The sequence below is a fragment of the Reticulibacter mediterranei genome, assembly GCF_016587455.1.
In genome coordinates, this window is the sequence record NZ_BNJK01000002.1 from 401,697 (window position 1) to 863,069 (window position 461,373).

General features: G+C 52.0%; 439 protein-coding genes and 1 riboswitch (2 of these 440 running past the window's edge). Of the genes, 204 read left to right on the plus strand and 235 right to left on the minus strand.

The features are described 5' to 3' along the window. Both K3T83_RS40015 and K3T83_RS40020 read left to right on the plus strand, forming a co-directional pair. Positions 1 to 24, plus strand: the final stretch of a protein-coding gene (locus K3T83_RS40015) for a tetratricopeptide repeat protein (protein WP_220208738.1). 2,637 nt of this gene lie to the left of the window's left edge; the window shows 24 of its 2,661 coding nt (coding positions 2,638–2,661); the start codon falls outside the window, past its left edge; its stop codon occupies positions 22 to 24. 208 nt (positions 25 to 232) lie between these two features. Next, positions 233 to 1,180 carry an alpha/beta hydrolase gene (locus K3T83_RS40020; RefSeq protein ID WP_220208739.1) on the plus strand — a complete coding sequence of 316 codons (948 nt, stop codon included), beginning with the start codon at positions 233 to 235 and terminating at the stop codon, positions 1,178 to 1,180. 150 nt (positions 1,181 to 1,330) lie between these two features. Here the strand turns inward: K3T83_RS40020 and K3T83_RS40025 are convergent, their stop codons facing one another. The 3 genes from K3T83_RS40025 to K3T83_RS40035 all read right to left on the minus strand — a co-directional run bounded on the left by K3T83_RS40025 (position 1,331) and on the right by K3T83_RS40035 (position 4,677). After that, the gene (locus K3T83_RS40025; protein ID WP_220208740.1) at positions 1,331 to 2,881 is read right to left on the minus strand and encodes a multicopper oxidase family protein; all 1,551 of its coding nucleotides are present in this window, start codon (positions 2,879 to 2,881) and stop codon (positions 1,331 to 1,333) included. A gap of 228 nt (positions 2,882 to 3,109) precedes the next feature. Further along, positions 3,110 to 3,706, minus strand: coding sequence for a PadR family transcriptional regulator (locus K3T83_RS40030; RefSeq protein WP_220208741.1), 597 nt, complete (start codon positions 3,704 to 3,706; stop codon positions 3,110 to 3,112). 167 nt (positions 3,707 to 3,873) lie between these two features. Beyond that, positions 3,874 to 4,677 carry a sulfotransferase family protein gene (locus K3T83_RS40035; protein WP_220208742.1) on the minus strand — a complete coding sequence of 268 codons (804 nt, stop codon included), beginning with the start codon at positions 4,675 to 4,677 and terminating at the stop codon, positions 3,874 to 3,876. A 146-nt stretch (positions 4,678 to 4,823) separates the two neighbouring features. Between K3T83_RS40035 and K3T83_RS40040 the strand changes: the two genes are divergently transcribed. The 4 genes from K3T83_RS40040 (at position 4,824) to K3T83_RS40055 (ending at position 8,514) form a co-directional block, all read left to right on the plus strand. Beyond that, positions 4,824 to 5,471 carry a TetR/AcrR family transcriptional regulator gene (locus tag K3T83_RS40040; RefSeq protein WP_220208743.1) on the plus strand — a complete coding sequence of 216 codons (648 nt, stop codon included), beginning with the start codon at positions 4,824 to 4,826 and terminating at the stop codon, positions 5,469 to 5,471. A gap of 199 nt (positions 5,472 to 5,670) precedes the next feature. Continuing rightward, complete coding sequence (locus K3T83_RS40045) at positions 5,671 to 7,104, plus strand: carotenoid oxygenase family protein (protein WP_220208744.1); 1,434 nt, start codon at positions 5,671 to 5,673, stop codon at positions 7,102 to 7,104. A 66-nt stretch (positions 7,105 to 7,170) separates the two neighbouring features. Continuing rightward, positions 7,171 to 7,635 carry a MerR family transcriptional regulator gene (locus K3T83_RS40050; RefSeq protein WP_220208745.1) on the plus strand — a complete coding sequence of 155 codons (465 nt, stop codon included), beginning with the start codon at positions 7,171 to 7,173 and terminating at the stop codon, positions 7,633 to 7,635. A 126-nt stretch (positions 7,636 to 7,761) separates the two neighbouring features. Further along, positions 7,762 to 8,514, plus strand: coding sequence for an SDR family NAD(P)-dependent oxidoreductase (locus tag K3T83_RS40055; protein WP_220208746.1), 753 nt, complete (start codon positions 7,762 to 7,764; stop codon positions 8,512 to 8,514). Between the two features lie 302 nt (positions 8,515 to 8,816). Here the strand turns inward: K3T83_RS40055 and K3T83_RS40060 are convergent, their stop codons facing one another. The 3 genes from K3T83_RS40060 to K3T83_RS40070 all read right to left on the minus strand — a co-directional run bounded on the left by K3T83_RS40060 (position 8,817) and on the right by K3T83_RS40070 (position 13,025). Further along, positions 8,817 to 10,220, minus strand: coding sequence for a M20 family metallopeptidase (locus K3T83_RS40060; RefSeq protein WP_220208747.1), 1,404 nt, complete (start codon positions 10,218 to 10,220; stop codon positions 8,817 to 8,819). Between the two features lie 17 nt (positions 10,221 to 10,237). Next, positions 10,238 to 11,041, minus strand: coding sequence for an alpha/beta fold hydrolase (locus tag K3T83_RS40065; RefSeq protein ID WP_220208748.1), 804 nt, complete (start codon positions 11,039 to 11,041; stop codon positions 10,238 to 10,240). A gap of 379 nt (positions 11,042 to 11,420) precedes the next feature. Then, a complete protein-coding gene (locus K3T83_RS40070) occupies positions 11,421 to 13,025 on the minus strand; it encodes an ABC transporter substrate-binding protein (protein ID WP_220208749.1) in 1,605 nt (534 codons plus the stop codon). Between the two features lie 369 nt (positions 13,026 to 13,394). Here K3T83_RS40070 and K3T83_RS40075 point away from each other — a divergent pair, with 369 nt between their 5' ends. The 3 genes from K3T83_RS40075 (at position 13,395) to K3T83_RS40085 (ending at position 15,198) form a co-directional block, all read left to right on the plus strand. Then, a complete protein-coding gene (locus K3T83_RS40075) occupies positions 13,395 to 13,991 on the plus strand; it encodes a TetR/AcrR family transcriptional regulator (protein WP_220208750.1) in 597 nt (198 codons plus the stop codon). 303 nt (positions 13,992 to 14,294) lie between these two features. Next, positions 14,295 to 14,738 carry a nitroreductase family deazaflavin-dependent oxidoreductase gene (locus K3T83_RS40080; protein ID WP_220208751.1) on the plus strand — a complete coding sequence of 148 codons (444 nt, stop codon included), beginning with the start codon at positions 14,295 to 14,297 and terminating at the stop codon, positions 14,736 to 14,738. A gap of 22 nt (positions 14,739 to 14,760) precedes the next feature. Continuing rightward, the gene (locus K3T83_RS40085) at positions 14,761 to 15,198 is read left to right on the plus strand and encodes a hypothetical protein (protein ID WP_220208752.1); all 438 of its coding nucleotides are present in this window, start codon (positions 14,761 to 14,763) and stop codon (positions 15,196 to 15,198) included. 151 nt (positions 15,199 to 15,349) lie between these two features. On the opposite strand, the gene K3T83_RS40090 is transcribed toward K3T83_RS40085, so the two are convergent. The 4 genes from K3T83_RS40090 to K3T83_RS40105 all read right to left on the minus strand — a co-directional run bounded on the left by K3T83_RS40090 (position 15,350) and on the right by K3T83_RS40105 (position 17,663). Beyond that, entirely contained in the window at positions 15,350 to 15,556 is a 207-nt protein-coding gene (locus tag K3T83_RS40090) for a hypothetical protein (protein ID WP_220208753.1), read from the minus strand. 54 nt (positions 15,557 to 15,610) lie between these two features. Then, positions 15,611 to 15,835 (minus strand): hypothetical protein, encoded by a 225-nt coding sequence (locus K3T83_RS40095; RefSeq protein WP_220208754.1) that lies wholly within the window; start codon positions 15,833 to 15,835, stop codon positions 15,611 to 15,613. Between the two features lie 455 nt (positions 15,836 to 16,290). Next, positions 16,291 to 16,908, minus strand: a complete 618-nt coding sequence (locus K3T83_RS40100; RefSeq protein WP_220208755.1) for a hypothetical protein — start codon at positions 16,906 to 16,908, stop codon at positions 16,291 to 16,293. A 155-nt stretch (positions 16,909 to 17,063) separates the two neighbouring features. Continuing rightward, a complete protein-coding gene (locus tag K3T83_RS40105; RefSeq protein WP_220208756.1) occupies positions 17,064 to 17,663 on the minus strand; it encodes a TetR/AcrR family transcriptional regulator in 600 nt (199 codons plus the stop codon). A gap of 178 nt (positions 17,664 to 17,841) precedes the next feature. Between K3T83_RS40105 and K3T83_RS40110 the strand changes: the two genes are divergently transcribed. From K3T83_RS40110 to K3T83_RS40120, 3 genes are all read left to right on the plus strand, one after another. Continuing rightward, positions 17,842 to 18,891, plus strand: a complete 1,050-nt coding sequence (locus tag K3T83_RS40110; RefSeq protein ID WP_220208757.1) for an aldo/keto reductase — start codon at positions 17,842 to 17,844, stop codon at positions 18,889 to 18,891. A gap of 297 nt (positions 18,892 to 19,188) precedes the next feature. Further along, the gene (locus K3T83_RS40115) at positions 19,189 to 20,031 is read left to right on the plus strand and encodes a helix-turn-helix domain-containing protein (RefSeq protein ID WP_220208758.1); all 843 of its coding nucleotides are present in this window, start codon (positions 19,189 to 19,191) and stop codon (positions 20,029 to 20,031) included. Between the two features lie 101 nt (positions 20,032 to 20,132). After that, positions 20,133 to 20,900, plus strand: a complete 768-nt coding sequence (locus K3T83_RS40120; protein ID WP_220208759.1) for an SDR family NAD(P)-dependent oxidoreductase — start codon at positions 20,133 to 20,135, stop codon at positions 20,898 to 20,900. 85 nt (positions 20,901 to 20,985) lie between these two features. On the opposite strand, the gene moaC is transcribed toward K3T83_RS40120, so the two are convergent. The 4 genes from moaC to K3T83_RS40140 form a co-directional block, all read right to left on the minus strand. Further along, on the minus strand, positions 20,986 to 21,495 hold the full coding sequence (moaC, locus tag K3T83_RS40125; protein WP_220208760.1) for a cyclic pyranopterin monophosphate synthase MoaC: 510 nt from the start codon (positions 21,493 to 21,495) through the stop codon (positions 20,986 to 20,988). Between the two features lie 515 nt (positions 21,496 to 22,010). Further along, a complete protein-coding gene (locus K3T83_RS40130; protein ID WP_220208761.1) occupies positions 22,011 to 23,426 on the minus strand; it encodes a carotenoid oxygenase family protein in 1,416 nt (471 codons plus the stop codon). Next, positions 23,416 to 24,018 carry a PadR family transcriptional regulator gene (locus K3T83_RS40135; protein WP_220208762.1) on the minus strand — a complete coding sequence of 201 codons (603 nt, stop codon included), beginning with the start codon at positions 24,016 to 24,018 and terminating at the stop codon, positions 23,416 to 23,418. Before K3T83_RS40135 ends, K3T83_RS40130 begins: the two co-directional genes overlap by 11 nt. An 83-nt stretch (positions 24,019 to 24,101) precedes the next feature. Beyond that, complete coding sequence (locus K3T83_RS40140; RefSeq protein WP_220208763.1) at positions 24,102 to 25,061, minus strand: phosphotransferase family protein; 960 nt, start codon at positions 25,059 to 25,061, stop codon at positions 24,102 to 24,104. A 224-nt stretch (positions 25,062 to 25,285) separates the two neighbouring features. On the opposite strand from K3T83_RS40140, the gene K3T83_RS40145 reads away from it, so the two are divergent. From K3T83_RS40145 to K3T83_RS40170, 7 genes are all read left to right on the plus strand, one after another. Then, positions 25,286 to 26,110 (plus strand): class I SAM-dependent methyltransferase, encoded by an 825-nt coding sequence (locus tag K3T83_RS40145; protein WP_220208764.1) that lies wholly within the window; start codon positions 25,286 to 25,288, stop codon positions 26,108 to 26,110. Positions 26,111 to 26,253: 143 nt separating this feature from the next. Beyond that, a complete protein-coding gene (locus tag K3T83_RS40150) occupies positions 26,254 to 26,766 on the plus strand; it encodes a hypothetical protein (protein WP_220208765.1) in 513 nt (170 codons plus the stop codon). Continuing rightward, a complete protein-coding gene (locus K3T83_RS57425; protein ID WP_268963547.1) occupies positions 26,744 to 26,872 on the plus strand; it encodes a hypothetical protein in 129 nt (42 codons plus the stop codon). Before K3T83_RS40150 ends, K3T83_RS57425 begins: the two co-directional genes overlap by 23 nt. A 155-nt stretch (positions 26,873 to 27,027) precedes the next feature. Beyond that, positions 27,028 to 27,933, plus strand: a complete 906-nt coding sequence (locus K3T83_RS40155) for an NAD(P)-dependent oxidoreductase (protein ID WP_220208766.1) — start codon at positions 27,028 to 27,030, stop codon at positions 27,931 to 27,933. A 115-nt stretch (positions 27,934 to 28,048) separates the two neighbouring features. Further along, positions 28,049 to 28,522: an NUDIX domain-containing protein gene (locus K3T83_RS40160; RefSeq protein WP_220208767.1), complete on the plus strand. Its 474-nt coding sequence runs from the start codon at positions 28,049 to 28,051 to the stop codon at positions 28,520 to 28,522. Positions 28,523 to 28,726: 204 nt separating this feature from the next. Continuing rightward, a complete protein-coding gene (locus K3T83_RS40165; protein WP_220208768.1) occupies positions 28,727 to 29,245 on the plus strand; it encodes a pyridoxamine 5'-phosphate oxidase family protein in 519 nt (172 codons plus the stop codon). A gap of 441 nt (positions 29,246 to 29,686) precedes the next feature. Continuing rightward, positions 29,687 to 30,028 (plus strand): hypothetical protein, encoded by a 342-nt coding sequence (locus K3T83_RS40170; protein ID WP_220208769.1) that lies wholly within the window; start codon positions 29,687 to 29,689, stop codon positions 30,026 to 30,028. 229 nt (positions 30,029 to 30,257) lie between these two features. Here K3T83_RS40170 and K3T83_RS40175 read toward each other — a convergent pair whose 3' ends face one another. Beyond that, positions 30,258 to 31,154: a DMT family transporter gene (locus K3T83_RS40175; protein ID WP_220208770.1), complete on the minus strand. Its 897-nt coding sequence runs from the start codon at positions 31,152 to 31,154 to the stop codon at positions 30,258 to 30,260. A 581-nt stretch (positions 31,155 to 31,735) separates the two neighbouring features. Continuing rightward, positions 31,736 to 32,362 carry a TetR/AcrR family transcriptional regulator gene (locus tag K3T83_RS40180; protein WP_220208771.1) on the minus strand — a complete coding sequence of 209 codons (627 nt, stop codon included), beginning with the start codon at positions 32,360 to 32,362 and terminating at the stop codon, positions 31,736 to 31,738. A gap of 156 nt (positions 32,363 to 32,518) precedes the next feature. Between K3T83_RS40180 and K3T83_RS40185 the strand changes: the two genes are divergently transcribed. Together K3T83_RS40185 and K3T83_RS40190 are read left to right on the plus strand one after the other, a co-directional pair. Next, a complete protein-coding gene (locus K3T83_RS40185) occupies positions 32,519 to 33,448 on the plus strand; it encodes a ketopantoate reductase family protein (RefSeq protein ID WP_220208772.1) in 930 nt (309 codons plus the stop codon). Positions 33,449 to 33,686: 238 nt separating this feature from the next. Then, positions 33,687 to 34,805: a hypothetical protein gene (locus K3T83_RS40190; protein ID WP_220208773.1), complete on the plus strand. Its 1,119-nt coding sequence runs from the start codon at positions 33,687 to 33,689 to the stop codon at positions 34,803 to 34,805. A gap of 5 nt (positions 34,806 to 34,810) precedes the next feature. Here the strand turns inward: K3T83_RS40190 and K3T83_RS40195 are convergent, their stop codons facing one another. Then, entirely contained in the window at positions 34,811 to 35,563 is a 753-nt protein-coding gene (locus K3T83_RS40195) for an SDR family NAD(P)-dependent oxidoreductase (protein ID WP_220208774.1), read from the minus strand. A 765-nt stretch (positions 35,564 to 36,328) separates the two neighbouring features. Here K3T83_RS40195 and K3T83_RS40200 point away from each other — a divergent pair. Next, positions 36,329 to 37,579: an acyltransferase gene (locus K3T83_RS40200; RefSeq protein ID WP_220208775.1), complete on the plus strand. Its 1,251-nt coding sequence runs from the start codon at positions 36,329 to 36,331 to the stop codon at positions 37,577 to 37,579. A gap of 331 nt (positions 37,580 to 37,910) precedes the next feature. On the opposite strand, the gene K3T83_RS40205 is transcribed toward K3T83_RS40200, so the two are convergent. Further along, entirely contained in the window at positions 37,911 to 40,136 is a 2,226-nt protein-coding gene (locus K3T83_RS40205; RefSeq protein WP_220208776.1) for an ATP-binding cassette domain-containing protein, read from the minus strand. 145 nt (positions 40,137 to 40,281) lie between these two features. Then, positions 40,282 to 40,749: a GNAT family N-acetyltransferase gene (locus tag K3T83_RS40210; protein WP_220208777.1), complete on the minus strand. Its 468-nt coding sequence runs from the start codon at positions 40,747 to 40,749 to the stop codon at positions 40,282 to 40,284. A 647-nt stretch (positions 40,750 to 41,396) separates the two neighbouring features. Here K3T83_RS40210 and K3T83_RS40215 point away from each other — a divergent pair. Both K3T83_RS40215 and K3T83_RS40220 read left to right on the plus strand, forming a co-directional pair. Beyond that, positions 41,397 to 42,113, plus strand: coding sequence for a helix-turn-helix domain-containing protein (locus tag K3T83_RS40215; RefSeq protein ID WP_220208778.1), 717 nt, complete (start codon positions 41,397 to 41,399; stop codon positions 42,111 to 42,113). Positions 42,114 to 42,160: 47 nt separating this feature from the next. Then, positions 42,161 to 42,715: a dihydrofolate reductase family protein gene (locus K3T83_RS40220; protein ID WP_220208779.1), complete on the plus strand. Its 555-nt coding sequence runs from the start codon at positions 42,161 to 42,163 to the stop codon at positions 42,713 to 42,715. A gap of 219 nt (positions 42,716 to 42,934) precedes the next feature. Here K3T83_RS40220 and K3T83_RS40225 read toward each other — a convergent pair whose 3' ends face one another. The 7 genes from K3T83_RS40225 to K3T83_RS40250 form a co-directional block, all read right to left on the minus strand. Next, positions 42,935 to 44,140, minus strand: coding sequence for a glycosyltransferase family 4 protein (locus K3T83_RS40225; protein WP_220208780.1), 1,206 nt, complete (start codon positions 44,138 to 44,140; stop codon positions 42,935 to 42,937). Between the two features lie 40 nt (positions 44,141 to 44,180). Then, positions 44,181 to 45,182, minus strand: coding sequence for a glycosyltransferase family protein (locus tag K3T83_RS40230; RefSeq protein WP_220208781.1), 1,002 nt, complete (start codon positions 45,180 to 45,182; stop codon positions 44,181 to 44,183). Between the two features lie 14 nt (positions 45,183 to 45,196). Then, positions 45,197 to 46,444 (minus strand): glycosyltransferase family 2 protein, encoded by a 1,248-nt coding sequence (locus tag K3T83_RS40235; RefSeq protein WP_220208782.1) that lies wholly within the window; start codon positions 46,442 to 46,444, stop codon positions 45,197 to 45,199. Positions 46,445 to 46,542: 98 nt separating this feature from the next. After that, on the minus strand, positions 46,543 to 48,054 hold the full coding sequence (locus K3T83_RS40240; RefSeq protein WP_220208783.1) for an O-antigen ligase family protein: 1,512 nt from the start codon (positions 48,052 to 48,054) through the stop codon (positions 46,543 to 46,545). A gap of 6 nt (positions 48,055 to 48,060) precedes the next feature. Then, positions 48,061 to 48,189 (minus strand): hypothetical protein, encoded by a 129-nt coding sequence (locus tag K3T83_RS57430; RefSeq protein WP_268963548.1) that lies wholly within the window; start codon positions 48,187 to 48,189, stop codon positions 48,061 to 48,063. An 81-nt stretch (positions 48,190 to 48,270) separates the two neighbouring features. Beyond that, complete coding sequence (locus tag K3T83_RS40245; protein WP_220208784.1) at positions 48,271 to 49,095, minus strand: CpsD/CapB family tyrosine-protein kinase; 825 nt, start codon at positions 49,093 to 49,095, stop codon at positions 48,271 to 48,273. A gap of 279 nt (positions 49,096 to 49,374) precedes the next feature. Next, the gene (locus K3T83_RS40250; RefSeq protein WP_220208785.1) at positions 49,375 to 50,412 is read right to left on the minus strand and encodes a GumC domain-containing protein; all 1,038 of its coding nucleotides are present in this window, start codon (positions 50,410 to 50,412) and stop codon (positions 49,375 to 49,377) included. Between the two features lie 702 nt (positions 50,413 to 51,114). Between K3T83_RS40250 and K3T83_RS40255 the strand changes: the two genes are divergently transcribed. Both K3T83_RS40255 and K3T83_RS40260 read left to right on the plus strand, forming a co-directional pair. Next, positions 51,115 to 52,611 (plus strand): flippase, encoded by a 1,497-nt coding sequence (locus tag K3T83_RS40255; protein WP_220208786.1) that lies wholly within the window; start codon positions 51,115 to 51,117, stop codon positions 52,609 to 52,611. Further along, positions 52,604 to 53,776: a glycosyltransferase family 4 protein gene (locus tag K3T83_RS40260; RefSeq protein ID WP_220208787.1), complete on the plus strand. Its 1,173-nt coding sequence runs from the start codon at positions 52,604 to 52,606 to the stop codon at positions 53,774 to 53,776. Before K3T83_RS40255 ends, K3T83_RS40260 begins: the two co-directional genes overlap by 8 nt. Positions 53,777 to 54,044: 268 nt before the next feature. Here K3T83_RS40260 and K3T83_RS40265 read toward each other — a convergent pair whose 3' ends face one another. Beyond that, positions 54,045 to 55,091, minus strand: a complete 1,047-nt coding sequence (locus K3T83_RS40265) for a GH39 family glycosyl hydrolase (RefSeq protein WP_220208788.1) — start codon at positions 55,089 to 55,091, stop codon at positions 54,045 to 54,047. A 33-nt stretch (positions 55,092 to 55,124) separates the two neighbouring features. Next, positions 55,125 to 55,253 carry a hypothetical protein gene (locus K3T83_RS57435; protein ID WP_268963549.1) on the minus strand — a complete coding sequence of 43 codons (129 nt, stop codon included), beginning with the start codon at positions 55,251 to 55,253 and terminating at the stop codon, positions 55,125 to 55,127. An 86-nt stretch (positions 55,254 to 55,339) separates the two neighbouring features. On the opposite strand from K3T83_RS57435, the gene K3T83_RS40270 reads away from it, so the two are divergent. Then, positions 55,340 to 56,542: a carboxylate--amine ligase gene (locus K3T83_RS40270; protein ID WP_220208789.1), complete on the plus strand. Its 1,203-nt coding sequence runs from the start codon at positions 55,340 to 55,342 to the stop codon at positions 56,540 to 56,542. Then, positions 56,535 to 57,572 (plus strand): lipid II:glycine glycyltransferase FemX, encoded by a 1,038-nt coding sequence (locus tag K3T83_RS40275; protein WP_220208790.1) that lies wholly within the window; start codon positions 56,535 to 56,537, stop codon positions 57,570 to 57,572. The genes K3T83_RS40270 and K3T83_RS40275 overlap by 8 nt, the downstream gene beginning before the upstream one ends. Before the next feature lie 120 nt (positions 57,573 to 57,692). Here the strand turns inward: K3T83_RS40275 and K3T83_RS40280 are convergent, their stop codons facing one another. Then, positions 57,693 to 60,308, minus strand: a complete 2,616-nt coding sequence (locus K3T83_RS40280; protein WP_220208791.1) for an NACHT domain-containing protein — start codon at positions 60,306 to 60,308, stop codon at positions 57,693 to 57,695. Then, the gene (locus K3T83_RS40285) at positions 60,301 to 60,744 is read right to left on the minus strand and encodes a Het-E N-terminal domain-containing protein (protein WP_220208792.1); all 444 of its coding nucleotides are present in this window, start codon (positions 60,742 to 60,744) and stop codon (positions 60,301 to 60,303) included. The genes K3T83_RS40280 and K3T83_RS40285 overlap by 8 nt, the downstream gene beginning before the upstream one ends. Before the next feature lie 310 nt (positions 60,745 to 61,054). Between K3T83_RS40285 and K3T83_RS40290 the strand changes: the two genes are divergently transcribed. The 3 genes from K3T83_RS40290 (at position 61,055) to K3T83_RS40300 (ending at position 66,904) form a co-directional block, all read left to right on the plus strand. Further along, complete coding sequence (locus K3T83_RS40290; RefSeq protein ID WP_220208793.1) at positions 61,055 to 61,987, plus strand: bacteriocin fulvocin C-related protein; 933 nt, start codon at positions 61,055 to 61,057, stop codon at positions 61,985 to 61,987. Between the two features lie 310 nt (positions 61,988 to 62,297). Next, on the plus strand, positions 62,298 to 64,550 hold the full coding sequence (locus tag K3T83_RS40295) for a WD40 repeat domain-containing serine/threonine protein kinase (protein WP_220208794.1): 2,253 nt from the start codon (positions 62,298 to 62,300) through the stop codon (positions 64,548 to 64,550). Continuing rightward, entirely contained in the window at positions 64,547 to 66,904 is a 2,358-nt protein-coding gene (locus tag K3T83_RS40300; RefSeq protein WP_220208795.1) for a serine/threonine-protein kinase, read from the plus strand. Before K3T83_RS40295 ends, K3T83_RS40300 begins: the two co-directional genes overlap by 4 nt. A 139-nt stretch (positions 66,905 to 67,043) precedes the next feature. Here the strand turns inward: K3T83_RS40300 and K3T83_RS40305 are convergent, their stop codons facing one another. Next, on the minus strand, positions 67,044 to 68,075 hold the full coding sequence (locus K3T83_RS40305) for an LLM class flavin-dependent oxidoreductase (RefSeq protein WP_220208796.1): 1,032 nt from the start codon (positions 68,073 to 68,075) through the stop codon (positions 67,044 to 67,046). Positions 68,076 to 68,090: 15 nt separating this feature from the next. Continuing rightward, the gene (locus K3T83_RS40310) at positions 68,091 to 68,993 is read right to left on the minus strand and encodes an SDR family oxidoreductase (protein WP_236065175.1); all 903 of its coding nucleotides are present in this window, start codon (positions 68,991 to 68,993) and stop codon (positions 68,091 to 68,093) included. A gap of 140 nt (positions 68,994 to 69,133) precedes the next feature. Between K3T83_RS40310 and K3T83_RS40315 the strand changes: the two genes are divergently transcribed. Beyond that, the gene (locus tag K3T83_RS40315; protein WP_220208797.1) at positions 69,134 to 69,553 is read left to right on the plus strand and encodes a MerR family transcriptional regulator; all 420 of its coding nucleotides are present in this window, start codon (positions 69,134 to 69,136) and stop codon (positions 69,551 to 69,553) included. A gap of 270 nt (positions 69,554 to 69,823) precedes the next feature. Here the strand turns inward: K3T83_RS40315 and K3T83_RS40320 are convergent, their stop codons facing one another. After that, the gene (locus K3T83_RS40320) at positions 69,824 to 70,681 is read right to left on the minus strand and encodes a class I SAM-dependent methyltransferase (RefSeq protein WP_220208798.1); all 858 of its coding nucleotides are present in this window, start codon (positions 70,679 to 70,681) and stop codon (positions 69,824 to 69,826) included. Positions 70,682 to 71,066: 385 nt separating this feature from the next. Next, entirely contained in the window at positions 71,067 to 73,511 is a 2,445-nt protein-coding gene (locus tag K3T83_RS40325; protein ID WP_220208799.1) for a glycoside hydrolase family 48 protein, read from the minus strand. Between the two features lie 567 nt (positions 73,512 to 74,078). On the opposite strand from K3T83_RS40325, the gene K3T83_RS40330 reads away from it, so the two are divergent. Further along, the gene (locus tag K3T83_RS40330) at positions 74,079 to 74,999 is read left to right on the plus strand and encodes an NADP-dependent oxidoreductase (RefSeq protein WP_373324740.1); all 921 of its coding nucleotides are present in this window, start codon (positions 74,079 to 74,081) and stop codon (positions 74,997 to 74,999) included. A 40-nt stretch (positions 75,000 to 75,039) separates the two neighbouring features. Here the strand turns inward: K3T83_RS40330 and K3T83_RS40335 are convergent, their stop codons facing one another. After that, the gene (locus K3T83_RS40335; protein WP_220208801.1) at positions 75,040 to 76,467 is read right to left on the minus strand and encodes a helix-turn-helix domain-containing protein; all 1,428 of its coding nucleotides are present in this window, start codon (positions 76,465 to 76,467) and stop codon (positions 75,040 to 75,042) included. A 234-nt stretch (positions 76,468 to 76,701) separates the two neighbouring features. Between K3T83_RS40335 and K3T83_RS58175 the strand changes: the two genes are divergently transcribed. From K3T83_RS58175 to K3T83_RS40375, 8 genes are all read left to right on the plus strand, one after another. After that, positions 76,702 to 77,010 carry an FCD domain-containing protein gene (locus K3T83_RS58175; RefSeq protein WP_373324741.1) on the plus strand — a complete coding sequence of 103 codons (309 nt, stop codon included), beginning with the start codon at positions 76,702 to 76,704 and terminating at the stop codon, positions 77,008 to 77,010. A gap of 288 nt (positions 77,011 to 77,298) precedes the next feature. Beyond that, positions 77,299 to 77,790: a RidA family protein gene (locus tag K3T83_RS40345; RefSeq protein WP_373324742.1), complete on the plus strand. Its 492-nt coding sequence runs from the start codon at positions 77,299 to 77,301 to the stop codon at positions 77,788 to 77,790. Positions 77,791 to 77,889: 99 nt separating this feature from the next. After that, entirely contained in the window at positions 77,890 to 78,399 is a 510-nt protein-coding gene (locus K3T83_RS40350) for a GNAT family N-acetyltransferase (RefSeq protein ID WP_220208804.1), read from the plus strand. 231 nt (positions 78,400 to 78,630) lie between these two features. Then, a complete protein-coding gene (locus K3T83_RS40355; RefSeq protein WP_220208805.1) occupies positions 78,631 to 79,026 on the plus strand; it encodes a hypothetical protein in 396 nt (131 codons plus the stop codon). Positions 79,027 to 79,127: 101 nt separating this feature from the next. Further along, positions 79,128 to 79,970 carry an ADP-ribosylglycohydrolase family protein gene (locus K3T83_RS40360; RefSeq protein ID WP_220208806.1) on the plus strand — a complete coding sequence of 281 codons (843 nt, stop codon included), beginning with the start codon at positions 79,128 to 79,130 and terminating at the stop codon, positions 79,968 to 79,970. Positions 79,971 to 80,014: 44 nt separating this feature from the next. Then, the gene (locus K3T83_RS40365; RefSeq protein WP_220208807.1) at positions 80,015 to 80,872 is read left to right on the plus strand and encodes an AraC family transcriptional regulator; all 858 of its coding nucleotides are present in this window, start codon (positions 80,015 to 80,017) and stop codon (positions 80,870 to 80,872) included. A 306-nt stretch (positions 80,873 to 81,178) separates the two neighbouring features. Next, positions 81,179 to 81,625 carry an ester cyclase gene (locus K3T83_RS40370; RefSeq protein ID WP_220208808.1) on the plus strand — a complete coding sequence of 149 codons (447 nt, stop codon included), beginning with the start codon at positions 81,179 to 81,181 and terminating at the stop codon, positions 81,623 to 81,625. A gap of 12 nt (positions 81,626 to 81,637) precedes the next feature. Beyond that, positions 81,638 to 82,564, plus strand: a complete 927-nt coding sequence (locus K3T83_RS40375; protein WP_220208809.1) for an NADP-dependent oxidoreductase — start codon at positions 81,638 to 81,640, stop codon at positions 82,562 to 82,564. Positions 82,565 to 82,669: 105 nt separating this feature from the next. On the opposite strand, the gene K3T83_RS40380 is transcribed toward K3T83_RS40375, so the two are convergent. From K3T83_RS40380 to K3T83_RS40390, 3 genes are all read right to left on the minus strand, one after another. Next, the gene (locus K3T83_RS40380; RefSeq protein ID WP_220208810.1) at positions 82,670 to 83,593 is read right to left on the minus strand and encodes a phosphotransferase family protein; all 924 of its coding nucleotides are present in this window, start codon (positions 83,591 to 83,593) and stop codon (positions 82,670 to 82,672) included. A 238-nt stretch (positions 83,594 to 83,831) separates the two neighbouring features. Continuing rightward, positions 83,832 to 85,877 (minus strand): molybdopterin-containing oxidoreductase family protein, encoded by a 2,046-nt coding sequence (locus K3T83_RS40385; protein ID WP_220208811.1) that lies wholly within the window; start codon positions 85,875 to 85,877, stop codon positions 83,832 to 83,834. An 85-nt stretch (positions 85,878 to 85,962) separates the two neighbouring features. Further along, positions 85,963 to 86,358 (minus strand): winged helix-turn-helix transcriptional regulator, encoded by a 396-nt coding sequence (locus K3T83_RS40390; RefSeq protein ID WP_220208812.1) that lies wholly within the window; start codon positions 86,356 to 86,358, stop codon positions 85,963 to 85,965. A gap of 331 nt (positions 86,359 to 86,689) precedes the next feature. On the opposite strand from K3T83_RS40390, the gene K3T83_RS40395 reads away from it, so the two are divergent. Continuing rightward, positions 86,690 to 87,541: an NAD(P)H-binding protein gene (locus K3T83_RS40395; RefSeq protein WP_220208813.1), complete on the plus strand. Its 852-nt coding sequence runs from the start codon at positions 86,690 to 86,692 to the stop codon at positions 87,539 to 87,541. Positions 87,542 to 87,771: 230 nt separating this feature from the next. On the opposite strand, the gene K3T83_RS40400 is transcribed toward K3T83_RS40395, so the two are convergent. The 5 genes from K3T83_RS40400 to K3T83_RS40420 all read right to left on the minus strand — a co-directional run bounded on the left by K3T83_RS40400 (position 87,772) and on the right by K3T83_RS40420 (position 91,319). Further along, positions 87,772 to 88,392 carry a P-loop NTPase family protein gene (locus tag K3T83_RS40400; RefSeq protein WP_220208814.1) on the minus strand — a complete coding sequence of 207 codons (621 nt, stop codon included), beginning with the start codon at positions 88,390 to 88,392 and terminating at the stop codon, positions 87,772 to 87,774. A 677-nt stretch (positions 88,393 to 89,069) separates the two neighbouring features. Next, positions 89,070 to 89,528, minus strand: coding sequence for a DUF6790 family protein (locus K3T83_RS40405; protein ID WP_220208815.1), 459 nt, complete (start codon positions 89,526 to 89,528; stop codon positions 89,070 to 89,072). 171 nt (positions 89,529 to 89,699) lie between these two features. Further along, entirely contained in the window at positions 89,700 to 90,221 is a 522-nt protein-coding gene (def, locus tag K3T83_RS40410) for a peptide deformylase (protein WP_220208816.1), read from the minus strand. A gap of 48 nt (positions 90,222 to 90,269) precedes the next feature. Further along, entirely contained in the window at positions 90,270 to 90,548 is a 279-nt protein-coding gene (locus K3T83_RS40415) for a helix-turn-helix domain-containing protein (protein WP_220208817.1), read from the minus strand. A gap of 57 nt (positions 90,549 to 90,605) precedes the next feature. After that, positions 90,606 to 91,319 (minus strand): winged helix-turn-helix transcriptional regulator, encoded by a 714-nt coding sequence (locus K3T83_RS40420; RefSeq protein WP_220208818.1) that lies wholly within the window; start codon positions 91,317 to 91,319, stop codon positions 90,606 to 90,608. Between the two features lie 214 nt (positions 91,320 to 91,533). Between K3T83_RS40420 and K3T83_RS40425 the strand changes: the two genes are divergently transcribed. Together K3T83_RS40425 and K3T83_RS40430 are read left to right on the plus strand one after the other, a co-directional pair. Further along, positions 91,534 to 92,238 (plus strand): class I SAM-dependent methyltransferase, encoded by a 705-nt coding sequence (locus K3T83_RS40425; RefSeq protein WP_220208819.1) that lies wholly within the window; start codon positions 91,534 to 91,536, stop codon positions 92,236 to 92,238. Positions 92,239 to 92,343: 105 nt separating this feature from the next. After that, positions 92,344 to 93,024, plus strand: coding sequence for a peroxiredoxin-like family protein (locus K3T83_RS40430; protein WP_220208820.1), 681 nt, complete (start codon positions 92,344 to 92,346; stop codon positions 93,022 to 93,024). Positions 93,025 to 93,114: 90 nt separating this feature from the next. On the opposite strand, the gene K3T83_RS40435 is transcribed toward K3T83_RS40430, so the two are convergent. Both K3T83_RS40435 and K3T83_RS40440 read right to left on the minus strand, forming a co-directional pair. Next, positions 93,115 to 93,951, minus strand: a complete 837-nt coding sequence (locus K3T83_RS40435) for an N-acyl homoserine lactonase family protein (RefSeq protein WP_220208821.1) — start codon at positions 93,949 to 93,951, stop codon at positions 93,115 to 93,117. A gap of 57 nt (positions 93,952 to 94,008) precedes the next feature. Beyond that, a complete protein-coding gene (locus K3T83_RS40440; RefSeq protein ID WP_220208822.1) occupies positions 94,009 to 94,470 on the minus strand; it encodes a MarR family winged helix-turn-helix transcriptional regulator in 462 nt (153 codons plus the stop codon). Between the two features lie 331 nt (positions 94,471 to 94,801). On the opposite strand from K3T83_RS40440, the gene K3T83_RS40445 reads away from it, so the two are divergent. Next, complete coding sequence (locus K3T83_RS40445; protein ID WP_220208823.1) at positions 94,802 to 95,293, plus strand: DinB family protein; 492 nt, start codon at positions 94,802 to 94,804, stop codon at positions 95,291 to 95,293. Positions 95,294 to 95,313: 20 nt separating this feature from the next. On the opposite strand, the gene K3T83_RS40450 is transcribed toward K3T83_RS40445, so the two are convergent. Continuing rightward, positions 95,314 to 96,573: an MFS transporter gene (locus tag K3T83_RS40450; RefSeq protein ID WP_220208824.1), complete on the minus strand. Its 1,260-nt coding sequence runs from the start codon at positions 96,571 to 96,573 to the stop codon at positions 95,314 to 95,316. 182 nt (positions 96,574 to 96,755) lie between these two features. Here K3T83_RS40450 and K3T83_RS40455 point away from each other — a divergent pair, with 182 nt between their 5' ends. The 9 genes from K3T83_RS40455 (at position 96,756) to K3T83_RS40495 (ending at position 109,821) form a co-directional block, all read left to right on the plus strand. Beyond that, a complete protein-coding gene (locus K3T83_RS40455; RefSeq protein ID WP_220208825.1) occupies positions 96,756 to 97,355 on the plus strand; it encodes a PadR family transcriptional regulator in 600 nt (199 codons plus the stop codon). Positions 97,356 to 97,789: 434 nt separating this feature from the next. After that, on the plus strand, positions 97,790 to 99,544 hold the full coding sequence (locus tag K3T83_RS40460; RefSeq protein ID WP_220208826.1) for an ABC transporter ATP-binding protein: 1,755 nt from the start codon (positions 97,790 to 97,792) through the stop codon (positions 99,542 to 99,544). Then, positions 99,544 to 101,331: an ATP-binding cassette domain-containing protein gene (locus K3T83_RS40465; protein WP_220208827.1), complete on the plus strand. Its 1,788-nt coding sequence runs from the start codon at positions 99,544 to 99,546 to the stop codon at positions 101,329 to 101,331. Before K3T83_RS40460 ends, K3T83_RS40465 begins: the two co-directional genes overlap by 1 nt. 659 nt (positions 101,332 to 101,990) lie before the next feature. Then, positions 101,991 to 102,434, plus strand: coding sequence for a hypothetical protein (locus K3T83_RS40470; protein ID WP_220208828.1), 444 nt, complete (start codon positions 101,991 to 101,993; stop codon positions 102,432 to 102,434). Between the two features lie 136 nt (positions 102,435 to 102,570). After that, a complete protein-coding gene (locus tag K3T83_RS40475; protein WP_220208829.1) occupies positions 102,571 to 103,131 on the plus strand; it encodes a hypothetical protein in 561 nt (186 codons plus the stop codon). A gap of 434 nt (positions 103,132 to 103,565) precedes the next feature. Continuing rightward, a complete protein-coding gene (locus K3T83_RS40480; protein WP_220208830.1) occupies positions 103,566 to 105,293 on the plus strand; it encodes a hypothetical protein in 1,728 nt (575 codons plus the stop codon). A 401-nt stretch (positions 105,294 to 105,694) separates the two neighbouring features. Continuing rightward, positions 105,695 to 107,269: an ATP-binding protein gene (locus tag K3T83_RS40485; RefSeq protein WP_220208831.1), complete on the plus strand. Its 1,575-nt coding sequence runs from the start codon at positions 105,695 to 105,697 to the stop codon at positions 107,267 to 107,269. Continuing rightward, on the plus strand, positions 107,244 to 108,290 hold the full coding sequence (locus tag K3T83_RS40490) for a tetratricopeptide repeat protein (protein ID WP_220208832.1): 1,047 nt from the start codon (positions 107,244 to 107,246) through the stop codon (positions 108,288 to 108,290). The genes K3T83_RS40485 and K3T83_RS40490 overlap by 26 nt, the downstream gene beginning before the upstream one ends. Positions 108,291 to 108,858: 568 nt before the next feature. Further along, complete coding sequence (locus K3T83_RS40495) at positions 108,859 to 109,821, plus strand: sigma-70 family RNA polymerase sigma factor (protein WP_220208833.1); 963 nt, start codon at positions 108,859 to 108,861, stop codon at positions 109,819 to 109,821. 138 nt (positions 109,822 to 109,959) lie between these two features. Here K3T83_RS40495 and K3T83_RS40500 read toward each other — a convergent pair whose 3' ends face one another. The 3 genes from K3T83_RS40500 to K3T83_RS40510 all read right to left on the minus strand — a co-directional run bounded on the left by K3T83_RS40500 (position 109,960) and on the right by K3T83_RS40510 (position 112,101). After that, positions 109,960 to 110,247 (minus strand): hypothetical protein, encoded by a 288-nt coding sequence (locus K3T83_RS40500; RefSeq protein ID WP_220208834.1) that lies wholly within the window; start codon positions 110,245 to 110,247, stop codon positions 109,960 to 109,962. Between the two features lie 172 nt (positions 110,248 to 110,419). After that, positions 110,420 to 111,781: a PP2C family protein-serine/threonine phosphatase gene (locus tag K3T83_RS40505; protein ID WP_220208835.1), complete on the minus strand. Its 1,362-nt coding sequence runs from the start codon at positions 111,779 to 111,781 to the stop codon at positions 110,420 to 110,422. A gap of 74 nt (positions 111,782 to 111,855) precedes the next feature. Next, a complete protein-coding gene (locus tag K3T83_RS40510; RefSeq protein WP_220208836.1) occupies positions 111,856 to 112,101 on the minus strand; it encodes a hypothetical protein in 246 nt (81 codons plus the stop codon). Positions 112,102 to 112,680: 579 nt separating this feature from the next. Here K3T83_RS40510 and K3T83_RS40515 point away from each other — a divergent pair. Together K3T83_RS40515 and K3T83_RS40520 are read left to right on the plus strand one after the other, a co-directional pair. After that, positions 112,681 to 115,932, plus strand: coding sequence for a ricin-type beta-trefoil lectin domain protein (locus tag K3T83_RS40515; protein WP_220208837.1), 3,252 nt, complete (start codon positions 112,681 to 112,683; stop codon positions 115,930 to 115,932). A 341-nt stretch (positions 115,933 to 116,273) separates the two neighbouring features. Beyond that, the gene (locus K3T83_RS40520) at positions 116,274 to 116,768 is read left to right on the plus strand and encodes an NUDIX hydrolase (RefSeq protein ID WP_220208838.1); all 495 of its coding nucleotides are present in this window, start codon (positions 116,274 to 116,276) and stop codon (positions 116,766 to 116,768) included. 281 nt (positions 116,769 to 117,049) lie between these two features. Here the strand turns inward: K3T83_RS40520 and K3T83_RS40525 are convergent, their stop codons facing one another. From K3T83_RS40525 to K3T83_RS40560, 8 genes are all read right to left on the minus strand, one after another. Beyond that, entirely contained in the window at positions 117,050 to 117,646 is a 597-nt protein-coding gene (locus tag K3T83_RS40525; RefSeq protein WP_220208839.1) for a hypothetical protein, read from the minus strand. Between the two features lie 1,825 nt (positions 117,647 to 119,471). After that, positions 119,472 to 120,362 (minus strand): hypothetical protein, encoded by an 891-nt coding sequence (locus K3T83_RS40530; protein WP_220208840.1) that lies wholly within the window; start codon positions 120,360 to 120,362, stop codon positions 119,472 to 119,474. Further along, positions 120,346 to 121,110, minus strand: coding sequence for a ParA family protein (locus K3T83_RS40535; protein ID WP_220208841.1), 765 nt, complete (start codon positions 121,108 to 121,110; stop codon positions 120,346 to 120,348). The genes K3T83_RS40530 and K3T83_RS40535 overlap by 17 nt, the downstream gene beginning before the upstream one ends. A 171-nt stretch (positions 121,111 to 121,281) precedes the next feature. After that, entirely contained in the window at positions 121,282 to 122,124 is an 843-nt protein-coding gene (locus K3T83_RS40540; protein ID WP_220208842.1) for an LAGLIDADG family homing endonuclease, read from the minus strand. Positions 122,125 to 122,385: 261 nt separating this feature from the next. After that, positions 122,386 to 122,685 (minus strand): hypothetical protein, encoded by a 300-nt coding sequence (locus K3T83_RS40545; protein ID WP_220208843.1) that lies wholly within the window; start codon positions 122,683 to 122,685, stop codon positions 122,386 to 122,388. 59 nt (positions 122,686 to 122,744) lie between these two features. Beyond that, positions 122,745 to 124,574 (minus strand): replicative DNA helicase, encoded by a 1,830-nt coding sequence (dnaB, locus tag K3T83_RS40550; RefSeq protein ID WP_220208844.1) that lies wholly within the window; start codon positions 124,572 to 124,574, stop codon positions 122,745 to 122,747. 18 nt (positions 124,575 to 124,592) lie between these two features. Further along, positions 124,593 to 125,534 carry a P-loop NTPase family protein gene (locus K3T83_RS40555; protein WP_220208845.1) on the minus strand — a complete coding sequence of 314 codons (942 nt, stop codon included), beginning with the start codon at positions 125,532 to 125,534 and terminating at the stop codon, positions 124,593 to 124,595. Between the two features lie 143 nt (positions 125,535 to 125,677). Next, positions 125,678 to 128,023, minus strand: coding sequence for a hypothetical protein (locus tag K3T83_RS40560; protein ID WP_220208846.1), 2,346 nt, complete (start codon positions 128,021 to 128,023; stop codon positions 125,678 to 125,680). 571 nt (positions 128,024 to 128,594) lie between these two features. Between K3T83_RS40560 and K3T83_RS40565 the strand changes: the two genes are divergently transcribed. Next, complete coding sequence (locus K3T83_RS40565; protein ID WP_220208847.1) at positions 128,595 to 129,050, plus strand: hypothetical protein; 456 nt, start codon at positions 128,595 to 128,597, stop codon at positions 129,048 to 129,050. Between the two features lie 892 nt (positions 129,051 to 129,942). Here K3T83_RS40565 and K3T83_RS40570 read toward each other — a convergent pair. Both K3T83_RS40570 and K3T83_RS40575 read right to left on the minus strand, forming a co-directional pair. Continuing rightward, a complete protein-coding gene (locus tag K3T83_RS40570; protein WP_220208848.1) occupies positions 129,943 to 131,196 on the minus strand; it encodes a hypothetical protein in 1,254 nt (417 codons plus the stop codon). 745 nt (positions 131,197 to 131,941) lie between these two features. Beyond that, on the minus strand, positions 131,942 to 132,787 hold the full coding sequence (locus K3T83_RS40575; protein ID WP_220208849.1) for an MBL fold metallo-hydrolase: 846 nt from the start codon (positions 132,785 to 132,787) through the stop codon (positions 131,942 to 131,944). A 447-nt stretch (positions 132,788 to 133,234) separates the two neighbouring features. Here K3T83_RS40575 and K3T83_RS40580 point away from each other — a divergent pair, with 447 nt between their 5' ends. Further along, complete coding sequence (locus K3T83_RS40580) at positions 133,235 to 133,654, plus strand: ester cyclase (protein WP_220208850.1); 420 nt, start codon at positions 133,235 to 133,237, stop codon at positions 133,652 to 133,654. Between the two features lie 154 nt (positions 133,655 to 133,808). Here K3T83_RS40580 and K3T83_RS40585 read toward each other — a convergent pair whose 3' ends face one another. Continuing rightward, on the minus strand, positions 133,809 to 134,213 hold the full coding sequence (locus tag K3T83_RS40585; protein ID WP_220208851.1) for a hypothetical protein: 405 nt from the start codon (positions 134,211 to 134,213) through the stop codon (positions 133,809 to 133,811). A 588-nt stretch (positions 134,214 to 134,801) separates the two neighbouring features. On the opposite strand from K3T83_RS40585, the gene K3T83_RS40590 reads away from it, so the two are divergent. Continuing rightward, on the plus strand, positions 134,802 to 135,635 hold the full coding sequence (locus K3T83_RS40590; protein WP_220208852.1) for an aminoglycoside adenylyltransferase domain-containing protein: 834 nt from the start codon (positions 134,802 to 134,804) through the stop codon (positions 135,633 to 135,635). Positions 135,636 to 135,641: 6 nt separating this feature from the next. Here the strand turns inward: K3T83_RS40590 and K3T83_RS40595 are convergent, their stop codons facing one another. The 3 genes from K3T83_RS40595 to K3T83_RS40605 all read right to left on the minus strand — a co-directional run bounded on the left by K3T83_RS40595 (position 135,642) and on the right by K3T83_RS40605 (position 138,438). Continuing rightward, on the minus strand, positions 135,642 to 136,298 hold the full coding sequence (locus tag K3T83_RS40595; RefSeq protein ID WP_220208853.1) for a LysE family translocator: 657 nt from the start codon (positions 136,296 to 136,298) through the stop codon (positions 135,642 to 135,644). Positions 136,299 to 136,636: 338 nt separating this feature from the next. Next, a complete protein-coding gene (locus tag K3T83_RS40600; protein WP_220208854.1) occupies positions 136,637 to 137,614 on the minus strand; it encodes a zinc-binding alcohol dehydrogenase family protein in 978 nt (325 codons plus the stop codon). Positions 137,615 to 137,733: 119 nt separating this feature from the next. Beyond that, positions 137,734 to 138,438, minus strand: coding sequence for a VC0807 family protein (locus tag K3T83_RS40605; RefSeq protein WP_220208855.1), 705 nt, complete (start codon positions 138,436 to 138,438; stop codon positions 137,734 to 137,736). 161 nt (positions 138,439 to 138,599) lie between these two features. Here K3T83_RS40605 and K3T83_RS40610 point away from each other — a divergent pair, with 161 nt between their 5' ends. Continuing rightward, the gene (locus tag K3T83_RS40610) at positions 138,600 to 139,844 is read left to right on the plus strand and encodes a sensor histidine kinase (RefSeq protein ID WP_220208856.1); all 1,245 of its coding nucleotides are present in this window, start codon (positions 138,600 to 138,602) and stop codon (positions 139,842 to 139,844) included. Next, the gene (locus tag K3T83_RS40615) at positions 139,841 to 140,485 is read left to right on the plus strand and encodes a response regulator transcription factor (protein WP_236065176.1); all 645 of its coding nucleotides are present in this window, start codon (positions 139,841 to 139,843) and stop codon (positions 140,483 to 140,485) included. The genes K3T83_RS40610 and K3T83_RS40615 overlap by 4 nt, the downstream gene beginning before the upstream one ends. Positions 140,486 to 140,859: 374 nt before the next feature. Here K3T83_RS40615 and K3T83_RS40620 read toward each other — a convergent pair whose 3' ends face one another. The 4 genes from K3T83_RS40620 to K3T83_RS40635 form a co-directional block, all read right to left on the minus strand. Continuing rightward, positions 140,860 to 141,786, minus strand: a complete 927-nt coding sequence (locus K3T83_RS40620) for an ABC transporter permease (RefSeq protein WP_220208857.1) — start codon at positions 141,784 to 141,786, stop codon at positions 140,860 to 140,862. A gap of 128 nt (positions 141,787 to 141,914) precedes the next feature. Continuing rightward, entirely contained in the window at positions 141,915 to 142,865 is a 951-nt protein-coding gene (locus tag K3T83_RS40625) for an ABC transporter permease (protein ID WP_236065177.1), read from the minus strand. An 11-nt stretch (positions 142,866 to 142,876) separates the two neighbouring features. After that, the gene (locus K3T83_RS40630) at positions 142,877 to 144,508 is read right to left on the minus strand and encodes an ABC transporter substrate-binding protein (protein ID WP_236065178.1); all 1,632 of its coding nucleotides are present in this window, start codon (positions 144,506 to 144,508) and stop codon (positions 142,877 to 142,879) included. Between the two features lie 313 nt (positions 144,509 to 144,821). Further along, positions 144,822 to 145,193 carry a nuclear transport factor 2 family protein gene (locus tag K3T83_RS40635; protein ID WP_220208858.1) on the minus strand — a complete coding sequence of 124 codons (372 nt, stop codon included), beginning with the start codon at positions 145,191 to 145,193 and terminating at the stop codon, positions 144,822 to 144,824. 262 nt (positions 145,194 to 145,455) lie between these two features. Between K3T83_RS40635 and K3T83_RS40640 the strand changes: the two genes are divergently transcribed. From K3T83_RS40640 to K3T83_RS40650, 3 genes are read left to right on the plus strand one after another with little or no spacing between them, the layout of a single operon-like run. Beyond that, a complete protein-coding gene (locus K3T83_RS40640) occupies positions 145,456 to 146,151 on the plus strand; it encodes a TetR/AcrR family transcriptional regulator (RefSeq protein ID WP_236065179.1) in 696 nt (231 codons plus the stop codon). A 31-nt stretch (positions 146,152 to 146,182) separates the two neighbouring features. Next, on the plus strand, positions 146,183 to 148,825 hold the full coding sequence (ppsA, locus tag K3T83_RS40645) for a phosphoenolpyruvate synthase (RefSeq protein ID WP_220208859.1): 2,643 nt from the start codon (positions 146,183 to 146,185) through the stop codon (positions 148,823 to 148,825). A 55-nt stretch (positions 148,826 to 148,880) separates the two neighbouring features. Continuing rightward, the gene (locus tag K3T83_RS40650; RefSeq protein ID WP_220208860.1) at positions 148,881 to 149,342 is read left to right on the plus strand and encodes a hypothetical protein; all 462 of its coding nucleotides are present in this window, start codon (positions 148,881 to 148,883) and stop codon (positions 149,340 to 149,342) included. A gap of 248 nt (positions 149,343 to 149,590) precedes the next feature. On the opposite strand, the gene K3T83_RS40655 is transcribed toward K3T83_RS40650, so the two are convergent. Further along, positions 149,591 to 150,691 carry a peptidoglycan-binding protein gene (locus tag K3T83_RS40655; protein ID WP_220208861.1) on the minus strand — a complete coding sequence of 367 codons (1,101 nt, stop codon included), beginning with the start codon at positions 150,689 to 150,691 and terminating at the stop codon, positions 149,591 to 149,593. 568 nt (positions 150,692 to 151,259) lie between these two features. On the opposite strand from K3T83_RS40655, the gene K3T83_RS40660 reads away from it, so the two are divergent. Beyond that, on the plus strand, positions 151,260 to 153,665 hold the full coding sequence (locus tag K3T83_RS40660; protein ID WP_220208862.1) for a serine/threonine-protein kinase: 2,406 nt from the start codon (positions 151,260 to 151,262) through the stop codon (positions 153,663 to 153,665). On the opposite strand, the gene K3T83_RS40665 is transcribed toward K3T83_RS40660, so the two are convergent. Next, positions 153,658 to 153,945: a hypothetical protein gene (locus tag K3T83_RS40665; RefSeq protein WP_220208863.1), complete on the minus strand. Its 288-nt coding sequence runs from the start codon at positions 153,943 to 153,945 to the stop codon at positions 153,658 to 153,660. The two genes, K3T83_RS40660 and K3T83_RS40665, sit on opposite strands and share 8 nt — an antisense overlap. 500 nt (positions 153,946 to 154,445) lie before the next feature. On the opposite strand from K3T83_RS40665, the gene K3T83_RS40670 reads away from it, so the two are divergent. Further along, on the plus strand, positions 154,446 to 155,621 hold the full coding sequence (locus K3T83_RS40670) for a hypothetical protein (RefSeq protein ID WP_220208864.1): 1,176 nt from the start codon (positions 154,446 to 154,448) through the stop codon (positions 155,619 to 155,621). A 58-nt stretch (positions 155,622 to 155,679) separates the two neighbouring features. Here K3T83_RS40670 and K3T83_RS40675 read toward each other — a convergent pair whose 3' ends face one another. After that, complete coding sequence (locus K3T83_RS40675) at positions 155,680 to 156,297, minus strand: TetR/AcrR family transcriptional regulator (RefSeq protein ID WP_220208865.1); 618 nt, start codon at positions 156,295 to 156,297, stop codon at positions 155,680 to 155,682. Between the two features lie 148 nt (positions 156,298 to 156,445). Between K3T83_RS40675 and K3T83_RS40680 the strand changes: the two genes are divergently transcribed. Next, positions 156,446 to 157,390, plus strand: a complete 945-nt coding sequence (locus tag K3T83_RS40680) for an LLM class F420-dependent oxidoreductase (protein WP_220208866.1) — start codon at positions 156,446 to 156,448, stop codon at positions 157,388 to 157,390. 29 nt (positions 157,391 to 157,419) lie between these two features. Continuing rightward, positions 157,420 to 158,289, plus strand: a complete 870-nt coding sequence (locus K3T83_RS40685) for an SDR family oxidoreductase (protein WP_220208867.1) — start codon at positions 157,420 to 157,422, stop codon at positions 158,287 to 158,289. Positions 158,290 to 159,194: 905 nt separating this feature from the next. Here K3T83_RS40685 and K3T83_RS40690 read toward each other — a convergent pair. Next, a complete protein-coding gene (locus K3T83_RS40690) occupies positions 159,195 to 160,337 on the minus strand; it encodes a sigma-70 family RNA polymerase sigma factor (protein WP_220208868.1) in 1,143 nt (380 codons plus the stop codon). A 573-nt stretch (positions 160,338 to 160,910) separates the two neighbouring features. Between K3T83_RS40690 and K3T83_RS40695 the strand changes: the two genes are divergently transcribed. The 3 genes from K3T83_RS40695 (at position 160,911) to K3T83_RS40705 (ending at position 163,155) form a co-directional block, all read left to right on the plus strand. Then, positions 160,911 to 161,804, plus strand: coding sequence for an AraC family transcriptional regulator (locus tag K3T83_RS40695; RefSeq protein WP_220208869.1), 894 nt, complete (start codon positions 160,911 to 160,913; stop codon positions 161,802 to 161,804). A gap of 339 nt (positions 161,805 to 162,143) precedes the next feature. Beyond that, a complete protein-coding gene (locus K3T83_RS40700) occupies positions 162,144 to 162,860 on the plus strand; it encodes an AzlC family ABC transporter permease (protein WP_220208870.1) in 717 nt (238 codons plus the stop codon). Beyond that, a complete protein-coding gene (locus K3T83_RS40705) occupies positions 162,850 to 163,155 on the plus strand; it encodes an AzlD family protein (protein WP_220208871.1) in 306 nt (101 codons plus the stop codon). Before K3T83_RS40700 ends, K3T83_RS40705 begins: the two co-directional genes overlap by 11 nt. 42 nt (positions 163,156 to 163,197) lie before the next feature. Here K3T83_RS40705 and K3T83_RS40710 read toward each other — a convergent pair whose 3' ends face one another. Continuing rightward, positions 163,198 to 163,698 (minus strand): DoxX family protein, encoded by a 501-nt coding sequence (locus K3T83_RS40710; protein WP_220208872.1) that lies wholly within the window; start codon positions 163,696 to 163,698, stop codon positions 163,198 to 163,200. Between the two features lie 248 nt (positions 163,699 to 163,946). Between K3T83_RS40710 and K3T83_RS40715 the strand changes: the two genes are divergently transcribed. After that, positions 163,947 to 164,861 (plus strand): arginase family protein, encoded by a 915-nt coding sequence (locus K3T83_RS40715; RefSeq protein ID WP_220208873.1) that lies wholly within the window; start codon positions 163,947 to 163,949, stop codon positions 164,859 to 164,861. A 490-nt stretch (positions 164,862 to 165,351) separates the two neighbouring features. Next, positions 165,352 to 165,762, plus strand: a complete 411-nt coding sequence (locus K3T83_RS40720; RefSeq protein ID WP_220208874.1) for a hypothetical protein — start codon at positions 165,352 to 165,354, stop codon at positions 165,760 to 165,762. A 90-nt stretch (positions 165,763 to 165,852) separates the two neighbouring features. On the opposite strand, the gene K3T83_RS40725 is transcribed toward K3T83_RS40720, so the two are convergent. The 3 genes from K3T83_RS40725 to K3T83_RS40735 all read right to left on the minus strand — a co-directional run bounded on the left by K3T83_RS40725 (position 165,853) and on the right by K3T83_RS40735 (position 167,661). Further along, complete coding sequence (locus K3T83_RS40725) at positions 165,853 to 166,659, minus strand: alpha/beta fold hydrolase (RefSeq protein ID WP_220208875.1); 807 nt, start codon at positions 166,657 to 166,659, stop codon at positions 165,853 to 165,855. 23 nt (positions 166,660 to 166,682) lie between these two features. Beyond that, entirely contained in the window at positions 166,683 to 167,045 is a 363-nt protein-coding gene (locus K3T83_RS40730) for an ester cyclase (RefSeq protein ID WP_220208876.1), read from the minus strand. A gap of 178 nt (positions 167,046 to 167,223) precedes the next feature. Beyond that, on the minus strand, positions 167,224 to 167,661 hold the full coding sequence (locus K3T83_RS40735) for a MarR family winged helix-turn-helix transcriptional regulator (protein ID WP_220208877.1): 438 nt from the start codon (positions 167,659 to 167,661) through the stop codon (positions 167,224 to 167,226). A 145-nt stretch (positions 167,662 to 167,806) separates the two neighbouring features. Between K3T83_RS40735 and K3T83_RS40740 the strand changes: the two genes are divergently transcribed. Then, positions 167,807 to 168,427 (plus strand): LysE family translocator, encoded by a 621-nt coding sequence (locus K3T83_RS40740; protein WP_220208878.1) that lies wholly within the window; start codon positions 167,807 to 167,809, stop codon positions 168,425 to 168,427. A gap of 12 nt (positions 168,428 to 168,439) precedes the next feature. After that, positions 168,440 to 169,513 (plus strand): alpha/beta hydrolase family protein, encoded by a 1,074-nt coding sequence (locus K3T83_RS40745; protein WP_220208879.1) that lies wholly within the window; start codon positions 168,440 to 168,442, stop codon positions 169,511 to 169,513. Between the two features lie 200 nt (positions 169,514 to 169,713). Here the strand turns inward: K3T83_RS40745 and K3T83_RS40750 are convergent, their stop codons facing one another. Both K3T83_RS40750 and K3T83_RS40755 read right to left on the minus strand, forming a co-directional pair. After that, complete coding sequence (locus K3T83_RS40750) at positions 169,714 to 170,418, minus strand: hypothetical protein (RefSeq protein WP_220208880.1); 705 nt, start codon at positions 170,416 to 170,418, stop codon at positions 169,714 to 169,716. A 55-nt stretch (positions 170,419 to 170,473) separates the two neighbouring features. Then, entirely contained in the window at positions 170,474 to 170,659 is a 186-nt protein-coding gene (locus K3T83_RS40755) for a hypothetical protein (RefSeq protein WP_220208881.1), read from the minus strand. A gap of 51 nt (positions 170,660 to 170,710) precedes the next feature. Between K3T83_RS40755 and K3T83_RS40760 the strand changes: the two genes are divergently transcribed. From K3T83_RS40760 to K3T83_RS40775, 4 genes are all read left to right on the plus strand, one after another. After that, positions 170,711 to 171,097: a MerR family transcriptional regulator gene (locus K3T83_RS40760; protein WP_220208882.1), complete on the plus strand. Its 387-nt coding sequence runs from the start codon at positions 170,711 to 170,713 to the stop codon at positions 171,095 to 171,097. A 29-nt stretch (positions 171,098 to 171,126) separates the two neighbouring features. Next, positions 171,127 to 171,999: an NAD(P)-dependent oxidoreductase gene (locus K3T83_RS40765; RefSeq protein WP_220208883.1), complete on the plus strand. Its 873-nt coding sequence runs from the start codon at positions 171,127 to 171,129 to the stop codon at positions 171,997 to 171,999. A gap of 74 nt (positions 172,000 to 172,073) precedes the next feature. Beyond that, positions 172,074 to 172,841 carry an SDR family oxidoreductase gene (locus K3T83_RS40770; protein WP_220208884.1) on the plus strand — a complete coding sequence of 256 codons (768 nt, stop codon included), beginning with the start codon at positions 172,074 to 172,076 and terminating at the stop codon, positions 172,839 to 172,841. 271 nt (positions 172,842 to 173,112) lie between these two features. Then, positions 173,113 to 173,850 carry a DUF8737 domain-containing protein gene (locus tag K3T83_RS40775; RefSeq protein ID WP_220208885.1) on the plus strand — a complete coding sequence of 246 codons (738 nt, stop codon included), beginning with the start codon at positions 173,113 to 173,115 and terminating at the stop codon, positions 173,848 to 173,850. 45 nt (positions 173,851 to 173,895) lie between these two features. Here K3T83_RS40775 and K3T83_RS40780 read toward each other — a convergent pair whose 3' ends face one another. After that, complete coding sequence (locus tag K3T83_RS40780; protein ID WP_220208886.1) at positions 173,896 to 174,378, minus strand: aminoglycoside 6-adenylyltransferase; 483 nt, start codon at positions 174,376 to 174,378, stop codon at positions 173,896 to 173,898. 286 nt (positions 174,379 to 174,664) lie between these two features. Further along, the gene (locus tag K3T83_RS40785) at positions 174,665 to 175,111 is read right to left on the minus strand and encodes a hypothetical protein (protein WP_220208887.1); all 447 of its coding nucleotides are present in this window, start codon (positions 175,109 to 175,111) and stop codon (positions 174,665 to 174,667) included. A 187-nt stretch (positions 175,112 to 175,298) separates the two neighbouring features. Between K3T83_RS40785 and K3T83_RS40790 the strand changes: the two genes are divergently transcribed. Both K3T83_RS40790 and K3T83_RS40795 read left to right on the plus strand, forming a co-directional pair. Next, on the plus strand, positions 175,299 to 175,904 hold the full coding sequence (locus K3T83_RS40790; protein ID WP_220208888.1) for a hypothetical protein: 606 nt from the start codon (positions 175,299 to 175,301) through the stop codon (positions 175,902 to 175,904). A 395-nt stretch (positions 175,905 to 176,299) separates the two neighbouring features. Next, positions 176,300 to 179,074, plus strand: a complete 2,775-nt coding sequence (locus K3T83_RS40795; RefSeq protein WP_236065180.1) for a membrane dipeptidase — start codon at positions 176,300 to 176,302, stop codon at positions 179,072 to 179,074. 283 nt (positions 179,075 to 179,357) lie between these two features. Here K3T83_RS40795 and K3T83_RS40800 read toward each other — a convergent pair whose 3' ends face one another. The 4 genes from K3T83_RS40800 to K3T83_RS40815 all read right to left on the minus strand — a co-directional run bounded on the left by K3T83_RS40800 (position 179,358) and on the right by K3T83_RS40815 (position 182,503). After that, entirely contained in the window at positions 179,358 to 180,203 is an 846-nt protein-coding gene (locus K3T83_RS40800) for a helix-turn-helix domain-containing protein (RefSeq protein WP_220208889.1), read from the minus strand. Continuing rightward, the gene (locus tag K3T83_RS40805; RefSeq protein ID WP_220208890.1) at positions 180,200 to 180,499 is read right to left on the minus strand and encodes a hypothetical protein; all 300 of its coding nucleotides are present in this window, start codon (positions 180,497 to 180,499) and stop codon (positions 180,200 to 180,202) included. The genes K3T83_RS40800 and K3T83_RS40805 overlap by 4 nt, the downstream gene beginning before the upstream one ends. A gap of 484 nt (positions 180,500 to 180,983) precedes the next feature. After that, on the minus strand, positions 180,984 to 181,748 hold the full coding sequence (locus K3T83_RS40810; RefSeq protein ID WP_220208891.1) for an alpha/beta hydrolase: 765 nt from the start codon (positions 181,746 to 181,748) through the stop codon (positions 180,984 to 180,986). A 440-nt stretch (positions 181,749 to 182,188) separates the two neighbouring features. Continuing rightward, the gene (locus K3T83_RS40815) at positions 182,189 to 182,503 is read right to left on the minus strand and encodes a putative quinol monooxygenase (protein WP_220208892.1); all 315 of its coding nucleotides are present in this window, start codon (positions 182,501 to 182,503) and stop codon (positions 182,189 to 182,191) included. A 174-nt stretch (positions 182,504 to 182,677) separates the two neighbouring features. Here K3T83_RS40815 and add point away from each other — a divergent pair, with 174 nt between their 5' ends. Both add and K3T83_RS40825 read left to right on the plus strand, forming a co-directional pair. After that, positions 182,678 to 183,742, plus strand: a complete 1,065-nt coding sequence (gene add / locus K3T83_RS40820; RefSeq protein WP_220208893.1) for an adenosine deaminase — start codon at positions 182,678 to 182,680, stop codon at positions 183,740 to 183,742. Between the two features lie 448 nt (positions 183,743 to 184,190). Next, positions 184,191 to 185,459, plus strand: coding sequence for a hypothetical protein (locus tag K3T83_RS40825; protein WP_220208894.1), 1,269 nt, complete (start codon positions 184,191 to 184,193; stop codon positions 185,457 to 185,459). A gap of 11 nt (positions 185,460 to 185,470) precedes the next feature. Here the strand turns inward: K3T83_RS40825 and K3T83_RS40830 are convergent, their stop codons facing one another. Further along, positions 185,471 to 185,617 (minus strand): hypothetical protein, encoded by a 147-nt coding sequence (locus tag K3T83_RS40830; protein ID WP_220208895.1) that lies wholly within the window; start codon positions 185,615 to 185,617, stop codon positions 185,471 to 185,473. Positions 185,618 to 186,161: 544 nt separating this feature from the next. Here K3T83_RS40830 and K3T83_RS40835 point away from each other — a divergent pair. Continuing rightward, positions 186,162 to 188,549: an ABC transporter transmembrane domain-containing protein gene (locus tag K3T83_RS40835; RefSeq protein WP_220208896.1), complete on the plus strand. Its 2,388-nt coding sequence runs from the start codon at positions 186,162 to 186,164 to the stop codon at positions 188,547 to 188,549. 121 nt (positions 188,550 to 188,670) lie between these two features. Here K3T83_RS40835 and K3T83_RS40840 read toward each other — a convergent pair whose 3' ends face one another. Then, positions 188,671 to 189,057, minus strand: a complete 387-nt coding sequence (locus K3T83_RS40840) for a hypothetical protein (RefSeq protein ID WP_220208897.1) — start codon at positions 189,055 to 189,057, stop codon at positions 188,671 to 188,673. 21 nt (positions 189,058 to 189,078) lie between these two features. Beyond that, a complete protein-coding gene (locus K3T83_RS40845; RefSeq protein ID WP_220208898.1) occupies positions 189,079 to 189,408 on the minus strand; it encodes a hypothetical protein in 330 nt (109 codons plus the stop codon). Positions 189,409 to 189,444: 36 nt separating this feature from the next. Between K3T83_RS40845 and K3T83_RS40850 the strand changes: the two genes are divergently transcribed. Further along, positions 189,445 to 190,341 (plus strand): hypothetical protein, encoded by an 897-nt coding sequence (locus K3T83_RS40850; RefSeq protein WP_220208899.1) that lies wholly within the window; start codon positions 189,445 to 189,447, stop codon positions 190,339 to 190,341. Between the two features lie 419 nt (positions 190,342 to 190,760). On the opposite strand, the gene K3T83_RS40855 is transcribed toward K3T83_RS40850, so the two are convergent. Both K3T83_RS40855 and K3T83_RS40860 read right to left on the minus strand, forming a co-directional pair. Then, complete coding sequence (locus K3T83_RS40855) at positions 190,761 to 191,753, minus strand: hypothetical protein (protein WP_220208900.1); 993 nt, start codon at positions 191,751 to 191,753, stop codon at positions 190,761 to 190,763. A gap of 44 nt (positions 191,754 to 191,797) precedes the next feature. After that, positions 191,798 to 192,934, minus strand: coding sequence for a serine/threonine-protein kinase (locus tag K3T83_RS40860; RefSeq protein WP_220208901.1), 1,137 nt, complete (start codon positions 192,932 to 192,934; stop codon positions 191,798 to 191,800). 431 nt (positions 192,935 to 193,365) lie between these two features. Here K3T83_RS40860 and K3T83_RS40865 point away from each other — a divergent pair, with 431 nt between their 5' ends. Then, positions 193,366 to 193,896, plus strand: a complete 531-nt coding sequence (locus tag K3T83_RS40865) for a DUF1349 domain-containing protein (RefSeq protein WP_220208902.1) — start codon at positions 193,366 to 193,368, stop codon at positions 193,894 to 193,896. Positions 193,897 to 193,985: 89 nt separating this feature from the next. After that, on the plus strand, positions 193,986 to 194,444 hold the full coding sequence (locus tag K3T83_RS40870) for an SRPBCC family protein (RefSeq protein ID WP_220208903.1): 459 nt from the start codon (positions 193,986 to 193,988) through the stop codon (positions 194,442 to 194,444). A gap of 4 nt (positions 194,445 to 194,448) precedes the next feature. On the opposite strand, the gene K3T83_RS40875 is transcribed toward K3T83_RS40870, so the two are convergent. Further along, positions 194,449 to 195,675, minus strand: a complete 1,227-nt coding sequence (locus tag K3T83_RS40875; RefSeq protein ID WP_220208904.1) for a cytochrome P450 family protein — start codon at positions 195,673 to 195,675, stop codon at positions 194,449 to 194,451. A gap of 189 nt (positions 195,676 to 195,864) precedes the next feature. Further along, the gene (locus tag K3T83_RS40880; RefSeq protein WP_220208905.1) at positions 195,865 to 196,605 is read right to left on the minus strand and encodes an SDR family oxidoreductase; all 741 of its coding nucleotides are present in this window, start codon (positions 196,603 to 196,605) and stop codon (positions 195,865 to 195,867) included. Between the two features lie 188 nt (positions 196,606 to 196,793). Between K3T83_RS40880 and K3T83_RS40885 the strand changes: the two genes are divergently transcribed. Beyond that, complete coding sequence (locus K3T83_RS40885) at positions 196,794 to 197,420, plus strand: TetR/AcrR family transcriptional regulator (protein WP_220208906.1); 627 nt, start codon at positions 196,794 to 196,796, stop codon at positions 197,418 to 197,420. A 1-nt stretch (position 197,421) separates the two neighbouring features. On the opposite strand, the gene K3T83_RS40890 is transcribed toward K3T83_RS40885, so the two are convergent. Continuing rightward, entirely contained in the window at positions 197,422 to 198,816 is a 1,395-nt protein-coding gene (locus K3T83_RS40890; RefSeq protein ID WP_220208907.1) for a mercuric reductase, read from the minus strand. 60 nt (positions 198,817 to 198,876) lie between these two features. Next, the gene (locus K3T83_RS40895) at positions 198,877 to 199,245 is read right to left on the minus strand and encodes a YybH family protein (protein ID WP_220208908.1); all 369 of its coding nucleotides are present in this window, start codon (positions 199,243 to 199,245) and stop codon (positions 198,877 to 198,879) included. 475 nt (positions 199,246 to 199,720) lie between these two features. Here K3T83_RS40895 and K3T83_RS40900 point away from each other — a divergent pair, with 475 nt between their 5' ends. Together K3T83_RS40900 and K3T83_RS40905 are read left to right on the plus strand one after the other, a co-directional pair. Next, complete coding sequence (locus K3T83_RS40900; protein ID WP_220208909.1) at positions 199,721 to 200,743, plus strand: phosphotransferase family protein; 1,023 nt, start codon at positions 199,721 to 199,723, stop codon at positions 200,741 to 200,743. A 20-nt stretch (positions 200,744 to 200,763) separates the two neighbouring features. Beyond that, complete coding sequence (locus K3T83_RS40905; RefSeq protein WP_220208910.1) at positions 200,764 to 201,501, plus strand: alpha/beta fold hydrolase; 738 nt, start codon at positions 200,764 to 200,766, stop codon at positions 201,499 to 201,501. Between the two features lie 38 nt (positions 201,502 to 201,539). Here K3T83_RS40905 and K3T83_RS40910 read toward each other — a convergent pair whose 3' ends face one another. Both K3T83_RS40910 and gcvH read right to left on the minus strand, forming a co-directional pair. Beyond that, a complete protein-coding gene (locus tag K3T83_RS40910) occupies positions 201,540 to 202,403 on the minus strand; it encodes an amidohydrolase family protein (RefSeq protein ID WP_220208911.1) in 864 nt (287 codons plus the stop codon). 95 nt (positions 202,404 to 202,498) lie between these two features. Beyond that, positions 202,499 to 202,891, minus strand: coding sequence for a glycine cleavage system protein GcvH (gene gcvH / locus K3T83_RS40915; RefSeq protein WP_220208912.1), 393 nt, complete (start codon positions 202,889 to 202,891; stop codon positions 202,499 to 202,501). A gap of 352 nt (positions 202,892 to 203,243) precedes the next feature. On the opposite strand from gcvH, the gene K3T83_RS40920 reads away from it, so the two are divergent. Then, positions 203,244 to 203,879: a class I SAM-dependent methyltransferase gene (locus tag K3T83_RS40920; protein WP_220208913.1), complete on the plus strand. Its 636-nt coding sequence runs from the start codon at positions 203,244 to 203,246 to the stop codon at positions 203,877 to 203,879. Between the two features lie 198 nt (positions 203,880 to 204,077). Here the strand turns inward: K3T83_RS40920 and K3T83_RS40925 are convergent, their stop codons facing one another. Then, complete coding sequence (locus tag K3T83_RS40925) at positions 204,078 to 204,941, minus strand: class I SAM-dependent methyltransferase (RefSeq protein ID WP_220208914.1); 864 nt, start codon at positions 204,939 to 204,941, stop codon at positions 204,078 to 204,080. 35 nt (positions 204,942 to 204,976) lie between these two features. Continuing rightward, complete coding sequence (locus tag K3T83_RS40930) at positions 204,977 to 205,834, minus strand: class I SAM-dependent methyltransferase (RefSeq protein ID WP_220208915.1); 858 nt, start codon at positions 205,832 to 205,834, stop codon at positions 204,977 to 204,979. A 469-nt stretch (positions 205,835 to 206,303) separates the two neighbouring features. Between K3T83_RS40930 and K3T83_RS40935 the strand changes: the two genes are divergently transcribed. The 3 genes from K3T83_RS40935 to K3T83_RS40945 all read left to right on the plus strand — a co-directional run bounded on the left by K3T83_RS40935 (position 206,304) and on the right by K3T83_RS40945 (position 212,968). Beyond that, complete coding sequence (locus tag K3T83_RS40935; RefSeq protein ID WP_220208916.1) at positions 206,304 to 209,417, plus strand: winged helix-turn-helix domain-containing protein; 3,114 nt, start codon at positions 206,304 to 206,306, stop codon at positions 209,415 to 209,417. 127 nt (positions 209,418 to 209,544) lie between these two features. Then, on the plus strand, positions 209,545 to 211,197 hold the full coding sequence (locus K3T83_RS40940) for an FAD-dependent oxidoreductase (protein WP_220208917.1): 1,653 nt from the start codon (positions 209,545 to 209,547) through the stop codon (positions 211,195 to 211,197). Positions 211,198 to 211,222: 25 nt separating this feature from the next. After that, positions 211,223 to 212,968, plus strand: coding sequence for a CocE/NonD family hydrolase (locus K3T83_RS40945; protein ID WP_220208918.1), 1,746 nt, complete (start codon positions 211,223 to 211,225; stop codon positions 212,966 to 212,968). A 181-nt stretch (positions 212,969 to 213,149) separates the two neighbouring features. On the opposite strand, the gene K3T83_RS40950 is transcribed toward K3T83_RS40945, so the two are convergent. Together K3T83_RS40950 and K3T83_RS40955 are read right to left on the minus strand one after the other, a co-directional pair. Then, positions 213,150 to 213,698 (minus strand): NADPH-dependent FMN reductase, encoded by a 549-nt coding sequence (locus K3T83_RS40950; protein ID WP_220208919.1) that lies wholly within the window; start codon positions 213,696 to 213,698, stop codon positions 213,150 to 213,152. 18 nt (positions 213,699 to 213,716) lie between these two features. Beyond that, positions 213,717 to 214,034, minus strand: coding sequence for a winged helix-turn-helix transcriptional regulator (locus K3T83_RS40955; protein ID WP_220208920.1), 318 nt, complete (start codon positions 214,032 to 214,034; stop codon positions 213,717 to 213,719). A 400-nt stretch (positions 214,035 to 214,434) separates the two neighbouring features. On the opposite strand from K3T83_RS40955, the gene K3T83_RS40960 reads away from it, so the two are divergent. Continuing rightward, positions 214,435 to 214,872: a nitroreductase family deazaflavin-dependent oxidoreductase gene (locus tag K3T83_RS40960; protein WP_220208921.1), complete on the plus strand. Its 438-nt coding sequence runs from the start codon at positions 214,435 to 214,437 to the stop codon at positions 214,870 to 214,872. A gap of 103 nt (positions 214,873 to 214,975) precedes the next feature. Here the strand turns inward: K3T83_RS40960 and K3T83_RS40965 are convergent, their stop codons facing one another. The 8 genes from K3T83_RS40965 to K3T83_RS41000 all read right to left on the minus strand — a co-directional run bounded on the left by K3T83_RS40965 (position 214,976) and on the right by K3T83_RS41000 (position 223,140). Next, positions 214,976 to 215,485 carry a YbaK/EbsC family protein gene (locus K3T83_RS40965; protein WP_220208922.1) on the minus strand — a complete coding sequence of 170 codons (510 nt, stop codon included), beginning with the start codon at positions 215,483 to 215,485 and terminating at the stop codon, positions 214,976 to 214,978. Positions 215,486 to 215,870: 385 nt separating this feature from the next. Further along, complete coding sequence (locus K3T83_RS40970; protein ID WP_220208923.1) at positions 215,871 to 216,692, minus strand: MBL fold metallo-hydrolase; 822 nt, start codon at positions 216,690 to 216,692, stop codon at positions 215,871 to 215,873. 13 nt (positions 216,693 to 216,705) lie between these two features. After that, on the minus strand, positions 216,706 to 216,948 hold the full coding sequence (locus tag K3T83_RS40975) for a hypothetical protein (RefSeq protein ID WP_220211154.1): 243 nt from the start codon (positions 216,946 to 216,948) through the stop codon (positions 216,706 to 216,708). Further along, complete coding sequence (locus tag K3T83_RS40980; RefSeq protein ID WP_220208924.1) at positions 216,921 to 217,823, minus strand: LysR family transcriptional regulator; 903 nt, start codon at positions 217,821 to 217,823, stop codon at positions 216,921 to 216,923. Before K3T83_RS40980 ends, K3T83_RS40975 begins: the two co-directional genes overlap by 28 nt. A 237-nt stretch (positions 217,824 to 218,060) precedes the next feature. After that, positions 218,061 to 219,467 (minus strand): MFS transporter, encoded by a 1,407-nt coding sequence (locus K3T83_RS40985; RefSeq protein WP_220208925.1) that lies wholly within the window; start codon positions 219,465 to 219,467, stop codon positions 218,061 to 218,063. Between the two features lie 265 nt (positions 219,468 to 219,732). Beyond that, entirely contained in the window at positions 219,733 to 220,488 is a 756-nt protein-coding gene (locus tag K3T83_RS40990) for an SDR family oxidoreductase (RefSeq protein ID WP_220208926.1), read from the minus strand. 197 nt (positions 220,489 to 220,685) lie between these two features. Next, positions 220,686 to 221,582, minus strand: coding sequence for a phosphotransferase family protein (locus K3T83_RS40995; protein WP_220208927.1), 897 nt, complete (start codon positions 221,580 to 221,582; stop codon positions 220,686 to 220,688). A 22-nt stretch (positions 221,583 to 221,604) separates the two neighbouring features. Then, entirely contained in the window at positions 221,605 to 223,140 is a 1,536-nt protein-coding gene (locus K3T83_RS41000; RefSeq protein WP_220208928.1) for a DEAD/DEAH box helicase, read from the minus strand. A 422-nt stretch (positions 223,141 to 223,562) separates the two neighbouring features. Here K3T83_RS41000 and K3T83_RS41005 point away from each other — a divergent pair, with 422 nt between their 5' ends. Further along, positions 223,563 to 224,960, plus strand: coding sequence for an adenylosuccinate synthetase (locus tag K3T83_RS41005; RefSeq protein WP_220208929.1), 1,398 nt, complete (start codon positions 223,563 to 223,565; stop codon positions 224,958 to 224,960). Here the strand turns inward: K3T83_RS41005 and K3T83_RS41010 are convergent. Together K3T83_RS41010 and K3T83_RS41015 are read right to left on the minus strand one after the other, a co-directional pair. Continuing rightward, positions 224,957 to 225,829, minus strand: a complete 873-nt coding sequence (locus tag K3T83_RS41010) for an RNA polymerase sigma-70 factor (RefSeq protein ID WP_220208930.1) — start codon at positions 225,827 to 225,829, stop codon at positions 224,957 to 224,959. The two genes, K3T83_RS41005 and K3T83_RS41010, sit on opposite strands and share 4 nt — an antisense overlap. 14 nt (positions 225,830 to 225,843) lie before the next feature. Then, positions 225,844 to 227,169, minus strand: a complete 1,326-nt coding sequence (locus K3T83_RS41015) for a phytoene desaturase family protein (RefSeq protein ID WP_220208931.1) — start codon at positions 227,167 to 227,169, stop codon at positions 225,844 to 225,846. 298 nt (positions 227,170 to 227,467) lie between these two features. Between K3T83_RS41015 and K3T83_RS41020 the strand changes: the two genes are divergently transcribed. Together K3T83_RS41020 and K3T83_RS41025 are read left to right on the plus strand one after the other, a co-directional pair. Next, entirely contained in the window at positions 227,468 to 227,839 is a 372-nt protein-coding gene (locus K3T83_RS41020) for a hypothetical protein (protein WP_220208932.1), read from the plus strand. A gap of 268 nt (positions 227,840 to 228,107) precedes the next feature. After that, positions 228,108 to 228,554, plus strand: coding sequence for a hypothetical protein (locus K3T83_RS41025; RefSeq protein WP_220208933.1), 447 nt, complete (start codon positions 228,108 to 228,110; stop codon positions 228,552 to 228,554). 28 nt (positions 228,555 to 228,582) lie between these two features. Here K3T83_RS41025 and K3T83_RS41030 read toward each other — a convergent pair whose 3' ends face one another. Then, the gene (locus K3T83_RS41030; protein WP_220208934.1) at positions 228,583 to 229,608 is read right to left on the minus strand and encodes a CPBP family intramembrane glutamic endopeptidase; all 1,026 of its coding nucleotides are present in this window, start codon (positions 229,606 to 229,608) and stop codon (positions 228,583 to 228,585) included. 289 nt (positions 229,609 to 229,897) lie between these two features. Here K3T83_RS41030 and K3T83_RS41035 point away from each other — a divergent pair, with 289 nt between their 5' ends. After that, positions 229,898 to 230,260, plus strand: a complete 363-nt coding sequence (locus K3T83_RS41035) for a DoxX family protein (protein ID WP_220208935.1) — start codon at positions 229,898 to 229,900, stop codon at positions 230,258 to 230,260. Between the two features lie 135 nt (positions 230,261 to 230,395). Here K3T83_RS41035 and K3T83_RS41040 read toward each other — a convergent pair whose 3' ends face one another. The 6 genes from K3T83_RS41040 to thiC form a co-directional block, all read right to left on the minus strand. Next, entirely contained in the window at positions 230,396 to 231,313 is a 918-nt protein-coding gene (locus K3T83_RS41040; RefSeq protein ID WP_220208936.1) for an LLM class flavin-dependent oxidoreductase, read from the minus strand. An 89-nt stretch (positions 231,314 to 231,402) separates the two neighbouring features. After that, a complete protein-coding gene (locus K3T83_RS41045; RefSeq protein ID WP_220208937.1) occupies positions 231,403 to 232,314 on the minus strand; it encodes a Dyp-type peroxidase in 912 nt (303 codons plus the stop codon). A gap of 190 nt (positions 232,315 to 232,504) precedes the next feature. Further along, positions 232,505 to 232,738, minus strand: a complete 234-nt coding sequence (gene thiS / locus K3T83_RS41050; protein WP_220208938.1) for a sulfur carrier protein ThiS — start codon at positions 232,736 to 232,738, stop codon at positions 232,505 to 232,507. 4 nt (positions 232,739 to 232,742) lie between these two features. Beyond that, positions 232,743 to 233,372 carry a thiamine phosphate synthase gene (thiE, locus tag K3T83_RS41055; RefSeq protein ID WP_220208939.1) on the minus strand — a complete coding sequence of 210 codons (630 nt, stop codon included), beginning with the start codon at positions 233,370 to 233,372 and terminating at the stop codon, positions 232,743 to 232,745. Between the two features lie 4 nt (positions 233,373 to 233,376). Continuing rightward, positions 233,377 to 234,156: a thiazole synthase gene (locus K3T83_RS41060; protein ID WP_220208940.1), complete on the minus strand. Its 780-nt coding sequence runs from the start codon at positions 234,154 to 234,156 to the stop codon at positions 233,377 to 233,379. After that, on the minus strand, positions 234,149 to 235,909 hold the full coding sequence (thiC, locus tag K3T83_RS41065; protein ID WP_220211064.1) for a phosphomethylpyrimidine synthase ThiC: 1,761 nt from the start codon (positions 235,907 to 235,909) through the stop codon (positions 234,149 to 234,151). Before thiC ends, K3T83_RS41060 begins: the two co-directional genes overlap by 8 nt. 678 nt (positions 235,910 to 236,587) lie before the next feature. On the opposite strand from thiC, the gene K3T83_RS41070 reads away from it, so the two are divergent. Further along, positions 236,588 to 237,112, plus strand: a complete 525-nt coding sequence (locus K3T83_RS41070) for an RNA polymerase sigma factor (RefSeq protein WP_220208941.1) — start codon at positions 236,588 to 236,590, stop codon at positions 237,110 to 237,112. 14 nt (positions 237,113 to 237,126) lie between these two features. After that, positions 237,127 to 238,578: a DUF4179 domain-containing protein gene (locus tag K3T83_RS41075; protein WP_220208942.1), complete on the plus strand. Its 1,452-nt coding sequence runs from the start codon at positions 237,127 to 237,129 to the stop codon at positions 238,576 to 238,578. Between the two features lie 81 nt (positions 238,579 to 238,659). Here the strand turns inward: K3T83_RS41075 and K3T83_RS41080 are convergent, their stop codons facing one another. Both K3T83_RS41080 and K3T83_RS41085 read right to left on the minus strand, forming a co-directional pair. Next, positions 238,660 to 239,442, minus strand: coding sequence for a prohibitin family protein (locus K3T83_RS41080; protein WP_220208943.1), 783 nt, complete (start codon positions 239,440 to 239,442; stop codon positions 238,660 to 238,662). A 277-nt stretch (positions 239,443 to 239,719) separates the two neighbouring features. Beyond that, complete coding sequence (locus K3T83_RS41085; protein WP_220208944.1) at positions 239,720 to 240,190, minus strand: NADPH-dependent FMN reductase; 471 nt, start codon at positions 240,188 to 240,190, stop codon at positions 239,720 to 239,722. Between the two features lie 692 nt (positions 240,191 to 240,882). On the opposite strand from K3T83_RS41085, the gene K3T83_RS41090 reads away from it, so the two are divergent. Next, complete coding sequence (locus K3T83_RS41090) at positions 240,883 to 241,353, plus strand: GNAT family N-acetyltransferase (RefSeq protein WP_220208945.1); 471 nt, start codon at positions 240,883 to 240,885, stop codon at positions 241,351 to 241,353. Here the strand turns inward: K3T83_RS41090 and K3T83_RS41095 are convergent. Continuing rightward, positions 241,350 to 242,231: a helix-turn-helix domain-containing GNAT family N-acetyltransferase gene (locus K3T83_RS41095; RefSeq protein ID WP_220208946.1), complete on the minus strand. Its 882-nt coding sequence runs from the start codon at positions 242,229 to 242,231 to the stop codon at positions 241,350 to 241,352. The two genes, K3T83_RS41090 and K3T83_RS41095, sit on opposite strands and share 4 nt — an antisense overlap. A gap of 210 nt (positions 242,232 to 242,441) precedes the next feature. On the opposite strand from K3T83_RS41095, the gene K3T83_RS41100 reads away from it, so the two are divergent. Then, positions 242,442 to 242,864 carry an ester cyclase gene (locus K3T83_RS41100; RefSeq protein ID WP_220208947.1) on the plus strand — a complete coding sequence of 141 codons (423 nt, stop codon included), beginning with the start codon at positions 242,442 to 242,444 and terminating at the stop codon, positions 242,862 to 242,864. 24 nt (positions 242,865 to 242,888) lie between these two features. Here the strand turns inward: K3T83_RS41100 and K3T83_RS41105 are convergent, their stop codons facing one another. Beyond that, positions 242,889 to 243,392, minus strand: a complete 504-nt coding sequence (locus K3T83_RS41105; RefSeq protein WP_220208948.1) for a DinB family protein — start codon at positions 243,390 to 243,392, stop codon at positions 242,889 to 242,891. Between the two features lie 99 nt (positions 243,393 to 243,491). After that, positions 243,492 to 244,367 (minus strand): SDR family NAD(P)-dependent oxidoreductase, encoded by an 876-nt coding sequence (locus K3T83_RS41110; protein ID WP_220208949.1) that lies wholly within the window; start codon positions 244,365 to 244,367, stop codon positions 243,492 to 243,494. A gap of 564 nt (positions 244,368 to 244,931) precedes the next feature. Here K3T83_RS41110 and K3T83_RS41115 point away from each other — a divergent pair. Then, positions 244,932 to 245,513 (plus strand): TetR/AcrR family transcriptional regulator, encoded by a 582-nt coding sequence (locus K3T83_RS41115; RefSeq protein WP_220208950.1) that lies wholly within the window; start codon positions 244,932 to 244,934, stop codon positions 245,511 to 245,513. 139 nt (positions 245,514 to 245,652) lie between these two features. Here the strand turns inward: K3T83_RS41115 and K3T83_RS41120 are convergent, their stop codons facing one another. After that, on the minus strand, positions 245,653 to 248,517 hold the full coding sequence (locus K3T83_RS41120; protein WP_220208951.1) for a glycoside hydrolase family 78 protein: 2,865 nt from the start codon (positions 248,515 to 248,517) through the stop codon (positions 245,653 to 245,655). A gap of 319 nt (positions 248,518 to 248,836) precedes the next feature. Beyond that, positions 248,837 to 249,310, minus strand: a complete 474-nt coding sequence (locus tag K3T83_RS41125; RefSeq protein ID WP_220208952.1) for a cupin domain-containing protein — start codon at positions 249,308 to 249,310, stop codon at positions 248,837 to 248,839. A 160-nt stretch (positions 249,311 to 249,470) separates the two neighbouring features. Here K3T83_RS41125 and K3T83_RS41130 point away from each other — a divergent pair, with 160 nt between their 5' ends. The 6 genes from K3T83_RS41130 to K3T83_RS41155 all read left to right on the plus strand — a co-directional run bounded on the left by K3T83_RS41130 (position 249,471) and on the right by K3T83_RS41155 (position 254,381). Beyond that, positions 249,471 to 250,349 (plus strand): LysR family transcriptional regulator, encoded by an 879-nt coding sequence (locus K3T83_RS41130; RefSeq protein WP_220208953.1) that lies wholly within the window; start codon positions 249,471 to 249,473, stop codon positions 250,347 to 250,349. 141 nt (positions 250,350 to 250,490) lie between these two features. Further along, complete coding sequence (locus K3T83_RS41135) at positions 250,491 to 251,081, plus strand: Clp protease N-terminal domain-containing protein (protein ID WP_220208954.1); 591 nt, start codon at positions 250,491 to 250,493, stop codon at positions 251,079 to 251,081. A gap of 34 nt (positions 251,082 to 251,115) precedes the next feature. Next, complete coding sequence (locus K3T83_RS41140; protein ID WP_220208955.1) at positions 251,116 to 251,904, plus strand: class I SAM-dependent methyltransferase; 789 nt, start codon at positions 251,116 to 251,118, stop codon at positions 251,902 to 251,904. A gap of 231 nt (positions 251,905 to 252,135) precedes the next feature. Further along, positions 252,136 to 252,714: a TetR/AcrR family transcriptional regulator gene (locus K3T83_RS41145; protein ID WP_220208956.1), complete on the plus strand. Its 579-nt coding sequence runs from the start codon at positions 252,136 to 252,138 to the stop codon at positions 252,712 to 252,714. Between the two features lie 3 nt (positions 252,715 to 252,717). After that, entirely contained in the window at positions 252,718 to 254,139 is a 1,422-nt protein-coding gene (locus K3T83_RS41150; RefSeq protein ID WP_220208957.1) for an MFS transporter, read from the plus strand. Between the two features lie 56 nt (positions 254,140 to 254,195). Further along, the gene (locus K3T83_RS41155; protein WP_220208958.1) at positions 254,196 to 254,381 is read left to right on the plus strand and encodes a hypothetical protein; all 186 of its coding nucleotides are present in this window, start codon (positions 254,196 to 254,198) and stop codon (positions 254,379 to 254,381) included. A gap of 16 nt (positions 254,382 to 254,397) precedes the next feature. Here K3T83_RS41155 and K3T83_RS41160 read toward each other — a convergent pair whose 3' ends face one another. The 8 genes from K3T83_RS41160 to K3T83_RS41195 all read right to left on the minus strand — a co-directional run bounded on the left by K3T83_RS41160 (position 254,398) and on the right by K3T83_RS41195 (position 263,340). Then, positions 254,398 to 255,312, minus strand: a complete 915-nt coding sequence (locus K3T83_RS41160) for a PhzF family phenazine biosynthesis protein (RefSeq protein WP_220208959.1) — start codon at positions 255,310 to 255,312, stop codon at positions 254,398 to 254,400. A gap of 57 nt (positions 255,313 to 255,369) precedes the next feature. Further along, complete coding sequence (locus K3T83_RS41165; protein WP_220208960.1) at positions 255,370 to 256,209, minus strand: nucleotidyltransferase domain-containing protein; 840 nt, start codon at positions 256,207 to 256,209, stop codon at positions 255,370 to 255,372. 20 nt (positions 256,210 to 256,229) lie between these two features. After that, the gene (locus K3T83_RS41170) at positions 256,230 to 258,140 is read right to left on the minus strand and encodes a LuxR family transcriptional regulator (RefSeq protein ID WP_220208961.1); all 1,911 of its coding nucleotides are present in this window, start codon (positions 258,138 to 258,140) and stop codon (positions 256,230 to 256,232) included. 85 nt (positions 258,141 to 258,225) lie between these two features. Then, positions 258,226 to 258,888, minus strand: coding sequence for a nitroreductase family protein (locus K3T83_RS41175; RefSeq protein ID WP_220208962.1), 663 nt, complete (start codon positions 258,886 to 258,888; stop codon positions 258,226 to 258,228). Between the two features lie 18 nt (positions 258,889 to 258,906). Further along, entirely contained in the window at positions 258,907 to 259,314 is a 408-nt protein-coding gene (locus K3T83_RS41180) for a PPOX class F420-dependent oxidoreductase (protein ID WP_220208963.1), read from the minus strand. A 153-nt stretch (positions 259,315 to 259,467) separates the two neighbouring features. Beyond that, complete coding sequence (locus K3T83_RS56640; protein WP_236065181.1) at positions 259,468 to 261,183, minus strand: helix-turn-helix transcriptional regulator; 1,716 nt, start codon at positions 261,181 to 261,183, stop codon at positions 259,468 to 259,470. Positions 261,184 to 261,280: 97 nt separating this feature from the next. Then, positions 261,281 to 262,459 carry a cytochrome P450 gene (locus K3T83_RS41190; RefSeq protein WP_220208964.1) on the minus strand — a complete coding sequence of 393 codons (1,179 nt, stop codon included), beginning with the start codon at positions 262,457 to 262,459 and terminating at the stop codon, positions 261,281 to 261,283. A 143-nt stretch (positions 262,460 to 262,602) separates the two neighbouring features. Beyond that, the gene (locus K3T83_RS41195) at positions 262,603 to 263,340 is read right to left on the minus strand and encodes a TetR/AcrR family transcriptional regulator (RefSeq protein ID WP_220208965.1); all 738 of its coding nucleotides are present in this window, start codon (positions 263,338 to 263,340) and stop codon (positions 262,603 to 262,605) included. A 577-nt stretch (positions 263,341 to 263,917) separates the two neighbouring features. Here K3T83_RS41195 and K3T83_RS41200 point away from each other — a divergent pair. From K3T83_RS41200 to K3T83_RS41235, 8 genes are all read left to right on the plus strand, one after another. Continuing rightward, positions 263,918 to 264,346, plus strand: coding sequence for an Rrf2 family transcriptional regulator (locus K3T83_RS41200; RefSeq protein ID WP_220208966.1), 429 nt, complete (start codon positions 263,918 to 263,920; stop codon positions 264,344 to 264,346). Between the two features lie 24 nt (positions 264,347 to 264,370). Continuing rightward, a complete protein-coding gene (locus tag K3T83_RS41205) occupies positions 264,371 to 265,321 on the plus strand; it encodes a VOC family protein (protein ID WP_220208967.1) in 951 nt (316 codons plus the stop codon). Positions 265,322 to 265,451: 130 nt separating this feature from the next. Then, positions 265,452 to 266,072: a TetR/AcrR family transcriptional regulator gene (locus K3T83_RS41210; RefSeq protein WP_220208968.1), complete on the plus strand. Its 621-nt coding sequence runs from the start codon at positions 265,452 to 265,454 to the stop codon at positions 266,070 to 266,072. Between the two features lie 73 nt (positions 266,073 to 266,145). Further along, a complete protein-coding gene (locus K3T83_RS41215) occupies positions 266,146 to 267,870 on the plus strand; it encodes a CocE/NonD family hydrolase (protein WP_220208969.1) in 1,725 nt (574 codons plus the stop codon). A 220-nt stretch (positions 267,871 to 268,090) separates the two neighbouring features. Beyond that, a complete protein-coding gene (locus K3T83_RS41220) occupies positions 268,091 to 268,579 on the plus strand; it encodes a MarR family winged helix-turn-helix transcriptional regulator (protein WP_236065182.1) in 489 nt (162 codons plus the stop codon). Then, a complete protein-coding gene (locus K3T83_RS41225) occupies positions 268,576 to 269,478 on the plus strand; it encodes an alpha/beta fold hydrolase (RefSeq protein WP_220208970.1) in 903 nt (300 codons plus the stop codon). The genes K3T83_RS41220 and K3T83_RS41225 overlap by 4 nt, the downstream gene beginning before the upstream one ends. A 508-nt stretch (positions 269,479 to 269,986) precedes the next feature. Beyond that, the gene (gene abc-f / locus K3T83_RS41230) at positions 269,987 to 271,669 is read left to right on the plus strand and encodes a ribosomal protection-like ABC-F family protein (RefSeq protein ID WP_220208971.1); all 1,683 of its coding nucleotides are present in this window, start codon (positions 269,987 to 269,989) and stop codon (positions 271,667 to 271,669) included. A 228-nt stretch (positions 271,670 to 271,897) separates the two neighbouring features. After that, positions 271,898 to 272,374 carry a cupredoxin domain-containing protein gene (locus K3T83_RS41235; RefSeq protein ID WP_220208972.1) on the plus strand — a complete coding sequence of 159 codons (477 nt, stop codon included), beginning with the start codon at positions 271,898 to 271,900 and terminating at the stop codon, positions 272,372 to 272,374. Positions 272,375 to 272,497: 123 nt separating this feature from the next. Here the strand turns inward: K3T83_RS41235 and K3T83_RS41240 are convergent, their stop codons facing one another. Further along, positions 272,498 to 273,721, minus strand: a complete 1,224-nt coding sequence (locus tag K3T83_RS41240) for a helix-turn-helix transcriptional regulator (RefSeq protein ID WP_236065183.1) — start codon at positions 273,719 to 273,721, stop codon at positions 272,498 to 272,500. Between the two features lie 166 nt (positions 273,722 to 273,887). On the opposite strand from K3T83_RS41240, the gene K3T83_RS41245 reads away from it, so the two are divergent. Next, a complete protein-coding gene (locus K3T83_RS41245; protein ID WP_220208973.1) occupies positions 273,888 to 274,688 on the plus strand; it encodes an SDR family NAD(P)-dependent oxidoreductase in 801 nt (266 codons plus the stop codon). Between the two features lie 186 nt (positions 274,689 to 274,874). Here K3T83_RS41245 and K3T83_RS41250 read toward each other — a convergent pair whose 3' ends face one another. Then, positions 274,875 to 276,029, minus strand: coding sequence for a carboxylate-amine ligase (locus tag K3T83_RS41250; protein WP_220208974.1), 1,155 nt, complete (start codon positions 276,027 to 276,029; stop codon positions 274,875 to 274,877). A gap of 310 nt (positions 276,030 to 276,339) precedes the next feature. Between K3T83_RS41250 and K3T83_RS41255 the strand changes: the two genes are divergently transcribed. Then, on the plus strand, positions 276,340 to 277,344 hold the full coding sequence (locus K3T83_RS41255; RefSeq protein WP_220208975.1) for a potassium channel family protein: 1,005 nt from the start codon (positions 276,340 to 276,342) through the stop codon (positions 277,342 to 277,344). A 205-nt stretch (positions 277,345 to 277,549) separates the two neighbouring features. After that, complete coding sequence (locus K3T83_RS41260) at positions 277,550 to 278,683, plus strand: ArgE/DapE family deacylase (protein ID WP_220208976.1); 1,134 nt, start codon at positions 277,550 to 277,552, stop codon at positions 278,681 to 278,683. Between the two features lie 17 nt (positions 278,684 to 278,700). Here K3T83_RS41260 and K3T83_RS41265 read toward each other — a convergent pair whose 3' ends face one another. Beyond that, positions 278,701 to 279,123 carry a GNAT family N-acetyltransferase gene (locus K3T83_RS41265; RefSeq protein WP_220208977.1) on the minus strand — a complete coding sequence of 141 codons (423 nt, stop codon included), beginning with the start codon at positions 279,121 to 279,123 and terminating at the stop codon, positions 278,701 to 278,703. A 349-nt stretch (positions 279,124 to 279,472) separates the two neighbouring features. Between K3T83_RS41265 and K3T83_RS41270 the strand changes: the two genes are divergently transcribed. Continuing rightward, positions 279,473 to 279,826 carry a hypothetical protein gene (locus K3T83_RS41270; protein WP_220208978.1) on the plus strand — a complete coding sequence of 118 codons (354 nt, stop codon included), beginning with the start codon at positions 279,473 to 279,475 and terminating at the stop codon, positions 279,824 to 279,826. Between the two features lie 195 nt (positions 279,827 to 280,021). On the opposite strand, the gene K3T83_RS41275 is transcribed toward K3T83_RS41270, so the two are convergent. From K3T83_RS41275 to K3T83_RS41295, 5 genes are all read right to left on the minus strand, one after another. Beyond that, complete coding sequence (locus tag K3T83_RS41275) at positions 280,022 to 281,608, minus strand: extracellular solute-binding protein (protein ID WP_220208979.1); 1,587 nt, start codon at positions 281,606 to 281,608, stop codon at positions 280,022 to 280,024. 349 nt (positions 281,609 to 281,957) lie between these two features. After that, positions 281,958 to 282,860 carry a DUF6807 domain-containing protein gene (locus tag K3T83_RS41280; RefSeq protein ID WP_220208980.1) on the minus strand — a complete coding sequence of 301 codons (903 nt, stop codon included), beginning with the start codon at positions 282,858 to 282,860 and terminating at the stop codon, positions 281,958 to 281,960. After that, the gene (locus K3T83_RS41285; protein WP_220208981.1) at positions 282,857 to 284,005 is read right to left on the minus strand and encodes a mandelate racemase/muconate lactonizing enzyme family protein; all 1,149 of its coding nucleotides are present in this window, start codon (positions 284,003 to 284,005) and stop codon (positions 282,857 to 282,859) included. The genes K3T83_RS41280 and K3T83_RS41285 overlap by 4 nt, the downstream gene beginning before the upstream one ends. A 5-nt stretch (positions 284,006 to 284,010) precedes the next feature. Beyond that, positions 284,011 to 285,093 (minus strand): Gfo/Idh/MocA family protein, encoded by a 1,083-nt coding sequence (locus tag K3T83_RS41290; RefSeq protein WP_220208982.1) that lies wholly within the window; start codon positions 285,091 to 285,093, stop codon positions 284,011 to 284,013. A 123-nt stretch (positions 285,094 to 285,216) separates the two neighbouring features. Continuing rightward, positions 285,217 to 285,618, minus strand: coding sequence for a tautomerase family protein (locus K3T83_RS41295; RefSeq protein ID WP_220208983.1), 402 nt, complete (start codon positions 285,616 to 285,618; stop codon positions 285,217 to 285,219). 119 nt (positions 285,619 to 285,737) lie between these two features. On the opposite strand from K3T83_RS41295, the gene K3T83_RS41300 reads away from it, so the two are divergent. Next, positions 285,738 to 286,637 carry a LysR family transcriptional regulator gene (locus tag K3T83_RS41300; RefSeq protein ID WP_220208984.1) on the plus strand — a complete coding sequence of 300 codons (900 nt, stop codon included), beginning with the start codon at positions 285,738 to 285,740 and terminating at the stop codon, positions 286,635 to 286,637. Here the strand turns inward: K3T83_RS41300 and K3T83_RS41305 are convergent. From K3T83_RS41305 to K3T83_RS41330, 6 genes are all read right to left on the minus strand, one after another. Continuing rightward, positions 286,627 to 287,745, minus strand: a complete 1,119-nt coding sequence (locus K3T83_RS41305; RefSeq protein ID WP_220211068.1) for a pyridoxal phosphate-dependent decarboxylase family protein — start codon at positions 287,743 to 287,745, stop codon at positions 286,627 to 286,629. The two genes, K3T83_RS41300 and K3T83_RS41305, sit on opposite strands and share 11 nt — an antisense overlap. Positions 287,746 to 288,115: 370 nt before the next feature. After that, positions 288,116 to 288,583, minus strand: a complete 468-nt coding sequence (locus tag K3T83_RS41310) for a GNAT family N-acetyltransferase (protein ID WP_220208985.1) — start codon at positions 288,581 to 288,583, stop codon at positions 288,116 to 288,118. 295 nt (positions 288,584 to 288,878) lie between these two features. Continuing rightward, on the minus strand, positions 288,879 to 290,150 hold the full coding sequence (locus tag K3T83_RS41315; RefSeq protein WP_220208986.1) for a multidrug effflux MFS transporter: 1,272 nt from the start codon (positions 290,148 to 290,150) through the stop codon (positions 288,879 to 288,881). Positions 290,151 to 290,370: 220 nt separating this feature from the next. Next, complete coding sequence (locus tag K3T83_RS41320; protein WP_220208987.1) at positions 290,371 to 291,309, minus strand: GNAT family N-acetyltransferase; 939 nt, start codon at positions 291,307 to 291,309, stop codon at positions 290,371 to 290,373. A gap of 89 nt (positions 291,310 to 291,398) precedes the next feature. Next, entirely contained in the window at positions 291,399 to 292,610 is a 1,212-nt protein-coding gene (locus tag K3T83_RS41325; protein ID WP_220208988.1) for a GAF domain-containing sensor histidine kinase, read from the minus strand. Between the two features lie 118 nt (positions 292,611 to 292,728). Then, positions 292,729 to 293,169, minus strand: coding sequence for a hypothetical protein (locus K3T83_RS41330; protein WP_220208989.1), 441 nt, complete (start codon positions 293,167 to 293,169; stop codon positions 292,729 to 292,731). Positions 293,170 to 293,184: 15 nt separating this feature from the next. On the opposite strand from K3T83_RS41330, the gene K3T83_RS41335 reads away from it, so the two are divergent. From K3T83_RS41335 to K3T83_RS41350, 4 genes are all read left to right on the plus strand, one after another. Further along, positions 293,185 to 293,505, plus strand: a complete 321-nt coding sequence (locus K3T83_RS41335) for an NHL repeat-containing protein (RefSeq protein WP_220208990.1) — start codon at positions 293,185 to 293,187, stop codon at positions 293,503 to 293,505. 104 nt (positions 293,506 to 293,609) lie between these two features. Next, positions 293,610 to 294,143, plus strand: a complete 534-nt coding sequence (locus K3T83_RS41340) for a GNAT family N-acetyltransferase (protein ID WP_220208991.1) — start codon at positions 293,610 to 293,612, stop codon at positions 294,141 to 294,143. 291 nt (positions 294,144 to 294,434) lie between these two features. Next, entirely contained in the window at positions 294,435 to 294,650 is a 216-nt protein-coding gene (locus K3T83_RS41345; protein ID WP_220208992.1) for a hypothetical protein, read from the plus strand. 123 nt (positions 294,651 to 294,773) lie between these two features. Next, a complete protein-coding gene (locus K3T83_RS41350) occupies positions 294,774 to 295,640 on the plus strand; it encodes a PrsW family intramembrane metalloprotease (protein ID WP_220208993.1) in 867 nt (288 codons plus the stop codon). 87 nt (positions 295,641 to 295,727) lie between these two features. On the opposite strand, the gene K3T83_RS41355 is transcribed toward K3T83_RS41350, so the two are convergent. Continuing rightward, complete coding sequence (locus K3T83_RS41355) at positions 295,728 to 296,780, minus strand: NAD-dependent epimerase/dehydratase family protein (RefSeq protein ID WP_220208994.1); 1,053 nt, start codon at positions 296,778 to 296,780, stop codon at positions 295,728 to 295,730. A gap of 136 nt (positions 296,781 to 296,916) precedes the next feature. Further along, entirely contained in the window at positions 296,917 to 297,795 is an 879-nt protein-coding gene (locus K3T83_RS41360) for an SDR family oxidoreductase (RefSeq protein ID WP_220208995.1), read from the minus strand. Positions 297,796 to 297,940: 145 nt separating this feature from the next. On the opposite strand from K3T83_RS41360, the gene K3T83_RS41365 reads away from it, so the two are divergent. After that, the gene (locus tag K3T83_RS41365; protein ID WP_220208996.1) at positions 297,941 to 298,540 is read left to right on the plus strand and encodes a TetR/AcrR family transcriptional regulator; all 600 of its coding nucleotides are present in this window, start codon (positions 297,941 to 297,943) and stop codon (positions 298,538 to 298,540) included. Between the two features lie 12 nt (positions 298,541 to 298,552). Here K3T83_RS41365 and K3T83_RS41370 read toward each other — a convergent pair whose 3' ends face one another. Together K3T83_RS41370 and K3T83_RS41375 are read right to left on the minus strand one after the other, a co-directional pair. Next, complete coding sequence (locus tag K3T83_RS41370; RefSeq protein ID WP_220208997.1) at positions 298,553 to 299,440, minus strand: GNAT family N-acetyltransferase; 888 nt, start codon at positions 299,438 to 299,440, stop codon at positions 298,553 to 298,555. 285 nt (positions 299,441 to 299,725) lie between these two features. Continuing rightward, positions 299,726 to 300,196 (minus strand): carboxymuconolactone decarboxylase family protein, encoded by a 471-nt coding sequence (locus tag K3T83_RS41375; protein WP_220208998.1) that lies wholly within the window; start codon positions 300,194 to 300,196, stop codon positions 299,726 to 299,728. Between the two features lie 167 nt (positions 300,197 to 300,363). On the opposite strand from K3T83_RS41375, the gene K3T83_RS41380 reads away from it, so the two are divergent. Beyond that, positions 300,364 to 300,867 (plus strand): RrF2 family transcriptional regulator, encoded by a 504-nt coding sequence (locus K3T83_RS41380; protein WP_220208999.1) that lies wholly within the window; start codon positions 300,364 to 300,366, stop codon positions 300,865 to 300,867. A gap of 214 nt (positions 300,868 to 301,081) precedes the next feature. On the opposite strand, the gene K3T83_RS41385 is transcribed toward K3T83_RS41380, so the two are convergent. The 5 genes from K3T83_RS41385 to K3T83_RS41405 form a co-directional block, all read right to left on the minus strand. Then, complete coding sequence (locus K3T83_RS41385) at positions 301,082 to 301,954, minus strand: cytochrome P450 (RefSeq protein ID WP_220209000.1); 873 nt, start codon at positions 301,952 to 301,954, stop codon at positions 301,082 to 301,084. Continuing rightward, entirely contained in the window at positions 301,906 to 302,256 is a 351-nt protein-coding gene (locus K3T83_RS41390) for a hypothetical protein (protein WP_220209001.1), read from the minus strand. The genes K3T83_RS41385 and K3T83_RS41390 overlap by 49 nt, the downstream gene beginning before the upstream one ends. Positions 302,257 to 302,429: 173 nt before the next feature. Then, positions 302,430 to 302,759, minus strand: a complete 330-nt coding sequence (locus tag K3T83_RS41395; protein WP_220209002.1) for a PadR family transcriptional regulator — start codon at positions 302,757 to 302,759, stop codon at positions 302,430 to 302,432. A gap of 114 nt (positions 302,760 to 302,873) precedes the next feature. Then, the gene (locus tag K3T83_RS41400; RefSeq protein ID WP_308441718.1) at positions 302,874 to 303,122 is read right to left on the minus strand and encodes a DUF8691 family protein; all 249 of its coding nucleotides are present in this window, start codon (positions 303,120 to 303,122) and stop codon (positions 302,874 to 302,876) included. Between the two features lie 100 nt (positions 303,123 to 303,222). Beyond that, a complete protein-coding gene (locus K3T83_RS41405) occupies positions 303,223 to 306,393 on the minus strand; it encodes a winged helix-turn-helix domain-containing protein (protein WP_220209003.1) in 3,171 nt (1,056 codons plus the stop codon). A gap of 302 nt (positions 306,394 to 306,695) precedes the next feature. Between K3T83_RS41405 and K3T83_RS41410 the strand changes: the two genes are divergently transcribed. Continuing rightward, a complete protein-coding gene (locus K3T83_RS41410; RefSeq protein WP_220209004.1) occupies positions 306,696 to 307,460 on the plus strand; it encodes a metallophosphoesterase family protein in 765 nt (254 codons plus the stop codon). Here the strand turns inward: K3T83_RS41410 and K3T83_RS41415 are convergent. Next, positions 307,441 to 308,553 (minus strand): winged helix DNA-binding domain-containing protein, encoded by a 1,113-nt coding sequence (locus K3T83_RS41415; RefSeq protein WP_220209005.1) that lies wholly within the window; start codon positions 308,551 to 308,553, stop codon positions 307,441 to 307,443. The two genes, K3T83_RS41410 and K3T83_RS41415, sit on opposite strands and share 20 nt — an antisense overlap. A gap of 208 nt (positions 308,554 to 308,761) precedes the next feature. On the opposite strand from K3T83_RS41415, the gene K3T83_RS41420 reads away from it, so the two are divergent. Genes K3T83_RS41420 through K3T83_RS41430 form a run of 3 tightly spaced genes read left to right on the plus strand, consistent with a single transcriptional unit; the run spans position 308,762 to position 312,188 of the window. Further along, complete coding sequence (locus K3T83_RS41420; RefSeq protein ID WP_220209006.1) at positions 308,762 to 310,546, plus strand: sensor histidine kinase; 1,785 nt, start codon at positions 308,762 to 308,764, stop codon at positions 310,544 to 310,546. 6 nt (positions 310,547 to 310,552) lie between these two features. Beyond that, positions 310,553 to 311,047, plus strand: a complete 495-nt coding sequence (locus K3T83_RS41425; protein WP_220209007.1) for a response regulator — start codon at positions 310,553 to 310,555, stop codon at positions 311,045 to 311,047. Continuing rightward, entirely contained in the window at positions 311,013 to 312,188 is a 1,176-nt protein-coding gene (locus K3T83_RS41430; protein WP_220209008.1) for a sensor histidine kinase, read from the plus strand. The genes K3T83_RS41425 and K3T83_RS41430 overlap by 35 nt, the downstream gene beginning before the upstream one ends. A gap of 136 nt (positions 312,189 to 312,324) precedes the next feature. Here the strand turns inward: K3T83_RS41430 and K3T83_RS41435 are convergent, their stop codons facing one another. The 3 genes from K3T83_RS41435 to K3T83_RS41445 form a co-directional block, all read right to left on the minus strand. Further along, positions 312,325 to 313,281 (minus strand): aldo/keto reductase, encoded by a 957-nt coding sequence (locus tag K3T83_RS41435; RefSeq protein ID WP_220209009.1) that lies wholly within the window; start codon positions 313,279 to 313,281, stop codon positions 312,325 to 312,327. A 90-nt stretch (positions 313,282 to 313,371) separates the two neighbouring features. Further along, on the minus strand, positions 313,372 to 314,202 hold the full coding sequence (locus tag K3T83_RS41440; protein WP_220209010.1) for a methyltransferase domain-containing protein: 831 nt from the start codon (positions 314,200 to 314,202) through the stop codon (positions 313,372 to 313,374). A 10-nt stretch (positions 314,203 to 314,212) separates the two neighbouring features. Next, a complete protein-coding gene (locus tag K3T83_RS41445) occupies positions 314,213 to 314,854 on the minus strand; it encodes a TetR/AcrR family transcriptional regulator (protein ID WP_220209011.1) in 642 nt (213 codons plus the stop codon). Between the two features lie 144 nt (positions 314,855 to 314,998). Between K3T83_RS41445 and K3T83_RS41450 the strand changes: the two genes are divergently transcribed. Further along, the gene (locus K3T83_RS41450; RefSeq protein ID WP_220209012.1) at positions 314,999 to 315,337 is read left to right on the plus strand and encodes a hypothetical protein; all 339 of its coding nucleotides are present in this window, start codon (positions 314,999 to 315,001) and stop codon (positions 315,335 to 315,337) included. On the opposite strand, the gene K3T83_RS41455 is transcribed toward K3T83_RS41450, so the two are convergent. Next, the gene (locus K3T83_RS41455) at positions 315,334 to 315,801 is read right to left on the minus strand and encodes a DUF2000 domain-containing protein (protein ID WP_220209013.1); all 468 of its coding nucleotides are present in this window, start codon (positions 315,799 to 315,801) and stop codon (positions 315,334 to 315,336) included. The genes K3T83_RS41450 and K3T83_RS41455 overlap by 4 nt on opposite strands. 264 nt (positions 315,802 to 316,065) lie before the next feature. Further along, positions 316,066 to 316,521, minus strand: coding sequence for a MarR family winged helix-turn-helix transcriptional regulator (locus tag K3T83_RS41460; protein WP_236065184.1), 456 nt, complete (start codon positions 316,519 to 316,521; stop codon positions 316,066 to 316,068). A 232-nt stretch (positions 316,522 to 316,753) separates the two neighbouring features. Between K3T83_RS41460 and K3T83_RS41465 the strand changes: the two genes are divergently transcribed. After that, complete coding sequence (locus K3T83_RS41465) at positions 316,754 to 317,188, plus strand: beta/gamma crystallin domain-containing protein (protein ID WP_220209014.1); 435 nt, start codon at positions 316,754 to 316,756, stop codon at positions 317,186 to 317,188. Between the two features lie 291 nt (positions 317,189 to 317,479). On the opposite strand, the gene K3T83_RS41470 is transcribed toward K3T83_RS41465, so the two are convergent. Both K3T83_RS41470 and ilvD read right to left on the minus strand, forming a co-directional pair. Then, positions 317,480 to 319,201 (minus strand): L,D-transpeptidase, encoded by a 1,722-nt coding sequence (locus tag K3T83_RS41470; protein ID WP_220209015.1) that lies wholly within the window; start codon positions 319,199 to 319,201, stop codon positions 317,480 to 317,482. 277 nt (positions 319,202 to 319,478) lie between these two features. Next, entirely contained in the window at positions 319,479 to 321,161 is a 1,683-nt protein-coding gene (ilvD, locus tag K3T83_RS41475) for a dihydroxy-acid dehydratase (RefSeq protein WP_220209016.1), read from the minus strand. 325 nt (positions 321,162 to 321,486) lie between these two features. On the opposite strand from ilvD, the gene K3T83_RS41480 reads away from it, so the two are divergent. From K3T83_RS41480 to K3T83_RS41490, 3 genes are all read left to right on the plus strand, one after another. Beyond that, positions 321,487 to 322,071 (plus strand): PadR family transcriptional regulator, encoded by a 585-nt coding sequence (locus K3T83_RS41480; RefSeq protein WP_220209017.1) that lies wholly within the window; start codon positions 321,487 to 321,489, stop codon positions 322,069 to 322,071. Between the two features lie 12 nt (positions 322,072 to 322,083). Further along, positions 322,084 to 322,518: a DUF6640 family protein gene (locus K3T83_RS41485; RefSeq protein ID WP_220209018.1), complete on the plus strand. Its 435-nt coding sequence runs from the start codon at positions 322,084 to 322,086 to the stop codon at positions 322,516 to 322,518. Positions 322,519 to 322,997: 479 nt separating this feature from the next. After that, a complete protein-coding gene (locus K3T83_RS41490; RefSeq protein WP_220209019.1) occupies positions 322,998 to 323,954 on the plus strand; it encodes a TIGR03621 family F420-dependent LLM class oxidoreductase in 957 nt (318 codons plus the stop codon). A gap of 23 nt (positions 323,955 to 323,977) precedes the next feature. On the opposite strand, the gene K3T83_RS41495 is transcribed toward K3T83_RS41490, so the two are convergent. The 6 genes from K3T83_RS41495 to K3T83_RS41520 form a co-directional block, all read right to left on the minus strand. Further along, positions 323,978 to 325,111 carry a pyridoxal phosphate-dependent aminotransferase gene (locus K3T83_RS41495; protein ID WP_220209020.1) on the minus strand — a complete coding sequence of 378 codons (1,134 nt, stop codon included), beginning with the start codon at positions 325,109 to 325,111 and terminating at the stop codon, positions 323,978 to 323,980. 13 nt (positions 325,112 to 325,124) lie between these two features. Further along, positions 325,125 to 325,802 (minus strand): RNA polymerase sigma factor, encoded by a 678-nt coding sequence (locus K3T83_RS41500; protein WP_220209021.1) that lies wholly within the window; start codon positions 325,800 to 325,802, stop codon positions 325,125 to 325,127. 157 nt (positions 325,803 to 325,959) lie between these two features. Then, positions 325,960 to 326,829 (minus strand): TIGR03560 family F420-dependent LLM class oxidoreductase, encoded by an 870-nt coding sequence (locus K3T83_RS41505; RefSeq protein ID WP_220209022.1) that lies wholly within the window; start codon positions 326,827 to 326,829, stop codon positions 325,960 to 325,962. Positions 326,830 to 326,951: 122 nt separating this feature from the next. Then, entirely contained in the window at positions 326,952 to 327,371 is a 420-nt protein-coding gene (locus tag K3T83_RS41510) for a MarR family winged helix-turn-helix transcriptional regulator (RefSeq protein ID WP_220209023.1), read from the minus strand. A gap of 242 nt (positions 327,372 to 327,613) precedes the next feature. Continuing rightward, entirely contained in the window at positions 327,614 to 327,871 is a 258-nt protein-coding gene (locus K3T83_RS41515) for a CBU_0592 family membrane protein (protein ID WP_220209024.1), read from the minus strand. 41 nt (positions 327,872 to 327,912) lie between these two features. Next, positions 327,913 to 327,979: riboswitch (guanidine-III (ykkC-III) riboswitch) on the minus strand. Between the two features lie 33 nt (positions 327,980 to 328,012). Beyond that, positions 328,013 to 329,662 (minus strand): FAD-dependent monooxygenase, encoded by a 1,650-nt coding sequence (locus K3T83_RS41520; protein WP_220209025.1) that lies wholly within the window; start codon positions 329,660 to 329,662, stop codon positions 328,013 to 328,015. Between the two features lie 117 nt (positions 329,663 to 329,779). On the opposite strand from K3T83_RS41520, the gene K3T83_RS41525 reads away from it, so the two are divergent. Next, a complete protein-coding gene (locus K3T83_RS41525) occupies positions 329,780 to 330,400 on the plus strand; it encodes a TetR/AcrR family transcriptional regulator (protein WP_220209026.1) in 621 nt (206 codons plus the stop codon). 71 nt (positions 330,401 to 330,471) lie between these two features. Here K3T83_RS41525 and K3T83_RS41530 read toward each other — a convergent pair whose 3' ends face one another. The 5 genes from K3T83_RS41530 to K3T83_RS41550 all read right to left on the minus strand — a co-directional run bounded on the left by K3T83_RS41530 (position 330,472) and on the right by K3T83_RS41550 (position 338,591). After that, entirely contained in the window at positions 330,472 to 331,407 is a 936-nt protein-coding gene (locus K3T83_RS41530; protein WP_220209027.1) for a hypothetical protein, read from the minus strand. 271 nt (positions 331,408 to 331,678) lie between these two features. Next, positions 331,679 to 333,556 carry an ABC transporter permease gene (locus tag K3T83_RS41535; protein WP_220209028.1) on the minus strand — a complete coding sequence of 626 codons (1,878 nt, stop codon included), beginning with the start codon at positions 333,554 to 333,556 and terminating at the stop codon, positions 331,679 to 331,681. Further along, the gene (locus K3T83_RS41540) at positions 333,553 to 334,497 is read right to left on the minus strand and encodes an ABC transporter ATP-binding protein (RefSeq protein ID WP_220209029.1); all 945 of its coding nucleotides are present in this window, start codon (positions 334,495 to 334,497) and stop codon (positions 333,553 to 333,555) included. Before K3T83_RS41540 ends, K3T83_RS41535 begins: the two co-directional genes overlap by 4 nt. A gap of 76 nt (positions 334,498 to 334,573) precedes the next feature. Continuing rightward, positions 334,574 to 335,761 carry an MFS transporter gene (locus tag K3T83_RS41545; RefSeq protein ID WP_220209030.1) on the minus strand — a complete coding sequence of 396 codons (1,188 nt, stop codon included), beginning with the start codon at positions 335,759 to 335,761 and terminating at the stop codon, positions 334,574 to 334,576. Between the two features lie 259 nt (positions 335,762 to 336,020). Next, entirely contained in the window at positions 336,021 to 338,591 is a 2,571-nt protein-coding gene (locus K3T83_RS41550; protein ID WP_220209031.1) for a tetratricopeptide repeat protein, read from the minus strand. A 450-nt stretch (positions 338,592 to 339,041) separates the two neighbouring features. On the opposite strand from K3T83_RS41550, the gene K3T83_RS41555 reads away from it, so the two are divergent. Next, the gene (locus tag K3T83_RS41555; RefSeq protein WP_220209032.1) at positions 339,042 to 340,199 is read left to right on the plus strand and encodes an epoxide hydrolase family protein; all 1,158 of its coding nucleotides are present in this window, start codon (positions 339,042 to 339,044) and stop codon (positions 340,197 to 340,199) included. A gap of 72 nt (positions 340,200 to 340,271) precedes the next feature. Next, positions 340,272 to 341,252 (plus strand): amidohydrolase family protein, encoded by a 981-nt coding sequence (locus K3T83_RS41560; RefSeq protein WP_220209033.1) that lies wholly within the window; start codon positions 340,272 to 340,274, stop codon positions 341,250 to 341,252. 39 nt (positions 341,253 to 341,291) lie between these two features. On the opposite strand, the gene K3T83_RS41565 is transcribed toward K3T83_RS41560, so the two are convergent. Further along, entirely contained in the window at positions 341,292 to 342,248 is a 957-nt protein-coding gene (locus K3T83_RS41565; RefSeq protein ID WP_220209034.1) for a helix-turn-helix transcriptional regulator, read from the minus strand. Positions 342,249 to 342,805: 557 nt separating this feature from the next. Here K3T83_RS41565 and K3T83_RS41570 point away from each other — a divergent pair. From K3T83_RS41570 to K3T83_RS41600, 7 genes are all read left to right on the plus strand, one after another. Then, complete coding sequence (locus tag K3T83_RS41570) at positions 342,806 to 343,309, plus strand: Lrp/AsnC family transcriptional regulator (protein ID WP_220209035.1); 504 nt, start codon at positions 342,806 to 342,808, stop codon at positions 343,307 to 343,309. Next, the gene (locus tag K3T83_RS41575; protein ID WP_220209036.1) at positions 343,306 to 344,202 is read left to right on the plus strand and encodes a DMT family transporter; all 897 of its coding nucleotides are present in this window, start codon (positions 343,306 to 343,308) and stop codon (positions 344,200 to 344,202) included. Before K3T83_RS41570 ends, K3T83_RS41575 begins: the two co-directional genes overlap by 4 nt. A gap of 203 nt (positions 344,203 to 344,405) precedes the next feature. Continuing rightward, complete coding sequence (locus K3T83_RS41580) at positions 344,406 to 344,939, plus strand: RNA polymerase sigma factor (RefSeq protein WP_236065185.1); 534 nt, start codon at positions 344,406 to 344,408, stop codon at positions 344,937 to 344,939. A gap of 15 nt (positions 344,940 to 344,954) precedes the next feature. Continuing rightward, entirely contained in the window at positions 344,955 to 346,379 is a 1,425-nt protein-coding gene (locus K3T83_RS41585; protein WP_220209037.1) for a WD40 repeat domain-containing protein, read from the plus strand. A 433-nt stretch (positions 346,380 to 346,812) separates the two neighbouring features. Further along, positions 346,813 to 347,577 carry an RpnC/YadD family protein gene (locus K3T83_RS41590; RefSeq protein WP_220209038.1) on the plus strand — a complete coding sequence of 255 codons (765 nt, stop codon included), beginning with the start codon at positions 346,813 to 346,815 and terminating at the stop codon, positions 347,575 to 347,577. A 225-nt stretch (positions 347,578 to 347,802) separates the two neighbouring features. After that, entirely contained in the window at positions 347,803 to 348,645 is an 843-nt protein-coding gene (locus tag K3T83_RS41595) for a GNAT family N-acetyltransferase (RefSeq protein ID WP_220209039.1), read from the plus strand. A gap of 657 nt (positions 348,646 to 349,302) precedes the next feature. Continuing rightward, positions 349,303 to 349,935, plus strand: a complete 633-nt coding sequence (locus tag K3T83_RS41600; RefSeq protein WP_220209040.1) for a hypothetical protein — start codon at positions 349,303 to 349,305, stop codon at positions 349,933 to 349,935. A gap of 158 nt (positions 349,936 to 350,093) precedes the next feature. Here the strand turns inward: K3T83_RS41600 and K3T83_RS41605 are convergent, their stop codons facing one another. Further along, complete coding sequence (locus K3T83_RS41605; protein ID WP_220209041.1) at positions 350,094 to 351,347, minus strand: ABC transporter permease; 1,254 nt, start codon at positions 351,345 to 351,347, stop codon at positions 350,094 to 350,096. A 212-nt stretch (positions 351,348 to 351,559) separates the two neighbouring features. Here K3T83_RS41605 and K3T83_RS41610 point away from each other — a divergent pair, with 212 nt between their 5' ends. From K3T83_RS41610 to K3T83_RS41620, 3 genes are all read left to right on the plus strand, one after another. Then, positions 351,560 to 352,945 carry an FAD-binding oxidoreductase gene (locus K3T83_RS41610; protein WP_220209042.1) on the plus strand — a complete coding sequence of 462 codons (1,386 nt, stop codon included), beginning with the start codon at positions 351,560 to 351,562 and terminating at the stop codon, positions 352,943 to 352,945. A gap of 589 nt (positions 352,946 to 353,534) precedes the next feature. Further along, positions 353,535 to 354,893, plus strand: a complete 1,359-nt coding sequence (locus tag K3T83_RS41615; protein WP_220209043.1) for a hemolysin family protein — start codon at positions 353,535 to 353,537, stop codon at positions 354,891 to 354,893. 69 nt (positions 354,894 to 354,962) lie between these two features. After that, positions 354,963 to 355,637, plus strand: coding sequence for a haloacid dehalogenase type II (locus tag K3T83_RS41620; protein WP_220209044.1), 675 nt, complete (start codon positions 354,963 to 354,965; stop codon positions 355,635 to 355,637). 190 nt (positions 355,638 to 355,827) lie between these two features. Here K3T83_RS41620 and K3T83_RS41625 read toward each other — a convergent pair whose 3' ends face one another. Continuing rightward, entirely contained in the window at positions 355,828 to 356,430 is a 603-nt protein-coding gene (locus K3T83_RS41625) for a dihydrofolate reductase family protein (protein WP_220209045.1), read from the minus strand. Positions 356,431 to 356,672: 242 nt separating this feature from the next. Here K3T83_RS41625 and K3T83_RS41630 point away from each other — a divergent pair, with 242 nt between their 5' ends. Next, complete coding sequence (locus K3T83_RS41630; protein ID WP_220209046.1) at positions 356,673 to 357,176, plus strand: hypothetical protein; 504 nt, start codon at positions 356,673 to 356,675, stop codon at positions 357,174 to 357,176. A gap of 50 nt (positions 357,177 to 357,226) precedes the next feature. Here the strand turns inward: K3T83_RS41630 and K3T83_RS41635 are convergent, their stop codons facing one another. Further along, complete coding sequence (locus K3T83_RS41635) at positions 357,227 to 357,445, minus strand: hypothetical protein (protein WP_220209047.1); 219 nt, start codon at positions 357,443 to 357,445, stop codon at positions 357,227 to 357,229. A gap of 136 nt (positions 357,446 to 357,581) precedes the next feature. Continuing rightward, complete coding sequence (locus K3T83_RS41640) at positions 357,582 to 358,199, minus strand: TetR/AcrR family transcriptional regulator (RefSeq protein WP_220209048.1); 618 nt, start codon at positions 358,197 to 358,199, stop codon at positions 357,582 to 357,584. Positions 358,200 to 358,451: 252 nt separating this feature from the next. Between K3T83_RS41640 and K3T83_RS41645 the strand changes: the two genes are divergently transcribed. Further along, complete coding sequence (locus K3T83_RS41645) at positions 358,452 to 358,868, plus strand: pyridoxamine 5'-phosphate oxidase family protein (protein ID WP_220209049.1); 417 nt, start codon at positions 358,452 to 358,454, stop codon at positions 358,866 to 358,868. Between the two features lie 45 nt (positions 358,869 to 358,913). Beyond that, the gene (locus tag K3T83_RS41650; protein WP_220209050.1) at positions 358,914 to 359,849 is read left to right on the plus strand and encodes an NADP-dependent oxidoreductase; all 936 of its coding nucleotides are present in this window, start codon (positions 358,914 to 358,916) and stop codon (positions 359,847 to 359,849) included. Positions 359,850 to 359,969: 120 nt separating this feature from the next. Here the strand turns inward: K3T83_RS41650 and K3T83_RS41655 are convergent, their stop codons facing one another. After that, positions 359,970 to 360,590, minus strand: coding sequence for a dihydrofolate reductase family protein (locus K3T83_RS41655; RefSeq protein WP_220209051.1), 621 nt, complete (start codon positions 360,588 to 360,590; stop codon positions 359,970 to 359,972). A gap of 257 nt (positions 360,591 to 360,847) precedes the next feature. Here K3T83_RS41655 and K3T83_RS41660 point away from each other — a divergent pair, with 257 nt between their 5' ends. Further along, complete coding sequence (locus K3T83_RS41660) at positions 360,848 to 361,735, plus strand: TIGR03621 family F420-dependent LLM class oxidoreductase (RefSeq protein ID WP_220209052.1); 888 nt, start codon at positions 360,848 to 360,850, stop codon at positions 361,733 to 361,735. 151 nt (positions 361,736 to 361,886) lie between these two features. Here the strand turns inward: K3T83_RS41660 and K3T83_RS41665 are convergent, their stop codons facing one another. Both K3T83_RS41665 and K3T83_RS57440 read right to left on the minus strand, forming a co-directional pair. Beyond that, complete coding sequence (locus tag K3T83_RS41665) at positions 361,887 to 362,987, minus strand: lipid II:glycine glycyltransferase FemX (RefSeq protein ID WP_220209053.1); 1,101 nt, start codon at positions 362,985 to 362,987, stop codon at positions 361,887 to 361,889. 1 nt (position 362,988) lies between these two features. Beyond that, on the minus strand, positions 362,989 to 363,117 hold the full coding sequence (locus K3T83_RS57440; RefSeq protein WP_268963555.1) for a hypothetical protein: 129 nt from the start codon (positions 363,115 to 363,117) through the stop codon (positions 362,989 to 362,991). Between the two features lie 129 nt (positions 363,118 to 363,246). On the opposite strand from K3T83_RS57440, the gene K3T83_RS41670 reads away from it, so the two are divergent. Beyond that, on the plus strand, positions 363,247 to 364,473 hold the full coding sequence (locus tag K3T83_RS41670) for an NAD(P)-binding domain-containing protein (protein WP_220209054.1): 1,227 nt from the start codon (positions 363,247 to 363,249) through the stop codon (positions 364,471 to 364,473). Between the two features lie 145 nt (positions 364,474 to 364,618). On the opposite strand, the gene K3T83_RS41675 is transcribed toward K3T83_RS41670, so the two are convergent. Continuing rightward, a complete protein-coding gene (locus tag K3T83_RS41675) occupies positions 364,619 to 365,365 on the minus strand; it encodes a response regulator transcription factor (protein WP_220209055.1) in 747 nt (248 codons plus the stop codon). A 400-nt stretch (positions 365,366 to 365,765) separates the two neighbouring features. Beyond that, the gene (locus K3T83_RS57445) at positions 365,766 to 365,900 is read right to left on the minus strand and encodes a hypothetical protein (RefSeq protein ID WP_268963556.1); all 135 of its coding nucleotides are present in this window, start codon (positions 365,898 to 365,900) and stop codon (positions 365,766 to 365,768) included. A gap of 123 nt (positions 365,901 to 366,023) precedes the next feature. Between K3T83_RS57445 and K3T83_RS41680 the strand changes: the two genes are divergently transcribed. Together K3T83_RS41680 and K3T83_RS41685 are read left to right on the plus strand one after the other, a co-directional pair. After that, the gene (locus tag K3T83_RS41680) at positions 366,024 to 366,233 is read left to right on the plus strand and encodes a hypothetical protein (RefSeq protein WP_220209056.1); all 210 of its coding nucleotides are present in this window, start codon (positions 366,024 to 366,026) and stop codon (positions 366,231 to 366,233) included. A 128-nt stretch (positions 366,234 to 366,361) separates the two neighbouring features. Then, a complete protein-coding gene (locus K3T83_RS41685; protein WP_220209057.1) occupies positions 366,362 to 367,306 on the plus strand; it encodes a ferredoxin family protein in 945 nt (314 codons plus the stop codon). A 12-nt stretch (positions 367,307 to 367,318) separates the two neighbouring features. Here the strand turns inward: K3T83_RS41685 and K3T83_RS41690 are convergent, their stop codons facing one another. From K3T83_RS41690 to K3T83_RS41705, 4 genes are all read right to left on the minus strand, one after another. Then, positions 367,319 to 367,468, minus strand: coding sequence for a hypothetical protein (locus K3T83_RS41690; RefSeq protein WP_220209058.1), 150 nt, complete (start codon positions 367,466 to 367,468; stop codon positions 367,319 to 367,321). A 122-nt stretch (positions 367,469 to 367,590) separates the two neighbouring features. Beyond that, entirely contained in the window at positions 367,591 to 368,478 is an 888-nt protein-coding gene (locus K3T83_RS41695; protein ID WP_236065186.1) for an SDR family oxidoreductase, read from the minus strand. Next, positions 368,465 to 368,833, minus strand: coding sequence for a hypothetical protein (locus tag K3T83_RS41700; RefSeq protein ID WP_220209059.1), 369 nt, complete (start codon positions 368,831 to 368,833; stop codon positions 368,465 to 368,467). The genes K3T83_RS41695 and K3T83_RS41700 overlap by 14 nt, the downstream gene beginning before the upstream one ends. Before the next feature lie 59 nt (positions 368,834 to 368,892). Continuing rightward, positions 368,893 to 369,834: an LLM class F420-dependent oxidoreductase gene (locus tag K3T83_RS41705; RefSeq protein WP_220209060.1), complete on the minus strand. Its 942-nt coding sequence runs from the start codon at positions 369,832 to 369,834 to the stop codon at positions 368,893 to 368,895. A 131-nt stretch (positions 369,835 to 369,965) separates the two neighbouring features. Here K3T83_RS41705 and K3T83_RS41710 point away from each other — a divergent pair, with 131 nt between their 5' ends. Further along, positions 369,966 to 370,337 carry a MerR family transcriptional regulator gene (locus K3T83_RS41710; RefSeq protein ID WP_220209061.1) on the plus strand — a complete coding sequence of 124 codons (372 nt, stop codon included), beginning with the start codon at positions 369,966 to 369,968 and terminating at the stop codon, positions 370,335 to 370,337. 271 nt (positions 370,338 to 370,608) lie between these two features. Here K3T83_RS41710 and K3T83_RS41715 read toward each other — a convergent pair whose 3' ends face one another. Both K3T83_RS41715 and K3T83_RS41720 read right to left on the minus strand, forming a co-directional pair. After that, positions 370,609 to 371,421, minus strand: a complete 813-nt coding sequence (locus K3T83_RS41715; RefSeq protein WP_220209062.1) for a cyclase family protein — start codon at positions 371,419 to 371,421, stop codon at positions 370,609 to 370,611. Between the two features lie 72 nt (positions 371,422 to 371,493). Continuing rightward, positions 371,494 to 372,543 (minus strand): alkaline phosphatase family protein, encoded by a 1,050-nt coding sequence (locus K3T83_RS41720; protein WP_220209063.1) that lies wholly within the window; start codon positions 372,541 to 372,543, stop codon positions 371,494 to 371,496. A 257-nt stretch (positions 372,544 to 372,800) separates the two neighbouring features. On the opposite strand from K3T83_RS41720, the gene K3T83_RS41725 reads away from it, so the two are divergent. Beyond that, positions 372,801 to 374,108: an NF041680 family putative transposase gene (locus K3T83_RS41725; RefSeq protein WP_220201520.1), complete on the plus strand. Its 1,308-nt coding sequence runs from the start codon at positions 372,801 to 372,803 to the stop codon at positions 374,106 to 374,108. Positions 374,109 to 374,179: 71 nt separating this feature from the next. Here K3T83_RS41725 and K3T83_RS41730 read toward each other — a convergent pair whose 3' ends face one another. Further along, positions 374,180 to 374,542, minus strand: a complete 363-nt coding sequence (locus K3T83_RS41730) for a winged helix-turn-helix transcriptional regulator (RefSeq protein ID WP_220209064.1) — start codon at positions 374,540 to 374,542, stop codon at positions 374,180 to 374,182. A gap of 172 nt (positions 374,543 to 374,714) precedes the next feature. Here K3T83_RS41730 and K3T83_RS41735 point away from each other — a divergent pair, with 172 nt between their 5' ends. Beyond that, the gene (locus K3T83_RS41735; RefSeq protein WP_220209065.1) at positions 374,715 to 375,557 is read left to right on the plus strand and encodes an MBL fold metallo-hydrolase; all 843 of its coding nucleotides are present in this window, start codon (positions 374,715 to 374,717) and stop codon (positions 375,555 to 375,557) included. On the opposite strand, the gene K3T83_RS41740 is transcribed toward K3T83_RS41735, so the two are convergent. After that, positions 375,488 to 376,738 carry an MFS transporter gene (locus K3T83_RS41740; RefSeq protein WP_220209066.1) on the minus strand — a complete coding sequence of 417 codons (1,251 nt, stop codon included), beginning with the start codon at positions 376,736 to 376,738 and terminating at the stop codon, positions 375,488 to 375,490. The genes K3T83_RS41735 and K3T83_RS41740 overlap by 70 nt on opposite strands. 121 nt (positions 376,739 to 376,859) lie before the next feature. On the opposite strand from K3T83_RS41740, the gene K3T83_RS41745 reads away from it, so the two are divergent. The 3 genes from K3T83_RS41745 to K3T83_RS41755 all read left to right on the plus strand — a co-directional run bounded on the left by K3T83_RS41745 (position 376,860) and on the right by K3T83_RS41755 (position 378,402). Further along, positions 376,860 to 377,000 carry a hypothetical protein gene (locus K3T83_RS41745; RefSeq protein ID WP_220209067.1) on the plus strand — a complete coding sequence of 47 codons (141 nt, stop codon included), beginning with the start codon at positions 376,860 to 376,862 and terminating at the stop codon, positions 376,998 to 377,000. A 261-nt stretch (positions 377,001 to 377,261) separates the two neighbouring features. After that, entirely contained in the window at positions 377,262 to 377,711 is a 450-nt protein-coding gene (locus tag K3T83_RS41750) for a hypothetical protein (RefSeq protein WP_220209068.1), read from the plus strand. Positions 377,712 to 377,919: 208 nt separating this feature from the next. Beyond that, positions 377,920 to 378,402 carry a hypothetical protein gene (locus tag K3T83_RS41755; RefSeq protein ID WP_220209069.1) on the plus strand — a complete coding sequence of 161 codons (483 nt, stop codon included), beginning with the start codon at positions 377,920 to 377,922 and terminating at the stop codon, positions 378,400 to 378,402. 5 nt (positions 378,403 to 378,407) lie between these two features. On the opposite strand, the gene K3T83_RS41760 is transcribed toward K3T83_RS41755, so the two are convergent. The 6 genes from K3T83_RS41760 to K3T83_RS41785 all read right to left on the minus strand — a co-directional run bounded on the left by K3T83_RS41760 (position 378,408) and on the right by K3T83_RS41785 (position 384,379). Continuing rightward, on the minus strand, positions 378,408 to 379,643 hold the full coding sequence (locus K3T83_RS41760; RefSeq protein ID WP_220209070.1) for a serine hydrolase domain-containing protein: 1,236 nt from the start codon (positions 379,641 to 379,643) through the stop codon (positions 378,408 to 378,410). Between the two features lie 211 nt (positions 379,644 to 379,854). Beyond that, positions 379,855 to 381,243: a pentapeptide repeat-containing protein gene (locus K3T83_RS41765; protein WP_220209071.1), complete on the minus strand. Its 1,389-nt coding sequence runs from the start codon at positions 381,241 to 381,243 to the stop codon at positions 379,855 to 379,857. Between the two features lie 141 nt (positions 381,244 to 381,384). After that, positions 381,385 to 382,050, minus strand: a complete 666-nt coding sequence (locus K3T83_RS41770) for a TMEM175 family protein (RefSeq protein WP_220209072.1) — start codon at positions 382,048 to 382,050, stop codon at positions 381,385 to 381,387. A gap of 90 nt (positions 382,051 to 382,140) precedes the next feature. Next, complete coding sequence (locus K3T83_RS41775) at positions 382,141 to 383,181, minus strand: aldo/keto reductase (protein WP_220209073.1); 1,041 nt, start codon at positions 383,179 to 383,181, stop codon at positions 382,141 to 382,143. Between the two features lie 54 nt (positions 383,182 to 383,235). Continuing rightward, positions 383,236 to 383,982 carry an SDR family NAD(P)-dependent oxidoreductase gene (locus K3T83_RS41780; RefSeq protein WP_220209074.1) on the minus strand — a complete coding sequence of 249 codons (747 nt, stop codon included), beginning with the start codon at positions 383,980 to 383,982 and terminating at the stop codon, positions 383,236 to 383,238. Then, positions 383,969 to 384,379, minus strand: coding sequence for a MerR family transcriptional regulator (locus K3T83_RS41785; RefSeq protein ID WP_220209075.1), 411 nt, complete (start codon positions 384,377 to 384,379; stop codon positions 383,969 to 383,971). Before K3T83_RS41785 ends, K3T83_RS41780 begins: the two co-directional genes overlap by 14 nt. A gap of 172 nt (positions 384,380 to 384,551) precedes the next feature. Between K3T83_RS41785 and K3T83_RS41790 the strand changes: the two genes are divergently transcribed. The 3 genes from K3T83_RS41790 (at position 384,552) to K3T83_RS41800 (ending at position 387,020) form a co-directional block, all read left to right on the plus strand. Further along, on the plus strand, positions 384,552 to 385,400 hold the full coding sequence (locus K3T83_RS41790) for a nucleotidyltransferase domain-containing protein (RefSeq protein WP_220209076.1): 849 nt from the start codon (positions 384,552 to 384,554) through the stop codon (positions 385,398 to 385,400). Between the two features lie 144 nt (positions 385,401 to 385,544). Beyond that, positions 385,545 to 386,390 (plus strand): MerR family transcriptional regulator, encoded by an 846-nt coding sequence (locus K3T83_RS41795; RefSeq protein ID WP_220209077.1) that lies wholly within the window; start codon positions 385,545 to 385,547, stop codon positions 386,388 to 386,390. Positions 386,391 to 386,510: 120 nt separating this feature from the next. Next, positions 386,511 to 387,020 (plus strand): GyrI-like domain-containing protein, encoded by a 510-nt coding sequence (locus tag K3T83_RS41800; protein WP_220209078.1) that lies wholly within the window; start codon positions 386,511 to 386,513, stop codon positions 387,018 to 387,020. Between the two features lie 99 nt (positions 387,021 to 387,119). Here K3T83_RS41800 and K3T83_RS41805 read toward each other — a convergent pair whose 3' ends face one another. After that, on the minus strand, positions 387,120 to 387,452 hold the full coding sequence (locus K3T83_RS41805; RefSeq protein WP_220209079.1) for a YciI family protein: 333 nt from the start codon (positions 387,450 to 387,452) through the stop codon (positions 387,120 to 387,122). 437 nt (positions 387,453 to 387,889) lie between these two features. Here K3T83_RS41805 and K3T83_RS41810 point away from each other — a divergent pair, with 437 nt between their 5' ends. Beyond that, positions 387,890 to 388,501 (plus strand): TetR/AcrR family transcriptional regulator, encoded by a 612-nt coding sequence (locus K3T83_RS41810; RefSeq protein ID WP_220209080.1) that lies wholly within the window; start codon positions 387,890 to 387,892, stop codon positions 388,499 to 388,501. A gap of 12 nt (positions 388,502 to 388,513) precedes the next feature. Beyond that, a complete protein-coding gene (locus K3T83_RS41815) occupies positions 388,514 to 390,895 on the plus strand; it encodes a PEP/pyruvate-binding domain-containing protein (protein WP_220209081.1) in 2,382 nt (793 codons plus the stop codon). A gap of 104 nt (positions 390,896 to 390,999) precedes the next feature. On the opposite strand, the gene K3T83_RS41820 is transcribed toward K3T83_RS41815, so the two are convergent. Further along, complete coding sequence (locus K3T83_RS41820; protein WP_220209082.1) at positions 391,000 to 392,718, minus strand: peptide ABC transporter substrate-binding protein; 1,719 nt, start codon at positions 392,716 to 392,718, stop codon at positions 391,000 to 391,002. Positions 392,719 to 393,305: 587 nt separating this feature from the next. Here K3T83_RS41820 and K3T83_RS41825 point away from each other — a divergent pair. Next, entirely contained in the window at positions 393,306 to 393,911 is a 606-nt protein-coding gene (locus K3T83_RS41825; protein WP_220209083.1) for a dihydrofolate reductase family protein, read from the plus strand. Positions 393,912 to 393,953: 42 nt separating this feature from the next. Here K3T83_RS41825 and K3T83_RS41830 read toward each other — a convergent pair whose 3' ends face one another. Further along, positions 393,954 to 396,410 carry a serine/threonine-protein kinase gene (locus K3T83_RS41830; protein WP_220209084.1) on the minus strand — a complete coding sequence of 819 codons (2,457 nt, stop codon included), beginning with the start codon at positions 396,408 to 396,410 and terminating at the stop codon, positions 393,954 to 393,956. A 553-nt stretch (positions 396,411 to 396,963) separates the two neighbouring features. Between K3T83_RS41830 and K3T83_RS41835 the strand changes: the two genes are divergently transcribed. Then, positions 396,964 to 397,455 carry a DUF1664 domain-containing protein gene (locus K3T83_RS41835; protein ID WP_220209085.1) on the plus strand — a complete coding sequence of 164 codons (492 nt, stop codon included), beginning with the start codon at positions 396,964 to 396,966 and terminating at the stop codon, positions 397,453 to 397,455. Between the two features lie 576 nt (positions 397,456 to 398,031). After that, entirely contained in the window at positions 398,032 to 398,544 is a 513-nt protein-coding gene (locus K3T83_RS41840; RefSeq protein WP_220209086.1) for an NUDIX hydrolase, read from the plus strand. A 4-nt stretch (positions 398,545 to 398,548) separates the two neighbouring features. On the opposite strand, the gene K3T83_RS41845 is transcribed toward K3T83_RS41840, so the two are convergent. Next, positions 398,549 to 399,913, minus strand: a complete 1,365-nt coding sequence (locus K3T83_RS41845; RefSeq protein ID WP_220209087.1) for a C39 family peptidase — start codon at positions 399,911 to 399,913, stop codon at positions 398,549 to 398,551. A gap of 235 nt (positions 399,914 to 400,148) precedes the next feature. Between K3T83_RS41845 and K3T83_RS41850 the strand changes: the two genes are divergently transcribed. The 6 genes from K3T83_RS41850 to K3T83_RS41875 all read left to right on the plus strand — a co-directional run bounded on the left by K3T83_RS41850 (position 400,149) and on the right by K3T83_RS41875 (position 405,229). Further along, on the plus strand, positions 400,149 to 400,814 hold the full coding sequence (locus K3T83_RS41850) for a TetR/AcrR family transcriptional regulator (RefSeq protein ID WP_220209088.1): 666 nt from the start codon (positions 400,149 to 400,151) through the stop codon (positions 400,812 to 400,814). Between the two features lie 57 nt (positions 400,815 to 400,871). After that, complete coding sequence (locus tag K3T83_RS41855; RefSeq protein WP_220209089.1) at positions 400,872 to 401,735, plus strand: TIGR03621 family F420-dependent LLM class oxidoreductase; 864 nt, start codon at positions 400,872 to 400,874, stop codon at positions 401,733 to 401,735. Between the two features lie 305 nt (positions 401,736 to 402,040). Continuing rightward, entirely contained in the window at positions 402,041 to 402,301 is a 261-nt protein-coding gene (locus K3T83_RS41860) for a hypothetical protein (protein ID WP_220209090.1), read from the plus strand. 342 nt (positions 402,302 to 402,643) lie between these two features. Continuing rightward, complete coding sequence (locus K3T83_RS41865) at positions 402,644 to 403,102, plus strand: MerR family transcriptional regulator (protein ID WP_236065187.1); 459 nt, start codon at positions 402,644 to 402,646, stop codon at positions 403,100 to 403,102. Positions 403,103 to 403,123: 21 nt separating this feature from the next. Next, positions 403,124 to 404,206, plus strand: a complete 1,083-nt coding sequence (locus tag K3T83_RS41870; RefSeq protein ID WP_220209091.1) for an aldo/keto reductase — start codon at positions 403,124 to 403,126, stop codon at positions 404,204 to 404,206. A gap of 33 nt (positions 404,207 to 404,239) precedes the next feature. Beyond that, positions 404,240 to 405,229 carry an aldo/keto reductase gene (locus K3T83_RS41875; RefSeq protein ID WP_220209092.1) on the plus strand — a complete coding sequence of 330 codons (990 nt, stop codon included), beginning with the start codon at positions 404,240 to 404,242 and terminating at the stop codon, positions 405,227 to 405,229. A 340-nt stretch (positions 405,230 to 405,569) separates the two neighbouring features. Here K3T83_RS41875 and K3T83_RS41880 read toward each other — a convergent pair whose 3' ends face one another. Then, the gene (locus K3T83_RS41880; protein WP_220209093.1) at positions 405,570 to 406,019 is read right to left on the minus strand and encodes a transposase; all 450 of its coding nucleotides are present in this window, start codon (positions 406,017 to 406,019) and stop codon (positions 405,570 to 405,572) included. Between K3T83_RS41880 and K3T83_RS41885 the strand changes: the two genes are divergently transcribed. Both K3T83_RS41885 and K3T83_RS41890 read left to right on the plus strand, forming a co-directional pair. Next, a complete protein-coding gene (locus tag K3T83_RS41885; RefSeq protein WP_220209094.1) occupies positions 406,018 to 406,227 on the plus strand; it encodes a hypothetical protein in 210 nt (69 codons plus the stop codon). The genes K3T83_RS41880 and K3T83_RS41885 overlap by 2 nt on opposite strands. Before the next feature lie 169 nt (positions 406,228 to 406,396). After that, positions 406,397 to 407,068: a TetR/AcrR family transcriptional regulator C-terminal domain-containing protein gene (locus tag K3T83_RS41890; RefSeq protein WP_220209095.1), complete on the plus strand. Its 672-nt coding sequence runs from the start codon at positions 406,397 to 406,399 to the stop codon at positions 407,066 to 407,068. Between the two features lie 80 nt (positions 407,069 to 407,148). Here K3T83_RS41890 and K3T83_RS41895 read toward each other — a convergent pair whose 3' ends face one another. The 5 genes from K3T83_RS41895 to K3T83_RS41915 all read right to left on the minus strand — a co-directional run bounded on the left by K3T83_RS41895 (position 407,149) and on the right by K3T83_RS41915 (position 414,374). Further along, complete coding sequence (locus K3T83_RS41895) at positions 407,149 to 408,096, minus strand: LLM class F420-dependent oxidoreductase (RefSeq protein ID WP_220209096.1); 948 nt, start codon at positions 408,094 to 408,096, stop codon at positions 407,149 to 407,151. Positions 408,097 to 408,432: 336 nt separating this feature from the next. Next, a complete protein-coding gene (locus K3T83_RS41900) occupies positions 408,433 to 409,392 on the minus strand; it encodes a phage terminase large subunit family protein (protein WP_220209097.1) in 960 nt (319 codons plus the stop codon). Further along, positions 409,335 to 411,683, minus strand: a complete 2,349-nt coding sequence (locus tag K3T83_RS41905; RefSeq protein WP_220209098.1) for a recombinase family protein — start codon at positions 411,681 to 411,683, stop codon at positions 409,335 to 409,337. The genes K3T83_RS41900 and K3T83_RS41905 overlap by 58 nt, the downstream gene beginning before the upstream one ends. A 662-nt stretch (positions 411,684 to 412,345) precedes the next feature. Continuing rightward, the gene (locus K3T83_RS41910) at positions 412,346 to 413,623 is read right to left on the minus strand and encodes a baseplate J/gp47 family protein (RefSeq protein WP_220209099.1); all 1,278 of its coding nucleotides are present in this window, start codon (positions 413,621 to 413,623) and stop codon (positions 412,346 to 412,348) included. 52 nt (positions 413,624 to 413,675) lie between these two features. After that, positions 413,676 to 414,374: a hypothetical protein gene (locus tag K3T83_RS41915; protein WP_220209100.1), complete on the minus strand. Its 699-nt coding sequence runs from the start codon at positions 414,372 to 414,374 to the stop codon at positions 413,676 to 413,678. A 502-nt stretch (positions 414,375 to 414,876) separates the two neighbouring features. Here K3T83_RS41915 and K3T83_RS58180 point away from each other — a divergent pair. From K3T83_RS58180 to K3T83_RS41935, 4 genes are all read left to right on the plus strand, one after another. After that, positions 414,877 to 415,065 carry a helix-turn-helix domain-containing protein gene (locus tag K3T83_RS58180; protein ID WP_220209101.1) on the plus strand — a complete coding sequence of 63 codons (189 nt, stop codon included), beginning with the start codon at positions 414,877 to 414,879 and terminating at the stop codon, positions 415,063 to 415,065. Between the two features lie 171 nt (positions 415,066 to 415,236). Then, a complete protein-coding gene (locus tag K3T83_RS41925) occupies positions 415,237 to 415,680 on the plus strand; it encodes a hypothetical protein (protein ID WP_220209102.1) in 444 nt (147 codons plus the stop codon). A gap of 332 nt (positions 415,681 to 416,012) precedes the next feature. Beyond that, positions 416,013 to 416,978 (plus strand): hypothetical protein, encoded by a 966-nt coding sequence (locus K3T83_RS41930; RefSeq protein WP_220209103.1) that lies wholly within the window; start codon positions 416,013 to 416,015, stop codon positions 416,976 to 416,978. Between the two features lie 14 nt (positions 416,979 to 416,992). Beyond that, positions 416,993 to 417,313, plus strand: a complete 321-nt coding sequence (locus tag K3T83_RS41935) for a hypothetical protein (protein ID WP_220209104.1) — start codon at positions 416,993 to 416,995, stop codon at positions 417,311 to 417,313. Between the two features lie 30 nt (positions 417,314 to 417,343). On the opposite strand, the gene K3T83_RS41940 is transcribed toward K3T83_RS41935, so the two are convergent. The 5 genes from K3T83_RS41940 to K3T83_RS41960 all read right to left on the minus strand — a co-directional run bounded on the left by K3T83_RS41940 (position 417,344) and on the right by K3T83_RS41960 (position 423,702). Continuing rightward, positions 417,344 to 418,201, minus strand: coding sequence for a toll/interleukin-1 receptor domain-containing protein (locus tag K3T83_RS41940; RefSeq protein WP_220209105.1), 858 nt, complete (start codon positions 418,199 to 418,201; stop codon positions 417,344 to 417,346). Positions 418,202 to 418,605: 404 nt separating this feature from the next. Then, positions 418,606 to 419,778: an AlbA family DNA-binding domain-containing protein gene (locus tag K3T83_RS41945; protein WP_220209106.1), complete on the minus strand. Its 1,173-nt coding sequence runs from the start codon at positions 419,776 to 419,778 to the stop codon at positions 418,606 to 418,608. Between the two features lie 96 nt (positions 419,779 to 419,874). Further along, entirely contained in the window at positions 419,875 to 420,792 is a 918-nt protein-coding gene (locus K3T83_RS41950) for a hypothetical protein (protein ID WP_220209107.1), read from the minus strand. Positions 420,793 to 420,936: 144 nt separating this feature from the next. Next, positions 420,937 to 421,971, minus strand: a complete 1,035-nt coding sequence (locus K3T83_RS41955) for a toll/interleukin-1 receptor domain-containing protein (RefSeq protein WP_220209108.1) — start codon at positions 421,969 to 421,971, stop codon at positions 420,937 to 420,939. Positions 421,972 to 422,337: 366 nt separating this feature from the next. Further along, complete coding sequence (locus tag K3T83_RS41960) at positions 422,338 to 423,702, minus strand: DUF8453 domain-containing protein (RefSeq protein ID WP_220209109.1); 1,365 nt, start codon at positions 423,700 to 423,702, stop codon at positions 422,338 to 422,340. A gap of 222 nt (positions 423,703 to 423,924) precedes the next feature. Here K3T83_RS41960 and K3T83_RS41965 point away from each other — a divergent pair, with 222 nt between their 5' ends. Together K3T83_RS41965 and K3T83_RS41970 are read left to right on the plus strand one after the other, a co-directional pair. Further along, positions 423,925 to 424,755: a replication-relaxation family protein gene (locus K3T83_RS41965; RefSeq protein ID WP_220209110.1), complete on the plus strand. Its 831-nt coding sequence runs from the start codon at positions 423,925 to 423,927 to the stop codon at positions 424,753 to 424,755. Then, complete coding sequence (locus K3T83_RS41970) at positions 424,752 to 426,155, plus strand: type IV secretory system conjugative DNA transfer family protein (RefSeq protein ID WP_220209111.1); 1,404 nt, start codon at positions 424,752 to 424,754, stop codon at positions 426,153 to 426,155. Before K3T83_RS41965 ends, K3T83_RS41970 begins: the two co-directional genes overlap by 4 nt. A 227-nt stretch (positions 426,156 to 426,382) precedes the next feature. Here K3T83_RS41970 and K3T83_RS41975 read toward each other — a convergent pair whose 3' ends face one another. Then, the gene (locus K3T83_RS41975; RefSeq protein WP_220209112.1) at positions 426,383 to 427,162 is read right to left on the minus strand and encodes a hypothetical protein; all 780 of its coding nucleotides are present in this window, start codon (positions 427,160 to 427,162) and stop codon (positions 426,383 to 426,385) included. A gap of 376 nt (positions 427,163 to 427,538) precedes the next feature. On the opposite strand from K3T83_RS41975, the gene K3T83_RS41980 reads away from it, so the two are divergent. After that, positions 427,539 to 427,844, plus strand: coding sequence for a hypothetical protein (locus tag K3T83_RS41980; RefSeq protein ID WP_220209113.1), 306 nt, complete (start codon positions 427,539 to 427,541; stop codon positions 427,842 to 427,844). Between the two features lie 324 nt (positions 427,845 to 428,168). Here the strand turns inward: K3T83_RS41980 and K3T83_RS41985 are convergent, their stop codons facing one another. The 4 genes from K3T83_RS41985 to K3T83_RS42000 form a co-directional block, all read right to left on the minus strand. Further along, positions 428,169 to 428,393, minus strand: a complete 225-nt coding sequence (locus K3T83_RS41985) for a hypothetical protein (RefSeq protein ID WP_220209114.1) — start codon at positions 428,391 to 428,393, stop codon at positions 428,169 to 428,171. Continuing rightward, positions 428,374 to 428,634, minus strand: coding sequence for a hypothetical protein (locus tag K3T83_RS41990; RefSeq protein WP_220209115.1), 261 nt, complete (start codon positions 428,632 to 428,634; stop codon positions 428,374 to 428,376). The genes K3T83_RS41985 and K3T83_RS41990 overlap by 20 nt, the downstream gene beginning before the upstream one ends. 337 nt (positions 428,635 to 428,971) lie before the next feature. After that, the gene (locus tag K3T83_RS41995; RefSeq protein WP_220209116.1) at positions 428,972 to 430,060 is read right to left on the minus strand and encodes a hypothetical protein; all 1,089 of its coding nucleotides are present in this window, start codon (positions 430,058 to 430,060) and stop codon (positions 428,972 to 428,974) included. A gap of 393 nt (positions 430,061 to 430,453) precedes the next feature. Then, positions 430,454 to 431,662 (minus strand): toll/interleukin-1 receptor domain-containing protein, encoded by a 1,209-nt coding sequence (locus K3T83_RS42000; protein WP_220209117.1) that lies wholly within the window; start codon positions 431,660 to 431,662, stop codon positions 430,454 to 430,456. Positions 431,663 to 432,209: 547 nt separating this feature from the next. Between K3T83_RS42000 and K3T83_RS42005 the strand changes: the two genes are divergently transcribed. After that, complete coding sequence (locus K3T83_RS42005) at positions 432,210 to 433,235, plus strand: tyrosine-type recombinase/integrase (protein ID WP_220209118.1); 1,026 nt, start codon at positions 432,210 to 432,212, stop codon at positions 433,233 to 433,235. Between the two features lie 19 nt (positions 433,236 to 433,254). On the opposite strand, the gene K3T83_RS42010 is transcribed toward K3T83_RS42005, so the two are convergent. Further along, entirely contained in the window at positions 433,255 to 433,500 is a 246-nt protein-coding gene (locus K3T83_RS42010) for a helix-turn-helix domain-containing protein (protein WP_220209119.1), read from the minus strand. 244 nt (positions 433,501 to 433,744) lie between these two features. Here K3T83_RS42010 and K3T83_RS42015 point away from each other — a divergent pair, with 244 nt between their 5' ends. From K3T83_RS42015 to K3T83_RS42035, 5 genes are all read left to right on the plus strand, one after another. Further along, positions 433,745 to 434,194: a helix-turn-helix domain-containing protein gene (locus K3T83_RS42015; RefSeq protein WP_220209120.1), complete on the plus strand. Its 450-nt coding sequence runs from the start codon at positions 433,745 to 433,747 to the stop codon at positions 434,192 to 434,194. A 161-nt stretch (positions 434,195 to 434,355) separates the two neighbouring features. Then, on the plus strand, positions 434,356 to 434,592 hold the full coding sequence (locus tag K3T83_RS58185; RefSeq protein ID WP_220209121.1) for a DUF5659 domain-containing protein: 237 nt from the start codon (positions 434,356 to 434,358) through the stop codon (positions 434,590 to 434,592). A gap of 35 nt (positions 434,593 to 434,627) precedes the next feature. Next, complete coding sequence (locus tag K3T83_RS42025; protein ID WP_220209122.1) at positions 434,628 to 434,864, plus strand: helix-turn-helix domain-containing protein; 237 nt, start codon at positions 434,628 to 434,630, stop codon at positions 434,862 to 434,864. A gap of 494 nt (positions 434,865 to 435,358) precedes the next feature. Continuing rightward, positions 435,359 to 435,631, plus strand: coding sequence for a hypothetical protein (locus K3T83_RS42030; protein ID WP_220209123.1), 273 nt, complete (start codon positions 435,359 to 435,361; stop codon positions 435,629 to 435,631). A 170-nt stretch (positions 435,632 to 435,801) separates the two neighbouring features. Next, the gene (locus K3T83_RS42035; RefSeq protein ID WP_220209124.1) at positions 435,802 to 436,092 is read left to right on the plus strand and encodes a hypothetical protein; all 291 of its coding nucleotides are present in this window, start codon (positions 435,802 to 435,804) and stop codon (positions 436,090 to 436,092) included. Between the two features lie 154 nt (positions 436,093 to 436,246). Here K3T83_RS42035 and K3T83_RS42040 read toward each other — a convergent pair whose 3' ends face one another. The 3 genes from K3T83_RS42040 to K3T83_RS42050 all read right to left on the minus strand — a co-directional run bounded on the left by K3T83_RS42040 (position 436,247) and on the right by K3T83_RS42050 (position 438,462). After that, a complete protein-coding gene (locus tag K3T83_RS42040) occupies positions 436,247 to 436,465 on the minus strand; it encodes a hypothetical protein (RefSeq protein ID WP_220209125.1) in 219 nt (72 codons plus the stop codon). A 146-nt stretch (positions 436,466 to 436,611) separates the two neighbouring features. Continuing rightward, a complete protein-coding gene (locus tag K3T83_RS42045; protein WP_220209126.1) occupies positions 436,612 to 437,280 on the minus strand; it encodes a hypothetical protein in 669 nt (222 codons plus the stop codon). A gap of 15 nt (positions 437,281 to 437,295) precedes the next feature. Beyond that, entirely contained in the window at positions 437,296 to 438,462 is a 1,167-nt protein-coding gene (locus K3T83_RS42050; RefSeq protein ID WP_220209127.1) for a hypothetical protein, read from the minus strand. 190 nt (positions 438,463 to 438,652) lie between these two features. Between K3T83_RS42050 and K3T83_RS42055 the strand changes: the two genes are divergently transcribed. Continuing rightward, complete coding sequence (locus tag K3T83_RS42055) at positions 438,653 to 439,732, plus strand: phosphodiester glycosidase family protein (RefSeq protein ID WP_220209128.1); 1,080 nt, start codon at positions 438,653 to 438,655, stop codon at positions 439,730 to 439,732. A gap of 208 nt (positions 439,733 to 439,940) precedes the next feature. On the opposite strand, the gene K3T83_RS42060 is transcribed toward K3T83_RS42055, so the two are convergent. Next, positions 439,941 to 440,987 carry a hypothetical protein gene (locus tag K3T83_RS42060; protein ID WP_220209129.1) on the minus strand — a complete coding sequence of 349 codons (1,047 nt, stop codon included), beginning with the start codon at positions 440,985 to 440,987 and terminating at the stop codon, positions 439,941 to 439,943. Positions 440,988 to 441,146: 159 nt separating this feature from the next. On the opposite strand from K3T83_RS42060, the gene K3T83_RS42065 reads away from it, so the two are divergent. Further along, a complete protein-coding gene (locus tag K3T83_RS42065) occupies positions 441,147 to 444,116 on the plus strand; it encodes a type IV secretory system conjugative DNA transfer family protein (protein WP_220209130.1) in 2,970 nt (989 codons plus the stop codon). Next, positions 444,091 to 445,029 (plus strand): hypothetical protein, encoded by a 939-nt coding sequence (locus tag K3T83_RS42070; RefSeq protein ID WP_220209131.1) that lies wholly within the window; start codon positions 444,091 to 444,093, stop codon positions 445,027 to 445,029. Before K3T83_RS42065 ends, K3T83_RS42070 begins: the two co-directional genes overlap by 26 nt. 525 nt (positions 445,030 to 445,554) lie before the next feature. On the opposite strand, the gene K3T83_RS42075 is transcribed toward K3T83_RS42070, so the two are convergent. The 4 genes from K3T83_RS42075 to K3T83_RS42090 form a co-directional block, all read right to left on the minus strand. Beyond that, entirely contained in the window at positions 445,555 to 445,833 is a 279-nt protein-coding gene (locus K3T83_RS42075; protein ID WP_220209132.1) for a hypothetical protein, read from the minus strand. 99 nt (positions 445,834 to 445,932) lie between these two features. Continuing rightward, positions 445,933 to 446,457 (minus strand): IS630 family transposase, encoded by a 525-nt coding sequence (locus tag K3T83_RS42080; protein ID WP_220209133.1) that lies wholly within the window; start codon positions 446,455 to 446,457, stop codon positions 445,933 to 445,935. Positions 446,458 to 446,468: 11 nt separating this feature from the next. Continuing rightward, the gene (locus tag K3T83_RS42085; RefSeq protein WP_220209134.1) at positions 446,469 to 446,993 is read right to left on the minus strand and encodes a helix-turn-helix domain-containing protein; all 525 of its coding nucleotides are present in this window, start codon (positions 446,991 to 446,993) and stop codon (positions 446,469 to 446,471) included. 94 nt (positions 446,994 to 447,087) lie between these two features. Further along, a complete protein-coding gene (locus K3T83_RS42090) occupies positions 447,088 to 447,333 on the minus strand; it encodes a hypothetical protein (RefSeq protein ID WP_220209135.1) in 246 nt (81 codons plus the stop codon). A 273-nt stretch (positions 447,334 to 447,606) separates the two neighbouring features. Between K3T83_RS42090 and K3T83_RS42095 the strand changes: the two genes are divergently transcribed. After that, complete coding sequence (locus K3T83_RS42095; protein WP_220209136.1) at positions 447,607 to 447,822, plus strand: helix-turn-helix domain-containing protein; 216 nt, start codon at positions 447,607 to 447,609, stop codon at positions 447,820 to 447,822. A gap of 96 nt (positions 447,823 to 447,918) precedes the next feature. Here the strand turns inward: K3T83_RS42095 and K3T83_RS42100 are convergent, their stop codons facing one another. Beyond that, on the minus strand, positions 447,919 to 448,749 hold the full coding sequence (locus tag K3T83_RS42100) for a GNAT family N-acetyltransferase (RefSeq protein WP_220209137.1): 831 nt from the start codon (positions 448,747 to 448,749) through the stop codon (positions 447,919 to 447,921). A gap of 56 nt (positions 448,750 to 448,805) precedes the next feature. Then, on the minus strand, positions 448,806 to 450,119 hold the full coding sequence (locus K3T83_RS42105) for a helix-turn-helix domain-containing protein (RefSeq protein ID WP_220209138.1): 1,314 nt from the start codon (positions 450,117 to 450,119) through the stop codon (positions 448,806 to 448,808). A 227-nt stretch (positions 450,120 to 450,346) separates the two neighbouring features. Here K3T83_RS42105 and K3T83_RS42110 point away from each other — a divergent pair, with 227 nt between their 5' ends. The 6 genes from K3T83_RS42110 (at position 450,347) to K3T83_RS42135 (ending at position 453,786) form a co-directional block, all read left to right on the plus strand. Continuing rightward, entirely contained in the window at positions 450,347 to 450,577 is a 231-nt protein-coding gene (locus K3T83_RS42110) for a hypothetical protein (RefSeq protein WP_220209139.1), read from the plus strand. 15 nt (positions 450,578 to 450,592) lie between these two features. Further along, positions 450,593 to 450,853, plus strand: a complete 261-nt coding sequence (locus K3T83_RS42115) for a hypothetical protein (RefSeq protein ID WP_220209140.1) — start codon at positions 450,593 to 450,595, stop codon at positions 450,851 to 450,853. A 56-nt stretch (positions 450,854 to 450,909) separates the two neighbouring features. After that, positions 450,910 to 451,263 (plus strand): hypothetical protein, encoded by a 354-nt coding sequence (locus tag K3T83_RS42120; RefSeq protein ID WP_220209141.1) that lies wholly within the window; start codon positions 450,910 to 450,912, stop codon positions 451,261 to 451,263. A 16-nt stretch (positions 451,264 to 451,279) separates the two neighbouring features. Further along, positions 451,280 to 452,140 carry a class I SAM-dependent methyltransferase gene (locus tag K3T83_RS42125; protein WP_220209142.1) on the plus strand — a complete coding sequence of 287 codons (861 nt, stop codon included), beginning with the start codon at positions 451,280 to 451,282 and terminating at the stop codon, positions 452,138 to 452,140. A 16-nt stretch (positions 452,141 to 452,156) separates the two neighbouring features. Then, a complete protein-coding gene (locus K3T83_RS42130; protein WP_220209143.1) occupies positions 452,157 to 452,468 on the plus strand; it encodes a hypothetical protein in 312 nt (103 codons plus the stop codon). A 499-nt stretch (positions 452,469 to 452,967) separates the two neighbouring features. After that, positions 452,968 to 453,786, plus strand: a complete 819-nt coding sequence (locus K3T83_RS42135; protein WP_220209144.1) for a Shedu anti-phage system protein SduA domain-containing protein — start codon at positions 452,968 to 452,970, stop codon at positions 453,784 to 453,786. A gap of 106 nt (positions 453,787 to 453,892) precedes the next feature. On the opposite strand, the gene K3T83_RS42140 is transcribed toward K3T83_RS42135, so the two are convergent. The 7 genes from K3T83_RS42140 to K3T83_RS42170 all read right to left on the minus strand — a co-directional run bounded on the left by K3T83_RS42140 (position 453,893) and on the right by K3T83_RS42170 (position 459,962). Then, on the minus strand, positions 453,893 to 454,465 hold the full coding sequence (locus K3T83_RS42140) for a DNA N-6-adenine-methyltransferase (protein WP_220209145.1): 573 nt from the start codon (positions 454,463 to 454,465) through the stop codon (positions 453,893 to 453,895). Then, a complete protein-coding gene (locus tag K3T83_RS42145) occupies positions 454,462 to 455,187 on the minus strand; it encodes a hypothetical protein (protein ID WP_220209146.1) in 726 nt (241 codons plus the stop codon). The genes K3T83_RS42140 and K3T83_RS42145 overlap by 4 nt, the downstream gene beginning before the upstream one ends. A gap of 75 nt (positions 455,188 to 455,262) precedes the next feature. Beyond that, positions 455,263 to 455,811: a hypothetical protein gene (locus K3T83_RS42150; protein WP_220209147.1), complete on the minus strand. Its 549-nt coding sequence runs from the start codon at positions 455,809 to 455,811 to the stop codon at positions 455,263 to 455,265. 7 nt (positions 455,812 to 455,818) lie between these two features. Then, positions 455,819 to 456,259, minus strand: coding sequence for a hypothetical protein (locus tag K3T83_RS42155; protein WP_220209148.1), 441 nt, complete (start codon positions 456,257 to 456,259; stop codon positions 455,819 to 455,821). Positions 456,260 to 456,351: 92 nt separating this feature from the next. Continuing rightward, positions 456,352 to 457,521 (minus strand): hypothetical protein, encoded by a 1,170-nt coding sequence (locus K3T83_RS42160; protein WP_220209149.1) that lies wholly within the window; start codon positions 457,519 to 457,521, stop codon positions 456,352 to 456,354. 15 nt (positions 457,522 to 457,536) lie between these two features. Continuing rightward, positions 457,537 to 459,576, minus strand: coding sequence for a hypothetical protein (locus tag K3T83_RS42165; protein ID WP_220209150.1), 2,040 nt, complete (start codon positions 459,574 to 459,576; stop codon positions 457,537 to 457,539). Further along, complete coding sequence (locus K3T83_RS42170; protein WP_220209151.1) at positions 459,540 to 459,962, minus strand: hypothetical protein; 423 nt, start codon at positions 459,960 to 459,962, stop codon at positions 459,540 to 459,542. Before K3T83_RS42170 ends, K3T83_RS42165 begins: the two co-directional genes overlap by 37 nt. A 186-nt stretch (positions 459,963 to 460,148) precedes the next feature. Between K3T83_RS42170 and K3T83_RS42175 the strand changes: the two genes are divergently transcribed. Then, positions 460,149 to 460,943: a hypothetical protein gene (locus tag K3T83_RS42175; RefSeq protein WP_220209152.1), complete on the plus strand. Its 795-nt coding sequence runs from the start codon at positions 460,149 to 460,151 to the stop codon at positions 460,941 to 460,943. Between the two features lie 94 nt (positions 460,944 to 461,037). Here the strand turns inward: K3T83_RS42175 and K3T83_RS42180 are convergent, their stop codons facing one another. Continuing rightward, on the minus strand, positions 461,038 to 461,373 hold the 3' portion of the coding sequence (locus K3T83_RS42180) for an alpha/beta fold hydrolase (protein ID WP_220209153.1). Its footprint extends 477 nt past the window's final position; the window shows 336 of its 813 coding nt (coding positions 478–813); its start codon lies off the right edge, out of view; it ends in the stop codon at positions 461,038 to 461,040.

The window sequence follows — 461,373 nt, forward strand, 5'->3', positions numbered from 1 at the left end:
GCACTTGATGCCCACCTGCTCTAATTTCCTCCATTGATCTCCAGTTTCAGCACCCTTCCCGCCGGCAACTACCCTCCATTACCTAGGCACTGCACTTTCGGCATCGCGGGTGAAAGATAGCCACGATTGCCGATGCTTCAAACTACCCTTTCCACATATACTCCAGGCAACAGAGTAAGTGTCCTCCAGTGGCGATGTCCTCTGGAAAACAAGAAGAAAAGAGAGTGAAAAGATGAGCATTTCAATAACCAGGAAGCCCATTCTGATCCGAGCAGGTCATAGTGACCTCTCGGGAGTCTACGCGAAACCTTCGAGCGCTCCTCGCGCTCTGATTGTGGCCTTGCATGGGGGCGGCAACTCAGCCGCTATCTTTGATAACACCATCCCTGGCGAAGCTGGCTTCCTTGATACGGCGGCCTCTCTTGGGTACGCGGTGCTGGCGCTGGATCGACCGGGCTATGGGACCAGCCAACAGATCGCCGAAGATTTGCGCACCTTTGACGGCCAGATCACCCTCCTGCGGCTCGCGCTGACCGTAGCTTGGGAGCAGTATGGAGCCGAATCAGCAGGAATCGTTCTGCTTGGTCAATCCTTCGGGGGACTCATCGTCCTTGGACTGGCAGCCAGCCATCCCGACGTGCCTTTACTTGGAGTGAGCACTCATGGAACGGGATTACAGTGGTTGCCAGGTGCCCTCCAACGCTTTCAAAGCAAGCTTTCCGATGCCCCATTCACCCAGCTTCCTTTCGATGAGAACTCCAAGTCCCTTGGGCCTGCCAACAGTTGGGTTCATGGTTCCATTGACCGCTTGAAGCAGAGTCGAACTCCTTTCCCGATGGCAGAGTTGCGTGAGGTGCTTCACTTTCCCGAGCATCTTCGCCGGATCAGTGCTGAGGTGCGCGTTCCCGTCCAGATGACCATTGGAGAGTATGACACCATCTGGGAATCCTCTGCATCCGCGCTGGACGAACTGAGCCAGCTCTTCCCACAAGCTCCATTTGTGGATGTGCGTCACCACCGCTTCCTTCCTCATCAACCCAGTGCCCACTTAGCGGCGCGTGCGTTCTACCTGCGTGAACTGGCTTTTGTCGAGGAGTGCCGGGTTCACAACAGCATGATTGCTCCCTCACACAAGCATAACCTTGCTTTCGCGCTCGATACCAAAGACGCGACTGTGTGAACACAGGTGAAAAGCCTGAGTATCCTTGAGAAGCCTGGGGAGGTATATCACCAGTTGTTTGTTGTGAGGCATCATGCTCAGAAATATCTCAGCATGGTGCCTCACAAACTATTATCCCCATCAGCCAGCATCTCAGGTGGCTTCTACCAACTAATCAGGGAAGTTGCCCGAGGCGTAACCGATGTTGTAGGGCGTGGAGATGTTGGGATAGGCAAGCATCATATCCATGCCGTGATTCGCATGATACAGGTTGTGGCAGTGAATCATCCACAGCCCCGGATTGTCGGCGTAAAAGGCCACGTCGTAGCTCTCGCCCGGACGCAGGCTGATCGTATCCAGGCGCACCGGACTCCCAGACAGCGCTCGCCCATTCTTCGTCACCACCGTAAACGTATGCCCGTGCAAATGCATCGGATGAATACCAGCGTTCCCCTCGTTGACGAAACGCAGCCGAACCAGCTGCCCCTCTTTCACCATCAACATTGGCGTGTTGGGGAACGATTGACCATCCAGCGTGAAGACCGGGCCGGGCCGACCATTGGAAAAGCCAAAGGTGTAGTTGAGCGTAATCGTATATGTCACATCAAAATGGCTCTTTGCCGTGATCGCGTCAGGCTTGGGCTGTCCGTACGTTGTGAAATCAAACTCCTTCGGTCCCACCGCTGGTACTGGCGCGACTGCCGCACCCTCCGACCCGATCACAACCGCTGGCGTCTTCTGATATGGCCCGTTCTCATCGCTCGCAATATACAGCGCCGCCGCTCCACTTTGTGGCACCTGGAAACGCAGATCGTAGCGCTGCCCACCATCGACCACGAGCGGCACCTTTGTTAAGGGCGTCGGCTCGTGCAGATCGTGCCCATCCAGGGCCGCCACCAGAAATGGTACACCCGCCAGCGTGACGAGGTGCGGCGTGTTATCGGTCTCTACCAGACGCAAACGTACCCATTGCCCCGGTTTCGCCTCTATACGCTGTCTACCCGTCGTCATGTTGACAGCAAGGGTTCCGTTCCAGGTATGCAGCGCCAGCGGCACATCAACGTCGTCGTGAACCGATGGTTTCGCGGGATCAACGATCAGAACACCGTACAGGCCGTGCCCCGTCTGCTCGAAGCTCTCTTGGTGCGAATGATACCAGTAGGTGCCCGCGTCCTTCGCCACAAAACGATACGTATAGGTCTCCCCAGGCTTCACCGCGTCCTGCGTCACTCCCGCCACACCATCGGCAACGTTAGGAACCGCCACACCATGCCAGTGGATCGTCACACCAGCCGAGAGGCGATTGCGCAAATGCACCACCACCAGATCACCCTGGCGCACACGCAACGTCGGACCTGGCGAGGTTCCATTAAACGTCCAGGCATCCCCCTGATCTTTCGCAAAAAAAGGCAGATGCGCATATTGAGCCGTTAGAGTAAACTCCGCGATATGCGCAGCCGTCTCGGGCGCATGCAAGCTGGCAATCGGAATAGCAACTCCCGATGCACCTTGACAATCAGTAGACATATTGCTCATTTGCGGCATAGTATCCATATGTTGCATCTCACCCATACATGCCGTTCCCATATTAATGACATCAGGATAACGTGAGGTCCACATCCCCAGTCCTACAACAACACCCATCGCTCCGAGAATGCAAAGGATCGTCAGCAGCACCCGCGAGGCAACTCTCCTTTTTCCTGACTTTTTTGACGCATTCATAAGCTATACCTTCTTTTCCCGATAATTCGTAATACTCTATCAAATCTCATTCGTTGATGCATCTAGAACATCCTCTGGGATGGGACAGTGTATGGCAGGGGCGATGGCTTGTCCTCGCCCTGGTCGCACACATGTATAATGGGTAATACGGGCGAGGACAAGCCATCGCCCCTGCCATACACGGGAACTCCCCACCATTCCATATGCCAAATGAAGCTTGATAGAGTATTACGAAAGGTGTGTGATCATATCGTCTAACCATGCTAATTCGGCATCAAACTTGCGAATATGATGATCGGCTATCTGGAGTATATAAGGCATCTCATCCTTGCCAATACCAGGATGCTTCGTGACCTGCTGGCTACCAGATGCGTAATGCTCCCGCAAGGTGGAAAGGTACGCACGATACTGCTGCAAGATGAGAAGCCGCTGCTCGACGGTAACGAGGGGAAATTTGGAGAGCTTCATCGTAAACAGATCAGGATAATCTGGCGTATATTCTCCCGGTTCAAGCATCAGCGCAAAGAAGCGGTCGCGACCAGCCGGTGTGGGAGAATAAACCTTGCGACCCTGCCCACGCTCGCCCGTATGCTCCCCTGCTTCCGTTTCAACTGTCGAGGTAATCAATCCCTGCTGCTCCAACCGTCGAATCAACGGATAGAGCGTTCCCCAGCTCAAGCGATGAAATGGCCCCAGAATACGCTGCATAATCATCTGCAACTTATAACCGTGTTGCGGCCCCCTCATCAGTTCACCCAGCACAAACAGCTCATATACAGGATTGGCGTTGCGCCCGCTGGCCCTCGGCTCCCGCGCATTACTCATATGACATAACCCCTCGTTTACTATCGATTCGATATAAGTATAACGAATCGATAGTAAAAAAGCAAGAGGGAACTTAGATCATTACGTATTCATAACGGTCGCCGCAACATCCCGTATATGGTAGGGGCGAGGCTGGCCTTCGCCCGTTTTATGATAATATACGCTTATTATCTTCTTTTTCTCCTCATTACGCCACGCAGCAACAAGAAGGCAACGATGGCTACAGCCGCCACCGACGCAGTTCTAACCATACGCGCTCGCGCCAGCCGCCTGATCTGATTGCCAGGAAAATTCTCGCGGTCGTTGAGATGTGGGAAAGGCACATCTGGCACCGGCACATCTAGAAATGAGCAGAGCGGCTCCCAGCCCTCCTTCACACTATAAACCAGCAGTTTTTCGGGCGGCACATAGTTCTTGACCTCCTCGTTATGCTGGTTAAACACAGAAATCGCATATTCTTTATCCTCAAAGCGCTGCTGAAAGGTGCCCTGCCAGATGAGGCGGTTCACCATCGAAACTATCTCGGTAACGCCCGGCCTTATCAGCCGCATCAGCAGCATGAAAAGCGGAGCAAAGGGCGAACTGCTGCGCCGGCTGACCTGATAAATGGTGCTGCTCACGCTCTCGTACCACTTCTCGGGATCGCGCACGCTCAACAACACTTTGGCGTCAGGGTACGTGTCCATCAATTGCTTGTAAAAGGTGCAGGCGGGCCAATCGACCGTCGCCTGATAATCGCGAAACAGTTTTGTCCAATCGACAGGCTCGCCTCGAGTGGCTGCGTTCCAGGTAGGCACATGTTCGGGATGCTCGAATGCCTCGACCATATGGTAACAGGGACCAAATCCAAGTATCTCCAGCGCCTCCTTGAGAGAGCGCGTCCCCGTACGCCCGAAGCCAGCGCCGATGATCTTCAATCCATCCACCTTACGGCCTGCTCCAGGCTGAGGAACCATCTTTTCCTGTGACATAAAACTTCTCCTTCTTCTATATCGTGGTAGTGAAATAGAATGGAATATATTCATATTGTCCCATTTCTCTTCGCTTTCTGCCACCCCCTTGACAATCTGCTAATCGTCTGTTATACAATTAACATCGTTAAGTTAAAGGAGAAAGCATGAGCAAAGCGACGGACACACGCAACGAACGCATACGCAAGGCCAGTCGGCATCGCCGCGACCAGGAGAAGGAAGAGCTGAGAAATATCATCCTCAAGGCCGCTGGCGAATTGTTTCTGGAACAGGGCTATGATCGCTTCTCGATGAGGCAGCTTGCCGAGCGCATCGGTTACTCCGTCGCGACCCCTTACCTCTACTTTCGCGATAAAGACGACCTGCTGTTTACCGTCGTCGATGAGGGCTTTGCGCGCTTCAAACAGCAACTTGCACAGGCTGCCGGTAGTAATGACGATCCCTGGGAACGACTGATGGAGCTGGGGCGAGCATACGTCAACTTCGGCCTGCGCAACCCGGTTTACTACCAACTCATGTTTATGTTGCGCACCGACTTTCTCACGCAAACATGCACCGATGAGGAGCAGCCACGCATCGCCGCGTTTCTCATCCTGCGCGACGCCATCCAGTATGCAATGGACGCAGGCGTTATGCAATCAGGCGACGTGGAGAGCTACAGCGATCTGTTCTGGGCCACCATGCATGGTGTCGTCGCGCTCTCGATCACCATTTCCGTTTTCGATGAGGAACGCGTACAAAATCTGACTAACCTGGCTCGCGCCATGATCTTTAAAGCTTTCTCGCACAGCTAGTAGCGACAATCCCTTGTGGTTGTCGCACTATCCCTTGTGGTTGTCGCACTATCCCTTGTGGTTGTCGCACTATCCCTTGTGGTTGTCGCAGCTTTTTACATAAAACTTAACGGTGTTTATTGAAATAAGGTTGTTTTATCGGCGTAACGACAATCCCTCGCGGTTGTCGCGGAACCTGTTTTTACAAGGAGGAGATACGATGCCTGAACAATTCGCACAAGGGTTTACGACGTTGAAGGAAGAAATCGCCTGTGATAGTTTGCCGGTGCAGGGAAGCATCCCAACATGGTTAGAGGGGAGCCTCTTTCGTACGGGTCCGGCGCAGTTCGAGGTGGGCCAACAGCGTTATCGCCACTGGTTCGACGGGCTGGCAATGCTGCATAGCTTCTCGTTCCAGGCAGGCGCGGTCTCGTACGCCAACAAGTTCTTGCAGAGTCCGGCATACAAGGCGGCGAAAGAAACCGGCAAGATCAGCTTTGGCGAGTTCGCGACCGATCCATGCCGCTCCATCTTTCAGCGCGTCGCCTCAGCATTTTCGAGCGAAAGTGGTGCCAACGCCAACGTCAACATCAGCAAGATGGGTGAAGCATTCGTGGCCCTCACCGAAATTCCCCTCCCGGTCGAATTCGACTCGCGCACTCTGGAAACTGTTGGGGTCATACATCATGACGACGGGGTAGCGGGGCAGCATAGCACAGCGCACCCGCATTATGATCCGATCCGTCGTGCCGGTATCAACTCAATTACGCAATTTGGCCCGAAAAGTCATTATAATATCCACACCATCGCCGATGGCACTACGCAGCGCACGCTTATAGGCTCGATCCCGGTTCGCGAGCCAGCGTATATCCACAGCTTCGGCATGACGGAGAACTATATCGTGCTGGTCGAGTTCCCGCTGGTCGTCAATCCGCTCAGCCTGCTTACTCACGGCAAACCGTTTATCGAGAATTTCCAATGGAAGCCGGAGCTGGGCACACACTTCCACGTCATGCGTGCTGTAGATGGGCGGGTCGTCAAGAGCTATCCCGGCCCAACATTTTTCGCCTTCCACCACATCAATGCATTTGAGCGAGGAAACGATGTTGTGGTCGATATCGTGACCTATCCCAACGCCTCGATCATCGATAATCTCTACCTCGATAAAGTCACGACTAACCATGAAACCGCGCTCTGGGGAGCCTTTACCCGCTACATTTTGCCGCTTGATGGCGATGCGCTGATCGAGGAGGCCATCACGGAGGAAGGCATCGAGCTGCCACGCATCAACTACGAGCGCAACAACGGGCGCGAGTATCAATTCGTCTATAGCTGTGGCGGCGACTGGGCGAATCCGAACGATTTTCTCAACAGGCTGGTCAAGATCGATGTGCAGGCAAAAACGGCGCAGACCTGGCAAGAGGACGGCTGCTATCCGGGCGAACCGATCTTCGTTGCCGCCCCACAAGCGCATGCCGAAGACGAGGGCGTGCTGCTGTCGGTCGTGCTCAATAGCGCAAAGGGCAATTCCTTCCTGCTCGTGCTGGATGCGACCACATTTCGCGAACTGGCCCGCGCCGAGGTGCCGCACCACATCCCCTTCAGCTTTCACGGCATGTATAGCTCTCTTCGGGAATTTGAAGGGAAATTTTGAAATTGGTCAAAAATTGCTATGCCAGGATCTTGACCTAGAGTACTCTAGGTATTGCATAATTCCTGTATGGTAAATGATACAGAAACAAAAACGCCTGCCCACTTCACGCTTCAGGAAGTGGTCGAGAGAAGCGGCCTGAGCGAACATACGCTCCGCTATTATGAACGCATCGGCCTGCTTGAGCCGGTGAAGCGCGAGAACAGCAGCAATCATCGCAGATATACCGAAGAGGATCTGTGGAAAATTGAGGCGCTGGCCTGCTTACGCACAACCGGGATGTCGATTGAGGAGATGCGAACGTATTTTGCGCTCCTGAAAGACGGAAAGGCAGCAGCCGATCAACAACTCGCCCTGTTCGAGGCACGGCGAGCAGTTCTGGAGCGAGAACTGGCCCAGAAACGCGAGCATTTGCGCTATCTGGAGCATAAGGTGGCGTATTGGAAAGCTGTACAGAGCGGTGACGATGCAAAGGTCAAAGAGATCAGCGAAATCACCGCTGGCCTATCGAAACAGATCATACAGGAAAAATAAGCTTTCCTGCTGATAAATTTTAACAAATATTCTCGTCGTAGTCGCGCGATTTATCGCGCTTGTACGAAAATGCGCGATAAATCGCGCGACTACGACGAGAGTTAAAGCTTATGAAGGGAAAAACTCATGAAAATTGCAATTATCACTGGTGGCAGTCGTGGACTTGGCAAAGCAATGGCGATCAGCGTTGCCGCTCACGGGCAGGACGTAATCCTGACCTATCAACATAACAAACAAGACGCAGAGGCAGTTGTCGCACAGATAGAGCAGAGTGGTCGCAAGGCCGTAGCGCTACAGCTCGACGTGTCGGATAGCACATCGTTCCCGGCCTTTAGAGATGCGGTCAAGCAAGCGCTCAAGCAGACGTGGAATCGCGACACCTTCAACTTCCTCGTCAACAATGCTGGCATTGGCATTTACGCACCGCTGGCGGAGGCAACTGAACAACAGTTTGACCAGTTAGTGAATATCAATCTCAAAGGGCCGCTCTTTCTGACGCAGATCTTATTGCCATTGATAGAGGATGGTGGACGCATCATCAACATCTCATCGGGATTGGCGCGCTTCTCTGGTCCGGGTTATGGCATCTATGGAGCGCTCAAGGGTTCGATAGAGGTGTTGACGCGCTACATGGCGACGGAGTTTGGTTCGCGCCACATCACTGCAAATGTGGTTGCCCCTGGCCCCATTGCCACCGATTTTGGAGGCGGCGCTGTGCGCGATAATGCAGCATACAACCAGGCGCTAGCCTCACGAACCGCGCTTGGTCGAGTTGGAGAGGCGGAAGACATTGGCGGCGTCGTTGCGTCTCTGCTCAGCGACGAGATGCACTGGATTAATGGGCAAAGAATCGAGGCGTCGGGCGGTATTAACCTTTAATCGTAGCGACAAGGAGGGTCTTGGCGGGGTCTTGCGCTTGTCGCTGGTGGGTCACGCTGCAACCAGGGCCGGGAAACATATAAACGGCATGTCTGTTGGGTCTCCCGTAGCGACAAGGGGTGGTGTGGAGGTCTTGGTGGGGGCCTTGCGCTTGTCGCTGGTGGGTCACGCTGCAACCAGGGCCGGGAAACATATAAACGGCATGGCGAGAGCGACAAGCGCAAGGCCCCCACCAAGACCTCCACACCACCCCTTGTCGCTACGAGTGGGAGGAACCTCTATTCGTTAAAAATGGCTTTTTCTTATTTGAGTGCCGATGGTTTGACGCCTGCCGGGATTGGGCAGACATAGCCACCGCTCAGGCGCTCCCACAGTTCTGCTTGTGCCTGCGCGATAATTTCGGGATGTTCTACCGCTTCTACTGCCGTTGCTGCCATCACTTTCCCGGCATGCAGCATTCCCTTATGACCGATAGAGGTAGCGCCAACCGTCACAACCTGCCATGTGTGCGCGGGCGTGCCAACCACCCAACACGCGGTCGTACATTGGATCGTCGGCGTAATCCAGCTCACATCGCCCACGTCGGTTGAGCCGCCCATCGATTCCCGCACGTATTCCGATTGCAATGGACGCACCCGCTCCGCCAGCGCTTGCTCCCTGATCTCCCCATCCTCCACATTGTTCCGCTCGGCATCCGACAGACTCGCCCTGATTCTGGTTGCCATAGCCCTCTCCGCGTCGTCATACGTGGGGACGCCGAGCGCGGTGAAGTTCCTGTACATCACGTCTTCCAGCACGTGATTTGGCACAAGGTTTGAACAGGCTTTGTCAAACACAATCTCAACCTGCGTGTCCGTCATCAGGGCCGCACCTCTGGCAATATTGCAAACCCGCTGATAGATCTCCTCAACCTGAGCAATTTTCGGCGCGCGAATGAGATACAGCACGCTTGCATCGGCCTGAACTACGTTGGGCGAGATGCCGCCATTGTCCGTGATAGCGTAATGCACCCGCGCCTCCGGGATAATATGCTCCCTGAGATAATTAACCCCGATATTCATGAGTTCGACCGCGTCGAGCGCGCTTCGGCCCAGGTGTGGCGAGGCGGAGGCATGCGAACTCACGCCCTTGAATTTATAGTAAACCTGATAGTTCGCCAGGCTCGTTTCCGTTGTGACAGTGTTGTCGATGCCCGGATGCCAGGTCAGGCAACAATCGATATCGTTAAACAGCCCTTCACGCGCCATAAATGTTTTGCCCGAACCACCTTCTTCACCTGGACAACCATAATACCGCACGGTTCCCGCAATGTTATGGCGCTTCATGTAATCGCGTAGTGCCACCGCAGCCGCCAGCGCCCCGGTCCCCAGCAGGTTATGCCCGCAGCCATGCCCGTTGCCACCTCGTACGACTGGTTGCCTCTCGGCCAATCCCGCCTGCTGGCTCAATCCACTGAGCGCATCGAACTCGCCCAGAAACGCGATGACAGGCTTTCCACTGCCATAGCTCCCGACAAAGGCCGTCTCGATGCCACCGATGCTACGCTCAACTGTAAATCCCTCGCGTTCCAGCGCCTCACAGAGCAATGTGGCAGAGCGAAACTCTTCAAATCGGGTCTCCGCATACTCCCAGATTGTATCGCTCAACGCAATAAACTGATCTCGCTTCTCCTCAATGATCTGCTCTATTTCAGCTAAATACTGCACATGACTCTCCTTCCAGCTTATGCAAGCGGGTGACGTGCCAGGAAATCGCTGACAACGCGGCTGGCCTCCTCGCGAAATTCAATAAAATAGCCGTGCCGTCCGCCCTTGACCAGATAGAGTTCGGCATGAGGGATGCGTTCGGCGAGCAGAGGAGCGTTGGCGGTCGGATTCAACTCGTCCTCGCTGCCGTGAATAACGAGCGTTGGTGCCTGGATGGCTGGCAACAGATCCCAGGAGTCGTGCCCCTCGCTTGCTCGATAGTGTAGTTGTCGCACATATTCGGGCAATTGTGGCGTCTGAAGCAGATATGCCTCGATCTCAGGATGAGCGGCAATCCAGGCGGGCGAATAGAGCATGGAGAGCGAAAAGCGCACGCCTTCGACCGGATCAGTGGATGGCTGGGCCATATGCGCGTTGATCTCAGGCGAACGGGCAACGCCATGCACATTTCCGGGCGTCGTGCAGCCTAGCACCAGCGAACCGATCCGCTCCGCATGGTCGATCCCCAACCACTGACAGATGCGTCCGCCCATCGAGATACCGTACGCGTGCGCTCGCGGGATGTTGAGGTGATCGAGAATGGAGATGGCGTCCTGAGCAAAGCCGCGCGTGCTATAGGGTGGTGCCGTTGGCTTGTCGCTGCGACCCGTTCCGCGATGGTCATAGACAATGACGTGATACTTCTTCGCAAAATCGTTGCGCAGCGCATACCAGCCCGTGTGGTCGCTGCCCTGTCCGCTGATAAGCAATAAAGGATCGCCGGTCGTGCTCCACTCTTCAAAATAGAGGCGCGTCCCATCCGATGCAGTTGCATAAGGCATAGCGTTTTCTTCTCCAAGCAAATTAATACCATAAACGTCATAGTTACACTATGATTGTGCATATGCAGAAATGCGCTGGGGGAGAGAAAAGGTTCCTCCCACCCGTAGCGACAAGGGGACGTGTGGAGGGTCTTGGTGGAGGCCTTGCGCTTGTCGCCCTCGCCACACCGTTTGTCTGTTTCCCGGTCCCGGTTGCCGCGTGACCCCAACAGCGACAAGCGCAAGGCCCCACCAAGACCCTCAAACACCCCTTGTCGCTACGGGTGTCCCAACATCCTCTGGACCCTCACCATTCCCCCTTCATTTCCCGGCTGCACCAATTATCGCGCGACCACGACGACGGCGTGTGCTTGAAAGCAGTATATCACAGGGCGCTGGCTCAGGAGGCCAGATAGACATTGCTGAAATCGATACTGCCTCCAGGACTCAGGAAATAGTTCTTGACGTTCTTACTGCTCACCTGAGGAACGACCGGGTGCGTGAGGAAGATACGCGAGGCATCCTCGACAATGAGCCGTTGCGCTTGTTGATAAGCAGCAATACGTTGCGCCTGATCCAGTGTTGTGCGACCTTTATTCAAAAACGTGTCTAACTGGGGATTCTTGTAGTTTGTGTAGTTGAATCCTCCCTTCGAGGAAAACATCGCGTAGAGCGTCCCATCGGGATCAATCGAGCCGGTCCAACCAATAAATACGGCCTGGTAGTGATACGTCTGGAAATCAGTCACGACGGTCGTAAAAGTTTCTTGCTTGAGATTCATCGTGATACCGATAGCCTGGAGCTGGGATTGAAGGAACTGCACCTCTTGCGTCGTCGTCGGGTTGCCACTGGTGAACAGCAGCGTAAAAGAGACGTTGTGCAGGCCAGATTGAGCTAACTCGGCTTTCGCTTTAGCTGGATCGTAGTTCAGACCGGTGTACTGCCTGTCATAGGCCCAGCTTGCAGGCGAGAGAGGCCCGTGCGCAACAAACCCAACGCCTTTGAGTACATGATCGAGGATTTCCTGGCGATTCACGCCCAACGCAATAGCCCGGCGCACATGTACATTGTTTAATGGAGGCTGCGAGATGTTCAGTTGGACGCTCTGGAAACCTGGACTGGGAATCTGCCGATAGGTCAGATTGTCATTGGTCTTGATCTGCTCAACGTTGTTCGGATCGAGGTTGGATGCAACCTGAATCTGATCGGTCTCCAGATTGCTGTACATGACCGTCGCATCTGTAATGGTGCGATAACGGATCGATTGCAAATACGGTAACTGGTTCCCATTGGCGTCTTTCTTCCAATAGCTGGGATTGGCCTTGAGCAACAGATGATCGCCTTTGATCCACTCGCCAAAGACAAACGGTCCACTCCCCGCGTCAACTGGCGTATTACCTAGCTTCGTGCCAAGCTTGCGCACAGCGGTCGGCGATAACATCATGCCAACATTGCCGGACAAAGTGTTGAGCAAAGGCGCATATGGCTGCTTGAGCTTAATCTGAACCTGCGAATCGTTGACCTTGATGACCGCAGCAATATCCTCAACATCAACATAGCGCGGCGAGGCTTTATCCGAGATGAAGCGGTTGAGATTGAAGAGGACGGCATCGGCATTAAAGGGAGTCCCATCATGGAATTTGACGCCGGTACGCAAATTGAGAGTTAAGGAGGTTGGCGAATCATACTTATACGAAGAGACGAGTTGAGGTTGTATGACGTTCTTCTCGTCATACTTCACGAGCGTATCGTACATATTTACCATGATATCGGTATCGTAGAGCGATGCCGATGTCAGCGGGTCCATTGTGGTTGGCTCAGCAATTAGACCGACGCTGAGGGTGCCTCCCTTTTTTGGGCCAGTATCACCTGTGGTGGAAGAGGGTGCATTTCCACCACAGGCGCTCAAGAGAAAAATACAGCAAACGGCAATAGAGACAAATATGGTACTGATACTACGACGGTACAAAAATGACGGTAATCTATCACTGAATGTTTGCTTCATGATTGAACGCCTCCATAAGTGATACACAGTCAATAACACGTTCATAGTTCGCTTCACCAGGATCTGACCATATCAAGTACTACGTCTATATCGCTATTTTCATCACACTTTAAGCTATGAAAAGGGGGCAAGAGGCAATCCAAATGATCGTTGATCTTCCAGCTCTGCTTGATAAATGATGCTGATTAGATTTACGAAGATGATAAAATTGACCCGGATTGCAGAGATTTTGTTCGCGCATAGGACAACCTGTCCATCCGTACAGATTATGCGCGCAAACGCCTGCATTGTCTTGACAGAGCGATCTTGCTCATGCTATGCTCTCAATGTGAGTAACCACTCACTCGCATGGAGATGGAAAGGAACGTTATGGCCGGGAGAACACGAGACCTGATTATCGAAACAACCGAGCGGCTTATCAAATTGAAGGGGTTATCACGAGTGACGACGAAGGAGATAGCGCGAGCCACCAACCTCTCTGAAGGGGCACTCTATCGGCATTTTGAGCACAAGGAGGACATCTTTTTTGCCCTGCTCAGCACACACCTGCCAACCTTCCTCGAAACCTTTAACACGCATCTTGCAGGCGAGGGAACGGTAAGCGAGAATCTCTTCGTAATTGCTCGTGCTGCTATCACCTTTTATGAGCCGATGGTGTCGCTAGGGGCCGCATTTTTCGCCGATACGAGCTTGCTTATGCAGTTGCGCGAGATGGTTATCCCCCTGGGTGGGGGGCCGCTTCAGGTGCATCGATTGGTAGCAACCTATCTCGAAGAGGAGCAGAGTCTTGGCCGCATCAGCGCTCACGTGGTTCCGCTCAACATCGCTATTCAGTTGCTCGGTCCCATTTTTCAGTATGTGTTCTTCCGGCAGATGCTCGGCACCGATCCCTGGAATCAAACGCCTGAGCAGTTCGCAGATACTCTGATACAGACTGTCTTGCCGCTGCTACAGCCATCTCAATAGGCGAAGCCACGTTTCCAACATAAAGGCCGCTTCTTGCATATATAGAAGCATGACAAAATGACGTACAGACATGAACTATTCCTTGACGGCATCTTCTCTTTCGTAGTGGAGCGATTTATCGCGTTGGTGAAGCCGCCTGTAATGCTGCCTCAACGCGATAATGAAATGTTCCTTTCAAAAGCGGCAAGGTAATTCGTAGTTTCCCGATAAATCGGGAAACTACGAAACGGGGGGAGTTCCCGTATTACCTGATTAGTTCATATTATATCGCAGGCAAAATATGCAGATAAGAAGGGAAAAACAATGGCGAATAAGTTTCGTGCATCATTCACGACGCGAGCGTTTAATACAATAGTCACATCCTTATTGCGCGCTGGTATAAAAATAGGTAATATGACACTATTGACGGTTCGCGGTCGCAAGACCGGACAACCGCGCACAACCCCGGTGTATATAGTTGAGCAAGAAGGTCAGCGCTGGGTGTCATCCCCTTATGGAGAGGTTGATTGGGTGCGCAACCTGCGAGCAGCGCGTGAAGCCACACTGACGCGGGGAAGCAAGATCGAACAGATCGTCGTGACCGAACTGGGCACAAAGGAGGCTGCCGTTATCCTCAAGCAAATTCTTGGTAGCGCTCCATCCTTTCTGCTCAAATATTACGATGTCACTCCGACCGCTCCCCTTGAGGAGTTCGAGCGCGAGGCCGTGCGGCATCCCACCTTCAGCATCCAGGGTGCCGCTCACTAAAACAACAAACGAGGAGGAGTTCTTGATACAAGCAATACGCGGCCTCCAATGGCTTTCACGCCTGGTTGGAGCATGTGAGCTAACGTTGGGACTGGTTATCTGGTTCGTAGGCGTCAGTTCCGTCTCCCTGCATATCCTGCTCGGTAGCGTCATGGCCCTGATCCTGCTGATTGTCGGTGCCATCGCGCTGCCAGTTAAAGAGACCAGATCACTCGGAGCGATTGGCATCCTGTATGCCTTCATCTTGACTGGCTTCGGCATGGTGCAAATGGGTCTCCTGATCGGTCCGCTCCACTGGCTCGTTCAGGTGCTCCACCTGCTCATCGGTGTTGGCTCGATCGCGGTCGTCCATCTCATTGGTGCGCGCTATCTGAAGCTCAAAAAAGTGAGCCGGCCAGCGCCTCTGGAGTCGGCAGACATCCCTCAATCCACACCAGTAGCCGCCTCGGACGAAGCATAGAACGATGCAAAGGGTGCGCGAGCCTCTTTTTGAGCTGCCTGCGCACCTTCCACAATCGGGGCATCCTTCGCGATCGGATTATTGTGCGTTTCGTCCTTAATGCAAAATGAACTGACGCGGCGGTCGCCCGGTTACAATGATCATCATCAGCTCAGGCATCATAGGGATAGTCTGTTCGTCCAAAAACAGGCCACCAGCATGCCTGCGGCTCGCCATTTACCGTATGCACGATAAAACCGTTCTGCGGATTACGGGCCGCCTCAAGAAAGACCGTGACCCAATCGGGGCCGCAATAGATCACCTCCCCATCAACCATAACTTGATGCACGGGTGGCTCTTGATCCTGCTCATCTTCCATCTACATCTACCTCTTTGATTTTCGATTATTTTTCTATTTCTATGTACAAATTCTCTATTTGCCAGATTCACCTTCTTCTGGAAGCGGACGCTTCGTCTGCTGTAAGAGTCGCTGCTGAAATTGATGTAATAAGAGCATCTGTTCTTGATGCTGGTTGGATGGCATGTGACGCAGATAGCAGAGATGAGCGAAGATGGCATCGCTAATAGCTGTAACTTCGTCAGCGGTAATAGAGAGTATCTGAAGTGGTTCCGGTATGGATGATTGTTGTTTCAACATATCCTCCCTTTCTATCTTCTTCCTGCTACTATATACGACGATTCAGGCCAATTGGATGTATCCAAAATACTGTTTTTCAGCCGCGAGAACAATTTTGGCATACATCAAACATGTTTCCTGCAATCTCACCCGGCATCGTCTTTTCTGATTATTCATCAGAATTATCAAATGTTATACTACAATTATACCAGCAAATGGCGTTTCCTATACAAACGATATATGACTATTGTTTTCGCGCAAGCGTACAGGGTAGGATAAACGGTGGGAGCTGTTATTCATGAGTGGGATGAACGTATTAGCGCGTGAAGACGCAGAGGGGGTATGGTTATCACATCTTAAACGCTGTAGAACACCAGACAGAAACAATTAAACCGAGAAGATTATCGAGGGCCAGCACCTCTTCTTCTCCAGTTATGTCGAACCTACTGGCAATCGCAATAAGCAGGCGGTTTGCGCTAGCTTATCAGAATAGGAAGCCGCATGGAAGGTGCAACGCCTCGCAGACGATGCCATCGGCGAAGCTGTTGTTGGTCCACGAGCAAGCGCATGGGTGTAATGCTCGCGGGACAAGAAGCGATGATGAGAGGCTTGAATCCCAGTTTAGTCCCGGCTCGTTTGCCCTCCTCACTTACCGCAATACTATAGATTTCCTCAACAACATAGCCCTGCTCGCGTAAGGTGAGCAGGACCGATGTGAATCCCGCTATCAAGCGACCGGCATAATAGAGGCGTAAGTTGGCAGGCAGCAGATCATCCACTGCTCCAGCGGCAAGGTAGAGCTTCAAGGGCGTTCCCTGTTCCAGTGGCAAGAGATCAGCGGTCGTAATATCTTGCTCTTGCCTGTGGCAGGCCATCACATCTTGAAGCAGAGTGTCACACATACGAAAGATCGAAAAGCTTCCGATGATCCTCTCTTCTTGCTTGAGGCTCCAACAGCTGTAGGGGCGCTGGATAAAACTCAGAAAGGCTTCATACGTCTCCATCCCGAGACACTCCTCTCCAAAATACCGTTGAGACAACCGTTTGAGCGTCTCATACTCATCAGGAGCAGTCGGAGCTAAGATAAGGGTCATTTGTCCTTCTCTTCCTTTTTTCACGTTATTTTCAATGCAAACCTGGGGCGAGAAAAGGTCGCAGTGGCCGGGCAATCCTGGCACGATTGACCACCTGCCCGCTGTACAGGGCTGCATCTCTCTCTTTAGTATAAAGAGAAGGCAAAACAGAGGGTTTACTCCCACTTCGTATCGGGTGCCAGACGCGCAACACCCTCCACGATAATCAGCAAGATATCATCAGCCACCTGTTCCGCCGAAAGCTTGATCCCCTCCTGATACCAGTGAACCGCCGCGCCCAGGATAGACCAGCTGACAACGCGCGCAATTGTCTCGATTGGCACGCGAAAGTGCGCCCCGGCCCGCTGCTCCTGCCTGAGCCACGTTAACAGAAGGTTTGCCAGCGCATCTTTCGTGGCACGCTCGATCAATGGATCAACCACCTCCGATGGCTCACACTGGCGATACTCGTCCTCAAAATGCTCTAGCACAACCTTGACGAGCAAACGCAACGTCTGCCTGTTCCAGCACGGTTCCGGCGGCAAATTCTTCTTCAGCAGCGCTTGAAACTGGTCGCAAATCAGTTCATCCAACAACGCGTATTTGTCGGGATAATGGGCGTAAAATGTGCCGCGATTGACGTTGGCCCGGTCGGTGATATCCTGAATCGTCATCGCCGTGAAGCCCTTCTCGTTCATGGTATCGATGGCCGCCTGCCGTAACAACTGATGAGTCCGCTGGACGCGCCGGTCCTTGCTCTTTGGTGGAGTCGCCATAGCCCCTTCTCCTTTCGTCTCTCACCCAACAAATTTCACTTTTTGTTCCCTATCCAACAAAAGCACAAACTTGCCGATTGCCTCTCCGGTTCTATGCATCTAGTATTATAGATGACCATTGTTCGATACACAACAGATAGTCGATATCCAACATCTGTAGGAAAAGGAGCAGCAGAACATGCAATATACGACGCTGGGCAAGACGGGTCTGGTGATATCCAGGCTCACGCTCGGAACAATGACCTTTGGCGAGGGTGTCTCTCACGGCTTTGAGCATCCCGTGAACCAGGAGCGCGCAAACAGGATGGTTGCTCAAGCTATCGAAGCTGGGATCAACTGTTTCGATACGGCAAACAATTATGGCGAGGGGCGTGCTGAAGAGTTTCTCGGTCGCGCACTCGGCGGGCGACGCGGAGACGTTATCATTGCAACCAAGTTGGGTGCTCGCACCGGTTCCGCGCTTACTGATGCTGGTTTGTCTTATCGTCATGTCGTCGCATCAGCAGAAGCAAGTCTCAAACGCCTGGGAACCGATTACATCGATCTTTTGCAGTTGCACGTGCCCGATCCCCTGACACCTTTTGAGGAGACGGCCCGCGCGCTCGATCATCTGGTCCAGCGCGGACTCGTGCGCTATGTGGGCTATTCCAACCTCGCCGCGTGGCAAGCCGCCTCATTCCTGGCAACGCAGCACCAGTATGGGTACGCGCCCCTGATTTCCGCACAGATGTACTATTCGTTGCTGGGTCGCGACATCGAATATGGAACCACGCCGTTTTTGCGCCATGAGGGATTGGGATTGCTTGTCTGGAGTCCGCTGGCGGGTGGTTTTCTGAGTGGCAAATACACAAATAATCAGGACACGAGAGAGCAGCCCACAGATGGGCGGCTAGCCTCATTCGACTATCTCTCGCTCCTCTCCATTGATCATGAAAAGGGGGATCGTGTTGTCGCCACATTGCGCGAGATCGCGGCGGCTCATGACGATGCAACCCCGGCTCAGGTTGCTCTGGCGTGGCTGCTGGCAAAGCCCGTTGTCTCCTCGGTGATTATTGGTGCCAACAAGCCCGAACAATTCGCCGACAACCTTGCAGCCGTCAACCTCACCCTGACGTCACAGGAGCTAGAAGCACTCGACACGCTCACCGAACCGCAACCGCTCTATCCCTACAAATGGCGAGCAAGCGGCGGCGATTCAGTGGTACGTCGGGCTATCCAGAACGCGTAATAGTTAATTATGAGTTCTTCCAGCTAAAGATGTAACTCGTAGTGGAGCGATGTATCGCGTTGTAGCAAATATACCGCACGCAAACCCAACGTGATACATCGCTCCACTACGAATTTATATTATATAGTAGGAGAAATGAACTACACAGAGTGTATTAATGAGGACCAGATCCCAAAAACACGCAAGATTTTCCAAGACAATCTCCCTTGAACTAGCTATTCTTGACGGTAAATGGCTGTACATTCCGATGATTGTGCGGGCTTGTCAAAGTCTTAACATACAAGGAGGAAAGCATTCATGGGATCTGTCGAGGCTCTCGAAAGGTTTGAAGCGGGAGAAGGACGTGCTAGAGCGTGGCGACCGTGGCAGCTCAAGCAGTTTGAATTCATCCAGGCAACCGCAATCTCCACGCCCCCTCGTCGGCATTTTTCCAGGGGGTATTTTTTGATTACCTCCATACAGTCTGGTAGAGCAGACAACCAATATCGAAATACCTGTACAAGCGACCGGGGAGGGATGGGGAAGTTTCGTGTCTTCGAGCCTGAAGAAGCCTGGATCTGCCAACCCCAAAACACCACCTTTCTGGGTATCACCATTGATCCCACCTGGCTACAAGAGTTTGCCACAGAGATGCTTCAAAGAGAGCAACGCTTGCCCCATTTTCCCAGTCATTGCCTCTTTGATCCGGCTTTGAACAAAGCTTTGTATGATCTCGCTAACTGTTCCTTGACCCCGGTTTCTCGTCTGCAACAGGAAGAGATGCTATTACACCTGTTTGCTCCATTGTTGCTTCTTCATGCCGAAGACGCTGGAGAACTTCCTCGGTTAGGGCGAGAGCACCCGGCTGTCAAGCGCGCGAAGGAGTATCTGCAAGAGCACTACGCTGAAGAGGTACACCTGCAAGAGCTGGCTGCTGTGGCTCACCTGAGTCCGTTTCACTTCGCTCGTGTCTTTCGTCAGACCGTTGGCATACCTCCTCATGCCTACCAGATCCAGGTGCGGCTGACTCATGCCAGGGCGTTATTGGCTCAGGGGTTCGAGGTAAGCTACGTGGCCCATGAAACCGGCTTTTTTGATCAATCGCACTTTGCACATCAGTTTCAGCGATACTTCTTCGTACCGCCGGGCAACTATTGCTAAACAGCAAGATTTTCCTCGCAGTTCTGCCTGTTGTCAGCTATTCTAAACGCGCAACAGAACGTTGCAGCAACAACAAGAACATCCACAATGGAGGAAAACAGATGCAAAAGCTTAAAGGAAAAGTCGCTGTTATTACTGGTGGTGGGACGGGGCTGGGTCTTGCGACCGCAGCCTTGTTTGTTCAGGAAGGGGCCTATGTTTATATTATGGGCCGCCGTCAAAGCGAACTGGATCATGCGGTTCAGGCCATTGGCCGGAACATCACTGCTGTCCAGGGCGATATTTCTCGCCTGGCAGATATTCAGCGAATGTATAAGACCATCCAGCAGCACCATAAGCAGATCCATGTTGTTTTTGCCAATGCTGGCGTGACTGCGTTCTCACCCTTAACAGAGGTCACGGAAGAACAGCTTGATCGACTGTTGAATATTAATGTGAAAGGAACCTTCTTCACGGTCCAGCAAGCGCTTCCTCTCTTAGCAGATGGAAGTTCGATTCTCTTGACTTCATCGCAATCGACCAGCCTGGCCTTTCCTGGACTCAGTATCTATAACGCCACAAAGGCAGCGATACGCTCCGTTGCTCGTACCTGGAGTGGTGAATTATTGGATCGAAACATTCGTGTCAATGTCATTAGTCCTGGAGTGATCGATACCCCGATCCTCGATGAATTCGGGACGACAGAGGAAGAAGTGGCACAGATCAAACATCTGCTCGCATCAAGAATACCAATGAAGCGGATCGGCACGCCCAATGAGATTGCCAGAGCAGCCCTGTTCCTGGCTTCTGATGACAGTAGTTTTACCACCGGTCAGGAGTTGTTTGTGGATGGAGGCGCGATAGAACTCGGTTCCACACAACTCAGATAGAGAGATGGCCCGGAAGGAAGGAACAAGTACAGCCCGTTCTGCCACCTCATTCCCTCCTTCCAGGTGTTCGCATTCTGAAGAAGCATTACTGCTCAGGCTCAAATTCAATCAAACCACTCTTACCACCGCTTTTGCGTGCGACGTAAGCCTGTTCCAGCGTGATCGTGCGATCAACGCCCTTGCACATGTCAAAGATGGTGAGCGCGGCAACGGTGGCGGCTGTCAGCGCTTCAACCTCCACGCCCGTTTTGTAGGTTGTGCGCGTGCGAGTCTCGATCTGGATCACGCCCTGTTCCTCGTCGAGCGCGAAATGAACGTCAATATGCGTCATCGGCAGAGGATGACACAGCGGGATCAATTGCGGCGTCTGCTTGGCGGCCATGATCGCAGCAATTTTAGCAACCTCCAGTACGCTGCCTTTGGCGATTTCGTTGGATTTGATAAGCTGGATGGTGCGCGGCGACATGCGTACACGCGCTCTCGCAACGGCCTCCCGCGCCGTCTCAGCCTTGCCGGTCACATCAACCATGCGGATATTGCCGCTCTCGTCTAAATGCGTCAAATGCTCAGGTGATGGCTGCGTCTGGTCCGCCATACCATGTCCCTCCTCAATCTTGCTTCTATAATAAGGGTTAACCAAATAATCCATCCCCTTTCGTAGTGGAGCGATTTATCGCGTTGGTGGCCTGTGGAGCGGGTCCACCAACGCGATAAATCGCTCCACTACGAAACATGTGGGAAGGGTGTTGGCTTCATTTGCTCATCTTCATCATCGCAGGTTGGTTGCCTGCTAAAAATGTTCGTTACCAAAAATCTTGACGCTCATAGTGTATCATAGAACCACGCCCGACCCCAGAGCCAGGGGGTCGGGCGCAGGGCTTTCCAGTTCTCCGCTCAAAGGGGTGCAGGGTCTCCCTGCCGGGGTCTGGGGTGTCCCCAGTTTCCTTCCCTCCTTCGCGCGCCGCCGCAGGCGGCGCGCAAAAGAGAAGAAAAAAGGTTTTTTGCGGGGACACCCCGCACCCCGGCAAAGGGCTGCCGCCCTCTGCACTCCCGCTAGATGGGAGAATTGGAAAGCCCTGGGGTCGGGCGCACTGTGAAGGGATCGTGACGCTAGACGTTGCGGAAGAACTGGCCGTGAAAGCCAAAGGGGATGTGATGCGGCACCTCGGCACGACCAATCTCGGCGAAAGTGTGGGCGTCGAGGATCAGCAGGAATGCATTCTCCTTTTGCGCATTCAGCACGACAGAGAGAATTACCCCATCGTCTTCAGCGCTGGCGTCGGGCGCTTCCACGAACACCGGCTCCCCCGGATAACAGTTCTCCTCCGACCAGAGCGTTGTCCGAGCCTCGCGCACATCGACGCGCACTAGCAGGCCAGCAAACGCTTCGGACTGCTGCTTGCTGGCCCCTATGCCATATGCCACGCCGTAATCGTGCGTGTTGCAGCGCTTATAGTTGATCGTGGGCAGTTCAATGCCATACCCCGCAAGCACCTCGTATGTAACCGGAGCGGCCCCATCGAGCGGGATGTGATAGCGGCGCAACTCGCTCTCAATTGCGGAATCTGCGCGCTCACCCTGGCTCTGAAGCTGGTCCAGGTAGGCATCGTGAATGATCGTGGGCGCGGGAAAGGCCGAAAGGTCAACGATCAGCTCACCATCGCGCTCAAAAGCGTTAATGTGGTGGAAGGTGAAAAAGGCGTCGGTTTTGTAGCGGCCCACAATGCAACCATCCTGCTTATCCATCACCACAAAGTACGCGCCCTCCTGCGGCCTCCACTCATAATTCTCGATAAATGGTCGATTGCGTGCCAGCAGATTACGCGGATTCACCTTATACGGATATTCGGCAATGATGATGTAGTGTTCTGTCAGACCGAAGCTATGAATATAGGCTGGTTCCGGGACCGGATAGGAACCGATCAGCCTGCGCTCATATTCGCCATCTTTGATGCCAAAGACCTTGAACTGGCTCTCGCGGCCAAATTCAGTGATATAGCTGATGCTCGTATGAGAGGTAAAGTCGTAGTGCGGATGTGCTGATCCATGATGACCGGCTAGCTGGTCCTGATACTGCGAAACACCCAGCGTTGCTAGTGTGTGTGGATCAAATTTGACGGGCAAAGGTGCCTCGGTCATTGCCACAAACTCGCCTGCCACCTTGTTGATGCTGACGTTGGCGTTGGGGATCATCTCGGTCATCGAGCCTTTGAAGACCGCTTTACAGGGATCGGTGGCGAAGCTTCCAAAGGCGATGTAGCCCTCCTGTAGCGAGACTTTGTAGGTCGTGGATTGCAGAAGCTTGTTGGCATAGGAGACGCGCCCATCACGGAACGAGAAGCGATGGAGCATTGCAAAGCCGTCGAACCAGTGACGAAACTTGCTCTCCCCGACCTCAAATTTGCCGGGGCCGTTGCGCAACAATGTCCCCTCAAGCCAGGTGGGAACACTGCCGACGATGGGCAGATCATCAAGCTCGATCTCTTCGTCGAGCGAGGTATAGCCGAGTCGATTGTCAATTGCCATATGCAGTTTTCTCCTTATTTGGGGTGGTTGTTTCGGGTTGTTCGGACAGCTTCTCCAGTGCTGCCAGCGTCTCATCGCACCATGCAATAGAGGCCTGAGCGTTATGTCTGCCATAGCTCATGGTAATCAGCCAGTAGGGTGCATTGGGATTCTCATTCCAACGTTCCGGGAAATCTGCCTCCATCCCTTCAATTGCATGCAAGAGATGCACCTGTCTCTCGCGATACTGCCGAATATGCTCCGCGCTCACGGGCAGCGAGGTCTGTTTGCCAAAGAAGAGCTTGAGGAGCAGCTCGCTGCGATAGACCTGATAGTCAGCGGGTTCGGAGAGCCAGCGCTGCAACTCCTCGCGCCCCTTATCAGTCAATGTGTAAACATGTCGATCTGGTTTCCCCTCCTGCTCTTCAACATGCGAGGTCGTCAGCCCCTCTTTCGTCAATTGTTTGAGCATGGGATAGATCTGCGCATAGTTCTCCTGCCAGAAATAGCCGATGCTCTCATCGGTTGCCTTCTTGAGATCATAGCCCGACATGGGAGCCAGGCTGAGCATCCCCAGCAGGGCGTAGCGACTTTTGTTCTCTTTGCTCATCATACACCTCCATATATCTGTCATCTATATATATGAAATGTATACCATACAGAGGAAAGCGGTGTCAAGGGGGAAGCGAGCGAGCGCTAGAGTCGGGCGAGGTTTGTGCGTAGCATTTGTAACAGGTGGTGGGTGTAATCATTGGGTGGGCGCTTTTGCAGACTGCGGGCCAGCGCTCGTACGCTTGTAAGCAAGGAGGTAAAATGGATGTGTGCTTCGTAGTTTGCGGGCAGCGGCGCGATCTCCTCGTAGCCACGCAGCAAAGCGGGTTCGAGCGGCCAGGGCAGCAACTCCCATTTGTACATAGAAAATTGCGCCAGGTCATACCAGCGATCCGCGCCCCGAATCTCGCCAAAATCAATAATACCGCTATAGTGCCCCTGATCCTGATAAATATGTGTTATATCAAAATCCCCATGCACCAGACAGCTCTGCTCAAGGTTCAGCCAGCGATCATACGCAGTATACACGCGCTCAAGCTGTGCTATTTCGGACATGACGAGGACATGATTGGCAAGATAACCCAGGTCGGCATTCCAATATTCATCGATAAAGGCGCGATACGTCGGCCATTCCGCTTGCAGCATCCCGGCAGAGGTTGTTAGATCGCGTTTCACCCAACCGAAACCATCGACAGGCAAGCTATTGATGCGCGCCAGATCGCGCCCCGCATCTCTAACAATCTCAGCCAGCACTTTTTCTCCAAGATGCTGAGATAACGCGAGGGACTGGCCGGGAATCTCTGTTGTGAGCATGATCGAGCGTTGCAACAGTTCGTTATATGGCTCAACAAAAATAACCTCTGGCACCCTGACCTGCATCTGCCGCAATTGCGTATGAACCTCAGCTTCAGGAACAAAGCTGGCCCCTTCCTCTGGCAGGACGCGCAAATACCATGTAGTATTCCGGGCAAGGATGCGATAAACATAGGTGGAGACACCCACTGCGACGCGTTCGATCTGAGGTGATGATGAAGAAAAAAGTTGCTCTACTACCGTTCGCACGTGTTGCATATCGGTGGCGGCATGATTGGGATATTGACTCACGAAGCGAACATCCCTGTTGTAAGATTGCTTATTGGAGGTAAGGATTTATAAATAATCGAATGCCATTTCTGTCCATACATAACAAACCCTGAATTTACCGTTTTAATTATAGCATATTTGTCAATAGCCTGACATCGTTCTCGTGGACAGTGTTTTTTGCCCCATTTCCCGGTATACTTTGTGTTGAAACGCATGTCGATAGTATAGAAAGGACAAGAGTGAGTATGACCAGCGAAAACACAACACAACCTGATTTGAATGAGGAAACACGTAATATCTGGGACCAGAACGCGGCATTCTGGGACGAGCGCATGGGCGATGGCAACGATTTTCAGCGCTTGCTTGTTGGCCCGGCCAGCGAACGCCTGCTCAATTTGCAACCGGGCGAGCAGGTGTTAGAGATTTCGTGTGGCAATGGTGTCTTTGCGCGCCACATAGCCCGGATCGGCGTACAGGTCGTAGCGACCGATTTCAGTACACAAATGCTTGAACGGGCCAGCGCTCGCAATACGGAATATAGCGACCGGATTACCTATCAACTGCTCGACGCCACGCACGAGGACGAGATTGTTGCTCTGGGTCGCGAGCGCTTTGATGCCGCCGTCTGCAATATGGCGATCATGGATATGGCCGAGATCGATCCGTTGATGCGCGGAATTCGCCAGGTCGTCAAGCCTGGGGGCCGCTTCGTCTTCTCGCTGTGCCATCCCTGCTTCAACAATACCGGCTCGGTCCATTGCGTCGAGGAGACGACTGTTGATGGCAATATTGTAGCAACCTATGCCATGAAAACCACCACCTACCTGCATACCGGGCCACAAAAGGGTGTTGCGATGATCGGTCAGCCGGCCTCTCAATACTACTTTGACCGGCCCCTGCACGTCCTTTTCAACGCCTGTTTCAAAGCAGGTATGGTACTGGATGGATTGGAGGAACCAGCCTTCAACTATCCCTACGACGGCTCAAAGGTTGGCAGCATGGTAATCAGTTGGACCTACTATAAAGAGATCCCGCCAGTGCTGGTGGCTCGCCTGCGCATCCCTGGATAGTGATCTTTTTGTTGAAAGATGAGTCATCTGACCCATGACGACGCGAGTGAATTACATCTATACTTTCATTAACAAGCTTCTTGAAATAACTTCCATATAGAACTTATTGATAGCTTGTAGTTATGAGAAAGCAGGCTGATACGATGTCTTATTCACTACGCACACGCTATTCCCCTGACGTACTGCTCGGTATGTCAGGGGCCATTCTCACAATTCCGGGCTTTTTCCTTCCCATATTGTTTTCGCAGATGACAGGCCCAACAGGCTTCTCGTACTCGCAATGGGATATGATCATAAGTTGGTGGGAATCCTGTCGGTATGCGATCTCCACTCACGACGCCTGGCTGGTTGCTATTGGCCTGTTCTTCCTGGTGGCCTCCGCCCTTCCCCTTCTAGCCGCTCTGGTTGGCCTGGTGGCATTCTGTCTGACCATAATTCGCAAACGATCAGTTCGTTGGATGCTGTACATTACGGGTGCAGGAGCAGCTCTAGAATCGCTCGTGGTCTTAGCGATGTTCCTTTACATTAGTGCGTTCCCATCTACTCAGATTGCTTCGGGGTTCATATTGCTTGCCGTCGGTTCGCTGTTTCTCCTGTTTGGCGTACTGGTGGGTGAGATAACGAGAAAGAGAAATGCAGTTCTACCTGAACGTTAATTGGAAACATGCACGCGGTATCATTGGTGGCAAGCAGGCTAACGCGACCATCACCTTCCACACCGATACGGGCAGAATCGAGCTTCTCAAGCCAGGCGAAGAGTAGCAACAACGGCGGTTTGTCAATGCGTCCTCTTGAGGATATACTACCTATTGTAGATTAGAGGCACAAAGCGATAATAAATTACGGAGGGAACGTTCCCCTGCCGTAGTCGAGCGATTGATCGCTCGACTACAACATCTCCAACGTTAAAGGAGCAAATGATGAGCAGCCGACCCACGATTGGTATTCTCAGTCCAGGCGATATGGGGCATGCGATTGGAGCCAGATTACAGAAACATGGCCTGCGCGTTCTTACGAATCTCACAGGTCGCAGTTCACGAAGCGTCGCGCTGGCAGCTAAAGCCGGAATCATCGATGTGGCCGATGATCGAACGCTGGTGCAGGAAGCTGATATAGTGCTCTCAATTCTGGTGCCAGCCGAGGCGACGGCCTGTGCCGAACGGATCGCAACCGCTCTACAAGCCGCACCGACGCGCCTGCTTTTTGCCGATTGCAACGCCATTGCGCCGCACACCGTCCAATCCATGCAGAGCATCATCACGACAGCCGGGGCTGACTTCGTCGATGTGGGCATCATTGGCGGTCCTCCACGCGCCGACAATGCGGGGCCGCGCCTGTACGTGTCGGGACCGCAGGCGGAACAGTTCGCGATTCTGAAAGAGTACGGATTAGATATCCGTGTGCTTGGTCCCGCTATCGGGCAGTCATCGGGCCTCAAGATGTGCTATGCCTCTCTGACAAAGGGGCTGACCGCTCTTGCGACCGAGGCGCTGACAGCTAGCAAGGCGCTGGGCCTGAGCGATGCCCTCACCACCGAACTCCAGAGCAGCCAGCCGATCCTGTATCGTATGTTCCAGGGCGGCGTGCCAGCGATGCCACCAAAGGCGTATCGTTGGGTTGGCGAGATGGAGGAGATCGCGCACACCTTCGCCGATCTTGGCTTACCACCGCAAATGCTGGAAGGTGCCGCCGCCATCTATCGCTTTGTGGAGCAGACAGAGTTGGGACGCGAGATCCCCGAGGCCCGACAGCGCGGTCAAAACCTCGAAGAGGTTACAGACATTCTCTCTGCCGCCCTGGATGCAAAACCAACCGAAGAGTAATTCTATCTATGCAAGACATCGATAACTGTTCTTTGTCCGGGTATTTTTATGCCTGAATATATTGACTATTGCTTCAGCCACATGACGCTATCTCTTCAGGAGTATGAAGGAACATATGACACATTCCAATTTTTATCGAACATTACCGAGGAAACGTATGGCCGCCAGCGCGATCTTTCGCAATGAAAAAGGCAATCTCTTGCTCGTCAAACCTACTTATAGAACATACTGGCTCTTCCCAGGGGGCAGCGTCGAAGACAATGAGTCACCCCGAACAACATGTATCCGTGAGGTAAAAGAAGAGTTGGGGATAGATATTCCTTCTCCCAGATCACTCGGCATGGATTACCTCTCTGAAGAGAACGAAGAAACCGAATGTCTCCAATTCGCTTTCTACTGCGGGACATTGAGTGCTGCACAAATAGCCGCTATCAAGCTTCCTGCAAGAGAACTGAGCGAATTTCGCTTTCTCCCTTTAGACGAAGTTCTTCCGATTCTCAGTCCAAAGCTCACAAGAGGTCTCCCTCATTATTTAGCTGCGCTCGATAATGATACGCTTGTATATATGGAAGACGGGGAAATCATGTAATATGGGGAAATGACAAAATGTGGGTTTGATTCTCAGAGCATGTTTTGTCATGTGCTGCGGTGGCCCGATGTGACAAAAAGGGCAAGATCGGAGAAGTTTTTTTTCGGGTTCGCATTCTATACTTCTCAAGGGGCGCTGCTCGACTTCTCACAGAGCAGATGACACAGAGCTGCGTCACTGAACGATTGAAAGGAGTTGCTTTTGATGAGCGAACCCATCACAAACCTCAACACCCAAAACGGCGTACCACGCGGAGGGGTCACGTCATGGGAGGAGACGCGTCGGGTGCTGGAAACTGCCGAGCTGTTCTGGATCTCAACAGTGCGGGCCGACGGTCGTCCTCACGTCACGCCGCTCGTAGCCGTGTGGCACGACGAGGCCATCCATTTTACCGCTACCGAAACCGCACAAAAGACTGTCAACCTGCGTGGAAACCCGCACGTCATTCTGACGACCGGCTGCAACCAGACAGAAGGACTCACTGTAGTGCTTGAGGGCGACGCCGTACAGATCACCGATCTGGCCGCGCTCGAACGCTTAGCTTCGGTGTGGGCGACCAAGTGGAATGGAAGCTGGCCTTACCAGGTACGCAACGGGTATTTTTACCTCTACGATGAAGACGAACAAAAAGTTCTCACCGATTCGAACCTCGTGTTCTCCGTCAAACCCACCAAAGTCTTCACATACGACATAGGTCGCAGCCAAACCCGCCACCAGTTCTAACTTCCAACCTGGGGAAGCGGTGTTTTACAAGAAGGAGAACCCGCAAGCGTCATGAACCGAACATGACCAGACTCAGCTAGTAGAAAACTAGCTCCGTTACGAGAGAAATAGGTACGGCAGAATGCGAGGCCAGTTCTGCCCTCTATGGTTACAGGTTAAACAGAGGGAGATGGGTGAACGAGGCCCATGCCCTCAAGTGTTAGTGGATACGTGGTATGGATTTTTGGGGGGACAATCCACTGCTGTAAGATGTCGGATCAGGTATCAAATCGCTCTCGAAACGACCATAGACTCTGATCAGGACTGGCACCCCTTTATCAATATCCAGGTAGTTTTTATACCCGAATATGTTGACTCCTGGTTCTTCTGGAGAATGCATGGCATGATGTGGTTACAACGCTGACAACTTCGTATTGAAACACGATCAGGAGAAGAAAACATATGTTGCTAACAATTATATTGAGTTTTTTAGCCGGGCTTTGGGGCGCAAATGGCATTCCCCATTACATTACAGGCGTAACAGGGATAGCACATCCCTCGCCGTTTGGCAGCTCGCCCGTGGTCAATGTCCTTGAGGGTTGGGTGGCGTTTATTCTTGGCGGCGTCCTCTGGCACTTCGCCGCACTACAAAACTATCCTGTGATCGCATACCCTTGCGCCGCGCTAGGCGTGCTTGTTATCGCCCTCGTTCATACGCAGGTGTGGGTAAAAAATCCTGAGTTCTACAAGCCGAAATCCAGGCGCACCTGGCCCGTTCAGAACCAGATAAAAGAGGCAGAATAAGTTACGCAGACATGATTTGTCACGTTCCATTTATCCCGATTTATCCAAAAAGTGTTATATTAACGTATTATTGCCATTCACAAGCATTATATTCTATAATGCCTTATTTATACGATATTTTTCAGGTTTTGGATGAATCAATGTATAAATCGGGAAGTGACAAATCATGTCCGTACGAGCTGGGAGTTCTCCTCTCCTTGTGAGATGTCGAGCCTACAAAAATCTTCCTCTATTTCTGCGGTGTCAACAGCACGATTAGCAGCGCGACCAGCAGGAGAGCAGCTCCAAGCAGGCCCGGCGTGTTGAGTTGCTCGTGGAAGAAGATCCAGGCAAGCACGGCAGCAGTGAAAGGTTCAAACAGCGTTACGATGCTCACTAGCGTTGCCGATAGCGACTTCATCCCCACTTGAAAAAGGCCATACGCCAGCGCGGTTGGCACGCAGCCCAGATAGAGCAGCAGCATCCAGCCCCAGAACGGATAGCTCACAACCAGTTGCGTTGGCACAGCGCAACACAACAACAGCAGCGCTCCTGTCCCAAAAGCAACAGCGTTGACATGCAGAGGATGATAGGTGCTGGTCAACTGACGACCGCAGAGAATAAACCCGGCATACCCGGCTGCTGAGAGCAGTGCAAAGCAAACACCAAGCAGCGAGACATTCCCCACATCCGGGCGCGTCCGAGCAGCAACCAGCAGAATAGTCCCGCCAAGCGCGCCAATCATGGCAAGCAGCGTACGTATGCTCAGGCGTTCGCGCATCAACATGGTGGAGACGAGTGCGACAATCGGTGGGGCCGCACACAGCGCGATGAGCGTAGAAACGGTGACGCCAGCATAAGGGATGGCGGCGCTGTAACTGGCCTGATAGAGCGCTTGCAATACACCCATCAACAACATAACGATCAGATCGCGCGGCCTGACCTGGAAACGCAGGCGACCAGTCAGCAACCAGCTTGCCAGCACAAAAAGTGGGGCCGCAATCGCCAGTCGCCAAAATGCTAGCGAGAACGCATTGGCCGCGCTATGAGCGTAGATGGCTTGATTGGCAATCCCAACCGTCCCCCAGAAAACCGATGCAATGGTAATCAGCAAAAAGCCTCGTACAGATGACTTCTGCAAAAACATAGATGATCCCTTCCTCATGAATAATGCTATTAGGAAAAAAGACACATGAGGGCAGGATGGAAGCGGCCTGAGAACACGTACGTCATGAGGTTTTGCTCAGCACCGGATAAACGCGAGGCGACGACCTCACACGGCTGATTCACAAGATGAAGCTATGTTCCTCCCTGCCCGATTATGCGGCAACAGGAGGTGGGGGGAGAATAGAATAGGTGCAATAGACGCGATCAACCACAGTTGCAGTATCCTTCACAAAATATAGAAATCTCTCTTTCCAGTATAACAGAGAACAACATCCAAAAGCAAGCACCACGGGCGACCGCACAGGGCTTTTCAGTTCTCCGCTCAAAGGGGGGCAGGGGTCTCCCTGCCGGGGTCTGGGGTGTCCCCAGTTTCCTTCCCTCCTTCGCGCGCCGCCTGCGGCGGCGCGCAAAAGAGAAGAAAAAAGGTTTTTGCGGGGACACCCCGCACCCTGGCAAAGGGCTGCCGCCCTCTGCACTCCTGCTAGATGGGAGAATTGGAAAGCCCTGGGCGACCGCAAGAGTCGCACCCTCCCATACGCGAACGGAGACCACACGACCCGTCTATGGGAGGGTGCGACTCTTGCGGTCGCCCGCTGGCCCCTGCTTGAACGCAGAGACCGAGATGTCGTAGATCAACTGGTGCAGCCAGGAAGCGAATTGCTCAGGCGTAGAGGGCCGCTCCTGCCCCAGCCACCAGATGAGGGCACCGCAACCCGCCGAGGCGACGGTATTGAACTTTAAATCGAGAGGCGGCACATCGGGACGGGATGCAGCTTCGGGAAAGGCATGCTGGAAGCAGGTGAGAAAGCGCTGCTCGGTCTGCTGGCGAAAGTGCCGACTCAAAAGTGCGTCCGCCTGCGGCCCAAACACGGCACGGTAGAAGTCGGGAAACCGCTGAACCTGCCTGAGTAGCTCAACAAGACCTTCATGATGTCCTGGCTCTATTAAACCTCTGCCATGCTCTTCCAACAACATATACATCTCGTTCATATGTTGTTCGAGCAAATCATATTTATCGAGATAATGGCGGTAAAACGTTGAGCGGTTCACCATCGCTCGTTCGGTGATATCGCGCACCGTGAGGGCTGCAAATCCCTTCTCCACAACGCCCTCAATCATGGCCTGTTGGAGCAGTTTGCGCGTGCGACGTACCCGCAGATCTTCGACACCATCGAGCTTTTGCATCATTTTCTCTTCCTATGTTGCATAGGCAACACGCTTCGTTCCTTTGCTGATTGACGCCCATTGTACCATCTGTTACGCTTTTTTTGCAACGGCGCGTTGACTATGCACCACTTTTCGGAAACATTTTAATGATAAAAATAGAAGGGACTAGCAACAAAGATGAACATTCTGGTCTATGGAGCGGGGGTAATTGGCAGCGTCTATGCCGCACGGCTTCAGGAAGCCGGGCATAACGTCTCTCTGCTGGCAAGAGGGCAACGAGCGGTATCGTTGCGCGAGCACGGGATTCAACTTGAAGATGGATTGAGCGGGCGACGGTCAGTAACCCGAGTTGCCATCGTCGAACAGCTAGCTCCAGAGGATAGCTATGATGTCGTTATCATAACCGTACGACTCGACCACCTTGACTCCATCCTACCCATTCTTGCTGCCAATCACCAGATACCTACGCTGCTGTTTCTGCTCAACAATCCAGGTGGCATGAAACAATTTGAGCAGCTTGATCCGCAGCGTGTGCTTCCTGGCTTCCCATGCGCGGGTGGGTCGCGCGAGGGAGATGTTGTTCGCTATATCGTCTCGCGCCAGATCCCGATGGTGCTGGGAGAGGCTGATGGACGCGTGACGCCGCGTGCTCGCCAGATGGCAGCCATCCTCAAGCAAGCAGGTTTCCCCGTCTCGATAAGTCCCGACATCCAAACCTGGCTCAAAACGCACGCCATTATGGTTGGTAGCATAATCTCAACCGTCGCCATGACAGGTGGCAAGAGCGCGCAGCTTAGTCGATCACGCCGCAATCTCATGATGATGGTTCAGGCCATTCGTGAGGGATTCCTGGCTCTGCAAGCGCAAGGCACGCCCCTGACGCCTTTCAGCATGACCTTGCTCTTCCTCTGGCTCCCACGCTGGCTCATCGTCTCCCTCCTGCAAGCGATGCTACGAACACCTGTTTCAAAACTCGGGATTGACGATCATCTGGATGATGATATCAAAGAGGTCCAACAGATGGCACAAGAACTTATGGCACAACTACGCACCTCGCCCCGTGCTACACCGACACTCAACCACCTGTTTGAGCATTTAAACGGGTAACCTCTGTCGTAGTGGAGCGATTTATCGCGTCTAGCCCACATGAGAGGGGCTACCTCACGCGATAAATCGCTCCACTACGACAGAGGTTATCTATTTGAATATTCTTATTAGAGATGGTAACATGACATATTGTAACCCTTGCTCAAAAAGAGACCTGACCGATAACATGTGTAAATCAGGTAAATATCGTCCATGCCATGAAAAGAGATAGACGTGGCTCTATATGAGAGGATTTATTATGGAAAGAAGACCATCCCCAGAAAGATTACATCAATCTCAGGGTGATAACTCTCAAGAAAGAGAGGGCGCTTCAGATCAAAAAGGAAAATCCATATCAAATATACTCAAATTAACAAAAGATGCAACAGTCGGAACAACACTCGAAACTGTTGCTGGTATGGTAGGAAGTGCCGGAGGGGCTGAAAGAACAGCGAATACATTGCGAGAACTGATGGCAAAGAGACGTGGTGCTGTTCCAGAATCTGGCAAAACGTCTGCTGCTCCAGAAGCTCGTATCGCAGGGCCATCGGATCAAGGTTCGGAAGCACGTGATATAGCCGGTGAGGGTTGGGATAATAATTTAGATAAGAAATTTAAAAACGCTACAGCTTTATACACGCATACTCGTATAATAATGCAGGAGAATCTAGAACGAAGATTATTAGAAAATCCTAATCCAACAAATGCAGAATGGGATAGGGGAATATTCAATGAAGAGTTGTATCCACAGTTTATAGACGCAATTCCAGTTATGTGGAGCAAAGGATATGAAACATGGTCATCAGAGTCGAGAAGATTAACAGATAGCTTCAAATCACCATTAGCTGATGACGCTGAAACCCACAGGCTAGAGAGCTTTGCTGCTGGAGAACCACAGGCAGTTCCAGAGGGAATGCTAATAGAAGTTCTGAAGGATTTCCCGAACATTACTCTGGAAGGAGAAGGTAAAGATGATTTTCGGACGCATCAGATAGATGGAAGTTTTGTTCTAGATCAAACGACAATAGAAGGGTTAGAGTTGATAGGAGTGAAGGTGGAAATAATGGGTGTGGGGGATAAGGGGTACTCTCGTATCTTCTTTGAGGCCGATGAAGAAACTACCCTGAGAGCAGTTAAAGAGACTTGTGATCAAATTGCGGCTATCCTGCCTGACAGGGGCCAACCAGCACCACCGAGAATGACGGAGGGGGCAATAGCATTTCGTGCCAAGTATAGTCGGGATACTCCTGTAGCTTCGCTGACAGCGCCAGGTGCAGTAAATATTCCTGGGCGGTCTGCTCGGGAGACCGCTACCAGGGAAACTTCTTCGCCAGAGTCTTCGTCATCATCGTCTTCAAGCCTTGATATGGAGATGTAAGAGCCTCACAGCGTTACGCCGGCATCAACGGTGATGATCTCGCCCGTCATGCTCTCATTGCGCGCCAGCATTACATACACGGCGGCGGCATCCTCCAGACCCACCACTTTTTGCAGCGGGGTCTGCTGTGTGATCTGTTGGAGCCGCTCAGCCGTAAAATTGCTGTTCCAGCGTGTCGTGAGGACACCCGGAGCCACAGCATTTACACGAATAGTCGGGGCGAGAGCGACGGCCAGGCAGCGTGTGAGATGGATCATACCAGCTTTGGAGACGGCATAGGCAATGCTGCTCGCGGTCGTGCCAAGTCCGGCGATGGAGGCGGTATTAATGATCTGGCCGCCCCCATTGCGCTGCATAATCGGTGCCGCCGCCTGTGCAGTGAAAAATGGTGCCTTCGTATTGACGTTCAGCACGTCGTCCCAATCAACCTCGGTGAGCGCGTCGAGATCGGAGAACGGCACGCCCCTGGTGGTCCCAGCGTTGTTGATAAGGAGGTCGAGTCGTCCAAAATGGTCGGCAACCTCCTCAACCATACGCTTGCAGTTAGCAACGAGCGCAGGCGCATTGAGATCAGCCTGCACCGCCATCGCCCGCACTCCCAACTCCTGTATCTCTTTGACGGTATCGCGTGCCTCCTGTTCGGATCGTGAATAATGAGCCGCAATCTGCATACCTTCGCGGGCCAACTGTTGCGCAATAACTCGACCAAGTCCGGTGCCACCACCGGTTATCAGCGCGACTTTTCCTTGAATATCCACTCTCTTCTCCTTCTGACTATACATGTGTGTTGTAGTCGAGCGATAATTGGAGCATCCGGCAAATGTTCCAGGGAGAGAGGTTCTCCCCATCCGTAGCGACAAGGGGTGCTGGGGGGTCTTGGCGGGGGCCTTGCGCTTGTCGCCCTCGCCACATCGTTTCTCTGTTTCCCGGTTCCGCGTGATCCCAACAGCGACAAGCGCAAGGCCCCCACAGCCCCACCACGCCGCCCCTTGTCGCTACGGGTGAACCCAACATCCTCTGTTGTCCAGAGCCATTCCCTCCCTTCAATTGCCAGTAGCGACAAGGGGTGCTGGGGGGTCTTGGCGGGGGCCTTGCGCTTGTCGCCCTCGCCACATCGTTTCTCTGTTTCCCGGTTCCGCGTGATCCCAACAGCGACAAGCGCAAGGCCCCCACAGCCCCACCACACCGCCCCTTGTCGCTACGGGTGAACCCAATATCCTCTGTTGTCCAGAGCCATTCCCTCCCTTCAATTGCCAGATACACCAATTATCGCGCGACTACAACATAACTGCTCTTTTGATCCCCAGCATAACAAAGCACGAACTATTTAGCAAGACAAAGTATTTGAAGAGATCGTTCATTTCCGCTGATATGTCATCTATACAGTCCCCTTCGACATATTTTCGCCACATTTTCCAGCACGTTTCGTGATATTTCCTCTACAATTCGTCGCTATCCTTCTTACTAAGCAATTAATGAATACAAAAAAACAATATATAAGCAGCAGAGAAAGCAATACAGTTATGAATACATCAGGTAAAATATCACAACGATCCGAACGAATCTATTGCTTTGACTGGTTACGTATTCTGGCATTTATACTTGTTGTACTGATTCATTGCGTTCAGATGTTCGCCGAACTCTATCAGCCAATTGAAAATATTGGCGTGAAATCTATGAATGATGGGGCAGCATATAGTCTCTCGTTTGTGACACAGTGGGCGATGGCACTGTTCTTTCTCCTGGCTGGTGCCAGCACATGGCAGGCGCTCCGTCGCAGAACAGCCGGTCAGTTTCTCCGCGAGCGCAGTTGGCGATTGCTGGTTCCGCTGGCAATAGGATGTGTATTGCTAATGCCGCTTCAGGCTTACTTTGAGATGGGTAGCAATCAACACTACAGCGGTTCTTTGATCGCCTTCTACCCGTTCTTCCTGGGCCAGATCTTGCTCAATGGCAGGCTGGACTGGATCATCCTTTCTATCCATCACCTCTGGTTTCTCGCGTACCTGTTCGGCTTCTCGCTGATCGCCCTCCCGCTCTGCCTTCTCCTGCGCCGCGAGGCCGGGCAAGCCTGGATAGAGCGATTGGCTCGAATCTGTGAGCAACCGGGCGGGCTGTTGCTGCTGACATTGCCCCTCATCGCGGTCCAGGTGGCACTACGTGCGGTCTTTCCGGTCTACTGTAGTCTGACTGATGCGATCAACTGGTTGCTCTACTATCTGTATGGCTATGTCCTCTTTGCCAACCCAGGCCTCAGATCGGCACTGCGACGACATGGCCGTATCGCGCTGGGTACAGGTTGCGCTGGCCTCCTGACAATACTACTGCACTGGCACACGGGCGAGCTTCACGCCTGGCTATACACGCCCGACTATTCGCCCGCCTGTCTGTTCTTTCAAGCACTTAACAGCCTTACGCTCTGGTCATGGCTTGTTGCGGCTCTGGCAATTGGCGATACATATATGAATAAAGCATGTAAATTTCTACAATATAGCAACAAAGCTTCATTCCACTGGTATATTGTGCATTTTCCGGTCGTTCTCATCATCGCCTGCTATCTCTTGCCGCTCCGTCTCGATCCACTGGCGACCTTCTTCCTCATGGCTAGCTGCTCGTTTGCCATCACATTGCTTTTGAGCGATCTCCTATTGCTAAAAGCACACGGCACACGAACACTGCTCCGAACGATGTTGGCAGCAACCTTCATTCGGCACGGTTACGATGCAGAGCAAATCAATACAGGACGCTTAAATAGTCGGGCGCTGATCAGTTAGCGCAAACACATAGGACAGGCGTGTCGTAGTCGAGCGATAATTGGTGCATTCGGCAATTGAAGGAGAATGGTGAGGGACAAAGAATGTTGAGGTTTCCGTAGCGACAAGGGGTGGTTGGGGGTGGTTGGTGGGGGCCTTGCGCTTGTCGCCCTCTCTCCCAGAAGGTTCCTCCCCCTCGTGTGGCGTGCCAGGGGCGATGAAGCGGCCTGTGGAGGGCGACAAGCGCAAGGCCCCCGCAACCCCTCCACACCACCCCTTGTCGCTACGGTGGGAGGGAACGCTTTTCCCCTGACAGATGAAGCATCTACGCTCATCTCCCTCTTTCTCACATCTATCCTAAATACTGGCTCGTCAGCGAATGCTTTGCGCCAAGCAGCTCTCGCGGCGTCCCCTCGAAGATGACCAATCCACCTTTATTGCCGCCCTCCGGACCCATATCAATGATCCAATCTGCATTACGAATCACATCGAGATGATGCTCAATCACAATCACTGTGTTCCCACCATCTACCAACCGGTTCATAATGGTAAGCAAGCGACCAATATCCGATAGATGCAAACCAGTCGTCGGCTCATCCATGATATAGACGCTGCCATGTTTGTGCAGTTCGCTAGCAAGTTTAAGCCGCTGGCATTCGCCGCCAGAAAGCGTGCTCAAGGGCTGGCCCAACGTCAGATAGTCCAGACCCACATCGCTCATCGCCTGGAGCTTTGGCAGCACCTCCTTAATGGTAAAAAACTCCAATGCTTGATGAATAGTCATACCCAGGACATCAGCGATCGATTTGCCGTTCAACGTATAGGTCAGAACCTCATCCTTAAAGCGTTTCCCGCCACACACTTCGCAGGGCAGCTTGACGCCCTCAAGGAATCCCAGATCAGCATAGGTAACACCAAGTCCCTGACAATTGGGGCAGGCACCTTTTGAATTAAAACTAAACAGACCAGCATCGACGCGATTCACCGCCGCAAAGACCTTGCGTACGTCATCCATGATACCGGTATAAGTAGCAGGATTGGAGCGGCTGGATACGCCCACAGGCGACTGGTCGATCACCACCGCTTGCTGATGCTGGCTGAGAAAGGCTTCATTGATTAACGAGCTTTTGCCTGAGCCAGCTACACCAGTGATGACCGTCAGCACGCCAGCAGGAATATCCACACTGACATCCTTCAGGTTATTGACGGTGGCATGGACAATCGGCAAGACGCCAGTAGCCTGCCGGAATTCATCCTTGAGCGGCCTCTTATGCAGCAAATGGTTGCCGGTCAGCGTATCGGCTTTGAGCAGACCAGCAAAGCTGCCCTCGTACACGACCTGACCGCCCCCACTCCCGGCATACGGCCCCATATCCACAATGTAGTCTGCTACTTTGATGACATCTGGATCATGCTCCACCACAATCACCGTATTGCCTTTATCGCGTAATTTCTCCAGAAGTTCGTTCAAACGATGGACATCGCGTGGGTGCAATCCAACACTCGGTTCGTCGAAGATATACATTACATCCACAAGGCTGCCGTTGAGGTGCTTGACGATCTTTACACGCTGCGACTCACCACCGGACAGCGTATCTGTTATACGATCCAGGCTCAGGTACTCTAGCCCGATATCCACCAGATGTTGTAGCCGTGCGGTCAGAGTTTGAATTACAGGTGCAACTGCGGGGTCTTTGATCTCCTTGATGACCTCGATCAACTCATCAACTTCCATCGTCGCAAACTGGGCAATATTGTAGCCATTGATCTTGCAACTCAGCGCCGCTTGATTGAGCCGCGCACCCTTGCAGAGTGGGCAGGGGCCAAGCTTCAGAAAAGGCTCGACCTTTTGTCGTATGCGAGGCGAGAGCGTCTGGATGTCCCGCGTAACAAACTTGCGGTTGAACTTGTACACCAGACCTTCATAGGTGTTGTACGCCAGCCCATTATGTTTGCGCGGTTCGCTGTAGAGAAGCAGGTCCAGTTCCTCGGTTGTATAATCGGCGACCTTCTTGTCGTTGTCGAAGAAGCCAGAACTCGCATAAAGATCGCTTTCCCAGTTGGCCAGTCCCGGAGCGATGACAGCTCCCTCGTTCAACGATTTTGTTTTGTCAATCAGCGCCTCCAGGGTAATCCCTACCTTGCGGCCAAGCCCATTACACTCCAGACACATACCTTGAGGATCATTAAAGGAAAACGCATTTGCATAGCCAACGTAGGGTGTACCGATCCGCGAAAAGAGCAGACGCAGCACAGGCGCAATATCTGTTACCGTACCCACCGTCGATTGCGATCCCCCACCCAGGCGCTTCTGATCCACAAGCACCGCCATGCTCAGGTTCTCAATCACATCAGCGTCCGGCTGGGGATAGCGTGGCAGCAAGTTGCGAATGAACATGCTAAAATTCTCAAAGAGCAGGCGTTGCGCTTCGTTGGCAATGGTGTCAAACACCACTGAGGACTTCCCTGAACCAGATACACCAGTAAAAATAATAATCTTGCGCTTGGGCAACCTCAATGAAACATCCTTGAGGTTGTTCTCGCGGGCACTACGAATCTCGATATATTCTTGAACCATTCTGGTATTTGTTTCCTCCGACTATTTCAGGACTGAACCGCCAGCCACTGATTGCCACTACTCATCTGTTCTCTCGCTGACTTGAAAAGGCGGAAATGCTTCGTGGCTAAAACCGGGGAGAAATGGGGACATTGCGTAATGCTCTTCAATCTAACGTCTTCGCCATATGAACATTCGTGATCTCAAATCCTAGCTTCTTGTAGAGCGCCTGGGCCGCGTGGTTATGTCCAAAGACGTGCAGGCCAATCTTTGTCAAACCCAGCTCCTTCACCTTTTCCTCCAGGCGCAAAAATGCCTGTTCTGCATAGCCACGTCGTCTAAATGCTTCATAAATTTCAACATCATAGACGAAGGCCATCTGCTTTGCGCGTTGAGCGGCGACCCACAGAATGCCAACTTTCTGGGCTGCTTCATCTTCCACGATACTATACAAATACTGATCGTTGCTCGCCAATCCATCGGGCAACTGTTCCTCAATTTCTTTTCTTGACCGTTGCAACGCATCTTCCGGTTGATAATTGCCCGCCTTCAATTTATCTGCGGCATACTCTCGAATCAAGTTTTCATAGAAATCTTGAAAATCCTGCTCCGTCATAGGAACTAATTGTATCATAGCAACTACTTTCCTTTTTATCGATGATTATACCATTTTTCATGAATTTGCATCCCAGACCGGGGCTTCTCCATTTCATAGTGGAACGATTACGCACATGAACAAATGAATCCGAGAAGACACGGCGGGCGCAATGATTGGTGCATCTGGCAAATGCGCCGGGGAGAGAAGCTGCTCCCACCCGTAGCGACAATGGGAGGTGTGGAGGGGCTGTGGGGGCCTTGCGCTTGTCGCCCTCGCCACCGCATGGTCTCTCCCCCTCTCGCACGTGCCAGGGGCGGTGAAGCAGCCTGGGGAGGGCGAGGATAAGCCATCGCCCCTACCATACACGGCTGCCTTTCCAATGTGTTGATTGAAGTTTGACAGAGTAGTAGTTGAAGAAGATAGCAGTGAAGCAGTATAAACCCGGAGTACCAATAGTGAACGAGCTTCCCACCTGTAAAGGAGACATTCTCTGCTTGCGGACACTATGGGCAGCCCTTGTAGAAAAAAAGAAGAGCAAAAGGTGGCTCTTTGATGATGTCTCTCCTTGTGGTATCCTTCTGTGGGAGAGAAGAGAACCTGGTTGCAGCAGAACAGATGGAAGGTCTTGTTCCATCCCACTCTATTGCGAGAGTATTTTAGTCCAGTAGAGCGGAGGTAAAAGTATGTATATCATTGATGATGAACGGCTCTCGGACTCGCCTTTTGTCGAACGGGTCTGGCGCGCTCATAGTGAGGGAACCGACCCTTTGCTCTCTATTGCCCAGAGCCGTTGGCAGATCGTCGTAACCACATACGATGGCAAGATGAGTCTGACAGTGCGGGGTCCAGAGACCAAAGCCACGCCGCTCGGTGATTGTCCTACCGACAGAGAGTGGTTCGGCATCCTGTTTAAACTGGGCACGTTTCTGCCCCATCTGCCTGCCAGAAACCTTGTGAATGGAGATCTGACCCTGCCACAGGCCACAAGGAAAACAGTCTGGCTGTCTGGCTCGACCTTCCAGTTTCCCACCTATGAGAATGCGGACACCTTTGTCGACTGGCTGGTGCGTGAGGGTCTCCTGGTGCGTGAGCCCGTCGTAGGTGCTGCGTTACAAGGGCAACTCAAAGATCTCTCTCTGCGCTCCGTTCAGCGTCGTTTCGTGCAATCAACCGGAGTCACCCAGGGCACGATTCGCCAAATTGAACGTGCTCGCTACGCAACACTTCTCTTACAGCAAGGTATCTCAGTTAGCACTACCATTCTCGAAGCGGGTTATTTTGATCAGGCGCATCTGATCCGATCGCTGAAGACCTTCATAGGCCAAACCCCTGCTCAAATCCTTCGGCAAAGCAGACCTGAGCAACTGTCGTTTCTGTACAATACAAGGCCCTTCCGTTGATTCATACTATTCATATCTAATGAACAACGAAAGGAGAAACAACGAACATGAGACAAATCATTGTAGAAGTTGAAGTGTCTGTCGATGGAGCTATGGGTGGGGAGAATATGGAGTTTTGGAAGCAGAATTACCCATTGCACAGCGCAGATGTTCAGGAATACCTCAATGACCTCTTGTTCATGCCAGACGCGCTTTTGATGGGTCGGAAGACCTACGAGGGCTTCGCCCAGGTTTGGCCGACCAGGAAAGGAAAAGAGGCAGACAGGATCAACAGCATGCCCAAGTATGTCACATCCCGAACCCTACAGGAGCCACTTCAATGGAATGCCAGCCTCATTCAGGGGGACGTGGCTTCGGAGATCAGGAAGCTCAAGCAAGAGCCGGGCAAGAGTTTGTTGCAGTATGGTGTGGGAGAACTGACGCAGACGATGCTTCAAGCTGGCCTGATTGATGAGTTCCGCCTGCTCGTGTTTCCGTTTACCTTCGGAGAAGGGCCGCGCATCTTTGAACAGATGGACGTCACTACGCTGAAGCTCTTGAATACCAGGACATTCAGTTCAGGGGTCGTTGCGCTCCATTATCAGCCTCAAAAGCCTGCGTGAGAGGAAGAAGTTTCCCGAAGTATTCATGAAGGCTCTACGTACAAATGTGCGGGAGAACTCAAAACGAGATCAGTTGCCGCATCGTTCACGATGAGAGCCTCGAATGCCTCGCTCTCTCCAACGCGGCTCGCGCATCTCTCGTGTTAGAGAATTTCTGCGTGCCTCATCGTTGGTTTCTTGATTAGTGTCGCAAGAAACCAACGATGAGGCACGCAGCATCTATCGCTTGCTCAATGCTGCCAATAATTGCTCGTAGCGTTTCGCCATCAGTTCCCAGCGATACGGTTCGTAATCTTCGCTGGCACGCACAACCATGCTGGCTCGCTTCTCCGGGTGTCGATAAAGATCAATAATGGCATCTGCAAAGCTCTCAGGCCGCGTGGGATCGCAGAAGGCCACCGATTCCGGGCGAAACATCGAACGCATGGCGCTGGTTCCCGAAGCAATGATGGGACGATGCAACCAGGCAAGCTCATAGGCCTTCGTTGGCAAGAGCAAATCAGCAAATGGATCATTCCTATAAGGCACAATGCCCACATCGCCATGCACAATGAAGTCCGTCAGTTCCTCAAGCGGGATCGGCTCATGAAATACCACATGCTCACCAATCCCTAACTCTTCCGTCAATTCCCGTAAAAAATCTATATATGCTGGTGCGCTCGCGCCAGTGATATCTAAACGTAGATGAGGTATATGCGGAACAGCAAGGGCAACGGCCCTGATCGCAATATCCAGACCATAGCGCTCGACAATCGTTCCGTGATACATCAAGATAAACGGTCGCCCTTCTCTATGCACGTCCTCAGTGGGCAAGGGTGGTCTGCGCTCAATCGGGAACAGGGGCGGATAGGCGCTATTGAGAATGATCGTCATTTTGTCACAAGGCACGCCACGTTGCAAAAGCAACCGTTCAAACGGCCAGCCAACCGTCACAATATGATCGACAAAGCCAGTGGAGAGGCGCTCCTGCCAGGTCGCCAGTTGCTTCAACAGCGCACGCTTCCTCGCCCCTTTGACTTTGATGGAGAGCAGTTCGGGGGTCACATCCTGCACATCAAGAATGATTTTGGCACCGGTAATTCGTGGAAAGAGTGCGGAAAAGACCAGAAAATCAGGAATATTATGGACATGTACGATATTGTAGCGACGTTTGATATGTAATTGCGTCACTTTCCAGGCAGCAAGCAACAGGAAACATAACCAGCATCGCAATAAATCGGGAAACGAGCCAGCGTAATGTCTACTAACGGGGAGCCGATAGACATGCACATTATTGCAAACCTCATAGCGCGCCTCGCCAGGCCGCAGCAGACAAATAACATCGACATCGCAGCCCAGCGCCGCCGCTGTATCCGAGAGGCGATGCACACGCGGCTCACATGGATACCAATCAAACGTGATCACGCAAAGCCGACATGACAACATGATAGCATTCCCCCTTTTGCTGACTCATAGCGCTAGATCCTCAGAGCGTCTTCTGTTCGATGAGTTCGATAAATTCGTTGAAATTACCTTGCCTCTTCGTCACCAGCTCCGTCCTCATCGTCATAATTTCCTGCGCCAATACTTCCCGCTCGTCAAGCATCTTTTTCACCCCCGAGGCAATCGCCCTGGCTGTGTTGCTCACATAGACAAAGCCGCGTGTGAAGCAGCCGCGCATCTCAGGCCAATCCGAAACAACAACTGGCTTCGTCATCGCCAGCGCTTCATAGGCTCCGCAATTGAGGACGTGCGGCTCCGTCGTCAGCACGATTAGACCATGTACGTTGCTGAGCAGCCCACTATAATAGTTTTCCGGCAGGAAACCGGTAAGTACGGCATTCGTGGGCTTCTGTTTGAGCATCTCAGGGGGCATGCGCTGTACATCACCGCTGAGATAAAATGTCACATCTGGCAGCATTCGGGCCGCCGCAAAGATCTCGCTCAGCGGTTCGTCATAGTCAAAGCTGCTGATAACGGCCACGCGCGCCTCGCCCTCCGAGCCGACACTGCCACGCGCGGGACTGAGGGACGGCAGCCCATCGACCAGAAAAATGCTTCTGGCATGCCAGCGCTTGCGCACAATCTCCAACGCATCCTCGCTCGCTACCAGCGTCACCAATGCCCGGCGCGAGAGCCAGCGCTGCAACGGCTGAAACCAGCGCCAGCGACGACTGTAGAAGCTGCCGCTATGACAATCAATCACATATGCGGCCCGGCACCCATACAACCTGCTCAATCCACACCAGAGGGCGACCACTAGCGCCGCGAACACGGGTGGAGATTGCACCACCACCAGCGCTGGCCGCTCCTGATTCAGAAACAGCCAGGTTCGCCATCCCTGCACAAGATAGCGTAGCCCCGTGAGCCAGAACCCCTTCAACGGCTGCTCATAAAAGTTCCGTACACTCCCTCCAAGCTCGGCGGCCAGCGTCTCCGCTCGTCGCGAATGCCTCGCCCACACAACAACCGCGGCTTTCCTCGCCATAACGCACCTCCCTTTCAGCGTGTAGAAGCAATTTTCTTCCAGGTTGGATTCTCTGGATCGCGCCAGAAATCTCGTCTTCCGCGCCTGATGGCATACTCCCATACCAGAAACGTCACCAGATAGCGCGGAAAGCTCAGGATATCCTGTCTGGAGCGCCGGAACAGATGCCGCAGCCTCTCGCGCCAGTTGCGCATATAAAACGAATCACGCTGCACGATCTTGACCGCCCCGGCTGTGTATTGCAGAGAATATAAAACTTGCAACATGCCGCGAACATAGCGTGTCCTGGTCTCAAGCAGATCAGTAAAGGCGTTCGCGTCATAACTCCAGATCCTCGCCTCCTCAACCACGCCAATGCGATAGCCGTAGATGCGCGCCAGCACCCCCAGCGCATAATCTTCCAGAGCGATTCCCAGCGGACCACCAATGCTATCAAGCCATTCAGTATTCCAGGCCATCAGGCAACCGAGAATGTAGCCGCTCCTATCTTCGATCAAGTGTCGTTTCCGAACCTCCACCGAATCCATGATCTTTTTCATGCTTGATGCTCGCCTCTCACCACACCCTGTGCCACTGAAGATCACCACATCACTATGCTCAGGCCGACGACGAAACGTTCGGTGAGCGGAATGAAACAGGAGACGCACGGCATCTGGCTCTATATAATCGTTTGCATCGATACACATCGCTATCGTGTGGCCGCAAGAACGCGCAATGCAATTGCCAGTCCGTAGCGCATGCCCCTTCCCTGGCGTGCTGGTATCGACATGCATAAACGTGAGATTCCCCAGCTTCACAGTTTTCACATATGGATTTATGTGTGAATCTAGAAAATCGCCTCGCAACATCTCCTCTTTCACATCTCCCTGACGCGCCAGAAACGCATCGATCAGGCTATTGCTGGAGTCGTGACAGGCGTTAGTGATAAAAATAATAGTCGCATGCACAGAAGATGGTATATCCGCAAGCATCAACGTACTAAAAAATGAGGGGAGACTCTGCTCCTCATTATAGACAGGAATAACCAGCGTAAAGTACGAATCAGCCACATCTACTCCCGTCGTTTCCCGCCAGCGCCTCTCCTGGCAGGCCGTCACCGCCGCCTGCAAACGCTCGTCCCTTTGCTGCCATGCCAGCCCTTGCAACTGTTCGTCGGGCATCTGTTGTAAGGTCTCGTGAGCGGTCGCACAACATTTGGGCAAGCTCGCCCTGACCCAACTCCTGGGATTCGTATGCAGGAAATACGCCTTATGAACTGCCATCGTCTCCTCCCGAATCAGCATAATTGGAGCATCCAGGGTGAGGACAAGCCATCGCCCCTGCCATATTCGATCTCACGGCGGAGAATTTTCTGGATACATCAATTATGCCCTGATACTTCTTTTTGTTTATCGAGCATGGGCAATCGCAACAAAATTCCCATCAACATACCAAAATAGATCACGGTACGAAAGGTGAAAAGCTGATAATCGCTATAAGCCACGAAAACCTCGATAAAGGTGATAGCCACAATATAGATCGCCACCAGTTGCAGATAGGGATCACGCAGTTTGCGAGCAATCAGGCTGCCACGAATAACGACCACACCAAATAGATACCAGAGCGCAAAGAAGCCAGGATAGCCCAGCCGCATCCAGATCCAATAGATCGTATTATGAGGAACATAGCGAAAAGGATTGCCACCGAACGACGGATCGCCGACCGTCAGATCGGGCAGCAATTGTGGTTGAAAGAACGGTTTGCCAAAACCAAAACCCAGCAACGGATCTTGATTCACCGTGAACTTGAGATCATAATTCTCCCTCACACGATAGTCGTTGGAGGCTGCGTCCTGCGGGTCAGGCTGGAAGATCGAGACCACCGCACGCGCCGGTTCCGCAAAACCTCCACTCCCATTGGCAAAGAGCAGCACATAGCCCGTCATGATCACCAGAAAGACGATGATACCGATTCCCAGCACCTTGCGAGCGTGAGCTTTAATGAAGAAAATCAGCAGCCAGGAAATCACCATCCCAGCCAACAGCGCCAGATAATCGGTGCGGCGCTGATTGGCGTAGAGCGCGACGAACACGCATGGCAGCGTCAGGAGGGCCACATAGAATTGTGGTCGATAACAATAATGCACTATAAACAGAAAAACAAGCAGCAGCAGCGATACAAAGAAGAACGACTCTTCATGAGCCATAATATCGCGTACCCCGGTCAGGCTCCCATGCAAGACCACAGCGTAGATGTACACTCCCTGCAACGACTTCACGCCAGCCGCCAGGATGACCAGCCAGAAGAACAGACGTAGAGAGCCGTAGCGCTTCATCAGGTTATATGCCAGGAGATAGGACAGGAACAGATACCAGAGCGGCCTGATCTCCAGCGTGATAATCTTAAAGATCCCTCCGGTCGCCAGGCCATGCACCACGCCTAGAACCACACAGCCCAGGAAACAGAGCAGCGGCAACAGGAATTGACCGCCCTGTAGCACCTTGCGGCGCTTGAGCAGGTTATGCACAAGCAACGTCAGGAAAATGAACAGGATGAGATAGCCAAAGGGACGCTCGACCTGTCCCGCAAGGTTGGGAGGCCAGTAAAAGACATTCAACTCATCGGTAATGATCGGAATTCTGAGAGGTGACTCCTCAACAAAAAGTGCAGATGCCGCCGCCACAAACAGTCCAACCACCGGCCACCTGATGATAACCAGCACCAGCACCAGCACGACCAGCCCACCCAGCGCCAGATTCGGCCCGATGCTCGTTCCCGCCAGCACCAGTAGCACTGTCACCGCCAGAGCCACGCCAGCCACACCCACAAACGTCCACACATCTCTTTTTCTCTGCTCCGTCAACAGATCGCTTACAATAACTGACCTCTCCATGAGCCCTCAAGTCAGATAGAGATAGAGCAACGCACTCACAATAAACATGCACAGAAGCACGCGTACCTTCAGGGTAAACGCTTTGGCAAATAGTCCAATCAGCAGGAAGAGCGCCATGAGTAGGAAAAGAATCATATCTTTCTCCTATAGAATCCGTTCCAGGAGGCGGCGGGCGCACGATCTCGCTTCTCATGCTCACCTCCATCAGACACGCTCTTACAAAATCCGTTCCAGCCAGCGCGGTATCTTGCTCTGCATTTGATTCAAAATGACCCCCTCAACCTGCAATCCTTGCAAACGATTGCTCGCCTCCCTGACCAGCGGCACAGGCGTACTACCAGCTCGCACAACCAGAGCCAGCGCCTCCACCATACCAGATGCCAGCACCCCATACGGCGTTGTAATCACAGGTGGAAGATCAACAATCACAAAATGATGGGTATGTATAAGTCGATCCAGCATTTTTGGCATTGCCTGCAACACCTTTATTGCATCGTTTCGACTATTTCCAGCAGGAATCACCGTCAGATTCTCAGCAACCAGATAGCTCATCTCACCCTCTTTACACTCTCCAAGCAACCACTCGGCCAGTCCTGGCTGTGATGGAATACCAAAGTATGTAGGGATCGTCAGAGAGGCTGGCGAGCTTTTCGGCTCCCAACCACACTCTATCAGCACCACAGGAGCCGCGCTATCGGCAGCAAGCACCTGCGCCATGATAACCGACAATAGAGAGCGCCCCTCACCTGCAATCGCGCTGGTGATGCCCAAACAGCGTACAGGATCTTGCTGGCGTAGAAACGTGTTGAGACAGAAGCGCCGACACTGCTCCTGAAGGTCATGCATGGCGATCCGTTCACGTTGAGAAAACGCGTGAGCGGGAAGAGATGCAGACCGCTGCTGTACTTTCTTCGCCACAGGTAGCGCAACTTCTGGTAACGGGCGCGTCGAGGCCGCTTTCCCATTCAATAATTCTTTTGGTTTCAATCGTATATCCATCAACTTTTGCGTCACTGCCAGATCCTCAGCATTTTCTTTCATGCTGCCCCTCTCACCTCATAGAGTGATTATTTACAACATTCATGTCGTATTCGCGCGATTATTGGAGCCTCCGGTAAATGTGCCCGGGAGAGACGGTCCCTCCCCCACCCGTAGCGACAAGGGGTGGTACGGGGCGGGTACGGGGGCCTTGCGCTTGTCGCTCTCGCCACACCGTTTGGTTGTTTCCTGATCCCAGCGACCCAATGGCGACAAGCGCAAGGCCCCCGCCAAGACCCTCAACCACCTCTTGTCGCTACGGGTGCTCCAATTATCGCTACACTACGACTGTTTATCTTGCATCGACCATAGCATCAGCTCCGACATATTCCGCGATGATATCTGTGGGAGTTGCAAAACAACTGAATAGGGAATCAGAGCATCTAGATCAAGCTTCGTCTGCACCGATTGGTCGCCGCGCACCAGCATAATAACGTACAGGACACAGGCCAGAAGCGCGATTCCCAGAGCCGCGCCGCCATAGGTGAGAAACAACTTCATACGTCCCTCTGCCTGACGCGCCACAACCGGGGCATCGACCACCTTAAAGAGCGTATCAGCATTGCCAGCCTGTTCCGCAACCTGCAATTGCACGGTTGCCATCTGATTCTGAATCGCTTGCAAGCGGGACAACGCCTGTAACGATTGAGCGTGCAACATGCCGTATTGCGGATCGAAAAGCTGAGCGTAATCGGGACCGGCATACAGAATATTTCTGGCAACCTGGGGATGGTGCGCAAGATAGTTTGTTTCATTTGCTGCCGCCGTATTCGCACTTTGCGCCGCATCCGCCAGTTGTTTCTGATAATTCTCCAGCAGATGTTGTCCTTGCAAACGAGAGAAGCCAGCACTCTGCAAAGCAAAGTTTTGAACAACAGCCGTAACAACTTTCTGTGCAACCTGCGCATCACGATTGGCATAGCTTATCGTGAGCAGGTTATTCCCCTGAGAGACCACCTGCACATGTTTCGCGATATCATCGAACAGCGCCTTATCGCGCAACTCTGGCACCTGAACAACGCTTGCATCCAGCGTCAGAGCCACATTCGCCTGATTTGCCACCGCCAGATCAAAGTCGCGTGTCTGAAGTAACGTGGAGAGTGCCGCGACCTGCGTTTCGGCTGGCGTAGGTGGAGGATTGGGCTGCACAGTGGCATCGCCAATAATCTCATAGCGGCGCAGCGCCCACAACGACGCACTCGACAGATAGGAACGAGGCACCACGAAATAGGTTATTGCCACACTTACAACTGGCAACACCACGATAATAAGCAGCAACAGGGGTAATCGCCGAAAAACGACCTCAAGAACGCGCCTCAAAAGCACCTGCCTCCTTTCAACAAGTAAACCCACAACTAAACATACCTGCTGACCTGCACAAATGGGTTTTCCTCGCAGTCGAGATAGTATCAAGACCAGCAACCTCTGGTCTACATAGCTTCACCCTCGCATGCTTGTACAAACATAATTATTGGTACATCCACCAATGGAAGGGGAAACGGCTGTCGGCGCGAAGGATGTTGGGGCACCCGTAGCGACAAGGGGTGGTGTGGGGTCTTGGCGGGGGCCTTGCGCTTGTCGCCGTTGGGGTCACGCGAGAACCGGGAAGCGAGAGCGACAAGCGCAAGGCCCCCGCAACCCATCCACCCCTCTCCTTGTCGCTACGGGTGGGGAGGAATCTTCTCTCTCCTCAGCATATATGCCAGATGCCTCAATAATTATATCCTTACAAATCGGTTTGCACACGTAAAAAAGGCGCATTCCTCAAACGAGAGCAAATAATTACTCACTCTTGACTGGCAGAACCACCTCTTCAATACCTGCTGATGCTATGCTCACAATACACTCTCATTCCGTAGTGGAGCGATTTATCGCGTGGGGGGCTACCTGAGAGGAGTTTGCCTCCACGCGATAAATCGCTCCACTACGAAATACTTTCTCGGTTTTGGTGGTGAAAAATCATTATCGCGGGGCGCTTGTTTTGTAATAGGAGGATTGTGGGTAATGAAGGTTTTGCGCAGAATGATTGGGAATTCTGTTATTTCAATGGTTGGTCAAATCATTACATGGGTATCGACGCTGACACTTATGATCTGCTACGGGCGTTTTTTGGGTGATGTCAAATTCGGCGAACTATATACCGCCCTGACGTTCGCGCTCCTGATTGGCTTCCCCATCGATGCAGGCTTTACGCAACAGGTGATTCGGGCGGTGGCGCAAGACCCGCTACAGGCGCGGCGCTATCTCTCCAACACTCTGCTCATCAAACTGCTGTGCTGGCCCATCGTCTACGCGCTCATCCTTCTGCTCTCCTGGCTGCTGGGCTATTCCGTCGAGGTGCGCATTCTGATGGCGATCTGTGGCCTGAGCCTGCTGAGCAGCGCTGTCGGCAACACGTTCTCCTCGCTCCACTACGCCTTTGAACGCACCATTTTTCCCGTCGTCGGCTCTATCCTGGAGAAAGGCATCTCGGCTGCGATTGGCTGGTATGTTCTCAAGCAAGGGGCCGGTGTGCAGGTGATGGCGCTGGTGCTGCTGGCTGGCTCATGCATCAACACACTCTGGCAGGGCATCAGCCTCTATCGACGCCTCGGCTTCACAATCGCTATTGATAAAGAGTTGATCCGTCACATTCTGCGAACCTGCGTGCCGTTCCTTATCTATGGAGTGCTGGGCATCATCTATTACCGCATTGATGCGATTATGCTCTCTCTCATGACGAGTGTGGCGGTGGTTGGCTGGTATGGTGCAGGCTATCGCCTCTTCGATACGCTCACCTTTCTTTCTGGTATTATCATGACCGTTACCTATCCCGTGCTTATCAAACTCGCGAGCGGCTCTGACGATGGCCTGAAGATCGGTATTGAAAAGACGATGAACACCATCCTCTTTTGCAGCCTGCCCATTGCCGCGTTCCTGTTCTTCGCCGCATCCTACATTGTCGGATATCTCTATCACAGCCGCGAATTTGTGCAAACTGTCCCCGCCTTGCAAGGGCTGGCTCCCGGACTGGTCTTTCTCTATGTCAACGCGCTGCTCTCCAACACCATCGCAACCCTGAAAAAAGAGAAGAAGATCCCCTTTATTGCACTGATCGCGCTGATCTTCAACTTCGGGCTGAACCTGCTCCTGATCCCGCTCTATCGACATGTGGGGGCTGCCATCCTGACCTCGCTTACCGAACTGCTGATCGTCTGCCTGCAACTTACATTTATCCCTCGCCATCTTCTGCCATTCCGCAGCCTGATTGTTGGCCTCAAGGCGCTTGTGGCCTGTGGCGCGATGGGGGGTGCCATCTGGCTGATCAATAAATCAAATGTGCTGCTCCAATTGCCCATCACTCCCTCTCTGAATGTCTTTGTCGTGCTGGCAGTTGCGATCAGCGTGTATCTGGCGACTGCGCTGCTGCTGCGTACCATCCCGCGCGACGATATTCTCGCTTTCTACAATGCCCTGCGCCGCAAAACAGGGAGCACCGTTGAGCAGCCAGCCATTAAGGACGAAAAAGTTTATGGATAAAGCAACCACGCGCTCTATCGCTTTCGTGACACAGTTTAACCCACAGGACATTCATACCTGGTCCTGGGCTGGCACGTTCTCCCATATGGCCCGAGCGCTAGAGAAATACAGCGGCGAAGTCTCCTGGATCAGCCCGGCTCCCTGCAAAGAACAGGTCATTGCGCGCTCCATCCATCGGAGCGCACGCCTCTTGCTGCACCGACGCTATGCCTATCATAACTGCCTGCTTGTTGCAAAGCGGCACGCTCATATGATAGCTGCACAGTTGGCCAAACGTCGTTTCGATCTGATCGTCGCGCCGGTAGCGGCAACTGAGATCGCTTTTCTTGAGACCAGAATACCGATCATCCTGGTTGAAGACGCCACCTATGGTCAGTTAATTAACTATAACGCGGAATATACTCATCTGTTAGAGTGCTCAAAACGCGAATTGCATATTATCGAACAACATGCGCTTCAGAAGGCCAGCGCCATCATCTCCTCTTCATCGTGGGCCGCGCAATCCGCCATTGATGACTATCAGGCTGATGCGCGCAAAGTTCATGTCGTGCCGTTCGGTGCCAACTTCGAGACGCCACCAGATGCGGAAATGATTCGGCAGAGACAACGCTCAGGGCGGTGCAGGCTCCTTTTCGTGGGCGCGAACTGGCAGCAGAAAGGCGGGGATATCGCCTTTGAAACGCTGCTCAGGCTCGAACAACTGGGCATCGAAGCTGAATTGATTATTTGTGGCTGCGTTCCTCCACCATCGTTCTCTCATTCACGTATGCGCATCATCCCTTTTCTCGACAAGCAGAAACCAGCGGAGCGCAAGGAATTGGAGCATCTCTATATGCAAGCCGATTTCGCGCTACTGCCAACGCGCAACGAGTGTTTCAGCATCGCTCTGTGCGAGGCCACTGCCTATGGCCTGCCAGTTATCACGACTCGCACCGGCGGTCTGAGCGAGCTGGTAACTGATGGCAAAAATGGTCTCCTGCTCCCCTACGATGCGCGAGGCGATGCCTACGCTGCGCAGATCGCTGAACTCTATCGGGATGAGCAACGCTACCACTCATTCGTCAGAGCAAGCCGGACCGCATTTGAAAAGCGGCTCAACTGGAATGCCTGGGGCTGCTCTGTCAAGAATATTATTGATATGAGTTTTAGACAAATGACTCAGTAAAAGATCAGATGCAGATCATTGCTCATTGGTGCATTCGGAAATTATAAGAGCACAAGAAATGTTGGGTCTCCCGTAGCGACAAGGGGTGGTTCGGGGTCTTGGTGGGGGCCTTGCGCTTATCGCTCTCGCCACATCGTTTGTCTGTTTCCCGATCCCAGCGACCCAACGGCGACAAGCGCAAGGCCCCCACAGCCCCTCCATACCGCCCCTTGTCGCTACGGGTGATGGGAGATTTTTCCACTCCCCTTCTTTTTCTTTATTTTGATTATCATAATCGATATTGTTGAATAAGCGATTTAAGCGCATAATATTGCGGTTTGGGCTGGCTTGTTCGGTAGTCGAACATATCGTGATAGACGGTGGCGCTGGCTGCATCGAACTGGCAGGCGAAGGTTGCCCCGCTCTGAATGAGAGCTAGCAGCGCCTCAACCGTAAATCTGGTCATAAACTCGGCATCATCGCCATAGGGCGCGGTCGGACTACCAGGATCGAAATTCCATTCCGTCACCCCGACCGGTAGCTCCTTCCCCAGCGTTGCCTTCACCCACGCCCGCACGGTCAGCACCTTTTCCGCCACCTCGTCAGCTTTGCTCAGACAGACATCCTCTGTGTCGTGCCAGCAAGGATACCAGTGAAAGCTCACCGCATCCGGTAGCACGTGTGATTGCTTCACCCCCACAAGAAAATCTTTCAGGTAGTTATCCACACCCACCACAGGCCCAATAAACCTCGCTTCGGGATTGATCTGGCGCAACAGGGGAATAACGCGGTTCCATTGCTTGAGATACTCCGCAATCCCAATGCCAGCCGCATCAGGCTCGTTGCCAAGCTCATACAACAGGCAGCGCTTCCCAGCATAACGCACAACGTGGCTGGCAAAATCGGTATTCAGCGGGTTCGCCAGCACGCCCAGGCAACTCATGCCGCTGTTCTCGATGGTTTTGAGCCGCTGCTCGATCTCCCCATCGGTGGTGGGATGATTATCGGCGAGACTTCTATCGAAGAAGAACGTGCGCATAAGCGAAAAATGCGCATCCTTCAACGCTTGCTGAATGCCTGGATTTGTCTGCACGTTATTGTGATACCACTCCTGCGTATCATTGGTGCCAAAAACAAACGATGAGACGCCTTGCTTCCAGATCTGTTGTCCAGGCAACAACTCGCCGGGCCGTGCGGCTGGTGGCTGCGCCCTGTTTATCGTGCTCGCGCTGGATGGTATTATGCTCGAAAGGCTGACAACGCTTATAACCAGCACAATAAACAGGATGCAGGCTCGTAGCATACGCTGATAAGCACCGGATGATGGTAGATGCAAAGCCATCTCCTTCCAACACTTCGCGCAGATTTTTCAATGATCCTCGCCATGCTTATTTATAGCATATTCCAGTCGGAAAACGGTAAAGAATGAGGTTGTGAACAGGTTAAGATAGTCGCGACTCCTGATGGTGATATCTTCACTGGCATCAATACGCCACATCGACCTCTCTCCCTTATCTTTATTATCTGGATGAAGATTTAGCTTCACTAGTGCTGGCAAAATAAGGTCGAGAGAGGCATACCGCTATGAACGCGAAGAAACAGGGCGCGTCGGGCGCAGTCATCATCGGGAGCGACTTCCGCGCGCTGGGGGTTGTCCGCAGCCTGGGACGACATGGGATACCATGTGTGATTGTTGATAATATCCATCGCGCCGCCTGGTTTTCGCGCTACGTCGTGCAGCGCTACAAATGGCACGGTGCAATGGATACGTCGCTTTTCTTGCGTTATCTCGTTACCATCGCCAAAGAGCAGCAATTAGAGCGATGGCTGCTTATTCCCACGACCGACGATGTTGTGGAGCTTGTCGCGCGCAACACGCAGCAACTCGCCCAGCTCTATCAGCTCGTTACGCCCGCCTGGGAGATCGTCTGCTGGGCCAACGATAAGCGCCTGACATATCAGATGGCGCAAGAACTGGGCGTGGCCTGCCCTGAGACGTGGTATCCCGCCAGCGAAGAGCAACTGCGCACCCTGCCGATTACCTTTCCTGCCATCATCAAATCGGCCATCTCCATCCACCTGCACCGTGCGCTGCAACTCAAAGCCCTGCCAGCCCACAATTACGAGGAGCTACTCTCACAGTATCGCATCGCCGCAAAGCTTATCAAAGCAGACGAGATTCTCGTGCAGGAGATGATTCCAGGCGACGGACGCACACAATATTCGGTAGGAGCGTTCTGCAAAGAGGGTCGCCTGCTGCTGGCGATGACGGCCCGGCGCACTCGCCAGTATCCCATCGACTACGGCCTGAACAGTTGCTTCGTCGAAGCGCTGGAGGTGCCGCAACTTTTCGAGCCAACCAGCAAGCTCTTACGCTATATGCGGCTCTCTGGTATGGTTGAGGTCGAATTTAAGTATGACCAGCGCGACGGACAATACAGGTTGCTTGATATCAACGCACGCCCCTGGGGCTGGCATTCGCTCTGCCGCAATTGTGGCCTGGACTTCCCCTATATTCAATACTGTGACGCTCAGGGCCAGCCGCCACGCCACGTTGTCCCGCGCTACGGACCACATTGGGTTCGGCTCCTCACCGACATTCCAGCCGGACTCCAGGAGGTGCGAGCAGGCATTACGACGCCCGGCGCGTATCTGCGCTCGCTGCTCGACTCTACTACGTTCTCGGTCTTCGATTGGCGTGATCCACTGCCCACGCTGGGCGATATTACAGCCATCGGCCTCTCTCGCTCGCTCAAAGCCTTGAAAGGAGGCCGCACCCATGCTTAAAGAGATGCTCCCACCCTCTCGCCTTCATCCCATTATAGAGCAGCAAGCACAGGAAGTCTTCTATTATAAACAGAGCTGGCTCGATCTTTTAACGAAACTCTATGGTTATCCGCTCGTGCCACTGACCACAACCAATGCGGCGGGACAGATTACTGGCATGCTCCCTCTGTATCACATCCAGAGTCCACTGACCGGGCGGCGCTACGTCTCTCTCCCCTTTTCCGACCATTGCCCGTTGCTGGCGGTCGATGCAACCGACGCGCATACCCTGCTCGATCAGGCGCTTGATCTTGCCCAAAAAGCGCGCTATCTTGAGCTACGCGGCGGCTGCAACAATCTGCTGGCCGGGCGCACGGATCTGGTCGAGAGCAACCTCTATGCGCGCTGGCTGCTGCCGCTGCATAGCGATGCCCACAACGTCTGGACGGGCCTGCACAAGCCTGTTCAGCGCCAGATCAAGAAGGCTCAAAAGCTGGGCGTGCAGGTGCGAATCGCGCAAGATCGTGCAGAAATGGAACACTATTATCGCCTGCATCTACTCACGCGCATGAAACATGGCATGCCTGCACAACCGCAACGCTTCTTTTTCGCCCTCTGGGATGCTTTCGCCGCCGATGAAACTATGCAACTATTGCTTGCTGAGTACGAAGGGACAATTATTGCTGGTATGATCCTGCTCACAACCGGTTCCACTGTTAAATATGCCTATGGTGCATCAAACGAGCAGTATTTGCATCTGGCTCCGAACAATTTGCTGCTCTGGACCGCCATCACTCAGAGTTGCGCACGTGGATATCACACACTCGATCTTGGGCGCACTGCCCGCGACAATCACGGCCTGATGGAGTTCAAACGGCGCTGGGGAGCGAGCGAAGAGCGGTTGCCATACTACTACTATCCCACCAACGACGGCTTGACGGCCACATCGGAGCAGAGCAGAAAATTTCGCTTGCTGACCACTACCTGGAAACAACTCCCTGCCTGGATTGCCGGACCGCTAGGAGGCGTGCTCTATAAACATCTCGGCTGAAAACCACTTATGATGGCCATCGCCCCTGCCATATCCGGTTGCTCCTCGTTTCCGATTTTGGTTATGAAAAATCATTATCGGGAAACGACGAAAGACATTACAGAGTTTGAAAGGAAATTTTCATTTATCGGGCAAATCGACGAAATAGTCGAGTAAGAGGCGATGAGGGAAGCTGTAGCCACCACCGACACGGCGCAGCAAAATACGAGCCGTGGCCTCCTCCAGAAACCGGGGAGCGTCCCAGGGGAACAGGTGGGAACGGGCGAGCAGCAGGCGAATGATATAGTGGCGCAAGGTCGCCAGGCCACCGCTTACAGCCCACACAAGCAGCCCACCACTCACGCCTAAAGGCCACACAGCACTCAATCCGTCGGTTAGCGCATACCCTAGCATCGAGCTAAGCGCCGTACTACCGGGATTATAGGTTTGCCAATAGATCAGCGCGACGTTCCATGCACTATTCAGCCCACCATACAATGCAGTGTCCAGTATGGTGCTCAGCGGCAACAATGCGACCAGTGTGGCAATGACTATGATCATAATGATCCCACAACTGATGAGTCCCATGATGAGGCTATTGCGCAACGAACGGTATATCCCTTGATTAGGAAGCTGGCGGGAGCGGTCCTCGATCCGTGAACGCTCGATCCCCTGAAACAGCCCCAGGAGTATCCAATAGATCAGTCCGGTGCTCAGTGCCGTAGGCAGTCCATTGGTCAATCCGAGACTCAGCCCGTTGCTCAGATCAAAGACCAGCTTGTTGTCAGGCCCAACGCCCAGGATCTCGCTTAGCCCGGTAGCCAGCCCGATGACGGTAATGATACAGGCAAGCAAGAGAGCCTGCATCCCATGTTTGAGGGAGAGCAGACTTCTCACCAGACTCTCCCCAGTCCATTGAAGATGTTCGGTCAGGCGAATCCCTGCGGTTTGCTCTTGCAGGGCCAGACTGAGGAGCAGTCCTATAAGCCCAAAGCTCCATCCAACGCTCAACCCATAGCCCAGCCCATAGCTCAGTCCGATACTCAGCCCATTGCCCAGTCCAGAACTCAACCCGGCATCCAGCCCATAGTCCAGTCCATAACTTAGCCCGAATCCTGCTCCTACAAGAGTTGCTATGAGCAAAACACGCCGCCCATGCACTGTTTGAAGGAGGTTGATAGGGCGTTTCCATGACCAGGCCGCTTCATGTAGAGGTGAGGCGTGCTTAAATGGGGACAATGGAAGCCAGACGCTCAGCAGGAAACCACTCAGTCCAAACGTCACTCCATAGCTACAACCATCACGTAGCCAATCACTGAGGGTGTATTGCGGACTCAGCCACGCTCCCCAACTGAGTCCAGACAGCAACCCTGTGATGATGCCGATTGCCAAACATCTACCAAAACGGCGTCTGCTGTTCTGACGAGGAGAGATTTGTGTCTGGGGGAGAGAAACACCTGTTTCCGTGTCAACTGTGCTCAACAGTCCTCCCAGAAGCCCTCCTATGATGGCATATTCTATGGCTTCTGGAACCGGCAATACTGTAGGTTTGGCTAAGAGGAAGACTGCCGCCCCTGCACAGATGCCTAGCAAGATGCCTGGGAGCCGGACAGCTAACCAGACATAGCGGCGATATTGCCTGAGAGGGAGCCAATCAGGTTGCAGGTGCTCCAGATAGAAGATCGTCTGGTCATGTTTATGCATCTGCCGAGCCAACCAGCGCAGCCAGCAGGCGAGATCAAGGGGAGAGGAATGCGCCAGCGTTCCCTTCCGCTGCACCATGCGCTGGACATAGGTGGCGAAGATTTGCCGCTGTTGCTCTGATAAGGAGTCCATGATTGGCAGGTCGTCCACGGTTTTCCCCTGGAAGGAGAGGATCAAGATCGAGAGCATCAGGGGTGTGGTAACAACTTCTTGCAGGACAGGATTCGCTCGGAGAGCTGTGCGCAATGTTGCCACCGATTCGCCACACTCTATGAGATAGGCATCGACCTGCTCTGTGGAGAGTGGTTGGACCACCACTGCGCTATGCAGGGCTAGTGGGGTATTGGCAACTGCCGCTTCGTATTCCGCTTTTCGGCTGGCAACGACCAGAGGATGTAGATGCTCATGATGATAGGCATTGATGGCAGCGATACAGGCCGTGCGGGACTCCTCCTCCATCTCATCGAGGCCATCGAGCAGTGGCAGCAGATGCTCTTGCTGCACCCAGTGTCTTGAGAGAGGCAGCGCAATATCATAGAGGAGGGCCACCTGTTCGCCGAGCCACTGTTGGAGGGGTTGGCGCTTCCTTGCCCAGGAGGAAAGGGGAATAATGACAGGCAACAACTGACTCTGGTCTTGCTCTGCTGTCCCAACGAGATCGAGAGCCAGTTCCAACAATAGGGTAGATTTGCCGGAGCCTGCCGCTCCGAGCAGCAAGAGTTCGTGCCCGGCATCGTCGTAGAGGTGCCTCAAAGGTGTATGAGGAGGCAAGAGATGCAAGGGCTGGCGATCAGTTTCGTAGAACAACTGGACTGGAGGGAGAACAGCATCGGGATCTCCCTCCAATTCCAGGGTCATGCGTACAGCTCCATGCAGCGATCCCGAGAGCAGGTCACGATAACGTGTGTGCAACCGCTCCAGGAACCGACGACGATTCTGGTCCTCTTTGGATGGCGGAGCGGCGTAGACATTAATTGTCGCCGTTGCCCCACCGGTTGCTTGAGCGATATAACTGCCGTGTGCCTCTTGAGAGACCCTCGGTTTCTCATTCATCGCGCATGCCGTTTTCTTTAGCTGTCGGTTTGGGAGGCGCTGATGGTGGTGGGGTTCCTATATGGACGGAGGCGCTGCTTCCCCGATCTGCCTGGGCGATGTAGTTGCCGGTTGCCGTCTGGTGGTGCCCTGTATGTTCCGGCAATGATTGGAGCACCTGTTGTATCGTCCGGGCTCCTGCCAGCAATTCGTTGTCCTGGTCGGCCTTCACCGCAGCCACCTCTTCGGCGAGCAGCGCCTTCCGGGCATCTGAGGCGGGTTTGGCCTCCACCTGTTCCACTGCTTGCACCACCTCGCTCTCTTTCCCAAACTTCTTGACAAGAAGGGCTTTGAGCTTCCCGTAGGCATCGGTGAGAGCGGTTTTGCTCAAGTCCGTCAGTCCCCCTATAGCTCCAGCAGAGACGGCAGCCACAATTGTCGCAGTAATCGGGTCCATCGTACTCTCCTCTCTTACAAATCATCTTAAAGAAGAAAATATGACTACAACGGTAAAGGCTGATTTTGTGTTTCTGAAGAGTGAACGGTCAATCAGGTTCTTTTTTGTGTGTCTCTCATCATTCTTAGAATCATGAGCAGAGCAGCATTATGTCCCATCAAACTTCCTGCTCTGCTCCACTTTTTAGTGAGCATGGCACACCAGAGATTCAATCGTTTTTCCTCATTCTTATAATAATAGAAAGCAATTCTTTGCTGTAAGATCTATTTTCAGAAGCTACTATGCATATATACATCATAAGGAGATATTGATGAAGCATTCAAATACGCGATGGATACTGGCCTTTAACGCATCATGTGGAACGTGTCGCACGATTTCTGAGCGAGTTGCGCAGGCATGCGACGGTAAGCTGGAAGTGCTGCCATTGACCAATGCACAGGTAGAGCGGTGGCGAGAACAGGCGCTGGGACCGCAAGCTCCCCAGATGCCCACGTTGCTCAGAATTGCAGACTACGATACCGATGTGCAGGCATGGACGGGGCCGGCAATGGGGCTGATGCTTGTGCGACGGCTCGGCCTGCAATCAACAACGCGGGTATTGGCGGCATTGGAGCGCTTGCGACGTGGCGAGGAAGAGCGCTCAACAACAGGAACCATCGGACGTGGACAGTTTCTCCGGCTCTGTGCTGGTGGCGCGGTGGCGGCAAGCATGATTTTGATCGGCAAGACGCCAGCCTTCGCAGCAGGAGAGAACCAGGCGTGGTCCGAGGCGCAGGCATGGGTTGCCGCCAACAGCGATCAGCTTCCCAAAACTTATGACGAATTGATCGCTCATCCGCTGGTCTATCGCAAGGCCATCTATAACGCCTCAACTCCCAGCGTACGCGGTCAGTTCTGGCAGGAGCAGTTGCAGCGCTATCGTGCCGCCCATCCGAACCTCTCGGCAAAGCAGGAAGCGGTTCTCAACCATTTTCTAGAGCTGGCGCGCACCAATTTTGCCACGTTGAGCAAAGCCGACGAACAGGCCGCGACAGACGCGTTTGGCAAGAGCGAGGCCCACGCCGTCTTTGCCACGCTTGGCCCGGAGTCAACCACATCATCGCTCAAGCCTGCCGATCAAGCCTGCAACTGCACAGTGGGCCACGACTGGTGCTCTGATTCCCATTGTCACCTGACCAACTGTGCGATTGTGAGTGGTTGCGGTGCTCTGTGGCAATATAATTGCAACGGGTTGTGCTGGTAGTACTCTGTCAAGCTTCATCCGCAAATGGAGCGGCAGCCGAAAATGGCAGGGGCGATGGCTGGTCCTCGCCCTGGGTGCCATCACGCCGCCTATGGAGCTGGGCGAGGACCAGCCATCGCCCCTGCCATTTTCGATCCAGGTTTTCCACATTTTTATGTATTTATGCAATAGGCGCAAGCCACACTCCTCCCAACCTTGCTTTCTGTGATATACCTCATAGCAACCATCAACCAGAGTGTTGTACAGTACACACAAAAAAGAAGGGATTTGTCATCAAGCCTCCAGCTTGGATGCAAAGAGGGGTTGTCGCATGGATCAGCAAGAACTACTCTCACAGATCACTCCCACCAACATGCTCGGTCGTTATCGCATTTTGCGGCGACTGGGTCGTGGCGGCATGGGCGAGGTCTGGCTCTGTGAGGATCAGCGCCTCGATCGCCAGGTAGCCGTCAAGACGCTCCCTGCCCAGAATCAGCAAGATCATACGTTCATCCAGCGCTTCGAGCGTGAGGCCAAAGCCGCCGCCGCTCTCAATCATCCTCATATCCTTCCTGTACACGACTACGGCAAGCAACCATTGGCAAACGAGAGGATTATTACCTATATCGTCATGCCCTATATTCAAGGTGGCTCTCTTTCCGAGCGTATCGCTTTTTATACACGTCAACGCCGCTTGATGCCATATCAGGAAGCGCTCAATTTTCTGTCTCAGGCCGCCAGCGCTATCGACTACGCGCACAAACAGCGTCTCATTCACCGTGATATCAAGCCCGATAACATGCTCTTACGCGACGAGAACTGGCTCCTGCTGGCCGACTTTGGCATCGCCCGCATGCTCACAGGCACAGAATCTCTGACTACTGCTGGTAATGGCATTGGCACTCCTGAATTTATGGCCCCTGAGCAGGCACGTGGACAGGCACATATCACCAGCGACAACTATAGTCTGGCTGTTGTCGCCTATCTGCTCTTCACAGGACGCTTACCGTTCCAGGGGGAATCGGCCATCGCCATCTCGATCCAGCACCTGATTGAGGAACCTCCACCTCCACGCCAGTTCAATCCCTCCCTTTCACCCGCCACCGAACAATTGCTTTTACAAAGCCTCGCAAAAGACCCGGCGGAGCGCCCAGCTCTCGCCAGCGATTTCGTCACACAGCTCGAACGCTCCCTTCACGATGCGGCCTACCAACCAACTGCTTTGCCAACCATCAGAGATCTGCCTGCTCTAGCCTTTCAGGAGAGCGTACCTCTGCTGCAACAGGAACAATCTGAGGATGAACAACATCCCCGCCATTTACGATTGTCGCGCCGTCAGTTGCTAGCTACCAGCGCTATAACAGCAACAGCGGTAGCTGGAGGAGCATTAGGGACATGGGGCATCATGCAGAGACCTTCCTCGCCTGCGCGCATACAATTGCCTGCACAGCCAAACAGCTCGGCACGGCCACGCTCCACCGGCAAAGATAAGCCCGTGTTGGTGCTGACAGGACACAGCAAGGCCGCTTATTCCCTGGTCTGGTCGCAAGATGCCAACTATCTCGTTTCGGCAGGCAGCGATAATCAGGTTTTGTTCTGGAATCTATCTCGCCTACGCCAGCAACCAGATAGACCCTCGCTGACTCCACTCTACGATCACCAGCTTCGTTGCAACCAACCATATAACGCAGCAACGCTCTTTATGGCCTCTTCACCGGATAGAACCAGACTGGCGATTGCCAATTTACAGATCACCGATACCGACACGCAGATTACGCTCTGCACACCCGACTTCAACAATATCACGCCGATTCCTTTACGTGTACGTGACACTGCGTCCGACTATGGCCCGGATATAGATGGAATGGCCTGGGTAGATGATCAACATCTGGTCTTTGCCCATATGAAATCCGCGCCGGATTCAAAGGGCTCCAGTTTCTATCAACTCTACCTCATAAATACGCAACAAACACTATACCAGTTGCTCGACACAACACAGCCCTACGATCCTGACGTGCAGACCTTTACTTCTGTTCTGTCCTCGTTTCGCACGGGGTCTCTGGCTGTCATTCATAAGCAGAGCATCGTTGTTGGGCAGATCAATACTTCCGGCCAACCAGCCTGGCACAAACACTCTACCATCGACCTTTCTCAATTCGCCCGAGACAAGGATCACAGCGCAATTAATATGGTGGATTGGAGTGCAGATGGTCGTTATCTCGTTGTCCTTGTTCCTTTCTCTTCTGCAACCAACACCCAACAGCTTCTCTACATCCCCTGGCAGGAAGTCAACCCGGTGCAGTATCAGCTCAAAGTTCCTGATTATGCCACAGATCGGGTGATTGCCATGTTTTCCCACATCGCCTGTAATCCTGCCGATCTTTCACCAGGAGTCGCGGCTGGTACTACTAACGGCGATATTTATCTGTGGGATTTTAGAGAACATTCATCTTTCGCAAGCAAGCTGGACAATGGAGGCATCACCGGAGCTGTTACCAGCCTGGCCTGGTCTCCTGACGGGCATTGGCTGGCGGCAGGTTTCGAGGATAGCAATACCAGTATTCTCGTATGGAAAATATCGTGAGGCAAAAAGTGATGTTAACTGCTCAAGGAGTCGATTGGCAAGGAAAAATGCTGGGGCGTTACCGCCTGAAACGCTTGCTGGGACGGGGCGGCATGGGAGAGGTCTGGCAGGCCGAGGATACGGAGCTTGATCGCCAGATCGCCATCAAGCTTCTGACGCCAGTACTGCGACATGAAAAAGAGTATCTAGACGCTTTCGCAGCAGAGGCACGCCTGGCCGCAGCCCTGGAACATCCACATATCTTGCCAGTTCATGATTTTGGAGAGTTCTCGTCCGGCGATGACGTGATTACCTACCTGATCTCGCCATTGGTCGATGGCGGCTCGTTACGCGATCATCTGAAGAAAAGGAAAGAAATACTTCCTGTCACAGTGGCCCTCAATTACTTGCGCCAGGCGGCTGAGGCCATTGACTACGCACATAGCAAGCATATCCTGCACCGCGATATCAAACCGGGCAATATGCTCTTACAGGAAAACTGGCTCTTTCTCTCCGACTTCGGCCTCGCCAAACTGCTTACAACTCATACCTATCGCAGTCGCACGCATGCCGGAGCAGGAACGCCGGGATATATAGCACCAGAGCAAATTCGCGGCAGAGCTGAGCCAGCCAGCGACCTCTACAGTCTGGCTGTGGTGGCTTACCAGTTGTTGACAGGCCATCTCCCTTTTCTTGATGATGACCCCTTTGGCGTCTTCCTCAAGCACCTGAATGAAACGCCACCCCCACCAAGACAGTACAATCCCTCGTTACCCGAAGCGATGGAACAAACCATCTTGCAAGGATTGGCAAAACTGCCTGCTGAACGCCATTCCTCCTGCCTTGCTTTTGTGAGTGAACTGGAGCACAACTGGCAGGCACATGGTCAGGCTTTGGACCCTGAAACAACCTTGATTGCTCCCTGGAACAAACGAGTACTCGCCAACCTGCCTACCCAACAGATGGATAACACCGCTTCCGAGCAGTCGAGCCAGACGATTACCCCTATTACGGTTTCCGATGAGGTCACATACATCCAGCATCCCTCCTCGACAACTCCAACAGGCATTGAAAATAAAAAGGAAGAACGCCAGGAAGCGACAACGCAAAAAATTGTCGGACGACGTGGCTTCCTGGCCGGCGGAGCGGCTGCCGCTCTCTTTCTAGCCGGAGGCGGCCTCGCGGCCTCCACACTGTATCAATTGGCACAGAAGCCTGGACCGAAAAAGATGAGTACTGGTGTGCCCGTGCTTAAACTCACAGGCCACACGGAAGAGGTGTATAATGTGCGCTGGAATCCACAGGGGCGCTATCTGGCCTCCTGTGGGGTTGATGCCAATGTATTGATCTGGGATATCGATAACCTCATCCCCTCTTCCACAAAGCAGATACGTACAGCCTCGCAACCGTCAACTCTGTGGAAACCGGATACAAAATATGAGAGCAGTTACCTGATAGACTGGTCTCCAGACGGCCATACGCTAGCAATGGTGAGTGATAAAGATACATGGGGTGGGACCAATACAGCAATAGAAACGGTAGATATTTTTGCGCCGCATCCCAGACCAGACTGGTATCTCGGCAACAAGATGCTCCCAATCACGATTAATACTATAATCCAATGCCTGGCATGGTCTCCCAAAGGGGATCTCATTGCCACCTCACACACTAACAGCAGTATTAATCCCAGTGAGGTCAAAGTCATTCTCTGGCATGCCCATCAGCCAACACAACAGGTCACGATTCTCAACGATGCAACAACACGTCCGCAAGATGCCTACTATCCTTATATGCGTTCCCTCTGCTGGTCTGCTGATGGTGCCTGGGTGATTGGAGTAGATACAGTATTCAAGGTCCATCTCTGGAACGTCGCCGTACCTACCCAGCCCCAGTCCTTTACGTTGCCGAATCGTTTAACAGCCTATCCACAGGCAAAGATCTTTCGTTTTTCTATCGCCGCTTCTCCAGCGAATTCTACTCGCATTGCAGTCAGCGATGGTGATGTCGCAGTCATCTATGATATTCAGCAGAAGAAAAATTTGCGTCTTCTAGGCAGCGATGATCCCGAAGCCCGTCAGGCACTTGCCGGGCCAGGCACATCTCAGTATTATTCCCAGGTAAACCCGCTTGTATGGTCGCCTGATGGACGCTATCTGGCGGGCAGCTATCTAAGCGCTAAAAAAATTTTCATCTGGGACCTGCAAAATTCTAACCCCAGGATGAAGGATGGGGTGCAGATGCCCGATTTTGTCTTCGGCCAAAAAAACGGCCACAGCGATCTCATCATGGATCTTTCCTGGTCTCCCGATGGTCGCTATCTGGCCTCATCCTCGTTCGACTCGACGGTGATTATCTGGCAGGTAGATGCTGCATAAAACGTCTCTGTCGTAGTGGAGCGATGCATCGCGTTGGTGGCAGTTTGTGATGTGCTCACAACGCGATACATCGCTCCACTATGACATTGCCGGATTTAAAAGTTAACGTGCATTATCGATCAACTACGACAGGAGATTCTCACGCCTTGAGAGAGCCAACCAGATGAAACAGCCGCTCTCGTTCGCTGGTCTCGGAAGTCACGGGAACGAGTTGCAACATCAGCTCATCAAGACCTTGCTCAACAAGCTCCTGGATGCGCTGGCGCACGGTACTTTCATCGCCACTGATGACCAGCGCTCGCGCCAATGCATCTAACGCTTTCTCATCGCCTTCCACTGCCTCAGCAAAACCAGCCCGGACAAATGCGCGCGCATATCCACTCACCCTGGCGTACACTTGCACTCTCTGACGCACCGCAGCCAGGACCGCAGCTTCATCTGTACTCATCGCTACCATTAGATGCGCAACCAGCGGAGGCACGGGGCGTGAACGGATCTCAGCTCCTACTTGTAGCGCTGGCCTGGCCTGGTTGAGCAGATAGGGAACCGGGCACATCCAGGAAAGCGCACCATCGGCGATCTCTCCGGCTTGCTGGAATGCCTTCGCGCCTAATGCTGCGACAAGCAGAGGGATCTGAACACTCTGTGAGGCGGTAATGACTGCGTCGAAATTGCCCATCCGAACGGCGCCCCTTGTCTGGAAAAACGTGCCGTGAAAGTCTGCGCTGCTTTCCCACAACGAGCCGCGTAAGATCTGCACGTATTCTTTTTGATATGACAGGGGCGCAGAAACTTCCAGACCATACCAACCCTCAAGGCTCTCACGGGCACCAGGCCCGATCCCCAACCGCAGGCGTCCTGGAGCTAGCGCATGGATCACGAGCGCCTGCTGCGCCATCAGCAGTGGGTGGCGCAGATAAGTCACAGTAATAGCCGTCCCGAGCCTGATATGCCTAGTCTGTGCAGCGGCAGTAGCAAAGAGCGTCAGTGTATCGGGAGAACCAGAACCTGCGCCTCCCGCCGTCATCCAGACCTGTTGGACGCCCGCCAGTTCCGCTGCACGGAACTGGCTAAGGCTGTCTACGGGGTCCGAGCCTTCGATACAGACTCCGACCCGATCACGCAAAGAGCGCTGTGTAAGAGCATTTGGGTGATCCTGTGGTGGCATCATCTGTTTTCTCCTTCCTTATCTTGTTGGGGCAACGTGCAAATGCTCGCTCTGAGCAATCAACGCTTCGGAAACTTCCCAGAGGCGGCGGCGAATAGCAACATCATAGGAGCGTTTGGAAGAGGGCGTCTCTTTGCCCTGTTTGCTCTGGGAGAAGTACTTCCCGCTCACTCCTATGAGGTCAGGAGCAGTTGCCACGTAGAGGGTAGTCTGCGTCCCTTTCTCGACATCGATACCACCAAAGAAGTAGCATATTTCCCCGATAAGATGCACAATACCTCTGGTGCCGCTGTTAAAGTTAGAAACCACCATACCGGGATGGAGTGCGTTGACTGTGACGCCTGTATCCTTGAGCTGGTCGGCCAGTTCGTAGGTAAAGTAGATCTGCGCCAGTTTGGATTGGCCATAAGCTTTCACGACGCTGTATCTTCTTGTCCCTTGCAAGTCAGCAAAATCGATCTTCCCCTGGGTATGAGCATAAGAGCTGACATTCACAATGCGTGCAGGCGCGCTGGCCTTGAGTACATCTATCAGCAATGTGGTGAGTAGGAATTGACCCAGGTAATTCGTCGCGAAATTGAACTCCAGTCCTTCCGAGGTAACTTTGTGCTCGCTATTCGCTCCCCCGACATTGTTGACCAGCACATGAAGCCGGGTATATTTCTGTTTGAACTCACTGGCTACGCGGCGTACCTGCGCAAGCTCTGAAAGGTCTGCGACGAGCATATCAACCTGATCGTTCGAGCTTTCCTTTTTGATCTTCTCCTGTGCTGCTTCTCCCTTTGTATAATCGCGGCAGATCATTACCACGATCGCGCCCATCCTGGCAAGTTCTCTGGCTGTAACGTAGCCAATCCCTGAACTGCTGCCCGTCACCAGGCAGACTTTTCCCTGCATGCTCTTATTATCTATTGCCATCATCCGTATCTCCTCGTCTCCAAATGTTTTGAAACTCCTCGCGCGGGCCGGTTTCCTCTTCAAAGGCTCTTGCCTCTTTTCATGTCCCGAGTGTAAACTATAGAGCCATGTCTATAGTCAAGGCATTTTTGGAGGAGTTTTATATGCTCATCAAAGAATTGGAAAAAAAGACAGGTTTGACGCGTCATACTATTCGTTTTTATGAGAAGCAGGGTTTCCTTGAGAGCAGCTCTTTCCGGCGCGAGGCAAATAATTATCGGAATTATTCTGAAGAGGCGGTTGTGTATCTCAAGATGCTCAAAGCAGGGCAAGCGGCAGGGTTTACGCTGACGGAGCTGAAAGAACTTATCAACGCAGACGAGGCAAATGAACTTCCTCTCCAAAAGAAGGTTGAGCTTATTCGCCAAAAGATAAAGGATATCGATAGAAAAAAAGCAGAATTAGATCAGATTCAGACCCATCTCACCCAGATGTTGGCACAGAAGTTGAAGTTGATCGAGGCTGAAGAAAACGGAACTCCTTATGCTGATACCTGCGCCCGCATCATTCCTGAACGTCGTTGACACAAAATAACCCGCCGCAAGCTACGCGGCGGTTCCCGATCATAGTTATGCAAATTCATTATTGCTCGACTACTACTCTGTCGAGCTTCATTCGTTGGTGCATCCAGAACATCCTCTGGGGTGGGACCGTATATGGTAGGGGCGATGGCTGGTCCTCGCCCGGCTTCACCACACCAAGGGGGAAACGGGCGAGGACCAGCCATCGCCCCTACCATATACGGGGAAACCACGCGATGAAAGTTGACAAAGTACTACAACAGAGGGGCAACTTCACGGTTTTCGGCACCATGCCCGCGCCATAATCATTGCAGCACAGAACGTCTCCTGATAAGTATTCTGCTGATACTGCTGGCAGAGATCTATCACCTCCTGACGGCTCGTGGCAACGCCCATCTTGACGAAGAAATCGGCCATAAAATGATAAGCAAGCAGTAAATTTTTCGTCCCGGCAACATAGAAATCTCTGCCATAGGTCGTATTCAAAATGTGCGCGCTCAATCCGATCTGCTCGCCTCCATTATCGCGCAAGAGCGGGTCAAGCTGATGAATGATGCCGAGGTTGCGCCCATCGACCGAAAAGCCCAGGCCAGCCCGATGAAACGAGCGCACCGCCATATCTGCCAAACGCTCTCCGGCAGCGCTATTGCTGGTTGACCATTCCGGCTCGGCAAGCACCAGATAGCCTCCAGGTTTCAACACACGCAACGCCTCCCGCACAATCTGCGGCCAGACCTCGCGGCGCAAAAAACCTGCCATAAAGCGGGCGTTGACCAGATCGAACGATGCGTCAGGGAAATTCCAGGGCAGCGTGGTAATATCAACCACCCGAAACTCTACGCGCTTCTCTAAATGCTGCACGCGAGCCTGTGCCTGCGCATAAGCAATCATTGTATTGCTGATATCCACCCCAATCGCTTTTATTTCTGGAAAAGCGTATAATACTTCCTGTACCCATCCTCCGGGACCGCAACCGAGATCGAGCAGCAGCCCATCTTGCTTAAACGAGGAGGCAACAGGTTCCGGGAGTAATCCACCCAGGGCGCGGGTCATAAGGGTATCTTGATCGAGCAGGCGAGCCATCTCAGCGGCGCTCTCCGTGTCGATAACATAGCTATTTTCCGAGTCCATCCCGATTCCTTCCAGCGTAAATAATATTCCTGGGAAACAAAGAGAGGAGAAGGTTCCCACCACACGTAGCGACAAGGGGCCGGGGGATGGGGACGCGGGGGCCTTGCGCTTGTCGCTCTCGCCTGTTTGTTTCCTGGTCTTCAATAACCCGACATGAGCGACAAGCGCAAGGCCCCCACCAAGACCCCCAACAACCCCTTGTCGCTACGTGTGACTCAACATCCTTTGCCACCCCACGCTTCTCCTCCAATTGCTGGACGCACTGATTATCCTCTAACCTCTAGAGTAGCATAGACACGGAAAAGAAACAAGAGAGCAGTAAAAAGGTCAGATGGGCTGCTCAAACGGCCCATCTGACCTTTAACAATTGAGGGTCTATTGAATATTAAGTGCTACAAGCCGAACCATTAAGGGTAAAGGAGGTTGGACTCGGGTTGCTGCCGGTCCATGAGCCATTGAAGCCGGGCGAGACCGTTCCTCCTGACGGGACAGAACCGTTATAACTGGCATTCTTGATCGTTACCGTGCTGCCCGATTGCGTGAAGACCCCATTCCAGCCCTGCGTCACGCTCTGGCCGCTAGCGGGGAAGGTAAAGACGAGACTCCAGTTACTCAGGGCAGCCGAGCCGGTGTTTGTAATGGTGATATTCGCCGAGAAGCCGCCGGGCCACTGGTTCGACACCACATAGCTCACCTTACAGGTCGCGGGCGTTGTCGTAGCTGTCGCGGTATTCGTAGCAGTTGCCGTTGCTGTTGGCGTCGTGGCCGTCGCTGTCGGTGTGGTGGCTGTTGCTGTTGGCGTCGTGGTGCTATTGAACAGCATATCGACATCAGCGTTAGCCATCGCGATATCGGCCTCTGCCCAGAAACGATGGTAGTTGAACGTCGGGGCCGCACCACCGTTCAGGTAGCTCTGCACCTTCGAGAAGGCCGAATCTTGTTGATATTTCGGTCGCTCGGTCAGGAAGGTTGTGGACGAGTTCAGCGTGGCTCCCTGCGCGTTCGTGCCGGTCCAGCCGGAGGGGATCGAGACCGAGTCGTTAAACTGGTTGTAGTCGCTACGGATCTCAGGGCTGGAGATGCCCAGGCTATCGGTATATTTATTTGCCATACGATCCAGCAATTCCTGGGCCAGCGTTCGCGACGCAGTATCGCCCGATTTCGCCGAATAGTAGAGCAGCGTTTTGGCAAGAGCTGCCGAGATACCGACATCGGTTGTGGTATCAACGACCGTCACGTGCAGATTGGTATTGTTCGCCGAGGTTGTGCTGGCGGTCCAGTTAACGGAAGGCTGCCCACTCCAATTGAGCGTGGAGGGGATGGCATAGGTGCCGTCTGAGTTCAATTTCGTGACGGACTTTGCCCAGGCGATCCACTTGTCGAGTAGCGCTTTGGCAGTGGTGTTGCCGGTCTCGTAGTAATATTCGGCGAAGCGCTCCATCGCCCACGCCTGGAAGCCGAACCAGTTGTTGCTGGGGGGATCATGATATTCTGGTTGCCAGTCGTAAGCCATGCCATAGAACGTCGGATCACCAGCCGGGACCGCTCCATAATGGCCGTCCCAACCATTGACCGCGCCACCTGCAATCGCGCCCTCTGAGGATTGGAGCCACTGGAAGAACTGCAACTGCCGCTGCAAGCTTGTTGCCCAGTCGGTCGCACCGGTCGCTGATTTCGGCTTGAGCGCGGATACATTGCTCAACGCCCAGGCTGCCAGCGGATTCTGATAGCCCTGATGAGCATAACTGGAACCAATGCGGAATCCCCAGGGCGAGGAAGTATCCGCAGAGCCGCCCCAGGCGTAGTACCAGTCAAGCAGGTAGGTTGAACTATTTTTGCCGGACCCCGCAGGGCAACTCGTGCTGGCACAACCAAGCTGTTTGAAGTATTTATCGTATTCTGAATAGCGCAGATAGTCGCCCATCTTGGCGGCGTTGGCAACTGTTGAAGAAACCGAACTGGCTTTACCCTGCGCATTTGCCCAGGTGTAGGCCCAGAAAGCTGCCTGTACCGCGCGTGCATCCGCATCGGGCGCGTCGGTATAGCGCCACTGTTTGGCGTAGCTCTCGCCGCTTGCGGGCTTGTTAAAGAGGCTCAAGAAGCCGTTGCCGTCGCTGCCGCCCCATTTGAAAGTCTCGCATTCGGGCTGCACAACCGTTTTCCAGACCGACTCGGAGGGGCCGCGCTGATACGAATTGATATACGATGGCTTCGTTGTACCGTCGCCACAATGTCCGTATCCATACCAGTTATCGGTATCGATCAACCAGTGCATCCCGTAAATATCAGGGGTGCCATAGGTCGATTGTAGCTCGCTTGCCAGCGGATCTTGCCCGGCAGTGACGCTCTTGTCAAGCTGCACGGGATAATCGCTGAGATTATCAGATTCGGGAGCGTACTCAGCTGGAGAACTGGGGTTATAGCCCGAATTTGTGGGCTGATCGGCATGCGATGGGATGATATACTTCTCCATCGTGGCCCAGGCGTCGTTAAAGGGCTGCCAGTTTCCCGTCACCTGCCCATAGGTAGCCTCCAACCAGAGCCAGTAGCTAAAAGCTTCAGAGGTCGTCTCGTGCCCATAATCAGGAGCCTCGACGATCAGCGTCTCAACCGAATGATACGGGATACCCTGTGGGCTGAAATAGCCATTCGCGGGATCTTTAATCTTGTTATAGAGATCGAGGAAGCGCTGCGTATACGTGCTGGTAGCGTTCGCGACATGAGGCTTCGTCGGGGCCGCCATTGCACGCTGGTTGCCCAGAAACGTAATAGTCACCAATATCGTGAGCGTGACTATAAGCAGTGTGGATCGTGCGATCCTTACGGTCATCCTTAACCTGCCTTTCAAACTCAATCAAAATGTGTTGAGGGATTTGTCTTACAATAGCTCTTCACCAGCAAGGACTACCTGTCGTGCGTATGTCCTGCTATTTACACTCCTTTCACTTCTGACTGGTAAAGAGATGTAGACCAGTTCCACCATACAGCAAGACAGGTTTCTCAGATAACAGCCCTGTCAACTCCCTCGCACTTTCAGGTTCCTTCCCGCATACGAGAAAGTTTAGACATCCCTGTCCCCCTCACGCCGCATCTGGTGGAACTGGTTCTAGTAGTGTATATACAATGAGGGAAGATCTAATGTCAACTGAAAATGTTTTCTGACTAAAAACTGGCGAAACGCTTTATAAGATATTTCAATGGATGTGTCACCATTTAATCTGATGGTGCGTGTCCTCTTGAAAAGAGCACAAGGTGAGAAGCAGGTTACGAGCAGCAGTTAGTCAGAAGCAGGCAAGGAGTTCTTTGCTGTTCTTGCGCCTCTTCTTGTGAGCATCAAGCAGTTGACGAGAAAGGAATATCATGAAAGTCATACATGCATGGCCGAAGGAGGTAGATGGTGCCTAAGGCGGTCAGGTTTGATCGATATGGTGGGATCGACGTTTTGCAGGTTGTGGAGGTAGAGCGGCCCACACCGGGTTCTGGGCAGGTGCTGGTTCAGGTCAAGGCAGCTGGCATCAATCCGGGGGAAGCGGCTATTCGCCAGGGGATCATGGCGCAGCGCTGGCCCGCGACGTTCCCTTCCGGGCAAGGCAGCGACCTTGCGGGCATTGTCGCCGAGATTGGCGAGGGAGTGGAAACCTTCACTGTTGGCGAGGAGGTTATCGGCTTTACGAACAACCGGGCTAGCCAGGCCGAGTTCGTCGTCGTAGATGCAACTCATCTCATCTATCGCCCTCCTGGCGTGTCCTGGGAAACTGCCGGAGCATTGTTTGTGGCCGGGACAACGGCGTATGCAGCGGTTCGCGCTGTCTCGCTCAGAGAAGGGGAGACCGTCGCTATCTCAGGGGCCGCCGGTGGGGTTGGTTCGATTGCCGTTCAGTTGGCACGCCACAGGGGGGCAAAGGTGATTGGCCTGGCGAGCGCAGACCATCACCAATGGCTCTCCGATCATGGCGTGATCCCGTTGGCCTATGGTGAGGGAGTGTCAGAGCGCATGCGGGATGTTGCTGGCGGGAGTCTTGATGCCTTCATCGACACGTTCGGGGCTGACTATGTTGACCGTGCGCTCGCGCTCGCCGTCAGGCCAGAACGCATCAATACCATCATCAACTTTGAGGCGATCGAGAAGTACGGCGTCAAGTCCGAAGGAAATGCCAACGGCGCGAGCGCTGCCGTGCTCGCCGAGCTTGCCAGGCTTATCGACAGGGGAGACCTCGAAATCCCAATTGCCCATGTCTATCCCCTGGCCTCGGTGCAGGCAGCCTATCGCGAGCTGGAACAGCGCCACGCTCTCGGCAAGATCGTGCTCGCGCCCTGAGTGCCGATAGGGAGGCAAGCGTATGCTGCCTCCCTGTTCGTTAATTCTTCTGAGCGATCTGATGAAGCGAGCCAGCAACAAAGCGGTGAACGATTTTGTCGCGTGGAAAGACTTCGACGAGCATATGGAGATATTCGATGAAGCGCTGGGTGAGCATCACCGAGCCGATGCTCTGGATGGCGCTGGCGGCCTGTTCAGCGGTCTCGATGCTCATATCGCGTTCCTGTTGATAGGCATATGCTCTCGCCAGTGGCAACAACGTTAATATGCGGCGAGAAACCCACTGCTGGGGAAGGCGCGCGAGAGAGCGTTCCAGGTGAGAGATCGCGGGCGTATATTGCCGATTGAGCAGCATGCAATCCCCCACCAGTTGATGCCAGCGTGCCAGATCAAACTCTTCGTTCGGCCCCAGATTATCGAGAAGGCGCACCGAGTCATCAAGCCTGGCACGAGCCACCGTTTGCTCTCCCAAAATCGAGGCGTTGTAGGCCCAATCCGCGCAGAGATGGGCGCGCAGACGTTGATAATCTTGCTCCTCCTGGCCCTCCAACAGGTGCAGAGCAGCTTCAATATACTGGACTGCTTCAGCTGGTCGATTGCTGGAATTCGCAGCGATGGCCTGCCAGTTTAAGCTTTGTGTCTCATTCCAGAGGTCTGCGCCCTCCTGTGCGGCCCGGAACGCTCTTTTATGCGTCTGCAACGCGACATCGTAGAAGCCCTGGAAAAACGATGCCGACCCGATCAGGTTGGTGATGGCGGCATAGAAGCTCTGGTAGTCAGCTGGATAAAGAAATACTCGCGTTTGTTCCAGAAGATGTAGCAGTCCCTGACCCACGAGAAATACTTGTGTCGGACTGGCCGTGTGGAAAAATTGCCAGCACTGCGCAATGCTTGCTCCCAGCGCCTCTTTTACCTGATGACGCTCCGTTGCCGAAATACGCCTGCCGTCGGGTAAAACCAGTGTGTCCATCCGCGAGAGCATCCCCAGCAACAACGTTTGCTGCAAGCGAACAGGTAGAGATTGTATACCCTGCAATGCGATTCGTAACGAGTCGAGGACGGCATCAAGCGTCCAATGTGCATCCAGCAATGCGTCAAGGCTGTTCGCTGCAAACTCCGACTCTGGTTGGTCCGGTTGGGTAGAAATTTGCCCGATATCTTCCAGGGGTTGCGTAACAGGCAGTTCTTCCCCATCATCTGAAGAGGAAGCACCGGTGAAAACGCATTCTGTCAGAGGGGGCTGTTCGACGGTGGCGTATGACCCTATATGCTGCAAAAGGCCCAACGCCTGGGGTGTCATGTTAAAATACGCACAGAGTCTTCGACGAGATTCAGCGTTAATTGGATAGTTATGCTCAGCACGCCACACCGTTGAGGCTCCAACCTTAGCCTTCTCCGCCAAGCCCTCTATCGTCAGGTTGTGCTGGCAACGAGCGGTGCGCAATGGATGCGCGTCTCCCCTTTTCATATGACATCCTGATGAATCACAGTATTCAAAAAAATTACACAAGACACAGGCAAGGCACCTTTGCAATCTGCCTGCTCTGCTAGTGTACAGGAAAAGGGCAATGAAACACAATGGCACTTAGTGAACATTTACTAAACACTTGGCGAACAGACAAGCACAAGCGCGCCTACCACGTTTTATAGTCCTCGGTCAAACCTCATTCGTTGAGGCATCCACAACATCCTGGAGAGTGGGATCGAATATGGCAGAGGCGATGCCGCTCGCTTTGTTGAGTTGAATCACCAATTCCACACACAATTGTATCGCCTGGCCAGGCGTCCACGGCTGCTAACGATGATTGAGGATTTACGCAATGCCTCCAGCGCTTACCTCCATCTCTCCGCAACAGCATCTCTTCCCAGAGATATCCAGAGTGCCGACAGAGAACATCGCGAGATTCTTGCAGCCTGTCAGACCAACTCTTCGACTCTCGCAGCCAGTACTATGCGTCATCATCTTCAACAGACCGTCAAACAAGTGATGAGTGTGCTTGAGAGCACATAAGCATGCCAGTTGCATGAAAGAATGAGCAAGAAAATACAAGACAAGCATAGAAAAACTCATTAGAATAGTTCATGTGTAGGGGGAGAACGTGTGTGTGTACCCCTAAAACCCCTGCTCCTACGAGACTTTGCGCACAGCAAGTGGTGGTTGAAATGCCGGTTTCTGCCCCCCATTGGCCTGAGCGCAAAGCATCTTCTCCATATCGCATATATAATAAAAGGAGATAATTGCTACATCGGCTGTTCGCTGGTGTATTTTATTATCTCATCAAATTATTTGGAGAAGAAGATCGTGCAGATTGAAGCAAAATTAGAAGAGCTTGGCTTGAAATTGCCTCGACCAATTCAAGCGCCAGAGGGAGTACGGCTGCCTTTTGCGTTCGTGCGCGTGCATGGCAATCGCGCCTACATCTCCGGCCATAGCCCATCAAACCCGGATGGCTCTGTTGCCGGACCGTTTGGCAAGGTTGGGGCTGAGGTTTCAGTTGAAGAGGGCTATCAGGCGGCGCAATCAGTGGGATTGGCGATTCTGGCAAGTTTGAAACAGGAATTGGGCGACCTGGACCGTGTGGTGGCCTGGCTACGCGTGTTTGGCATGGTCAACGCGACCCCGGACTTCACCAATCACCCCAGCGTTATCAACGGCTTTTCCGACCTGATCCTCAAGCTGTATGGCTCTGAGGCTGGTCAGCATGCGCGCTCGGCGGTCGGCATGGCCTCTTTGCCGTTTAATATCCCTGTTGAAATTGAGGCGGAAGTGGAGATACGTCCGGCTTCCTGAGCGGAACGACCTATCCCTAGCGGCAGGTGCATGCAAGATCGTGACATGTTATACTGGAAAAATTGAATTGCATGCCGCAACTAATGGGGTACACTTCCTATGTATATAGATCAAGATCTTGTCTTGCGTCCTTTACGCAAAAAAGAGATTGCCCTGCTGCCGCCCGGGGCCAGGCCCGGAGATCATCGCACTCGCTTCTATCTCCAGGAGGGAGGCATAGCCCTCTACCTGATCGCCTGGCTTGGCACTACTGCTGTCGGCCAACTGTTGCTCACCTGGGAGGGCGAAACACGCGAACCGATGGGATCACAGCTGGTGCGCTGTCCGCATCTTTCGGATTTCAATGTGCTGCCCGAGTATCGCTCTCAAGGCATCGGAACGCGTATGCTCGATCATATAGAGCAACTGGCGCAAGAGAAGGGCTATCAGCAGATAGGGCTGGGCGTTGGCCTGGACAATTCACGTGCCCGTGCGTTATACGAGCGTCGAGGCTATCGCGATTCAGGACTGGGCGAATATATGGATTCGTGGGCGTGGATCGATGAGCAGGGCCAGGAGTTCCTCGTCATAGATCGCTGCCTCTATCTCGTCAAACATCTTGCCGAGTGAAATCTCATCTGAAAAATTTATAAATATCTCACGTTTAATATGATGGGAGCCCTAGAATATCTAGTCGCTCAACATACAGGCAACGTGTGTTCTTTCACTCATTTATCCATTATAGATGAAGCTTTCCCTTCAAAATCGGAAACGTCTTTCGTAGTGGATTTGTTTTAAAAACCCATATATAATAAGAATACCGATAAAACGAGATAATGCTCTCAGAAAGTTAGAAAATATATGATGTATTATCGTGTGGCAGGGAAGATGGTGGAATCATCACCCTGGCGATGGAGATCAACGAAGCTCGAATCCCTGCATGCCGTTCTCGGTGTGCTGAACCTCTACAGAGCAACGCGTAAAGATGCTCTCCGCGTCTTCTATAGCTCAAATAGAGAAATGCTTGATACAATGCTGGAACGTGAGAACCAAGGACAAGCCTCAAACTCTATTGGCGCAAATGAGCTAGGACACAAAGAGATCAATTCCATCAATATGCGCCGTTTAGAGATGGAGGTAGGGACAGGTGGTGATCGTGATGTCCTGTATGTATTCGACCTGTCAATCTCGCTACGACAAAAACTGGCGTGGATGCAGCTAATGAACAGGGTGCGCGCTGGTGAACTTGTCTCGTAGCCTCTCGACAGGCCTGACCAAATAGGCTACAATGCGGGCATGCTCAACGGTTTAGCAGGCCTTTAAGACGTGTAATAGAGAGAGAAAGAGATTAACAGCGCGTGCTACTCGAACTTGCCATCGGCGATGCTTACGGGGCCGGCTTTGAATACGTGGATAGCGCCCTCATTCGCAAGCACAACGACCTCAGTCGCTACGTCAGACATCCCCGCCACAATATTCATCGCGGCGCATACACTGACGATACCCAGATGACCCTGGCAATCGCCGAAGCCATCGTTTCAGGTGAACCCTGGACTTCGGCGATGCTGGCACAGCGGTTTGTCGAGGCGTTTCAGCGCGACCCGCGCGAGGGCTATGCTGGCGGTTTTTATCGCTTCTTGCAACAGGTACGCGACGGCGAACAATTTCTGCAAGAGATCAGGCCGGACAGCGACAAGAGCGGTGCCGCCATGCGTGCCGCGCCGATTGGCATCTATCCCACGCCTCAACAGGTAATCGAGCGCTGCACCATCCAGGCGGCGCTAACCCACAATACACGCGATGGCATCGATGCCGCAATTGCCGCCGCGTTGATGACGCACTACTTCCTCTACCATCTTGGCCCCAAAAAAGCACTCGGCACCTTTCTAGAAGAGCAGGTTGGCGGGCACAACTGGTCTACCCCCTGGAGTGGCAAAGTTGGCTCCAAGGGCTGGATGAGCGTGCGAGCGGCGATCACAGCTCTTATCAACAGCGAGAGCATGAGCGAACTGCTCAAAGCGTGCATTGACTTCTCCGGCGATGTCGATACGGTCGCCACCATCGCGCTTGCCGCCGGTTCCTGTAGCTCCGAACTGGCTCAGGATCTCCCCACCCACCTCATCGAAAAGCTAGAAAACGGCTCCTACGGTCGAGATTATATTCGAGAGTTGGATGAGCGGTTGCTGGCTCTTCGCGTGTGATATAATAGATGAGGTGAAATCTCAGATAAGGTAGGCCAACATTCATGCAGATAGATAGCCAGCCACAACAAACAGAAATCCTTCATTCCAGTGAAACGCTTGGTTGGAGAGGAATAGTTGTCGAACAACACTATCTCCCAGCGGGAGAACACGCCTTCCCCCGTTCATCTTCTCACTTGATTTGTCTGCATCAGGGAGCATCTATCCTTGTCGAACATACTCACAACAAGCAGTCTTTTGCCGATATCATGGGTCACGGATACGTACAGATTGTCCCTGCTGGCACAGAAAGCACCTGGCGACATGACGAAGGCGTTCAGTTGCTCCATCTCTATCTGGCTCCAACATTGCTCCAGCAGGTAGCGGGAGATCACCATCAACAGCATGTCGAGCTTCTTACCCACTTTCAACCCCAGGATCGCCGGATTGAGCATATTAGTTCCGCTTTGCTGATGGAGGTTCTTGAGGGAGGAAGCACGGGTCGTCTCTACGTAGAGGGTCTGGTGACAGCCTTGGCGGCCCACCTGATCCATACCTACACAAATACTCCTCGTCCTCTTCCTCAGCAAAACAAGCAATTGCCTGCATTCCTCTTTCGGCGCATTACCTCTCTAATTGAAGAGCGCCTTGCCGAGAATATGAGCCTTATCGAACTGGCCTCTGAAGTGGGCATGAGTCCATCACACTTCGCAAGCCTGTTTCGCAAGACAACTGGTCTCTCTCCACACCACTATATTGTGCAACGTCGGCTAGAACGCGCCCGACATTTACTTACATCAACGAAACTCTCTATCGGTGAAATTGCCACAACGGTAGGGTTTTACGATCAAAGCCATCTGGTTCGCCAGATGCGGAGCGTTATGGGAGTCACCCCAACCTATATTCGAGAACATCTCTCTTGAGTTTGCACACGGCATCCGTACCTTGAGAAATCGTCTGCTTCCCCTACACGCGCGCGAGATAGAGTTTGTGTTGCAGCACCTCTTCGCTCAGGCTACCATCGTGCGCAACGCGTACGAGAAACATCGTTGAAATATCCAAAATTTCAGCCGAACATCCAAGACCAGCTCCTCCCTTTTCCAGTACACTCTTTATGAGCAATGAAGCCCATAATAGAAGTACTTACACTCCTTTCACGCTTGATGCGAAGAGCAAGACACTACAAAAATTACAAGTAAATATCTCTTCATTTGAAAAGGGAAATAAGCATGCAAAACCAACCTTACGTGTTTATTGATTCAATCACTGACATTGAAAGGAAAACGATAGAAATGTTCTATCGGGCTTTTAGCGATAAAAACCCTGATCTCCTGAATGATGCAGTGGCACCAGATTGGAAGGATATTCCTCTGGCCCCAGGCCAGGGTCCAGGCCCGGATGGGTTCAAACCGATGCTCAGAACTTTTATCGCGGCATTTCCAGACATCAAGATCACCATCAAAGAAATGATCGGCGCACCAGGACATGCGGGTGTCAGAGCCGAAATAACCGGCACGCATCAAGGAGAATGGTTTGGCATCGCACCGACCGGGAAGATGATTTCAGTGGCGATTCACGAATTACACCATCTGCAAGACGGGAAAATCACCCATACATGGCACCTCGAAGATTGGTTCGGAATGTTGAATCAGGTTGGCGCATGGCCCTCAAAATAAAGGAGAACTTACATGAAAGCTGCACGACTGCATACTTACAGTGATCTCAGCAATATTAAGATTGAAAGCGTTGTAAAGCCAGAACCGGGGCCGAACGAGGTACTCATTCGCGTCGTTTCCGCAAGCATCAATCCACTCGACATCAAACTGGTCACAGGGAGCTTACATGGCTTTTTCCCTTTATCCTTTCCCTACACACTGGGAACGGATTTGGCGGGGATTGTCGAACAATCTGGCCCTCTTGCAGCACGGTGGCGTCCCGGCGACAAGGTGATTGCCCGTGCCGACCCCCGACAAGGTGGCGCATTTGCTGAATATGTCGTAGTTCCGGCAACCCATATCACATCCGCACCGACCTGTCTGACGCTAGAGGAAGGTTCCGCTCTCCCCACCGTAGCTGGAGTTGCCTGGCAGGCTCTTTTTGACGTGGCAAATCTAAAGAGCGGACAAACTATCCTCATTCATGCAGGTGCCGGTGGCGTGGGGAGCCTTGCTATCCAACTGGCACGAATCGCTGACACACGCGTTATTGCCACAGCCTCATCATCCCACATCAATCTCGTCCGGCAACTAGGGGCCGATGATGTCATCGACTACAAGGTGGAAGATTTTTCAGACAGGCTTCGGGATGTCGATGTCGTTCTGGATACAGTTGGCGGAGACACTCAGCAAAAGTCCTTTACCGTGCTTCATTCTGGTGGCTTTCTCGCAAGCGTCATTTCGCCACCAGATGAAGCTCTCGCAAAAGCCCATAAGGTCACAGCCAGCTTCGTTTTCCACGAAACAGATAGCACGCGGCTGAATTTAATTGCGGGCTTGTGTGATGCAGGCTCGCTTCAGGCCGTCATAGACCGGAAGTTTCCTCTTGCAGAAACACGCGCGGCGATGTCCTACCTGATGGAAGGGCATGCGAGGGGAAAAGTGCTGCTCGTTCCCTAACTGGTGGAATCAAAGTCTCATAGATGGAGAGACGCGGCATAATTATAGATGCTCAATGGGAGATGGTTTTGCATCTCCCATTGAGCATCTATAATTATTTTCGCCTCAATTAACATTTGTTACCGCAAACGCTCGCTCAATAAACCAGCGATGCTCCTCGCGCCACCTCTTTTCAACAACAGCATCGCCGGCCCATTCAGCGAGGCGCAAGGCTGGCTTGAGCGCGGCGTAGAGATCCCAATAGGGGAGCAGCGTGATATCAATATCGTTTTTGGCGAGATAGCATTGGGTGAAGCGCTGCATGGCATCCCGACCAAAGGCCCAGAGGGTCTCTAGCCTGCTGTTGGCAAGATCGCCGAGCGGGTCGCCAAACCGTGAGTCCTCCCAATCGATGACGCCAGCAAGTCGCCCATCTCGCCATAGGATGTTGCCGGGCCAGAAATCTCCATGCAGCAGCACCGATTTATTGCGCTGTGGCAACGGACCAGCCGCCTCCAACACATCCCGAATACGTCCTTCGTCTAATGAGTCGTCGAGTCGGGCCGGGCTCGTCCCCAGCTTATCAGCGTATATCTTTTCCTGCTGTGGTAAGAAAGAAAAATTCTGCTGCGAACCGTCCAGTTCGTGAATCCGCGCTAGTTGTGCCGCCAGTTGAGGGATCAGGTCAGGCACGGCATCGAGCGCAAAGACAGAAGCCCCCTCGATATATTCGATGACGATATATGGAATGGGGAAGATCTCGCAGGATTGATCGAGATAGTAGGGAGCAGGCACCAGCAATCCAGCGGAGTGCAGCCGATCTAATAACTTAAACTCATCTGCCGCAATCTGCGGATTTTGCGTACGGTCTCCCTCACCATGCTGACGTACCAGCAGCTTTTTCGTCTGACCATCGGCCTGCTCAATTTCAAGTGCTGTCACCTGTGCCGAAACACCTCCCTCCAGCTTCCACGCACGAACCAACACACTTTGAGGATCAAACTTCTGCACGATTTGCACAAACTTTGTCGCATCTTTTGCTGGTATCATTTAATAATTCCCTTAAGTGATATTATTATATTTAATTGTAGGGGCATGATAATTGGTGCATCCACGAACTCCTCCAGGTGAGGCCGAATATGGTAGGGGCGATGGCTTGTCCTGCCCTGCGTGCCACCATCGCGCCTGGGGAGATGGGCGAGGACAAGCCATCGCCCCTACCATATTCGGATGGCGCTCACCTGCCGGATGCACTAACTATCATACCCAACAAGTTATATTCGAGCATTTATTGCATTTGTTGCACCTCAACCCAGGCATCGTAGGTTGCTTGCCCGCCGGGGATGCCCGGCACGATGTCGTTGGCGACAAGCGGGATGATCTGGCTACTGCTGGTGACGCGGTTGATGCCGGACCAGCCATCACGCATCCAGACAACGCCCTGGACAACATCATCGGTGACGTGCGCCTTCGCCTCAAATTGTCCGCGCTCGTTGGCGATCACAATCGCGGCACCGTTCGCGATGTTCCGCTTTTGCGCGTCTCGCGGATGTATCCATAATAGCGGCTCTGTGTTGGCTTTGGCAAGCGTTGGGAGCGCCTGTCCCTCATCGAAGAAGGAATGGAAGGCAGTGAGCGTGCGCCCCTGACAGAAGCGAAGAGGGTATGCCTCGCCCTGCGGTGCCGTGTAGGATGGTAGCGGCGATAAACCGGCCTGATGCGCGCGTTCGCTCCAAAACTCGATCTTGCGCGATGGCGTCTGGAAGTTTCCTTTACGATATGCGACATGCGCGAGGCCGTTTTTCTGCCAGTAGCCGCCACGCTTGCGCAGTTCTGCGACGGTCAGAGGCTCGCCGGTCTCGGTCTTCTGGGTCGCGAGCAGAGCGTTGATATACGCCTCGTCGTCCTGCCAGGGGAAGAAGTTGGCAAGATCGAGCCGCTCGGCCAGGTCACGCAGAATGGTGCTGAGGGTGCGACACTCGCCCTCTGGCGTCAGTGCGCGCTCCATCAGATAAATGTGCGTGCCGGTCTGCTTCAAACCAATATCTTCCAACCATGCGGTTGCGGGCAAAACCAGATCAGCACTGCGCCGCGCCGACTCGTTCATAAAGAGGTCGTACGCAACGATCAGCTTCATCTTCGCCAGTCCACGCTCGATCTCATTGGCATCAGAAAACGACGAGAGAATGTTGCTGCCAAGCAAGAATAATACATCAATGCGACCGGCGCTGAATGCCTCACTGATGGCCGTCATATGGCTGGGGATGGCCGCCCCGCGTGGCAACTGCTCTGTGATATCTGACAGCACATTGGCATATCCGCTACTCTCAGGCGAGGCACCGTGACGCTGCCCCAGACCTCCACCTGCGACACCATATTGCCCGATTAGTGCAGGTAAACAGGAGATGGCACGGGCAGGCTCCCATCCATGCTGATGCTTGAACATCGAACTGCCGCCCAGCACGATCATTGCCGGGGTCTGCGTGGCATAGCGCCGTGTCAGATCACGAATGCGCTCTGCGTCAATACCAGTGATCTCAGAGGCCCATTCCGGCGTGTATTGCTGCACATGGTCGGCGAACTGCTCAAAGCCGAGCGTTTGCTGTTCAATAAATGCCTGATCGTGCAGCCCCTCTTGTAAGATGACGTGAGCCATCGCCAGCGCGAGTGCGGCATCGCTGCCCGGTTGCAGCAACAACACCTCATCAGCATGGCGCGATGCCTCGCTGCGGCGCGTGTCGATATGCACGATATACGCCCCATGCTTGCGGGCCTCGATCAGATGGGGAGCGAGATCGGGTTGACTTGCCAGGGTCGCGCCCCACAGCAGGATTGTGCGCGAGTTGGCCGCCATATCGTATTTCGTGCTGGTCTTCAACGCGCCCGTCAAGCCCAGTCCATAGCCGCCCATCGCCCAGCAGACAATCGCGGAGATCCACTGTTGATAGCCGCCAGTTGAGCCAAAGCGACTGATGAGATTGCTTCCAACGCCCGTTGTGCTGCCACCATGTCCGCGCCACAAACCAACGCGCTCCGGTTGCGTCTGCTTAATTGCGTCAACGATCATTGTATACGCGTCGTCCCACGAACACGGCTCCCAGCGGTTCTCGCCCCGCTCTCCCACACGACGGAGCGGATGCAGGAGGCGCTTGGGATTGGCAAAAATCTCCTGCGATGCTCGCCCTCGAATGCAGAGAAAGCCCCGACTGTCCGGGTTGTTCTGATCGCCCTTGAGCGACACCAGCCTGTTATCCTCGACTTCAACAGTCATACCGCATTGCGTAGGCGTACAATTCATGGGACACATGGTTGTAATCTGGCGCTTCACGATCATAGTTCTCCTTCATGCATGTCTCTGATTTCGCTATGAGTAGAGCATACCAGATGGAACGCGTCATCTCCAACAGCCAATAGACAGGTTAGCTTTGTGAAATGGCCCGTTCTGGCACCGTGCGAGCATCGTAGCGCTGCTGTGCGGCGACGATGGCGTCGATATTGGCTTCCGACCAGTGACGCAGCGCGGCAAGCTGTTTGCAGAGCGTTTTGCCCAGCGGCGTTAGCTCGTACTCGACGCGTGGCGGCACCTCAGCATAGACGGTTCGCAACACCAGCCCATCGCGTTCCAGGTTGCGCAGATTTTGCGTCAACATTTTCTGCGAAATGCCCCCGATCTGCTTTTGCAGCGCCACAAACCGCTGCGGCCCCTTTTCAAGCAGCCCGATAATTAGCGCGGTCCACTTATCAGCAATAAGATCAAGCACCTGCCGCGTCGGACAATCAGGGTCATACACGTCGTAGACAAAGAAGGTCTCCATTAGAAACTATCTCACTTTCAGGAAAGTATCCCACTTTCAAGTGCCTTCTTGCAAAATGAAAGTTACCCCCTTATAGTAACTATTAGAGATTGTCCTGTCAATCTTCTGTCGCAATAGTGAGCGACACCCGGATATGGCAGGGGCGATGGCTTGTCCTCGCCCGAGCACGCGCCACATGGCCTGTGGAGCCGGGCGAGGACAAGCCATCGCCCCTGCCATATCCGAACGACACCCACAGGTTTGCATGAACGTGCCAATAATTGGTCAAACACGAACCAACGGAGTCACAGAAATAAACAACAGGTTTAAATAATCGAAAGGAACCATTTCTATGTATGCTCTAACCGGTGCGAACGGCAATCTTGGCCGTCTCGCACTTCAACATTTGCTCACGCTCGTTCCAGCCGAGCAGATCATCGCAACAACACGCAATCCACAGGCACTAGAAGATTTTGCGGCAAAAGGTGTCGTTGTGCGGCGCGCGGATTTCTCCGATCCAACGACGTTGCGAGCGGCCTTCGCTGGAGCCACTCGCCTGCTCATCATCAGCACTGACGCAGTGGGGCAGCGCGTCGAGCAGCATCGAGCGGCTGTACAGGCGGCGGTGCAAGCAGGAGTGCAACATATCACCTACACCTCGGCCCCCGATGCCTCCACAGATGCGCCACACCCTGTGCAACAGGAGCATGCGCATACCGAAATTGCGCTGGCGGCCTCCGGTCTGGCGTGGACGGCGCTGCGCAACAACTATTATACCGAATTGTTGCCCGGTATTTTGCAAACATTGCAGGTCGGCAACGAACTGCTCGTGCCAGAGGGCCATGTCAAACCGGCCTGGATCACACGCGACGACTGCGCCCGCTCAGCAGCCTTTGTGCTGGCAGGCAAGAGCGATCTCACCGGCCCGCAAGATCTCACCGGCCCGGAGGCGCTCGGCTTCGCGGACCTTGCCCGGCGCTGGTCCCAGCTCTCAGGGCACACAATCACGCCCATCACCGAGTCTGACCAGGAGCTAACGGCCCGCCTGATCGCCAAAGGGCTTCCAGAGCAGGCAGCTACGGGCACGATTGGCTTGATCGCCTGGTTCACGCGCAACGGAGAGACTCGTGTAACGAATGTTGTCGAGCAGATCACCGGCACCAGAGCGGTCCCGGTCGATGCGCAACTCCGCACGCTCGCCTGAGATGGTCCTATGTGTGGAATGGTGAAGGGAGAGGATGTTGGGTCCCCGTAGCGACAAGGGGTGGTGTGGTGGGTTTTGGCGGGGGCCTTGCGCTTGTCGCCCTCCCCTTTATTTGCAGGCACACCGTGAGCGAGAGCGACAAGCGCAAGGCCCCCGCAACCCCTCCACACCACCCCTTGTCGCTACGGGGACCCAACATCCTCTCTCCCTTTACCGTCCTGCGTAGGCACTCACAACGCCTTTTCTGTCAGCATTGCCAGCAAGCGATCACGATCAGCATTGTTTCTCACAACAATCACTTTCTCTTTATACTTCTCAAGATACTTGTGTACAAACTCCGCTGTTGGAGGGATATCAAGCTCATATTGTTCAAGGCGCATAAGTAAAAGATCGGCAACGGGTGGTTCAATAGTAGCACCATGTTCTGCAAGATATGCACGCATGACATCGGCTCTTTCAGCGGTACATCTATTAACAATGTAGTCGTACGTATTTTTTAAGAAGCCATAGAGCAAACGAGTGGGATATGGATTGATTCTACGTACGCTCTTGATGATATGGCGGCGAACGATCCTCCATGCCGTCACGGGCCACGCGACCTCAAGCAATACGATGTAATCTGCCTGATAGAGCAACGGGTCCACCCAGACAAGATAGATACCTTCTGCAACCCATCCAGGCTGCTCTGCAATAGAAAAGGTTTCATCTAAATATGCTGCCCAGCCTGTTGTTCCATATTTCCACCCCAACTTATCCAGATCGTGGTGTGGCACATGAAAGCGGGCGGCAATACACTCTGCCAGCGTCGTTTTGCCACTGCCCGGTCCCCCAAGAATATGTATTTTGACCATTCTACTCTCATCCTTTGCATGTTTCTAACAATCATAAAAATCATTGATATGCCAGCAATGCATGCAAAAGAAGCTGTTGCTGCAAACAAACTGAAAGGTGAAAGGAATGGAATGGGAGCGTATCGCGAGGGCTACCGACCTGGAGGAGAAGTTGCCAACGCTATGCCATACTGTCGTCCCAGACAAAGCAGAGCTATCCTTCTAATTGAAGAGGGATAGATACAAAGTTCAGCGACAATGTTGCTTTTGCAGCATTTGTTCTGGCATACGTTAGCGCTGGTCGGGCATATTCTCTCCTGATTGAAGATATGTTGTGGTTATAAGTATAACATGAAGCCGAACAGAAAGTATAGAGGGATTGACGAAATAACGTAGTAATGTTCGATATGTTATAGTCTCATGATAAAAGATACCTCTAACCATCAAAGAAGGCACAATGAGGACACAGAGGATGTTGGGTCACACGTAGCGACAAGGGGCGGCTGGGGGATCTTGGTGGGGGCCTTGCGCTTGTCGCGCTCCCCAGGCCGTTTCATCGCTCCTGTCCCCCAGCGACAAGCGCAAGGCTACCGCATCCGCGCCTCACCTCCCTTTGTCGCTACGTGGGTGACCTTCTCCTCTCCCCTTGATCTCTCGGAAACACCCATTATTTCCCAACAGAAAGGCTCCATTTTCCCTCATCCCCTTGCCAGATACGCTCCCAGCAGACCGAAAAGCAGTACAGACATGCCGATATCCATAAGCACGACAGTACCGATATTGTTGAAGCGAATAGCGCTATGTTTCCTCACCTCTTTCAGACGAACAATGGCCGCGCCGCACCAGAAGACGATAGCGCCAATACCCGTCGCCAGCCAGAAGCTCCCGTGCAGCCAGAAACAGAGGATGCCCAGCACGCCAAAGGCCAGAGGCGCAATCCCTGGCTCCCTGTGGAAAGTGCCGCCTGTGAACGAGCCGAGCGAGCCAGCCAGCCTCCCGGAGACGCAATAATGTCCGACAAAGGCATACAGACCGGCGAGACCGACCTGCACCACCAGCAACGACTCTATCAGTGCATCCAGCCAGGGAAGGTGCCAGAGCAGCATTTCCACAGCCATCCTTGCCAGGGCAATCAGCCAGAATACCAGCATCAACATATGTTTTATCCTTCGCGCAGAAATCTTCTTTTTATTGCGAATATTTACTAGTTCAACAGCAAATTTTTTTGTTCCTGACAAGTATAAACGAAATCGGTATAATTATCAATATCCGCATGGAGAAATACACCATAGTCGCTGCTGTATTCAATGCGAGGGATCAGATGGATGCTATCCGAGTGCGCCGAGTTCCTCGCCGACATCTTCGGGACGCACCTTGCGAAAGTCTTCCGGGCTATCGAGGCGGTCGATATAGAGAATGCCATCGAGATGATCGATCTCGTGCTGAAGTGCCCAGGCAAACAGCCCCTCGGCCTCGATCTTCATCGGTTTGCCACGCACATCCTGCCCCTTGACAACCACCCTGTTCGCCCGACGAACGTTGACGCCATAATACCCGGGAATGCTCAGGCAGCCATCGACGCCGATCTGTTCGCCCTCCATCTTCACAATCTCCGGGTTTGCCATCGCCACCTTATGATGTTTGCCGGTCTTCCTGTCGTCACATTCTATAACAAATAAACGTATCAGTTGCGCGATTTGTGGCGCGGCTAGCCCGATTCCTTCGGCATCATGCAGCGTTTCAAACATATCGTTGACCAGTTTCACCAACGATGGCTCGAAGCGGTGAATCTTTTTCGCTTTCTGCCGGAGGATCGGATCTCCGATCATGATGATTTCTCGTACGGTCATAGCTTTCACCCCTGATTTTCAATAATGATTGCTCGTTCCTGGCGACGGTCAGGCCATCGCTATCGGCGTCTCTTCTCCGGCTGTCGGCTCCCAGACAAGCAGATCGTTCATCGTGACCGGCAGGAAGCGGCTAAAGTAGGAAAGGAGCCGGTCGAGCGTGGAATAATCGACGCGCTGGTTGCGTCCGGTATGCAAAGCCACCAGAACGCTGAGCGAGACGCCGCTCTCTTCAGCCAGGGCGCGCAGGCTCACGGCAGGCTGACCCTGTTTGGCGCGTTCGACATTGAGCCGGGCAAGCAAGATGCGCAGATGACAGGAGACGGGCATGGTTGTTCCCTCCCAGAGAACCTCTTTTTGCCAGCATCGCTGATTGTGACGATGCTGCTACACACGAACACTCTCAATAACATTACCAGAAGTGTTGCGGCATGTCAATACGATGCGCTCCCTTTCTACCACATCGCTGACCGGCCATTCAAAATCGATGCCCGTCTGCTCGCACCACCAGCGACCCCACGCATACATCTGTCTCATCAGCGGCCCCACCTGTTGTCCCAATTCAGTGAGCGCATATTCGCCCTTTGGTGCGCTTTTGCTGGCAGCTACGCGCCGCAGCACGCCCATCTGCTCTAACGCTCGCAATTGAATCGAAAGCATCTGACGACTGGCCCGGGGCAGCAGTCGTTGCAGGTCGCAGAAGCGCTTGTTGCCGCTGAGCAGGAGATACCAGACCCAGAAGCGCCAACGACCTCCCATACTCAGCGACCAATCAAACTCCATCCCGGTCTCGGCTCGATACCACGCGCTCCACTCGTGCATTTGTCGCAATAACGGCTCTATAGTGCGTGCAGGCTCGGTGAGGACATACTCAACTTTTGGAGAGCGCTGCGCATACACCCGCCGATGCAGCACACCGCTCTGCTCTAGTTCGCGCAATTGGATGGTGAGCATCTGCCGACTGGTTTCGGGAAGCAGACGTTGCAGCTCGCCAAAGCGTTTACTGCCGCTGAGCAGGTTATACCAGATCCAGGACTTCCCTCTGCCGCTAACGCCCACCCCACCGAGCGGGCAGGCATCGTATTTCTTCACACGGGGCATACGATCTCCTCCATTCATAGAACCGCTGTTTTTGTCAAATAAAATTGCGTACTTGTATCTGCCCCATCTCTCGGGTACATTCATTGTAGCAACGAGAACAGACTGTTACATATACGTTTAACCCTCCCGGTGGGGTACGGTTTTGGACGACAATCTGAGAAAATCGTTCGCGTTCGATACGATCTACAACTACCATTCTGAAAGGAGTACAGGTATGCATTCATTCGCACATCATCACCACGAGTCGGGAGAACTGACGGCTGGGAAGACGCGTGGGCTAATTATGAACTGGGGCTGGCGCTACGATCTGATGGTCTGGTTTTCTGATGCTCTTTTGTTTCGAGGCAGATTGAAGCATCTCAGGGCAAAAACAATCGAGCTGGCCCAGCTTCACAGCGGGGATGCCGTGCTGGATGTTGGGTGCGGCACCGGCACGCTGGCGATCATGGCGAAAGAGCGCGTCGGGGCAACAGGTCGCGTGTGTGGCATCGATCCGGGACCGCAACAGATTGCTCGCGCACGCTCCAAAGTAACGGGACCGAACCGTGCCATCGATTTCCAGATCGGCGTCATTGAGCAACTCGCCTTCGCCGACGCGTCTTTCGATGCCGTGACAAGCACCATGATGATGCACCACCTGCCCGACGATCTGAAACGCCAGGGCCTCGCCGAAATCTTACGTGTGCTGAAACCAGGCGGTCGGCTGGTCATCGCTGATTTCAAGCGCCCGGAGCACGAAACAAGCCAATCTATCCAATCAAACCAATCTAAAAAATTTGGCGCGGGCGAAATGGGCTTGCAAGATCTCTCTGTCCTGGTGCAAGAGACAGGCTTCTCGCATATAGAAACCGGCGACATACCCCTTCCCCATCTTCCAGGTATCCCTGGAGCGGGCTTTGTCGAAGCACGCAAAAGCTGATGTAACGTCTCTTGTTTCGTCATTGCACCAATGATCGTGCAATGACGAAACAAGAGATGATATGATGATTATCACTACGGTTTATTACTAGAAAGAGCAACATGGATGACCTCAAATATCCCGACAAATACTCCACTCCAACGGCAACTCGATGAACTTGTGGCGCGTGCTGCGGATCGTATACCCGCAGAAATATTCCAGCAATTGACCAGCCCGATTCTGCAACTTGTGCAGGCTGGTGCCAGCGAGCAGGCGCTCAAAGAAGGAGAACAGGCTCCCGACTTTACACTACCAGGCTCGCTACCAGATACCGCAGGTAATGCGGTAAAGCTCTCAGAACTGCTCAAGCAAGGGCCAGTGATCGTCACCTTCTATCGGGGAGCATGGTGTCCCTATTGCAATCTGACATTGCGCGCCTACCAGCAAGCGTTGCCACAATTGCAGGCTTTGGGAGCCTCGCTGGTAGCAATCTCGCCACAGACGCCGGACAACAGCCTCACGATGCAGGAAAAGAACGAGCTAACGTTCGCAGTGCTGAGCGATGTCGGCAATCAGGTATCGCGCAAATTCGGCCTGGTCTTCAGTCTCGATGAAGCAGTGCGGGCAGTTCATCGGCAGATGGGCACAAACCTGCCCGCCTTCAACGGCGACGAGAGCTGGGAGCTACCAATGCCAGGAACATTTCTCATCGACCAATCAGGAACCGTACGCCTGGCCTTTGTCGATCCTAACTTCACACATCGTCTCGACCCCTCTCTGATTATTGCCCGGCTACAAGAGCTTTAACCAACAATCACAATAATTAGATCAAAACAAATTGTACGGGTATAATTTATCGCTCCCGCACAATTCGGATTTTCCGCACACGGTGGAGGATCACTCTCCCTGAGCAACTGTTTCTCGCTCGCTTAGCCGCCGCGCAGAGTCGGGATCATGCGAGGGAAGGTAGACCGTTGGTGTTTGCTGAACAAAGGTGTGGATAGCGCGCAAGGTCGCTCTGGCTGCCTGCTCATCGGCAGCAACTCCATCGAGTGCTTCGGCAAGCATCAAGCGCTGGTTATATGATGGATCACCCGCGAAAAAGATGCTCTGTTCTCCTTCCTGTAGAATAACTGACATGTGGCCGGGTGCATGTCCTGCCGTCGAGATGAGCGTTATATCGCCCGCTTTCGTTAATGTATGGCTGGCAGAGAAGGGGCCAAACGGAACAGGCTCGAATGTGAGCAGTGTTGGCCGAAACCACAAGGGCCAGTGTTGAGGGAGATAACCTCTCGCCTGCCCTTTTATCCCTTTTGCCGCCTCATACTCGCTCCGCGTCACCAGGATTTCAGATTTGGGAAAATGAGGCAGCCCGCCCGCATGATCGGTATGCATGTGCGTCAGAACGACCCACCGTACATCTTCAGGCCCGATCCCTAGCGCGCGCAGTTGCGGCCCGATCTCATCTTCAGGAGCGACCTGCACGCGCACGGCGAGATGATAATAGGGGTGCCACCAGGGGAAATAGCCCGGTTCAGCAGTTCGCGCCGTCTCACCAGTATCTACGACAAGCACGCCCTCTGGATGCTCGATTACCCAGGCATAGATCGGCAAAGGTTCCGACCACTCTTTGTCGAACATCGTGTTGAGCAGGCGTTGTGTGCCATGTCCCTTGCCCTGCATCTGGCGCTGTTTGACGATAACTGTACCGGTCTGTATTGCATGAATTTTCATTGGTCCTCTCTCCTTCGTTTTTATCGATGGTTCACGATAGTATTTCTATACACTATGTTACTCACGATCACGCTTTAAGCGACGGGCCAGCGCCTTACCAGCAGGTTTGTCGCCCACAAATTGCCAGAGCGCCTTCATCATTCCTTCAAGGTCGGCCTGCTCACCCCAGGCACCAATCAAGGCTCCAAATTGCTGCTCAACTGCTGCCACCTCCCGATAGAGAGCTGTTCCGCGCTCCGTGAGCGTCAGAGTCACCTTGCGCTGATCTGTCTGCGAAGGGATGCGTTCCACCAGCTCGGCTTTGACCAGCCCATCGACCAATCTGCTCGGACTACCAGTCTCACATACCATCCTTGCCCCCAGCTCGATCAATGACAATGGCTGCTCCTCATACAGCACTGCAAGCACTTCGGCCTGAGAGGGCGTCAACCCCAGGGGCCGCACCTGTTCCGCGAATAGCCGGCTCCCCTCGCGCTGGGCCGCCAGAATAAGATAACGAAGCTCATCATTACGATCCATTACAACAACGCTCTCTTCTCTATGATTGGTGACACAACATCAATGATATGTCATCGATGACGTGTCATTAATATACCCGAAAAATGGCGCTCTTGTCAAGGCTTTTTTGACGGCAAAGTTTGTAAAAATTTATCAATCGGAAAAAGAGAGAAAACAGAATAACCGGTTTTTCCCTCTCTATATCTTCTTCATAGAGAGCATGATTTTTTCTAGCGGCAAAGAGCGTGAGGTATGATATAGTGAAGACACGTTAATCATATCCTATACGCATTTCTCAGTGGGTAGTGGACACCTCGTTGTGTGATAAAAGAAGTAGGAAGGAGCACGTCACATGTCCAGTACATCACCCACGATTGAGCGGGCACTGACCCAGCTTGCAGAAACGCCAACGCGCATCGCTGTGCTTACTGCCGATCTCTCAGCAGAGGTATTGCAGATAAGACCTACCTCCGATGAGTGGTCCGCTAACGAGGTACTCGCCCATCTGCGTGCATGTGCCGATGTTTGGGGTAACTGTATCATGAGGATCATCAAAGAGGATCAACCAGCATGGCGGGCGATCAGTCCACGCACCTGGATCAAGCGAACAGATTATCCTGAACAGGAATTCCGCCCCTCGTTGCTCGCCTTTACGACGCAGCGTGCCGCACTCCTGGCTGTCCTCTCCCCGCTGCCGATTGATGCCTGGGAACGCTCGGCGCGAGTTTCGACGGTAGGAAAGGTTCTCGAACCGACCGTGCTATCCTATGTGGAGCGGCTGGTTGTTCATGAGCGGCCACATATCAAGCAAATCGAACAGATTGGGCAAACAATGCAGATGTGAGCCTGGGCGACGTACTTCCACTAGCGATCTGATGGCGAACTGCTCTCAAGCGATCTCAGGTGACGTATTTCAGGCCAGAGCAGACAAACAAGCAGCACCACAAGAATTGTGCCTATACCTCCGCTGACAACAGAAACTATAGGACCGAACAACTGCGCAATCACTCCCGACTCGAAGCCGCCTAGCTGACCAGAGGCGCTGATAAAGAGCGAATTGATCGCGGAGATACGCCCACGCATCCTCTCAGGCGTCCGGGTCAGCAACAGCGTGCTGCGAATCACTACGCTGACCGTATCGAAGCCTCCCAGCAGCAGGAGCGCCAACAAAGAAAGCCAGAGCGAGTGCGAGAGGCCAAAGACGATGGTTGCCAAACCAAAGCCCGCAACGGCTATCAACAACGTCGGACCCGCGCGCTTAAATGGAGGCCGATGAGCTAGGACCGCCGCAACGCTGATAGCGCCGAGAGAAGGTGCGACGCGCAACCAGCCCAGGCCAATCGGGCCGGTATGCAACACATCTTTCGCGAAAATTGGCAATAGTGTAATGGCCCCACCCAGCAACACGGCGAACAGGTCAAGCGTGATAGCCGCCAGCAATACCTGGGCCTGCCGCAGAAAAGCGACGCCCTCACCCAGAGCGCTCCACGTCTTTTGCTCTCGCACCTCGATTTCTTGCTGTTTGACTCGCAAAAATAGCAATAGCGACAGAAAAATAAGCGCACAGATGGCATTGAGTCCATAGATCAGCGCGGCACCGTGAAAGATGGCGATGAGAAAGCCAGCCAGCGCGGGACCGACAACTTCGGCCAGTTGCCACGAACTGCTACTCCAGGTGGCTGCATTCTCGAATATCTGCTCTGGCACCGTTTGCGCCATGAGAGCAGAACTGGCCGGGCTCACAAAAGCCATCGCACAACCCATGACGAAGAGACATACATAACTGAGCATAAACGAGCTATGTAAGGTGGATAGCACCATCAGACCAAGCGAGCAGATAGCCAGCATGAGTTGAGTAAAGAGGAGAATCCGTTTGCGATTAAAGCGGTCGGCAACATAGCCCGCCGGTAGCGTGAGGAGCATGACCGGGAATATCTGGGCCAGTCCAACGCCTCCCAGAGCCAGCGCCGAACCGGTGCGGTCATATAGCTCCCAGCCAATAGAGATGGCGAGCATCTGTTCGCCAAGCGTGGCAACAAATGTGCTGATAAAGAGCAGGCGAAAATCGCGAAAACGCAGGGCGCGATATGGATCATGAGCAATCGTAACATTAGCGGATTTCATAAGACAGTTCCATCCTTTAAACCTATCTTTTTGATGAAAGCAATCAGATTTATATATCGTTAAAGAATATATCTTAGCAGAATATAACCTGGCAAAATATAATTGTCAAGTACATTCGCGTGTGTTAGAATGAGAACGCGCCAGATCTGGCAAACATTGATGCTTGGAAAGGAGCCGCCTTTATGGAGGAGCGCTCTACCTACCCGATTACATACGCTGTCTTAGCCTTCCTTGAGAAATGGGGGCCGAGTTCTGGCTATGATCTCAAGCGTGGCTTCGATCACGCGCTGATCCCCTTCTTCGGTGCCGTCTATAGCCAGATTTATCACGAGCTGAACCGCTTGCATAAGCTGGGATGGGTCGAGATGGAGATGGAAGCCTCGTCGCCGCGCCCCGCCCGCAAACGCTACACCATCACTCAGGCCGGTCGAGAAGCACTGGCAACATGGCAAACGCAGCCACTAGAAAAACCACAGTTGCGCGACGAACTCTTTCTCAGAACGATGTTCGGCTACCTCGCTCCTCCCGGCGCGCTGACAACCAACTTCCGCAATGCAATTGCCGAGCATGAGCAGCGGCTTGCAGAAGTACAGGTGGAAGTGCGAACGCATGGCGATCCTCTCTCCGGACGTCCTGCCGAGGGCTACTTCTCCAAAGATAATAGCTATCTGGGGCTGGTAGTTCAGTTTGAACAACGATTCGAGGAGATGTATCTTGACTGGCTCCGTGAGGCGCTCACCTTTCTCGAAAAGCAAGAGAGCGAAGGTCGTTCCTCCGAATGATCTCGTCAAACAGGACTTGCATTTTGCTCACTTCCATGTTATGATGATTCTACAGTAACATTTTTGGAGGTTTGTTCACTATGTCAAGAAACACTGCAATGGTGTTGCATAACTAAGTGAGCCGCATCTTAACCCACGCTTATTAAAAGCATCGGTCGTCTCTCGGAATAGCTTCCCGCTATGCTTTTTTGTACGACCTTTTCTCAGCACACCATAGATTACTCTGTCTATGGCTGGTCTTTGTCTCCTCGGCCCACTTAGCCGCAAAGTGGCTCCTTTCGCCTGCCGTTCTTCACACGGCGCTTTGTCTCCCGCACCACCATTTCCCACACACAGGATCACAGGCTTTTCTGTGCATCTTTCGGCATACTCTGCCCATTTTCTCTCAAAAGCATCTCTAGTATGCTTATCCGCGAAAGGAAACATTGACATTTATGTCGGCTCAGTTTCGATCTCACCGTCGTTTACTGGTAACATACCTCAAACCACTATGGGGGCGTGTTATTCTGCTTGCAATCCTGCTCATCGTCAGCATCGGACTGCAACTGGTTAATCCACAGGTGATTCGTGCTTTTATTGATGCAACCCAGGCTGGTAGCCCGCTCTCAACGCTGCTGCTAGCTGCCGGGATCTTTCTTGCGCTGGCAGTCTCGCAACGCATTATCGCTTTTCTCTCGGTCTTTGTCGCGGAAAGCCTCGGCTGGCGCGCCACCAACGCTCTCCGCGAGGATCTCACGCTGCACTGTTTGCGACTGGATATGCCGTTCCACAAGACGCATACGCCCGGCGAGCTGATCGAGCGCATCGATGCTGATGTGACGGCCCTGGCGAATTTTTTCTCTCAATTTACGGTCAACGTGACTGGCAACAGCTTGCTGATCCTGGGCATCCTGGTGCTACTGGGGCGCGAGGATTGGCGCATTGGTGCTGGCTTCGCGCTCTATTGCATCGCGGCCTTCTTCCTGTTGCGTGCCATCCAGCAGGTTGCCGTGAAGCGCTGGGCTTCGCAGCGTACAGCGACGGCTGACTTTTACGGTTTCCTGGAGGAACACATCTCCGGTACAGAGGATATCCGTGCAGCCGGAGCCGAGCAGTATGTCATCAATCGCCTGTTTCTATTGATGCGTCGGCTGCTTGAAAGCACGCGCTTTGCCAAATTCGTGAGCAATTCCACGTCTTTTAGCATCAACTTCCTGTATGCAACCGCGTATTCTGCCGGACTGGGAGTGGGAGCCTACCTCTATAGCCTGCATCAGGTCAGCATTGGTACGGCCTATCTGTTGGTGTTTTATATCGGGATGCTTGCCAATCCACTTGAAACGATCAGAAAACAGATGCAGGATCTTCAGCAGGCCTCAGCCAGCATCGAACGTGTGGAGGTATTGCTGAGCCTGCAACCGCAAATTCGTGATGGCAACCGCGCCGTGCCAACCCGAGTAAGCGAGAGCGGTGTTACAATCACGTTTGACCGGGTCTCTTTCAGTTACGATCAGCAGGAGAATGTGCTGGAAGGCATCAACTTTCAATTGCAACCCGGCAAGGTGCTGGGTCTGCTGGGGCGCACGGGCAGCGGCAAAACAACGCTCGCCCGGCTCCTGTTCCGGCTTTATGATCCGGGCGCGGGATCTATCCGTCTGAACGATGTTGATATCCGCGAGATGGCGCTGAGCGATCTCCGCGAGCAGGTCGGCATGGTGACGCAAGATGTGCAGCTCTTTCAGGCTAGCGTGCGCGACAACCTGACCTTCTTCAAGCAACAGGTCAGCGATGCCCATATCGAACAGGTGTTGAAAGAACTGGATCTCTGGCAATGGGTCGAACAACTGCCAGAGGGACTCGATACACGTCTGGCGGCTGGTGGACAATCGCTTTCGGCAGGCGAGGCGCAATTGCTGGCCTTCGCGCGCGTCTTCCTGAAAAATCCGGGGCTGGTCGTGCTGGATGAAGCCTCGTCGCGCCTTGATCCTGCCACCGAACATCTCTTAGAGCAGGCCGTCGACCGTTTGCTCCAACAGCGCACAGGCATTGTCATTGCGCATCGCTTACAAACGGTGCAACGTGCTGATGAGATTATGATCCTGGAAGACGGACGCATTGTTGAGTATGGCGCACGAGTTGCGCTGGCGAGCGATCCCAATTCGCGTTTCTACCACCTGCTTCAGACCGGGCTAGAGGAGGTACTGGCTTAATGGCACAATCACCAGAGCGCACCATCAACGTTCTGCCCTTTAACATCAATCTGATCAAGTATCGCCCCTGGACGCTGGCGCTGTACTGCTCGCTACATGTCGCGTTTTGCATCCTTCAGGTCGTGCCGGGCCTGATCGAGAAAAGCATCTTCGATACGGTGACGGGCGCGGCACCGGCAAGCTTTGGCCTGTGGGGGCTGCTCGCGCTCTATATCTCGACCGAGCTGGTACGCTACGCCATCTCGTTCGGCGAGATCTGGAACTACTGGACCTTTCTCTACACCGCTGGCGGGCTGGTTCGTTTTAACCTGTTCGCCAGTATCCTGCGGCGGCCTGGTGCCAAACCGTTTCCCGTCCCGGTGGGCGACACGATCAATCGTTTCCAGGACGATGTTGATGAGACCAGCGATTTCCCAACCTGGCTCGGCGACCTGATCGGGCAAAGCCTGGCCGCGTTAATCGCAATTGTCATTATGGCACGCATCAACCTCACGATCACGCTGGTGATCTTCCTGCCAGTGGCGATTACAATGGCGGCGTCGCGCTTCGCCTGGGGGCGCATCCACCATTACTGGTACGCTGACCGGGATGCAACCGGCAACGTCAGCGGATTTCTGGGCGAGCTTTTCGCCTCAGTCCAGGCCGTCAAGATCGCCAACGCGGAGCATGAAGTTATTGGGCATCTGCATATACTCAACAATGTGCGGCGCAAGGCGGTGGTGCAGGCGAAGGTTTTTGGCGACCTGATCTCTTCCATCAGCGACTACGCCGTCACATTCGGTATCGGCGTAATTCTGCTGATGGCTGGTCAGGCAATGGCGAATAAAACATTTACTATAGGAGATTTCGCGCTCTTCATCTACTACCTCTGGTTCACGACCAGCATTCCCCAGGTGTGGGGATCGTTTATCGCCGACTACAAAAACCAGGAAGTCTCGATTGAACGCATGATCGAGCTTGTCCCGGACGAAGCGCCTGAGGTGTTGATGACGCATGCGCCAGTTTATGAGCGTGGGGAGCTGCCGAAACTGCCCTATAGTGAAAAGACGCCTGCCCATCGTCTGGAAGAGCTGCGGGTGCGTGGGCTGACCTATCGCCATCCAGGGACGGAGAACGGGATCAGCGATATCGATCTGCATATCAAGCGCGGCACCTTCACGGTCATCACGGGGCGCATCGGTTCGGGCAAGACGACGCTATTGCGTACATTGCTGGGCCTGTTGCAAAAAGATGCTGGCGAGATCTACTGGAACGAGCAGCAGGTCAGCGATCCGGCCAGCTTCTTCAAGCCACCTTACAGCGCATATACTGCTCAGATTCCGCGCCTGTTCAGTGATACGCTTACCAACAACGTCCTGCTGGGGCTCTCCGAACGGCGTGTCGATCTGCCCAGAGCGCTGCATGCGGCAGTCATGGAGGAGGATGTGCAGGCGATGCCAACCGGGATGGAGACGGTGATTGGTCCGAGAGGAATTCGCCTTTCGGGTGGACAGGTGCAGCGAACGGCGGCGGCGCGCATGTTTGTGCGTGATCCCGAACTGCTGGTCTTCGACGATCTATCAAGCGCGCTGGATGTCGAGACGGAGCTTGCCCTCTGGGAACGAGTTTTCGCACGCAAAGAGGCCACCTGCCTTGTCGTGACGCACCGCCGGGCCGCGCTCCAACGGGCCGACCATATCATCCTCCTCAAAGATGGCAAAATCGACGCCGAAGGGCCGCTGGATGAACTATTGGAGACGAGCGAAGAGATGCGGCGATTGTGGCGTGGCGATTACAACAACGGATAATTGGTGCATCCGGCAATTGAAGGGGAAATGGTGAGGGAACAGAGGATGTTGGGTTTCCCGTAGCGACAAGGAGAGGTTGGGGGTCTTGGCGGGGCCTTGCGCTTGTCGCCGTTGGCAACAAGCAAAGGGAGAGCGACAAGCGCAAGGCCCGCACACCACATCACGCCTCCCTTTGTCGCTACGGGAGGGGGAGAATTTTCTCTTCCCGGAGGATTTCATGAATATAGTAATCAATCGCTCGACTATAACAGGGGAGCTTCATGGCCTTGTTCTCCCTCTCTGCAATATGTTATGATGATTTTGTTAGAAATATTGTTGAAATGCTATCTTTCAGGAGAAACACGTCTGATGCTTGTGGTTAACCGGTAAGTCCTTCAGTGTAGAAGCTCGATGGAAGGCACTAAAGAAACAGGCTGTCACACGACAGTCCATTATTCATGCAGGCTGGCCGCTCAAAAAAGAAGGCCATACGGCAGAAAAGGCTTTTGTGCCCTTGACTCGCGCTCTCAGCTGATGGCACGGACAAACGCAAGGCGATAGAGGCGTGTGATCTTCGTCCATCTCTCCACCATTTCCAGATCAGCGCTCCCTCTTGCTCTCCTGCCTGGTTGAGTGCGCTCCCAGCGCCCACACGGGTAGCACGAAACGGAGCGAGAAACATGCGCCGAAGACTGAAACGGCGGAAACCCTATGCCGCTCGCAGCGGCCATCAAACAAGGTGGTTCTGGACCAGCCCGGACTTGCTGGTCCAACAATTGGGATGGTTGGGGATGCGAGAATATGATCGATATCAACCGGCCAGCCATTATAATCTGCATATTCAGCCCGCCTGTGGCGGCTCAGATTACCATAATTACCATATACGCTACATGGGAGTAAAAGAGGGTCAGCACGTCTGGTCTATGGTTGATGCTCCTTATGGCAAAGAGAAAAGTCATCGCATCTATGCCTTCTCAAAAGAGCGCTTCATTCAAGAGACGATTGACGCCGTTAACAGTCAGTTGGTTACTGATCTGACCAACGATATCGGCGATCCCTCGCTCTGGATGAAGCTTTCCGAGTCCCTGGAGCACGTTCTGCTCGATCTATATCGACACGGATAAGAACAGACGGTAAAGAGCAATGAAAGAGGTGGCTCTCTTTCCCGCGCCGTTTCATCCCTAAATTTCCATTGACAGATACATAAGTTTCCTGCTATGCTCCCAAACAAACACATCAGGTTTCGTACAGGAGTCAATTATGCATGAAGCTGTGGTCTCGCCGCTTCCCGCCTGGGCAAACTTTTACGTCATCGTCGGGGGGGCGGCTGCGGCGTTGACAGGATTGATGTTTGTGGTCATTACACTGATTGCGGGCGTGCGAGGGCGACAGACATCCGCGTCGGTTGCGGCATTTGGCACGCCAACCGTCGTGCATTTTTGTGCTGCACTGCTCATTGCCGCGATCCTCAGCGCACCCTGGCCCGCGCTCTGGCAGGCGGCGATTCTTCTGGGCATTATCGGTTTCAGCGGTACTATTTATGGCCTTGTTGTCTTCAGACGCGCGCGGATTCAAGATACATATGAACCGGTCCTCGAAGACTGGATGTGGCATGTCATCCTGCCGCTTGTCGCCTACACCGCTATCTTTATTTCAGCGATCGTCCTCTCAGCAAACCTGACACCAGCTCTCTTCGTCATTGGCGCGGCGACCGTGCTATTCCTGTTTATCGGCATCCACAACGCCTGGGACACCGTAACGTATGTCTCGATTGAGCGCGTGCGGAAGGACAAGGAAGAGCTAGAAGAGCATCATTCGTGAGCTGGCCTGGCCCCGCCGCACCCGTTCCAGCATGACCGCAAGGTCTTTTTTTGATGCCCATGCACTCTGAAGCAACAAAAAACCGCCTCCTCTCAGCAGAGAAAGCGGCTTTCTATCTCTTTCTCGGTTCAACGGATGAATAGAGCGGATGTAACACTGATAGCTTGCTGATTAAAGGAACTGTATCGCACTTTTCCCGCAACTGTATCGCACCTTTTCCGCAACAAAAGCCTTTGATATATCTTTGATGCCTGTTACACTTTCGTCAGATGAACTTGAAGCAGAGGAACCACTCCTATTATGAGTGTCTTCAGGGAAGGTCGCACGCACGGTTATGCGACCAGAGGAGCCGAAGATCATCAGGATATACTAACAGCATTGACAAGAGGAACCCTGTCAAATTGGAACGGGGCAAAGAATTGAGGAGGTAAAACATGTCTATTGCAATCAAGGACAAAATCGTTGGGAATGCAGCGACTGACCTGGACCAGGCAATCACCGGTATCCAGTGGGGTAAAGGATATGGTTTTGGGAAAGGGATCAACGCCGTGACCGGAGGCTTATCCGGTAATGCATTACAGCCATTTACCCCGAAGCCTCAGACCGTAAAATCATCTGAAGAGCACTATCGCTTCATCCAGAATGAAAGCGACCTGGACCGTGAAATTGAGGCTTCAGCTTCAGGCAAGTACAATATAGCAGGCGCTGAGGTAACCGCATCAACGGAATACCTGAGTACCATCAAATTCTCTGAACTCTCTGTTACATTGATTGCCAAATACAAGTCACAGTATGCTGGTTATGATGAAGGTGGGAACTACCAACTTACGGAGCAGGCAAAAAAGCTGATTGGCAATCCGCAGGAATTCCGACGGGTGTATGGTGATTACTTCATTGCTGGTGCCCAACGCGGTTCGCTCTTTATTGCTGTTTACGTCTGCCAGGCCACCAGTGTGGAAAGTATGGACAAGTTCAAGGCCGCATTCAAAGGAGAAGCCCCCGAAATCTTTAGTGCAGAGGGTAGCACGAGCTTCATGCAGGCAGCATCACAGAACAATATCAATCTGTCATTCGATCTCACAATGATTGGTTACAAAGGGACATCACCAATCGGCCCCTGGAATCCAGAAAAAATTAACGAGGCGCTTGATTGGTTCAAGCAGAACGAGAAAGGCACGTACCTCGAAGCATTATTACAGCATTACAGTACAATTGACACTTCCTATCCGCGCATAATCGATATTGCGCCTTCTGTCTTTATCGATCTTCATCTGCTCTACACCGACTATTGGGACATTATAGCCCTCTACGGATCTTGTCCGAAATATTATCAAAACCAGTATTCAAAAAACTACCAGGAGCTGATTTCCAGCGTGCAGGCCAATGAAAGTGCCCTGGCTACAGATGCCGATCTCCGTATCCAGTTGCAAGAGAAAGCAAACTACCTGCTTGCTCTCCTCGGTGCCGTGAATGCGCGGCAGGACTTCTACTTCAAAGTAAAAAACGCTATTGGCAATGAACCAAAGGAAGGTATTGGAACAGCAGAAACGGGAGGCGTCCACTCATGGCTCTATGGCTATAACACCTACCCCCTAAGCTCTGATGTGGTCATTTCCAGCAGCGACATGAAAGTTGCCAGGATCGGCACCGGCGCTGGTTATTGGGAGTACACATTTCAGTTTGGTCCAGATAATAAATACCTCGTCGTTGGTTGGGAAGTGATCGCATACTGGACTGATGGCACAGATGGAGAGTGGTGGAAGAGCGTCCCCCAGATCCTGCTTACGAGCCAGGCAGCGGTCCACGTGAAATCTCGGTGGGGTCGTGGTTTTGACTGGGGGCTTCGCGTATATTATGTGGACGCGAAGGATTATCAATTCGAACCGTCTTCCAACGAAGGCGATTCTCCAACCGAAGGAGATGTTCGCATTACAAGAATCACTGCCAGTGAGGGAATCAAAGGTCTTGACTATGCCACAGCAGCCGAGGGAGTGTATCGGCAAAACGCTGGCTTAGAACAGGTGTCGATGTCTAATCCTCACATCTTACGAACATTGACTGAGGGAAAGCGCTACGATATCATCGCTGACCAATTTAACAAGAGCAAAAGTCTCATCTACAACGGCGATATAGATGGAACACTCTGGTTTGTTTCTAAATAGAAGATGGGCCAACGTGTCCAATACCTGATTGATTATTATAAATTTCCTTTCAAAGCCGGTAAGGTCATTCGTAGTTTCCCGATATATCGGGAAACTACGAATGACCTTACCGGCTTTGAAAGGAAATTTATAATAATCAATTGAGATTGATTTCCCTTAACTCGTCCTCAAATATACACATCTCCTTAAAGTCGTTTGGGCCAGCACCAGCGGCAACCACCATTCCCCCTGACTCCACCACCATCCCAATCCACGTCTAGCAACACATGATGTAGAAATGTTACGGGAAAATTGCGATAAAATTGCGTTCATCTATACGCATGGATTATTATTTCCTGGGGATACACTCGACGAACAGTTCTGTGAAGAACTGTTGAATATATAGGAAAAGGTAACCTTCATTGAAAAGGAATTCCATAAACAACACCTCTCCAAAGCAGCGTTCCAATATCAAAGCAACGATTCAACTCGCCCGTTTCCGCGAACAGATTACCACTGCTCGTCGTCGGGCTGGTTATCTTCAGAAAGATCTGGCAGCAGCACTTGGGCTAGAATCTCATTCGCTCAGTCACAAGCTGCATGGAAGCGATGACGCTCTCCTTTCCCATAAAGAAGTGAAGCAAATCATCAAAACGCTCGCGGATTGGGGTGCCATAACCAACCATACTGAAGCGATTGAATTACTTGCACTCATGGGCTTGAAACCAGAGGCTTTTTCTACCAATGAATGGGATATGTCACCTCTTGATCGGCTAGAAAGAACACCGCCCATAGCCTTGCTCCTGGATGAGACATTTTCCCCCACTCCCTCTTCCTCGCGACGCTGTTTTCAGCTTCCGGCAGACCTTACATCATTGATTGGACGTGAGAGCTTACTGCAACAGATCTGTGAACAGCTTCAGCGAGCGGATGTTCGTTTATTGACGCTCACCGGAACAGGCGGTATTGGGAAAACACGCCTGGCTCTTGAAGTGGCGCGGCTGATAGAAAAACATTTCCCCGATGGCATCTGTTTTGTCTCACTGGCCGCCTTACGCGATCCCAGACTGGTCTCCTCTGCCATCACGCAGGCTCTCGGTTTGCTTGATTCTCCTGCTGATCATACACATGGCAATATAGACTACCAACTACAGAGTTTTCTTCGCGAAAAACAACTCTTACTGCTGTTGGACAACTTTGAGCACCTGCTTGGAGCAGTCTCGCTTATCATCACCCTGTTAGAACGAGCACCACAGATCAAAATACTGGTGACCAGTCGGGCAGTGTTGAGCCTATACGGTGAGCATCTCATGGAGGTGCCGCCCCTTGAGATTGCCATGCCCAAAAAGGGCGTTGGGCGGGATATGCTTGCCCAGATTCCGGCTATCCAACTCTTTGTTGAGCGCGCCCAGGCGGTGCAACGTGCCTTCGTCCTGACAACACATAATGTCTCCGCCGTCGCTGAAATATGTGTGCGTCTCGATGGCTTGCCCCTTGCTATAGAGCTTGCGGCAGCCCGTATCAGATTCTCATCACCATCCCAGTTGTTAAAGCAATTGAAAGAAGATAGGAATGACCTCTCAAAGAGAACAATCAAGCGCAAGCATCCTTCCTTGATCCAATGGCGTAATCTCCCCGAACGCCAGCAGACCCTTTCACAGACCATTGATTGGGGCTATCAACTCTTACAGCCCGAAGAACAACTCTTATTTACGCGCCTGGGTGTTTTTACTGATGGATTTACGGAAGAAGCCTTACAAGCTATTGTGACCTCCGCCGGGGAAACCGAACATGATTACCTCGTTTGCCTGGAAAGCCTGGTGAATCAGAGCTTTGTTGCCCGGCATTTTTTTTTCCGATCCCGAAAAAGAACCAGAAACACCTCGTTTTTTTCTCCTGGAAACGCTTCGCAATTATGCATTGGAGGAGTTACAGCAGAGTGGGGAATTGACGCATATTCAGTGGAAACATGTGGAATATCATTTACAACTGGTTGAAACTGCGGGAGCAGAATTGGCTCATGGGCCTCATATGCTTCAGGCCACACAGAGGTTGAAACAAGAATTGGAAAATATTCGTGTGGCTCTGGCCTTTGTCATCGGGCAACAGGCCGCAGAGGTGGCTTTTCGTTTTTGTTGTGCTCTTGCACCCTTCTGGGAAAGGCAGAGCTTCTTTGATGAAGGCCGTCGCTGGATTTCTGCGGCTCTCGGCCTCAAAGAAGCTCCTTCCCCCCGTCTGCGTGCCCAATTGGTGCTCATACAAGGTCAACTATATTGGTGGGAAGAGAACTATACACAGGCCAAACCGTTGTTTGAGGAGAGTAGAGCACTCTATCAAGCAGAGGGTGAAATGCACGGGTTGGCAAGAGCTACGTATATGTTGGCAGAAACATACTATTATCAGAAGCTATGGGCACAGGCCACTCACTACTTTGAAAACTGCTTGCAACTATATCAGGATTTAGGCGACCCTCTGGGAATGGGGAACGCGCTGGCAAAACTGGGAGGAGTAGCCCTTTTTCAAGATCACCACCTGGAGATAGCTGCACAAAGACTGCATAAAAGCCTCGCATTGTTACGTCCATGCCAGCGACCACTTGAATTATTTGCAGTACTGGGTCTACTTTTTGCTGTAGAATACTTTAGTGGCAATCTGCCTGCTGCCCTCACACATGTGCAAGAAATATTGATGTTATTCCAGACGGTCGGCCTGGAGGCATTTCCTGGGCATAACATTGCAACCATATTGTGTGCTTGCTGCGTTTGTCTGGGAGGCGTTGGCGCAGTAACGGTTGCTGCGCAGGTTGGAGGTGCGGCGGAAGCGATGTTTGAGCACTTAGGGTCTCGTCTGGCTTCAGTATATATGCCTCACTATGAAGATGCTCTCAAGCAAAATAGAGCACAGGTGGATGAAGCAATATGGATGCAACATTGGGCAATAGGGAAAACGCTTCCCCTGCAAAGCGTTATTTCTCTAGCCATTGAGGCGTGTCAGTCACAAGAGAAGAAGAACTTCTAAACCAAAGCTCAAGCCTTGCTGAAGGAATGCCTCTCTGAGCCTTTAAAGCAGAGTTTGCCAGGTTCTTTTGCACTGGTCAAAAAACTGATCCATATAGCGCCAGTGCAGTTGAAAGGTTCACCAGCGCAGTGGAATCTGGCACAGGCAGATCTGGTCACGTCCGAACAGTTGTAGAGCTGTGTGTTTTGGTACAAACAAACTACAATTATAAGATTTGGTACAAGACTCATTCTGATCTTTGCAGAAAGGGTCAGAAAAGAAAGACAACGACCAATCTCCCCAAATTGGAACCACTCAGTACCCATCATTTTCCCCATTATTTCTTCCCGATAGAAAGCATTTCATAACGGATAGCAACAAATAGACCGCTGACGGGCGGCTCTTTCCCAGGAAGGCACAATAAATACTTCAGCTTATTTCTGCTTCAAGAAAGATCAACACTTTTCATGAGCAGCAGAGAGAAAAGCGTGCATACACAGGTAGGGAAGGTGGCTGGGAGATAGCAGAAAGCCCCGCAACCTATACTCATACTCACAGAGACTAGTGAACACTATTGGGAGGAGTCCAGATGAACAATACGACCGTGATGGATACAAACGAAACGATGGCGCGCATACAGGCCGACCCCGAAACTTTGAGCCTGAACGATACGACCCGTTATTATCGCTATGAGATAGGACAGGTGGAACTGCTTTCGACTGAGGAAGTCTCGCAGTTGGCCGAGCGCATTGAACGTGGCAGAGTTGGAAAACGACAACGCGGTCTCCAACGCGCGGCCAGAGGAACGGAAGAGGCAGATGTGCGAGAGGCCAAGCGTCAACTCATCGAGGCTAATCTGCGGCTGGTGATGCATATAGCAAGGAAGTACAAAGGCTTTGGTGTGGATCTGATGGACCTCATCCAAGAAGGGAATCTGGGCCTGATGCATGCAGTTGAAAAATTCGATCATAAGAAAGGTTATAGATTCAGTACCTACGCCACCTGGTGGATTCGCCAGTATATTACCCGCGCCCTGGCAGAACAGGCACATATGATTCGTGTGCCGCTCTATAAGGTGGAAGAGATCAAACGACTGGGAAGAGTGAGGCGGCGGCTACAGCAACAAGGGGAAGTGGCAGAGCCTACCCTGGAAGAACTGGCGGGCCAGATGGAGATAAGCGTCCAACAGGTGATTACGCTCCTCTCGACGAACCAGGAAACGGTGAGCCTGGACATGCCACGGAAAGGAGGTGAAGACGAAATCGCCCTGAGTGAGCTGTTGGAGGATGATCCGGTCTATTCGCCAGAACGCGTCGTCCTCGCACAAACGCTGCAAGAACAAATGCAGGATTTACTCAACTGTTTGACGCCACGCGAAAAGAGAGTTTTGCAATTGCGGTTTGGATTAGACGGTAACGGAGAGCATAGTCTTACGGAAACAGGTAAAAAAATGGGGTTGAGCCACGAGGCTGTACGCCAGGTGGAATTTCGAGCGTTGAAAAAGCTGGATCTCCCCTGCCGTAGCAGGATGCTCCAGGAATTTTTGGGGTGAGAGGAAAACAACAACATTGAGTCATTACGACGATGGGGAACAGGGGAACTCATAGTTGAGCCTCCTGTATAAACAAACGGATGGGTGATCCCCCTGCCAGGATCACCCATCCGTATTTTTTCACTCCGTCACCTTGTCTTAACGATCCCTCATCAGTGCACTCTGTTCTTCCTTCAGGCTAATGCGATCACTCTGCGATGATTTCATGCTACCCCTGAGCCGTACAAGCAATGCGCCGATAATACCCAGAACTGCTATCCCTCCAAATACTGCAATATACTTATAATGAACCTTTGTTGGTTCGGCATAGGCAGGAACAGGTATATGATAGATGCCAGGTATGATATAGTAGACACAAAATAACAGAGCCACTACAGTAATCGCAACAGCCCCATAAAACAACGCAGATCCCTTTTCATTTTTCATAAACTCAGACTTCTTTCTTCCGCTTTATTATCTATTACCGATAATAACTGATACCGGTAATAAGAGGTAGTCTAGCAACATTTTGTCGCAGGCATATCATGAATATGTCGAAAAATTGTCTCAGTGAAGGAAAAACGAAGCCAGTAATCTCTCCGGTGTGTAAATTCACAACCTACATTACGCGAGCCACAACTGCGCTCACGTTATCGACGCCGCCACCACGTAATGCAGCTTCGATCAGGGCGGCGCTGGCATGCATGGGATCTTGATATTGCTGCAAAATACGCGCTATAGCGGGGTCGCGCACCATCTCCCAGAGGCCATCAGAGCAGAGCAGCAATATATCGCCGCGACAAAGATCGATTGCAAAATCATCTACGTCTACGTTTTCGTCACTGCCTACACAGCGGTAGATCTTGCCGCGTTCGGGATGTGTATAGACCTCATCGGGCGTGATTTCACCAAAGGCTACAAGCGTCGCCACCACAGAATGATCGTGTGAGATCTGGCGCAGTCCCACACCCTCGCGATAAAGATACGTTCTGCTATCGCCAACATTGATGACGTACGCCCTCATTCCAACCACGAGAGCAGCGGTCATCGTCGTCCCCATCGTACAATCCAGCTCGCGGCCCCGCTGGTAGATAGCGCGATTGGCCCAATCGACGCCGCCAACAAGCATATCGACCAGCAATTCGTCGCTCAACTCGTTGCTCAACAGAATATTCTGTAAAATTGTATGCATCATATTGAGAACCGCAAGCCGACTGGCCTCCTGACCGTGCTGATGCCCACCCATACCATCGGCAACAACCAGTAGAGAGAAGGGAATCAGTTCTCCCCGGTGAGAGCAGGTATTTTGCAGCACCATCACGCTATCTTCGTTGGGAGAGCGCTGACGCACGATACCAGGATTCCAGCCAACTCCGACCTTCAGGGGCAACGCCGAAACCGATCTCACTGGAGGCACAAACGGAGAATCGGCAACAAGCAGAGAGGAAGTTGCATGTTCGGGCGTCCTTATATGTGGAGGTGTGTTGTAATCGATCGTCGCCAGCGAAGAGAGCGTTACGGCCTGCAATTGTGGAAATCGCTGGGGCAGGCTCAGCTTTGGCAACGTGACTGGCGAACCGGGTTGTTGCGCTCGACTGATCATGAACTGCGTTGTCTGCACTCCTTCCCGGCGCATGGCCTGAGTGGAGAGCCAGCGCATCCCTTTGCGCCGCATGCTGTTCAATACCTGCTTGTGGTGATGACGAATCAGGGCGAAGCAGGCCCAAAAAAGTGCTCCCCAACAGGCAAGCCAGAGCAGCGAGAGCAGCAGCAGAACCAACAAAGGCAGTAGCACACTCGCCCCCTGCGCACCCCAGAGGCGAGGAAGCTGGAACAGGAATTGAAAAAAGAATAGCCAGGCCTGTGGCGGAAAACCACCCGAAACATAGAAAAGAAACACTGCCGCGATCAACAGTCCCGACCACGTTACGTAACGCAACCAATCATGGATATCGTAAATATCCTTGAACTCCTCCAGCATGCCATAATCCTCTCAAGCGTCAAAGTATAGGAAGGACAGAGGGTAGAGACACGGCATACAAGAACGATCTACGCTTACACGTCAAATTGAGACGACGCCTCTTCCATCGTCCGTACATAGAGCGAACAGACAAGTTGATTGGCGGCATCTTCGCCGATATGGTGAGCCAACGAATGCTGGCACGCGCCAATCCGTTCCATCTTTGTCTGAATAAAGGAATGGCGAGCTGTACCAAGCGCGAGGCCAGAAAGAGCGTAACGCATGGCATCCATTTCTAATTCGATCTGTTGACGAATCTGGGCAATTTCGCTCACACACATGATGACAGGTTCCTTCCCACTTCAGGGGCATATCATAAAAAACGATGCTACAATGCCATTTCTCCTCTTCATCATACAAAATGCCTCACCTCTCCCCACCCGTTGTTCTCATTATAGGCAAGGAAGCTTACGATTATCTCCCAGAACGCTTCCTCAACAGCCGCCAGCATTACACAAAGCAATGTGAAGAAGCGGGAAATAGTAGCCCTTTCTTAGTATAAGGGGCCAAAAAAGCTGGAGGGACTAACAAACATCTGCCCATTGGCACGATACCAGTTCATAGGACAATAGAATCTTCATAAAGTCTTATACGACTGTCTTCTGATAGCGCTTTATCGGACATGATATCTGACATCAGAGCAAGATTTTACAATCTTTCATATTCCACAACAGGCTATATTAATGGAGAAAGATAATATATAAATATATATTTATTTATATATATCGCTTTTCAATGACTTTGCTTATATTGCCAGCCTTTTTTTAGCTAAATAAACTAGATGCCAAACCCGGAGGCTGACATGCAACGTAAGCAAGGGGTCTATCTATCCCCAAATCCTAATTTAAATGAAATTTTGTATGAGGAAACAAGTGAAACCAGGCAAAAAGCTCGCCCTTGTCCGTCTTATCGGTATTCTCCTTCTCGGTGGCATCATCGCTCTGTTGGTCGGAACGACCATGAGCGCACATGCGTTTCAGGCAGCACAAGAGCAGACGGCTCCCATGACAGCTGCACATGGTGACAAACCGACTTACATTCCTGATAGTTATATCGTGATTCTCAAAACTGCGTCCACGCCAGAGGAGATCACCAGCGTGGCACACAGTCTAGCCAACCGCTATCATGGCAAGGCGAGCCAGATTTATACGGCGGCGCTCCACGGCTTTGCGATCAACCTACCGGAGTCTCAGGCACAGCAGCTTGCCAAAGATCCCCAGGTCGCCTCTGTTAGGCCAGATAGGGCCATTCCTCCACAAGTGCTCGATAGGCAGACAGATACTCCCCAGTCAAGCACATCAAGCACGCAAGCGAGTGCTCCCTGGGATCTTGATCGTATGGATCAGCCGAACTTGCCGCTGAGCGATACCTATACCAGTGATACTGATGGATCTCAGGTGTCGGTCTATATCCTCGACACAGGCATCCGCGCCACGCACACCGAGTTCGAAGGACGAGCATTCTCGGCACCCAACGGGGCTGATAACAGCGACTGTGAAGGACATGGCACTGATGTAGCCGGGGTTATTGGTGGGAAGACCTGGGGGGTAGCAAAGAAAGTCAAGCTCTATGGACTCAGAGTGCTCACGTGTAAGGATGTCTCTTCTTCCACGTCCAGTCTCGCTGCCATAGACTGGGTCACGGCCCATGCAACACGGCCTGCGGTCGTGAGTATGAGTTGGGGCGTGACGCCTCATGACGATACCCTGGATGCAGCAGTCGCCAATTCTATTCAATCAGGTGTGACCTACGTGATGAGTGCCGGCAATAAGAATGAGGATGCCTGTCTTTCATCTCCACACACTGTCTCCCAGGCCATTGTCGTCGGCGCTACCAGCCGGAATGATGCCCGCTCTTCCTTTTCTAATTATGGGAAGTGTGTGACCCTCTTCGCTCCTGGGCAGGATATTCCAACAGCGTCCTACACCAGTGACACAGACACAACGGTAGCAAGTGGTACCTCGTTATCCGCGCCACTGGTTGCTGGGGCGGCGGCCCTCTACCTCTCTGCTCATCCCTCGGCGACCCCTGATCAGGTAAAAGCCGCGCTGGTGGCGTGTGCCACGAGTGATGTCATCACCGATCCTGGCTCAGATTCGCCCAACAAGTTGCTCTATACACATTGTGACCACACTATCAACGTGACCAATCCTGGCAAGCTTGTGTCTACCCAGGGTGCAAAAATTCATCTCCCGCTCCAGGCGACAGACCCCAATGCAGGCAAGACAATGACCTATAGCGCAACGGGTCTGCCCACCGGGCTGTCGCTTGAGAGCACCACGGGGGTGATCTCTGGCACTATCACCACAGGAGGAAGCAGCACGGTTGTCATCACTGTGAAAGACGACACTGGAGCAACAGGCGTGTCCTCATTTAGCTGGGATGTCATCAAGGGGATTGGTCCCATTACCGACAGTCACGGAAACTGTGTCGATGATCAGGCTAGCAAGACCACTAATGGCAATCCTATTCAGGTCGTACCATGCAATCAGACGAAAGCTCAACAATGGACAGTGAGCGCTGACGGCACCTTGCAAGTTTTGGGCAAATGTATGACGACCGCAAGCAGTGATAAGACAAGTCCCACAGTCATCGCACTCTCTGATTGTAGTGCAGCCTCTTCACAGATCTGGCAACCGCAGGCCAACGGCACACTGCTCAACCCGGCCTCCAGTCTCTGCTTGAGTGAGCCTCCATCCGGCTCAGGGTCAGGTCAACTCGTCCTGGCGGACTGTGCTGCCTCTACCACTCAACACTGGAAGCTTCCCGATGTGAACACTCCGAATATCTTGGATGTGAGCGGTCCTGGCGATCAGGCAACGGCCAGGGGCAAAGCTGTCAGTTTGCAGGTCAAGATGCTTGACTCGGATGTAGGGCAGACAGTGAGGTATAGCGCGACAGGGCTACCTGCCGGAATATCCATCGACAGCGCAACTGGAATAATCTCTGGTACGCCAACGGAGACAGGGACCGCAACCGTGCAAGTAACCGCGAAAGACGATACCGGGGCTACCAGAACAATCTCGTTTCACTGGACCATTGCTGATGGGCAGATTGTCGGCATCAGTGGAAAGTGCGTAGATGATCGGCAAATCGAGACCACCAACGGCAATCCTATCCAGGTCGTGGGATGCAATCAGACAGCGGCTCAACAATGGACCCAGGGTCCAGGCAACACGCTGGAAGTCCTTGGCAAGTGCATGACGGCCTCAAATGGAGGGACAACAGATGGAACGGCGGTCGTGCTCTTTGACTGTAGTGCCTCCCCTTCACAGATCTGGCAACCGCAGGCGAACGGTACACTGCTCAACCCGGCCTCCGGTCTCTGCTTGAATGCTCCGGCGAATGACGCGGCATTAACCATCGCACAATGTACTGGGAATGCCAACCAGCAATGGAAGCTTCCCACCTCCAATAGTATCACCGTGACAGACCCGGGCAAGCAGCAGGCGATTGTGGGCAAAGCTGTCAAGCTGCAAATCAAAGCAGCGAGCTTTGATACGCAACAGAAACTGAGCTATAGTGCAACCGGGCTGCCCGCTGGACTTTCAATTGAGAGCGCAACGGGGGTGATCTCTGGCACACCAACCACCGGAGGAAGCAGCACCGTGGTCGTCACCGTGAAAGACAGTGCGGGAGCGACAAAAACAACCTCATTTCGCTGGGATGTCGTCAAGGGGGTTGGTCCCATCACCAATAGTCGCGGAGATTGTGTCGATGATAATTCTAGCCAGACCACCAATGGCAATCCTATTCAGGTGGTGAGATGCAATCAGACAGCAGCACAACAATGGACAGTGAGTGCTGATGGCACCTTACAGGTCTTGGGCAAATGTATGACGACCGCGAGCAGTGATAAGACAAAGCTCACCGTCATCATGCTCTCTGACTGTAGTGCAGCCTCTTCACAGATCTGGCAGCCACAGACTGACGGCACACTGCTCAACCCGGCCTCCAGTCTCTGCTTGAGTGAGCCTGCATCCGACTCAGGGATACATCAACTCGTCCTGGCGGACTGTGCCGCCTCTACCACTCAACACTGGAAACTTCCTATCGGCAGTTCCAGTGCTACCACGATGGTCCCTCAGACCCCTCGACGTTCTGAGGGATAACATTTCACACAGGGCAGTGAACGATGGAGCCGCCAAGTTCGCTCGGCGGTTGCTCCCCAAACGATCTTCTCTCGCCGGCATTTTTTGTGCTTCACTCGCAGAACAAGTGTCGGTGAGAGAACCCATATCCTCTCCCCTGCACATTTTTCAAACAAGCAATATGCGATAATGGGTTAATATGCATAATCACGCGACTACTGGTCTGTCAAGCTTCAATGAGTGGAGAACCAGCGCATCCCCTTGCATCGCACGTTGTTCAACACCTGAATATCTACAGGTACGTATACGTTTTCGTTTTCGTTTTCAGGTAATACACTATCTCATGTATACGGGAGAATAAAATGGAGCAAGGTACACAATATGTGGTGCACTGGTTGCATCGAGCCGCCGCTGTATTTCTCTATGAGAAGCATCTTCTATTGCAAGGAGAAGTTCAGGGAACATTCTGGACATTGCCGGGTGGTCGCATAAAGCCGCTCGAATCCTCGCACGAGGCGTTGTTACGAGAAATGCGAGAAGAGCTACACACAGATATTCAGATAGAGCGGCTGCTCTGGACCAGCGAAGAATTTTTCATAAACGAGGATACGGCACAGCATCAGTTCAGCTTTTATTATCTAGCTACCCTACCAGCACACTCTTCTCTCTATAAATTGGAACGAATCTTTACAGTTGTAGAAGATGATGGAACTCCTATCCTCTTTCGCTGGTTCCTGCTCGACCAACTGCACACCATCACCCTCTACCCAACGTTTTTAGCAACCAGCATACGCAACCTGCCCGATAACGCTCAACACATTATCGTGAAAGACAACCTGGGAGCCAACAAAGTATAGCGATAGGAAAACTCACAAATCAGATTGCGAACAACAATCGGTGATAATGACTATAAGATACATATTTCTTCTCTCACAAGAGACAAAGTACAAAATGGTGTAGATTTGTTACGTAGACGGATACGTAGAATACAACGTCCACATTTTCGTTTTTGAATACCCACATATCAATATTATATTGAACACACACGGCCCCCTTGAATTCCTTCAATCTGGGATGCCATGTGTGTTGGTTCGAGGCAGCGCTATTTGCGATGATCCTCTTCAGCTATTATTTCTGACTAACCAGTGCAACCACTGGAGAGATACACTGATGACAGTGTGTCATTGTCAACCGGGCCTGGGGTAAAGTTTCCATTATGATAGGCTGGCTCCGATACATGGTATCCAGTACGGTTGACATTTGTATAGAACTCAACTGGCGAGCAACCGGTGAAGTAGCTACTAGCCTCGTTGTCCCAGCTGACGCAACCTAATGCAGCACAGGCCGCAGCGCTGCACCCTAATTTATTACAGACCTGATAATCCTTCATGTTGGCGACGCCACTACCAATGAAGCAGATGTGATGCCCCTTCTGATTAGCATCCCAATACACATCTAATTCGGCGGGGATGGGACAATCAGATAACCTGGTAATATTGGGCGTAACACCACTTGTAGAGGGCGTGGCGGATGTGGTCTGTCCATCCAGGCATCGTGTAGTTGCCGGCTGGGTGCCATTCAAGTGAACTTCGAGCGTTTGGCAAGGTGCATTCGCAGTATCAGCCGCCTTTCTCAAGGGAGCCGACGTTGCTGCAAAAGCACTTGATGTTGCCAGGAGGAACAAACCCAAAAGAACCACCCCAGGTAGCATAGTGCGAAAGACTTTTGTAAACAAGACAGGATTTCCTTTCCATTGTCAGAGTATGCAGATATTCTTCTCGTGTGAGACGATGTCATGAAGGTCACAAGGAGTGTCACAAGGTGATCTTCACAAAGTAAGAGGGCCGAACCGTCTGATTTGGGACAGCTTTTCTGTCTGAGTTTGCCTCTGCCAGACACCCTCGGTCACTGTTTTCTCTGTGCTGAGCACAGTTTTATCACCTATTCCTCTCTGCGCGGCACTCGTGAAGTCAAATAATCTTCTCGACAGACAGACAATATTCTTGAATATTGAAACGATCTATGTTAGATTGTCTCAAATAGTTGTTCGATCGTCTTACAACCAGTTTGAGCATCACTTGTTCACCTTCTCTGAAAAACCTTCTGTAGTACGTAAACGTAGATGTAATCATCCACGCCAACGTTGATGGAAAACAAACGCTCGCAAGAATGACCCGGGAAGGCTGCAATCAGGCTTTCATTTTCTATAATTGCTGACGTAAACGTAGATGTAGAGGCAGATGTTTATGTAGCTATTGATGTAACCATGGACAAAAATATCTCTGTTGACAGCTACCAATGTACTATCTAACGTCGCGCATGCAGCCATTTAGATTTACGAATACGTGGACATGGATATTTACATAAGCTTCTATGTCTACGTATTCGGCTACAGATACCTATACGATAATATAGAGAACACAGCAATAAAAGCATTGCGCAATATATTTACGTAGACGTTTACATTGCATTGTTGGATTATGTTTATCGGGTGTACATCAGCGGCAACGTAGACGTAGATTTGTATTGCAATGATTTCAACATCTTCTCGCTCATATTTCCCCGAAGCAAAAATGAGATCGCTATTTGATATACACATTGCCGTTTACGTAGTCGCAAACGTTACCATCACCATCAACATCTTTTTTTGCTGTTTCTATCATGGATATCTTAATATTTACGTACAAGTAGCCAGATACGTTTACGTAATCATAAACGTATCTGGCTACTTGTACCGATCTCGTTATTTTTTATACATACATAGACGTTTACGTTTCCCGCCCTTTCAAAAACGTAGTCATAGATATGGATGTAGACGCGTATGTAAACGTAAACGAGGACGTAACCAGCATCATTTACGTTTACTCAATGCAAAAATTTGTGATATAGCTGCACACATAAACATAGATGCAGTCGAGTACGAATATGTTTACATCTACGTTTATGTGTGCAGCTATATCACCGTCTACATCATACTCTGCTAAAAGTTCGGTTTTTTATATACGTAAACGTAAGCGTAGACAAGTACGAAGACATATATTCATAGGAAACCTTTCTACATCCCAAATACAGGTACACATAAACGTAAATCTAGTTCGCATATTCGTAGATATCTTTGTATACGTATACGTTTGTGTGTACCTGTATTTCTCCGAAGAAATCCTCGCAGCATCAATATTTACGTCGCTGTTTATGTAGAGGATTACGCTTACGTCTACGTATGTGGCAACATTACTTTGAGAACTTTGTTATCAGAATTAGACAAGCATACACATTTACGTATACATAACGGCTACATCCACAATAATGGAAAATAAAGCGTGCGCTCCATCTCATTCTCTCATCTAAAATAAAATGCATATATACGTAACCGTTGACGAATACGTAGATGTAAAATTTATGAAAGCAGAGATGCAAGAGTTATAGACAAAGCTAGAGAGAAAAGTAAGCTGTTCAATAGATAGATAGATAGATGTATACGAAAGCGGAGACGGATACGTAGATGTGTACAAGGATCAGACTATCGATCTCGTATACATCTACGTAGTTGTTCTGATGAGTTAGCGAGAGGAATGCTTTCTAAGCAGATCTGCCAGGGCTTCATTCAGTAAAGCTGTTTTCGAGGTTTCCTCTGTATAGGCCAGTTCTTCAAATGCTTGCTTAAGACGTTTATCAACCCAAACCGTAATACGCTCGTGCGTCTTCTCAAACGATTGAGCACCACGTCTCCTACGGACTGGCGGTGGAGTATAATACTCTTGCTCCACAAGTTCATCATATCCTTGTTGGATAGATGACCTCTTTTGTTCGCCATAGGTATACGTAGACGTTTGTGGCAACGGTGACACAAACGTGGTTTCTTCAGATGCCTGTGAAGGTACTCGTTCATCGCTATATGACGCAGTGTGTAACGGCGAGATAGAGCTGACTGGAGATGGTACAACTGTAGCAGATGATGGGAAAGTGGGAGAATGTCCAGCACTAAATCCAGGTTCGGAGCCAGGCACAGTATTATTCGCATACTCAACAGAAGTGGGAGGAGAATACATCGTCGCATCCTCTCTCTCCCCTATATCAGAGATTTCCTGTATTTCTGCTGATGGCTCATTCACCTGAGATTTTCTCTGCCCTGCTTTCTCTGTCCGATACGTAGACGTTTCCGTAGATGGATATGCTGAATGTCTGCTGGTTTGAGGCTCAGGTTCTAGAACCTGAGCCTCAGGCAAGACCGGGGCAGCCTTTGGTGTAGTTGGAGGAAGCGGCACAGCTTCTCTTATTGGAGGCACAGATACTTCCGCAGACGTAGCCGTTGATGTGTCCGTCGTCGCTTTTGTTGAAGCAACCTGTGATTCAGACTGTTTTTGAACCGGCTCTGATTTCGTTTCTTCTACCTCAACATTTGAGCTAGGGCGTAGGAGAGGATTGATAAAGCGTTTAGTTTCCTTCGGCACGCTGTAGCACCTCCTTCACGAGTTTTGTATAAGCCTGAGCGCCAGTACTATTGGGAGCGTAGTCGTACAGGCAAGCGATTTGATTATGAGCTTCTTCTACCTTAATATTGCGAGGAATGACAGTATTGAAGACCAGATCGCCGAAATGTTCGCGTACGGCAGCGAGAACATCGGCACTCAAGCGTGTATGATCGTCCAGATTAGCCACAACGCCAAAGACTGGTAGCTCCACATCTAGATTTTCGCGTAGTTCCTGCATAGTACTTTCCAGAATGCTGATACCGATCAGAGCATAGGTTGTCAACGCGATAGGGATGATAACATCGGTACAGGCAATAAAAGCATTGACAGTCAACACGCCCAGATTAGGTGGAGTATCGATCAGGACATAATCGAACTCATCTTTCACAGGGGCGAGAGCGCGGGCCAGTTTGCGTTCGCGACCGGCAGCTGAGGCCATAAGTAAATCAGCGGCGCTCAGATTGATGGAGCCAGGGATAAGAAATAGATTTTCTTGGTTGGTAGGGATAATAGCATCAGCCATTTTTGTTCCACTAATTAAAACCTCAAACAGAGTGGGTTCTCGATCCAGATCACCGAGCAAGCTATAAGTACTATTGCTCTGTGCGTCAGTATCGATAACGAGGACGCGACGACCTTCACGTGCCAGGCCATAGGCCAAATTCACCGTTGTTGTCGTTTTTGTGACCCCACCTTTATTGTTTAGGAGGGAATACACTTTTACCATTTATACCTCTTTTTCTCTAATTCTTTTTATTTCGCCTTTTATATTATTTCGCACATTGTTATTTGATGAAATAACCAGGCGAAATAAAAAAAAGAAAACCAACAAGGTAACAAACTGCAATATGCAAAGGGATCTCAAAGAGCCAGGTCACTCCCCTTATTTAAGAGCGATCTACATTTCCCTGAGAGCGTCGAAAAGAGCCTTCTTGCGGGGAAGACTCACAGTAGAGCTTTGATAGATCAAATCGGCAAAAGCGAGCAAATTCTCCTTTCTACCGGACAATGGTAAGACATGAGCATTGGTATCCTGATTGCGATAGCGTTTGAGTAAGCGAATATTGCGTTTAGCAAGCTCTCGTTCCAGGCTATCGAGAAAAAGGACGCTGCCCGAAACGAAGCGACAGACAGTTTCCGTCCAGGAAGTGCGTTCGTTACGGCGATGGCGTTGATAGATAGTACCATTGCCATCGAAGTAGCCGCGAATAAAAGCTGGAACCAGAGCATCGGGAAGACGATCGGGCCAGCGAATGATCAGAGATTTATTAGGAACAACGCCCCATGTAGAGAGGGCATCGATCAGGAAACGATCATTGATAACGATCTTTGCGACATCACGTTGACCATTAAAACCGACGATAACAGGAGCGGAAGCCTGAAGGCCGCGCTGAAAATCGCGAAGATGATCGGCATCAGACATCTTCAGAACGATCTGCAATCTGTAATCATGTCGTTGCTCATCGATATAGACACAGCCATCAGCAGCAATAAAGCCGACCCAGTAGGCATGCCAATCAGATGAAAGATCGACGAACCCGGAACTATCGACAAGATTCGGCTTAGGTTCGGGTCTGATAGGAATAGCAAACTGTTTGAGAGAATTGCGAACAGTAAGGCTACTCACGCCAACATCAGCAGCGATAGAGAGAATAGTTAATTGTTCGACCACATATTTTTGACGAAGGAAAGGTTCAGTAAGCAAATCAGAATAGAGCCAATGAGATCCACGCCCAGCCATAGCGACCTCCTACATATATAAGGAATCACAAACGACCCACCCGGCCATCATAGAGGAATCCGCACCGACGTATACGTCAATGTAGCCGTCCACTAGTAGGAACGTGTACCCACTCACATTGTAACATACATTGATAGTATTCGATAAGACTTTAGAGGCGCATCGTTTATTTTTATAGATACTTCATCTACATAACCATCTTCGTAGACGCGTATTTATACGTCAACGTATACGTGTACCAGGTTAAAAGAAGAGAAAAAGTCAATACTCCTTGCGGCGTGGCCTCCCTTTTTGCCAGCCACGTTTTCTGCGACCTTTTGCTGACTCCACCGCATATTTAGGGATCAGGCGAATCCCGCTACCAGGCACGCCCTTGATGCGTCCGGTTGCCAGCAAAATACCAGTCTCCTCCAGAGTTGCGAAGCGTGACGGTAAGCTCCCTTCTTCGATCAGAGCGTGGACGCGGCCAGTCTTTACGCCCAGCAATGCAGCAGCCTCAACCACCACCCACATCTCGTCCAGCGAATCCAGCGCTGTCACTTCCTCAATTTTTCTCATCATACGTATCTCACCTACAAATAAAAACAACCTTGATCCTTTTTATGAAAAACTATAAGAAATCAGCCCATATAACGATCATCGTCATCATCGTCATCAAGGAAAGGATTGGGAACGTTCTGTTCCTGGATCATATCCTGGAAACGTGTCTGGCTGCGATTAAAATACAAACACACCTCGCCAGTGGGACCATTGCGATGCTTGGCAACGATAATATCGGCGAGACCTTTGCGTTCCGTTTCTGGATTGTACACTTCATCGCGGTAAATGAACATCACGATATCAGCATTTTGCTCAAGACTATTATGCACAACAATATTATTTGCAACAAAATTATGAAGCCCATCTACAGTAAAATCATAGACCTCTTCTTCCCCATCAGGTTCGATAGCAACGACCTCATCCCAATACACCTCACTCATTGCTACAGGTGTCTCAGGGCTGGGTAAAGCGCGCGGTAGGGCGAGATGCATCTCAGGTTGTAGCTCATCCAATCGTCTCCAACCATCAAAGGTCAAGAAGCGATGATTAGCGGTAGCTCGAATAGTACGCCCTGACCGCGTTTTCAGGCGAAACACCTGTTTACGTCCCGTAGAAAATGCATGTGTTACAGGGCGGGGTTCAAATTTCCAGGTCCCAGTATTGAGCGCCAGAACATGAAATCCTTGCTGACCAACCAGCGAGTCTATGCGACGGTAATAGCCTTCATCCGGCAGGTAAACCAACGTATCACCAGTTAAACAGCCACTTTCACGCAGATCGGACAACTGCGGAACCTTCGATTGACGAGTTTCAACGGCACGAGATAACTGTGCCAGAGCCAGGATCGGCACGTTCAGCTCACGTGCCAGCACCTTCAACTGACGACTAATCTCATCAATAACTTGCACACGATTATCAGATCGACCACCGCTGGCCTCCGACGCCATCAATTGCAGATAATCAACGATTATCAGATCCAGGCCATTAGCTTCCGCAATCCACTGACGAGCCTTACTGCGCAATTGAGAGGTCGTCAGAGAGGCCGTCTCATCAAGCAGAATAGTCACAGCCGAAAAAACATTGGCGGCTCTCACCACATGATCCCACTCGTCATCCTCCACACGACCCGAACGCAAGCGCTGTTGATCGACACCAGCCTCCATCGAAATCAAGCGCTGGACAAGTTGATCAATACTCATTTCAAGGCTAAAGATGCCGATCTTGCATTGGTAGCGAACAGCGGCATTATACGCGAGGCTTAGAGCGAAACTTGTTTTGCCAACAGCTGGACGAGCAGCCAGAATGATTAAATCCGAACGTTGCAAACCACCCAGCAGACGATCCAGATCAGAAAAGCCCGTAGGGGTGCCTATAAGTCCGCTACGACGCATATACAGAGAATCGAGCCTATCCATATAGCTTGTAATCGCATCGCGAATGTGGGCCGTCTGAGAGCGATTTTGGGTACGTTCCTGTCTGACCGAAAAAATCATTTGCTCAGATTGTTCTAGAACAGCCTCAGCATCATCTTCCGCATACGCCGCCGCTACAATTTGTCCCCCCACATGAATGAGACGCCGCAGCGTCGCCAGACGCTCAACGATACGTCCGTAATACTCGATATTGCCGCTTGTGGGAACAAGGCTTACCAGAGAGGCGATATAGCTCTCACCACCAACCTCATCCAGCTTACTCTGACGGGCCAGCTCGTGACAGAGAATCACGAAATCGGCAGGCTCATGCCGTTCATAGAGCTGGGTAATTACTTCGTAGAGAGTGCGGTGTCCATCACGATAGAAATCGTCGGCCCGCAAGAAATCGATCACCAGAGAGATTGCCTCTGGGTCGATCAGCAAGCTGCCGAGAACACTCGCCTCCGCCTCAATATTTTGCGGTAAGAACCGTTCCATAAGCGCTACAACTCCAGACTAACGTAGATCGATACCAGGCAAGATAAACATATGGCAAAGCGTTTGAATACGTGAAAGAATGTACGTACCGAACTGCTCCTCAAGCGTATCCTCATCAAGATTTGTTGTGATAAACGTAGGACGATTATGCTTGAGTCGGGCATCAAAGACGCAGACAAAAAGCGAATATACCTCGGGCGAGACCGGGTCAGCAAAGAGAGGATTACCCAGATCATCGAGAAACAACACTTCTGCCGTTCTCATCACCTTGAGCATATTTTCAGCCAGCTCCGGATTTTTAACCAGTCGAAGAAGTTCGGGCACATAAAGCGACAACATAAAACGCCCTTTTTGGGCAATCAGAGGCTCGATACAGCTTATCAATCCCGTTTTGCCAACACCTGGACCTCCAATCAAACAGAGACCATGCTGTGACCCTTTACTCCTGATGTGATGGAAGTTCAAGTTTTCTATATAGTCCTCAACGATCCCGGCAATATATATCCTTTCCCCTTCAGCCTCTAAATGGGCAAGCTCATCTACACCTTCTTGCCGCTCAAATTCCTGGGGCCAGGTCTCCAGATTTCTCTCATAAAGCGATGGATGAGTCATAAACGCTGGACCGAAAAGTCGTTGTGCATAGGTGCGACGCATCTGCATATCTTGCTGCACGAATTCTCTACGTTGCCGCTGAATCCGCTTTTGAAAGCTTACTCCGTCAGCACAATCGCAAAACTCTGCTGGTGCCGCAAAACCATTTGATTCAAGGGTGACGGGCAGCGCCCAGCCTTCAATTGACAGCGGCTCGCCTTGCTGATTACAACCAATACAATCACCTCGCTCACTTGCAGAAAGCATACGGGTCTGCAAAAACGTACGTCGTCCCTCTGGAATAGCCATAAGTTGCCGTGTCAATGCAGCGCTCCGTTTGCCTGGAAGACGTGGTGGCCTTGATGCCATAATTCTGCTTAAACGTGTTTTGAGTTCTTCGTTCATAAGCAACCCCCTGCGACGTGTTCATTAAACAATATATTATGCTATAAAGCAGGGTCATATTATATACTGATACACTGAGAATAGAAAACGAAATACCCAATAGTACCCTATTGATTTGTTTGCTCATCCCTTTGCGTCTCTATAATCTCATTTGTACGACGCCTTTTCCCGGTTACTATCCGACCGTAATTGTATCTCTTCACAACTACCTTATTCCCCTGTCTAACCATGATAGCATTGCTATCTTTTGGGGTCTCCATAGCAAATATTGAGCTACGATTTGTTGCCCCTGGCTGTTCTGGTGGGCGTTGATTTTGCTGTTGATATGTTTGTCTATTCTCAGCCTTAAACTTGTCCTGTTGGTCTAATTGTTTTTGCCGTTGTTGCTTGAAAAAAGTGATCAGTTGCTCGAAGGTCTTGTCCTGAAACGTTTTCACGAGCGAAATAACACCTGCATCCAACCCTTCAGCATGGTATTCACGACAGCGAGTCGTAAACAGCCCGGCTTTGTTGGTGATAGTGTGACCTCCCTGGTCGTACAACCTGGAAAACACATAGACAAGCGATCCGGTGACTGCCTCCGCGCTACAATCGTTTATCAGCTTCATGTGGATTTTCCATTTGCCGAGGTCTCCGTCAAACAATTCAGCTAAAAACATCGCGAGCTGCTTGCGTAACGTACGGTCGTTATTAACGTTATTATTATATAATATATTAATAAAATCTATAACGTTATACGTAACGTACGTTGTGAGAAACTGCTGAGAATAATGTTTGGGATCGATCATGGAAATCTCAGAAAAACCGTCCTCGGTTGACTGCCCGGTAGACTTTTCTGTCTCGGAAGCCTCCGCAACTGCTTGCTTGCTCTCCGCTGTATCATCCTGAACCGCTGTTTGTGGTGGGGGAGACTTTTTCTCGACAGGAGACTTTTCTATCGCTGGCGGCGCTGTTTTCACTTTCTTGCTTGCTGGCGGAACCGGAAGTTCCGCTTTTCTCGTACTGGAGGGCGACTTTTTACCTGCGGTAGACTTTTCTGTCGTTATTTTCGCATTTGCAGGCTGATCACTTGTTGATGATGTCTCTGGTTCAACTTTTTTCTTTGGCGGTTTTGGAATTTCGTTGCCAGACTCGTCAATATGGATGACTTCGTCATTGACGATCTTCAGGCCATGTCTTGCCGCAACTGCCGCTAATCTGGGATCTACCTCCGGTCTTTCTGGCTTCGATTTTTTTTCCTCCAGTTTTTTTACCTTCTCAAAGAAGTTCGGATCATACAGCTTATTCAGGTATTCCTGGAAAAATTGGTTTGTCTTTTGTTGTTGTTTCGTGAGATCGCTATCATCGTCCGTAGCCGATTTGTATATTTTATGTTTTGGTGCTTGTGAGGCATTGATAGCGGGCGAAGGGACGGAAGGCTCACCGCCTGTACCTTCCTGGATAGCAGGTTTGTTGCTCTCAGTTACCATCTGGGAAGCTTCTTGAGCTGGTTGAGCAAAAGGATCTTCAGCGAGCAAGCGGTTATTCTCTTCTATCAGCTTTTTTGCCTCTTGCACGATTCCCATTGTCGCAATTGATTTGATGGCAAAAGGATTTTTGCCAGAAGCAGGGGGTCGGTTTGATGTAACTACGTCAGGCTGAGCAGTGATAGGCTCATCTGTATGAGCCTTCTCCGGTAGAGCCAGTGATCGCGCAGGCTGAGGGAGCGCCTCTGGAACTACTTTCTTCTGTTCAATAGCGGGTATTGCCTCTATTGCAACAACCCCAGAGCTATTAGAGGGATCAAACAAGTCGCAAATGATTTCACTGCTGATCCGTTTGAACAGGCGTTGCCTCTTTGCTGGCTCGATCTTCTCGTCCTGTATGATATCGTACAGTTGTCGCAGCAGTTGTTGCTCACCAGTACTATACTCCTTGTGCTGTGAGCCATTCTCAGATATAATGCCGTACAGGATACAGCGTTGTTTTACGCGGGTTGCAAACTGCCGCACCTTTGGACGGCTGTACTTGATCAGCTTGTCTAGTGCTTGTGTTGTTGGTGGTGGGGCATAATGCTGGAGCGGAAAAAGCAGTTGTATCCGCCCTTCTTGCCGAACCTTCACCAACAAGTTAAGCGCACAGAAGACGATCACATATTTGTGCGTTGTATCATATCCATAGTGAATTTTCTTTGCCAATTCACGGAGATTTTGCAGGCTAACTACGGCGACATCCGTTTGACCTTCCATCCCAGGCAATGCCATCTGTTTCACTTCCGCAAAACGAAGCATCTGGAAAAGAATCTCCGGCCCATTGCCAGGAGAGCCAAAAATCTGCTGCACTATCTGAGTCCTGGATGGATCGGTTCGCCGCAAGATCTCTGGTGCTGATCCTGAGTATGATGGTATAATTCCGTTCTGCCGTCGCATAATTTCTTCTTCAAGTTCTGTGTTGCGCGAGATTAAGTCGTCCATATGGCCCCTCCCAACGTGTCTATATGTTGCGCGAGATGAAACACAGTCATAAAATAGATGGGTCAGTCCGCCCGATCCCATACCCTCCTCTATCACTCTGCCGGCTCTCGTTTATTGCGAAAATAAACGAGAGCATTTCTGGCTGTATGAGTTGTACACTACTCGGCATTTTCATGTCAAGTGTATATACCGGATGGCTAAGACCCAGAAACTTTTTACTGGTTGTAAAAGATATATTACACTGCCAGATCTCTAGATGCTAGTCGTAAAGTGGAGTGGTAATTACTTATTGGTGTCTGGCTTTTCCGCTCAGAAATGCGCCGAACCCCGGTGGGAATTGCACCCAACCCCGGTGGGGTTTTCACCCAACCCCGGTGGGGTTCTCCATGACTTTTGGTTAACCGCCTGTTTGCTGGATGGAAAACCGGGCAAATGAGACAAAATAGTCAAGCGAAAAGTGTAAAATTTATCACACCACTACACTGATATTCTATTTATAATCCATAGCCATAAATCATAGCCATTTTCTTATAAAGATTATATATATAAAATCCTCTGCCAAAAAATATTGATGCATATTGATTTAACTGAGAATTCGGCACCTTTGAGCAAGCAAAATGCTCCTAACTCCGGTGGGGTTCAACAGCTCATAAAATGCCATATCCCATTTATTTTTATCAATGCAGCGTGTGTTTGGAATGATCGAATTATTCCAATTTTTGATGAGTTTTTGCCCGCTAAGAACATAAGAAATGCACCCAGCTATGGTGGGGTTAGAAACAGAAAAATGGCGAAGAATGTACCGAACCCTGGTGGGGTTCAGAATTGTAAAAAGAGACAAAATGCTCCCAGCTATGGTGGGGTAGAGGAAACGAAAATGTACCGAACCCTGGTGGGGTTCAGGAACCCAAAAAGAGACAAAATGCTCCCAGCTATGGTGGGGTTCACGAGCTTTGGTTATGCTTACGCTTTTGTATCTTGTAGTAAAGATTTCTTGACCTGGGAAGAAAGAACTATACAATCCTGATAAGCACTCATCATCTGAAAGAAACACCTTGCTTCAGAACTTTGCCTGCTCTATTGATGTTGATCGCAGAAGGTTTTCGTTCCTTAATAATACATATCTATTGATGTGTATTGGCCTCTTCAGGAGATAGAAGGTAGTCAGCACCTCCTCCGTCTAGATAACGCATCGTTTCCTTTTTCAGAAAAATGTACCGCGCTCCGGTGGGGCAGAGGATAAATCTATCTACATCGATGCTGCCTATAGTCATTTACATGATGGCGGGAACGGAAAATATCGCCAGGTGAGATTTGGTGAAGAAATAGAAATTTGTGTTGAGGTTTGTTAAGAAATATCGTCACACAAGATTTTATATGCATCAGGTAATAGCAAGCGGCGACAATAGAAGTGTCACAAAGAATGTACCGAACCCTGGTGGGGTTCAGAATTGTAAAAAGAGACAAAATGCTCCCAGCTATGGTGGGGTAGAGAAAGCAAGAATGTACCGAACCCTGGTGGGGTTCAGAATTGTAAAAAGAGACAAAATGCTCCCAGCTATGGTGGGGTAGAGAAAGCAAGAATGTACCGAACCCTGGTGGGGTTCAGAATTGTAAAAAGAGACAAAATGCTCCCAGCTATGGTGGGGTAGAGAAAGCAAGAATGTACCGAACCCTGGTGGGGTTCAGACGCCCAGGCAGGCAGAAAGTCTTGTCAAACAATAGACATGTATCAATCAAGCTATGGTCAAACGTTCTAATTGTATGCCGATTTATCTATCAAGTATTGATGAAAGAAAGCCATACCCTGAGAAGGGTATGGCTTAGGAAAATGGAAGTGTTCGTGATGTTGCTTTTAGAAAAATATATGGTGATGCCGCGAAAAATGCACCGAACCCCGGTGGGGTTGTGCTCCTCAATCATTCTTTGGGACGTATCCGGCGCGCGCGTTTGCGATGCGGATTATTCATCGCCTGATACTCTTGAATGAGTTTGAGCGGTGGCAAGATCTCCCAGCGTGCCGCCAACCATTCTTTGCTCCAGCGTGTTTGCCCCTTATCGATCTCAGTAATGCAAACCTGTTTCCCAACAATCCCCATGTTCTCCAATTTTTGCAGCGAGGCCTCAATACGTGGCACAAAGCGCGTTGTCAGGTGGCGCTCGTCCACCTCAATCATACTGGCCGCCAGCAGTTCTAGCATAGTAATTGGCGAACTGAAATCTCCCTGCTTGGCCTGTTCGCGCCAGCGCTCTGTCAGGTACAGCGCAAGGCGCAGGGCGTAACGGTCGTTTTGCGGATTCAACTTGAAAATCTGGCTATCAACCTCCGCAAGATAGTAGTTCTGGTGCTGCTCATAGGTGCTGATCCAATCGCCGGGTGAGATCAGGAAGCCAATGATGATTTTTTCGTTGGTAATGGCCTTGCGACTCACCACCGAGTAGCGCATATATGGCCCATCAACCTGAATGGGAATTGCCTTGCCGCGCACGGTGATGGTGCAATTTCCGCGCACATTGCAGGAGGCGAGTAAGGCGAGATCCTGGAGGACGCGCTGTTTCTGTTCGGTGCGATACCCGTCCGTATAGCGCTTGACGGTTCCGGGATGGGCCACACGACTATGCTTTTGCAATCCCTGCCACTGCAAGATTTCTTCGAGCAGGATCGCCACGCTGCCGTTTTTGGCGACGCGGTCGTTGTGACGACGAATATTCCACAGGCCCAGGATGATGCGTGCCGTCAACACTGTACTTTCGCTCAGCTGGCGGATCTGCCGCAATGCCTGCGGGATTTCCAATGGCCGCTCTGGTGTTCCCAGATAGACCTCAAGCGTATTGGAGGCAAGGTAGGAGATCTCACCGTGCCCCGGACGCCACATGTGCTTCTGGGCCAGTGATGCCTCGCGTACCGCCTGGTCTGGACGATAATTGGTAACTTTAATGTTGTCGGTGACATAAGGTGTGATGTTCTCAAATAGCGCTGTTTGCTCGATTTCGCCTCCCTCTAAAATGCTGGCGATATACTCTGTTGCCTCTTCTTCCGTCATAAAGTCGGTCACGTCGGCCAGCGTGTAATCGAGCAGGGATGATAGCTCGCTGTCTTCCTCTTCTTCAACTTGCATTTCGAGCTGTTCGGCAGGCACGAGACTGAGTTTCTGTTGCTGATACTCTTCCATATTTTTCTACCAGGCTAATCCCCTCGCGAGAAAATAGCCCTTCTCTCCTTTTCTGAACCAGCAGTCTGTAGAACAACAGCGTTATAGCCCTATGTCTGGTTATGTTTATAAGGGCAGGGGTAGATATGCGTCGCTCCCTTGCATATCCTCTCTTTCCATTCTACTTAGTTATGCGTACATTGTCAAAAAAATAAAGCCTTCTCCAATATATATAGGAAGAGTTATACATGTATTATATAAGCTTGTGTAAAAGTCTCCTTTTCCTTCCCAAAAGATAGACTCAAGCGAGTTTTTCCTGGTCTCATGAGCTGCTATGGGCTATATATTCATCTTGCCTTGTGTAAAAGTCTCCTTTTTTTGATATTGGAGAAGACTTTTTGCGGATAGAGGCAACTTATGAATGATGAGAAAAGTTGCCTTCAACGATGGTGGCTGATACTGTTCATGGGTCTCCTTTATTGGAACCAGAAGGAGACTTTCTGAAAACCCCGTCTCTTCTGGCTATCTCTGATAAGTCTCCTTTGTGCTATCCAAAAGGAGACTTCATCGTTGCTGCCAGTTGGCAGCGCAAATGAGTCTACCCTAGACCACTCAAAAGAAGACTTTTGCAGAAAATGGTAATGCAGTACGAGTTGCCTTCTGGGTCGCATAAGGTAGACCCATTTCCAAATACCTGCAATCAGCCTTTCTCAAAAAGTCGCCTTTTGGGTAGTCTAGGGTAGACCTATTTGCGTTGCCAACTGTTTCACCTTTCTAAGAGCCGGAAGCCACTATGCGCAGCTTCCACCTTCATGAAGACGGAATCGGCAACATGGGTCGCAACCCCTGTTGTCGAGGGCTGCGCGAGTTCCTGAAGCATCTGCCTGCGGGTGACCTTCGCCTGTTCGGGATCGCCGCTATCCAGGGAACTGGTCCATTCGGGATGTTCGATCTGTATAGCACTCAGGAAGATATCGCCGAGAATGATGACCCGTTCCTCGTCCGTCGTTATCAGCAGCGATGAGTGGCCAGCTGTATGTCCTGGGGTAGCGAGAACCCTCACTCCAGGTACGATATCCTCTCCCTCCTCTGCAAACCCGATGTGATGCTCCAGCAGATTCAGCGTACCAGCCACGCTAGCTCTAGTCTCCGGCTGATTGTCGAAGCGATGCCACTCAGCGCCCCGTACCAGATAGCGTGCATTCGGAAAGGTCAGGGCCGGCTCGCCATTGACCTCGCGCACGACACCGTTGACATGATCTGCGTGCATGTGCGTGAAAAAGACAATATCGATGTCGGCAGGATCGAGTCCCGCACGCTCAAGGTTGAAGAGAAGTTGGCCTCCATAGCACTTGAAGCGGTTGCTTTCGTAGGTTCTGGGGCCGAGGCCGGTGTCAATCAATATTGTATGCTCAGGCGTCTGGAGCAGATAGGCACCCAGGCTTCCGACAAGTTGACCATTGTCATCGAGATAATTTTGATAGAACTGCCAGTCTGCTGTGGTGGTTGTTGAGAAAACGGCTGTTGGATTGAAGAGAATGTATCCATCGGGCAGATACGTTATGCGAACGCTGCCTGGTGTAATCGAGCCATAGGCTGCTGCTTTGACCATTAATAAGTAGCTTTCCTTTCAACAGAGAGTAACATCTCTTGCTATTATAGAATAAACCGCTGTCGATCCCAACTTTGAGCGCATGTCAGAAGAGCCTGGCCCGGCAAGAAGACGTATCAGCCAGGGTTGAATGCCAATATGTGTCGAGAAGATCTCGATCAAGAAAAATGTAAAAAGTCTTCTTTTGGGTTCAATCAATCAGACTCATTTGCCATTATCAGCGATCGGGCTTCTCGATGAGTCGCCTTTTGAGTAGTGCGAGGTAGACCCATTTGCCATTATCACAGACCTGCCGGCATAAAAAGTCTTCTTTTGAGTAGTAGAGGGTAGACTTATCCCCAATTATCACAGGTACAGCCGATATAAAAAGTCTCCTTCAAATGCTAAAATGCAGAAGGCAGAAGATTCCGGTATCTCATGCCTGGATTGAAAAAAGAGAGGGAAAGCATGGACCTCGAAGCAAATAAGGCACTCGTGAGACGCTATATAGAGATGTGGGAGACGGGAAATGTAGCTCTGGCTGATGAAATCCTTGCCGCAGAATACGTTGATCATACCCATCCTGATCGAACTTCTGGCCCAGAAAGTGTTAAAGAGGAAGTTCTTGCTTTTCGTGCTGGTTTCCCTGATGTACGCATTACCATTGAACAGATGATTAGCGAGGAGAATACCGTCGCTTTTCGCTTTGTGCTTCGGGGAACGCATCAAGGAACTTTTGCGGGTTTCGCCCCAACAGGAAGAGAAGCCATCCTGACCGGTGTGGACTTTATTCGTATCGCTGAGGGCATGATGGTCGAGCTTTGGGGCTGTCAGGAGACTCTCAGTTGGGTTCTCCAGCTCGGAGCCACAGTGTCGTTGCCTGAGTGATGCGAGTTACCTCAAGCTGTGGGACGACACCCAGACGAAAACGTTACGTTAACCTTCAAGCGTTGAAATATTTGATGACGTTAAGAGGGGCTCCAACTTTTTGCATGAGAGAGTCACCACGAGCTGGTGACTCCTCAATGGCTCAACCATTAGCTCAGTGGACTCGTGTGATCTCAATCCCCCTGTCCGAAGCCAGAATACGATAATGTTGGAAGGCGGGATATTTTGTTATCATCGCGCGAATGTGTACATCCAACGCCTTTTCAATATCCGTGTTGTCTGCACCTGGCAGACCGCCACATTTGTCTATATGGGCCTGCCAGCCGAAAATAGTAGCACCATGCTCGGCTGCATACTGGTCTGCATAGATGTTGTCCCCCGTCTTGGCATCGTTACCAACCAGAGAGGGGTCTCTGGCTGAACCACCAGCGTAGGCTTCATGCCAGTAAGCGGTGGGCAAGAGGCCAGTCGCCTCCTCGAATTTCCTGCGGCTGGCCTCGACAAAGCGTTTATCAATACAGGTTCGTAAAAAGCCAAACGTCTCGATGTTATGGCTCATATCGTCTCTCCTTTCTGGAACGCCTGCGCGGATGAGGTTTCTGCACGGTTTCTCTGCGTGCTCTCTTTGCACTAACAGAGAAGCGTTCTCAAAACCAGGCGTGCGCATCACTGCTCTCACACGCTCAAGCCTCTTGTCACTCTGCGAAGACGAAACCTCGCTTTTTTGCAAGACAAGAGAGGGCGTAGAAAGCAGTACAAAATAAAGTGCTTTAATCGATTTTCTAGAAGTAGAAAGTGCTATGAGAAGTGTACCAAAATTTGAGCAAAAAGTCCATGCTCTAGATGAATGATGACTACTTTGTCATCTTCTGATGAGGTAGTTTTTATGAGACGAAGGAGGATCGTTGCTTGGACAAGCGACACTACCGCTGCTGTCCAAGCAACGATCCTCCATTCCTTAGTGGGGCCTCAACGAGTCTTCTTCCTGGTAGTCTACAGTAGACTTTTGGGAAGCGTCTCCTTTCTAACTGCCGCTAGCTAGTCGCCTTCTGTCTCTAATAAAGTAGACTTTTCCTCTGGATAATTGCCTGTCAGGGGGATACAATGAGGGAAAACCAACGGATAAGCTGTTGTAGTAGGAGTTGGCATGGAGTACTACAATTGGACAAATTGCCCGAAAGTGATTAAGGCGGAAGTGAATACATTGCTTGCGGAGTTCTCGCATCTGCCTGATCTACACTTTTCCGGTATGTATCTACATGGTTCTCTCGCTCTGAGTGGTTTCCAGCCTGCTCGTAGCGATATTGATATCATCGTGACAACCAGCAAGCGTATCAGCGTGCAGGCCGAGAAAGCCGCCGTTGAGTTGCTCTTGCGCGTCTCGAAGTTTCCCGCACCCATCGATATCTGGTTTCTTGCTGAGAGCGACCTTGCTTCGTTCCAGCAACCTCTCCCTTTCACTCTCCACTATAACGAGCGGTTGCGCGAAAGCTTCCAGCAAGATCTTAGCAGCGACGCATGGCAGCATTGGAACGACCAGACACGTTCCGACCTGCACCTCGCCATTTACCTTACCGTCCTTCAGCGCAAGGGTATTTGTCTTGCTGGTAAAGCGATTGATGAGGAGTTTCCTCTCGTGCCGGAGCAGGTATTTCTTGATGCGCTGGTGGCGAGCTTTCAGGAGGCATGCAAGCACTATTTACAGGATCTTGTGGCTTTTGTGCTGAATAGCTGCCGAGTCTACGCCTACCTGCGCGATGGGCAATTGCTCTCCAAAAACCAGGGCGGCGCGTGGGGGCTTGCTCATTTGCCCGAACAGTATCATCCGCTCGTTCAACAATCGCTGGCACTCTATCGCAGTGAACGATTGGGACGCCCGATTGGTCGCGCTGTTTTGAACGAGTTTATGACATATATGGAACAAGCAATTCTTCGCCAGCGGACCGGCTCGGAGGAGATCAGCTGGCGAGATAATGGGTGAGTGTGGTTAGTGCGATGGCTTGAGCGAGGGCAAGAGTTGATGCTCCAGCCATCCCTGAAGCGTGGTCCAGAGCACGCGCACGCCAAAATAGCCGAGCGCGAGACCGCAGAGGGCGTTGATCCAGAGGAAGAGCGCTGGGCGAATCCAGCGGCGGCCCCAGCGAATTCCTATAGTAATACCAATGCTCCAAAGAACCGCGCCGACGAAAAAGCCCGCGAAGAAGAGCACAAACTGTAATCCCGTGCTGCCAGATGCCATAACGCTACTGCCCAGGCCCGACCAGAAGGCCAGCCCAACCGGATTGGCAAGGCCAAATACAACTCCAGTAGCGAAATCTCCACGTTTGCCCGCCGTTGCTTCGGGCTTGACATTGCGACGTGTGAAGGCCTCGTAAAGCGCGAGCCAGGCCATACGCAGCAGAAAACAGCCGCCAGCGATGCCCAGCACGATCTGGAACGTCATATATTGTGCCAGGGCCGCAACACCCGTCAGGGCGAGTATGGCCCACAACGAATCGCCAATCAAAGAGCCTGTCTCCACTAATAACGTCGAACGAGCACCGTGTGTGACACCGCGCCGAATCGCTTCGGTGTTGACTGCTCCCGGTGCGGCGGCATAGGCAATGCCAAGCCCGATAGCAGTCGCGAAAAATGCAACCTGCATACCTGTTTTTCTTCTCCTGATGATGAGTTAACAACCTCCATAGAGTGTACTCGATATTGATAGTTGCGTCCAGTGGAGGTAAGTATTAAGCCAGGGCTTTCCAATTCTCCCATCTAGCAGGAGTGCAGAGGGCGGCAGCCCTTTGCCGGGGTGCGGGGTGTCCCCGCAAAAACCTTTTTTCTTCTCTTTTGCGCGCCGCCGCAGGCGGCGCGCGAAGGGGGGAAGGAAACTGGGGACGCCCCAGGCCCCGGCAGGGAGACCCCTGCACCCCTTTGAGCGGAGAACTGGAAAGCCCTGAGTATTAAGCAAGCAGGAGAACATTGTGTCCTTTGGGGCGCTCAATCGACCAGAACCACCAGTTTACCCTTCGCTCGATTCTCTTCCATATAGTGATGCGCTTCAACGATCTCATCAAAGTGGAAAACGCGGTCGATGCTCACTTTATAACGACCAACTTCTACGCCTTCAACAATGTGCTGCAAAACATCTGTATCGTTTGCTGCGTTGACAGTGCCACTGCTATAATGCGTTAGTCTAACCGCCGAAGGGATAGCGACCATCGGATCAAATTCCTGTAAGACCCAGGCATTGCCCAGGATGCCAGTCATACAGACGATACCTTTTGGCGCGACGGCCTGAAGCGAATCTAGCAATGTGACCGTTCCAATCAGCTCCAGAACACCATTCACACCACCAGGAACGCGTTGCCTCACCTTGTCTGCAATCGTTCCGGTATCGATAATAACTTCCTCTGCTCCAATTATCAGTAATGCCGTTCTCTTCGCAACTTTTCTTGTAGTCGCAAGGACGGTTGCGCCGTGATGTTTTGCCAGCATGATCGCTGCCATGCCCACAGAAGAGGTGCCTCCACGTACCAGGAGAGTTTGCCCCGGTTGCAGGTCCATTGCCTCGAAAAGCGATCCCCAGGCTGTGAGGTACGTTTCTGGAATGGCGGCCAGTGTTTCCCAGGGGAGGCTTGTTTGCAGCGGCAGGACCTGACTGGCCGGTACTAGCGTGTATTCAGCATAGCCACCGTCATATGCGCGTCCCATCTCTCCCATCACAGCGGCGACGGTTTGCCCAACCTGCAAAGATGTGTCCGGTGCTGCCTCGACAATCCCTACACATTCGATGCCCAACACACGAGGAAATTTGACAGATGGCGAATGGCCTTGTCGCGTAAACATTTCTGAGCGGTTTAAACCAAAGGCTTTGACACGAATCAACACCTGACCGGGGCGCGGCTCCGGGCGTGGAATGTCGCGAATCTGCAATACTTCGGGCGGTCCCGCTTGCTCAACTACAATCGCTCGCATACTCATCTTCTCCTTAGAGGGTTAATGCTCTGTCCGGGTTTTATTATTACACGGCAGCGTACGCCCTGATGTGACGGTGAGTATTCCTGCTGCTAGCAATGAAACATCACAATTATTTGTTACATTTCCTGTCTCTGCTCGGCCTGCATACGTTGACGTAGCTCCTCGCCGCGTTTGCGTCCCTGGCGGCTATAGAGAAACATCCAGATCACCAGCGCGCCGATGATGCCGTACAGGACAAACGGCGAGATAATCAGGAATTGCTCGATGCTCAAAATTATCACCAGATAAGTACGTAGAGCTGCCTCAAAGAGAAAACCAATACCCCAGACAACTGTAACCACGCGCATGGTATGACGAAACTGCTGGTATTGCCAGAGTGAGTCGAACCAGCGGATATTCTCCGGGTTGTTGCCGGTCGCGAAGTGGCGCGCGAAGTAGAAGGCGAGCGGTCGTGGGAAGAACAACGAGACCAGATAGGCCAGCCCAAATACTGCCGTAAAGAACGATTCACGTATCAAATAGACTTTTGGACTGCCGCCCAACGCCATCGTCACCAGCGAGGTGATAATACCAAACAGCACGATGCCAGCCAGCAAATCGATGCGCTTGCGGCGTATCACACCAACGATGCTATCGATCAACGATGGGACGCCCGATGCCACAAGCGCAACAAAATCAGAACTGCCAGCATATGTTTTCAGCGCCCAATAAATCACGATGGGCAATGCGGCATTAATGACAATACTGCTGAGCAGGCTCAGGATTGTTGCCGCTTTACTGGCTTTTTGTTCGGTTACTGAACTTGCTGCTACGTTTTCCATGTACTTTTCCCTTTCTTTACTTGTGAGAGACACATCTATCAAAACATATATGAGGTGAGTTGTAATCAACCCATCGGTTGATTTTTGGAGGAACGAAGGGTCAGGCGCGGATAGATTGCATGGTATACTGGGGCAAATGCTTTGCAGGAGAGGATGAAGAGATGCACGATCATGCCTGGCTACGCTTTCTCCCACTCTGGTATGGGATATTCTATGTCATGCTCGCTTTTACAACTGCACTGGCTTTGCTGGATGCCTCTCCTCGTTCAGTGGCTGTATGTGCGGCCATCCTGGGACTCTCAGCGCTGCTCGCTAGCTGGTATGCGATCTGTATCGTGCCACGTTTTCAGCGTATACGTTACCGTCCACTGATCGCGCTGGTCTATCTGGTCGTTGGTTGGGGCCTCTGGTTCTGGCTCACCCTCTATCACCCGGTCTATCAGTTCTTGCTGTTTGGCCTGTATCCCCAGGTCTTCTTTTTCCGCCCTCTCCCCTGGAAGATCTTTGACGCTATTATCCTGACCATTTTCTCCCTCGCTTTGCAGGTGCTTTTATTGAATGGATTTGACGCGACCTTGCTCATTACGCTGGCGGCAACGATTTGTGGTATTCTCATGACGTTTTTTATTGAAGCTATTATCCGTCAGAGCCGGAATCGCCATCAGTTGTTGCAAGAGCTTGCGGCGACCCGTCACGAGCTGGCCCTTGCTGAGCGGCGAGCAGGAGTGATGGAAGAGCGTCAACGGCTCGCACGCGAAATCCACGATACGCTGGTGCAGGGCTTTACAAGCATTGTGATGCATCTCGAAGCAGCAGAAGAGGCACTTCCTTCAGAAAAGCAAACAGTGCAAAAGCATTTCGATCAGGCACGACGTACGGCCCGCGAGAACCTGCTGGAGGCACGCCGCCTGATGTGGGCGCTGCAACCTAAGGTCTTAGATCATGCCCAGTTGCCGGAGGTGCTGGCCCATCTCGCCGAACAATGGTCGCAAGAACATCATGTTGCAGCCTGTACTACCATTACTGGCACGTCCTTCCCTCTTCGTCCTGAAATCGAGGTGATCTTGCTCCGGGCCACTCAGGAGGCGTTGACTAACATTGGCAAGCACGCTCATGCCTGCGTGGTAACGGTAACGCTATCCTATATGGAGGATGAGATCGTGCTTGATGTGCAGGACGACGGTTGCGGCTTCGATCTGGAAGCATTACCAACCTCTCGCCCGGCCACGAGCGGCTTTGGTTTGCAGGCATTGCGCGAACGTGTGGAGCAGGCTGGCGGCATGCTCTCTGTAGAGAGTACTCCGGGTGAAGGCACTACAATAGCTGTAGCGCTGCCTGCCATGAACAATGAGCCGTTGTTTTGCCCCGAAACTTCTCCTGCAAGCATGAAGGGGATGGAGCAGTGAAACGCATCAGGCTTATCATCGCCGACGATCATCCCGTCGTTCGCGCAGGTTTACAGGGCATGCTTGCCAGCCAGCCCGATTTCGAGATTGTTGGAGAGGCGACTAATGGTGCGGAAGCGGTGGCACTGGTGGTCGCGCTCCAACCAGATCTGGTGCTGATGGATCTACGCATGGCAACGATGGATGGTGTGGCGGCAACTGCGCAGATTAGAAGGCAGCTGCCCACGCTCCCGGTTCTGGTGCTGACGACGTATGATAGCGATAGCGATATTCTTCGTGCCATTGAAGCCGGGGCCACTGGCTATCTGCTCAAAGATGCTCCACGCGATCAGCTTTTCTCGGCTATTCGCGATGTTGCACAGGGGAAATCTGCCCTGGCTCCAACCGTGATGACCCGGCTTCAGACGCGCTTGCACTCTTCAGGCGGGGATGGACTGAGCGTGCGCGAGCTTGAGGTGCTGACACATGTTGCGCGCGGTTCCAGCAATAAGCAGATCGCCCGCCATTTGCATATCAGCGAGGCCACCGTCAAATCTCACCTGATCCATATCTTTAGCAAGCTGGGTGTCACGGATCGTACCGCCGCTGTGATGGTTGCGCTGGAACGGGGTTTGCTCAGCATGGAAACTGATAGGGAATGATGATAATTGCGCCTACACAATGAAAAATTCTTTTCAAGAGCGGTAATCTCATTCGTACCGGCAATTGAAAGGGGAATAGCTCTGGGCAGAGAGGATGTCGGGTGTACCCGTAGCGACAAGGGGGGTTGAGAGTCCTGGTGGGGGCCTTGCGCTTGTCGCCCTCGCCACATCGTTTCCCTGTTTCCCGGTTCCAGCGTAGCCCCAACAGCGACAAGCGCAAGGCCCCCACCAGGACTCTCAACCCCTCTTGTCGCTACGGATGGGGAGAACCCCTCTCTCCCCGGAACATTTGCCGGATGCACCAATCATGTTATGTAGATGCAATTGGCATGGGAAAAGTGAAATCAGTGATGAGCAACTATACCTCACTTCCTCTACTGCTCAAGCGGCGCGATCACACGGGCCGCGTCGCGGGGATCGAGGCGGTCACGGACCGCATCACCTAAGAGGTTGAGGCTCAGCACAACAAGCACAATAGCCAGCGTGGGACCGAGCAGCATCCAGGGATCGCTGGTCAGATAGGTTTTGGCATCGTTAATCATTGCCCCCCATTCAGGCGTCGGCGGCTGCGCGCCCAGGCCAAGAAAGCTGAGCAACGACTCGTCCAGAATGGCGAACGACAGCGAGAGCGTCGCCTGCACCAGCAACGGACTCGTGATATTTGGCAAGATATGTCGGAGCAAAATCTTCCATGTTGGCGTACCACTCACGGTGGCGGCTGTAATGTAGTCCAGAGCTACCGTCTGAAGCGTCTGACCGCGTGCAATGCGGGCATAGATGGGAATGCGCACAACGGCCAGCGCGATCACCAGATTGAGCACGCTCGGTCCCAACGCCGCCGCAATAGCCAGAGCCAGGATCAGCGAGGGGAAAGAGAGCAGCGCATCGACGATCATTGTGATGAGTTGATCGACCCAGCCTTTAAAATATGCCGCCAGGATGCCCAGAAGTGTCCCACAGACGCCGCCCAGCAGAATTGTTGCCACGCCCACTAACAGCGAAATGCGCGTCCCATAGATGATGCGGCTTAACTGGTCACGTCCCAGCGCATCGGTCCCCAACGGATGCGCCGCGCTTGGCCCCTGCGCTGTGATTGCTGGATAATATTGGAGCGGTGGGTATGGGCTGAGCAAAGGGGCAAAAATAGCGGTCAGCACCAGCAGCAACAAAATAACGGCGAACCACCAGCGCGGGTCTTGCCGCAACGCTTGCATGATCCGCGCCAGCCACGACACACGCCCTTGCGCGGTCCGCATCTCTAGCGCTTGCGCTTCCTCGCTGACATTCTCCGGGATAGCCATAAACTCATCTTCTCGCTTTCCTTTATTTAGGAAGGTGATCCCACCCGTCGTAGTTTCCCGATTTATCGGGAGGGGTGCGCACCCCTCCCGATAAATCGGGAAACTACGACTTACCGCTTTCCATCTATCTACTGCTTCTCAAAACGGATACGTGGATCGAGGATGACATAGCCGACATCAACCAGCAGGTTCGTCGCCATATAGGACAGTGCCGCCAGCAAGACGATCCCTTGCACGACGGGGTAGTCTTTTGAGAAGATGCTCTGTACTGCCAGTTGTCCAATGCCCGGCCAGAGAAAGATCGTCTCAACCACCACAGCGCCTGCAATGATCGATCCGACCTGCAAGCCAACGATGGTCAGAACTGGCAGGATGGCATTGCGTAGGGCGTGAACATATGTGACCCTACCTTCGAGCAACCCCTTTGCCCTGGCCGTGCGCACGTAATCCTGGTGCAACACTTCAATCATGCTGGCGCGAATCTGGCGCATATTGACGGCCACCGCCCCCGTCCCCAGCGTAATCACCGGCAAGATCAAATCGCGCAGATTGGCCGCCGGATTTTCAGCAAATGGCACGTAGCCGCCGGGAGGAAAAAGGCGAACAGAGACGGCTAAGAAGAGGATCAGCAGCAGGCCCAGAATAAAGCCCGGAATGGCGGTAAAGAGCAGGCTCATCACGTTTACCAGCCAGTCAAGCCAGGTATTACGATGCGTGGCCGAATAGATGCCCAGCGGAATCGCCAGGGCCAGCGAGTAGAGCAGGGAGATGACGCCCAGTTCGGCTGTGACAGGCAACCGCTGCCAGATTGCCTGAAGCACTGGCTGCTGAAGCTGGATTGATTGCCCCAGGTTGCCATGCAGCAGTTGCCAGAACCAGAGCGCAAACTGCGTCGGTAGCGGCTGATCCAGCCCCAGTTGATGACGCAGGGCCGCAACCGCCGTGGGCGTGGCCTCCTCTCCCAACAGGACGCTCGCCGGATCACCGGGCACCAGATGGATAATCATAAATGTGATAAAGCAGACGAACAGCGCGACAGGTATGATGAAAAAGACGCGTTGCGCGATATAACGGGCCACGATGGTTCTCCTTATGAGCCAACATAGACGTTTGCGAATGTTAGGATGCCCGTTGGCAGCAGCGTAAAGTTTTTGATATTCGTGGTCGATGCCTGCACCACGACGGCATGATAGATGAACACATACGAAGCATCCTGCAAGATAAGCTGCGTTGCTTGCTGGTAATCTGCAATGCGCTTGTCCTGATCGTTAACAGTGCGCGCATCTTCGAGCAGCTTGTCCACCTGGGGATTGCTATATTGCATGTCGTTATTGCCGCCGCCAGTGTGGAACCACGAATAGAGATTGCCGTCAGGATCGGGTCGTCCGCTCCAACCAAGCAGCGCAGCCTGGAAATTATGTGCGGTGGTATCGCTGAGCAGGGTGGCAAACGTCTCTTGCTTGATATTGACCATAATTCCGACTGGTTGTAGCTCCGATTGGATAAACTGTGCTATCTGGGTATTGAGCGGGGAGCCGCTGGGGATCAGTAGCGTGAAGGAGACGTTGCCGGAGAGACCAGTCTGGGCAAGCTCTGCCTTTGCCTTATCGACGTTGTTGCTATATGGCGCGAAGTTCTTGTCGTAGGCCCAGCTGCTTGGCGAGATGGGGCTTTGCGACACGACACCGATATCTTTCAGGGCATTATGCACAATCTCTTCGCGATTCACTCCCCATTGGATGGCTCGGCGCACATGAACGTTGTTCAGGGGAGCAGTTTTGGTGTTGAGCATGACGCCAATGAAGCCCAGGCCCGGCGCTTGTTTGTAGATCAGGTTGGAGCTGGATTTCGCCGTTGCAACCTGATTGGGATCGACCGTATCGGCGACGTTGATCGTGCCTGTCTGAAGATTGGAGAACTCGACGGTGCCATCGGTGATGGGGCGATAGCGGATCGATTGCAAATAGGGTAAGGTATTGCCCTGATCGTCCTTGAGCCAGTAGTTGGGGTTGCGCTTGATCGTCAGATGGTCGTTTTTAACCCAGTCGCCAAACATAAAGGGGCCGCTGCCAACGTTGGTCGGTCCGTTGCTCAGTCCAGTTCCCAGCTTGGCGACTGCGGCTGGTGAGAGCATCATACCGGAGCGGTCGGTCAGCGTCGCTAACAGGGGTGTGAAGGCTCGCTTGAGCGTGAATTGCACGTGAGAGGCGTCCACTGCTTCGACCGATGCAATGCTCGATATCTCGCTATAGCGAGGCGAGGAAGGTGTTGAGAGGATGCGCTTGATATTGAAGACAACTGCATCGGCATTGAAGGGAGTGCCATCCTGAAACTTGACATCAGTACGTAGGGTGAAGAGCAACTGCGTCGGCGTCTTATATGTCCAAGAGGTTGCGAGATCGGGCAAAATAGTGTTTTGTGGGCTGATCTTCACCAGCGTATCGTACAGGTTCAACATCACCTGCCGATCCACCAGCGCCGTTGATTTGAGGGGATCGAGCGTTACCACATCCGCGTTCAGGCCAACGCTGATATCTCCACCAGCTTTCGCCTGCGTCGGAGCGCTGGGCTGGTTCGCCTCTCCTCCACAGGCTGCCAGCATGAGCATACAAATAAGTGCAAAGGTGAAAAGCAGCGTTGAGGAGCGAGGGATGTTGACGCGTGCAAGAGATCTTGAGAGAGAAATAGGGCTTGAAATAGCATAAGTCAGGGGGCCGTTCATAAGGTTGATCCTCCTTGCTTGCGGATCGGACACAGGTAAGCACATCAATAGCTGCCCAAAAATTGGATACCTGCTGGTTATCATAAAATGTAACGTTCTAGCGTATACTGGCACATACGGGATATGTTACACTTCGCCGCACAACCGCAGGTAATTAAGAGATAGAGCAACCACGCAATACTTGAACAAGAGCGCCCACAGCGGGTAAATGGATATGGAAATTGTTTACTACAACCATACAATGCACTATAGGCTTTGTCAAGCTAGCGGAATAATTGTGTACATTGTGTCTCTATAGAACGGCCTGGACCCTCTATGCAATGGGGCCGAATTGCCCTCCCACAATTTGCCAACGGTTCTGGTCGAACAGCCAGATGCGTGTATATCTGTATTCGCCGGAGACCGGAGTTCCCTGCACAATCACGGCCAGATGCTCTTTAACAACCGAAATAGCTATTTCTCCATAAAACCGCACAATCGTTTCAAGGATCTCATATTCGGTCATTCTGACTGCATCTGATGCATGCGAGTCCAGGTCATCCTGTTTGCTAAATACTGCTCCATTTTGATCGGTAAACACAAGGTCATCATGTAATAACTGTGTAAGCGCCTGCACATCGTTCTCTAAAAGTACCTGTCGCAATCGCTCTTCAGCTTGCAAAATCTCATCAGTAGTATGGCTCATAGATATCTTCCTTCCGAAATTTGCCGGATGCATCAATTATCGTTGGCATATCCACACTATAAGCGGCTGACAGCAAGATTTACAACCCATTTTCAATGCTCTTAGCATAGGTCTGGCTGGCGTGCTTAGTAAGAATGGCATCAGCCACATACGAAAAGACGTAGGGTTCTAAATGTTGGCGAATGTACCAATTGACAACGATTTATCTGTCAGCTATACTCTCATTATAAATAAACCGTTTGTCGGTTTAAGAAAGAGAAGTATGATGACCCGCAGTGTCAAAGCCCATGAATATGCCGAGAAGCGCAACGCCATTCTGGATGTAGCTCAGCGTTACATCACAACCAAAGGCTATGAGCAGATGACGACTCAGGACATCCTGGAGGCGCTCCAGATTTCCAGGGGCGCGTTCTATCACTACTTTGAGTCCAAACAAGCCTTGCTGATGGCGCTGGTGGAACGCGCAGGAGAGCAAGCCGAGCAACTTGTGCTTCCCATCGTCTCCGATCGCGAAATGTCCGCTCAGGACAAGTTGCGGCGTGTCTTTGCCGTGCTCAACCAGTACAAACAAGAAAACCTGGATCCGGTCTTCGCATTTATGCGCGTCTGGTACGCCGATGAGAACGCCCTCTTTCGCCAGAAACTCTACCAGGCCCGCGTCAAACGGCTCGCTCCCTGGCTCTCGCAGATTATTCGTGAAGGAGTCGCGGAAGGTGTGTTCACCACACCTTATCCTGATCAGGCAGCGAGAATGATCTTTTCTCTACTTGAAGACTTTGGTTATGTCGCCGTTGAACTGCTCTTAGCGGAGGATGGCGTGCATCCCGATACCGAGCGGCTGGTCCAGATGGGCGAAGCGACGGCTGATGCGCTGGAGCGGGTGCTGGGCATGAAGCCAGGGGGTTTGCGGCAGTCCTGGAGAGAAGATTTCTTGCGATGGCAAGACCTCCTCGCATGATGTGAGAGCGGGACGGAAAGGCAGAAAAGGTATGAAATCATATGTACTTGGCTTTCAGGAAATTGATACAACAAAGCTTGCGATGGTTGGGGGGAAAGGTGCCAACCTGGGGGAACTCTCCAGAATTGATGGGATAAGAGTGCCAGAGGGCTTCTGCGTCACGACCGAAGCGTATAAAAAAATCATTGGACAAATACCGGAGTTTCATGTACTGCTGGAACAACTCTCTCTTCTAAAAGTGGAGGATAGGGAAAGGATTCATGAAATCAGTGGAAAGATACGCGGCGTCATCGACGAGACAGCCATTGGAAAAGATATTGATGAGGTTGTTACCAGCCATCTGGCACAACTGGGAGAGAACCATGCCTATGCTGTGCGTTCCAGCGCTACAGCGGAGGATCTGCCAATGGCATCCTTTGCAGGTCAGCAGGATACGTATTTAAATATTCTCGGTAAGGAAGCCATCCTGAAACACATCAGCAAGTGCTGGGCGTCACTCTTTACGGAGCGGGCGGTGATGTACCGCATGCAGAATGGTTTCGACCACAACAAAGTCTATTTGTCTGCCGTCATCCAGAAAATGGTTTTCCCAGAGGCAGCAGGAATTCTGTTTACCGCTGATCCGATTACGTCAAACAGGAAAGTTGTCTCCATCGATGCCAGCTTCGGTCTTGGCGAGGCGCTGGTTTCAGGTCTGGTGGACGCCGATCTGTATAAAGTACAGGAGGGCAAGATCGTCAGTAAGAAGATATCGACGAAAAAGCTGGCAATCTATGCGTTAAAAGAGGGAGGCACGAAGGAACAGCAGATAGGGTCAGCGCAGCAGAATATGCAAACGCTCACGGATGAGCAGATTTTGCAGCTTGAGAAAACAGGCAGAAGGATTGAGGCGCATTTTGGCCGCCCCCAGGACATTGAATGGTGTCTTTCTGAGGGCCAATTGTACATCCTTCAGAGCCGTCCCATTACCACCTTGTATCCTGTGCCGAAAGTGAACGATGGAAAACTTCATATCTATATGTCGCTCGGCCATCAGCAGATGATGACAGATGCTATGAAGCCATTAGGTCTGTCTTTCTTCCCGATCTGGCTGAGCAAGCTTGGCGCGTCAACAGTCGAGGCTGGCGATAGGATGTATATGGACGTTTCCTACGACCTTGCTTCGCCAATGGCAAGAAAGATTTTTGTGAAAAGCGGCCTCGGCTCAGTAGACATGTTGATCCAGAATGCGCTCTCCAATGTCCTGAAAAGGAAAGATTACATCAAATCATTGCCTCACGGAAAGACAACATTGGGCTTGAACGGTGGCACAACCGGACAGATGGTTTCTGGGCTGCTTCAGGCGATGAAGATCTATCGGGAAAATGATGCTGATCTCATCCAAAGAATGATCGCGAAAAATGACGCACTGACGCAGGATGTGGCGCAGAGAATCAAGGGCAGATCAGGAGACGGCCTGTTCGATTTTATTTTGCAAGATATGGATGAGGCTTACAAGACGATTGTTTTAGACAACTATGGCGTGGGCATTGTTGGAGTCTATGCCCCAAGCAGACTAAGCAAAAAAATGAAGCAATGGCTGGATGAAGAGAATGTTACCAATGTCCTTTCTCAATCATTATCCAATAATGTCACTACGGAAATGGGGCTTGAGCTTTTAGATGTGGCTGACGTTGTCCGGCGCTATCCGGCGGTGCTTGCATATTTTCGACATGCCGACGATGCAACCTTTTTTGAGGCGTTGGAGAAGCTGGATGGTGGCAAGGCCGTTGGTGATGCCATCCAGAACTATCTCAGCAAGTACGGCGTGCGCTGTTCTGGCGAAATTGATATTACCAGGGCACGATGGGCCGAGAAGCCGACGTTACTGATTCCCATGATCCTCAATAATATCAAGAATTTCGAGCCTGGTTCCCACCAGATGATAGTTGAACAGAAACGGCTGGAAGTAGCACAGAAGATACAGGAACTGATCGGTAGGATAGAACGTCTGCCTGGCGGTAAACGAAAGGCGAAAAAGACAAAGAAGATGATCAGCGTGTTTCGCAATTTTGTCGGCTTCCGAGAATATCCGAAGTATGCCATGATGCAGCGTTTTTATGTGTATAAGCAGGCTTTAAAGAAAGAGGCGGCCTTACTGGTACAGAAAGGAGTGATTCAAGAGCCGGAGGATATCTATTATCTCACCTTTGAGGAACTGCGGAAGGTTGCCAGCACATACCAACTGGATTACAGCCTCATCACAAAGCGAAAAGCGGATTACGAGATCTTTGAGAAATTGACGCCTCCTCGTGTGATGACATCTGATGGTGAGATTATTACGGGTGAGTACGACACTGGCGAAATCCCCAGGGGTGCTTTGATGGGTGTTCCTGTTTCATCCGGGGTCATTGAAGGGCGGGCGCGGATCGTCCTCAAACTGGAAGAGGCCGTGATTTCGGAGGGCGATATACTGGTCACAGCCTTTACCGACCCTAGCTGGACATCACTGTTCGTATCGATTAAAGGTCTGGTGACGGAAGTAGGCGGGATGATGACTCATGGGGCCGTTGTCGCCAGGGAGTACGGCCTTCCCGCAGTCGTAAGTGTAGAAAATGCGACCAGGCTGATTCAAGATGGACAAAGGATTCGGGTAAATGGCACGAAAGGTTATGTGGAAATACTGGAAGAGTGAAGAGTGGTTTTCTTGCAAATGAAGAGATCGGTTTCTAAAAGAAAGGAGCATGTATATGACCAGAGCCTTTACTGAAATCCTGATCCTTGTTCTTAACATCGCCAGTGCCGATACATTGGCCTTCATTGCCGGGTCTCTCCAAAGAGTGATGAACACTATGGATGAAGCTGTATTCCAAAGCTTTGTCAAACAATTGCACACGTCTTTGCAGAGGTCGCCGTATCAACTTGTCACTTCAACGCTCCAAATAATCGCGTTGATTCCTTATTTCATCATCTTTGGCTTCTCCAATTGGTGGTTCACTGCGGGTGCTCTCGTCTCTGTTGCAGCCTCGATGTTTGTCAGCAAGCTCCTCATCTTACCGACGTACAAAAAGATATATAATGTTCTTGAAAGTAGCGATACGACCGGGTTGCGGAAGTGGCGTCGGAAACTGCAAACCAGGAACAGATTTCGCGCTGTGATTCAGTTTGTGTCAGTCGCACTTATGGTAATCGGGTTGTTCAGAACCTCATAAAACTTGACGCAGGCCGCATCTGGAATTGCTATCCACCTCTATAATTAGTATCTCTTTGTCAGATATCTCTTCATTTGAGCATAGATTTGTCTGGAAATCGACTCTCGTTTTTCCTCGCAAGCGCACAAGACGCCTATTCGCAGGTCATGGAGCATTTTCCCATTCAGTAAAACTGGTTGACATCTCACACATGGCAACACCAGGAGGAACAGGCCCTCCTGGTGTTGCCATGATGCCAGATAGCGCGATTAGCCGTTCAATGGTAGCGCAATCGTAAAGGATCTATCAGCTGCATACTCCGCCCAGAGTTGATCCACCGTCTTATGAGTCACAGACTTCAACGTTGACTCCGCAGTCGTCCCTCTCTGACAGCCGTGATTCACCTGATCGGGCAAAGAAGGAGAGTAGCGATGCTGCAACCAGACAAAGAAACGTGCGCCAATGCCATAGCCTTCTTTATAGCTATCGGTCGATTGCGGGGCTCTGGGGTCCGTAAAGGTCATGTAACTGGCTATCGGAGAATACGACCAGTCACCATAGGTAGCCAGCGATTCAGCTACCCAGTCAGTTCCCCCATTCCCACCAGAGCCACAGACAACCGAGTATTTCTGAACCGTATGGGTGAACTCGTGTGTGACCCAACCCATCCCGCTGGGGGATGCCATGACTTGAACAGGATTAGCCACCACCAGATTCTGGCTCCAGTAGGTCTCAGCAAAACTAACCGAAGAACCATTATAGGTTGTAGCAAACAGCAGAGTGACATGTTTAGAGGCAGTAGTAGGGCTAAGAGCGAAGCGCTGCACGATCTTGGGATAACTGTGTTGAAAGATAGACTCGATCTCAGCAACACGTGTTTGTAAGGAGGCGTCAGCATGCTCGATGGTCAAGGTATATCCCCCGGCGCTAAAGGTGATGGTGCTGCTGCGAGAAGGGGTGCTGACAGTACCAACTGCGGTGGTGCCGCTGCGAGAGGGGGTGCTGACAGTACCAACAGAGGTGCTGCCACATTCATTGAGAGATGCCCAGGTGAGCGGACCCACGATTCCGTCAACCTCTTTCACCTGGGAAAGATGACTGCTTTGCCAGGTTTCGACAGCACTCTGGGTGTTAGGCCCAAAAATGCCATCGGCAGTGAGGTTAGCATTTTCCTTCGTCTTAAGATCATTTTGCAACTTCGTCACCCAGGAGCCGGTGGACCCATAGCTAATCTGAGGAGGGCAGCTAGCGGAAGCCGCGCTGGCAGAGGGAGTCTCTACAAAGGTCACCGCCGTGCCCGCAGCCAGCAAAAGAGCGGCCAGAACCAGAAGGAACTTCTGGGAAAGGGTAGCTATAACTTTTTTGAGCATAAATATCTCCTTGAGATGGAAGAATCATGAAAGCTTTTCTGATGCAGAAGAAAAAGAAAAAATGCGATAGGGAAGATAGTTACTGGTTTTGCTCTCGTTCTCACTTTCTAGAAAGAAAGGATAATTCAATTATATTCTGTTGAGCTCGTATGCACCAGACATTTTATTCCCTCTCTGGCCCCAAATTTGGCCAGGAGACTTTTTTCCCTCATCTGCTGTCTCTTCTCCGAGCCAACGGCCACCCATTGCTACTTTGCGGCTGGTGACAGCAACCTTAACTCTACCTCTAGCTTAACTCTACCTCTAGTAAGAATGGCACATGCTCTTGCCTGTCCTTTGTCAACTGGACTATACTTTTGACATATATGCCAAAATTGCTATTTTTTTGTCTCCTGATTGGGTTGTGCGTCTTTCCACGCGCACAAGGGCATATCTTAATTTATCGGAACCTCTTTCGTAGTGGAGCGATGTATCGCGCGGGTGGAAGCGCCTGGGAGACAGCTCACCGCGATACATCGCTCCACTACGAAATGAAATGAGATGAGTTTCTGAAAAAAAGGGCATGCATGTGAAGAGTACGGATATAGATGATCGTACTGGTCAACAAATTGGTGATTATCGGCTCCTGCGCCAGTTGGGTGAGGGAAGCTCCACTGTCGTATATCTGGGAGAACATCTCCAACAGCACTCCCAGGTTGCGATAAAGATGTTACATACAAAGCTGGTGGCACGAGAGCGTGCTGCCTTTCTCGAAGAGATGAGTACAGTTGCAGAACTCGATCATCCCGGGATCGTGCGCGTGCTGGATTGGGGCAATGAGCAAGGGTATCCCTATGTGGTGATGAACTATGTGCCGGGCGGGACGTTGCGCCAGCGCTATCCAAAGGGGAGCCGCCTCCCGTTGGGACTGGTTGTTCGCTATATCAATCAACTTGCCGATGCTTTGCAGTATGCCCATGAGCGAAATTTCATTCACCGCAACATCAAGCCTGAGAATATGCTGTCTGGTGACGATGAGCAAGTGCTGCTCAGCGATTTTGGCCTCGCTTTGATCTCCTCCGCTTCCATCACGCAGGGATCGCAGTTGGGAGCTAGCACGCTTGCGTATATGGCTCCTGAGCATATTGTGGGCAAGTCGCAGCCAGCCAGCGATCAATATGCGCTCGCTGTAGTGGTTTATGAATGGCTCGCCGGGGAGCAGATGTTTCAGGGAACGCTTGCCGAGTTAAGCAATCAGCACCTCTATGCGCCACCACCTCCGTTGCAGGAAAAGAATCCCGCCGTCACCTCCGAGCTTGAGGACGTGTTAATCAAAGCGCTGGCGAAAGATCCCGCCCAACGCTATGCCTCAGTTCAGGACTTCGCCGCTGCCCTCACTCAATCTGTCCCGGCTGACGTACTGAATGCCCCCGTTGCTGAGGATGAGGGCGATATCACCGACAGAAAAGACGCACCCGGCGATTCCTCCGCTTTGCCCGAATTTTCAATCGAACAACTTGCATTTCCTGATGTTGGAGGTGTTGCACAGGATGATCCAGACAGAACGGACCCGTTTTTGCGCGTTCCAGCCACACCTGAAAAGAGCGGTCCGCTTGCTGATACCGATAAGAGCGCGAAGGTCGCTGCCTCAAATGACGAAGAGCTATCCACCCTTATAGATAATGAGGCGGATGCATGGCCTTTCGCGCCCGACGTTCGACCCATCGAGAGCAATAGGAAGCTGCAACCGCTTGCGCTCTGGCAGGATGCGACCGGGCCGATGAAGCGTAATATTGTGATTGCCACCGTGTTGCTTGTTCTCCTGCTTGTGAGTAGCCTGGCCTTTGCCTTTCCACTTGTGACTGGTAGAGGTCTCTTCGGGCCGCCGCCCACCCCGACGCCAACGCCGCTGCCTCTCACGGCGAACATTACCATCACGCCCCAACAAAAAGAATGGAACAAGACCTATAGCCTCTCCGCCGTTACAGGCACGCCGCACGCCACACAGCATCAGGTGCAGGCGCGCGTCCTCACGGTTACAACGCCAGCCCAGGCACAGACGGCCCAGGCGAGCGGCAAGCGCGTCATGCCGGGAACGGGCGTCGCGGCAACCGGCACCCTCACGTTTGATAATACCGCCCTCGTCCCGCTTGCCTTTCCCGCTGGTACGGTCCTGGCCAACACGCTGGGAACGGTTGGTGCTACTCAGGTGGTACTCAATGCCCCGCTGGTTGTGCCGGCAGCTTCAGCTGTACAATCACACGTACAGGCCAGCGTTGCCGTCCATGTCGTCAAAGTTGGCAAAGCTGGCAATATCGCCGCCGGACAGTTTGTGGTGCGTGGAACGGCTGGTGCGGCCACAGCACCCAATTGGAGCGCGACCAATCCCGCCGCGTTTGCCGGTGGCGTTGATGAGCGAACGTATATGTATGTGCAACAGAGCGATATCGACACCACCGCTGCTGCATTGATACAGGCGAATGCGCCAGCCCCGGCGCAGGTATTGAAGCCGAAGATTTCCGCAAACGAGCGGCTTGTGGGCGAGGGAGCTTGCACGCCCGGTCAGCAGGCCAATCATCAGGCCAACGAGCAAGCCGCTAACGTCACCGTGAGCGTCTGGTTTACCTGTAGCGGCAATCTCTACGACTATGACCGCGCCAGCATGTTGACGGCCAGCCTGCTCAGGGATGAGATGAAGACGGCGCACTATACCGCCATCAACACCGTCAAAACGACGCTCAAACAGCAGCGGGTTGCCGATGATCAGGGAACGATTGTGATACAGATACAGGCGCAGGCGCGCGGGAGCTACTATTTCGATGATGCCGCTATAAAGAATATCGCTAACCAGCTTGCCGGAAAGAGCATGAGCGCAGCCGAAACCTGGCTACACGGGCAGACCAGTATCAGCGTAGCGAAGATCAAGCTCTCTGGTGGCACCGGGAAACAGGTGCTCCCGGCTCGCGCCCAGGATATCACGATCTCTGTCAGTTAGCGCTTGAGAGCGTCGCGGGCCGTGGGAGGGATGCAGCGCGTCTGAGGAGATAGGGAACTATTCGTCGATGAATCACGCCAACTACGGTCCAAAGCGGGCGTGCCAGGGGCCGTATGTAGGGGACGTTTGTGTTCCAGACTGCCGGCGAGCTTGAAAGATGCAAGGTGAGTCGAGCCTTCATGAGTGCCGAGTGCTGTTCGAGACGGACCTCCTCGGATTGCCTTGAGGCGATCCGCCAGCCGAGAATGAGATCAGGTGACGGTCGTGGTCCGAGTCGCAAGCCCAATACTCCCCTCCACCCTGGCAGAAGGAACCAGCGCACCGGCATGGAGCATCCTCGAAGATGGCGCGCAACCACTGCTCGTGCTACATCCTCTCTCTCACTACGTAATATAACGTTAAGATCAACAGATGGCACTCAGTAATCACTCATTGCTTACTTCCCTAACACATTGGCCCAACATTGTTCTCCTCAAGCTTCATTGTTTTTTTCCATAAATATAGGCTATTAGCATTGACACCTTACGATCCCTGATGTAGGATATAAAATGGCAAAGTGTTAGTAGTATGATGTAGCGCAGTGTTTTAGTGCTTTTAAGATAGATGCTTTACATAAGAATATTACATTTATTACAAAGGAGAAACCCTCCGTTCGCTAGTTTACTGTGAAGCCAACGCACAAGCCAGTTTGTTCAAGCGAAATTGGAGCGTACTCAGCAATCACATTCAGCTTCGCAAGCGGATTTGACCAAAAAATGAGCAAACTGTGGGGAGAAACATATGCCATTGGACAACAAATTCCATCAAACACCCAAGCTGGAGAGAAATTTGCTAGATTGTCCTGGAGAGAGCGCGCAAAAAGGCTCTCAAAAGTCAACATTTGACTTCATCAGGTATTCAAAAAGCGAAGCGCAAGACGATAATTCTTTCCTTACCAGTCTGGAAAAAAAGCGATTAATGCAGTATCCGATTGAGATACGGAGTAAGGATGATAACCAGGCGCTTACCAGGCTCCAACAATTGCGCTTAGAACATATGGGATACCTCAAGGAGTCTCCCGATCACTCCGATAGCTTATCCCAAGCCGGTACTGAGGTCAGTAAAGAAGACGTATATACTCTTCACGCAGATAGCCTATCCCAAGCCGGTACTGAGATCGGAGATGAAGGTTCTAATATCCCTTCCTCGACAGGCAAAGCATTCTCAAAAGAGGATTTCATAAACGATTTCCTAAACCGTCTACAAAATCCCGAAAAGGATGTGGAAGGTGTTGTGCAAGAGCTAGCCGAAGGGCAGAGGAGGAATAATAGCCTGGAGGCAAATGCGCTTACAGATCTGGAAACAGAAATGGCCATATATTATTCTCGTGTGGATGGAGATGTGTATACATGGTATATTGAGTATAATCAACGTGACACAGATTGTAATGCGTATGCACAATTGCGCCGAGAGGCTCAGACTCTATATGACCAATGGTGGACGCATTATGAGGGACGAGGGTATACTGGTGCAGACCTTACTGAGAGGCTTGAGTATTATCAGGCAGGTATTGACCGAGCCGTAGCGCAGCTAGGTATTCATGAACAAGGGCGCGTAGCCGCTGAGGACGCTCTTCGTGCAGCTATTAATCGGAGAAGAGACATTGATGTAGATACGTATTCACGTTCAAGTGCAGATGTACGAAGAATTTTTCAAACGTACCATACTGCCGCTGAAGCAGTTGAGGCATCGCAAACAACATGGCTAAACGCTCGTAATCAAGCTGAACAAGCTAGAACTCTTTGGCGGGGACAGAGATATACTGAGCAACAAATTCACGCGGCTCTAGAAGGCAATGGCTATACTCGTGCGATTCGAACAGCTAACCACACGTTGGTCAGATGGACGCACCGACATATAGAACTTGAAGAGCCACTTTTTCGAGCTATTCAACGGGCAAGGCAAGCTGGACAGTGATCAGCATCAAGAAGGGGAGATAACTAACAAAGAGCGTTTCCTCGATTTCCCATCTGTTCTATCTATCAAGCAGCGGCTCAAGATAGCGGCGCACAACTGTTTTGAGTTCATTGACAAGCCGCTTCGTCTCTTCCTCGTTTGCCTGGAAGATCAGCAGGAGCGTGCCCTTGAAGATCTGCACGGTCATCAGGGCGCTCAATTTGCGCTGCGCCTCAGAAAGATCTGGTGCCTTCCTCTCAATGCCGAGGTCAAAGTTTTCCTGCATTTGCTGCGGCAGTGCCCGAACAAGGCTCGTCACACGCGAGGAGATGGGAGTGTTGAGGAGGATGTGGAATGCTGGATGAGAGAGGTGAAACGCGACCAGAGTATCAAAGATCTGATCCAGCCAGAGAGGGAGGGGAAGCGCCGCCGCCTCGACCGAAAAAATAATGGCGTGCGCCTCTTGCAGTTCCTCAGTGTAGCGAGTCGCCAGTGCTTGAGCAATCTCCTCTTTGTTGGAGAAAAATTGATAGAGCGAACCCGGTGAGATTCCGGCCTGTGCCGCTATGTGATTGGTGGTGGCCTCCTCATAGCCCATCCGGGCAAAAACTATCTCAGCCGCAGCAAGAATAGAGGCCATGCGTTGTAAACCTCGCGCCCGTCGCGGCACCGGACGTGCATCCTTCTTTTGCTCCATTGAATATTCCGTATATACCATCTTTTCTCTTGACAAAGCGAGTAATTGCTCGTATAATTGCCTTGTGAAAAGGTGAGTAAAAACTCGCTTATTTAGTAGTATAGCATGACACGATGGCCCTGTCCATAAAGGAAAGAGGTAGTGAGCTATGTCTCTCAAGTATGGCGTTATGCTTCCCCAGGGATTTGGGGGAGAACTGGCCCATTTTAAGAGTCCCGTAGAGGCGTACGAAGCATTGACTCGTCAGGCACAGGTAGCCGATGAATGCGGATATGATATCGTCTGGATGAGCGACCATTTTCAGACGGCTTTTCCGTCGCAAGCAATGGTCTTTGAATCCTGGACTACGGCGGCCGCGCTGGCGCGTGATACGAAGCGAATACGCATCGGGCATATGGTGACGGGGAATAGTTACCGCAACCCCGCTCTACAGGCGAAGATGGCATCGACTCTTGATGTTCTTTCGCATGGACGCTACACATTCGGTATCGGTGCGGGTTGGCACGAGCCTGAGTATCTGGCTTATGGCTACGAGCTTACTTCGGCTCCTGAGCGTCTTCGCCAGTTGCGAGAGGCGCTTCAAGTCATTCGGGCGATGTGGACCCAGGAAGAGGCCACGTTTGAAGGGCAATATTACCAGATTCGCGGCGCGATCAATCAGCCCAAAGGCGTGCAACCGCGCATTCCTCTGGTGATTGCCGGAGGGGGAGAGAAGGTCACGCTCAAGCTGGTAGCGCAATACGGCGATATCTGCAACGTGAACGGTGATCTTGCGACCGTTGAGAGAAAGTTTGCGGTCCTCAAACAGCATTGCGAGGCCGTTGGACGCGACTACAACAGCATTCGTCGAACCGCCCTGACGCTCTGTATTATCGCGGATACCGATGAACAGGCAAGGGCTATGGTTCCAGAAGGAAGCGAACTGGTTTTCCCTGGCGATATCCGGTCATATGGCCTCGTCGGGACCATCGACACGATTCGACAACGCCTCGCAGCCTATGAAGCCGCTGGTGCTCAGGAACTTGTGATCGGTTTTCTTGATGCACCCCAGGTGGATATGATGCAGCGTTTTGCTAAAGCGTTCGTCCTGTAGTCAGGACGACGGAAGGAAATGAGATAATTATGATACTCGTGACAGGGGCAACTGGTGTAAGTGGATCGATTGTGATTCGCGAATTTGCCCGTCAGCAAGTGCCAGTGCGTGCGCTGGTCAGGAATCGCGCAAAGGCACGTATATTCGACGCGCTGCCCTCTGTGGAAGTCGTAGAGGGCAATATGCTGCAACCGGAGACGCTGGGAGCTGCGCTGGATGGCGTCGAGCGCGCGCTTATGATCTCCTCGGCTGCTGAACGAATGGTGGAGACCCAGACTACCTTTATCGAGGCGAGCAAACAGGCTGGTGTTCGTCATATCGTGAAGCTTTCCGGGGCTGAAGCGAGCGTTGGCTTCAATTCGGCGAATTTCCGCACTGCGCTAGCGCATGAAAAAATTGAGCGCTATCTCGAAGCATCCGGGTTGGCCTGGACGCACTTGCGCCCCAGCCAGTTTATGCAATTCTACTTCCCTGGTGCGCCAGCAATGAATCTCACAGCGGACACGCTTTCTCTGCCAATGGCGAACGCGACGCTCGCGCCAGTTGATATTGAGGACATTGCGAAAATCGCCTTTCGCTTGCTCCATAATGGTGGGCATGAAAACAAAAGCTACGACATCACCGGCCCGGAAGCGCTGACCATGACGGAGGTTGCCGCGCACATCTCTCAGGCGACCGGCAGAACTGTTCGCTATGTCGATGTTACTCTGGAGGGGTATCAGCGAGCGATGCTGGCGACAGGTACTTCCCCGGAGCGCGTCGAGGCTTTTGCAGAGTTATGGGGCGAGCGCCGGGATCGTGGCGAATCGCGGGTCAATCTCAGCACTCACGAAATATTCGACGTTCGGCCTACCACCTTCGCTGAGTTCGCTTCTCGAAACGCTGCCAGGTTCTTTTGATACAGAATTGGAAATGCCCTAATTCGTGCCCCCTCCAAGGAGAGTATTAATCTAACCGGCAAAACAACTTGTAGAGGAACTCCATCATTCCTGGTGATGGAGTTCCTGGTTCAAAATGAAAATCGCACACGTTTCTGCGGGTCTTTCCGAGGAGGGTGATAATAGCCTGCGCCTGAGCCTGATGCTCGTTCCATCTGTACTTGATAGATCAGGTTCAGGGTCAACTCGTGTCGTTGATAGGGTTCTGTTCCTTTCAGATATGAATACCTGTTAAGCCAATCAACGGCTGTCGCTCTCTGTATCAGCAAACTCTCGTTAGTAACCTTCGTTAGCGACTCTATCGCCCCCTCTATCTGTTTTAGTGTCAGCTTCTCTGCATTTTTTGCTTCTCGTTCCGGGTCATAAGAAGAAGCATCAGATGCTCTATATGACTGTGAAGCTTCTTGATTTCTTGATAGGCGTAATCCTTCGCCGTGTCCTGTCATCTGATGTTGTCCTTTCAAACTATTGATCCACATACAGCGAGAATATCAAAGAAGAAGAACATTTCTCGTGAGGATCACCTTTGATAAGGAAGTGCTGCAACGTTCTCTACTCAATGATTATCGAGAAAAACGCGGAGAAACATTTTTCTTCTTAATATCACGAGTGTACCTGTTGTCTGTGCTCATTTTTGTCCTCATAGAGGGAATATTTTGCCAGGTTCCGTGGATCTCGTGTGATTCAGCCGCAATCGTGCGCCGAAGCGGAGACAAAGCAGAACGGGTCATCTCCCTGAATGGTACAAATGGCCTGCCTTCCCTGTTTTATAAATGAAACAAACAAAAAAGACCCCGGATCATCCGCGATCTGGGGTCTTTTGACTGTTCTTAATCATACGACAACCGCAAGGGATTGTCGTTACATTAATCCAAAAAGTCTTTCAGTTGGAAGCCGTTGCGCGACTGGCGGAGCTTCTGAAGCGCACGCGACTCGATCTGGCGAGCACGTTCGCGGGAGAGCCGTAGCTCCTGCCCAACTTCGGCCAGCGTGCGACTGCGGCCATCCAGCAGGCCGAAGCGCAACTGGATCAGGTAGCGCTCGCGATCATTGAGCGTTCTCAGCGCCTCGTCAATACGCTCTTTCAACTGGTGATGCGTCGTCACCTCGGTTGGCGAGGGCGCGATCTGGTCCTCCACGAAGTCGCCGAGCGCGTTGTCTCCATCCTCGCCAATCGGGGTCTCCAGGCTGATTGGTTGCTGGCTGGCCTTGAGAATGTGCTCGACATGATCCGCGTCGGTCCCCATCTGTTGCGCGATCTCCTCCACGCTTGGCTCACGCCCCAACTCCTGGAACAGGCGAGCACTCACACGCATCGTGCGATTGATCGTCTCTACTAAGTGTACGGGTAGGCGAATGGTGCGACCCTGGTTGGCGATGGCGCGGCTGATGGCCTGTCGAATCCACCACGTGGCATAGGTGCTGAACTTATATCCCTTGGTGTAATCGAATTTCTCAGTCGCTAACATCAGGCCGCTGTTGCCCTCTTGAATCAGGTCAAGCAGGGTCAGGCCACGACCACGATAGTTCTTGGCAATGCTTACAACCAGGCGCAGGTTTGCCTCGATGAGGCGACGCTGGGCGTCTTTCGCCTGCTCCATTACGATATAATCAGGTGTCTCGTTCTGCTGCTCTGCTCGCTCTCGCTCACATTTGCCACAGGCAATTTGCTGGGCCAGACGAATCTCTTCGTCCCCCTTCAATAGTGGGGTGCGGCCCATTTCTCGCAGATACACGCGGAGAGAATCTTCTACGTCCGCTGCTTCCTCGGAGAGGAGGCTATGCTCTGCCATCGTGCTCGCTTCTGCATCATTCAGCAGATCGGTCCCTTCTCCATTCTCCACCTCCTCCTCCAGGAACATGTCCTCGGCAGTCTCCATAGAAGCTACTGCATGCTCAAGGTCGTCAGTGGGATGAACGGAAGAAAGAGACTGCTGTATACTCGCCTGGCTCATTGTAAGAATGCTCTTCTCTTGCTCTTTTTGTGACTCAATAAACATAATAGCCATGTGTTCAGTCTCCTTATCGATCAACATCCGTCCTTTATTAAGATACATAGAAATAGTGAGGTAAAGTCACCATGCCAAATGGGTATACAGCACAACAGTTTCGTTGTCTGGTCTGCATACTGCTCCTGTTTTCAGGTCTCTTTTATTATCAAGGCGTCTTGATCTGACTTGGTTTACTTGGTTGATAGTACTTGACCGCAAGTGTTATGAGGGTGTCGGAAGGATAGATATGTTTGGCTCAATATTTTCTGGCACCAGGACGCGTGTCATTCCTCTTCCTGAGAATGTTTTTACGCTGTTTTCGTCTCGCTAATGATAACACTCTGGACACTCAGTCTATTCCCTCTCCTCCCTGATATATTTTAACGACCGAGTGCAAGGTTCTAGAACTCCTGGCTAGTAAATCTGGACTAATTTCCTGGTTTTTTGCTGCCTTTTTCACAATTTTAATGGATTTTTAATGCGGACATTGACGCAATCCCCCCAGGTATGCTATGCATAAAGAGAAAACGCATGGCAATGTGTAAATATTCCAGGCAGTAATATTTCTGATCAGGAAGAAGGTTTGCTCCGGTGAAAAAAGTACTGGCTGAGCGTGAAAAGGCCACCTTCTGGCGAACCAATGTTTCGGGCGGTCAGCAACTCAGCGATCAGCAGCAGCAAATCGCGCTTTTGCGTGCAACCTATGTCACTCATACGTTTGTGCCCCATATGCACGAGACGTTTGCTGTGGGCATGATAGAGCAGGGGACCGAGACCTTTCACTATCGTCGTGAGCAGCACGTTGCCCCCACCAGTTCAGTCGTTGCCGTCAATCCCGGCGAGGTCCACACCGGCAGCGCCTTTACTGAAGTTGGATGGAGCTATCGTATGTACTATCCTGATCCGGCGCTGTTTCAACGCATCGCCTCCGACCTGTCCGGGCGGACCCGCGATGTGCCATTTTTTCCACAGCCTGTAATACCTGATAAACAGATTGCTCAACGTTTGCACCTGCTCCACAGCGTGCTGGAGACCTCGAACTCCCTGCTCGAACGCGAGTCGTTGCTGTTGACCACGTTTGCCGATCTGATTGCTCGCCACGCTGAACAACCCGCGCTCTCCGCACGCGTCAGGGTCGATCATCGCGCCGTTCAGCAGGTACGCGACTATCTCCATGCTCATCTCTCCGACAATGTTTCACTGGAGCAGCTTGCTGGGCTGACTCAGATGAGCACTTACTATCTCCTGCGCCTCTTTCAACAGACAACCGGCCTTTCGCCACACGCCTATCTGATGCAGTTGCGTATCACCCGTGCCAAAGCGCTGCTACTAGCAGGGGTGCCGATTGCTCAGGTGGCCCTGGATATGGGCTTTGCCGATCAGAGCCATTTTACCCGCTACTTCAAACGCCTGCTTGGTGTCACGCCTGGACAGTACATGCCCCACCACAATATTATTCAAGACAACAGCCTCTATCTCTTCTAAACTATCAACATAGATCAATCATGAAAAAATGGCCCCCTTCGTAGTCGCTCATAATTGGAACATTCGGCAATGGAAAGGGAGATGGTGAGGGGCAGAATATGTTGGGTTCACCCGTAGCGACAAGGGGTGGTGGGGAGGGGCTGCGGGGGCCTTGCGCTTGCCGCCGTTGGGGTCTGGGAAACAAACAAACGATGTGGCGAGGGCGACAAGCACAAGGCCCCCACGTCCTCTCCCCACCACCCCTTGTCGCTACGGGTGGGGAGAATTCCTCGGCACATTTACCAGATGCTCCAATTATTGCTCGACTACGATATGTGAGAGAAGAGGAGCAATGTTTCTATGACGACATTACCTGCGGAAGAGCGGCATGGTCAAGCACGCTTTACGCTGGCTGGCGTTTTGTTAGGTGCGCGGCGTTGTTTGCCTGTTGCCGTCAGCGTGTTTGCATATGGACTCGTTTTTGGTGTGCTGGCGCGTCAATCTGGCCTCAGCCTGTGGGAAGTCTTGCTGATGAGCGCCTTTGTCTATTCGGGCACTGTGCAATTACTTGTGTTGAGCCTCTGGACGTACCCGCTGCCAGTCGGGGCTATTTTGCTCACCACGCTGATTGTGAGCCTGCGCAATCTCCTGATGGGAACGGCCTTGAGCCCCTGGTTCTCACAGATCCGGCGTTGGGAGGCGGCGGTGGCGCTCTTTTTCCTGGCCGATGAGAACTGGGCGCTGACAATGGACGAGTTCGCGCGTGGGGGGAACGATGCCGCTTTTCTACTGGGGAGTGGATTGGCGCTCTACGTGGCCTGGCTCAGTTCCACGCTGCTTGGGCGGCTCGCGAGCGGGATTGTGCCGGACCCGGCGCGCTTCGGACTGGATTTTGCGTTCACGGCAGTTTTTCTCGCTCTGCTCGTGGGATTATGGAAGGGTAAGTCAGACCTGTTACCCTGGATCGTTGCCGCTGCCGTCTCTCTCATCACCGCCCATTTGTTGCCCGATAAATGGTATATTCTCTGTGGCGCGCTCGCTGGTAGCCTGGCAGGAGTGATACGCGATGCTCGATAATATATTGCCCGTACTGACGATTCTAGGTATGGCGCTGGTCGTCTATGCAACGCGGGTGAGCGGTCCCTGGTTGTTGGGCCGCTGGCTCGATGCGCGCCCTGTCAGAACATGGCTGGGCTATCTGCCGGGAACGGTCCTGGTGGCGCTGGTGGCCCCGCTGGTCTTCGCAAGCGGCGTGGCTGAGGCGCTGGCATCCCTGGTAACGCTGCTGGTCGCCGTCCGCACACGCAATGTGCTGATCTCCATGCTGGTTGGCGTCGTGGTCGTCTGGGGGCTGCGCTTCTGGTTTGCATGATACAACGCCTGAACCAGCGTGGTTTTCATTTGCTATGGCAAGTCAAGCTTGATCCTCAGTTCTGATCTGGATGCGAGCTGTGGGCAAGATCGCCCATAGGATCATGCCAATATAAACAAGTTGCTCAGGAATGCGAAGCCAGAGAGGAGTTGCTGGCTCCCCAAGCAGTGGAATATTGTTGAGAGCAGCATAGATATTGGCGGGGAACATCCCGATCAACAGGAGGATCAAGCAGGTGCCAGCAGCACGTCTGGTCGTCGGGATGATCAGACCTACCGCGCCCAGGCATTCTAGAATGCCTGTAATAAAGACTATTTGTACTGGAAATGGGAAAAAATCTGGAACCATGTTGATCAAATCCTCCCTGACAGGAGAGAAAAAGTGGCTTCCAGCGGTAAAGACAAAGAGGCCTGCCATCGCATACGCCGCACAATTTTTCAAATCACCAAAAGCAGGGATGCCAAGCCCTCCAAGTCCAGCCATGATAAAAAATGCAACTGCCATGATAATAAGCGTCATGAGCATACTGATCAATGAAACCATAAGTTATATCTCTCTTTCCGTAAACAAGTAGTAATATCATTACTTAATAGCGTTAATTTAAGGGCAAAAAATTTTTCCCTCCGAATTGGTTTGCACATGTCACATTTCTTCATCGTTGACCTCTGCGTTTAACTTAACGCTGTTATTTTAACGCAGACAACGAAGCGTTGTCAAGATGATATACTGTATGTTCGATCTGAGAGAATATGCGTTGTTCAGCACATGTGAGATATACGGAGAAAATCAGGATGATGCATACAACAAACCCTTCGGATACCATCAATGAGAAGCCACCGACGTTGCGTCTCTGTTTCCCGCAATGGCAAGGTGCAGGTGTGGAATCCATCCGCTCTCTCTTCTCGGAGGTTCCCTTCGAGGAAGCTCGCAGAGGCTATGCAGTAGGAGCTGCCGTGCTGAATGCAGTGCTGCCAGAGCACAACGGTCCGACCGCCCTTGTTCCGGTCTCCTCTGGCACTTCTGGCCTGGGCAAGCAGGACGGGATCGAGGCAAAGGAGGCTGTAATTGCGCAATTGGCTGCGGCATTGGAGACGATAGGCCGCCATAGCCCTGGGCGAATTCTCACGCTAGGTGGAGAGTGCTCAGTGAGTGTGGCCCCGTTCTCCTGGCTGGCAGGACGCTATGGGAATGATCTGGCGGTCCTTTGGATCGATTCGCATCCCGACGTTGGCACTCCTGCCAGTCGCTATTCTGGATACCATGCGATGGCGGTTGCAGCTCTCACTGGTCATGGCGACCCGGATGTGCTTCGCCTTCTGCCTGCTACCATTGATCCAAATCGAGTGGCTCTTGTTGGTCTGCATTCCTGGACCGAAGACGATTTTCCTAACATCGACCGTTGGGAGATCAGATCGTTTCGCCCTGACGACCTTCACCGCTCCAGTCAACCTCTTCTCGATTGGCTCAAGGCGTCGGGATGTTCGCGGGTTGCCATCCATTTCGATGTTGATGTCGTGGATAGCAACGAGATCATCTTCGGTCTGGGTGCGGAGCCTGACGGCCTGATGAGCAACGAAGTGCAGCGACTCGTCGCAGATGTGAGTGCCGTTGCTGATGTGGTCGGATTGACTATTGCAGAGTTTATCCCACGTCAGGTCATCCGACTACAACAGGTGTTACGCAACTTCCCACTCATCAGTTCCTAATCATTATCGCTCCACTACGAACCACTTTACCGGTTTCGTTCGTGAAAATTCATAAATACCTGTTCTGCAAAGGTGCCAGCCGAATCATGCCCGTCGTATAGTCATACTAAAGAATCATGCAGAAAGGTGAGTAGCAACCGATTGAAGAAATCGGGATTATCCTGGTTGGCGTCGTGGTCGTCTGGGGGCTGCGCTTCTGGTTTGCATGATACAACTTTGGCGGAGATCCTCGATACCTCCACATAACAAGAAAAAGTACTATATTGCTCTCTTATGTAACATTTTCGTCACGGCCGCGATTTATCTGTGAGGATTGAATCTGGGAATTTTCGACAAATGATTTGAGCTGAGCTATGAGGGGTAAGGGCACATAGCAAGCTCAGAAGAGAAAGAGGTTGCAGCAAAGACGAAAGAAGAAATTGCACTACCTCACCTACCTGTCGAAAGCTCCCTCATCGAGCCTCGACACTTACATATCAAGGAGAAACTATTGAAACCTCTAATTTTTCGTGTTGTGGCGACATTTGTATGTTGCGCCGTTCTCGCGCTCTTTTTTGTCGCTGGTAGCCCAATCGCATCAGCTGCCACCCAACATGCGACTTCATCGACGCATGTTTCTTCTATAGAGAAAAGCCTGCGCTCAGGCATCAATCCGACTAACTGTACGGGAGATTCCTTTCAGATTCTTTCAAGTACCTCTGGCACCTGGTGCTATGCCGGGAATGGTGACACGCCCGTAACCATTCCAAGCGTTACAGAAGTATGCAGCGGCGGTTACTTCGGAACCATTGATTTCCTGGGTGGTAATCACTTCCAGTGGCACCCAGGTGAATGCGAGGGAGTAGACTCTCTTACGGCTGTAAAGGTTTCTCTTGGTCCACCCGATCATCCACCAGCTTAGGCTATTCTAGCAGAACTGTCATAAATAAGTGATTCTGGTAGCACTTCTGAAAATAGCATGTTCAGAAGTGCTACTTTATACGTCTTATAGTCATTCTACAAAATCATGCAGGAAGGCGAGCAGCTCGCGATTGAAGAATTCGGGGTTGTCCTGGTTGGCGTTGTGGCCTGCGTCGGGGATCACAATGTAGCGACAGTTTGGCTCACGTTGCGCCCAGAGTGGTGCTTGCTGGGCAACATCTGTCAGCGCGTCCTGATCTCCACGCGTCAGCAGGAAGGGTACAGAGATGCGATAGCTGGCCTCTTCATGAAAGAAGGTGGGGATCGACCTTCTCAGAGCAGACCACGTTTCCGGGGGCGCACAGGCTTCCAGCACGTAGGCTTTGACTTCTGGCCGTACCGCTACAGTATTGGCGAGAAACTGCTTCAAATTCTCCGCTGGCACATCGTTGAGACCGATTTGTGCTCGCCTCTGCTCCAATGCCGGAGGAGCCTTTGCCGTGATGCAGTAAGCGCCGATAATCACGAGGGCGCTGACACGTTCGGGATGCAGGAAAGCCAGTTCTTGCGTGATATTTGCCCCGAACGATTGACCAATAAAACAGGCCCGTTGATAGCCAAGTTGATCGACGATGGCGAGTAGATCATCGACGATGGTACGCAGCGACAGCACGCCATCGATGCCGAGCGGTTGTGATTGTCCATGACCGCGCACATCCCAGAGCAGCACACGGTACTCGCTGGCAACGGCGGCAAGCTGGGCATCAAACATATGGTGATCCATCATGCCGCCATGCGTAAAAACGAGCAGTGGACGCCCGACTGGTCCCGCCAGCCAGTAATGAATAGTGGTTGTATCACGCGCGATCTGTTGATGGGTCGTTACGATGTCATTCATAAAATCATCCTTTTCTTAACTATCTATTCAGTCGGGGGCATCCGCAGAGTGCCCGCGCCCCAGATCTCGGCAACGCGCCCGTTCTCGATACGGAATATCTCCATGATGAGCGGCAAGGGCTGGCCTGGAGGTGTTAGTCTGCCATGTACGGTCACGCGCAACGCCACTTTATCTCCCTCCGCAATCAGATCTTCAACAACAAAACGCGTCTCCGGGTAGGTCGCAAACGTGTTTTGGAGTGCCTGGCGAGCCTTTTCGCTGCCCACTTCTCCCATCGCATGCCTGACGATATCAGGCGCAAACAATTGCTCCAACGTTGCAATATCCTGCTGATTAATAGCCTCGTAAACACGATATCCTAACGCCCTGTTGTCCTCTACAGACATAATAAAATCTCCTTTTATGTGCATGAAATATGCGTTATGAATGTCTTGAATGAGAATAACCAATTGATCCGGCAACGCCTTCCGTCGTAGTCGCGCGATTTATCGCGGGGGAGCCGATCACAGGCCACACCCGCGATAAATCGCGCGACTACGACGGAAGGATCACCATCATAAATCATTATGCTTTTTCTTCTGCCTGGGCGTCACGCAGATTGGCACGCAGACGTTGTAACGTACGTAGCGTGGTTTCCAGTTCCTCGCGCGGGATGCCTTCAAGCAGACGGAGTTGAAAGGCGGCGTGCGTCTCTTTCAGCCCGGCAACGATCTGTTGACCCGAAGGGGTGAGCGTGACCAGCGTATAGCGATTGTCTTGCGGATCAAGGCGACGGCTCACTATCCCTTCAGCCTCAAACTGCTTGACCAGTCGGGTTACGGTGGCTCCATCGAGCGCTAAACGCTGCTGTAATGCTGCATGGCTGATCTCACTCTGCTGCGACAAACTCGTCAACAATTGCAGCCGCGCCTGGCTCATGCCGATGTACTGACCATACGCCTGTTTCGCCTCCGAACAAGCATAAGAGAGTTGTTCAAAAAAAGTATCCTCAAAGGTTGTCATAACGTTCATTCCTGCGCGTATAATTGAAAGCGTGCCGTTTATCGGTGCTTCTTGATATTGTTTATATCATCAATCATTGATGTTGTCAAGAGTTGTGATTGCAAATGATTGATTACCGCCTCGCGTTGAAATGAAAGGATTCGTGATGTCATATTTGCCGCAATTGCTTGCACTGGCGGGCGTCTGGGCGATAGTGGTCATCAGTCCCGGACCTGATTTTGTTGCTACCATTCACCATGCCGTCTCGCGATCTCGACGCGATGGGCTGCTGGTCGCGCTAGGCATAGCCACCAGCACCACTATCTGGGTTGTTGTCAGTCTGGTTGGGTTAGGCGTTCTCTTTGCGCGTGTGAGCTGGCTGGTGGAGGTGATTCGGATCATTGGCGCGCTCTATCTCACCTATCTGGGCTGTAAGATGCTCTGGCATGCCCATCGTCATAAGCAGACCGATGAGCCAAAAGATACTACTGTTCGCTCTCGTTCCGCATGGCGCGTGGGATTTCTCACCGATATCAGCAATCCAAAGGCAGCTGCTTTCTTCGGCAGCCTGTTTGCCGTATTTTTGCCCGCTCATGCCGCGCTGGAACTACAGATCGCCAGCATATTTGTTGTCGTGCTGATTACCCTCTGCTGGTATAGTGCGGTGGCCTGCTTCTTCTCGCTGGAACCGGTCGCTCGCGGATATCGCCGCATCAAGCGCTGGATTGATTATGTCACGGGTGGCATTCTGGTTGCATTGGGCGTGCGACTGGCCGTGTCAAAATGAGGGAGGAGATAAATGGTGCGAGACGCATTAGTGCAGAGCGCTATTGATCACTGGCGACCCAGGTTTCTTGCCAATGGCATCGACAGCAACGATTTTCAGCGCGTCACCAACAGTGTAGAGCGTTGGGACGATTGGTGCCGTGCGTGGTCCGAGTGCGGAGCTATGCACGAACAGATGGGAGTCCAGGCTGAGGCGGAGCGGTGGTACGAATCGGCCTCCTACCACTATTTACACGCTGCGATGGCCTATCACTTCGGGAAGTTCCTGTTTGTGAAAAAGCCACAGGAACTACTGGTTGCCCATCGGAAAGCGGTTGAGACATATAAAAAAGCCTTGCCGTATTGTGAGGTGCCGGGCGAGCATGTCGCCATTCCCTATGAGGAAGGTGCCACGCTCTACGGCATCCTACGCAAGCCCTGGCACACGCCGAAGCCGCCGGTAGTGATCCTCATTCCGGGGCTGGATTCGGTCAAGGAAGAGTTGCATACCTATGGCGATGACTTTCTCAGGCGCGGCATGGCGGTACTGGCTATCGACGGTCCGGGTCAGGGCGAAATGGAGTTCGAGCATCCCATTCGCCACGATTATGAGGCGCCCATTCGCTATGCCATCGATTATCTTGAGCAGCGCAACGATGTCGATGCCGGTCGCGTTGGCCTGATGGGAGTGAGCTTTGGCGGTTATTACGCGCCACGAGCCGCCGCCTACGAGCCACGCGTCAAAGCGGTTATCTCCAATTGTGGCCCATACCGATTCGTCAACACCTTTGAGCGCCTGCCACAATTAACGCGTGATGCCGCTATTGTTCGCAGCAAATCGCGAGACGAAGCGGAGGCGCGGGCAAAGCTGGCGGCGTTTGATCTGCAAGGTGTGATGTCTCGCATCACATGTCCCTTGCTGGTCATCATGGGACGGCTCGACAGGCTAATCCCTCCGCCAGACGCCGAACGGATGGTGCAGGAAGCCGCTGGGAAAGCCGAACTATGGATGTTTGAGGACGGCAACCACGTCTGCAACAATATTCCCTACAAACATCGACCCCAGCAAGCGGATTGGATGCAGCACAAATTGCTCTTTATGAATTAAGTGAATACCCAGTCGTAGTGGAGCGATGTATCGCGGGGGAGATCACACGACAAGCATTCCGCGATACATCGCTCCACTACGACTCTGTCAATCTTCATCGCCCCTGCCATATCCGGTCACCTCCCGGAGAATTTCATGGATGCCCCAACGATGAAGGTTGACAGAGTACTACGACTGGGTATCTCATGAATCTATTGGGCTCAGCCCTTTACAGGTGGCTTTGAGTCAGCGGTTTTCTCAGGATCATCAAATGAATTTTTTGCAGGCTTATCAGCATGTCCTACCGCGTCATCGTATGAGGGAGGTTTTAACTGATCAATCGCTTCCTGATGTTTTGCGGCGATGCCTTTCCACGCTTCCCCATGTTCAGACAGCATCGCCGTAAATTTCTGATCCAGAATCGTAAATGCTCTGTGAGGCTCCACGTCTGCCAGAGAATCCATTACATGTACCAGGCGACTTCTTTTTTCCTTTGCCAGGCTGCTTTCTGCCTCAGTGCCGCTATTAGCTATCGCTTCTTCAATCTCCTGGATCTGAGAGGTATGTAATTTAAGTAGTTCTTTCAACTGTGCATCTTCTAATTCTGTTATCTTTCCCTCAATTTCAGGAGGGAGCGCAGACCCTGAATCTTCCCTGAGCTTTTGATATTGATCTTTAAGATCTGTTACCGCCCTGGCATACGCATCTCCGCTTGCTTTAGTGATACCTGTTAATTGTGTATCAGCCTGCATTTCATCATCTAACCCTAATAATTTATCTAATTTTTTTATCGTACTATCTTTTAGATCACTCCAACGGGAAGTGTTGGCGTCGTGACCCTTTGGAGTCTCCTGAGCCTCTTGAGACCCTTGAGATTGCTCAGGTTTTTCCTTACCAGAAAGGTTTTCAAATCCTCTTTTGCCCACTGTGGCAAACTCCTTTCTCCTGGCCGATGATCCTCAATCTATTTCTCTCTACTCATTAGTCTACTGTTGTCAATGCCTGTTCTTGTACCCACGAAGGGACAATGCGGTCGATAATGAGGATCTCATCGCCACTCATTGGCAGGTCGCGGGAAGCCTCCTGAGAGAGTTTCACAATCCTTGTAAACATCGACTCCAGGATTGGAGGCAGCGAGAATTCTCTCTCATCGGGCTTGACTCTCACATGATGTCATCCTTTACAATGCTAGCAGTCAATATATATGGAGGAGAGAGAATGAACATCGGCGAACTTGCGCGTCGGACAGGTGTGAGCATTCGTTCACTGCGCTACTATGAGGAAAAACAACTACTTGCCCCGGAGCGTGGCGAGAACGGCTATCGCTCGTATGATGCATCTGCGATTGAGCGGGTGAGGGCGATTCAGTTTTACCTGGGCCTGGGGCTGAGTACCAACGAGATCCTTGACGTGGTGCTGTGCAGTGAACACGACTACGAGGCGGTCCCATGCGATGGAACGACGAATATGGTGATCTGCCCCGAAGAGATCGGGTTCTATCAGGACAAACTGGCGGAAATAGAGGCGCAAATCGCCTCGCTCGAAAAGGCCAGAAGCTACATCAAACAACGCCTGGATCAGACGCGCAAAGTCGCCTCCATGTAATGCTCTTTCCATAAAAGGAGCAAGTTGTTATGAGTGATGTGTCAATTATTGGATTGGGAGCAATGGGAACAGCCCTCGCTCATACCCTGTTAGCAAAAGGGCTGCGCGTCACTGTCTGGAATCGGACGAGCATAAAGGCCGGACTGCTGGTGCAAGAGGGCGCGATCCTGGCCTCCAGAGCGGTTGAGGCGATACGAGCCAGTGCCGTTGTGATCGTGTGCGTTCACGATTACAAGACAGCATACAGCATTTTAGAGACAGAAGAGGTACAGGCCGAACTTGCGGGCCGCGTCCTCGTCCAACTTGGCACGGGCAGTCCTCAACAGGCACGTGACCATGAGCAGTGGGCAAAGGAGCGAGGCGTTGACTATCTCGACGGTGCTATCGCCGCGACTCCCGTTCAGATCGGCAAGCCAGGCGCAACCATTTTCGTTTCAGGTGCCAGCTCTGCATTTCAGAAAAGCGAGTCGCTGCTCAAAATCCTGGCCGGAAATATCGTCTATCTTGGCGAGCAAGTCGCGGCTGCGTCGGCTCTGGATCTGGCGTTTCTCTCGTTTCTCTTTGGCTCGATGCTGGGCTTCTTCCATAGCGCACGCATTCTTGAAAGCGAAGGGCTGAGCGTGGCCTCCTTTGGCGCGATGATGACCGCGATTGCCCCGGCTGTCGGCGAGATGATGCGCCATAGTGCGGATGCCATTGCGACGGACGACTATGAGCAGCCAGAAAGCTCTCTCAAAATCTGTGCGGAGGCCGTCGAACTGCTTGCACAACAGGCTCACGAGGCGGGGATCAACGCCGAGTTCCCGCTGTTCGCCTCTGGACTCTTCGGGAGAGCGATAGCAGCTGGCTATGGCAACGAGAAAGCCGCCGCACTCATCAAGATCCTCCGGGTGGCCGCCTAGTGTTCTATAAAAGAGAGCAAGATCTTGTTTATTGCATCTGATAAACCAGAAATGTGAGAATAGAGGAGAATAGTATGGAAAATACGTATATTGGAAAGAAAGCGGTAGTGATTGGTGGCACAACAGGTATGGGGTTGGCTGTTGCCAATGCACTTCTAGCACGAGGAGCGGAGGTACTGTTGACCGGTAGAAATGAAAACAACCTGGCAGCAGTGAGCAAAGGATTGGGAGCACGAGCGCATGTGGTGCGTTCTGACATCGCGAACATGACCGAGATCGATGCGCTGGGTACGCAGGTTGAAGAGAAGTTGGGACGGGTCGATTTTGTCTTTATCAACGCTGGTGTTGGCATATTGGAGCCGTTCGGATCGGTCACTGAGGCTACATTCGACCAGACTTTCAATATCAATACAAAGGGAGCATTTTTCACAACTCAGCGCTTGCTGCCTCTTGTGCGCGATGGCGGTTCGTTTGTCTTCACCTCGTCCATAGCGGACGGCAGAGGAACACCGGGCATGAGCATCTATGCTGGATCAAAGGCGGCTCTCCGGGCATTTGCACAGGTGTTGGCGGCAGAACTGTTGCCCCGACGTATTCGCGTCAACGTGGTCAGCCCTGGCTTTATCAAAACCCCAACGATGGGGGCTGCGGGCCTGTCAGAAGTAGAGAGGGCGACCTTTGAGCAATTGGGGGACAGAATCACTCCCATGCAACGTCACGGCACCGTTGAAGAGGTTGCGCAGGCTGTCCTCTTCCTCGCCTTCGATGCGACCTTCACCACCGGAACCACGCTGTTCGTCGATGGTGGCCTCGCGCAAGGTCTCACGCCGCCGCGCCTGTAGCTTGCAATCAGTGTTGGTGATAGAGAACAGGTCTTCATCATAGCTTGCAAGAGGGTGGAGGTCTGTTCTCCTGGTGACAGAAAAATGTTATGGATTTCGTGAGGTCCTAGCCGACGACCAATGTATTGGAATGTGGGGCTTGACTTTGCCGTTACGTCAAACGATATGCTGTGCATGAAGCTCATACAATTCCTACAAACGTGCTGGCATATCGTTAGGTAATGTCTGGATAAGCACTATTCGTGAAATGTATTGGTAAAGGAAAAACACGATGGAAACGATCATACTTGGGACACAATTTTTCGCAAATCTCCTTTTGTGGATCGGTCTCTCTCTGGTAGCCGAGCGAGCACCCATTTCCGCCTTTCAAAAACGGTTTGTGCAAATGACGAGTGCAATACTCTTGATTGTCTGGTTTGCAGCTATCTATCTCCTCGCTGAGAACGGCTTTTTCCTCGCAACTGGAGCCATTCCTCTCGTGCTTATTATCCCATTCACTGTTGGGTTTTTCCTGTTTTTCTCACAAACATTTAGAAAGCTGCTGTCTGTAACGCCCATGCACTGGATTATTGGCTTTCAAGTGTTTCGGGTATTAGGGAGTCTGCTTCTCATCGGGTATGTTCAAGGCCTGCTGCCAGGTATTGCTGCTCTTCCTGGAGGAATTGGTGATGTCACCACGGGTCTCACCGCCCCACCGGTTGCCTATTGGTTCTACAAAAAAGGGAAAGGTGCACGACTCATCGCCTACATCTGGAATAGTTTTGGCGCACTTGAATTGATCAACGCGCTTACTATCGGGATTCTTGCTCAAACTCCTCTCATTAAGAGTGAGCCGAAAGCCGCACTACTTGGGATTTTGCCGTTTGTTTTGTTTCCTGCATTTACTCTCCCTCACTCCCTTTTACTACACGGATATACCTTCTGGCTGCTTGGGAAAAGAAGAACGGAAAAGGGCACGCCTCGTTCTCGCATGCCAATGTACAACATGTCGGTAGAAGGGGCCAAATAGGGAGGGGCAGGCCATTGATGGTGCTATGAAAAGCGTGATGAGCGATTAGAGCAACATCGCTATCACGGCTTCCGCCGAAGAGGGCAGCCGTTGCGATTGCCCGACAAGAGAGCTGGCAATCTCGCTGAGATGTGAGCCGGTCTTGTCGCACAGCACAAACGCATCAAGCGATGATGGACTCGTCGGCCACGAGCGCACGTTGTCGATGTCTGAGGCCGGGAGAAAGCGAAAATCCACGCGCAACGGAACGGGATCGGCCGCAAAGATGGTCCAGGCGATGGTGTTATCCTCGTCGGGATCATAAGCTAGAAGCAGTCGCCCAAATTGCTGTGTCCATTGTCGCCATTCTCGCCGAAACACATCAATATCTGTATCGCGAATAAAGAGAAAGACATCCAGGTCCGACCACTGATCGACGCGATCTTCGGCCCCTGAACCGCCCTCCACAAGACCAACGACGCGTTCGTCGCACCGGACCGCTGCTAAAAGAGCTTGCCGCAAGCTACTTCTTGCATCATACGAGGTCATATCTGAGCCTGCTTTCATTATTGGTGCATCGGGCAAATGGACCAGGGAGAGAGATGGTTCCCCTCCAACCGTAGCGACAAGGGGAAGGGCGGTTGGGGACGCGGGGGCCTTGCGCTTGTCGCTGGTGGGTCACGCGGGAATCGGGAAACCAACAAACGGTGTGGCGAGAGCGACAAGCGCAAGGCCCCCGCCAAGACCCCTAACACCCCTTGTCGCTACGGGTACACCCACCATCCTCTGTGCCCAGAACCATTCCCTCTTCACTTGTCGGATGCATCAATTATCTTTATTTGCTACCCCAAAGATGTTCGTCCGGTTCGTATGGTAGGGGGTATATATCCTTTATCGTGTATTTCTCAAGTTTGGGAAAGGTCCAGCCGTTTTTCTCCTGGATGTATTGCAGGAGCAGGACGGTGGTATCGGGCGAACCCTGCGACCAGATCAGGTGCCGACAGGTTCCGCATGGAGGGGTGCCATGCTTCTGTACCTCTGGCACCGGGTCGGCAACTATAATGCTCTTGATCTTCGCTGCGTACGACTCCTGAAGGATCATATTGGCAATCGCATGCCTTTCTCCACATACAGTAGCGTGGGCAATATTCGGTTCGTAGCTGGCTCCATCGTGGATGTGACCACTATCTGAGAGGGCAAATGCATATAGGGTATCGATGCCGCCGCGTGCATGCCGCATCATATTGTATTTGATGATCGCTTGCTTTGCATGTTCGATCAATCTTGTTTCCTCTGAGGTTAACACTGCATTCATAATAAGGCAATTTTAGCATATCGAGCAAAGGTGGCGGCTACAATAAGAACCTCTATTCTGTGAAATGAGGAAAAACTTTCCCTCAATCCCCCAAAATGGAGCCGCACGGCAGGCTATTGTAGAAGTGTATCCCAGAAAAACGGTAAGACATTACTTGAGTATTGTTGTTGTTGCAGAGAGGAGGGAGAATTTATCATTTTATAAACATCACGCATATTCTCCCTTCAGTTGTAACAAAAGAAAAAAGAAAGCAGGCGCAAAGCTCATGACAAACTCCAGGGAAGTCAGTCCATCCAGGCAAAAAGAGTTAAAAGAGATAGAGCGTGCTCATCAATCAGGGTCTTCAGGTGATTTTTTTCGTCCCGACCAAAGCGGCTCATCCGGGCAAAAAGGGTCAGAAGAAGCAGAGCGTGGTCGTCAACGAGAGCAGACGCGTAAGTTATCCATACGTGCTACAAGTCCAGTAGAAGGTACTGAAAAGCGTCTATTAGTAAGTCGAGACAACCAGCAAGAGTTAGTATATGGGGAAGAAGCAAGGTTTATGCTAACAGCAAACGAGAGAATTGGAGCAGGTCCAACGCGTCCAGAAGAGCAAAGGATGAATGAAGAGAAGTTTAAAAAGGTAAAGGAAGCCCTTCTGGTAAATGGCGAGAAATCTTACACAGATCAGGGAACCGGATGGAAATTCGACCTGGAAGAAGAAGCGGTTCAGGCGAAGCAGCCAGAAAATCGTGGATTTGACCCGATACGTAATTTATAATGCCATAAAATATACTAAGTGCGCAATATCATTATATTGTTTAATACAGAGTGTACGGGTGTAAAATCCAACAATAAATATAAGACCACATGGGGAGTTCTTCTTTCGCTCAGCCTGCCTCCCTGGTTTTTGGCGCAAGCGGAAAACAGGGGGAGGTAGGCTGTCCCAAAAGCTTTTCCTTGTTATATCCTTCAATGTGAAATATTGACATCTATCCTCTTCGCTGCTATCCTCGCTGAGAGCATGCCTTTTCAGTCATGTGTTGAACGTTCCGCCCACTCTATCATTGTGCTTCATTAATGGACGCAGGCGAGAGGTGCAAGGTGTATTTTTTCACGCGATTGCTGGCTGGTATACTGTACGTATATGCTTTTTTTTTGCGGATTGGGAGGAAGATGATGAGGCTGAACACTACTGACAAGCAAACGCTGCCTCCTCGTGAAGAGAGCAGCGAGCAATCCCCGCCACGAGTAGAGATCCCCGAAAATAGTTCATTGCGCTTACCGGGTATGGCAGGGGCGACGGCTGGTCCTCGCCCGCCTTGCTTTGATTTTGAATCGGGCAATTTGTCGGGCTGGACGGCTGAGGGAGAGGCGTTTCTGAAGCAGCCGGTGCGCGGCGATCGCTTCGTGACCAGCCAGGTCAGGCCAGGAATCATCCCGCTTGGCGGCGATTATTGGAACGGACGCTATCCAGTTGGACATCAGGGCGAGTACTGGATCAGCACCGAAGGTCATCTCACGGGTACACTGACCTCCGACGAGTTCGTGATCGAGGCACAATTTCCCTGGTTCAACTTTCTCATTGGCGGCCACGATGACGAGGATGCATGCTGCGTCTCACTGCTCATCAAAGCGACCGAGGCCAACCAGCAGCGCCTATCTGAAGCATATCCGCTGGTGCAGATCGAGGGCCGGGGCGCTTTCTATCAGGTCTTTGCCGCTGGTGTTCACAAAGATGAGCGGATGAGGCGCGAGTCGTTTCTGGCAGAACACTATGCTGGTGAGCATGCCTGCATTCGCGTGGTTGATAACGCAACCTCTGGCCATATCAACGTCGATGATTTCCGTTTCTCCACTGATGCGCCTGCAACGTTGCCGATTGAAGCTGGTGGTGGCGACCCCGCTGCGCCTGTATGGGGTTTTGCCGACCTGCACACGCACCCGATGGCACATCTGGCCTTTGGTGGCGTGGCCTTCTGGGGAGAATCCGATGGCTCCATCGAATCGGCCCTGCCCTGGTGTACACCTGCACATGGCATTGGCGGCCTCGGCATCGCTGGCAGGGAGGGTAACGTGCTGATGTCGTTCTTTGAGCAGGTCGGCTATGGCCTCGACGTGGGGCATCGTGTCGGCGGCTATCCACAATTCGACGGCTGGCCTCGCTTCACGACGATGGTTCACCAGCAGATGTATATCGATTGGATTCGCCGCGCCTATGATGGTGGGCTGCGCCTGATGGTCGCGCATGTGCTGAATAACGAAATGATGGCGAATCAGTACGACGGCCACGCCCCCTATGATGATAAAACAGCGGTGGAGATGCAGATAGCCGCGATGAAAGCTGTCGCAGCCCGCCACGCCGATTGGATGGAGATTGCTTATAGTCATGCTGACGCACGCCGCATCATTCACCTCAACAAGCTGGCGGTCGTGCTGGGTATTGAGGTCGATTCGCTGGGGAACTGGAAAGATCCTGATGCCGTGACCGAAGATGAGATGCGCTCCTATCTCCATCACCTCTATCATGATCTCGGCGTCCGTCATCTTTTCCCCGTTCACATGGTAAATAACGTCATTTCAGGAACTGCCATTTATCAGGATGTATTCAGCCTCGTGAACTATTTCCTGCATCATCAGTATTTTCAGGTAGAAGATGGCAGCGCGTATGCTATCCAGTTCCGTCTTGAAGAAGATCCGGGGCCAGCTATCGAGATTGGTCGTGTGACGCAGGGGTACAATCCGCCCTATCAGCAGGTGAGCGGAGGTCATATGAATAGCGCGGGCCTCACAAGCAAGGGGCGCTTTTTCCTGCAAGAGATGGCGCGGCTGGGCATGCTGATTGAGGTCGATCATATGTCTCACAAGGCCGTTGAGGAGGCGTTGACGCTGGTTGAGCAGTACGACTATCCCGTTGTGGCCGGGCATATCGGTTTTCGCGAACTGTCCTGGCAGCGGCACACGGAGACGGAGAGCATTCATAAGTGCGCCAGCGAGGGCTTGAAGACGGCTGAGCAGGTCGAGCGTATCCGTAAGCTGGGAGGGATCATTGCCCCGATTGCCTCTCAGAGCGACATTCGCGATGTGGGGGACGTGATTCCCTCACTCAAGGGGAAGGTGCGAGACGATTGCGCCGGTTCATCGAAGACGTGGGCGCAGGCGTATCTCTATGCCGTCGAGAAGATGGGCGGGCGCGGCGTCGCAATTGGCACCGATACTAACGGTTTCGCCAAATTCAATGGTCCGCGCTTTGGACTCAACGCCGGTTATTTCCTTGATTACAATGTTGCGGGCATGGGGATTGATCCCAAACGCCGGGCATTGCGGAAAGAGCAGGCCAGGGTGCAAGAGAACGGCGTGCGCTATGGTGAGCCGCTCATCGACCCGCGCCAGTATCGCTTTGAGGGCGTGTTGCAAGGCGATGTCTACGACGATATGGATCGCGATATCTGGCAGGCCATCGCGCTCTACAAGGCTGGTTACAATCCCTGGACCGAGCCGGTCGATCTGCTGGAACTCTTTGAGCGTGCCAAACACTTTGCGAAAGGCTTTTTCGCCACCAGCGACGATCAGTTAGAGCGTCCCGGCCTGTTGCCCGGCGACGAACCCTGGGAGCAACGGGCGGCATTTCTGGTGAAGACAGGTCAGCAGCCGGGCCATTCTGTGCGTGATCCCCAGCGTGTGCATGAGATCTATCCAAAGGTGCTGGCGATCTGGCAAAAGTGGCAGGCGATGGAGGGCGACAACCCGCCTCTGAAGCGTTCACGAGCCGGACAACGCGACTTTGACATCAATATTGATGGAGTGGCGCATTATGGGATGCTGCCCGATCTGGTGCAGGATTTGAAAAACGTCGGTTTGACGGATGACGATCTGTTGCCTTTCTTCCGCTCTGCCGAAGATTACATCCAGACCTGGGAGAAGTGCGAGCGCCAGAGCAAGCTGCTCTAGCGCTCGCTATTGAAGGAGAGGAGAAGTTCCCACTACACGTAGCGACAAAGGGGCGGTGAGGAGCGGACGTGGGGGCCTTGCGCTTGTCGCTCTTCACCATACCGTTTCATCCTCTCCTGCAACGCAGATATTTGTACCTCCACAGCGACAAGCGCAAGGCCCCCGCGTCCGCTTACCACCTCTCCTTGTCGCTACGCGTGACCCAACACCCTCAATGACCTCACGGTTTCCTTTCTAATTGATGGATGCTCCAATAACCACCAAATCCACTAGAGGGGTAATATTACTTACTCTGCTCTATAAATTCGGGTAAGCGTCGCTTAATCATGTCGGTCCAGTCTTGCGTGTAGGTTTCCTGAATGCCAGCGCGCAATTTGCCGGAGGCGCGATGGGTGAATTTGAGCAACGTTGCCTCGCCCAGAGGAACCAGTTCGTAGCGGACAAACCCCTGTACGGGTTGCTCCATTCCCATATGGCCGTCTATTTCGAGTAGCTTGTTCTGCTCGATCAGTGTGACGATGCCAAAGAGCGAACCTTCTCCATTGCCGCAATCTTCGTAGAAGCGCTTGCCAACTTCGGGTTCAAGGATCATTTTTCCTCGTTTGTAGGTGCAGGTTTCATCCCACCATGAGGCGATATCGTGGGTGATTGCCTGGAAAACGCGCTCTGGGCCAGCCTGGATTGTTACTTCCATCTCGATCTGCATGAAATCGAATCGGGGTTTGGCTGCGATTTGCTCAGTCATTATGTCCTTCCTTTCACCAGAAGTCTCGACAAAATGTTTCATCCGTAACATAGAAGCCGCCCATTGGGCCTCGTAGGGTTTTAACCAACGTTCGTAGATGGATTGGAGAGGGATGGCGTTGAGGTAGTTCCAGCGTTCGCGCCCTGCGCGCCTGACTACGATCAGGTCTGCTTGCTCTAATACCGTAAGATGCTTCATCACGGCGAAGCGCGAGACCTGGAACAAGGAGCTAATCTCGCTACTGATCTCGCCAGTGGTACGAGGTCGCTCCTTGAGCAGGTCCAGTATTGCACGGCGGCTAGGATCTGCCAGTGCCTTCCAGATCTGTGTAAATTCCTCACCCATATGTGAAGAAATGGTAACATATTTTAGAACATTTGTCAAGCATTTTTCTGGTGCAGGAGCACCTCGCCCATACCAACGATCTGCGCCGGTGCCTCAGCCAGTGGGAAGAGTTGTTCCCTGGCCCATTCAAGCGCGCGGCGATTTCCCTCCTCCGCCTGTTCTTTCGTTGCAAAAATGCTGATGCTCAACGCCGCCTGCTCTCCGACCTGCACGGAATAGAACTCGATAAATCCTGGCTCATTGCTAAGGAAGGGTAAGAAAAACTCTTCTGTTCTGCGAGCAGCTTCTTCCATCACATCTGGCTTGAACGTTATTTGTCGCATAATTGCATACATTATGTTGTATTCCTTTCTCCTGACCCCATATCAAAAGGGTATCAGTATTCCATGAAAAAGCGAAGAACGCAACAATGGTCTTGTCGCCAGCAGGGCTTTCCAATTCTCCCATCTAGCAGGAGTACAGAGGGCGGCAGCCCTTTGCCGGGGTGCGGGGTGTCCCCGCAAAAAACTTTTTCCTTCTCTTTTGCGCGCCGCCTGCGGCGCGCGAAGGAGGGAAGGAAACTGGGGACCCCCCAGACCCCGGCAGGGAGACCCCTGCACCCCTTTGAGCGGAGAACTGGAAAGCCCTGTTGTCGCCAGCGAGGGGCGCTCAACATATTGTTGATCTTTCTGCGAGTATAGCCGGATAAGCTGAAAGAATTGACCCTGATAAAAACGTGTTGCGTCGAGGAACGAGGAAATTGATCAGTTGGGCTTTTGTGGAGATATCTTTTATCGCGCATTTGTAGGTATATTCGCAAATGCGCGATAAATTGCGTCACTAGCTGGCTGGCGCGTATTGTTTAAGGAAGTGCAGGATACGTTGTGCGGGAGCATCGCCATTGTCGCCACCGAAAATCTCGGTTCCGTGAGCTGTACCCGGATAGAGGGCGATCTCCTTTGGTTGAGATGCTATATTATACATATGTTGGGCATCCGTGACGTACGGTTCATCATCCTCACTGGCGATAAAAAGCTTGGGAACCTGCATCGTTTTCAGGTCCGCATCAGTGACATTCACCCCGAGGGCTTGTGGGGCCGAGAGTGAAATCAAGGCAGAGGCTTCTCCCTTTACGGCGACGTTGAGGGAGGCCGTTCCCCCCATGCTCGCGCCCATCAGCACGTATTTTGTCGCGCCTTGCCGGTGCGCGAAGTTTACCGCAGCATTCAAATCAACGTCTAGTACTGTGGTATCCTCCTCTCCGTCTGAACCGCCATACCCGCGAAAATCGTAAAGCAACACCTGATAGCCCAGCGCTGCCAGACGTTGAGGGATGCCGCTATCTCGCCAGATTGCCAGGCTCGTTCCTCTCATATGCGAGCAGATCACCATTGTTTTGCCCTGTCCATAGAGTTCTCCGGCAAGCTTCACATGGTCCTCAGTAGTGAATGACACAGAACGAGCTGGTACATTAGGCGTTGTTGGAACCGGGATGATGGTTGGTGTGGGGGGAGCAACCTTCGTGCTTTGCGTCGTCACGTCCGAACCGCATGCTGCCAGTATGAGCAACGGAAATACCAGGAGTAAGAGGCGTGGGATTTTCATTATGCACCTTCCAATAGTGATACGCGTTGTGTCTGTAAAACAACATCATGTTTTGTTGTACTTACCTGTATCCGAGTTTCGTGTTCTCAATATATACTGAAATTATACCTGTCCAAGTATACACAAAGGCCGAGCCTTTGACAAGCATCTGGGGCGACCGCACAGGGCTTTCCAAATCTCCCATCTAGCAGGAGTGCAGAGGGCGGTAGCCCTTTGCCAGGGTGCGGGGTGTCCCCGCAAAAACCTTTTTTCTTCTCTTTTGCGCGCCGCCGCAGGCGGCGCGCGAAGGAGGGAAGGAAACTGGGGACACCCCAGACCCCGGCAGGGAGACCCCTGCCCCCCTTTGAGCGGAGAACTGAAAAGCCCTGGGCGACCGCACGACCCGTCTATGGTATAGTGCGACCCTTGCCGGTCGCCCGCTCACTCTCTCATGAACACGCTCAAACGTTGCCGACGGCTGCTCCCCGTGCGACATAGGCAATCTCGCCATCGTGCCATTCGGGATCATCGGTGAGCAGCGAACGTAGTTGTTTATAGCGTGCATCCTGTTCGGGACTTTTTGCGTTGGCCCAATAGGTCTCTTTGCTCGCAAAGACCACTGCGACATAGTAATCATGCGCGTCGGTGTCCATACGATAACAGTAAGTGGTAATGAAGCCCGGTACGTGCTGTGCCTCAAAAGACTTCATTGTTTGTATAACCTGTTCTTCCATACCAGGCTTCAACTTCATATGTGCAACCGTTCCATACATCATAACTGTCCTTTCCGCATAATATGTCTGTACCTGTGTTGCAAATGAGAGGAGCTTTCCGGGAAAATTACGATCTTGTCTACATCCTGGATCATAGCAAAAGGACTTGTCAGAGGGATTCCGCTTGAGTTATACTAATAACCTATCAAGTGGTTACTAATAGCAAAAGGAATATGTATGGAGAATATTCAGGCAATCGAACGATATTTGGAGGCCGTGCCGAAGGCCGAACTACATGTACATCTGGAGGGATCGATCCAACCCGCCACACTGTTAACGCTGGCTCGGCGCAATGGCGTGACGCTGCCTGCCTCGACGGTGGAGGAGATGCGTGAGTGGTTCCGTTTCCGCGATTTTCGGCATTTCATCGAGATTTACGCTGCCATTTTCGCTGGTTTGCGCACGGCTGAGGATTACGAACTGGTTGTCTACGAATTTGGCGCGGAGATGGCGCGCCAGAACGTACGTTACGCAGAAGTGACGTTTTCCGCCAGCACCCATCGCTACACGATGGGTATTCCACACGATGTCTATTTCAGCGGCTTGCAAAAGGGACGCGAACGTGCAAAACAGGACTTCGGCGTTGAAATACGCTGGGTGTTCGATATTGTACGCGATATCCCGGACGAAGCGGATCGGAGGAAGCGAGCGGAGTTTACAACGGCGGTGGCAATCGAATGCATGAACGAGGGCGTGATCTCGCTGGGTCTCGGTGGCTTTGAACAGGGATATCCGCCAGAGCAGTTCGCGCCCTGGTTTGAGAAGGCGCTCACGGCAGGATTGCATAGCGTTCCCCACGCCGGAGAGGGCGATGGACCGGCCAGCGTCTGGGGTGCTCTGCGCGCGCTGCATGCCGAACGCATCGGTCATGGTGTGCGTTCAATTGAAGATGCCGATCTGGTCTTGCATCTGGCCTCGCATCAGGTGCCATTAGAGACCTGTCCCCTCAGCAATACTTGCCTGGGCATCTATCCCAACCTGGCCGAGCACCCTTTCCTGCCCCTGTATCGAGCTGGCGTTCCTTTGACCGTCAATTCGGACGATCCCCCACTCTTTGACGCAACCCTCAATCAGAACGTCAATGCCCTCTACGAGCCGCTGCATCTCGATCTCAACGAAATTGATGAGATCCTGCTCAACGGTGTACGCCATAGCTTCCTGCCACCAGAGCAAAAAATAACTATGGAGACTTCTTTCCGCGTAGAGATGGCCCGATTGCGCACTGATTTGTTGCACTCATAACAGATATGTTATGCTAGCAAGCAGGGGGAGTTCATTGTGAATTGTAATAAGTGATCTCCCCATTTCGTAATAGCGCCCATAATTAGAGCATCCAGCAAGTGAAGGGGAGAACGACTGTGAGAGCAGAAGATGTTGGGTTACTCGTAGCGACAAGGGGTGGTTGAGGGTCTTGGTGGGGGCCTTGCGCTTGTCGCTCTCGCAACAACGTTTGTCTGTTTCCAGTTCCAGCGTGACCCAACGGCTCGTAGCGACAAGGGGTGGTTGAGGGTCTTGGTGGGGGCCTTGCGCTTGTCGTCGTTGGGTACGAGGGTGGGCGCAAAGGGAGAGCGACAAGCGCAAGGCCCCCGCCACCCCTCCACGCCACCCCTTGTCGCTACTACGAAATAGGGGTTATTTCATTTTATGTTAGCATGGTTGGTGGTCGTTGAACACAAAAAATTGTAGAGAGATGGCGCTCTGGTGGCCTTTCGCGCGCCTGGGCTGGTTGCTAGTAGCCTTATCGACATCGGGGCTTTATCTCGCGCTGATCCCATCCTATTTCGCCGCGTTGCATGAGGTGCAGCCTGCCAATCAGCACACGTTTACGGGCCGCTTGAGCGCCTGGGATATGCAGGTGTTGCGGGAATGGGGACTCTCGCTCGATACCTACGCCATCTGTATGGTCGCCGCCGATCTACTCTTTCACCTCAGCTATGCTCTGGTGGCCGTTTTGCTGTTCTGGCGCAAACCTCGCGATCGGATGGCGCTCCTGGCCTCGTTTGCGCTGATCCTGTTTCCTTTTGGCTATGCGCGAACGACATTGCAGGGTTTGCCGCCTGACTGGATGTGGATTCCGGTGGCGCTGGTGTTGCTGGGCAACGTGAGCATGATCGTGTGCGCCTACGTCTTCCCAGATGGTCGCTTGCTGGCACCCTGGATGCGCTGGTTGGTTGTGCTGCTCTTTGTCTTCTGGCTGGCGCAGACGTTTGTTCCGGCACCGTTCCTCTCTCCCAGCATTCCCGGCTTTATCCTCTTTCTCACGTTTATCGCCAGCGCCATGTGGATGCAGATCTACCGTTATATCTTTGCGGCCACGCCACACCAGCGGCAGCAGATGAAATGGGTCGTGTTCGGAACGGTGCTAGCGGTTATGGGCAATATTGGGGGTCGCGTGCTTTCGCAATTGATTCTGCTCCCGCTCTGGCCCAATTGCATGCTGATCGTGGCCGGTGAAGTGCTGATTGTGACCTGCTCCATGCTCATCATTCCGCCCGCAATCGGGATCGCCATCTTCTCCGCGCGGTTGTGGGATATCGACCTGATTATTCATCGCACGCTGATCTATAGCACACTGACGGCGGCGCTGGCAGTGGCCTATGTTGGAGTCGTTGTTGTGCTGCAAATCGCGCTGGGTCGCCTTATCGCCGGGAACGATCTGATCATTGTGGCCTCAACGCTCGTGATCCTGGCGCTGTTCCAGCCCTTGCGCCGCCGTATTCAAAAGGTCATCGATCACCGTTTTTATCGTCGCAAATATGATGCTGCCCGGACGCTAACCTCGTTCAGCGCGACACTGGGTAATGAGGTCAATCTGGAACAGTTGAGCGAACGGCTGGTAAGTGTGGTCGAGGAGACGATGCAGCCGGAACATGCCTCCCTCTGGCTACGCTATCCTGTGCAGAGAAAGAGGCGGCGCACCCTGCACCTCCCCGCCATTTCTTCGCAGGACAATAAATAATGCAAATAACACTAGAAGCCACGATTGAGCAGAGCAATCGCAAAGAGCAGCAGCATCGTCATTAAGAGAACAATCCAGAAATTGGCCGCTGGCTGTAGCGATGGCTTTTTATGCGCGATTTTGTCGAGCCTGTCAGGTCTATACAAATAATATCGCATCGATTCCTCGCCTTTCCTTCATGAGCTGTAACAATTTAACTGGTAACTCTCTCCTGTCGTAGTCGAGCGATTTATCGCGGGGAGCTTGCCACATGGCAAGCTCCCCGCGATAAATCGCTCGACTACGACAGGAGGAAGCGCCGGGTTAAATTTTCAGAGATGTTCAAATATTTTCCTGCTTATCAACTTATGGTAGCAGCGCTTGCTTCTTCAGGATATCGAGAATGTCAGGTACTTTTGGGGGATAGATCGAGTTTGCCCTGAGTGTGGTTTGCCTGTGTACGACCAGCTTGTGGTACCAGGAATTTCCGTGGACTAATAATTTTGCAGCTCATCGTTAGTATATTACTCCCGAATAAAAAGCGGATAATTACAAGCAATAAAATATAGTCAAGCATCTGGCAAATTTATGGCTTATCAATCTCATACGTTGTGTGCAAGAGATTGAACAATATGACATAATAACAGCGTAAATTTACTCACCTCAGTTGCCTGGTACAAGGGGATCGTCTGGCCCGAAGCCCCTATCCCGGTGGATTGGAAGGTGTTGTATGCACAAAGAGAACAGGTGATCGGAGCATGTCATCTGTCTGGCGAGAAAGAGGTGCAGAGAGAAATGGTTTTCCTTGCCCGTTTCCTGTATGGCAATCTCAAAGGCTATCGCCTCCTGGTGGTGGGCGCGTTTGCCGCAACCATTCTAGAGGTAATTGTGGCCGGGCAGGTTGCTTTTGTGACGAAGTTTATTATCGATAAAGCAACTCCCCCTCATACTGATCCAGGTGGGATCTACACTATTATCTTAAATTTGTTTAAGCCGGTTGCCGCCGGGCAATCGCACGCCATTTTTACGACAATTACATTTCTGCTGATAACTTTGGTGGTGCTGGGGCTGCTCGATTCAGTTTTTACCTATGCACAACAATTTCTGGCATCCTATATCGCTCAGCATTTGACGGCCCGCTTGCGTCAGAAGCTCTTCGACCACTTGCAGCGTCTCTCTCTGGACTGGCATGGCAAGCAGAAAAAGGGCGATCTGGTGCAGCGCGTTACCGGCGATATCGCCAGCGTCGAGAAGTTGATTACTGATGGTCTGGTCGATCTATTGGGCAGCGTCTTCACCGTTTTAAATGCGATTGTGCTGATGCTTGCCGCGCAGGTGCAGCTCACGGTCATCTCAATCGTAATGGTTCCCGCTCTCTTCTTCATTATCTTTACGTATACACGAGCGATCAAAGCAGCTGCGAAACGGGCGTCGAAATCGGTTGGACAGGTTGCCGACGTTGCTACGGAAGACGTGGGAGCGATCACCGTCCTCAAGGCTTTCTCGCTGGAAGACCGTGAGGCCTTGCGCTTTAACCGCTATGTGGGCAAGAGCCGTCAGGCCGGTCTGGAAGCTGGTGGATTGCAAGCGCAGTTTACTCCGGTGGTTAACCTGTTGATTACGATAGGAACGGCTGTCATTCTGGGCGAGGGCTGTTTCGCTCTAGCCACCGGAACGTTTCCCATCGTCAATATCCAGGCGAACCCTCCCGTCACAGCCGGGACGCTGGTGCTGTTCCTTTCGCTGTTGAAGCAGCTCTATCAGCCTATGAAGGATCTCTCCAAGCTGACGAACGTTGCCACCGCTGCCGCCGCTGGTGCCGAGCGTATGCAAGAAGTACTCGATCAAGCTCCCGAGGTGACAGAGAGCGTGGCCCCCTATCATGGCCCGCAGCGCTTCCAGGGCGACATTCGTTTTGAGCAAGTGATCTTTGGCTATACTGCCGAGCGCCCCGTCCTCAAAGGCATTGATTTGCATATTCCCGCTGGCAAAAAGGTTGCGCTGGTCGGCCTCTCCGGTGGCGGCAAGACGACGCTGGTGAAGCTGATCCCGCGCTTCTATGAGACGCAGCAAGGGGCTGTGAAGATAGATGGCATCGACAATCGCATTATCCCCCTCGATGTGCTGAGGCGTAATGTGACGCAGGTATTGCAGGAATCGGTGCTTTTCGAAGGTACGATCCTGGATAACATTAAGATCGGGCGACCAGATGCAACGATGGAACAGGTCTTTGAGGCGGCTCGTCAGGCGCAGATTCACGAGACGATCATGAGCCTGCCTGATGGTTACGATACAGCCGTGCGCGAACGTGGCAAGAACTTCTCCGGCGGTCAGCGTCAGCGCCTCGCCATTGCCCGCGCCATCCTGTGCGACTCGCCCATTCTTGTTCTCGACGAGCCGACCGCCGCGCTCGATGTGGAGGCCGAGGCGGAGGTGCTACGGGTCATCGATAAGCTGGTCGTTGGACGTACAGTATTGATGATCTCGCACCGCCTCAGCACGCTTGGCAAAGTCGATGAAATTATCGTGCTCAAAGATGGCGTTATTGCCGAGCAGGGCAATTATCAGGATTTGAAGGCGCGCAACGGCATCTTCGCTGGCCTGCTAAAAGAGCAAAATCGATATAATGTGGATTACTCTGGCGAATCGATGATTGTGCCAAAGGGCGAGCTTCAGCGCATGCTTGGTGTGCGCTCTCAAGGGTTGGGGATGCAGCCGCCTCCCGCTCCAATCTCGTCGCTTGCCGCACGACCGGAGGTTGCGGTCGCTGGCAATGGTCAGCGCGTAGCTGTTGCGAACGGTGGTGGTAGCCCATCTGGTCGCCTGTTGATCGAGGTGGATGGTAAGGTTGTGGGTCAGAAGCCGCTTGATAAGCCAGTGCTTACGATTGGGCGTCTCCCGGCCAACGATGTCCATGTTCCCTCGCAGCGCGTCTCTCGCCTGCATGCAAAGGTGCGCTGGGATGCGATGGAGCATGGTTGGCTGATCGAGGATGCCGAGAGCCTCAACGGACTGGTCTACCAGGGGCAACGCGTCGATCAGCACATCCTGCAACGCGGTGATCGCATCTACCTTGCACCTTCCGCCGTCCTGCAATTCGAGCCAGTTTAAGGCATTTCGTGGTGGAGCGATTTATCGGGAGGGGAGTCACTTTCCCCCTGGCTGGGTGCGCACCCTCCCGATAAATCGGGAAACTACGAAATACCTTACCGCTTTTGAAAGGAAATTTTCGTTATCGCGATAGGGCGGCTTTCGCTCCCTCTTGCGGCTGGTGAACGGTGGCAGCGAACAGGCGTTGATGGAGCCGTTCTACTACACACAACGCCAGTTTCTCCTCGTCGCCCGTATCGCTTCTGCGCAGCAGCGTCTCGTAGCAGGCCACCGCAGCTTTGAGGGCAAAGAACTCACGTAGCCCGAGATCGAGGCGCATGGTTGGCTCTTTGTCCTTGCCGGGCATATACTGTGCCAGAAGCAGCGAGATCACGGTCTCCGGCAACAGATATTCGCTGAGCATGTCCAGCGTTTGCCATGCCTCTTGCAGTTGGTCAAAGAGGAGGGCGGCATTTCCCTCCCCTTCCAATGTCTTTTGGAGCCATTTCACGGCTTCAAATCTTTCCATATTCACCCACCTCTCCATTATTCACTCTGACGTTTCGTTGTATGGAAGTACGGAAATATCGACATCTGTTAGCAGATAGCGTTGACCAGTGAGTACCCGGAGTCCGTAGAGGACTTGCATGGCGACCACTGGCTGCACAGGCTTGCCTTGCAGCGCCATCGCGCGCACCGTTACTATTGGGAGACGAGCAGAGCGGGCAAGGAAGATCGTGTTGATATGGTGTCGATTGAGGACATCGATGAGCCTGGGTTTGACGATGAGCGGTCGGGGAAAACGTGTTGGAAACGGCGCATTCTGTTCCGCTTCGATTTGTGCGAGAATGTGTACTCCCTCGCCTGGATTATCTGTCATACTTGATCCTCATCGTCTCGCTACCTGGAAGATATTTTGATCAAATGTGCAGCGGGTATTACCGCATGCGAGCAGCTAGGAAGAGGGTCGGCAGAAGATATTGCCATTGCCTTTTCGTCGCTTTCCGCTTATCTGCCAACGCTCATGGAGATTGTCAAAGAATCATCGGAGCATCGCAAAGAGGCGGCCAGGCAGGTTGCACAATGCCTCTTTCTCAAAGCGACCCTCTCTATGCACAAAGAAGGTCCAAAGCGCGCGGTGATCTATATGGAGCAGGCAGCAATGTATGGCAAAGAAAGCAGGAGTATCGCTTTGCAGTTGGGTATCCTTAAGCGATTGGCATGGATTTATGCCTGTGATAAGCAACGGCGTCCAGCGCTTGAGCGAGTGCTAGAAGGTCAAAGTATGCTCAAGAAAACAAAAGTGACAGTATCTCCTCTGGTACACTGTCGTCTTTATACAGGAGTGGCAGAGTATCAAGCGCTGAATGGTCATTATGACGATGCCTTAGTCGCACTCAGGGAGGCGCATAAAGCCTATGCTCAAGGCGGAAATGATGACAGTATAGACTTTAATTTTTCTGGTCTCATGCTGGAAACGGGGATGGCTCACTACCATGCAGGGAGGTACTCTGAGGCGTTCGCTGCGTATTCACAGATCATTGACCCCGAAACGCTTCTGCCTAAGACTGACCTTTCATCTGAAAGGATACGATGTGAAGTCATCAACTACGAAACGCTGGCATCTCTGAAACTCCCTAAGAAAGATATAGAGCGCTCTATCAAGCTCTGGACAACTGGCATGCAAAGCGCGATTGCATTACGAAGTGAGCAGCGCTTTAATGAGGCCATGACCGCCTATGATATCATGGAAGCACTCTGGCCTGGCGAGTCGCGCATTGTATCGTTGCATCAGTACGTCGAGCACTGGTAAGTAGCTCTGCCAGTATAATGCAGCCCTGGCTCCGCATCGAGACCAGGGCGTTGCTTTGCCCTCAATGTCTGCACAAATTATCACGAAACCCATGCAACATTATCGGGTTATTTCGTTAATTTTCATCATTGGTGCATCCGGCAAATGAAGGGGAAATGGCTCTGGGCGCAAAGGATGTCGGGATACCCGTAGCGACAATGGGGGTTGTGGGGTCTTGGTGGGGCCTTGCGCTTGTCGCTCTCGCAACAACGTTTGTCTGTTTCCCGATCCCAGCGACCCAACGGCGACAAGCGCAAGGCCCCCGCAGCCCCTCCACACCACCCCTTGTCGCTACGGGTGGGAGGAACCTTCTCTCTCCCCGGCGCATTTGCCGGATGCACCAATTATGCGCCCGCAGCCTCAGTTGTTGCAATCGCCTGTTACAACCGTTCGGTTCCCGATGGCCCATCAGTATCGAGATTGGGGAGCGCCTCACCTATCGTGGCAACGGCACTTTTGCTGCTGGCGTAGCCCCCAAGCGCTTTTGCAGCAGCTTTGATGGCACCGGCACTGGCCCCGGCGTCGCTCAGATCTTTCTCGCCCTCGGCCAGATTGATCGCATCTTCCGTTAGCCCGATAGTCAATGCGATGGTCTCGCTGACCGCGTTCTCGTCGTCGAGAAAGATGACGTTCTGACCAAGCAGATCGAGCCAGAAATTTTGAATCTCTTCGTCGCTGCCGTGACTGGCGTTACGCGGGAAGATGAAGAAGAAATGATAGCGGCGCTGTACCTCGGCGATGATTTGCCTCAATGCAATGTTTTCTCCCAACGGATCGCCAATCAGATTTTCGACCTGCTGCTTGTTGACGGCGGCATAGGCTTTTTCGTCGCCGATCAGGAATGCGTACCCCTTGCGGCCTCGCTTCTCCCAGCAGTCGATGGAGGTGTGGCGCGCCAGGAAGTAAAGGGCCAGCTCGTAGGATTCGTGGTTGGTGCCGCCGCCACCGCCCTCAAGGATGAAGTTGCGCAAATGCTCGTCCATCTCAACGCCACTCTCAAATTGCCCAACCTGGAGCGGAACACGATCACAGGTGGCATCGCCGAATGCTCCGAATAGGATTTGTGGGTCTTGAATATACCCCTTCACCAGCAAAATGTTCATCAACTCCGCCAGTTTGCGCTGGAAGACGCGAGGGATACCGCCCATCGAGCCGGTTTCGTCGAAGAAGACGGCTATGGCGTTGGAGTGTGGGTGCGCGTCGCTATCGCGGCTCTCGCGGAACTTCACGCCCTTTGGATTGAGCGTGGGATGAATCTCCCACTTTCTGCTCGATCGCACTGCCCTATCATAGGCAAAATCGCTTTTTCCTGCCTTTTTTCGTAAACGAGCTGCCTCTTCATATGCATCTGTTGACCAGCTTGAACCACCCATATGAAATTTCCTTTCTTTATGCTTAAAACTTTTTCACCGATGAATTAACGTTTGGGCATAGTGAATACATGGAATTTTTTTGGACCCCAGAGCCGTTCGATGAGCGTATCAAAATCTTGCAGTAAGGAATAGGCATCCTGTGGCCGTTGGCGAGGATTCGGCAATGTACATCCTTTAAAGTAGCTTTGCAATTGCCAGGGGAGAGCTGCTGACAACGTCCGTTTGTGTGGATCACCTCCTAACAGGTCGAGCATACATCTAGCCGCCATTGCAATATCCAGGCCCGGTGTCGGCTCCTCGTGGGCAAACACTTCCGCTGGATACCAGTCTCGATAGGCGCTGCTGATCGCGCTGATTCGCTCGCCCGTCTCCACAGGCCGCAGCACCGCATACGACCAGTCGATCAGAACGAGGCCGTGCTGCTCTGGATGGATCATGATGTGGATTGGCAGGACTGCACCATGAATGACATGATTGCTATGAGCGAAGTTGAGCGCAATCAACACGCGCCGCCAGATCCACGCCATATCTTTCGGATCGATCCCCTCTGGATAGGCTTCTCGCACCTCTTTGAGCGAATATAGCCCATCAATATGCTTGAAGACGTTGATGTTGCGAACCACGCCACTCTCTTGTTCGAGATACGAGAAGCTGTCAACAAGCTGCGGGACAAAATGGCGCAGCTTCTCGTAGCCCTCGCTTGCCCGCAAATGGTTGAGGATACGCGCTTCATTGGCCATCAGATCGTTATCGCCTGGCTTCATAGGAATCTTGAGCAACCCCCTGATTTGCCTGCCCGCCTGCGTGAAGCAGCCTGTATACAGCGTGCAGAGATCTCCATGCGTGAGCAGGTGCTCTATACTATAGTGACGAGTGCCGGTGCGTATCATAAAAGGGATGAAGGTCTCCTTTATTCCCGCCTTACCATAGATCCCCTGTTCGATTCTAAGCTGAGCCTGCTCCCAGAGCTTTGTCAGTTGCTTGAAGAGTATGCCTGCCCGCTCAAAATCTGCCGTTCCCTGATACACATCAGGGTGAGCTACCTTTGCCAACTGTCGAAACGTTTTGCGTGCCGCGTCAAGCATCTCCGCCCGCGTTCCCGTCAGGGAGCCGAAGATCTCTTCGGGGATGCGCGCCTTGCTGAGCAAAGTGCTCAAATGATCGAGTTCAGCGCTACTCATTCTCATCCTCTCAGATAGTGTATATTTGACACTATCTAAAGTCATTTATAACATACACCGGCGCGTATTGTCAAGGTTTTTCCTGTATCATTTTTTATTGCCTCGCTCTCGTGAAGCGCGCGTGCTAAAGCTGTTTGAAAATTTAAACCAGCGGCCTCCCCTCTTTCGTAGTCGAGCTTCATTCGTTGGGGCATCCAGAACATCCTCTGGGGTGGGATCGTATATGGTAGGGGCGATGGCTGGTCCTTGCCCGGCTTCACCACACTACGAAAGAGAGGAATTTCCGATTTTGGTTGTTAAAAATCATTATCGCGGGTGTTCCTCAAGATAGAGGGAAGCGGGCAGAGCGCGATCAATCGCGCAACTACGAATTGGTGGGGGATATAATAAAGATGCGAGATCACAACATATATTGTAGAGAGGAAACACACATGATGAACTGGTACAATCGGCCTCCACAATGGCAGGTTCAGGATGAGAGCCTGACGGTGCAGGTGGGAGCACAGACGGACTTCTGGCGGCTCACTCACTCGGGCGCGGTGAACGATAACGGGCATTTTTATTATCAATCGCGTGAGGGTGACTTTCTGGCGCAGGCCAGATTTAGCGGCCAGTATGCAACGCTGTATGATCAGGCTGGGCTGATGGTGCGTATCGATGAGAAGAACTGGCTTAAATGCGGCATCGAGTTGATTGATGGCGTTCAGCATGCCAGCGCTGTTGTGACGCGCGATTATTCGGATTGGTCTGTGGTGGCGCTCCTGGACAATCCGGCTGCGTTCTGGCTGCGTGTGAAGCGCGAAAATATCACGGTCGAGGTCTCCTATTCCCTCGATGGCGAGCGCTATCAATTGCTCAGACAGGCCTATTTCCCGCCTGTGCCCGCCGTGCAGGTCGGTTTGATGTGCGCGTCTCCTCTCGGTCCCGGCTTCTCCGTCACTTTTGCTGATTTCATCTTATAGTCATAGGGTGCGCAAGATTCGAGAAGTTTTCTCTCCATCAACCTGTTATGATGGTAAAACGGCTAAATATCTGATCGAAGGAGATATCTATGAGTAATGTAGAGGCTATTTGCCCTCCAGATCTTTCAGCGAATCAGTTTCGTTTTAGCGTTGAACATATGATGGATGCCGCTCCCGCCGTTCTCTATCGTTTATGGACGGAGCAGTTTGATCGCTGGTTTGCCACGCCTGGAACGCTGCTGATGAAACCAGAGATCAACGTGCCCTTCTTCTGGGAGGTTCAGCACGAGGGGAACCGTTACCCCCATTATGGGCGCTTTCTCAAGCTGCAACCCGACCGGCTCGTCGAAATGACATGGCTGACCGGGCCAACAGGTACGAAGGGGGCCGAAACGGTCGTGACTGTCGAGCTGGAGCCAGTGGGAACTGGAACGCGTTTGCGGCTCACTCATGCAGGCTTTATTGATCAGGAATCGCGGGATGGGCACGAGTTGGCGTGGCCTGCCATCCTCGCGCACCTGAACGAGCAACTGCAACCGCCGTTTTGATCCGCTAGAACGTCACGGGCAGCGCTTTGATGCCACGTAGCGTGAAATGGCGGTTCCAGACCAGTTGTTCGGGATCGCAGGCCAGTTGCAGACGTGGCATGCGTCGGAGCAGCGTGCTGAATGCGATCTGTCCCTCCATCCGGGCCAGTGGCGCGCCCAGGCAGGCATGCATACCTCTGCCAAAGGCAAGTTGTTTGTTGACCTGGCGCGTCAGGTCCAGCACCTCCGGGTCGGTGAATTGTTGTGGATCGGCGTTCGCTGCGATAAGCGAGATGAATATCATGTCACCTGTGGGTATTACCTCACCGTGCAGGGAAACATCTTCGCGCGCCCAGCGAGGCGAAGTAATGCTGACCGGCGAGGTATAGCGCAATAGTTCTTCGACCGCCGATGAGAGCAATTCGGGATGCTGTTGTAGCAGATGCATCTGATCGGGGTGTTGCAACAGTGCTAGCGTCCCATTGCCAATCAGATTCACGGTTGTTTCGTGTCCCGCATTGATGAGCAGCCAGATCGTTGAGAAGAGTTCGGCTTCGCTCAGTGCATCTTTGTCTTCCCTGGCCTGGACGAGGGCACTCGTGAGATCATCGCTCGGATGGCTCCGTTTCTTGGTCAGCAGCCCACGCACATAGCTGAGAAATGCCACCACCGCAGCATTTTTGGCCGCCTGCTGTTCTGAATTTTCGGGCGCGTTAAAGATCTTTTGCGTCCAGGTACGAAATTGCAGGCGATCCTGCAATGGAATGCCCAGGATATCTGAAATCACGTTGATGGGGAGCGGAAAGGCAAAATCGTTGATGAGATCCATCTCGCCCCGCTCTTGCACGGCATCCAGCAGTTCGTCTGTAAGCTGCTGGATGCGTGGCCGCCACTGTTCGAGGATGCGCGGCGTGAAGGCTTTGGAGACCAGCGAGCGCAGACGCGTATGGTCAGGTGGATCGACGCTGAGCAGGTCGCGTCTCCAGACGGTCATGTTCTCCCACGTCATCTCCTCGGGCGGTATTTCCTGCCTGGCTGTGCTTGAGAACACATTGCTTCTGTCCTTCACAAAGCGTGGATCTTTGAGAATAGCGACGGCATCTTCATAGCTCGTCACAAGCCAGGCGCGTCCCATGCCTCCAAAGTCATCAATAAAAGTGAGCGGTCCCTGTTCCCGCAACTTTGTGTAGAATGCATACGGGTGACTTTTGCTATTTTGTGATAACAAATCGTTAAATGATATTTGTTGCATATCTTATTGCACCTCTTCCTATTGATCGTTAATTCGTAATTGCGAGTTTTATCCGCTAGAGAAAAGTGTAGCTGTGCCGCTTATGAGGAACAAGGTGCAATCAACGAAATGTGTCTTACGTAAGACAAGGGGCGAAAAGTGTCTCAAAACTTGCAAGTTCTGAGACACTCAGGGATACGTTGGAGCAGATCACCAGGGAACAGTGTCGCCGCTGCCAAAGAAGCCGCCGCTTGGCCCGTCCGCAGGCAGCAGTGCAAATGGCAACACCGCTTTCGCCCCTTCTGCTGCCGTCATGAAACCTCGATGGCCGTTCAGATCTGTTGCGCAAAAGCCGGGGCTGACCGAGTTGATCTTGATTGCGGTAGTGTGTAGCTCGCTGGCAAAGGCAACCGTAAGAGCATTGAGAGCCGTTTTGGATGAGTTGTATGCTGGTACGGGCGGCGCTTTCGCTACGAACGAATCCGGGTCGCTCAGCATGCTTAATGAGCCAAGTTGAGTTGACATATTGACGATCCGCCCCGCTTCAGATCGCTTCAAGAGGGGAAGCATGGCCTTTGTAACTGCGAAGGGGCCAAAGACGTTGGTTTCGTAGGTGGCACGCAATACGTCGATATCCAGTTCTCCAGCTATGGCCCGGCCTGCTGGCAACGAAATAGCCGCATTGTTCACCAGAATATCCAGCCGTCCATATGTTGTGTCGATGAGCGCAGCCGCCGCATTGATGCTTGTCTGGCTGGTGACATCGAGCGCGACGCCGACCACCTCGCTGCCCTCTGTCTGCAATTGCTGAATAGCTGCCTCTCTGCGCCCCTGATCGCGCGCACCAAGCAGCACAATGATGCCCTGTTGCCCTAGCTGTCGCGCAATCTCGAAGCCAATCCCCTTATTTGCTCCCGTCACCAATGCAATCTTCTTTGTTTCTGTCATCATGAAATCCTTTCGTCGTGATGAACTGATGACTTTCTCGATATGAGAGAAAGACATGAACTCAGTTGTCGTTCCTCTGTGCCATTGCAACCCTCGGTGAGCTGCTGTATGATTACGATGTAAACATTATACAAAAGAATGTTTCTGTTGTCAACATTGTTTCTGTTGTCAACATCGAATTGGGAGGATGCATGAGGAATCGTGAGGAGCAGCAGCGTTCGTATCATCACGGCGATTTGCGCAACGCCTTGATTCGGGCGGGGCTGGAACTGCTTTCAGAGGGTGGAGCGGCAGCGCTTGAACTGCGGAAAGTCGCGCGTAAGGCGGGGGTGAGCCATGCCGCGCCTTATCGCCATTTTGCGGATAAACAGGCATTGATTGCCGCCATTAACGAGGAGGGCTATTATCGGCTGGCAGAGAGCATCAAGTCGGCCCGTGCCGAGGAACCGGACGACGATATTTTCGCCCAATTGCTGGCGATTGCGTTAGCCTATATCCATTTCGCGATCGATAATCCCTGGTTGATGCGCGAGATGTTCAGCGGCCTGACGGTTGAGCGCGAGGCCTATCCTGGTTTGTACGAAGCCTCAAAGCTAGTTTTCAGACAGTATGCCGAGGTAATTATGCGCGGTCAGCAGCAGGGGAATATTATTCAGGGAGAAGTTGGCGGGCTGGCCGGCGTTCTCTGGTCGCTGCTACATGGGGTAGCGATGTTGATTATCGAAAATCAGATGCATCCCTATGTCGATGAACCAGAGAAAATAGAGCAAATGGTGCTTATGAGCATCCAATCGCTCTATCGTGGTATCGGGCGGTGAGTTATGAGTCGAGCGTGCTGAAGAGGTTGTTCAGCGACTCGGCCAGCGTTGGATGAGCAAAGACGGCATCGCGCAGGGCCGTGTAAGGCAGTTTGCCCATCATCGCTACCTCAAGTATTGACATGATCTCGCCTCCTTCGATACCCAGGACGGCAGCGCCTAGAATCTGCCCATTCTCGGCATCAACCACCGCTTTCATGAAGCCGCGCGTCTCGTCGGTTTCCAGGGCACGGGCAACATATGACATGGGCATTTTCGCCACTTTGATGGCTCGTTTCTGTGCCCGCGCCTCCGTCTCGCTCAGGCCAACGCGCCCCAACTGCGGATCGATATAGGCCGTATATGGGACGATACGATCATGGATGCTGGTATTGCCGCCTTGCAACAGGTTGGTGCGTAGAATGCGAAAATCGTCATATGAGATATGCGTAAAGGCCGGACCGCCTTTGACATCACCCAGCACATAGATGCCGGGAACGCTGGTCTCAAGCTGATCGTTGCAGGGAATGTAGCCTCTTTGCGTGGTCTGGATTCCCGTTGCTTCCAGGCCCAGACCGTTTGTATTGGGCGTGCGTCCGGCTGCTGCCAGCAGATGCGAGCCGGTAATAGTGCGCTCCCCCTGTTTGGTCTCGACCGTCAACTGAATATGACCATCAGCTGTCTTCTCTACGCTCTTTGGATTGGTTTCCAGCAAGATTTCCACGCCATCTTGCTGCAGGATATTTGCCACCTCGTCGGCGACATCATCGTCTTCGCGTGCTAACAGATGTGCCCGGCGCTGAATGATCGTAACCTGGCTTCCGAAGCGGCGGAACATCTGCCCGAATTCCAGGCCAATATAGCCTCCGCCGATGACGATCAGGTGCTCGGGTACGCTATCCAACTCCATGATTGTGGTTGAGTTGAGGACGGGGATCGTGTCGCTACCCGGGATTGTCAATTGTGATGGGCGCTCGCCGACGTTGAGGAAGATTTTCTCGGCGGTCAACTGGCGAACGCTGCCATCGTTCATCTTCACTTCCAGCGTCTTCGTGTCCACAAAACGCGCATCGCCCATCAACAGATCCAGGTTTTTCGTCTCTTTCAAGCGTCGTTCGCTGCCGCCGCGAAAGCTCTCGACGATATCGCGCTTACGTTTGCGCACCACTGTCATATCGATAGAAATAGGGCCGATTTCGACGCCATAATCTGCCGCTCGTCGTGCGAGATAGGCCACGCGACCGCTTGCCACCATCGTTTTCGTTGGGGTACAGCCCTCATTTATGCATGTTCCCCCTACGTGTTCGCGCTCAATAATGGCCGTTTTCAAGCCGGACTGTGCCAGCGCGGACGAGAGTGGTCCACCACCTTGCCCGGAGCCGACGACGATTGCATCATAGGTTGTAACTTGTGACATATATGTTTCCTCCTGTATAGCCAGTACGTTCGCTCAACAGTATTTGTAACACCATAAAGATTACTCGGGAAATGAACTCAGATGCTCATGAATGACCTTCCACTGGCTATCGACCTTTTTTAAGACACTTGTTCCTCGCCCCATTCCCTGCATAAGTTGCCCCTCTACTTTTCCTTGCCAACGGAAAAGGTAAACGCAAACAGCGCTCTGCTGATCTTCCACGAGCCACTGTACATTCTCTATGGCATAGTGCTCATCCTGGATAAATGCCCATGTTTTCTCAAATGCTTGCTTGATCGCATCTTTTCCCTGAAAAGATCCATCATTGAACCAGTAGACCGCCTTGTCTGCAATCAGTGGGGCAGCATCCTCAAAGCGGTGGGTATTGGTTCGCTGTTCATACTTGTGCAGAAATGCTTCAGGTGTCATCTGTTTCCTCTTCAATAGGGTTTTTAGAAGTAATACCGAGAGAAGTATACGCTTCTTGCTTCTTTCTTACAAGTTTGTTTGCCCTCTCAGTCAGGGCTTTCCAGTTCTCCGCTCAAAGGGGTGCAGGGTCTCCCTGCCGGGGTCTGGGGTGTCCCCAGTTTCCTTCCCTCCTTCGCGCGCCGCCGCAGGCGGCGCGCAAAAGAGAAGAAAAAAGGTTTTTTGCGGGGACACCTTGCACCCCGGCAAAGGGCTGCCGCCCTCTGCACTCCCGCTAGATGGGAGAATTGGAAAGCCTTGCCCTCTCAGTGCTCGTCCGCCCAGGCGCTGGAAAGGATGCAATTGACAGAACAGGCTGGGGATGGTTCACTCAAGAAAAAAGATCTGCTCGATTTGTGCAAATAGTGATATCGGAATAAAGATAAATAGAAATGTGCTAAAATATGGTATATTAAATTAAAAAGGAGTAGAGCGCGTATTGAAGTATACAACGATTGAAAGAGATGCCAGTTCTCATCAGCAACCGATTGCTATTGAGCAGATTCGAGCCATGAGCGAGCGAGCCTTTGGAGTGGGGAAAGTGATTGAGGGAGTGCAGGAGCTTGATGGAGGAGAGTGCAATAATACCTATGTGATTACCTTTGTGGACACTCAGCGGGTCATTCTCCGCGTCTCGCCCGCCCCGGACAAACCTTGTCCGGGACGCGACCCAGGATTGATGCGCAACGAGCATTACTTTCAGCCTTTTCTTGCACCCATAGCCGCCCTTGTCCCAAAAACACTCTGCGCGGATTTTACCCACCAGATCATCAACCGGGATTATATGTTTCAGACCTTCATGGAAGGGACGCGCTGGTCTAATATCGCGGAGTCGCTCACGCCAGAAGAGAATGCAGCTTTGTGGATACAACTGGGTCAGGTTGCGAAGACGATTCACAGTGTTCAGGGAGAGATGTTCGGTTCGTCCGTTGGCACCCTTTCCACGCATTGGAGTACAAAGGTTATCAAAGGGCTAACTGATAGTATTCAGCAACTCGAAGCTGCACTGGTTGATGCAAGCGATGTAAAATTGGTACGAGAGATGGCGCAAACGCATAGCGCTCTGCTCGACGAAATCCGACAGCCGCGCTTGCTTCATGGCGATCTGTGGACCGTCAACGTCCTGGTGAAGCTGGATCAGGGCAATCCACACATTACCGCCGTTCTGGATGCGGATGGTGGCTCCTGGGGCGATCCGATGGCCGATTGGACAATGTTTCGTCTGCATATTATGGCAACAGAGGGCAAAACGCGCAATGAGATCGAGGGTGCTCAGTGCTTCTGGCAGGGCTATGGGCAGCCAGAGCGCAGCAACGGAGCGCTGTTCCGTGAGCAGATCTATCGCGCAAGCAACTTTGCCGGGGCACGTCTGGAACTTCATCTTCAGGGGCGTGACGAGATCGTATTACGTACTTATGAGAAGCTGCGAGAGATTATTGCTATATTGCGGGATATTATCTAGTATTTAGGGGGATAATTCTTATGCTGCAACTAACGCGGGAGCCTGTTGCGGGAAAAACAGTTCTATTATGCATTCCTGGCACCTACTGCTCTCCTGAAGTCTTCGATTATATCGATGAAAAGGCGTTCCCAGATCTACAGGTCGTGTCGGTTTCGTGGATGACCTCGCCCGGCCCCTGGGATATTCCGACGCTGGGGAGGCGCGTGGCGGCTCTGTTGCGCGAACGTCACCTCGGCCCCGCTTTGATCGCCGGTCACTCAACCGGCGGTCCTATCGCGCTGGCTGCGGCGCTCGCCGATCCTACGCTGGTTAGCGGCCTCTTGCTTGTCGATACAGGCGCGAACACGCAGGGGCACGGCGACATAGAGCGCTTCATTAAAATTATCGAGCAGGGGCCAGGATTGGCCTTTTTTCAGCAGTTGTTGCGCCGCAGCTTCCATCACCAGCCCGACGCCGCCTTGATCGAACGCATGATCGCCTACGCAACCAGCGTGCCACCCGAGGCCGCGCTGCAAGTCCTGACCAGCCAGGTAGCGCTGAATCTTGTCGATGTGCTGCCAACACTGACGATGCCAGCTATGGTTGTGCATGGGCGCTACGATCAGGCGCGACCGATTGCCCATGCCGAGTTACTGGCCGAACGTCTGCCACATGCCGAACTTCGCCTGCTGGATACCGGCCATACCCCTATGGTCGAAGCTCCAACCGCGTTTGCCCAGGCTTTGCATGACTTTTGCACAAGGGTTGGTAAAGCATAAACGTTGCCCCCATGAACTCTTCAGGTGGTTCGCTCGTTTTAATGCTGTTGCAGGCGGTAGAAGCGGCGTGCGTTCTCTGCCCAGAGCTTGTGTTTGGCCTCGTCCGAAAGGTGAGCGGTGAGGGTGTCGAGCGTCTGGACCCAGCGCAGATAACTTGAAGCGTTCAGGACGACGGGCCAATCTCCACCAAAGGCCACGCGATCTTCGCCAAAAACTGTCAGCACATGTTCTAAATATGGTGCAAGGTCGTTCATTGTCCAGTTATCGAGATCGGCCTCTGTGACCATGCCACTCACTTTGCACATGACGTTGGGGAATGCCGCCAGCGCCTGCATCTCCTCGCGCCAGGGATCAAGATTCTGTCCGACAATAACCGGCTTAGCAATATGGTCGAGCATAAAGTTGACGTTCGGGCATTGTTCCACCAGTTGAATAACGCCGGCGAGTTGATGTTGATAAATACAGATATCGAAGGAGAGGCCATATTCAGATAAAAGTTGAATCCCGCGCACAAAGCCAGGGCGCAGACAATAATTGGCGTCAGCCTCCGATTGCAGGATGCGACGCACGCCCTTGACGAGGGGACCGGTCGCGACAAGCGCATCGAGATAAGTGCGGAAACAATCGCCGTCCTCGACCGGCCCCCAGGCAACGATTCCCTGCACAAGTGGGTCTTTTTGTGCCAGGTTCGCCACCCATTGCGCTTCGAGCAACCCGTAGGCGGGTGCCATATCGACTTCGAGATAGACGATGCCTTCGATATCAACTCCCTGCGTATGCTGGCGATACTCTGCCAGTTCATACGGCTTATTCAAAAGCTTGTTGTCATCCAGCCAGGGCATCCGAAAACGAGTGGGGTTCCAGAGGTGAACGTGTGCATCAATAATGGGGAAATCTGGCATTGCTCTTGATCCTTTCTCTCCACGATGCAGCCAAATATGAATACTACAGCTTGCATCATTATAGAGAAAAGGGAGAGAGGCGTCAAACGATTCCCTTATCCTTGCTCTTCCCTGATAAACTCGTCGTACTTATCGGCGCTCATGAGATCTTTGAGCTGGGATGTATTGGCGATCTGGAACTTCAGCAGCCAACCTTCGCCATAGGGGTCAGTGTTAACCAGCTCAGGATCATCATTGGCCTCTGCGTTGATCTCAACGATCTTGCCTTTGAGCGGCATATATATCTCTGCGACCGCCTTCACCGATTCAATCGATCCTATTGCTTCGCCTATCTCAAAGCTATCGCCAACTTTCGGCAACTCGATAAACACTATGTCGCCTAGCTGCTTTTGGGCGTAGCTTGTTATACCAATTATCGCCTGCGTTCCATTGGCGCGCACCCACTCATGATCTTTGCTGTATTTTAAATCGCTCGGATTTGTACTCATTGTCCATCCTTTCAAGCACAACGGACTCTTTTATCATAGAGGATCAGACGAGAAACATATCACGTAGCGACAATCCCTTGCGGTTGTCGCGGGTGATGCCCCTCTATTTTTAGTATACTGAGAAGCAAATATGCCGGTGTTTTGCTATACTTACCGATGAGCGGTGTTTGCCTGCCAATGAAACCGAGAATGTAATTCGTAGTCTAGCGATTTATCGCGTTGGGGCTACTGGTGCAGGTCGAGCCAACGCGATAAATCGCTAGACTACGAATTACATGGTGCGCTGCTGGATTGATTCGTTAAATTTCATGAGTTGGCGTAAAAGCTGTTTTGAATAAAAAAGGAGCAAAATATGCACGATGATGAGGGCACTATCTCCTATCCACGTTTCGCTGCTTTTTATACCTGGATGACGGATCGGCCTCTGGTGCGGCGTGGGCAGGAGCAATTTCGACGGGAATGTGTGAGCCAGGCCGAGGGTGTGGTGCTGGAGGTCGGTGCTGGTGGAGGTCAGAACTTCTCTTTTTATGATGCACAGCGCGTTGAACGTGTGGAGGCCTGCGAACCAGATGAGGCAATGCTGAATGTTGCTCGTCGTCGTCTGGCAGATGCTCCGGTCCCGATTACGCTTACCCGCGCGGCTGTCGAATCGCTCCCGTTCCCGGATGCGTCCTTCGATTGTGTCGTGGCAACCCTTGTCTTCTGTTCTGTTCGCGATGTAGAGCGCGGTCTGGGCGAAGTTCGGCGCGTTCTCAAGCCAGGAGGCAAACTTCTATTACTCGAACATGTCCGGTCGCAGAACGGGACCACAGCGTGGATACAGGATAGCCTCGTCCCACTGACTACTCGTATTATGGGTAATTGCCACCCAAACCGCAATACCCAGCAGGCCGTTCTCGCCGCTGGTTTCTCGCTCGTGCAGGCCCGCAAGGTAATGGGAGGACTTCAGCCGGTCGTGCAGCTTTCAGTGATTCGTCCACTTGCTTGATGTTTATAGTAAATCCCTCATTTATGCATCCGGCAAATGAGATGGGAAGGGCTACCCGAAGATGGCAGGGGCGATGGCTGGTCCTCACCTGTCTGTGTGGGTGTCGCGCCGCCTGGGAAGCCGGGCGAGGACCAGCCATCGCCCCTGCCATCTTCGGCCTTACCGGGGAAAGTTCGGGGATACACCAATTTATCGCGATTATTTCGGTTTTGTCCCAAGAAATGTTACATAGTGCCACATGCCGCAAAAGTCATCGCTGTGCATATCAATCAACATTTGCTGATAAAACTTTTCAGCCTCTTCCTGTGTCGCAATACCTGCTTTGGCAAAGAATGCCTGGCTCAGCTTGTAGCCCATTTCGGCGTTGCGGTAGAAGTCCATCCACCCGTCTGTATGCATGGAGAATTCGAGCGTGTGAGCCAACCGGCGCGTGTTCTGGTAGCCAGCTTTGCGCAGAAAAGACGGCAGGATATGCGTAATGCCAAGCGTGCGTCCATCGGCAGAAAAGCCATAGCCAGCACGCTGAAACGATCGATAGAGGAAGCTCTGCAACTCCTCAAAGGCAGGGCTGCTGCTCACCCCTGCGTCGATCATCTCTGTGAGACGAATGGTGCCACCTGGACGCAGGACGCGCGTACATTCGGCTATGAAGCCTGGCCAGCGTGTAGCCGGTAGTACGCCCACCAGGAAGCGAGCGTTGACCAGATCGAACGAGGCATCGGGAAAGTCGAGCGGCTGAGTAATATCCATCACGCCAAATGAGGCGTTGAGCAGTTGCTGAGTATGGGCGCGGGAGTTGGCGTAATCCACCATGATACGGCTGATATCGACCCCCTCGACCTCAGCCGTGGGCTGTGCGAAGGCGACACTGAGTACCCAGCCGCCGGGACCGCAGCCCAGATCTAGCACATTACGCAATCTGGAGGGATTGTCCACTCCCACCAGCGGCCCACCCATTGCCTGTGTTGTAATGAGGTCCAGATTGATTAAACGGGCCATTTCTACTGGACTCTCTGCATCTAGAAAATAGGTACTTTTCCCTATTGCATCGTTCTCCGTCATAATTCTATCTTCTCCGCTTTTTTGTTGATTTGCTCTTATGGTCTGGTGCCAATAAACATCATGTAATGCCACATGCCAAAGAAGTCATCGCTATGCATCTCAATGAGCATTTGCTGGTATAACTGCTCAAACTCTTCTGAGGTAATAATTCCCGCATTGACATAGAACGCCTGTCCGAGCCTGTAGCCGATCTCAGCATTGCGGTAAAAGTCTATCCAGCCAGGAGTATTGACGGAGAATTCGAGGCCGAAACCCATGTGGCGGAGGTGCTGATAGCCGGAAGCGCGCAGCATGCGAGGGAGCGCATGCGTCATACCAAGCGTGCGGCCATCAATGGAAAAGCCGTAGCCGTTTTGCCAGAGGGCTTGATAGATCAAATGTTGCAAACGCTCAAAGGCCGGGCTGGTACTGACGCCCGAATCGATCAGCTCGGTCAGGCGTATGATGCCGCCAGGACGCAGGATGCGCGTACATTCGGCGATAAAGCCTGGCCAGCGATCTCGCAGCAAGACGCCCGTCAGAAAGCGAGCGTTAACCAGGTCGAACGAGGCGTCGGGAAAATCGAGCGGTTGGGCAATATTCATCTTGCCGAACGAGGCGTTGGGCAGGCTTTGCGTCAGTGCGCGGGCGTTGGCGTAATCCACCATGACCCGGCTGATATCGACGCCTTCCACCTCCGCGTCGGGCAGAGCGAAGGCGACATCCAGCACCCAGCCGCCGGGACCGCAGCCCAGGTCCAGGATGTTGTGCAGTTTGTTAGGGGAATCGATGCCCACCAGCGCCCCCCCCATCGTCTGTGTGATAATCCGATCCAGATTGATTAAGCGAGCCGTTTCTGCCGGACTCTCTGCGTCAACAATATAGGTGTTCTCTCCCGCTGTCTCATCTGCCATACTGTAGCGTCCTTACTGCGATAACAGGCGTTCTTTACCCAATATCTTGTCTAACACGTCAGCTTCCTCGCTGTTTTATTGTTAACATCTTGCATAGATGCGTTTCCTTGCTTTTCTGGCCCCAGTATACAAGAAGTCACCGGAGTTATACAAGCCATTTGTACTTGTGTATTCAGCAAATCTGAAACATTTCGGTTTTTGCTACTTAGATTCCCATAGGGCGACTTGCATTATGCCTACCTGAAGCATATAATCATCCCTGTAATTTGTTGGGGAGCATAATTGGTGCATCTGGCAATTGATGAGGGAATGGCTCTGGGCACAGAGGATGTTGGGTGTACCCGTAGCGACAAGGGGTGGTTAGGAGGGGTTGCGGGGGCCTTGCGCTTGTCGCTACGAGTGAGAGGAATCTTCTCTCCCCGGCGCATTTGCCGGATGCACCAATAATCCATATATTGAGAAAGGTGTTATGCCGAAAGCCGCGACTTACGTGCTGATCTGGCAGCAGGAACAGCATTGTTATGAACTATACGAGCAGGCGAACAGAGAGACTCCCCTGTTACAAGGCGAAGGGGATGCCTGGTTCGCATGGCTGGCCACACATACCAGATTTTCCTTTCAGGGGCAAGCTGGTCAATTAAATATGCTCAAGGAGGCGCGCCAGAGGGGAGGCGAGGGCTACTGGTACGCCTATCATCGTCAGGGCAAGAGCATGCATAAGAAATATGCGGGGCGCAGCAGCGAACTGATGATTACGCGCCTTGAAGCGCTTGCCCGAACGCTCTCCACGCCGCAAACAACGGTCCCTGATGTGCCACGCTCGCAAACTGAACAATTGCTCGAACCCAAGCTCCGTTTGCCACGCTTGCATGCCACGCTGGTTGAGCGTTCGCGCTTATTCGCCCTGCTCGATGCCGGATGGGGGCGCAGATTAACGCTGCTCTCGGCCCCGGCTGGCTTTGGCAAAACAACGCTAGCCCGTCAATGGGTGGCAAATCGGAGCGCTCGGGGGCAGTTCCCTCCCGTCGCCTGGGTCTCGCTGGATGCGGGCGATAACGATCCGAACCGCTTCTGGCGCTACGTCATCACCGCATGCCGCACATTCCTGGGCCATGCCGTCTGGCAAGCTCTCTCCATGCTGTTGAAGCCACCCCAGCCGCCGTTTAAGCCGCTCTCCCTTGAGGAGGTGCTGACAACATTTCTCAATAGCACCTCCCGCACATCACAAGAGGGCATCCTGGTGCTGGAGGATTACCACGTCATCTCGGAGCCGCTCATCCACGAAACGCTGGCCTTTCTGCTTGATCATCTGCCAGCTACGATCCATCTGGTTATTCTCTCACGCAACGATCCCGCTTTGCCACTGGCACGGTTGCGAGCGAGCGGCGATCTTTGCGAAGTGCATGCTGCTGATCTACGCTTTTCGATGCAGGAGACAGAGCTATTCCTTCAACACGTACTGTCAGGCAAAGATTTGCTGTCGAGCGAGGAGCTAGGCCAGCTCAGTACGCGTCTGGAAGGCTGGGCGGCTGGACTGCGACTCTTCACGCTGGCATTGCAAGGGCGCGTGAGTCGGCAGGAGGTTGCGCACACGCTGACAACCTTTGTCGGGAGCCATCGTACGCTTCAGGACTATTTCATTACGGAGGTTTTTGCTGCGCAGAAGGAGCCATTACAACATTTTCTGCTGAATACAAGCGTATTAAGCCGATTGAACGCATCTCTGTGCGATGCTGTGACGGGCAGCAACGATGGCGAACAGATGTTGGCGATGCTGGATCGGGCCGGACTGTTCCTGGACGCGCTTGATGAGGCGGGATTGTGGTATCGCTATCATGCGCTCTTTGCAGAAGCGATGCGGGCTGAGGCCCGTCGCCGCTTTGGTGAGGAGGGGTTGCGCCAACTGTCGGCAAAGGCGAGTGTGTGGTACGAAGCACACGACATGCTTGATGAGGCGATAGAGGCGGCGCTTCAGGCACAGGATATGTCGCGCACAGCTGTTCTGGTTCAACGCTTGCTTGAGATACAGTGGGATACCATGCGCATGTTTCCCGCCAACATTCCTTACGAGTTCCACACTGTTTATCGTTGGTTAGCTCAAATACCGGAATCACTGCTCAAGCTCTATCCAGCCCTTTGTTTCGCATATGGCTCTGCGATCCTATTTGTCTTTATTATGGATAAGCCCTCCGTTGCGCCGCAAATGTATGAACGATTTGAGTACAGTCTGTATCTGGCCGAAGAGGGCTGGCGGCGCGAGCAGAACTGGCAGAGAATTGCTATGGTTCTGGCATTTCGAGCCATAATTTTGCGTGAGCGAGGGGAGGTGACGCGAGCGGTAGCACTGGCGAGGCAGGCGCTTACCAGCTTATCGGAGAAGGATTACATGTGGAGGGCGCTCTGCCTGAGCGTTGTGGTCTCGGATGAACTGGTCAATGGCAAATTTTATCAGGCACGTAAGACGGCATTAGAATCATATGCCGCCAGTGAAGCGACAGCAACCAGACCGTTTATGAGGGCGAATCTGGTCATGTTAAGTGTGGTTTGTTTTGAGCAGGGAGAACTGCATCTGGCATCTGAATACTATCAGCGCATGCTCAGGGAGGCCAGGGAGGAGGAGGATCTGGATGATATAGGGCAGTCCTGTCTGGGGCTGTCACAACTTTCTTACGAATGGAACGACCTGGCAACCGCTGAGCAGCAAGCGCTGGAGGCGTTTGAAATAGGGAAGTTGATTGCAAACTACGATTATCAGGTGCAATCGACGCTCCTGCTGGCCCAGATTGAGCATATACGTGGACAAAAAACCGCCGCCCAACAGCGCTGTATCGTGCTGCTGGCTCGCCTCTCAACGCAAAAGACGCAGATGTTGTACTGGCTCTCGCGCATGGTGCAGGCGATGCAGGCCCGACTCGCGCTGTCTGTTGGGGATCACGCCGCTGTGCAGCACTGGATGAATAGCCGTGACCAGGATGAACGTGAACTGCCACTCCTCATGCGCGAACGGGAGGTGGTGGTCGAGATTCGCTGGTTGGTTGCGCAGGAAAAAGCGGTCGAGGCGCTCGCACTTCTCGAATGCATGCTCGACGATGCGCAACAAAATGGACGTGTGCGTGCTGCGCTTGAGATGCAGCTATTGATGATACAGGCTTATGTTGTGCGTAAACAAATGCACGAGGCGCGCACGCTGCTGCAAACAGTACTGGAACGGGCATCTGGTGAGGGCTTTCTGCGGCTCTTCCTGGATGAGGGGGCGACAATAGCTACGCTGCTTCGTTCTCTCCTGCCACAACAGCACGAACCGGCGCTACAGGCTTATCTTCAGCGCCTCCTGCAAGCATTTGCACAGGAGGGAGAGCAGCGGGACGCACCCGTTGCCCAACAGTTGATGGAGCCGCTGAGTCCCCAGGAGATGCGCGTCCTGCGCCTGCTAACGACCGGCCTTTCTAACCGCGAGATAGCTGATGAACTGGTTGTTTCTGTCAATACGGTGCGCACTCAGGTTCAGAGCATTTACCGCAAGCTTAACGTCAATAATCGCGTCGCAGCAGGCGAGACAGCCCGTCAGCTTCACTTGCTCTAACCCCCATCGATGCACTTCGCATAATCGTCCACATAATCGTCCCGGTGGATGATGCCCATTCATCCTCTTTGCGAGTAAGCTATTCCTATCAATCAAGACACAGCAATCCGCAAGGAGGAATCTATTCATGATACACGAAGAAGTACCTGTTTTGATCGTTGGTGGCGGCATCGTCGGGCTGTCGGCGTCGCTGTTTCTCTTACATCAGGATGTCCCGTCACTGTTGGTGGAGCGGCACAGTGGCACCTCTATACATCCGCGAGCGCGTGGCACCAATGGCCGCACGATGGAGATTTATCGCGAGGTGGGACTGGATGAGAAGATTCGGGTGACAGGCGAGGCGCTGGCCCCCGCGCTTGGCTGGTTGAAGGGTGAGACGCTGGTTGGAGCGGAAAACTGGACTGTTGAGCGCTGGCAACAGATGGCACAGCACAACTTCGCATTTGGTGGGAAAGATATGGGTCAGCTCAGCCCGGTCAGTGGCGCTCGTTGCACACAAGATCTGCTCGAACCGCTGCTGCTCGAAGCCGCTCGTGAGCGTGGCGGCGACCTGCGCTTCTATACCGAACTTGTCTCGTTTGAGCATGACGAGGCGGGCGTCACGGCGCTCATTCGTGATCGTGCCACCGGGGTCGAGCGAACAGTACGCGCGCAGTATATGATCGCCGCCGATGGAGCGCGTGCGCATATTCGCGAGCAACTCGACATTGCAACCAATGGGCAGGGATCGCAGGGACATTTGCTCAACATCCTTTTCCATGCCGACCTGGGCGATCTGGTGCGTGGTCGCGAGTTTAGTGCATGCATCATCGAGCTTCCAGAGCGGCGCGGGCTGGTCACTGCCATCAACAATACTGATCGCTGGGTTTTCCATCTGACCTACGATCCCACAAAAGGCGAGACGCCAGACGATTTCCCACCGGAGCGTTGCCTGGAGATCCTGCATACCGCGCTGGGCCTGCCAGATCTTGAGATTCAGATCTTGAGCATTCTCCCCTGGGAAGCGGCTGTGCGCGTGGCCGAGACCTTCCAGCAGGGCCGCATCTTTCTCGCTGGAGATGCCGCACACCAGATGCCGCCCTGGGGAGGCAAGGGAGCCAATTCGGGAATTGCCGATGTGCATAATCTGGCCTGGAAACTGGCGGCAGTCCTTAAAGGCCGCGCCGCGCCCGCCCTGTTGCAGACCTACGACGTTGAACGCCGCCCGGTGGGGTATGCATCAGCGGTGGAGTCTGGGAGTATGTCCGGGAAAGGCGGTCTGCCCAATGGAGACATGTTCATCTTCCAGGCTGCTAAGAAGGGTGTCACAGCCGATCTTGCCGGGATCTTTACCCGAGTCTTCGGCTTTGGCTATGAATATGCCTCTCAAGCCATCATTCCAGAGGAAGCAGCAGCGACGGTTGAGCCGGGCACGCTCGATGGGCATCCAGGCACGCGTACGCCGCATGTTTGGATCGAGCGTCAGGAGCAGCGCATCTCCACGCTGGATCTGTTCGGGTGCGACTTCGTGCTGTTGAGCGGATCAGAGGGTGCGGCATGGTGCGAGGCGGCTCGGGCTGTAGCGGCTCGCACCAGCCTCAATCTCGTTGCCTATCGCGTCGGACCCGTTGGCGATGTGCAGGACACCGAAAACGAATGGCAATCCAGAGCAGGCATTCAGGCTGATGGAGCGCTTCTGGTGCGACCTGATGGCTTTGTAGCCTGGCGCTCACAGATCGGCGTGTCACAGCCCGAACAGACGCTTGAAGCTGTATTGTCGAAAATGCTTTATAATAAGTGAAAATCGCAAGGAGAGCAAATACACTATGACTATCGAAATTGAGCAAAACATCATGGTTCCTATGCGCGATGGGGTCAGGCTGGCCACCGATGTCTATAAACCGGCGCGCGAAGGGCGCTGGCCCGTCCTTCTCACCCGCCTACCCTATAACAAAGACCTGCGCTTCCCCGTTCCGGGATTTGAGCAAAAGCGCGTGTTCCTGGAACTCGATATGGATGTCGAGCGCGTGGTGGAGGCGGGCTATGTGATCGTGGCCCAGGACACACGGGGGCGCTATGCCTCAGAGGGCGACTTCTCGGCGTTTCAGCATGAGGAGATGGACGGGGCCGACACCATCGCCTGGGCAGCCAATCAGCCCTGGTCTGACGGTAATGTTGGCATGTATGGCGTGTCCTATCAAGCGTTAACGCAGTGGCAGGCAGCGAGCGAGCAACCAGAGGCGTTGCGGGCCATCGCGCCTGCTCAGGCTCCGCGCGGCACCATGTATCCCTATCAGGGCGGCGCATTCCATCTGCACGTCGCGTTTGAGTGGACGGTGACGCAGGGAGTTACGGGTGACGTTGCCCGGCAGGTTCAGCTTGGGCAGGCACCTCAGGCCGATCTGGATGAGATTGTTCAGGCCGAACAGAAACTTGCGACATTGTATCAGCGGCTTCCGCTCACCAACCAGCCTTTGATTGAGGGACGCGCGCCGTACTATTTCGACTGGTTGGCCCATCCCACCTTCGATGCGTACTGGCAAGCGCTGATACCCGATCACTTCTACGAACGCATCACCGTTCCAGCTCTGATTGTTGCTGGATGGTACGACTTCTTTCAACGCGATGATCTGGCGCATTATCAAGGTGTGAAGCAGCAGGCAGGCAGTGATCTTGCCCGTCAGCACTCGCGGATCGTGATCGGTCCCTGGGGGCATGGAGGCTTCTTATGGGGGCTTCCAGAGCGACAGTATGAAGAGCAGGGCGCGGCCATCAAGATGCTCACGGATCTGCAATTGCGCTGGTTCGATCACTGGCTCAAGGGCATCGATAACGGTGTGGAGCGGGAGAAGCCGGTGAAGATCTTTGTGATGGGCATCAATCATTGGCGCGAAGAGGAAGAGTGGCCGCTGCCTGATACGCACTATCGCCCGTATTACCTGCATAGCGGTGGTCACGCCAACACGCTAAACGGCGATGGTCTGCTCTCGTTGGAGCAAGCCGGGGATGAGTCGGAGGATGTCTATCGCTACAATCCTCATCACCCGGTTCCGACGATGGGAGGTGCGCTGATGATGGAAGAAGTGGGGCCGCGCGATCAACGTCAGGTCGAGGAGCGCGAGGATGTTCTCTGTTATACGACGCCTCCCCTGGAACAGCCTGTAGAGGTGACTGGCCCTGTTGAGCTGGTGCTGTACGTCTCCTCGTCGGCGCTGGATACGGATTTCACTGGCAAACTGGTTGATGTGCATCCCGATGGCCGGGCTGAGAATCTGACCGATGGTATCCTCCGCGCTCGCTATCGTGAATCGCTCTCAGCGCCAGTGCTGATGGAGCCGGGGCGCATCTATGAACTGCATATCGAACTGGGTGCGACCTCCAACGTTTTTCTGACCGGACATCGCATCCGCCTGGAGGTCTCCAGCAGCAACTTCCCGCGCTTCGACCGCAACACCAATACCGGCGGGATCATCGCAAGCAAGGATGAGCAGGCTCTTGTTGAGGCAACCAACCACATCCACCACGACGCCGCTCACCCATCGCATCTGATCCTGCCCATCATTGAACGCTAAAACTCTCCCGGTCGTAGTGGAGCGATTTATCGCGTTGGGGCAGGTGCCTGTGCAACCCCAACGCGATAAATCGCTCCACTACGAATGAGATTCCCGCTTTTGAAAGGAAATTTTCATTATCGTGTTGGGATGGCCTGTGCTGCGGCCCCTACCAGATCTCGAGACGACGGGCCGCGTTGCATCATTTCTCGTTCTTCAGATCTTTCACGGCTTGTTCAAGCGCGGCGAGAACCGCGCTGAGTGCCTGCGCGGTTGTGGGATCTGATAACTCTCCATTGTCGTTCAACTTTTTGTTGATATGCGGGATGGAAAGTTTTGCTTGCCTGGGAACATTGGCTCCCAGCGCCGTCAGGGTCAGCAGCAGTGAGGCATGGGCCTTGTCGCCTCCTCCCCAGAGCGGGGAAGCACTGACAGCAGCTGTTGGCTTGCCTGAAAAATCGCCCGTTGAGACGGTCCAATCAAGTGCGTTCTTGAGCGAGCCGGGAACCCCAAAGGCATACTCAGGGGTGCAAATGAGAACGCCGTCTGCCTCCTGAAGTTGTGTACGCAGATTGTGTACTGAAGCAGGTGCGTTATTGCCGTCCAGATCGGGGCTGAAGTGCGGAAGGTCTCCCAGACCTTCATAAATAGTGATGTGCATATCAGCCGGTGCCAGCGCTACCATCGCACGCACGAGCCTTGTGTTGGTTGAACTGGCCCGTAGACTGCCAGAAATTGCCAGAATACGCATATATTTTTCTTCCTCAATCTATCCTTTCAAGCTTGCATCCTGTGAACGCGCCCATATCTTCATCGCCTCAAAAATAGGCTCAAGGCTGCGGCCACGCGCGGTTAGCTCATATTCAACATGAAGTGGCACTTCTGAATAAATGGTACGCATGATAATCCTCTGTTCCTCCAGCATACGCAGGCGGTCGGTGAGCGTTTTGGGGCTGATCGGATAGAGCGAGTGGCGCAGTTCGCCAAAGCGTTTCACTCCGCTGGCAAGGTCGCGCAAGATCAAAATCGTCCATTTCCCTTCCAGGATATCCAGTGTATATTCGAGCGCACATTTTTTGTTGAGCATTAGCGTTCCTTCGTAGTTCATTTTTTGAAACTACTGCACTTTTTTGAAACTACTTTACAAATGTATCACAGCCGATGTAATCTGGTCAACGAGCAAGTATGTAAGTTGTATTCAACTATTTGAAAGGAAACATATGCAAAAAATAACGTCAGGCGCGACCGAGATTCTGAGCTTCACCGATACCATCGGCGACTTCCCGCTCAAGGCTCTCTTTCCAGCTTGCCTCTAACCATATCGAAGGCTCCGGTATGGGCCGTATTCTTCGTGATGGTCGTGAGTATCGGTGGCAGGGTGTAATATCCGGCCCTTTTTCCTCTTGACTTCAAGCTAACTTGAACATATATACTCCTTCGCAACTGATAGAAACGCTGTTGGTCAATTGTTGAGAGGAGAAAATAATATGGCCGAGCCGAACTTTAACGATTGGAATCGACAAATCATCGAAGAATTTCGTACAAATGATGGTAAGGTCGGGGGAGCGTTTGAGGGCGTTCCCTTGCTTTTGCTGACTACAACAGGTGCGAAAAGTGGGCAACAGCGAATCAACCCGCTGACATACCTGCTAGATGACGGATGCTTATTTATCTTTGCCTCAAAAGGAGGTGCCCCGACAAACCCCGCCTGGTATTACAACTTGATTGCCCATCCACAGGTGATCGTCGAGATTGGCACGGAGCGATTCGCAGCTACGGCAAAGCCTGTGGAAGGTGAGAAGCGCGACCAGATCTATGCAAAAGAGGTACAACATCATCCAGGCGTTGCCGAATATGAGAAGAAGGCGTCCAGGAAGATCCCAGTCGTAGAACTTGTTCGCGCAATGGCTCATAATGAAGCATAACAATTTATGGTGGTAATACTTCTATAAGTTTCGTAGTACTCTGTCAAGCTTCATTCGTTGGTGCATCCATGAATGAAGCTTGACAGAGTACTACGAAGAGATGTTATGCGGTGGTATCGGCCAGCGTCGAGGAGATGTGAGCGAGGCGAGGGTGAGCGATGGCAACATAATCGCTTGTTTTCAATGCCAGCGAGCGATCCAGGCGAGCAGCATTGAAATAGATCTCGTCATGTTCAAGCAAGGACGGATCAACGATGAGTTCAAGGCCGGGATGGAAGGCGAAGGGCAGGATCGTGCCTGCAACGCTGCCCGCAAGCTGCTCGGCGATGCTGCCTGTGGCGAACGCGATATAGGTTCCCTGCAAGAGCGCCTTGACCGCCTGCAAATCGACCCTGGTATCGCCCGGCACAACAGCAAGAATGTATTTTGTGACCTTTTTCCCCTGCTTGACCATCAGGATAATGCACTTGGCCGCCTGTGCCAGCTCATTGCCTCGCATCGCGCTCACCAGATCCGTCTGCCCCTCGGGAGCATGATCGATCAAACGATACGAAGCCTGATGCTGATCGAGCAGGGCAATGAGTTGAGCATAAGTATCTTGTTGCGTTTCCATCTAAAATCCTTCTATTGCTGTCTCAACAATTTATTTCTGTCTATGATAACACAGGTTAAACGCTGAAAGGTGTATCTTGCGGCATATAAGCCGAGCAGGAAACCGAAATTGAATGGTGCCCGCTCCGGGCCTTCTTCTGCGTGTTAAAGAGGTGGCAGCGGAGAAAAAGCTGTCGATGAATAAGCTCTATCTGGCGATAAATCGCTTCTTTTCCCTGTTTCACACGAGAGTCAAGAAGAGGAGAGAGGTGCAATTTATTGCATGAAGGGTAGGGGCGGCAATTCTATTACGCCCGCCGTCACCCCACGCCTCCCGATTTCATGGGGATCAGACACACACTCTGTCCGCTAGCCACTGGATATGGCTGCCACATTATGCCTATGAATCAGGTCGTTGGCACGTGGTCGAGTGCCTGAATATAGCGCTCGGCGGAGCGTAAGACGGCCTGATGAGCATCATGTGCCACTACGCGCTCCCACCAGGCACCGTACAGCCGCTCAAATGCGTAAGGGCTGATAGCATCGCGTATCCTGCGTACCTCGGCGGCAGGCAACGGAATCAAATTTGGGTAGGAATACATAAAACTTACGTAGCGCCTGTCTGCGACTACTGTGATAATGTCACCGGACAACAACGCTCCCTTACCATCCACACCTTGAGGCCAGTGCAGGACAGTACCACCAGGGAAATGTCCACCCAGGCGAATGAGCTTGAGACCATCCCAGAGTTCGTGTGTCTCACCTGACCAGAATTGTATACGCTCGCCAGGCCGCATAACCCACTGCCGATCCGCCTCATGGAGATAAATGGGGGCATCAAATTGTTCTGACCATTCCACCATAGTTGTATAGTAATGAGGATGAGAGATGGCAATGGCCTTGATACCGCCCAGGCGTTTAATCTCCGTCACTGTCTCATCATCGATCAGGCTCATGCAGTCCCAAAGTACATTGCCTTGAGGATGTTGCAGCAACAGCGCCCGCTCGCCAATAGCGAATGAGGGCTTTGTCCCAACACCTATCAGTCCTGGCTCTTGCTCTCGAAACTCATTACGAAAGCCCTCCTGCTGCATCCGGGCCAGCGTCGTCCATTCCTGCCCATTGTAGCCGACATACTGGCGCAGATCGTCGCAGATTGGGCATGTCTGCGGGGGTTGCTCACTCGGTGCGAATTGTGTACCGCATGTCTTACAAATCCAATGTTCCATTAAACTATCTCCTTCATTTTTCTGCTGGCATTTGCTCAATCAGTGGCAGGCCAGAGGTAAGTGATAGGGAAGACGTATTGCTCTGTCGTACAACCCATTTTACGATGTAGTACCATCGTTCGCCCACCCCGTAAGCCGCCAGTTCAGATTGAACAGCAGTTATGAGTATCTGATACTCATAGCACTCGTCGAAAAATGATGAGGAACTGGCAGAGGAGGGTCCTGGCACTAGCTGGCTTCGGTCTCGCTCTGGCACCTCCTGAGGAAGGTCTGCATCAGAGGAGAACGATCCTCTTTTCGCCACAGAGCATGGAATTCCATCATATACTCGCAGTCCTGAAGTGGGCGATAGACGACGCCCTGATGAGGGAGATGCTGCTGTGTCCAGGTGGACAGGATGGCCAGGCCGAGTCCGGCTGCCACCTGACTCACCAGCGTATGGGCTTGAGGGGTCCAGTGAACCACCCTCTGCTTAAATCCCGCCTGCTGAAAGAGATGGGCAAGATCATCGTGCCAACGTGGATTGAGCGACCTTGATGGCTGTATCCATGCTTCCTGCGCAAGCGCTGCGAGAGGAATAGCTGGCTGATCGGCCAGAGGATGATTGGCTGGCAAGACCACGACCAGCGTGGTCATGGAGATCAACTCACACTCCAGCCCTGGTTCCTCAGAACCATGTGGCAGAAAAGCCACATCCAGGCGACCGTCGTGCAGCATATTCAAGACCATCTGCCGCGAAGCAGCAGAAATATCGCGGGGAAGTAATTCTACTTCGGGAAAGTGTTGATAGATCTGCATCAGGGCGGGAAGTACCCCATTGAACATCGCTACGGGGGTATAGCCGACGACCAGTTTTTCCCTTTCCCCCTGTGCCACCTGTTTGGCTGCCTGTACTGCTTTCTCATACTGCTTCAGCATAGGACTCATTTGCTTGAGAAAGGTTTCCCCAGCGGGCGTGAGCGCAAATCTGCGTTTATTGCTCCGCTCAAACAGCACAAAACCGAGCTCCTCCTCCAGTTTACGCATGATACGCGTGAGATTGGGCTGGGCCATCTGCAAGCGCTCTGCCGCCCGCGTGAGATGCTGCTCTTCCGCGATAACCAGAAAATAACGTAAGGCGTTGAGATCCATGCCGATTTTATATCACATTCGATATGAATGTGTCCAGAAATGATATTGGACGTGCGAGCGATCTTCGTAGTAAGCTCCGCAAAGAGCAATGAATGAAAGGAAAGACTTTATGAATCAGTCTTAGCCTGATTGTGTTGACGATCATTTATGCGACCTTCTCTTTTACCGATGTCAATCCAGTGAGTGCGCTGATCGTACTCTTCATTTGGGGTGCCCTGGATTTCAGGGCGCTAGAGATTATTTCTGAATACCGATAAAGGCAAGCATCATCCCAATAGCCGCGCACACCGCAACGACAATCAACCCCAGATGGAGGCCGTATAGCTGTTGGACTATTGCTGCACTCGGGACCGTTGATGCGCTTACCACCGCCGCCGTCATCGCAACGCCCAATCCTCCCCCACCCTGCGCCCACGTACCCTGTAAGCCAGCTGCAAGACCCTGCTCCGTCTGCTCGATCCCAATCACAGTAGCAACGCCCAGCGCGGGCACACACAGCGCCATTCCAAAGGAGAAAGCGAGCAGCGTTGGCAGAATAATGCCCAAATAGTTATTCGCAGCACCACCCATAAAGAAGAGCAGAGCACCACACAATAGGCAGAGCATGCCCAGGCTAATCGTAAGCCTGACGCCGAAGCGATTCATGAGCCGGGGTGAGACGAATTGCGATGTCACAATGCTCAAAATGCTTGTCGGCAACTGGGCAAGACTCGCCTGAATGGGGGAATAATGCAGAACGTTTTGCAGATAAAGTGTAAAGACGAACAGGAAGCTGAAAAACGAAGCCAGCAAGGTAAACGAGACCACACAGACCACGCTCAGGTTGCGCGATCGGAAGATGTGTAGTGGCATCAGAGGTGTTCGGGAACGCTGCTCAACGAGAACGAACAGGATCAGGAGGAAGATTGCCAGGATGAGCAGTGTTCCCGTCTTGAGAGGTGTAGCACCGCTCTCGCCCGCTTGCGTCAGGGCATACACCAGCAGCAGCAAACCTCCCGTCACCAGGATAGCCCCTGCAAGGTCATATGAGCGCTCTCGCTCTATAGGCGAACGATCTTGAGGCACGACATTGCGAGCCAGCAACAGGATCAACAGCACGAAAGGGACATTAACCAGAAAGACCCAGTGCCAGCCGATGAAACTGGTCAGCAAGCCGCCGATGACCAGGCCGCAGGTGAAACCTGCTCCACCGGTGGCGCTAAAGATGCCCAGCGCCTGATTGCGCTCCGGTCCTTCTGCAAACGTTGTGGTGATGATCGAGGTTGCCGCTGGCATGGTCAACGCAGCACCAACCCCTTGCACACCACGCGCCAGGATTAACAACCAGCCGCTATTGGCAAGACCCCCGGTGAAGGAGGCGAGGCCAAAGAGTGTGGCACCCAGCAAAAAAATACGGCGACGACCAAGCAGATCGGCTGCACGCCCCCCTAGCAGCAAGAAACCGGCATTGGTGAGGCCATAGATGCCCGGCACCCACTGCAAATCTGCTGTAGTGAGATGGAGGCCGCGCTGAAGATCGGGTAGCGCCACATTGACAATCGAGACGTCAACCGTATCAAGAAAGATTGCCATGCTGACAACGATGACCAGCATCCAGCGCCACCTCTCTGCGCGCTTCTCTCCCTGCTCCGTTCTCTCCGCCATGTTTACGGAACATTCTTTTTCCATCTTTGCTCTCTTACTCTTTTTTGCTTGCAGGCCGGATTCGCGTGAATCCGGCCTGCGAGATTTTACTCAATTGAAGAAACAGTGTAGCAAGGAAGAAAGAACAAAACTTCTTGAATCTTGCTGGATCTGGGTCGCTGGCGCTTTCCACCTTCGCTCAGGCCCAGGAGGTGGAGCCAGAGAAGCTCAATTTATGCTCTCTTTTCTCATGATCGTTGTTGTAAAAACGATCGAACTCTTCTCGTCAAGCACGATTCGTGCTTGACGAGAAGAGTTCTTTTTTCAAGATATCAGCGTAGACCTCCGCCGCTTGCGTTTCTACCGCCTCCAGAATATTTTCGGCGACAGATTCGGCACTCGCGACAGGTGGTGCCCCGCCCGGCGTCGCGGCAGGCGCGCGGCCTTGTGCGAGATTGTCGAAAAGGTTGGTCGCAGTCAATCCGGGGTAGACTACCCCGAGGGAAATGTTGTCGGTAGCAAGTTCCTGGCGACCTATAAGCGTAATGGCGTTGAGCGCGTACTTGGTGGAAGTGTAGGGACCGACGGGATTATTCGTCCCGTATCTCTCTGGAGGTCTCTTTGAAGTGCCGGAACTGATATTGATAATCACGCCCCCTCCCTGCGCCCGCATAATTGGAATGGCCGCTTGCATCGCTACAAGGACGCTGACAACATTTAGTTCAAAGACTGAACGATATGTATCTATGTCCACCTTTTCTATAGGTGCATACATTGCCTGCCCAGCATTATTGATCAACACGTCGATGCGCTTATAATGTTCCTGTGTCTGGGCCACCATACGTCGTACAGCCGCCTCGTCACGCATATCCGTCGGGACTGCAATGGCTTCCGGTAGTTCTCGCGCGAACTGTTCCAACTTTTCAACTGAGCGTGCGGCCAGGGCCAGCTTAGCACCCTTCTGAGCAAACAGGCGGGCCGAAGCCATCCCAATCCCGCTCGAAGCTCCAGTAATCAGGACTACTTTTCCTGCAACCTCCATACAATGAGTCTCCTTCTCGTAAATTGATGCTCCATGATCCGAGAAGAAGGCAACAAAAAAGCCAGACACGCATCTTCTACGGATCGATAGAGACCATCGTAGAGTTGTAAGATGCCGGGTCTGACGTTCGACACACGGCCAACCCCTCTAGCAGAACCAGAAGGCTGACATAGGTATCCTATTTGCGGCTCAGTATATCATGGCAGCTTATCTATTGTCAATGCGGAAAAACGCTCGCATCCAGTTCGTGCCTTCCATTTGTTGGTCCAGCGGCGTGCAGGAGCGAGTTCGTTCGGGATGTGTTTGTAGCGTGGTGCCAGATTGCGCTGGATGACGGTCCCCGCCCAGGCATAGAAGAGAGACATATCTTTGAGGTGCCCGCGCTCGTGTTGATAGCCGGCGCGCCAGGCTTGTTCAAAGATGCGCAAGCCAAGCCGCACCAGCAACGGTTTCCGCGCCAGGGGATCGAAACGCAGGATAGAGATCGTGCGCGCGGCATCAGCTCGTGGGTCACCTGCAAGCGCGTTTGTCCAATCCACAATCCCTGTGATGTGTTTGCCATCCGTCAGAACGTTGCGCAAATGATAGTCCAGATGCAACAATGCCATCTGGTCAGAATACAAGTGACGCAAACGATCTTGTAGGATCTGTTCACCTTCGCATTGCCAGGTGATCCACGCATCGGGCTGCTGACGGAGCAGAGCGGGGGCGGGTATCGCATGGATCCTGGCCTGCATGCGACCAAAGGTGACCCCTAGCGACCACAGCCGCCAGGGTCGCGCCCGCAACTCGTCTTCCAGGGGACGGCCGGCGAGCCAGGTGATAAGGAGCGCCGGGCGATCCTGCCAGACACCTGCTCTCTGGACCTCTGGCACAGGAAGACCCGCAGCCCGCGCTGCGTCCATCACTTCCCGTTCGTGTTCACAATCCTCGTGCGCCCCCGCTCGAAACACGCGCAGAGCAGAGGTCTTGCCCTCGTGCTCAACTTTCCACATCGCCATGTCAAATCCACCCAGCACTGGCGTGACAATGGGTGTCCCGTTGATCCCAAGCGTATGGAGAATATCCAGGGGCGCTAACTCAGATTGCGTCATGCGAGGCTCCTTACGCTACAGGTTAGCGTTTTTTGGTGGCACGCTTAGAGGTGGCGGAGCGACGGGCGCGAATGGAAGGCGGCACGCCAGCTTTTTTACGTGGCTGCTCTCCCTTTCTATTACCCGGCGATTTGCGTTTCTGGCGCGGCTGATCGAAGCCTGACTGCTGCTCTGGCACCTGCCTGTCATCTCGGGACTGCTCATACGATGACTCCTCCTCTTCAGAGAAGGCGAAGTCATCAGTGCGCCATGAGGAGCGTGCCGCCCGAACGCGCTCTTTTTTCGACGGACCTCTGGTATAGGAGAGGTCGCGGCCCGCGCGTGGGCGTCTGGGGCGTTCCTGGTCAGGCGAGAAACGTTTGCGGTCGCGTCCAGGCCACTGCTCTTCGCTCTGTTCCTGCAACGTTTCGGAGACAGTTAGTGTTACCGGCGCGATGGCAGTCTCGTCGATCGCGAGCTTCTGCAAGGTGACGGTCTGACCAAGATTGCGCGACATGCGCCGCCACTTGGGAACATCGGAGGGCACCAGCAGCGTAATTGCCTTGCCCTGGCGTCCCATGCGACCCGTGCGACCGATGCGATGCGTGAACAGCTCGCTTGATTCGGGCAGTTCGTAATTAATAACCTGGGAGATGCCCTGGATATCGAGTCCGCGTGCGGCTACATTGGTGGCGAGCAGCGTCTGAACATGGCCGTGACGGAAGGCGGTCAACACCTCTTCGCGGGCGCGCTGGCTCTTGTTGCCGTGCAGCGTTCCCACTGTGAAGCCAAGCTTGCTGAGTTGTTTGCCCAGGCGTTCGACCCCGAACTTCGTTTTGCCAAAGATCAGGCTGCTTGTCCCTTCGGTCGAATGCAGGAGGGTGCAGAGGGCCGCCATTTTCTGATCGTGCGGCACCTGATAGGCGATCTGTTCAATCGCGCTCTGCTCGTCAGTCGTCGGCGTAATTGTGACATTGACCGGATCTTTGAGAAACTTTCTCTGAATCTGTTCCACCCAATCGGGCATTGTTGCGGAGAAGAGGGCCATCTGGCGCGTGTCGGGCGTGGTTGCCAGGATCTCTTCGATGACTGGCGCGAAACCGCTATCGAGCATCTGATCAGCCTCGTCCAGCACGCAGATGCGCAACTGGTTGAGAACTAAGGTGCCGCGCTGGAGATGATCCTTGACGCGTCCAGGCGTGCCTACGACGATCTGTGAACCATAGCGCAACGCCGATGTTTGTGTACTATAAGCTCGTCCACCAACGAGCAGAGCCGTTGTCAGGCGTCGGCTGCTTGCCAGCTTGCTCAGGACCGCGTTGACCTGCATTGCGAGTTCGCGTGTGGGTACGAGGATCAGCGCTTGCACCGTCCGTGAGTTTTTTGTCAGCCTTTCTACCAGCGGAATCGCATAGGCAAGCGTCTTGCCGGAGCCGGTGGCGGATTGCCCGACGAGATCGTTACCAGCGAGCAGCGCCGGGATGGCCGCTGCCTGAATCGGGGTTGGCTCTATAATCTCCATTTTGGCCAGTACAGCCTGTGTGGTGGGTTGCAAAGGAAAATCTTGGAAAGAGGGCATGAAAAATCCTTTCTGCCAATACGTTGCTTGTGAGCGCAGAATAGCTCCCCAGAAGGCACAATGCTATCAGGGAGTACCAGGAGCAGGCCGTAAGGGGATACGGGAGCAATGCTGCTAGCTGATAAGATACGAACGTGTGTGCAGGAGAGATGAATCTATAGAGGATTGCTCAGCGCTCTTTAGCGTCTTTACCGGAGAACAGGACATACTAGAAACCCGCTCCATACCATGCAAACAGTCATAACTACTGGATTATAGCAGTTTGATGGTGCATCGTCAAGCCCTAAGCGAAAAATGGGTGTCTGTCATATTTTTGTACACCGGGCGACCGCAAGGGTCGCGGTCGCCCGGTATGCTTTCTTCTCATCAGTAACGTTCTATGTTATACTTTACCAATAGAAATAATGTGTAAGAGAGGAAATATGAGCAGAAAGGCTATTTTTATTGCGGATCTGGGATTTGGCGACGCGGGCAAGGGCACCATTACCGATTATCTCACCAGAGAATGCTCCGCCGATCTCGTCGTGCGCTACAATGGGGGACCGCAGGCGGCGCATAATGTCGTGACCGCCGATGGCAAACATCATACCTTTGCCCAGTTTGGCAGCGGAATGTTGCTCCCCTGGACCAGAACGCTGCTCACTCGCTTTATGCTCATCAATCCGCTCAACATGTTGAGAGAGGAGCGCCACCTCGCACAACTGGGCGTCCGCGATGCCCTGTCGCGCACCCTGGTTGATCGTCGCGCTCTGATCATTACGCCCTTTCAAAAGGCAGCCAATCGCTTGCGAGAACTGGCTCGTGCCGATCAACGACATGGCAGCTGCGGCGAGGGGATCGGCGAGTGCAGGGCCGATCAGCTTGCTTATGGCAACGATGTACTCTATGCTGGCGATTTGCTGGATCGCGCCACGATGCGCAAGAAGCTCCAGTTTCTGCTGGACACCAAGTATGCTGAGGTTGCAGTTCTGCGCGAACATCTGCCCGACAGCGAACAGGTGCGGCAAGAACTCGCAACCTTCACGCATCCAACCAGCATTGATGATTGTCTCGATGTCTACCTCTATTTCGCCAGGTGCGTGCAGTTGCTTGACGAAACCGCCATCAGTGCCCGGTTTGCGCAATCCGAAACAATGATCTTTGAGGGTGCGCAGGGTGTGCTGCTCGATGAGAACTATGCCTTTGCCCCTTACACGACTTGGAGCACGACCACATTTGCCAACGCCGATACGCTTTTGCAAGAACACAACTACACAGGTGAGATTATCAAGCTTGGTGTCCTGCGAGCCTATGCGACGCGGCACGGAGCCGGACCATTCCCCACTGAAGAGCCAGCGTTAACCGCTGCTCTCCCCGACTTACATAATAGCTGGAACGATTGGCAGCAGACGTTTCGCGTTGGACATTTTGATCTGGTCGCGACCCGCTACGCCAGGGACGTGATCGGCCATCTCGACGGTCTCGCCATCACGCATCTTGACCGCTGGGAAACGATGTCTGCGCACCAGCTATGCACCGCCTATCACTATCAGGGCGTGGAAGCGGATCTCTCGCCGTATTTCGTCTCACCACTCGGACAGGAGAGCAGGACGCTTACCGGCATTAAAGTGCAGCAGTCAGCCACGCTCACTCATCAGGAAGAACTCACCCGGCATCTCTGGCTGTGTCGCCCGCACTACCAGACCTTGCCCGAACGCTCAACTCAGGAAGAATATCTTGCTCTACTGGCAGAGCAACTGGCAGCTCCCATCGCCATCATCTCGTCTGGTCCAACGGAGGCAGACAAACGGAGCCTATCCGTTATGCAAAGCTGGCTTTAAAGATGGGGAAGCGAGCGCAGTTTGTCGGGATTGAGGATCGCGTAGATCGCGTGTATATGTTCATCGACGATATCGAGGACTATCACAGCATAGGGACGACCATCGATATAGCCAATAATGGCTGGTTGCCCGTTGACCATTTCGATGCGCGATACGATCGCAGGCAATAGAATACGCAGACCGCTCAATGTGCCACGAGCCACCTTTTCGCGTCCACGCACCGGCTTTAGCCCGGCCTTCGCCTTGCCGCCACCATCCGCAGTAAACACGATATCGTCGCTCAGCAATTGCAAAAAGCCATCGATATCGCCGCTGGTGCTGGCCTGCAAAAACTGAGCGGTAATGCGCTCCTGCTGCTCGTGCGATACGTCGTAGCGTCCGCGCCGCTGCCCCAGATGTTGCTGGGCGCGATGCAAGATCTGGCGGCAGTTGGCCTCGCTTTTGCCGGTCATCTCTGCGATTTCGGCATACTCGAATTCGAAGGCCTCGCGCAACAGGAACACCGCTCGCTCTAACGGTCCCAGGTTCTCCAGCATGACCAGGAAGGCAAATGAGAGCGACTCGGCAAGGGCTGCGGTCTCGGTCAATTCCGGTTGCTGCTCGGTCAGAAGCGGCTCCGGCAGCCATGTTCCGGTGTAGACCTCGCGCTGCGCCCTCGCCGAACGTTGTTGATCGATACACAGGCGAACAACGACCGTTGAGAGGTAGGCACGCGGGGACTGTACCGCTTCTTCATCGGCCTCAAGCCAGCGCAAGAAGGCCTCCTGCACAATATCCTCGGCCTCTGTCCGGCTGCCGAGCATCCGGTAGGCGATGGAGAAGAGCAGCCAGCGATATTGATTGAATATTTGCTCCGTGCGCTCCGCCATATCTTCTCTCGTTTCTACATACTTTTTTCCATTATAGCATCACCTTTCCTCGCTCGAAAGACCTCATCTTGCAGCAGCATTCGGGCCACCTGCCGCGCACTGCTCAGACTGGGATCGGCAAGGAACCCGGCACCGATCCAGTCACCAGCAAGGTAGAGATGAGTGATGCCAGGCACTATCGGCGTTGGACGACCAGCATAGCCACCCGCGCTGGTTGTGGGTAGCATCCCGATAGCCTCGATGCGTGGCAGATAGATGCGCTTGACCAGTTCATCGCGCCAGTCAGGTTGCACCGAGTCCAGCAGATTTTCCAGGTCGCGCTCGTCTTCGCGCGGATCGGTGGGATGTGCGAAATCAAGCAGCTTCAAGGCGTGGATCAACGCACCGCCCTCAGGAGCGACACGTGCGTAGAGCGATTGCGTCGAGAAGAAGCGTGGACGTTCCATATCCTGCACAACGGCATGGCTCGGATCAGGCAGGCGGCGCAACGCAACATCGAGGCAAGCTACCTGTGCAGGGATCAGTGCGTCAACAATGCTACGTAGCGGTTCGTAGCTGCCGCCATCCACCAGTTTCACCGCCTCTGTGGGCGTCGTTGCCAGAATGGCCGCTGAAGCCTGGACAACGCTGCCATTGCGCAGGCGCACACCTTGAACCTGACCATCCTGATACTCGACGGCCTCAACCCGTGTTCCACTGACAATCCGCGCGCCGGCCTGTTCTGCTTTTGCGCGCAACCCGTCCACCAGCGTTTGCCAGCCGCCATCGATATAGAGGACCGGATGCTTGAGACTCAGCTGTAATTTGTGAACCAGCACCTCGGCGCTGACCTGATCGAGCGCGGCACTGTAAACGTTGGTGCTGGCAAATGTGGTCATAAACTGGCGAGTGCGTGTGCGCTTGAGTGTGCGCTCTATCCACTCCTGAACGCTCATGCGCGCAAAGTCCTGCGCTTTGAGCCGGGGCAAGGTGGTAAACATGCGCATCAATTCCAGCTTATCGCCGATATCGAACAGGCGATTGTTCAGAAGCGAAGAGAAGCCAGTAGGAAACGGATACAGCTTGCCCTGATAGAAGATATGGATCGCTTTTGGACTATGGCCGTTATATGCGATTCCAAGCTCGCGCAGCACATCTTCCGCCGAGTCGCCAGTGTAGAGCGCATGAATGCCACGATTGAAGGCGTAGCCGTCGTGTAGCGAGGTGGCGGCGCGTCCCCCCAGCTTCGACGCCTTTTCAAACAGCGTGACAGCAACTCCGGCCTGAGCCAGATAACTTGCTGCGGTCAATCCAGCCATGCCGCCACCAACGATCACAACATCGGTTCGTAATGTATTCATGATAATTGTTCTCCTTCGATTAGGCTTTTCTTGTGATTGCTGGAAACCAGACGGAAGAGTGGCGAGATTTGTGACAAAAAGAACGAGTTTGGCGAAACATTATTTTTCTGCGCAAAAATCTGCAACCTTCAATGCGATATATCGTAAAGAAAGATGGAAGCGATATATCGCCAGGCTGAACAGTAGTGGGCGATATATCGTTGGAAGTCCCTAAAAAGTACTGTAATGCTTTTTAACATGGGTACAGATGGAACCGTTAAAGAGCAGTTTGTGCGTCCTTTAGGAAAGGAGAAACACAATGTTCGGAAGACGTTTTGCACGCAGATTTTTTGGCGGTCCTTATGGCCCCGGACCCTGGGGCGGCCCTGGTCCCTGGGGTGGTCCTGGTCCCTGGGGTGGTCCTGGTCCCTGGGGTGGTGGTCCGGGCCAACACGAGCATTGGCGCGGGCAGGGTTGGTTCTCACCTGAGCAGGCGGCGCTACGTAGCACTGCTGGTGAGGTTGCGCGCCTCTTTATGATTGCCGGTCGCAGCGCTGCCGGTAATCCCGAGCGCCAGGCCCAGTTACGCGACTTTCTTGAGCGCTCACGCAAGGAATTGACCGACATCATCTACAATTCCGGGGAAAGCGCCAGCCCGGGGGAACCCACCAGCGGCACCACGAAAGACTGATGGCCTTCAGACATACCAGCATCCTTCACTCACGAACCCGTTGCTTCACCGCTAGCAGCGGGTTCGTTTTTTGTCTCTGCTGTATTATTGGTGCATCCGGCACACGAAATCCTCCGAGAAACCCGTAATATGGTAGGGGCGAGGACAAGCCATCGCCCCTACCATATTACGGGTTTCTCGGAGGATTTCGTGGATACACCAATTATGATTGCCTGCTTTCCGCTTTTTGGGTTGTGAAGTGTATATATATGTAGAGAGGGGAGGGAAAATGAAAACCATCGATCAGCTACAAACAATGGCACAAACTTATCAGGAGATTTGCCAGGGGGAAAGGCCGTGGACGGCACTGGGTAATTTCATGAATGATTGGTTTGATTATACAAAAGATCAGCGATGGCAACTCGTTATTGATTCTTTGAAGTTGCCAGAGACGCTGACGCCCTCTCAACATCGTTGGGCCGCGTTTTGTGCTGCTGCTGTGGAATGGCTTTGCATGCGCTATGAAGTAGCCTGCCCATCCTGGGTATATGATCCTATCTATTGTTTACCCGAACCCTGGTTTGATGCCCCTCATCAGCAAAGGCCGCAGGTGCGCGAGTGGCTCATCATGCAAACGCCAGAGCCGTTTACTCGCCGCAACGTCTATTGCGGTAATCGGATGTTTGAAAACAAATACGAACTGACCGAGCGCTATCGTCGTCTGCGCTCGGCCTGATCGTGCTACATTCTTTATCCATAGCATCTTATGGGTTGACGGATATATCAGTGCGCTCTGAGGGAGTATCTTGGGAAGCGGTGTGTGGTTGGGAGCGTGGCAACATAAGGTGCTGGCGAGCGGCGCGGGAGCAGAGGAAAAAGCTGACGGAGCCGACGATGAGAATACACGCCAGGCCAGCCTCGGGACCAAAGCCGCTCCCACTCCAGGCGGCAGGTCCGGTGAGAACGGAAGAGAAGTAGCCGGGTAGAGTGTGTCCAGAGATCTGGGAACCGAAGACGGAGCCTTCAAAATAGTTCCAGCCAAGATGTATGCCTATGGTCCACCACAGGCTGCGCGTCAGGATGTAGACGATCGCTATGAGTACTCCAGCAGTGACTATAATTGCCAGGGCACCGACTAGACTCTTGGCCGGATTCAACAGGTGGATGAATCCAAAAAGGATGGCGCTGATTCCCAGAGCGATCCAGGAGCCGAAGGAAGCTTCCAGTTTGCGGAAGATTACGCCGCGAAAGATGAGTTCCTCTTGAATTGCACCACCTATCAGGATCAACAGCGAAACCGTCGTGGTCAGAAAGCCGAAGATCAGGCACGCGAACAGCGCATAGTGCCAAAAACCAATTTTTGCGTTACGCGCAAAAAGTAGAGCCAGCAAGCATAAGGAAATAAGTAAGAATACGAGCTCGACGATGGAAAAGGGTTGGATGCCGGTAATATGGTAGGAGCCGGTCAGAGCCAGCACAAGCGTGACCAGGCTCATTAAGACGCCGCCGCAGAAGAAGCCGAGCAGGATTTGACGCAGCCACTGCTGCCTTGCCAGACCCACTGCCGCGAGAGAAGTATGTTCTGCTCTACGCAGCGTCAGACGGAATACGGCGATGATAATGGCCGCCGCCGCGATATTGAGCAGCAGGTCGCCAGCGAGACTTTGCTGAAACGAGGCAGGCAAAAGGTTCAACAACGTCGTAAGTAGAAGCAGTGGAATGACAATGGCGACAAGTTCGATCACCAGTTGTCCGATATTGGAAGAACGTATATGCTTGAAGCGAGACATACAGATACCTTTCTCTTGTATTATCTTTATCGTGCATACATGCTGTCATATCAAATATGCATTCAGTTTGCCTTTCTATCTATAAAAGGGTCGCTTTTAGGGACAGAAAGCTTACATAAAAAGAGTACCTGGCCCGATCGGGTGGGTAGCGCTGTGTGATCCAGCTTTCCGTATATCATGGACAAATACTATCCTTGACAAAATATATCCACGATTTTATAATCTGATTATGCTTACCTGATTGTCAAAAATTCCGCTCACGGAAGTCCAAAACGTACGGAGAGAACTTATGAACATCGCTCTATGGATCATTGCTGGCCTGCTGGCCGCTGTCTTTCTTTTTGCGGGTGCCAACAAGCTGTTCATCCCCCGGGAGAAACTGGCTAAGGCTCCTGGTGGGGGATGGGTCTTAGATTTCAGCGCTGGTTTTGTCAAGGCCCTCGGAGCAGTCGAGATCCTGGGTGCAGTCGGCCTGATCTTGCCCGCCTTGTTCGGCATCGCACCGGTCCTGGTATCGCTGGCGGCCGTTGGCCTGGCGTTGATTATGGGTGGTGCGGCGGTCGTGATGTTCCGCCGTCAAGAGTTCAAGCATGCATTGTTGAACCTGGCTTATTTCGCCCTGGCTGCCTTCGTTGCGTGGGGCCGCTTCTGATGACAGTAGTTTTACTCCCGGCCAGGAGTTGTTTGTTGATGGCGGTGCGGTAGAACTTGGTTCCACGCAACTCAGATAGGGATGGTTCAGGTCGAGCGTTACCATGAGCAGCGCTCGGCCTGATGAGGCTACAGTTTAACGACCTGCGACCGCTATGTTGTTCACTGCCGGAATGAATTCGGTGGCGTAAATCTCGAATGCCTCAGCATCGGAAGGGGGACGAACCATGATTTCATCGACGCCGAGCTTCGCCAGGGCATCAATCGCATCGAGCGCTGCCGGGTCCAGGTGGCCGTCGCGCAGGACCGGGGGCGTGTAAAATGTGGTCTTCTCGATTGCTTCGTAGGGGCGATGCAGGATCTCGCACTGTTGGCGCAAAAACTCAAGTTTCTTTTGCATATCGTCGAGATCCTGACCAAAGCCAACACTCACTATGTCGGCATACCGAGCCATCAAGCGGAGCATCTTTTCGCCATGCCCGGCAATCAAGATAGGCGGGTGCGGTTGCTGCACAAAAAATGGGGCACCGAGAGAGCTGGTAAGCTGATAATATTTGCCTTCAAAAGGCTTGTCCTCGCCGGACCACATTTGCAGGGCCATCTGGAGCACCTCTTCTAAGCGGGCAATGCGCTCACCGGCTGGCGGAAATGGCAGACCCATGCGCTCGTGTTCATCACGGCCAAAATTGGGACTCGCGCCCACGCCCAGATAAGCTCGCCCGTTCGAGAGCGCATCGAGGGTGTCCACCGTTTTTATCAGGACCGCTGGATAGCGCATGGTAATTCCAGAAACCAGCGTACTGAGCTTGATACGGCTGGTGCGGGCCGCGAGAAAGGATAGCACGCTCCACGCCTCAAAGAAATCGATCACGGCTGGCGTAGAGCTATCGCCCATTCTGGCCCAGGGTGCACTCTCTGGCCGAAGCGTGAAATGATCTGGCATAACTAATGTGGAAAATCCTGCCTGATCTGCCTGTTCTGCTATATATGCAAGAGACTCACCTGTGGGCGTCTGTGGAATAGTTGCGGTGCTAATCTGTAATCCTACACGCATGCAAATTTCTCCTAAAGAACGACAGGAAGAACGACAGGTACATCGATATACCTGTCAAAACAAAACAATATTCGCATCTGTTAAAATCATCAAGCCTCTTCTGTGGCGAACTTTTGTAGCGCTTCGACGGATGGCACGAAATAATAGGAACCGCTGACGGGTGTTGTATATCTGGTCAGAGCATCGCGGACACCATCTTCTGCCCCGGCCATCCGATTGAGCATTCGGGCAAGGCGCTGCTGCTCGCAACTGAAGCCAATAAACATTGTACCATGTTCACTGGCTGTGCCGAACGGGGTGTTGCGGCGAAAAATATGCTGTTCCACTCCGTCGACTTCGATCACTGTACGCGAAACGTGCGATTGGGGGCCGCGTACCTCTTCGTCCAACTCGATACTTTTCTCTTTGGTTCGCCCGATGATTTTCTCTTGCGCCTCCACTGGTAGCGCATCGAAGGCGGCGATAGCATTGTGCAGCCATTTCTGGACAAGCACGATACTTCCACCAACTCCGGGACCATCAGGAACCAGCGCAACTTCTGGGGCTTCAGAAAGCGGTGGATTCTCGGTCCCATCGATGAAACCGGTGAGATCTCGGCTCTCTTTATATGTCCAGCCCACAACCTCTTCAGCAAGGCGTGCGACCCCGGCAAGCGCCTCTATCGCCTCACGTGACACATCGAAGACTGTCTGGTAGGCATGGCCTGCCACCCACAACCAGAGATCATGCTGAGTCGCTGGCATCGAGTAGCCGCTTACGCCCTGTAAGTCCTCATTGAAATCTGTCACTCCGACAGGCATCTCCCCTGGTGCCACCTGCGCCCAGAGCGATGGCCTGAAGCCAATCACCAGATTCACTCCCCCTGTCGTCATACGCGGCTCCTCCAGGTTCGTGATGATCTGAACCAGGGTGAGAGGGTCACGGCCTTTGTGTAGATCGAACTCTAGATAGGCGTGGGAGCCAGTTCCCAATGCAAAAATTCCGCTCTGCGCTACATGCATTATCTTTCTCCCGCAAAAAATGCTTTTGCTATCTTTTTGTGGGTGTTTGGTAAAAACACCCACCCGATATATAGTTCCGACGTCGTTGTATTATCTTTCGTTAAGAGTATACCTTCTGGTGTGTTCTCACAAGAGGTCATCACCTATCTTTTATCGGTCGTTTTGAGAGGGAGAAAAATGTTTATGCCGTCTAACCTCCACCAACCAGCGTGACGATCTCAAGCTGGCTTCCTTCCTGAAGGTCAGCTTGAGCAAAGGCCGTACGCGCGACAATCACGCCATCCAGTTGCACTACCACGCGTTCGGGAGTGATCGCAAGATTCCGCAAGAGATCTGCCACCGTGCTTCCAGCTTCGACCGTGCGCGGCTGACCATTGGTGATAATGTTGATGGATATCATCGCATCTTCCATCTCTTTTTTCATATATTCATCCTTTTTTCATAGCCATGCGTAAATCCTGTACAGCTTGCGTGATATTGGTTGCCGCGAAGATGGCGGAGATGACGGCGATCCCATCTGCCCCTGCCGCCACCACCTCCGCTGCATTGGCGCTGGTGATGCCGCCTATCGCCAGTAATGGGTAGGTGGGGAGCGCTTGCTTGATCGTGGAGAGAAGGTCTGTCCCGCTGCCTGCTGTGCCAGGATGCGACGACGAGGGGAAAACGGTCCCGGCGATCAGAAAATCTGCTCCGTTGGCGACCGCTGCCTGAGCCTCAACCAGCGTATGGACAGAGGCTCCAAGTAATGTATTCTCTCCGATCAGTGTTCTCGCTACCTGAAGCGGGAGACCATGCTGTCCAAGCTGAAAGCCATCGGCGCCACTGGCCAGCCCAACGTCCAGGCGATCATTGACGAGAAAAGCCGCGTTATGTTGCCGACACAATGGACCCAGCGTTCGAGCCAGCTTGTAGAGTCGCGCCGCTGTGAGGCGGTGACCCCGCAATTGCAGCATGCCCACACCTGCCGCCAGTGCCTGCTCAACCTCTGTATGAAGGTTGTGCCGCTCTGGATCGGTAATCAGGCAGAGCAGTGGGAATTTCAACGTCAATGTACCCATGTGTTTAGCCTCCGACGTTTGCCAGTCCTGTGGTCGGGCTGCTGGGGCTGGCCTGCGTTTTACGCGGAATGCGCCCGGCCTGGAAAGCGGCTCGCCCGGCATCAACACCCAGCTTGACCGCCTGTGCCATTAGCACCGGATCTTTGGCAAGAGCGACGGCCGTATTGACCAGGCAGGCCGATGCGCCCAGTTCCAGCGCCAGGGCAGCATCAGAGGGTGCGCCGATCCCGGCGTCCACCACAACTGGTACGCGCGCCTGCTCGATAATGATTTGAATCTGCGGCTGGTTGAGCAATCCCTGACCAGAGCCAATGGGAGAGCCAAGCGGCATCACCGTTGCGGCCCCGGCGTCCTGAAGCAGCCGCGCCAGCACGGGATCAGCGTTGATATAGGGCAGCACGACGAAATCTTCGGCAACGAGCGTCCTGGTTGCTTCCAGAGTTGCGACCGGATCGGGGAGCAGATAGGTGGGGTCAGGGATAACTTCCAGCTTCACCCAGCGTGGTAGTCCCATCGCAGCCGCGAGCCGGGCCGTCTGTATCGCCTCTTCAGCCGTTTTGCAGCCAGCGGTGTTTGGCAGGATCGTGTATTTTTTTGTATCGATATAATTAAGCAGGCCAGGTTGGTTGGGATTCGAGAGGTCCAGGCGGCGCAATGCAACCGTTACAATTTCGGTTCCGCTGGCTTCCAGAGCGGCGCGCATCTCCTCAAAATTGCGGTATTTCCCCGTTCCCAGCATGAGCCGCGAACGAAACTCCCAGGGGCCAACGTGCCAGTTATCCATGTTTTTCTCCCTTTTCTTGATAGAGCAAGTTACCTGCCTTACGAAACTCTCGCGCCTTCTCCTGCGTTCCGGCATTTAATGCCTCTTCAGCCCGCAATCCATTGCGTCGTGCATACTCACGGACATCCTGAGTTATGCGCATGCTACAGAAATGGGGACCGCACATTGAGCAAAAATGTGCGGTTTTGGCTGGAGCTGCTGGTAAGGTCTCGTCGTGGTAACTGCGGGCAGTGTCGGGATCAAGCGAGAGGTTAAATTGATCGTTCCAGCGAAACTCAAAACGGGCCTGCGAGAGGGCGTTGTCGCGGTCCTGCGCGCCGGGATGCCCCTTCGCCAGATCTGCGGCGTGGGCAGCGATTTTATAAGCGATGACGCCATCCTTCACATCCTGCTTGTTGGGTAAGCCCAGATGCTCCTTCGGTGTAACGTAACAGAGCATCGCCGTCCCATACCAGCCAATCATCGCCGCACCAATGGCCGAGGTAATATGATCGTAGCCCGGTGCGATATCAGTTGTCAGCGGTCCCAGCGTGTAGAACGGTGCTTCGTGGCAGACCTTCGCTTGTCGATCTACGTTTTCTTTAATCATATGCATGGGAATATGCCCCGGTCCCTCAATCATCACCTGCACATCATGCTTCCATGCAACCCGGGTCAATTCGCCCAGCGTCTCCAATTCGGCAAACTGGGCCGCGTCGTTCGCATCGGCCAGAGAACCAGGTCGCAGTCCGTCGCCGAGCGAGAAGGAGATATCGTAGGCAGCCATGATTTCGCAGATCTCTTCAAAGTGTGTGTAGAGGAAGTTTTCTTGATGATGGGCCAGACACCAGGCAGCCAGAATAGAACCGCCACGCGAAACAATACCTGTTACTCGTTGCGCGGTCAACGGGACATAGGCCAGACGAACTCCAGCGTGGATAGTGAAATAATCGACGCCCTGTTCTGCCTGCTCGATCAGTGTGTCGCGATAGACTTCCCAGGTCAGATCCTCAGCCTTGCCGCCGACTTTTTCGAGTGCCTGATAGATCGGCACGGTCCCGATAGGCACGGGTGAGTTGCGCATGATCCATTCGCGGGTGGCGTGAATGTGCTTGCCAGTTGAGAGATCCATCACGGTATCAGCTCCCCAGTGAATCGCCCAGGTCATCTTCTCAACCTCTTCTTGAATCGACGAGGTGACAGCCGAATTTCCAATGTTGGCGTTGATCTTGACCAGGAAGTTGCGCCCGATAATCATCGGTTCGCTTTCGGGATGGTTGATATTGGCGGGAATGATTGCTCGGCCTCGCGCCACCTCTGAGCGCACAAACTCCGGTTCGACCTGTTCGCGCAAGGCAACAAATTCCATCTCTGGTGTTACTACGTTATGTCGAGCGTAGTACATCTGGGTGACAGTATGACCGGAACGAGCGCGGAGAGGCTCCCTGGGAGTTGTTGGAAAGACGGGGAGGGGGGTCTCACCTGACTTGATGCCATTGTCCAGCGCTTGCAACTGGCGTCCCTCGTACTCCTCGACATCGCCGCGCTCACAAATCCAACTGCGCCGGATCGGAGCAAGTCCTCGCTGTAGATCGATGGTCTGTGCAGGATCGGTATAGGGGCCGCTGGTATCATAGACGTGAAATGATGGATTTGCGGCGGTATTCCCGGGTGTGAGGGCGATCTCGCGTGCGGGAACGTTGAGATCGGGGCGTGTGCCTTGAATATAGACCTTACGACTCTGTGGGAAGGGCTGATGCGATCCCTGTGTCATTGCTTCACCTCCATATTGGTGCCAATCAACGGACCGATACTGGGGGAGCAGGACAGGTGATCGAATAGACGTGAGCCAGAAGGGGAGCGCGTGGTCAGACATGAAAAAGACCATGCGCGAACCCGCAGCCGGACCCGTCATGGTCATCGCCTGTTGGTCGCATTTCCTACGCTCGTCATCCGCTTGTGCGCGGCTTACCGAGATCAGGTTCAAAGGGTTGTGAGGTCTTTGCCTCACATCTCAGCTTCTCGCTCCCCCAGCGTACCAAATGTAAAGAGATATGTACATATAGCTAATACTATAAATAGCATAGCACATGAGACAACTGAAATGCAAGGAAGATTCCAGGGAAACACAGGGCTTTCCAGTTCTCCGCTCAAAGGGGTGCAGGGGTCTCCCTGCCGGGGTCTGGGGTGTCCCCAGTTTCCTTCCCTCCTTCGCGCGCCGCCTGCGACGGCGCGCAAAAGAGAAGAAAAAAGGTTTTTGCGGGGACACCCCCCACCCCGGCAAAGGGCTGCCGCCCTCTGTACTCCTGCTAGATGGGAGAATTGGAAAGCCCTGCCAGGGGAAAACAAGGAAATGTGCGTGAGACGTTGCGACGTTTTTCATCTTCATACGAAGAAGTGTATGAAAGCAACTTCTAGAAGATATATTTAAAAATATGAGCAGAGGAAGAGCATGCCACAACTCGACGAAGGAGTAGCGCATAGAGGCATTGACATTACCCTTTATGACCGTTATGCGCCTCTCATCTTCACCTATCTCTATCGTAAGGTCTCCAGCCCACAGGATGCTGAAGATCTGCTCTTAGAGGTTTTTCTGGCGGCATATCAATATAAGCCATTACATGAATTTGATGATGAACGAAAAATTGCCTGGTTAAAGCGTGTAGCACGTAATAAAGTTATTGATAAATATCGTCATAATGCGCGCCTGACGATGTTACCATTGGAAGAGGCGGTAGAGATGCTGGATGAGGCTCTGACGCCTGAACAACATGTCTTGCGCCAGGAGTCCTATCAACAGCTCTATGTGGCGTTGAAACGGCTCTCAGCCACGCAACGGCAGATCATCCATTTGCGCTTTAGCTATCGCCTGCGTCTCAACGAAATTGCCGAGATGCTTGGCAAGCCAGAAAGTACTGTGCGCAATATACTCAGCCGTACATTGCGCTATTTACGTACAATCTACGAACAGCAATAGCAAGAGGAAGCATTATGCAACCATTCGACGATACAATACCCGAAGAGATGGATGCGAACAACACAGCCATGATCGCCTTTCTCAGCCACGTCTACGTTCGAGACGAGTCTGAAAGCGATACCGAAAGTAAGCTGGCGGATACCGAGCAGATACAGGCAGTGGTTCGCGTGCGTGAGCGTTTGCTTCAGCTTACACAAGAGCAGCAGTCGTCTATATCTGGAATGTATGGACCGACCGGCGGGGGAACTGGGAGCAGCTTTTCCCAGCCTCAGCAAGCGAAGAGTTGGCAGAAGCGCATAAAGGTGCTTGCATTGGTGGCTATGTTGGTTCTCCTCATTGCTAGCTCCTTCTTCATTACCGGCCTGGTGCAACAGCGTCAGCTAGCCCGAGGCAGCGATTTCCCGGTTACAATTGGTAGCTATATTGTGCCACCGAACAAGCATGGCAGCTTGATCGTGAACGAACTGGTACAGGCCGATCAGGTTTCAAGATTTTTGCAGCAAAAGCAGCAATTTACGCAAATCAATCAGAGTCAGATGGCAGACGGCTATCAGATCACGGTCGATAAGGCGTATATGGATGCCAACATCCTGCTGCTAGGCGTCTATGCCGTAATGCCCTATGGGAGATCTGCGAATAAAGACGGGCGGATGGATAGCTTCTTTCTTCTGGCTGACGGGGATCACACGCGCTTGACTGCGAATAGTGTCAAGTTGCCGCTCATAGGGGGGGCTGCTGGGACAGATACAAGCAATATACGACATGAGCAGCGAGGAATGCTGCTGGCATTTGATGCTGCGGGCATTCAAGGGAGTCCGTCACAGGTGGGGCTGAACTTGCAAATGGATATCCATTGTCAGGGCTGGCCCCCCAAGTACACCTGTCCACACACCCTGAGTTTCTCTCTTAAAGTGCCATTTCATGCAAACAAACAGGTAGCCACGCCGCAGCAGGCCGTTACTCAGAATGGGATGACCTTTACATTGGAACGCGTGGTCATCACTCAGGCTGAGGCGCGCTTCTATGTGGGTGGCTGGTCCGATGCAATGTTTCAGACCCCTCCCTGGAGTGAGCGCTCGAAGCTGGAGAGCTTTGATGATACATGGTATAACATCAAACTTGCGACCGCGAGCAAATCATATAGTCTCTGTACGCTGTTAACCCCTTATAACTGTCCGCAAGGTGCGCAGACTGGCCCGACGCTTCCTCGTCATAACGGAGTGCAGTTTGGTGGAGACGGAATTGGAGAAGGCAGCCCTGTGTATCTGAACAACGATCACACGAAGCCAGGCTTTTCGCTGCTGGAGCCATTCAACGCTCATGGGAAAATGAGCGTCACGATCACAAAATTGATTGAACATTTTGTCAAGGATAAAAAGAATAGCGATAGTTACATGGGAACTACCAACGGACCAGTTGTTGATAAAAAAGCCTCGCCCTGGGCCTTTGAATTTATCCTCCCCTGATGCCCGTTGTTCACAAAAACGCTGTATGCTTCCTGCCCTTGTAGAGGAAGCATACAGCGTTTCTCGATAGACGCGGGCATGTTATTTGTTGGTGGGAATCTGGATGAAGGGGTTGCCATTGGTCGAGAGCGGCAACTTGCCGTCCCACTTCTGGATCGCCAGGAATTGCAGGTACTCGGGGCTGAGGCTGCCCGAATCCTTCAGCTTCTTTTGTGCTTCTGCCTGACCCTGTGCCTGGATCAACGCGGTCTGTGCCTCCACTTCGGCCTTCTCTTTATTCTGTTCGGCTATGGTTTTCTGCTCGATAGCATCGTTGAATTCTTGTGAGAACGAGAAATTCACGATGTTGAAATCATCGACAATAATATTATACTTACCGAGTCGTTCCTTCAATTCGGCAAATGCAATCTGCTTGACCTCTTCGCGCTTGCCGATCAGATCGGATGCCGTAAATTTAGAGGTTGTCGATTTAAAAGCCTCCTGCACGGCTGGGGCGATAATGCGGTCGGTATACTCTTCGCCGATATTCTGATACACATCTACCGCCTTTTCACCTCGCAAGTGGAAGTTCAAGGCAATGGTTGATTTTACTTGCTGTAAATCTTTCGATGCGGCTAATGCATCGACTTGCTCTTTTTGCGTTCTCGTCTCCATCGAATAGACGCCTTCAACAAACGGCAATTTCAGCACAATACCAGGATTCACTACACGGTCAACCGCTCCAAATTTCGTCACGACACCCACATGTCCAGCATCAACAATTGTCCAGATCCCGATACCGGGGAGAAGCAAAATGAAGAGAATAATACCACCAATAAGAAATAGTACGGTTGATAATCTTCGTGGTCGTGAGAACCTGTTCATACGTTTGCATCCTTTCACATCTGTTCATCATGATGTTATTCATTTTTATAGCCCTATAGTATATATGTAGAATGAGTGGCATTGAAACGAGCAAGAGCGGCTATTTTCTCTACGATGGTTAGCACTGGCTATTCTACTTTCGCTCCAGTTTCTTTTAAAACGCCATCGCGGGCTTCTATTAGGAAGGACGTAAGGTCTCGGCAAAAATAAAAAATGCCCCTTCATATGTCGTAATCGCGCAACTACGACATATGGAGGGGTGATAAGATTGTTGATGCTAGTTTGCGGGCACCACGTCCTGCACGCTCCGGGTCAGGGTTTCCAGCAACACGCTGATCTGCTGACGTGTGGCATCGCTATGCAGTTGCTCAGCACTGACGTAGACGTGTTCGTCCAGCACCGCGGCATTCAACTCGCCCAGCAAGAGGCGCAACTGGGCATGCTCGTGGCCCCTGCCAACACCCATCAGGGCTGTTGGTTTCTCTGCCACACCCTCGGGCGCAATCTGCGTGAAAACATGCTTCAACGTCCGCGAAAGCAGTCCTTTATATTCTGGCGTGGCAATCAGGAGAGCATCGGCCTGCTGCAACCGCTCATTGATGGCCTCGATGCTCATATCCTCGATAGAGAGCAGATCAAGCTGAATCTGTTCTGGCAATAAACCCTGTACAAGCCGTAAAGCGGCCTTATTTGACGATTCCGTACGTGTGCTTCCAGTAAAACCGACGATAGTGATGATAGATGACATGAAAACTCCCGTTTTAATCTTCCTGTTTGGATCTGTTCTTTTGAAACTTGTTGATTAGCAATGAGCCGATGATACAAATTACACTTCAGACACAGTCCAACATCCTCCCGGGTCCGCTTCTTTGCAGGGGGTAGGTCTATGTTATGATGCTGAGTCGATCATCACCGTGCTGCCGTGATACATATTAGTACAACACGGTTATTTCAAACAGTGGCAAGAGCTGCTCAACAGGTGGGACTGATAATATTTTGTAGAAGGCAGGCTCTCATCGCCTACTCATGAATACCGCATAGATTATAGCACATGAGAGCGGAGATTACTGCACTGGCACAGATGAGTAGGATGAATTACCCGGTCATGCCTTTGAACGGTTATATAATTGGAGCATCCAGCAAGTGAAGGGGGAATGGCTCTGGGCACAGAGGATGGTGGGTCTACCCGTAGCGACAAGGGGAAGGGCGCTTGGGGACGCGGGGGCCTTGCGCTTGTCGCTGGTGGGTCGCGGCAACCGGGAAACCAACAAACGGTGTGGCGAGAGCGACAAGCGCAAGGCCCCCACTAAGACCCCCAACACCCCTTGTCGCTACGGATGGGGGAACCTTCTCTCTCCCCGGTCCATTTGCCGGATGCACCAATTATGAGCTTTTATGAACAAATTAAGGAATTAAAGGAACCAGGGAAACAATAACTACATGGACCAGACAATACATGTCCGCCCGGCCACAGCGGACGATTTGCCCTTTATCCGCTCTCTTGCAGAACGCTTTGCTCGCGTTGGCACACCGGCCTGGCGAGATGCACAGCAGATGTGGGAATTTCATCAACAGAGTGCCGAAGAGGTCGGCGACGCCATCGATACGCGCGACCTGGTACTCATCGCCGAAGACGTGCAGGGAAACCATCTCGGTTTCATCCATGTTACTCATGCCACCGATTTCTTCACGCAAGAGCCACAGGGCTACGTCGCGGATCTGGCTGTCAGCGCACAGGCGGAGGGCAAGGGCGTTGGGCGCGCGCTGATGGAGCAGGCCGAGGTGTGGGCGCGTACACAGGGCTATCGGCTGCTCGTTCTCGATGTCTTCGCCTTCAACATGCGCGCCCGTACTTTTTATACGCATCTTGGCTATGCCGAAGAAACCGTCAAGATGGTGAAGGAACTCTAGAGCCGTTTGGCGAACCAGTGATGGGCGTGGATCTCGTCGTTGAAGGCTTCTACCTCCTCATACCCGAATTGTCGATACAGCGAGATGGCTTCGGTCAGCGAACGATTCGTCTCCAGGCGTATAGTCTTCATCCCCGCTGCTCTTGCCGTCTCTTCCAACATAAGCAGCAAGCGCCGTCCCAGTCCAAGCCCCCGCGCTCGTGGCGCGACCCATATACGTTTGAGTTCACTGATCCCATTCTGGAGTAACTTGACTCCACCACAGCCAATCGGTTCCTCGCGTAGATAGGCGATAAACAACCGACCGTTCGGGGGCGTGAGTTCGTCGGGAGAGACCGCGAGAACCTGGTCGGGATCGAAGCCCATCTCAAAGCGCTGGCTCAGTTCGGTGAAATATTGCTCAATGCACCATCTGGCGTCCTGACTGCCTGCATCGGCCTCTGTGATCTGCACCATTGAAGCAATCAGCAGGCGCTCAACCTGTGCCATTGCGTCCACCAGCTTCACGCGCTGGCCCTCGCTGAGCGGCTCTAGCAGGGATTGGGCGAAATCATCGGACAGGCGTTCAAGTTCGGCTTGTTCTTGCTTTCCGGCTGCGGTAAGCTGCACCTGACGCACTCTACCGTCTCGCTCGTCCGCACTCACCACCACGAGACCTTGCTTCTCCAACGAACGCAACAGACGACTGACATAGGCAGAATCGAGGCCGAGCCGCCGCCTCAGTTCGCGCACACTCGCCCCCTCTTTTCTGATCTCCCACAGAAACCGCGCTTCACCAAGAGGATGCTCTCGACCCAGGAAATGATCGTTCAGAACACCGACGCGTTCCGTCATAGTTCGATTGAAGCTTCTCACCTGCTCAATCATTGATGTTTCCATGAAAAACTCCATCTTGCTGTCAACAACTGTTTATTCTCTGATTATAGTCAGAGATTTGCTTATTTGCAAGAGATTGCGGCATCAGGGCAGGAATCATATTGTCCTGCTGCATTTTTTGCGGATTGGCTCTTGTGGATAACTTCTCTTCCCCTCTATACTTTTGACAGGCTGTAGATGCCTGCTCTATTAAGAAATAGTGGAGGACAGATTATGTCATTGGCTGCAAACAAGCAATTGATTCAGCAGTATTACGGGGATATGTGGAACACCTGGGATTTTGCCGTAGCAGATGAGATTATTCACGAAACCATTGATTTTCGCGGCTCGATTGGCCTGACCGTCAAGGGGAGAGATGGTTTTAAGGGATATATGAGAACAATACAAACGGCCTTCCCCGACTTTCACAATACTATTGAGGAGATGATCGCGGAAGAGAAGAAGGTTGTGGCAGTGCTGACGTACAGCGGCACCCATCACGGCACCTTATTTGGCGTGCCTCCAACGGGAAAGCGCATTCAATATGCTGGCACCGCTGTTTTTCAGATTGAGGGAGATCAGGTCACGCGTGGCTGGGTGCTGGGCGATACGTTGGGGCTACTGCAACAGCTGGGAGCAATTGCCCCTTTGCCGTAAGCAGCGAGCCACAACGAAAGTGCGTCATGCCTGGCCGCGAACGCTTTCCAGCCAATGCTGAATGATCGCGCTATGTTCTGCATAATGTTCATAGGTATTGCCGACGATCAAAGGCCAGACCTGCCTGTCGCTGGTACTCCAGGGGAAGGTGCCGTTCAAGCTCTCCTCGCTCATCGATTGGATGGTTGCCAGTACCGATTGATACGAGGAGCGGAAATCAGCCAGTACATCAGCAAGGGGGCGATCTTTGTTTTGCTGATAGACCTGCTCGTTCTGCTCATCTTCAGTACCAGGCAACGACAGGAACTCTGGTTCCGACATGCTACCATCGATTACACCTCTGAGCCGGCTAAGCAGGTAGTTTTGCCAGACCGTGAGATGAGCGATATTGTCTTTGATAGACCACGTGCTGTTGACATTTGGTGTAGTCATCTGTTCCTTGCTCAAGGGAGCCAGCAGGTCTTCAAATTGTACATACCCTTGTTGCACTTTGTCTAGCAATTCCGCTTTGCTCGCTGTGATTGCCATGTTGCATCTCCTTCTCTCGTCTCTTCATTACTGTATCCACCAACATAGCGCCAGTGTATCATCCAAAGCGGTTAAAACGAGACCTGTTTTTGTGGATATTTAGTAGCTCAGGCTTTTCTGCTCCAGACCAACCAGATCGGCAGTAATTGACCAGAGTTGCTCGCCAATGGACTCATCATATGAGGTAGGCGATGAGCGTATCACTTTTTTGCGAAAATTGATGTACTTACCGTTGAGATTATCTACATCCGGTGAAGATGCCATATAGATCGAGCTGCGGGCCGCTCGCTCTATAGGCATCCATTTGAAGAAGGGCAGGATCAATCGTATTGCCAACGGTTGCGGTATAGATCGCGCCCCTTGATACGTTCCCAGTGGATCAACTGCATTGACCGTGACGCTGGTTCCTTGCAGGCGACGAGCCAGAGTATAGGTAAAGTGTAAATTCGCCAGCTTTGCCTGTCGATAAGCATATATCTGGTCGTAGCCTTTCTCTGCCTGCAAGTTCGCAAAATTGATATGCCCGGAGCGATGCATGATCGAATTGACGTTGAGTATTCGTGCTGGCGCGCTGCTCTTTAAGAGTGGCAGCAGCAGATGGGTGAGCAAGAAAATTGATGCATGATTTGTCGCAAAGGTTGCTTCCAACCCATCGGCAGTAATCTTATACTCTCTATTGGTGCCACCGGCATTATTGATAAGAACATGCAGTTGTGAGAAATGGTTGGTGATATAGTCTGCCAGGTGGCGCGCCCCGGCCAACGACGCAAGATCGGCCTGCACAAACGAAACCTTTGGATTGCCCGTCGCTTGCTTGATACTGGCAATGGCATTAGCGCCGCTCTCCTCATGGCGGCCAGTAATAATCACAGTGGCTCCGAGCGCGGCCAATGCTGTTGCCGTTGCGTGTCCGATTCCCCTGGTTCCTCCAGTCACTAGTACGGTCTTCTCCTGTATATTCCATCTCGAACTCATTTTTTTCTCCTTTAAAATGTCGTCTACACATCGGGTCGACATACCTTATGAGTTTTCACAAACGAACCTGATGATCACCCCTTTCGTAGTGGAGCGATTTATCACGCTGTGGCCCTTCCACGCAGGTAGGAAGCGGAACGAGCGCGATAATGATTTTTAACAACCGAGATCGGCAACGAGGGAGAATTCGTGTATGGTAGGGGCGATGGCTGGTCCTCGCCCGTGTTGCCCATCATACGCGTGTTGTGAAGCTGGGCGAGGACCAGCCATCGCCCCTACCATACACGGTGATTCCCGATTTTGGTTGTTAAAAATCATTATTACTTCCCTGAGTGGGTGTACAGGTGGTATACTAATCGACAGAGCAATCGATACTGAACTCTCTGTTCATTTTGCTCGTTGACTTGATAGTAACACAGATGAAAAAGTAAAAGCAAGTAAAAATAGTGATATACAAATTGTCGAACAGATTTCAAAAAATGTTCATTTTTGTAGAGATAAAGATAGAAAGTATACTTTTGAACAGATAGAGTAAGGTTGTTCATTTGTATAGAGAGGAGTAGCATGAACGTACAGCAAACGGTAGATCGACGGGTGCAGCGGACGCGCCGACTGCTTCATGAGGCGCTATTTCACCTGATTATCGTGGGTGACTACGAACATATTACCATTCAAGACATTACAGAACAGGCCAATCTCGGGCGAACTACTTTTTATTTACACTATAAAGATAAAGAGGAACTATTGCGAGAGAGCATCAGGGCGCTGCTGCATGATATGCAACTGGAAGTAGAGCCTGACGAGACGGAGCAATGTACCTTTCAGGTGTTGAGCAGCCGCATTTTTCAGCATGTCAAGCAGCGGCAACACCTATATAGAGCGATGTTGAAGGAGAGCGGGCCGACAAATAACCTGGGCGAGGTGATGAGAAACTATTTCATCGAACTATGCCAGCGCTTTTTACAGCAACAGCAAGGGCCGCTCAATTTAAGCTGTATTCCCGCGATAGAACATGAGATCTTCGTTGCCCACGCTGCGGGATCGTTGTTCGGCCTGATCTCCTGGTGGCTCAATCACGAGGTCTCGCCATCGTCCGAAGAAATGGGCACCATTTTTTTTCAGTTGATGACTGGAAAAGGTCGTTGAGGGAACAAAAGCAACACCAGGATGCGCGTCATGATTTTGCACCAGCGGGCGATCGCAAGGGTCGCGCCCAGCCATAGACGGGTCGTGCGGTCCACGTTCGCGTATGGTTGGGTGTGACCCTTGCGATCGCTGGTGTTGCTTATTCGACCGTAATTGTTTTTAACTCCTCATCTATTCGCGCCAGATCGATATGCCGTCCGGCCATGAAGGGCGAATTGACGATATCGCGCAGAGAGGAACTGCTCATCTGCTCCAGCATTGGCCCATCGATGCGCGAAAGTTCGGGGAAGACCTGGGAAAGCGCATCCACGACCTTGCTGTTCTTCAGCAGTTCGGCCAGCGGCGTGTTTGTCGTGTAGTGCAGGATGTAGTCGCGCGTGGGCGGGTAGTCGAAGCTCCACTGACCAGCTGCGATCTCGACCGTCACATGCCCGCCTTGCTGAGTCGCTTGCAAACCAGAGGCCGTTAGTGCCTGTCCGTTGACGTTGACTGAGGCGAGGTCTGCATCGGGCAAGGTCAATGTTGCGGTTGCGTTGAAGGGAATGCGGAACTGGAAGCTCAGCCGGCCATCATCCCCAATCGACCAGCTGCTTTCGTAGTGACCAGCCGCGCTATCGAAGTCGGCCTTTGCCCACTTGATCCTACCGTCCGGCTGCGGTGCCAGGCGTACATGGCGGAAGCCGGGCCGCTCCTCGACTGGATTGAGGCCGAGCATATCGCGGTACATCCATTCAACGATGGAACCGTAGGCATAGTGATTGAGCGAGTTCATACCTGTGTCGCTGATGCTACCGTCTGGTAAGATCGAATTCCAGCGCTCCCAGATCGTCGTTGCCCCCATCTTCACAGCGTAGAGCCAGCCCGGATAATCGTCGTTGAGCAACAGACGGTAAGCCAGATCGTTCGAGTCGTTGTTGGACAGCACGCGACACAGATAGGGGGTGCCAACGAAACCTGTTTTGAGATGGTTATTACTCGCGCGCAACCGCTCCCGCAATGCCTCGACCACGCGTTCGCGCTGTTGCTCCGGTGCCAGATCGAGGAACAACGTTAGTACCAGGGCCGTTTGTGTATTGATAGCAACCCGACCTCTGGGCGTGATAAACTCCTGCTGGATGGCCGTGCGCACTTCGCTGGCGAGTTGCTCATACTCGCGGGTCTCCTCTTCTTTGCCCAGCACGCGCGCCGCCTTAGCTACCAACGAAGCGGAATAATAATAATAAGCGGAGGCGATAAACTCGATGGCGGTGCCTCCAAAGCGGCTCAAGGGATTGTCGCCATCCAGCGCCAGCCAGTCGCCAAAGTGGAAACCGACTGTCCAGAGCCGTTGACCACCAGAGGAATCGTCGGCGGCTTTGATAAAGTTCACCCACGCCTTCATGCTCTCGAACTGCTGGGCTAAAATTGCTTTGTCGCCGTAGTGGAGGTAGACGTTCCAGGGAATGATCGCGGCTGCATCGCCCCAGGCTGCGGAACCGCCACCCCTCATGCCTACGCTCGGCACCACCATTGGCACCATTCCGTTGCGCGTTTGCTGCTCGCGATACATGTCGTAGAGGTATTTGCTAAAGAAGGCTGCTGCGTCCATATTGAAGCAAGCGGCCCCCGAAAAGACCTGTGCGTCTCCCGTCCAGCCCATGCGCTCGTCTCGCTGTGGACAATCTGTTGGCACATCGACGAAATTACCCTTTTGTCCCCAGAGTGCGTTGAGAATCAGGCGATTGACCAGGGGATGCGAGGTCTCGATCTGCCCGGTCTGCACCATATCAGAATAAATTACACAGCCTGTGAAGTCGTTTGTGTCGATTTCGCCAGGCCACCCGCTGATCTTGACATAGCGGAAGCCATAAAAAGTGAAATACGGCTGGACAAATGCTGACTCGCCGTTGGAGATATAGCGATACTCCTCTTTGGCCGAGCGCAGATTATCTCTGTAAAAATTCCCCTGCTGCAAGACCTCGCCGTATTGTAATAGAATCTCAGTGCCGCGCGGAGCATGGACCTTGAAGCTAAGCCAGCCAACCATATTCTGTCCCATGTCCAGCACCGTCTCGCCAGCTGGCGTGTGAATCAGTTCAACCGGTTTGAGTGTCTCCTTGATTACAACCGGCAGGCTGCGTCTGGCCTGCAACCGCTCGAAACCAATCTCTATAGGCTGCACAGCCATCCACTCGCTATCGTCGAAACCTACAGAGGACCAGCCAGCTTGCTCACAATTGGCATCGTACACTTCGCCATCATAAATACTGGACGAGAGGATCGGACCTGTAGCAGTTTTCCAGCTGGTATCGGAGCCAACGACGATACTCTGCCCATCAGCACACTCGATTACCAACTCACACAGCAGGGCAAATTGCTGGCCGTAGAGACCATGCTGCACGCCCTCGAAGCCGAAGCGCCCCTTGTACCAGCCGTTGCCCAGCATTGCGCCCAGCACGTTATTTCCCTGCTGCAATAGATCAGTCACATCAAAGGTCTGGTACTGAAGCCATTGATCATAGGCGTTGCAGTAGGGAGTTAAATATTCGTTTCCCACGCGGCGACCGTTGATTGCCAGTTCGTAGAGGCCGAGGCCAGAAATAGAGATCCGCGCCGAAACGACCGGGGCGGGCAGATTGAACGCCTTGCGCAAGAGAGGATGAATCTGCTGATCGATGGGGGTGATCCATTCTGCCTGCCAGGGCTGGTCGAGCTTTGCTGTCTCAAACCAGGCTGGCTCGCTGGTTGCGACCTCGCCATTGTCGGCCCAGACGGTCACGCGCCAGTAATAGCGAGTGCGTGGAGCCAGGGCAATGGGTAGTTCGTAGGCCAGGCTATCAATATCCTCTCGCTTACCACTGTCGAAAAGGATGCGTTCAAATCCCTCATCGGCGGCAACTTGCACCTGTGCAGCCGCCTGCGAACGAGCCTCGGTCCCCTCTGTCACCCATGAGGCGCGGGGAACATCGAGCTGAAAGCCCAACGGGTTGACGATACGATTGGTTTTCATGTGGATAATATGCATTGTCTCTCCTCTGAGATCTATCCAGTTTCCATCACACAGCATAGCAGCCCTTCCAGCCTCCTCCTTCTCTTGTATATTTTTTCCACTCTGATTGTCAAGAGGAGAAAACAGCAATATCCTCTATTTAAAGAGAAATAGAGAAAAACAGCATGCAGACAATGATCTGCCTATTCCAATCACTCATCTCTCTCGTCGTCCTTCCTTTTTAAACCGCTACTCATCACTGAGGTAAGCGATGACTTCCTCGACCATGATCGGAACCAGCCTGGAACCGACCTCGCTCTCCCAGATGATATATTGAAGGAATTCGTAGCTGTCTTCACATTGCCTCTGCTTCCAGAGGCGGTCCAACCTCTATGATCCCATAGCGCTCATTCACGCGCTGAAGCGCTGATTGATCGACAGGCTCAGTCCGGAAGAGTGCGCCAACTTCCTCAAAGTACTGACGCATCCCTCCTGCTGGTAACGCGAAGATAAGGAGTTGGCCATCTTGCGTGCCAATATTGCGGAAGCCGTGGGCGGTTCCACGAGGCACAAAGACCCACCCTCCCTCAGAGACTTTCGTGATGCGCTCGGCGACTCTGATCAGGAAGGTTCCTTTCACAATCCAGAAACACTCATCAAATCGAGCATGCATATGTTGTGGTGGTCCCATATCTGGTGGGACCACTTCAAACCAGGTCTCCACGACTCCGTTACTCGTTTCTCCTGTCGTCTTCCACTCCTGATACCACTGTGGCAAGAGGAATGTCTTCTCGCCCTGATCTATATCTTGAATGATTGGAACAGACATACTTTTTCTTCTCCTTTGCGAGATCGGTTTCATTCTTGCAACACACTTCTACGCGATCAGCACCACAGCTATTATAGCTTGACGTGGACGAGATATCCAAGACATAATGAGACATAGATTCATAGACACAAAGCTATCATTCCGCAACGAAAGATCCCAGATGGACCTGCTTCAATTACGCTATTTTCAAGTGGTGGCACGCCTTGAGCACATGACGAAGGCCGCCGAGGAACTGTTCATTGCACAGCCTTCCCTCTCCAAGACGATTCGTCGCCTGGAAAGAGAGATGGGCGTTCCCCTTTTTGAGCGACAAGGACGGGTGATTAGGCTCAATACGTTCGGCAAAACGTTCCTTGCACACGTTGAAACGATGTTTCGGGAATTGGAGGAAGGGCAGCGCAAAGTCCGAGATATGGCTGGACTGGAACATGGGGAGGTTTCTCTGAGCGCGACGACGGTGTTCTGGCTCCCAGACCTGTTACATCGTTTCCAGACGCGCTATCCTTCTGTGCGCTTTCACTTATCTCAATGCGAACTGGCCGAAATGGCGCATCGGCTTGAAACAGGAGTCTGTGATTTTTGCTTCGTGCCTGCTCCGCTGCCCTCGCGGGGCCTCCAATGGAAGCTGTTGCGAACCGAAGAAATTCTGCTAGTGGTTCCGCCAACACATCGGCTGGCTGGACAGGAAGGTGTCCCTCTGAGTGAAGTGGCTCGTGAAACCATCGTGATCGAAAGAGTCGGCACAGGCCTGCGCGACCAGATGGAGAGCTGTTGTCGGCAGGCAGGCTTCACTCTGCGTCCTTCCTATGAGATAGATGAACCGGCAGCGCTCTTTGCCTTCGTCCAGGCCCAGTTGGGAGTAGGGTTTACCACGGCCTTGATGAAGAAACGGGTTCACGAGTATGGCTTAACGACACTTCACCTCACTCCAGCATGTCAGCGGGCCTATGGTGCCGCCTGGCACCAGGAGCATTATCTCTCTCAGGCTGCACGCGCCTTTCACCACTTTCTCATGGAGGAGGAGGCCCAGAGAGAATAAATTGTAATAAATGAACCCGGTGATCTCGCTAGACTACGACGGATAGGATTGTCCCTTGACACGGTGGTATTTACCATGATATTATTCATAGTGAAAATACCACCGTAAATACCATCATGCCATAAAAAGGGGGACAGTTGTATGCCATCCAGTAAGGATCGTCAACGTATCGAAGTTCCAATCCATTTCTATGATCAACTGGCGCGGATCGCTGAAACGGAGGATCGCACCATCACTAGCGTCCTCAATCAACTGCTATTTCAGGCGTTACAGAGCTATCAGCCGACATGGATACCCGCTAAACACCTCAACCGCTTCAATGAGCATGCTCAACATGTCCTCTCCCTCGCCCGCGAAGAGGCACTGTCCTTCAATCACCAGTATATTGGGACCGAGCATCTGTTGTTAGGTTTGTTGCGCGAACAGGAAGGTCTTGCGGCTCTGGCTCTGGAAAAATTGGGTGTCGAACTTGACCCCGTTCGTGCTGCTGTTGAAAAGAAAATTGGGCATGGAGGTCAGTCTGTCCAGGAGGAAATAGACTACGTGCCCCGTGTGCGCAAGGTACTCTCACTGGCGCTGGACGAAGCGGAGCGGCGGGGAAGTGCCTATGTTCGCACTGAGCATATCCTGCTGGGCATTGTGCGTGATGGCGGAGGTGTCGCAGCAGATATTCTCGATACCTTTGGGGTTTTAGGGAAGGTTCGCGCCCAGATTTTAGAGCTTCTCGGTTAACCCTTCACCGGTTGGAATAATTAAGGAGGAACGCATGACAGAATCCAGTAATGTCTGGACAGGGAAAGCCAGCAGCTACGATCAGGTGCGTCCGACACCACCATCGGCTTTGCTTGATCTACTGACGCAGTTGATTCATACACCGCATCCAGCTCTGGTGGTGGATTTAGGGAGCGGGACCGGATTGTCAACCGCGATCTGGGGAGAGCGGGTCGAGCAGGTGATTGGGATCGAACCCAATGCAGACATGCGCAAAGAAGCGGTCCACAAACTTGAGGGTCATCCCTACGCGGCGCATATCGAGTATCGAGAGGGAGCTGCTCATCAGACGGGCCTATCTGATGGGTCCGCAGATATCGTCACCGCCGCTCAATCGTTCCACTGGATGGAACCGACCGCGACCCTGGCCGAGATTGCTCGAATTCTCCGGCCCGGAGGACTCTTTGCGGCTTATGATTATGATTGGCCCCCTGCAATCCATTGGGAGCTTGATCTGCTCGTTCAGGAGATGGGTAGACGCCTGGTGGAACTTGTCCGGGAGCGTGGGATGCCGCAGAACCTCAAGCTGTGGCCTAAAGACAAGCATCTCGACTATATGCGCGAGAGCGGTCATTTCCGCTTCACCAATGAGGTGTTTCTGCATCATATCGAGCAAGGAGACGCCGCACGTTTTTTTGAGATGGCGCGGAGCACTGCATTCAGTGGCCAGTTCACAGATCAGGAGCTTGGCCTTGATCGCCTCAATAGTGTTGTACTCCAATCGCTTGGATCTGAACCCGTTCCCTGGTATGTGAGTTACCGAGTTCGTATCGCCGTCAAATGATGCAGAGATGTAAAAGCCTGTCATACATATGAAGTATGACAGGCTTTTTGCTCTTAGTTTCTTAAATATGTCTTATTGCGCTATCTGCCGACGCTATGTTGACGACAAAGACACCGAAGCGAAATGAATTTGCCGCCATGTACCCTTGACAAGTATACCCGCTGATATGTATATTTATTTGTACATACCAGTAGGTACAATTTTTGAGGAGACAGAAAGGAGCTACACGAGATGGCAAATACACGAGAGCAGTTGGTGGCGGCAACCAAAGAGCTGTTGTGGGAGCGCGGCTATGAAGCGACCAGTCCGCGTGCAATTCTGGAAAAAAGCGGTGCGGGACAGGGCAGCTTTTATCATCATTTTAGCAGCAAAGCGGCGCTGGCGGCGGCGGCTCTGCAAGAGGCGGCTGATGATATGCGTTGCAACCTTGAGCCGATCCTGCATAGCAACGCACCTGCACTTCAGCGTATTCGCGATTATCTCACGATGCCACGCGAAGAGTTGCGTGGCTGTCGCATCGGTCGAATGACACATGAGCCGATTATCAGGCAAGATGAGACTCTACGCGACCCCATCGTGGCATATTTCAGCTATGCCGAACAGGAACTTGCAACTGTGCTTGCAGAGGCTCAGCGTGAGGGAGCGCTGAGCGAAAATATCAACGTTGACGACCTCGCTGCGACGCTGCTAGCAACCGTGCAGGGCGGCTATGTGCTTGCACGTGGCTTTCAAGATCCAGAGCGCATGCATCAGGCGATTCGTGGTGCTCTGACCTTGATTGACAGTATCGAACAGAAGAAAGAGGTATAAAGCGTGTTTTCTCCTTCCCTGCGCCTCTCTGAGGGGCGTATTCGCTCTATTGGCCTGATCGCTCTCAGTTGTGGTTTTTTCATGGTATTGTTAGACTCAACTGTTCTCAATGTTGCGCTCCCCTCCATCGAACATACTTTTGGTGGCTCGCTGGAGAGCCTGCAATGGACCGTCAACAGCTATACCCTGCTCTTTGCCAGCCTGCTCCTGACCGGGGGAGCGCTGGCAGACAGCTATGGATCGCGGCGCATCTTCTGTCTGGGCCTACTGATCTTCAGTGTCGCCTCTTTGTTATGTAGCTTTGCCACCAGCATTTCTCTGCTAATCGGCGCGCGCGTCCTCCAGGGCATCGGTGCGGCCATCCTGGTTCCAGCGTCGCTCTCATTGATTACGCATCTCTTTAGCGATGCAAAGGAACGAGCGAAAGCAGTCTCGATCTGGGCCGGGATTGCTTCTCTGGCCGTTGCAAGTGGCCCCTTGATCGGTGGCATCCTGGTTGATACGTTTGGTTGGCGCAGTGTTTTCCTTGTCAATGTCCCGTTCGGAGGTGCAGCCGTCCTGTTGACGTATCTTAGCATTCCCCCAACGCCCGTGCAAAAACGCGGCCTCGATCTGCCTGGACAGATTCTCGCCATTATAAGCTGCTGCGCCCTCACCTATGGCCTGATCGAATGGGGTCACGTCGCACCAGCGCTCATTGCAGCCTCGTTTGGCGTCGCTCTGATCGCCGGGGGCGCGTTTATCATGGTCGAGGCTAGGAGTTCGCAGCCCATGATGCCGCTGAGCCTGCTGCGCTCCTGGGACACCTCGGCAACGCTACTGATCGGGCTGCTCTATCAGTTCAGCTTTTACGGTCTGCTCTTCGTCTTTGCGCTCTTCTTTCAAAACACCTATCATTTCAATGCCATCACAACTGGGCTGGCCTTCCTGCCACAAACTGCGGTTGGCTCGTTCCTGCTGCTGTTCGTCACGGGGCGTCTCATGCGTCGGATGCGTTCATCGACCATGATCGTTTTGAGCATGATTCTCGCCTCTGCCGGTATGCTTGTCATCCTGCTAGGCGTCCATACAACATTTCCCGTCGTGATGAGTGGTGAAGCCCTGATCGGCGTGTGCGTTGGCTTTATTGTGTCGCCGATGACCGCTCTGGTGCTGGTTAACACGCCCAAAGAACAGTCGGGAATTGCTTCGGCACTGCTGAACGCCGCTCGCCAGATCGGTGGCGTTCTCGGCGTTGCCCTGCTTGGGGCCGCGCTTGGCAATAGCGCCACAGTCGCCGGAATGCAGTCTGCACTTCTCATTATGGGGGGGGCCTGCATGATCGGCCTGCTGTTGAGCATCAGTCTGGCGAGGCGAGAAAATGCCAGGGTCGCAACCGTCCCGGCGCGGATGGAGAGAGAATTGCAGCCGATCAATATAGATTGAACTCAACAAAAGTGGTCATCCTTCATCGTTGGTGCATCCAGAAAATCCTCTGAGGTGTGACCGAATATGGCAGGGGCGATGGCGAGGACAAGCCATCGCCCCTGCCATTTCGGCAGGGAAAAGCCATCAGCCTGGATCTGCCAACCTTTAATCAAGTGAATGCGCAGAGGTTGTATATGCTGACCGAAGCAATGGTCAGGGAACAGGGCGAGGATAGCCAGCTCTCGCCCCACCGTGTATAGTTTTGCGTATTGAGGATCAGGCGTTGTCAGGCAGTTCGATGGTTCCTTCGCCGATAAAGCAGCACTGCCCGCTGATATATACGCCATTGATGCGCCCGTCTTCCTGCTCGATTCTCACACGTACGATGCTTGGACGGCCCATCTCGAAGCCCTGCTCGCTGATAAACTCGACTCCTGGTTGGATGAGTTGCTGGCTCAGCAGATAGCTGCCCAGAGGACCGTGTGCCGCTCCGGTGGCCGGATCTTCCACAATGCCCATCGCCGGAGCGAACATCCGACAGTGAACCGTCGAATCTGCGTGTTCGGTCTCTTGAGTGAAGACAAAGACCTGGTTGGCCTCCATTGGCTGCAATGTCTGCTCCCACACATCCTGTCGCAAACGAGCCTTGCGGATGGCCTCCAGGCTGTTGACCGGCACAAACAGGAAGGGAACGCCGCACGAAACGGCCTGTATGGGCAATGTTGGATGCAGATCAGCCTCTTCTATTGAAAGTAGGCGAGCAATAGTCGCGCGGTCGGTGAAGTATGGGCCAAAAGTAGGTAATGGCTGCTGCATCTGGATAGAGTTTGCCGCTCCATCTTTTATCGAGAGGCGCATCGGGATTGGGCCGACTTTTTCCTCAAGTACAATGGCGGTCTCTGGCTCCGTCAGCTGGATCAGCCCTTTGCGTGCAAGGATATAGGCGGTTCCTATCGAGGGATGGCCTGCCATCGGCAATTCGCGACCCGGCGTGAAGATGCGCACGCGATAGGTATGCTCTGGCTGCTCCGGGGGCAGCACGAAGGTTGTTTCGGAGAGATTAAACTCGCGTGCCAATGCCTGCATCGTCTCCGTCGTCAATCCTTCAGCGTTCAGGCAGACCGCAAGCTGATTGCCACCAAAGGGGTGTTGCGTAAAGACATCTGTGAGGCAATACTGTATTGTTTTCATAAGCTCCTCCATAAGATATATATCCCCATTATACCCACTTTCGAGGATGTGATCTTTTTAAGAAGACGCCTCAATCAGTGCTGCAACCTCGCTATATAGCTCCTCAGTTCGCGCCAGGGATACCTGAAGTTGCTCGGAGGTGGTGCCGGTTGCTCCCAACAACTGATAAATGCGCTCAAGAAAATGCTCTGGCTGCACCGCAAAAGCGCTGAGATCAGTTGCCAGCCTTTTCTCGCTGAGATAATAGGTCTCGTTGAGGGCGTAGAGTACCTGGACGAGGGCGTGGATCGCTCGTGCCAGGCCGCCGGTGACAAGATAGACCTCTCCACGTGCTGCCGCTTTACTTGTATTATCGAGCGTGAACCGTGCGCTCCACAGAAAGCTCTTCGTGATTGCTTGCTTGAGACGAGGTGAATAGTGTGCCACTTTTGCTTTGAGCTGGTCGATGATGTGGTCTGGATCGTAGATAGGGCGGCAGATGGCGGTCTCAGTGCAATACATAAAGCTGTGAAAGCCGTAAGCGGGTTGTTGCCAGTAATCGGAGCGAATGTGGCCGTCGTTGGCCTCATCGAGCGTTGAGGAAACGAAATCGATGTTGCGGTAGAGAAAATCGACACGTTGCCCCTCTATCGTGAGCCATGCGCCACCGTTGACCCAGGTTCCCCAGCCACCCAGATCGGTCACAACGGGATCGGGCGCATCGTTCAGTGTGGAGGCGATCGCGCGAAGATGGGCGATGTCCAGCGGTTGGCTCACATAATAATAGAGGCCGATGTCGAGATCGGAATCGGGCCGCTGGGAGCCGCTGGCATACGATCCTCCCAGGACAATCGCTTTCAGACCCTGTACCGGTTCTAGTTGATGCATAATACGTTGCAGCAATAGCTCATGTTGCATATATTCTTTCTTCTCTCTCTTCATAGTAAATGGAGATTGCGGGCCACCTCGCAGGCGCGTTCATGGCTGGTCACATCAAGTTTGCGGTAGATGCACTTCTGATGATTTTTTACAGTATTCATAGAGACGGCCAGTTCATCCGCAATCTCCTGGCGAGTGTGTCCATCTACCAGCAGGCGCAATATGCGTAGCTCCTGCTGACTCAATGGGTCATCTAAAAGCGCTGGTTGCGGTGCGACATGTTCTTTCGCGAGGCTAGAGGAGCCTGCAACCCGTGCGGTCTCTCCTAGTGCGTCGGAACTGATGCTACGCCACTCATGATCTTCTTCTGACAAACTGGTCAGCGCCATGCTTGCAAAGGTTGCAGCCTCCGGCAATCGTTCCTGCCCAACCGCCAGCAGCGCCCGAAAAGCGGCCAATCTGCCCAACCAGGTGCTCGCATTTTCCTGTGTCCAGGTCTGTTCGGCACACTGCAAACGCTCCTCAATGAGAGGCGTGATGGCGGGGGGATAACGATCAACTGCGAAGGCGTGGACAATTGCAGAGATCAGGGCAAGCACCGGCTGCTCACGAAACACCTGTTCCGGCATCTGCTCCAACAAGTCGCGCATAGCGAATATTTCGTGCATGTCAGGCTGAAAAGGGGCACTCATCAGATTACCGATCAGGGAAGCTGCTCGTGTGTAATCGGCCCCGGCCAGCGCAGATTTTACTGCTTCTGTTAGCATATTGTGCTGCTCATACCATGTGCTGGCTAGTTGGAAACAGTCGTGCAGTGCCTCCTCTCCCAGCCGGTGACGAGCCTCGTGTTGCATGGCCTCTGCAAAGAGCGCGTGATAGCGATACCATCGCTCGGAGGAGTGATCGAGCGGCACCAGGAACAGCCCGGAGCGCTCCACCGTTTCGAGCCACTGCTCACTATCGGTGCGCCCGGTCACGGCATCGCAGAGGGAGCCAGTCAGGGAAGCAAGCAGGTTAGTTTGCAGGAGAAAGCGCTGCATCGGCTCTGGTTGAGCGTTCAACACTTTGCCAACGAAATATTCCAGCAGATGACGATGATCGCCTGAAAAACTCTTCAGTACAGGTTCGATCTCCTGTTCCGTCATATGCCCTTGTAGGGTCAGCGCAAGCAGCCTCAAGCCAACGCCCCAGCCTTCGATCCGCTCCAGCAGCCTTTCCATCTCCTCGCTAGAGAGTGTAAAGGGGATAAGTTGTTGCAGGAAGCTAACGATCTCATCTTCGGAGAAACGCAGATCGTTAGCTTGCACTTCGATGAGCTGTTCTTCCGCACGCCAGCGAGCAAGCGGCAACGGGGGGTCGCTGCGGGTCATCAACACTACGTGCAAAGAAGATGGTAATTGTTCAATAAACGAGGCCAGCGTTTCGTGAATGTGGGTCGTCGTGATGGTGTGGTAGTCTTCCAGCACCAGCACCTCCTGGCCTGGCAAGAGGCCCAGCTCGTTGAGCAGCATGGTCAGTGCGCCATCCAGTGAAGATTGCCGCAAAGAGGGACGCCACCAGTCTTGCGCCGTATGCAGGAGGGCCAGCGCGTCGGTTCCCAGATCGGCGCGAAAGACCTGACAGGCGGTGATGACAGAGCGCCAGAAGTGGATCGCATCATTATCGCTGCTATCCAGCGAGACCCATGCGACCGGGAAAGGAGGTAGAAGGGAACCGTCCGGGGAGATTTGATGGCGGGCGATCCACTGGCTGACCAGCGTTGTTTTGCCGAAGCCAGCCGGGACCGACAGCACGGTCAGCTTGCGCTCAAGCCCTTCATCCAGGCGAGCAAGCAGGCGTTGACGCATGATGAGTGATCCGGGCAGGCGTGGGGGACGCAGTTTGGGAGCAAGCAGAGAGACCTGCTGCTCCGTTGCTGCGGTGGGGGCAGGTTCTCCTTGCCAGATGCTCCGTAGACGCCCGGCAATCATTCTCCGACGCCGTGCTGTTTCTCGCGACCTCATGCGGTGAGTATAGTACGCAGAGGCTTATGTTGGCAAGTTTTCCTGCAAGCCCTCACCAGCGATTCCAATGCACGACGGTTTCCAACGGCTTGCGAGCGGCAGGCTTGAATTGCGTTCCACCTGTCGTATAGGCAACAGGAATCAGCCCGGCTTGAGTGATCCGCTCGTAAGGAATGCCCAGCACCTCGGCAGCTTCCCGCTCATAAGCGAGATGGATGGAGGTCAGGACCGTTCCCAGGCCACGAGATCGCGCCGCCAGCATAAAGCTCCATGCCGCCGGGAGAATGCCTCCCCAGAAGGCGGCCTCCTCTAGACCCGTCAGATCGGTGGTGCGGCCCTCGATACAGGGGATGACATGCACGGGCACCTCATGCAGATGCTCAGTCAGATAGCGTGCGGGAGCAAACGTGCGAACCAACTGTTCCGCTTCTCTCTCGTCGGCTGCGCTGGAGATCATCTGTTTCAGAATATCCTCCTGACCGCCAGGACCGTACGCCTTTTTGCGATAGAGAGCCGCCAGAGCTGCGCGCTGATCGGGATCGGTCACAACGAGAAAGTGCCAGCCTTGACTGGAACCCGGTGTGGGAGCCTGAAGCGCCAGTTCCAGGCACTCCCGCAGCACCTCCGGTTCCACTAGACGCGTAAGGTCTAGACGCTTGCGCACTGCACGTGTGGTGCTTAACAGTTCGTCAGTGGTAAGATTCAACGTGGGCATGTTCTTCTCCTTCAATGATTACTTGCTTGCTGGCGGTGGAAATGGGATAGCGCGTTCCGGTTCGATAAAGACGACAACCCGCTCTTCTCCTGGCAACAGATCAGCGGTGGCGTCGCGTCCGAAGTATTTTTGTGACAATAGATTGGTAAAACGATACTCAACATCTTCCTCGATGCGCGCCCGACCTCGGACCTCAAGTGAGCGGAATGAATTGGCAGGATCGGTGATCGAGATGGCAATGCGTGGTTCTCGCTCAAGATTGCGGCGCTTCTGGCGTATCCTGTTCATAGTGAAAAAGATGGAGGTGCCATCCCAGCCAAGCAGGGTCGCACTGACCTGCGGCTCCCCCTTTGGTCCGATGGTGGCAACATTCATTAACGCTTTCGATTGCAGAATATCAAGAAATTCTTCTGGAATAACCGGCATTGATTTCTACTCTTTCTCTCTATCCAGCCTCACGTTGTAGAGACCGAAGACCGAACGCATGTTCATTGCTGTTGACAACAGTGTACAGCGAGGCATGCAGTCTGTCATACCTCGAAAGAAGTATTGGTGAGGAGTAATTTGACCAATTTGAATTTAGAGCAGGAGCATCTGGAGTTCACGTGCGCGGGCAACGGCCTGTGTGCGGTTGGAGACGGCGAGCTTGGCAAGGATATGCTTGACGTGGAGCTTGACCGTATGCAGGCTGATAATCAGTTGATCCGCAATCTGCTGGTTGGAAAGACCTTCGGCCAGCATATGCAGCACCTCTTGTTCACGTACACTTAATGGGTCAAGTAATGATGTGTGTGATGTATTAGGAGCATTCCCAGCAACAATAGGAGCATCGATATTGTTAGCAAGAGCCGCATATCTGGCAGCATATGCACGGCCCTCCTCGCTCATGTCGTGTTGTTGATACCATGCGCTGGCCCGACGATATAGCTCCGGGAGCGTCTCTGGCTCTGCGGTGCGTAAATAGATCCGCATAACCTCAGCAAATAAAGGGTGATAGCGATACCATAGCCCGACATCATCGACCGCTTGTAGCAACAGATTCGAGCGCGATAGATCGGGCAACCGGGGGCTATCGGATCGTCCTGTAACAGCCTGACAGAGCGAGTCGGTCAGCCGCTCTAGAATGCTGGTGTGGACAAGAAAGCTGCGGATATGAGCGGGCTGCTGTGCCAGGATCTCTTCGGTCACATATTCGACAAAAAAACAATGGACGCCAGGGGTGGTCTGATGCAAGGTGGCCGATGCTTTATGGTTGTGCTGCCCCAGTGCCAGCAATTGCGCCCCGACGATCCAGCCCTGAGTTCGCTGCTCGATTGCCTGCTGTTCTTCACGAGAAAGATTGAGCGCAAGCTCGCGAAAGAACTCCTGTAATTCGCTTGAGGAGAAGCGCAACGCGTCGGTCTCAAGTTGCCTGAGCTGGCTATGGGAGCGCAAACGAGGTAACGATAACGGAGGATCACTGCGCGTTCCGATCATGAGATGCAGTTGTGAGGGCGCGTGATCGATGACAAACTGAAGCTCGGCGTGGATAGAGGCGTTGGTGATGCAATGATAATCATCGAGAATCAAGACAGCATCGCCTGTCAGCACGCGGGCAATATTGGCAAGCAGGCGCGTTAACACGTCTTCCCAGGAGGTGCCAGGCGCGACCGGTTCTGTGAGACGAGCATCCAGGCGCATGAGAGCGGTGACAAGATAACTCAGGAAGCGCGACGGGTCACTATCAGCGGCCTCTAACGAGAGCCAGGCAACCGGGAGCGTACACGCTCTTGCCCATGCCGCCAGTAGCGTTGTTTTGCCCGATCCCGCCGGAGCTGAGACCAGCGTGAGCCGCGTTTGTACATGGTGGTCGAGCGCCGTAAGCAGGCGGGTTCGTGCGACGTGGTGAGCAGGTAGAGATGGGATCTGAAACTTGGAAGGAAGCAACAGGCATCGTGGCTCCTCCGTTGATGGCTGCTCTATCTTTGCAGGTGATGATGGTTGTGCGCTCTGGCCCATGAGTTGCTGTGCCGCCTGCTGTAAACGTTCGAGCGTCAGGCTGGAAGAGGCTCCCAGGTAAGAGCGGTAGAGTTGTCCATGCCTCCGACGATAGGCATACCAGTACCAGCCGCCGCGCTGATTGGTGGGACGAGCCTTGTGTGCCGTAAACGTTCCCTCGTTACTTTTGAAAGAGAAGGAGTGCGCCCGCTCTAACCAGCCATACCAGGCCGGAGAGTTAACCGCGATCTCCTGCGCCTCCTCCTGAGAAATAAGCATCGTGCCTGAGACGATGGCTTTGGCAACTGCACGTTTCATAGCGCTTCCTTTTAACAGTTCTAGAACGGGAACAGGATATAATCCCATGCCAGTTCTAGAACACAGTATACCTCCGCGCTATGCAAAGCTCAAGTTACTACCACGTTACGGGCAGGCTGCGAACACCAGTCACAAAGCTGCTCTCGTGCGGCTCAAGCTCGATATTGGGGACGCGTTTGAGTGTGGGGAAGCGTTCCAGCAAGGCTTGCAGGACAATTTTCCCTTCCAATCGTGCCAGAGGTGCGCCGATACAGAAGTGAATGCCATGCCCGAAGGCTTGATGGCGGTTCGGTTCGCGCCGGATATCGAAGTGCTCCGGGTCGGGAAATTGCCGTTCGTCGTGATTGGCGGAAAGCAACCAGACGTTGACCAGTTGCCGCGCCGGGATAGTCACTCCATGCAGCGTTATATCGCTCGCCGTCACACGCGCCGTCAATGTGAAGGGCGAACGAAAGCGCAAAACCTCCTCGATTGCTGAGGGCAGCAGGGACATATCAGCCCGAAGGGTCGCTATCGCCTCTGGATGATCGGTCAGGCAGAGGAGCGCATTACCGATCAAAATGGTCGTGGTAATATTGCCAGCGAGCAGCAAGAGCGAGGCAAAGCCCACGATCTCATCGTCATCCAACATTTGTCCCTCGATTTGCGCTGTGGTGAGGCGGCTGATCAGATCTTCTCGGGGCTGCTGACGACGATCATGTACATAGTTTTGCAGGTATTCATGCATTTCACGCATGGTCGGTATCATGGATGCGATCATCTTTTCGTCGGTCGGGTCTATGCTGCTTGCAGAGGCGATCAGCGTATTGGACCAGCGCTTGAAGCGTTCGCGATCCTCGGACGGCACGCCGAGCAGCTCGGCAATAACGATGATCGGAAGGGGAGCAGCTATATCGCGAATGATATCCATCTCGCTTCTGACCGTAACAGCATCGAGTAACTGGTTGGTGAGAGCTGTGATGCGCGGGGCCATCTGCTCAACCACTCTGGGAGTGAACGCCTGGCTAATTAGACTGCGAAACTGGCGATGGCGCGGCGGGTCCATTTGCGTGATATCGCCCTTGCTCATAAAGTTGATCTCGGGCTGTTGTGGAACTATGCTATTTGTATCTGATGAGAAGATGGCCGGATGAGAGAGCGCGTAGACGACATCCTCATAACGATAGAGATTCCAGAGGTGCGTTTGCTCGTCATAGTGGACTGGCTCCGTCTCGCGTATCAAGCGGAGCTGGTCCAGCAGCGCATCCCAGCGCGCTTGTATCGATGCTTGTGACATATTCAATTCCTTTCCTATATAATGAGTTTTTACGAACCCAGTGTCATTCGTAGTTTCCCGATAAATCGGGAGGGTGCCACCAGCCTGGGAGGAAGTGGTGCCCCTCCCGATTTATCGGGAAACTACGAATGACATTTCCGAACTTAGATTTCGGTTTGTGCAAGCATTCTCAGCTCATGATGCTCACAGAGTTGTTCATACAATTGAATGACGGCCGGGGCAACCTGTTGCAGTAGTTCCGGCGAGGGATCAGCCTCCGGCTCGAAGGCCAGATGGACCATGTGGGCTAAGGCACTGGCTTTTGTCTGAAGCGGCAGTTGCTCTTCAGTGGGAAGAAACGAATCGATCAGGAAAAAGCCTATCGTCGCTGCACTGAACGCATAGAGTTGTTCTACCAGATTCTCTCCTGTGCGAATGAGCTTATGCTGGCGCAGCAAGGAAAAATATTCCTTCATCATTAGCGTCTCGCGAGCCTGGATGGGGCTGTTCGCATCACTTTGGGCCAGCTTGCCCAGTAATTCAATGTCGCGCGTGAGCAGCGCTTTTATCAGTGGATAGTCTTCTAAGATCAAAAGATAGGTACACATCAGGCGATGGAGCAAGATCTCAGCGGGATCGGCACGCATGCGCTTCAACACATCGCGCAAAATGCTCACGGTCTCGCGCAGCAGTAGCGTCTCGAAAAGCGCATCGCGCGTCTTCCAGTGCAGATACACAGTTCCCTTGCCAACACCCGCATGTTTTGCAATCTCATCAATGGTGACGCGCTTATAGCCCCAACGCAACAACAAATCAGCCGCAACATCCAGAATGCGCCGTGCGCGCTCACGCTGCTTCATTTGCTCTGTAAGCCCGCGTGTTTGCCCTATCTCTTCGTCCATTGCCTTCCTTTCTACTGACCAACTTTCTTTTGACCAGATTTGAAATCTGGTCAAAAAGTCTACAGTGGTAAGTATAGTCAGAGCAAAGGGAAAAGTCAAGGTTTTTCCCTACAAAAGAAATAGCCTATTGCGGTATAGTGGTCTAGATGTCTTGACTTCTACTCCATTTCAGTGTACTCTCATGAAAAGGGCATATTTTTAGGGATGAAGGACAAACTCTATTTTGTCGTAAAGCTGAAAGGAGATCAGCATGTCCTATTTTTCCTTTAAAGCATCGAAGATTGTTGTTATCCTCGTCACCCCCCGGCTTGCTTTCCCGTCGATACTGAGCCTTTTGTCACCATAAATATCTGTATGGCTCATATTCATTGACCTGAAGACGGCTCGTGTGAGCCATCCCCTCTCCTCGTTCGTTCTGTCGGGCTTCTTGTGGGGAAGAAGCCCGATGGGACGACTTTTCCACCAGTTCATCACCAACTTCATCTTTCCTTGCTTGACAATACGCTTGATTTGTAACTATAATAGTTACGTATTATTTGTAACTGATGTGGTTACAAATAGAAAGGACCAGGTGACAATGGCTCGCAATAGCCAGTTCGCGATTGCGCTACATATATTGACGCTGCTGGCCCAGGCAGACAGGGAGGCGCTGACTTCAGAATATATGGCTGGCAGCGTCAACACCAATCCCGTGTTTATTCGCCGGGTGCTTGGCAAGTTGGCGCGCGCGGGGTTGGCAACTTCACACTCCGGGGTAGGTGGCGGCTGGCAATTGTTGCGCTCACCCGATTGCATCACGCTGCTTGACGCCTATTGCGCGGTGGAGGATGATCGCTTGCTGTCGCTGCATCACAGCCTCCCCAATGCACAGTGCCCGGTTGGTCGCAATATTCAACGCTCTCTGCTCCAGTACTTCGACGAGGCGGAACTGGCTTTTGCGCGCACTCTGGCGCAACATACGGTGGCGCAACTGCTACAAGAGATCATTCAGGATACGTCGGCCTGAGCAGTTCTGAAAGAAGGCTTTTTTATGGATTCTCAAACACAAACCAACCAGCAAACGGCGCGCCTCCATTCTGGGACTTATATCGGGTCTGCCGCGCTGACGATTGCCGATTTACAGCGCTCCATTGAGTTTTATACCCGAGTTATTGGTTTTACCGTCCTCATGCAAACAGAACAAACGGCGGTTCTCGGCACGCTCGCTAATGGGGAGCAGAAGCCGCTCCTGACGCTGGTTCTGCAATCCACTGCCAAACCGCAACCTGCTCGTAGCACTGGTCTCTATCATATAGCTGTACTCCTGCCGAGTCGGGCTGATTTGAGTCTCTTTGTCCTGCGTCTGGCAACAAGTGGCTATCCACTCAGCGGGGTTGCCGATCATCTCGTCAGTGAGGCGCTGTACCTCTCCGACCCGGACGGCAACGGGCTGGAGGTCTATCGGGATCGTCCGCGCGAGACGTGGCAATGGCACAATGGTCTGGTTCAGATGGCGACTGATCCGCTGGATGTCGAGGCGCTATTGACTGAGGGGCAGGAGCTTGCGGCAGGCGAGAATTGGCATAAGGCACCCGCCGGAACCACCATCGGACATATGCACCTGCGCGTCGGCGATATCGAGCAGGCGCGCCACTTCTACGCTGATCTGCTGGGATTCGATGTGGTGCAACACCTCCCGGGCGCGCTTTTTGTCTCAGCTGGTGGTTATCATCATCACCTCGGCCTCAATATCTGGCAGAGCCGCAACGCCCCACGTCCCCCAGCCGATAGCGCCGGTCTGCGCCTCTTCACCATCGAGCTACCAGACGCCGAGGGACTGGCCCAACTACAACAGCGCTTGCGAACGGCACAATGGCCATTTGAGCATCACGAGGGTGAGATTGTGGTGCGTGATCCCTGGGAGAATCCCGTTCTTGTGACAACAAAAGCACTCACCACTGATGAGACTGTATCTCGCAACGAGAGCGTGCGCGCCTCCTGAATATGGACTGCAACGCGAAGGGGAACGCGGTATACTGCGTTCCCTTTCTTCACAATTTTGTCAGTGAAATGACTTGACGTTCCGAACGATGTACAGTATACTTTTCCCGTACACTGTTCGGGAAACGGAAATGATTCTGCTGATGGAGAAAAAGAGTACACGCGAGCGGCGACGTGCGCGCACTGCGCAGGCGTTGTTGGATGCGGCAATGGAGATTATCACCGAGCGCGGCGTCGGGGCGCTGTCTATGCGCGAGATTGCGCAGCGCATCGAATATAGCCCATCGGGACTCTATGAGTATTATGCAAGCAAAGAGGAGATTCTCGATGCACTCTGTGAGCAGGGCTTTGTGCAATTGACCTGGCAGATCGAGCACGCCGCTCAGGGCAATACCGCCGAGCAGCGCCTCTATGAACTGGCGCTCGCCTATCTGGATTTTGCCCATCAGCACTCCCAACTCTACCTGCTGATGTTCAACAGCGCTCCTCCTCAGATCTGGCAGGGGCGAGGATTGCAGCATCTCAGCACTAACCCGGCCTACAACAAACTGCTGGCGATTGTGCGCGCGGGAGTGGAGAGCGGCGAATTCAGTGCCGCTTCCGGTCTGGACATCAAGCAACTGGCCTATAGTATCTGGGCCTTGATGCATGGTCTGGCCGCTCTGCGCCTGACCCGCCTGAGCAATGCCAGCGAAGATATCGATGCAACCAATCGACAGGTGATGCAAGCCGCTATCGAGCGGTTACGTTAATTTTTTTTGCTATCTACCGTACGCCGTTCGGAAATTATATGCTGTTCAGAACACATCATAGAGGAGCAAACAGATGGAGATACGGATCGAGAAAAACGTTATGGTTCCTATGCGCGACGGAATCAAGCTGGCAACGGATGTCTATCGTCCAGCTGAAGAAGGCCGGGTGCCAGTTTTGCTGATGCGGCTTCCGTATAGCAAGGAATCGCAGATATGGTCGGGTTGGTTTGGAGACGTACAGCCGTATGTGCAGGCTGGATATGCAGTGGTGATTCAGGATGTGCGGGGCCGTTTTGCTTCTGAGGGAACGTTTGTGCCATATGAGCATGAGGCGGCTGATAGTGTCGATACCATCGCCTGGACCGCCGCGCAAAGCTGGTCTACCGGTCGCGTCGGTATGGTTGGCGGCTCTTATCTGGGAGCGATACAATGGCTGGCTGCTGCCGAGCAACCTCCGGCATTGCGGGCCATCGCCCCGGCCATCATCGGCGGCGACCCCTACGATCAGTTTTATCAGGGTGGAGCATTGCAGTTTGGCAAGGCGTTGAACTGGATATTGAGCGCGCTTACCTTCTCTGAACTGCCTGCGCGTATCCGACGTGGCGAGGCGACGATGCAGGATCTTGAGGCCGTTGTGCAGGCGATAACTGATATTGATGCGCTCTATCAACATCTGCCGCTGAATGATCTGCCGCTGCTGCAAAAGCTTGCCCCTTTTCATTTCAAAGATCTGGAACATCCTGATTACGACGAGTACTGGCAGCAAAAATTCTATAAAGATGCATATGAGCGTATTACGATACCAGCGCTGAACATCGGTGGGTGGTTCGACCTGTACTTGAATAAGACGATTGCCAACTATCAGCGCATGAAGCGGCGCGGTGGCAGCAGTAACGCTCGACAACAGCAGCTTATTATTGGCCCCTGGTCGCATATGAATACCAGCGGTAACTTCCCTGAGCGCGATTTTGGGCCGCTGGCGAGCGTGGCGGCGTCGGGTCTGACCCAGGCACAAATTCGCTGGTTCGATCGCTGGCTGAAAGAAAGCGATTCGTCGCAGGAGAAGCCAGTGAAGCTCTTCGTGATGGGTATCAATCAGTGGCGCGAAGAGGAGGATTGGCCGCTGCCAGACACGCAGTATCGCCCGTATTATCTGCATAGTGCGGGCCGCGCCAATACCGCGAATGGCAATGGAACGCTTTCATTGGAGCAGCCTGGAGAGGAGCCGGAGGATGTTTATCTGTATGATCCGCGCTATCCGGTCCCAACGGTTGGTGGAGCTACATTGATGCCTGGAGGTCAGGCCAACGTGGGGCCACGCGATCAGCGGAGTGTGGAGAGGCGCGATGATGTGCTGTGCTATACCACCGCGCCTCTAGAGCGCCTCGTCGAGGTGACAGGCCCGATTCAGTTGCATCTTTCTATCTCCTCTTCGGCGCGCGATACTGATTTCACAGCTAAATTGATTGATGTTTATCCTGACGGGCGCTCGGAACTGACCAGTGATGGCATCTTACGAGTGCGCTATCGCGAATCGCTCGCCCGTCCGGTGCTCATGCAGCCTGGCGAGGTGTATCAACTCTGTCTGGACCTTCAAGCGACCTCCAACGTGTTTCTCGTCGGGCATCGCATACGGTTAGAAATTTCGAGCAGCAACTTTCCGCGCTTCGACCGTAACACCAATACTGGCGGCACGATTGCGACGGAAGGCGAGCAGAATCTTGTCCAGGCCGTCAATCGCGTCTACCACGACAGCACACGCCCGTCGCATCTGTTGCTCCCCATTATCGAGCGCTAAGACCGCGATATGCTTGAACAAGGCAGGGTTGCCAGGAGCTATCCTGTGTTACGTCAGCAGGTACTCCATGCGCTGTAGTTCTGACATAGCAAAAACAGGGTTCTTCGGTGCAACTAGTTGAAAGCATACACATTGGCATAGTGAAGAAAAATACAGGAGTACCATATTGACAGCATACTGTCGCATTGACAGCATACTGTCAATATGGTATACTACTGCTATGGAGTCAACAGGAAAACCAAACGATCCTCTCGGCAGGTTCGCATTAAGCATTTTTTGGATCAATGGGTTGCTTCTGCGCAACGGCGATAGACTGACGCGATCCATCGGCCAGAGCAGCGCCAGGTGGCAAGTGCTTGGTCGAGTCGGCGATCGGCCGCAAACGGTGGCGCAGATCGCGCGGGACATGGGTCATGCTCGTCAGAGCGTGCAGCGTGTTGCAGACGTTTTGGCAAAAGAAGGTCTGGTTGTCTACCAGGATAACCCGGCAAACCGGCGTTCACCGTTGCTTGAGCTAACGCCGCACGGAGCAGACATTCTCAGGACAATCTATTCACTCAACGAAGAGTGGACGCGACACATTATGACCAAACTCAACCAGGAGCAATTAGACGCAGTAACTGGCGCACTGGAGGAGATTGCGCACATCCTGGAGGCTGATGAACAACACACCAGCCAACAAGAGACGAGAAAAGAGGAACGACTATGAACGACCCGTACTTTATTGGGCTAGATAGTAAGAATCCGGCGAACGTTGTACTCGGCGCGGCGTTTCAGTCCTACACTGTACAGTTATGTGATGTGTCAGTACATTATGTATCGGGTGGTAACGGTCCGGCGATTCTTTTTCTGCACGGATTTTCGGAAGACTGGTACGAGTTCAGCAAGGTGATGTGCTTGCTTGCTCACAGGTACACCGTTATTGCAGTTGACTTACGGGGTATCGGAAAGTCCAAAGCGACGCGAGCCGACTATGACGCAGAGACACAGGCTCATGATATTCACGAGCTGACCAGCCAGCTTGCTCTGAAAGATCCCTACATTGTTGGCCATGATATGGGTGCCATGATCGCGTATGCGTATGCTCGCCTTTACCCGTCCGAAACGCGAGGTGTCGCTCTCTTGGACGGCCCGCTCCCCGGTACAGCTAGCACCGACCTCCTGGTCAAGATGCCATTCCTCTGGCACTTCACCTTTCACCGTCTCCCCAAACTTCCCGAACGGCTTATTGGTGGTCGTGAGTACACCTATTTTAAAAGGGCATTCTTTCTTCGCTTCGCAAAGGACAAGCAGGCAATGACAGACGCCGACATGCGTCACTACGCGAGCGCCTATACACTTCCCGAACAGCTGCGAGCTGGACTTGGCTTGTATCGAACCTATCAAAAGAACCGGGTCTTCATGAGATCCCACTGCGACGAGCTGGATGTGCCTCTCTTCCTCATTGAGGGTGACTATGGCGCAGGTAAGCCGGGGCCAACGGCCAATGAGCTTACCAAAAAGTTTGGTTGTCGCAATGTGATCGCACAGGTAGCGTCAGGCTGTGGGCATTTTATGGCCACTGAACAGCCACAGGTTATTGCCGATCTCCTCCAAAACCACGCGTAGTCATTTTGCAAGGAGAAGCTTGTTGCGACCTTACGGTCAGGTTGTGGGCTCTCTGTCCTTCTAGTAGAGCTTAGTTAGTCTAAACAAGAAATTCGTAGTAGCGCAGTTTATCGTATAAGCCCGAAATGCGCGATAAATCGCTTCACTACGAACGGGGCGCTTGACAGGGTGGCGTTTAGCGTCTATACTCTAGCAAAGATACTATTGTTCTAGCCACACAGGAGAAGACCCTTGACCAGCACAACAAACAGGCAGTAACAGCATCATCATCTTTTCGCAAAAATATCCAGCAAAGACCATTGATGAGGCTCTGTTTCGTTATTGCTTGTATTGTTGTGTTTGTGAGTCAGTCGCACCGCGCACGATAACACGCTTGAGAACGCCTCTCAACGGTCCTTCACTCACCTCAACAGACAAGCCACCTCATCACCACATTCCAGCATTGATGCTATTGCCTCCCTCTCATTTCTGTTCACACTATTCATTCACATGTTGAGGTGGTTGTTTCATGCTTTTAACCGTAAGAAATATAGCAAAATCATATGGAGCAATTCGCGTACTGAGCGATATCTCATTTGTCATCAATGCTCATGATCGTATCGGCATCGTCGGACCTAATGGTGTGGGAAAATCGACGCTGCTTCGTCTGCTCACGGGACAGGAGGAGGCCGATGGCGGGAGCTTCGCGTATGCCCCTGCCGTCGCGTATGGCTATCTGCCCCAATCCACGCCGGAGTTTGCCGGGAGCAGCATTGATGATCTGATTCAGGAGGCGGTCGGCAATCTCCGCCAGCTGGAGGAGCGGATGCGCCAGCTTGAACACCTGATGAGTACCACTGCGGAAGAGGAGCTTGCCGGGCTGTTGGACGAGTACAGTAGCGTCTCCACGCAATTTCAGGAACGCGGTGGCTACGAAATCAACCATCAGATCGAGCGCGTTCTGGCTGGCCTGCATCTCGATTATCTGCCACGTACACGCAGCGTGCAGACCCTCTCAGGTGGCGAGAAAGCGCGCGTCGGGCTGGCCGCGCTGCTGCTGCGCTCTCCCGATGTGCTGCTTCTGGACGAGCCGACGAATCATCTGGATTTTGCCAGTATGGAGTGGCTGGAAAGCTATCTTGCCAGCTATCATGGCGCTGTTCTTGTAGTTTCACACGACCGCCAATTTCTCAATCGTGCCATCAATCAGATTTTCGAAATTGATGAACACAGGCACCAGCTCCGCAGCTACAGCGGTAACTACGATGCCTATGTGCAGGCTAAAGCAAACGAGCGGGCGAAATTGCAGGAAGAATACGAACAGCAGCAGGAAGAGATTCAAGAATTACGTAGACGTATACGAGAACTGCGCCAGCAGGCCAGCCGCACTCACTTCGGGCCGCCGCGCGATAACGACAAAACAGCTCGTTTTGGACACGAGCAGAAGGCGCAAAAATCTTCTTCCAGTAAGCTTAATGCCGTTGAGATGCGCCTGGAGCGGATAGAAGCCGATCCAATTCCCAGACCGCCCGAATTGTTGCAGGTCAACTCGCATTTCAACGTTGAGGGCATCGCATCTCAGGAGGTTATCCGGCTGGCGCACGTCAGCAAGGGCTTTGGCAACCGCACGCTCTTTCACGATGTCAACATGACGCTTGGTGCAAAGACGCGCCTGCTGCTCACCGGTCCTAACGGTGCTGGCAAGACGACGCTGTTCAAGCTGATGCAGAAGCTCGAAGCACCAGACGAGGGCGAGGTGCACGTGGTGCCAAGTGCGCGCGTTGGCTATCTGCCTCAGGAGCCGTCGCTCGACCCTACAAAAAACGTGATTGATACGTATCGCTACGATCAGATTGGCTTCGAAGGCGAGTTTATCGGGCGCTTGATTGGCTACGGGTTGTTTCGGCTGGAAGATATGCACAAGCGGGTTGGTCAACTCAGCCTCGGCCAGCAGCGCAAGTTGGAGATTGCCCGGTTAATGGCCTGGGGTCCGAATGTGTTGCTGCTGGACGAGCCAACGAACTATATCAGCCTGGATGTGTTGGAATCGTTCGAAGCCTCAATTCGCGCCTTTCCCGGTCCCGTCATCGCTATTTCGCATGATCGCTGGTTCATCCAGCATTTCGCCGGTGAGATCTGGGAACTGCGCGACGGCGTATTGACGCAGCACGAGCCAGAGAGCGCGGCGCTGCTCCACGCCTCCTGGGAATAGCCCCGCTGACAGCTATATGGAGGTTGGGGAAGAGCTTCAGCCTCCATACTGCCCTGTAACATCGCCTCGTATATTCTGATGAAGATCAATACACTACACTAAAAAGACCTGGCATTTTTATTATGTCGTCCCGAATAGATGTCCGCATTTTGTCCGCTCAACATATTCTAATGAATTGTAGAAAGTGGATGTACAGAAAACGTACTTAACGAGAAGGAAAGAACTTCGATGGGTAAAAAAATAGTATTCATTTTCATGTTATTCGCGCTGTTGTCCGTTCTGTTTGTCGCGTGTAGCGGCAGAGATGATACGAATAATAACGCAAATACTGGCAGCGCAAATACAAGTAGTTCAAGTGGGTATGACAGTTCAAACACATATGGCAACACGGGGAATGCAACGGCGGCAACGGCGGGAAGCAACGAGATCCATTTGACCGACACGAACTTTGCGCAACCCTCGATCACCATCGCAAAGGGCAGTAAATTGACTATGATTGATGATAGCAGCATTGTGCATGAGATCAAGAATGGCTCGTGGGCGAATGATCAGCCGAAGCCGCTCAAAGAGAGCAATGCTCCAACCGTCAATGTCTCATTTAAGGGCAACGATACACAAACTGTCGGACCATTTCCCGTTGCCGGCACCTATCATCTCTTCTGCACGATTCACGATAATATGAACTTAACAGTTATTGTAAAATAACGAGGGGACAGATGGGGCCAGAACAGTTGCAAAACAAAAAGAGAGAAAATCCCTCTCCGAAATATTCTGAAACGCAGTAGACTTGCTTGGGGGGGCGATTTACAGGTGGGGACAGATTGCCAGTTACGACAATCTGTCCCCACCTGTTTTTGATGCCTGAGAATAAGTTTGTATGCTGAGACCTCGAACTCCCCGAGTTTTTGTACGTACTCCTGGATTCGTATAGATCCATTGTCGAACGCCAACTTCCAGGCCATGTGCAGCTAGCGATTGAGACAAGCCTTTCGCCTTCTTCGGTTCGTATCCGTGCATCTCGCACCAGTTCGCATAGGAGGCCATGACATCACTGTTTGCTACCCATGCCCCCTCCACCCTTTTACAGCATGCTACTAGCCATAATCCAACCAAGTCTTGTCCTGCTCGTTGTGCATGTGGAAGACTGTGAACCCCTTTAGAAGTATGGGATGCAATATGAGGCTTTTGCCCTTTCTGCTGATACCATTGATCCAGCAGTTGCTCCAGTTTGCGAGGCGTGTCTGCTTCCTCCAATGGTGTATACACGGTGACTTTGAGATCTGGAGCGTCAAAGACCTGAAAGGTGAGACGTTCAAACATGAGATACCCCACCTGCGGATGGTTGAGCGTTTTGCGCCCCTCTTGTCCACTACGCACTTCATGGTCGGGCCACCAGGCGCGAAATTCAGGACTGGCGAGCATGAGATCATGGATCAACTCGGTAAATTGAGCATCTTCAGGATGACGACCGTAGCTGTTGCGGAACTGTGCTAAGAGCTGTCGCGCATCTTCTTCCCAATCGACGACGAATTGTCGGGCCAGAGGATTAGTGAAGATGCCCCAGATCGTATTGCGTTCGCGAGGGGTGGTCATCCGGCTATAATCGCTAAATATTGCACTTCCAGCATCGTTCCAGGCCAGAATATCCCATCGCCTTCCTGAGATAAAGGCTGGACGAGTGCCAAACTGGTCAAGGAAACGTTGTAACGCTGGACTCACGATCTCGGTTTCCTGCAAAAGCGCTGGAGGTGCCTGTTGCTGGGCCAGGAGGAAGAGATGGTTGCGCTCATTCGCATCCAGGCGCAACGCCTGCACCAGACGCTCTAAGACCTGCGTTGAAGGCGTAATAGCACGTCCCTGCTCTAACCAGGTATACCAATCCACACTGACACCCACCAGCTGTGCCACTTCCGCTCGTCTGAGTCCAGGAGTTTTGCGCCTGCTTCCTCGCGGCAGTCCCACCTCTTCAGGAGTCAGCCTTGCCCTGCGCGTACGCAGAAAATCTCCAAGCTCCTGTAAACGATAGTCTTGCTGCTGCCGCTGACTGACCATGTCAACCTCTTTCATCTCGGTATCTGATAAGAGCACACTCTTTGGAACAGAGAAGTGGAATTCCTATGATTATTGCTCATCTTGTCCCAGGATCTCCTTTAGTATACCATAGAGACGCGGGTAATGTACCTGCAACAAGTCAAATGAAAGGCTAAGGTATAACATAATGGATTTAAGACTGGCAGGAAAGAGGGCACTGGTAACGGGATCGAGTTCCGGGATAGGCGAGGCGATCGTCAAGCAGCTCGCTGCGGAGGGCGTTGCTGTCGTAGTGCATGGTCGCGAGGAAAGCCGAGCCAACGCTGTAGCCGAAGCGATCCGCGCCGGAGGGGGGAGCGCCGAGGTCGCTCTTGGCGATCTCACCACCGATGCCGGAGCTGACGCGGTTGCCGCCGCAGCGCTGGCTGGCGGGCCTATTGATATTCTGGTCAACAATGCCGGGTTTATCGGCTATCTTTCATGGACGGAGGCGACAGTCGCGGACTGGGCACAGATATACAATACGAACGTAATTTCTGGCGTGCGGATGATTCAACGTCTGGTCCCGCAGATGCGCGAGCGGCACTGGGGACGGGTGATTCAGATTGGCGGTGGCCTGTCCCAGCAACCGGGCGCAATTATGCCGCACTACAATGCAACGTTGGCGGCCCGCCATAATCTGGCGGTATCCCTCGCACGTGAACTGAAGGATACGGGCGTGACATCAAACGTCGTATCTCCCGGTGCGATCCTTACGGAGAAAGCTCAGGCACAGTTCACCCATATGAGCCAGGCTCATGGCTGGGGCGAGACGTTGGAGGAAATCGAACGCAACGCAACGCAGGCTCTGGCTCCAAACGACGTGGGCCGTCTCGGTCGGCCAGAAGAGATCGCCGCAGCAGTGGCCTATCTGGCGAGCCCGGTCGCTGGTTATGTGAGCGGCGCAACTCTCCGCGTCGATGGCGGCACGATTCGTTCGGCTTTTTAAGAGCGGCACGAGAAGCAAATCTTCTTAATAATGGGAAGTTCATGTGGTTTCCTCCTACAGAGCGAGTAAGCCATACGGACTTCCCAATAAAAGGACAGACCTCCAATAGTAATAGTGTACCCTTTCTCTCTAGCAATAACCTTCCAGGGATCATTGCTTGACACGTTCGGCGCTGGCATGGAATTTTTAATAGTGGGCCATTTCAGCCAGGCAATCAGGAGGCATCTGATGGACAGGAATATCGATCATTGCCTGCTGCATCAGAAATTGCAGCACAGCCTCTATGCTGCCTGTTTGTTGATAGATGGCAAGCTGTTGATCGGCCCCGGTCCCACGCGAACCGTCAAGCAATGAACGTAGATAATCGATCTCGGCGCGGCTCCCTAGATCGTCCAGCATATCATCGACAAAATCGAGCAGGCGACGAATAGAATCGCGCATGCTCAGCCGCAGGCCCAGCTCAAAATCGATGATCTGCGCATCCAGGCCGAACCGTAGGGCGCGCCACTTGTTCTCCTCGATAAAGTGAGACGGTAGCATGGGAAGCCACACACCTGCATTGTTGAGCAGCGCTACCTTTGCCACCAGCGCTTGACAGAGCGCGGCCAGGGCAATGGTATCATTGATGGTTGCGGGCATATCGCAGATGCGAAACTCGATTGTCGAGAAGAACGGGTGTGGACGGATATCCCACCAGATACGTTTCCCGTTATCAATACAACCTGTATTTATGAGTGTATGTACATAGGAATCGAAATCGTGCCATGTAGGGAAGACCTCTGGCACGCCACTACGCGGAAATGGTCGCCAGATGATCGAACGATACGACTTGAGGCCCGTTTGACGGCCCTTCCAGAGCGGAGAATTAGATGAGAGCGCGAGCAGGTGCGGAAGCCAGGTTCTAAGCTGATTCATCAACATCACCGCCTGTGCCTGGTTCTCAACGCCAATATGTATGTGTAGTCCAAAGATCAGCAGCGAGCGTGCCACATCCTGAAACTCTTCTTCCAGTTCGATATAGCGCAGATAGGGTGTTCGCGGCTCATCCTGCCACCATGCCGCTGGATGTGTGCCAGCACTGATCAACGCCAGTCCCTCCTCGTCCAACAGGTGTGCCAGTCGGGAGCGTAGTATGCTCATCTCGTGGCGTGCTGTGGAGATATCAGGGAGGATATCAGATATTAGTTCGACGGTCGGTTGCAGCATCTCGGCCTTGATCTGATCGCCGAAGAGCGCGTGCCCTTTTTCCAGAATGGTTTGAATATGTGGAACCAGTTGACCGGTATAGCGATCAACCATTTGAAATTCTTCTTCTATGCCAATCGTAAATCGTGCAGTCATGATTGTGCCCCTTTCAATAGGTGATCGCTTACGCAGTTCTCAACAAGCGATTCATATCGTATTGATAACACAGAATCATCACAACGACGATTTTTAGCCACACATCTTCCTCACAGCATCTCCTCTAAAAAGAAAACCTTTTCAATTATTATTCTTGTGTTTCACATATTCTCATAGAAGAATTAAATGACAGAAATAGTTTTCACGGAGAAAGTTTCCTTTATCATCATAGGTTGCTTGCTAATACAAGCCAGACATGTTATGCTTGTGCAAATTAACACATCTGGTTGAATAAAGGCGGACTCCACACATGAGCGGACTGACACCTGCCCGTCATCTCAAAATAGCACTGTTGCTGGTGCTGGGCGTCGTGTTGGCCGGCACGCTCGGCTACATGCATATCGAAAACCTCTCCTTTTCTGACGCGCTTTATACTGCAATAGGCATGATGTCAACGGTGGGCAATGTGGTGCGCCCACTTTCGGAGGCGGGTCGGACCTTCACTATATTTGTGATTATCACCGGCGTTGGATCATTGCTTTACACGTTTGGTGCAGGCATGGAATTTTTAATAGAGGGCCATTTTAGCCAGGCAATCAGGAGGCATCTGATGGATAGGAAAATCGCCACCCTGCGCAATCATTACATCATCTGTGGATTTGGACGTGTTGGCTCACAGATTGCCGAAGATTGTCGAGGAACGAAGAAAGCCTTCGTGGTCATCGACGAGCAGGAGCGCAACATCCAGTCCTGTATACAGCGCGGTTATCTGGCCCTGCAAGACGATGCCACGCAAGACGATGTGTTGCGTGAGGCTGGGATAGAACATGCTCAATGTATCTTGATCGCAACAGATGACGACGCCCATAACATTTCGATCACCCTCTCGGCGCGCCATCTCAACAACAGCCTCTTTATCGTGGCGCGTGCCAATCATGACGAAACCGAGGCCAAGCTCAAATTAGCGGGCGCGAATCGTGTCCTTTTCCCCTACGCGCTGGCCGGACACCGCATGGCAAATCTGGCCTTTCAGCCAACTGCGACCGAGGTTTTCGACTCTATTACCAGCGTCAAAAGTATGGAACTGGCGGTGAAAGAGGTCACGCTCTCCCGCACCTCGCTGCTCGTGGGCAGATCGATGGCTGTGGCGCAAACCATGATCTTCAAGCATGGCATTACTATGATCGCGCTCAAGAAGCGGGCCGGGTCGATTACCGGGCCACAACCGGACCAGATCATCGAGACTGGAGATACAGTAATAGTTGTGGGCATGGCGAACCCGCTTCAGGATTTCAAGCAAAAGAACAGCCAGTAGAGTATCCCTGGCATTCAGCAAGCAATATATCATATGCTACTCAGTGGTTCATCTGAGAGCAACCGGAATATGGCAGGGGCGATGGCTGGTCCTCGCTCGTGTGAGCATGACGCCGCGTGAGAAGCCGGGCGAGGACCAGCCATCGCCCCTGCCATATTCGAGCGAAAACCGTGCGTGCTATTTTCAGGAAAGAGAGAAGCTTTGTATGCAAGAAATCGCATCCCTGTTACAGCGGCTCGTTGCCATTGATTCTATCAATCCCGATCTGGTGCCAGGAGGAGCTGGCGAGCAGGCCATTGCACAATTTGTGGCAGGCTGGCTTGAGCGAGCGGGGTTGGAAGTGACGTTGCAGGAAGCTGCGCCGGGCCGTTCCAACGTGATTGGCATTGCGCGAGGCAGCGGCGGTGGACGCTCATTGTTGCTTAATGGGCACATGGATACGGTCGGCGTGGCTGGTATGGAGCGGCCTCATGAGCCAGTGATCGAGGGCAATCGTTTATATGGGCGAGGAGCCTATGATATGAAGGGTGGATTGGCCGCCATCATGGTTGCGGGCGCGCAGGCCAGAAAGCTGTCATTGCGTGGGGATGTGATCGTGACCGCCGTGATCGATGAGGAATACGCCAGCGTTGGCACACAGGCTATCGTGCAGCAGTGGCATGCTGATGCTGCAATTGTCACGGAGCCAACCGCGCTCAATCTCTGTGTGGCGCACAGGGGATTCGTCTGGCTGGAGATCACCGCGCAGGGCAAAGCGGCACATGGTTCTCGCCCTGATCTGGGCCTCGACGCAATTGTGAAAATGGGCCATATTCTGGTTGGTTTAGAGCAGCTTGACCGCTCGCTTCAGGCGGCTCCAACGCATCGCCTGCTCAAGAGCGGATCGCTGCACGCTTCGCTGATCGAGGGTGGACAGGAGCTTTCCAGTTATCCTGAACGCTGTATTCTGCAAATAGAGCGGCGCACGATCCCGGGTGAAACGCAGGAGACGGTCGAAGCAGAAATACGAGAAGTGCTGGCCCGGGTTCAATCTGCCGATCCCACTATTCACGCCACGTTTAAAACAACCTTCAAGCAGGCACCATTTGAGGTTGCCGCCGATGCTCCCATTGTGCAGACGATTGCACGCCAGGCCGGGTTGTTGCATACCACTACACCAGAGGTCGTTGGAGCTGCATGGTGGACGGATGCGGCGTTACTGGCCGAGGCAGGTATCCCAACGGTCCTCTTTGGCCCCGGCGGTGCAGGCGCGCATGCCGTCATCGAATGGGCCGATCTGGACCAGGTGCAGCAGTGCTGCGAGATTTTGATCGGCACCCTGCAAGAATTTTGCGCTTGACGATAAACAAAAAATTCTTACTGGGAACGATGATCATCGTTCCCTTTTTGATGCATAACTACCTGTGATGGGAAGGCACGAAAGCCCGACTGTCTATAGAATTCGCGCAGTTCAGGTTGGCAGAATAACGTAATCGTTTCGATATGTTGAAGTGCTGCAAGCAATTTGGTGAGCATTTGACGCCCGACACCTTGCCGCTGGTAATCGGGGTGCACCATCACGTCGTCAATGTAAGCATGCAAGCGGTGGTCAGAGATGACGCGGGCGAAACCAATTAGTCGTTCGCCATCCCAGGCTCCAATTGCCAGATCTCCGCTCAAAACTGCTGCGATTTCCTGTTCCTCGCGCTCCGGCCACCAGCCTACTGCATCATAGAGTTTGCGAACCATTTCTGGCTCTATTGGGCGTTCGTGATGGAATGTAAAGTCGAAAAGCGTCATATGTTCCCTGCTAAGAATATATTCGAGTTTTTCAGGTAATTCGTCACTAGTCTATCTAACCTCTCATTTTCACCTGTAGCGACAAGGGGAGGTGTGGAGTGGGTGTGGGGGCCTTGCGCTTGTCGCTCTCGCCATACTTATCTATTTTATAATCCAAATGATGAATGGGCCTCAGAAGAGCGACAAGCGCAAGGCCCCCGCCAGGATCCCCAACCACCCCTTGTCGCTACGGTGACCCAACACTCTTCATGTTCACATCCTTTTCCCCTCGCTTCAGGACACCATTGTACTGCTTGACCGCCTTCGATGCCGGTTTGCACTGCCGCTAACGACCAGGGAGGTTGAATAGATGGAACCATTCGACAGCCAGACGCCCATGTCGGATCAAGGGGCGCAGCTCGACGAAGAGGTGCGAACGCCGCTCACAGATACTATCCTTTGCCTCAAAGAGCAAGCATTGGAGAGCAATCTATTATGCATCATGGATGTTGAGGAGCTGATGAAGCTTGCCACGCTCAATCAGTTGCGACAGCGGGCCAACCGCCTTCCAGAGTATGATCCTGCTCAGAGAACGATTGGACAACGGTTTGGTCCTCTCTATATCTGGCTGCACGAGATTAACAATTGCCCCATCCATAAAGATGAAAAGACCGGTCTATGGCGATTGGGCGTCTATCTGTGGAGGAAAGGCCGTAAGCTATGACGGAATCTCATGCGTCGTAGTCCTCTGTCAAGCTTCATTGTGTACATGAAGCGATGTGTTCTCCCGGAGTATGGTAGGATGTTCTGGATGCCCCAACGATGAAGCTTGCCAGAGTCGTAGTCGAGCGATTGATCGCGGTGGAACATGCAACATGCGTGCTCCGCGATCAATCGCTCGACTACGACAATCGATTGTTTAGAGCCAGCCCCCATCTTTGAGGTTTTGATTCGCCTGTGCCTCCCAATCGGAGACGTTCAGGTTGTCCAGCCCTTTGATAAAGGCGTTCCAGGTGCCATCGTTGAGCGGCTTCTGGCCGGTGATAAACTGAACCAGCGCCTCGTCAACGTAGCGGTTGATGTCGCCCTGATTGGCGGCTGGCTGGATCACAAAGGCGCTCGTTTGATCCTGCCAGGGCATTGTGCCAATCGTCTGATAGATCTGGATTGGATCGATGGTGCGCCCATTTTTCGTCTTGAAGCTGTTGTAGCGTGCCTTGAGTTCCGCCTCGGAGTTGTTATAGACCAGGCTGCGAATCTGGTTGATCGGGGCTGCCTCGTGACCGTAGAAGGGAACTGGCACCCCCTCGCCCGTGACGTTGCCCTGCGCATCCAGCTTGTAATGCACGCCCTTCTGACCAAACGCCGCCAGATAATAGCCATCGCCGGAGTTAGTCCACTCTAAGAATTTGGCAATCGCCGGACCCTTGCCAGCATCCAACGCCTTTTGCGAGACGGCAATACGTGTGCCAACATTGCTATAACTGCCCAGGTAGACGGGAGTTCCTGGCGCACCCTGCGGCGGCGCAAGCGGTATCCAGACGCCGTTGGGATAGTTGACATCGAAGGGCTGATAGTTGCCCTGGCAGATCGTCGCGCAAAAATCGCCCGGCATGATGCCATATTTGCCCTGCTGCGACCAGCGCGCGCGGAAATCGGGGCCGCTGAGCGTCGTCCAGTCGGGGTCCATCAGGTGCGCATCGGACATCTTTTTGAGAAACTCAACCACTTTCAGGTAATTGGGGTCGCGCAACGTCAGGCTGACCTTGCCCGGCGTATTATAGTTCCAGACGCCTGGAAGACCGTATGCTCCAAAAATGCCCTGAAAGTTGGTACCTAAACCGGTGGCACCGCTGCCGGTCGTCGCCGTAAAGCCGTATGTATCGTTTTTGCCGTTGCCATCGGGATCATTAAACGTGAAAGCTTTCGCCACATTATAGAAATCGTCGAGCGTTTTTGGTGGTTGCAGGTGCAGCTTATCGAGCCAATCTTTACGGATAAAGAGACCCAGCCGCTTGTTCAGGCCAGCTTTCTCCTGAAGCACATACATCTTGCCGTTGATGGTCGCGACCTTGCGCATCTGAGGATCGCTGTAACGGTCCTTTGTGCGCTGTGGCATCATAGGCAACAGGCTATCCACTGGTGCAATCAAGCCTAGCTTCACCCATTGTAAGAAAATATTGTTGTTCTGGGGGATCTGGAAGAAGTCGGGCATGTCGTTGGCGGAGGCGGCGGCGTTGAACTTGGTATCGCCATCGTCGCCATACGGGACAAACGTGACCTTCAGATTAATGTTTAGCTTCTCCCGCACCTCTTTCGTGAAAAACCAGTCTGGTGGCGGATTGCCAACCTCCTGCGCTGAGGGATAAGTCCATAAGGTCAGGTCGACCGGTTTGTTGGATGAGGTTGGACTACTCCCGCCACAGGCTGCGAGAAATTGACTGATAATGAAGACAAGCAGAGAGGACCACAGGGCAAACTTCGTTGTCGATATGCGTATGTTCACGATCACACATCCTTCCCTGGTAGCAAAGCAATAAAAATAAAGAGCAATGGTGTTTGCAGTGATCTGATCGTTGATCCGCATCTCTCATTGCAAGCGCTTGCAAGCATATAGTTGATGTACCATATCGTATACGGATTGTCAAGCCTTATTAATGAAAAGATGGTCAAAGAGCAGATTTTGTAGTTGTAGGGTTTACATGCAATTAGAGGGCAGCACGAAACGCTTTTGTATGGATGTGGTTAGTTGAAATGCGTATGTATGCCACTCCATACAAAAGTGTTTCGTGTGTTACCGATTTTTTACGTTATATCCACTCAGTAAGCGCTTGCAAGTAGAAATAACATCCGGTTTATTGAACGCGTGCGGTGTAGTCCTCGATCTGTTCGCGCGTCCAGGCTCCGTTGGCGAGAACAACGCGATAGGTGAGGTTCAGCGCCTCGCCCGGCTGCAAGACATAGTATTCGTCGAACATAAAGGAGCAACTGACGCAGGCGTACGGATCGTTGCGCACGAACCATTTATTTGGATAACGCGGGTTCCCGGGCTGATCGAGAAACAGCAGCGTCGATTGCTCGTGGTTGCCGTCGTGCCAGCCGGTGAAGGCCAGCCAGGGCGATTGCTTACCCATAATCTCCTCGCCCTCCTGTCCATCGGTGGCGAGAATTTTACCGCGCAGGAACGAGCGCGGCCCCCGCCAGAACAGGCTGCCATATCCAGCCAACGGTCTGCCCTCCGTCGTCGGCGAGCCAAAATTGAGCGCTTGCTGCGAGACGTTGACCAGGCTGAACGCGAGATCCAGGCTCCAATATCCCGCGTCCGGCCTGACCTCGCTGACGGTGATATGGCGCTCCTCGTCAAGCCAGGTGGCACCGCTCTGCGTAATCCATTGCAATTGTTCGATGCAACGCACGCCCTCATCGTCGCATGCAATCTCTTGCCAGGAAACGTGCTGCATGCGCCCGTTGTTCGCCAGCTGAACATATCCGCCTGTCTCGCGTGTGTAGGTGCCGCCACCCCAGAAGTTCTCGCCGGACAACTGAGCGAAGGTCATCGCGAGGCCGGTGTGCCAGAGATGATCATATGGGCGAAACAGGCTCACCTCGTTGCCAGCCAGCGTCTTCAAGGGATGGAAATAGGGTTTGGGTGATTCGCGCTCTGGCACCTGCGACTCGTAGACATAGTTGAAGAGTGTTTGCTCTCCATAGCGCACTTCGATGGCGTCGTGAAGCTGATGCGTCAATTTAAATTTCATAGCGCTCCATCCTTTATAAGCAACTGTTCGACTAGCTGTTGATCTGGTTGCACTCCTATGCCGCTCTGTTCCCCCAACTGGACCGTGCCGTTCTGCTCATGCTGCGATTTGTTGGGATAAAGGCTCGATTCATCGATAAACTGGCTGCCATTGAGCGCGGCTGGACCTGTATGCCCAAAAGTAGCGGCAAGCTGACAGGCGGCGTGTTTGGTGAGCAAGCTATCGGTTAGCCCGCTGACGAGAAAGGGCAAGCCAGCAGCCTGCGCGGTCGCGATCTGTTGCAACGACGGCCAGAGACCGCCACTGCGCGTGACTTTGACAATGAGATAATCGACCAGCCCTTCAGCGGCGTAATGGAAGAAATCGGCGGGGCTGACACTGGCTTCATCAACGGCCAGCGGGATCGGGCACTGGTTGCGCAGGCGGCGCATAAGCTGCAATTGGTCGGCGGGAAACGGCTGTTCCAGCACGTTGACGCCCATATCAACAAAGCCACGCGCAACCCTGAGCGCCTCGTGTGGCTGAAAGCCCTGATTGGCATCGGCCCAGACAAAGGCATCCTGCCCGGCTGTCTGGCGAATCGCTTTTGCCAGCGCAAGATCAGTCTCAGGGGCCACCGCCGCCTTGAAGTTGAAGTGGCGAAACCCCTGCTCCAGCGCTCCTTCAACCTCCCTGTGGGCCGTCTCGACATCGTGCGCCGTGACGGTATAGCTGAGTGCGATGGCGCTGTTAGCGCTACTGCCGCCCAGATAACTGCGCAGCGGTAAGTTTGCGCTGCGTGCAGCTAGATCGTGCAGCGCCATATCAACGGCGGCCTTCGCAATGGGGAAGCCGGTGCTGGGACCGCGCCCGACGACGCTATGCATGCGCCTGTGCAGCCCTGCACGATCCGTGATCTCCTGACCGATGATGGCAGGAGCAAGGTAGCGGCGAGTAGTGGTTGTGATCGATTCGACGGTCTCGTACGACCACTGCGGCATGGGGCGTCCCTCTCCCCAACCGATCTCACCGGCACTATCCGTCAGCCGGACCAGCACAAAGGAGGCCGTCTCACCTGCTTTCCCGGCACTACCCGAAGAGAAGCGAAACGTCTGCGTGATCGGCAAACGAATAGGAAATACGTCGATGCTCTGAATCGTTCTCATCGCGCTCACGTCCTCGGTGCGAGTTGGCCTGAGACGTGGTTGTAGAAGGGATCACCGGCGACAATCGACCCCTGTTGTACAATCTGGCCGGTGGCGGCTGATTTGTAGATGCCAGTAATAAACTCGATGGTCGGGCGCACGGTAGCGGTGCTGGCAAGCGGCTCTGCGCCATGATCCAGGCTATCGAGCAACTGTGCAATTTGCGTGGCATGCGAGGCCGGTTGATCTTGCGTGAGCTGCCATAGTTGCTGTATTGCGGCGTCCTGGTCTGACCCGGGCTGCGAAAAGCGCCAGTGCTTGTTGGTATAGCCATAGAGCGTCGTCAGTTCGACCGAGGCGCGCTGAAAATCGAAGCGTAAATAGGTCTCTTCGCGCGGCGAGAGGACGCTGTTGACGATGCTGCCCAGGGTGCGATTCTTGAAACGGACCATCGCCAGCGACACATCTTCGACCTCGATGTTGCGATCAAGCGTGCTGGTCATAGAGCTGACCTCCTGCCAATCGCCGAGCAGCCACAGGAACAGGTCCATCGCGTGAATGCCGTGTCCCATTGTAGGACCGCCACCCTCAGTGGACCATTTGCCGCGCCAGGGAACCTCATAATAGGCATGATTACGGAACCATGTTGTCTGACAAATACCGACCAGAGGCCGCCCCAGTCCCTCCGTTTGAATAAGATGCTTGAGAAGCTGACCGCCCGTGCCGAAGCGCCACTGGAAGACGCTGCTACAATATTTGCCAGTTTGCTGCTCGACGGCCAGGATGTGGTCAAGTTCGGCAAGCGAGGTGCAGAGCGGCTTTTCGCACAACACCGATGCTCCGGCCTGAAGCGCCTGGATGATAAGGGGGTAATGCGTATCTGGTGGTGTGGCAATCTGGACGAGATCGGGCCGCTCTCTTTCCAACATTTCCGTTATATCTGTATAAAAGTGGGGAATAGCATGCTTTTTGCTAAATTCCTCTACTCTTTCACGAAGAACATCTACTGCCGCAACCACTTCAGCACGCTCTTTCAGCTCGTTGAGCGCCTGAAGATGATGGTTGGCAATAGAGCCGGTGCCAACGATGGCAACTCGGTATCGTGTCATAGCGACTTCTCCTTTTCCTTCAATGCACTACTGCAACAGACAACGTTTTCTACCTTATCATAGTATGCCAAAGGAAGAGGAGAAATCAAGGTATTTTTTATCCACTTTCAGGTCTGCGTAAATTTATTTCCACTGATCCATAGGAAGATCAAGCATCTGGGCCTGGCCGTTGCCAAAACTCCAGTTTTCAATGGTGTTCTCAACTAGCGTGATAAACACATCCTGAGGACGCGTACCAGCGTTATCCACGAGCAGTTCCGCGACACGGGCGTAGAAGGCGCGCTTCTGCTCGACTGTGCGACCGGCGCGCAGGAAGATCTGGATGAAGACGATAGCATTGGTGCGCTCGATATCGAGATAGTTCTCGTAGATCAACTGTTCCGCTTTATGCTCAGTGATAATCTGAAAACGATCGCGTAGGGGAACGTTGAAATGTTCGGTCAGCGCGCGATGCACTGAGTCGCTGATGGCACGAACGGTGGCAGCAGGCCGACCCTCTTGTAGATCGATGCGAATAAATGGCATGGTTGTGTACTCCTTCTTGCTGGTATTTTCACTATCTCCACAATAACAGGATGTGATATATTTAGCAAGACAAAGTATTTCAACAAACCGTTCAGAATTTCTGATAGGTGGAGGCAAGCATGGATTTACGCCATTTGCAGACATTCAAGGCCATTGCGGAAGAGGGCAGCTTTGTGCAGGCCGCTGATAGGCTCCAGTATGCCCAATCGACGATTACGCTGCAAATCCAGCAGCTTGAGGAAGAGTTGGGGGTGATGCTGTTTGATCGGCAGCGCAGGAAGATCCAGTTGACGCGCGCGGGTCACGCTCTGCTACAGCACGCCGTTCAGGTGTTGAATCAGATGGAGCAGATGCAGCAGGATTTGCAAGATCTGGCACAGGGTGAAAGCGGACATCTGCACGTAGGTCTGATTGAACCGATAGCAAGCAAGTATCTCGCGCAGGTCTTGCATGTTTTTTGCGAACGTTATCCGCGCATACGTCTCACTATTGAGGTGGTCAGCACTATTACGACCCATGAGAAAGTGGCGGCAGGCGAACTGGATCTGGGCATCTCCACGCCGCCGCCGAGCAACGCTGGCCTTTCGTTTGAGCCACTGGTCACAGAGCCGATGGTTCTGCTTATTCCACAGCAGCATCCATTAGAGCAACAAGAAAACATCTACTTGCGCGATTTACAACATCAGCGTATTCTTCTCACAAATCCTCCTTGCGCCTATCGCACTGCTATCGAGCAGGCGTTTATGGCGCAGGGGATCAGCGTTTCATCAAGCATCGAGATTGGCAGCCTTCCGGCCATCAAGCAGGCTGTTCAGGGAGGGCTGGGCATCGCGCTTTTGCCGTATATCTCGACGCGCCCAACACCTACGGGTACGGTTGTCAAGATCCTAGCAGATTGGAGCCTGCACCTGCCGATGGGACTGATTAAGAGGGCGGTTCCTCTTGCACAAGGTAAGGCTCTCGATGCATTGGGGACATGTTTTAAACAGGCTATCGCATCCGACTATGCTATAGCTTGATTTCTCGAACACAGCGCTCCAGAGCAGCAATAACTCTTTCTACGTCCTGTTCAGTCGTTGACCAGTTGACAAAGGCTGCTCGAATCGCCGGTTTGCCTGCAAACAACGTTGGCGTGAGTAAGACCTGCCCATCGCGTTGCAGCAATGCTAGAAAACGGTCGCGTTGAGCCGTATCCGCTTCCGCGAGTGTAAAACAGACAATATTGAGGTGGACGGGAGATAAGAGTTCAAAGCGTGCAGATTGTTCGATGTGTTGGCCGAGTTGTTGAGCGAGGCGGCAAGAGCGCGCGACCAGTTCTTGATAGCCAGCACGTCCATAGGCCATCAGCGTCATCCATGCGGGGAGGGCGCGAAAGCGACGCGAGTTCTCCGGCGTGCGATGCAACAGGTCCGGTCCGGCTCCGAGATAGGCGGCAGCGGCTTTAAAGACCTGTTCCTGCAACGTGATATGGCGAGTGAAGACGATCCCCGAATCGTAGGGAACGTTCAGCCATTTATGTCCATCGGTGGTGATCGAATCGGCGGCGTTAAGGCCACGCAGCAGGTGAGCGTGAGCGGGATCGCAGGCGGCGAAGAGGCCGAAGGCACCATCAACATGCAGCCATGCGCCATACGTTCGGCACAACTCGCCCAGCGCTTCCAGATCGTCAAAGTCGCCCGTGTTGACCTCTCCGGCGCTGGCAACCACAATGGCTGGTTTGCCGTCGTTGGCTACTAGCCGTTGCGCGAGTGCGGAGGGATCAACAGCCTGTCTGCCCGGCAAACTGGGGATATATTCAACGGACTGTCTGCCCATGCCTAGAATCGACAGGGATTTGAGAATGCTGGCATGTGGCGTTCCGGCCAGAACAGGGATGCGCGGCGCATTCCACAAACCCTCCTCCGAAACATCATGTCCAGATTGCTGTAAAGCCCATTGACGCGCCGTTGCCAGAGCCGCAAGATTGGCCTGAGTCGCGCCAGAGACAAAGGCACCCTCGAAGTCGTCGCTAAGGGCGAAGAGGGTGCGCAACAGGGCCAATGTCTGCCGCTCAACTGTGGTTGCAATAGAATCGCCGTCGCTGCTGATGTTCTGATCGTAGGAAGAGACGAGCCAGTCGCCCGCCAGGGCCGCTGGAGTGCTGCCCCGGTTACGAAGCCCAGATAGCGTGGGCCGGGCGACCCCGAAAGCAGCGGCTCATATTTGCTGCGAAAGGTGGCGAGTGCCTGCTCCGCGCCGATCCCTTGCTCCGGCAATGCGTCGGGTGCAAGCGTTGTGGGGAATTGTCCAGCTGGTCGCTCTGCAAGATGCTGGAGAAACTGAAGAGCGGCTGTCTGCGTTGTCGATAAAATACTCTCTAAGCGCTCGTGATCCTGTTGAAAATCCATTGACTCTATCCTTTTCATGTTCATAGTGAGAAGATCCCTTTAACTCTAACGAGGGCATTTCCTCACTTAGAAACTGTGCTACACACGGCTTCGTCTGAGTACCGCAAAGCTTATAACACTTTCCTCATTTCATACCAGAAGCCTACACCAGAGGGATGAGCCTTCTTTGCGACGATTTCGTACTGGAGTTTTTGATAAAAGGAGACGTTGCCGGGGAGGGATTGGCGCACGCCTAACCTGGCCTCGTTGAGTCCTTGTTGTCTAGCATACTCTTCAATATATTTCATCATCTGCCGCCCGATGCCTTGGCTGCGATGGGAGGGGAGCACAGAGATGCGCCCAACCCAGATATGATCTTCATGCAGGGTAAATTGCGCTGATCCTACAGCCACATTTTCAATCTCAGCCAGCATCGCCCTCCCGCCTGAAGAGGTTTTCTTAACAATGTCCTCAATGCTTTCTCGCAACGCACCAGATGGCGGGATTAACACATCCCGATATTCTTCAAAGGCTTTACGCATAACAGCATGTACAAGATACATTTCGTCTAAACTAGCGAGTTTCATCTCTACTTGCATGTGGATTTGCTCCCTATACGCATTATTGATTTTTATCTTAGCCCATCTCTATTTTTTGGTCAATGAGGAAGATATGCAGGCATTTCCTAAGACTTGACAAAGTAGGATAAGCTGACACGATCATCGTTGGTTTAGCTGGTCGTCCCGATCTCATCCACTCCCCCAAACGGGTCTTAGCTTATCTTTGGGAAGGATTATGAGTTAAGAAATGCCCTCTCTAACTATAGAGTGGAAAACACAAAAACAATAGAGCCAATGCACGATCATACGTAAGCCAATGGCGCAGTCCATAGATTTAGTGATTGTTCTGGATCGACTCAGTTTGTAGCGAAGCGGAATGAAAGAACAGGATATATGTAATCGGCGCGGCGAGTCCGAAAGCAGCGATGCTAGCAGCCATTGGGAGAGCGCTCGTTGTGCCTCCAAGACCGATCAATGGTGCAGCGATTGCGCCCATGCTGAGCTGTATCATTCCCAGGAGGGCCGAGGCGCTCCCAGCCGCGCGCTCGTTGGCGAGGGCCAGCGTGGTCGCGTTCGGCAGGATCAGGCCGAGGCTGGAGAGCAGCACGAAGAGGGATGGCAGCACTCCAATGAGGCCGATATTGCTGAGCGTAACGATCAGCAGAGAGAGGCCGGCCAGCGCGTTACCAGCCAACCCCCATATCAGGAGTCGTCGGGGCGAGAAGCGACTCACCAATCGACCATTGATTTGACCCGCAGTCACCATACCAAGCGCGTTGATGCTGAGCAGGAGGCCGAAGCTTTGAGGCGAAAGGCCATAGATGCTTTCGCTTTCTAAAATAAACGGAGAAACGGAAACATAGATGAGGCAGGCGACAACGGCAAAACCTGACGAAAACACATAGCCGACAAAGCCTCGATCAGTCATCAACATGCGGAAGTCATTGATACTGCCGACGATGCCAGCGCTCTGTCGTCGCGATAGCGGGAGCGTTTCGCTGAGTCCAAATATGGAGGCCAGCAGCAGCACCGCGCCTATAGTTGCAAGGGTAAGAAAGATGCCGTGCCAGGAGGCCCATCTGAGCAACTGGCTGCCGATAATCGGTGCGACGATAGGGGCCAGCCCGTTGACAAGCATCAAAATGGAGAGGAAACGGGCCATTGCGTTTCCAGCATAGAGATCGCGAACCATCGCCAGCGCAATCACCATACCTGTTGCGCCGGCGGTCCCCTGGAGCAATCGCAGAATCGTTAGCGTGGAAACGTCAGGCGCGACGGCACATAGCAGAGAGGCAATGATGAAAATCGCAATTCCAGCAAGCAGAGGGCGTTTGCGTCCCCACATGTCGCTGATCGGCCCTGCAAGGAGCTGACCCAGCGCCAGGCCGAGCATGCCTGCGCTCAAGGTTATCTGCACCTGTGATATGGTGGTGCCTAAATCATGGCTCAAGGTGGGGAGCGCTGGTACATACATATCGGTCGAGAGCGAGCCGAACGCCCCTAACCCTCCCAGGATGAGCACATGACGTATCGAGAGGACATGCATAGCCATCTTCTCATGGTTCGCCAAATCCGATGCTGGCAAGAGCTTCTTTGTCGTAGACATGGGAATCCCTTTCTTTGAAAAGTGAGAGCACAATATTGAGTGAACAAGTGATGGAAATGATGGAAAAGGCGTGATAGAGGTTATGTGCGGATTATCAAGAAGGAAAAGGAAACGAGTGAGTAATTGGTGAAGTGTTATGAGGTGCATAAATGGGGCGCACGTGGATCTCTCTTTAGAGTATACACGTGCAGAGGCAAAAAGTCAAAGGTGAGCGCGATATTTACAAAAAGTGGGAGAGCATATAGATGCCCGGCTCTATTCGATAGCCTAGCTTGCGATTAATGATGAGGATCGGGATATTGGTTGAATCGTTGTTGGTGTAGATATAGTCCACATCAGAGGCGCGAACGGCGCGCATGGTCAGCAATTTTAGTGCAAGGGCGATGTGGCGGCCACGATAGGCACGATGGACGCAGGTAAATGCGTTATGCATGCTGCGGGTGTGTGGGTAATACTCAAGAGCGGAGAGGCCCACCCACTTGTCGTCGTCCGCTGCGATCACATGCCCATCGGCGCGAAATTGTGGCGATTGAAAGACGCGCTGACAATAGCTTTCAAAAGAGGGTGCTCGCCAGTCAGCAGTTGCGGGATTATCGATGGCACAATCACAGTGCAGTTCGTAGTGTTTGCGTTGAATCTCGGGTGTCATGGCAATATCGGCCAGTGTAAAGAAACGGATGCCTGTCTGTGCAACGGCCTCCACTGTGCCATTGAAGCGCGACTCGTCAAAGGTCGCAACGTACAATCTGGAAACCTGCATATGGCTGGTAATCTGGAAGTTGCGGTGCTGCGCGAATTGCAGACCTTCAACACAATTTTCGCGTACTTCGCTGATAATCTGGGTCACTGCATGTGCCTGAGCGATCGTAAGAACGGAATTATAGAGGCGAGAACCGATGCCTTGATGACGTTTTGAGGGATCGACGATGATGCGTAACCAGAAGCAATTGGCAAAAGGGGCGTGAGAGATGGTGGCATAACCAGCAATCTGGCCGGTCAGATCGATAGCGACGATAGGGCTGAGACCCCCTGGAGGCGCTTTACAGTATCGCTCACGAAATGTCTCGATGCTTGCCGGTTCCGGGTCCACCGTATTCACAAGGTCCACGATTCTTGGTATATCGGCTTCCCCGCTAAGAGAACGGAGGAAAAAGGCCATCAGCATCTCCCTTCCAATACATCACAGGCAAACGACATTCCCTTCATCCTCTATATTATAATATGTTTCCGGCAAATTTTCGCGCCATATCAGATTGCAGGGGCGGCCCTGAGCGGCACACGGACAAAAACGATGGTTCCATGCTCCTCATTATGTTGGAGAGAGCGCACAGAGAGCGTTCCACCCAGCATCTCCGCTCGTTCGCGCATGCCGAGCAGACCAAAGCTTGTGTACTCTTCACCTGTTGGAAGTGGAAATCCCTTGCCGTCGTCCTGAATCTGCAAGATCAACTGATCATGTTCCTGTTCGAGCAACTGTATTCTGACGCAGTGAGCCTCGGCATGTTTACGTACGTTTGAGAGCGCTTCCTGTGCGATGCGGTACAACTCGGCCTCTACCTGTGAGGGGAGATTGTGACTATGCCCCCTGACCTCTAGATGGGTTTCGATGCCGGTGCGATGGGTAAATTGTGTGGTCAGATCGTGCAGCGCCTCACCGAGCGTGCGGCCTTCCAGCGTGGAGGCGCGCAGGTCTTGCACAGAATGCCTGGCCTCTCCCAGAGCCTCACGCGTCAAATCCAGCGCTTTGCGTACCTGCTCGCCAGCTTTCTGCGGATTGGTTGGAAGCAGGGCATCGACGGATTCCAGGTAGAGCGAGATGGCACCGAGTTCCTGGGCCAGCGTGTCGTGAATCTCTCTGGCAAGCCGATTGCGTTCCTGCAAGCGAACGATGCGGGCGCTCTCTTCAGCAAGGCGCGCACGCTCGACCGCGACCGCAACATGATTGCCAATTGTACTCAAGAGCATCAACTCCTCCGAGCTGAGCTTACACCATTCGGGTCCAGCGACGTTCATAACGCCGAGCTTTTTCTTGTCGAGATAGAGAGGGATGCTGGCGTGAAAGCGCAGACCTTCGGAGCCGGATCTTGCCTTTTTGAGCCGACTGCACTCCAATACGTTGAGGTTGGCCGCACCCGCCAGATCGCCCTCCACAAACGTTTGCAGACAGAGGCAGAGCCAGCCCTCCATCTGTGCGGGCCGCTGGAGAAAGGGTGGCAATTTCAATGAGGCTGCCAGATACGGCCTCTCTTCGGCATCCAGCAGCCAGACCCAGCCAGAATGTAGCCCAAGCCACTCCGCGACGAGGATCAAGGTCTGTTCGAGCGCGGTATGCACGTCCGTCGAGCGATTCAACGCTTCGGAGACCTGATAGAGAATGGTCAGTTCTCGATTCTGGCGCTCAAGCTGTTCGTTTGCTGCTGAACAATGTTCCGCCTGACACTTCATCTCATGTTGATTCATGACACACGCCTCCTGTTCGCTCTATTATCGCTACATTGATTGTATAACGAGCGACTTATTGGCGTACTGTCCATGAGAACGGCGCTCTCCCTGTCCATTCGGGCAAGCTATGTGGTTTTTATGCTCCTTTTGCCGTTAGCAAGTAAACAGCAGCAACTTCATCGGATGCTTGAATGAGATCGCGCATGAGCTTACATAATTGAGTAAGTTGCGTTATGGAAGCTACTTGTGTCTGTGCAAAGTTTGCCAGCGTTGGAAAGCGGACTTGCACGACCTCCACTACATCTTGACGTGCCTGTTCCATTTTGCCTTCGATATTGCCTTCAACATTGCCCTCCTCTTTCCCGCGTTTCTCAGCTTGCTGGACACGCTCGATGACCTGGGGAACGGTATCGATGAACCAGTCGAATTGCATTTTCATCTCCTCCTCGACGCGAAATCGATCCTCATCCGAAATGGTAACAGATTTTTGTAACATTTTCCAGAAGCGATCCAGATGATGGCGCATCTTCTGATTGGGATAGTGCTCCCGCAAATCGTACAAGGTCTGGATCAGCAAAGGAGCTGTCGCCCCTTGACAACACAACACTTGAAGGTAGCCGCGCCGTGTCGTCGTCCGCCTGACACTTGCACTCATATCTCCGGCATTGCGATTGATCCGCATGGCAACGTCTGGTTCACCGACTCGCTCAACGCCACTGTTGGCTATCTCACACCCTCGAAAGGCGTGGTCAAAATTCAACCATTGAACGATCCCAATGCGCATCCACATGACGGGTTAGTCGTGCAGAGCAATGGAACGGTCTGGTTTACGACTCAATATGGCTCGCAAATACCCAGCGATCCTGTTCTGGGGCCAGTGCTCGTCATGTGGCCGATCGGAACCTTGTCTTGATAGATGTCCTTCGACCATAGGTAGCGTGAGAAGGATAGCCTCAAGAGCGATGATAGGGTACAATAGGGGCTGTATAGCGAGGAATATAGAAGGAATGTGGAGCGATGACCTTTGTAATTCAGGATGCGATCCCGGACGACGACGAAGGGATACGCTATGTTCAGCACCAGACATGGCTTGCTACCTATCCGAATGAAGAACTGGGCATTACCAGAGAGGCAATCAACGCTCGCTTTGCCTATCCTGATGGGACGCTCATGAGACGCCATCCCACCAACAAACAGCAAATCAATACTGATCCAGGGCTACATGTCTGGGTGGCGAAAGAGGAACAGCGCGTGATCGGCTTTTGCATTGCGCTAAAAGAGGCACTGAATGGGCATGTCAGGGCTATTTATGTCCTTCCTGCTCATCAGGGAAGAGGTATTGGCAAACGGTTGCTGCAAGCGGCCCTGGACTGGCTGGGCGACCACAAGCCGGTGACGCTCTCTGTGGCGACATATAACGCGAAGGCCATAACGTTCTATCATAGCTTTGGCTTTGTGATGAATGAGCAAGCGCCAGGTGTGAGCGTTGCCCATCTTCCATCGGGGGTTGCAATTCCCCAACTGGAGATGGTTCGCCCGCGCCGCGTATGACAGTCCGTTCTCACCCGTCTTGAACGCCAATGTATACTCAAATATAGAAAGAAAATCACGCGCAAATAGCAGTGAGGTTGCGCGAGTGCTTCCTCGTCCGGCTTACCGAACAATTCGGGTTGTACTTGTAGCTGAAGTGGGTGCGTGCATCTACTTTTAATGGTTATGTCAGTAATGTAAATCTTGCAATGTAGCTTGTAATATATAAAGAACTGCCTTGTTCACTTTTTAAGTGTGGCAGGAAACGTATACAATGCATCACGGTGTTTGTAGAAGGGAAAGGTACAATATATGGATCAGGATAAACAGGCGGTAAAAGAAGAAGTAGTCGTCACGATTTCCGCACCGAAAGAGGAGTGGAAGGTTGTTGAGCGGCTCGTTACATCCTATCGCCAGCAGTGCAAGTCGATGCGCCATCACACCCCGATGCTCGCTCTCCTCAACCGTTTTCAGGAGCGACTGACGAAGCAAACTGGCTTTCCATGCCCGGATGATTATTTCATCTAGAGGGGCGCACCGGAAAAGATAATCATAACGACGCTTCACTTGTCACCCAGAGTGGCGCTGTAGAGTGTTATATACTAGATTATACTGTTTTGACTCTCTATGTGATAGAGAAGGAGCGTCGTTATGGCACAAAATAGTTGGTTTCCCCAGGAGCGTAAACGTGGGGCGCGAGGTTGGTTCCACGTTTTATGGGTTGGAATTGTCCTGTTTCTCGTCACGACCTTTGTGATGTTGTGGACAGGCAACCCGAATTTATATCCGACCGTGATTATGATTGGCAATTTTCTCATCCCGGTCGTTTTTGTGACATTCCTCTACGATCATCAGCATTTAAGCCGCCTCACGCCTGAGATCATTACGAAAAGCTTTATTCTTGGCGGCATCCTGGGTGTGCTGGGAGCGACGGTTCTAGAGTCAATCCTGTTGCCAGCTCCCTCGAATCCCGATCAAGGTCTCTCGCTGATGGGTGGATTCGCGGTCGGACTCATTGAGGAGGCTTCAAAGATCCTGGCAGTAATCTTTCTGGCGCGACGTATGGAACATAGGCAAGCCATCGATGGACTGCTGATTGGTGCGGCGGTTGGTATGGGATTCGCTGCTCTCGAAAGTACGGGCTATGCCTTTACTTCGTTCCTCCTCAATCAGGGCCATGTCGGGGCTTCGCTTTTCACGACGGTTCTGCGCGGCCTGTTTGCTCCCTTTGGGCATGGCACCTGGACGGCCATTCTCGCTGCTGTCCTGTTCCGCCAGAGCACCTCGAACAACCGCTTCCGCATCACTGGTCTGGTTTTCGTAACGTACCTCTTCGTTTCGATACTGCACGGCCTCTGGAATGGCCTGCCCAACACCATTTACCTCGTCATCCCGCCTGGCATCCCCATTCCGTTGATCTCACTGCTCATCGGCATCGTTGGTCTCGCCACGCTGAGTGTGATGTATGTCCGGGCGCGCAGGCGAAGGACGCTTCCTCCCACGGCAAATCCAATTTGATCCATTTCGTAGTGGAGCGATGTATCGCGTGAGGCCGTATCACAGGCGCATCCAGCAACGCGATACATCGCTCCACTACGAAATGGATCAAAGATTGTTTTCTGCAACAAACGCGTCTTCCGCGCTATAGTCGAATTCCTGGGGGTTGATCTTTGCTGGCGGGTTGGCACGCTCCCATGTGATCGTGCGCTGCATGGCCTCCTCTAACGGCAACGCTTCTTGATAGCCAAGCTCCTCACGTATCCGCGCGCTATCGACCACGATATCCTGTTCGGGATGGATATCCCACCTCAGCGGCTCTGGCAAGCGACCTCGTGGCGCAAGAATGATGCGTCCCTGCCAGCCTGCCAGTTGTGCAATCAGCCGTGCTCGCTCCTCTAATGAGAGCGTAGTTGCTTCTGCAACGTTGTAGATATGGCCGCTGGCTCGTTCGTTAGTGACGGCCAGGGCAATGGCTGAAGCTACATCATCGATGTAGCTGTACGTCCAGCGCCAGCGTGCCTCTGCCTCGTCGAGCAAAATAAATGGTCTCCGATCATCTATGCGCTTCAGAAAGGAGAAGTGGCGATGCTGGTAGTCGCCGGGACCATAGACGGCGGGCAGGCGTAAAGCCGTGCCGGGCAGTTCAGGCTCGCTCATGACGATACGCTCCACCAGGATTTTGTCGTACTGATCCATCCACTTATCGGGTGCGTCGTCGGCGCGTGGCGGATCGGCACGATAGGGGTAGAGCTGTTCGCGGAGGGCCGACTCCTCCGTGATTGGCAGCGGGTCGAGCGGTCCACTACCCAGCCCATTGACACGACCGAAGGCACGGTAGACATCCTGGCTGCTGATCGCAACCAGGCGACCAGCCATCCCTTTCAACGCCTCCATCGCCTCACGAGCATCTTCTTCAGTAAATAAGATCATATGCAGCACCACATCCGGGGCGAAGCTGCGAAATGCCGCAACCGATTCGGGAGAGAAATGCGCGGTGGTTTTTTGTGCGCTATCAGCATGGATGTGCTGAATTGAGGGCGGCAGGTCCGGCTCAGTTTTGCCGCGATGGTAGACCGCGATATCGTGTCCCTGCTCGCTCAAGCGGCGCACAGCAGCCAGGCCAATAAAGTGAGTACCGCCAATCACAAGAATACGCATCAATCTTTCCTTTCGCTTGTTGTTTTCTTTTGACGCTACTTTCACCTTACCTTGCTTACGGCGTGGCTAGCAATCCCTTTTCTATGCTTATAGCATAGGTTTCGCGCCAATATGCTATAAGCGTTGTGGTACAGCTTTATACTGTGGGTTGCGCCCTGGGAATGCCAATAGACCGCAACAGCAATGTGTCGCGCAGGCGGTCAGGCAGCACACGCAGGAAAACGAGTGCTCCGGCTATCTGCCCGACCGGATAACGTGTTTTGGGGCGACGCGATGTCAACGCATGCGTAATGGCAGCGACGGCAATACTGGGGTTATCGCGATGCTGGCTGGCTATGGTTTTGCTGAGCGCCGCCAATCCCGAGGCATAGAGTTGCTGCTGTTGCGCGGAAAACTGCTGTCTTGTCTGTTGCGCGCTGGCTCCTGATTTATCAAAAATCTCCGTTTGCAGCGCGCCTGGCTCTACAATTGAGATGGAGATGCCCCAGGGCAGCAGCTCACCCCGTAGCGCGTCGGTAAACGATTCCAGCGCGGTTTTCGCCGCCGAGATGATGCCGTAATAGGGCAGCGTCACCAGCCCGCTGAGCGCTCCGACGTTGACGATACGCCCTCGCGCCTTGCGCAACAACGGCAGAAACGCCTGCGTTACAGCGACGGGGCCGAGGACACAGACCTCAAACTCCTTGCGTATCTCTGCGATTGGGGTTAATTCAATCGGTCCTTCAACGATCAATCCCGCGTTGTTCACCAGTCCGGCGAGTCCCGCGCTGCCGAGGGCTTTCGTTACCATTTGTGCAGCCCGAGTTATTGAGTCAGAGTCGGTCACATCGAGCAAGACCGGGATGATGCGGCTGGAAATCTCGCGCTGAAGTCTCTCTCCATCGGCGGCCTTACGCACTCCAGCGAAGACTTGAAATCCCAATGCGTCGAGCTGTCGGACAGTCGCGACACCAAGACCACCGGCTGCACCCGTAATCAAAACGGCTCCTCGATTGCTCTGAGGCGCTGTTGCCATATCTTCATTTTCCTTTCAAGCAGAGCTTTGCACTGTCTGCGGCATCTGCTATAATAAACGATACGTATCGTGTCTTTATTTGACCTATCAGAAATATAAACGATACGTATCGTGTTGTCAAGGAAAAAATAAGGAGGAGACGAGATTGGTTGAGCGAGAGGGGTCAACGCCGGGTCGTCGTCGCAGCGATCAGGCGCATCAGGCAATTTTGCAAGCGACGAGGGAGGTGTTAGAGGAGGTGGGATATCGAGATATGACGATTGAGGCGATTGCGGCGAGGGCTGGAGTGGGCAAAAAGACCATTTACCGCTGGTGGCCCTCGAAAGCGGCGGTGGCCCTCGAAGCACTTATTACTTCTTCTGATGCCCACGCGTCATTTCCCGATACTGGCTCCCTGGAAGGGGATCTGCTCTCCTACTTTGAGCAGGCTTTTCTGGCCTTGCGGGGGAAATCGGGAACCGTTCTGAGCGGATTAGCAGCCGAGGCACAGCTTGATCCCGCCTTTGCTCATGAGTTTCAGCGAACGTTTATTGTGCCACGCAGGGCTGAGTTGATCGAGCGACTGCGGCGTGCTATGCAGCAAGGCGAGCTGGCTCCCGATACCAATCTCGATGTGCTGGCCGACTTGATTTATGGCGCGAAATGGTATCGTTTCCTCCTGTATCCTGCGCCGCTAGACGATACGTTCGCCAGAGAGATTATTGCATTCATCCTGCGTTTGAAACATGCACCTGCTGGCGAATAGGTGCATACATACTTAAAACAGATCTGATCCTGATGCGATATAACGGCGTGCATCAAAAAAGGGCGAGGCGGCCTGAGAGACAAAGGTTTCGACGTAGACGATGCGAAAGCCGCGCTCTAGCAGGGGAGCGAGACAGAGATGCGGTCCCGGCACATCGATGCGAATCACTTCGGCATGGTGCAGCGCCCAATCAACGGCGGCCAGCACGCAATCTGCGGCCAGCTCGGGCTTGTTGACGCCGAGAGGACCAATCGTGCAGGCATTGGGAAACCGCAGCGTTCCGGCCCCCAGCCGTACATAGCCATACCCGACAATCTCATCTCGATCATAAAACCAGAGCGGCACGGCTCGTTGCTGTTGACGCCAGAACGCATGCTCCTGTGGGCGGCTGCGTCCGCTGAGACGCGCATCCCATCGCTCAAACTCAACAAGATCAGTACCAGCCTCGCGAATCTTGATGGGAGATTGCCAGCGACCATCGCGCACAGGTTCCGTCAGGCGCAGATTGAAATGGGGCCATTGCGGTTGCATTCCGGCACGAATGTAGAGAGCGAGCGCTCGATGGTCGGTTGAGCTGAATGTGCAATGGATAAGAGGCGTATCAAGGGAGAATGTATGTTGAAGCAGTGCCATGCCTACATGCGACGATTGCATTGCTGGATGTACAAACAGATCGGTAAGAAAGGCGATGGAGCCGCGCGAAATGGCCGCTGCGTAACCAATTACTTTCCCATCCTGCTCAGCCACAGACGCCGTTCCGGTCTCTATAATATGCTTGAGTGCGGGTGGTGTGATAGCTGGAAGTGGGGGCGGGTCATCGTTCTCCTGTATTTCGTTAAGATAGTAGACATGATACATCTCCACCATATCATGCTCCATCGCGGGTCGAATGGTTATCATAAGTACTTCTCCTCATCTGGGCCTTGAATGTATGCTGCTGCAATTATACATTAGCCAATATGTCGTAGTGCTCTATTAAGCTTCATCATTGATGCATTCAGAACATCCTCTGGGGGGTGAACGGATATGGTAGGGGCGATGGCTTGTCCTCGCCCACCTCCCCTGAGGCACCAGGGCGAGGACAAGCCATCGCCCCTACCATATCCGGGGAGTGCTTACCACTTCAAATGAAGCGTATCGTGTATACAACGGCCTCAAGCGCTCAGAGAGAAGAAACTGCGGCCATTATGAGTGGGCGGCAGCTTGTTTTGGTTGATAGGTGCCGGGTTCGCTTCTGAAACTAATGGCAAAGCGGTTCCAGCCGTTGATGGCGACAACCGCAAGAGTCAGGTTGACCAGTTCCTCTTCGGTGAAGTGCGGTGCAACGCGTTCATATATTTCGTCGGGAACCTGGTTGTTGGCAATCAGCGTCAGCGACTCGGTCCATTCGAGAGCAGCACGCTCTCGCTCGCTGTAAAACGGCGCTTCCCTCCATGCCGAAAGCAGATAGAGGCGCTGTTCCGTCTCCCCTGCTGCACGAGCATCTTTAGTATGCATATCGATACAAAATGCACATTGATTAATTTGTGAGGCGCGTAATTTGACCAGTTCGAGCAATGATGGCTCTAAACCGGAGTTCTTAACTGTCTGTTCAAGCCGAAACATCGCACGATAAGCCTCAGTATTTAACGCGGAGGCGCTAAGACGTGTAGTCATAATGACTCTCTCCTTATGGACAGGGATAATTTCCTGCTCTTCTCACAATTGAATTTGTTCCAAGAAGAAGGTATACTATCCTGGACAACTTCTATCTAGATTATAGATTCGTGGACAAGATTTATCAAGGATAATTTTTATCCTGGAATAATGAGGAGGCAAGCGCGATGAAATTGAGTGAAGGGGTTGAATGGGGGCTACATTGTGTTCATATGCTGGCAGGGCTGCCCCAGGGAGCGACTTTACCAACCAGAGCACTCGCCGAATTTCACGGGCTGTCCGAAACCTATCTTTCCAAGCATCTTCAGGCGCTTACCAATGCGGGTATTATTGAGTCGTTGCCCGGTCCTAGGGGCGGCTATCGGCTGGCGCGCTCGCCTGAGAAGATTACGCTATTAGCGGTTGTGGAGGCGATAGATGGGCGCGAGCCGCTGTTTCGCTGCACCGAGATTCGCCAGCGTGGGCCTGTGGCGAGCGGGCCAGAAGCGTTTCGCATGCCCTGTGGGATTCATGTGGCGATGGCACGGGCAGAAAAAGCCTGGCGCGAGGCGCTGCGTGTACAGACCGTCGCCGATACCATTTCGCACTATCAACACGATGTTTCATCAGAAGCACGGGAACGAACTGCACAGTGGGTTGCTGGACGTATGCGACTTGCACCCGAAAAATAATATGCTTGCATAAATAATTTGTATTATAAGGAGCTCAGGCCGCCTCTCCAAGACTGGCATTGAAGCGCTAACCATCGAGCGCCACACATCATCGACAGAACACAACAACGGTCGTCAAACGCATTGGCTGAGATCTCTCCGATGACTGGGAGAAGCGTTTAGGAGGGTTCCTATCAGCCATCAGAGAGGGGCTGTTAGCCAGACTTCCGTTCAGTTACTTCTCCCAGGTCAAGGGCAACTGCTTCACCCCAAAGGAGGACATGCTCTTGATTGGGGACAGCGGCGCATCGGACACGTGCCAGGAGCCGGGGAGACGGTCGAGCATCGCGTTCAGCGCAATCTTCGCCTCCAAACGAGCCAGGGGAGCACCCAGACAGAAGTGGATGCCGCGCCCGAAGCCCAGGTGCCGATTGGGATCACGCTCGATCTTGAACTGATCGGCATTGGGGAACTGGGCCTCATCCCGATTGGCCGAGGCGACCCAGACCAGGAGTAACTGACCGGCTTCTATGCGCTGATCGCCTATCGTCGTTTCAGTCACGGCCCAGCGCGGCTGGAGTTTGACCGGCGAGTAGTAGCGCAGTGCCTCTTCAAGAGCATTGGGCACCAGTTCGCGATGGGCACGCAGGCGCTCCAGCGCTCCTGGCGTCTCATCCAGGCACAGGACGAGATTGCCAATCAGATTGGTTGTGGTCTCGTTGCCTGCGACCAGCAACAGCACACAGAACCCGATCAATTCCTCGTTGGAGAGCCGCTCCCCGTCCACTTCCGCCTGTAGCAGCGCACTCACCAGATCGTTGCGGGGCTGGGCGCGCCGCTCCTCAAAGATCTGGGTGAAGTAGTTGACCATGTCGCTTGCTGCCTGCATGCCCGCCTGCTGATCTTCTTCCGTGGCTTCCCCATCTCCCGAGACGAAGGCATCAGACCATCGCTTGAAATCCTCACGCCGCTCCGCGGGAACTCCCAACATCTCCGCAATGACCGTGACAGGCAGAGGATAGGCCAGATCTCTGATCACATCCATCTCCCCCTTAGTTACTACCTGGTCGAGCCAGGTGCTGGTGATCTCCTGGATGCGCGACTCCATGTGAGCCACCATGCGCGGGTGAAGGCTTGCGACACGAGAAAGCGCAACTTGTGATGGCGCGGAGGGTCCAGACGGACAATGCTCGAACTGATTGGGCTGACATCGCGGTACTCGGCTGGCACGAAGCGGTTCTGCTCGGACGAAAACGTCGCGTGATCAGAGAGCACGCGGGCCACATCGTCGTAGCGGAAGAGGTTCCACATGCCTGAAGTCGGGTCCTGGGAGACGGGCTGTGTCTCACGCATCTGACGATACCAGTCATACGAGGCGTTAAGCTGTTCTCTATTGTTTTTTTTCTGCATAATTCTTCTTCTTTCTCTTTGTATGATCGTCTACTTGATTGATAGAGAGCTATCTACGTTAGTGCTCAGAGAGCACTTTTTGCGTCATGATAGTACAGTTGCCTTTGAGATATCAGCTCCCAAGCCTTTGAGCGCGGCATATGTGAGCTTATCCATCATACCAACACCCTTCTTTACAAGAGGTTCTCCAGCACGCGCTTCGCGTACTCCCAATTGTCTTTGTTGCGATTGTAAGTTGCTTTCCCTTTTTCAGTAATCCTGAAGTATTTCCGCCTTCCGCCTTGCGATTCATCGCCCCAATACCATTCGATATCGCCGTCCACCTCAAGCCGCCGGACGCTGGAGTACATTGTGGCTTCCTTTAATTCATATTCCCCACCCGAGCGCTCAGCAATCAGTTTGACAATCTCGTAGCCGTAACGATCAGCTTCTGATAAGAGCCGTAAAATCATCGTATCGGTATGTCCGCGTAGCAGGTCGGAGGTCAGTTTGTTTTCACTCATAGCATCACCTCGTATTGGGATTACATGTCATAGTACTATGACTGTCAATGTACTATTTCAGCGGTGATACTTTATCTGAGAAATATGTTCCTTTCCCTTTTTTTATTATTCACCTCACAGAGGAGGTTTTTCTCCCTCGCTCTCTTGCGAAGAAATGGCATCACCAATCTCAAGCGAGAGCAAGGTCAAACCCAGGCTATTAATTTTGAGCAGAACCCGATAGAGTGCCGCTTGATTGGGCAACGATCCGCAGAGCAACGTTTTGCCAGAGGCTTGTGGAAGAATCTGAAGGTCTTCAAACCATTCTTGCCAGGATGGGTCCAAATGTCCTTTGATACCAATGCGACAATCGATATTCAGCACCTTCCTCCTTTCGTTGAACATACCTGGAGTATAAGGTGCCAGAGGGTGAGTTGCCTTCACCTGATCGGATGGTTGTAGGGGGTGAGGAAAACAGAATAGATTAGAGCAAAGACAAGCGTCGTGCCACCGAACTTGCCTCAACACGATTGTGGACGCCCAGCTTGCGATAGAGGTTTTGAACATGGGTTTTCACGGTATTGAGCGAGATCACCAGGGCATTGGCGATCTCTGGGTTGGAACGCCCGGCGACCAGCAGGCGGAGAACCCGCTGCTCCTGCTCGCTGAGAGGCTCCAGGAGCAATGTATCCTCCCTGAGAGGTGCAGCCTCTTCTGTGGGCTGAGTGCCTGATTCCTGAGCAAATGCGCGCAGAAGGGTTTGCGCGTGGGAGATCAAAGGTGCCTCGCGCAGTTCTGGTAACAGCGTTTTCAGCAAGCGCTCCATCGTTGGCCCTTCATCCAGAAAGAGGCGTTGGTAGCTCTCAGGTTGTGCCAGTCGCAATGCCTCAATGAGAGAAGATTTGGCCTGGTTGTATTCCTGGCAGGCAACATGGGCTAGCGCCTCCAGAATCTGAATTTCCAGAACACTGTGCTTGCGTCCCTGAGCCTGGGCCTTCTCTTTCCAGGAGACGAGCGCTTTCAACGCGGTTTCCCCTTTCTTTTGCGCAAGGTGTAACCGCGCGAGGAGCAGCACTTCTTCCTGCTGGAGCATGAGTGGAAGTTCTTCCTCCAGTTCGGATGCCTGGGGTTGGTCGGCCCGTTGCTTTTCCTGCACCCATCGTTCGACTGCTGACAGATCTCCATGTGCCAGTTGGAGTCGCGCCTGGCAGACGCGTATTACTCTCAAAGACCAGGAAAAATGAGTATGCATCTCCCATTTCGAAAGCACCTCCTGAGCCTTCTGTGTCTCCCCGCAAGTGTGTAGCAGGCGAGCTTGGACGAGAGCGCCCGATGCCAGAACGTGAATCCCTTCCTCCGGCTTTTCTCTCAGCGCCTGCGCCCTGGAGAGATAGCGCAGAGCGTCGGAGAGCTCATTGCGCTCATAAGAAAGTTGAGCAAGGCAATGATAGGCCCAGGAGATAAAGAAAGGTTCTCTGCTGCCTGTAGAGAGCAGCAATTGTTGCTGAAAGGTCTCCTGGTCTTCATCAATGTAGGCAAGGGCTTGATGGTAGTAGTGCTCTGCCCTGCGCAGTTCGCCTCGTTCCAGACAGACCATACCCAACCAGAGAGATGCAGCGAAGACAGCGGGATGATTGCCGAAGTTTTTTTCCCTCCTATACCCTTCGAGAAAGCGCTGCTCGGCCAGATGCACCTCACCCGCAAGTAAGGCTTCAAATCCCCTCAGCAGGAGGTGGTCAGGATACATAAAACTCCGCTCTGTCAACAGTGGTTGGACTTGGGGCCCCAATGCCAGCAGACGTTCTACATCGTCTTGAAAGAAGGCCAGGTCAGCATGCAGTTGCAATGCTTCCCCGAGTTGTTCCCACTGCTCGGTTGCCTCAAAGCCTCGTTCTGCCCACTCAATGAGCCGCTTAGAACGTGTCCAGGTGTCAACTGAACGCCGATCAGTCGTAAACGTCAAAGCGAGGACAGACAGGAAACAGAGTTCTGGTTGGGTTCGCACGATCTGCTCAGGTAGTTGTCTAAGCCAACGAGACAGTAGGTGATACGCATTGTGAAAGCTCTGCGGGATGACAAAACGCTCGATCAGCGATGCAGCGCGACCAAAATCTTCCCCAGCCAGCGCCGCCTCAATGGCTTCTGGGAGCATTCGCTGTTGCTCATACCACTGACTGGCTTTGCTCCTCAGGGAACGGAGCGTGGCTGTTCCCAGGCGAAGCTGTGCTTCATGCTGTACGGCCTGTGCCCATAGGGCATGATAGCGATACCACTGCCGACTCTCGGAGAGGGGTTGGAGAAACAAATTCGCTCGCTCTACCTGTTCGAACAGATGAGCACTATCCTCTCTGCCTCTGATGGCATCGCAGAGGGAGGCACTCAAAGGATTGAGCCAGCTAGTCTTCAGCAAGAAGTCTTGCAGGTCTTCTGGCAGATTGGTGAGGATTTCTTCACGCAGGTAATCGAGCACGAAGCGCTGGCTGCCACTGAGCATGTGCACCGAAGCCGAGGGGTCCGTCTGTTTCTGGAGGAAGAGGGCGGCCAGTTGGAGGCTGGCAATCCAGCCCTCGGTGCGCGCTTCCAACAGCGTGACGTCTGCCTCCGAGAGGGCAAGTCCCATACGCTGTATGAGAAAGCGCTGCGTTTCTTCCCGCGTAAAGCGCAGATCGGTATCGCGGATCTCGACCAGGTGCCCGCGCACTCGCAAGCGAGAGAGAGGCAGATCGGGGTCGACGCGACTGCCCATCACCAGGTGCACATGCGGGGGCACATGCTCCAGCCAGAAGGTCAGCGAGGCATGAATGCTCGGTTCGTCGATCACATGATAGTCATCCAGGATCAGCACCAGAGGGGAGTTCTCCGCGCGTTGACCTGCGAACTCATTGATCAGGGTGGTCAGGCTGCTCGCAAGCGGCGCAGCGGTGTGCAGCAGGGTAAGGGCATGCGTTCCCATTTCTGGCCGGCACGTTCGCAGAGCCGCGATCACCGAGATCCAGAAGCGCGTCGGGTCATTGTCCAGGGACTCCAGAGACAGCCAGGCAACGGCTCCCTGATGCTGCTGCGCCCACGCGGAGAGCAGGGTGGTTTTGCCCCAGCCAGCGGATGCAGAGAGCAAAGTCAGTCGGTGGGACAGCGCAGTATCCAGAGCCGAGAGCAGACGCTCCCGTCCCATGAGAGTGGCAGGAAGAGGGGGAGGAACCAGCCTGGTCAGCACCATCAGCATACCGGGATCATTGAATGGGGTATCAGGCTCGACGAGTTGGGAAGGGATCTCGTTGAAGGAAACGGGCCTTGCCTCCAGCACGCCCTCGGGGAACGATGGCAGCTTCTGCTGGCTCTCCTGGAGATCCTGTGCCATCTCCTCTAAACGAGCCAGAGTCACGGTCGCATCGGTTCCCAGATAGCGCTTCCTGGTCTGGCCGGAATGGGTGTGATAGGCATACCAGTAGCCATTCCCACGAGAACGAACCTCTTTGAGGACATTCAAGTGACCATGTTGGCCCTGAAAGGAAAAGGAGGAATGTGTCGTCAAACAGGCCTGCCACGCTCCTTTGTCTTCTGGAAACAGAGGCAATGGCGGCTGGTCGAGGGTATGCAGAAGATAACACTGGTTTTCGGGAGACCAGAGCAGAGCATGAGCCGCTGGTTTTGGCATGGCATCCTTTCTTCTCTACAACTCCACAATGAACGTCTTCCCCAACTCCCCAACAGGATGAGTATAACAAAGGGGAGGAAAGCTTACAAGCGTGCGTATCCGCTCCTGGGACTCATAGGCTAAAAGCGATCTGTCCGCTGTCATTACCTCACTGAATTTTTGTATTTATATTATGTCCGCCAATGCTGAGAGCATAGCCTTGTCTCCGCCTATGCTTTCAGCATGTGTTTTGCCTTGAATATAGGGTCAGGAACGGGTACGGTTCTCTTATAAACGAATGCTAGAGTGAAGGAGAGAACATTATGAGAGTTGCAGCGATCTATGATATTCATGGCAATGAACCTGCGTTGGAGGCCGCTTTAAGCGAGATTCAAAAAGAGCGGCCCGATCTGATTGTGGTTGGTGGAGATATCGTCTCCGGCCCTCTGCCGCGCGCCACGCTTGAGCGGCTATGGCAACTGGGAGATCGAATGCGCGCTCTTCGTGGCAACGCGGATCGCGAGGTCGTCGCCGCTTTCGATGGCGTGCCATTTGGCGAGCAACAGCCCCCGGAAGTGCGCGCGGCCACGCAATGGACTGCTCGACAGTTGGATAGCTCGCACCGCGATTTTTTGGCGAACCTGCCACCACAATTGACCATCCCGATTGATGGATTGGGCGAGGTACTCTTTTGTCATGCCACGCCGCGCAACGACGAGGAGCTATTTACGCACTCCTCGCCAGAAGAGCGTTTGCGCCTCTTTTTCGCCGGTGTGCAGCAGCAAATCGTCATCTGCGGCCACACCCATATACAGTTTGAGCGCTTTCTCGACGCATTGCGCATCGTCAATGCGGGCAGCGTTGGTATGCCTTACGCTGATCAACCGGGCGCGTACTGGTTGCTGCTGGGGCCTGATATCACCTTTAAGCACACCAGTTACGATCTCGCTGAGGCCGCAGCACGCATATCTGCCAGCGGTTATCCAGGCGTGCAGGAGTTTGTCGAGGAAAACGTGCTCAAGATACCAAGCGCCGCCGAAGCCACCGAATTTTTCGAGCAATTGGCAGCTAAGCAGGAGTTGAGATAATTTCATCAATAGAGAGAAACCGTGCCATATCATTGATCTCTGCTTCTAATCCTGGCAATATGGCTAGCGAGAGTGGCGGCTCAAACGGCTTTATTGCTATGTTCAGGCGCGATTTGCTTTGCTTTGTGTTGTGCCATGTTGCGATCACGCGGCCATCCAGCAGTATCGTAGGATGCACGATCCCGCCACCGGCATTGACGCGCCGGGCGTACTGAGGCGGGACGATCAGGTCGCGCTTGTGGTAGCCGAGCAGATAGGTGTCGTAGCGCGGCAAGAGATGTACTTCTGGATCTGGGAGCGCCGCCAGGTCCATGCGCTGAGTTTTGAGCTGCCAGACTGAACTCGCGTCAATCTGCATCTCTTGCAACTGGTTCGCGATTGCACTCCAGGCTGGTCGTATCCATTTGAGCGGTAATCCCGCCCATGCCGCCATATCCTCTGGCGTGGCGGGACCGTAAGCATTGAGGTAGCGGAGCGTCAGTTGCGCCATTGCTTCTGTGTGGGAGGGGATGCTGATTTGTGACCACTGATCTACCCAATCTTTAAGCAGGACGTAGGTTGGTTCCTTGCCGCGATCCGGCCCCAGACAAATCAAGCCTTCAAGGGCCGCGCGTTGTAGCAAGTGTGGCCTTGCCTGTCCTTCAATACGCAGGTTGTGTGTTTCCAGAGACTCCACAAGCTCTGCTCGCGTAAGCGGCCCCTTGCTTGCTAGCGCGTTGCAGATCAGGCGCATGCTGAACTGACAGGTATCCTCATCCAGGCCAAGCTCTGCCCGTCTTCGCTGATTGGCTGCTATAAAGACGGGACCAAAGAGCGACAACAGCCAGGGAAGATCTTCTGTTGCCAGGAGATGGAAGGTGCCGCGTGGTCCCCACGTGCGAATAATGGAGCGCTCCTGTACCCGTGCTTGCTCGACATCGGCTTGGGTCAATCCGCTGCTTCGCGCACGAAGTGAGAGTGCTGCCGCCTCCATCTCCTGCGCCTGGATGCCGCACGTAGTCCGCACAATCTGTGCGACGTTTGATTGCCGCATAATCAATTGTTGAGCCTGTAAACGCAACCTTAACAGATCGTCAACTGTGAGAGTAATCATGTTTTACCTTTTATTTTCTTTACTTTTTGTACTATATACGACGATGTAGGGAAATCTCATCATATTTGTGTCTGTCTGGACAAATTGCACAATTTTTGATATCCTTGGGGATGGATGAGTAGTATCTGAGTGCAAAGACCCGCCAGTTATGCTCCTCCTTCTTCACTACTGCCAGGAGAACTCAGAAGAAAGGATCTACAAGCAACCGTTGAGCGATCAACCCTCTTCCCGAGCCGAAACACAGCCTCAGCAAGGCGTGGATACCCCTCGTTTTAAGCTGGGGCCATTAGGAAATTTGAGCCTGGAGATCAGTATTATACAGAATAAAGAAGATACGCTCCAGGGCATGCTGACGGCCTGTACTGAGGCGATGGCGCGGCATCTGGACATCGCGCTTGCTCGCATCTGGCTTGTCAATGAAGCGGAAAATGTGTTGGAAGTTCAGGCCAGTTCGGGCATGTATACCCATCTGAACGGGCCACATGCACGAGTTCCCATTGGCACATGGCGACTTGGCCTCATTGCTGCCGAACGTGCTTCATATATGACGAACGACGTTGCGAGCGATCCAGATATCGCTGACCAGGAGTGGGCCAGGCAGGAGGAGATAGTTGGTTTCGCTGGCTACCCTTTGTCGGTGGGAAAACGGCTGATTGGTGTGCTGGCACTCTTCACCCGTTATAAGCTCGACAATGTAGCGCTTCAGACGATCGAAACGATTGCGAACGGCCTCGCGCTGGCTGTGGAACGTCTGAGCTTGTTAGAACGCGAGCGGGGCGCACGCGCCGAAGCCGAAATGTCACAGCAGCGCCTCTCTCTGGCACATCAAGCGGCGCATATCGGGACGTTTGAATGGGATATCCAGACCAACGAGATTGTCTGGACGCCTGAGCTTGAAGCCCTCTATGGCCTGCCGCCGGGAGGATTTGAGGGCAAATATGAGAACTGGGCACAGCGAGTGCATCCCGACGATTTGCAGCAGGCAGAGGCCAACCTGCAATCTGCTGCCTCTGGTGGCCCTCCTTACAACACTGAGTTCCGGGTTATCTGGCCCGATGGTGCACGGCGCTGGCTCTTAGCCAAAGGTCAGGTTACACATTATGACGATGCAGGCCATCCACGACGCATGATCGGCGTGAATATCGATATTACCGACCGTAAGCGGGCCGAGCAAGATCTCGCGCTGATGAATCTCCGCCTTCAGGATCTCAATGCTAACCTGGAAGCGATGGTGACAGCAAGAACAGAGTCGCTGCGCCAGACCAATATCGAACTGCAACGAAGCAATCAGGAGTTGCAGGATTTTGCCTATGTCGCTTCTCATGATTTGCAGGAGCCGTTGCGCAAGATCCAGGCGTTCGGCAATCTGCTGGAAGAAGAATATGGTGAGCAGCTGGGCGAGGGCAAGTCGTATCTGGACCGCATGCGCAATTCAGCCGGACGGATGCGCGTCCTGATCGAGGATTTACTGACCTTTTCGCGTGTCACGACAAAGGCTCAACCGTTTGCACCAGTCGATCTCAATGTCATCGTGCGTGATGTGATCGATGATCTCTCATCGCGCCTGCAAATGACACAGGGCGATATCGAGATCGTAGGCGATCTCCCCACCATCGAGGCTGATCCCCGCCAGATGTATCAAATGCTGCAAAACCTGTTGAACAACGCCCTCAAGTTTCATCAACCGGGCCAGCCGCCCCATGTCAGGATGCATACAGAGCTACAGGAGCCACCCGACACACCCAAACAGTATGTGCTGTTCATTGAAGATAATGGCATCGGCTTCGACGAGAAGTATCTGGACCGCATCTTTACCGTCTTTCAACGCCTGCATGGTCGAGGCTCCTATGAAGGGACCGGAATTGGTCTGGCCGTCGTGCGCAAAATTGTTGAGCGGCACGGCGGGACGATTACCGCCAGCAGCACGCCCGGCAAAGGCTCGACGTTTATTGTCACCTTACCAGCCTGTCAGGTTAGTCCAGAAAAGGGATAAAACTATATGTTGAGACCAGCACCAATTATAATTTTGATGGCAGATGATGATGAGGACGATATTCTGCTCACACAGAAGGCGCTTCAAAAAGGCAGGCTGCTGAATACGCTCTATAGTGTGCAGGATGGCGAGGAACTGCTCGATTACCTGCTGCGGCGCGGCAACTATAGCGATCCCGAAAAGGCACCACGTCCCGGCATCATCTTGCTCGATCTGAATATGCCCCGCAAAGATGGGCGGGAGGCGCTCAAGGAGATCAAGCGCCACGAGGATTTACGCGACATCCCCATCGTCGTTTTTACGACCTCCAAAGCGGAAGAGGATATCTATCGCACGTATGCTCTGGGGGTAAGTTCCTTTATCACGAAACCAGTGACGTTTGAGGCGCTGATCGAGGTGATGCAGACGCTCGAAAAATACTGGTTTGAGATCGTTACCTTACCACCCGATACGAAGAGAGAGACGTATGGATCGACATCTGACCAGAATCCTGCTCATTGAGGACGACGAGGAAGATTACATTCTTCTACAAAAGCTGCTGGCGAAGATTCCCGCTGCTCGTTACGATGTGCAGTGGGAGCGAACCTATGAAGATGGGCTGGCGCAAATGCTGGCGGGTGAGCATGATATCTGCATGCTTGATTATATGCTGGGGGAGCATAACGGCATTGATCTGATCAGAATCGCACGGAGCCTGGACTATATCCGTCCGATCGTCCTGCTCACAGGAGCGTCTGATGGCGACGAGATCGATATTCAGGCGTTGCAGGCCGGGGCCGACGATTATATCACTAAAGGGCAGATGCAGGGTGAGCTGCTTCAGCGCGTGATTCGCTATGCAATCGAGCGCAAAAAAGCTGAAATTGAGCGTGAGAAGCTGTTGAGCGAGCAGTTTGCTACCCGCGAACTGGAAAAGAGACGTAGCGAATTTATCAGCATGGTGGTGCATGAACTCAAAACGCCACTCACCAGCCTGAAAGGGTACGCGCAACTGTTGCGCAAGCGTTATGTGCCGGGCACAAACGAACAGATCGCGCGCCTGGCCGAGCGGATGGATTCGCAGGTCAACAAGCTCACCGGGTTGGTTGACGACTTCCTGGATGTAACGCGCATCACTGCTGGCAAGTTACAATTTCGCGAGGAGTACTTCGAGTTCGACGCGCTGGTCAACGAAATTATCGAGGAGTTGCGCCCCACCACCGAGCGCCACACGATCTGTCGCGAGGGAACCACCGGCCAGACGATCTGGGGAGATCGCATTCGCATCGGACAGGTGATTACCAATTTCCTGAGCAATGCCATCAAGTATGCGCCCGAAACGGACCGTATTCTGGTCAAAACGTCGTCAGACGGCAGCACTGTTACCCTTTCCGTGCAGGACTTTGGGCCGGGCGTGCCAGAGGAAGAGCAGGCGAACGTCTTTTCTCCCTTCTATCGCCTGGAAGATCTCAGAACCAGCACCGCGTCGGGGCTTGGTCTGGGTCTGCATATCGCGGCAGAGATTATTCGGCGACAGGAGGGCCAGATCTGGCTGGAAAGCGAGGAGGGCAAGGGCGCGACCTTTAGCTTCACCCTGCCCCTTGATCGCGAACATTCCACATTGCTTGGTGATGAGGCAGACTCGGTTGAGCAAGCGACCTGATCGCGTATAATGAATGAAATCCCCTTTTAAAGGCGGTAATATGGTTCGTAGTGGAGCGATTTATCGCGTTGGTTCGGCTCCACAAGCGCTTGCCCCCAACGCGATAAATCGCTCCACTACGAAAGACATTCCCATATTACAGTCCCTCACTGACCTTTGCAAGCGCCTCGATCGTGTCTTGATCCAGTTGCAGTTTAAGCGCTCCCATCAACTCGTGCGTTTGCTCGATCGAGGTGGCGCTGGCAATGGGGGCAGTGATGCTGGAACGTGCTATCAGCCAGGCCAGGGCGAGCTGCGCGAGCGTGGCATGATAGTAGATCGCGAACTTGTCCATTTCAGACAGTACAGCAAAGCTACGCTCGTTCCAGTAGCGTGATTGTACTCCCTGTGCGCGCTGCGTCTTTGGCAGTTCTTTATCGGGGCGATATTTGCCACTGAGAAAGCCAGAAGCCAGCGCGGAGTATGGAATAACGCCGATTTCCTCCTTGAGGCAGATCCCTTCCAGTTCGGCCTCGTAGCCCTTGCGCCCGACCAGATTGTAGAACGGCTGTAGGCTCTCATAGCGTGGATAACCATGCTGCTTGCTGAGGCTAAGGGCTTCTGTGAGGCGCTGCGGACTGTAGTTTGAGGCTCCGATGGCTCGCACTTTGCCCTGTTTGATGAGATCGGCAAATGTCGCCAGCGTTTCTTCTAGTTCGGTCGTTTCATCGTCGCGGTGCGCCTGATAGAGATCGATATAGTCGGTCTGGAGGCGGCGCAACGAATCCTCGACGGCTCTGAGGATGTGGCGGCGCGAGAGATTGGGCTTGCCGGGAGCCTCTGGATTGAGGCTGCCAACCTTCGTTGCTATAACGATATGGTTGCGATTCTTGCGCTTGTGTATCCATCTGCCCAGCACCGTCTCCGATTCGCCGCCGTCATGACCCAGCACCCAGGCCGAATAGACATCAGCGGTATCGATAAAGTTGCCGCCCTCTTCCAGATAGGCGTCAAGCACCTGAAATGAGGTCGCTTCGTCGGCGGTCCAGCCAAAGACATTGCCACCCAGACAGAGCGGCGTGACCTCTAATCCGCTTTTTCCCAATGTTACCATGATGCTCTCCAACTGTTGTTATGCGTGTGTGTATCAGCGTTTGCTTCCTTCCACTATACAACATGGAGAGCATATCAAGGGAAGCTGAACCTACTTGCTGCCTACGCCCAGCAGGGTTTCAGCGGTCACATTGAAGCCGTCCGGTCCCTCGAATTGTTGCAACTCTTGCCGTACCTCCTCCAATAAGCGCTGCCGCTCCTGAGAACTGAGTTGCTGTGTAGCACCTGTTACCATGCCCATCCTTGTTTGCACAAATGCATCAAGTGAAGGTGCGTGGAGATGGAGCGGAATGGCCTCCGTCGCGATATCATGAAATCCAGCAGCTTTGAACTCCCTCTCTAATACCGCCGGATCTGCCAGGGCAAAGACACTGGGTCCGATGAACCCTGGCACATATTTCTTGATGGTGTTCAGCGGGATGGAGAAGTGTGGATTGCGTTCAGGTCGTGACCAGACCAGCACGGCAAATTTCTTGCCCGGCTTGAGGACGCGCCAGACCTCTTGCAACGTTTTCTGCGGTTGTGGTATCAGCATCAGACCGTTGCGAGAAATAGCGGCATCAAATGTATTCGCGGGAAGCGTCAATTGTTGCGCATCCATAACCTGCGTTGTCAGATTAGCCAATTCCTCCTGCTGAGCGAGATTGGCGGCGACTTTGAGCATTTCGGCGGAAAGATCGGTTGCCAGCACGCTGCCGGTCGATCCAACCATATGGGCTGCGAGGATGCTCTGATCGCCGGTGCCTGCTGCGATATCCAGTACATGATCTCCCGGCCCGATGCCTGCAGCCTGCAACATACGCTGCGTGGCCGCGCCCATGAGATGTTTGCGCTGTTCGGCCTCTTGCAGCCAGCGCTCGACGGCCTCCGACGATCCCCACAACTGTCCTGATCCTGGTTGCTGTTCTTGTTGATGCGTCATGTTGCCTCCTTTATGCAGAGCGTTCTGTGTTCGTCATTGAGTGAGGTGGGACGATGCCCTGCCCCAGCATGAAGAGAATATGCTCGGCCACGACTTCCGGCTCTGGTCCATCCTGCTCAAACCAGAGGCCCATCGCCCAGACGAGCATTCCCACGAGCAGACGAGCCAGCAATACCGGATCATAGGAGTCCAGCTGGCCCTCCTCTTGAGCAGCCTGAAAAGCCGGGATGAAATGTTGGATCAATCCTTGTTGGGCCTGTTGCATCCGCGCATGTAAGAGAAGATGCGTTTCTCCAGTACAAATCAGCTTAAACATATCGCGCTGTTCGTAGGCAGCCTGTAGGAGCGTGCGAACGATCAGCGGGATCACGGCTTCGTTGGGTGAATGGGCGAGCGCGGCATGGATCTGTGCGCGCAGGATGTGGAATGCCTCATCTGCCAAAGCAAAGAGGAGATCTTCCTTATCGCGAAAATGGAGATAGAAGGTGCCTATTGCGACATCAGCGACGGTAATGATTTCACTGATGGTGGCATCCTGATAGCCTCTGCTTGTAAAGACCTGATGGGCCGCCGCAAGCAACTCGGCACGCACGCGTATGCGCCGCCGAGTCACGCGCCCTATATTCTCACGTATGCTCGTGTCGTCTTTCATGCCTTTGAGGATACCTCATTATTGAGAAAATGTCAATATTGAGGGACTCTCAAAAATTACTCAAAAATGCCACGTTTGCAGGCTTGTATTCGTGTTGATGATAGAACAATAAGAGCCGAGAAGAGGCTGGAAAGGATTGCCGCAATGGAAGGGACATTATTCGCCATCGGTCAGATCTATACGCTGGATGGTCCTGATGGGCCGCAAATTACGGAGGGAAAGCCGCTAGAGATCCAGCTGGGCGGACACTGGATCGCCGGGCATATCGAGCGTGCAGGCAGACAGGTGGCGCAACCGGCTGGCATCGACGATGTGATGGAGGCATCGGAGGAATCGTTCCCGGCCAGCGACGCGCCCTCGTGGTCGCCGGGCACGATCTCCAGAGATTCTCCATCCATGTATCGTGCCGCCTATCGTTTTGTTGCCGACGCCGATAACACCGTCTGTGGCCTGTATCCAGGCATGCGTGTGAGGATGCATTAGTGAGTGGGCATGGTTTCGCTCTCTGCCTGCTCGATTGTGGGTAGGGACCATTCGCGCAGGAGAGGAAGGTTGCCGGTTAATCTGGCAATCTTCTTGCTATTTCCATAGAGTCCCACGCCGCTCAAGCGCAGTTCGGAGCCGCCCTGTTGCGCCAACATTTCGAGATATTCATCATAGTTACGGGTTGCCTGAGCGACGGCAGGACAATCGACGACGAGCAGGTCCGAATCGCTCTCCCCGGCCTGTGCAAAGATTCTGGCGACGCTCTCCCGGTCGCCGCGCAAGATCGTAACGCCCATCCAGGCCAGCCCCGGATGCTGGCGACCATCCAGATCAACGCCATCACGCCCCATTGCATCGGGAACCAGCTTGCCCAGCGCCATTGCAATTACCCCGACTGTGTTAGTGAGCAATCCGGCCGATAGCTCTCCATCCACAATAATGCTGCACTTTGGTTTTGCCATTCGCTATATATCCTTTCAATACATTCGTCAACATGACGACATGATGCCCGTAGTAGTCGAGCTTCATCGTTGATGCATTCAGAACATCCTCTGGCGGTACGACCGAATATGGCAGGGGCGACGGCTTGTCCTCGCCCATTTTGCACATTTTGCGTATTATGAACCAGAGCGAGGACAAGCCGTCGCCCCTGCCATATTCGGGGAGTGCTCTTCGCTCCATATGCCCAATGAAGATTGACAGAGGACTACAACGGGACATATTCATTACGAAAGAGGTTGACCGGCAATCGCTGTGAGCAACGCTTGCAGGCGTTGAGCCTCTTCAGGTGGAATGTTGCCGAGGAAATCGCGGTTCATCTCATCCATTTCCCTGTCGAGCGACTCTTGCAGTTCGCGCCCACGAGCCGTGAGGAGGACGCGGTTGATCCGGCGATCCGTTGCATGCGCCTGTCGCTCGATCAGCCCGGCGTGTTCGAGGCGATCAAGCAGCCCGGTCATTGTCGCGCTATCCAGCACCAGCCGCTCGCCCAGCTCAGCCCCGCTCTGATTATCCTGCTCCCACAGTACCTTGAGTAGCGCGTATTGAACGGGCGTAACCCCATAGGGAGCCAGACGACGTTTTGCCGATTGCGTGACGCGCTGATATGCCTTGCCCAGATAAAAGCTCAGACAATCCTCTATCTTTTCCATACCGACCTCACAGACCATCAAGGAGACCATCGCCTCCTAACCCGTTTCTATGAATGCAAGTATAGCACACACATATTACTTTGACAATAGTTACTTGTATACAAGTTATTTTGGGTATGAGAGATCACCTTTTCTGAGAAATACTGCTCAAATCGGTGGGATGGAGGGATCAAAAAAGGAGAGCGTCTAAGGTAGACTAGGGAAGGAATACCGTTTTTTCGTGTTGTAACAACTTACAACAACCAATTGAAGGAGCAAATTGATGAAGAAGAATCACCTGGTTATTAGTATAGCATTAGGTCTCATGTTACTGCTCTCTATGGTAGCCGTTTGGGGAGGGGTCAAATCCGTCCCAGCACATGCCGCAACAATGGAAGCACAACCGTCGCAGACACCTGCATACGATATGCCGCCAGCCTCAGGTCGTATCCACGGCGTGGACTGTGGCTCTCGGACTGACTTCTTTAAGATATGGACCGACAATGAAACTCATCAGATCTGTTTTGCTGACGCCGGGACGATCAATGTCAAGCTTTACAATGTTAACAGGGTCTCCACAGGAAACAACACTGGTAGCATTATTTGGCGTAACGACGGCAAAACACCTGTGCGGGATGACTTTCGATCGAAAAATGAGACCTATTGGGTTAATAACAGTCAAATCGTCAATCAAGTTTGGCAAATTACGATCAACTAACTATACGTGTGGAAGCATTATTCGTAAGGGGTGAGTGTCTTCACTAAGTTGCTGATGATTTTTAACAACCAGGATCGGTAATCTCTTTCGTAGTTTCCCGATTTTGGTTGTTAAAAATCATTATCGGGAAACTACGAAAGAGATTACCGCAGCAATCGATTGGGAATAATCATGAGTCATCACAGTTGAGGGGAGGATGGTGATTGGAGGCAGGAATCGCCTCCAATCACCATCCTCCCCTCAACTGCGAGCCGCTCCGCGCTGGACGTGCAGCTTCGCGTGTTTGTGAGATCAATACATCAAGATTTGTGTGTTATATGTGCTGTTTTCGTAGACCCACTTGGCCTGGTCGAGCGGCATGTTGACGCAGCCGTGCGTGCCATAGTTCGCGCTGGTGTTGCCGCTGGAATCGATGTGGTAGAACTGTGTGCCAGGGCCGTAGTCGTTGCGCCACCACGAGTCGTGCAGGTAGTAGCCGCCCTCGTGATACAAGATGGCGTAGTTGATCGGAGTGTCTGGATACCAGAATTCCGATCCCTTCGGGTAGGGCGATTTGAAGGTGATGTGGTCGCGTCGCCACAGCGGAGACCACAGACCCGGCACTGGCGGCAGCTCCGGTCGTCCAGCAGTAATCAGGAATGAGCGCACCAACTGGCCGTTCTGATACACACGCAGCGCCTCCTCGATAAAGGAGACCACAATGACCTGATCCTTTTGGAGCTTGTAGTAGTCCATCAGCTTCTTATCGGTCTCGTGCGGCTGATTAAACGGCGTTGAATCGTTTGCATCTTGCTGCATCATCTGGTGATGCAGAATCGCGTTCTGGATGTCGGTCACGGCCTGCTGGTAGTCATCGGCGTTCTGAGCGGCGTTTACCTCACGATCCAGATCCTCACCGATGCCCTTCGTCATGTACGGCGTGTTCAGCGGATAGTTCACATTGTTGTACTTATCGTTATATTGATGAGCATTGCCCCAGTCCTGCACCGCTTTATGAAACTGCTTGAGCAGATCCATCGCCTCGCCCTTAAGCAGATCGGTCTGCATGGAGCTCAGATGCGCATCAACGGTTTTAGCAAAGGCGGTATAGTCCTCCACCGTCTTGACCTTCTCCGCCTGGGTGCGATCCTGCTCCAGCTGTTTCTGGTACGTTGTTGCGTCAATACCATATTTTTGTAGCTTTTGAACGTTATTGCTCATTGTGTCAATCTTGTTTTGCGTGAGCAGAGGAATAACGTCGGTGAACTTCGTGGCCGCCTGCTTGTTCTGGTTATCGATGGTCTGATCGACTTGCTTGAGTTCGGCGGGCGTGGTTACTTTCTTGAGTGAGGCCTGGTCGTCTGTATAGTTCTGTTGCAACTCGGAAACATCCTGTTTCCCCTCTTGCATCATCTTAATGATACTCTGAAGCGTTGTCAGCTTGTCTAGCGTTGCTGGCATCTGCGAAATGGCCGTCAGCGCGTCTCCAGTGTGAGTGACGATGAGCGTGTAGTCCTTTGGAAGGCGTGCCTTTTGCATGCTGTTCTGATCGTTCTGATAGAGCGTTTTGATTGCATCCAGCGGGAGGGCCGTTTTTTGCTTGCTCGCCAGCGTATGTTGCAGGTGTTCCAGGTTGCTCTGTGCCTGCTGCTCCAACTGTTCAGTCGAGGCCTGGACCAATCCCTGAATCTGTACCTGGAGCTGTTTTGAGCGGGTAGAGATATTGGTGTAATACTGAGTGGCAGGCGTGTCATCAAATAGGGTGAGAGGAGCCTGCGTTGCATTCAAATCCTGTATTTGCTTCTGAATAGGCTGCAATGATTTGCTGGGAACGCCGATGGTTTGCGCATTTTGTAGCGTCTTCATCAGGGCGATCTTGTCCTGATTGGCCTGCTGTTGCGCGCGTGAGTCGCCACCGCAGGCGGCCAACAGCGGGACCAGCAAGCTTACAAGAAACACAGCGGCCAGTGTTCGCCGAAGGTATGCTCGCCTTCTGGCGGCCTTAGATGGCTCATGAAGTTTTTTTGTTTGCATAGCAATTTCCATTACATGTAAAACTTATCAATTGATATACACATATAAATATCGTCACGGATGGTTTTTTTGTTACAGAATCTTTGTCTACAGTAATATTACGCACAGAGTTCCATTGCATGTTACATCGAAATACCCGCTCCCGTAGCGACAATCCCTTGTCGCAGGCAACATATGCACAAAGGGCATCAAACGCGACAACCACAAGGGATTGTCGCTACGGGAGCGAGAAGCTTCCAAACCTTATTCGCTTATTATATGGGCAAATGCTGGAAAGTTAGATGTCTCCAGGATCGCCCAGGACCGCGCCAGTATTGGCGGAAGTGACCAGCGAGGCGTAGCGACGCAGCCAGGAGCTTTTCACCCGCCCCTTGACCGGCTCAACCTCGGCGAGGCGCTGCTCGATCTCTTCGGCGCTCAGGGCTACGTCGAGCCGACGCTCCAGGAGATCCAGATGGATCAGGTCGCCATCACGCAGAGCTGCAATCGGACCGCCAGCCGCCGCCTCGGGGGAGACGTGACCGATGCAGGCTCCTCGCGTGCCCCCGGAGAAACGTCCATCAGTAATCAATGCGACCTTTTCACCCAATCCCATGCCCATGATGTTGGCGGTTGGTGCCAGCATCTCCTGCATGCCTGGTCCTCCGCGCGGCCCCTCGTAGCGAATCACCACTACGTCACCCTCTTTGACCAGCCCGTTGAGAATCCCGGCACAGGCTTCTTCCTGCGAATTGAAGATGCGGGCCGGTCCCGTGTGCTTTATCATCGCGGGAGCCACTGCCGCAACCTTGACTACCGCGCCCTCGGGTGCGAGATTGCCAAAGAGGATCGCTAACCCGCCGCGCTCGCTGTGGGGCTGCTCGATGGGATGAATGACCTCGGGATCGTTGATCTTTGCCTCGGCGATGTTCTCACCCAGCGTGCGCAGCGTCACGGTGGGCCGATCCAGATTCAATACGCCAGGCTTGCGCGATAATTCTTTCAAAATCGCGCTGATGCCACCTGCCCGGTCCACATCCTCCATATGCCAGCTTCCGGCAGGGCTGACCTTGCACAGATGCGGCGTGCGAGCGGCGACCTCGTTGATGCGCTCAAGCGAGTAGTCGATGCCTGCCTCGCGAGCCAGTGCCAGGGTATGCAGCACGGTGTTGGTCGAGCCGCCCATTGCCATATCGAGGGCAAAGGCGTTGTCGATGCTCTCGACGTTGACGATCTGGCGCGTTGTCACATTGGCCTCGACCAGCTTGAGGATCTGCCGTCCCGCCTCACGAGCCAACTCGCGCCGTTCCTGCGATGTGGCTAATCGGGAGCCATTGCCCGGCAGTGCCAGTCCCAGCGCTTCCATCAGACAGTTCATTGAGTTCGCCGTGAACATGCCCGAACAGGAGCCGCAGGAGGGACAACCGTTCTGCTCAAGCTCTAAGAGTTGATCGTCGTTAATTTTGCCTGCCTGATACGCGCCAACGCCCTCAAAAATACTGATGAGATCCACGCTGCGACCATCGGCCAGCTTGCCTGCCGCCATCGGGCCACCGCTGACAAAAATAGTAGGTATGTCGAGGCGCATTGCAGCCATCAGCATGCCCGGCACGATCTTATCGCAGTTGGGGATGCAGACCATGCCATCGAAGCGGTGCGCCTCAATGACGGTCTCCACACAATCGGCGATCAGTTCGCGGCTCGGCAGCGAATATTTCATCCCGATATGACCCATCGCGATGCCATCATCAACCCCGATGGTATTGAATTCAAAGGGCACTCCTCCGGCGGCGCGAATCGCCTCTTTGACCAGCTTACCGAAGGCTTGCAGATGCACATGGCCCGGCACTACATCGATATACGAATTACACACAGCAATAAAGGGTTTCTTGAAATCTTGTTCACCAACCACCCCGGTTGCACGCAGCAGACCTCGGTGCGGCGCTCGCTCGAAACCCAGCTTGATTTGATCTGAACGCATCGCTTCCCCTGAGAGCCAGGAAACGTCTCCCGCTCTCCTTTCCTTTTCTATAATAGAATCTCAGAAGAGAAGTAAATTTGCATAATATAGATATCAGGCAGATACACGTTACTGCCTGGCAACTATTGCGGTCCCTTATTCTCATAAGTGTATCTCAACAGCTTGCCAAAAACAAGCTCTTATCGGGCAGAAGGAGAAACGTTTCGGCTTCTCAAAGCAGTGTGCAAAAGAGGCCGCTTTTGTCCTTGACGACTCTTTATTGCTTCGTTATACTCTGTATATAGGTTTAAAAAACCTGTCTAAAAAATCTTCTGGGAAGAAATGTATGCTGTATGAATTGATCGTATTATCCCTGTTGATGCACTGGCCTTTGCATGGATATGTGATAGCTCGGATCAGCAATGATATGCTTGGTCCCTGGGAAAAGATCAGCAAGGGGACGATGTATTCTTTGTTGGGCAAGCTGGAACGAAGCTCGCTCATCCAGTTGACTGATCCAGGCAATGCGTATCACATCTCGGATCGCCACTCTAAGACATACGAGATTACACAGGCGGGTCGCCAGCATTTTATGGAGCTAATGCTCGATACGACCTCTGGCTTGAGTACCTATCGCCGCCTGTTCCATCTCAAAGCGATGCATCTCAACTTTTTGCCGCTCAACGATCAACTTTACCTGATCGATCACTATCGTTTGTATTGTCAGACGGCCATCCGTCATCAAAAGACGCAGGCGCAAGAGATTCGGGAAACGCCCGATACGCGAGCGGAATTTGGTGATTTCTTCTTTGAAGGTGCCCTGGATTACCTGCAAGTGATGAATGATGTCTGGCAGGTGGAGCTGGGTTGGGTAGACCGTTTACGTACACGCATTCTGGCCTCTGTTCAAGATGTTGAAAATTTAGAATGATGAGTTTGCACTATGATAACGCTATGGTTTCTGCTCGGCAAGATTATTGTCAGCCTCGTTGCCCTTGCCACGCTTGCCGGAGCTATTCTGGCCGACTTTTTGATACCAGCAACGGCGAAACAACACATTCATAATCCCCACTGGCCGCCGCACGCCAAGTTTCACGATGGTCAGACCATCTTGCTTGGTGTTTTGCTTGGCGCGATTTCCCTCTGGCTGCTCTGGGGTTCCTCTGGCACGTCCTGGCCTCAATTTATGCTGGCGGTCGTCATTGCCTCGCTCTATTGGATCGCGCTATTGGCCGCACCACTGTTTCCGGGTACGGCCTGGGCTGACCCGGAATTTCGCGACGAGAACCCTGTTGTCCTGGGCATGCCACCGCAGCTTTTTCTCGCACTTGTCCTGCTCCTTCTGCTCGTGGTAGGAAGTATTCTTGCGATGCTTTGATATATGCCAATCGTTGCATCCAGCAATTGAAGGGGAATGGCTCTAGGCACAGAGGATGTTGGGTCTACCCGCAGCGACAAGGGGGGCAAGGGGTCTTGGCGGGGGCCTTGCGCTTGTCGCCCTCCCCAGGCTTTGCAACCATCCTCGTTGCCAACGGCGACAAGCGCAAGGCCCCCACAACCCCTCACAACGCCCCTTGTCGCTACGGATAGGAGGAACCTTCTCTCTCCCCGGAACATTTCCCGGATGCACCAATTCTTGCTCGACTACGATAGGAAAGTAATTCTTGGTTTGGTCGTTACATTTAGAAATGTACACAAGATGTACAACGAGATGAACGCGCCGGAAGTGCCATGCAGCCATCCCCCATTTTAATTTCAGCGCAAGAAACGGATAGCCAGGCATTCTCTGTCATGCTACGCTTTACTCGCCAATGCGCGTAGTAAAAAGGGAAGAAAGCAAGAAAAGGAGAGAAAGCTATGCAACGACCATTTCGCTTTGGAATACTCTGTGAAGAGATGGGGACGCATGAAGCGTGGCTGACAAAAGCACGACGTGCGGAAGAGCTTGGTTATGCGACACTGCTAGTACGGGATCATTTTACGCCCGGATCCTTTGGCGATCAGTTTGCGCCTATTGCAGCTTTAATGGCAGCGGCGATGGCAACGACCCGCTTACGCATCGGCAGTATGGTCTTCGATAATGATTATCGTCATCCGGTCATCTTGAGCAAAGAGGCTGCGACGCTGGATGTGCTCTCAGGTGGGCGTCTGGAGTTAGGGCTTGGCGCAGGCTGGATGGGGAAGGAGTATGAACAGGCTGGCATGTCATTCGACCCTCCTGGTACGCGCATTGCTCGCCTGGAGGAAGCGCTGCACATTTTGAAAGGACTTTTTGCCCCTGAACCGGTGATGTTTAGCGGGAAGCATTATACCATCACCGGTATTCAGGGTTTTCCGCACCCACTTCAGCAGCCGCATCCACCTATTCTGATCGGTGCAGGTGGTCGGCGTATGCTGGCCCTTGCTGCGCGAGAGGCAGATATAGTGGGGATCCTGGCCGGTCCTCTCAACGCTGGTGAGCCGACCGCGACCGATCCCGACGCCTATTCAGCCGAGAGCCTCTCGCGCAAGATCGCCTGGCTTCGTGAGTTTGCGCAAGAACGGTTCTCGCACCTTGAGTTAAGTGTGCTCTCCAGCCCGCGCTTTACATCAAATCGCCTCCAGGGAGCCAGACAGGTGGCGCAAGAGCGCGGTTGGAGCAGTATCTCTGCCGAAGACATTCTGAAGATGCCAACAATCTTTATTGGCACCGTAGACGAGGTTGCCGAACAGATGATGGAACGACGTGAACGCTTCGGTATCTCGTATTACATGACCTTTGATCGCGTCATGGAAGCCTATGCTCCGCTGGTTGCGCGGCTTGCTGGCAGGTAGCTGTACATGCTGGCTTGCAGGATTCAGGCGCTTGTGCGCGCCGTTTGTTTCAGCGCTTTTGTGAGAGCTTTCAGGGCAACCTCAAGATCGGGGAGCGAGAGGAGGCCGAAGCCCAGGCGAAAGACGCGCGCCTCATCGCCAAACCAGGAGCCGTTTGCCACCCTGGTATCTTCGCGGGCCAGAGCGTCATAAAAACGACTCACCGCGTTATCGTCAAATGCCGCAGGTTTCAAGCGCACGCAGCAGATAGCTCCAGCGTCGGGCTGCACCCAATCCACCAGCTCTCCGTTCTCCCGAACCCACTCTGCCGTTTTTGCGCGTCCAGCGGCCAGCAATTGACGGCGTTCAGCAATGATGCTCTCGCTTTGTGTGAGGACCGAGAGGGCCAGGGTTTCGCAGAGGGGCGAGCAGGAGATTACCGTGTTGAATTTGCCCAGCAATAGCTGCTCACGTAACGCTGGATCGCGTGTAATCGCCCAGCCGAGCCGCAGCCCGGGCGCGCCATGACACTTGGAGAGCGAGGTAACGGAGATGATTTTTGGACTCAATGCTACCGCACTCTTAGCAACAGGATTGTTCCCATAGGCCGCTTCGCGATAGGTTTCATCGACCAGCAGATAGGCTTGCGGACAGACCTCTTCCAGCAGGGCCAGGATCTCGCTGAGAACGTGCGGAGGGATGGCGACCCCGGAGGGATTTTGTGGCGAGGCCAGGCTCACCAGTCTGGTTGATGGCGAGAGGTGTTTGCGAAGATCAGCTGGATCGAGTTGATAGCCCTGGTCGAAAGAGAGTTGCAGCGTATGCACCTTTGCGCCGACGACATCCAGAGCATTGCGCGCCTGGGGAAAGAGTGGCGAGGTTGTCACCGCCTCGTCTCCGCGATTGCAGAGGATAAAAGCGATGAGAAATAAAGCGTGTATCCCTCCGACAGTAATGATGACATCATCGGCGTCCACATCATACATAGCCGCAATCGCCTCGCGCAGCCGGGGATCGCCAGCCACCGTCCCATAGCCGAGCGCCATTTCGTCCAGGTCGGCGGCATTCAGCAGTTCGGCAAGCTGGAGATCTGGCCCGACGCTTTCGCCGAGATCGTAGCGGGGAGCCTCTCCAACCAGAGAAATGATGTCATTTTTAGGAAATCGCGTCAATTGCATGGATATCTTCCTTTCAAAATGAAACAGTATGAACGAGCTTTAGCAGATTTTGACGAATAACATTGAGATGCGCGCTCTCAATGGGCGCAACATAGGTCTGGAGCAATGCTTCCACAAATGCTGGAAGGGCGGGTTCCAGTAGCTCTGGGAGCAGTTCTTCCAAAACGTCTCGGCGATATTGTTCTTGCAGACGATGAAGAAGCCGGGTTAGCTGCTTTTTGGTGGCGGCCTCACTTTTACCAATCAGCGGAGCAATCTCAGCGCTAGAAAGCCGGGCCGCGAAACGCAGTGCCAGGAGTTCTTGTTCTGTTTGATGGAGCGCCTCAAGCATCTTTCTCACCTGAGCAATCGTTTCCTGTGAGATGACTCTGACTTCGGGGTTCTGCTCCATTGAGGTAATGTCTGGTATGGTTTCCCAAGAGAGGGAGGAATGGGAGACACGATAGAAATCAATCAGCCGATTGCGCGCAATGCTCAGGAGCCAGGTTGCAATGCTGCCTCGTCTTGGGTCGTAGCTCTGCGCATGTTTCCAGGCTTGCAAAAAGACGTGTTGCAGCAAATCAGCGGTGTCCTGCTCATTTTTGAGATGAGTATACAAATAGCGATAGATCTGCATATGATAGCGGTCATAGAGTATCTCAAAAGGTGGAAAGACCTTTTGCCCCTCATGAGGCGGAGAATTCGACGGCATGCTGGATGCGCCCTCCTCAAAATGTTTTTTTCTCATCATATATATACGAAGGTTTTCAGCAACGGAGACACCTTTTTGAAAAGATTTTTTGTGGGCGCGCTCTGTTAGTTTGTTAGAGGCAAAATGGGCCTGATCCTTGCATCAGGCCCATTTGTTTTTATAAGCTGCTAGCTTGCTTGAGAGGTTGGATGATCTCATCAACGATGAGGCGTATGATACCAGCGGGGTATTTACCACTGGGGTTCAGGACGATATGTGTTGCCCCTGCCTCGATCATCTGCTCGACATAGGCACGGACCGCGCTGAAATCGGAGACGGTTGGATCGATCCACGCCGCGCCTAAACGAGCCAGCGTTGCGGGATCGCGTCCAATCTCTTCACAGCGCTGGTTGAGACGAGCGCTCTTTTCGCGAAAATCTTCGATGGTGTGGCTCTGCGAGGCCCAGATATCGGCATGTTTTGCCACAACGCGCAACATCTGTTCGCCCGTAGCCGCGATGATGATGGGTGGATGTGGCTTCTGGAGCGGCTTGGGTTCGCTATGAGCCTCTTCCAGTTGATAATAGCGACCATTGAAGGAGGGCTTCGTCTCGGTCCAGAGCTGCCGTATCACCTGGCACGCCTCGTCTAAGCGCCTGACACGCTCGCCTGCTCCGGGAAAGGGGATGCCAAAGCCGCGATGCTCCTGCTCGTGCCATGCAGCTCCGATACCGAAGTAGAGCCGCCCCTGTGAAATATGATCGACCGTCACCGCTTGCCGGGCCAGAATTGCTGGATGACGATAGGTATTGCCAGTGACCAGATGTCCGATATGAACGCGTTCGGTGCGCGCCGCCAATCCTGCCAATGTGGTCCAGGCTTCATAGCAGGGGCCATCAGCATTTTCTCCCAGCGCCATAAAATGGTCGAAGATCCAGAGATGATCGACCAGCGGCTCTCGATCCGCCTCCAACCACAAGCTTAGCAGCTTCTCATAGGTCACGTTCTGTTGCGGTGTTGCGATACCAAAGTATACCCGATTTGCCATGTCGTTGTTCTCTCTTTCTTTGCTCAACAATGCTGTTTGTTAGCCGGTTAACGATCGGGTGAAAATTTAGCCGGTTAACGATATGGGTATAAAAAAACTAATGTGTGTGCCTCTCGCATTGGTCAGGGCGCGGGAGGACTATCCTCAAGGTTGTTTAGCATCTGTTTGAGCAGGCGCATCAGGAAGGCCCGTTCGACCTCAGAGATGTCCTTGAGCATATGCTCTTCATATTCCATCATCGCTTGTGGAACATTCTGTTGTAGCGCCCGCCCTTTTGCTGTGAGCTTGACGATGACCTGGCGAGCATCGGTGGGATGAGAATGCTTCTCCACCAGATCTTGACGCGCCATTCGTTGTACTGTGCGGGTAATAGACGGCGCTTCTACTGCCAGTTCATCGGCGATCTCTCCAACGGTCAGACCTTCCGGTCGCTCCCAGAGTAGCTCTAAGAGAAATTGCTGACCCGCATGTACGCCGAAGTGTTGGAGCCGTTGCTCACAAACTTCTTTGGATCGCTTTGATACAAGTGAAAACAGATGCATAAACGCTTCGGTGTTCATTTCATTAACCGGTTAATATATAGTAAACCATACGCAGTGAATGATGTCAAGTAGATACAGTCAGTGTAGCAGGTTGGGCCAGTGCTTTACAAGCAAATGAGCGGTTGCTGGCCCTTTTGCCCCTGACTTCGAGCACACCCTGAGTTAGACACGGCGGGCGCATCGGAAAAAGGCACGAATGTCCTGGGCCACTGCATCTGGTTGTTCCAGAAGATGTCTCACTTTCAATGGGATGAAAAGGATGTGCGACCACTGATGCGGGTGATGATTCCCCAGAAGGCAACCAGCGACCAGCCGCCTTCCAGCAATAAAAAGCCCCACTGTAGTTGCAGGGCCGCCAGAACCGCAAGGATACCGGAACCAATGACGTTGAGAAGCAGGTAGAGATAGGAATGCTGGCTGAGGATGCGGAATTGTGAGAGGGCAAACCCGCCCAGGACCATAAGTGCGCCAACAGTTTGTAGAATTTCGCCCATATGCATACGATGAAGAACCTCCTTGAGATCGCTCATAACACTATTTCTGTGCGTCGTCTTTGCATACCGGGTACGGCGCACATCTCGTCCGGGCGAATCGTGAGGAGTCGCTTTACTTAGTAAATCATATGGGCGCTGCTTTAGGTCTTATCGAGGCGCGTCCATATTTCTTCTACAAAGCACTCGATCAAGCACGCGTTCGAGCGTTGCGTATGGGTTATCGACGTTGCCAGTCTCGCGCCAGGCCACAAAGCCATCGGGCCGTATCAGCACTGCCCCCTCGGTTCCCACGCCGAAGGATTCGTACCATAGCCCACTGACATCTTCCAGGCCGTTCTCTCCCAGTGAATCTACAAGCAGACGAAAGCTGAGTCGTTGTGCCGCCTCGCGCCAGGCCGCGCCATCCTCGCCGATGAGCAACGTCCAGAATCCGCGATAGAGATCAATGGTCGGGATCGGCCAGCCATCGCGTTCCAGCATGACGTGGGGCGCGTGCGTGCCGGGTTCTCCATGCTGAGTTGTGGGATGCTGTGTCAGTGGAGCCTCATCTGCGCCAGGTTCGAGCATGATGGCTGCACTGCGATAACGATAGCCGAAGATCAATGAATCGCTATCGATCAGCGTGCTTTCAGCGGTTCCAGTGCGATAGAAATGACGTTGGAGTGTCTGTTGGACGGTGAGCGTGCCTATTGGTTTGCGCTCGTCTTCGTAAGTATCGAGCAGCGCCGGACCAGCGTTGCCATGCAGCACCAGATTCAGCTTCCAGGCCAGATTAAAGGCGTCCTGAATGGCCGTACCGGCACCCAGGCCACCAGCCGGGAGTACAGCATGCGCTGAATCTCCGGCCAGAAAGACACGTTTACTGCGATAGCGTTCTGCATAGCGTGCCGCCTGTTCCCAGACGCCTACTTTCACTGAGTCCCAGGGATAGGCGGGCAGGATCTTCACTGCTAGATCGGGGATGCCCACCGCAATGCGAATAAGCTCGATGCAGCGCTCGTCGGTCATGTCCTCGCGCCTCTCGCCGCGCTCTGGGTGGACCGGGAAGCCAAAGCTCCATTTGCGCTCGTTATCAAGCGGCATCAGGCCAGCCTGTCCATCGGGTAAGGCTGAATTGCTGATAAAGTAGAGATAGACGCGCCTCCTGCGTAGCGCCGCACTGAGATCGGCCTCGAACGCAACATCGGTAGTATAAGAGATCGTGCCTGGCCCCTGTGTCTGAATGCCGAGTGCCTCGCGAATGCTGCTGTGATTGCCATCGGCGGCGATCAGATAGAGCGAGCGTATGCGGAACGTTTGCCCGGTTGTACGCTGACGAATCAAAGATGTTACCATCTCCTCGTCCTGCTCAAACGAGAGCAGCTCAGTATTGAAACGAACCGTGCCCCCCAGCTCCTTGATCTGGTCCACCAGGATTGGTTCGAGCTGATCCTGACCAATTACGCAACCCTCGATAGGAGTGATGGTCGATAGATCAGCGCTCAACCCCTCGCTCAAGTGGGCCAGTTCGTGACCCATCAGCGATTCGACCCGCACCATGCCGCTGTTAGCCGCCGTTGGGGATTGGGCCTCGCGAATAATCTCCTCTAATCCGACAGCGCGGAATAGCTCCATTGTGCGTGCATTATGTCCACGTGCGCGCGGCAGGCGAGCCGGCTCCGGGTGTTTCTCCACTACCATTGAGCGAATGCCATACCAACTAAGAAAGAGCGACATAGACAGTCCAGCAAGCCCTCCACCGACGATCAGTACTGGCACATTGAACAGAGAGAGCGTTTCTGTTTCACTCGTTTCCATGTTTTCCCCTTTCATTAATGCAAGTCACTTGCAATAGTGACACTTTACCATGCTCATCTTGAAAATGCAAGTGACTTGCGTTAAGATAAGAGAAAGCGTTGAAAGGAAGAGATAGATATGGAAGGTGAGGCAAGTCCGAAGCGGCGGCCCGGTGGTAGGAGCATGCGCATTCGCAACGCCGTGATGGATGCCGTGATGAAGATGTTGGAGGAGCGTGGAATTGAGGGCTTCAACGTCGCGGAGATTGCGGCGAGCGTTGGCGTGCCCGAATCGACTATTTATCGCCGCTGGGGGAATCGCGACGGCCTCCTCATCGATACGGTCATGACGCGCATGGGCGAGACTATTCCTCTACCCGATACTGGTAATTTTCGCTCCGATCTGCACGCCTTTTTGCAACAAAGTGCCGCATTTCTGCAATCACCAGTCGGGCGACTGCTGGCGCGGCCCATGTTTTCGTCGTTGAGCCACGCCGACGCGCTGGCTCGTCAGACCTATTGGACGGCGCGCTTCAAGCATACTGGCATCATGATACAGCGTGCCATCGAGCGCGGGGAGGTTGCGCCGGAAACCTCGCCAGAAGTCATCATGACCGTGCTGACCGGTGCGTTCTATGTGCGTATTCTGGTTTTAAACGCTCCCTTAGATCAGCCGTTTCTGGATCAGGTTGAGCAAATAGTGCTGAAGGGAGTTGAGAAGCGCGATCGCTCCTCTTCTCTCTCTTCATTGCCCGGTTGAATTGAGCCATCACGCCGCCCGCAATTGGAGTAATAGCCGCTAGATCAGCGCTCAGCTCCTCGTTCAGCTATTCAACCCGCGCCTTCACCCTCATCCGCGTCTTCAGAAGAACGATATAGCCTCTCAGCTCTTTCCGTGAACTTCTCCAAAGCCCTGCCTTGCAGCGATCGGCTCACTCTACTCACAACCCCACTCATTTGCAGTGCTTCCCCCAAATCCCTACTTGCCTGCATTGCACTATCCCAATCATCGTCATTCTCGCTTTGCATTGCTCTCTCCAAAACTGCCGTCACCTGCTTTTCCAATTCTAGCTCCAATGCCGCGTTTGCCTCTAGCTTCAGCTGCTCCTCTTTAGCAGAATAATTGTCGTACAAATCCTTTACCATCTTCCCATGTTCATCCAGCTTTTGCCGATCTTCACCTGTTAGAAACTTCTTCTGTTGATTATTCTCTTGTTGCATCAGATCATATAATTTTTGCATATCACTATCCAACACTTTATTTTCCCACCGGTTCTTTAATTCTTCAATTTCCTTATATTGCAACCATCCTGTTTCCTGATACCACTGCTGCATTCCGTGCTGAACTGCCCTCGCGACCTCTAAGCGTAGCCTCGTTTCCGCACCTTCAGGAGTTTTCTCATAGTGCAGATTCGCTTCTCCCATATGCTTCAGCTTCCCCTGTGCCCTATTATACCCATATTGATATTTTCGCACCCCTTGCCAATACATGGCGCTTGCTTTCTTCCCTTCACCTCTATCATATTCCAGCTTTGCTATATCTGGGCGCACATCTTCATGCTCTTCTCTATATTGCTGCAATCCTTGCTGATACCTTTCTTCCACCTCTTTTCCTTCAGAAGTTGCATCGTATTTCTCTTTCGCTTTCTGCTCAGTCAACTCCTGACTATGATATCGCCGCAAGCCTTTATTATACACATCCTTCGCAGCTTGAAAGGCCCCTAACACTCGCTCCCCCACCTCAGCCTTCTCAAAAAAGTCCTTCACCGCTTGCCGAAGCTCCTGTTCCTGCGCAGCCCGCTCCCGAGCCTCCGCCGAGCCACCAGGAGCAGTATCTCCACTTTCAGAACCTAGACTGAGCCTTCCAGTATGCTCTATAAAGTCTGAAACATGTCCTGGTGGCTGTGTACCGGAAGCAGTATTCTCTTGATTTCCAGTAGTTTTTTCAAATCGCGGCATAACTATTCATCTCCTTTGAGAACTTAAACGGTATTTGATCTCCATTCATGATAGTACTGAAGGGAGTCGAGAAGGGCGATCACTCCTCTTCTCCCTCTTCGTTGCCCGGTTGAACCGAGCCATCGGGCAACGTGGTCCCGTTGAGCGAACCGGCCCGGCCCAACTGCTCAATGCTCATCCCGCGTACTCCCGCCAGATTCGCGTCGGAGAGATTCGCGTTGTCGATCTTCACGTTCGCCATATCAGCCCCGCTCAGATTCGCCCCGGAGAGGTCGGCATTGCTCAGATCGAGATTGTTCAGCGTAGCAAAGCGCAGGTTGACATTGCGCAGATCCGCGCCGCTGAAATTGGCTCCCGTCATGTCGCTATCGCGCAGGTCCAACCCTGCAAACTGCCCACCTCGCAGATCTATCCCGCGCATATTAATCACGTGCCGCTCATCCTCGATCAGTTTTGTATTGTACAAATAGAGCAAGAGCCGCGCTTTGTGCTTGCCATCTAACTGCTGCAATACAGTCCGGGTACGCATATCGGCGACGAGCTTTACAGTATCCGTCGCCTTAGAGCGCAACAAATGATCGTGGAGCAGCAAATCAGTCATATCATTTTGATAATCCAGCAACAACTTATCCTGCTGTTGCTCACTGACAAGCTGGTTGCTCGCCTGCTGCTGGCTGCTCAGGTTGTCCCGGTGCTGGCGCTGCTCGACGTTGAGCCAGGTTCCGCAACCGAGCAGAAACAGACAAAAGAGCAGCAGCGGCCAGTTGCCACGCAAAAGCACAGCGGGTCGTCCCTGCCAGAGCCAGTTGTGGCGCGGCTCCGTGCGTTCTTCCTGTACAGCTTGCGTGACCGTCTTTTCCATCATTGCCGTACGCAACATAGCCGTTGAGACCAGCAGCATAACGACCGCCCAGCCAAGCAGGATCACGAAATTGGCCCAGACCGGTTCCGGCGTCACCTGTAACTCATGAAATGCCTGTTCGAGAATGCCAACGGAATAATAGACGGGTGAGATATGCGCGATGGCCCAGATCAGGTTGCCGTCGAAGCGCTGCGGTTCCAGCGAGTTGCTGCACAGGTAGAGCGGCAGGGCTAGTCCGAAGACCAGCGAAGCCACCGGCATGGTACGCTTCAATACCGCTCCCAGCGCGACTCCAATGCAACTGAAGATCACGATGCTCAAGAGAATCACGCCGATCATTTCCAGCGGATGCAGCGGCATGATCTGGTAGCCGAAGACGGCAATTGCCACCGGCAGGATCATTGCCAGCGTCGAGATGACATTGGTTGCCAGCACGCGCCCCAGGATCGAGAACATTGGGTGAACCGGCGCAATCGCCAGCAGCCGCACCGTCCCGCCTTCAAACTCGCGCGCCACCGCCATTGCACTGAGCATGCACGCAATTACAAAGGCATCCAGAGCGAGACCGCTTACCACGAGATAGGGAATGAAGCCCGTGTCGTGGTCGATCAGATCGATCTCCTGTGGGTGGACGCGAATATTGTTGAGATGTAAATGGTTGCCAAAGGAGACAATCGCCGAGGGCAGTGCTCGCTTGATATCTTCGGTCATATCGGTATTGACGTTATCGACTGAAACAGTGAGCGTCGCCTCTTTGCCCTGGCTGATGGCGTTGGAGAAGTCTTTGGGAATGATGATGATGGCGACCAGATCGCCCCGGTTCAGAGCTGCCTGTGCCGATGCTTTATCCATGACGCGCAGATCGAAGGAATGGTGCGCGGCCTCCAACTGCGCGATAAACTCTTTCGCATATGGCCCTTGATCCTCATTGATGATGGCGGTTGGCGCGAAACTGCCAGTCATTCCAAACAGGCTGACCAGAAAGAGAAAGGTGACGGCCTGAATAATGGTCAGCGCAAGAAAGAGGCGCGACCGCAGCAGCTGCACAATCTCCGCACGAAAGCCGCCGATGAGGGCCAGCATTCCGGGCCTCACGATGGCACCTCTTCGAGCGAACGGAAGACCTCGGCCAGATCCGCGCCGCGCACGCGAAAGCCGCTGACCGTTGCGCTCTGTAGCACCATGCGCATAATCTCATCGGGTACGATCTTACCGTTGAGGAAGATGGATAAACCGCTTGGCGTTTGTGCGATGCGCAGGATGCCGTGCTGCCCCGTGAGCGCCTGCGTGATGGTCTCGCCCGTCTGCTCCTCGCACTCCACGTCAAGGCAACTGCCAGCACGTGCCACCAGCTTATCGGGCGTCTCGCAGGTCAGCAATTGGCCCGTGCGCAGCACCGCCACCGTATCGCAGAGGGCCAGCGCCTCGTCGAGATAGTTCGTCGAGACCACAACCGTTGTGCCACTTGCTTTGAGGAAGCGCAGATGCGACCAGATGGCGTGGCGTGCCTCCACATCGACGCCCAGCGTTGGCTCGTCGATAATCAGGAGATCGGGGGCGTGCAGCAGTGCTCGTGCAATCGCCACACGCCTGCGCAGGCCGCCGGAGAGGTTGCGCGCCCGTTCGTGCGTCCGATCTGAGAGGGAGAGCAGTTCAAGTACCTCCGCGATTCGGTCTTTCGGACGGGCAACAGTATAGAGAGAGGCAGCAAATGACAGATTTTCAAATGTGGTCAATTCGTCATAGAGCGCCGTTTCCTGAAAAACGACGCCGATCCGCTGGCGCAGTTTGTTGCTGCGCTCCGGAAGATTTTCGTTAAAGACGGTAATCGTTCCCGCCGAGGGACGGCGCAGCCCGGTAATCGAACTGAGCAGCGTCGTCTTCCCGGCCCCGTTTGGACCCAGTACACCCGTGATCGCCCCACGTTTCATTGTGAGGCTGATGCGATCCAGTATTGTTCGTGTCCCAATCTGACATGTCACCGCGTCGAAATGTACCGCGTCCGCGCCCTTAAAAGGTTGTATGCGTGTACTCATGGCATCTCCGCTACAAATACAGGACAAATTCCTGGAATACTCTCAGGATAAGTATACACCAGAAATGCAGACTGTATCACGCCGTCCGCTTTATGCGCATGCTGAACAGCAGTGCCAGCAGAGCAAGCAGGGAGCAGACAGCGCCCAACGGACCGAGCCATGCTACCGGTTGCGTGTGCAGCACGATTCCACCGAGAGCCGCGCCGCCAGCGATGCCGAGGTAGAGCATGGAGTTATTCAGCGCCAGGATCACATTAGCATGCTCCGGCGCAAGACTCAACATGCGGTGCTGCTGTGCAATGAAGAGGTTTGGACCACAGAGACCCCAGAGGAGGAGCAGCGGCAGCCCGAAGAACAACGATGTCGCAAAGGGGATGCCAAGCAGGATCATCGCCAGGACCACGAAGCCCGTAATGAGCGGGCGTGAGCTGCCAAACCGATCTGTTATCAGCCCACCAAGCCAGTTGCCCGGCACTGCGCCCAGCCCAAAGACCAGTAATGCAACGCTGATATCGGTTATATGCATATTTTGCTGAAAAATGGGCGCAAGATACGTATAGACAACGTAGATGCCCAGGTTCCAGAGCAAAGCGGGCAACAGAGCCAGCAACAGACGAGGTTCACGTATTGGAGCCAGTCGCGCCTGTAGCGATAATGTAGGGGCCGCGCTCTCACGGGGCAAACCACAGAGCAGCAACGCAATACAGGCCACGCCAGCCAGCAGCGCCACCATCCCAAACGACATGCGCCAGCCGAAATGCTCGCCCACCCAGGTTCCCAGCGGCGAACCGAGAACGGTCGAGAGCGTCAATCCACCAAGAACAAATGAGAGCGCCTGACCACGCTTCTCAGGTGCGGCCAGTGCCGTTCCGATGGTATAAGCGAGCGGCGAGTAGAGCGCAGCGAAACAGGCGGCCAGAATGCGCGTCAGCCCGAGCAGTGAGAACGATGGAGCCAGGGCTGAGCCGACATTGATCAGACAAAAGGCACCCAGGGCTATTATCAGCACGCGATGGCGCGGCCAGCGTCCTGTCAGCGCCGCCAGAACGGGCGCGCCAAGCCCATAGGTCAGCGAGAAGACCGTGACCAGTTGTCCCGCCAGCCCCTCTGTTACCTGCATATCGCGTGCAATGACGGGCAACACGCCAGCGATGACAAACGCATCCGTTCCTAGCGCGAACATACCGAGGGCCAGCAAGAGAATACGAGGATCGATATTTTGTGTGGGCGTTTTTGTAGTTGCATCAGTGAGTGTTTTAGACATAAGTGAAGAGATCCTTTACAAACCATGAATCGATCATTTTTCTGCACAACAATGGTTGCAAAGGGAGTATACAAAAAGATGCGGCCCGCTCCATCGGCAATCGTATCTATTTTTCTTGAGGAGAGAAAACGTGGGATATCTAGGTAATAATTGTGCATCCGGTAATTGAAGGGGAATGGTGAGAAGACAGAGAATGTTGGGTCTCCCATAGCGAACCCTCTCCCCGGCGCATTTGCCGGATGCACCAATTATCTCGTGACTACGAAGTGGGAGGGTTGCTCCAATAATGGATGGCGGCGAAGCGGGAGGTGACGCCGATTTTGCGATAAATAGTGCGCAGATGGGCGTGTACGGTGCGCGGGCTGATGACCAGGGCTTCGGCGATCTGGGCGTCGGTGCGGCCTTGCGCTACCAGAGCAAGCACCTCGCTTTCACGGTCGGTCAAATTGGATTTTCTGGTCGGCTGCACGATAATGTGATTGGTCGGTTGATCGGCGAGAATCCGTTCGGGCGTCATGGTTCGGCCCTCTTCCCACGCGGTAGCAAAGGCTTGCGTTCCCAGTTGAGCGCGAACTTCGGCAAGCATATGCTCGTATTCCGTATCGGTAATGCGTTCTATCGACAACGAGAAGGGCAGTGGCTTGGCAGGGTCAATCCGGTCCAGCATGTCCTGCGCAGCACCCCATAAGCGCGCACAGCCTTGCAGATTTCCCTGTCGGGCCAATAGGACGCCCCAGTCTTGCAGACTGGCAGCGGCACCGGTAGCGTCGCCCACTTCACGAAACAGGCACAGGCTCTCCTCATAGCGGCTCCTGGCCCCCTCGATATCGCCCTGTACAGCGGCGGCGCGTGCTACATGCGCGAGTGCGTAGGCAACGCGGCGTTGTACACCCAGCGTTCGCGTGCAAACGAGCGCCTCCTCCAGCAGTGTGCGCGCTTGCGTTGCATCGTTTTGAGCGAGTGTTAATAGCCCCAGGAGATCAAGCGCGTAGGCCGTGTGCAGGAGATCTTTCACCTCACGAGATAGCGCGAGACTCTCCTCAATATATGCTCTAGCCCCTTCGACATCGTCCTGCATCAGGCGAGTATGGCCCAGTCCACGCAGCGCCCTGGCAAGGTGCTTTTTATTGTTGATCGCTTTGGATAGTACGAGGCTATGCTCAAAGCAGGTCTGCGCGGTGTTGAAGTCGCCTTGATTGAGAGCCATATTTCCCCGCGTCGTATACACAAGCTCCTGTGCTACCCTATCATTCGCGCTAACGGCGAGGGCATAGCTTGCATCGAGCAGGGAACGCGCCGTCTCGCTGTCGTTGCGCATGGTCAGGGCCAGCGAGCCGAGCCAATGGAGCGTTGCGGCCTGACCACGCGGCTCCCCTAGCTCCTCATATAGTTTCAGGCTCTCTCGATAGTGTTGCTCGGCTCTTATGCCATCGTCCTGCACAAAGGCCAGCCAGCCGGCGGCTCGCAGTGCAAGCGCTCTGATCGCCGGGGCAACGTCTGCGCCATCTGCCAGCGCTTGCTCGACCCAGTGGCGCTCTGCACTGATATACCAGCGCACCAGCCAGAACTGAGATAAGGCACCGATTAACCGTAACGCCATTTCCATAGCGCCACCACGCTCCACAAGCCATCTCAGCACGGCCCGTAAATTCTCGCGCTCTCCTTCCAGACGATCAAATGCGCGCTCCTGCTCGCTCCCATACGCAAGGTTAGCGGCCTCCTCCACAAGTTGCACGTAATACTCCGCCTGCCTGTTCATGACCTCTTCCCATTCATCACAGGCCAGCAGCAGCTCCCGCCCGTACTCGCGAATCGTAGCAAGCATCAGCAGTTGCCGCTCGCCTTGTTCTTCTTGATAGAGCAGATGTTTATTGAGCAGCGAGGAGACGCCCTCCACGACGAAGCTGACCTCCCCATCGAGCATGCCATAGATGGCTTCCAACGTCGAGAGCGTACAACCGCAGGCGAAGGAGGTGATGATGCGAAAGAGCCGCTGCTCGTCGGCGGAGAGCAGGTCGTAGCTCCATTGGATCGTCGTCCGCAGCGCCTGCTGACGAGGCGGTAGATCGCGTGGTCCATCGGTTAATAGAGGGAGGCGACGGGTCAGCCGCTCCAATAGTTCCTGCGGGGAGAGCAGCCGGATCCGGGCCGCTGCCAGTTCCAGGGCGAGAGGGAGTCCATCGAGGCGACGGCAAATTTCGGCGACGATGGGGGCGTTTTCCGCGCTCAATTGAAAGGCTGGATAAGCCTCTTGCGCCCGCTCAACAAACAGAGCAACAGAGCTATACTGTGCAACGGTTTCGTCAGCAAGCAGCTGGACATCGGGCAGCGGGAGCGGCGAAAGCGAGAGGATACGTTCCCCCCGCACATGCAGCGTCTCGCGGCTTGTTACCACGATTTTGAGCAATGGGCAGGTCGTCAGTAGATCCACCACTAGAGGGGCCGCACTTATCACCTGCTCAAAACAATCGAGCAGGAGCAATATCTGCTTTTCCTGGAGAAATGATTTCACATGCTCCAATGGAGAAAACGAGCCACCTCCTTGTAGACGGAGTGCTTGAGCAATGGAGGGAAGGACGAAGGCGGCATCATGGATGGAGGCAAATGAGATAAAATGCACGCCATCGGCGAAATTCTGGCGAACCTGGTGCGCCAGCGTGACCGCCAGCCGCGTCTTGCCTACGCCGCCGGGTCCGCTCAATGTGAGCAGGCGAACCTCGTTTTGCTGTAGCAGGCGCAATCCTTCCGTAACCTCCCGCTCCCTGCCAATCAGCGTGGTTAGTGGGATCGGTAGCCTGGTATCCGGTCTATTCTCAACATTTTGCGACACTGCTCTCTCCCAGTTATTGTGGGCATTCTCCCCAACAAATTTGCCTGATGTTCCAATTATCCACAATTTGCTCGCTCAGCGCAAGTGATGCTCTCTTTATGCAGGGCTTTCCAATTCTCCCATCTAGCAGGAGTGCAGAGGGCGGCAGCCCTTTGCCGGGGTGCGGGGTGTCCCCGCAAAAAACTTTTTTCTTCTCTTTTGCGCGCCGCCTGCGGCGACGCGCGAAGGAGGGAAGGAAACTGGGGACGCCCCAGGCCCCGGCAGGGAGACCCCTGCACCCCTTTGAGCGGAGAACTGGAAAGCCCTGTCTCTTTATGTAGAATCTATATTATAAGGTTCAAGGGTCGATCCTGTCCTCCATTGTCTGTATACTCTATGCGCTAGACATACGTTTATAACAAGACGGAGAAGCTTCAAGATATCACTATAGAGAGACAGGGAGCAAACGTTATGAGCATTCAACCATTTACTATTGATGTACCACAGGCGACGTTGGACGATCTACACGAACGTCTGATCCGTACGCGCTGGCCCGACGAGATAGAGGGAGCAGGTTGGGAGTATGGCACGAACTTCGCGTATCTCAAAAGTCTGGTGCAGTACTGGCTGCATGGTTTCAACTGGCGAGAACAAGAGGCAAAGCTGAATCGGTTCGCTCACTTTCGCGCGCAGATCGGGAACATGGGTATCCACTTTGTGCATGAGCGCGGCAAGGGGCCGCATCCATTGCCGCTGATTATCACGCATGGCTGGCCCGGCTCGTTCTTTGAGCTGCTCAAGCTGGTTCCTCTGCTGACCGATCCGGCGAGCTATGGTGGCGATCCGGCCGATGCGTTTGATGTGATCGTGCCATCGCTGCCCGGCTTCGGCTTCTCGGATCAACCACGCGAGCGCGGCTGGACGCTGGCACAAACTGCTGAGTTATGGATGCACTTGATGAAAGAGGAACTCGGCTACCAGCGTTTCGCCGCCGCTGGGGGAGACTTTGGCAGCGGCGTTACCCGCATGCTGGCGCTCCGACATCCTGAGCTAGTTGTTGGCATCCATCTCACTTTTCTAAGCTTCCCGACCCTGATTGCGGACATGCCCGATCTTTCGCCTGCCGAGCAGCGGTATCTCGAAGCGGTCCAACAATGGATGAGCCGGGAGGGTGGCTATGCGATGATTCAATCGACGAAACCGCAAACCCTCGCCTATGGTCTGAACGATTCGCCCGTTGGTCTCGCAGGCTGGATCATAGAAAAGTTTCAGTCATTGAGCGACTGCGGCGGCGAGATCGAGCGCAGCTTCAGCAAAGACGAACTGCTCACAAACATTATGATCTATTGGGTCACGCAGAGCATCAATGCTTCGATTCGCACCTATTATGAGAATGTTCGACTTCAGCCACCATTACGGGCCGGACAACGCATCGAGGTGCCGGCTGGCGTCGCACTCTTCCCCGGTGAGGCAAATCGGCCCCCACGCGAATGGGGTGAGCGTACCCTGCATATCGAGCGCTGGTCGGAGATGCCGCGCGGCGGCCACTTTGCGGGCCTCGAAGCGCCAGATCTACTGGCCGACGAGTTGCGAACCTTTTTCCGTCCTCTGCGCTCAGCTCTCCCATGACCGCGCTTGCGACGACCTCTTCGCTGTCATATCATGTATGTATTGACATTCACTTATAGAAGAGGTAGTAGTATGCGCACAATCGCGATTGAAGAGCATTTTCTGGCTGACGGATACAGGGAGGCGATGGATCGAGCGGCCTCTGGAGGGGGAGGAGGCATGAATACAGGCTCTATTACGTCGGTGCAGGCAAAGTTGCGCGATCTTGGCGAACAGCGTTTGCGCGATATGGATGCAGGCGGGATCGATCTTCAGGTAATCTCGCAAACGACGCTCAACGTGCAATCGCTCGCTCCGGGCGAAGATGTGCCACTGGCGCAAGCTGCCAACGATCAATTAGCCGCCGCCATCGCAGCTCATCCCACGCGCTTTGCTGGCTTTGCGACCTTGCCCATGACGAACCCGAGTGCCGCCGTCGCTGAACTGAGGCGCGCAATACGTTTGCCGGGCTTTAGGGGAGCGATGGTCAACAATACAACCGGCGGGCGTTTTCTGGATGACCCCACCTTCCTGCCCGTTTTAGAGGAGATTGTCGCGCTCGATGTTCCTCTTTATATCCATCCTGCCGAGCCGCCAGCCGCCGTGCGCGAAGCCTATTTTTCGGGCCTCAATCCCGCGCTTGCTACGGCGCTGGCAACCGGCGGCTGGGGCTGGCACCAGGAGGTCGGTCTGCATGCCCTGCGCCTGATTGCAAGCGGCATCTTTGATCGCCTGCCAACCTTGCAGATCGTTATCGGGCATATGGGTGAGATGCTCCCCTTTATGCTTGCTCGCTCCACCGGTGTTTTAGCTCAGCACACCAGACATCTCAAGCACACGCTGCCGGAATATATCACACAAAACTTTCACATCACTACCAGCGCCTTTTTCACTGAACCACCGTTCTTGCAGGCACTACAATTAATCGGGGCAGATCGTCTTATTTTCTCGGTCGATTACCCCTACAGCAGCAACGAGCAGGGGCGCACCTTTCTGGACAGCCTCGCTATCAATCCGACAGATAAAGAGAAGATCTGCCATCTCAACGCCGAGCGGTTGCTGAAATTGGGATAATTGGCGCATCTCCTTTGCCGGACGTACCAATAATATCGTTTATGGCTGGCTTGTCGCGATTCGTGTTGCTTGTTCTGCCAACCTCAAAAGCGCATCGCGCAATTCTTGCGGCTGGTGTACGATGAACGGCAGGCCACGACCCATCAGATAGGCGGCCATGCCGTCCAGGTCTTCGTACTCAGTGCGGTATAGCACCCCTGTTGGCGTGGCGGTAAGGATACCATAGGCGGACGAGATCTTCTGTTGCATCGTGTAGAGCGGCGCGTGAAACTCGACCTCAATCTGCCAGCGTTTCGCCTGCTTGCCGTATTGCCTCATCACATGAGCACGGCAATCGAAGTTTGGCACGCGCTCGAATGCCTCTTCTAGCAGTTCTGTTCGCTCGATGCGATCCAGACGAAACGTGCGGTAATCCTGGCGCAGGCAGCAGTAGCCGACCAGATACCAGTGGCCGTCCCAGCCGATGATGCCGTATGGTTCAACTGTGCGATGCGTCACCTCGTCGCGGTGCGAATGGTAATCGATGGCGAGCCGCTGCTGCCGCCCGATTGCTTCGCTGAGTGTGAGGACGAGCGAGACATCGGGCCGCGAGTCCTGTTGTGGCGAAAAGAAGAAGAGATGAGAAGACATGGCATTCAGGCGTTCCCGCGCACGAAATGGTAGAACGCGCGAAAGCTTCGCCAGCGCACCCTCAACCGCGACCGATGATTGCCCGATCTCCAGCCAGGAAGTTCCCAGCAGACCCAGCATAATGGCGGTCGCTTCCTCTTCTGTAAAAATCAGCGGGGGCAGCTTGAAGCCGGGCCGCAGTCGATAGCCGCCGTGTCGCCCAATATTGGCTTCAATCGGAATGCCCACATCCTGAAGGTGCGTGATGTAGCGGCGAATCGTGCGTACATCCATCTCCAGGCGCTCGGCCAGCTCTGGCCCCGTAATCGATGGCCGGGATTGTAGTAGCTCAAGCACCGCAAGCACCCGGCTGGTTGGATGATACATGTTTCCCTCTCGTGTAGATGAGTTTGAAATAAAGAAGGACCGGACCAGCCCTCCTTCAATCATAGTTCAGCCACGTCACAAGGTCAAGCCACTTCCTCAACAAATCAGGGCTTTCCAGTTCTCCGCTCAAAGGGGTGCAGGGGCTCCCTGCTGGGGTCTGGGATGTCTTACAAGTAGAGGTTTTTTGGCACTCCCCGATGCGAGCGGGGTTGCAAGGGGTGGCAGCCCCTTGCCGGGGTTCGGGGTGTCCCCGAAACACTCCTTGTTCTTCTTTTGCTCACCGCCGCAGGCGGCGAGCAGGGAAGAGAGAAGCGTTGGGGACACCCCAAACCCCGGCAGGAGGCTCCGCCCCCTGCACCCCAAAAACCCTCTACTTGTAAGTCAGCCCGCACCCCGGCAAAGGGCTACCGCCCTCTGCACTCCTGCTGGATGGGAGAATTGGAAAGCCCTGCTCAATAAATATATTGGTGATTGTGGCTATTGATTTCAAGAAAATTATTGCATATAATCTAGATATCGTAAATAAAATAGCATTTTTGCTAAGGAAAACAAATTATATGACGCTTGACGATATAGATTGGAAAATTCTGGATCTGCTCTGCGAGGATGGGCGGCTCTCACACACAGCAATTGGCAAGAAAATTGACCTGACCGGGCCTGCCATCTATGCTCGCATCCAACGCCTGGAACGCGAGGGGTTTATTGAGGGCTATACCGCGCGGGTGAATGCAGACAGGATGGGGCGCGGTCTGGCGGCGTTTGTGCGTGTGGTGATTCAAGAGTCGGTCGAGGCGGTGCAGCGCTTTGAGGAATTTGTCTTGCAGGAGCCGCAAATTCTGGAATGTCACGATGTCAGCGGCGAGGATAGCTATATTTTGAAGGTGCGCACCGCTTCGCCACAAACCCTGCGCGCACTGCTGGCACAGATGCGCTGCCTGCCCGGTGTCACGCACTCCGTCACTTCTATTGCGCTTGCTACCATCAAAGAAGAGTCGCTGCGAGGGCCGCGAACGGCTGTAACGCAGGAAGTCGATGGTGCTGGAAAGAGTATTTTACCGTGAAAACCCGTTCTTCATCAGCCTGGTTCTGGCTGATCCTGGCAAACGTTCTGTGGGCGACCAGCTATGCCGCCGCTAAATTCGCGCTGCGCGATCTCTCGGTGACGATGATGCTGGCGCTGCGGCTCGGTCTCTCGGCGCTACTGTTGCTGCCGTTTCTGCTCTGGCACTATCGCACTGTGCGGCCCACGCGTAAAGATCTGCTGCAACTGGCGCTGCTCTCGCTCGTTAGCTTTGTCATCAATAAACTGTTGGAATTTGGTGGGCTGGCGCTCTCGACGGCCTCTGATGTGGCGCTGCTCATCAGTGCCGAAGCAGTGTTTACAGCGGCGCTCTCCTGGCTCTGGTTGCGCGAACCGATCCGGCGTGGCACCATTTTTGCCCTGTTGCTGGGCTTCTGTGGCGTCTATCTGGTCGTCGGCCAGGGCATTTTGCCAACATTTACGGCTGCCAATGGAGGTTTCGGTCGTATTATCGGCGATCTGCTGGTCGTGCTTGGGTTGCTCTGCGAGGCGACGGCGACTGTGGGCGGTAAATCGATGCTCATCAAACATTCACCACTGGTGGTGACGGCTGCGACTATCGTTGGTAGCATGTTTGTCTGGGGGCCGGTCGCTGGCTGGGAGATTATGCACAGCGGTTGGCCTCAACTCGATCTGTCGTCCTGGTTTGCTGTTGTCTGGCTTGCTGTCATCACAACGGTTATTGCTTATTTCGCCTGGTTCTATGGTCTGAGCAAAATGGCCAGCTCGATTGCCGCCTCCACGCTGTTTATTCAGCCCCTCCTGGGTACGCTGCTGGCGATTCTGCTGCTGGGCGAACATCTCACGCTCTTTACGGTTGCCGGTGGCCTGCTGATCATCCTCAGCGTCTCCGTACTCTCCAGGCAGGCGTGAGCGGCGTACAAGCATCTTCTCTCTCGTACAGTGTCACATGTCACCCAAAAGTATATGTTCTGGGTGACATGTGACATTTTTGTGCTGGTTGCGATTTACCTCTGAGATCTCAAAAACAACCTCTATAGAGGATGAAACAATGTTGAAAAATGGTTCGTTTTTAGAGCCGCAAACTGCGAATTGTATGTAAAACGGGAGGATTGATGCAGCAGCAAGAACCGGCTATGCTCACAGACCTCTCCTGTGACGCACTCTATCAGCACTATGCAGCAGGCATTTTTGCCTATTTCTATAAACAGACGGCATCGCGGGATGATGCGGAAGATTTACTTCTGGATGTATTTCTCGCTGCAATGGAGCGAAACAATCTGGAAAGTTTGAAAGAGGCAGAGCAAAAAGCATGGCTATGGAGCGTGGCACGCAATAAAGCGGCGGATTATTATCGTCGGAAAACCCGGCATCCGGGTGTGAAATTAAAACAGGTTGAAGAGACGCTTTACGTTGATGAGGCTCAGGAGCCGGAGCAGATTACATTACGGCGTGAGGAGTACGCCGACTTGCGGGCAACTGTGGCACAGCTTACTGAACTACAACGGGATGTGTTACAACTCCGTTTCGCCTATGGGTTCAGTTGTGCCGAAATTGCAAACGTTCTTGAGAAAAAAGAAGGGGCGGTGCGCATGATACTCTCGCGCACGCTCAAGTTCTTGCGCACCATCTATAACAGGCGGCGTTAGAAAAGGAGGAGTATCTTGTACGACGACAAATTTTCACCCGAACAGATTGAGTGCTTACCAGATGCCCTCTCCGGCAACGATGCGCGCCTGGTACACGAACTACAAACGCTCTATCAACCGTTAACTGTCGATCATGCACGCTCATTGGAGCGCGTACGAGCACGCCTGGTGCAGCGGGAAGCACTCAAACGCAATCAACGGATAATGCAAGAGATACATACGAAAAGAAAAATAATAGCAATGAAGGACAGAAACGTCATGGAAGATAGAAACATCTCATTGGGGATGAATTCCTCCGTACCGCTTTCACAAACAAAAAAACGTGGTTCAATCGTGCGCATTGTTGGCATCAGTCTGGTTGCGGCGATTGCCGTTATCACGATTTTGAGCTTTACTGTCTTCTCAGGTGTGCTGCGACCCGCACCGCAGACAGGGGGCAATAGTAGATCCACCATCACAGGCGCACAGCAGGTGAAAGCGATCAGCAGTGCCAAACTGGTATGTAGCATTGGGGTCGATGACCGCGCGCAGCCTCCATTTGAAAGTTCGCGAGTCCTGGTGGATTGGCCTGTCCAGGGAAACGCCGTTGCGCACTCCAATGGAGGGTCTATGATTTTTTCCGCAAAGGATTGCGGTGGGAAAAAAACACTTGCACACGAGAATTATCAAGCTGCCGGATCGCCCGATGGCAAGAAAATAGCGACGGCCAGCTATAACGCCAATACATTGGATATAGAAGATAGCAATGGCGACACGATTAAAAGTATCACTTTTGCGCAATTAGGAGTACACGTACTTCCTGAGATGGTCTGGTCATCTGATAGCACAAAGATCATTTTTATTGCTGAGGGAGCAAATTATGCTTCGGTCATCAAAAGCGTTGATGCCAACGGTGGAAATCTCAAGACCCTGATTACCGTCGATGGCAACAAGGGAGCCAGAGGCTTTCTCGAACTTTCACCCGGCGGTAAGTATGCATTTATGTCTGACTTCGATTTTACTGCAAAGCAAAAGATATATAGCATCTGGGATGTCAGCACCGGGAAGAAAATGAGCGATATTACCTCTGGCATTGAGAAGAATGGATTTCTCGGCCTGGGATTTTCACCTGATAGCTCTCTGCTTGCCGTGAGCGGAGATAATCAGATCAACATCTTTAGTGCTGCCAATGGCAAGATTGTGAACACGTTGGATTATAAGAAGGCGGAAGACGTGGCCTGGTCGCCTGATGGCAAATACCTTGCGGTATGTAGCACCTCGATCAGCATCTATGATGTCAAGGCACTGCAGGCCGTCACGACCTTTGGTAAAGTCGCTGATCCTGCAAAGCAGAAGGTGAGCGATCTGGCCTGGTCGCCTGATGGCACAGGGCTGGTTTCTTCGCTGGAGCAGCCAGATGAAGGGAAGCCAACACCTGTCTATGTCTGGGCGCTGAGCTAAGCAACCCTAACAAACAATCCCCTCCTCCGACAAAGGGCGGCCACATGAGGTGTGGTCGCCCTTTTATTTGTTATGACGTCGATAAAAACTCTCTACTGCTCTTAATACGTATTTGCATTGAATAATATAAATATGATTGCTACTACGGTAAAGATAGTATGAAATACTAAATATCTTGTATGATTTCTGTTTAAACCTAAGAATTCTCTTTTTTCAATATTGCATTTTATGATACATTGTGCTATGATGGATCTATCTTGAATCGAGGATTTGGTGAAATGGTTGTAGAGCAACAGGATAAACCTTATGACAATGGTGTCAAACGTTTGCTGACATTATGCGCTCAGGACTTTCTGGACTGGCTGGCACCGGGCGCGATTTTCACCGGCAAGCGTTCTGAAACCTATCAAAGCCTTACCATGAAGCTGATATTATGCACGAAGGCATATGGTATGATAATAACGAGTTGGTTCTCGTGGAGATCCAGAGCACTCCCGATGCCAAAATAGAGCAGCGCTTGTTGGGGTACACCATTCTGGCACATCGCTACCATAAACGATTTGTGAATGCCTATGTTATCTTTCTGCGCGACGGTGGAGAGATGCTCAAGCCGCTACTAGTACGCAAGCGAGCCGATGGTCGGGATGGGCTGATCTTTCACTATGAAGTGATCATTCTGCGCAACATCCCATATCAAGATCTACTTGCGAGTGCCCGACGCGGCATCTGGCCGCTGATCGCTTTCGCCAAAGGAGGGAAGCGACCAGAAGTGGTAGATACGGTTCTGACACGATTTGCATCTGAACCCAATGAAATGACCAGAGAGCTATTGTCATTAACCGCTCTGTTTGCTTCGTTAGCGTTTACCGATCCCCAGGATCGGCGGTGGTTAGAGAGGAGATTGGCTATGTTGGAAGATATTCTGAGCGAAGCCCCTTTGTATAAGAGTCTGATAGCGCGTGGTGAGGAAGAAGGCCGCGAGAAAGAACGCGAAAAACAACTGCTTTCTTTGCGCACCACACTCATAGATCTTTTCCAGGAGAGCTTTCCGCAGCTAAGTGTATTAGCACAGGAGAAGCTGCCTGTCATAAGTGACCCGGATGTTTTGCAAAAACTCATCGTCAGGGTTGCCAGGGCACGAGATGAGAAGGATGCGAAAACATATCTTCTGGAGGCAGTACGACCAAACGGGATGTAGGGAAGGATGGGTCATGGTGGAAGTGAGCCGTTGCATCATACGGACGGCCCGCCTCCATGATGTTATACATACTCTCGAAGCTCAGTAGAATGAGGGCGTAGTGTACAATAGAAGGATGGACCTGCATTCCTGACATGCTTTTGCGAGCGCGCGACGGCTCTACTCCAGGTCTTCTGGCCGGCTCATTATCGCTGGATTCTATTGATCGAGAAAGATGTATGTAGTATGTCTGAATATCGTTTTTCATCTGCACTGGGCTACACCTTTGAACAGCTTGCCGAAATGCATAACCTCAGCTTTAGCGGCTATTTTATGCCTGCGAACATGACCCCAGCTCAGGTGGCGGATTTCTGGCGCATCAATCAGATCGACGCCACGCGTTGTGTCGTGATGCACGATGTGGACGGCGCGTTTGTCGGTATGGCTCGCATGGGTACACGCGGGGAGCGTGGCTGGTGTGGAGGTTTCGGCATCGTGCCTGCCTTTCGTGGCAGTGGGGCAAGCAGGCAGCTAGCAGAGGAGATGGTCCGTGTGGCGCGAGCGACGGGGCTGTCCCAACTCCAACTCGAAGTATTGACGCAGAATATTCGCGCACATAAGCTCTACGAACGTGTCGGTTTTGTAGTGCAACGCCGCCTCGTTGGTTTGCAGTTGGCAACCTCGGCCCTGCCCACAAGCGATTCTGTTGCGCCTGTGATCGAGCGCGTCCCTCTTGAAACGCTGCTCTCATGGTCGCGAGACAACCTTGCTCAACCGGTCTGGGGATTTGAGCTGGCGAGTTTGCTGACGATGCCGTGCGAACTGCTGGTGGCCTCCGGTCCCGATGGTGCGCAGAACGCCTTCACCGTGCAGCATTATGGCGAGAGCATTCGCGTTCAGGTCGCACGCTACCAACTGCCGCTTACCGACGATGCCTTTGCCGCCCTGTTACGCGCCCTCGCCGGAGATGCCGCCACCATTCATATCTTCAACGAACCCGAAGATAGCCCCTTCCTGGATCACTACCGACACCTGGGCTTTAGCGAATTCTTCAGCCAGTACGAGATGCTGCTGAAATTCTCAGAATAAAGATGGAAAATAGCGATGGCAGGGGAGACGGCCTGACTTCTTATCACAAGTTTAATCGACAAGATGCGAGAGAGCGCGAGAGGCTCTCGTCAATGGTTCACTTTCCCTTTCAGGATGAGCTAGAACGCTTCTAGCTCATCCTCGCGAAATGCCTTATCAGGCTGATTTGGCGTTTCGACTAGACTTGTGATAAAAAGTCAGGGAGACGGCTTGTCCTCGCCCAGGTTCACAATATATGTGATAATCGGTGCATCTGGCAAGTGAAGGGGGAATGGCTCTGGATGCAGCGATGGTGGGTTTTTTCGTAGCGACAAGGGGGGCCGGGGGTCCTGGTTGGGGCCTTGCGCTTGTCGCTCTCGCCACACCGTTGGTTTCTTTCCCGATTTCCGCGTGACCCAACCGCGACAAGCGCAAGGCCCCCACGTCCCCAAGCACCCTTCCCCTTGTCGCTACGGGTGGGGGGAACCTTCTCTCTCCCAGTCCATTTGCCGGATGCACCAGTAACGTAAAATACGAAGAAGGGCAATTTTTCTCTTCTTTCTCGAAATTGTGTAATCAAAGGACCGCTTCTGTCCTCTATCCGGGGTATAGTGGCAAGTAGAGGTGTGATTTGCTTGCACAAAGATAATGCAAGCGTATGCAGAAAGAGTGTGTAGGATGGAGATCTATCTGGAAGCGGGTCAGAAAAAGGTTGCAGGTTATTCGTTGGAGTGGCCTGGTTGGTGTCGTTTAGCCAGAAGTGGCGCGGAGGTAGTGCAAACGCTGCTTGACTATGTGCCGCGCTATCGTGTGATTGCGCAACGGGCCGGGCTGAACTTTGAGCCGGATGATTTGGTCACCATCGAGATTGCCGGCGATTCCAACACCGATTGGGGCGTGCCCGCTATCGTCGTCCCTGCCGATCTGGAGCCGATTGATGAGGAGCGAGCCAGGAAGCGTGTTGCTCTGTTGCGTGCTGCCTGGGCGGTGATGGATGAGGTTGTTGCAGCCTCGCCTGCGGAGCTGCGTAAGGGTCCACGCGGCGGCGGTCGGGATCGAGACAAGATTGCCAGCCACGTTATCGAGGCCGAACGGTCCTATGCGCGCAAAATCGGCGTGCGACACAAACCATTCTCTCATGACGATCTCTCAGCCCTTGCCGCGATGCGTGAAGAGATCGCCGACGTGCTGAGCAGGCCAACCGATGGTTCGCCGTTGGCCCCTGGTAGCTGGTCCGCCTCATATGCCATCAGACGTATCGCCTGGCACGTTACCGACCATATCTGGGAGATCGAGGATCGGCGACAATGAGCAACCGGGGCGACACCGGGCGCAATGAATTGCCACCCCTACCCATTACGCATCATTGCGCCTCTCACCCTTTCATTATCATCGTGGAAAACGAGGAAAAGAAGCGATTTATCGTACGATCTGGTAGGGGCGGCAATTCATTGCGCCCAATGTGTCTCTCAGCTCCATGAACGGCGCACCACAACCGAGCCAACCAGAATCGCGACAATTGCGGTGCCAATCAGCACGGTCATATCGGTTGAGAAGCCGCTCAGGTCGGGATAGAACAGTGCCTGCCGCATGCCGTCGATGGAGTAACGGATCGGGTTAAACGCGCTGATGTTGCGCAACCATTGTGGCAGGAAAGCGATTGTCGTAAAGCCGCCACCCAGGAAGAAGAGGTAGGTTGCCAGCACAGACGAGGCCATTACGATATTGCGGGTGCCACGTAGCAGCGTGCCAACAATCGCACCAATCCCGGCTGCGCAGACGGCGGTTGCCACAAAGAGAGCTGCCAGCGCTCCCCAGTGATCGGCCGGTGGCGAGATAAAGCCGGCAAGCAAACAGAGTCCCACTGCCGGAATGAGCGCGACAAGCGAGGCGATCAGGCCACCTAGCAGGCGTCCAGCTACCAGCATCCAGGCGGGGACAGGCGCGAGAGCCAGATGTTTTCCCGTGCCGCGCTCAACATCTTGCGCACACAGAAGGGCAGTCCCCAGCAGGCCCGTATTGAGGACCAGCAGCACAAAGACAGGCAATACCTGATAGCTCAGAAAATCAACGTTCGTCTCTCTTAGGTCATGCTCATCAATGCCAATATGATACGGGTTGGGCGCTTCCTGCTCTGGTTTGGCAGGTGCGGCCCCCTGCTCTTCGTCCTCCAACGCCAGCACGGGCGCGTCGAACTGTCCCACAGAACGCTCCACGCTGCGGCGGATATCGTCGGCGAAATCAATATCAACGTTGTTCAGGATCAGGCGCAACTGGGCCGCATGGTTGGTAGCTTTCTGGTCGAAATCGGGCGGAATAACGATGATCGCGGCAATTTCCTGGTCGGTAAGCTGTCGTTGGGCCTCCTCCATCGTCGTCTCGCTGAGATAATAGGCGTCGGTGTCGGCCTCGATAATCTCTGCCATGCGCTTGGAATATGCCCCTTGCGATTGAATTACCAGCGCGACCGGCTCCTGCGTGACCGTTAAAGAGAGAACGACGAGCATTATAGCCATGCCGATTGGCGGAATGAGGGCGCTGGCGATTGCAATTGGCATACGCCGCCAGAGCAGCAGATCCAGCCATGCTAGAGACCACATACCCCGCAGCGCTCCAACACAGGCTCCTAACGCGGATTGAAGTGCGAGGACAAATGGTGCAGCGGTAATATGCTTGCTTGCAGAACGACGTTTTTTTCTAGTCGGCAAAAGCAATACCCCCATTCCTGACTCTTTCCTTCTTATTGTACCATCTCTTTTGCCTCCTCGTCTTTCAGCAATACTTGCGTTGCCCAGAAAATGGGTAATATTACCGATATATCTTTTTGTAGCTTCTTCTACACTATAGATTGTGAGTAAGAACCAATCAAAAGTGTATATGAATAAGACAGAGTAGTATTACCGTAAAATAAATGCGACAAAACAGGAGATTTTTTGTGCAAAAAGAGATCCATCAAATCCGTCTTCAGCGTTTTCAGAGCGAATTATATGGCCGATTGGTGTTGCCCCACTCCCCGGAATATGAAGAGGCGCGTAAAATCTGGAATGGGATGATCGATAAACATCCAGCAATGATTGTGCAGTGTGTGAATGATGCCGATGTCATCAAGGCCGTTCGGTTCGCGCATAGTATGGACATGGAGGTAGCCGTTCGTGGTGGCGGCCATAACGTCGCCGGAACCGCGCTTTGTGACGATGGTATGGTAATCGATCTTTCACCAATGAAAGGTATCACTATTGATCCTGTCAAGCGGACAGCACGAGCGCAGGCAGGTATGACGTTAGGTGAGTTTATCAGCGCCACGAGCAAATATGGGTTGGCAACGACGACCGGGATTGTCTCCGATACCGGGCTATCGGGCCTGACGCTGGGTGGCGGCATGGGTTGGCTGATGGGCAAATATGGGTTGACCGCCGATAATCTGCTCTCAGTGAAGATCGTCACCGCCGATGAAGAACTGCTGACCGCCAGTCCGACGAAAAACGCCGAGCTATTTTGGGGTATTCGTGGCGGCGGCGGCAACTTTGGCATCGTTACCACGTTCGAGTTCCAGTTGCACCCCGTTCAAAAAGTGCTAGCAGGCCTCGTAGGCTATCCAATCACAGCGATAAAAGAAGTATTGCAGTTCTATAGAGAGTTTAGCGCCATCTCCCCCGATGAATTAACCTTGTATGCGGCCATCATCACCACGCCGCACGGTATGCCTATTATCAATATCGCCGCTTGCTACTGTGGCGATATGCAGGAAGGGGAGCGCGTGCTGGCACCTCTACGGGCGTTTCGACCTCCCCTGTTTGATACCATTGCGCCAACTGAGTATCTCGATTTTATCCAGATCTTCGATGCAGAATCTCCGCGTGGCCTCAACTATTACGAGAAAGACGCTTCGTTGCCAGAACTCAGTGATGCAGCCATTGACGCTATTGTCGAACATGCAACACATCGCACGAGTCCCCGTTCGCAAGTAATTATTCAGCATATTCATGGCCACGCCAGCCGGGTTGATCCCGAAGCCACAGCTGCCTATGCCTTGCGTGGAGAACAATATCTCGTGGCGATAGATGCTACCTGGAAAGAGCCGCTGCTAGCCGAGAACGTGCATATCCAATGGGCCAGGAAGTTCTGGTCTGCCTTAGAGCCGTTCTCGCAAAAGAAAGCCTACATCAACACGCTCAACGCGGGAGACGAGCGGTTGCGCGCCTCATATGGCCCCACCTATGATCGCCTGGTTGCCCTCAAAGATCAGTATGATCCGACCAACTTTTTCCACTTTAACCAGAACATTCGTCCCAGCCAGCAAAGGCGCGACGAGAGCGCATAAGATCGAGATTGGGCGGCCTCTTCCACGCGGTTTCCGCATGAAGGCCGTCCACTCGATCGCCAGGACCACTCTGCCTGCTCGTTTGTCGGCCCAGACGAGCATCAGAGAGGCCTTATTTTACCTACCTATTCTCATCATATCCTCTATTTCTGGTAATGATCCTCCTCATTTGTGGCTCTCAGTTTCGTTTCAGGCTATTCACAGGAAGGACACACATGAGTATGCTATGCTGGTAGCGTCAATAAGCCTTAACAAAATAAACCTTCTGTCGTCATCTCGCGATTATTGGCGCATCCGGCAATTGAAGGAGAATGGTTATGGGCAAAGAAGATGTTGGGTTCACCCGTAGCGACAAGGGGGACTGGGGGTCTTGGTGGGGGCCTTGCGCTTGTCGCTCTTCACATACCATTTTCATCTTCTTTGCAACGTATACCCCAAAAGCGACAAGCGCAAGGCCTCCGCAACCCCTCCACACCGCCCCTTGTCGCTACAGGTGAGGAGAGCCGTCTCTCCCCGGAACATTTGCCGTATGCATTAATTATCACCTGACTGCGAAAGAGGGACAATAAGAGGAGAGAATGGATCTATTATGGATGTTGCGTCTCTGCTGGGGGTACTGGCCGTTTTTGCCTTGATTGCTACCAATGGCTTCTTTGTGGCGGCCGAGTTTGCCCTGGTCAAAGTACGAGCAACGCGGATCGACCAGCTGGTGAACGAGGGCAAAAGTAGTGCGCGGATCGTTCAACAGCAGGTTCAACACCTGGATACCTACATCGCGGCAACGCAACTGGGCATTACGCTGGCGAGCCTGGCGCTGGGCTGGATCGGCGAACCGTCGCTGGCCCATCTGCTGGAACCGATCTTCGCCTGGATCGGTGGTCCAGTTGAACAGTTTGCCCATAGCATCACCATTATCATTGCCTTCTCGCTGATTACCGCTGGGCATATCATCCTGGGCGAACTGGTGCCGAAAGCCATTGCGCTCCAACGCGACGAGGGCACGGTGCTATTTACCGCACGCCCCCTCCACTTTTTTGCGTACATTTTTCGCCCGATCATCATTTTTATGAATAGCATCGGCAATAGCATTGTACGAATGCTTGGTATGAGTATGGCAAGCGAGCATGGCGCGATTCATTCGCCCGAAGAACTCGAAATGCTGGTGATACAGAGCCGTAAAGCTGGCGTGCTGCAACAGCAAGAAGAGGATCTGATTCGCCACGTGTTCGACTTTGAGGAGACCACCGCGCGCCAGATCATGGTGCCGCGAACCGAGGTGGTCGCGGTCTCCGTCACTAGCTCCCTGGCAGAGTTGCAGGTTTTGATTACCGCCCAGCGCTACACTCGCTATCCGGTATATGAGAAGAGCATCGACACAATCATCGGTATGGTGCATTTGAAGGATCTCGTGGAATATATCTCTCCGCAGGTGCAAACCTTTGATCTGCGCAAAGTTGTGCGCCCGATCCTTGCTGTGCCAGAAAGCATGTCGATTGGCGCATTGATGACGCAGATGAAGAGGCAGCGGACGCATATGGCGGTAGTGATCGATGAATATGGCACGACAGCTGGCATTGTGACGCTTGAGGATATCGTCGAGGAGCTGGTCGGCGAGGTGCAGGACGAATTTGACACGCTCAAAGAGGGGGTGCGCCGCGAGATTGAGATCTTGCCAGATGGTTCCAGTTCGATTGATGGGCTGCTGGCACTTTCGGACTTCGAGGAGCGTTTCGGCGTCAAGATACCGGAGAGCCACGTGCAGACCATCGGCGGCTATATCTTAGAGCGCGAGGACCGCATCCCCACAGTGGGCGACACGTTGCGGCTCGGCTCGTATCTGTTGCATGTGGATGAGATGGATGGACGCCGCGTGGCTCGGGTGCGGGTTGAGCCAGCAAAACGTCCGTCGAACCAGAATGGCGCAACTCCCGAAAATGATGTACACTAGAGATATACACGAAAAGTGGGATTTCTACAGTTGTTATGCTCACATGCCATCAGGACGGGAGAGACAGGGATGCAACAATCTGCTGGACAGCGCTGGGCAACCTTCGACTGCTACGGTACGCTGATTGATTGGGAGACCGGAATGAGACGGGCGCTGGAGACGATTGTGCCCGGCAACACATCACAACTCTTAGCGCAGTATTATGAAATTGAGAAGCAGGTAGAGGGGGAGCAGCCGTTCCGCTCGTATCGCAATGTGCTGGCGGAGGCGCTGCGTCGTTCGGCCAGAAGTACCGGCGTCATGCTGGCCTCCGGTGCTGAGCATGTGTTGGCGAACACGTTACCTGACTGGCCCGTTTTCCCGGATGTTGGCCGCGCTCTTAGCGGCTTGCGTGCAGCAGGGTGGAAGTTGGCGATTCTGTCAAATGTCGATCGTGATCTGATTGCTGGAACGGCTCGTCACCTGCCTGTCGTCTTTGATGACATCATCACCGCCGAAGATGTGCGCGCCTACAAACCTTCGCTCAACCACTTTCGCCGTTTCCGCGAGAAACACCAACTAGCCGACGAGAATTGGGTGCATGTCGCGCGCAGCTATTATCACGACATCGTCCCGGCGTCGCAGCTTGGTATTCGGCGCGTCTGGATCAATCGCAGCCGCGAGACCGCCCCTGAGCAACTGGCTACCGTCGAACTGTCCAATCTGCTCACCCTGGCTCCTACACTGCAACAACTGTGCGGATAAGTAACCATTTTCAAGGAGGGATTCTTCGCCATACCTCTCCATACAGCGGGATCTCTCCTTGAAATGATTTATCTACCTGTTATCTGTGGATCTACAATTACTGCATACAACTCCCAACAAATCATACTTGCTCATGACCTGGGGGTCTTCCGCTTATCTAGGGAATTATGAAATGAATGAGTTAGCTGCCCTAAGCCCCAATAGTGCCTGTCTTCACTTCTCCGGCTCGCTCATAATTGGCGAAAATCGCACCATTTGGCGTCACCAAACTGTCTGTTAAGGTAAAGGCTGCCGGAAGAGTGCCCTCACGAAATAAACGCTTGCCGTTGCCGAGTGTAACGGGGAACGTCTTCAACCACAGCTCATCAACTAGATCATGTTTGAGGAGTGTCTGGATCAGGTTGCCGCTGCCGTGAACTTGGATATCAGAGCCTTCTGAATTCTTGAGCTTTTTGATGTCATCGACGCTTTTCAGAAAAACTGAGTTTTTCCAATCTGATTTGTCCATGGTATGACTCATCACATATTTTGTGACGTCATTGATGCCAGGCCAAAGGTCTGCATGCTCAGGCCAGTAGGAAGCAAAAAACTCAAATGTTTTCCTCCCTAAAAGAAGATCTACAGGCTTCATATATTTTGCCATGAACTCACCAGCCGCTTCGTCAGCTTCGACAAAATACGGCGTAGTCCAACCGCCATATTTGAAGCCGTCGGAAGTGTCTTCGTCAGGTCTACCAGGAGCTTGCATGACGCCATCAAGCGTGAGGAACATAGAAACGATAATTTTTCTCATGAAAAGCATTCCTTCTCAATTGTTGGGTGATGGGAGAAAGGCGCTGCCTAAAAGCTCTCTCCTCTGGATCTCGTGTTCATGTGTCCGCGACAAAGCTCTGCGCGTTTCTTCTCTGCTCGGCTCCACATGACGAACGTTGCTCGCTTTCAGAACATAACATGAGGGCACGAGAAAAACTTCTCCCATCTTGCTCACTTCTCAAAGAGACGATCTTCCGCGAGCGCAGAGCTGGGAGTGGCTGGGTGCTTTGTAGTTCTATGCATGGAGACGCTGCACTCTATCAAGCGGTCAATGGCCGTAAAGAAAATGCCCTGAAAAGCCTGGGGCTGGCACGAGCAACCTTCGATCCGTCAAGAGATGATGGTCCAAACTATCTTGCCTGGAGCGAGGATCTACTCACGCTTTTCGAGGGGCGAACGCTCTATTTCAACGGCGACACAAAAACGGCTTACGAGATTATGACGCGGGTAATCGACCCAAACACATTTGAGCCGAAAATGGCGTGGTTCACAAAAGATACGAAACCGCAGGCGCTCAACTTTTTGACGCAAGCATCCTTAAAACTGCCCCAGAAGGACATGCAGCTCTCTATTAAGCTCTCGAAAGCGGGACTACAAAGCACCATCGAGACGCGAAGCGAACAACGCTATGATGAGGTGCGAGCAAGCCTGGATATCATGGAAGCAATCTGGATCGGCGAGCATCACATAGCGCAACTGCGCCCTTTAATGCAATATTGGCGATGAAAGTAGATACCATAAAATAATATCAAGATCTTTTCTAAGAGTGTGCCTGGCTACCAGGAAGGGGAGACGACGGGCGCAATGATTGGTGCATCCGGCAGTTGAACGGGGGAATGGGGAGGGTTAGAAGATGTTGGGTTCACCCGTAGCGACAAGGGGTGCTGGGGGGTCTTGGCAGGGGCCTTGCGCTTGTCGCCCTCCCCAGGCCGATTCATCTCTCTTTGCTCCCAATATCCAACGGCGACAAGCGCAAGGCCCCACAACCCTACCACGCCGCCCCTTGTCGCTACGAGTCTCCCAACATCCTCTAACCTTCCCTGTTTTATTTCCTGAAAGCGCTAACAATTGCGCACCCCCTGCTCGATAAATCGCGCAATTACAAATTTTGCACGAAAAATTCATCGAATCCTATCCTGGCTTAGAGCATTGGTCAGGGACTATCACGACTGGTGACAGGCCGGCGATGACGACCGTCAGAATGTGAGATGCCATCTCTTCTGCCGGGATGCTCTGGTCTCCACGACTCCATTGTGCGGCGGGACCGAAGATCGCCCAACTGATGACCTGGGCTGTGGTTTCTCTCATCTCCTCTCGCAAAGGAGCAACTACTGGAGCCTGCTGGAGCCATCTCAAGAGGAGTTCATAGAGTTCCTGCTGGATCGCTATCTCGAAGAGCGGCTCATACTGCTGATCGGATGGCCTGTGATAGTAGCGAACGAGCGCCAGAAAGTCGAAGACGGCCAGTATCAGCCGGTGCAAGGTCTCCCTCTGCAACGTGGAGGAGTCCGGGAGCTTGCATGCGAGGGCGCGTTGAAACTTCTCGCGCAACCAGCACTCCACAAGCGCATATTTGTCCTCAAAATGTGCATAAAATGTGGCACGATTGACGGTGGCACGCGTGGTAATCTCTAATACAGAAACGGAATGGATATTCATCTTTTCCTGAACCAGCGCCATGAACGCCTGTATGAGCAACTGGCGGGTACGCTGCACGCGTGGGTCGCTGTCATTGACGGCTCTGGACATCTTGCTCCTCGCAATCTTCCACACCCTTGAGAAAACCAACACATTCCTCCTGATGTTGCCTATGCAACGATCCGGCCTCTTTGCTGATTGCTCAAAGCGTAGACATATCTTATCCTTAACAACAGTGTAGTATACACGAAAATGTTGTTTATACAACACTGTTGCATATGGAAATTGCATCATCTATTGGGATGAATGGGGCTAACTCTACAAGTGCCCCAAATTATTAACATATAAGGAGATATCTTTATCATGGATACAGAAGCAATACAGGCAATTCTAGCGAAACCGAATGAAGCCATCATTGCGACGAACCGCCCGGGGAAAGGGTCTCAGCTCTCGCCTGTCTGGTTTGTATGGGATGGAGAAGCTTTCCTCTTTACCACCCCCAAAGCGACTGCCAAATATGCCAACATTGTGCGTGATCCGAACATCTCACTTATCATCAATGATACTATTGCGCATGTTTGTGTGTCTGCTTATGGACGAGCTGAGATCGTTGAGGTAGAGCGTTATCCTGAGCTTGTCAATGCGCTCGTGGAGAGATATATGCCAGTTGCAATGCGTGAGCGAGCTGCTGCTGGTATCCAGGCCCGTGCAGAGCGCGTGGTCATTGTACTCAAGCCGGAAAAGATGATTGGTTGGTCTGCCTCTGTCGCATCAGCATAGATAGAGCGACGGCAAATCCTGTTGATAAGAAGGGAATATGTGCTAATGTCAGCGTTAACTATGCAGGCAATTCGCGTCCATCGCTATGGCGGACCCGAGCAGCTCAAGCTTGAACAACAGCCGCGTCCGGCAGCTCGGGAAGGAGAAGTACTGGTGCGGGTTCACGCAGCTGGGGTAAACCCTATCGACTGGAAAACGCGTCAGGGCTTCATGAAAGATTTCTTTCCCATGACGTTTCCCTATATTCCCGGCATCGATGTTGCTGGAGAGGTCGAAGGCGTTGGTTTCGGTGTAACAACACTGAAGATCGGTCAGGCGGTCTTTGGCCGGTGTACAACAGGAACTTATGCGGAATATATCACCGCTTCGGAGGAGCTTCTTGCGCCAAAGCCCTCAACGGCCAGTTTTGCTGAGGCCGCCGCGATCCCGACCGGCGCAACGACCGCCTGGCAAGCGCTCTTTGATGAGGGCAATCTTCAGGCCGGCCAGCGGGTGCTCATTGTCGGAGCGGCTGGTGGACTGGGAGCGTTCGCTGTGCAACTGGCGAAATGGAAAGGCGCGCAGGTGATCGGCACGACTTCTACTGCCAATCTAGAGTTTGTTCGCTCTCTTGGCGCGGATCAGGTTATCGATTACACAACGACACAGGTTGAGAGTGTGGTTCAGGATGTGGATCTCGTGCTCGATGGAGTCGGGGGAGCATCTTTGTTCAGTTCTCTGACCACCATCCGACGTGGCGGGACATTGATCTCGCTGGCAGAACAACCGCCGCAAGAACAGGCCCGCGCGTGTGGTGTTCGTGCAATGATGATTGCCGCCAGGACTGATCGCTCCATCCTCCAGACGGTGGCACAATTGATCGATGAGGGACAGCTCAATGTCATTGTTGGGAAGGCTTTTTCTCTCAGCGAGGCGCAACAGGCCCATGAATGCAGTCAGAGCGGACATGGACGCGGCAGGATTGTGCTACACGTCAATTGAGCGCAAACAGGAAGCTTTTCGCTCGCTCGTTATGATGGACGGGCGAGCGAGCGGAGATGAAATGATTGATAATCGACGCATTCGGTGAGACTTTTATTGGTCTTGCAGAAATTGTATTATTTATGCATTCACTCGACCCACTTGATAGCAGGCAAGGATGTTGCCAGAGCCTTGCCAGGTGCGTGTGGCGATGAGTTTGAGAGATACCGGCGGGCGGCCCGTGAACAACGGTGTCCCCTCGCCTGCGATCACCGGAAAAATCGTGAGGTGCAGTTCATCGACCAGATCATGAAGCATGAGATCGTTCCAGAGCATACGACTCGCAAATGTGAAGATGTCTCTGCCCGATTGCTGTTTGAGCGCGGCAACCTCCTGGTATACTTCTGTCCCTCTGACGATGCGTGTCGTCTTCTCCCAGGGCGCTAAATCCTCGTGCGTGATCGTGTTTGAAACCACGATTTTCTCGACAGACTCCATCAGTCCTGCAAATTCCCGTCTGATCGCGGTAGCATTCGGGTCATTCGGCACACCTGTCCAATACGCTTTGTTGCCTGAAAAAGACGTGCGCCCGCTCAACAGCAGGGTATCGGCGGCACGCAGCCGTTCAGTATTATAGTGATCGAAGTGTTCATCCCCTGAGTAGTCTTTATGAAAATAGTCGAAAAGCGTGTCGAGATTTCTCCCCTTCCCTTCGTAATAGCCATCCAGCGATACCAGGCTGCTCACAATAAGTTTACGCATAGTCGTTCTCCTCTCTTCGGCTCATCAAATGCACGTAGGAGGAGTGTCGCATGCTTCATTGGAAAAAACTTCTCTGATCTTGCTCTTTTCCTGCAAGCCTTTTTATGCCCTGCTCTTTTTTACTGATATCGCGGCCCAGAAACCTCTATCGTAAGATGACGAATAGATGACAAAAGGCGGTATAGATGTTCATGTTGCTGTCACTTGCACAGGGTACACTGGTGACAACAACGATATGAGAGAGGAGAAATTCATCTATGTCGCATCCATTTCGTTTTGGCGTAACTACCGCGAATATTCGTTCACATACAGATTGGATCACAAAGGCCCGCAAAATTGAGGAACTGGGCTATTCAACCCTGCTCATACCTGACCGGGTGAGCAGTGGCCTCTTTGCGCCGTTCACCGCACTTGCTGTCGCAGCGGAGGCCACGACAACGCTCCGTGTCGGCAGCTACGTGTTTAGCAATGATTATCGTCATCCCGTCATTCTCGCTAGAGAAGCTGCCAGCCTCGATATGCTCTCCAATGGCCGCTTTGAACTTGGTCTGGGAGCTGGCGTTTCGGGACAAGAATTTCAACAGATGGGCATTCCCTATGCCAGTGCCGGAACACGCGTCGAACGGCTTGGAGAGAGCATCAAGCTTATCAAACAGTTGTTCACGCAGGAAACGGTCAACTTCAGCGGGAAGCATTACGCTGTCAGCAACTTGAAGGGACAGATCCCGCCCGCCCAGACGCCACATCTGCCCATTCTTGTCGCTGGTGCTGGAGAGCGTATGCTCAAGTTGGCGGCCAGAGAAGCGAATATCATTGCTATTGGTTCCAAAGTTGGTAGGGGCGGCGTGGACCCGACCGATCCCCCGTTAGAGCAGAAGCTCGCCTGGATTAGAGAAGCTGCCGGTGAACGCTTCTCTGAGCTGGAATTGAGCCAGACCATTTACAATATCGAGATCAGCGACAGCAAGGCCGCGCCCTCATCCGAACTGGGCTGGGCCTTTGCCGGTAAGCAATCGCTCAGCACGGAACAGGCCGTCGAGCAATTGTTGGAGGCGCGCGACCGCTACGGCTTCTCTTACCTGCAAATCTACGAGGGACAGGTGGAAAACTTCGCTCCTGTCGTGGCTCGTCTGGCCGGGAAGTAAAGCTGCGAACGTCACCCGAAAATGGCAGGGGCGATGGCTGGTCTTCGCCCGGCGTTGCCCATCAACGCGCCTGGGGAGGGCGAAGACCAGCCATCGCCCCTGCCATTTTCAACCATCCTGGGTGAAGGAATATTGCTTAGGAAAACGCCCTTTAAAACAAACGATGGGCCATCTCGCCTAGCACAACGGTTGCTTTAAGTGGGAGCCGTTGCCAGGCTGATTGGGCCAGTTGATAGATTGGATTGCGCCCCTCAAGCAGCGCAATTGCTGACTCGCGGGGAGCGGGATAATAGTAGCGATAGAGCCACTTGCGCTCCGTTCCCCATTTGCTCTTAAATTCTGATAAACCTGAATTATTCGTTGGCACTTCGCCAAAGTCGTAATACCGAAATCCTTCAGAGCAGGCATCGTGAATTGCGCGCCAGTGCAGGGCGTCGTTGGGACGAAGATCCTGGTCTTCACGCCTCCATCCACTGAAGGCATAAAAGACCGTCTCGCCCGCCATCAGCAGCAGCAGTCCCGCTATCGTCTTTGTCTGGCCTGCCGAGCATTGTTTCGCCAGCAGTAATCGCAGCAGGCCGCGCGCGTGCAGGCGTTGCCAGGCGATCTGGAAGAAGCTAAACGGGCGTGGAGGAATAACGACCCGGCGCATCACATCCAGGTAGAGATCGTACCATGCACGCAACTCATTCTCAGTTTCGGCCTGACAGACCACAATCCCCTGCTTCTCCGCCTTCTTGACCGCTCGCTTGATCTGAGCGTGATTGCGTGAATTGCCGAAGCGCAGGAGGTCGGGCCGCTCCGGAAGGGCCAATTGGTATGTTTCGCGCCAGGGTGTGCCAATCAGACCATCCACCTGTCCATCGAGCTGATTGTTGAGCAGCTTGATTTGCAAACTGGCCCCATCGTACGTCCGAACCCGCTCTATAGCCGCTGTCGTCAGTTGTGTCATAGCCCGATCATTGCAGGCAAGCGGACCCGCTACTGGCGTACGGGGCAGCGACGAGAAGCAATGGCCGCTGAGCAATCCCTGCGTATGGAACAGAGGAAGGATGCCCAGCAAATTTCCATCTGCATCCTCACAGGCCAGATGCAGTGGTCGATATTTGTATGCCTCCTCCAGCACCTCCAGCCAGAGCGGATGGTGATAGATTAAACCGCCCGGCAAGCTGGTGAGCAACTCTTCCCAGCGCTGATCTCTGCCCGGATCTATCTCGACGATACGCAAGCGCGACTCTGACATTTTTTTCATCTCAATCCCTCTCCAAACATGCCAGGGTAATGTCTGGCGCTTCAAGCATACCGTTTGCTGGTCGGAACCACGTTGCCCCCGTCGTCAAGATGGCGTCACGATTCTGCACGCTGGCGATCTTTCCGGTCATGTTCTATGGACATGCGCCCTAAAATACTACTGCTTTTCGACTGCTCAGAAAATGGTATGACAACAAGCGCATGCTATCTTTTTCTTATCAACCGCATTTCGATGACTTCTGTAACGAGGAGGATATGCAGTGAACGTATCTTTGGATAGGCAACAGCAGCAAAATACTTATAATAGTACGTATTATGACGCGGTGGTGGTAGGGGCTGGTCCGTATGGATTGTCGATCGCGGCTCATTTAGATGGTGCTGGGCTGAAGGTTGCGGTCTTTGGTAAGCCTCTGGCACTTTGGCGCGATCATATGCCCGAAGGGATGCTTTTGCGTTCCTTCTGGTGGGCGAGCAACCTTTCAGATCCAGAGAAGCGATATACGTTGGGGCGGTATTTGCGGGAACAGGGACAGCAGGCTCATGATCCCACCTCGCGCGAGATGTTCATCGAGTATGGATGCTGGTTTCAACGTCACGCGGTCCCGATGCTTGATGAGACGTATGTGAAGCATATAGAGCGACAGGGGCAACTCTTCACGGTGAGGCTGGTTGATGGCCGCGTGATTCAGAGTCACGCCGTTGTGATGGCTCCTGGCCTCTATTACTATATTCACCGTCCCCCCGAGTATCAACATCTCTCGCCAGAACTGGTCTCCCATACCTGCGATCATCGCACCCTCAGCCAGTTTGCGGGCAAGCGAGTGGTGATCGTTGGAGGAGGACAGAGCGCGCTGGAGACGGCGGCGCTGCTGCATGAGGCTGATGGTGAGGTCGAGGTAGTTGCTCGCAGCCTGCTGCACTGGTTGCCGCCCGAAAGCACGTCCATTCCCTTCATCATCAGGCAACTGCGTGCGCCAAAGGTTGGCCTCGGCTATGGCTGGATGAACTGGGCGCTGGAGCATATTCCGTATATGTTCTATAGCTTTCCGCGTTCTACAAAAGATCGTATGCTGGCAACATTTCATGGTCCCGCCGGTGCCTGGTGGCTGAAAGATCGCATTGTTGGGAAGGTGCCGGTCCATGAGCGACGGCAGGTGGAGAAGGTGGAGGAGGCCGATGGCGGGGTCAGATTGCGGCTTTCCGATCAGACGACGCTTGAGGCCGATCATGTGTTGCTGGCAACTGGCTATCGGGCCGATATCAAGCGGCTGCCGATGCTTTCCCCCTCGCTGCTGGCGGCTATCCAGACCTATATGGATGCTCCGGCCCTCAACAGCTACTTCGAGAGCAGCGTGCCTGGGCTGCATTTTGTGGGATTTACGGCGGCGCGCAGTGCGGGACCGTTCTATCGCTTTGTGGTGGGAACACGTGCGTCAGCCGTGCGGGTCGCGGCCTCCATTGAGCGTTCGGTCGCTCAGAGAAAGTAAGGCGATACCCTCTCCTGTTTGCCGTGACCAGCTTATCCCCCCGGTCACGGCAAACATAACCGTAAACAATCACACAAGAAATACTAGATCTTACAAATACCACCTACACAGCATATCTACATATTTCTACATATAGACGTAATATTCACTGACCCACGATGCGTAGAGAGGGTCCAATCTCCTCAAACGGTTCTTCGGACTTCTCATCAAAACAGCGAACCAGTGTATACCCGATGCCGGGAACAGTCAGCAGGTAGCGTGGAGTGGCCGGGTCAGGCTCGATCTTCTGGCGCAGATGATAAATATGGGTCTTTATCAAGACAGTATCCCCCTCGTTGCTAAACCCCCATACATATGAAACAATCTGGCCCGTAGTACACACCCCGTTGGCATTGCTCGCCAGCAAACTCATCAATTTGCCCTCGGTGGGCGTCAGGCGCACCGTTTTACCATGCACGCACACCGTGTTGCGCATCGGATCAACGCAGAGCGACCCGACCTGAATAGAAGAGGATGGAGGCAATTTGACGGTCGAGCGCGTTCGCCGCGTCATTGCGTGAATATGTGCAAGCAATTGGTCCGGGAAAAAAGGCTTGCGCAAATAGTCATCTGCTCCACCCTCCAGACAATACACCTCATGCAACGCGTCCCTGTCCATTGCCATTGCTAATACCAATGCATCGTGCTGGTTGCGCATGTCGCGACACATCGCCAGCGCGTCCACATCGGGTAAAGTACTCTCTAAAATGACGATATCGGGCTGATGCTCTAGCCACCGCGTTTTGGCCTGCTCCCCCGTGAATGCTGGATAAACCTGGTATCCCAGCATTTTCAGCCAGGCTGTCAACATTTCAACCATGCTCCGGTCATTATCCACGACCAGCAATTTCATGAGCAGTTCTCCTTTCGTCATAGTAATTATCCAGCTTTACATGTTATACATGCTATTCTGGTTTTTCATTATTACTGCCAGGTTGGTTGAAAAGCCACTCCATTGCAGATTTTATCAGCCCGTCCTAACTTAAACGTCAACAACAAAAAAAATTCGCCCCTCAATTTTATCAATTTTCTATCCCCACTTCACAATGTTTAAGTGAACCAAACAGAAAAATTTACAATTATTGAATATCATTCTTTTCCAATCTTTCTACTTTCTAGCAACCATGCTGCAATATAATAATATACAATCAGGCGGTATTGATTCTGGCAGTAAGACTTTTTCATTGGGAAAAGAGGCATGTATAGGCAGAATCGCTTGAGCGGAATTCATCTCAATTCATCGTAGTACTCTGTCAAACTTCAATCGTTGGTGCATCCATGAAATCCTCCAGGATGTGACCGGATATGGCAGGGGCGATGGCTGGTCCTCGCCCGGCTTCACCACACCATGGGGGAAACGGGCGAGGACCAGCCATCGCCCCTGCCATACACGGGAGTCCCCACCGCTCCATGTGTCGAATAAAGCTTGACAGAGTAGTAAGCGTTAGCTCCCAACATTGCGGCGCTGGAACATTACCAGCCCGGCTGTGATCAGTAAGATGGAAAGCCCCGTGAGCAAAAGCTCTGGTGTGGCAGTGAATGCGCCCCCCGAGGTAATCCTGGGCACCCAGTGGGTGATTACAGCTTTTGGCAACGTCTCTATACTGACAATAGCGTCAGGTTTGCCGTCCATTCCTGGTGGTTGGCGCTGCGCAGTAAGGTGCGTCGAGACCAATTTGTGCCAGATGGCGCGTTCTCTGGTACAAACTCTTGACGAATGATATTAGGTCGTGCTAATATCCGACTACGGGGGTAAGATATACGAACCGTTAAAAAGCTTCTATTTATCGAGAATCGAGAATAGGACAAGAATATCTTACCGGGTGTATTTTTTTATATGGGGCTTTTCATGGTCGAACAACAATTTTGTGCCCAGCTTGCTCGTGATACTGCTGATCCCTTTATCGGGACAGCGACTCGGGCGGATAGCTGGCTTTTAATAGAATATACAGCGGTATGGGAACGAAGTGAGATTGAATGTAGCCATTTGCCGTCACAGGTGAAGAACTGGATTGAAGAAATTAAACAGGAGGCCACGCAAACTCGCTTCATTAAGCGACCGGGACGTAAAAACGGTGCTATTACCGTCTTTTTCGTCGTGACGCTTGAACAGCGACAGGCAATTTACCGTTTCCAGTTTGCGCGCTACGAAGATATATTGACGCTGGATCTTGCCGAGTTGCGAGCTGGTACACAGCGGTATGAGCCGTACCGCTATCAGGCTCCGCTCTTTCTGGTCTGTACGCATGGCAAGCATGACGCGTGCTGTGCGAAATTTGGCATGCCAGTCTATCACGAATTTGAGCGATTGGCGGGCGAGCAGACCTGGCAAAGCTCGCATGTTGGCGGCGATAAGTTTGCGGCCAACGTCATTTGTTTCCCCTATGGCATCTATTATGGGCGCGTGGCCGTCTCTGAAGTTAGCGAGATCATCGCCGCCTGCAATGCCTCTCAGCTCTATCTCAAGAGATTTCGTGGCCGTTCCTGCTACCCCTCCATCGTCCAGGCTGCTGACTACCTGCTGCGTATGCGAACGGAACAGACCGATCTGAGAGCGTTTCGTCTGTCGAGCATGTTGCGGGCGCAAGATGGACAATATTGGATCTGCTTTGAAAACAAGCAAAGCGGGACACAGCATTGTTTGTTGCTGCAAGAGCGTATCAATGAAAAACCTGCTTATCGCACGACCTGCCATCCCGAAGGGAAAAATGTTATCCGGTCGTACCAGCTCCGTTACTACGAAATGCTTGAGTCTGGACACGTTCAACACGATCTCGTCATCCACGCGTGCTAGTAGGTGGGTTGTTTACGAGTCCTGGGGAAAGAGATGCGCGCATTCTATATGCTCGTGCAGCACTATTTCGGTCAGGAGCATACTCCCGAAAATGCTCTGGCAGTAATAATGCAGGGTGTGCGCTTTCTGCGTGATCACTTCCCACGGGCGTGTTCTTGCCATTGATTTTCTCCTCGCGCGCCTTCCCAAATCAGCGCATAATAAAGCGCTTCACGGATGTGCTGCTCATAAACGCATATCCGTGAAACGCTTGTAATACGTTTCATACCTGATTCCATCTCGGGTTATTTTTCCAGAGCGAGCTGGGAAAACGTGTGCTGACGAATCAACTCCTCAGAGATGTTCCAGAGACGTTGGCGTATTATCACATCATAGGAAAGCTTGGAAGAAGGAGTCTGCTTGCAGTCAGAAAAGTACTTCCCGCTCACTCTCTCAATCTCAGGCGAGGTTGCCAGGTAGAGTGTTGTCTGCGCTCCTTTCTCGACATTTCTCCCAACAAAGAAGTAGATCACTCCCCCAATGACATGCGTAATACCTTTCAAGCCATCGTTAAAGTTGGAAGCAATCACGCCAGGATGCAGCGCGTTGACAGTAACACCAGTCCCTTCAAGCTGACTCGCCAGTTCATAGGTAAAGTAGATCTGCGCCAGTTTAGACTGGCCATAAGCTTTCCCGAAGCTATATCTCTGCGTCCCCTGGAGATCAGCAAAATCTATCTTTCCTTGGGTATGCGCGATAGAACTGACATTCACGATGCGCGCTGGTGCGCTGGCCTTCAGCACGTCTAGTAGGAGATGGGTGAGCAGAAATGGAGCCAGATAATTCGTTGTAAAAGTGTACTCTAGCCCGTCAGCAGTAATCTTGTGCTCGCTATTAATTCCTCCAGCATTATTGATAAGCACGTGAAGCTGTGTATAGCGCTGTTTGAACTCGTTGGCCACGCGACGTACTTGGGAAAGCTCGGAGAGGTCCGCAACGATCAGATCCACCTGAGCGTTTCCGCTCGCCTCTTTGATCTCTGCTTGTGCTGCTTCTCCTTTTCCACGATTGCGACAAACCATGACCACTGTCGCGCCCATCCTGGCAAATTCTTTGGCTGTTACCTTACCAATCCCTGAACTGCTGCCTGTCACCAGGCATACTTTTCCCTGCATGGTGTTATTTGCCATCATCTGTATTTCCCGTCTGATTCTGGCGAATGGTGTCGCGCATCATGGCTACAAATGCCTCATTGCCCAAACCCGAACGTGCTTCCTCAAGCAGTTCTTCCCAGGCCCGCTCAAGATTGATCTGGTAGCTATTACTGAGCCTGATTAGTTGGGTCAATGCATCCGCGATATTGCGAGCAAGACGCGCGTTCTCTAAAGGTATCGCGAGCTTGCCTTCGATGATCATTACATCGTCGGCCAGCCTTCCAACTACAGCGGCCAGGTGCGTCACCAGCAGGCTCCTCTCCCACGGCCCGACTACCTCATGAAAACGCTGTGACAACTCCTGGGTATCGTTTATCATCTGTTCGAGTTTCATCTTGTTGTTGCCTTTCTCCTCAAAAGGGGAGGAAATCCATGATTTGGTTGATAACTGGCTCAGGCGATAAATGCTTGAGCAAAGCGGCGGATCGAATCTTGCTGGAGAGCATCGGGGAAGATGATGATGAGTTCCTGCACACCCGCCGCCTCATATGCCTTGAGGCGTGCGCGGACCGTCTCAAGGGTGCCAACCAGTGCCATATCGATCTGCGTTTGAGATTGAAACATTGCAGGCATCAGGGCAATGGCCTGCTCATCGGTATCAGCGATGACCACCATCGTGCTGAGAGTGCGTCGGATACTCTCATAGTCGCGCCCAACGATCTCGCAATGCTCTTTGAGCAGCGCAAATTTGTGTGCCACTGTGGCTGGATCGCCTGCCACGTTACAAGCATCTGCGTATTGGGCCACCAGTTTCAGCGTGACTTTCTCGCCGCTGCCCCCAATCAGCAGGGGGATATGTGGTTTCTGCACGCCCTTGGGCTGATTAATAGCACCACGCACCTGATAGTATTTTCCTTCAAAGGTAGCCTCGTCCTGCGTCCACATAGCGAGAATGACCTGGACCGCTTCGCGCAGATACCGCAAGCGTTCAGGAGCCTCGGGATAGTCGTAGCCGTAGGCGCGATACTCGTGTTCGTACCATCCAGCTCCGATGCCAAAATTGAGCCGTCCGTGTGAGAGCACATCGAGTGTACTCGCCATCTTTGCCAGCAACGCGGGATTGCGATAGCCATTGCAGGTGACCATCTGCCCAATACGTATACGCGTCGTATTGCGTGCCAGGGCTGCCGCACTGGTCCAGCACTCAAAGGTCACTTCCTGGGACGGCAAGGGAACTGTATGAAAATGGTCAACCAGCCAGACCGACTCATATCCGCACTCTTCCGCCGTTTGTGCCACGCGGGTCATCGTTTCATAGGCTTCTATGGGATCGCTGATCCCTACCAGGTCCATCAACCAACCTTGTGGCAGTTGCACTCCATAGGTGAGAGACATCCTGAACTCCTTCTTTTTTTCGAGCAGAAAAAGCTCTCTGTCATTTTGCACTTGACACTGTGCTGCTCGACGTTTAGAGTGTAAACGATAAAGTATACTTGAAGGTCAAGTCCTTTTGAGGGAGATTTCTCATGAAAATCAACGAACTGGCAAAAAAGACCGGTCTGATGGCTTCCACCATTCGCTTTTATGAGCAGAAAGGGCTGCTTGATGCGCGCTATGTACAACGTGGGGAAAATAACTATCGCGACTATTGCGAGGAGACAGTTGAGCATCTTCTGATGATCAAAGAGGTCCAGGCAGCTGGTTTCACCTTAGCCGAGTTCAAAGAGCTTGACGAAGCCTGTAATGCAGCAGATGGGCTGGTCACTCAGAAGGCAGTGACGTTTCTTCAACGAAAGATCGCTGCTACTGGCGAGAAAATCGCCGAATTGGAGCGCGTTCAGACCTACCTCACCAGCAAATTGGCGGAAATGCTTCAGGAAGAAAATGCCTCTGTTTAGTTACGACAACTGCGCCAATGCTTGTGTGTTGACAATCACCTTTTATCTGGATGGAGCCTGCACCTGCTTTGTTTCAAAGGGAAACCAGATCATTATGAGTGCTCACTACAAACGGCATATCCTGCACCAGAATCATGGCAAGATCTAAACGCGCTGTCATATGAGTATCTCTCCTTTTGTCGTATATGTGCAAATTGAATTGAGAACGTTTGTTCTTTTGCTATACCACTACGGAGTAGAAAAAACTTCTCGGATCTTGTGCTTATTGCTGTCAGAGATTGGGCGCAATAGCTATCGGGCGCACAGGTGAGCCAGTCGCGCCTCGCATCTTGAGCGGCAGGCAGACGAAAAGAAACTCGTAGATCTGATCGCGCGCCAGTTCTTCCAGAAAGAGATTCTCGATGATATAAATGCCGTGTCGAACCAGCAGAATAAGGTGTCCGGGCAAGGAGACGTGGAGCGTGGGATCGACTGTTCCCATCGAATCCCAGGCCATATTGTCGGCCCCTACTGCCTGCACCTGCTGTTCGGCAAGCCACTGAGAGGCTGCGCCCTCGACACCGCCCGCTTTGAGATAGCCCTTCGCATCGTTCCAGCGGCTCCCATTGCCCGTGCGCACCAGCACTACATCGCCCTGACGAATGGCGGTCCCTTGTTGACGACTGGCCCCTTCTAAATCCGCCTGAGTGATGGGATGATCACCATCGATCCAATCGACGCCACGATAGCCGGCGATATCGAGCAGCACGCCTCGACTTCTGATCGGCGCAATCGTCTCCGCGCCCAGTTCGGTAAAGCCGGTTGAGGTTTGCAGCTTCGGCGTAATCTCGCGGCCACCATGTAAAGTGAGATTCTCGGCCTGATGGCAGAGCGCGTCAATGTGCGTGCCAGAATGTTCAGCAGCATACATGATGCCCGAAGCGCTGCTGCGCGCCTCGCCCGTTCCCGCCTCGTGGTGACGATGCAGTGTGTAAATAAAGCCCGGCACGTGGGAAGGGTGGATCGGCGCGCCTGCATAGCGCGGCTGTTCGAGATCGTAGACGTGCAGATGAGAGAACATATCAAAGAACTGTCCATTGTCCATATGCGTGATCCTTTCCGTTGATGCACAACTGTCTGTATTCTACGATTTGCACAAAAAATGAGTCAAATAATCTCACTTTTTCGCTGGCGTTGGAAAGGTACTGAAAAGGTCGCGTAGATCGGTTGCTTGTGCGGCATCGCCCAGCAGCGGCGTCACGCCATACAGTTCTTGCACTGTGCGTAAAAGTGAGCTATGGGTGTAATGGAGCGTATTTGTGTAGCCCCGCCCCTTCGCATATGGGGAGAGCGTTAGCAGACCAATTGGCCCATCGTCGCCCTCGCCTTCGTCCCATGTAATAAAGATGATGCCGCCCTGTTGATACGCGCGCGATTCTTGAATGAGTGGAATCTGCTGTTGCAACCACGCGTCTCCCTGACGGATGGAATCATTCGTGGGAGAGCAGGAATTGTGCATATCATTGCAGAGATTGGGCGTTATAAAGTTATAGCGCGCCGCATTCCCCTGTTTGAGATCGTTTGCCAGCTCGCTATAGGGTCGAATATGGGCAATGCAGTTGGCCGAGTGTGGATCGTTGCCCCTGGTCACGTCATCAAAAAAGACCATTGGATTGTGCTTGGGGGCATAGTCGTTGACGCTTTCCAGCGGACATGTTGTACCGTCAATATCTTCTTGATAGGATTTCCACGAGATATGCGCATGTTGCAGTAATGTCACGAGATGATTGCTAGCGCCGAAATGATGGACAGCAGGCGGCGCATCATCAATAACTCTGAAATTCATGCCAGCTTCAAGCCAGAGATAGTTCGGTTCGCTGGGATGCACGCCGGGCGGATTGTAGTATTGTTGAGCGTAGGACGCCTGGGGCAGCAGGACATTATTGATATAGGGAGCTGAGGAACTACCCTGAATATCGCGCCAATCGTGATTCTCCATCAGAATCACGAAGATCGTGAGCGGTGCGCCAGGAACGGGCGTTGCGACCGGGTTAGTCGGTACAACGGGAGTCGTAGGAACTCCACTCTCTATGCTGCCTGATGTGCTTGTTTGCTGCATCCGCTGTAGCGAGGAACACCCGCTGAGCAGCAGCACAACGATCAGCCCCAGCAACGGAGCGCGCACGAGCAGACGATGCAGCGGTGAACGCGCATTCCAGCAATACATAATCTCTCATTTCCTTCAACAGAATATATGACATCATCAATATGTATATCCATCGACCCCTTGCCATCAGGATATGAACTGAGGTTCTCTCAAATTTGCGCAGATATGATTGTATCATGATTCCGCTTTTCATCAACAACTGCTATTCCTTTCTTGTTTAAACTAACGGAGCAAAAGAGAGCGACCGATCTTGCGAAAGGTCGCTCAACCGAGTAAAGTTCCAGTATCAACCCAAAGATACAAGGAGCAAAACTCGTATGCACCTTAACACACTCAAAGCCTTTCGTCACGCGGTGTATGGGACGTTGGAACGGGCCAAAGATGCCCTGTTCAATCTGTTGGATGCATTGGTGACAGAGGATCGAGCGCACTCGTTGCCAGAATTGTCGCTGTCTCCGCATTTTGAGCGGGGCTGGGGAAGCGTCTACGAAGCGCTGGAAGATGGGCGCATCAATGAAAAGCACCTGCGAGAGGTCTTGGTAAACTTCCGCCCAGCCTCTTGTTCTCCCTTGCGCTTGGCGGTGGATGCCACCGGGATCGCCCGTCCGAAAGCTGTCACCTCGGCAGATCGCAGCGCCCAAATGGTTCACAATTTGCCGGAAGGCGAAACGGCCAGGACGTATGGCTGGCAATTTTCGACGGTGGTGGCATTGCCGGAGCAGCCTAGTAGTTGGACCTATGTCCTCTCGGTGCAGAGGATCGAGACCGCGATCACTGCTCAGCAGATGGCTTGGACGCAGTTGAGGGAGCTTGCTCCCCAGTTGCCGACTGACACGATCATTTTGATGGATCGGGGCTATGATTCTGCTTGGTTGTGGTGTCAATTGAGTACCTTGCCCGTTCAAGGCACGTTGATTCGACTCAAGAAGAATCGCTGTTTTTACCGTCCAGCTCCAGCGCCAACAGGCAAACGTGGTGCCCCACGCAAACGCGGAGAGAAATTGCAGCCCTGCGATGTGACAACGCACAGCGACCCAGACGGCACGTGGTCTGGCTCTGATACTGTTGGACGCCCGGTGCAACTGCGTTGGTGGCACAAGCTCACGCTCAAGGAGGCTGGCTGGTTGAAGCTGTGCGTGATCCGCGTGGAACGCCCACAGGCCAAGCGAACCAAGTGTGATCCACGAGTCAGTTGGTTTGTCTGGATTGGACAAGCAAGCGCTGATCTGCCTGCCGCCACTCTGAGCTACGTCCATCGCTTCAGCCAAGAACATGGGTATCGTTTTGACAAACAAAGTCTGCTGTGGGACAAGCCCAAGTTGCGGACCCCAGAACAGTTTGAGCGCTGGAGCCATCTGGTGGCAATTGCCCACAATGTGCTGGTGCTTTCTCGTTACTTGGTTACTCCTCAGCTTCGCCCGTGGGAAAACCGACACCGCGAGCTTTCCCCGCAACAGGTGCGTCGAGCGATGAGCAAATTGTTGCCACAATTGGGCACTCCTGCTCGTTCTCCACGACCTCGCGGAAAATCGCCAGGGAGACCTAAAGGGGCCACGATTCGCAAAGCTGAGCGCTTTCACATCATTCATCAGAAGCCGAAAGTGCCTCCACTGGTCCCAAAATAGACAGCTGATTGGCTTTTTCATGCGTTTTCGCTCTTTTCACGGAACGGCTTGCCGTCTTCCGTAAAAAGCTGTTAGTTTAAACAAGAATATTCCTTATCTATATATTCTTCCTGTTTTCCCCACATCTGCATCCAATGGTTCATTTCGCTCAGCACGACACGAAACGCCTTCCCCTTCTCGGTGAGCGAATATTCGACGGTGATTGGTACGGTGGGAGTGACTTCGCGCCGGATGATTTCGTTGCGCTCTAAATGTCGGAGAGTATCAGTTAAGGCTTTAGTACTGATATCATCTAATGCTCTCAACAATTGATTGAAGCGGCGCGGACGGATATAGAGTTGTGCCAGCACCAGGAAGGACCACTTTCCCCCTAGAATATGTAATACGGTGCGAATGGAGGACATACAATCCTCGCCCGTTCGTTGTGTGCCCATTGTATTCCTTCACTTACAAAAAGATAGATAGATTCTATTGGAAACTATATAGAAAAGTGTTGCGTACTTCCAATAGTATCCTCTCTCCTCTACAATAGCAACGGAACTGATGCTCATACGATCTTGCAAGCAGAGTATCAGTTGAGCAAAAAGATGAAAAGGGAACAATACAATGGTACATGCAGCGGCATTTCAATCAAATACTCTGAATGACATCCGTATTACCTATCTACCCGACGGCCTCCTATCGCTTGATCCGATGGCGATGTTTCCTACAAGTACCGTCGCTGATTGGCAGCGCTATCGGGGGTTGCTTGATAGCGAGGGAAAGCTGGTGGGGAGCCTCGGTGCCTATATCATACAGACTCCTGGGCACGCGTTGCTGGTTGACGCTGGTTTCGGACCTGGATCATTCGAGCGGGGACCATTTAAGGTGCAAGGTGGCGAGTTGCTTTCAAGCCTCAAGCTTGCCAGACTTGATCCGTCCGATATCGATAGCGTCTTTTTCACTCATTTGCATTCGGATCATGTCGGTTGGGTAGGACGAAATGTTGATGGACAGCGTGTTCAGACATTTCCGAATGCCCGTTACCTGATCCGGGACGCCGAGTGGCACCGCTTCGACGATCCCGCTGAGAATAGAGCAGGCGTCGAAGATGCGCTACGTCTGCTGGAGCCGCGAATCAAGCTAGTAGCAGCTGGGGAGCAGCTTGTACCCGGCGTTACGATTCTTGCCACGCCCGGACATACGGCTGGCCATTCCTCGCTCCTGATTGCTGTGGGTCAGCAACGGGCCATTTTGTTGGGTGATACGTTTCATAGCGCGGTACAGATGGAGCATCCTGAGTGGTCCAACACATTCGACCGCGATTATGAACGAGCAAAGCAAGCTCGCCAATGGATGCTGCGTGAACTGGCAAAACCGGCAACGATTGGCATCGGCACTCATCTCTCCGGCTCCGTCTTTGGTCGCTTGATTCCTGTGCAGGATACGTTCCGCTGGCAGGAGGTGTGAGAAAACCGGCCCGTATGTGGTTTCCTCAGGAACCATATCCCGACGATATTCACAAGCAACAGCAACGCGGCCCAGCGAATCCCCTGCACAACGCCGAATGTGTCAGCCAGCATTCCCAGCAGTAGAGCGATCAAGGCAAAGAGGCCGCGTTGCAGCACTCCCTGAAAAGAACTGATGGTGGCACGCTGCTTTGCCTCTATCTGCTGTTGCAACAAAAAGTCCAGCAGCGGCCAGCGCACGCCGCTCAAGAAGGCGGTTGAAACGACGCACAGCACTGCCAGGGGACCGGCAAGCAGTGTTGCCACAACCATTCCCGCGACTGGATAGATCGTGGCGAGCGTGAGCGCGATCAGACTTCCCATGCGCCTGCTTACAGCATCGGACAGGAAAAATCCGGCGGCGCTGAGCAGATAGGTCGCCGTAAATGCCACTCCAACCAGCGGCAGTGAGATATTGAGCGCGTACCACTCGGGCATGAGTGCGGCGATATTCTCACCAATTGCATAGAAACTCGCGCTCATCAGCATAATCACGATAACCTGTCCGTTCCTTATGATGTTACCAGTGGAGCGCCATGTATGGAGTAGCAGGTTCTTTTGTTGGGGTTTATGGTATGCTGGTTCGACCATCAGAAGGACGAGGAGCAAGCCGAGCGCCTGGGGCAGCAGTTGTGCCCAGAAAGGGAGCGCCAGCGAAGTACTCGCCAGCATGCTTCCCAGCGGGGCCGCCACACCCAGTGCCAGCGTCAGCAGTCCGTTGGCTCGCCCACTGATTTTCTGATAGTCATGCTCACGACCAAGCTCTGCCAGGCTGTCGTAGAGCATGGCGGCATCGGCTCCGCTCCCAAGTGCCATCCCAGCTGAGCCTACTAGCATGCCGACGAGCAAAATACCATAGCTGCCGCCAATTGCCAGCAACGTGAGATGCACAAAGCCGCAGATCCAGCTCAGCACCAGCAGCGTCTTGCGTCCAAAAATATCGGCAAGGGCACCTGTGGGAATATCCAGCAGCGATGCGCCAATCATCAGACATGCTCCCAACGACATGGCAGCCGTGAGCGAGCCTGTTTGTTGTTGAAAGTAAATAATCAAAATGGATGCATTCAACCGAAAATTACTCAGAAAGCTCCCAATAGAAAAGAGCAAAATATTGCGCCTGACTAGCTGTTGACGGGTTGACATGGAATCTCCTATCATTCATCGATCGTAGTTGCGCAATAAATCGCACATTACTCGATTTCGCGATTTATTGCGCAACTACTACTTTGTCCAACCTCATCCGCAAAGAAAGCGGCAGCCGGATATGGCAGGGGCGAAGGCTTGTCCTCGCCCGGCGGCCCGCACCGATGCGCCTGGGGAGCCGGGCGAGGACAAGCCTTCGCCCCTGCCATATCCGATCATACCCCCGCAGGATGTTCTGGTTGCATCAACGAAAGAGGTTTGACAAAGTGAAAACATCTCAATTGTAGCTGCGCTCACACGCGAAAACATCGGCCTTTTGCACGATGCGGAAGGCTTGACTCGTACTTTATAATAATTGGCGCGGTCGGTATCGATTTACACACATTTTCCCCTCGAACACCTCAACGTTCCATCCTTGACGTGACGCAATTCTTACTATACCATTATGAATGAATGTATATTCAAAACAATGAATGTTCGACCATTACAAAATTGTTCAGATTTCAAGGAAGCGAGGAACATTGTGAATCAAATGATTAGCAACCGATTGCAACAGGCGCTGATCGCCTTTTTCGTCTTTTGCGCTCTGTTTATTGTCGTGGCATATATCGTTGATCCTATCATCATTACGGACGGCCTCAAACTATCCCAGGCGACAGGGCGTTATCCCCTGGTGGCGAGTGCGTTTGTGCTGCTTCTACTGCTTCTGATCGGGCTGATGATCGTTGGCATTGTGCGACGGTGGCGCTGGCTCTTCTGGCTGCTGCTCATAGATTTCACCTGTTCGACTCTGCAAGTTCCCGCAGCAATCTTGCAGTTGAACGGCCTGCTACCTGAGACTGCACCCGCCTGGTATATCCTGTCTCGTGCAGGGGTTGGGCTGTTGCAGGTTGCGCTCGCTTGCTGGATGTGGTGGATCTATTGGCACTATGGCGTCTGGGCAATGGGTAGAAAGAAGTCAGTGCGCGCGTAAATCCGTTCACAAAATGTAGAACTTTGACTCCGATATATCGTATACTACAAGTGAGATGGTAAGATCGCCAGAGAGACATGCCAGCAAGTATATAATTGGTGAATCCATGAAATCTTCCAGGGTGAGGCCGAATATGGCAGGGGCGATGGCTTGCCCTCGTCCTGGGTGCTTGCATACGTCTTTTTTAGCATATATACAGGAGTATACGATGTGGTACGGAGACCCACGAGATGCACGCAGAGCTGCCCGTCACGCTGCCAGGGCCGCTCGTCATGCTCAAAGAGCAGCATATTATCAATATGGATATCGCTATAGAAGGCCAGGACGCTGGTTCATCGGCCCATTCGTTCTGGCCGCTATCTTTTTCTTTGCCCTCCCTTCGCTCGGGAAGGGGATTGCTATTGCATTGACCGCTATCGCCGTGTGCGGCCTGGTCTTCTGGGTCATTCGTGCGAATGCGCGCCGTTCCTATCAGAACTATCAGCAGCCACCCTATTATCAGCCGCAGCAGCCACCACAACAGCAACCATATAGCCATCCAGAAGCGGAGCCGCGCGGCTATGAGCAGGGGTACGCAGCTAGCCAGCCGCAGGAGAAGCAGCCCGAAGAGCAATATTATTACCCGCCACAGACGCCCTACGAGCAGCCCCAGGCGCAATATCCTGAGCAGATGCCTCCCATGCAGCAGTGAAGGCATTAATCGCTGATTGCTTGATAGGTGAGGGTCAGGAAATCCTCACCTATTTTGTTGCGCCATTCCGCTCCTCGCACTGCGTCCACAAGCTGAATCATCTGAATCGCGATCAGATCGTTTTGTGGGTCGGCATACCATGCGGTTCCGAGTGCTCCAGGCCAGGAAAAGGTGCCAACGGCTGGCCCCGGTCCAATCGGTCGGGTCTGTACCGCTACGCCATAGCCAAATCCCTGATTGATCCACATCTGTTGATCGAAGATGATATGCGCGTGTTGTTCCGGCGTGAGATAATCGGTCGTCATTGCCTCCACCATCTCACGCGAGAGGATGCGTACCCCATCGAGTTCGCCCTGGTTTAACAGCATGCGACTAAAGCTCAGATAGTCATCAACCGTCGAGATCAGCCCGCCGCCACCGGAGGGAAAGAGTGGTGCATCAGCCCAGGCGGTCGTCTGTGGATGATCCTTCACTACAAGCGCTCCCGCTGGTGTTGATCTGTAAGCGACCGCGAGCCGCTGGCGCTTTTCTGGTGGCACCGAGAAGCTGGTATCAACCATGCCGAGCGGCTCAAAAAGCCGCTGGCGCAGAAATGTCTCAAACGGCATATTGGCAACACGCGCGATCAGTACTCCCAGCACGTCGGAGGCCACGTGATAGAGCCAGCGCTCGCCCGGTGCATAGAGCAGTGGAAATGTGCCCAGACGATCCATCCATGCATCAGGATCGAGCTGTTCAGGAATGCCCAGCGTCAGAATATCGGCAAGCGGCGATGTAAACAGGCTGAAGATACGCGGCGCGAGCAGGGATTTTCCCCAGCCGATGCCCAGGCGATAGGTCAGCAGGTCATGTAATGTAATCGGGCGCGGAGAAGGATAACGCTCGTCAAGCGAGCCGTTCGGATCGCGCAGCACTACCCTGCCTGCCAATTCCGGTAGCCATGCATCGAGCGAATCGTGCAGGTGGATACGACCCTCTTCTACCAGCGTTAGAGCTGCAACGGCGGTGATCGGTTTGGTCATAGAGGCAATACGGAACAGGGTGTCGCGCCGCATCGGAAGCCGTGCCTCCCGATCCTGCCAGCCGATAGTATCGACATGCGCAAGTACTCCACGACGATGTAGCAGAGTTACAACTCCCGCAACCTCGCCGCGTTCGACGTATCCCTCTAGCGTGCTGCTCAGACGATCCAGACGCTCTCGTGAAAATCCATCAGACTGTATGTTGTTCGTGTTGCTCATAGAAAATCCCTGACATTACAAAATAATTTGGATTGAGAACAGTATATTCTAATTTATTTTGTAATGTCAAGGATCTGCTCGCGTTGATATATCCCGAATATGGCAGGGGCGACGGCCTGTCCTTGCCCGTTTTGCACATTTTGCGTATTGTGAACCAGGGCGAGGACAGGCCGTCGCCCCTGCCATATTCGGGGACACCTCGGAGGATTTTCTACGACGGGAAGGGGATTTTCGAATCGTCTTCTTTGTCCCATTGGGTATCGAGCAGGTTGACGCCCTCCTGCAAAGAGATCTCCATGAGCAGCAGCCAGGGCACGCCACGCAAATTGGCCTCGCGCAGATCGGCCCCCACGAAATGAGTGTGATTGAGCCTTGCGTGTATCATCAGCGTACGCACGAGCCGGGCCGAGTCGAAGTTGGTGTGGCTGAGATTGGCAAGGCTCAAATCGGCCTCGCGCAGATCAGCTCCCCGTAGATCGGTATTGCTCAGATCAGCATCACGCAGATCGGCTCCGCGCAGATTCGCATAGCTCAGGTTGGTAACGGAAAGGTTTCGACCCTTGAAATCGACTCCGCTGAGGTCAGCGTGGCTCAAATTGATGCCTGAAAGGTCTGCCTGTGACAAAAGCGCCTGCACGAGCCTTGCCGAACTCAGATTGGCGTGGCTGAGATCGGCCCCGCTGAGGTTGGCATGGCTGAAATTGGCATGACTGGAATAATGGCCGTGCAGATCGGCCCCGCGCAGGTCTGCCCCGCTGAGGTCGGCATGGCTCAGATAGGTCATCGTGAGGTTAACGCCCCTGAAATCGGCGCTGCTGAGATCGGCACTGGTAAAATTGGTCACAAACAGTTTGGCCTCTTTGAAATCAGCTCCCCCGCAATGGGTGCGCTGGACGCTGGCATTGCCGGGTTCGACCGAAACGGGATTGACCCATGAAGATGTTACCCTGATCGGTCGCGGCGCTCTCCAGCGGCCATTGCTGACATACGCCAGGCTGGTATCGTCGGGGCTGAAGTCGGCATGGTTGAGATTGGCGCGGTTGAAATTTGCGTTGGTCAGATTGGCCCCGCGAAAAGTAGTAAAGTTGAGATTGGCACCAGTGAGATTGGCGGAGATGAGCCTGGCATTGTTGAGACGAGCGGAAGCGAGGTTGGCATTGGTCAGGTTGGCCCCGTTCAGGCGCGCATCTCTCAGGTCAGCGTTATCGAGGCTAACCCCTGAAAGGTTGGCGTGACTGAGGGTGGTAAAGGTGAGGTTGGCCGACATCAGTTGCGCACCGCTGAGATTGGCGCTGCTGAGATCGGCAAAGCTGAGATCAGCTTGCGTCAGATCAGCTCCGCGCAGGTCTGCCCCGCTGAGATTGGCCGAATCGAGGTTGGCGAAACGGAGATCGGCATTTCTCAGATCGGCCCTGCTCAGATTGGCGTTATCGAGCTTGGCGTTGTAGAGTTCGGCCTCGCTGAGGTCCGCCCTGCTCAAGTTGGCATGGCTCAAGTCAACGTCATAGGGACGGTTGGGATCGGTGCGGCGGTTGTGTTCGCGCCTCCACTGATTCCATGCTTCAGCGCCACGCTTGAGCAGGAAAAAAATGTAATACATTCGCCATGACTTTGCTTTATCGCCTCTCTCTCGCTGTGTATAAACGTTTTCCTTGCCAGTTTAGCATAAAACAGGAGAGATGTGTTTAAATCGGTGGAGAAATAGGCGAAATGGTTATCGTTTCTTCACCGTCTGCGCCAATCACAGCCGATTGAGGGGGCTGAAGCGGCCTGCGATCGCGGAACTAAGTTGCAAGAGAACGATAATGGCGATACTGATATAGGTGTTGAAAATAGAAAGCAGAACGGCAATGGCGTAAAGGATTTGCGCAACGACGATGCGCCGTTCCAGCGCAGCTCGTACTGCACTGGTCGCCTCCTCTTTCACCAGTTGCGCTCCCCAGGCATAGCGGATGCTTCCCAGCAGCGCGAGGCCGGGCAGGAGCAGGTTGAGCCAGTAGATGATCAGGGCCACGCGATAGGTAATAAACTCGGCTAGAAGCGCCGTTGAAAATGGCATCAGCGTGATCGTCAGCAGAAACAGCAGATGGAGCCAGGTGAGCGTGCGGTCGCTGCGTGTGAAATGGCTGAGTTGCGTTTGCTGACCGACCCAGAACATGCCCAGTGTCAGAAAGCTCATGAAATAGGTTAACAGGTGCAGCAAAAGCGGGGTGAGCGCCGACAGCAGGGCACCTTCGGAGTTGATAACATTGCTGGCCCAGAGCGGTTGCTCGGTGAGGCGCTCGTGCAAAACAGGGATGGTCAGGTTGAGGACGAGCAGCGTCATGGCAACGGCAAAGATGCCATCGCTCAACGCCGCCACTCGTTCCAGACTTTGCCCGGCGAATCTGTTGTAGTGCATTCTCATCGGGGAAGCGTTCCTTCTTTAAATATGTTGTCACTCTACCGTCAGGCAGTATAGCACAACAACTAAGGATGAACCTTCTCCAGAAGCGCATCAAACGATGGTTGTGCCTCCATCCAGGGCCGAAGCGCGAACCCGGGCCAGAAAATCGTGGGGAAAGCCATAGTCGATGGCACTGACCTGATCCAGCTCGTGAAGCTGTTCGGCGGAAAGTGTGATAGTGAGCGCACCCAGATTTTCGCGCAACTGCTCAGAAGTACGAACTCCGAGCAGCGTACTGATCACCCCTGGTTGTTGCAACGTCCAGGCAATCGCCACCTGTGCGGGCGTAGCGTCAAGCTCGCGTGCAATCTTGTGTACGATATCGGCGATTGTCAGATGGCGCTCGGTAAAGCGGCCAAATTGCTGCATCCACGCTTTGCGTGTCCCCTTCTCCGTACCAGCGGCAAGATCGTTGCGCGAGTACTTCCCGCTGAAGAGGCCACCACCCAGCGGCGACCAGGGCAGCACGCCGATACCAAGCTCGCGAGCCATCGGCAGCAGGTCTCGTTCCCCGGTGCGCTGACCGAGACTATATTCGATCTGCAAAGCAATAAAGCTCGTCCAGCCGCGCAGTTCCGCCAGCATATTGGCCCTGCTGACCTCCCAGGCGGGTGTATCTGAGATGCCGAGATAGAGTACTTTGCCACTCCTGACGAGATCGTCCAGCGCTCGCATGATCTCTTCGACCGGCGTTCGACCGTCCCACATATGCAGGTAATAGAGATCGATATAGTCGGTTCCCAAGCGTTGTAAGCTGGCTTCGACGGACTGCACAATGTTTTTGCGATGGTTGCCACCAGCGTTAGGATCGCCGGGCCGCGTGTTGACAGCGAACTTGGTCGCCAGCACGATCTGGTCACGTCTGCCCGCTATATATCTGCCCAATAAGGTCTCGCTCAAGCCATTTGTGTAGCTCACAGCAGTATCGATAAAATTTCCTCCTTGCTCAAGATATGTCTCAAAAATCGCCTTGCTGGTTGCTTCATCGGCGCTCCAGCCGCTTCCGTTGCCAAAGGTCATCGTTCCCAGACAGAGCAGTGAGACTTTTAAGCCGCTGCGTCCCAGCACGCGATACTGATTCAATAATGTCATATTTTTACTCCTGTCATCTACTAAAGATGTCGAATGGTCGTATGGACGTTCGGCTTACCTATCTTGATCGGTTGGGCGAATAAGAATTTCGTTGACGTTGACATGTGCGGGTTGCGTCACGGCGTAGGCAATGGCGTTCGCGATATCTTCGCTTTGCAAAGACCTGATCGTGTGTATACGTTGTAGCGCGATCTCACGGGCGGCAGGATTGGTGATATGGGTTGCCAGATCGGTCTCCACCACGCCCGGCTCGATCACGGTGACGCGGATATGGTCGGGAACACATTCCTGTCGCAGCGCCTCCGAAAAAGCGACGACGCCCCACTTCGTCACGTTATAAACGCCACTGCCAGCGCGTGCAATGCGTCCGGCAACGGACGATATGTTAACGACATGACCGCCTCCCTGAGCTTTCATAAGTGGGAGTGCGGCATGTGTGGCATAGAGCAGCCCAAGCACATTGGTCTGGACCATGCGCCGCCAATCTTCGGTATTGGCACCCGCAATAGGACCAAGCAGCATCAGGCCAGCATTATTCACCAGAATGTCGAGTCTGCCCCAACGCTCATGCGTATTCGCCACCATCGCCTGCACCTGCACCTCGTCGGTCACATCGGCCATCAACGCAATCGCCTCGCCTCCTGACCGTGTGATGCGCTGAACCAATGCTTCGAGCCGATCCGCGCGACGTGCAGCCAGCGCAACTCGTATCCCCAGTGCTGACAGTGTCAGAGCGGTTGCCTCCCCAATTCCTGAAGAGGCACCGGTGATAAGCGCGACTTTTTGTTTATTGTTCTCCATAGATACCCTCTCTTTCCGCTATACTTTCTTTTTGATCTAAAAACGCTTTCTTATGGGCAATTTTTTGCTGCAAGGCCGCTTTGTGCCGCTCCAATTTTTGCATCTGTTGCTCTAAAAATTGCTGATGCTCTTCCAGGATGCGCAGACGTTCGGCAGCTGTCGCGGCCCCCTGGCGGCGCAACTGGGCGAAGTGGATCATGCGCGCAAGCGGCATACCAGTTTCGCGCAGATCGATCAGCAGCGCGATCCAGTTGAGATCGGCCTGACTATAGCGCCTGTGCCCGCTTGATGCACGTTGAACCGGCTCGATCAGCCCGATGCGTTCATAGTAACGCAGGGTATCGATACTTAGCCCCGTCTGTTGTGCCACCTGTTGAATCGAAAAATCTGTTTCCATGCAAAAAACTATACAACCTGGAGTATGCTCCAGGTCAAGGGGGAAACTGGCATATTTCTGCCCCTGTTTATGGGATCTTCAAAATTTTGGAGCATAAAAAGGACAATTGTTGACTGAAGCGTTGTATGATATTATTCTTCTCACATATTAATGTAAAAGGTGGAAGAATAGCATGTCAATTGCTGATCTCTTGCAGACTCGACGCTCGGAACATGAGGCGCTGCTTCAGCATGCTAAAGAGGTTTTGCAAGCAGACCGGCGCGTGGTCGCGGCGTGGCTTTTTGGATCGCGTGGTCGTCGCACTTCTGATGCGCTGAGCGATATCGATCTGTGGGTGGTCGTGGAAGATGAGCAAATTGAAATATTTTGCCAGGAACGGCAACAATACGTTACCCGATTAGGGCAACCGGTGCTGCTCCTGGAATCTCCTGGGAATGCTCCCGCGCGAGGAGCGTATTTGATGGCGCTGTATCCTGGTCAGGCGGGCGTGCAGCAGGTGGATTGGTACTGGCAACGGCAATCAGATGCGAGCCTGCCACAATACGCTGAACTGCTCTTTGATCGCGGTACAATTCCACAGGATAGCCGTCAGGAACAACTCGATCCACCGGGAACGCCCCCGCCATTGCAGCCATCGGAGCAAGCACAACGGGCAACCGGGTTGAGCTGCTACTTCTGGGTAATGAGCAATATTGCCGTCAAGAAGGCGTTGCGCCATGAAGCATGGGTCGCAATCAGTATGATCGAGATGCTCAAGGGACATGTGGACGAAATGAAGCGGCTCCTGGGTTTGAGTACGACGCGCAAAGGTGATGAAGCGTGGCGTACCAGCGTGCAGCCTCCTGTTGCCCCACGCGACCAGATCGCCATGCTGCGTGCAACAGCGCAGGAGATGGAGCAGTTGACACCCGCGATAGAGGCCATTGGTGGACACGTTCAGTCTGCTGCTCTTCCCTATGTATATGATTTCTTTGATCTCGCCGATGCGCTGCTCACGGAGCAAGAAAACCCGTTCCGATGATAAATGCCCCACGAAAATTGTTACGAGAATTTTTGCCTGATTTTGCAAAGTATAGAACAAACGTCTTGACTCTCAAGCCGCTTTAGGGTTTATACTTTGATCAGCGACTCAGGAATTGAGACAGAGGAGGCAAGGCAGGCAAAGATGATCAGGATTGGTGAATTCTCGAAGATGGTGCAGGTGTCTGTTCCTACCTTGCGCTATTACGATCAAGTGGGCTTGTTGAAACCGGTCGAGGTGGATCGCTCGACCGGATACCGTTACTACTCTGCCAGCCAACTGCCTAGATTACATCGCATCCTGGCACTCAGAGGCCTCGGATTCTCACTGGAACAGATTTCCGCAATGCTTGACGGGGTAACATCGGAGCAGATGCGTGGAATGCTGCTCTTGCGTCAAGCACAAATCAATCAGCAGATAGTTGAGGCGCAAAGCCAGCTTACCGAGGTTGAAATGCGTTTGCAACAAATAGAACGAGAGGAGCAAGTATCTGCCTATGATGTTATTTTGAAGCATGTCGAACCGCTGCTGATTGCCTCAGTGCGGACGATACTTCCCAATCACGGCGCAGTGGGGATGCTCTTTGGGGAAGTGTACGAGGCAATTGGTTCTTATGTGAGCAAAGCGCTTGGTCCCAATCCCGAGAACGGCGGGCAAACATTGGTGCTCTGGTATGATACTGAGTTCAAAGAGCACGATGTCGATGGGGCTGCTGCGTTTATGCTGCGCTGCTCTGTTCCAGAGAGCGGACAGATGCGCGTTCACGAGTTACACGCCGCGACGATGGCTGCCACTGTCCATCACGGCTCTTATGATACTATCAATCAAGCGCATGAGGCGATTCTCGCGTGGATCGAGACCAATGGGTATCGCATCGTCGGGCCGGATCGCGAATTGAATCTGTACCACACGCCGCCAATCCGTCGAGACAATCCATCATATGTCACCGAAGTTCAATACCCTGTTGAAAAGGCGGTCAATAGAAACTGATGGCTCTAGCAACTCGGCTGCAAGAGCCGTTCAGAGTCAGCGTTCACCATCGTTCATTTTCTAGAGTTAACATCACGTTTGTTCAACATGATGTCCATCAAATATGGAGCAGAAATACTTATGAAGATTACCGAACCAAAGCTAGAAGATCGCAAGGAACAGCCCTATGTGGGGATACGAACCCGGACACTCTGGACAGAGTTTAGTAGAGTGATACCACAGTTGCTTGGAGAAGTGTTTGCCTGGCTGCAACAATCGCAGGTGGCTCCAGATGGTCCGCCCTTCATGCGGTATTACGTCATCAATATGGAAGCAGAAATGGATGTTGAACTGGGGGTTCCTGTCGCGAGTGTCTTGTCAGGAAGCGATCGTGTCCGTCCGGGCGTTCTTCCGGCGGGCCAGTACGCGTCACTTGTTTATACAGGAGTCAAGAATGGAATAGAGGGGAACGGGGCGCTGCTAAACTGGGGAGCGGAAAAGGGTCTCGTATGGGATAGATGGGACGTAGAGAATGGCGAGGCGTTTGCAGCACGGGTGGAGTTCTACCTCACCGACCCTGCGGACGAGCCAGATCAGGAGAAATGGGAAACAGAGGTTGCAATACGGCTGGCGGATAAGCAATCTCTATAGTCGTATGATAGGGGCTTGTCCATTGTGTGGCAAGCCCCTATCATAGACAATCCCTTCTTCCCTATGTATATGATTTCTTTGACCTCGCCGATGCGCTGCTCACGGAGCAAGAAAACCGATCCTGACTCGATCTTTGCCGAGCAGGATTTCCCAACGTTCGATTTTTGCGATGCGCAACAGGCCCGGAGGCGTCCAGGGGTCATCGGCGAGCCGGGCCTCGATTTCCTGCTCGCTGGTTGCGACAATGATCAGTTGCACCTGCTTTCCATCACCAAGAGGGCCGCCGAGGATAATAAATCCTTCTTCCGCCAGTGCATCCATAAATGCTGCATGCTCATCCCATTGTGCCTGCTGGCGCATGGGGAGTCCGCTATCCCAGCCTTCCCCTCTCTCTCGAATCACGCTATAAAAGCTGGCGGATTGTTGAGGCATGGTTACATCCTTCCTGAGAACAATGCTATTTATTGTGTATTCCTGATTTGGACAGAACCCTTCGATTTATGAGTTTTTACGAACAAACCTCAGTAAAGTTTTCGTAGTGGAGAGATTTATCGCGTTGGAGCTACTTCTCAGGCTCCTCCACCCACGCGATTATGCAGGTTAACCAAATAATCTGGGAAGCTCCCTTCGGTTGTAGTCGCGCTCGTCCCGCTTCCCACCTCAGTTGAGGGCCACTTGCGCGATGAATCGCGCGACTACAACCGAAGGGAGCTTCCCGTTATAAATTGTTAAGACGCATAATCGCTCCACTACGAAATGCATTGCCGCTTTTGAGAGGAAATTTTCATTTACCATATTGACTATCGGTCAGCAAAGCTGTATAGTTATACTAACCGTCGGTTAGTATCAGGAAGAAAGTGAGAGAATCTGTGCCTTTAAAACTATATGAGAAAGCCCACATTCTGGAGGTCTGTCTGGGGGTGTTTGCCCGTCATGGTTACGCCAACACCTCGACCGCCATGTTGGCCGAAGCATCTGGCATATCCAAAGCCTTGATCTTTCATCATTTCGAGAGCAAGAAAGAGCTGTATCTGCGGGTGGTCGAGCAATGCCTTGCCACTGGGGGAGCGGAACTGGGTATTGACGCCCTGCCGCAAGCTCAGGACTTTTTTGAAGCCAGAATACAATTAAGTCTCAGAAAATTCCGCTATTATCAAAAACATCCCGACGTTTCTAAAGTGCTGCGAGAAGCCTTTTATGCGACCCCGCCAGAAGTGAAGGCCGATCTTGCAGCCACCTCTCGTGTCCTGATAGCGCGCCAAAGAATTGTCTGGGAGCAGTTATTTGAAAAAGTTCCTCTCAAAGAAGGTGTGGATCGTCGAGAGGCGCTTGAACTGGTTATGCTCACTATAGAGCATTTCGAGCAACAATATCTGTCAGAGTTTGTGGATGATGCTATTGTGGATGAAGCGTCTTTCCAACGCCTTTTTGAGAAGCGGAATCGGTTTCTAGCAATGATTCGTTCAGGCATTGCCTTATAGAGGAGAATGTTTATGGAAACGATGGTCAAAAGTTTTCGAGCGTTGACTCCTGATCTTCAGGCTCTGGCTGGTGGAAAGGGCGGCATGCTTGCCAGAATGTTTCAGGGTGGATATCCTGTCCCGGATGGGTTTGTCGTTTTCCCGGCAGCTTTTGAGGGAGAACACCTGCATCAACAAGCCTGGGACGAGATACAAGCGGCTTTGTCGGTCCTCAGAAAGCAGCAGCAAGGAGCACGATTCGCCGTCCGGTCCTCGGCGATGGGCGAAGATTCGACGACTGCCTCCTACGCCGGAGCTTTTGAAACGGTGCTGGATGTGCAAACGGATCAAGAGATAGAGAATGCCATCGCAACCGTTTTCAGATCGAGGCACTCAGAGAGGGTGCAGGCTTATCGTTCTGCTCAAGGGATGGAGTCTCCTCAACAGATAGCCGCCGTCGTGCAGGTAATGGTTCCCTCCGACCTTTCAGGAGTCTTGTTTACGGCTGATCCGATCACCGGCAGCTTCACCGCGATGATTGGCAATTTTGTGCAAGGATTGGGGGAGTCGTTGGTCTCAGGTGAGGCGAATGCTTCTGCTTTTCGGCTGATCAGACCTGAAGGGAAGTATGATGGTCCCGGCGTGTTCAAGCCCTACGCAAAACATCTCTACAAGCCAGCAAGCAGGCTAGAAAGAGAGATGGGTTGTCCACTGGATCTTGAATGGGCAGTGGCAAAAGGAACCCTCTACCTGCTGCAAGCCCGACCGATCACCACCCTCTCATCCGGTGATCTGGACAGCTATGCCATCAACGAAAGCAGCACTGAAGATGCCCTGTGGGTCAATACCAATGTGGGAGAGGCCATTCCCGACGTAGTTGCTCCATTGAGCTGGAGTATCGTCAGAGCGCTTGACAAAGAATCCAGTGTGATCCCCGGCTATTATTTATGGTCCGGCAATATCTGTGGCAGAATTTACTCCAACCTGAGCCAGAGACTCTCCGCTATCACAGCCTTATATGGTTGGTCCGCGCAGCGGAGCATGCACCTGCTCGGCGAGGTCTTTGGGCAGATTCCTCCCAACATCCATCTTCCGGTTCATCCGTTTTCACGGGGGCAACTGATCAAAGAGGTGTTTCCAAAAATACTGCATTTTATCAAAAACATGTTGACTATCTCGAAAAAGTTGCCCAAACTGCTTGCCGACACACCGGATTGGTGTAGAAGCATGAGGGAACGCCTCGCACACGTTACCACAACGGGAGAACTGCTCGCGATTTGGAAGGAAGAGCTTCAGCCTGCGACTGAGAGAGCCTGGTGGGGTCTTCTGGTGGGAGGTAGCAAAACGGTGCTGGCTTTGACCCTGGAGGAGAAGCTGACGAAGCTGGCAGGAAAGGAAGATGCTGGCACGCTGCTCTCCAACCTGAGAGGAGGCGAGACGCTGGCAAGCCTCGGGCCAGTGGTGGGCATCGCACAGGTGATGAAGGGGAAAATGAGCCGGGAAGAATACATAATGCAATATGGGCATCGAAGCCCTCACGAGTTCGAGCTATCAATACCCGATCCTTCAGAAGATGATGATTGGCTGGAAAAACAGATAGAAGAAACGAAACTGTCAAATATAAATGCGGAGGAACTTCTTTTGAAGCAGCAAACCTCCTATGAAGAAGCCGTCAAGCGCTTTGAGCAGCGCTATCCTCGGAAGAGCAAATGGCTTGCGAGCCGACTCGCCAGGGCTTCCGCAGGCGTTCGCCTGAGAGAGGCGGTCCGCTCAGAGTTTGTGCGGGTCTACCGGGTGATTCGTGTTTTCGCGCTGTGTGCTGGTGAATTGACGGGGATAGGGAATGATGTCTTTTTCCTCTACAGCGATGAGGTTGAAGCGCTGCTGGCAGGGAAAGCGGAAGCCGTTAAGCATATTCCCGCCAGAAAAGCGAACTATGCAGCCTATCAAGCCCTCCCGCCCTTTCCGTCCGTCATCAGCGGTCGGTTTGATCCGTTCACGTGGGCAAAGAACTCTCAGAGAAGGCTTGACTACTATGACGCAACGGTGCCGCAAGAGAAGCCAGCGGATTCAGAAACCTTGCAAGGCTATGCCGGGGCAGCAGGGAGAGTAGAAGGATATGTACGTCTTCTGGCGAGTCCCGAAGAAGGCGAAAGGCTGCAATCAGGTGAAATTCTGCTGGCAGCAACGACCAACGTTGGATGGACACCGCTGTTCCCAAAGGCTGCCGCCATTATCACCGACGTAGGAGCGCCTCTGTCCCATGCCGCCATAGTTGCGAGAGAGCTTGGGATTCCTGCGGTAGTAGGATGCGGCAATGCCACTACCAGACTGAAAACAGGCGACAGGGTGATCGTTGATGGAGGACAAGGGCGAGTCTTTCTCGCGAATCAAAAGCAGGAACCTCTTTCGTAGTTTCCCGATTTATCGGGAGGGGTGCGCACACAGCCTGGGGGAAAGTGGCCCCCTCCCGATAAATCGGGAAACTACGAAAACTTTCCCGAGTTTGTTTATAAAAATTATTGGATAATGTAGACTCTGGCCCATTCGACGGGGGAGGGTGCTTCGTAGTGGGCCACGTGGAAGCCACCCACTTTAGGACTGATCAGACGGTCAAGGTTTGGCTGATAGAGAGGAACCCAGGTAACATCGTTGATGGCCTTCTGTTCCGCATCGAGATAGAGATCATAGCGCTTCTTCTGGTCCACCAGCACATCGGCCTGCAATAGCTGCTTCTGCACAGCTTGCTGTTCGGCGGCGACTGAACTGTTATTCTGACCATAGTTATAGGCGTTTTGATCGACTCCCTTACCCAAAAAGACGCTGAGCCAGTCCTGCGGATCGGGATAGTCCTGGCCCCAGCCCGCATACCACACTTGCAGCCCCTTTGGATTGTTTCTAGAATTCGATAGCTCCTCGTTAAACTTGCCGATCTCCAGCACATTGAGCTTGACGTTGACACCCAGCACGTCCTTCCACTGTTGAATGATGAACGTGGCGATGTCGTTGGTCTGCTTCTGGTTGCGATCAGTATAAGTGATTGGCGGCAGATCAGCCACGCTCTTGTAGCCCTTCTCCTTTAATCCCTGAGCCAGCAGTTGTTTCGCCAGATCGGGATTGCCGGTCAGGTTCGTCGTGCCGTCTGGTCCCTTGATATTCTCGTTGTTGTAGCCTTCGATGGCCCCGCTTGGTACAAAGCGATTGACGGGATGGGCCGCGTTCCTGAGTACGCTCTTGTTCAATAACTCCTTGTTGATCGCCAGGGCAAACGCTTTGCGAATATTGATATTGTCGAATGGCGGCGTCAGATAGTTGAACGTAATGAACCATGTGCGCAATTGCAGCGCCGATTGGAAATCTTTGCGCGCCCTCGCTTCCTGATAGTTGATCGGTGGGATGTGGGCATACTCGAACTGGCCGGAGAGATACGACTTATACTCGACATCCTGGTCGCCACCGATCAAGAACTCCAGCTTTTGCAACTTTGGTTTATCTCCAGCGTAGTTGGGGTTCGGCACCTCAGTAATGCCCTGCGAGTGCGAGTATGTTTGCACCTGGAAGGGGCCGCTGCTGCCGCCTTCTGCCATGTGATCGGTCCACTTATCGCCGTATTTCTCGATCAACTTTCTGTTGACCACATATGATGAACTGAAGGTGAGGGCGGCGAGAAAGTAACCGGTCGGCTGACCAAGAATGATCTTCACCGTCTTGGGATCAGGAGCAAGCAAACTGGTGCCAATGAGCGTCTTCACCTTGCCGCTCTGGAACTTATCGTAGTCCTTGATGGCGCTAAAATAATACGAAACTTCAGATTTGGTCGCGGGATCAAGCGTGCGGTTGATGCTGTAGACGATATCATCCGCCGTGAGCGGGCTGCCATCGCTAAACTTCAATCCATCACGCAACGGGAAGGTGTAGGTGAGGCCATCGGGCGAGATTTGGTGCGAGGCGGCGAGAACGTGGATCATTTCGCCAGTGGTGTTTAGCTCGACCAGCCCGGTGAAGAGCGTATTGATAACGATAATACTGTTGGCATATTGGGCCAGACCGGGATCAAGCGTGGTGAAGTCGGCATTCCCGGTCGGCCAACGAAATACTTGCTTATTCGCTGGTGCAGGCTGTCCCTGGTTACTGGTAGAGGAGGTGCCAGGAGTCGAGGAACCACCACAGGCGGCGAGCAGCAGCGAAAAGAGCAGCAGCAAGATTGGTATGATGCCCGTCACAAGTTGTTTGCGCATATATGAGAGAGTCCTTCGCTTTCTTTTCTCACAAAAATACAGGTTGGATGGAAATAAGGTCAAGCGCTTGATCGCACTCTGTGAGTAGAGCTATAGGCTGCTCTGTTTTGCTCAAGAGGCGATTGTGCTATTTCGTAGTATACAATATTCTTCTATAATGAGATGTTTCAAAGCGCTTAAAGGTGGCAATATAAGTAAAGAGTGGATGATTTCACCATTTTTTGCGTATCTAACTCTTCTATTCAGCATGAAATGGCTGGCTGGCGGTCATGTGTAGTGTTATTGTTGGATACTCTATCCATAGAAGGATTTCATCATAGCGAGAAAGGAGCCTCCCCCTGAAACTTCCTCTTACAGGTGATTTGTGTTATACGGAGGCGCGAGGAGAATGACGAGAGCGGTGTCTACGATGAATGAGCATCACCTGGGACAATCACCCAGAGAGGATGATGTGCCACGACCATGCACCATGCTATCCTGTGGAAGAAGCGTATTGGTGACTCCACCAGTACAGGCACCCATACCGATGCTCTCCGGGAGGAGATGCAATGGGAGAACTCAAATTATCACCAAGAGGAGAAAATCGCATGAACAAAGTGATCTGCGGCATTACGATGTCATTAGATGCCTTCGTTGCCGGACCCAACCAGAGTTTTGAAAACCCTTTTGGAGACATCCCTGAAGATTTGCTCCACAACTGGATGTTCGATGAGCGAGAAAAATACCAGGCTGAATTGAATATATTGACGGATGCAGGTGCGTGCATTATGGGCAGCAACATGTATGGTCCAAAGGAAAAGCGAGAGAGCCAGGATTGGAGGGGCTGGGAGCAGTGGGGAGAGAATCCCCCCTTCCATGCACCTGTCTTTGTTTTGTCTCATAAGCAGAGAGATCCTATTGCTATGGAGGGAGGCACCACATACATCTTCATTACAGACGGGATTGAAGCCGCCCTCGCTGCCGCAAAGGAAGCGGCACTTGAGAGAAATGTTGCTATAATGGGCGGCGCAAATACGATCAATCAATACTTAGCAGCCGGGCTTATTGATGAGCTATTGCTCCACATTGTGCCCGTCACCATCGGGGAGGGAGCACGTCTCTTTGAGGGAGTTCCCAATCTGCAACTTGAACCTGTTGAAATAAGCGGTACACCATCGGTCACTCATATCAGATACCATGTCGTCAAGAAATAATCCCCTTCCCAGTTATTCGAAAGCCTGAGCATTTGTGAAGCCTCATAAATGTGAAAACGGCTTGAGTTCAAAATTTGCCATGCGCTGAATGTTGTTGCAGATCCAGATGGCCCCGCTTATCTGTTGCCCACTAATCGGGTCGGTCTGACCTGCATAGGCTTGTTGGGCCTGCGTGACCAGATCGTCGAGTAGTGCTAGCGCGTGCGGTTGCGTAAGTTGATCTTTATTCATGTTTACCAGTTGTTTGGTATCCTGGTGCGCTTTTTCCAACCACATGCGCGTCTGATCGATAGCAGTATGAATGCGTGCGGCCAACGCGCGCTGTTCGGCTGTGGCGTCGGGCGAGAGGACCGCGCCTGCCAGATGGCTGGAGATCAGATAGACATAGCCCGGTGCTGGCTCATCGTCAAAGGTATAGCCCGGTGGATCTTTCCCATCAGGGGCCGGACCGACCAACCCGATCTGTGAATCGTGTGGGTCAACACTTACGACGGGCCATGCTTGCGGCTCATCAGCTCGCACAAATGCGTTCCCTTCGAGAAAATCCAGAATGCGGATAAACTGTCGATGCTGAAGATCGGGATTGCGCCTCCAATCGTCGCGGGCAGCCGTTGACCATTCCAACACTTTCTGTGTATTGCGCAAAAACCACATATCCAGCCCACCATGCAGATTGCGCCGCTTGAGTTCGGGCGATTCTGAGAGCAGGTGGCGCAAGTGATCGAGCATGCTAAAGTGCAGTTGGTCGGCGGGACTGGATGCCTGGGGCAGCTTGGCATAGTAGAGCCAGGATTGATAATCGGGTGTATAGATCGATGGAGGTGCGCTAGCATCCTCCTGCGTCACGAGAATACGGCTCCGCGAGGCCAGCAAGTTGGTATGCGACTCATTGCCTGTATACAACAGGTGGCTCGTGCCATGATTGACGGTGAGCGGCCCCAGTGCCGTAATGCTACCCTCGTTCTGGAGTTGATCGCCAAGCAACCAGGCATAATACATTTTTCCATCTGGCGGCGCTGGAATGCCGTTAAGGTCAAGCTGCACCTCATCGTTGATCCCTGTGCTATTGATCGGATCAAGCTGACCGCTGCTCAGGAAAAAAGCATGACCGACGACCTGCTGATTGGCTGGAATGGCATCTGGCTGTAGTGGCGAGACGAGATGCGGCAAAAGCAAGAAGAGCAGCGCGCCCAGGCTGGCAAGAATCAGCAGGACACTCATCACAATACGCGAACGCGACCACCTGTTGAACGGTGGCATTGGCGACAAGCCTGTTGGGAGATGTACTGGATGCATTGCCGGTACAGGGGGCGGCCATGTGGTCGGCGTGCCAGCAGGGGTGGTCGATGTGGGTAGTGCCGCCGCGCCAGGAGGAATGATCGGCATGGATGATAAAGTTTTCCCAGATGTGATGATCGGCGTTTGTTGCGGCAGCTCGACGTTGCTGAGCGGAGGTGGCGTGGAAATAGGCCCGGACGATGGTTGAGCTGCCGCCCCTACCAGAGGAACAAGAGGATCGGACGCTGCTTGGTCTTGCGACACGTTTGACAGGGAGACAGGACCACGCGAGGTTGGTTCGGACATCGCTAGAAAGGTTTCCGCTGTCTGACGCAACGCTGTAGGAACCGGCTCGTTCAAGGCTTCCGTTAACGCTATTCCCAGGGCAGAGGCGCTGTCATAGCGATCTTCGGGCCGTCGAGCCATGCCGCGCAAAATCACCTCCTCCAGTGCTGGTGAGATTTCTGGATTGACCAGCGCGGGCGAGATACGCGGTGCGTCGATGTGCTGCATAATAATCGCTGTCGGGCTGTTGCCGCGAAAGGGTGTAGTACCGGTACATGCTTCGTATAAAATGATGCTCAAGGAGTAGATATCGCTACGTTCGTTTCCCGCCGCTCCCAGCGCCTGTTCTGGCGACATATAGAGAGGAGTACCAAACCACCAGCCGCTATGTGTATGGGCGGAGGTATTGAGCAGGCGTGCGATACCAAAATCGGATAGAATAGGCTCGCCTATTGGGAGTCGGGCCAGGTCTCGTTTGTCCAACAAAATATTTGACGGCTTGATGTCTCGATGCAACATCCGTTGCTGGTGCGCATAATCTATAGCAAGGCAAATGGGCGTGAAAAGCTGCACGAGGTTAGCGGGCGTGAGATATTTGCCCGCCCGTGCAGTTGCTTGCAGATAGTGCGCCAGCGTTTGCCCAACCACGTACTCCATAACCATATATGCCGTTGTTTCTTCGGTTTCGGGATTTTGTGTCACGCGGAAGTCGTAAATACGGACGATATTAGGATGATGTAGCGAGGCGATCAACTGGGCCTCGCGCTCAAAGCGTCCAACAAAATCTGGATCACTTTGCAGATCAGCATGGAGCAATTTGATCGCGACATAACGGTGAAGTTGGGTATCAAATGCCTTCCACACCTCCGCCATGCCTCCATAGCCCAGGCGTTGTTGTAGTTCGTATCTGTCGAGACGATGTTGTGGTGTACTCATAGCCGATACCTGGCTTTCTACTCCTGGCTCTGACAAAACATCTCTAAATAGCTATAGCCCAATCTCTGTTATAGAATGATGAGAGCTTTTGCTCCTCTCGTAATGCCTATAGTATACTGCAACTTTGTGAAAGAATGAATCCAAAAAAGTGTATCTAAAGTAACTACGAAAGAGGTATCAGGAAGTAGATCGCCTTTCCACCATGTCCACAACAAACTTGCCTGTTCGCACGGAATAAACTTTGATTGCATAAAAATATTCCTTTTTTTGTAATTGAAAACTGTGATATTGCATTCCTCAATTATAGAGCAAATACCTGACATCCTCTGTCATATTATGAAGTAAAGGGAACATCGTTGTATTTGGAGTCATCAGTATCATATAGAAAGGAACGCACATAATTGGTGTATTCGGCGAATAAAGTGAGGTTGGCCCCTCCCATCTTCGGGTCCACCCCGAAGATTTCGTGGATGCACCAATTATGGCGGACGTTTTCACAGCTAAGAGGGAATAAATATCTCAAAATGGTGGAGTATAGGCTGGAGAGTGTTATATGACAACACATAATAAGCACACTGACGGATTAGCAAGCGATGACGCAGCGATGAAGCAAGAGGTTATCAGTAAAATCGACGACAGCAATCGCTCTCTAACGATGATGCGGAGCGTCGTCTTCGGCCTGGAAGCGGAGATTCAGGAGATCAAGAGCCAGGGTAAAAACACTCATAAGCAGCTTGGCAACGTGAATGTGCGTCTCAATGGCCTGGATACTCAACTGGATAGGATCTCCACTCGCCTCAACAGCACAGATACCCGTCTCAACAGGCTTGACGGACACCTGAGTAGAATGGATACCCGCCTCTATAGTGTCGATACTCATCTTCACTCATTGGATGCTCTTGTAGAGCAGCAGGAGCGGGACAATAAAGGGATCAAGAACTATTTTTGCTCACTCGAACAACGATGCGATGGGTTGGAGAAAAAGCTAGATCTGATTCTGGAATTACTTACGAGTGGTGAAATAGCGAAACAACATGGAGAATAGTTTTATGGGGCTGGCGGACGTTTTTCTTCTACAAGTTGTGCTTCAAAGCCTTGACTATAGAAGGACAGCGTCCTCTCTTCATGGTCAGTGACACGATAGCGAAGGTATTCCCACGACAACACATATTTACTGCTGTAGGTGTCAATCCATATTTCGTGTTGTTGAAGATCGAATTGCTCCAGCACATCAAAAGAGTCTGGCTGAACAGGGCTTTCCAATTCTCCCATCTAGCAGGAGTGCAGAGGGCGGCAGCCCTTTGCCGGGGTGCGGGGTGTCCCCGCAAAAAACTTTTTTCTTCTCTTTCGCGCGCCGCCGCAGGCGGCGCGCGAAGGAGGGAAGGAAACTGGGGACGCCCCAGGCCCCGGCAGGGAGACCCCTGCACCCCTTTGAGCGGAGAACTGGAAAGCCCTGTCTGGCTGAAGAGAGAAGTAGTAGTTCAGCGCTTTATCACTGTATGCTATCGTGATACCTCTCCAGATATTTCTCCCGTTATCTTAAATCTTTCATGTCGATCATTGCAACTACTAATAAGATATAATGGAGCAAACCATTACATTATATTAGGAAGAACAAACATTGATCGATACAACTTTTCGCTATTGTCCGACCTGCGCAACGCCGCTGGTGGAGCGGGTGATCGATATGGCACCGCGTCAGGTCTGCCCGCAATGCCAGTTTGTCCACTATCTTGATCCAAAGGTGGTGGTTATTGTGGTGATCCATCATGATGGCAAATTGTTGCTGGGCAAACGCAATCATGATCCAGGAAAGGGCTTGTGGAGCTTCTTTGGCGGCTATGTGGATCGAGGTGAGCCGGTCGAAGAGGCCGCAGCACGCGAAGTGCGCGAAGAGACCGGTCTGACCGTTCAGATAGGGCCACTCATCGGCATCTATAGCTCGCGTGGCGACCCGAACGTACTGATTGTCTATCAGGCCGATCTGCTGACCGCACCAGAGGAGACAACGCTGTTGCCACCCTCAGAAGAGATCAGCGAGCTGGCCTTGTTTCCGCTCGCGGAACTGCCGACGCTCGCCTTCTCTATCGATGCGCGTATTTTGCGCGACTGGCGGGAACGCAACTGCCTCTAAACGCTTACCAGCTGCCCAGTGCGTTTGTTGTGGGCGTCTGCCAGCCTTCGGGATAGATGACGTATACCGCCCCGTTTGAGGCGCGTTGCCATAGCGACTCGAAGGTGGCGCGCGGATACGTGATCTGTACCTGTGCGTCGCTGGCCGCTGCTGGATCGTTCGCAATTACATCGCCATTGGCCGCGAAGCCGCGCACCACCAGCAGGTGTCCAGTAGAGCTTGGAATCGGTGAGCCGGGCAGTTGTCCACTGCCATAAGCGATGCTGATGACGAGGGGCACGCCCACTTTGACCCATTGCTCGATCTGGCTCAGAGAGTACATGCGCGTGACAAAAGCGTGCAGGCCGTAGCTCCCGGCATAGGCAGTGTTGAACGGCCAGTTTCCAGTTCCCTGATAGGTGAAGTCATACGTGCCTCGCGCCGCGTGAGGAACCGTTTGAGTGAGTACCGGCTGCTTGAGGACGTTGCTCCAATAGGCCATGACCATGCTCGTTGAGGTCGGGCTACACCAGACTTCACCACCACCGCCGTAGCCTTGCCCTTGATATTCAGGCAACATCTGCGACCGCTGCGGCACCGCCAGATTCTTCCCCCACACCGACTTATCGGGCGCAACCTTTTGCACATTTTGTGCATTATTATAAGAGGCAATCGCGGCAATACGGCGTATCGTCGGGCTGACCGAAGGCGTGGTCGTGAAAAGCGTCACCGCAACCTGATAGGCTGTGGCATTCTGCGCACCGGTTGTGTAGGTGTCGGTATTGATGCTGCCTCCCGCATCTGATTGCCCGTCGATGCTGTGGCGATGGACTGGATCGAATGTGCTGGCCCAGATTGGCAGCTTGTACCAGTGCGTCCAGGTGCCGCTCTGTTGCGTGCGCAGGTGGATTTCAAGCCAGGTGCCAGCGGGCGTGGCGGCTTTCCACGAAGCGATAATCGAGTTGATCGGATGGGCAGGCGTGACGATTGGCGATGTTGCCGTTCCGAAGTAGAAGCTGCCGCCATTGTAGTAGCTTAGCTCATTGTAGCTTCCCGCTGCCAGCGGATCGTGCCCCGCACATAGATCTGCACTGGCGTTATAACTGGCCTTGCCGCCGTCAATGTCGTTTGCTGAACAGGTTAGCGCCGTTTTGCTGGGCATCAACTGTAGATTGCTCGTGCTGGTGTTGAGTGTGACACCGTTCAACGTCCAGTGCGAGAAGGCCGCGACGCTGTCCTGTTGCCAGAAAGCGTTAAATTGGGCCGGGGTAGTGGCTGCATTGACCACAGAGAGTCCTCCAGGGAGCAGCATTATAAGTGCGACAAGAAATAGGCTGCTCCAAATAGCTATACGAGATCGTCTGTCAACAGGCTTGTGCTGTTGCTGCATAGAATTATCCTCCTCTTCTCGGCCTTTTACCAGCCCTTTTCGGGCAGACGAGAGGCCAAAAAACAATATGAGTGTTAAAATGAACGCTCCTCTACATAAGTTTGGGGCAGATAGTCGAATTTTGCAAGTAATAAAGTTATATATGCGTATATAATTTACAATAGATTATTCGTGTGCTTCGATCTGTAGGGGCACTTACTTGACAAATTAATGATCGTTCATTAATATAATGTGTATGGAGATCAACAAACGACCAACTCGTCTTGGACGACCACCAAAGCATGAGGACCGCAATACTCGCGAACGCATTCTCGATGCCGCGATTGAACTGTTTGCGCGGCAGGGGATTGCTGGCACCTCTTTACGTCAGATTGCTCAGGCTGTGGGCATTAAAGAGAGTGCCATCTACGCCCATTTCGAGGGCAAAGAGGCGCTGTGCCCGGCCATTTTTGCGCGATTTGGCCCTCCTGCCGCCGTTGTCGATGAGTTACTCGCGTCCGACTCATCTACTATTGCCCGAAGCCGTCCCGAGGTTGTGTTGCGCGACATGGCTCAACGCGTCATTGCGCGCTGGAATGAGCCGCAAGCGCGGTTGTTTCTGAGCCTGCTGCTGCGCGAGGGCATGGGAGGAAGCGAGGCTCTTATGCGCCCCGCGAAGCAACTTGTCCTTGATTTGCTTACCCCCATCGTGCGGCAATGGATGGAACAGGGGTTGATCAGGAAAGATTTTCCACCCGAACTGCTCATCTGGGAATTCCTGGCACCACTCACGCTCATCCGCATCTCCTACTGGCATGCTCAGGCAACCGAAGAAGAGGTTGAGCTTGGGTATCGCCTCGCCGAACGACATATCGACTACTTCCTACGTATAGCGCTTATCGACAAAACAAGTAATGTATAAGAAAAGAGCAAAGGGGCTGCTCTATTTGCCTACTTCATGTATAGGAAGGTTTTTGTGATGAAAAAAGCATTTCGTTTTGGAGTTGTAGCTGGTGGCCATACATCGCGTGCGGCCTGGGTTGCTCTCGCCCAGCGTGTAGAGGAACTGGGCTATTCAACACTGTTCTTCCCAGATGTATTGGGGACGCCTCTTTCGATCATTCCCGCTCTCACTGCGGCGGCGGCGGCTACCACAAAACTGCGTGTCGGCAGCTTCGTGTTTGTCAATGATTATCGCCATCCCGCCCTGCTTGCCCGTGATATAGCCTCGCTGGATTGCCTCTCCGATGGGCGCGTCGAACTGGGGTTGGGTGCGGGCAACTGGCCGCGCGACTTCCAGCAGCTTGGCATCCCTTTTGATAGCGCAGGCACCCGTGTTTCTCGCTTTATGGAGGGTTTCGCCATCATCAAAAAGTTCCTGACCAGCGAAACCGTCGATTTCTCGGGCAAGTACTATACGGTGACGGACCTGCATCCCTTGCCCCGACCTGTGCAGCAGCCGCATCCTCCGATTCTGATCGGCAGCGGCGGTCGTCGTATGCTCACCCTTGCCGCGCGCGAGGCCGATATCATTATGCCGGTCGCATTTCAGGGAGACAGTATAGAAGAGAAGATCGGCTGGATACGCGAGGCGGCGGGAGAGCGATTTGAGCATCTAGAGTTCTGTCAGAATGTCTTTGGTATTGAATTGACCGATGGCCCCGTTCCCGCCGAACCAATCAGGCAGGGAGGTATACCGGTAGAGGCGCGTCCAATGACGACAGAGCAGGCCGTTGCGTATCTCCAGGAGCAGCGCGAGCGGCTTGGCTTTTCCTATTTTCAAATTCAGCCACGGCAACTAGAAAACTTCGTCCCTGTGCTGGCCCAACTGAATGGTAAATAGCCTCTGATCGCGGCTCTTGATAAAACTTAATCAATACTCTTCCCCATGTCGTAGTCGAGCGATTTATCGCGGGGTGCTTGTTCCACCCGCGATAAATCGCTCGACTACGACTCTGTCAACCTTCATCGTTGGTGCATCCATGAAATCCTCCGGGATGGGACCGTGTACGGCAGGGGAGTGCTTCCTGCTCCATATGCCGATTGAAGCTTGACAGAGTACTATGACATGGAACATATATTGCACCTGCTATAGTGTATAATAAGGGCAATATTTTATCGAAGACGAAACATAAATGAGGAAAAATTATGGCATGGCTGCCCTTTCTCAAAGAGTATGCTGAGCTATTTCTGCTTGGAGCAATATTTGTTGCTGTCCTGGCAGTGTTGGCGCTCTACAGGCGTCGTCAGTTATCGCGCGATAGGCATAGCGAAGAAGATCTGTCTCAACGAAAACGCGGTATAGATGCCGAAGTCGTGTTTATGCGAGAAAATCAGCAAGAGGTGACAGGTTTAACCTTTAAACAGAATGGTCGCAAGATGGAGGCAAAGCGGAAGAAATATGCCTGACCCTCATGCTTGACGTTTTTCACATAAAGTGTGCCAGACCCAAGTTATAGCGAGAAACAGAAACAGTGCCATTCATCAAATGATATCGCTTCGCGAGGCTACCTGAAACAATCCTCTAGAAAAATATCCTGAGAAACATCATGGCTTATGTATGCTCGGTAATACGGAATCCGCAGGAGAAGGCCCAAAACGTCTGAAAGCCTCTTGACTTAGAGCGCTCGAAGTATTTTATACTGGCTTCAGTATCCTCAAGCGGATCGAGAAAGCGGCTGGAAACAGCCGAAAGACGGAAAGATAGCTAGCATACACCCCGATAAGATCAAGTGAAAGCGCATCAGGAACATGATAAGTGATATTTCCATAGCACAAACAGAAGCAACATTAACTATTAAGCAAATGGCTGGTCTGTGCGGCATGAGCGAATATACGCTGCGCTACTACGAGAAGGTCGGGCTCATCGAGCCGATTCCGCGTGACAGGAGCAGCGGTCATCGACGCTATCGTGCGGAGACAGTACGGATAGTGGAGAGACTTTCGTGTCTGCGTGCCAGTGGCTTTTCTCTCGATGACATGCGGCTGTACTTACAGCAGCGAAAACGTGGTGACGCAGCAGCAGCGGAGCAAAAAGCGTTGTTTTTGGCGCAAGCTGAACAAGTCGCGGAGCAAATCCGTAAGCTGCAAATCCGGCAACGGTATCTGAACGGCAAGGTGGCGTACTGGGATGCACAGATGAAAGGCGACCTGGAACAGGCTGCGCGGATTGCTGAAGAGAACCGGGAGATCGCCAAAGCGTTGAAATAACAAACAGCAAAGGAGACACCTATGTCACTCAACTCATACGTGACGCTCGGTCACTCTGGATTGCGGGTCAGCCCATTGTGTCTGGGCGGCATGAGCTTCGGAGAAGACCTGGGCTGGGGTTCTAGCGTAAAGGCGTCGGAAGCGATCATCTCGCGGTATCTCCAGGAGGGCGGCAACTTCATCGATACCGCCAACATTTACACCAGGGGCCACTCCGAGAAGATCATCGGCGACTTCTTCGCGCAGCATAAAGGCCGCAGAGACCGTGTCGTGATTGCAACCAAGTTCTTCTGCAACCTCTGGGCTTCCGACCCCAATGGGGGAGGAGCCAGCCGAAAAGCTATCATAGCTCAGTGCGAGGAGTCGCTTCGTCGACTCCAGACGGACTACATTGATCTCTACTACCTGCACAATTGGGATCGATTTACTCCGGTGGAAGAGACGATGAGCGCCCTGGAAGACCTTGTACGGACCGGGAAGGTTCGCTACGTAGGTTTCTCTGATGCTCCGGCATGGAAGGTTGCTCAGGCCCAGATGATCGCACAGTTCCGGGGGTGGGCACCTCTCATTGCGCTCCAGATCGAGTATTCGCTGCTGCAGCGCACGGTGGAAGGTGAGCTGATCCCCATGGCGCAGGAACTCGGTCTGGGTGTGTTGCCGTGGGGGCCGCTCAAGGGAGGCATACTCTCAGGAAAGTACACACGCGAAAACCATCAGACGACACCAAGACATCGGGGAACGTCCATCGAACTCACCGACAGGGACTACACCATCATCGACCAACTTCAGAAGATTGCATCGGAACTCAATACCGCTGTGCCCACTGTCGCCCTGGCCTGGGTGCAGAGCCAGCCAGGTGTCACCTCGACCATCATTGGGGCCAGGACTATGGAGCACCTTGAAGCCAACCTGAAGGCTCTGGACGTGCACCTGACCCCTGAGCAGATCGCCACGCTGAATGCCGCGTCCAGGCCAGTTCTGAATTTCCCTGCCGAGTTCAACGCCAATCGGTCACCCAATTACGCGCATGCAGGCGCAACCGTCAATGGAATCCCAAGCAAACCCTTTGACATCGTGCCGACGAACGACGCTCAGCGCTATTAACTCTGGCTGGCAACTCAAAGAAAGGATTCAACAATGAAGAAGCGCACACTTGGAACAAGTCACCTGGAAGTTTCGGCTCTTGGACTCGGCTGTATGGGCATGAGCCACGCCTACGGTCCGGCATCCGACAAGCAGGAGATGATCGCACTCATCCGGTCGGCAGCCGAACGGGGCATCACGTTGTTTGATACCGCTGAATCGTATGGCCCGTATGTGAACGAAGAACTGGTGGGCGAAGCACTTGCTCCCTATCGCGGACAAGTGGTGATCGCCACCAAATTCGGATGGCACTTTGGTCCTAACAGGGAGCGATTGAGCCTTTCGAGTAAACCAGAGCATATCAGGCACGTCGTCGAGGGGTCGCTCAAACGGCTCAGAGTCGAAACCATTGATCTGTACTTTCAGCACCGTGTGGACCCGGAGGTGCCCATTGAAGACGTAGCCGGAACGGTGAAGGAGCTGATCAAGGCTGGGAAGGTGAAGCACTTTGGCCTTTCGGAAGCTTCTGCCCAAACGATTCGACGAGCACACGCCGTTCAACCGCTCACGGCAGTCCAGAGCGAATACTCCCTGTGGACGAGAGATCCCGAAGCGGAGGTGCTGCCGACATGCGAGGAACGGGGCATCGGTTTTGTGGCGTTTAGCCCGCTTGGCAGCGGCTTCCTCACAGGAAAGATTGCCACCACGACGACCTTCGATCCCTCCGACATCAGAAACACGTACCCGCGCTTTACCCCAGAGGCACGAGCGGCCAATCAGGCCCTGGTTGATCTCCTGGGCAGAATAGCCTCGCAGAAGCAGACGACGCCTGCACAAATCGCACTTGCCTGGCTGCTGGCCCAGAAACCCTGGATTATTCCCATCCCAGGCACCCGCAAGCTCTCCCGCCTGGAGGAGAACATGGGAGCAGCCGACGTTGAGTTGACCGCCGACGACATCGGCGAGATCGAACGGGCCGCATCAAAGATCACAGTGCAAGGGGCTCGGCTTCCCGAGCGCATGCTCAACATGACGGGCCGTTGAGTGACAACAGGTGTGTTTCAATAGCCCTGCGCAAGCCTCTGCCCTGAGTTGGAGGGGAGACGCCTCGCCAGGCGTCTCCCCTCCAGCGGCATCGGTTCCTCTGAAACCAAAAATTATGCGAGAAAAATAGTCCCATGGCGTCGTTTGCCAACAAACAAAATGCCAAATACAACATGGAAAAATATCTTGAGAAACGTCAATGCTATTTGGTATATCTCATCAATTATATCTCTTGACACATGAGCAGCTCTCTCATACAGTGACACTCCGCAGGGAATACATCCCCGCAGCTTCTTCCTCACCTCTGTACGCGCCTCTTCGAGTTCGCGTCTCGTAGAGACTACTCGTTGAAGAGACGTAGTTGGGTAGGCAAAGATAACGGGCGCTCATCCATCCAGAGCGATCCCGCCTGAGCGGTGCCATGCTCGTAACGGTCTCCATGCCTTGTCGCAAGGATAGATGGTCCTTTGCAACGTTGGGCGTCCTGGGAGACGGCCACACCTATCGCTTTCACGACCCTGCCGGAACGTACCCGACGAGCTTGAGGCTTTTCCTGTTTGACTGGTTGGCGATATCTGGCGAAGAGCCGCTGTCCGATGACGATGGAAGCGTTACGATCCGCATGACCCCGCATCTGGCAGGCTGGACAACGGACCAGAGATGCACCCGGCGTATAGCCTTGCTGCGGGTGCCATCCCTGTTTATACGCTAGCAGATACTTCGTCAAGTGTTTTCTTGACGAAGTATCTGCTAGCGTATTAGAATAGAGGAAAGAAAGAGGTATCATCATGTCTTCCCACTTTGACGACTGGATAAATGGCCGTGATGCTGCTTCCATTCTCAGCCAAAATAGTGGCCATCGCGTGTCTGCTGATTATGTCCGCTTGCTCTCCCACAGTGGGAAAATCCGCTCCATTGCTATTGATGGACGAACGAAACTCTATTGTCGGGAGGATATTGAACGCTACACCGTTCGTTCTCACTCCAAAGACAAGTGACTCAAGCCGGAAAAAACCGCCTGACTGCCGGGGTTCAAACCCCGCAGTTTGTGGCGGGCTAAAGCCCATTTGTATCAGTAGACAAGCTTCGCGCATCACTTTCTTTACACTGATAAGTATACGCTCATGAGGAATATCTGGTGTGACGCGCGCTTGAAGGAGACTGGGAATGCCGTTACAACGTGAAACGGTGGCACGTGCCGCTCTGCGTTTAGTGGATGAGGTTGGATTGGATGGTTTGACCATACGTCGCCTTGCTGCGTACTTAAATATTCAAAACCCGTCGTTGTACTGGCACTTTAAGAACAAGCAGGAACTACTTAACTGCATGGCCGAACTGATACTGGCCGATTTCTTTGCTGAACTTCACGAGCCAGAGCCTGATCAGGATTGGGCTGATTGGCTGACCATATATGCTCGCCGGTTACGCGATATGATGCTTGCACACCGCGATGGGGCACGAATCGTGGCAGAAGCCGATCCGTCGCGGAGCGCGTTCTTCGAGGGCTTTGAATGGGTACTGAATGTGCTGCGGCATGCAGGCTTTGATGGGAACGAGGCCGCTATAGGAGTTATAACGCTTCAGAACTATGTTCTGGGCAATGTCTTTGAAATACAGGCCCATCCCTTTTCGCTCGCATCTGACGAGGACGAGCAACATCGGTCTGCATTGAGACTTTCTTTTGATGAAGAACACTTTCCCAACGTTGCTGCTTTTCTTCGCACCCCTGCACTTTACTCATCGGCCTGGGCTTCCACACAGTTTGAAACAGGATTGTCTCTGTTTCTGGACGGCTTGCGTACACATTTTGCTCAAAAACACTCAAACGGCACCAGTTAGATAGAAGAGGCAAATATCCCGGTCGGTACGAGAGCGGGATTGGCCGCGTACCAACTGGGATCTGTGTTTCAATGATGTTGTCAGGCAAAAAATTCGTGAGCGAAGATACGCAGTGGCTCCAGTGCGAGTACGTTGGCGAAGTTAATGATAAGTTCCTGGATGCCTGCCTCTTCCAGAGCCTTCAGGCGTTTGCGGATGGTCGCGGGGCTGCCGATCAATGCTTCATTCACCCGCTCACCCAGGCGGTCGAGTATGGCCGGGGGCATTTGAGCCAGCGCCTGTTCATCTGTCTCGGCAATCGCGCACATTGCTATAGCGGTGCGGCGGATGCTTGCGTAGTCGCGCCCTACAGTGGCACAGTGACCCTGTAACACTTCAAACTTGTGCTTGATCTCATCAATTGAGCCATCGACATTGCAGGCATCGCCATATTGCGCGACCAGCTTGAGGGTGACTTTTTCGCCACTCCCACCGATTAAGAGAGGGATGTGCGGCGTTTGGACGCCTTTAGGCTGGTTGATGGCTCCTTTAATCTGGTAGTATTTTCCTTCAAAGGTGGCCTCTTCTTGCGTCCACATCGCGTGGATAATCTGAACCGCTTCACGGAGCATGCGCAGGCGTTCAGGAGCGGCCGGATAGTCGTAGCCATAGGCGCGGTATTCGTGCTCGTACCAGCCAGCGCCGATGCCGAAATTGAGGCGACCATGCGAGAGGACATCGACGGTACTTGCCATTTTTGCCAGCAATGCCGGGTTGCGATATCCATTGCAAGTAACCTTCTGACCAATACGAATCCTTTTTGTGTCTCGGGCCAGAGCTGCCGTCGTGGTCCAACACTCAAATGTCACCTCCTGAGACGGTTGGGGAGCCGTGTGAAAATGATCGACTAACCAGGCGGATGTAAAGCCCAGTTCGTCGGCTGTTTGCGCAACTCGCGTCATCGCTTCGTAGGCTTCAACGGGATCTTTAATGCTAGCCAGATCCATAATCCAACCCTGGGGGAGAGAGACGCCAAACAGTAAAGACATAAAGCAGATACCTTTCATTCGTCTGTGCAGCAAGAGAGTTAACTTGACAAACCTAGCTAAGCTAGTTATCTTTTGCTCCCTCCAAGAATAATCTAGCTTAGCTAGGTTTGTCAAGTGGGTCAAAATTGGATCAAGAGCGAAACACCATATTGAAGATTATGAAAATTTCCTTTCAAAAGCGGAACCTATTTCGTAGTGGAGCGATTTATCGCGTTGGTGGAGGTGCCTGGGATGCTGCCCCACGCGATAAATCGCTCCACTACGAAATACATTACCGGGTTTGGTTGTAAAAACTCATCATCTTTCGCGGTTGTTCTCTTTAGGTGATCGAGCTGACTAAAATCTCCCATCTTCATATAGTCTTCTAGGGCGAATGATTGATGCAGGTTGGATGGGGGCGCAGGTTTCGTGGATGGCCTCGCAGCAGAGGGCAAGGCTGCATAAGAAATCGTCGTGCATGTTGTTGCTGGCATCGCAGTACATGTTCATCAGGCCTTCGCCGGGAATGCTATAACGGGCGTGGGTGAGTTGCTGCCAGCATTCCTCATAAATAGAAGAAGGGACCAGATCGGGGGCGTAGATCTTGAGGCGACCAGAGTTCACCATACCTAAAAATTGGAAGGTTAGCGCTGATTTGCTCGGTCGTGTAAAGCGAAAGCCGGTGACGCGTTCCTCGCCAAACTTTTCTCGCAGCAGAGAGGCCAGCCCATCGCCCAGACCTGTACGATCAACAACCAACTGGCGAATATTCCAGCGCTGCATCATCTCGCAGGTTGCAGCATACTGGTCGAGATATTTCATGCCCGTAAACCAGCACTGATGCACAACCTCGATGCCCGGCAGATCAAGTTCGTTATAGCACACACGCCCAATCGTGATAACTGTCGAGTCCCGCTTGCTCGCCGTTGCGGACTGCTCTATGCTTGAGGCACGCTCTTCCTCGCCACCGATATCCATTCCCGCAATATAATAATCGTCGGAAGGCTCATTCAGCCACGTATGCGAGCCTCGCAGAAGATAGCGTTGCAGATCGTTGAGCAGATAGCCAGCGCCGCTGATGGGCAGCAGGCGATATTGCGTACGAATCGAGAGGTGATCCTCACCCAACCGCTCGATCTCTCCCTGCACGAAGCGGCGATAATGCGGGTTGATTGCTGCCAGCGTCGTCCAATCAAAGGCAAAGTGGCGACGAATCCCGTCCTGCCGCTCCAAATTCTGATTGTGGCTGCTCATCTGTGCTAATAACGTCGTGTCGCACCAGGCAGTTCCGTAGAGAATCGTGGTCGCGTTGACCACTGCATCAATTTTCCTGTCTGCACACCCTGCAATAATTCTACTTCTAGTTTATATTCTTCTATAACTTGAGTATCTTGCTGTGAAAACCGCGTGGATAGTCCCTCCTCCTCATAGATATTTCTGCTTAATCCTAACCTCCTTGCCCGATAAATCATGTTCTTATAGTTCCTGTGGGGCATAGCTTGCAGCAGATCTTTGCGCGATGCCACTGGATAATACTTGCGTAAAATGTCGTCTTCTTCCTTTGTCCAGTGCGGTTTTTCTCTTGTCTCATGCCGCATTGCCTTTATTTGGTCTACTGTTAATTGTTTCTCCTGCATAAGCTGCCACTCGTTCCAGGAAACTTCCGTAGGGATATCTGGTTCGTATAACAATCGGGCAATCCCCTTTGTTGAAGCTCTATGCCTCATCGCAAAAATGGTTCTCCCTGGAATGAGTTGTAATAACTCTTCCTTTGGAGTTGTTGGATAATGCTTTTCTAAAAGCTCATCTTCTTCTTTGCTCCAACGCAGTGACGGGTTGCCATGTCGGTAACAAAGTGCTCCATCAATACCCCAATCTGGATCTTTCCAATGAATAGTCATAGTATAAAAGCGTGGGGAAAGCAGTTCGATAATAACCATCTTGACAAATGCATCTATCATCAGAGGTATCTCTTCGGGAAGAATAACTTCATCCCAACAATCGCCTGCTGCCCGCATCATCTGTTTATAGGAAAGTCGTTTCTCAGATTCAGGTTTATTGCCAGTAAGTTCTCGTAATCGCTCTCGGAGTCGAATGACATCCTCTTTGAGCTTTATATATCTGGCGTTGGCCTTCGCTTGCAAATCTGAGTCTGTTAGTCCTCCTACCTCAGCCTGCGCTTCAATTTTTGCCATTTGTGCTTCAGCCGCTTTGATATCCCGTTCAATATCTTGCCGAAGCTTTAGCTGTGCTTCCTGTTCTGCTTTTTCCATATCGAGGAAGTTATCAAAGCCCTCTGCTTGCTGTAATCGTTCAATGAATCGCTCAAGGAAAAATCCGTCGATATCAGGCGCAGGTATCATATATTTCGACCCAGGACGCACACCGGATTTTCGGGGGTATAGACCATAGAATACAACTGCTGTCCCTTTGGTCTTTTCACCAAGTAGCGGAACATCGGCTGCAAAAATGGTGAACTGCTCATCTGCTGCCTCGATGTGGTTTTTTAGAAGTGCTGGTTTATCTGCCTTATGCTTTTTGACGTACCGTTGTTTCTTTTCGAGAAATGCGGTATTTGGCGTGGCATCTAAGTTTGTGGCAGAGAGCCGATTAAACGCGTACAGGAAGACGCCGTAATCAACAATTGCATCGTGATTGTTTGTTGAGACAACCACATTGTTATAAATCCAGTAGCCGACATAGGCGGGATTTGACAGCAATCCGCCTAAACCCCTGGTCGAAGCAATTGTATACCCGATAATGGTCTCTCCATCTTCAGCATATACTTTCGTATTCGCATAACAGGTATACAGTTCGGCATCAATGTTTGAGTCGAACGCTTTAAAAAGTATCGGACGACGCTCTATTTCACGCATAAGGTCATTCATACGTCCGTTTAATTCTCGAAACCTCTGAAAGAGCCAACGGACTACCTCAGCGTGCGGTTCGTAGATGGTATACTTCCGGTAATCTGGATTTCTTTTTCCATCGACTTTTTCTCGGCGGTCAATGGTGTAACCAATCGCAATACTGCCGCCAGTCCAGAACCCTCGTTCTCCCAGTTCTTTTTGTGCCGCAAGCATACGCCCATAGACGTGATTCTCAAGGTAGCTCCAGGCTTCTTCACATTTTCGGCGGAATTTATCCACATGCCAGGGGATAGAAAAGTCGTAGATAAATTCAATGCCAGTTCGCCAGGGATTAGGGGTAACTACCTTCACTCCGTAGGTGTAGCAAATCTCCATGAACTTGCTATATTCTGCTCCCCATCGGTCACGGAACAATCTATCTACTTGTGCTGCGATGACTGTTTTAATAGTCCCATCAGCAATACGGCGAAGCATTTTTACAAACGCTGGACGGTCTTCCATTTTGAGCTGACCTGATAACCCTAAGTCATCAGCATCCATGATAATCATTTCTTCAGTCCAGCCACAGAGTATGGCAAAGCTCTTATCCTGTTGCATCTCTGCTGAAACATTTTTCTTCTGTTCTGGGGTACTCACACGAGGGTACACCTGACAAGAGAGGTCTGTCAAAAGTTCCTGTTTCCACGAGTGGTAGTGTCGTTCCGGTTCCGGTGGTGTTGGAAGAATTTTTCGAGCCATTTCTTCTTTCTCTTTCCTCTAAACGTTTGAGTATGCGGCAAAACAGACGACATGCTATTTCATAATCTTCTGGTGGCAACATAATGCATTTGTCCCTTTCGCTACCAGGAGAAAGCAATAAGAACAAAAGCATTCCAACAAAAAACTTGAAAGATCCTGTCAAAAGCGCGAGGCATCCCTAGAGGAGAAGAAATTGGTGTAGCTAGCATATGTGTGACTATGCCCTTTCTGCTGGACACAGCACACCAAAAATAGCTCGATAAACCCATCTTTATACCATTTTCAGGTACACCTAAAAATGGTATACTGTGGATAGGGGCTAGTGATCGGTGTGACGGTCCTAGCGTTAGGGAGAAACGAAGGGGTGCAACCCTCTTTCTCCCGTTATTATTTTCTTTCCTCTAAGTATACCAGCAAACTCATTGATTTAACAATCCAAAACAAACGTTCACACTGCACGACAAACATGCTTTACGAGGTTTCCTGTTTATTCGTGCGCTTGATCGAACACAGATACAATGGTCAAATCGTCAGGCAGCAGATCATAAAACTATAATTCATCTTTCATCAAGCAATGTTGTGATTTCCTGGACACAATGCTTGAAGTTGTTGAGAAACTGCATATCAGCGATGGTTGCCCCCTTCATTGCTGATCCTTTCTCCTATTTTTCATATACACTGACGGTAATAGTGTTCAGGTTGGTTGGGATCGTTGTTCTGCCGTTTCCGATCTGGATACCTACCGTGTGAACTCCCCGTAGTTGCAACAGTAGTTGTGTTGCCTGGTCGCGGTTTTTTCCTGCTGCTTGTTGCTGGATATTTTTGATTTCTTGATCGGTGAAGTGATACAAACAATCTCCAGTGAGTGTGAGCGATATGTGGAGTTGCTTGTTGTTTGCAGCGATTTTATCAATGGTTTCTTGCAACTCTCCAACAAGCTGATACCCACTTCCTAATTGGTCATTGATAGCTTTTGTAAGCAGTGCTTGTTCCTGAGTAGTCAGATCGGCACGATTATACGCAAATACGGTACAGGCGCTAGCAAGACTAACGGTAATCTGTGCTGCTTCAACTCCAGGCTTTGGGTTACTGGTTGTCTTGTTCTGACATTGCGGTGATAACATTGCTTCTTGCAGGGCCAGTTTTTTCTTTGCTTCAGTGGTGATCTGCGTGGTTATCAATGAGGTTATATCTGCAACTGCTGTTTTGATATCTTCCTCACTAGCAGTTTTATACTCTCTCGCGTCCTGGCCGCCAGTAAATTGACTGTTGCGAACAAACACATTTTCCCGACAACACTGACCATTGATAGCTCCTGTAGGAATATTGCCGGTTGATCCAACAGTAACAGTGTGTGCTGAAACCGTTATCTGTCCATTTGTGGCAAGGTTGCCAGCCGGAATATATGCGGCTTGATCGGTGACAACATGGATATTATTGGCACTAAGCAATAATGTTCCTGCCGGAACAAGTTGCGGTGATTGCAGGGCATTATAAAATGTCACGAAACCGGCTGCTTTTGTCGCGTTTTGATGGGCAGTACCAGTTGTATTGATCTGTTCCGATAGCGACAGCGATTTCGTCAGTATCTCCCTGGCTGGCAATGTGATCTCACCAGACGTTGTTATTGTTCGTCGATCTGGGCTAATAAAAAGTGTCGCGGACTCATGCAGCAGTGGAAGAATAACAATGGCAAATGACAAGGTGAGAAGCAACGTAATTATTCCGATAGGGAGAAGCCACTTCACAGGAATAATACGCTTCTTTTCCAGATCAACTACTGGTTGTTCTTCTGGTTCTGGCTGTTGTGGTGGTTTCTTTCCTACAAGCGAGACCGTCTGTGTTGCCAGGACTATATCTACCTCTTCTGGTGACGGTGCATTGCTATCAATATCTGCCAAAATTCGGTCAATCTGATCTTTGAGGTTATCAGTACTCATAACTCCTCTCCCCTTTGGTGCGAAAAAAGAGCAGGGTTGCCCCCGCCCTTTCTTATTTGCTGGACTGCCGGAATGTTGTGCCATCGTTATAGAGGATGTACAGCGTATTGTTGGCAACGATTAGCATATCTACTTTGCCATCACCATTTTCATCAGCAAACGTGATCGAAGTAATAGCGATGAGATCACAGTTTGGTCCGACAAAGTGAGCGATGTAGTAGAGATGTGGTACTTGCTTTCCTGGCCCACTCTCACCCAGCTCCACGACATACAAACTACATTTGAGATTGACGCCAATGTAGTCTGAATAGGGATGCGCGGGATCACCATGTCCAGCTATTGTCCTGGCATGTGTGGTTCGCGGATAGCCGTAGGTCTGGGTATCATGCCAGTTTTGCAGCGCTGGCGAAATGATTTCAACAATCGCTAGCGCAAACACGACCGCCAACAATACCGTTCCTAAAGCCAGCAGTACAAACGCTCCGATATTGAGTCTAAATCGTTGTTTCGGCGCAGTTGTTACCGGATAGCGTCTGACACTTGAGGGCGTTCGAGGTTCATCAGGTATATCATCATACGCTGGTGAAGCTGGCTTTTTTGGTTGTCGGGTTTGGTATGGCTGATCCTCTGGGTGAATACCTGCGTAATGCCCTCCCCGATGTGGTGAAGCTGGCGGTTGGTTTTCAAACGCTGGAGTGCGACTGGCACGAGGAGGAACATGCACCGCTATTTGCTCTTTAAGTGGTGGCATACATCCCCCTTTACTGAGCTAAGTTGCAGATCCCCTCGATCTACCGCCTCAAGATAGGCGAGTGCTTTTAGTCTTCCTTTCTGACACTGGCAGTTTTGATTGCTACAAAATGGCCGCGCTAAAGTGTGATAGTAAAAGACTGGAAATGTAGGAGCATCAGATGATGCATTCTGCGTTTGCGTATGCAAGATAGACTCCTCTCTCCCGTAATAAGGGGTGGCTCCTGAGCTAATCCCCCACGCTCAAGAGCCAATGTGCCAGAAAATGTGACGGTTTGTGTCCTTCACCACCTCCTTTCTCAATGGAGACTACAGACAACTACAGAATACCCAGTCAAACACAGTCTTGTCAAGCGAAAATGAAGCTAAATTTATTATATACAAGAGTAACCTATTAAAATTGGGTAAAACTAGCCAATTCCAACGAAACACAGAAGAAGAAAGTCATTGACGCTTGAAGTAAACTAGACCTATAATAAGTCAAAACTGATCGGGGTGCGCTCTTGGCTGACTCAGACTTCCTCACACCAAAGCAGATCGCAGAGGATCTGCAAGTCCACATAGAAACAGTGTATACATGGATCAGAGAGAAAAAACTGATCGCTGTTCGTTTATCTGCGCGAGATTATAGAATAAGCAAAGAAGACTATGAGGATTTTTTAAGTAAGAGAAAAACGGACAGAAAAGAGTAGGTCTTATTTCGGGAGGGAAATATGGTCCCTCCCTTTTTTATTGGTTCATGTTATAGGTAAACTGCCGTTCCTGATCCAAGATCCAATAGTAATATGCAAAGTTTGAAATCCCTCTCTCGCGTGCGTCTTCTTTACTGAGGTGTGGTCTTTCATTTCAAAGGGAGATACGCTATGGATACTCAAACTCTTGCAGTCATTACCTGGAGTACATTTGCTCTTAATATCATCGCAATACTTTGTGCTGTTATTGGTACGCTCTATACCCGTTCAACATACAAAGTACAGGTAAGAGGCGTTTACCTTCAGGAGCTACAACTACAACAACCCGAAAGTATAGATGCAACAGGAAAACGAGGGAATACCTTGCTAAAAGGTGCGGGGAAATTAATACTGCTATTATTCATTTTAAGCACACTCGTTTCCACGTTGTTGACACAAACTACCTCCTCTTTAAAATCTGTGCAAGATGTGATTCCCCTTTTTGCCTGGATTATAGCTGATCTTCTCATTATATTTTTCATCGTTATTACAATTGGCTGGAGTATTGCATATAAAAAGGGCTACAAACGAGGCTATAACGATGCTTCCTCTGCAAATGAAACAGAGAGATGGTGAATGAGGTAAAAAGGGGGCTTCTACCAACACGGAGACACCATATATGGTGCAGTGTAGTAAACAGAAGCCCTGTCGAACGTAGAGTAAACACTAAACAGAAAACCAGTGCTGCAAGTATACCAGTGAGACAGTTGGCAGCCATACGTAAACAAGGTCTTTTACTCTTACATTTAAAGCTCTGGCTATTTTCCAAAACATAACCCGGTAGCACTCAAATAAAAACAAATAAATTAATTGATTTGATAGCGAGATTATGTTATACTTTTTAGTTGTATTCACCATTTTTAGTCAACAAGTGCAAGTAGAAATTTTGAATAAGAAAGGTTAAGGGCATGAGTCAGCATACAAATTTACCACCTGATGACTTGTCTTTTGGGGAACCAGATGAGGTAACAGCTTCCCAATCAGAAACCTATCTTGCAAGCCCTTATCCAGTTTGGCTCCTCACACCTTTCGGGCGTATTATCGCTGCTAATCTCCTCGCTCAATGGTTCTGGGAAGTACGAGAACTAAGCGATCTTTTTGGTTTTACCGCTTTTGACATCTTCAGTAAAAATCGCAGCCGTATTCCCAAAGAAAAGAATAATGAATTTTTCCGAAAAAAGATACCTGTTTTCAAGCGGTTGAGTCCAGACAACAAAAGACTATCCACGCTTTTTCTTGAATATGTTGAGAACGATCCGATTTTAAGAAAAATCTACGATGAGGCGAAATACATTCCTGACGAAACATGGGAGTCTAAACGTGTGTGGAAATATCCCCTTCTTATTAAGCCTCCAGTAGGAACAAAGAGCGATGAACTATTAAAGCTTCAAGTGACTGTGTATCGTCTCACACCCAACAACGAATTTCTTGGTGTCTATAAACCTGATCCGAGCAGTCTCATAACACGATCTCTTATGGCACAAAAGTACCAACAAGCTATGACTATTGCAGATATGATAGAATATGTCCAATATGAACGAAGGGAAGATAGAGGAGGTGAGGGAATAGTGCAAAAAGAAGGTGGAATACAACTTACTGAACCAGAGGCAACCCGAAAGGTGTATGCCGCGTTGGAGAACCGTACTTATTCTTGGCGAACCTTGCCTAGTATTTCAAGAGAGTCAGAGATTGCTCCCGAAGAGGTTAGCACAATTATAGATAATTTAGGAGAGAGAGGCTTAATCGTGGAAGCTAATCGGAGAAATCGAGAGACGAAAGAAATGGTCACTGTCTATAAAACGAAAGAACGCTATGAAAAGGAAGAACCTAAACTGAATCGTTTCCTATCGGCGTTGGCTAATGTAATTAAGTGATAGGGGGAGAACGCATGCATGACATGCCTACGCTTCATGATGCAATTATTACGATTATTGCATTCGCTGGGGGATGGATAGGAGTTGTTTTTGAGCTTATGGAGCTTTCGCATACTCCCAGCACAAAACGACCTAAAACGTTCAAAGACCCTTATTACAAACTCCGATTTTTTGGACTCCCGTTTATTGCAGCTACTTTAGGGTTGTTGTATCAGCTCAGTAATTTTAATCTTACGCCGGTCGTTGCGTTTAACATTGGTGTGTCTGCTCCCCTTATCATCAAATCTTTTATAAGAAGTGGAGTTAATCTAGATCTAGACCCCAAAACTGAGTAGTATTACTAGTTACCTGCATGATAGAATGTTCTATGGAAAGAGGGGAAGGTCAAGCTGATCCGCTTGGTATCGCAATGCATTCAGCAATTTTTCAAAGCCTCGTTCCTCAAAAAGATTTACTGCCTGATACCGTTGTAATCGATCTGGAAGATCACATGCCTCTAGCTTGACAGGGATCATGTAAATATCACCTTCTAGTTGCTTATCAGCTTCATCTAAAGCAAACACAATTTCTTTTTGAACATATCCTCTTTTGTTCGTCGAACCTTGTGAGAGGCATACGACAACAACATGTGTTCTATGGATTGCTTTCCGTATCTCTCGGTTCCAATCTTGCCCTGGTATCAAACTTTCTTCATCGAGCCAAGCATCAACGCCTTTAGCTTTCAAGCGACGATAAAGCTCTCTTACATGGGATTTATCTCCCGATGCGTGACACAAGAACACACGCAATCTTTGAGGAGATGGTACTGTTATTCCCCTTGCAAGTAATACCTTTGGTAAATCGACATCCTTTATTGCCCAGTGGGTTCTACCGTACTCCCAGCCATGCATGTCGAGCTTACTGCCCATTGTTTCAAACTCAGATTGGGTGAGGAACTTATCCAAATGAATAATTTTATAATCTACATAAAGCCATTGTTGCCCTTTTCGTATTTTCCGTTCTATTTTACGAATGTAACCAAACTTTGGATCTTTACCCCAGTGCGTTTCATACGCAAATAAACAAGGGAATTGCATAACCTCCTGTATCTGGACTTCTGAAAGCGCACCATACCGTTTTACAATTTCTGGATCTGTATACTCACTAACGCAACGATCAAGCGTATTGATATAAGGATCGCCATTCCAATCATTAGAGGTATTTGCTACAAATAGGTTGAACATAAATTTCCAACGCCTTTCAGATTTATGCTTCTATTGACTGAATGTATCAATTTCAATATTTTATTCTTGCAGCCTTTATTTGTAAATAACTCATCGGGAGTTGATGAACAAAATTGACGGAAGCTGCTTTCACGGAAGAGAAACAGGTGCTTTCTGAGATTGTAGGCTTTGTTTTTCTGAAAGCTGACACATTTCATCCTCCAGAGGGAGAGCGAGATAAGCTGCATATGACCAAACACTAAATCCTCCCAGTTCTTGAGGGAGTGAGATTTCGCCGATTCCTCATCATGATCTGAGATTCACCACGCCATCGGAGGAATAAACGAGCGAGAAGAAAGGTAGATTTAGTAGCAGCGGCGTAGATACCTCCACTATCACCCATCCTTATATTATTTCACCCGCCTCTATGAAGGTAAGTTTAACTTTTGCTGAAGTTCGGGGAGCGCCTCTTTGATTTTCCTATAATCAGCGAAAGTTCTGGCCCAACTTAACTTTTCGATCTCATCCGCAAGTTCTTTGTAGTGATTAGCTTTCGGCTCCTCTTTAACAAGCCAGAACTGATAATGGAGACGCAGAAGCATATGCACGTACTGATTAGCTTCATAGGTGAACGTGTTTAGTCTATGTTCGTCAAGTGCATTAAGCCAGCGAATCGTTGTGTCTCGAACATCTTCCTCCTGCTCATTAAGCCCTTCGATTGTAACTGAGGCATCTGACCTAATAGTAGAAAGTAGTTTGTTCGATGCGTCATGGACTTTCTTGAGATGACTTAGCCACTCAGCCCAACTCTTACCACCATCTAGGACAAATATTACCTTTGTAGCGGCCAGAATTTCGCTAGATATAAGTTCTAGTTCTTGATAATAATTAGATTTCTCACCGAACGCCCTTTTGACTTTATTAAGGTTGCTTTCAATAGAATCACGGTTACTTTCCAACTCTATTTTTACTCGATTAAGTTGAGGATTTACAGCCTTTTCCTCATATAAGTTTAAACTGCTCATAATATTCGTAAGTACTGTGACAATCCATGAGACAACAGCAGACTGTTCCTGATTATCATTCGTAGAGCGTTCAAGTTCTGTTGGTAGGAGCGGTTCACGGTTTGCGAAATATTCTTTGAAGCGGGCTTTTACTTCCTCTGGCTCTGCTGGTTTTGATCTTGTACCTTCACGAATGTAGGGCTTACTCATGACATAGTAAATTGGTTCGCCTTCAAGTAAATCAAGTCGAATGAGGATTAAGCCAGTAGTAGTGTCGGTAAAGTAATAAGATTTCCAATTGATCCTCGGCTTGATTCTGCCCACAGCCCTTTCAAATAATTTCTCTTGCCATACCTGGTGTGAACCGCTAATCCCCTTTACCGTACCATCATCACTGATGCCTATATAGACTTTGCCACCAATAGAAGCAAGGGCTGCAAGTTCATGGGAGAGATCATCTTTCCAAGCATCTGCGACCTTTGTATTCAGTTGCGTATGGTCATAGTCTTTAAACTCTATATGCCAAGACTCTCCCTCAGCCAAGTCTTGCTGAAGTTGAGCGACAAGTTCTTTCTTAGTATAATTATTCCTCATTACACATTCTCACTTATTGGGATATTTATAATTAAAGGCCATTTTGCTCGACTTTTGCTTTTTTGTCAAGAAAGCCGCTTACAATGCCTGGAAGTTCTACTTTTCAAATGCTTTGTATATGATATCTCCCAATATACGCATTAGGGAAACAAATAACGTTACCTCATCTTTTTTCAGAGGAAATTTTCTCCCCAACTGGTTCGCGTATCCTGGTAGCTTGCCGACGAAATCAGCATCTATGACTCCGGCATTGTGTTCATAGATATGACGTACCTGGAACATTTTAAACAGGAAGTCACGATCACCTGTACCCACAAGTACAGCAATATCCTTTCCGATGACCGTGTTCAACGCCTTTTCTAGCTCCAAAAAGTTTTGAAACAAATTTTTTGGTCTCTGGGGCAATGTCGAATGTTTTGCTCGCAATGCTTTTCCAAGCGAGTCAAATGCAGAAACAGTACCGACGAGCGCATCCTTTATCAAATCTGCTCGTATATGTTCATCAATCTTGTCGTCATCGGAGAGTATCAATTTTCCATTCGACGCATCCAGTGATTTCTCGTAGATGACCCGCGCATTCAGTTTCCCGCAGTCTGGACAATTTGAAAACACCCCGTAAATCGAGAAGACCAATCCGCATGAGTCGCAAGTAACATTGGTCTCCAGCATTTTTTCTTGATACTGTTGTATCGAAAATACGGGAGCATGGACGCTTACCTTTATTTGCAGAAAGCTGCTTGAGGACGTTTCTAATCCTTTGAGGCTATTTGTGAAGTCACGAAGCACTGGCTCTAAAAATTGCTTATTTATGAGACTGAGGGCATAGTCCTTCTGATCCTGCGTAAGAAACGCTTGGCCTTCGTCAGTATAACCGCAGTAAGGGCAGATACATTGCTTTGTTTTCAGGCCCGTTCCTGGTTTGATCTTAAAATACAATTCGCAAGACGGACACTCTCTGCCGACTAAGCCGTTTTCATCTGGTGTCAACTTTATAGAAACTGTGTGTTCATTCATGCATGAAAGTATACCGTAAACTTAGCAGAATGAAAAGAGATTTGCTAGTTGTGTTACTCCATTAACTGTATGATTGAACTATTTTCCCTATAACATCTCACATAGCAAGAGACACAAAACAGCAAATATGTCCCATTCAATAATCTAAAATCCCAAATTCTTTGGAAAGAATGGCAGTCGTTTTTGATGACTGGGAGTATAGAATAACGATAATTGCAGCGAAGACAGACCAACACTTAGGAGGAGTATCTGCAAAATGGTGACATGAAGATGGTAAATGCTATTTAAATAAGCATCACTAATGGCCGTCCAGATCGCACAGTACAGAAGAGTTATGCTGACAGCAATCATATTATTTTTTCCAGTTACACCCATGCCAAAAAGCAGGGAGGAGAAAATAAAGCTCATTGTAACCACAACAAAATTTCCTATCAATTGATAAATGATGAGCGGTAAAGCGAGTATTTCCAGGACGGCAAATAAGAACAGCAAGATCAGCGACAATCCTTTGCTCCTTTTATTAGCAGCATGTAAAGAAAAGTTCCTCTTGATAATTCGCGCATAATGCTTCATTTTTTCCCCTATCGAATAATCAGCATTAATGGTCTTATACAAGTCCCTCTTCTTCTTTTTTCGGGAGGTAGTTACCGTCCTATCGGGGGGAGGTGTTGTATCATCATCAGTTTTGTTGTTAGTCTCTTTGTCTCTTTCCTTCTGCAAATCCATCACTAAACTTCTGATGTTTTTACTAATTTCCGTAAATGCCTTGTCTCTATCAGGGCAGAGAGCGACAGGCTTCAGATCATAAGGGAGTGCTTGAAGTTTCCCAATGGCGGAAGTTTCCCAGTCTACAGAACGAAGGAGAATCGGAATAACCCATGCTTCACCTGCCTCGTGTCGTTGCAAAGCAATATCAACTTCTGTACTTTCACAATAATTTGTTGCTATAAATTCATGGCTAACTAGAAGCAGGATAATATCCGCACTCGCAAGCATTTTACTTTTTTCTTTGCTCCATTCCTGCCCTGGTTTCACATCTTGATCGCTCCAGCTAGCAATATATCCTTGTTTTTCTAAGAGTTTAAGGTGGTAAGCAAGCCTGTCTCTCAGCAACTTATCTTTACGAGCATACGAATAGAAAACGGTAATAGGGGCATTACTGTTCTGTACTGGCTCCATTTTGCCTTGTTTCCTCCAATACCACAATATGGAAGAACAAAATAAAAACTGTTGTAAGTAGTACTTTTCCCTATGAACGAGCTATTTATCTCTATACATTATAGACGAGCATACAAAGATTAATTAAAATACTTTTCTTTTGTTCATGGCATAATTTCTCGCATCCAGCTATACGCCCCTATGACAGATTGCTTGTTGATCTCATGCATATGGTTTAAAACTAGACAGATATTTGGAATGTGAGTATTCCCAATAACAGACCGTATCAGAACCAGTTTTCATTCTTTGCAATAATCAGTCTCAACTCTAGCCTCGACTCTGCAAAATAAATCATACACAATGGAACAAACAAACGACAGCTTTACACTAACTCTTTTCAGAAATCTCACTTTGTTGCACAGCCACAGCACTGCTTTCTTCATCATTACTTGGTAAGTTTTCTTCTGCTTTTTCAATTTGTTGAAGCAAATTTCTAATATCCGTAATAATTTCATCCCCTAGATCATTAAATTCTTCTATCGAAGAACCCTGTATCGAATGTGCCGCTACGTAACCATCCCGTGTCAGCATCATATTTCCAAGCTTACATAATTTAACGCCAATATCTTGCATTGCCTTATTCAAGCTGCTATCGGGATTCTCAATTGTCGATCTCAACGTCTCCTCACTGAGTAAAAGACATTTACTTCGCAGATCGAAGAGAAAAGGTTTTAGCAGCAATTTCTTGTCTTTGCCATATCCTAACGTCCAGGTAAGAACGAAATCCTTCAACCCTACTGTGACATCAACTTTTCCTTGTCTTTGAATTGCATAAGATGTTCTTGCTAAGTTCCTGCTGAGCATGTTGGATATATCGTTAGCGTCGTAGAGTAAGCCCTTAAAATATTCGGTATATTGAAAAAAATTGCTAGATAGCGACTCCATTGCTGCTGCTATTTTTGCTACCGGTTCACGTTCCTCCAATTGATACCTATAATGATTAAGGTCTAAATCATACCTAATCTCTTGTCTTGGTAAGGTATCATTGCCAGAGTAACCCACTTTAACAGCATAGACCATCGGGGGATTATCATTGAAGTAATTGATAGCAATAGCAAAAGGTATAAGAATCTTATTGTTTGGCACCAGTGAATGTATGCCGTTAGTTAGTAAGATGTTATCCTCTAAATCATCTTTTCTAAAAATCCTGATTTGCAAAGGTGGATCAAACCCTAATTTAATATCTTTCGCAACTGTTTTTCCTATATTTTCTACTACCACATTAAGCATCATATTTTCATGATCAAATTTCGTATAAACAATCACGAAAGGGGCGTTCTCCTCTTCCCGTGCATTTCTCATTTCGAGAAGTGTCTTTTCTGCTGCCTCTGCTGATTTCCTTGTTGCTTGTGCTGAATCTTGCGTTGCTTTTGCCATTGCAGAAGTGTCTATGACATATTTCACGACAAATGCAAGCGACAATCCAGAAATAATTATGCTGATAATAGCAATAACTACTGACGGATCGCTGTAGGCGCTAGATTGGGAGACATAGATTACAGCCGGTGTTGCTGTTACAAAAGCAGTGGGGTTCACCTTTGGGGTGAGGGTAGGCATCTGTGTAGGTGTCATAGTGATTAAACTAGAACCAGTATGTGCTTGTGTAGTGTTGTTAAGAAGGAGTATTGTTAAGAAAACTACGCTACATACTAAGATAGCAAATGCTCCAACTTTCGGGAAATGAGCTTTCACGCCATCCCTCTTTCTACGAAACTAGACAACTGTTTTTAGAGGTATCGAAGAATTATTTTGCCCATAATAACATAGAATGAACATTTTTACTACTTCAGCTTTTTATCAATCTGTACAGAATAATTAGAATCAATAGTATATACAGGTCGCTTGCATATATAAGTGTCTGGGATCAAAAGAACTTCAGGGTAATAATTGTAAAAAATACAAATTAACCAACCTATGATAAGCGATACCGAAAAACGCATCCTGCAATGCCTGTATGTCTTTCCGTTCTTGACTGTCCAGCAAGTACGACGGCTTCTCATGTTTCACAGCAGTAGCTATGCCAGTACAAAGTTCAGAGCGCTATGGATGAAAGAACTTATCCAGCGCCGTAGTTTGCCAAGCGCGATCCGGGCAGGAAGTGTCCCCTGGATTTACGCACTGACACGAAGCGGAAGGAGCTACCTTCGTCGGAGCGGCTATAATCTCCGTTACCATCCCTATCCGTCAGAAGTCTTCGCCGTTGAAGACTATGATAACCTCCGTCATGACCTGGCCGTAACAGATTTCTTAATTGCCGGATATCTTCTAGCAAAGCAGTATCCAGCTATTTCGCTTATTGAGATGCTGCACGACCGAACACTTCGCGCCATGCAGCAAAGCCCTGCCGTGTTTGACGGCTGGCTTAACTTTCTTGTGCGTGGCGGGAAACAACAGTGCATTGCTTTGGAATACGAACGGAGGGAGAAAGATGTCAAGGCATTTGAGCGGAAGATCATGGCACTCTTAAATTTTATTGTGCCAAATGCACAAGGGAAGAGTCCATACGAAACACAATTTCACACCGCTTCACTCACTATTTCTTTTGTCACACCAATCAGCCTGGACTATACCTATACGCTGAAACAACGCATCGAAACGATTTTGAAGGTGACAGAAAAAGTTTATGAAGCAGACGTATTTCGACTGCTGTATTTGCCACCCGGCGAAGTAGATCCGGCCACCTTTCTCACAGCGAGTTGGCTCCGACCGTTTACCGATCAAAAGATGTCGCTAATTGCAGTATGAAGAAAGTACGCGTTCTCTTAGGAAGAAAATCACCATTGCCGTTTCCATTTCATCTTTCAGGGAAAGACCTGACGGCGCATAAGCATGTGATGGGGAAAACCCAAAGCGGAAAAAGTAAGCTCCTGGCACATATGGCAGCTTCTCTCATTGAAAAGGGACAAGGCGTTTCCGTTATCGATCCTGCTGGCGATCTGGTTACGGACATTGTGGGATTATTATATTTTCGTGGCTTTTTCAAGCGGCCTGACGCTTGGCAAAAACTGCAATACATCAACTTCTCAGATCCGCAGCGTTTCTTTCCCTTTAATATCCTCAAGCAGCCGTATGACACCGCTACTGTATCTGAGATGCTGGTTGATGCGTGTAGAAGAATATGGCCGGAGTCACTAGGAGAAGCACCATTATTTGAGACTATTATGCGGGCCTCGCTTCCAGTGCTGATTGCAAATAATTTGCCTCTACCTCTGCTGCACAAGTTTCTGACCGATAAGCCATTTCGTGAGCGGTGTTTACAAAAAGTTCGTGACCAGCGGATATTAGCATTCTTTCACAATGAATTTGACCACTGGAGCCGGGATCAGATAAAAATGGTGGGATCAACCACCAGGCGCACCTATCTTTTAAGTGATGCAGAAGCACTACGCTACTGTCTCGGCCAAGAGAACAACCTTCTACCAGTTCATTCAATTCTTGATGAAAACCAGTCGGTGTTGTACGACATTGGAGGGCTAAGGCAAGAGACACAAAGTATTTTTGGCTGCCTTCTGATGGTTCTCTATGAGCATGAAATCCTACATCGGGCGCAATATACCCCGGAGCAGCGAACAGCACACCAGCTCATTATTGATGAAGCATTCCAGTTTCTTGACGCCAGCGAAAAAGCACTAACACGGTTGCTAGCGTTATGTGCAAAGTATGGCTTAACCTTAACGTTGTGCCATCAGAATTGGAGCCAGTTTACAGAAAAACTACAAGGCGCTATGCAGAATACTATTCCCATAATCTTCAAAATGGGAGGGATTGAGGATGCTCGTTGGGCAGCACCAATTGTTGGTACGTTTGATCCCTATCAAGTCAAAGAAGTAATGACGAAGACGCAAAAAGATCTAGCAACGACGACGTATTTTTCTGAACAGTACGAGGTGTGGGCGCGGTCGCTTCTGGAATTGAAAACACGGCAGGCATATATAAAAACAAGCGATGCGAAACATGCCATTAAGATAATCACGACAAAAATGCATGACGTACAGCCATACCTGTCAAATATAGCAGTGATTAAAGAAGTCTATGCACAAAAGTTACTCACACCACGAGCGCGAGTACAAGCCTATGAACAACAGGCAGTTGCGCCAATAATTTCCTCATCTGCTGTGTCCCGCAAAACCTCTCTGCGAAAATAACTAGGGGATAGTGTGACGAATTAGATGGAAATGTGTTCGATCATATTCTGTTCACAATCAAGGCTGGAAACAGGTAGTAATCAGTTTGATGTGCTGGAATATCTACTGGAAACGGATTTTCGCGTGATTTTCTCCTCTTCCTTTTCAAGTTCCTCAACTACTAGTTTCGCTTTTGCTTTTTCCTGTTTTACTGTCATGCCCTGACCCATAACAGCACCGAGGAAGCATTATTTGGCATAGCTCGCTTTCATAGCCTCGGCTGTCTCATTTGTATCTTTTAATAACGGATAATCATCCTCACCAGGAGTAATGAGGTGATATCCAATGACCAGAAATCCAAGAGTGACTAGTGTTAAGATAGGCACTAGTTCCCACCCCCCACACACTAATACTACGAATAAGCACAAACCGAGGGCTATCATACTGTTCTTCCACCACTGAGGCGTCTTCTTTAATGGTTTTTTATAGCTTCTTTTTACAAAGTCTCCATCCACAATAAGAGCATTTGCAGTTAATCCTATATCGCCTGACTTATCTCCCGCAAGCAAAATTGTTATGGTTATAGCTTCTTTGGGATTAAGCACAAACCCATCTATTGTCACGGAAGAAGGAGTGCTTGTACTGGTTATTTCATCCGTATAGATATTTGTAGGAAGCCTCTCTACTATCTGCGCTTTCACCACCGTTTCTTGCTCAAATGCAAATCGTATTGGTCTAGCATAGTCATCGGGCGTTACCGCTACATTACCTGCGTTCCATATTCTGATGACAACATTGCGCCACCACGTTCCTCCAAGAACAGAAAGACCTCGCTTGGTTTTTGTTTCATACTCAATATCCATAAAGTCTAAATCAGATACCAGCTCATACGCGATTTTTTTTGTCTGTTTTTCTTGGTAATGAACCCAGAGAGGTACAACAACCGAGACGACTATTCCTATCCAAGCTAACCACGTTAGATCATGCAAGATATCTGCTGCTTCTAGTCCAGCCAATAAATGTGTCATAGTGCCTCCCTATGCTCTGGATGCTAGTACAGTACCATCTACGATTTTTGACCACTAAGGCTAGACTCTCTACCAGTTCAAGCTCCATCTCACCCTCTATATACGCTTTCTATAGCCGAAAGGTTAGCAATTTGTAGAAACTTGCATGCTAGGTCGTTCTCTGCTACAATGAGCTGCTTTTTCCGTATAGCAGCAGCAAACGCTTTGCTGAGGATATTCGTTATTCGAGAGAAGTTTTTGCACATTTATACAATCTACAAGAATATATTTCTCCTTTACACCTGGCCTAACTTCACATGGTTAAGCAGCCGTGAGCAAAACCATGCTTGTTGATAATCATGTGCATGTTAGGTCAATTCAGGAATAGGAGAAATTCATGTTGACCCAAATTCTCTTTTCGCCATTTGGCGCAGCTCTGACTCTAGCCATCATTGCCCTCGTCTCAGGCGTAGCTTGTGCCATTGCGAAACTGAGAGTCGCAGCAGCAATCGGCTTCGGAATTGGAATTGGTTTTTTTGCCTTCGTTGCAATCTACCTTTTGGCAGACCTGTATCCAAAAAGCTTGGAGTTCAAGCTGTTCCTGCTCTTGCTGTGCAACGTAGTAGTGGGATTTTTCAGTTATGCCGTATTACCTACAAAGCGCAAAGATAGACGGGTTAGAACGCCAACTAAAGGTGTGTAAGAGTACTCACCCTCAGATGGATTGCTTTAGAATTGCTTGTGGGTAACACCTGTAGATTGTAGATGGTTTGCGGCGTAGGCTGCCTATTGAGATATTGTAGGCGTGGCCTACAGTATCTCCTCCTTGAGGAGAACTTCACTAACACTGAGCCGCAATTTTTTTATACGATTGAAGTCAATAATGGCATCTCAAGTGAAGAGCCGAAGTTTAAAATACGTTCAAGCAAAAAGACCATTGGACGACAGTTTTGCAGTAATGTAAAACTGCACTATCGCCCAATGGTGGAGGCTCGCTCTCCCGCATCAAATGCGGTGACACTGAGTATTATTTCTTCTCAGTCAGTTTCGCTCGTGCAATACTCATCAGTTGGTCGAAAAAACCAAGTTCTTCTAATTCACGCTTTAAGATTTCGGCAATTTCCATAAGATCCTCATCCGTTAATTGATCGACCTCCCGCTGTGACAGAAATGCTTGCAGCTCGTTTCGATCCAGAATGAAGACGGGAAACCGTGTACCCCACGTTTCCTGGTCAAAGCGAAGTGTTATCATAGACTTCTCCAATGAAATGTACTCCGGCTCGTCTCGCCAGGACAACATCCATTGCCGTTTCCAGATCTTCCGGTGAGAATGTATCCGTGAGCTTGCTTCGCAGAATTGATGCGAGTTGCTGCATCTCTACATCACTGAGCACAGCTTGCCAACGGGGAACGCCGAGGCTGACTAAATCCTCTCTGGTTATTGCAAGGATCGAGAAGGATTTTGTCCAATCGGCTTTTCCTTTTCCTCTCATGAATAATTCATCTCCTTATGATTTTCGCACTTACAGAATTCATGTTCTCCTGTCAAGATACAGGGTTTGTAGCAGAAGTAACATTCATTCTCACAAGGGAGTAACGGATGTTTAAAATTCCAGTGGTTGCCGCAATTGCAGAAGCCATTGTGACCTGGGGGAAGCGTGCATTCCTCTGGACATAATGCACAGTGAAGTTTGCATTCAGCCATCAAGGACTCCTTAAACAAGATGTTTTTTCTTACAATTTCGACAGGTGATATATGTTGGCTTGGTGCTACCGTTTTTCGTGCCAAACACAATTTGCTTGCCACAGTCGCAGACAATCACTGTCACCTCAGTTTGAGGTTTCTGTTTCGATTTGCTCACCAGTTGTCTCCTTTCCCTCTGGATTTCCGTTGGCTGTATCTTCTGCAAGATGTATTGCTCCGATTACCCTGGTTTCGTCTATAGACTCTGGAGGATCTCCGGCGACTTCATCATCTGAAAGGTTCGCTACATCGGTATCCTCAGATTGGACAATTCGCAGGGCTGGCGGTCTGCCACGTTTTTTCTTTTGCTCACCGACTTGCGGCGAGGATTGAACTTCCTCATCAGATTGCTCTGAAGGGAGGGGAGCAACTTTTTCCTGGATTGCCAGGGGAGGACCAAACTCTAATGACAGGTCATAAACCGCACTCTCCATTTTTGCGATTAGCGGGTAGATGTCGCTATCCCAAATGCGCGACTGCTGGCGGCCATCAATATAGTAGTAGGAACCGCGCTTGGTGCGCTGTAAGATCGCCTCTGCTTTTTCATACAGGATTTTGCCCTCACCACGTTTGGTCAGTTCTTTGTAACCTGCATATTTGTACAGCAGGAAGGTGATGTGTAGCTTCTCCCACGAGTCGTTGTAGTCGGCCACCACCACGCTTGAATGGTTTAAATCGCCATAGATGGTGAAGTGGGAAGCATGTAAACGCACCTCCTGGTCAGCCCGGAGTGGTTTGTGCTGCTCAGGAGCAGTAAAGCCATTCTGTTTCAGGCTGTAGGTGATATCTTTACTGATATCACCATCGTAGTTTTCCCGCGAGGTGAACACTTCGCCAGCTTCGTTAATAAAGGCATACGTTATTTCGCCATCATCGTTGACCGATTTGGCTTCAAGAAAGCGCAGCCCTTCATGTTTTGCTAACATGCACTGCATACAAATCCGGCGGCTAACACAAGGACGAGGGGGATTTGCGTCAGTATCGTAATGCTGCCAGCATGTACCGCAAATCCGCAGCTTCATCACTAACGGACGAAGAGCATTTTCATAATCGTCCTGGGTGACGTAATATTCGTTGTAATCGCCAGTGTAGCGAAGCCATATGCTTTCCCGTCGCATTGCTTCCTCCTCTTCTGGGTAGTCAGATAACAACAGTAGTTGCGTGACATTTTTCAAGGAGCGAACCTCCTTACCAAAAGAAAAAAGATAGGCAAACCTTGCCTATCTTTCTTTGAGATCGCGCTTCACGTGTTAAGAATTGGTTCTATTCGTACCTCCTGTTGAGTATATAGTTCGCTTGCTGTTAAAGAGCGATGGAAAAACCTCCGTCCTGATACTAGCGAGAAGGATGGCGTGAGAACAGAAACCTATGGGTGTTGCTGAAACATTGGGGCAGAACATTGTATCACGTGGACAGGGCTTGAGCGGCTTAGAAACATGTTGGAAGCACAAACCCAGCAAACGTAAAAATTATTCTTTTCTAATACAGAGGATATGACGGTAAGGAAAGAAAAACAGAGTAACGTACCGTATCGTTAGGAAACTGTTCTAGCTAAAATTAAATGGATTTCAGTCAAGGCCAACTGTATGTTCTTGTACCTCCAGCAATAGGAGGACATAGAGCGCGGAAAGTAGGCTGTCAGGAACCATGTATATCTTCCGTTGGGTAAGCGAGAGGGTCGGGTTAACATGGCCTACTAACCTCTTCTCTATCTCATCATGAAGAAAGTATAGAGCAGGTTTGAGAACATCTCCCCATGCGAGTTGAAAGAATAGCTGAGGCGATACTTTTTCTGAAGCAATTATTCTGCATCTTGGTACTCCGCTAGGAAATTTCCATACGAATGTGACACTCATCGCGTCCACATCCCAGATAATATGCTCCTTCAGTTTTTCTATCTGCTTGTTTTGCACCATTTCCCACAAAGTTACAAGGATACTCATTTCACGAATTTCTTTTGCCCAGAACTGGAGAGCTTCTCCGCTCCATAGGATACTCTCTGGTTGTCCAACCTTCTCCGGGTAGTGGAGCAGTACTGAGACTCCAAGCTCGCCAAAACGATCAGCAAATTGCTTGATAGCTTCAGCCGTTGCAGGCAGCTTGGTGAACTCTCGTACAATATTCTTCTCTCGAAACAGGGAATATCTCCGACTGATTTCCCGTTTCCCAACGGCTGCTGAAACAAGCCAGGGCGCTTCCGGCAGGTCTGATTGGCCTTCGAGGTTAGGGAAAGGGCGTAAATCACTATCCCAGCGATATCTATTCGTCGCGGCGTATCCATGAAACATGAACCCTTCTCTCACATCCGATGGTTGTTGCGGTTGCGAACGAATTTTGTCAATAACTGCGGCTATTCCTCTTTGCACTTCTACCCATGCTATATCTTTATTCTTGGAAGTACTAATTGGGCGTCTATTTTTAGGAAGTACTTGCAGCCCGCTAATAGTCTCATCATGCGTCAGGTTCACTGGCCGTATGATGACAGGTATGACATCAGAAACTCTGTTTTCTTTCTGCAATTTCAGCGCATCCCGTTGTATCTCACAGCAGTCGGCAGATGCGAGAAAATCAGGACTCACAAGTAACAAGACAATATCTGCTTCTTCCAAATGCTTGTTAATCTCTTGTTTTCGGTTCACACCAGCCAGCATACTATCTTCCCACCATGTACATATGTTAAGAGAAGTTTTTAAAGGTTCCAGATGTGTTTCCAGATCTTTTAAGAATTGTATATCTTTGGGTGCATAGCAGTAGAAGATTTCTATCGTGGACGCCATATTTTCCTACCCTTGATCTCTTGGTTCGGTTGGTACAAGTAAAGATTGAATGGTGATATTTTACTCGTGAGTATACTCCAGTTCAGTTTTACTGACAACTGAAATGAGAGAGCATGAATAAAACCGGAGAGAATAGCGCATTGGGCATAGCACTCCCATAAGGGGGATACTAAGCAATATGCTTCCTCTGATGCCCCAGGTATATTTGCTCACTTCCCTGGTACTTGAGTCAGCGATCCTGTCACTCTGGTTAAAACAGCATAGCAAAGCTGGTGTTGCACAGAAATAGCACCTATCAATGTTTTCTTTTTTGATAGGAATGTATTATGGTGGAAAATGTTTATTATTGAACATTTATGGTGATTTTGCTAATATCATTTATAACTTTTGATAACTTACGTGCAGAACCCTGGGCTTTCATCCCGGAAATCACGGGTTCGACTCCCGTACGCGGTACATCTGCATAGAATATTAAAATTCATACTTACCTACCAGAGGTAGAGCTGCAAGAAGAAAATTGCACGTAAGGAATCAAAAGGGATTTCTTATGTTGCAAGGTCAAAAGTTACAACAAGCATACGACGATTATATCCACAATTATTCCATCGAAAAGGGATTGGAAATAAAATCAATCCGAAACAAGAAACGGGTGCTGGATAAATTACTTCCATTCCTCAATGGTAGACCTCTCACATTTGAAACTTGCCGTGAATATGCCTTCTATCTCTATGAAAACGGCTGGACTGCGCCAAACAGCAGAGTATGCATCATCAAGAATTTACGGGCTTTCATAAATTTCCTCTATGACAGAGGCTATATTGCTGATAACTTTGCTAAAAAGCTAGTAAAACCAAAAGTTATCCGTCCTCCGTTACGATTGCCCAGCGAAATAGATGCAGAGAAATGTATTATTGCCGGTACAGAACCAGGACCAGCAGACAGAGCAAGGAGCAAAAGAATAAAAGCTGAAACAAGACTTTGTTTGCAATTTCTTCTACGAACTGGGCTGCGTGTCTCAGAAGCGTTGCATCTTCAGGGACAAGATCTCTCCCCATTTGATGACCAGCCATCTTTTCAGGTCAGGTCAAAAGGGGGAAGAATATCCTTGCTGCCTATTCCTGAAGATATGATCGAGGAAATGAAGAAAAGAGTACGTAAAAAGCGTGTCTTTGAAGCAACTGCCGATACCTGTAATAAAAATCTCAGAGATGGGATGAAAAAACTCAATATCACGCTACCTCTTACCTGCCACAAATTACGAGATATTTATAGCCTTTCACGATTACGCCGGAAAAATCCTCTGCAACTGGTTTCCAGGACACTTCGGCACTCAAGTGTTTCGATCACGGACAAGTATTACAGTGACTATATTCTCGATGATCTGGTCGGAACGATCAATGACTCACCGCTCATAAAAAAATCCCTTCCGGCAGAACAATTAGTAGAGAGAGGGGTCGATGCTTTCAGAAAAGCCATAGGAAACGATAATCGAATCTATATCGAGGTGACGAAAGATACGAATGGCAATGCAATAATAAAAACAACGTGTTTAAAAACTTCTGCTGCTTCTTAGCATTGAGATGCATAGGATATTATTCTGGCGCTTCATCGTTCATCTCTTCACTACGGATATACCACTTTTCTGGAGGAATACCGAAATACTCTCCAAGCCTTCTGACAGTATCAGGATGGGGATCGCTGCCCAGCACAAACGCTCGCCGGATCGTCTGAGGAGCAAATTCTACCGCGAGCGCAAGTTGATTCAAGGAAAGGCCATGCGCTAACCTTGCGTCGTCAAAGAGATCGACATTAAAACGCTTTTTTCTCTTGATACGCATTCGCTTCTGTTTTTCTAGATCAGCCATGTTTTATCAAAATATCATTCTCCCATATTTATTTCAATAAAAAAGTTTTTAATTTTAATTAACTTTTTGACATTATTTGACTTTTATCGTAGGATAGACGGCAGACATTTTTCAACGATGATAAAAAACGGAATGCTAGGAGTTCTCTGCCAACAAAGATCGAACTTACTCATACTCATCATTTACAAAGCTACCTTTCCGTTTTAAGCTGTACTATATGTGTCGAATACATCCTTCTCTTAAAAGTCCACATGATTTTTCAACGCTCGGTGACTACCTAGCGTACCTTCGGAAAACCAAAAACTACACATTACAATATGTGGTAGAGAACGTTGCAGCAGCGATCACCCGCAACGTATTGCCAGATCGCTGCTCACTCACAAGAAGCTATCTTTCGTTATTAGAAGCAGGAAAGTTTGATGAACCATCTCCTCATAAACTTCGAGCACTGGCGTATGTCTATGGCATTCCTTCCGAGATATTGATGCAGAAAGCAGGCTACCTACCAGATAAGGATATGCAGTACCCAGCATCTTCCGTCATACCAGAGGAATTATCCGAATTGCAGCCGAACGAACAGGATCTTCTCAATGATTACCTTGCTTTCTTGCGATTCAAACGAAAAAATCATTGCGATTGTGAAAAAGAGCCATTAAAACGGCGATGAACCTCATGTTTCATCATATTTTCTGATACAACTTTCCTCTTCTAATTCTGATAACTCACCAATGCTGTTGAAAATGCAGAAAAACAGGCAAAAAAGAAGCATTTACCAGCAGAAAGTTTCTTGAAAAGAAACACAGATCTAAAGTACTTTGGTAGTAAGCAATGGAAAATGAATTGTATAAGACCAGAGACCTAGCGGAAGCTGCTGCTTTACTCGTCAGTAAGCAACGGCTCATCCAGATCCTAAGAACCGGGAAGGTCTGCTGGTTTCTTTTTGAAGACAGGGAAAAGTGTTTGCAGGTAGCAAATGAGTATTTCTTTGGAGAGCTTATTGTCAATGCGAGAGAGTATTACCAGGCAATAACGAGATTAAAAAATAGAATTTTTGCAGGAACATAAATGAGGTGTTTCTTTATTGAAAAGTATTTTTTATTATGATAAGTCCGATAAAGCCAGTCAACGAATCTGATATCCGGTATCGTATTGGTCAGCATCTCCAGCATATTCGCCGGATCAAAGGCGTCACCCAAGAAGAATTAGCTGAGTTGATCGATGTATCTGTTGGTTGGGTCAGTCGGGTAGAGCGAGGAGTGAACTTGCCAAATCTGAAATTACTCTTTCGTATCGCAAAAGCGTTACGTGTACAGGTGAATGAATTGTTGCCATTCTAAGAGTAGAATGACTTCCATTTCTGTCGGCTGATAGTGGCAATCAAACACTGTTCGTGCTAGAGGTCATTTGCATTTATCGAGATTGTCTGCGTATCTCAAAAGGAAAATCCCAAAGCACTAAAAGACACACACTTCTCACCTCTCAACTATTGACAAGCTTGTCAATGATTTTTTCCCACGTCTATACTACTATTCCACTGTTGGTGATAGTTCGATCATCTTTGCACATTTGACAAACATCTCCATAGGGAGCTTTCACTGGCTGAGATGAGTCTGGCACAATGTCGTGTCTATACCTCATTTCTTCTATGGAAAGTCGGAGATCATATTCAGTTTTAGGTAGAACACCCGCATTTCGCAGTCAGTCTCTTTGAGACAGAAGCCGAGAGCTTCACGATGTAAGCCGAAGAAAAAGCGAAGGTGTTTTTTTCTACCTTTGGTTACTACCGTAGTTTGTGCAAAACGCACACGTACCACAAGAAAGGGTCCAATCAATGGACATCGAAAGCATTTTGCGCTCTCTGGCACGAGGCGAAAATCCTGAGCTTCCAGACGGAACCACAGGTGTAAACGTTAATGGCAATCATGTGAGCATCTACACCGATGGTGGCGGTGTTTCAGCCGACGTAGACGCCAATGGCAATGTATCGAACCTTCATGGTCATCTCTACGGCATTTCGGGTAGCCGTGACCGCCTTGATCTTGATGACGATGATCTTCGACGTGGAGGTCGCGGTGAGTCCTGGCGTGGCAAGTACGGCTATTAATAGTCTACTGAATATGTAAACGTAGTTTAATCCCTTCGTGGAAAGATCGCCGCTTTTGCGGAAGTGTGCTGCTTCTGTAGCACACTTGATGGACACATTATGTCCACCCGATCTTTCCCACCCAACCCTATACTTTACTCAAAAAGAGTACTACAATACTCTTAACATCTATGGGAAGAAAAGAAGAAAATAAAGAATACTCACGAACAGTTCAATTAACAGCGACAGAGCTTTCATTGCTCTGGAAAGCAACACGAGACGCAAAAGAAAAATGCCAACGAATGATTAAGCGACAAGAACAAAAAAAGAAAGAAGGAAAACTTGAACCTGGGGAGTATGTACCCTATGAGTTACTCAATGTCTACCAGTCACTTGAAGAGAAATTAAATCAAACTAACCTAAACGTAGAAGATCAGGTTATAGACAATATTAGGAAATTTCATAAAGGAGATGACAAGTAGATTTTACCTTTTGTCAATCTAACCATCTATAATTCTCATTTTTCTTTCTCATTACCCTCAATGCCTATTTTCAAATTTAATTATTGACAAGGGTGCCAAGCTTATATGTATTAATCTTTTTGCGGTGGCGCAGGAGTGCTAGGAATGAGCGTCTTTACTCAAACACCTTAATAAATGAAAGCGGGCAGGGTTTGAAAAAAATTGATCGCTGGACAGTTTTTCTTGCTTCTAGCTCTTTAAGCGTATATTCGCCGAGTCTTTTCGTGTCATCCATAACATAGCCGTAGAATACATAGGTATTATCCTTCTTTTCAGCCTCAATAACATACCATTCGCTTGTTCCCTCTTTGTCATAAAACTTACAAACAACCATCGGATCTTCCTGATTTCTTGTCGAATTAAGTTTCGGAGGGTGAATAAGCTCAATTGGAAATGTTAACCCCATGACTGAATGGTAGTATAGATGTGGCTAAAAAGTCATTGACAAACTTGTCAATAGTTGGAAGCTGGTGGGAAGGATTATACAGGCTTTCGTTCACGACGCCAGAGATTGCCATAATACGAATCTTCACCTTGCATATCAGGATCAATGTCTCGTACATAGGGGATTAGTTCATAAACCTCTTTAATGTAATTATGGTATGTCTGAGCAGTGGGAGCAGTATAAAATAGCGGAAGCACACCAAACCAAATGTAGTGTAAGGCTTTCCTATAAATCTGGAGCGGCGAAAGAATTGAATAAAGCTGACCAAAACCACCGTCTTTAAAATAGGAGGCTGCTACAAAACATTCATCAGCGGAATTATACACGCCCTTTTCACCTTTATATTTTCTATTGAGATCATCACCATGAATGACACTTTCTGGGACATCGTGTTGTAGTAAAAATGTTTTCCCTGCCTCACATAAGGCAACCTTATCTGCGGCCCCTTCGTGCATGTGTCTACTGCCAGGAATATAGAGAGCCACCTTGTATCCTTCTTTTTTACGCTCCTCATATAATTTTTTTCCGAAGAGGAGTCGCTCTGCGAATTCTTCGTTAGGATATAATCCCTCAACAAGTGGATGCTGTGCAGCAACTTCGATCAGGATACTTTTTTCATCCTTTCTTGACGCCATGAATTGCTTTGCTTTTTCATATTTTTCATCCCACTCTTCTCGTTTTACTTTTATTGTAGCGATATTCATATTGTTAAATATACATTAAATCAATACTTTATTAAAGTAGTTAATATAGCGGACCGCATTAGACTCTTCAGCAAGGATAAACCCTTTGGTAGCAAGCGACTTCATGTATGCTTTGTCTTTCGACTTCAGCAAAGAAAGTGTTTCAATCATTTCCCGTATGTCAGAAACCTCAAAAGAGCTAAAACCGTTTAGTCCCTTCCCGAAATGTCTTCTTCCCTTTTCTCGCATTGCAAGTTGGACAGGAAATTTAAAATAAGCACTGCCTCGATCCAACGTACCGCAAAGCTGTAGGGCATAGACATGATTTGCTGTATTGCTGGGCTGTCGTTCAAGTATCTCGTTGGCCGTCTTCTGAAGAGCGGAAAACATCAACTCGTCTCCAAGATAAATCGTGCTGGCGGCAATATCTCTGAGAGCAAGGAGCTTAAACGGGTTACTATCCTCAAGTAATGACCATGCTCTTTTGCCGTATTGGATTGCTTGTGAATAAAACGCTCGTTTATTCTCGTCAGCAGTATATCCTCCTGCGATATAATAGGCATCAGAAAGTAAGACGTTCGCATACGCCTCAAGCTTACTGTCTTTTACAGTTTTATTAATTGCCATAATTTGCTGCGTCACTTTTGACATTTCGGGAATCACGGTTGACGGAAGTCCTATACATGCCTTATATCTTCCTGTAAGGTAAAGTTGTAGCCCATGTAATTCTTGCAGCTTGTCTGCCTGCATATCCAAGAGGGAAGCAGTATAAAGTTGCTGAATATAATCATCAGTTAGTGAGAGCAGATGACCAAGATGAGCGCCTTTTCCTGTAAATAGAAGAAAAAAAGTCTCCTTGACAAGATTTTCAATCATGGCAAGTTTATCATTGATTGCGGAGGAAAGAAAATCCTGAACTGTACCACCTTTCTTTGTTACATAATCCTTTTGCAACTCCTCAGAAAGCAAAGCTTTCTCTTCACTTTGTATCTTCAGGATTTCACAAAAAGCATGCAACTGATCGAATGTAAAAAGTCGTTCTCCTTTCAACACACGAGACAAAACACTTGCATCTATTTTTTGATACCCTAACATCTCCCACAGAGCAAACGCTAATTGATTAAGTGATTGTTTATTGGTAAAGGCAATTTTCCCGTTTTCGCGGGTATAGTACTTTTGTAACGCTTTTGCCAAATGCGACATATCATTTCATTATAATACTTCTCAATTTATATTGGAATATTATCTAATTGTTCTAGACCATTTTTCATGATAAAATGTCCGAAAATATCTATTTTACATGTATACGAAGGAGTCAAAAAATACAAATGAGATATATGTTCTCTCACAGGAGAAAGTATTTGTCGGGCCTACAGCGGTTGTTAGGGAGAAAATGCTTATTGATGGTGCAGAATCCTTAGTAACCACTGCAAAAATTGCTAATAACGCATCAATAGATATTTTCTATGACACGGAATTAGCACGAAAAGGCATCCAGACCGAACCTGGAAGTCTGCTAATCGATCAGCAAACAACAGCTCAAAGATTAGAAAATAACCGAGCAGCAGGGTTTCGTCCTGAAGAGTATATAGCAGATATCCCCGGACCTCTTCTTGCAGCTCCAGGTAATCATTTTGGTTGGCAGCAAGAAGCATTCCTCATACAAGACGGTCATCCTATTTTGCTTGCGAATGATAAAGACAAAATCACTGGTTCGTATTCTGCTCTTCTCCAAAAAGAGGGAAAATGGCAAGTAGTCACTTTGCATTTGGAAAATGGGGAAATAAACGAAGAGGATTACAAGAAACTTCGAGGAGTAACGGTTGGTTTCAATGGTCCGCCAATTATTGCATCTGGTGAACTAGTCCCTGTATCAGATATTATCGATGATCCCCGTATTAAAGCTGACCCTCGAAATTTGTTTGATTTTGCCGCAGGAAAAGAAGTTCCGCCAACCTTTTTTCAAGACATCCGAAAGCAAATGCCTTCTTCCCATCATGCATTAGATCGTATGACTCGTGTACAACCCAGTTCTGTAGTCGCTCGAACTCTGGTTCCTGAGTCCGAAACAGAAAGAGAACCATTTGAAAGATTGCAGGGAACAATTCAACGGAGCAACTTGACACATTTACGGATGGATATACAAGGAAGAGATTATCGATTGGGAATATTCGGTAAACTGCCGGAGCAAAAAATGCCATTAATGGGGTATGGGAGAAATAGAAATGGGGAATTAATTATGGTTGCTGTTGATGGGAGGCAAGAAGCGAGCGCTGGCGTATCTATTTCACAGCTTGCTCGGCTTATGAAGGGAAAAGGAGCTGAGGATGCAATATTAACCTGTGGAGGTGGAGATGTGGCCGTTTTAGCAAAAATTAATGATCAAGTAAGAGTCTTAAATCACCCCGCTAATAAAGACGCAGATAGTAGCAATGTTACGAGACGAGTACCCAATGTAGTAGTTATTCGATGACCGCAGGTAAATATGTTATTCATCACTTTTCGGATCTGGTTTCTCGATTGCAACGTTTCATTTCCCTTTCGGGCGATCTCCTCCGCTTCTGAAACGGGATCGGGAAACAGGACGAGCATAGCAAAAATGGTGTGATGCTTGAGGTAAGAGGGTCGTAAGAATTGGAGTGTTAGTTTTTTGCTACTTCTTTGTTTAGCGACTAGAAGGTTTAATTGGGTTGTGCTGGTGGCCGATCTACTGGCATAGTCAGACAATTGACAGCAGTACGGAGCCAATTTGCAGCAAGCATTCTTGCGTATTGAATCGTTTCATTATGTGTCTCACCTGCCCGGCTTGGTGATCGCTTCTCTTCATTTTCTGCTATTTCTTTGTTTGCTTGGGCTTCCTCCAAGCAATAATTTGCTTTTTCTTTATGGTAGCTGCCACGCAGTAGTTTCTGGTATTTGAGAAACAATTCTGCGTCTCTTTCACGGTAGAGTGCCTCCGTCTCTCGTGGTTGGTAGGAGTGAGGATGCTGAGCTTTCCAGTGATAAAGCGCCGCCGATGCTTCGAGCAATTTATCAAGATGGGCGGCATCAGTATGAACGCCAGTTTCAAGTTCTTCTCTGAGTTTTATTTGGTTTTCAAGTAGTTTGTTCCCTTTTGCATGTTCTATCGAATGTGCTAAGATTTCCTCATCTTCAACATACTGATGTTCGTATTCACTACCTCCAGACTCACTCATATCGTTCAAAGGAACCTCTTGATTTCCAGCCCATATTCTTGGTCGGGAAATACCACCATACGAAGTTGTTTTTGATTGCGCTGGCTGTTTGTCAGGCATAGTAAGACAGTTTGCTTCTGCTCTGAGCCAATTGGCTGCCTGTTTTCTTGCGCCAATGCTTCTTTCTTTTCCTACAATGTCATTATCATCGAATTTTTCATTAGCAATTGCTAGTAAGCTGTCGGCTCGCTCCCTACAAAATTGTCTTTTCTCATCGTGGTAACTGCCGGTAAGAATGTCTGTATATTGCTGAATTTTCTCTTGGTGAAGTTTTCTTTCTGCTGCTTTATCTGTTGCGGTAGGATGATTTGCTATCCATTGGCTCAATGCGATCTCAGCCCTTAAATATCTATCAAGCTGCTGTGGGGTAGTGTCTCCGCTATATGAGAGCTTGCTCTCTTCACGATTCGCTGCTTCATACAATCTCGTATGTTCTTTCAGAATAGCCTTTTCGTCTAAGTACGCTGAAAAATGCTCGCCAGGTTCATTCATACATTTCGTTTGTAACAAAACGACAGATGAATTGCAATGTGGCATTTTTGGCAGCTTCCAAATGAGATTGAGAAACGAGCAGCTTAGAGCAAAAATATTGTATTGTATAGCTAAGAATGGAGAGATAGTTTTACAGGCAGGTTGCTCAGGAGCCAGGCAATGGGAACAAGAAATACCCCTCTGTGCAGGTATATTTTTCAAAACGCAAACTCAGGCGCAACTATCTTCGCAGAGCGAGCTGGCGCTATGGAATATCGGAGTATCGTAACAGGAAAGTTGCTAGCGTATTGGTTCGGGAAGAATAAATGGAGAGAGGCAGATACAGGCGAAACGTTTTTTCTGCGCGGTCTTGAGGTAACTGATGGCGTATTAACCAAGACCTACACGCCTATTCCAAATGGCTTCCTCAATATTCGCTACAGTTCAGGAAAAGCTTTGTACGCCTTGTTAACAGATAGTGGGCTGAGAGATGCACTCACTGAAGCAGAGTTATCTCTTCAACGAGGTAATGAGGCATGGGTAGGCGACATGATTTATCCAGGTGAGGGACTGCTCGATACTTTTATGACCTATGAGCCTGAAGAAGATGAAGGTATACCTATCGCTGAAGATATCAAAACGGGAGAAGAAATTTCTGTTTCACCGGATGCTTTCTATGCTGGAACGTATGTTGTTGGCGTGCAAGGTTCCGGCAAAACCAGTATCTTAACCAACATCGGGATAGAACAAATGTGGGAAGGGGATAGCGTTATCGTGCTTGACCCAACGGGTGACATGATACGCGACATTATTTCCCGTATGCCGAAAGACCGAATTAAAGACACGTATCTCTTCTCGATTAAAGAATATAAAACGCCGTTCATGATGTCGGTATTTTCCCCTCCCGAACAGACCAAAGGTGTTAAACTACTGGAATTGCAACAAGGCACACGCAATCAGATAATAGCAGCTTTTGAGAAATTGTGGCCGGAGGTAAAAACCGGACAGTATTTTAAAAAGATGCTTCGCAATATCATTCCTATTTTGCTAGAGCACCCCCGCTTTACGCTCTACCATGTTCCTGATTTTTTCGATGATGATCAGTTTCGGGAGCGAGTACTCTCTGAGCTACACAATAAAGAGGTGCAAGCATTCTGGACAAGTTACGCTGGCTGGTCACGAAGCGAGAAAGAACGTCAGACACAACCATTTCGGAATAGGGTTGATGAACTCCTCGATGATGCATTTGTCAAATTTCACATTTGCCCAAAACCTAGTAACATAGGGGAGAATGGAGCAGAGAAAAAAAGAACGATAGATATCAGGCAACTCATTCTTGATCGAAAGATTGTGCTTATCCATTTACCGCTTGATGAGCTTTCGTATCGATACTCTGCGCGAACTATAGGCATTTTCTTTATGATGCAGATTTACGCTGCAACATTCAGTTTTGCCAGTATGCCCAAAGATGAACGTCCTGGATTTACGCTCCTGGTTGATGAGTTCTCAAAATGGGCAACCGGATCGGCTGATGAATTCCGCGATCTCTTTTCCTTTGGTCGCAAATACGGCATTAAGCAAGTGCTCTGCCACCAATATCTCGGCCAACTCGAAGAGGAGGGGATGGGAGCATTAAAACAAGCCATGACTACCGCGCATACGGTGATTGCGCTCCGTACCAATCGGGATGATAGCCCGTATCTGTCACATTTGTTTGCTGGCTATGAGTACGAGGATTATGGCGAAGAGGTAGAGAAGGAAGCAGACGAAGAGGAAGAAGCGGAGGAGTTTACCAGGAAACCAACAATTATCAATGTTGAGCCGATTAGCGAGATGGACAAGCATCCAAATCCGCTTGTCAGAGATTTTTACGTTCGTTATCTCATTCCACTGCAAACAGGGGCAAGAATGGGAAAGGGAACAACGCACAAGTATAATTTTGGCTTTGGAGAACCAATATACTTTGAGCAAGAAGCAATACAAGAACTGCTCCGGCGCTACAACCGATTCTTCTACGACACGCAAGTTGCTGGTGTTATTGATGAAGCGAAACTGCATACCTTTGTCTATGAAACCTGCTTACCTGCAATTGGTTCGGATGGACAATTGCCCTATGACATGGTTCCTGATGAGGAAGGAGTACGAAAACGGGGGATAGTACAAGTACAAATACGGCAGGAGAAGAACACAATAAAACGTCTTGAGTCAGAAGAGCAAGACAAGCAGGAAATAATAAGAAAAATGCAGGGAGCAATAAACGAAGTACTTTCGGAAAGTAGGAAAATTCAGGAGGAATGGAGAACCCGTTATCCTCGTGTCGATTGGGGTCACTATAGTGAAGAATACAAGCTTGGAACGTATAAATTTGATTCTCAGTCGGGACGGTTTGGAGTGTGGTATGTTCAGGATATCAAAGAGGGGAAAATTCACTTTCAGGTATTCGATTTAACCAAAGAATATACAGCGTGGACAGAAGCAGAGGAACATATTACCAAGCTCCAAAAACTGAAAAAAGAAACAGAAGAAAAAATCCAAAAATTACAATGGCAACACGAAGCTATTCCTATCGAGAAAAAAGCTGAACGGACAGGGATGCTCGTCCAATTTGAACAGACCCTACGTGTAGTGCTGGAAGCATTACTAGCCTATCCAATTGCGGTTGATCGAGCTGAGGTTGAACGAGAGCGGGAAAAATGGGAAAAGGAACAGGAACGGAAACGCGTTGGGCGGGAAAAACGAAAGCAGGAACGTGAAGAACAAGAACAGGAACGTGAGGCAAGCGCCCATAAAATCCTCTCAGCTAGCGATGTAGCAAGTATCTTGCCAAAACTGAAGAACCGACACGGATTTGTGAAAGTTGCCTCAGAGATATATCGCATGAAAACAATCGATCTGCCTGCACCTGTGGGAGGAGAAGAGAAGAGCGAGCGATGGAATACGATTCTGGCGCAAACAAAAAGAACGTATTGCCGTGGAAGGAAAGAAGTTGAGAGGGAGCTTACTACTGCTTTTATGTTCCCACCGACAACAAACCAGACACCGCCGATACCACACAGAGAGAACAAGCAAATGAAACCAGAAATACAGCGCCAAACGCAAGATCTGTTTGATAGACTCGACGAGCATGAAGGCTCGCCTGATATTCAGTAGGGAAACTTACGTGGGGAGAGTATATAAACCGACATTGCCAATAACTCCGGCACTTGATAAAATTCTGTTTACGCTCTCAGGTTATCATCTGCTCACTGAGGATTTAGTTGTGTCTGCTGTTGGGAGTCCTGGATCTGCAAGCACAGTCAAAGCCAACATCAAAAAATTAGTAGAGGCATCGTATCTGTACCGTTTTCCTTTAGCAACAATTGCTGGCCGGAGTCCGTTCGTGTGTGTACTGGCCGATCAGGGCATGAAATATCTCCGTGATGAGCGAGGGCTGGAGATTGCTTTTTATAAACATCCTTCTGAATGGAAAGCCATGTCAAGTAACTGGCTGATGCATCCGTTAGAACTGAATAAATTTATTATTGCAGCACACCATTTGCCGGACCAATCGGATGTTCGGGTAGCCTCGTTTGAACATGACTATCTCATAAAAAGCAATCCATTGGTGTATCTGGATGAAAAAGGGAAAGCACACGGCGTCATTGCTGACGCGATCATTAATTTTGCAGTGCCAAAACGTCGTGTAGTCTGGGTTGAACTAGAACGGGACTCACATAGTAAAAAAGCTTTTGGGGAGAAGTTCACCAACATTTATTGGATAATCGCCAAAGGCATATTTGAGAACCGCTATCATGCGGAATTGGTGAAAGTCTGCTTTGTGTCAACGGTTGACGATGAGCATATTGCCTGGATGCGAATGATTGCCAGGCAGGCGCTCCATGACATCACACAAGGCCATGTCAATCCGATAAGCTATCGAAATCGACTCTTTCACTTTGCGTGTGTTCCTCCGCTTCAGGGAGAAGAAATAAAACCTCTGGGAACCTTTATAGAGCCATATTGGATGCATCCGTATGATCTGGAATGTGAGAAGGGGATGCGCTATCCTCTGATTGAGTTATGATCTTCAACTCCGCTTTCTGGTCAGTCAGAAAGCTTAGCAAAGAACTGACGCTTCGCGTCCGAGATTTCATCTTTTTGCAAGAAACAACTTGTTGCTATTGATACGCAACCCTTGTATTAAAAATAATGAGGCAGGGATATCGCTTGCATATAACCTTTTAACAAATGACAACGTACCCCCTTCAAATAGAACCTCCTGGATAAGCATGTTACCCTACTTCTATGCTTCTCAGTAAGACTTGCGATGCTCGAAGTAGGGAACCCCCGACGAGAACAAATCTTCTCCTCGGAAAGAAATTCTCCCTCAATATCGCGTGATGCTGTGCTGTTGGAATAAGGAATAGTGAGCGTTGAGGGAGAATATTTGTCCTGCTGTTAGCCATGTCGGAAGGCTGAGATAGAAGGATTGCAAATACCGTCATTTCTCCTGTCGTTTTTCCTGTTGGCAATGAACAAGTAATTTGCTAAAAGTAACATAGCTACAACCGTTCACAAGAGTTGTACTTGTAAACGGATGGTAGTTACACTACACTTCATGAATTGCCACATCGCGGCTTTTCGTTCTATCCAATGTATTCCATGAATAGGTTTCTGTTTGCTCCGTGCCACCATCATAAACGACAACCATCACTTTTCCGACGTACCCTGGACTACCTGTTGCATAGTCGTCGAAGACAGCAATAGCGGCGTTTTCAACTATGCCCTCTGCTGTTTCTTTGTCTTCCTCGTAACCACCATAGTCGTTCTCAACGAGAAAATGAATTAGTTCATTCTTTTCTTCCTTTGTTGGTTTTCTTGGGTTCATAAATTTCACCTCCCTTCTTCGGGTGCTTGACATATCTCTGCTAGCTTGCTATTGTAGCAGAAACAATGTAGCTTCCCTACTTCCGCTTACTAAGTACAATCAACTAACTTTTTGGGCATTGGAGCCAATCACCGACAGAATTTTTTCCGGGCACTGGTTGAAGCGATCGAAGCACTCTTGAGCCGCAGTCAGCAGTGCCTGCTTTGTCTCAAATAACTCACAATGGGTCACTTCGCGACGAAAATGTCGCCAGAGCATTTCAATCGGATTGAGCCAGGGACTATAGGTCGGCAAGTAGAGCAAAACCAGACGCCCGGCGGCAGCTCGTACAACATCTTCTACCTCATCATCCTCATGGGTATCGGCATTATCCCAGGCGACATAGATCGTTCCTGTTGGATGCTTCTCAAGCAACGCCTCAAGCAGTTGGGCAATCTCCTTTCGACGCTTGCGACGATGAAACTGAACTACACTGTCTCCTGTATGGTAATTTACCGCTCCAATACCATAATACTTGTCTGGCTGCCCAGGCGTTGGGATCATGACTTGTTGTCCTTTCGGACTCCACATGGCTCGCAGCGTCGGAAACCAACTCAGATTGAACTCGTCGGCATAATAAAACACATCTCCTGCTTTTAGACCATCTCTTGCCTCTTCAATCGTCTTTTTTTTAGCAGGTATTCTGGATCAGGGCTGCTGATCTTGTGCTGAGGGCGGGAGAGCACGATTTCTCCGGCTTTGAGCAAGAGGCGAACCGTTTCATAACTGGCACGAATCCCCGTTTGTTCTGCCATATAATCGGCTAGACGCTGCAGGGTCCACATCGAGTACGACTGCCCCAGGCTGCGAGGCCGCCTGCGGACCACAAAGAGCAATTGTTCTTCATAGGCTTTGGTGATTTTGGCTGGTGCTCCTGGCATTGGTCGGTCTTTTAATCCTTCTATTCCTTCAGCCATCCAGCGTTTGAGCCAGTTGCGCACCGTTTGATCATCTTCTCGGACAATCTTTGCTATCGTTGGAGCGGTCATCCGCTGTTCTCCTGCTAGTAGGATCATTTGCGCACGCGTGCGCTGCCGTACATCTTTTGTGCTTCGATATAACTGCTCTAAAGCTTCCAACTCTTCTGCTGTCAGGGGCGCTATCTCCAGTGGCTTTTTCATGGCTCCCTCCTTCTCCCTGACATTCTATCTCATTCCCTAAAAAGTTGCTTGATTGTACTTAGTGTGCAAGACTGATAAGCGATTAGTAGAGAAACTACAAGTCCTCTTCAGAAAAAACAGGTTGAAGAAGAAACACATCGAACACTGCAACCTCATCGTAAAATTCTTGGATGTACGTTTTCGCTTCATCGCTACTATCAGCTTCAAATATATCCCATACGTAGACTTCCACATTATCTACTGTTTCATTAACTATCTCGGAATGAGGAAGTGTGTCTTTCCTGCTTTCATACGTTTCCCGATCAGAGTAGTTTTCTACCCAATCAATGAGAAATTTCATATCATCACCACCTTTCCGCACGTATATTTATTTGTTAATATACTATGATTAAGATGTTTATTTTTAATCTAAATGTATTATATGGTCCTCAAATCATATAGTCAATAACTTATAATATTTCACTCTTTTTACGCCTGTATGAATTCAAACTATAGGTGATTTTGAGGATACTTTTGTAATCTTGTAGTAATTACTATAGGGACGTGATGAATTTCATCTTGCTGCTGTCTCTTGACATATGTTCTAAACACCATATAAAATGTGAATGTCCCTATGATTATGCAGACACGACTAAAACAAGCACTGGAAGCCAGAGGAATGACTCGCTACCGCCTCGCGCAGCTAACGCAGATAGACTTCAAAAATATTGATCTTATTTATAAAAATCCGAGGAAGCCAGTGGAAACAGAAACACTTGGCAAAATCGCTACGGTGCTAGGGATAACCGACCCGAATGAGTTGCTTGAGATTGTGCTGGATGAACATTGAGTAACGACATCAGAAAATCATAGATTTACGACTCTACTTTGCAGAGGCATAAAAAGAAGGAAGGTCGCATTGCACTTCTCTATCTACCACGAAATATCATGATGATTTCCAGATAGCCGCTGTATATGCTGTACGCATGCCAAGATTTTCCATATTGCGTTGGCTTTCAGAACCAGCATTTGTCTGAGCGACGACGATACTGCATTTAGCCTGAGCAGCAGCCTGTATACGATGGCAGAGAAGTGCTCGGTGACTTCCTCGCCTCCTGAATTGAGGAAGTGTCGCACCTCCAGCGAGCAAGGCTCTCCCATTTTCTATATACAACATGCCCATACCACTTGGCGTACCATTGATGTTGACAAGATAGAGATGCCAGCCAGGAAACCCACATAATACTTTGGTACTTTCACGGTACAATTGTCTTGTTGACAGGGGAGCACGGATAAGTGCTTCTTGAAAACCTTGAACGTGCATATCAGCAAACAAATCGTTTTCAGAGGAAGTGACTTCTTGGAGAGAAATGGCAGGTGGCAGTGGCAAAGGATCAAGAGTAGACGGTCCAAAAACATAGGTTTGAAATCCGGTATGATGGCACCGAAGAGAAGCAAGATAGGCAAGAAAATCAGACGTTACATGGAAGGGGTTAATCTCAATACGATACTGTGTGATCCCTTGCTCCGCATAAAAACGAACGATCTCAGGCAAGTAGTGTTGCTGTTCTGGCCCAAGCCCGATCACTTGATTAAAGTGGCCCATCTCTTGCATTTTTCGGGCGGCAAATGCTCGGACCTGTCCTACCCGATAGACGTTTACTCCGAAATAATCGCCTGCTTGTTCAAGCATTCCCCGGAACCAGGAGTCAATAGAGTCAGCATTTGCTTGTTCTAGTTGCAAAGCAAGCGTTTGTGTCATGACAAAAGTATCCAACCGAAATCCTTCTCCTTCTGCAAAAAGATCAATAGATTCTCACCGATGTCGTTTGTCTAGTTCTCTGCCTGTTGAAACAGGTTCGCTAATGCTTTTACTCGTGGCTCATGCGACCAGCGGAGAACAACCCCTTGATAAACTTCCTGGGTTTCACTAGAGCGCAGGTTTGAATTCGTTGTCGTAGCTAAAGTGAAAGCTTGCTCAATCTTCTCGCAGCACGTTCGCATTTCTCCAGCGGTCAACAGTGCCATTGCTTCTCTGGTTGCGATCTCTGCGCTGCGGGAGTCATATTCTGGAGCATGAAACGGGGCATAGGCAGCCAATGCTTCTTGAGGTTGTTTCAGTTTAACATACATCAAGCCTTTGTACAGATGGAGATAATAACGGCTGTAATGGGTATAGCTGAAATGCGGATCGTTCTCTGGATGATCAGGAAACGTCTGCTGGGCCAGACCCATAAAGCGGAGTGCCTCTTGCTCTAACCCAATGCCAGCATATGCCTCAGCCAATCCAACATAGAGACGCCCCTGAATAATAGGCGATAGGGATGGTGAGTGCTCGGCCAGTTTTTGCGCTTTTTGATAGGTTGCCAGGGCTTGAAAAAGACGTTTCCGATACCAGAAAGTAAGTGCTTCTTCGATCAATGCAGCTATCTGCAAATTAGGATCTTGCGCCACTCCCCCATAGAACAAAGCTTTTTTACTGTGTTGTAGCGCTGCGCCAAAATCTTCGCGTCGTAAATCTAACAAATTTGCCAGTTTATACCCTTGAGACGCAAGGCGAGCAGCTTGGAGGTGAGTAGGCGATGACTGCTGTACAAGCATACTGAGGTGGGTCAAATACGTGGGCAGTACGTACTCGACATAAGCAATGCCTCCATTGTATATGAGGTTCCAACATGCCGGAATAGCTGTGGCATAAAACGACAGCGGCTCCTCATTCGCAGAGATTTGCAAAAGTACGTCTGGAGCAACACCAACAGCACCAGTGACTCCTAAGAGCAAAGGGAGTGCTCGTTGAAGCAACTGGCGTCTTTGTTTGTCCATATTTTGCTCTTCTAATAACTGACTGACTGCTTTTTCTCCTATTATAGCTTCAATGGGAGAAGGAAGCGAAGGGTGAGGAGCGGGAGTGCGAACGGTGTCCTGTACCTCGTTATCTTGCTGTTCTGCTGCAATCAGACTAAGTTCAGCGGCGGTCATGCCAAAATATGCACACAGAAGACGGCGAACTTCTGCACTCACAGGTTTATTATGCTCTGCTCGAAATATTGTTGCTTCCCCAACGCCAATCTCTTCACCCAGGCGTTTTTGTGTCAGGTTTTTCTCTGTTCTGACTTTTGTTAATGGGTGAACAACTGGCTTCTTCATCTTCCTATCCTCCAACGATTGAGCTGTGAAAGAATTTGAATGCGAACTGATGCCGAGATGATTGTTTGTTTTCTGTTATTTTGCGAAATGGGCGGTTACACTGACATCGTATCATTTTGTCAGTTTTGAGGCAAGAGATTGGGATCAGAGGAATACTTGGGAGGGAAACATGCTCCACGATACACAGAGGGAAAAAACAAAACGACCAGGGAAGGAAAACAAGAGGCATGTCAGCAAGCGAAGTTGCTCACCTACAGGAACAATACGATCTGGAATATCAGGCAGGCAAACGAGCACTTGAAGATCCCGCAATAGTTGCCCCGCATGCATACATCACAAGACGGATGGAACTGATGTGGGAGCAGATGAAACGCATGGAGCAGTCCGTTGGGCGGGAAGAAGCAAAGCGTATTGTGTTTGGTGAACGAGCCACTGGTGCGGAATCACAGGTACAGTAAGGAAAGGAGCGGAAAGTGACTGATGAGAAAAAGCCCACACTGATGCAGGTAAGGCGAGCAGCAAAGTTAACGACGAGGGAGGTAGCGGATCTGGCAGGCGTGCCGTTGCGAGTGGCGTATCTGATGGAAATTGGCGGCATGACTGAGAGGGAAGATGTGCAGAAAATTCTGCTCGCGCTCTCCAGCTTAACCCAACAAACCTATACAACTGACGATTTCTCTAATATCCACATCAGGCTGGTCAAGTCACCCACCAGCAATCGTCTGTATACCTAAAAAAGAAGGCCATATTGTAGAGGACGGTTTTCACACAGATGAACAGGAGTAGGCAGATGGAAGAACAAATATCAGTAGCAACCCTCTCGCTGAACGAAATCATGGCCGTCTCAGCGATTTTGCAGTTTTATGAAAAACATATGTGGAACACGACGATGCCTTCGGCCAAACGGAGCCAGCGACAGGTCGAAGTTGCAGGCTTAATTGTCAAGCTGGCGTTGTTACCATCAGGCCAGGCAGCGTCGTTGACCAGGGGAGATCTAGGGTATATTAACACGGCGCTACGTATCTTTATCACCCAAGTCACAGAGAAAATACCGCCATCTGACAGTCGCGGAAACCTGCTTATAAGCTGTGAGCAAGTGCAAACGCTTTTTTCCACCCTCATCCCGGCAAATCTATCTGAATAAGGAGGATACGGAAGTGATGGAGCAAGAAGAAAACGTCACCAACACCTATATCTTTGATAGCAATAATCCAACCGAATTAGCGCGGCTGATTAATCAGGATCGGCTGATCACACAGGCAATGGGTGGTCCTCTCAATGGTGTTATGAACGTCTCGGAACTGCGTAATATTCTTGATCTTGGGTGTGGTCCTGGTGGTTGGGCCTTAGATGCTGCCTTTGCCTTGCCGGAGGCAGAAATTGATGGTTTTGACAGTAGTCGCCCAATGGTGAATTACGCTAATGCCAGAGCACAAAGCCAAAAACTAGAAAATGCATCCTTTGGGGTCATGGATATCACGCACCGCTTTTTTCTGCCTGATACGGCGTTTGATCTCGTCAATGGCCGGTTTTTAATTGGCGTTTTACAGCGAGAGGTATGGCCGTCATTTTTAGAAGAGTGTCACCGGGTACTCCAGCCTCGGGGACAACTTCGATTAACGGAGGCGGCGGAATTCGGGCAAACCACCAGCGAGGCAGTCAATCAATTGCTGGAATTAAATCGGGAAGCGCTGTATCAACTTGGTTATGGGTTTGCGTATCTGCATGGACTCAATATTCTCCCCATGCTGCTCTCTTTCTTCAATCAGAAAAAGTACCAACACATCAAAACCCATGCCGCAGCCCTGGATTATTCCGCAGCAACCGATGGATGGTCCGATATGTACCACAACATTGATCTGATCGCATATCAGATGAAACCGATCTTGGTAAAGCTGAAGCTGATTAACGAGGAATTATTTGATACCATTCATCAGCAGGCAATGATTGCACTACAATCCCCTTCCTTCTGTGGCATTGTCCATATCACCACCATTATTGGAGAGAAACCAACAGCATAGTAAATGAAAGCCTCCAGTGTGTCAGAAAAATGAACTGGAGGCGCTCATTTGTTTAGTACATACTCATATATTCCCAGATCAAGCGTGGCAGCGAAAGGAGGTTGATATCATTGCCGTGAATGGTAACGAAGAAAAGAAGGTGACAAGATATGAACTGCTCGAACAAATCAGACAAGAGCGGGGGAGTAAGGAACAGACTGAAATACTTATCGACTATATCCAGGAACTGTGGGAAACTATCGACTTGCTCAAGAAAACATACGGGGAGGCACGCACCCAAGAAATTCTCACTGCATTTTCTTCTTCTTACTTATTAGACGATAACTAGCCGAGAAAATTAAAAATGGTAAACAAGATAAATTAGAATTTTTCCCAACAACAAACTCTTTCTGAAGACTAAGCAACTTAGATAAGAAGAGATATAGAAAAGGTAAGTATTCCTGTAAGAAGAATGATACTGAGTATCACATCTCTCCACACTATCCTACTACATTTATTGATAGCATAAATCATTTACATTTCTCTGCAAGCAAGATGTCAAGTCCACCTTCACGCCTCTCTCGCAAAGCTAGCAGTAACGATTGTTGAAAAAGCACCTGAATAGCAGTCTTTCTAACATTGTTCTATGCAGTAAACCTGTTAGATAGCTTTCTAGTTGCATTTGTTCTTTATATAAGAATAAGTCCTAATGAAGCGTATCAAAATTTCCGTATTTGAAGCTCTTGAAAGGATTGATATTATGTATGTTGCAAAAATTCCAGCAACTTCACCAACGACATTGACCAAGTAAGTTTAACCTACATAACATGAATGGAGTACATGTCCTTATGGATCGCATGGATCACATAAAGAACGCCTATCAATTCTTTGTTAACGCCGAGAAGAATAATCGAGCATTTACAGCGAAGGAAATAGTCACTGTTACAGGTTATTCTCTAAACACAGTGCGAGCGTATATTGTTAAAAGATGGTGGTGGTTCTTGAGCACAGATCAAAACCTGCTCCGTTGTCAGGGCTTGGGTGGCTATCCAGTAGAAAAATTCATTTCTGACCACACATACAAGCTGACTGATAGTTTAACAAACATAAAAGAAGGAACTGAATCAACAGATCGCGCATCAGCCAAATCCTATGCTTTGGCAGAGCTAGAAACGATGATAAAAACTGGCGCGGATGAAGCAGCTTTTCAAAAGCATCTCAAACTTAATCGTTGGATGTTTGGGAGCGAATATTGTGAGCTTTTGGATAGACGAAGGTGGACAAGAGACGAGCAACAAGATTTTATGCTGAGGCGTACCACAGATAGATGCCTTGAAGTAATTGAAATCAAGACCACTTTAGCTGATCTGCCTCTTTTTATTAAAGATGGCTCTCACAGTACCCTCTATCCCAGAAGCGAAGTATCTCTTGCTCTTGGACAAGTCATCCATTATCTAACAAAACTGGACGCCAATCGCCTTGCTATTCTTGCTGAAGACAAAGAAGACGTTTCGCAGATCAAGGCAAAAATAATAATAGGCCGTTCTATAGATGCTGAGCAAGCGCAAGCATTGCATGCGTTTAACAGTTATCTTCATCGAATACAAATAATGACTTTCGATCAACTTATACTTATTGCGAAACAAGTATTAGGTGGATCAATATAACAACAGAAAAGAGCCGGATGGGTATTCCAGCTCTTTCTCTTTTCTTTCCAATTCTCGTTTACTGCTGCCTATTGACTCTACGGCATTCGGCAACAGATACGAGCTTCTATAAGTATTTCAACTCTTCCGCTGGCAATATACACTTGACGATGGTTCCGATTCGGCCAAACACACGAACAAATTGCTCAGTGTTCGTTCCGAAGTACACAAATGCACTCCCAACTGTTGAGCTGTTTTTACTCCCTTGTGGGCTGTTGAATTGGATACGTCCCTTCACAAAGCAGATGGGATACGTGTACAGCCGCTGAAACCAGAGTGTTTCAGTCGCAGCGTTGACGAGGAGGATAGCCTCCTTCACATGTCCAACTTCATATTCAGTCAGCAGCTTTCGTGTCCATAACTCCTGATTCGAGACCGCTCCCGTCTTACAGTACGGTGGATTGAGAAACAGAGTCGCAGCTTTCCATGACTGCTGCAACCCGTCTGCTTGTACATCGTAGTAGTGCTCTGCCTGGATAACCAGATTTGCTACTTCACAAGAGGCAGGATCAAGCGAAATTGGCCCCAACACTTCACGGACAAGTTGGATATATCTAGTAGGGGTATACCACTCATAGCTTTTCTGTGACAGTCGTGGCACCATCACATCATGAGGAATCGGAGAAGAGGAAGTTGTCATTTGCTCTCCTCCTCAATCTGCCGCATCCATTTACTAGCCGTACTCGGACTCATGGATAACGCTTGAGCGATCTCGCGCACTTTGGCCTGTGGGTACTCTCCTATGTACACTTTGACCCGTTCGTAGTTATCTGGATCTGGTAAGGCTTTTTGTTCGGCCTGAATCTCCTGGACGATCACCGAACGAACAGCCTCGATCAGTTCTGGTGTGAGCGCTAGTTGTTGCTGTTCTTCCCGAACAGTTTGATCGCTCTGTTCAATATTGATATGGCGTATCGCATGTACTACGACCAGCAACACGATGGTAACTGATCGTATCCAGATCAAGCCTTCGATTGGGAGAAACACATGCTGATAGGCACTACTCAGGGTGATGTTCAAGGTTTGTTGGATTGACTCAATGTTGGATACCAGGCAAGCCGTGAACAAAAGAAGAGCAGACAGGAGTGTATACACTCCCGCCTTACTCCACTCTTTTTGACGGTAATAGTATACTGTTCGCATGATTGCGCCTGGGATGGACGCATCAATGCCTATACATTGGCTCCAAGCGTAAAGGCTTTGCATAAAGCCGTTGTCTGTGAAGAGGGTTCCTTTGGTTAAGACATTGACCATACTGACAATAAGCCCGAAAACCTTCAAGAAAACAGAAAAGCTTGAAGTCAACTCTAATGCATATAAAATGCCGGTGTCGAGTTTCTGGATTGAGGAGAACTGTTTCATGAGTATAGTCCTCCTACCACACCGGAAGCTGACTTACGCAGAATGTGCTCAAGGGTAGCAAGGATTTGGGTCAAGTCAAATGGGTTGGCAGTTTGGGAGTGTCGCGTTGGTGGTCGAGGCCATCGGTTTTAGATCAACATCGTACTTCTCCGGCGCGATATCCTGCGCTTCATCGATCTCTAGCAGCAGCGAGGCCGTCGCACCCACGATATGCGCCTCCGGGCCAGCCGAAAAGAAGAGAACGCGCGCACCGCTCTGCGCCTCAACATTGCTCCCCTCTGGTGCCAGCCCGATGATATAGCCATGCGCCTTCCAGAGCCGCGAACGCAGTCCCGGCACGTCGAGCATATGCAGGAGCCGCTGCTTGCTGTTGATTACCTGCGGCTTATAAGTTGGAGCCGCCTTCACGATGCTTCCTTGCTCCCACATACAGAGCAGATATGCCTCTAAGACCGCGCTCAGCTGGTTTTTGCCACTCTGACGCGCCATGAGAACCGTGAAGGATCGACCGTGCCCTCCGCGAATCGAATCGAGTACCGCGTCGCCGATCAACTCCTGATACCAGTAGAGCGGTTTGCCCAGCACCTCGCGCGCAAACCAGCCGATGCCGGGTGGCTTCGCCATTGTCCCGCTACGCCTCCACTAAAGCAATCGTTACTTCATACGAACAGGCAAGGCTACCCCCGGTGGCAAGTGCTGTAATCTGACCATGCAAATCGGGTATATGTTCAGCAAACGAGTCAAGGTGAACTGAAAATGTATTGTTGGTCGGATCAGTGAAATTAATTGTGCTTCCTATAGAATTGATGTAGCTGGCATGCAACATATCTCGATATTGCTGACCACTTATGCCAGTGCTAACTCCGCTGTATGTCATCAGGTCATTGATGCACAATATAGTCATGCTCCATTCGCGCTTGCCCGGTCCAAGATCGACGTAGCCCTCGCTCCCATCTGCTCTGATCGTAGCTTGCCTTATACGTGGTTGCCGCACGGTATAAGAGTTAGGCCGAATCCAATATCCAACCGAATCCAGAATTACCTCACAATCAACTCCTATTGTAGAAGACATGTTCTATCTCCATCATTATATATGCATCTGTGTAATCGTGCTGCTCCTACTCTGTCACATCTCATTCGTTGATGCATCCAGAACATCCTTTGTTATAATCTCGTCCAGAAGCGTGGCACGTCGCCCCAATGCACCCGGCTGCTAGCAGCATAATCCCTTGCCTGTCGGATTTCCGTTAAACATTGTGTAAACTGATCCATCTTATTTTTTGCGCTATTTCTCCAGGAGGCGGGGATCATGCTATCGTCAACGTGGTCTCGTAAACTGCCATCTTCCCACGAGAAGCCATCGTTGGTTGGGGTCTGGTACGCCTCCATTGCATATGCGCAGGCTCCCAGCGCGATCACGTCGCGGTGTACGTCGGGAATGGTGCTGCCGTTGCTGTCCAACTGGTGTTTCGTCGCGTAAAAGATACGCAGGATCAGCGTGTTATCCTTTGGCAGGTCCACGTTATTCAACATCAGTGTGAAAGTTGGCTCCTGAGTACCTGTTGGACCTGCCCCACTTCCAACCGCTCCCATCGCACCCAGATTGCCGCCAGCAGCCAGTGCCGCGCTGCTATCGAACAGATTCGAGTATTCGCTGAAATTGCGCTCCAACGGAGGCCAGTACATCACACCGCTCGTATTGAGTGTGGGAGGCGATGGCATGCCAGTGAGGGCGCTATCCGGTGTGCTATCAAGATAGCTGGTCGTTATATTGTCAGCGATGGTTATCAGCAGGAAAAGGGTGCTGCCATTAACCTGTGTGCGATACAGGTTGCGCCCGATCACGGTATTGGTGGCTGTGCCTGGTATGTTCGCCTGTGCCGCTCCTGATGGAATATTGGTGAGGGAGACGCGAGCATTGCCGCCGCTCGTTGTAACGCTGCTGATCGGCGAAACTGGCGTCTCTCCACCTTGCGTAAGCAGTGTTACCGCATACTGATAGGTGCCGATGCTCAGACCAGTACCGGCCTGTGCGGTGACAAATGCACCAAACCCTGGTGGGGAATATTGACTGCCAGAAATTTGCAATGGGTAGATGATGCGCTCGATCCACCAGACCGGGTAAGCAGGATTCCAGGAGGTGGGATAAGGATAGGTGCGCTGATATGGCTCGCTTGCCATGTCACAGTATGCAATATTAGGATAATATTCGCTGTATCGCGTTACCGCCTTGTCGATGGCCCTATCGATATCGCTACTTGCCCAGCGCTGATCTGCTCCCGCCGGATCGAACAGATCCAGGCGCACCGCGTTTTCAATATCGCTCAGTTGCATGATCTCCTCTCTCTCTTACACACCTTCCAGAGCTAGCTCATGCTGATAGATGGCTCTCTGGGCCTCGTAGCTGGCCTGTGTCTGCATGATGCGCGCATTGCCGCTCTGTCCGGTTGCTCCTGCCGGAGTATCACTGAGCGCGACCACGTCGAGCAGTTGCAGAGCCGGATTGAGCGGCACAACGGCTCGATGCTGCATCTGTGCGCGCTGTTGTTGGGCCAGCAAAAATTGTGCCTTGAGCAGACACTGGCTGCTGCTGGTTAATTTGGGATCGACATGGTGCAGCAGGCGTTCAAGGCCGACCTGATGCTCGTTGGCGTCGTCATGCACCTCAGCGCTCGTCATCGCGCCAAACTGACCACCAACAGGTGGTTTGCCCGTGACGACAATATGGTTGCTGCGTGCGTCGTCGCTGCCAAAGGAGACCAGTTCTATCTCCGGCTGGTAGCTCCAGATGGCGGAATCGGAGGCGCTGAGTTCGCGAAATTGCAGCGTCTCACTTTCATCGAGAAAGTACATCAGGTGGTAGGTCGCGCAGAGATCGTCAAGGGCGCGACGATAGGATTGTCCCGCTTGTAGAACGAAGGTAGCGATTGTCTGGCCCGTCGCGCTTGTCGCGGGTACAGATGGGCCAAACAGTCCGGCCCGCGCACAGATCTCCGCGACCAGCCAGGCCACCGTCTGTCCGTTATAGCTGATCTGGTAGCGATTGAGCAGATCCAGGTTGCGCGAGAGATCGTCCCCTACCAGTTTGAGCCGGTTCTGCTGGGGACTGCGCAAAAACACGATCTGATGAATGCGATAGGTGCCAGTCCTGACGCGCTCGACCGTGGTATGGCCTGCCCCCGTTTTGTAGCCCTCGCTCAGCACCAGACTGGTGTTGAGATTGATCGGCTGATAATTGCTCGCGCTGCCTACTTTTGTCGAGAGCAACCCCTGTGTGCTATCCAGTTCCAACTCGATGCGTGCTGGTCGGTTGGCCGACTCGCTGCGGGTATAGGAGAGCAGCGCGCCAGAACTATCCAGGTAGTGTGCTGGATTGGATGTGTTATAGATTGGCGAGCGCTGAATCGTTGGCATGCTGATGAGATACGAGGCATCGCCGCTGCGCTGCACGAGTGCGGCTCCGTAGAACGCATTGATATCATGAGCCACGAAGCCGTTTGACCAGTGTTGCAGGTCCGCGCTCTGGCGAATGCGTGGATAGCTGTAAGTTGAGCCAGTGAGCAGGCCCGAATCCGCCTCAATGCAGGTTAGATTGTACAGGGCAGTGCTGGCATCGTAGATCAAGTGTGGACTGATGCGCGCAATCGCTGTCGTGGTGACGGGCGCAATATCGGGTAGAGCCGTCCAGACCAGCGTGCCAGGATTGAAGGTGCATTGCTTCAGGCTGTAGCCGTCGCTATACACTATGTTGTAGACGCTGCCAGTCCAGTAGACGCTCAGACCGGAGGCACCCGGCAACGTGGCCAGCGTCCAGGTGCGCTGCGCGCTCCAGGAACTGCCGGAGAAGAAGGAGCACCCAATCGCCTCGCCACCTACCACGTCATAGAGAAAAAACACATCATTATTGCCTACGCTGGCGATGCCCTTGACGAGTCCGCTGGCGGGAATGGTCAGCACTGTCGTTGGACTGGCGCTCCACGATGCCCCGTTCGTGCTGCTGCTCCATGTCCAGAGATTGCTGCCCGTGCCGCTCAAGACGAAGGCCCGCAACGTGCCGCCCGGATGTTGCGCCAGCGCGCACAATCCGTCCTGAAAGCAGTTCGTGGAGGCACCGCCAAAGGTGGTCCAACTGAGCCACTGGCTGGCCTGGGTGGGATTGGTGACACGTTGCCAGCGAAACGATTGTTGTAGCGGATTGCCTCCCCGCGTCACCTGCACGCGCACAATAGAGCCATCGGCGGCCATGCATGCATCGTTGTAGGCGTCGGCGCTGTTCGGAGACTGATAGATGGCGAAGTGCTGGATGTGATCCTCAATCGTCAACGCCACTGTTGGCACCCGCGTTGTATCGCCTACTGCCGCTGTGAGGGTCGTGGACAACATTCGCATGAGTTTTCCTCTTTCCCATACCACATCTCGTCTAATGCATATTCCAGATCCTCATCGCTCCACTCATATTCTAGCTCTTCGTCTCTCCAGTCAGAGTCGAGTGTCTCTTCAACCTCTTCTGAAATTTCTTGCTCGCCTCGTGCTTCGCGCAGGAGCTTTGAGAGGAAGCCTTGCTCTTGCTCGGCTTGAAGGGCGTCTTGAAGCGCCTGTTCAGTGGCGGTAAAGCGACGCAGGTGTTCCAGACATTTGAGGGCAATATCCGCCTGATGCTTGGGGGTCATCTCTTCAACAGGCAAATCATCCAGCAGCGTACTCGCTTTGTTCTCAAGCCGCTCGATCCAGCGCTGGATGCGTTTGATCTGGATCGTATCAGGAGTATGCTTCATCCATCCGTCCCTTTCCATGCAATCACATACGATCAAGAATAAAAGAGAGCAAGATCCTGTTGCACAATTCTAGCGTTGAGGAGAGATCTCTTGTAGAGAATCGTTGCTCTCTCTATTTATCCCTTCTTATTGCTAGTAGAAAATGTGGTAATGAAATTTGATTAATTTGCGAGAAAATATGAAAAGTTGCGTATATATAGAGAAAGAGCAATAGATTATGCTGTTTGGTGGTGTGGGAGAGATGGGGAGAGCGCGCCTGCCATACGGCCTGGTCGCCCTCTCCATCCCGGATGGTGGGTGTCTGAGGAGGGGCGCGGGGAAGCACGCCCTACGGCGTTGTGCTTCCCGCGCTCACTCCCTGAAGCGGAAGCCTCAGTCGTCGTGGATGATCATGTCGCCGGGCGTCTGGAAGACGCCAGCGCTGCCCGTCCCGTGGGCGACGATCCTGCGGCCCGCCTGGAAAACACGGCCATCGCCTGTGGCTGTGGCGGTCTGGATGATGGTCCCGGGCTGGCGAGTTGTGACATTACTCGTCAGCGGGCAGACCACTCCATTGACCTCGAACTCCTCCTGTGTGAGCCGGAGGGAGATCGGGCCACTCTTGATGTGCTGAGTGATGGCGGGTTGCTTGGCGACGGAGACGACAATCCCCATCCCATCGGTGTCGCCGACCATTTCGATGCTGAACGGCAGGTCGCGGACATCGAACTTGATGTCGATGTCACCGTCGTAGTTGACGGCCTCGATCATGACGATGGTCAGACCATCGCGCTTGACCTGAAGCTTGTTACTGGTGGCGGTGAATGTGACCTTGCCTTCGGCGGTGATCTTGCACTCGGACACTGGTGCTCCTTCGGGACGCTTCGAGTGGTTCATCTGAGATCGTCTGTTGGGCTGACTTTCTCTGTACCCAACCTCTCATGGACCTCGGCACACAACCTCGCTGGGCAAGGGTGCAGCTATCGGATCTGTCTGAGGTGAGCGTATTCATCTTTCAGGGACGAACCAGGGGACACCTCCCTGTTACCTGCTAGACTACAAAACCACTATCGAGTATAACATATATATTGCTGCTTTACTCGCTTTTGTCGATATTTGCAAGGAAAGTAAGAATACGTGGTCCGATCACTTCTGGCACCTCGGCTTGTAGATGATGCCCGGCCCCCTCGATAATCTCGACCGTAGCGTGTGGAAGACGCGATCCCAGCGTGTGGGCTTCCTGCGCGGGATTGCTGGTATCGGGATCGCGCGACCCCATCAGGATCAGCGTCGGAGCCTGTACCCGGGCATGGCGAGCGTAGGTGGCCCCGCTACTCTCAGAGAAGAGCTTGCGTAGCGCACTCAGGCGTCCCGGCTCTTTAAGCATGGCTATTACTTTATTGCGATGCTCCTCAAAGTCGGCTGGGCGCGC

Excerpts from the sequence above, each read along its gene's own strand:
- K3T83_RS40020 (WP_220208739.1), top strand. The coding sequence starts at position 233 with ATGAGCATTTCAATAACCAGGAAGCCCATTCTGATCCGAGCAGGTCAT.
- K3T83_RS40025 (WP_220208740.1), bottom strand. The coding sequence starts at position 2,881 with ATGAATGCGTCAAAAAAGTCAGGAAAAAGGAGAGTTGCCTCGCGGGTG.
- K3T83_RS40030 (WP_220208741.1), bottom strand. The coding sequence starts at position 3,706 with ATGAGTAATGCGCGGGAGCCGAGGGCCAGCGGGCGCAACGCCAATCCT.
- K3T83_RS40035 (WP_220208742.1), bottom strand. The coding sequence starts at position 4,677 with ATGTCACAGGAAAAGATGGTTCCTCAGCCTGGAGCAGGCCGTAAGGTG.
- K3T83_RS40040 (WP_220208743.1), top strand. The coding sequence starts at position 4,824 with ATGAGCAAAGCGACGGACACACGCAACGAACGCATACGCAAGGCCAGT.
- K3T83_RS40045 (WP_220208744.1), top strand. The coding sequence starts at position 5,671 with ATGCCTGAACAATTCGCACAAGGGTTTACGACGTTGAAGGAAGAAATC.
- K3T83_RS40050 (WP_220208745.1), top strand. The coding sequence starts at position 7,171 with ATGGTAAATGATACAGAAACAAAAACGCCTGCCCACTTCACGCTTCAG.
- K3T83_RS40055 (WP_220208746.1), top strand. The coding sequence starts at position 7,762 with ATGAAAATTGCAATTATCACTGGTGGCAGTCGTGGACTTGGCAAAGCA.
- K3T83_RS40065 (WP_220208748.1), bottom strand. The coding sequence starts at position 11,041 with ATGCCTTATGCAACTGCATCGGATGGGACGCGCCTCTATTTTGAAGAG.
- K3T83_RS40070 (WP_220208749.1), bottom strand. The coding sequence starts at position 13,025 with ATGAAGCAAACATTCAGTGATAGATTACCGTCATTTTTGTACCGTCGT.
- K3T83_RS40075 (WP_220208750.1), top strand. The coding sequence starts at position 13,395 with ATGGCCGGGAGAACACGAGACCTGATTATCGAAACAACCGAGCGGCTT.
- K3T83_RS40080 (WP_220208751.1), top strand. The coding sequence starts at position 14,295 with ATGGCGAATAAGTTTCGTGCATCATTCACGACGCGAGCGTTTAATACA.
- K3T83_RS40090 (WP_220208753.1), bottom strand. The coding sequence starts at position 15,556 with ATGGAAGATGAGCAGGATCAAGAGCCACCCGTGCATCAAGTTATGGTT.
- K3T83_RS40095 (WP_220208754.1), bottom strand. The coding sequence starts at position 15,835 with ATGTTGAAACAACAATCATCCATACCGGAACCACTTCAGATACTCTCT.
- K3T83_RS40100 (WP_220208755.1), bottom strand. The coding sequence starts at position 16,908 with ATGACCCTTATCTTAGCTCCGACTGCTCCTGATGAGTATGAGACGCTC.
- K3T83_RS40105 (WP_220208756.1), bottom strand. The coding sequence starts at position 17,663 with ATGGCGACTCCACCAAAGAGCAAGGACCGGCGCGTCCAGCGGACTCAT.
- K3T83_RS40110 (WP_220208757.1), top strand. The coding sequence starts at position 17,842 with ATGCAATATACGACGCTGGGCAAGACGGGTCTGGTGATATCCAGGCTC.
- K3T83_RS40115 (WP_220208758.1), top strand. The coding sequence starts at position 19,189 with ATGGGATCTGTCGAGGCTCTCGAAAGGTTTGAAGCGGGAGAAGGACGT.
- K3T83_RS40120 (WP_220208759.1), top strand. The coding sequence starts at position 20,133 with ATGCAAAAGCTTAAAGGAAAAGTCGCTGTTATTACTGGTGGTGGGACG.
- moaC (WP_220208760.1), bottom strand. The coding sequence starts at position 21,495 with ATGGCGGACCAGACGCAGCCATCACCTGAGCATTTGACGCATTTAGAC.
- K3T83_RS40130 (WP_220208761.1), bottom strand. The coding sequence starts at position 23,426 with ATGGCAATTGACAATCGACTCGGCTATACCTCGCTCGACGAAGAGATC.
- K3T83_RS40135 (WP_220208762.1), bottom strand. The coding sequence starts at position 24,018 with ATGATGAGCAAAGAGAACAAAAGTCGCTACGCCCTGCTGGGGATGCTC.
- K3T83_RS40145 (WP_220208764.1), top strand. The coding sequence starts at position 25,286 with ATGACCAGCGAAAACACAACACAACCTGATTTGAATGAGGAAACACGT.
- K3T83_RS40150 (WP_220208765.1), top strand. The coding sequence starts at position 26,254 with ATGTCTTATTCACTACGCACACGCTATTCCCCTGACGTACTGCTCGGT.
- K3T83_RS57425 (WP_268963547.1), top strand. The coding sequence starts at position 26,744 with ATGCAGTTCTACCTGAACGTTAATTGGAAACATGCACGCGGTATCATT.
- K3T83_RS40155 (WP_220208766.1), top strand. The coding sequence starts at position 27,028 with ATGATGAGCAGCCGACCCACGATTGGTATTCTCAGTCCAGGCGATATG.
- K3T83_RS40160 (WP_220208767.1), top strand. The coding sequence starts at position 28,049 with ATGACACATTCCAATTTTTATCGAACATTACCGAGGAAACGTATGGCC.
- K3T83_RS40165 (WP_220208768.1), top strand. The coding sequence starts at position 28,727 with ATGAGCGAACCCATCACAAACCTCAACACCCAAAACGGCGTACCACGC.
- K3T83_RS40170 (WP_220208769.1), top strand. The coding sequence starts at position 29,687 with ATGTTGCTAACAATTATATTGAGTTTTTTAGCCGGGCTTTGGGGCGCA.
- K3T83_RS40175 (WP_220208770.1), bottom strand. The coding sequence starts at position 31,154 with ATGTTTTTGCAGAAGTCATCTGTACGAGGCTTTTTGCTGATTACCATT.
- K3T83_RS40180 (WP_220208771.1), bottom strand. The coding sequence starts at position 32,362 with ATGATGCAAAAGCTCGATGGTGTCGAAGATCTGCGGGTACGTCGCACG.
- K3T83_RS40185 (WP_220208772.1), top strand. The coding sequence starts at position 32,519 with ATGAACATTCTGGTCTATGGAGCGGGGGTAATTGGCAGCGTCTATGCC.
- K3T83_RS40190 (WP_220208773.1), top strand. The coding sequence starts at position 33,687 with ATGGAAAGAAGACCATCCCCAGAAAGATTACATCAATCTCAGGGTGAT.
- K3T83_RS40200 (WP_220208775.1), top strand. The coding sequence starts at position 36,329 with ATGAATACATCAGGTAAAATATCACAACGATCCGAACGAATCTATTGC.
- K3T83_RS40205 (WP_220208776.1), bottom strand. The coding sequence starts at position 40,136 with ATGGTTCAAGAATATATCGAGATTCGTAGTGCCCGCGAGAACAACCTC.
- K3T83_RS40210 (WP_220208777.1), bottom strand. The coding sequence starts at position 40,749 with ATGATACAATTAGTTCCTATGACGGAGCAGGATTTTCAAGATTTCTAT.
- K3T83_RS40215 (WP_220208778.1), top strand. The coding sequence starts at position 41,397 with ATGTATATCATTGATGATGAACGGCTCTCGGACTCGCCTTTTGTCGAA.
- K3T83_RS40220 (WP_220208779.1), top strand. The coding sequence starts at position 42,161 with ATGAGACAAATCATTGTAGAAGTTGAAGTGTCTGTCGATGGAGCTATG.
- K3T83_RS40225 (WP_220208780.1), bottom strand. The coding sequence starts at position 44,140 with ATGTTGTCATGTCGGCTTTGCGTGATCACGTTTGATTGGTATCCATGT.
- K3T83_RS40230 (WP_220208781.1), bottom strand. The coding sequence starts at position 45,182 with ATGGCGAGGAAAGCCGCGGTTGTTGTGTGGGCGAGGCATTCGCGACGA.
- K3T83_RS40235 (WP_220208782.1), bottom strand. The coding sequence starts at position 46,444 with ATGGCAGTTCATAAGGCGTATTTCCTGCATACGAATCCCAGGAGTTGG.
- K3T83_RS40240 (WP_220208783.1), bottom strand. The coding sequence starts at position 48,054 with ATGGAGAGGTCAGTTATTGTAAGCGATCTGTTGACGGAGCAGAGAAAA.
- K3T83_RS57430 (WP_268963548.1), bottom strand. The coding sequence starts at position 48,189 with ATGATTCTTTTCCTACTCATGGCGCTCTTCCTGCTGATTGGACTATTT.
- K3T83_RS40245 (WP_220208784.1), bottom strand. The coding sequence starts at position 49,095 with ATGAAAGAAAATGCTGAGGATCTGGCAGTGACGCAAAAGTTGATGGAT.
- K3T83_RS40255 (WP_220208786.1), top strand. The coding sequence starts at position 51,115 with ATGATTGGGAATTCTGTTATTTCAATGGTTGGTCAAATCATTACATGG.
- K3T83_RS40260 (WP_220208787.1), top strand. The coding sequence starts at position 52,604 with ATGGATAAAGCAACCACGCGCTCTATCGCTTTCGTGACACAGTTTAAC.
- K3T83_RS57435 (WP_268963549.1), bottom strand. The coding sequence starts at position 55,253 with ATGTGGCGTATTGATGCCAGTGAAGATATCACCATCAGGAGTCGCGAC.
- K3T83_RS40270 (WP_220208789.1), top strand. The coding sequence starts at position 55,340 with ATGAACGCGAAGAAACAGGGCGCGTCGGGCGCAGTCATCATCGGGAGC.
- K3T83_RS40275 (WP_220208790.1), top strand. The coding sequence starts at position 56,535 with ATGCTTAAAGAGATGCTCCCACCCTCTCGCCTTCATCCCATTATAGAG.
- K3T83_RS40280 (WP_220208791.1), bottom strand. The coding sequence starts at position 60,308 with ATGAATGAGAAACCGAGGGTCTCTCAAGAGGCACACGGCAGTTATATC.
- K3T83_RS40285 (WP_220208792.1), bottom strand. The coding sequence starts at position 60,744 with ATGGACCCGATTACTGCGACAATTGTGGCTGCCGTCTCTGCTGGAGCT.
- K3T83_RS40290 (WP_220208793.1), top strand. The coding sequence starts at position 61,055 with ATGAAGCATTCAAATACGCGATGGATACTGGCCTTTAACGCATCATGT.
- K3T83_RS40295 (WP_220208794.1), top strand. The coding sequence starts at position 62,298 with ATGGATCAGCAAGAACTACTCTCACAGATCACTCCCACCAACATGCTC.
- K3T83_RS40305 (WP_220208796.1), bottom strand. The coding sequence starts at position 68,075 with ATGATGCCACCACAGGATCACCCAAATGCTCTTACACAGCGCTCTTTG.
- K3T83_RS40310 (WP_236065175.1), bottom strand. The coding sequence starts at position 68,993 with ATGATGGCAATAGATAATAAGAGCATGCAGGGAAAAGTCTGCCTGGTG.
- K3T83_RS40315 (WP_220208797.1), top strand. The coding sequence starts at position 69,134 with ATGCTCATCAAAGAATTGGAAAAAAAGACAGGTTTGACGCGTCATACT.
- K3T83_RS40320 (WP_220208798.1), bottom strand. The coding sequence starts at position 70,681 with ATGGACTCGGAAAATAGCTATGTTATCGACACGGAGAGCGCCGCTGAG.
- K3T83_RS40325 (WP_220208799.1), bottom strand. The coding sequence starts at position 73,511 with ATGACCGTAAGGATCGCACGATCCACACTGCTTATAGTCACGCTCACG.
- K3T83_RS40335 (WP_220208801.1), bottom strand. The coding sequence starts at position 76,467 with ATGAAAAGGGGAGACGCGCATCCATTGCGCACCGCTCGTTGCCAGCAC.
- K3T83_RS40350 (WP_220208804.1), top strand. The coding sequence starts at position 77,890 with ATGTATATAGATCAAGATCTTGTCTTGCGTCCTTTACGCAAAAAAGAG.
- K3T83_RS40355 (WP_220208805.1), top strand. The coding sequence starts at position 78,631 with ATGATGTATTATCGTGTGGCAGGGAAGATGGTGGAATCATCACCCTGG.
- K3T83_RS40365 (WP_220208807.1), top strand. The coding sequence starts at position 80,015 with ATGCAGATAGATAGCCAGCCACAACAAACAGAAATCCTTCATTCCAGT.
- K3T83_RS40370 (WP_220208808.1), top strand. The coding sequence starts at position 81,179 with ATGCAAAACCAACCTTACGTGTTTATTGATTCAATCACTGACATTGAA.
- K3T83_RS40375 (WP_220208809.1), top strand. The coding sequence starts at position 81,638 with ATGAAAGCTGCACGACTGCATACTTACAGTGATCTCAGCAATATTAAG.
- K3T83_RS40380 (WP_220208810.1), bottom strand. The coding sequence starts at position 83,593 with ATGATACCAGCAAAAGATGCGACAAAGTTTGTGCAAATCGTGCAGAAG.
- K3T83_RS40385 (WP_220208811.1), bottom strand. The coding sequence starts at position 85,877 with ATGATCGTGAAGCGCCAGATTACAACCATGTGTCCCATGAATTGTACG.
- K3T83_RS40390 (WP_220208812.1), bottom strand. The coding sequence starts at position 86,358 with ATGGAGACCTTCTTTGTCTACGACGTGTATGACCCTGATTGTCCGACG.
- K3T83_RS40395 (WP_220208813.1), top strand. The coding sequence starts at position 86,690 with ATGTATGCTCTAACCGGTGCGAACGGCAATCTTGGCCGTCTCGCACTT.
- K3T83_RS40400 (WP_220208814.1), bottom strand. The coding sequence starts at position 88,392 with ATGGTCAAAATACATATTCTTGGGGGACCGGGCAGTGGCAAAACGACG.
- K3T83_RS40405 (WP_220208815.1), bottom strand. The coding sequence starts at position 89,528 with ATGTTGATGCTGGTATTCTGGCTGATTGCCCTGGCAAGGATGGCTGTG.
- def (WP_220208816.1), bottom strand. The coding sequence starts at position 90,221 with ATGACCGTACGAGAAATCATCATGATCGGAGATCCGATCCTCCGGCAG.
- K3T83_RS40415 (WP_220208817.1), bottom strand. The coding sequence starts at position 90,548 with ATGCCCGTCTCCTGTCATCTGCGCATCTTGCTTGCCCGGCTCAATGTC.
- K3T83_RS40420 (WP_220208818.1), bottom strand. The coding sequence starts at position 91,319 with ATGCCCCGTGTGAAGAAATACGATGCCTGCCCGCTCGGTGGGGTGGGC.
- K3T83_RS40425 (WP_220208819.1), top strand. The coding sequence starts at position 91,534 with ATGCATTCATTCGCACATCATCACCACGAGTCGGGAGAACTGACGGCT.
- K3T83_RS40430 (WP_220208820.1), top strand. The coding sequence starts at position 92,344 with ATGACCTCAAATATCCCGACAAATACTCCACTCCAACGGCAACTCGAT.
- K3T83_RS40435 (WP_220208821.1), bottom strand. The coding sequence starts at position 93,951 with ATGAAAATTCATGCAATACAGACCGGTACAGTTATCGTCAAACAGCGC.
- K3T83_RS40440 (WP_220208822.1), bottom strand. The coding sequence starts at position 94,470 with ATGGATCGTAATGATGAGCTTCGTTATCTTATTCTGGCGGCCCAGCGC.
- K3T83_RS40445 (WP_220208823.1), top strand. The coding sequence starts at position 94,802 with ATGTCCAGTACATCACCCACGATTGAGCGGGCACTGACCCAGCTTGCA.
- K3T83_RS40450 (WP_220208824.1), bottom strand. The coding sequence starts at position 96,573 with ATGAAATCCGCTAATGTTACGATTGCTCATGATCCATATCGCGCCCTG.
- K3T83_RS40455 (WP_220208825.1), top strand. The coding sequence starts at position 96,756 with ATGGAGGAGCGCTCTACCTACCCGATTACATACGCTGTCTTAGCCTTC.
- K3T83_RS40460 (WP_220208826.1), top strand. The coding sequence starts at position 97,790 with ATGTCGGCTCAGTTTCGATCTCACCGTCGTTTACTGGTAACATACCTC.
- K3T83_RS40465 (WP_220208827.1), top strand. The coding sequence starts at position 99,544 with ATGGCACAATCACCAGAGCGCACCATCAACGTTCTGCCCTTTAACATC.
- K3T83_RS40470 (WP_220208828.1), top strand. The coding sequence starts at position 101,991 with ATGCGCCGAAGACTGAAACGGCGGAAACCCTATGCCGCTCGCAGCGGC.
- K3T83_RS40475 (WP_220208829.1), top strand. The coding sequence starts at position 102,571 with ATGCATGAAGCTGTGGTCTCGCCGCTTCCCGCCTGGGCAAACTTTTAC.
- K3T83_RS40480 (WP_220208830.1), top strand. The coding sequence starts at position 103,566 with ATGTCTATTGCAATCAAGGACAAAATCGTTGGGAATGCAGCGACTGAC.
- K3T83_RS40495 (WP_220208833.1), top strand. The coding sequence starts at position 108,859 with ATGAACAATACGACCGTGATGGATACAAACGAAACGATGGCGCGCATA.
- K3T83_RS40500 (WP_220208834.1), bottom strand. The coding sequence starts at position 110,247 with ATGAAAAATGAAAAGGGATCTGCGTTGTTTTATGGGGCTGTTGCGATT.
- K3T83_RS40505 (WP_220208835.1), bottom strand. The coding sequence starts at position 111,781 with ATGCTGGAGGAGTTCAAGGATATTTACGATATCCATGATTGGTTGCGT.
- K3T83_RS40510 (WP_220208836.1), bottom strand. The coding sequence starts at position 112,101 with ATGTGTGTGAGCGAAATTGCCCAGATTCGTCAACAGATCGAATTAGAA.
- K3T83_RS40515 (WP_220208837.1), top strand. The coding sequence starts at position 112,681 with ATGAGGAAACAAGTGAAACCAGGCAAAAAGCTCGCCCTTGTCCGTCTT.
- K3T83_RS40520 (WP_220208838.1), top strand. The coding sequence starts at position 116,274 with ATGGAGCAAGGTACACAATATGTGGTGCACTGGTTGCATCGAGCCGCC.
- K3T83_RS40535 (WP_220208841.1), bottom strand. The coding sequence starts at position 121,110 with ATGGTAAAAGTGTATTCCCTCCTAAACAATAAAGGTGGGGTCACAAAA.
- K3T83_RS40540 (WP_220208842.1), bottom strand. The coding sequence starts at position 122,124 with ATGGCTGGGCGTGGATCTCATTGGCTCTATTCTGATTTGCTTACTGAA.
- K3T83_RS40545 (WP_220208843.1), bottom strand. The coding sequence starts at position 122,685 with ATGATGAGAAAAATTGAGGAAGTGACAGCGCTGGATTCGCTGGACGAG.
- dnaB (WP_220208844.1), bottom strand. The coding sequence starts at position 124,574 with ATGGAACGGTTCTTACCGCAAAATATTGAGGCGGAGGCGAGTGTTCTC.
- K3T83_RS40555 (WP_220208845.1), bottom strand. The coding sequence starts at position 125,534 with ATGGCATCAAGGCCACCACGTCTTCCAGGCAAACGGAGCGCTGCATTG.
- K3T83_RS40560 (WP_220208846.1), bottom strand. The coding sequence starts at position 128,023 with ATGGACGACTTAATCTCGCGCAACACAGAACTTGAAGAAGAAATTATG.
- K3T83_RS40565 (WP_220208847.1), top strand. The coding sequence starts at position 128,595 with ATGCATATTGATTTAACTGAGAATTCGGCACCTTTGAGCAAGCAAAAT.
- K3T83_RS40570 (WP_220208848.1), bottom strand. The coding sequence starts at position 131,196 with ATGGAAGAGTATCAGCAACAGAAACTCAGTCTCGTGCCTGCCGAACAG.
- K3T83_RS40575 (WP_220208849.1), bottom strand. The coding sequence starts at position 132,787 with ATGGTCAAAGCAGCAGCCTATGGCTCGATTACACCAGGCAGCGTTCGC.
- K3T83_RS40580 (WP_220208850.1), top strand. The coding sequence starts at position 133,235 with ATGGACCTCGAAGCAAATAAGGCACTCGTGAGACGCTATATAGAGATG.
- K3T83_RS40585 (WP_220208851.1), bottom strand. The coding sequence starts at position 134,213 with ATGAGCCATAACATCGAGACGTTTGGCTTTTTACGAACCTGTATTGAT.
- K3T83_RS40590 (WP_220208852.1), top strand. The coding sequence starts at position 134,802 with ATGGAGTACTACAATTGGACAAATTGCCCGAAAGTGATTAAGGCGGAA.
- K3T83_RS40595 (WP_220208853.1), bottom strand. The coding sequence starts at position 136,298 with ATGCAGGTTGCATTTTTCGCGACTGCTATCGGGCTTGGCATTGCCTAT.
- K3T83_RS40600 (WP_220208854.1), bottom strand. The coding sequence starts at position 137,614 with ATGCGAGCGATTGTAGTTGAGCAAGCGGGACCGCCCGAAGTATTGCAG.
- K3T83_RS40605 (WP_220208855.1), bottom strand. The coding sequence starts at position 138,438 with ATGGAAAACGTAGCAGCAAGTTCAGTAACCGAACAAAAAGCCAGTAAA.
- K3T83_RS40610 (WP_220208856.1), top strand. The coding sequence starts at position 138,600 with ATGCACGATCATGCCTGGCTACGCTTTCTCCCACTCTGGTATGGGATA.
- K3T83_RS40620 (WP_220208857.1), bottom strand. The coding sequence starts at position 141,786 with ATGGCTATCCCGGAGAATGTCAGCGAGGAAGCGCAAGCGCTAGAGATG.
- K3T83_RS40630 (WP_236065178.1), bottom strand. The coding sequence starts at position 144,508 with ATGAACGGCCCCCTGACTTATGCTATTTCAAGCCCTATTTCTCTCTCA.
- K3T83_RS40635 (WP_220208858.1), bottom strand. The coding sequence starts at position 145,193 with ATGAGCCATACTACTGATGAGATTTTGCAAGCTGAAGAGCGATTGCGA.
- K3T83_RS40640 (WP_236065179.1), top strand. The coding sequence starts at position 145,456 with ATGATGACCCGCAGTGTCAAAGCCCATGAATATGCCGAGAAGCGCAAC.
- ppsA (WP_220208859.1), top strand. The coding sequence starts at position 146,183 with ATGAAATCATATGTACTTGGCTTTCAGGAAATTGATACAACAAAGCTT.
- K3T83_RS40650 (WP_220208860.1), top strand. The coding sequence starts at position 148,881 with ATGACCAGAGCCTTTACTGAAATCCTGATCCTTGTTCTTAACATCGCC.
- K3T83_RS40655 (WP_220208861.1), bottom strand. The coding sequence starts at position 150,691 with ATGCTCAAAAAAGTTATAGCTACCCTTTCCCAGAAGTTCCTTCTGGTT.
- K3T83_RS40670 (WP_220208864.1), top strand. The coding sequence starts at position 154,446 with ATGCCATTGGACAACAAATTCCATCAAACACCCAAGCTGGAGAGAAAT.
- K3T83_RS40675 (WP_220208865.1), bottom strand. The coding sequence starts at position 156,297 with ATGGAGCAAAAGAAGGATGCACGTCCGGTGCCGCGACGGGCGCGAGGT.
- K3T83_RS40680 (WP_220208866.1), top strand. The coding sequence starts at position 156,446 with ATGTCTCTCAAGTATGGCGTTATGCTTCCCCAGGGATTTGGGGGAGAA.
- K3T83_RS40685 (WP_220208867.1), top strand. The coding sequence starts at position 157,420 with ATGATACTCGTGACAGGGGCAACTGGTGTAAGTGGATCGATTGTGATT.
- K3T83_RS40690 (WP_220208868.1), bottom strand. The coding sequence starts at position 160,337 with ATGGCTATTATGTTTATTGAGTCACAAAAAGAGCAAGAGAAGAGCATT.
- K3T83_RS40700 (WP_220208870.1), top strand. The coding sequence starts at position 162,144 with ATGACGACATTACCTGCGGAAGAGCGGCATGGTCAAGCACGCTTTACG.
- K3T83_RS40705 (WP_220208871.1), top strand. The coding sequence starts at position 162,850 with ATGCTCGATAATATATTGCCCGTACTGACGATTCTAGGTATGGCGCTG.
- K3T83_RS40710 (WP_220208872.1), bottom strand. The coding sequence starts at position 163,698 with ATGGTTTCATTGATCAGTATGCTCATGACGCTTATTATCATGGCAGTT.
- K3T83_RS40715 (WP_220208873.1), top strand. The coding sequence starts at position 163,947 with ATGATGCATACAACAAACCCTTCGGATACCATCAATGAGAAGCCACCG.
- K3T83_RS40725 (WP_220208875.1), bottom strand. The coding sequence starts at position 166,659 with ATGAATGACATCGTAACGACCCATCAACAGATCGCGCGTGATACAACC.
- K3T83_RS40730 (WP_220208876.1), bottom strand. The coding sequence starts at position 167,045 with ATGTCTGTAGAGGACAACAGGGCGTTAGGATATCGTGTTTACGAGGCT.
- K3T83_RS40735 (WP_220208877.1), bottom strand. The coding sequence starts at position 167,661 with ATGACAACCTTTGAGGATACTTTTTTTGAACAACTCTCTTATGCTTGT.
- K3T83_RS40740 (WP_220208878.1), top strand. The coding sequence starts at position 167,807 with ATGTCATATTTGCCGCAATTGCTTGCACTGGCGGGCGTCTGGGCGATA.
- K3T83_RS40745 (WP_220208879.1), top strand. The coding sequence starts at position 168,440 with ATGGTGCGAGACGCATTAGTGCAGAGCGCTATTGATCACTGGCGACCC.
- K3T83_RS40760 (WP_220208882.1), top strand. The coding sequence starts at position 170,711 with ATGAACATCGGCGAACTTGCGCGTCGGACAGGTGTGAGCATTCGTTCA.
- K3T83_RS40765 (WP_220208883.1), top strand. The coding sequence starts at position 171,127 with ATGAGTGATGTGTCAATTATTGGATTGGGAGCAATGGGAACAGCCCTC.
- K3T83_RS40770 (WP_220208884.1), top strand. The coding sequence starts at position 172,074 with ATGGAAAATACGTATATTGGAAAGAAAGCGGTAGTGATTGGTGGCACA.
- K3T83_RS40775 (WP_220208885.1), top strand. The coding sequence starts at position 173,113 with ATGGAAACGATCATACTTGGGACACAATTTTTCGCAAATCTCCTTTTG.
- K3T83_RS40780 (WP_220208886.1), bottom strand. The coding sequence starts at position 174,378 with ATGACCTCGTATGATGCAAGAAGTAGCTTGCGGCAAGCTCTTTTAGCA.
- K3T83_RS40795 (WP_236065180.1), top strand. The coding sequence starts at position 176,300 with ATGATGAGGCTGAACACTACTGACAAGCAAACGCTGCCTCCTCGTGAA.
- K3T83_RS40805 (WP_220208890.1), bottom strand. The coding sequence starts at position 180,499 with ATGTATGCAATTATGCGACAAATAACGTTCAAGCCAGATGTGATGGAA.
- K3T83_RS40810 (WP_220208891.1), bottom strand. The coding sequence starts at position 181,748 with ATGAAAATCCCACGCCTCTTACTCCTGGTATTTCCGTTGCTCATACTG.
- K3T83_RS40815 (WP_220208892.1), bottom strand. The coding sequence starts at position 182,503 with ATGATGTATGGAACGGTTGCACATATGAAGTTGAAGCCTGGTATGGAA.
- add (WP_220208893.1), top strand. The coding sequence starts at position 182,678 with ATGGAGAATATTCAGGCAATCGAACGATATTTGGAGGCCGTGCCGAAG.
- K3T83_RS40825 (WP_220208894.1), top strand. The coding sequence starts at position 184,191 with ATGGCGCTCTGGTGGCCTTTCGCGCGCCTGGGCTGGTTGCTAGTAGCC.
- K3T83_RS40830 (WP_220208895.1), bottom strand. The coding sequence starts at position 185,617 with ATGCGATATTATTTGTATAGACCTGACAGGCTCGACAAAATCGCGCAT.
- K3T83_RS40840 (WP_220208897.1), bottom strand. The coding sequence starts at position 189,057 with ATGGAAAGATTTGAAGCCGTGAAATGGCTCCAAAAGACATTGGAAGGG.
- K3T83_RS40845 (WP_220208898.1), bottom strand. The coding sequence starts at position 189,408 with ATGACAGATAATCCAGGCGAGGGAGTACACATTCTCGCACAAATCGAA.
- K3T83_RS40855 (WP_220208900.1), bottom strand. The coding sequence starts at position 191,753 with ATGGGTGGTTCAAGCTGGTCAACAGATGCATATGAAGAGGCAGCTCGT.
- K3T83_RS40860 (WP_220208901.1), bottom strand. The coding sequence starts at position 192,934 with ATGAGTAGCGCTGAACTCGATCATTTGAGCACTTTGCTCAGCAAGGCG.
- K3T83_RS40865 (WP_220208902.1), top strand. The coding sequence starts at position 193,366 with ATGATGAACTGGTACAATCGGCCTCCACAATGGCAGGTTCAGGATGAG.
- K3T83_RS40870 (WP_220208903.1), top strand. The coding sequence starts at position 193,986 with ATGAGTAATGTAGAGGCTATTTGCCCTCCAGATCTTTCAGCGAATCAG.
- K3T83_RS40875 (WP_220208904.1), bottom strand. The coding sequence starts at position 195,675 with ATGCAACAAATATCATTTAACGATTTGTTATCACAAAATAGCAAAAGT.
- K3T83_RS40880 (WP_220208905.1), bottom strand. The coding sequence starts at position 196,605 with ATGATGACAGAAACAAAGAAGATTGCATTGGTGACGGGAGCAAATAAG.
- K3T83_RS40885 (WP_220208906.1), top strand. The coding sequence starts at position 196,794 with ATGAGGAATCGTGAGGAGCAGCAGCGTTCGTATCATCACGGCGATTTG.
- K3T83_RS40890 (WP_220208907.1), bottom strand. The coding sequence starts at position 198,816 with ATGTCACAAGTTACAACCTATGATGCAATCGTCGTCGGCTCCGGGCAA.
- K3T83_RS40895 (WP_220208908.1), bottom strand. The coding sequence starts at position 199,245 with ATGACACCTGAAGCATTTCTGCACAAGTATGAACAGCGAACCAATACC.
- K3T83_RS40905 (WP_220208910.1), top strand. The coding sequence starts at position 200,764 with ATGCTGCAACTAACGCGGGAGCCTGTTGCGGGAAAAACAGTTCTATTA.
- K3T83_RS40910 (WP_220208911.1), bottom strand. The coding sequence starts at position 202,403 with ATGCCAGATTTCCCCATTATTGATGCACACGTTCACCTCTGGAACCCC.
- gcvH (WP_220208912.1), bottom strand. The coding sequence starts at position 202,891 with ATGAGTACAAATCCGAGCGATTTAAAATACAGCAAAGATCATGAGTGG.
- K3T83_RS40920 (WP_220208913.1), top strand. The coding sequence starts at position 203,244 with ATGCACGATGATGAGGGCACTATCTCCTATCCACGTTTCGCTGCTTTT.
- K3T83_RS40925 (WP_220208914.1), bottom strand. The coding sequence starts at position 204,941 with ATGACGGAGAACGATGCAATAGGGAAAAGTACCTATTTTCTAGATGCA.
- K3T83_RS40930 (WP_220208915.1), bottom strand. The coding sequence starts at position 205,834 with ATGGCAGATGAGACAGCGGGAGAGAACACCTATATTGTTGACGCAGAG.
- K3T83_RS40935 (WP_220208916.1), top strand. The coding sequence starts at position 206,304 with ATGCCGAAAGCCGCGACTTACGTGCTGATCTGGCAGCAGGAACAGCAT.
- K3T83_RS40940 (WP_220208917.1), top strand. The coding sequence starts at position 209,545 with ATGATACACGAAGAAGTACCTGTTTTGATCGTTGGTGGCGGCATCGTC.
- K3T83_RS40945 (WP_220208918.1), top strand. The coding sequence starts at position 211,223 with ATGACTATCGAAATTGAGCAAAACATCATGGTTCCTATGCGCGATGGG.
- K3T83_RS40950 (WP_220208919.1), bottom strand. The coding sequence starts at position 213,698 with ATGCGTATTCTGGCAATTTCTGGCAGTCTACGGGCCAGTTCAACCAAC.
- K3T83_RS40955 (WP_220208920.1), bottom strand. The coding sequence starts at position 214,034 with ATGCTCAACAAAAAATGTGCGCTCGAATATACACTGGATATCCTGGAA.
- K3T83_RS40960 (WP_220208921.1), top strand. The coding sequence starts at position 214,435 with ATGGCCGAGCCGAACTTTAACGATTGGAATCGACAAATCATCGAAGAA.
- K3T83_RS40965 (WP_220208922.1), bottom strand. The coding sequence starts at position 215,485 with ATGGAAACGCAACAAGATACTTATGCTCAACTCATTGCCCTGCTCGAT.
- K3T83_RS40970 (WP_220208923.1), bottom strand. The coding sequence starts at position 216,692 with ATGGAACATTGGATTTGTAAGACATGCGGTACACAATTCGCACCGAGT.
- K3T83_RS40980 (WP_220208924.1), bottom strand. The coding sequence starts at position 217,823 with ATGGATCTCAACGCCTTACGTTATTTTCTGGTTATCGCGGAAGAGCAG.
- K3T83_RS40985 (WP_220208925.1), bottom strand. The coding sequence starts at position 219,467 with ATGGCGGAGAGAACGGAGCAGGGAGAGAAGCGCGCAGAGAGGTGGCGC.
- K3T83_RS40990 (WP_220208926.1), bottom strand. The coding sequence starts at position 220,488 with ATGGAGGTTGCAGGAAAAGTAGTCCTGATTACTGGAGCTTCGAGCGGG.
- K3T83_RS40995 (WP_220208927.1), bottom strand. The coding sequence starts at position 221,582 with ATGACGCAATCTGAGTTAGCGCCCCTGGATATTCTCCATACGCTTGGG.
- K3T83_RS41000 (WP_220208928.1), bottom strand. The coding sequence starts at position 223,140 with ATGCCCTCTTTCCAAGATTTTCCTTTGCAACCCACCACACAGGCTGTA.
- K3T83_RS41005 (WP_220208929.1), top strand. The coding sequence starts at position 223,563 with ATGAGCAGAAAGGCTATTTTTATTGCGGATCTGGGATTTGGCGACGCG.
- K3T83_RS41010 (WP_220208930.1), bottom strand. The coding sequence starts at position 225,829 with ATGGCGGAGCGCACGGAGCAAATATTCAATCAATATCGCTGGCTGCTC.
- K3T83_RS41015 (WP_220208931.1), bottom strand. The coding sequence starts at position 227,169 with ATGAATACATTACGAACCGATGTTGTGATCGTTGGTGGCGGCATGGCT.
- K3T83_RS41020 (WP_220208932.1), top strand. The coding sequence starts at position 227,468 with ATGTTCGGAAGACGTTTTGCACGCAGATTTTTTGGCGGTCCTTATGGC.
- K3T83_RS41025 (WP_220208933.1), top strand. The coding sequence starts at position 228,108 with ATGAAAACCATCGATCAGCTACAAACAATGGCACAAACTTATCAGGAG.
- K3T83_RS41030 (WP_220208934.1), bottom strand. The coding sequence starts at position 229,608 with ATGTCTCGCTTCAAGCATATACGTTCTTCCAATATCGGACAACTGGTG.
- K3T83_RS41035 (WP_220208935.1), top strand. The coding sequence starts at position 229,898 with ATGAACATCGCTCTATGGATCATTGCTGGCCTGCTGGCCGCTGTCTTT.
- K3T83_RS41040 (WP_220208936.1), bottom strand. The coding sequence starts at position 231,313 with ATGCGTGTAGGATTACAGATTAGCACCGCAACTATTCCACAGACGCCC.
- K3T83_RS41045 (WP_220208937.1), bottom strand. The coding sequence starts at position 232,314 with ATGCATGTAGCGCAGAGCGGAATTTTTGCATTGGGAACTGGCTCCCAC.
- thiS (WP_220208938.1), bottom strand. The coding sequence starts at position 232,738 with ATGAAAAAAGAGATGGAAGATGCGATGATATCCATCAACATTATCACC.
- thiE (WP_220208939.1), bottom strand. The coding sequence starts at position 233,372 with ATGGGTACATTGACGTTGAAATTCCCACTGCTCTGCCTGATTACCGAT.
- K3T83_RS41060 (WP_220208940.1), bottom strand. The coding sequence starts at position 234,156 with ATGGATAACTGGCACGTTGGCCCCTGGGAGTTTCGTTCGCGGCTCATG.
- thiC (WP_220211064.1), bottom strand. The coding sequence starts at position 235,909 with ATGACACAGGGATCGCATCAGCCCTTCCCACAGAGTCGTAAGGTCTAT.
- K3T83_RS41070 (WP_220208941.1), top strand. The coding sequence starts at position 236,588 with ATGCCACAACTCGACGAAGGAGTAGCGCATAGAGGCATTGACATTACC.
- K3T83_RS41075 (WP_220208942.1), top strand. The coding sequence starts at position 237,127 with ATGCAACCATTCGACGATACAATACCCGAAGAGATGGATGCGAACAAC.
- K3T83_RS41080 (WP_220208943.1), bottom strand. The coding sequence starts at position 239,442 with ATGAACAGGTTCTCACGACCACGAAGATTATCAACCGTACTATTTCTT.
- K3T83_RS41085 (WP_220208944.1), bottom strand. The coding sequence starts at position 240,190 with ATGTCATCTATCATCACTATCGTCGGTTTTACTGGAAGCACACGTACG.
- K3T83_RS41090 (WP_220208945.1), top strand. The coding sequence starts at position 240,883 with ATGGACCAGACAATACATGTCCGCCCGGCCACAGCGGACGATTTGCCC.
- K3T83_RS41095 (WP_220208946.1), bottom strand. The coding sequence starts at position 242,231 with ATGGAAACATCAATGATTGAGCAGGTGAGAAGCTTCAATCGAACTATG.
- K3T83_RS41100 (WP_220208947.1), top strand. The coding sequence starts at position 242,442 with ATGTCATTGGCTGCAAACAAGCAATTGATTCAGCAGTATTACGGGGAT.
- K3T83_RS41105 (WP_220208948.1), bottom strand. The coding sequence starts at position 243,392 with ATGGCAATCACAGCGAGCAAAGCGGAATTGCTAGACAAAGTGCAACAA.
- K3T83_RS41110 (WP_220208949.1), bottom strand. The coding sequence starts at position 244,367 with ATGAGTTCGAGATGGAATATACAGGAGAAGACCGTACTAGTGACTGGA.
- K3T83_RS41115 (WP_220208950.1), top strand. The coding sequence starts at position 244,932 with ATGAACGTACAGCAAACGGTAGATCGACGGGTGCAGCGGACGCGCCGA.
- K3T83_RS41120 (WP_220208951.1), bottom strand. The coding sequence starts at position 248,517 with ATGCATATTATCCACATGAAAACCAATCGTATCGTCAACCCGTTGGGC.
- K3T83_RS41125 (WP_220208952.1), bottom strand. The coding sequence starts at position 249,310 with ATGTCTGTTCCAATCATTCAAGATATAGATCAGGGCGAGAAGACATTC.
- K3T83_RS41130 (WP_220208953.1), top strand. The coding sequence starts at position 249,471 with ATGGACCTGCTTCAATTACGCTATTTTCAAGTGGTGGCACGCCTTGAG.
- K3T83_RS41135 (WP_220208954.1), top strand. The coding sequence starts at position 250,491 with ATGCCATCCAGTAAGGATCGTCAACGTATCGAAGTTCCAATCCATTTC.
- K3T83_RS41140 (WP_220208955.1), top strand. The coding sequence starts at position 251,116 with ATGACAGAATCCAGTAATGTCTGGACAGGGAAAGCCAGCAGCTACGAT.
- K3T83_RS41145 (WP_220208956.1), top strand. The coding sequence starts at position 252,136 with ATGGCAAATACACGAGAGCAGTTGGTGGCGGCAACCAAAGAGCTGTTG.
- K3T83_RS41160 (WP_220208959.1), bottom strand. The coding sequence starts at position 255,312 with ATGAAAACAATACAGTATTGCCTCACAGATGTCTTTACGCAACACCCC.
- K3T83_RS41165 (WP_220208960.1), bottom strand. The coding sequence starts at position 256,209 with ATGCAACATGAGCTATTGCTGCAACGTATTATGCATCAACTAGAACCG.
- K3T83_RS41170 (WP_220208961.1), bottom strand. The coding sequence starts at position 258,140 with ATGATTGCCGGGCGTCTACGGAGCATCTGGCAAGGAGAACCTGCCCCC.
- K3T83_RS41175 (WP_220208962.1), bottom strand. The coding sequence starts at position 258,888 with ATGCCCACGTTGAATCTTACCACTGACGAACTGTTAAGCACCACACGT.
- K3T83_RS41180 (WP_220208963.1), bottom strand. The coding sequence starts at position 259,314 with ATGCCGGTTATTCCAGAAGAATTTCTTGATATTCTGCAATCGAAAGCG.
- K3T83_RS56640 (WP_236065181.1), bottom strand. The coding sequence starts at position 261,183 with ATGAAACGTGCAGTTGCCAAAGCCATCGTCTCAGGCACGATGCTTATT.
- K3T83_RS41190 (WP_220208964.1), bottom strand. The coding sequence starts at position 262,459 with ATGTCACAAGCATCGATACAAGCGCGCTGGGATGCGCTGCTGGACCAG.
- K3T83_RS41195 (WP_220208965.1), bottom strand. The coding sequence starts at position 263,340 with ATGGACGAAGAGATAGGGCAAACACGCGGGCTTACAGAGCAAATGAAG.
- K3T83_RS41200 (WP_220208966.1), top strand. The coding sequence starts at position 263,918 with ATGGCTCGCAATAGCCAGTTCGCGATTGCGCTACATATATTGACGCTG.
- K3T83_RS41205 (WP_220208967.1), top strand. The coding sequence starts at position 264,371 with ATGGATTCTCAAACACAAACCAACCAGCAAACGGCGCGCCTCCATTCT.
- K3T83_RS41210 (WP_220208968.1), top strand. The coding sequence starts at position 265,452 with ATGATTCTGCTGATGGAGAAAAAGAGTACACGCGAGCGGCGACGTGCG.
- K3T83_RS41215 (WP_220208969.1), top strand. The coding sequence starts at position 266,146 with ATGGAGATACGGATCGAGAAAAACGTTATGGTTCCTATGCGCGACGGA.
- K3T83_RS41220 (WP_236065182.1), top strand. The coding sequence starts at position 268,091 with ATGGAGTCAACAGGAAAACCAAACGATCCTCTCGGCAGGTTCGCATTA.
- K3T83_RS41225 (WP_220208970.1), top strand. The coding sequence starts at position 268,576 with ATGAACGACCCGTACTTTATTGGGCTAGATAGTAAGAATCCGGCGAAC.
- abc-f (WP_220208971.1), top strand. The coding sequence starts at position 269,987 with ATGCTTTTAACCGTAAGAAATATAGCAAAATCATATGGAGCAATTCGC.
- K3T83_RS41235 (WP_220208972.1), top strand. The coding sequence starts at position 271,898 with ATGGGTAAAAAAATAGTATTCATTTTCATGTTATTCGCGCTGTTGTCC.
- K3T83_RS41240 (WP_236065183.1), bottom strand. The coding sequence starts at position 273,721 with ATGGTCAGTCAGCGGCAGCAGCAAGACTATCGTTTACAGGAGCTTGGA.
- K3T83_RS41245 (WP_220208973.1), top strand. The coding sequence starts at position 273,888 with ATGGATTTAAGACTGGCAGGAAAGAGGGCACTGGTAACGGGATCGAGT.
- K3T83_RS41250 (WP_220208974.1), bottom strand. The coding sequence starts at position 276,029 with ATGACTGCACGATTTACGATTGGCATAGAAGAAGAATTTCAAATGGTT.
- K3T83_RS41255 (WP_220208975.1), top strand. The coding sequence starts at position 276,340 with ATGAGCGGACTGACACCTGCCCGTCATCTCAAAATAGCACTGTTGCTG.
- K3T83_RS41260 (WP_220208976.1), top strand. The coding sequence starts at position 277,550 with ATGCAAGAAATCGCATCCCTGTTACAGCGGCTCGTTGCCATTGATTCT.
- K3T83_RS41265 (WP_220208977.1), bottom strand. The coding sequence starts at position 279,123 with ATGACGCTTTTCGACTTTACATTCCATCACGAACGCCCAATAGAGCCA.
- K3T83_RS41270 (WP_220208978.1), top strand. The coding sequence starts at position 279,473 with ATGGAACCATTCGACAGCCAGACGCCCATGTCGGATCAAGGGGCGCAG.
- K3T83_RS41280 (WP_220208980.1), bottom strand. The coding sequence starts at position 282,860 with ATGAAATTTAAATTGACGCATCAGCTTCACGACGCCATCGAAGTGCGC.
- K3T83_RS41285 (WP_220208981.1), bottom strand. The coding sequence starts at position 284,005 with ATGAGAACGATTCAGAGCATCGACGTATTTCCTATTCGTTTGCCGATC.
- K3T83_RS41290 (WP_220208982.1), bottom strand. The coding sequence starts at position 285,093 with ATGACACGATACCGAGTTGCCATCGTTGGCACCGGCTCTATTGCCAAC.
- K3T83_RS41295 (WP_220208983.1), bottom strand. The coding sequence starts at position 285,618 with ATGCCATTTATTCGCATCGATCTACAAGAGGGTCGGCCTGCTGCCACC.
- K3T83_RS41300 (WP_220208984.1), top strand. The coding sequence starts at position 285,738 with ATGGATTTACGCCATTTGCAGACATTCAAGGCCATTGCGGAAGAGGGC.
- K3T83_RS41310 (WP_220208985.1), bottom strand. The coding sequence starts at position 288,583 with ATGCAAGTAGAGATGAAACTCGCTAGTTTAGACGAAATGTATCTTGTA.
- K3T83_RS41315 (WP_220208986.1), bottom strand. The coding sequence starts at position 290,150 with ATGTCTACGACAAAGAAGCTCTTGCCAGCATCGGATTTGGCGAACCAT.
- K3T83_RS41320 (WP_220208987.1), bottom strand. The coding sequence starts at position 291,309 with ATGGCCTTTTTCCTCCGTTCTCTTAGCGGGGAAGCCGATATACCAAGA.
- K3T83_RS41325 (WP_220208988.1), bottom strand. The coding sequence starts at position 292,610 with ATGAATCAACATGAGATGAAGTGTCAGGCGGAACATTGTTCAGCAGCA.
- K3T83_RS41340 (WP_220208991.1), top strand. The coding sequence starts at position 293,610 with ATGACCTTTGTAATTCAGGATGCGATCCCGGACGACGACGAAGGGATA.
- K3T83_RS41345 (WP_220208992.1), top strand. The coding sequence starts at position 294,435 with ATGGATCAGGATAAACAGGCGGTAAAAGAAGAAGTAGTCGTCACGATT.
- K3T83_RS41350 (WP_220208993.1), top strand. The coding sequence starts at position 294,774 with ATGGCACAAAATAGTTGGTTTCCCCAGGAGCGTAAACGTGGGGCGCGA.
- K3T83_RS41355 (WP_220208994.1), bottom strand. The coding sequence starts at position 296,780 with ATGCGTATTCTTGTGATTGGCGGTACTCACTTTATTGGCCTGGCTGCT.
- K3T83_RS41360 (WP_220208995.1), bottom strand. The coding sequence starts at position 297,795 with ATGGCAACAGCGCCTCAGAGCAATCGAGGAGCCGTTTTGATTACGGGT.
- K3T83_RS41370 (WP_220208997.1), bottom strand. The coding sequence starts at position 299,440 with ATGATAACCATTCGACCCGCGATGGAGCATGATATGGTGGAGATGTAT.
- K3T83_RS41375 (WP_220208998.1), bottom strand. The coding sequence starts at position 300,196 with ATGACTACACGTCTTAGCGCCTCCGCGTTAAATACTGAGGCTTATCGT.
- K3T83_RS41380 (WP_220208999.1), top strand. The coding sequence starts at position 300,364 with ATGAAATTGAGTGAAGGGGTTGAATGGGGGCTACATTGTGTTCATATG.
- K3T83_RS41385 (WP_220209000.1), bottom strand. The coding sequence starts at position 301,954 with ATGGAGTCGCGCATCCAGGAGATCACCAGCACCTGGCTCGACCAGGTA.
- K3T83_RS41390 (WP_220209001.1), bottom strand. The coding sequence starts at position 302,256 with ATGCAGAAAAAAAACAATAGAGAACAGCTTAACGCCTCGTATGACTGG.
- K3T83_RS41395 (WP_220209002.1), bottom strand. The coding sequence starts at position 302,759 with ATGAGTGAAAACAAACTGACCTCCGACCTGCTACGCGGACATACCGAT.
- K3T83_RS41405 (WP_220209003.1), bottom strand. The coding sequence starts at position 306,393 with ATGCCAAAACCAGCGGCTCATGCTCTGCTCTGGTCTCCCGAAAACCAG.
- K3T83_RS41410 (WP_220209004.1), top strand. The coding sequence starts at position 306,696 with ATGAGAGTTGCAGCGATCTATGATATTCATGGCAATGAACCTGCGTTG.
- K3T83_RS41415 (WP_220209005.1), bottom strand. The coding sequence starts at position 308,553 with ATGATTACTCTCACAGTTGACGATCTGTTAAGGTTGCGTTTACAGGCT.
- K3T83_RS41425 (WP_220209007.1), top strand. The coding sequence starts at position 310,553 with ATGTTGAGACCAGCACCAATTATAATTTTGATGGCAGATGATGATGAG.
- K3T83_RS41430 (WP_220209008.1), top strand. The coding sequence starts at position 311,013 with ATGGATCGACATCTGACCAGAATCCTGCTCATTGAGGACGACGAGGAA.
- K3T83_RS41435 (WP_220209009.1), bottom strand. The coding sequence starts at position 313,281 with ATGGTAACATTGGGAAAAAGCGGATTAGAGGTCACGCCGCTCTGTCTG.
- K3T83_RS41440 (WP_220209010.1), bottom strand. The coding sequence starts at position 314,202 with ATGACGCATCAACAAGAACAGCAACCAGGATCAGGACAGTTGTGGGGA.
- K3T83_RS41445 (WP_220209011.1), bottom strand. The coding sequence starts at position 314,854 with ATGAAAGACGACACGAGCATACGTGAGAATATAGGGCGCGTGACTCGG.
- K3T83_RS41450 (WP_220209012.1), top strand. The coding sequence starts at position 314,999 with ATGGAAGGGACATTATTCGCCATCGGTCAGATCTATACGCTGGATGGT.
- K3T83_RS41455 (WP_220209013.1), bottom strand. The coding sequence starts at position 315,801 with ATGGCAAAACCAAAGTGCAGCATTATTGTGGATGGAGAGCTATCGGCC.
- K3T83_RS41460 (WP_236065184.1), bottom strand. The coding sequence starts at position 316,521 with ATGGTCTCCTTGATGGTCTGTGAGGTCGGTATGGAAAAGATAGAGGAT.
- K3T83_RS41465 (WP_220209014.1), top strand. The coding sequence starts at position 316,754 with ATGAAGAAGAATCACCTGGTTATTAGTATAGCATTAGGTCTCATGTTA.
- K3T83_RS41470 (WP_220209015.1), bottom strand. The coding sequence starts at position 319,201 with ATGCAAACAAAAAAACTTCATGAGCCATCTAAGGCCGCCAGAAGGCGA.
- ilvD (WP_220209016.1), bottom strand. The coding sequence starts at position 321,161 with ATGCGTTCAGATCAAATCAAGCTGGGTTTCGAGCGAGCGCCGCACCGA.
- K3T83_RS41480 (WP_220209017.1), top strand. The coding sequence starts at position 321,487 with ATGCTGTATGAATTGATCGTATTATCCCTGTTGATGCACTGGCCTTTG.
- K3T83_RS41485 (WP_220209018.1), top strand. The coding sequence starts at position 322,084 with ATGATAACGCTATGGTTTCTGCTCGGCAAGATTATTGTCAGCCTCGTT.
- K3T83_RS41490 (WP_220209019.1), top strand. The coding sequence starts at position 322,998 with ATGCAACGACCATTTCGCTTTGGAATACTCTGTGAAGAGATGGGGACG.
- K3T83_RS41495 (WP_220209020.1), bottom strand. The coding sequence starts at position 325,111 with ATGCAATTGACGCGATTTCCTAAAAATGACATCATTTCTCTGGTTGGA.
- K3T83_RS41500 (WP_220209021.1), bottom strand. The coding sequence starts at position 325,802 with ATGCCGTCGAATTCTCCGCCTCATGAGGGGCAAAAGGTCTTTCCACCT.
- K3T83_RS41505 (WP_220209022.1), bottom strand. The coding sequence starts at position 326,829 with ATGGCAAATCGGGTATACTTTGGTATCGCAACACCGCAACAGAACGTG.
- K3T83_RS41510 (WP_220209023.1), bottom strand. The coding sequence starts at position 327,371 with ATGCATCTGTTTTCACTTGTATCAAAGCGATCCAAAGAAGTTTGTGAG.
- K3T83_RS41515 (WP_220209024.1), bottom strand. The coding sequence starts at position 327,871 with ATGCATATGGGCGAAATTCTACAAACTGTTGGCGCACTTATGGTCCTG.
- K3T83_RS41520 (WP_220209025.1), bottom strand. The coding sequence starts at position 329,662 with ATGGAAACGAGTGAAACAGAAACGCTCTCTCTGTTCAATGTGCCAGTA.
- K3T83_RS41525 (WP_220209026.1), top strand. The coding sequence starts at position 329,780 with ATGGAAGGTGAGGCAAGTCCGAAGCGGCGGCCCGGTGGTAGGAGCATG.
- K3T83_RS41540 (WP_220209029.1), bottom strand. The coding sequence starts at position 334,497 with ATGAGTACACGCATACAACCTTTTAAGGGCGCGGACGCGGTACATTTC.
- K3T83_RS41545 (WP_220209030.1), bottom strand. The coding sequence starts at position 335,761 with ATGTCTAAAACACTCACTGATGCAACTACAAAAACGCCCACACAAAAT.
- K3T83_RS41555 (WP_220209032.1), top strand. The coding sequence starts at position 339,042 with ATGAGCATTCAACCATTTACTATTGATGTACCACAGGCGACGTTGGAC.
- K3T83_RS41560 (WP_220209033.1), top strand. The coding sequence starts at position 340,272 with ATGCGCACAATCGCGATTGAAGAGCATTTTCTGGCTGACGGATACAGG.
- K3T83_RS41565 (WP_220209034.1), bottom strand. The coding sequence starts at position 342,248 with ATGTATCATCCAACCAGCCGGGTGCTTGCGGTGCTTGAGCTACTACAA.
- K3T83_RS41570 (WP_220209035.1), top strand. The coding sequence starts at position 342,806 with ATGACGCTTGACGATATAGATTGGAAAATTCTGGATCTGCTCTGCGAG.
- K3T83_RS41580 (WP_236065185.1), top strand. The coding sequence starts at position 344,406 with ATGCAGCAGCAAGAACCGGCTATGCTCACAGACCTCTCCTGTGACGCA.
- K3T83_RS41590 (WP_220209038.1), top strand. The coding sequence starts at position 346,813 with ATGCACGAAGGCATATGGTATGATAATAACGAGTTGGTTCTCGTGGAG.
- K3T83_RS41595 (WP_220209039.1), top strand. The coding sequence starts at position 347,803 with ATGTCTGAATATCGTTTTTCATCTGCACTGGGCTACACCTTTGAACAG.
- K3T83_RS41600 (WP_220209040.1), top strand. The coding sequence starts at position 349,303 with ATGGAGATCTATCTGGAAGCGGGTCAGAAAAAGGTTGCAGGTTATTCG.
- K3T83_RS41605 (WP_220209041.1), bottom strand. The coding sequence starts at position 351,347 with ATGGGGGTATTGCTTTTGCCGACTAGAAAAAAACGTCGTTCTGCAAGC.
- K3T83_RS41615 (WP_220209043.1), top strand. The coding sequence starts at position 353,535 with ATGGATGTTGCGTCTCTGCTGGGGGTACTGGCCGTTTTTGCCTTGATT.
- K3T83_RS41620 (WP_220209044.1), top strand. The coding sequence starts at position 354,963 with ATGCAACAATCTGCTGGACAGCGCTGGGCAACCTTCGACTGCTACGGT.
- K3T83_RS41625 (WP_220209045.1), bottom strand. The coding sequence starts at position 356,430 with ATGAGAAAAATTATCGTTTCTATGTTCCTCACGCTTGATGGCGTCATG.
- K3T83_RS41640 (WP_220209048.1), bottom strand. The coding sequence starts at position 358,199 with ATGTCCAGAGCCGTCAATGACAGCGACCCACGCGTGCAGCGTACCCGC.
- K3T83_RS41645 (WP_220209049.1), top strand. The coding sequence starts at position 358,452 with ATGGATACAGAAGCAATACAGGCAATTCTAGCGAAACCGAATGAAGCC.
- K3T83_RS41650 (WP_220209050.1), top strand. The coding sequence starts at position 358,914 with ATGTCAGCGTTAACTATGCAGGCAATTCGCGTCCATCGCTATGGCGGA.
- K3T83_RS41655 (WP_220209051.1), bottom strand. The coding sequence starts at position 360,590 with ATGCGTAAACTTATTGTGAGCAGCCTGGTATCGCTGGATGGCTATTAC.
- K3T83_RS41660 (WP_220209052.1), top strand. The coding sequence starts at position 360,848 with ATGTCGCATCCATTTCGTTTTGGCGTAACTACCGCGAATATTCGTTCA.
- K3T83_RS41665 (WP_220209053.1), bottom strand. The coding sequence starts at position 362,987 with ATGAAAAAAATGTCAGAGTCGCGCTTGCGTATCGTCGAGATAGATCCG.
- K3T83_RS57440 (WP_268963555.1), bottom strand. The coding sequence starts at position 363,117 with ATGACCGGAAAGATCGCCAGCGTGCAGAATCGTGACGCCATCTTGACG.
- K3T83_RS41675 (WP_220209055.1), bottom strand. The coding sequence starts at position 365,365 with ATGAAATTGCTGGTCGTGGATAATGACCGGAGCATGGTTGAAATGTTG.
- K3T83_RS57445 (WP_268963556.1), bottom strand. The coding sequence starts at position 365,900 with ATGGCAGGGGCGATGGCTGGTCCTCGCCCGTTTCCCCCATGGTGTGGT.
- K3T83_RS41685 (WP_220209057.1), top strand. The coding sequence starts at position 366,362 with ATGGTCGAACAACAATTTTGTGCCCAGCTTGCTCGTGATACTGCTGAT.
- K3T83_RS41690 (WP_220209058.1), bottom strand. The coding sequence starts at position 367,468 with ATGGCAAGAACACGCCCGTGGGAAGTGATCACGCAGAAAGCGCACACC.
- K3T83_RS41695 (WP_236065186.1), bottom strand. The coding sequence starts at position 368,478 with ATGATGGCAAATAACACCATGCAGGGAAAAGTATGCCTGGTGACAGGC.
- K3T83_RS41700 (WP_220209059.1), bottom strand. The coding sequence starts at position 368,833 with ATGAAACTCGAACAGATGATAAACGATACCCAGGAGTTGTCACAGCGT.
- K3T83_RS41705 (WP_220209060.1), bottom strand. The coding sequence starts at position 369,834 with ATGTCTCTCACCTATGGAGTGCAACTGCCACAAGGTTGGTTGATGGAC.
- K3T83_RS41710 (WP_220209061.1), top strand. The coding sequence starts at position 369,966 with ATGAAAATCAACGAACTGGCAAAAAAGACCGGTCTGATGGCTTCCACC.
- K3T83_RS41715 (WP_220209062.1), bottom strand. The coding sequence starts at position 371,421 with ATGGACAATGGACAGTTCTTTGATATGTTCTCTCATCTGCACGTCTAC.
- K3T83_RS41720 (WP_220209063.1), bottom strand. The coding sequence starts at position 372,543 with ATGTATTGCTGGAATGCGCGTTCACCGCTGCATCGTCTGCTCGTGCGC.
- K3T83_RS41725 (WP_220201520.1), top strand. The coding sequence starts at position 372,801 with ATGCACCTTAACACACTCAAAGCCTTTCGTCACGCGGTGTATGGGACG.
- K3T83_RS41730 (WP_220209064.1), bottom strand. The coding sequence starts at position 374,542 with ATGGGCACACAACGAACGGGCGAGGATTGTATGTCCTCCATTCGCACC.
- K3T83_RS41735 (WP_220209065.1), top strand. The coding sequence starts at position 374,715 with ATGGTACATGCAGCGGCATTTCAATCAAATACTCTGAATGACATCCGT.
- K3T83_RS41740 (WP_220209066.1), bottom strand. The coding sequence starts at position 376,738 with ATGTCAACCCGTCAACAGCTAGTCAGGCGCAATATTTTGCTCTTTTCT.
- K3T83_RS41745 (WP_220209067.1), top strand. The coding sequence starts at position 376,860 with ATGGCAGGGGCGAAGGCTTGTCCTCGCCCGGCGGCCCGCACCGATGCG.
- K3T83_RS41755 (WP_220209069.1), top strand. The coding sequence starts at position 377,920 with ATGTGGTACGGAGACCCACGAGATGCACGCAGAGCTGCCCGTCACGCT.
- K3T83_RS41760 (WP_220209070.1), bottom strand. The coding sequence starts at position 379,643 with ATGAGCAACACGAACAACATACAGTCTGATGGATTTTCACGAGAGCGT.
- K3T83_RS41765 (WP_220209071.1), bottom strand. The coding sequence starts at position 381,243 with ATGTATTACATTTTTTTCCTGCTCAAGCGTGGCGCTGAAGCATGGAAT.
- K3T83_RS41770 (WP_220209072.1), bottom strand. The coding sequence starts at position 382,050 with ATGAGAATGCACTACAACAGATTCGCCGGGCAAAGTCTGGAACGAGTG.
- K3T83_RS41775 (WP_220209073.1), bottom strand. The coding sequence starts at position 383,181 with ATGACATTATTGAATCAGTATCGCGTGCTGGGACGCAGCGGCTTAAAA.
- K3T83_RS41780 (WP_220209074.1), bottom strand. The coding sequence starts at position 383,982 with ATGGAGAACAATAAACAAAAAGTCGCGCTTATCACCGGTGCCTCTTCA.
- K3T83_RS41785 (WP_220209075.1), bottom strand. The coding sequence starts at position 384,379 with ATGGAAACAGATTTTTCGATTCAACAGGTGGCACAACAGACGGGGCTA.
- K3T83_RS41790 (WP_220209076.1), top strand. The coding sequence starts at position 384,552 with ATGTCAATTGCTGATCTCTTGCAGACTCGACGCTCGGAACATGAGGCG.
- K3T83_RS41795 (WP_220209077.1), top strand. The coding sequence starts at position 385,545 with ATGATCAGGATTGGTGAATTCTCGAAGATGGTGCAGGTGTCTGTTCCT.
- K3T83_RS41800 (WP_220209078.1), top strand. The coding sequence starts at position 386,511 with ATGAAGATTACCGAACCAAAGCTAGAAGATCGCAAGGAACAGCCCTAT.
- K3T83_RS41805 (WP_220209079.1), bottom strand. The coding sequence starts at position 387,452 with ATGCCTCAACAATCCGCCAGCTTTTATAGCGTGATTCGAGAGAGAGGG.
- K3T83_RS41815 (WP_220209081.1), top strand. The coding sequence starts at position 388,514 with ATGGAAACGATGGTCAAAAGTTTTCGAGCGTTGACTCCTGATCTTCAG.
- K3T83_RS41820 (WP_220209082.1), bottom strand. The coding sequence starts at position 392,718 with ATGCGCAAACAACTTGTGACGGGCATCATACCAATCTTGCTGCTGCTC.
- K3T83_RS41825 (WP_220209083.1), top strand. The coding sequence starts at position 393,306 with ATGAACAAAGTGATCTGCGGCATTACGATGTCATTAGATGCCTTCGTT.
- K3T83_RS41830 (WP_220209084.1), bottom strand. The coding sequence starts at position 396,410 with ATGAGTACACCACAACATCGTCTCGACAGATACGAACTACAACAACGC.
- K3T83_RS41835 (WP_220209085.1), top strand. The coding sequence starts at position 396,964 with ATGACAACACATAATAAGCACACTGACGGATTAGCAAGCGATGACGCA.
- K3T83_RS41845 (WP_220209087.1), bottom strand. The coding sequence starts at position 399,913 with ATGCAGCAACAGCACAAGCCTGTTGACAGACGATCTCGTATAGCTATT.
- K3T83_RS41850 (WP_220209088.1), top strand. The coding sequence starts at position 400,149 with ATGGAGATCAACAAACGACCAACTCGTCTTGGACGACCACCAAAGCAT.
- K3T83_RS41855 (WP_220209089.1), top strand. The coding sequence starts at position 400,872 with ATGAAAAAAGCATTTCGTTTTGGAGTTGTAGCTGGTGGCCATACATCG.
- K3T83_RS41860 (WP_220209090.1), top strand. The coding sequence starts at position 402,041 with ATGGCATGGCTGCCCTTTCTCAAAGAGTATGCTGAGCTATTTCTGCTT.
- K3T83_RS41865 (WP_236065187.1), top strand. The coding sequence starts at position 402,644 with ATGATAAGTGATATTTCCATAGCACAAACAGAAGCAACATTAACTATT.
- K3T83_RS41870 (WP_220209091.1), top strand. The coding sequence starts at position 403,124 with ATGTCACTCAACTCATACGTGACGCTCGGTCACTCTGGATTGCGGGTC.
- K3T83_RS41875 (WP_220209092.1), top strand. The coding sequence starts at position 404,240 with ATGAAGAAGCGCACACTTGGAACAAGTCACCTGGAAGTTTCGGCTCTT.
- K3T83_RS41885 (WP_220209094.1), top strand. The coding sequence starts at position 406,018 with ATGTCTTCCCACTTTGACGACTGGATAAATGGCCGTGATGCTGCTTCC.
- K3T83_RS41880 (WP_220209093.1), bottom strand. The coding sequence starts at position 406,019 with ATGATGATACCTCTTTCTTTCCTCTATTCTAATACGCTAGCAGATACT.
- K3T83_RS41890 (WP_220209095.1), top strand. The coding sequence starts at position 406,397 with ATGCCGTTACAACGTGAAACGGTGGCACGTGCCGCTCTGCGTTTAGTG.
- K3T83_RS41895 (WP_220209096.1), bottom strand. The coding sequence starts at position 408,096 with ATGTCTTTACTGTTTGGCGTCTCTCTCCCCCAGGGTTGGATTATGGAT.
- K3T83_RS41905 (WP_220209098.1), bottom strand. The coding sequence starts at position 411,683 with ATGGCTCGAAAAATTCTTCCAACACCACCGGAACCGGAACGACACTAC.
- K3T83_RS41910 (WP_220209099.1), bottom strand. The coding sequence starts at position 413,623 with ATGAGTACTGATAACCTCAAAGATCAGATTGACCGAATTTTGGCAGAT.
- K3T83_RS41915 (WP_220209100.1), bottom strand. The coding sequence starts at position 414,374 with ATGCCACCACTTAAAGAGCAAATAGCGGTGCATGTTCCTCCTCGTGCC.
- K3T83_RS41925 (WP_220209102.1), top strand. The coding sequence starts at position 415,237 with ATGGATACTCAAACTCTTGCAGTCATTACCTGGAGTACATTTGCTCTT.
- K3T83_RS41930 (WP_220209103.1), top strand. The coding sequence starts at position 416,013 with ATGAGTCAGCATACAAATTTACCACCTGATGACTTGTCTTTTGGGGAA.
- K3T83_RS41935 (WP_220209104.1), top strand. The coding sequence starts at position 416,993 with ATGCATGACATGCCTACGCTTCATGATGCAATTATTACGATTATTGCA.
- K3T83_RS41940 (WP_220209105.1), bottom strand. The coding sequence starts at position 418,201 with ATGTTCAACCTATTTGTAGCAAATACCTCTAATGATTGGAATGGCGAT.
- K3T83_RS41945 (WP_220209106.1), bottom strand. The coding sequence starts at position 419,778 with ATGAGGAATAATTATACTAAGAAAGAACTTGTCGCTCAACTTCAGCAA.
- K3T83_RS41950 (WP_220209107.1), bottom strand. The coding sequence starts at position 420,792 with ATGAATGAACACACAGTTTCTATAAAGTTGACACCAGATGAAAACGGC.
- K3T83_RS41955 (WP_220209108.1), bottom strand. The coding sequence starts at position 421,971 with ATGGAGCCAGTACAGAACAGTAATGCCCCTATTACCGTTTTCTATTCG.
- K3T83_RS41965 (WP_220209110.1), top strand. The coding sequence starts at position 423,925 with ATGATAAGCGATACCGAAAAACGCATCCTGCAATGCCTGTATGTCTTT.
- K3T83_RS41970 (WP_220209111.1), top strand. The coding sequence starts at position 424,752 with ATGAAGAAAGTACGCGTTCTCTTAGGAAGAAAATCACCATTGCCGTTT.
- K3T83_RS41975 (WP_220209112.1), bottom strand. The coding sequence starts at position 427,162 with ATGACACATTTATTGGCTGGACTAGAAGCAGCAGATATCTTGCATGAT.
- K3T83_RS41980 (WP_220209113.1), top strand. The coding sequence starts at position 427,539 with ATGTTGACCCAAATTCTCTTTTCGCCATTTGGCGCAGCTCTGACTCTA.
- K3T83_RS41985 (WP_220209114.1), bottom strand. The coding sequence starts at position 428,393 with ATGATAACACTTCGCTTTGACCAGGAAACGTGGGGTACACGGTTTCCC.
- K3T83_RS41990 (WP_220209115.1), bottom strand. The coding sequence starts at position 428,634 with ATGAGAGGAAAAGGAAAAGCCGATTGGACAAAATCCTTCTCGATCCTT.
- K3T83_RS42000 (WP_220209117.1), bottom strand. The coding sequence starts at position 431,662 with ATGGCGTCCACGATAGAAATCTTCTACTGCTATGCACCCAAAGATATA.
- K3T83_RS42005 (WP_220209118.1), top strand. The coding sequence starts at position 432,210 with ATGTTGCAAGGTCAAAAGTTACAACAAGCATACGACGATTATATCCAC.
- K3T83_RS42010 (WP_220209119.1), bottom strand. The coding sequence starts at position 433,500 with ATGCGTATCAAGAGAAAAAAGCGTTTTAATGTCGATCTCTTTGACGAC.
- K3T83_RS42015 (WP_220209120.1), top strand. The coding sequence starts at position 433,745 with ATGTGTCGAATACATCCTTCTCTTAAAAGTCCACATGATTTTTCAACG.
- K3T83_RS58185 (WP_220209121.1), top strand. The coding sequence starts at position 434,356 with ATGGAAAATGAATTGTATAAGACCAGAGACCTAGCGGAAGCTGCTGCT.
- K3T83_RS42025 (WP_220209122.1), top strand. The coding sequence starts at position 434,628 with ATGATAAGTCCGATAAAGCCAGTCAACGAATCTGATATCCGGTATCGT.
- K3T83_RS42030 (WP_220209123.1), top strand. The coding sequence starts at position 435,359 with ATGGACATCGAAAGCATTTTGCGCTCTCTGGCACGAGGCGAAAATCCT.
- K3T83_RS42035 (WP_220209124.1), top strand. The coding sequence starts at position 435,802 with ATGGGAAGAAAAGAAGAAAATAAAGAATACTCACGAACAGTTCAATTA.
- K3T83_RS42040 (WP_220209125.1), bottom strand. The coding sequence starts at position 436,465 with ATGGTTGTTTGTAAGTTTTATGACAAAGAGGGAACAAGCGAATGGTAT.
- K3T83_RS42045 (WP_220209126.1), bottom strand. The coding sequence starts at position 437,280 with ATGAATATCGCTACAATAAAAGTAAAACGAGAAGAGTGGGATGAAAAA.
- K3T83_RS42050 (WP_220209127.1), bottom strand. The coding sequence starts at position 438,462 with ATGTCGCATTTGGCAAAAGCGTTACAAAAGTACTATACCCGCGAAAAC.
- K3T83_RS42055 (WP_220209128.1), top strand. The coding sequence starts at position 438,653 with ATGCTTATTGATGGTGCAGAATCCTTAGTAACCACTGCAAAAATTGCT.
- K3T83_RS42060 (WP_220209129.1), bottom strand. The coding sequence starts at position 440,987 with ATGAATGAACCTGGCGAGCATTTTTCAGCGTACTTAGACGAAAAGGCT.
- K3T83_RS42065 (WP_220209130.1), top strand. The coding sequence starts at position 441,147 with ATGGGAACAAGAAATACCCCTCTGTGCAGGTATATTTTTCAAAACGCA.
- K3T83_RS42070 (WP_220209131.1), top strand. The coding sequence starts at position 444,091 with ATGAAGGCTCGCCTGATATTCAGTAGGGAAACTTACGTGGGGAGAGTA.
- K3T83_RS42075 (WP_220209132.1), bottom strand. The coding sequence starts at position 445,833 with ATGAACCCAAGAAAACCAACAAAGGAAGAAAAGAATGAACTAATTCAT.
- K3T83_RS42085 (WP_220209134.1), bottom strand. The coding sequence starts at position 446,993 with ATGAAAAAGCCACTGGAGATAGCGCCCCTGACAGCAGAAGAGTTGGAA.
- K3T83_RS42090 (WP_220209135.1), bottom strand. The coding sequence starts at position 447,333 with ATGAAATTTCTCATTGATTGGGTAGAAAACTACTCTGATCGGGAAACG.
- K3T83_RS42095 (WP_220209136.1), top strand. The coding sequence starts at position 447,607 with ATGATTATGCAGACACGACTAAAACAAGCACTGGAAGCCAGAGGAATG.
- K3T83_RS42105 (WP_220209138.1), bottom strand. The coding sequence starts at position 450,119 with ATGAAGAAGCCAGTTGTTCACCCATTAACAAAAGTCAGAACAGAGAAA.
- K3T83_RS42110 (WP_220209139.1), top strand. The coding sequence starts at position 450,347 with ATGTCAGCAAGCGAAGTTGCTCACCTACAGGAACAATACGATCTGGAA.
- K3T83_RS42120 (WP_220209141.1), top strand. The coding sequence starts at position 450,910 with ATGGAAGAACAAATATCAGTAGCAACCCTCTCGCTGAACGAAATCATG.
- K3T83_RS42125 (WP_220209142.1), top strand. The coding sequence starts at position 451,280 with ATGGAGCAAGAAGAAAACGTCACCAACACCTATATCTTTGATAGCAAT.
- K3T83_RS42135 (WP_220209144.1), top strand. The coding sequence starts at position 452,968 with ATGGATCGCATGGATCACATAAAGAACGCCTATCAATTCTTTGTTAAC.
- K3T83_RS42140 (WP_220209145.1), bottom strand. The coding sequence starts at position 454,465 with ATGACAACTTCCTCTTCTCCGATTCCTCATGATGTGATGGTGCCACGA.
- K3T83_RS42145 (WP_220209146.1), bottom strand. The coding sequence starts at position 455,187 with ATGAAACAGTTCTCCTCAATCCAGAAACTCGACACCGGCATTTTATAT.
- K3T83_RS42150 (WP_220209147.1), bottom strand. The coding sequence starts at position 455,811 with ATGGCGAAGCCACCCGGCATCGGCTGGTTTGCGCGCGAGGTGCTGGGC.
- K3T83_RS42155 (WP_220209148.1), bottom strand. The coding sequence starts at position 456,259 with ATGTCTTCTACAATAGGAGTTGATTGTGAGGTAATTCTGGATTCGGTT.
- K3T83_RS42160 (WP_220209149.1), bottom strand. The coding sequence starts at position 457,521 with ATGCAACTGAGCGATATTGAAAACGCGGTGCGCCTGGATCTGTTCGAT.
- K3T83_RS42165 (WP_220209150.1), bottom strand. The coding sequence starts at position 459,576 with ATGCGAATGTTGTCCACGACCCTCACAGCGGCAGTAGGCGATACAACG.
- K3T83_RS42170 (WP_220209151.1), bottom strand. The coding sequence starts at position 459,962 with ATGAAGCATACTCCTGATACGATCCAGATCAAACGCATCCAGCGCTGG.